A 459049-nucleotide genomic window follows, 5' to 3' on the forward strand; every position below is an offset into this window, starting at 1 on the left:
TCGTCCGCACGTCCAGGTAGGTGTAGCGCAGGTCCAGGTCCGGGTGGTGATCCATCTCCTCGGCGGCCGCCGCGATCGCGTTCAGCAGCGCCAGCCCGGCCGCGAAGTTCCCGGTCCGCAGTCGGGTCTGCAGCCCGCCCAGCAGATACACCCAGCCGTCCGGCGCCTGCTCGGCGATCTCCCGCCCACTCAGCTTCGTCATGCCCCCATGCTGTCCGGCCCGGCCGGACCGGCGCGCACCGGCCCCCGGACCGGGTGGGCACCGCCGCGCGCCGGACCGGCCGGCACCGGAGCACCCGGCTCAGATGACGGCGACAGCCTCCACCTCGATGAGGAACTCCGGGCTGAGCAGCCCGGCCACCCGGATCAGGCTGCTGGTGGGCGGGGCGGCGAGGTTCACGAACTCGTCGCGTACCGCCCGGACCGTCGGCAGCTCCGCGGTGTCCACCACGTAGAACGTCAGTTTGACCACGTCGGCCCAGGTGGCCCCGGCGGTCTCCAGCGCGGCGCCGAGATTGCGGAAGACCTGCCGGGTCTGCTCGGCCCAGCCGCGCGGGACGACCCCGTCCGGCCCGGCCGCGACCTGGCCGGACGTCCACACCAGACGGCTGCCGGAGTCGATGGTCACGACGTTGCTGTACCCGTTCGGCGACGGCGGGCCGGGGAAGTCGAAGGGGACCATGCGCCCACCTTAGTGAGCCGCCAGCGCACGCGCCGGTCCAGGACGCCGCGGGCCATGACGGCGAGACAGAGCGAGGAGTTCAGGAACGAGGAGAGCACGTCGCTGGGGTGATGCATGCCCCGGTACAGCCGGCCGAGCGCGACCGCGAGCGGGACGAGCGCCAGCAGCCAGCACAGGGCCTTGAGCCAACCCGGCCGGGCCAGCGAGGCGAGCACCACGGCCAGTCCCACGTAGAGCGCGAACGCGGCCGAGGTGTGCCCGGACGGGAAGCTGGAGGTGGGCGGCGACGCGTCCAGGCGCTGCACGTCCGGCCGCGGCCGGTCGATCGCCAGGGTGGTGAGGAAGAAGACCATCGCCTGCGCGATCACCGCCAGGCACAGGAACACCGGCTCGCGCCACCGGCGCAGCACCAGCCGCAGGACCACGGCCAGGACCGCGGTGACCACGACGATCGTGGAGGTGTTCCCGGCGGCGCTGAAGAACCAGGAGATCTCGGTACGGCCCTCGGTCCGGTCCGCGGCGAAGGCCCGGTTGACCCCGTCCTCCACGGCGATCGGCCAGACGTGCGAGAGCGTGTGGGTGAGCAGGAGCCCGAGGCCGATCATCAACCCCAGGATGCCGGCGACCGGCAGCACGATGCGCTTGAGCGCTTGTACGGCGAGTGTGGACACCGCCGCCTTCTACCCAGTCACGCGCTGCCGGACACGCCGCCGCTGGAACACCGCGACGGTGACCGCCGGTACCGCGACGCCGAGCAGCAGCCCGGCCGCCACGTCGCTCGTCCAGTGCACGCCGAGCCCGACCCGGGTGCCGGCGGTGACCAGGGGCAGCAGGACGGCGGCCGCGCACAGCGCCGCCCGTCTCCCGCGCCCGCGCGTGCGGGGCAGCAGGACCAGCAGGATGACCGCCGCGCCCAGCGCGCTGGTGAACGCATGGCCGGAGGGGAAGGAGTATCCGGTGGCCTGGGCGACCGGGTCGAGCAGGTCCGGCCGGTGCCGGCCGAAGAGCAGTTTGAGTACGGCGCCGAGTACTCCCCCGGCCGTCATGGTGGCCACCACCCACCAGGCGAGCACGGTCTCCCGGCGGCGCGCCAGCCGGATGGCCAGCAGGAGCGCGGCGAGCCGCCACGTGTTCGGGTGCAGGAGCAGGCTCCACCAGCTCATCGCGTCGACCCAGCCGGGATGGTCGAGGGCCAGGTCGTGCAGCGCGTCGGTGACCCGGCCGTCCAGGTCGTGCAGCGTGGCGGACCGGGCGGCCACCAGCGCGGCGAGCATCCCGAACGGCACGAGCAGCGCCGTGGCCGCCACGGCGGCCGCGGTGGTCCGTACCCCGAAAGCGATCTCCTGCTCGTCCCGCATGGGCGGGCATATACCCCGGCCCCGCACACCGATGCGTGGCGCGGCGCCACCGTTGCGGCGGTGTCGCGCCCCGCATCGGGCGACGCGTCAGCGCGCGGCGAAGGTACGCCCGGCCTCGGCCGCGGCGGTGTGCGCGGCCTCCTTCATCGCGGTCGCGGTCTCGGTGAAGGCGTCCAGCGCCGGGTTCACGCCGACCAGGGTGAACTCGCGCTCGATCAGGGCCAGGTCGGCGCCCCAGATGTCGGCGATCACGCGGCGCAGGTAGTCGGTGTTGTGGTCCCAGCCCTCGCGCGGGGTGCCCGGGCCGTAGGCGCCTCCGCGGGTGGTGACCACGATGACCGGCTTGCCGTCGAGCAGCTTCTCCCCCAGCGGGCCGCCGGCCATGGCCAGGTCGAACCAGGTCTTGACGTGCTGGGAGACGCCGTAGTTGTAGAACGGCAAGGCGAAGATGGCGCCCTGCGCGTCGCGCAGCTCGGCGGCCAGCTCGTTGGCCAGGGCCAGCGCGCGGCGCTGGGCGTCGGTGCGGTCGGCCTCGGCGATCCAGGCCGCCTGGGTGGCGAGCTGCCACGCGTCCGACGGCAGCGGCTCGTTGCCGATGTGCCGACGAACGATCTTGGTGTCTGGCCGGGCCTCCAGCCAGGCGGCCTCGGCGATGTCGGCGAGCGCGCTGCTCGCGGAGTTCGGCCCCTGGATGCTCGCGTCGACGCGAAGAATGCTCATCGGTACTGCTCCCGTTGCGTTCGGACTTGAACCGTCAACTCAAGTTAGGCGGCTAGGACTTGAACCGTCAAGTCCTAGCGGTGGCTGATCCACGTCGGCAGCGTCACTGGCCGAGTTGAGAGTTCAAGCTATCGTTTGCCCATGAGCACCGAAGAGCCCCGCTGGCTGGACGCCGAGGAGCAGGCCACCTGGCTGGCCATGATCAAGATGCTCACCCGGCTCCCGGCGGCTCTCGACGCCGACCTGCACCACAGCGCCGGCGTCTCGTTCTTCGAGTACCAGGTGCTCGCCGGCCTGTCCATGCGAGCCCGGCACACCGCGCGGATGAGCGAGCTGGCCGAGTTCAGCGCCTGCTCGCTGTCCCGGCTCTCGCACACCGCGCGCCGGCTGGAGTCCAAGGGCTGGCTCTACCGCACGCCCGACCCGACCGACGGCCGCTACACGCTCGCCGTGCTCACCGAGGCCGGCTGGGCGAAGGTGGTGGCCACCGCGCCCGGGCACGTCGCCTCGGTGCGCCGGCTGCTGATCGACGCGCTCACCCAGACGCAGTACAAGCAGCTGCGGCAGATCAGCGAGCGGGTCAACGACGCGATCGGCCACGACCCCTGTCTCGGGGTCAGCGACAAACCCTGCTGAGGGGCCGGGCTGACACCGGCCCCGGGGCGGCGCGCCGAGGCCCACGGTGCGCCGCTGATCTCACCGCCGGGCGGGGCACGTACGCCGCCGCGCGGATTCCGGGGTCTCCCGCTCGTGGTTACCGTGGAGTAGGGTCCCGGGCGTGACGCACCGGGTGTTCAACCAGCCGCCACCGCTTGTCGGGCACGACGTCGCCGCCGACGCCGCGCTGATCGAGGCGCTCGAGCGGGAGGGCGCCGGCTGGGCCGCCGCCGACCTGCACCAGCTCGGCGTGCGGGCCGGCGGCGAGGAGGCCCAGCGGTGGGGTGACGAGGCGAACCGGCACGAGCCGCGGCTGCGCACCCACGACCGGTACGGCCACCGCCTGGACGAGGTCGACTTCCACCCCGCCTGGCACCGCCTGATGGACGTCGCGGTGTCCGCGGGGCTGGCCGGCGCGGCGTGGGCCGACCCGCGCCCGGGCGCGCACGTGGCCCGCGCCGCCGGGCTCTACGTCTGGTCGCAGCCGGAGGCCGGCCACATCTGCCCGATCTCGATGACCTACGCCGTCGTCCCGGCGCTGCGCCACAACCCGGAGCTGGCCGAGCGGTACGAACCGCTGCTGACCAGCCGCTCGTACGACCCCGGCCTGCGCGCCCCGGCCGGCAAGAGCGGCCTGCTCGCCGGTATGGGCATGACCGAGAAGCAGGGTGGCTCGGACGTGCGCGCCAACACCACGACCGCGGTCCCCGGCGACGCCGGCACCTGGCGCCTGACCGGCCACAAGTGGTTCACCAGCGCCCCGATGTGCGACCTGTTCCTGGTCCTGGCCCAGGCCCCGGGCGGGCTGTCCTGCTTCCTGGTGCCGCGCGTGCTGCCCGACGGCACCCGCAACGTTTTCCGCATCCAGCGGCTCAAGGACAAGCTCGGCAACCGCAGCAACGCCTCCAGCGAGCCGGAGTTCGACGGCACGGTCGCCTGGCTGGTCGGCGGCGAGGGCCAGGGCGTGCGCACCATCATCGAGATGGTGTCGATGACCCGGCTGGACTGCGTGACCGGCTCCGCGTCCGGGATGCGCGCCGCCCTCGCCCAGGCCGTGCACCACGCGCGGCACCGCCACGCGTTCGGCGGCCCGCTGATCGCCAAGCCGGCCATGCGCGCCGTGCTCGCCGATCTCGCGATCGAGAGCGAGGCGGCGACCGCGCTGGCCATGCGACTGGCCGGGGCGGTCGACCGGGCGGTCCGCGGCGACCGCGCCGAACAGGCGTTCCGCCGGCTGGCCATCCCGGTCGGCAAGTTCTGGGTGTGCAAGCGGCAGCCGGCTGTGGTCGGTGAGGCCCTGGAGTGCCTGGGCGGCAACGGCTACGTGGAGGACTCCGGCCTGCCCCGGCTCTACCGCGACGCCCCGCTCAACTCGATCTGGGAGGGTTCCGGCAACGTCCAGGCCCTGGACGTGTTGCGCGCGCTGCGCCGGGAGCCGGAGAGCCTGGAGGCCTTCCTGGCCGAGGCCGACGCCGCCGCCGGCGCCGACCGGCGCCTCGACGACGCGGCGCGACGGCTGCGCGACCAGCTCGCCGATCCGGACCACCCGGAGTCGCGTGCTCGCCGGATCGTCGAGCAGATGGCCCTGGTCCTGCAGGGTTCCCTGCTGGTCCGGCACGCCCCGGCGGCGGTCGCCGACGCGTTCTGCGCCAGCCGGCTGGGCGGCGACTGGGGCCTCTCGTTCGGCACCCTGCCCGCCGGCACGGACACCGCGGCGATCGTCGAGCGGGCCGCTCCCGCCTGACAACCCGGGCCACTCCCGCCTGACAACCCGGCCCACTCCCGCCTGTAGACCGGGGCCACTCCCGCCTGACAACCCGGCCCGCTCCCGCCTGTAGACCGGGGCCACTCCCGCCTGACAACCGGGGCGGTCCTCAACCGTGGGCCGGGCGGGCCGATCGGGGGACGTGCGCAACGGACGGGTCGGGCTGTGGGCGGTGTGGCTGGTGGTGGCCGCCGTCGCCGCGCTGTGCTTGCCGCTGGCGCCCGGGAACACCCTGCCGACCAAGATCTACGGGAACGCGGTCGGGGTCTCGGCGGTGCTGATGGCGTGCGCCGGTGTGCTGCGCAACCGGCCGGAGCACCGCGGGCCGTGGCTGATGCTCGTCGCCGGGATGGCGCTGCTGGTCGCCGGGGACGTCACCTACGACGTGACCGAGCTGCGGCTGGGCGAGTACCCGTACCCGCACTGGGCGGACGCGCTGTACCTGTGCGCGTACCCGCTCCTGCTGATCCCCGGGATGGTCCGGCTCAGCCGCGGCAACGGCGACCGGGATCGCGGCGGCCTGATCGACGCCGCGGTCATCTCCACCGGGGTCGGGCTGATCTACTACGTCTTCGTGGTCGGACCGGCGCTGACCACCGCCGGCACCCCGCTGCCGGAGCGCTTCGTCACCATCGGCTACCCGCTGTGCGACGTGATGCTCACCGCCGCGGTCGCCCGGATGCTGACCCGGCCGGAGAACCGGACCCCGAGCCTGCGGCTGCTGGGCCTCGGCTCGATCATCATGCTGGCCGGTGACCTGGTCTACACGACGATGTCGGCCACCGCCGAGTACTCCGGCGGCATCATCGACTCGGCGTTCCTGCTGGCCTACGTCTGCTGGGCGGCCGCCGCGCTGCACCCGAGCATGCGGCGGCGCCCGCGGACCGGGATCGACCCGCACCGGGTCGGCAGCCGCCGGCTCGCCGTACTGGCCGCGTGCTCGCTGCTGGCGCCGGGGCTGCTGGTGCTGCAGGGGGTCCAGGATCCGCGGAACATCGCGTGGGCCGGCATCGGCGCCGGGGCGGTGACGCTGTTCCTGCTGGTGATCGCCCGCAGCTGGGGTTTCGTGAAGCAGGTGCAGCGGCAGGCCGGCCGGCTCGAGGACCTGGCGATGCACGACGAGCTGACCGGGCTGTCCAACCGCCGCGGGTTCGAGCGGCGCCTCACCGGCGCGCTGGCCACCGGCTCGCCGTACGTGCTGCTGCTCGACCTGAACGGTTTCAAGTCGGTCAACGACCGGTTCGGCCACGCCGTCGGCGACGAGCTGCTCGTGGTGATCGCGCACCGGCTCGCCGCCGCGCTGCCGGCCGAGGCGGTGGTCTCCCGGATGGGCGGCGACGAGTTCGCCGTGCTGCTGCCGGCGCACGCCGCGGACCGCCCGGGCGGCGCGCGGCGCTGCGAAGGGGTGGCCGAACGCCTCGACACCGCGACCCGGCTCCCGGTCCGTGCCGGGGGCCAGGACCTGCTCGTCGGCGCCAGCATCGGGATCGCCGACGGCGCCGGCCTCACCGATCCGGTCGAGGTGCTGCGCCGCGCCGACGTGGCGATGTACGCCGCCAAGGCAGGCGGCGGGCGGCACCACTGGTACACCGTCGAGCTGGACACCCGGGCCGGCGAGGAGGCCCGGCTCGGCGCCGACCTGCGCATCGCGCTGGACGCCGGCCAGTTCCACCTGGTCTATCAGCCGGTCGTGAACCTGCCGGACGGGACGGTACGGGCGGTGGAGAGCCTGGTGCGCTGGCAGCACCCGGAGCGCGGGGCGGTCAGCCCGGCCGAGTTCATCCCGGTCGCCGAGCGCACCGGCCTGATCACCGAGCTGGGCCGGTGGATCCTGCGCACCGCCTGCGAGCAGTACCGCGCGTGGCAGGACCGGGGTGTCGCGCCCCGACACATCGGCGTGAACGTGTCGGCGCGGCAGCTCGCCGAGCCGGGCTTCGCCGCCGCGGTGGCCGCCGTGCTCGCCGAGACCGGGATGGACCCGCGCCGCCTGGTCGTCGAGATCACCGAGACCGCGGTGTTCGGCGGCGGGGTGGCCGCCCGGGCGGTGCACGACCTGCACGCGCTCGGCATCTCGATCGCGCTGGACGACTTCGGCACCGGGCACTCGTCACTGGGCGTCCTGCAGGCCCTGCCGGTCGACATCCTCAAGGTGGACAAGTCGTTCGTGGAGAACGTGACCGTCTCGGACCGGCACGCGGTGATCGCCGCGTCGCTGATCCAGCTCACCGAGGGGCTCGGGCTGATCGCGGTCGCCGAGGGCGTGGAGACACCGGCGCAGGCGGCCGCCCTGCACCGGCTCGGCTACCGGCGGGCCCAGGGCTACCACTTCGGGCGGCCGGCCGCGGACCCGTTCGCGCCGGTGTCAGCCGCGGCCGCGTAGCGCCCGGACCGCGGCCAGCAGCTCGGCCTGGGAGATCGGCTCGGCCCGGCCGCCGGTGCGGGCGTCCTGCATCGCCTTGGTCATCTGCACCCGGCGCAGCACCTCCCGGATGTCCGCGCCGGTCATGCCGGTGCTGGCGGCGCCGAGCGCGGCCAGGTCCAGATCGCCGGCGAACATCCGGAAGCCGTCGCGCTCGTGCGCCGCCACCAGCCCCTGGATCATCTTGCGGAAGATCTCCGCACGGCTCGCCTCGTCCGGCCTCGGCACGCTGATCTTGACGTCGAACCGCCCGGACCGGATCAGCGACTCGTCGACCCGGTCCGGGAAGTTGGTGGTGGCCACCACGATCACGTTCGGGTTCGCCTCGATCAGGTCGTTCATCTCCTGCTTGAAGATCCCGGCGACGGCGTTGAGCGCCTGGCTGGCCGCGTCCCCGCCGGCCCCGGCGTAACTGACGATCGAGTCGAACTCGTCGAACAGGATCAGCGTCGGCACCCGGTATCGGCGGGCGTCACGGAAGATCTGCTTGATGTTGCGTTCCGAGCCGCCGAGCCACTTGTCCAGGATCTCCGGGGTACGGATCTCCCGGAAGTCGGCGCCGATCTCGTTGGCCAGCGCCCGGGACAGCATGGTCTTGCCGGTGCCGGGCGGGCCGTACATCAGCAGGCCCTGCGGGCGGCGCGCGCCCCAGCGCGCCATCGCCTCCGGGTGCCGGAACGACACCGCGATCTGCCGCAGCTCGCCGACCACCTCGGCGAGGCCGCCGACCATGTCCAGGGTGACCTGCCGGGTGGTGACCGGCGCCGGCGGCGGGGCGGCCTCCCGGCTGAACAGGTAGCGCCGGCCGCGCAGCGCGTCCGCGCCGGCCAGCTCGGCCACCGCCTGCAGGGTCAGGGTGACGAAGGCGCGCAGGTGGTTCGGCGTCACCTCGTCGCGCGGCACCTGCGCGCGCAACCGCACCACGTCGCCGTCCGCCTCGTACCCGACCTCGGCCTGCAGGCCGACGCCGGCGTCGGCCAGGACCGCCGGTCCGCGGTGCGCCGCCGGGCCGCCCGCCCGGTCCAGGCCCAGTTTCCGGTACGCCGCGGCCGCCGCCGTGCCCACCCCGTCGACGATCCGGGTCGCGACCGGGTCGCCCTCGGCGATCCGTCTGGACAGCAGCAGGCCGATCGGGTCCCGGCCGAGCACGATCCGGCGCATCCGCTCGGTGGTCATCGGGGCCGCGCCGGCGTGCACCCGGGCCACGAACACGTGGGCCGGGCCGCCGGCCGCGTCGACGCTGGAGACCGTCACCTCGACCCGCCGCACCGGTTCCGGCCAGTCGGCGCGGCGGACCAGATCCACCGGGTTCACCCGCGCCGCGGCCAGGATGGTGGACGCGTCGACCAGCTCGACGGTGGCTCCGGCATACTCGAAGGTGTCGCCGCGCGGATGCGCGAAGTTCGCCTCGGACATGGTTTCCTCCGCTTTCCGACTTTCTCCAGAGTGACACGGCGGCGCTTCCGCGCCACATTCATCTCGGCTAATCTTCGGACGCTGATCACCCTCGATGCCGTGGGGCGCGGCCGGTGGCCCCGGCGGCGGCACACGGCCGTCGCTGTCGCCAGACCGGCGCCGTCGCGCTCACCGCAGCGCGCTCGCCGGGCTTATGGAGGAGGAAGTTCGTTGCGTCGACGCATACTCGCCGTTCCCCTCGCCGCCGCCCTGATCGTGACGCTGGCCCCGCAGCCGGCGTCCGCGGTGGACGAGGTCAACACCAAGAAGCTGCGGGACGCGGTCACGGTGGCCGGCATCCTCGGGCACGAACGCGTGCTGCAGCGCATCGCCACCCGCAACGACGGCACCCGGGCCTCCGGCACCCCCGGGTTCGCGGCCAGCGCCGCATACGTCTCCGGGGTGCTGAAGAACGCCGGGTACCGGGTGACCGAACAGAAGTTCACCTTCGCGTTCTACCGCGAGCTGGCGCCGGCGCAGCTGACCCCGGTCGCCCCGGCCGGGCCCGCCTACGCGACCGCCACCTACGAGTACTCGGCCAGCGGCGACGTCACCGGCCGGGTGGTGCCCGCGCTGAACAACGTCCTGCCGCCCACGCCGGAACCCAGCTCCACGGCCGGCTGCGCGGCCGGCGACTTCGCCCCGGCCTCGGCGACCGCGCCGGAGATCGCGCTGATCCAGCGCGGCGGGTGCGACTTCGCGGTGAAGGCCGCCAACGCGGCCGCCGCCGGCTACGACGCGGCGATCATCTTCAACGAGGGTCAGCCGGGGCGTACCGAGCTGTTCCAGGGCACGCTCGGCGGGGCGATCGACATCCCGGTGGTCGGGTTGAGTTTCGCCGACGGCAGCGCGCTGGCCGCCGCCGCGGCGTCCGGGACCGTCACCCTGCGGGTGCGGACCAGCACCGAGATCAACCCGAACGCCACCACCAGCAACATCATCGCGGACAGCCCCGCCGGTGACCCGGACCGTGTGCTGGTCGTCGGCGCGCACCTGGACTCGGTCGTCGAGGGCGCGGGCATCAACGACAACGGGAGCGGCTCGGCCACCATCCTGGAGATCGCCGTCCAGATGGCCAAACTGAAGATCAAGCCCCGCCAGCAGGTGCGCTTCGCCTTCTGGGGCGCCGAGGAGGCCGGCCTGCTCGGCTCGGAACACTACGTCGCCGACCTGAGCGACACCGAGCTCACCCACATCTTCGCGAACCTGAACTTCGACATGGTCGGCTCCCCGAACTACGTCCGTTTCGTCTACGACGGCGACGGCTCGGCGACCGGCACGTCCGGCCCGGCCGGCTCGGAGCGGATCGAGTCGCTGTTCACCGACTACTTCGCCGGTCGGGGCCTGGCCAGCGACCCGAGCGAGTTCAACGGGCGCAGCGACTACGGCCCGTTCATCGAGGCCGGCATCCCGGCCGGTGGCCTGTTCAGCGGCGCCGAGGGCGTCAAGACCCCGGAGCAGGCCGCGGTCTACGGCGGGACCGCCGGCGCCCCGTACGACGCGTGCTACCACCAGGCCTGCGACGACATCGACAACCTGAACACCACGGCGCTGGCCGAGCTCGGCGACGCCGCCGCCCACGCGGTGCTCACGCTGGCCCGTACCAAGACGGGCCTCTACCCGGACGGCAGCCTCCGGGCCCGGGCCCGCGCCGCCGCGCCGGACTTCCCGTACCGGGGCGGCCACCTGGTCCGCTGATCACCGGTCCCGGTCCCGCGCGCGGCGGGACCGGGACCACCCCGCCGCGCGTCTCCAGCGGCCACGGCCCCATCTCCAGCAGGACGTCGAGCCGGCGCCCGGTGCGGGTCACCCACCACCCGGGCGGCCGGCCCGCGTCCACTGCGGATCCCACCGGTCGTTCCTCTCGCGGGTACCGTGCCCGGCATCGCGGCTCCGGCCTCGGACCGGCGTGCCGTCCCGCCCACGGTGGGCCGGAGCGCCACCGGCGATGCCGTCTCCAGCGGCGAACCGGCCGCGCCGGCCCTCCCGGATCCGCGGTGCTCGAATCGCCGCCGGGCAATGCCGCTTCCGGCAGCCCGCGGCCGGCTGGCGCCCGCGGGAGTCCGGCGGAGATGGCATGATGCGACCGTGGCCACCGAATCCCGGCACCTGAGCGTGTCCATCGACCGCCCGGCCCGGGCCGTCTACGAGTACGCCCGCGACCCGGCCAACCTGGCGCACTGGGCGCCCGGCCTGGGCGGCAGCGTGCGGCGGGTGGACGGGCGGTGGCTCGTCGACGTGCCGGGCGGCGCCGCCGAGGTGGTCTTCGCCGAGCGCAACGAGCTGGGCGTGCTGGACCACGACGTGCACCTGCCCGGCGGCGGGACCGTCCACGTCCCGTTCCGGGTGATCCCCGACGGGGCGGGCTCCGAGGTGGTGTTCACGGTGCGCCGCGCCGCGGGCATGACCGACGACGAGTTCGACCGGGATGCCGCCGCGGTCGCCGCCGACCTGGCCCGGCTCAAGCGGATCCTGGAGGGCCGGACCGGCTGACGGTCAGCCGAGCTGCTGCTCGAGCACCTGACCGGGCCACGGGTCGCCGCCGGGCTGCGGCACGGTGAACTGCTGGGTCGCGGTGAAACCCTGGCTCTCGTAGTACCGCACCAGGTCCCGGTCGGCCCCGGCGTAGCAGTCGACCCGCAGCAGCCCCGCGCCGGAGGCGACCGCGAGCCGCCGGGCGTAGGCCAGCAACCGGCGGCCGATGCCCTGGCCGGCGTGGTCGCGGTCGGTCACCAGCAGCACGATGTACAGCTCGGGCTCGGGGGCCGGGTGGACGTACGCCGGGGGCTGGCCGATGCCGAGCGCGCCGACCACCCGGTCGCCGCGCACCGCCAGGTGGAGGCCGCCGTCCGCGGCGATCCCGGCGATGAGCGCGGTCAGCCGGCGGCTCTCGGACAGCGGCTCGGCGCCCCACTGACCGGTCCGGCCGCGGGCGCTCAGCCAGCGCACCGCGCCGTCGAGCAGCGCCATCACGGCCGGGACGTCGTCGGGGTCGCCACGCCGGATGTCCGTCCACTCTGTACCGTCACGCACCTTGACCATTCTGCACCCTGTCGTGCCGAAATGGCCCGCGCCGCGAGGGCGATTCCCGCACGGGCGCTCGCCCACCCGGACGGCGGCGCTTCCACGGTGACCGTCGGTGATCAGTCAGCGGCGGCTCCCGGGGCGGCGTGCCGGTGCCGGAGCAGCGTGCCCCGCTCACCCCGGTTTCCGCCGGAGGGCGCATCGGCACAGGGCTTGACCCGGGCGTATACACGTCTACCGTTTGGTTATGAGCGACGAGGAGTTCATCCACACGGCCCTCGTCGTGGCGTTCACGGCGGAGCCGGGCCACCCCCGCAGCCTCCAGCGCGCCATTGACGAGATCTACCGACTGTTGTCCGAGGCCCCCGCGGGCCATCCCGATCTCGTCATCGGGTGGGGTGTCCTCGTCGATCTGCTCCACGAGCGGGCCGAGGACTCCGGGGACCCGGGCGACTGGGACGCGCTGGTGGACGCCGCCGGGTGCATGGTGCTCGTCGCCGACGCCGGCACCGAGCTGGCGGTGCGCGCCTGGCGCCGGCAGTGGCAGGCGCTGCTGCTGCGCCACCAGGCGACCCGCGACCCGGCCGACCTGCGCGACGCGAAGGTCGCCGCGGCGGCGCTGGCCGAGGCGGCCGCCGCCGTACCCCGTTCGCCGCATCAGCCACGGCCGCGGCGTCCGTGGCGATGTGATTGATCCGGACCCCGTGTTTACACGTATCTAGGGGCACGTTACAGTCGTCACCCCAGCTGGGAGCGCTCCCACAATCCCCTCCCCCAAAGGTGACGCAGCGTTGAAGCGTAAACTGAAACTCGTTCTGGCGTCAGCAGTGGCCGTGGCCACTGTTTCGACGGTGGCGTTCTTCGCCCTGCCGGCCAGCGCGGAGGCCGCCTCGTTCGCGGTGACGAACTCCTGGAATGCGGGATACCAGGGCGAGGTCACGGTCAGCAACCCCTCCTCCTCCAAGATCGACACCTGGAAGGTCGAGATCACCCTCCCGGCCGGGTCGACGGTCAACCAGTCCTGGAACGCGACGCTCGCCGCCTCCGGACAGAACTTCACCTTCACCCCGGCCGGCTGGAACGCCACGATCGCCGGCGGCGCCTCCACCAGCTTCGGCTTCATCGTCAACGGCACCGGCCGCCCGACCTCCTGCAAGGTCAACGGGCAGGCGTGCACCGGGCTGACCGGCGCCCCGACGAGCGCGCCGGCCACCACCGCCAGCTCGCGCCCGGCCGGCACCCCCTCCGCGGCGCCGACCACCTCCTCCGCGGCGCCGAAGCCGACCACCGCGTCGCCGAAGCCGAGCACCGCCACCCCCACGCCGACCAGGACCGCCGCGGCCGGCACCCCGCTCGCCGCCAACGGTCAGCTCAAGGTGTGCGGGACGAACCTGTGCAACCAGGCCGGCAAGAAGATCCAGCTGCGCGGCGTGAGCAGCCACGGCATCCACTGGTTCCCCAGCTGCTACCCGGGCGCGGCGCTGGACGCGCTGGCCACCGACTGGAACGCGGACCTGTTCCGGATCGCCATGTACGTCCAGGAGGGCGGCTACGAGTCCGACCCGAACGGCCTCACCACCAAGGTGAACACCCTGGTCGACATGGCCGAGGCCCGGGGCATGTACGCCCTGATCGACTTCCACGTCCTCAACCCCGGTGACCCGAGCTTCAACCTCACCCGGGCCAAGGAGTTCTTCGCCAAGGTCGCCGCGCGCAACGCCGGCAAGAAGAACGTGATCTACGAGATCGCCAACGAGCCGAACGGCGTCAGCTGGGCCACCATCAAGAACTACGCCGAGCAGGTCATCCCGGTCATCCGGGCGAACGACCCGGACGGCATCGTGATCGTCGGCACCCGCGGCTGGTCCTCGCTCGGCGTCTCCGAGGGCTCCTCGTCCGCCGAGATCGTCAGCAACCCGGTGAACGCGAGCAACATCATGTACGCGTTCCACTTCTACGCCGCGTCGCACAAGGACAACTACCGCGCCGAGGTGCAGAAGGCGGCCGCCTCGCTGCCGCTGTTCGTCACCGAGTTCGGCACGGTCAGCGCGAGTGGTGACGGCGCGGTCGACACGGCCAGCACCAACGCCTGGATCGACCTGATGGACAAGCTGAAGATCAGCTACGCCAACTGGAACTTCGGCGACAAGAGCGAGGGCAGCTCGATCCTCAAGCCGGGCGCCTGCTCCAGCGGGTCGTTCTCCGGCACGGGCGCGCTCACCGAGTCGGGCCAGCTGATCCGCTCGCGGATCCGCACCGCTGACGACTTCTGATCCGACCGAGCCCGCCCTCCCCTGCGCGGGCCGGTGATCAAGCGGGCCGGGACCCTACTCCCGGCCCGCTTCTCTGTGCTCATCCCACACTTATATAAGCCTTTTCTGATAAGGTGGCCCCGTGCACGCGTTCGATGTGCTCGGCGACCCGGTACGGCGCCGCATCCTGGAACTGCTCGCCGACGGCGAGCAGACCTCCGGCGCGGTCACCGCGGTCATCCGGGCGGAGTTCGGCATCTCCCAGCCGGCCGTGTCACAGCACCTGAAGGTGCTGCGCGACAACGGCTTCGCCACCGTCCGCCCGGACGGCGCGCGCCGGCTGTACGCGGTCGACGACACCGCGCTGCGCCAGGCCGACGAGTGGCTGAGCCGGTTCCGGCGGTTCTGGACGCCGCATCTCGCCGCGATGGCCACCGAGGTGGCCCGGGGTCGCAGAATGCGCCGTCTGGCCGCGAACGACGAGATCAGGAGCACCGATGATTGACGTGACCGAGCAGATCAACAGCGTCCGCCGCACCCTCGGCGACCGGGTCCTCGAGGCCGGTACGGCCCGGGTGCTCACCATCAGCCAGAGCTACGACACCGACCTCGACGACCTGTGGGACGTGGTGACCGTCCCCGAACGCATCGAGCGCTGGTTCCTGCCGGTCTCCGGCGAGCTGCGCGAGGGCGGGAAGTACCAGTTCGAGGGCAACGCCGGGGGCACCGTCACCCGCTGCGACCGGCCCCGGTCGTTCGCCGCCACCTGGGAGTTCGGCGGGCAGGTCAGCTGGATCGAGGTCCGGCTCACCCCGGAGGCCGGCGGGCGTACCCGGTTCGTGCTGGAGCACACCGCCCACGTCGACGACCACTGGGACACCTACGGCCCCGGCGCGGTCGGCGTCGGCTGGGACTCGGGGCTGCTCGGCCTGGCCATGCACCTGGGCGCGCCGGACACGCCGCGCGACACGGACGCCATCATGGCGTGGATGGGGTCGGCGGACGGCAAGCGGTTCATGTGGCTCAGCAGCCAGGCGTGGGCCGAGGCGAGCGTCGCGGCCGGCGTCGACCCGGCGACGGCCGAGAAGCAGGCGGCGGCGACGTACGCGGCGTACACCGGCGGCGAGTGACCCACCGGCGGCACGCGGGGCCGGCGGCAGCACCACGAGCCGGTCCACCGGTGCCCGCCGGTCCCGAGCAGCCCCCTCAGCCGTCGGCGCGCAGCCGCTGCACGACATGGCGGAACCGCACCGCGTCCGCCGCGACGTCGCCGTGGAACCAGACCGGATCGCCGGTCCACGGCGCGGCCAGGGCCTTGTCCCAGATGGCCAGCAGTGCGTCGCCGTCGGGCAGCGCGGCGGCGGCGTCGCACATCATGCCGTCGTAGGTCAGCAGCGGACCGCCGCGATACCAGCTGTGCCGACCCGGCGGCGGTCCGCCGGCCGGGTCCACCGCCCGCAGCGCCAGCAGGAGGTCGGCGAGCGCGACCGCGAGCGCGTCCAGGTCGCCGATCGCCGCGGTGGCGGCCGGCTCGCCGTCGAGCCAGCGGTAGACCGGCCACGGGTGCGGGAAGCCCTCAGATCAGCGACAGCACGATGTAGGCGATGCCGGAGACCGGCCACGGGTGCGGGAAGCCCTCCCCCGGCGCGCCGTGGGCCAGCGGACCGGGATCGGCACCGGGAGCCGCCCGGCGAGCACCGGCAGCCGTCCGGCGGTCACGAGCCGTGCGGCGCCCGCTGCGCGCCGGTGAGGCGGGCGGGCAGCTCCGGGCTCCGGCGGTGGGCGCGGACGGCGGCCCAGCCGTCCGCGGCAGCGGCCCGGGCCGGCCCCAGGTGGTGCCGCACGGCGAGGCGGGCCCGGGCGGCATGGTCGCGCGGCGTACGGCGCGGGGCCGCGCTCAGCTGGTACCCGAACCGGGGCAGCCGGTCGCCGAAGACCGCCTCGCACCGGCGCAGCTCGGTCGCGCCGAGCCGGGTGTGCCAGCTGCGCACCCGAGCGGTGGTGACCTGCGAGCGGGTCAGCTCGTGCCAGGTCTTGTAGTCCGGGACGGCCACCCGGGCCTGCTCGGACGGCCGGGTCATGGCCGGGTCGTAGTCCTCGCCGAGGAACCGGCAGATCACCCGCAGGTGCCGCTCCGGCTCGGCCACCAGGTCCTCGTAGCGGACCTGGTGGTAGACGTCGGCCGGGTACCGGCGCGCGGCATGCGTGGCGAGGTCGGCCGAGCGCGCCCAGTAATCGATCATCGTGGCCAGGTCGTACGGCGGCCACGGGGTCTCCTTCAGCGAGGCCACGCAGTCCCGGCCGTCGCGCATGATGGTGATGATCTGCGCGTCCGGGAACAGGCGCCGGATCACCGGCAGGTGCCGCAGGTAGGCGGGACGCTTGTCACCCCAGCGCGGTTTGCCGAAGCGGTGGGCGTACCGCTGGAAGACCGTCCCCAGCGCCGAGCCGAGGGTGGGCGGCGCGGCGGTGATCGCCGCGATCGTCTCCTGCGGGTCGAGACCGAGGTCGCCGAACTGCGGGGAGGCGACGATCCAGCGCGCCAGGGCCGCGCGCCGCGCCGGGTCGCGCAGGTCCCCGAACCGGTGCCGGCGCCGGTAGGCGGTCAGCAGGAAGCGACTCTCCGGCGGCAGCGCGATGCGCGGGTGCGCATGCAGCATGAGCTGCAACATCGTGGTTCCGGAGCGGGGGCATCCTACGACGAAGATCGGACGGTCGCTGCTCATGCCGCCCACCGTAGAGTATTTGTTGTCCCTTTTGCGAAGATTGTAGGCTCTTGTGCGGCTGAGGCCACGGTGTCGAAGGTTGCGCCCGCCACCGCGATGCCGTATGCCGGGCACATGGATGCTGATGAGCTCCGACGTCCCCGGCGCCCGCACGGCGTCATCCCGGACGCCGTCGACGTCCCCCACCGGGCGGTCGTCGCCTCCCTGCCGCGCAGGGACCGCCCCCAGCCGCCCGGCGGGGACGGCGATGCCTGACGGGTGGCGGTGGGACGACACGCTGTTCCGCGGCAGCGCGGCCCACTACGAGCGCGGCCGGCTGCCGTACGCGCCCGGCTACGCCGAGACGCTGGCCGCGCACCTCGGCCTGGACGGGCGGGGGCGGCTGCTCGACGTGGGCTGCGGGCCGGGCACCGTGACCCGGCGGCTCGCGCCGTTCTTCCGGGAGGCGGTCGGGCTGGACCCGGATACGGACATGCTGGCCGAGGCCGAGCGCCGCGGAGCCGCCGGCACCCGGTGGGTCGCCGGGCGCGCCGAGGACCTGCCGGCCGGGCTGGGCCGGTTCCGGACGGTCGTGTTCGCGCAGTCGTTCCACTGGACGGACCGGGAGCGGGTGGCCGCGACCGTGCGGCGGATGCTGGAGCCGGGCGGGGCGGTGGTACACATCGCCGATCTGCCCGACCCGCCACCCGCGACCGCGCCGCTGCCCCGGCCGGCGCCGCCCTACGACCGGATCGCCGCCCTGGTCCGGCGCCATCTCGGGCCGCTGCGGCGGGCCGGCCGGGGAGTGCTGGTCAACGGCACGCCCGACGGCGAGGACCGGGTGATGTCGGGGGCCGGGCTCGTCGGCTCGCGCCGGCTCGTCGTACCGGCCGGGCAGGTGGTGACCCGCACCGCCGACGACCTGGTGGCGTGGACGTTCTCCCGCTCGGACTCGGCGCCGCATCTGTTCGGTGACCGGCTGGCCGCCTTCGAGACCGAACTGCGCGCGCTGCTGAGCGGCGGACCCTACGCCGAGCACCTCCGACCGACCGAGATCATGATCTGGCAGGCACCGGACCCGTGACGGCTCGCGCCCGCCCGGCCGGACGGGCCGCCCCGGCCGGGCCCGCCGCTCGATCGCACGAGCGGCGGGCCCGCACCACGTCAGGCGACCTTCTTGGACTTCTTGATCGCCGCGGTGAGGGCCTCCAGCAGCGGAGCGGCGCCGTTCCAGGAGTAGATCGGCACGGCCTGCCACGGGAAGACCTGGTTGGCCTTGACCGCGGGCAGCGCGTTCCAGGTCGGCTTGGCGGTCAGGTCCTTGGGCTGCAGGGTGCCGGTCCGGGCGTCCAGGAAGATGATGTCCGCCTTGTACTTGTCGGCGTTCTCCCAGCTCAGCGACTCATAGTAGTCGGCGCCCTTGACCTCGGGCATGATCAGCTCGACGCCGAGCTCCTTGAAGTACATCAGGTCGGAGCTGACCGCCGCGCTGGAGACGTAGAAGACGTCCGCGCTGCCCGAGCCGAACAGCACCCGGATGCCACCGGAGGCCTTGGCGGCGGCGGTCAGGTCGGCGGCGGCCTTCTCGAAGCGCGCCTTGGCCTCGGTGACCTTGGGGGCGTTCAGGTCGGCGCCCAGCGACTTGGCCAGCTCGGCGTAGCGCTCGATCGGCTTGGTCAGCGGGACCCGGCCGACGGAGATGGCGGCCGCCGGGGCGACGCCGAGGATCTTGTCCTTGGACTCGTCCGGGACGTACCAGTACGCGCCCGGGTCGAACATGTGCGTGACGAGCAGGTCGGGGCTGAGCGCCGCGTACTTCTCGACGGAGAACTCGCCCCACGCGTTGCCGATGATCTGCACCTTGTTGACGTCCAGCGCGCCGGCCTGCGCCTCGGCGGTGCCGTCGGCCTTCTTGGTCTCGCCGAAGACACCGACGATCTTGTCCTGGAGGCCCAGGTCGACCAGGGCGGCGGCGGTGCCGGTGAAGGTGACGATCTTCGACGGGGTCTTGTCGGCCGTCAGCTGCTTCGGCACGTCGTCGGTGAAGGTCCACGGGCCGGCGGCGGCGGCCGAGGTGGCCGGCGAGGACGTGTCGTCCTCCTTACCGCCACACGCGCTCAGCAGGGCGCCGAGGGCCGTGGCGCCGCCCGCGGCGAGCAGGCCACGACGGGACAGGGGAAGGGAGGAAAAAGACATGTTCACATCTTTCGCAGGGCTACAGACCGGTCGCTCGACCGTGTGGATGGTTAGGCTAACCTAACGAGCCGAACGCGCGTCAACAGGATCCGCCGGAAGCTGACGGGAGCCCGCCACTGTCCACCATCGACACCCTCTCCGACCGGCGGGCGCACACCGAGCCGCCGGCAGCGCGGCGTGTGTCCGTCCGCCTGGCAGGGCTCCTGATCGCGCTCGCGGTGCTGGCCGCCGTGCTGGTGCTCGGCATCGGCTTCGGCGCCCGCTTCCTCTCCCCCGGCCAGGTCTGGGCCGGGCTGGTCGACTCCGGCTCGCCGTACTACCGGATCGTGCACGAGATGCGCCTGCCCCGTACGCTGCTGGGCCTGATCGTCGGCCTGGCCCTCGGCCTGGCCGGCGCGATCATGCAGGCGCTGACCCGCAACCCGCTCGCCGACCCGGGCCTGCTCGGCATCAACGCCGGCGCCTCGGCGGCGGTGGCCACCGCGGCGGCCTTCCTCGGCATCGGCACCTTCGGCAGCTACGTCTGGTTCGCGCTGCTGGGCGCCGCGATCGTCACCGCGCTGGTCTACGCGGTCGGCGGTGGCCGCGCGGCCACCCCGGCCCGGCTGGCGCTGGCCGGCGCCGCGCTCAACGCCACGCTGTACTCCTATGTCAGCGCCGCGCTGCTGGCCAACACCGAGTCGATCGAGCGGATGCGCTTCTGGACCGTCGGCTCGCTGGCCAGCGCGGACTTCGGCACGGTCCGCCGGGTGCTGCCGTTCATCGCGGCCGGCGTGCTGATCGCGCTCGCCTCGGCCCGCGCCCTCAACGCGCTGTCGCTCGGCGACGACGCGGCCCGCGCGATCGGGGCCCGGCCCGGCCTGATCCGGGTCCTGGTGATCGTGGCGGTCACCCTGCTGTGCGGCGCGGCCACCGCGGCGTGCGGCCCGATCGTCTTCGTCGGGCTGCTGATCCCGCACCTGGTGCGCCCGTTCACCGGTCCGGACCTGCGCTGGATGCTGCCCTACACCGCGGTGCTGTCCCCGGTGCTGCTGGTCGGCGCGGACGTGCTCGGCCGGGTGCTGGGCAGCCCCGGCGAGCTGCAGGTCGGTGTGGTCACCGCGGTGCTCGGCGGCCCCCTCTTCCTCTACCTCGTGCGAGTCGCCAAATGATCACCACCACCGTCGGCGGCCGGATCGGCGTCCGTCCACGCGCCGTGCTCGTCGGCGCCGTCGCCCTGCTCGGCATGGCCGCGCTGGCCGTGCTCACCCTGGGCACCGGCGAGTTCCCGATCGCTCCCGGCGACGTGCTGCGCACCCTGGTGGGGCAGGGCACCGCCGCGCAGGCATTCATCGTCAACGAGCTGCGCCTGCCCCGGGTGGTCACCGCGATCCTGGTCGGCATGGCGCTGGCGGCCGGTGGCGCGGTCTTCCAGTCGCTGACCCGCAACCCGCTGGGCAGCCCGGACGTGCTGGGCATCGCCAACGGCGCGAGCACCGCGGCGCTGGCCGTGGTGATCGCCGGCGGCAGCAGCGCCCAGCTCTCCCTGGCCGCGGTGGCCGGCGGGGTCGCGGCGGCCCTGCTGATCCAGCTGATCGGCGGCCGGCGGGGCCTGCACGGATACCGCTTCATCCTGATCGGCATCGGCATGGCCGCGGTCCTCCAAGGGATCAGCGGCTGGCTGCTGACCAAGGGCGTGCAGATGGAGAACGCCCGCGCCATGCTCTGGCTCACCGGCAGCTTCGACGGCCGCGGCTGGGAGGACGCGCTGCCGCTGCTGGGCGTGCTGGCCGTCGCCGTCCCGCTGCTGACCCTGGGGTGCGGACCGGGCCTGCGGATGCTGGAGATGGGCGACGACATCGCGACCGGTCTGGGCATCCCGGTCCGGCGGGTGCGCGGCACCGCCCTGCTGACCGGTGCGCTGGTCGTCGCCTGCGCGGCGGCCGCGGCCGGCCCGGTGAACTTCGTCGCGCTGATCGCCCCGAACGTCACCCGGCGGCTGACCCGGGCCCCGGGCCCCAACCTGCTGCCGTCGATGGCGATCGGCGCGCTGCTCACCGTCGGCGCGGACTGGCTGGCCATGCACTCGGGGTACCCGCTGCCGGTGGGCGTGGTGACCGGCGCGCTGGGCGGCGTCTACCTCGTCTGGCTGCTCACCACCGAACGCAGGGCCGGCCGGATCTGATGGCGAGGCCGTCCACGACCACGAGGAACACAGGAGCACACCCATGAGCCGACTGAGCGGCACCGGCCTGACCCTGGCGTACGACAAGCGGGTCATCGCCGAAGAGCTGAGCGTGGAGATCCCGGACGGCTCGTTCACGGTGATCATCGGCCCGAACGCGTGCGGCAAGTCCACCCTGCTGCGGGCGCTGTCCCGGCTGCTGAAGCCGACCGCCGGGACGGTCCTGCTGGACGGCAGCGACGTGCACTCGCTGCCCACCCGGGCGGTCGCCCGGACGCTGGGCCTGCTGCCGCAGTCGTCCATCGCGCCGGACGGGATCACCGTGGCCGAGCTGGTGGCCCGCGGCCGCTACCCGCACCAGAGCCTGCTGCGCCGCTGGTCGGCCGAGGACGAGCGGGTGGTGGTCGAGTCGATGGCCGCGACCGGGGTCGGGGACCTGGCCGACCGCAACGTCGACGAGCTCTCCGGCGGCCAGCGCCAGCGGGTGTGGATCGCGATGGCCCTGGCCCAGCAGACCCCGCTGCTGCTGCTCGACGAGCCGACCACCTATCTCGACATCGCGCACCAGATCGAGGTGCTCGACCTCTGCGCCGAGCTGCACGAGCGGCAGGGCCGCACGCTGGTCGCGGTGCTGCACGACCTCAACCACGCGGCCCGGTACGCCACCCACCTGATCGCCATGCGCGGTGGCCGGGTGGCCCGCTGCGGCTCGCCGGGCGAGGTGCTCACCGCGGAGCTGGTGGAGGACGTCTTCGGGCTGCCCTGCCGGGTGATCGACGATCCGGAGACCGGTACGCCGCTGGTGGTGCCGGCGGCTCGCCGGCGTGCCGCGGACGCGCCGGCCGTACCGGGGCCGGAGGCCTCAGTAAAGGTCTGAATTAACCGATCAGGAGGGCCTGACCAAGTCCCCCTGATCGGTTCGGAGTCACGATGTCCTCACCCGCCGCGCCGGCCGGCGCCAGCGGCAACGTCCTGGCCCGGTGGTTCACCGACCTCCGGGTCCGGACCAAGATCCTCACAACGGTCCTGACGGTCGCGGCCGTCGTCACCGCCGCCTGCGTGCTCGCCGTGACCCGCATGGGCGACATGGACGAGCGGATGCGCACGCTGCAGGCCACCAACATGCAGAACCTGATCCTGCTCGGACGGATCCGCGGCACCCAGTCCGCGATCAACCACTTCTCCACGGCCCTGGTCACCGCCGACACGCCCGCCGCCGCGCGGGCCGAGGCGGGCCGGGGCCAGGCCGCGGCGATGAAGCAGCTGGACGCCACGCTCACCGCCTACACCGCGCAGCCGAAGGCGGCGGCGACCGTCGAGACGCTGCGGGAGTTCACCAGGAACTGGGAGCAGTTCAAGGCCGCCATCGCGGCCGCCTCCCAGGGCCGCGACCCCGGCGTCGACTTCGACAGCGTGATCAGCGGCATGGACCGCTCGATCACCGACCTGGTCGACGAGGAGGACGCGACCGCGCAGGCCGCCGCGCGCCAGGCCCACGAGAGCTACCTCGCCGCCCGCCGCGACGTGCTGATCGCGCTCGCCGTGGCGCTGCTGGCCGGCACCGGCCTGGCGCTGACCGTCGCCCGGTCGCTGACCCGCCGGCTGGCGCCGGTCGCGGCGGCGATGGACGCGATGGCCGACGGGGATCTGAACCGCAGCGTCCCGGCCGGAGGCCGGGACGAGATCGGCGCGATGGCGCGCTCGGTCAACAGGGCCACCCAATCGGTACGCGAGACCGTCACCGCCCTGGCCGAGACCGCCGAACTGCTGGCGCACAACTCGACGGAGCTGGCCCGGGTGCACGACCAGACGGTGACCGGCTCACGGGCGGTCACCGGGCAGGCCGAGGCGGCCAACAGCTCGGCCGCCGAGGTGTCGGCCAGCCTGCGCACCGTGGCCACCGGCGCGGACGAGATGGCGATGGCGATCGAGGAGATCGCCCAGAGCGCCACGGCCAGCGCGGGCGTCACCATGGAGGCGGTCTCGGTCGTGGCCGAGACCACCGAGACGGTGAGCAAGCTGGGCGTCAGCTCGCAGGAGATCGGCGCCGTGGTCAAGGTGATCACGTCGATCGCCGAGCAGACCAACCTGCTCGCGCTCAACGCCACCATCGAGGCGGCCCGGGCCGGCGAGTCCGGCAAGGGCTTCGCGGTGGTCGCCGGCGAGGTCAAGGAGCTGGCCCAGGAGACCGCGAAGGCCACCGAGGACATCTCCCGGCGGGTGCAGGCGATCCAGGGCGACACCGAGAGCGCGGTCGCCGCGATCACCCGGATCGGCGAGGTGATCGAGAAGATCAACCACTTCCAGACCACGATCGCCTCGGCGGTCGAGGAGCAGACCGCGACCACCGCGGAGATGAACCGCAACGTCACCGCGGCGGCGGCCGGCGCGTCCGAGATCGCCCGCAACATCAACGAGGTGTCCGGCGCGGCCGAGCAGAGCACCCACGGCATCGCGGCCGGTCAGCAGGCCGCGACCGAGCTGGCCACCCTGGCCGAGGACCTGAACCGCCTGGTCCGCCGGTTCAGCTACCGCTGAGCGCGCCGGGGCCGGACGCCACGCCACGGCGTCCGGCCCCGAGCGGTCGGCGAGGCTCAGTCGAAGATCGCCGACACGACGTGCGCGGCGATCGCGAGCGACGACGTCGCCGCCGGCGAGGGCGCGTTTCGTACGGCGGTGACCGGGCCCAGCCGGTGGATCCGGAAGTCGTCGACGAGGCTGCCGTCGCGGTCCAGCGCCTGCGCGCGCACCCCCGCGCCGGAGCGGTACACGTCGGCCACGCCGATCTCCGGGACGTACCGCGTCGCCTCGGCCATGTAGCGGCGCCGGGAGAGCGAGCCGCGGACCTCCCGCACCCCGGTCCGCCAGTGCTGCCGCGCCATCCGCCAGGCGCCCGGCCAGGCGGCGAGCGCGGCCAGGTCGGGCACCGAGACGTCGGAGCGCCGGTAGCCCTCGCGGGCGGTCGCCAGCACCGCGTTCGGGCCGACCTCGACCACCCCGGACACCCGGCGGGTGAAGTGCACGCCGAGGAACGGGTAGCGCGGGTCCGGAACCGGGTAGATCATGCCGCGGACCAGGTCCGCCTTCTCCGGCTTGACCCGCATGTACTCGCCGCGGAACGGGATGATGACCGGCTCGGCCCGGTCCCCGGCCAGCCGGGCCACCCGGTCGCTCTGGATGCCGGCGCAGATGATCACCCGGTCGGCGACGAGCCGGCGCTGTCTTGAGCCGACCTCGGTCCGGCCGCCCGACCCGGCGATCCGGTCGACCGGCCAGCCCAGCCGGATCTCGCCCCCGGCCGCGACGATGTCGTCGGCGAAGGCCCGCGCGACGGCCGGGAAGTCGGTGATCGCCGTGTGCGGCGAATGCAGCGCGGCGAGGCCGGCGGCGTGCGGCTCGATCTCGCGGATCCCGGCCGGATCGACCCGGCACAGCCCGGGTACGTCGTTCTCCCGCGCCCGCCGCTCCAGATCGTCGAGCCGCCCCATCTCGTCGACCCGCACCGCGACCACCAGCTTGCCGCACTCGTCGTACCGGATCCGCCGCTCCTGGCAGTACTCCCGCAGCAGCGACCGCCCGAGGGCGCACAGCCGCGCCTTGAGGCTGCCCGGCGCGTAGTAGATGCCGGCGTGCACCACGCCGGAGTTGTGCCCGGTCTGGTGCCGCGCGACGTCGTTCTCCTTCTCCAGCACCACGACCCGGGTGCCCGGCCGCCGGAGGGTGATCTCCCGGCCGATCGCCAGGCCGACGATGCCGGCTCCCACGATCCCGATGGTCTCGTCAGCCATCTCCCGCCCGCCTTTCGCGTAGGCTTCGCGTCGCGCCGAAGTGGACGGCGAACGTCTCGACCCTGGTATAGAACCGCATCGCCGCGGCAGTCGGCCCCGCCCCTGCCGGACGCGGCCCGGCGCGATGATCGCTCGGGGGTAGGTTGCCCGGCATGACCATCGCTCGCTCGCTGCTGCTGTTCGCCCTCGCCGCGCTCGCGGAGATCGGCGGGGCCTGGCTGATCTGGCAGGGCTGGCGGGAGGACCGTGGCCCGTGGTGGATCGCCGCCGGCGTCGTCGCCCTGGGCGCCTACGGCTTCGTCGCGACCCTGCAGCCGGACGCGAACTTCGGCCGGATCCTGGCCGCCTACGGCGGGATCTTCGTCGCCGGCTCGCTGGCCTGGGGCGTGGTGGCCGACGGGTTCCGCCCCGACCGGTGGGACATCATCGGCGCCGCGATCTGCCTCGTGGGCGTTGCCGTGATCATGTACGCGCCGCGCGCCGCTTCCTGACCGGGACGACCGGCGCGGCACGCCTGCCCCGGGATTCCGCCACGGAAGCGTGATGATTGTCGACACCAGTGTGAACCCGGGCGGGCTTGCGGGCATCCGTCCCGTGGCTGCGCGAGGCCGCCATGCGCGACCACGTCGCGAGCGTGATCGAGGCCCTGCGCGGCATGGGGCAACTGGGCGCCGCCGGGGCGGTCGCGGCCGGGAGCGAGTCACCGGCCGCCGGGCACGGTCAGGCCGGCAGGCGGATGGTGACCACGGTGCCGCCGTCCTCGCCGGCCGCGACCGCCGCCGTGCCCCCGTGCTGGCCGGCGGTCTGCGCCACGATCGCCAGCCCCAGTCCGGAGCCCGGCATCGAGCGGGCGGCGGGCGCGCGGTAGAACCGGTCGAAGACGTACGGCAGGTCCTCGGCCGCGATCCCCGGCCCGCTGTCGGTCACGGTCAGCACCGTCCACCCCGGCTCGTCCGAGCTGAGCCGGACCTGGACGGCGGCCCCCGGCGGACTCCACTTGGCCGCGTTGTCCAGCACGTTCACCACCATCCGCTCCAGCTCACCGGGCCGCCCGAGCACGCTCGCCGGCGCCAGTGAGGTGTCGAAGACCAGCCCGGGCGCGCGGATCCGCACCCGGGCGACCGCCGCCGACACCACGTCGGCGAGGTCGACCGGCTCGATCGTCTCCCGGGTGGCCTCCTCCCGGGCCAGCTCGACCAGCTCGGTGGTGAGCGTGGCCAGCTCCCGCACCTGCGCGTCCAGGTCGGCGAGCAGCTTGGCGCGTTCCTCCGGGGGCAGCCGGTGCGCCAGCTCGGGGCGGCGCTCCAGTTCCAGCAGCAGCTCCACGTTGGTGCGGATGCTGGTCAGCGGCGTACGCAACTCGTGCCCGGCGTCCTCGACCAGGGTGCGCTGCGCGCGGCGGGACGCGTCGATCGCGGCCAGCATGGCGTTGACCGAGCGGCCCAGCCGGGCGATCTCGTCGTCGCCGCGCACGTCGATCGGATGGTCCAGGTCCTGGGTGACCGCGACGTCCTCGACCGCCGCGGTGAGACGTTCCACCGGGGCCAGTCCGGCGCGGGCCACCGTGCGGCCGAGGAACGCCGCGCCGGCGATCCCGGCCGCGCAGCCGGCGGCGAGCAGCATCGCGAAGGCGGCCAGCACCCGGTCGCCGGGGTCCTCGTCCATGCCGACCTGGACCGCTCCCCCACCGGTGAGCGGCACGGTGAGCATCAGGTAGTCGTCCGCGCCGAGAGTGACCTTCTCCTGCACGGGCCGGCCGGCGGCGCCGGTGGCGACGTCCCGGGCGGTGTCGGAGACCGGCAGGGTGGTCCGGCTGCCACCGGCCGCGGCCCCGGTGGCGTCCAGGATCTGCCAGCACGGGCCGATCTCGCGCCCACGGTGGCCGCCACGTTCGTAGCCGGGGCGCCCGCCCGGGTCGCGGGTGCGCGACGACTCGGTGGCCAGCCACTGGGCCGGGTTCGCCGCGATCGACGCGGCGTCGTTGCGCAGCTCCAGATCGACCTGGTGCCGCTGGATCTGCCGGACGGCGATCCAGGCGCCGGCTGCCACGAGCAGCACGGCGGCCCCGACCGCGACGGTGACCAGCAGCGACAGCCGGGCGTGCAGGGTGCGTGCGCGCCACCAGCGGGCCGGGCTGACCGGTACGGCGACCCGGCGGAACGGTGTCACAGCGGCTCCTCCCGCAGCACGAAGCCGACGCCGCGCACGGTGTGCAGCAGCCGCGGCTCGCCGTCGGCCTCCAGTTTGCGGCGCAGGTAGCCGAGGTAGACGTGCAGGCTGTTCGAGCCCTCGCCGAAGTCGTACCCCCAGACCTGCTCGAACAGGGCGGCCCGGGTCAGCACCTGGCGCGGGTGGCGCAGGAACGCCTCGAGGATGTCGAACTCCGTACGGGTCAGTCGCAGCGTCCGCGCCCCGCGCCGCACCTCGCGGGTGCCGGGGTCGAGGCGTACGTCGGCGAAGGCCAGCCACTCGCCCGCCGTCTCCTCCGGCGGCGTGCCGGCCAGCGCCGACCGGCGCAGCAGCGCCCGGATCCGGGCCAGCAGCTCCTGCAGGGCGAACGGCTTGACCAGGTAGTCGTCGGCGCCGGCGTCCAGGCCGGCCACCCGGTCGCCGACGCTGTCGCGGGCGGTGAGCATCAGCACCGGCAGCAGCACGCCGTCCGCGCGCAGCCGCCGGCACGCCTCCAGCCCGTCCATCCGGGGCATGCTGACGTCGAGGATCAGCGCGTCCGGCGCGCCGGCGCGGACCGCGTCGAGCGCCTGCGACCCGTCCTCGGCGGTCTCCACCTGATATCCCTCGAAACGCAGGGTGCGCGCGAGCGAGTCACGCACCGCCGCGTCGTCCTCCACGACCAGGATCCGCATGCCCTCCACCCTGCCAGGCGCCCGTTCAGGACAGGTCGGCGGTCAGCCACGACGGCCGGTCGGCGCGGTCCGAGCAGGGTGACCACCCGCACCCCGCGGTGCCGGGCGAACCACTCCCGCCCGGCGCGGACGACCAGCTCGGCCTCGCTGCGCGCGGTAGATCAGGGTGGCCTCGCCGGGCCGGTAGGGCAGTTCGCCGAGCAGCGACAGCAGCGGGGTGACGCCGATGCCGCGGGCGAGCCGCACGACCGGGCCGCCGGTGCAGGTCTCGCCGGTCAGCTCGCCGTACGGGCCCTCGACCACAACCCGGGTCCCGGGCCGCAGACCGGCGCCCCGGGACCACCCCGGTACGGCATAAATCGCCTGTTCTGCATCTATCGGTCACCGCGCGTGCGATTATCCGCTGGTCGGCGACAACCGGACGGGTGACGAGGGGGACCGGGGTGAACGGGTTCGGACACGGGCGGGGGCCACGGTGGGCGCGGCTGCGGGTGGTTCTCGGCAGCCTCCTCATGATCCCGGCCCTGGCCGCCGGGCCGGCGGTGGTCCCGTCCGTCCGCGCGGCCGCTGCCGCGCCGATCAGCGGAGCGCTGAACATCCTGCTCGTCGGGATCGATCCACGCAACGCGCACACCGCGCCGCTGGCCGACTCGATCATCGTGGCGCACGTCCCGGCCGACCGCAGCGGCGCGTTCCTGTTCTCCATCCCCCGCGACCTGGTGGTGCCGATCCCGGCGTTCGCGGAGTCCGGCAGCACCGCGCAACGCACCAAGATCAACGCGGCGATGGCGCTGGGCAGCCGGGTCGGCGACCGCGAGTACCGCCCGGCACAGGGCTACCAGCTGCTCGCCCGCACGGTCGCCGAGCTCACCGGGATCCCCCGGTTCGACGCCGGCGCGATCCTCGACTTCGGCGGCTTCACCCGGCTCGTCGACGAGCTGGGCGGCCTGAGCGTGGTCGTCGACCAGACCGTCGTGTCCGAGCATCGCAAGCCGGACGGCACCCCGCGCGACCGGCTGAGCGAGTGCCCCGGGCACGACGACTGCCACCGCCCGTACACCGGACCGCAGAAGGTCTACCCGACCAGCGACCGGCCGGTGCCCTTCACCGGCTGGGAGGCGCTGGACTACGTGCGCCAGCGCTACGGGTTGCCGCACTCCGACTACGACCGGCAGCGCCACCAGCGGCAGTTCGTCAAGGCGCTGGCGAAGAAGCTGAAGCGCACCGTGCTCACCAGCCCCGGCCGGTTGCCGCGGCTCACCGGCGCGCTCGGCGACTCGCTGACCTTCGTCGGCGGCGGGCACGGCCTCGCCGGCTGGGCCGCTCACCTCGACGCGCTGCACCTGTCGCGCATGACCACGATCGGCCTGCCCGGCTCGGCGCTCTTCGAGGACGGGGTGTACCGCGGCGAGCAGTTCCCGGCCGCGGTCCACGACTTCTTCGCCGCGGTCGCCGCCGACCGGGTGGCCGAGTTCCTGCTCAGCCACCCGGCGGCGGTCAGCATCGACGCCGGATAGGCCGGCCGGCGGTCACCGCCCGGTGGCCGGGATTCCCGCGGCGCGGCGGAACACCACCTCCACCGGCCTGGTCCGGTCCGTGGTGCCACCGTCGCCCAGCTGCCCGTTGACGTTCCACCCCCAGCAGAACGTCCGGGCGCCGCTGATCCCGCAGGTGTGCTCCCAACCGGCCGCGAGCCGGGTGAAAGCCACCCCGGGCGGGGCCTGCACCAGCCCGGGCGTCGCCCGGCCCGCGGTGCCGCCGTCACCCAGCTGCCCGTGGCTGTTGTCGCCCCAGCAGAACGTCCGGGCGCCGCTGATCCCGCAGACGTAGGAGGCGCCGGCGGTGATCCGGGTGAAGGCCACCCCGCGCGGGACCCGGACCCGCACCGGAGTCCGCCGGTCCGCAGTGCCACCGATGCCCAGCTGACCGAGGTGGTTGGCGCCCCAGCAGTAGGTCGCGGCGCCACTGATCCCGCAGGTGACCAGAATGCCCGCGGTCAGCTGGGTGAAGGCCACCCCCCGCGGGGCGCGGACCCGCACCGGAGTCCGCCGGTCCGCGGTGCCGCCGTCACCCAGCTGACCGTCGGTGCCGGAGCCCCAGCAGTAGGTCCCGGCGTCACTGATCCCGCACGTGTGCGAACCGCCCGCGGCGAGCCGGGTGAAGACCACCCCGGGCGGGGTGCGCACCCGCACCGGGGTGGTCCGGTCCGCGACCCCGCCGTCGCCCAGCGCGGCGTAGGTGTTCTGGCCCCAGCAGTACGTGCCGGCGGCGCTGATCCCGCAGGTGTGGAAATCCCCGGCGGCGAGCTGGGTGAAGACCACCCCGGGCGGCGCCTGCACCCGCGCGGGGGTGGCCTGGTCGGTGGTGCCGCCCTCGCCCAGCTCGCCGTAGGTGTTCAGGCCCCAGCAGAAGGCCGCGGCGGCGCTGATCCCGCAGGTGTGGAAGGAACCGGCGACGAGCTCGGTGAAGACCACCCCGCGCGGGCTGCGCACCCGCACCGGCGTCGACGTCTTCTGCTCCTCGCTGCCGCCGGTCCCCAGCTGGCCGTGGAACTTGGCGCCCCAGCAGTACGTCTCGGTGCCGCTGAGCCCGCAGGTGAACGTGTCCCCGGCGACCACCTGCCGCATCGGTTCGCCGTGCCGCTGCGCCGCGGCCGCCTCGGTGGTCACCGCGGCGGGCGACACCGCGGCCAGGATGACCAGTGTCGTGATCTCGGAGATGGTCCGTCTCAGCACACCCTGCACGGGATCACGGCGGCGCGGGCCCCGAACGCCGATCCCCCGGGATTCCCCCGTCCGGGCGGTTCCGGCGACGACGGATCCGCGGGTGGGCGATGCCGTGGTAGGCCCCGGCACGGGACGGGGCCCGGCCCGCGGACGGAGCCCGGCCCGCGGACGGAGCCCGGCCCGCGGACGGAGCCCGGCCCGCGGACGGAGCCCGGCCCGCGGACGGAGCCCGGCCCGCGGACGGAGCCCGGCCCGCGGACGGAGCCCGGCCCGCGGACGGAGCCCGGCCCGCGGACGGAGCCCGGCCCGCGGACGGAGCCCGGCCCGCGGACGGGGCCACCGGCGCGTACCGGGAAGAGTCCCGGGCCACCGGCGGCGCCGCGCCGCCGGGTCAGCGGTCCAGCAGGCGGCGCTCGGCGTCGATGGTGGTGTCGTCGCCGTGTCCGGTGTGCACGACCGTCTCGCCGGGCAGGGTGAACAGCTTCGCCCGGATCGAGGCGACGATCACGTCGGCGTCGGAGTACGAGCGGCCGGTCGCGCCCGGGCCGCCCTGGAAAAGGGTGTCGCCGGTGAAGACGCACCCCAGGTCGGGGGCGTGCAGGCAGATCGCGCCGGGGGCGTGTCCCGGGGTGTGCAGGACCGTCAGGGTGGTGCCGGCCACCTCGATCCGGTCGCCGTCGGCCAGGTCCCGGTCCCAGGTGGCGGCCGGGTGCGTGAGCTCCCACAGCGGCCGGTCGGCCGGGTGCAGCAGGATCGGCGCCCCGGTCCGCTCCCGCAGCGCCGGCGCGACCCGGACGTGGTCGTCGTGCGCGTGCGTGCAGACGATCGCCCGGATCCGCCGCTGCCCGGCGACGGCCAGGATCGCGTCCACGTCGTGCGGCGCGTCGATCACCACGCACTCGGTGTCGTCGCCCACCACCCAGATGTTGTTGTCGACGTCGAAGGTCTGCCCGTCGAGGCTGAACGTGCCACCGACCACGCCGTGCTCCACCCGGGCCCGCGCCTGCTGCATGTGTCCCCACTTCCTCCCGCCCGGCTCGGTGCCGGGCGATGGAATTCTCCCCCACCGGGCCGCGCCGGACCGCCGACCGCGCGGAACCGCCCGGACGCGGGCTCGTCCGGTCGGCTCGACGGTGCGCGTTCGGATCCGCTCAACGGCGGGCCGGCAGTGAGAAGGCGTTCGGCAGGCGCCCGGCCCAGGCCGCGGCGGACAGCCCCGCCCAGCGTCAGAACGGCTCCGGGTACTCGGCCAGGTGCCGCAGCGTGAACCCGGCGCCGATCAGCGTGGTGACGATCTCGCCGAGGGTCCACTGCGACTCGACGGCGCCGTCGGCCGGGAACGTGTCGTTGACGAAGGACCGCGCGAAGTAGCTGCGGTCGGCGCGGATCCGCGGCTCGTCCTCGTCCAGGACCACAGCGGGACGGCCGGGTGCCCCTCGTGGACGAACAGGTGGCCGCCCGGCCGCAGCACCCGGAACAGGTCATCCGCCCAGGCGGGTCCCCGAGCGGCACTCGGCCGGTCATCGCCCCGCCCGAGGACAGTGGTCGGCCGTAGCAGGGCGCGCGAACAGCCGGTGCCAGCATCCTCGGGCGCGTCGCCTGTGAGCGGCCCGAAGCCCACTCAGCGGCCTGTCAGGTGAGGGGACGCGACCCGAGACCCGCCTTGGACCGGGGTCGCGGCATCCGGCCGCATCCTCCGGGCGCCGCTACCCGGGGATCGCGGCGTCGGCGGTCGCCGAGTGCTTCGGGATGAGCAGCGCGAGCAGGGCGGCCAGGACCGCGGCGCCCGCGCAGAGGGCGAACAGCAGCTGGTAGGCGCCCAGGGTCGGGAGTTCGTGGCCGCCCAGGTTCATCGTCTTCGCGGCGAGGACCGCGCCGCCGATGGCGCTTGCCAGGGAGCTGCCGACGCTGCGGAACAGGGCGTTGAGGCCGTTGGCGGCGGCCAGCTCGGACAGCGGGGTGGCGTGCGAGATCAGGCCGGGCATGGCGGCGTAGGCGATGCCGGTGCCGGCGCCCGCGACGGTCGCGCCGATGACCACCTCGAAGAGACTGCCGGTGAGGAGGATCCGCGAGCCGAAGCCGAGCGCGATGATAAGTGAGCCGATGATCAGCCCGGTGCGCGGGGCGAGCCGGGCCGACAGCGGCGAGAGAAGCAGCATGATGATGCCGCCGGGCAGCATGCACAGGCCGCCGACCAGGATCGACGTGCCGAAGCCGTAGCCGGTGACGGCGGGCATCTGGACATAGGTGGCGGTGCCGATCAGGGTGGCGAACAGGGCGAAGCCGACGAACAGCGAGGCGATGTTGGTGAGCAGCAGCGCCGGCCGGGCCGTGGTGCGCACGTCGACCAGCGGCGACGCGAGCCGCAGCTCGACCACGACGAAGACGATCAGCAGCACGGCGGCCGCGACCAGCAGGCCGATCGTCAGCGGGTCGGTCCAGCCCCACTTCGCGCCTTGGGCGAGCGGGAGCAGCAGGGCCAGCATGGCGGCGCCGAGCAGAACGGTGCCGACGATGTCCATCCGGCCCTTGGCCGCGCGGGGCGGGTTCGGCACCAGCGCGACGATGCCGGGAACGGCGAGGAGGCCGCCGGCCACGCAGATCCAGAACAGCACGTGGTAGTCGGTGTATTCGGCGATCAGGCCGGACAGCGGGAGGCCGAGCGCGCCACCGACCCCGAGCATGGCGCTGATCAGGGCGATCCCGGCGCCGGAGTGCTCGCGGGGCAGGGTGACGCCGACCAGGCTGATGCTCAGCGGGACGGTGGCGACGGAGAGGCCGACGACGGCCCGGCCGACGATCATCGGCGCCAGGGAGTCGGACAGCGCACAGACCAGCGAGCCGACGATCAGCGCGCCGAGACAGACGAGCACCATCAGTTTGGTGCCGTAGAGGTCGCCGAGGCGGCCGAAGGCGGGCACCGCGACCGCGCCGACCAGCAGGGTGGAGGTGAGCAGCCAGGCGATGCCGTCGCTGCTGGCGTTGAGGTCGACGCCGAGTTCGGACATGACCGGGACCAGCAGGGACTGGGTCAGCGAGACCATCAGCGCGGCGGTGCCGATCACCAGCAGGACGATCAGCTGCTTACCGGTCCAGGGCGACTTCGGCACGGCGCCGGCCTCCTCGGACGCGGCCACAGCGGCGGCTTGGGACATGAGGCTCCTTCACAAGTTCGTGGCAGAATGTGCCACGAGGCAGAGCGTGCCACGAGATTGTTGCCGGCGGGCGTCACGGACGATGCTTGAGAGCGGCGTCACAGAAAGCGGAGGAATGGCGATCACGAACCTGAGGGACCGCAAACGCGAGCAGAACCGGGTCGCCACCGTGCGCGCGGCCTGGACGCTGTTCATCGAGCGCGGCTACGACCACGTCACGGTCCACGACATCTGCGCGGCGGCGGACATCGCGCCACGAACCTTCCATCGGTACTTCACCGGCAAGGAGGACGTGGTCACCGAGCCGGTGCGGGAGATGACCGCGATCGTGACCGAGTACGTCACCGGAGCCCCGCCCGAGGCGGACGACCGCGAGGTGATGCGCGGCGCGATGCTCCGGCTGGCCCGGTACGTGGTGGAGCGCCGCGAACTGCTGCGCGCCCTGCGCACCGTGGCCCAGCAGTCCACCCACCTGACCGCCACCCAGGTCGTGGTCCGCACCGACACCGACCCGGACATCGCCGGCCGGCTCGCCGCACGCCACCCGGACGCCGACCCGGCCGACTGGCGACGCCGCCTGCTGGTCGGGTGCGCCACCGCCGCGTTCCGGGTGTGGTACGAGGACTGCCTGGGCGGCGAGCTGCCCGACCCGATCGGCCACCTCGCGTCGATCCTGGACGCCGCCGGCACCTGAACCGCAACCCGCCGGCACCGGCGTCGCACCCGGACCCGGCGAGCCTTACGGCATGAGTGAAGCCGTCGGCGCGGTGGTGACGAAACGGGTAGCGGCCTGGCAGGTGTGCCTGGGCGCGGCGCCGGTCGTCATCGGGGTGTACTACCTGCTCGTCCACCTCGGGATGTGGCCCGGCACCCAGGTCGCCCTCTACGTCAGCGCGAACGCGACCTTCGCCGGGTGCTGCCTGCTGACCGCGCACCGCCAGCCGGCACTGCGGGCGATCATGCTGCTGCTCGCCGCGTCCGCGCTGACCAGCGTCGCGGCCGACATCCTCTTCTACTTCCTCGCGCTGGTGCAGGGCGAGGTCGCGTACCCGAGCGTCTCGGACCTCGGCTACCTGGCCTGCTACCCGCTGACCGCGGCCGCGTTGCTGCTGATCGTGCGGCGGCGCACGCCGGGCTGGGACGGCGCCAGCGCCATCGACGCGGCGATCGTCGCGGTCGGCGCCGGGTACCTGGTGTTCGAGCACATCATCGCGCCGACCATCGACGTCACGCTGGGCACCTTCACCAACCTGGTCTCGGTGGCGTACCCGGTCGGCGATCTGATGCTGATCATGGTGGGCGCCCGGCTGCTGCTCGGCGCCGGTCCGCGCAGCTTCTCGCTGCGCCTGGTCGGCGCCTACCTCGTCCTGGTGCTCTACGCCGACACCATGTACAGCATCCAGTCGCTGAACGGCACGTACCAGGCCGCGAACTATCTCGACGCGATCTGGATGGCCTCCAGCTTCCTGTTCGGCGCCGCCGTACTGCACCCGTCCGCGGACAAACTCGTCGCGAAGTCGAACACCGACACCCCGGACGCCACCACCGGCCGGCTCGTCGTGCTCGCCGTGGCCGCGGTGACGGCGCCCGCCTCGCTGCTGATCCAGTACGTCAGCGGCCGGGAGCCGCACGTGCTCTCCGCCGCCTCGGTGTGCATCGTGCTGTTCCTGCTCGTGCTGGCCAGGATGGCGGGGCTGGTCCGGGCGCAGCGCCAGGCCGCGATCACCGACGGCCTGACCGGCCTGCGCAGCCGCCGGTACCTGGAGGAGGCGCTGGTCAACGAGGCCGCCCGGGCCACCCGGTCCGGCCAGCCGCTGAGCATGCTGCTGCTGGACATCGACCACTTCAAGCGGGTGAACGACACGTACGGGCACGGCGGCGGCGACCGGGTGCTGGTCGAGGTCACCCACCGCCTGCAGGAGCTGGTGCGCCCCGGCGACATGGTGGCCCGCTACGGCGGCGAGGAGTTCGCCGTACTGCTGCCGGCCACCGACCCGGACGCGGCCCTGGTCGTCGCGGAACGGGTACGGCGCGGCGTGGCGGTGGCGCCGATCGCGGTCTCCGACGGCCAGCTGATCCGGGTCACCGTCTCGGTCGGAATGGCCGGGATGCCGGCCGCGCCGACCGTGGACGAGCTGGTGCTCGCCGCCGACCGGGCGTTGTACGCAGCCAAGAACGCCGGCCGTAACCGGGTCGCCTCGGCGGGCCCGCTCGCCGACGAGTTGGTCGCGGCCGAGCCGGCCGCCGCCTGACCGGCCGACCGTCGGCGGCCGGCGAGCGGCCGGCGGGCGGGCGGCCGGCGGGCGGCCGGCGGGCGGCCGGCGGGCGGCCGGCGAGCGGGCGGCCGGCGAGCGGGCGGCCGGCCGGCGGCGAGCGGCGAGCGGCCGGCGAGCGGTCCGCCGGGTTCTCTCCGGGTCAGCGTCCGGAGAGGATCCCGTCGATCTGGCCGATCGCCAGGCGCATGCCCTCCTCCATGCCCATCTTCGACAGCCGTTCCAGCGTGTCGGCGTCCGGGAAGTGCGACACCACGGTCATCCGGGTGCCCTCGCCCCGCTCCTGCAGCGTCACCACCGCGTGCACCGGCCGATCGCCTTCGATCGGCTCGCCGCCCTCATCGGCGAAGCCGTCGTCGAACTCCAGCCGGCCGGGCGCCTCGATGGCGGTGATCGTCCACCAGCCGTGCGCCTTCGTGCCGTCCGGGCCGGTCATGTAGTACCGCACGGCGCCACCGGCCACGAAGTCGTGGCGCACGAACGTGGCCGGCCAGGTCGGCGGGCCCCACCAGCGCTCCAGCTTGCGCGGGTCGGCCCAGACCCGCCAGACCTGCTCGACCGGGGCGTCGAACTCGGCGACGAAGGTCAGGGTCAAGGCGTCGGTGTCCTTGACGGTGTCGGTGACCGTCACGTTTCCTCCTCAAGGATCTCGGCGATCCGGTCGGCCCGCTGCCGCCAGATCCGTTCGTACGTCTCCAGCAGCCCACCGACCACGCTGCGCAGCGCGGCCGGGTTGCCGTGGACGATCTGCTCCCGCCCGCGCCGCTCCTTGGTCACCAGCTCGGCCCGCTCCAGGACCGCGACGTGCTTCTGCACGGCCGCGAAGCTCATCGGGTAGAGCTTGGCCAGCGCGGAGACGGAGTGCCCCGCCCGGGTCACCCGGGCCAGGATGTCGCGCCGGGTCGCGTCGGAGAGCGCATGCAGGACGCGGTCCGTGCCGTCCTCGCCACCCTCACCTACAACCATATGGTTGTACGTTAGTCGACCGACGCGCCTCCCGCAACCACCGGTCGAGCCGCAGGAGACAGCCCCTCACTGGACGTTTTAATAACGTTGGTGAGTTATCGGAGGGTTGAGAACCCGCGATCATGGCTACGGCTGGCCGATACGCCCGAATCAACCCTTTCGAGATGACTCTGATATGAGGAGATCTGCGGCCTTTGATCCCTCGATCGTGTTTGATTAGTTTTCCGCCCGGAATCGACGGACCTGGTGTCCCCCTCGCCCGCCGATGCCACCGTATCCCCAGGTCATGACCGAACGACGCGCATACCCATCCGACTTGTCCGACGCTCGCTGGGCCCTGATCGAGCCGCGCCTGAGCGCCTGGCGCCAGGCCCGCACCGACGCCCGAACCCAGCTCGGCATCAAGGGCCGCGTCCCCACCCACGACCTGCGCGAGATCTTCAATGCGATCCTCTACGTCAACCGCACCGGCATCGCCTGGCGCTACCTGCCCCACGACTTTCCTCCACATGCGACGGTCTACGGCTACTTCGCCTTATGGAGCAAGGAAGGGATCTTCACCGAACTCAACTACAACCTCACCGGACTCGTCCGCGACCACCACGGCCGCACCGTCGAGCCCACCGCAGCGATCATGGACACCCAAAGCATCAAGACATCCACGAACGTGCCGCTCGAAACCCAGGGCATCGACGCCGGCAAGAAGATCGCCGGCCGCAAACGCGGCATCATCACCGACACCCTCGGCTTACTGCTCGCTGTGCTCGTCACCGCCGCCAACGTCAGCGACAACGTGATCGGCAACGACCTGCTCGACCAGGCCACCGCCACCTACCCCACTCTGGCCAAGACCTGGGTCGATGCCGGTTTCAAGGTCAAAACCGTCGAACACGGCGCCACACTCGGCGTCGACGTCGAGATCGTCACCAAAGACCCACAGGTCAAAGGCTTCAGCGTCACCAAACGGCGCTGGGTCGTCGAGCGCACCCTCGGCTGGCTCATGCACCACCGCCGACTCGCCCGCGACTACGAAACCCTGCCCGGCAACTCCGAATCCATGATCACCCTCGCCATGATCGACAATCTCGCCCGCCGGCTCACGGACGAAAACACCCCAACCTGGCGAGACCCCCAAATCACATAGCACCACAAAATACGTTAATCAGACGTCCTCTCAGGCCACGCCTCCCGCAAGCCCCGGTCGAGCCGCAGGTCACAGCCACTCAGGCCACGCCTGCCGCAAGCACCGACCGAGCCGCAGGAGACAGCCACTCAGGCCACGCCTCCCGCAAGCCCCGGTCGAGCCGCAAGACCCGCTACCCGGCCACGCCTCCCGCAAGCGCCGATCGAGCCGCAAGACATAAGTTGAAGCCCCGGCGGTGGCGCGAGGAACGGCAGCGGTCGCTGCGCCGGAGCCGCCACCGGCGCGATCGGCGACGGGCCCGCGCCGCTCCCGGGCGACCGGCACCCCCGTCCCCGCGATGGCGCCGGACGGCTTCGGCTACCGTGCGGCCATGACGTTCTCGATCGTGGGCCGGTCCGCCGACGGCAAGATCCTCGGCGTGGCGGTCGCCAGCAAGTTCCTCGGAGTCGGCGCGGCGGTGCCGGCCGCGCTGGCCGACGTCGGCGCGGTGGCCACCCAGTCGTACGCGAACCTCGCCTACCGCCCGCAGGGGCTGACGCTGCTGGGCACCGGGGTGGCGGCGCCGGAGGTGGTCAAGGCGCTGATCGCCGGGGACGCCGGGCCGGTCGGGCACCGGCAGGTCGGGGTGGTCGGCGTGTCCGGGCCGGGCGCGACGTTCACCGGCGACGACTGCCACCCGTGGGCGGGCGGGACGGCCGGGAACGGCTACGCCATCCAGGGCAACATGCTCGCCGGACCGGCCGTGGTCGCCGATATGCAGAGCACCTGGCTCAGCGGCGTGACGTGGCCCCCGCCGGCGCCGCTGACGTCCACCTCCACGACCGCACGTCCGGCCGACCCGCCTCCCGCCTCGGACTCGGTGCTGGCATACCGGCTGCTGGCGGCGCTGCGCGCCGGAGACCAGGCGGGCGGCGACCGGCGCGGGCGGCAGAGCGCGGCGTTGCTGGTGGTCGCCAAAGGCCTGGGGTACGGCGGAACCAGTGACGTCCTCGTCGACCTCCGCGTCGACGACCACCCGGACCCGGTAGCCGAGCTGGGACGGCTGCTCCAGATGCACACGCTGTACTTCGAACGCCCGGATCCGGCCACGCTGCTCCCGCTGACCGGCACGCTCGCGACCGAGGTGCGGCAGCGGCTCGCCGATCTGGGTCAGCACGACGAGGACCTGGACGAGGCGCTGGCATCCTGGGCCGGCATCGAGAACCTGGAGATGCGCATCGTCCCCGGGGCGATCGATCCCCTGGTGCTGGCCCAGTTGCGGGCGGCATAGCCACCACCCGGCCGGTAGGTCCCGACGGTCCGGGGGCAGCGATCCGGCGCTCGCGCCCCGCCGCCCTCGCCACCGGCTGCTCAGCGCCCCACCGTTGCCGGCAGCCCACCACCCACCGCCGCGTTCCAGCACCCCGCCGCCGGCAGCCCACCACCCACCGCCGCGTTCCGGCACCCCGCCGCCGGCAGCCCACCACGCACCGCCGCGTTCCAGCACCCCGCCGCCGGCAGCCCACCACGCACCGCCGCGTTCCAGCACACTGCCACGCTTCCCGCACACCGCCGCCGGCGCCTCACCACCCGCTGCCGATTCTCGACGGCGGTCGCAGTCTCGGCCGCCGTCGCCGTCGCCGTCGCCGATCGCCGACCACCACCGCCCTTTCCCGGCGCCGTCGCGGTCAGCTCACCGCCCACCGCCCCGTGTTCGTCTGTCCCGCGCGCCAGCACCGGCCGCACACTCCGCCGCCGCTCCTCCCCACCACTTCCGCTCCCCGCATCACGCGCTCCACGCGCACCTCCCCGCGGAGACAATGAGAATATTTCCGGCAAAAGTCACATCTAAGTCTTTCCACCCTGCAATGATCATTTCGGGGACGTTATGGTCAGGAACGTAGGGACGCAAATGGGACACGAGGAGCGCACCACCGCGCCGGTGATAAGCCGCCGCAGCATCATCACGCTGGACTTTCCGGGGTCGGAGCCGGCCATCTGCCGGCTCCGCCCGGAGTCCTCCGCCGGCGGGGACCGGTTCGTCGTACAACGGGAACTGTCCCCGGCCGACGCCGGAGTCCCGATGATGCTGCGGGTGCGGGTGCTCGACACGGTCGACCGGCCGCTGCCCGGCGCGGTCCTGGAGGTCACGCACCGCTCCCCCGCCCCCTCCACCCCACCGCTGCGCGGCGCACAGGTCACCGACCCGCACGGGTACGCCGAGTTCAAGACGGTCTTCCCGGGCTGGGACGCCGAGCACCCGCCGGGCATCGACGTCTGCCTGCACCTGGGCGGCTCCCGCGCCGGTGGCCGCTTCCACTTCCCGGCTCAGGTCACCGCCCATGTCGCGCGGCTCTCGTCGTACCGCGAGAACCCCGTACCGACGCCACCACCGAACCCACCTGCCGGGATCCTGCACATCGTGCCGCGCGACCGCTACGACCTGGCCGCCGGCCTGCTGGCCTCGATCACCGCCATCACCGACCGTTAGGCGAGCCAGACAAGCAACCCAAACAGAGCTTATTGCGTACGGCACCACGTACTGCCTGGGGCGATGCAGGCCGGAACCGCGCAGCCCGCATCGCCTCAGTGACCCGCCAGCCGCCGCCAGCCCTCCCGCTACTCGGCGACCTCTCAGTTCAGCTACTCGACGACCCCTCAGTCGCGCGGCGGCCCCGCAGGCACCGACCCGACCATCAACTCACCCCAGTGGCCCCGAGCCACCCGACGCCCCACCACCCGACGGCCCACCACCACCCGACGGCCCACCACCACCCGACGGCCCACGACCATCCCGCGACCCTCCAGCCCCGGCACCCCGCAAACCCTCGATCAGGCAGCGCACCCCACGGCCCCTTGAACGCCTTTCGATCACCAGCGACCTCGGCAGCCCTCCGAACGCCGCTCAATCAACCGGGGCGCGGCAGCGGCAGACCGCCAGCCTCTCGATCGAACACAGCCCCTCTCGAACGCAACCCCTCTCGAAGCGAGCCCTTCGAACCAAGCCCTTCGAACCCAGCCCCTCCAACCCAGCCCCTCCAACCCAGCCCCTCAACAACCGGCAAGCCGGCCAGCCCTCGAACGCCGTTCAACCAGCCGGCAGGCCGGCAGCCTTACGGACAACCGGCGGCTCCGGCAACCGGCCAACGGCTCCTCGAGCGGATTCCACAGTCATCTGGCCTTTTCGGCGGCGCGCGAGAAGTTCCGCAGGCACCCGGTCACCTTTGAGGGACACGGCCAACCATTTCTCCAATCCTGTTCTACTCGGCCACCCCCGCAGGCCCCTCGACAACCGTCTCGAGCATTCGGAAACATTTCCTCCGACTGCTCAGGCGGATGGATTGAACGAGATTCCGGCAGGCATCGCCTCGGTGAGAAGGTTGACGAAATTGGCATCCTTGAGACCGAAATTCGCACTGCCGAAGTCATAGTTGCTCAGCGTGGTGCGGATGCCGGTGGACGGGAAGCCGTTCCATCCCACCAGCGACGGGTACTGCCAGGTGCGGTAGGCGTTCTCCGGCGGGTCGTCGCTGCCATTGGCGAGACGGAAGCAGTGTGTGCTGACGCCATCCTTGTGGTAGACGATCTTCGGGTGGTTGCCGGTCCACAGCACACTGCCCGCGGCATGGACGTCGAAGTCGCCGTGCGCCGAGGTGGCAACATATCTGGCGACGTCGTTCTGCACCCAGACGACGACGTGTTCCCAATCGTGCCGGTGGCCGCCGATGGAACTGTTCGCCAGCGCCTGGTCCTTTTCGAAATAAAGCCCGTAAGCAATCGCACACCACCCGTTGTTGCATTTGTAGCGCGAATATCCGTTGGTGTTGTCCAGGTCAGCCGCGTCGTGACAGTCGCCGCTGAGCGAGCCGGTCGGTTTCAGGCCGCCGTTGACCGCGCCGGTAGGTCCGATCGCCGGGGTCGGATAGCAGCCGTCGGTGTCGTAGTCGTACGCCGGCTGCCATTTCGCCTCGATCGCATCGGCCCTGCCGGGCAGTTCGGTCGGCGGCGCGGCCAGCGCCGGCGCCGCGGCGGCGACAACCATCGCCAGGGCGCCACCGGCGACGATCATCGAGCGGCGGGCAGTCCGGCCGCGAGCCTTCTTTCCGGTACGGGTGGGCTCGGGGGAAGTGGCTGGGGAAACCATGAGCCGTGCTCCTTCGCACATCGATCGGACTGATCGTTCCGAGGGATTTCCGCACGGCCAGCCGGGCCCCACGGGTCCATCAGGCAGCGTCCGGATCAACGCTGCACGAACAAATCACCCGCACGCCCTACGACGGCTCCCACCGGCAACAACCGGCGCCAGCCTCTCTCACCCCCTCACCGGAATCAATAGCCAAGCATCGATGCATTGCTGCCTTGTCCGGCTGTCGTGACCCTGATCGCCTCCCGAGATATCGGACGGCGCGAACCGCCCGACATGCCCCTGGCAGCAGGACCTGCCTACGTCGCCTGAGCCGCCCCTCGCCCCGAAACAGTGACCTTGATGCCCGCCGCGCTGACTCACCCCGGTAGCGGTTGACGGACCGCCCACCGCCGCTGCTTGCCATCCCTGATGGCGTCGCTGCTGACCGCGCCCGCCGAATCACGACCGCGCCAGACACCGGCCACTACCCGTCGCCATCGGTCGCGTCGCCCGGGTTTGCCGGCTCCAGTCACACACCGCTCCATCGCCCGCCACTCCGCCTACCCCGTCGCCGAACGCCTCCTGATCGGCGCGGGCTCGTCCCAACCGCTCGACCGGTCCTGACCCACGCATGGCATGTCGTCCGATTTCGTCACCCGTCCCCTCGCCCCGTCGGAACAGCCCGTCTCCTCCCCGCCACGCAGTGTTCTGCCGCCGGACGCCGGACGCCGCCTTGCCGAGCCACGGAGGAACATGTCTGCTCACCCCCGCAGGTAAGCCAGGACCGCGCGAACGCGGCGGTGGTCGTCGGCGTCGGGCGGCAAGTCCAGCTTGGTCAGCAAACTGTTGATGTGCTTCGCCACCGCCGCCTCGGAGACGACGAGCTCACGCGCGATCGCCGCGTTCGACCGGCCTTGCGCCATCAGGGCAAGCACCTCGTGCTCCCGGGCGGTCAGCCGGTACAGCGGGGCCCGGCGGCGCGACAGCAGCTGGCGGACCACCTCGGGGTCCACGACCGTGCGCCCGGCAGCCACCGCGGCGAGCGCGTCGACGAACTCGGTCACCTCGCCGATACGGTCCTTGAGCAGATAGCCGACGCCGGCCGCCCGGCCCGAGTCGAGCAGCTCGGCCGCGTAGGTCTGCTCGACGTACTGACTCAACACCAGGACCGGCAGCTCCGGGTCGGAGGCCCGCATCGCGATCGCCGCCTGCAATCCCTCATCGCTGAACTTCGGCGGCATCCGTACGTCGGTGACCACCACGTCCGGCTTGTGCTTCGCCACCGCCGCGAGCAGCTCGGTGGCGTCCCCGACAGCGGCGACGACCTCGTGCCCGAAGCGCCGCAGCATCCCGGCGACACCCTCACGGACGATCACGCCGTCTTCCGCGATCACAACCCGCAGCCCTTCACTCACGTCGACACCCCCGCATCGTCGCTGTCTCGCGGTGACGGCCGGGCGGAGTGCCTCGGGGCCGACACCTTCTCCCCTGCGTACGAGGTCTCGCCCTCCTCCGGAGGCAGCGGGATCTCGGCGCGCAGGACGGTCGGACCACCGGGCGGGCTGGCGAGTGCCACCGTGCCGTCGACGACGGCGACACGGTCGGCGAGACCGACCAGACCGGTGCCGGCGGACGGGTCGGCACCGCCGCACCCGTCATCGCGGATCTCCACGATCAGGCGGCCCTGATCCAGCCGCCCGGAAACCCAGGCGCGGCTGGCGCCGCTGTGCTTCGTCACGTTGGTCAGCGCCTCCGCGATCACGAAATATGCGGTCGCCTCCAGTGCGACGGGCAGCCGCGCGGACAGCGCGAAATCGAGCTCCACCGGCAACGGTGCGGACGAGGCCGCGTCCCCGGCCGCCGCCGCCAGACCGCGGTCGGTCAGCACCTTCGGATGCACGCCGCGAATCAGTTGACGCAGCTCGGTCAATGCCTGCTTTGCGAGGTCATGGGCGGCGGCCACGGGTCCCGTCGCGGGACTGTCCGGAGGCAACTCGAGACGGGCCATGCCGAGCTGGATGCTCAAGGCCACCAGCCGTTGCTGCGCTCCGTCGTGCAGGTCCCGCTCGATCCGCCGGCGCTCGACCTCGAAGGCGTCGACCAGCCGCGCCCGTGACCGGGTCACCTCGATCAGCTTCTCGTCGGCGTCGTGTGCCCGCGGCGCCAGGATGGCTCGCGCCATCGCGGCCCGGGCTCCGGCCCAGGCGGTCACCGGCCAGGCCAACACCACGGTGAGCGGAATCCCGGCCAGACCCAACAGCAGGCGGGCGCCGAGCGGCTCGTAGACCATGTAGAACGGTGCGCCGAGGGTGGCCGCCGGTATCCAGACCACACCCGCGACGACCAGTGAATCCATCCAGCACAGCAGCCCCGCGGACATCATCGCGTAGCCCAGCTCGCGCCAGGTGGCCTGTTCCCGCAACCGCAGCCGGAGCCACGCCCGCAGTCCGGCCCGGGGTGCCGGTCGATGCGGATCGGGGAGCTCGTCGAAGTCGACCAGGCGCATGCGGCGCCGCTCCATCCGGGCCACGGCGACGCCGCAGAGCACCGTCGCGACGTACGCCGCCAGGCCGATCACCACGATGGACAGCACCGCGCCGACCAGGACCAGCGCGATCACCACGAGGATGGTGCCGAAGCCCAGCAAGGCGCCACCACTCAGATAGAGCAGCGAGCGCCACGGCCAGGCCGACCGCAGGAACACGGTCGGCCGGAGGGTGAGCGCGTCGAGCGCGGTGCGGACCGGCATGGGGGCACGGTACCGCCGCGACCCGGCAGCGTCGGTAGTGCTGGCGTTACCCCGGAAAGTCAATCCCGCGTGACTGTGCCGTGCCGTGCGAGCCGGTTGCCTTGTGGGCATGACGACGCCAGCACAGACAGCCGCCGTGGAGATCCGAGGGGTCACCAAACGGTATGGCCACGCAGAGCACGCTGTCACCGCGCTCGATGCGGTGGACGCGCGCTTCGCCCCCGGCACGTTCACCGCGGTGATGGGCCCGTCCGGCTCCGGCAAGTCCACGCTGCTGCACTGTGCCGCGGGGCTCGACCGGGTGACGAGCGGCGAGGTCCTGATCGACGGCGTGCCGGTGGGTGGCCTGAGTGAGCGAGCCCTGACCCGGCTGCGACGTGACCGGGTCGGGTTCGTGTTCCAGTCGTTCAATCTGGTGCCGGCGCTGACCGCGGAGCAGAACGTGATGCTGCCACTGCGTCTGGCCGGTCGCCGGCCACAGCCGGGTGAGGTGGCCGCGATGCTGGCCGAGGTCGGCCTCGCCGAGCGCGCCGCGCATCGACCGGCCGAGCTGTCCGGCGGACAGCAGCAGCGCGTCGCGATCGCGCGGGCGCTGGTCACCCGGCCGGCGGTGATCTTCGCCGACGAGCCGACCGGTGCGCTGGACGCCCGCTCCGGGGCGGAGGTGCTGCGGTTGCTGCGCTTCGCGGTTGACCGGCACAGGCAGACGATCGTGATGGTCACCCATGATCCGGTTGCGGCCTCGCACGCGGATCGGGTGCTGTTCCTGGCCGATGGCCGGGTGGTCGACGACCTGGCCGGGCCGGTCGGCGCCGAGAAGATCGCGGTGCACACCGCACGGCTTGAGGAGTCGGTCCGATGATGGCGTGGGCGATGGTCCGGCATCGGTTCGCGAGCTTCGCCGGCACGTTCGTGGCGATCATGCTGGGTGTCGCCGTGGTGGCCGGCACCACGACGCTCTATCTTTCCTCGCGGCCGCAGCCGCCCGAGCGGTACCGCGCCTCACCGGTGATGGTGCAGGCCCCGTCGGTGGGCACCAACGATTTCGGCGAGCCGGAGATCCGTTCGTGGACGGCGACCGAGCTGACCGAGATCTCCGCCAGGCTCCGGCAGGACCCGCGCATCACGGGGGTGATCCCCGACCCGTTCTTCTACGTGCAGCGGCAGGGCGCTGACGACGACGGGACAGCCACACTGGCCGGACACGGCTGGTCGTCGGCGGCGCTCGGTGGCTACCACCTGACCGGCGGGCGCCCGCCGCAGAGGCCCGGCGAAGTGGTCACCGGCACGGGCGGGCCACCGGGCAGCACGGTCGCGGTGCTCACCGCGGCCGGGCCGGAGAGCTGGACGATCACCGGGACGACCGACGGGCCGGGCTACTACGTGACGGACACCGACGCCCTCGGGCGCGCTTCCGGCGTACGGGTGATCGGCCTGACCGTGGACGGTGACCACCGAAGCGTGACGGACGCCGCGCAGTCCCTGATCGGCGCGTTCGGAACGGTCCGCGCCGGGCCGGACCGAGCCGCCCTGGAGCCGGTGAGCGTCACCCGCATCCGCTGGATCGGGGCGCAGCTGCTGATCGCGATGGTGACTCTCGGCGCATTCGCGACGGTGTTCGTGGTGGCCTCGACGTGTGCGTTGACCGCCGGTCAGCGGCAGCGCGAGCTGGGATTGTTGCGGGCTGCCGGAGCGACACCCGGTCAGGTGCGCCGGTTGATGTATGCGGAGACCGCCCCGATTGCCGTCCTGGCCGGCCTGCTCGGCGCCCCGCTGGGCGCGGGGGTGGCCCCGCTGCTGGCCGGCCCCATGGTGGATCTCGGCCTGGAACCACCCGGATTCGCGGCGACCTGGCAGCCCGCCGCGGTCGGCGGGGCGGTCCTGGTCGGACTGGTGGTCGCCCTCGCCGGAGCGGGGGTGGCGGCACGCCGGGCCAGCCGGGTTGCGCCGCTCGCCGCGCTGCGGGACGCGGCCGCCGAGATCCGGCCGATGACCCGGACACGCTGGGCATTAGGCCTGCTCAGCGCGGCCGCCGGTGCCGCGTTGCTGGCCGCGATGCCGACGATGGCGACGCAGAGCAAGACGACTGCGGGCATGGGCGCGGCGATGCTGTTGTTGACCGCGGCCGCATTGCTCGCACCGGTGGCGATCGGTCCGCTGGTGCGGTTCGCGACCGGCCCGTGGCGTGGGTCAGCAACCGCGATGGTGGTACGCGAGGGCACCCTGACCGGCGTTCGCCGGGTCGCGTCGACGGCCGCCCCGGTCCTGCTGACTGTGGGAATGACGGTCCTGCTCACCGGGATGGTCGCGACGATCGAGCAAGCGTCCGGGATCGATGCGACCGCGGACATTCCAGCGGCCACCGTGCTGGCGCCGGACGGCACGCCGGGGCTCGGCGATGCTGCGGTCCGCACCCAGCCCGGTACCGCACGGCTCGACACCCGGGTGTTGATACAGCGGGGCTCCACCGGCACCGGGGAGTATGCCGCGGGGGTGGCCGGCGCGCCCGTCACCCTCACTCCGGAGGCAGCCGAGCGACTCGGCGCTTCCACCGGCGAGGCGATCACCTTGCGGTGGGCGGATGGTGAGGTCAGCACCGTTGCGGTACGGAAAATCGACGCCGATGCCGACGCGCCCGTGGTGCTGCCCCGCGAGTTGGTACGCCGGCACGATCCCGATGCGCTGACCCGCATGGTGATGCTGAGCGGTGACCCGCAGCCGGCTGCTGGCGCCCGCGCACTGTCGGCCCGGGACTACGTCCAGGAACAGATCGACGAGGAGGGACAGCTCGTCGATCTGTTCCTGTGGGTACTGATCGCGCTGACCGCCGGGTACACCGCGATCGCGGTGTCGAACACGTTGCTGATGGCCACGGCCGCCCGGCGGCCCGAGTTCCGCGCGCTGCGCCTGGCCGGGGCCGGGATCGGTCAGGTACTGCGGGTCACGACGAGCGAAGCGCTTCTCTCGGCGGGCGTCGGCGCGCTGCTGGGCGGGGCGGTGGGCGCGCTGTCGCTGACCGGGGTGCGCGCCGCCGTCGAGGACGAGCTGGGACAGGACGTCGCGCTGGTCATCCCGTGGGGTGCGGCGCTCGGCGTGACCGCCCTGTGCGCGGTGCTCGCGGTCACCGCCACCGCGCTGCCGGTACTGCGCCGTCCCGCACTCGCCCGATGAAGCCGGAGACCGGCCGCTCACTGCGCGGTAAGGGCGAGAGCGGATCACCACCCGGCGACCGGGCCGCGGCGGCGGACCTTTGTCCGGTTACTCGGCAGGCCCCGCGGCGAACGCCGCCCGGCCGGGTTGCCACACCTATAAGCAGCGCCTCAGCGACGGCGCTTCGGGTTGAAGCGGTGTGCCGCGGTCAGGGTGCGCGTGGACCAGCGCATCGCGTCCAGCGCCGGGACGGCCAGGTCCTCGGAACCGACCTCGCCGGCCTCGTAGGCGCGCACCGCGTTCAACACTTGGCCGAGGCGACCGGTTCCGTGGTTGAGCGCGTCCGAGACGTCAGCGGTGAGCGGCAGTTGCTCGGCCATCGCCGCCGGGGTGCTGCCCATCAATCGGGCCATCCCGGTGACCAGGCCGGACACGAACGCCGCGCCGGGGTCGGCACCGAAGCGCGGGGCCAGGTTCTCGCACAGCCGGGCCTGGGTCAGCGCGGTGAGCAGCTGCTCCTCCGGCGCCTCGGCGACGTCGTCGACCACCATCAGGGTGGCCCAGCGGCGGATCCGGGTCAGGCCGACCAGCATGACCGCCTGGCGTACCGACGAGATCCGGCTGACCACGCCGGCCGCGACCGAGTTGCTGACCCGCAGGACGCGCAGGGCCAGGGCCGGGTCGCTCACGATGATGGAGGTGATCTTGTCGAGCGGGACGTCCGGGGTCATCAGGGCAGCCACCAGTTCCAGGCGGCGCAGCCGGGACGGGGAGAGGCTGGGCGTGCTGAGGACCTGGGGGCGGCTCAGGGCGTACCCCTGCCGCAGCTCCATGCCGTACCGGTCGGCGATGGCGACCTGCTCGTCGGTCTCCAGGCGCTCCGCCACGATCTCGATGCCCGGGTACTGCCGGCAGGCGGCGACGATCTCGTCGAGCCGGCTCAGGTCGCCGTCGAGAAGGTCGAGTTTGACGTAGGAGGCGAGTCCGAGCAGTTGCTCGTGGCCGGAGCCCCAGACGAAGTCGTCCAGGGCGATCTTGTACCCGGCGCCGGCGAGCGCGGTGATCCCCTCGATCACCTCGTCGTCGACCGCGACCGTCTCCAGCACCTCCAGGACGACCTGCTCCGGCCCGAACGGCAGCGGCAGGCGACCGGTCACGAACTCCCGGGTGAGGTTGATGAAGCACGGCCGGTCACCGGCGACCTCGGCGATGCCGAACTCGGTGAACGCATTGATCATCACGGTGCTGGTGGCATAGGTGTCCTGCCGGCCGGACGCCACGGCGTCCATGCGGCCGCGGAACAGCAGTTCAAACGCGACCACGGTGCCCTGGGCGTCGAAGATCGGCTGACGACCGACGTGCACCGCATCCATCACCGGAATTCCCACGCCGACGCCATCGGCACAAAAACGGGCGACCTGACGAAATCCGCCCCGGAAACAAAGCCGAAACGGTGGGTTCCCAGGAAACCGCCCCCATGTTGGGATGAGACCGCCGTCACAGCACACCGTTTTGTAAGGGGAACCCCCGGATGCTCAACCTTTCCGTCCTGCTGGAGGACAGCGCCCGCCGCTACCCGGACCGCGCCGCCGTGGTGCTAGGCCCGCAGCGCCTGACCTACGCCCAGGTGGACGCGGCGGCGAACCAGGTGGCGAACATGCTGGTGGCACGAGGCATCCAGCCCGGCGACAAGGTCGCGCTCTCCTGCCCCAATCTGCCCTACTTCCCGATCGTCTACTACGGGATCCTCAAGGCCGGCGCGGTCGTGGTGCCGCTGAACGTCCTGCTCAAGGGCCGGGAGATCACATACCACCTGAACGACTCGGAGGCGAAGGCGTACTTCTGCTTCCAGGGCACCCCGGAGCTGCCGATGGGCGCCGAGGGGCACGCCGGGTTCGGCGACGCCGACGGCTGCGAGCACTTCTTCCTGATCACCGCGGACCCGGCGGCCGCCTCACCGATCGAGGGCGCCGAGACGCTCGGGCAGGCGCTGGCCGGGCACGCGCCGGCCTTCGAGACGGTGCTGCGCGCCGAGACCGACGCAGCGGTGATCCTTTACACCAGCGGCACCACCGGCCAGGCCAAGGGCGCCGAGCTGTCCCACTCCAACCTGGTGCTGAACGCGCTCACCTGCAACCGGTTGTTCGCCTCGCAGCCGGCCACCGACACCCACCTGTTGGTGCTGCCGCTGTTCCACTCGTTCGGCTCGACGGTCAACATGAACGCCGGGTTCTCGATGGCGGCCACACTCGTGCTGCTGCCGCGGTTCGATGCGAACGCCGCGGTGCAGCTGCTGCAGAGCGAGAACGTGACATTCTTCGCCGGCGTCCCGACCATGTACTGGGGCCTGCTGAACGCCCTCACCGAGAATGAGGACATCGACGTGGAACGGATCGCCCGCAACATGCGGGTCGCCGTCTCCGGCGGCTCCAGCCTGCCGGTCGAGATCATCAAGGCGGTCCGGGAACGTTTCGGGGTGACCATCCTGGAGGGATACGGCCTGTCCGAGACCTCCCCGGTCGCCACGTTCAGCGACCCGGACAGCGAGCCCCGGCCCGGCTCGATCGGCATCCCGATCTGGGGCGTCGAGGTGAAGCTGATCGATCCCGAGTGGAACACCGTCAGTGGCGTCGACGAGATCGGCGAGATCGCCATCCGCGGCCACAACATCATGCGCGGCTACTACAACCGGCCCGAGGCGACCGCCGAGGTGATGCGCGACGGATGGTTCCGCACCGGGGACCTGGCCCGCCGCGACAAGGACGGCTATTACTACATCGTCGACCGGGCCAAGGACATGATCATCCGGGGTGGCTTCAACGTCTACCCACGGGAGGTCGAGGAGGTGCTGCTGACCCATGAGGCGGTTTCCCTGGCCGCGGTGATCGGCGTGCCGCACCCGAGCCACGGCGAGGAGGTCAAGGCGTTCGTGATCCTCAAGCCGGGCGCCACGGTCACCGAGGACGATCTGGTGGCCTGGGGCAAGGAGCAGATGGCCTCGTACAAGTACCCGCGGATGGTGAGCATCGTGGAGTCGCTGCCGATGACCGCCACCGGCAAGCTGCTCAAGCGCGAGCTGAGCTGACCGGCGCGCGAACCCGCGCCCGGCGGGACACACCCCGCCGGGCGCCCCGGCGCCTGCAGCGCGCCCTGAAGACAGCGCTTCGAAGACCGTGCGCCTTGAAGACGGCGCCTTGAGGACCGCGCCTTGAAGACGGCGCCTCGAGGACCGCGCCTTGAGCGAGCGCGCCTTGAAGACCGCGCCTTGAACACCGCTCGCCCTGCGGACCGCAGCACACGCTGAAGACCGCAGCGCTGAAGACCACAACGCACGCTGGAGGCCACAGCACACGCTGGAGACGGAGCACACGCTGAAGACGGAGCACACGCTGGAGACCACAGCACACGCTGAAGAACCAAGGTAGGGAGGAAAGGACCGCGGCACGCGGCGAAGACCGCGCCGCCTGAGGAAGCACCACGGCAACCGGAACGGACGGCGGCACAGCGCAGGACCTCGCCACCCAGGGGTAGCGCGGCCCGGGCTCACAACAACGGGCCGCAGCACGCCGGAAAAACCGCACCACACCGAAAAGACCAGAGCACGGAAAGAGCAGGTAAGAAGCCGTCCAATGATCGTTTGCACCGGTGCCGCACAGTGGACGGGCAGGGACCCCTGGCGTACGGAGGCAAGCGTGATCCCAGCCCTCGCGCAACGGACCTCGGTGCTCAGCACCGGCGGGGACGGCGCGGGCGTGGCCGCCACCACGACGTCCGCGACCCGAGCCAGCCGGCAGGTCGGCTCCCCGGAGGTCCGGCGCGCGGCCGTGCAGCGCGTCAGCAAGCCCGCGGACGCCCTGGTCATCACGGAGCGGCGCGTCCCGGAGGTGCGCGCGGCGGCTGGCTCCACGGCCTACGACCACAACGGCGAGGTGAGGTCCACACCAGCTTCCGGCAACCGTCCGATCATCTCCCCGGCGGCCGGTCCCGGCACCGGCGGCGCTACGTGCGCCGGGACGACCGGCCAGAGGCCGTACCGGAAGGTGGTCGGCCCGCAGCGCCCCGGGAAGGCCGACCGGAGGGAGATGGGCTCGGAGCGCACCGGCCGCAGCGGCGCAGCACCGGCAAGAACCCGGAGCGACGGCACCACGCCGGACAGGACCCGGAACACCGCTGCCGGGAAGCGGGCGTACCGAACGTGGCCGACCCGGACCGCCCCGGCTCCCCGCTCACCGGCGGCGCGGCGCCGATGACCTCGCCTCCGGTCGCCTCCGCCGACGCGGAACTGGCGCGTCTCGAAACCGCCGTGCAGGCGATCACCCGCAACCTCGTCGAGCTGGACGAGCACCCCACCCGCAAGGATCTCGACAGCAGAAGCCTGACCGGCCGGACGGCCAGCGAGTGGGCCGACGCGAGCGCCGCGCTCGGCACGCTGTGGGACGGGTACCGGATGCTCACCGAGTCGATCACCCGCGCCCGGTTGCTGCGCGGGCAACGCCGGCTCGGCGACGCCGACCGGGCACGCTACGTACACGAGGTGCTCGGTCCGTCGATCGTGCTCTCCACCAGCAGCGTGCCGCTCGCGCAGCGCGGCCTGCTCGGCGCCGGGCAGGTGACCGCGACCTGCTCCCCCGCCGAGCTGCTGGCCGCGATGGAGCGGGCGTTCGCCACCGCGGTCGACGTGGTGACCCGGGCGGGTGAGGCGTGGCGGATGCTCCTGCCGGCCGCCGCGGAAGCTGCCGCCGGGCTGCGCGAGCTGCGCACGAGCGGCGCCCCTGGCCCCCTGGGCGACCAGGCGGACCGGTTGCTCGGCGAGCTCACCGCAGCGCTCGCCACCGATCCGCTGGGCGCCGAGCCGGCGGTTCTGGACCGGGTGGGTGACCTGATCCGCCGGGCGCAGGCGGAACGCGACTCGGCCGCCGAGTTGCGGGCGTCACTGACCCGCCGGCTGGCCCAGGCCAGGGAGCGGGCGGACGAACTGGACCGGGCCGGCCGGGCCGCCGCGGAGGCGCACGCTCGGGTCAGCGGCCGCTTCCCGGAGGCCCGGATCGCCACGGTACGCCGGTTGAATCTGCGCCCCGACCTGGCCGCTATCGAGGCTCTCGCCACCGCCGGGCAGTGGGCGCTGATCAGTCCGCGGCTGGCCCGGTGGAGCCGGGAGGCGGCGGAACGGCTGGCCGCCCTGCAGGCCGTGACCGTCCACAACGACCGGCTGCTCGCCGAGCGCAACGAGCTGCGCGGCCGGCTCGACGCCTACCAGGCGAAGGCACTGCGGCACGGGCTGGGCGAGCACCCCGCCCTGATCCCGCTCGCCGAGCGGGCCCGCGCCGGTCTGTACACCGCGCCGTGCGAGCTGGAACAGGCTCGGGCGGCCGTCAACGCGTACCAGGAAGCGCTCACCGCCACGATCACGAGGGATGCCCGGCCATGAGATGCCAGCGGAACTGCCCCGGGACCATCGAGGACGGCTACTGCGACACGTGCGGCCTGGCCCCGGCCAGAGGCACGCCGGCCGGGCCCGCCGCCACGACGCCGACCGCGGGCGCGGCAGCAGCGAACGCCACAACGCCGGGCGCGACAACAGCAAACGCCGCGACACCAGGCGCGACAACAGCAAACGCCGCGACACCAGGCGCGACAACAGCGAACGCCGCGACACCAGGCGCGACAACAGCGAACACGGCGAAGGCGACCGCCACAGCGCCGGACGGCACAACGCCGGGCGCGCCGAGGCTGGCCGCGGCGACGACCGGCCCGGCGGGATGCCGGCGTGCCGGCTGCGGCGGCACCATCGAGGACGGCTACTGCGACACGTGCGGCCTGGCGCCGGCCGCCGACACACCGGCGCCCCAGCCGGTCAGCGGAGCAACCGGCGGCGGAACACCGGCCGGTGCGGCGTCCGGCGGAACACCGGCCGGCGGGACATCGGGCAGTGGTACACCCGTGCCGCAGCCGCGCAGCGCGACCGGTCCGTCGGCCCGCGCGGACACCCGCGGCTCGTCGCGCAGCGGCGCGCTGTCCACCCGTACCGGTGGCAGCCGGCGTGGCAGCGGCCGCAGCGGGTCCAGCCGCCGGTTCGGCAGCGGCCTGGTGGAGATCGCCCCGATCGCCCAGGTGGACCCGGCCGGCACACTGATGGCCGACCCGCAGGTGCCGGAGTCGAAACGGTACTGCGCCAAGTGCAACAATCCGGTCGGCCGGTCCCGCGGCGACCGGCCGGGCCGTGCCTCCGGGTTCTGCCCGCACTGCGGCGAACCCTTCAACTTCACCCCGAAACTGGCCCCGGGTGACCTGGTCGGCGGGCAGTACGAGGTGGCCGGCGCACTCGCCCACGGCGGCCTGGGCTGGATCTACCTGGCCACCGACCGCAAGGTGTCGAACCGCTGGGTGGTCCTCAAGGGCCTGCTCAACTCGGGTGACGCGGACGCCCTGGCCGCCGCTCTGGCCGAACAGCGGTTCCTGGCCGAGGTCGAGCACCCGAACATCGTCAAGATCTACAACTTCGCCGAGCACGACGGCGCCGGTTACATCGTGATGGAGTACGTCGGCGGCAAGTCCCTGAAGGACCTGCTCAAGGAGCGCCGGGAGGCGAACGGCGGGGTCACCGACCCGCTGCCGCCGGAGCAGGCCCTGGAATACCTCATCGAGATCATGCCCGCGTTCGGCTACCTGCACGAGCGCGGGCTGATCTTCTGCGACTTCAAGCCGGACAACGTGATCCAGTCCGGCGACCAGATGAAGCTGATCGATCTGGGCGGCGTGGTGCACGTCGACGACCAGGACGCGGCGATCTACGGCACGACCGGTTACCAGGCGCCGGAGATGGCCACCGACGGGCCGTCGATCGCCTCCGACCTCTACACCATCGGCCGCACCCTGGCCGTGCTGACCACCGACTTCCGCGGCTACCAGAGCACGTTCAAGGAGAGCCTGCCGGACCGCGACTCGTTCGAGGTCTACCGGCGGCACGAGTCGTTCTACCGGCTGCTGGAGCGGGCCACCCGGCCCGACCCGGCGCAGCGTTTCGTCGACGCCGCCGAGATGCAGGAGCAGATGCTCGGGGTGCTGCGCCAGGTGATCGCGGCGCAGGGCACGCCGAAACCGGCGCCGTCCAAGGTGTTCACCGGTGAGCTGCGGGCCGACCTGCGCGCGGACGCGCCGCGCTGGCCGGACCTGCCCACCCCGCTGATCGACCTGACCGACCCGGCGGCCGGCTTCCTCGCCTCGATCACGGTGACCGACCCGGCCGAGGTGCTGGCGCTGCTGCGGCACGCCCCGCAGGAGAGCACCGAGGTGCGGCTGCGGGCGCTGCGGGCCCGGATCGACCTGGGCGCGCGCAACGGCTCCTACGACGACGCGGTCCAGGCGCGCGACCGGCTCGCCGCCGCCGAGGGCGACGATTGGCGGCTGGCCTGGTACGACGGGTTGATCGCGCTGGCCACCGAGGACTGGGCGGCGGCCCGGGCCCGATTCGACGCGGTCTGGTCGGCGTTGCCCGGCGAGCTCGCGCCCCGGCTCGCCCTGGGCTTCACCGAGGAGCTGGCCGGGCGGCACCCGGTGGCGGCCGGGCACTACGACGTGGTCAGCCGCACCGACCCGGCGTACACCACGGCCGCGGCCGGGCTGGCCCGTTGCCGGCTCGCCGGCGGGGACCGCGCCGGGGCGGTGGAGGCGTACCAGCGGGTGCCCGGGACCTCCTCGGCGTACGCGGTCTCCCAGGTGGGGGCCGTGCGGGCGCTGGTCCGCGCGCACCCGGCCGCCCAGGTGGACGTTCAATCGCTGGCCGACGCGGCGGCGCTGCTGGAACGCCTCGAGGTGGAGCGTGCGCAGCTCGCCGAACTGCGCGCCGAGCTGCTCGAACAGGCGCTGGCCTCGCTGCGGGGCGGGGCCCGGGTACCGGCCGCGGTGCTGGGCGGGGCCCGCACCGGCGACACCGGCGAACGGGACGTGCGGTTCGCGCTGGAGGATGCGTACCGGGAGATGGCCCGTGCCGCGCACGGACCGGAGAAGATCCGCCTGGTCGATCTGGCGAACGCGGCACGGCCGCGGACGCGTACCTGAGAGAAGGCAAGTTGATTCTGACCGACTGCGACTCCTGCGCCGAGGGGCGTGCCACCGGCGCCTCGTTCTGTGAGGCGTGCGGGCGCCCGCTGACCGAGCCGGCCGCCCGTGCCGCGGCCTCCGCCGCCGCGGATCCGGCTCCGGGCGGCGGTTGCGGCACGCCCGGCAGCATTCCGGGCGCAGGTCAGGATGGTTCCGGCAGGCCCGCCCCGGACCGAGACGTCTCCAGTACGCCCGAGACCGCCTCCGGCGATCCAGCCCCCTCCGGTACGCCCGAAACGGCCCCGCGCGATCCGACGTCCTCCGCTGGGCCCCGAGCCGCCCCCGGCGATCCAGCGTCCTCCGCTGGACCCGGAAGCGTCCCGGGCCCGGACGAGACCGCGCCGGGTGCGAGCGGCGGCACGCCGGGTGCGGGCGGCGGCACGCCCGGCCCGGGCGGCGGCACGCCCGGCGTGGGCGGCACGCCCGGCCCGGGCGGCGACGCGCCGGGGCGGGGCGGCCGTGACTGCCCGCACTGCGGGGCGTCCACGGCGCTGGACCCGGACGGGTACTGCCAGGAGTGCGGGATGCTGGCCGGCCGCCCACGTGACCACACCGAGGCGGACGGCGAGCCGGTGGCGGCCGCGGTCAGCGACCGGGGTCGCCGGCACCACCGCAACGAGGACGCCATGTGGCTGGCGGTCGGGGCGGACGCGGCGGACGTGGTGGTCTGTGACGGCGTGTCGTCGTCGTTCGACCCGGACGTGGCCTCCGAGGTGGCCGCGAGGACGGCCGGCGAGCTGCTGGCCCGCGCCCAGCATCCGGTCCGGCCCGCGCGCCCGGCGGCGGACGAGCCGACCGGCGAGCTGGCGAGGCCCCAACCGGCGCAGGCAGGCCCGCAACAGGCCGGCCCGCGGCCCGGGACAGCCAGCCCGCAGCAAGCCCGACCGCAGCCCGCGCAGGCCGGTCCACAGCCGACCGGCCCGCAGCCCGCGCAAGCGGAACCGGAACCCTCGCCAACCCCGCCGGAGCCGGTCGGACCGGGGACGCAGCGAGCGGAAGCCGGCCCGCACCCGGCCGAGGAGGGTACCGAGGCCATCGCCGACCCGGACGCGCCGACCGAGCCGCTGGAGCCGGCCCGGTCCGAACCGGCGGAGCCGGCGCTGCCGGTCGCCGAGGTGGTCGCGATGGCGATCCAGGGCGCCGGCGCGGCGGTCGCCGCCCTGGCCGGCACCGGCGATCCGCGCCGGGCGGTGTCCAACCCGGCCTGCACCATCGTGGCGGCCGCGGTGCGCGGCCCGCACGTCGGCTTCGGCTGGGTGGGCGACAGCCGCGCCTACTGGGTGGCCGGCTCCGGCCCGGCCGAGCAGCTCACCGAGGACGACTCGTGGGCCCGGCACGTGATCGCGCTCGGTGTCGACCCGCGGGTGGCGATGAACGACCCGAAGGCGCACGCGATCACGGCCTGGCTCGGCGCGGACGCCGGCCGGATCACCCCGCGGATCGGGGCATTCACCGCGCGGGTGCCCGGCCACCTGGTGCTCTGCAGCGACGGGCTGTGGAACTACCTGACCGACCCGGCGGACTTCGGCGACGCGGTCCGTTCCGCGCTGCGGATCGCCACCGGCCCACGGCCGCTGCTCGAGGCGGCGCGCGCGCTGGTGGCGTACGCGAACTCCGCCGGAGGCGCCGACAACATCACCGTGGCCATCCTCCCGGTGCCCCCGCCATCGCCGGCGGAAGCCGGAGGCGACGCCGAGCCCAGCGACAACGAACCGAGCGAAGCATAAGGAGTGCCGAGTGTCCTACCACGCCGAGGCTTTCCAGAACGAGTATCTCGCGATGGGTGCGAGCGAGGTGAACGCGATCGTCACCGTGTCGTCCTCGGGTGGCGACGGCGGCGGTCGCACGGCCGGCGCCACCGAGATCATCATCGTTGACGCGTCCGGGTCGATGCAGGCCGAGGGCCGGATGGCGGCTGCCCGGCAGGCCGCCAGGGCGGCGGTGGAGTGCATCGACGACGGTGTGCGGTTCGCCATCGTGGCCGGGGTCAGCACCGCGCAGCAGCTGTTCCCGGACCCGGGGCAGCTGGCCGTCGCGTCGCCGCAGTCGCGGGCCGACGCGGTCCGCGCGATCGACCGGCTGCAGGCCAGCGGCGGCACCGCGATGGGCGCCTGGCTGTTGCTCGCCGCGCGGCTGTTCGAGCAGCGGCCGGGCGACATCAAGCACGCCATCCTGCTCACCGACGGCGACAACGGCGAACGGCACGGGTACCTGGAGGGCGTGCTGGAGCAGGTCGCCGGCCGCTTCGTCTGCGACTGCCGGGGCGTCGGCACGAACTGGAAGGTCTCCGAGCTTCGCAAGATCGCCACGGCGATGCTGGGCACCGTGGACATCGTGGCGCGCCCGGAGGACCTGACCGCCGCCTTCCAGCAGATGATCACCGCGGCGATGGGCAAGACCGCCGCGGACGTGCACCTGAAGGTGTGGACGCCGGTCAACGCCACGGTGCGCTTCGTCAAGCAGGTCGAGCCGCAGGTGATGGACCTGACCGGCAAACGGGCCGAGGACGGGCCACGGGCCGGACGCTACCCGCTCGGCTCCTGGGGCCGGGAGAGCCGTGACTACCACATCTGCGTCGATGTTCCGCCGGGCGGCGCCGGTGACGAGATGCTGGCCGCCCGGGTCTCGGTGGTCGAGGGCGACACCGTGCACGCGCAGTGCCTGGTCCGGGCGGTGTGGACCGAGGACACCGCGCTGTCCACCCGGATCAACCGGCAGGTCGCGCACTACACCGGGCAGGCCGAGCTGGCCGAGGCGATCCAGGAGGGCATCGCCGCCCGGGAGGCCGGCGACGACCGGACCGCGACGCTGAAGTTCGGCCGGGCCGCGCAACTGGCCCACCAGAGCGGCAACCGGGCCACCGAGGAGCTGCTGGCCAAGGTGGTGGAGATCGAGGACGCGGCGACCGGCACGGTCCGGATGCGGCGCCGGGTGAACGCCGCGGACGAGATGGCGCTGGACACGCAGAGCACCAAGACCGTCCGTGTCGGACGGTCCCAGTGACCACACACGCCTGCCCGAACGGGCACGCCTCCACCGAGGCGGACTACTGCGACACGTGCGGGGCGCGGATCGGGGGCGCGGCGGCCCTGGCCGCCGAAGCCGCGGACCCCGGCGGGCCGTGCCCGAACTGCGGCACCCCGCGCGCCGGCACGGCCCGTTTCTGCGAGGACTGCGGCTACGACCACACCACCGGCCAGGTGCCGCGGCTGACCGAGGCGCGGCCGGAACCGGTGACGGCCGGGCGGTGGACGGTGACCGTCGCGGCCGACCCGGGATATTTCGCGATGAACGCCATCGAGGGCGTCTCGTTCCCGGCTGACGCCAAGGAGCGCACCGTGCCGCTGCCCGCGCCGCAGGTGCGGATCGGCCGCCGCAGCTCGTCGAAGGGCACCGCCCCGGAGATCGACCTGGCGCAGGAGCCGGCCGACCCGGGCGTCTCGCACGACCATGCCCTGCTCACCATCGACGTGGACGGCGTGTGGCTGGTGACCGACCTCGGCTCGACCAACGGGACGTACCTCAACGACGAGGAGCAGCCGTTGCCCGCCGGGCAGTCGCGGGCGCTGCGGGACGGCGATCGGGTGCACGTGGGCGCGTGGACCACCCTGACCCTGCACGCGCCCTGAATGCGCGGGCGCCGGGCCCGCCCCGTGGCCGGCCCGGCGCCGCGGGTCAGCCGGCCCAGGCGTACGCGGCCGGGGCGACCGTGGCCGAGGTGGCGAAGCTGCGGTTGACGGTGGCCGCCTCGGTGGCGTTCGGGTACGCGTTGGTGCAACTGACCGGCGCGCTGCTGCCGGACATCAGGTCGGCGCAGAGCCCGGTGCGGCGGTCCGGCAGCCCGAGGATGTGCCCGAACTCGTGCGCGGCGATCCGCGGCGGGTGGTACCCGTCGTTCACCGCCTCCCGGCCCATGTACCAGCGGCCGTTGCCCAGCGACGTGGTGTACGTCCGGGGCCAGCCGTTGTCGGCGTACACCCGGATGTTCGGGGTCCGCCCGGCCGGTACCGGCTCCAGCCGCACGTTGGTGACCCGGCTGTTCCAGATCTGCGCGCCCTGGTTGACGACCGCGACGAACTCCTGCGCCTGGCTCGCGTCGTAGTACAGCACCCGGGCCGCGGCGTGCGCGGGGGTGGCGCCCGCCAGTTGGACGCCGGCGAGGGTCAGCGCGGTCACGATCGCGGCCGCCACTTTTCGCATCAGCATCGATGTCCTCCTCGGGGGATTCGGGGATGGCCCGACCCTACGAGAGAAAGCGACGTATATCGATGCGCTTCCCCATACCACTTGCCGCCTCCGACCCACGTGATGTCCGCCGCTGCGCGCTCGCGCGCCGATGTGCTTTCTTCGTGCCGTGCCGGAATTCGGAAGCAGGCTGCGCGAGTTGCGACGGGCCGCGGGGCTCACCATGGAACAGCTCGCCGAGGCGTCCGGGGTGAGCGCCCGGGCGATCAGCGACATGGAGCGCGGGCACAGCCGGGCGCCGCAGGCACGTACCCTCGCCGCCCTGGCCACCGGCCTCGGGCTGGACCCGGGGCAGCTCGGCGACCTGGAGGACGTCGCCCGCCGGCGACGCGCCCACAGCGCCGGCCGGCCCCGGCTGTGCGAGCCGCCCCGCGCGATCAGCGACTTCGTCGGGCGCGCCGACGAGCTGGACCGGATGCGCCGGCACGCCCTCGCCGGTCTCGGTCCGGCCCCGGTCGCGGTGGTGCACGGGCAGCCGGGGCTGGGCAAGACGGCCCTGGCCGTACGCCTGGCCGACCAGCTGCGCGACCGCTATCCGGACGGTCGCTTCTACCTCGACCTGCGCGGCACCGACGCGGAACCGATGTCGGCCGGCGACGCCCTGGTCCGGCTGCTGCGCGCCCTGGAGGTCGGTCCGCGCCGCATCGCCGAGACCGACGACGAGCGCTCCAGCCAGCTGCGGGCCGTGCTGCGCGAGCGGCGCTGCCTGCTGGTGCTGGACAACGCCGGCAGCGAGGCCCAGGTCCGCCCGCTGCTGCCCAGCGAGGGCGAGAGCCTCGCCGTGGTGACCAGCCGGCGGGTGCTCGGCGGCCTGGCCGGCGTGGAACGGATCGCGCTGGCCCCGCTCGCCCCGCACGAGTCGGCCGCGCTGCTGCGGGCCATCGCGGTGCAGGCCGCCGACCCGCGGGCGGCCGCCGGAGTGGAGGCGGTCGCCCGGTTGTGCGGGCACCTGCCGCTGGCGCTGCGCATCGCCGGCACCCGGCTGGCCACCCGTCCGGCGTGGACGGTGGAGCACCTGGTGGCCCGGCTCGCCGACGCGGACCGACGGCTGGCCACCCTGACCACCGGCGACATCGGGGTGGCCACCGCGTTCGCGCTGTCCCACGCGCAGCTGAGCAAACCGGCCCGGGAGCTGTTCCGGCGGCTCGCGCACGTGCCCGGGGTGGACTTCGCGGCCACCCTCGCGGCGGTGCTCACCGGCGGTCACCCGGACGACACCGCGGACGGGCTGGACGAGCTGGTCGACCTGGGCCTGCTGCAACAGTCCGGACCGGACCGCTACCGTTTCCACGACCTGATCCGGCTGTTCGCCGAGGAACGGTTGCGGATCGAGGAGCCGGCCGGGACCCGCGCGGCGACCGCCAAGAAGATGTCCGACTGGCTGCTGGAGACGGCGATCGTGGCCGGCCGCTGGTTCGAGCCCGGGTACGGCCGCCTGCCCGACGGCTGGGGCGGGCCGGTCGCGCTGGGCACCGCCGAGGAGGCGGACACCTGGCTGCAGGCGGAGCGGGCGAACTGGCTCGGCGCGATGCGCTCGGCGGCCCGCGGCGGGCAGTACCAGCTGGTCGTCGACGTGGCCGAGGCGATGCACTGGTACTCCGACAAGTACGTGCGCGCCGACTACTGGTACGAGGTGTACGGCATGTCCCGGGCCGCCGCGGCCCGACTGCCGGACCGGCGGCAGGAGGCGACGCACCTCAACTACTTCTCCTGGGCGGCGACGCACTGCGCCCGGCGTCCGGGCGAGGGCGCCGAGATCGCGATGGACGCCTACCGGATCGCGGCCGGGCTCGGCGACCTCAAGGAGCAGTCCTGGGCGCTGCGCTACGCCGGCGACGCCTGGCGGCACGGCGGGATGCCGGAACGGGCGCTCGACGCCTACCGGCGGGCCACCGAGCTGGCCGACCGGGCCGGCGACCACGACGGCTACATCCAGCTGCGGCCCGGCATCGCCCGGGCGCTCATCGCGCTGGGCCGGCACGAGGAGGCGATCGAGGAGTGCGCCGCGACGCTGCGCGACATCGAGACCCGTCCGGTGGCGGCCCGACCGGAGCTGAGCGCGCGGGTCAGCGCGCACGGCATCGCGGCCGAGTCACTCGCCGAGAGCGGCCGGTGGGCGGAGGCGCTGCGCGAGGCGGAGCGGGCGATGCCGTACGCGGTCGAGTTCGGCTACCCCGGCTACCTCGGCGAGCTGCACCTGACGATCGGCCGGGCCCGGATGGCGCTCGGCCTGCGTGACGCGGCCCGGCCGGCGCTGCGCAAGGCCGTCGAGCTGCTCGACGATCTGCCGCACCAGCGCTGGCGGCAACTGGCCCGGCAGGGGCTGGCCGCGCTCGGCGAGACCGCATGAGGTTCTGCGTATCGTTCTGCGTGGTCGCCCACCCGCCGCGGTGATTGCATGGGGGTACGGCCGCGCCACCGGAGCGCGCCGCGGGAAGGGACCTCCATGGGCTACGTGACCACCTCCGACGGCACGAACATCTACGTCAAGGACTGGGGTGCCGGCCGCCCGGTCGTGCTCAGCCACGGCTGGCCGCTGAACTCCGACAGCTGGGAGGCGCAGCAGCTGTTCCTGGCCCAGAACGGCTATCGGGTGATCGCGCACGACCGTCGCGGCCACGGCCGCTCGGACCAGACCTGGCACGGCAACGAGATGGACACCTACGCCGCCGACCTGGCCGCCGTCATCGAGACCCTCGACCTGCGCGACGTCACCCTGGTCGGCTTCTCCACCGGAGGCGGCGAGATCGCCCGCTACATCGGCAACCACGGCACCGCCCGGGTCGCGCAGGCCGTGCTGGTCTCCGCGGTGCCGCCGCTGATGCTGCAGACCGACGACAACCCGGGCGGCCTGCCGATCTCGGTGTTCGACGGCATCCGCGCCGGCTCGCTCGCCGACCGCTCGCAGCTGTACAAGGACTTCGCGGCGGGCCCGTTCTTCGGCGCGAACCGGCCGGGCGCGAAGGTCTCGCAGGGCATGCAGGACTCGTTCTGGCTGCAGGGCATGACCGCCGGGCACCACAACACCTACGAGTGCATCGCCGCCTTCTCGGCCACCGACTTCCGCGGCGATCTGGCCAAGTTCGACATCCCGACGCTGGTGATCCACGGTGACGACGACCAGGTCGTGCCGTTCGAGGTGGGCGGCAAGGCCTCGGCCGCGCTCATCAAGGGCGCCGAGCTCAAGGTGTACGCCGGTGGCCCGCACGGCATCACCGACACTCACAAGGAGCAGCTGAGCGAGGACCTGCTCACGTTCCTCAACAGCTACGCCGCCTGACGCCGGCCGGTGCGGGGAGGCGATGGGCTTCCCCGCACGCCGGCCACGCGAGGAGGCGAGCACAGGTAACACCATGGACACGGACACAGGCTCGCCGCGCGAGCGCGCCGTCCACTGAAGCGCCTCGGCGCCGGCTCCTCGCCGCGAGCGGTCCCCGCGACCGTCCGTCCCGGCGCGAGGAGCTCTTTCGCATGTCCAAACCGCGCCCCGGGCGCGGAGTTGGCACGTCTCCGGAGCGCCACGGCGGTCTCCAGGGCGGCCGGAGCGCCGCTGAACGGCGACCCGGCGCCGCGCCCGGAGCGTCGCGGAAGCCGCGTGTGCCCGGTCCGGCCGGCACGCGCCGCTTCGTCCAGCAGCCGGACCCGTGCCGTCGCGCCCGCCAGCCGAACCTGCGCCGTCCGCCCAGCAGCCAGCCCCGCGCCGTCGCGCCCGCCAGCCGGACCCGCGCCGTCCCGCCCAGCAGCCGGACCCGCGCCGTCCCGCCCGCCAGCCGACCCGCGCCGTCCCGCCCAGCAGCCAGCCCCGCGCCGTCGCGCCCGCCAGCCGACCCGCGCCGTGAGGCCCCGCGGCAGACAGCCCACCGGCCGGGCACGCGCCGAGCACCCGGCCCCCTGCCGCCCTGCCGCACCCGGCCTCTTGCCGCCCAGCTCAGCGCCCGGCCCCCTGCCGCCCAGCTCAGCACCCGGCCTCTGCCGCCCTGCCGCCCTGCCGCCGGACCATGCCGCCCCGCCCGGCACCCGGGCGCGGCCGCCTCGCCGAGCGGCCAGCCGCCCGCACCGCACCGCCCACCGGCCGGGCACGCGCGCCCTGAGGCCCGGCGCCTCGACGGCCGCCCGGCGCGCCGGAATACCCGGCATATCCCCGCCAACGCGCGATACCGGAGACCGGGTGACAATTGCTGCTGATTATCACTGCAAGCGATTGCCTATGTTTTTCCGCCATCCAACCCGGAAGCCTCGACTTAACAATCGTTAATTGCGTACGAATAGTTATCCCTTCCACTGTGACCTCATCCACATCGTCCAGTATGGAATGGTGATATGGTTCCGTCGCGCCGGTAGGGAGAACCCTTCACCGGTCCATCTGCAATGCCACGGGAAGATCCCCGGGGCCAAGGGCAAAGGAAGTTAAAAATGCGCAGAACCCATTACGCCGCCGTCCTGGCTGGCGTGGCCGCCGCGCTCGCCCCGTCCGCCGTTCAGGCAGCACCGGCCACCACAACCGGCCTGCTCGGCACGTACGATTTCGGCCGCGCCGAAGTGATCGGCCAGGCCGGGACGGAGGCCGGAGTGTGGCGGTCGTTCACCGTGCGCCACGGCTTCGCCGGTGACGACCTGACCGTCACGTACACGCCTCGCACCGAGCCGTACCGCACGGAGCGACTGGTGTACACGGCCGCCTTCGACGCGGTCGCCGATCCGCAGGCCGAGTGCCGTGAGGTCGGCGCGGACGGCGTGGCCCGCCAGGTGTGGGTGTCGTTCCGCTGCCAAACCGGCTTCGTGCCGAGCTACACGCTCTACGTGCGCTGACACTTCCGGCCATTCGGCCGAGGTTTCTTTTACCGGGCGGGAAGCCCGTTCCGCGATTCCGCCGTGCGGTCGCGCGTCGATCCACCGGATCACGCGTCGAGAGGCCCATCGCCACGGCGTCGTCACGCCGTAACCGAATCACGGGCCCGCCCGTCACGCGACCACCTTTTCCGGCCCCGCCACCGGTGGCCGGCTGCCGCATGTCATTTTCCACCGGCAGAATAACAATTCTGGAGTTTACGATGAAGAAATCGACTATCAGCGCTCTCGGCGTCCTGGCGGGCGTCGGTGCCGTCCTCGCGATGGGCGCACCCGCCGCCGCCGCGGACCACACCTTCGACCTGGCCACGGGCGGCGCCGCCGCGTACGGCACCTACGACCGGATGATGAGCATCCCGGAGCGGCCCGTCCCGCCGATCCGGGTGCAGGGGACGCTGGCGCTGAACGGCCGTAACCGGTGCGCCGTCGTCCAGATCGCCGCCAACGGCCCGGCCGACGGCATCGAGTGGCGCACCCTCAACAGCCTGTGCCAGCCCGGCAAGACCAACTTCTCGGCCGCCTCCGACTACCTCTGGGGCGGCTTCGAGCCCGGCCTGCGGCTGTGTGTCGGCGCCACCGTGCAGCGCGCCGAGCAGGGCCGCGACTGCGACGTCCACACCCCCGCGGCGACCAGCTGATCGCGCTGCGGCGGCACCGAAGGCACCGCTGAAGGCACCGGTCACAGGCCGGCACGACCCGTCCCGATCACCCGTCCACTGATCCGGCCGGGTCGTGCCGCCTCGCCGGCCGTCACCGGAGCGGCCAGCCCCGCGGGCCTGTCGCCACCGGAACCGGCCATCACCGGAAGCACCCACCAGCGGAGCCCAGCCACCACCGGAAGCACCCACCAGCGAAGCCCAGCCACCACCGGAAGCACCCACCAGCGGAGCCCAGCCACCACCGGAAGCACCCACCAGCGGAGCCCAGCCACCACCGGAAGCACCCACCACCGGAAGCACCCACCAGCGGAGCCCAGCCACCACCGGAAGCACCCACCAGCGGAGCCCAGTCGCCATCGGGTCCGGCTCCACCGGAACCACCCACCCCGGAGCCGGGCACCACCGGAACCGGCCGCTCCACTACCGACGAACCGGCCGCTCCACTCGGGCGATCCGGCCGCTCCACTACCCGGCGAACCGGCCGCTCCCCTGCCGGCTCGTCCGGTGTCCCGCACGGGTGTCGCGGGACACCGGTTCATCCCGCCGCCGCGCGTTCCGCGGCGGCGGCCACCCACCGGAAGAGGCACATACATGTCCCACCTGAGTCGTCGAGCCGTCCTCCGCTACGCGGCCGCCGCCACCGCGGTCACCGGCGGTGTCGTCGGCGCGCAGGCCCTCTCCGCCGCCGGCAGTCCGCCGGCCGCCGCGGCCAGCACGGATCCGCGCGACTTCGAACTCGACTACCGCGGCAAGAAGATCAAGGGAGTGCACGGCATCGGTACGGGGCGCAGCCGCCAGCCGCACCAGGTGTACATCAACGGGCGGAAGCTGGCCGTCATGGCGATCGAGCTGCCCGCCACCGACGGCACGGGCGTCTCGGTCGGCTTCATCAGCGCCCTCAACCACTACCAGCCGGTCCTGATCGACGAGGGCGAGAACCGTGACGGGCTGCTGGTGCTCGCCCGGCGGGCGGTCGACGCGCTCGGCGACGGCGAGCTCACCGATCTGGCCGGCGCGGACCACGACCACGGGCGCTGACCCGGCCACCGACCCCCTCTCGACCGATCGACCAGAAGGGCACCCCGATGGGCCTCCGCAAGAGCGCGCGCGACCTGACCAGCGCGGAGAGGGCGGCGTTCGTCTCCGCCGTCAAACGCCTCAAGGCGCAGACCACCGGTCGTAACTACGACTGGTTCGTCACCACCCACCTGAACTATTTCGCCGCCGTCAACGGCATCCGCTACGCCCACCAGTCCCCCTCGTTCCTGCCGTGGCACCGGCAGTACCTCATCGAGTTCGAGCGGGCGCTGCAGGTCTACGACCCCACGGTCACCGTTCCCTACTGGGACTGGACGGCGGACCGCTCGACGACCGGCACGCCGTTCACGTCCGATTTCATGGGCGGCAACGGTTCCGGCGGCAACGGCCCGGTCACCACCGGACCGTTCGCCGGCGCCACCAACTGGCGGATCACCGTCAGCAGCACCACCTCCACGTCGCTACGGCGCGCCATGGGCGGCACCACCCTCCCGAGCGCCACGCAGGTGAGCTCGGTGCTCGGCATCCCGGCGTACGACGCGGCCCCGTGGAACAGCTCGGCGACCGGCGGCATGCGCAACCGGATGGAGGGCTGGACGACGCCGAACCTGCACAACACGGTGCACGTCTGGGTCGGCGGCCACATGGGTCAGCAGGACTCGCCGAACGACCCCGTCTTCTGGCTGCATCACTGCAACGTCGACCGGCTGTGGTCGCAGTGGCAGGTGCGGTGGGGGTTCGATGCCGCGCACTACCTGCCGGCCGCCGGCACCAGTGGTGTGGTGGACCTCGACGAGGCCCTGCAGCCGTGGCCGGACGTGACCCCGGCATCGGTGCTCGACCATCGAAGCGTCTACACGTACGCCTGATCCGCCGGCCGGTCGCGGCCGCCGCCTGATCCGGCGCCCGCGACCGGCCCCCGCTACGCCCGCGACCCACCGCGCACCCAACACCCGCGCTACGCCCCCGACCCACCGCGCACCCAACACCCGCGCTACAACCGCGGCCCACCGCGCACCCAACACCCGCGGTACAACCGCGACCCACCGCGCACCCGACCAACCGCGACCGACCGCCCACCCAACAACCGCGACCCACCGCGCAGCCCACCCAACCGCGACCCACCACCCACTCAACACCCGTGGTACGACCGCGACCCACCGCCCAGCCAACAACCGCGGCCGACCGCCCACTCACCGCCGGCAGTACGCCGGCGGCTCGGTCGGCTGCAACCCGGCGCCGGCCAGGCTGCGCACCGCGGCCCGGGTCGTCGCGCGGACGCCGGTGGTGATCTCGTAGGCGTTGACCACGCTGCTGTAGCGGTTTCCGCCGTGGTCGACGAGCCCCAGGGACACGCCGTCGATGAAGGCGCACGGCTGCGCGCCGCCCCAGCCGCGGATGTACCGGCCCTGGTACCACTCGGCGAAGGCGCCGGCCCGGGCGTAGGTGTCCGCCACCATCCCGGCCGGCGCGTGGGCCACGGCAGGCGCGTGGGCCACCACAGGCGCGTGGGCCACGGCAGGCGCGTGGGCCACGGCAGGCGCGTGGGCCACGGCAGGCGTCGTGGCGAGGACGCAGATTCCGGCAGGCAGCAGGGTCGCGGTCAGGACAGCGGTTGCCAGGCGTCGCATCATCGGTGTCTCCCGGTCAGAAAGTTAATCGACGGTGCTCAATGTATTCCACATCGTGGACCGGATCCACCGCGCACGCTACGGCATACCGCTCCGAACCAGGCGCGACCCGCTGCACCGGACCGTGACCGGCGCCCGCCCACCGCCCGAACCCAGGCAGCGGACCACGACCAGCACCCACCCACCGCCCGATCGCAGGCAGCGGACCACGACCAGCGCCCGATCCCGGGCAGCCGGCCGCCACCGGCCCGCGACCGGCGCCCGAGCTCGCCCGCAGGGCTCAGGTGACGGGCCGCCGCACGGCCGGCGCAAGCCCGCGCTCCCGGCCGCCGCGGTCAGTACCAGGCCGATCAGCAGCAGTCGCACCACCTCGATGCCCAGGTTGAAGCCGAGCAGCCCGAGGGCGAGCCGGCCGGGGCTCAGCTGCATACCGGCGAGCGTGAACGCGAACGCCATCCCGTGGCCGAGGCCGAACAGGCAGGCCACGGTGGCCTCCCGGTCGGGAAGAGTGGCCGGATCGCGTGCAGCGCGCCGACCAGGATGCTCGCCGCGATGAACACCTCCACCGGCGCCGCCGGGAACCTCGCCCGGCCCAGCACGCAGACCGCCAGGGACACCCGTGCCCGACCGTGAAGGCGCAGGTCACGGCCCCCGCTCGGCGGGCGGCTCGGCCCGCGCCAGCGGCCGGCGCGGGCCCGCAGCGTCACCGGCAGGAGCAGGACCAGCGGGAACAACAGGTGATCGGTGCCCGCCAGGATGTGCTGGCCACCGAGCCGGACCATCGCCAGGAAGCCGCGCCAGGTGCTGCCGCCGAGGTCGACGGTCAGGTCGCGGACCGTCATCGTCCGGGTGTCCGTGGCGATCGTCGCGGCCGTGACGGCGTCCCGGTCCGGCCCGACCCGCCCGGCCGCCCAGTCGCGCCGCACAGTGACCAGCACGGCGTGCGTGGCGCCCCCGGTGCACCACGGCGTCGTACCCGAGCCGGAAGCGCCGCACGTCCGCGCCGGGCGGCGGGGTGAACGTCGCGGTGGCGACCATCTCGCGGTACGGCCCGGTCGTGGTCCGCTCGTCCGCGCCCGGCTCACCCGCCCGATCACCACCCGCCAGCGCCGGTCACCGGCCGACACCGGGGCGCAGGTGTGCGGCCAGGTAGTCGCGCACCCGGCCGGCGTCCGCCGGTGGCACGCCACTGGCCGGCGTGAAATCGCGGGCGGGGATGCGCCCAGGCGCGCGTCGGCCGCGAAGATCTCGACGACCCGCTCGAACCCGGTGCCGGAGCCGGTGCCCAGGGCGGTGAGCAGCACGCTTCTACCGGCTGCCCCCTGCGCGTCGTCGAGGCCGCCGACCATCACTGCGGGCCGGCAGGTGGCGCCGCACGACAGGTTCGACCGGGCGGGCGCCCGCTGCCGGGTGAGCTCCAGCTGGGCCAGGGCCTTCTGGTCGCTGTTCAGGGCGGCCGGGAAGGCGTCGGCCCGCCGCCATGCTCTTCCCGTACGACTTCCCCGTCGCCGAGGTGGCCGGCGTGGCGACGTCCTCGTCGTCATCGGGGGGCCGCCGTCGCACCGAGCGGCAGGGCGGCGGCGCCGGTGCGAGCGGCCCCGCGGCGGGCGGGTGCGGCGATCACGAACCACTTCATTCGTACGGAAGCAGATCCGGATCAGAACAACGACCCCTTACCGAGTCATGTGGTTATTTGGGAACTCCGCGAAGGATGCGTAACGATTCGTCGAGCAGCCGCGGATCGGCGGCGAACACGAACGCCCCGGCACCCGGACGCTCCTGCCCGTCCAGGCCGCGATAGCAGCCCCCGGCCTCCGGGACGATCACCGAGCTGGCCGCGAAGTCCCAGATCTGCCCGCTGGTCTGCACCGCCACGTCCAGCTCCCCCTGGGCGACCAGCAACGGCGGATGCACCGGCCAGTGCTGCTCGGCGGCCACCGCGATCAGCGGTTCGGCGACCTCCCGCCCCCAGTCCAGCGGCACCACCCCGAGCCGGCTCCCGGCCGCCCCGGCCGGCACGGCGGCCACGTGAATCCGTTCCGCGCCGACCAGCGCGCCGCCGGAGACCCGCCCCCGGTACGCCCCCTGCCCGCGCTGCGCCCACCACGCCAGCCCCTGGGCCGGCACCACCTGGACGCCGACCGTGACCTCGCCGTGCACCTCGAGCGCGAGCAGCACCAGCCACCGCGGATCGCCCCGGACGAACAGCGCCGTCCCGTCGATCGGGTCGATGATCCACCGCCGGCCGTTGCCGCCGCCGGTCTCACCGTGCTCCTCACCGAGGATCGCGTCGTCCGGCCGGGCGTCGGTGAGCACGTCGCGGATCGCGTGCTCGACCGCCCGGTCGGCCAGGGTCACCACGCTGCCGTCCTGCTTGCGCTCCTGCGGCAGATCGGCGATCACCGCGAAGTGGCGCAGCGCCTCGGCGGCGCCGGTCAGTGCGGCCCGCTGGGCCAGTTCCAGATCCGTCTCCACGCCGACCATCCTGCCGGGCCGGCGGCGAGGACTTGTCGGGTGACGCGGGAACGCCGTGGGAAGATTGGAGTAACAAAGCGTACTCAGATGGGACCGCCCGTGCCGGACCGGATCGCCAGCGGCGTCGTCTTCACGACCCCCGCGTCGCTGCCGCGCGGCCGCCACGAGCTCAGCCGCGCCCAGGTGGTCGCCGCGCAGCGGGAGCGGATGCTGATCGCGGCCACCGAGCTGCTCGCCGGTCGGGGTTACCGCGGTTTCGGGGTGCGCGAGATCTGCGCGCGGGCGGCGGTGTCCCGGGCCGCGTTCTACGACTGCTTCGCCGACAAGGACGCCTGCGTCTACGCCGCGTACGACCGGTTCATCGAGGTGTTTCTGGAGCGGCTGGCCGACGATGCCGGGACGGCCGGCGACTGGGCCGGCGTGGTCGGCGGCTTCGTCACGGCGTACCTGGCGACCCTGGAACGCGACCGGGTCACGGCCCGCGCCTTCCAGGTGGAGATGGACGCGCTGGGGCGGCCGGCCCGGCAGCGGCGCCGCCAGGCCATCGAACGGCTCGCCGGTTTCGTCCACGACATGTACGAGCGCCGGTTCGCCGGCGACGCGCCGGGCGCCCCGCTGAGCGCCTACATCGGCGCGATCTACGCCCTGCGCCAGATCGCGTCGGACGCCCTGGACAGCGGCGACTCACCGGACCTGCGGTCGCTGGCGCCGGAACTGACCGCCTGGCTGTCCCGGATGATCGTGACCGACAGCACCGGGCGGCCGCCCGCCGCCCCGCCCGAGGAAGGCAGCCCCACCCGATGACGCAGACCTGCACCGCGCCCCCGGCCGAGGAAGCCGTCCTGGCCGAGCTGCGCGAGCACGCGCCGGCCTCGTTCGGGGCGATGTTCCTGGACCGGACGGCCGCGCAGCCGCGCGAGGTGGCCTACCTGCGCCCCGGACCGGACGGCTGGCAGAGCCGGACCTGGGCGCAGACCGCGCAGGCGGTCACCGAGATCGCCGCCGGTCTGCTGGCCCTCGGTCTGCGGCCGGAGGACCGGGTCGCGATCGCCGCCGGCACCCGGGTGGAGTGGATCGAGGCGGACTTCGGCGTGATGTGCGCCGGCGGCGCCACCACCACGGTCTATCCGTCCTCCTCGCCGGAGGAGGTCGCGCACATCCTGACCGACTCGGGCAGCCGGTTCGCCGTCGCCGAGGACCCGTCGCACCTCACCAGGCTGCTGTTCGCCGGCACGCCGGTGGAGCAGGTGGTGCTGATCGACGGCGACGCCCCGGACGACCCGCGGGTGCGCACCCTCGCCGCGCTGCGCGCGCTCGGCCACGACGAGCTGCGTGAGCGGCCCGGCCTCGTCGAGGACGCCACCGCCCGGGTACGACCCGAGCACCTGGCCACCCTGATCTACACCTCCGGGACCACGGGCCTGCCCAAGGGCGTCCGGGTCGCGCACTCCGCCTGGATCTATCAGGGCCTGGCGATCCGGGCGATGGGCATCCTGCACTCCGACGACCTGGCGTATCTCTGGCTGCCGCTGTCCCACGCATTCGGCAAGGCGCTGCTGAGCTGCCAGCTGTCGGTGGGCTTCCCGTTCGCGGTGGACGGCGACGTCAGCCGGATCGTGCAGCGGCTCGGCGAGGTGCGGCCGACGATCATGCCCGCCGTACCGCGGATCTTCGAGAAGGTCTACGCCGCGGTGAGCGCCGCCACCGGCGTACAGCGAAGGCTGTTGAACTGGGCGATCGGCGTCGCCGACCGGCGCCGGTCGGGCCTGCGCTACCGGATCGCCGACCGCCTGGTCCTGGCGAAGGTCCGGGCCCGGTTCGGCGGCCGGATGCGGTTCTTCATCTCCGGCGCCGCCGCGCTCTCCCCGGACATCGCCCGCTGGTTCGACGCGATCGGCCTGCCGATCGCCGAGGGGTACGGCCTCACCGAGTCGTGCGCCACCACGGTCTTCAACCGGCCGGACCGCCCGGAGTACGGCACCGTGGGCATGCCGTTGGCCGGCACCCGGGTGCGGATCGCCGACGACGGCGAGATCCTGCTGCGCGGCCCGGGCCTGATGGCGGGCTACCACGGCCTGGACTCCGATGCGGTGCTGGCCGGCGGCTGGCTGCACACCGGCGACATCGGCGAGATCACCCCGGGCGGGTCGCTGCGGATCACCGACCGCAAGAAGGACCTGATCAAGACGTCGAACGGCAAGTACGTCGCGCCGCAGTCGATCGAGGCCCGGTTCAAGGCGATCTGCCCGCTCGCCGGCCAGTTCGTGGTGCACGGCGAGAACCGCAAGTACATCACCGCGCTGATCGACCTCGACCCGGACGAGGCGCGCCGGTGGGCCGCCGCGCACGGCCTCGACGGTGTCACGCACGCCGAGATCGCCGGCTCGGCCGACTTGCGCGAGACCCTCCAGGGGTACGTCGACCAGCTCAACACCACGCTCAACAGCTGGGAGACGATCAAGAGGTTCGCCGTTCTGGACCACCCGCTGAGCATCGAGAGCGGCGAGCTCACCTCCTCGCTGAAACTGCGCCGCCGGGTGATCGAGGAGCGCTACCGCCCGGTACTGGACGATCTGTACACGTAACATCGGTTTCATGCATCGAAGCCGGTTGTACGGATTGTTCATCGACACCCCGGAGGGCCACGCCGACGGGGTCAGCCACTTCTGGGCAGCGGCGCTCGGCGGCACCGTCCAGCCGGTCCCCGAGGAGCCCGAGTTCACCCGGATCGCCGGCGCCTTCCCCGGCCTGGCGATCGACGTGCAGGCGGTGCACGACACCGCCCGCTACCACGTCGACATCGAGACCGACAACGTGGACGCGGAGACCGCCCGGCTGCTGGCCCTGGGCGCTGAGGTGATCACCGACCACGGTGGCCACAAGATCCTGCGAGCGCCGGGCGGCCACCTGCTCTGCGTCGTGCCGGTGCAGAGCGCCGAACACTTCTTCGCCACCGAGGCGCGGGTCTGGGCGTAGGCCGGGCTAGTCCAGCCGGAACAGCTCGCCCGCCCGCGTCGCGCGCAGCAGCCAGCGCAGGTGGGGCTGCGGGTTGCGCAGGTGGCAGGTGGCGTCCCGGGCGCCGGCCACGGTGCGTGCGGCGACCAGCATCCGCAGGCCGGCCGCGTCGCAGAAGTCCACCTGACCCACGTCGATGTGGATCTGCCGGACCGGCCGGGCCGGGCCGAGCAGGTCGTACACCCGGGTCAGGTCGTAGAGCTGGGTCTGCAGGGCGGCCACCGACATGGCGTCCAGGCTGCCGTGCAACTGGATCATCAGCCGGTCGCCCTGCCGCGCGCCGGCGATCCGGGTTCCCGCGAAGGCGGGCTGGTCCGGCCTCATGACGGCGCCGCCGGCCGGTCACGCAGGATCGCCCACACCAGTTTCCCGCCCCGGGCCGGCATCGCGCCCCACTCCGACGCCGCCGCGGCCACGATGCGCAGACCCAACCCGCGTTCGAGGAGCGCGGGCCCGAGCGGCCCGGGCACCGGGTCGCGCACCCGCGGCATCGCCGGGTCACCGTCGTACACCGCCAGGTGCAGGGCCGTCGCCGCGCCCTCCCCGCGCGGGGACACGATCACCTCGAGGTCGGTGCCGGCGTGCTCGGCGGCGTTCACCACCAGCTCCGAGGCGACCAGCCGGCCCCGCTGGCTCAGGTGCGGCAGCTCCCATCCCCGGCAGGCGTCGCTGACCAGCGACCGGGCCAGCGACGCGGCGGCCGGGTCGGGCGGCAGGGCCAGATGCATCCGGTCGATCAGCGGGCGCCGGTGGGTCAGCGCGGTCCGGGCCTGGTCGGCCGACGCGTACGTCACCAGCCAGTCGCGGGCGCCGAGCTGCCGCAGCCGGCGCGCGAGCGGGGCCGTCGCCGCCAGGCAGACCGCGATCGCGATCGGCGGCTGCAGCGCGGCGCCCTGCGCGCACAGGGTGAGCCAGAGCGGCGCGCTGACCGCGCGCGGGTCGCTCAGCCGGTGCAGGTCGACGACCATGCCGGTGGGGTGCTCGGCCAGGCACTTGTCCAGCACGGCACGGGCCTGCCAGGACAGCTGCCGGTCCCAGGGCCCGCACACGGTCACCTCGACGACCGCGGTGTCCGGGTCGATGACGGCACGCACGGACTCCTGCCGTACGTCCCCGAACCACCCGATCAGATGCGGCGAGCCCGCGACCATGTCCCCTTCTTCCGGCGATCGCACTCAACGACATCGATACCGCCGCCGCAATTCTTGATTTGTCCGGAAGGCACCGTCAACGCAGATTCACCATGCGCCGATGATCGTAAGTCGTGATCCGGCTCGCCGAGCCGCGGGCGAGCCCGCGACCACCGGCGTCCAGGGCGCCGGCACGGCCGTGACCCGGCCCGCAGTCGGCGCGGCGGCCGCCGGACCGCACGACACCGGCACGGCCGTGACCCGGCCCGCCCGACCGCAGTCGAACGCCGCAACCACCGGACCGCACGACACCGGCACGGCCGTGACCCGGCCCGCCCGACCGCGGCCACCGGACTCCAGGGCACCGGCACGGCGGCGCCGCCGGGCCGCGGTGACCGGCGCGGACGCGGCCCCGGCCACCCCGCCGCGCCCCGCGACTGCCTTTCTGCCGCGCCGGCGCGGTCCGCATCCTCAGAGGCCGCTGTGGTAGACCAGGACCCCCCGGTTGACCGCGTTGATCGCCTTGCGGGCGGTCTCCTTGACGCTGGGCGACGCCGCCGACGCCTCCTTGATCTGGCCGAGCAGGTCGAGCACCTGCCGCGCCCACCGGACGAAGTCGCCGGCCGGCATGTCGGCGTCGTACTGGTGCCCGCTGGCCAGCACCCGCGCCAGCGGTTCGCCCCGGGCCCAGCGGTACATCGGCCAGACGAACCCCGGGTCGGGCTCGCGGGTCAGCGACAGGCCGTGCTCGCTCTCGTCGGCGGCGATCTCCCCCCACAGCTTGGCGCACGCATCGACGGCCGCGGTGATCGGGCCCTTCGGCACCGACGCGCGGTCCTCGCCCTCCCGGCGCGACTCATAGAGCACCATGGACACCGCGGCGGCCAGCTCCTCCGGGTCCAGACCGTCCCAGACGCCCTGCCGGATGCACTCGGCGACCAGCAGGTCCGCCTCCGACCAGATCCGGCCCAGCATCCGGCCGGCCTCGGAGACCTCGCCGTCGCCGGAGAGATAGCCACGGGCCGTCAGCACCGCGCACACCTGGTCGAACGTGCGGGCCAGCGACCCGGTCCGGCCGGCCACCTTGTCCCGCAGCGCGTCGGTGTCCCGCTGCAGCCGGTGCCGTCGTTCGGCCCAGCGGGCGTGCTCCTCCCGCTCCGGGCAGGCGTGGCACGGGTGCTGCCGCAACTGCACCTTGAGCAGCGCGATCTCGGCGTCCTCACCCGGGTTGCCGCGGCTGCGGCCACCCCGGCGGCGGTCCGGGTGCCGGTCCAGCCCGGTCGCGCTGATCTGCGCGGCCAGGTCGCGGCGGGCGCCCGGGGAGCGGTGGTTGAAGTTCTTCGGCACCCGCACCCGGGTCAGCGCCTCCACCTCGCCACCGAAGTCGGCCGGGCTGACCCGGCCGGCCCAGCGGTCCTGGGTGAGCACCAGCGGGCGGGGCTCGCCGAACCCGCTGGCGGCCGGTTCGAGAACGACGGCCAGTCCGGCCCGGCGGCCCTGCGGGACCCGGATCACGTCGCCGACGCGCAGCCGCTCCAGCGACGACACGGCGGCCGAGCGGCGCTGGGCGACCCCCTGCCGGGCGAGCGCCTTCTCCCGGTCGGCGATCGCCACCCGGATCGCGAAGTACTCGTCGAAGTCGCCGTGGTGGCAGGCGGCGTCCTCGCCGTACGTCTGCATGGTCTCGACGTTGCGCTGCACCTGCCGGGCCAGGCCGACCACCGAGCGGTCCGCCTGGAACTGCGCGAACGACGACTCGAGCAGCTCACGCGACTTGTCCGCGCCCACCGTGCCGACCAGGTTGACCGCCATGTTGTACGACGGGCGGAACGACGACCGCAGCGGATAGGTCCGGGTGGACGCCAGGCCGGCCACGTGCCGCGGGTCCACCTCGGGACTCCAGAGCACCACCGCGTGCCCCTCGACGTCGATGCCGCGCCGCCCCGCCCGGCCGGTGAGCTGGGTGTACTCCCCCGGGGTCAGGTCGACGTGGGCCTCGCCGTTGAACTTGACCAGGCGTTCCAGCACCACGCACCGGGCCGGCATGTTGATGCCCAGCGCCAGCGTCTCGGTGGCGAAGACCGCCTTGACCAGGCCGTTGACGAAGCACTCCTCGACCGCCTCCTTGAAGGCGGGCAGCATCCCGGCGTGGTGCGCGGCGATGCCCCGCTCCAGCCCGTCGAGCCACTCCCAGTAGCCCAGCACGGACAGGTCCTCGGCGGGGATGCCGGCCACCTTGGCCGCCGCGATCCGCCGGATCTCGGCGCGCTCCTCGACGTCGGTCAGCCGCAGGCCGGCGCCGAGACACTGCTGGACCGCGGCGTCGCAGCCGGCCCGGCTGAAGATGAACAGGATGGCCGGCAGCAGCCCGGCGCGCTCCAGCCGGTCGACCACTTCCGGCCGGGGCGGCGGCTGCCAGCGCCGGCCACGGTTGTTGCCGCGCCCGTTCCACCCCCCGGCCCGCTCGCCCAGGTCGAGGCGGCGCTCCATCTCCCGGGTGTAGCGCAGCAGTTCCGGGTGCACGTCGTGTTTGCGGGCCGCGTCGGCGTCGTGGAACAGGTCGAACATCCGGCGGCCGACCAGCATGTGCTGCCAGAGCGGGACCGGCCGGTGCTCGCTGACCACCACCTCGGTCTCGCCGCGGACGGTGACCAGCCAGTCGGCGAACTCCTCGTAGTTGCTGACCGTGGCGGACAGCGAGACCAGGGTCACCGAGGCGGGCAGGTGAATGATCACCTCTTCCCAGACCGCGCCGCGGAACCGGTCGGCGAGGTAGTGCACCTCGTCCATCACCACGTAGGCGAGGTTCTTCAGCTGGCTGGAGCCGGCGTAGAGCATGTTGCGCAGCACCTCGGTGGTCATCACCACCACCGGCGCGTCGCCGTTGATCGCGTTGTCGCCGGTGAGCAGGCCGACCTTGTCCGGGCCGTAGCGCTCCACCAGGTCGTGGAACTTCTGGTTGGACAGCGCCTTGATCGGAGTGGTGTAGAAGCACTTGCGCTCGCCGGATCGCAGGGCCAGGTGCACGGCGAACTCGCCGACGACCGTCTTGCCCGCGCCGGTCGGCGCGCACACCAGCACGCCGTTGCCGCGTTCCAGGACCTCGCACGCCTGCCGCTGGAAGTCGTCCAGGTCGAAACCGATGTCGAGCATGAAGTCGTCGAGCGCCGGGAACTCGGCGACTCGCGCCGCCCGCCGCTTGGATGCCGCATACCGTTCGGCGGGACTCGTCATGAGCACAAGGCTAGTTCGCCGGTATGACAATGTGCGACACGGTAGTGGCCGTCGGGAGCGTCGAGCGGCATCGGTAAGGTGCACGAGTGCCGCAGACCCCCGAACCTCCCCCGTCCGCGCGGCTCGTGGACGCCGTGCTGTTCGACTTCCACGGCACTCTCGCCCAGGTGGAAGACCCGGTGACCTGGGTCGTCGCGGCCGCCGCGGCCTGCGGCGCCGAGCTGGAGCGGGCCAGGGCGACGATCCTGGCCGACCGGCTGGTCAGCGCCGGGCGAGCCGGCGGCCCGCTGCCGCACCGGGTGCCGCCGCAGCTGGCCGAGCACTGGGCCGACCGGGACCTGTACGCGCACAGCCACCGCGCCGCCTACACCGGCCTGGCCGCGACGGTGCACACCGACGTGCCGGGACTGGCCGACGCGCTCTACGACCGGCTGCTGGTGCCGGATGGCTGGCTGCCCTACCCGGACACCGAGCCGACGCTGCGCCGGCTGCACGACGCCGGGATCAAGGTGGCCGTGGTCAGCAACATCGGTTTCGACATCCGGCCGCACTTCGCGCACTGGGGGCTGGACGGGCTGGTCGACGCGTTCGCGCTCAGCTACGAGCTGGGCCGGACCAAACCCGATCCGGCGATCTTCCTGCAGGCCTGCGGGATGCTGGGCGTCGACCCCGCGCGCACGTTGATGGTGGGCGACACGCCGGCCGACGCGGGCGCGGTCCGGGCCGGCTGCGCCGCCCTGGTGCTGCCGGCCGCGGAACCGGGGCGGGTCAACGGGCTGGGCGCGACCCTCGCGCTCGCCGGCTGCGCCTGACGCCCGGGCCCGCGGCTGCGGGCGTCACAGGTAGCGGTCGAGGATGGTGCCGCGCCGGCCGCGCTTGGCGACGGACTCGGTGGCCGCCGCGCCGGCGCCGGGCTCGGGGCTGGCCGCCGCCTGCGCCATCGCCTTGAAGGCCTGGCGGGCGTTGCCGAGGACGGACGAGGCCATCGAGGCCATCGAGGACGCGTTGCCGGACACCGTGTTCATCGCCATGCCCTCAGGTTCGCCCCGTTCCCGGGGAATCTGACCCCGGGCTCACCGGAGCAACCGGATCGCACCCGGCACACACGTCAAGTCCAGTGGCAGCGGGCCGAGCCGCTCGCCGTCCGCGTAGCCGACGATGCCGTCCGCGCGGATCCGCACCTGCCGGGCGCGCAGCACGGTGACCCGCGGGTCGGTGACGTGCGTGCCGTGCCGCAGGCGCGGCTTGAGCCGGGTCAGCCCGGCCCGGCCCAGCCGGCTCGCCCAGATCACGTCGAGCAGCCCGTCCGCCGGGTCGGCGTCCGGCAGGATGCGCATCCCGCCGCCGTAGCTGGCGGCGTTGCCGACCGCGACGATCTCCGCCGCGACGCTCCGGGGCACCCCGTCGATCTCCAGCCGGTAGGCGCGCGCCCGCAGCCGGGCGAGCTCCAGCACGATGGCCAGGTCGTAGCGGCGCGGGCCGCGCGGCCAGGGCATCCGGTTCGCGCGGTCGTTGACCAGGGCGTCGAACCCGGCCGCCAGGACCGCGCAGAACCAGCGTTCCCGGCCGGTCACGTCCACCGCCAGGACCGCGTCGACCCGCTGGTCACGGCCCGCGGCCAGGGCCGCGGCGATCCCTGCCGCGGCGTCCAGCGGATTTCCCGGTACGTCCACCGCGCCCGCGAAGTCGTTCCCGGTCCCCGCCGGGACCACGCCGAACCCGACCGGCTGCCCCGCGGCGGCCTGCAGCGCCCGGTGCACGGTGCCGTCGCCGCCGACCGCGACCAGCGCCACCGCCCCGTCCGCGACGGCCTGCCGGCAGGCACGCTCGGCCGCCGTCCCGCTGTCGGCCGCCAGCAGCCGCACCGGATGCCCGGCGGCGCCCAGCGATTGCAGTACGCCGGGTAGCAGACCGCGGTGCCGGCCGCGCCCCGCCCGGGGGTTGGCCAGCACCGCGATGAAGTGGCTCGTCACAGCCGCGAAGAATACCGGGACCACGATCAGCGGCGGAATTGACGATCCTGCCGGAATGGCGATCCACATATCGGTCACCCGCCGGTGAAAGGCTGGGCATTTTTCCACGGCCTGCAGACGTCGGTCCTGGTTCGGGCACACCGTGAACCGGACGACCGGGTGGGACGAGCTGCCGACACGCTGGATGCCGCAATCCGAAGCCGACCCGTTGCCGTCGACGGTTCCCGTCGCACCGCTCCGCGGCTCGTAGCGCACCAGGAACGTAGCGGACATCGTGCCGCACATCGCCAGGACTTTTGCGGCGACGACCGTGATGAATGCAGCGTAACGTTTCTCCGAATCGCCCGCTCCTCGACCGGGAAGCGTCGAAACGCAATGGTCCATGTGAATGCCGGGGTGCGGGAGACAGTTTGCAGCCCCGCTCACGGGTCATCACCGATCGATCCGTGGGGGGCGCCGCTGCGAGAAGCGCGCACCGCGGTTTCCGGCGACCGGGCCGAAGCACATGCGCCCGCCCGTGGTTCCGCGACGGCAACCGAAAACGTGCCCTGTCAGGAAACCCTGACAGGGCACGTCCGTGGTCGTTCGGCGGTGCTCGCCCCTAGGTCATGTCGTCGAAGCGGCGCTCCAGCGGCCGGGGCGTCTCGACCGGGGCCGGCGCCTCGACCGGCGTCGGCGCGGCGATCGGGTCGGAGGCGCCGACCGGGACGCGCTCCTCCTCCAGCGTGGAGATCGCGTCGTCGTCGAGGCCCTCGTAGAGCTCCTTGCCGACACCCTTGCGCTTGTCGTTCAGGAACGCCACACCGACCGCGATGAAGTACAGCAGCGCCATGCACGCGGCCAGCAGCGTCATGCCGAACGGGCCCGGGTCCGGGGTCGCGACGGCGGCGAACGCGAAGGACAGGAAGACCACCGCACGCCACCAGCTGAGCAGGCGACGGGCCGTGACCACGCCGGTGAAGTTCAGCATGAGCAGGATCAGCGGGAACTCGAACGCCGCGCCGAACAGCAGGATCATCGTGGTGACGAAACCGATGTACGCGGTGACCTCGAGCTGCTGCGACGACTGCAGGACACCGGCCGTCATGATGAATTCCAGGCTGTGCTGGACGACGAAGTAGGCCAGCACCGCCCCGCCCATGAACAGCGGCGCAGCGATCGCCACGAAGACGTACGCCCACTTGCGCTCGTGCCGGTGCAGGCCCGGCGCGATGAACGCCCAGAGTTGGTAGAGCCAGACCGGAGCGCCGACGACCAGGCCGACCCAGAGCGCCAGCTTGAGCTTGATGATCAGACCGTCGGTGGCGGCGAGCGTCAGGTACTTGCACTCCAGGTCGCCCTGGTTGTTCGGCACCCACGAGGTGTCGAGCGCGCAGTACGGCCCGCTGAGCAGGTCGAACACCCAGTCGGAGATGATGAAGCCGACGATGAGGCCGCCCACGATGCCCAGCGAGGCGACGAACAGCCGGTTACGCAGTTCCCGGACGTGCTCGATGAGCGTCATCGAGCCGTCGGCGGCCTGCTCGAACTTGCTGGGCCCCCGGTTGCGGCGCAGGCTCAGTGCCATCGACCCGGGTCAGCGGTCGTTGGTGCGCTGCACCGGGTCGACGTAGGGCTGGGCCGGCGGCTGCTGCGGCTGCTGGTAACCGGGCTGGGGCTGCTGGTAGCCCGGCTGGGGCTGCTGGTAACCCGGCTGCTGGTAGCCGGGCTGCTGGACGTCGCCCTGCAGCGGCTGGCGCGAGTACTGCGCGTCGGCCTTCTCCGCCAGGTTGTCCTTGTCGTCATCGACGAGGCCCTTGGTCTCCGCCTTGATGATCCGCAGCGAGCGCCCGAGGGAGCGCGCCGCGTCCGGCAGCCGTTTCGCGCCGAACAGCAGCACGAGCACGACGACGAGAACGATGATGTGCCATGGCTTGAGGGCGCCCATGGGATGACTCCAGTCGGTCGGATCAGGTTGCGGGTCCATCGTACGTGTCAATTCCGGCAATGGAGCACGCTGGAACTCGCGAGATTCTTACGCATCGGCTTTACGTCCCGGACAACGGGGCGGGAACACCGCAGTTCACCTGCCGAGCGCGGCCTGGATCCGTTCCACCTGCTCCTGAGCCCGACCGGCGCGCTGCTGCAGGCCCAGCACGGTCTGCTCCAGCCGGGCGGCGCCGGCCTGCAGCCGCATCGCCTCCTCCTGCCGGCGTTGCAGCCGGCCGGCCGCCCGGCGCAGCTCGGACAACCGCCCCAGCAACCGCACGGCGGCGGAGGCCAGGATGAACACCGCGATCGCCACCACGGCGATCCAGACCCACATCAACACGGCGTCACCCTATCGGCCCGGCGCCGGATCCGCCGCGAGCGTGTGCGGCGCGGCGTACTGGTCCAGGGCGGCGTCCGCCGCCGCGCGGATCTGCTGGACCAGCTCCGGCGGCCCGACCACGGTCACGTCGCGGCCCAGCCCGACCAGCAGGCGCTGCGCCCAGCCCAGGTCGGTGACCCGCATGGTGACCAGCCACTCGCCGGGCTCCTTGACCACCTGCTCGACCGGGTAGTACTCGGTGATCCACCGGCCGCCGCGGCCCACCCGCAGGGTGACCAGCGGGAGGTCCGGGCCGGGCCGGAAGACGCCCGCGCTGACGTCGTGCGGGACCGCCTCGACCGGTGGCCGGGACGGCTCGTCCAGCTCGGTGAACGCGTCGATCCGGTCCATCCGGAACAGCCTGGTCGCCTCCACCCGCCGGCACCAGGCCTCCAGGTAGGCGAACGTGCCGACGGTCAGCATCCGCATCGGGTCGACCACGCGTTCGGTGGTCTCGTCCCGGGCGGCGGTGTAATACGTCAGCCGCAACGCGTGCCCGGAGTCCACCGCCGCCCGGACCGCGGCCAGCTTCTCCTGGTTCGCGGGCAGTTTCACGGCGACCGGGGGGTCCGCCAGATCGCCGGCCGCGCTCTCGATCTTGGCGAGGGCCCGCTCGATCGCGTCCCGGGCGCCGATCCCCGGCGTCTCGGCGAGCATCCGCAGCGCCACCACCAGGGCCAGCGCCTCGTCCTGGTTGAGCCGCAGCGGTTTGTCGATGCCGGCGTCGTGGCTGATCGTGACGCGATCGCCGTCGAACGCCATGTCGATCAGGTCGCCCGGGCCGTACCCGGGCAGCCCGCACACCCAGAGCAGCTCCAGGTCCTCGCGCAGCTGCTTCGGGGTGATGTTCAGGTCGGCGGCCGCCTCGGCGATCAGGATTCCCGGCCGCGCCAGCAGATACGGCACCAGGTTGAGCAGGCGGCCCAGGCGGTCGGCGGACGGGGTGCGCGGGGTGCTCACTCGGCCACCGCCGCGACGCTCCGGTCGTGTCGCACGGCGAGGTCCTTGAGCTGCTGGATGACCGCGTCACGCAGCTCCGGCGGGCCGTCGGCGCGGGCGTCCGCGCCGTACCCGGCGATGCGCGCGGCCAGCCACTCCGGATCGCCGTACGAGATGGTCAGCCGATCGCCGTCCGGCCCGGCGAGGATCTCCTCGGCCATCCGGCGCAGCCCGGCGGCCCGGCCGGGGCGGACGGTGACCGTGGCGCGGCCGTTGCGGGCGATCGGTCCGGAGCTGCGCGCCACGTGCTTGATCAGGTCCGGGTCCGCGGGCGGGGCGAACGCGCCCGGCCGGCCCACCGCGCGCACGTCGCCGACGATCCGGGACAGCCGGAAGCAGCGGGCCGCGTCCCGGTCCCGGTCGTGGCCGACCACGTACCACCGGCCGCGCCAGCAGACCACGCCCCACGGCTCCAGGCGGCGGGCGCTGGGCTCGTCGACCTCGGGCACCCGATACCGGAAGGTCACCGCGCGGCGCTCCCGGGCGGCCACGGTCAGCGGGCCGAACGCCGGGTCGACGGTGACCACCGGCTCCACCCCGAGGGTGGCCTGCGGATCCACCTCGACGCCTGCGGCGCGCAGCTTGGCCAGCCCGCTGGACGCGGCGGCGGCCAGCCCGGCGTGCTGCCAGAGCCGCGCGGCGATGCCCACCGCGGCGGCCTCGTCCGGTTCGAGCAGGATGTCGGGCAGCGCGTACTCCCGCTGGGCGATGCGGTAGCCGGGCTCCTGGTCGAAGATGCTCGCGGTGCCGGTCTCCAGGGGGACGCCCAGTTCACGCAGCTCGGCCTTGTCCCGCTCGAACTTGCGTTGGAAGGCTTCGTGGTCCCGGGGGTCCGCCGGGTCGTGCTCGTAACCGGGCACGGTCGCGGCGATCTGCGCGGCGGTCAGGAACCGCCGCGTGGACAACAGGCAGATCACCAGGTTCACCAGGCGCTCGGTACGAGTGCGCGACACGACAGGAAACCTAGCAGCCCGAAGTTCCCACCGTTATTCGTGACCTCGGTTGGGAACGTTGGCTGCCGTGACGATCGCACCCGAGCCCCGGACGGCTCCCATCGGACTGCCCGACACCGGCCCGCGCGCGCCGACCGAGAGCGTCGGCACGGTCATCCTGGCCGGCCTCGCCAACCTGGCCATCGCGGCGGCGAAGCTGGTCGCCGGCCTGCTCTCCGGCTCGGCGGCGATGCTTCCGAGGCCGCGCACTCGTTCGCCGACACGGTGACCGAGATCTTCCTGTATGTCGCTTCGCGGCGCGGCGGACGACCGGCGGACGAGGAACACCCGTTCGGGTACGGCAAGGAGAGCTGGCCTCCTACCTCGTGCTGGCGGTCTCGTTCGTCGCCGAGGGCGCCTCCTTCCTCAAGGCCCGCCGGCAGGTCCGCGGCGAGTCACGCCGGTGGCGGACCACGCCGCAGCGGTTCCTGCGGCTCACCCCGGACACCACCGTCAAGGCGGCGTTCTTCGAGGACTCGACGGCGCTGGTCGGCCTGCTGCTGGCCGGCGCCGGGCTGGGCCTGACCCAGCTCACCGGCCTTCAGGTGTGGGACGGGGTGGCCTCGATCCTGATCGGCTGCCTGCTGCTGGCGGTCGCCTCGGTGCTGGCCCGCAGCAACGTGTCGCTGCTGGGCGGCCGGGCGGTGCCGCGCCGGGTGCACAACCAGATCGCCGCCGACCTCAGGTCGATCCCGGTGGTGACCGCGGTGCCGACACTGCTGACCATGCAGATGGGGCCGGGCGACATCCTGGTCGCGGCCCGCGTCGACCTCGCCGACGACGTGCCGGGCCGGCAGATCGAGGCCGCCTCGGACGAGGCCGAGCGGCGGCTGCGGGAGCGGTTCCCGGAGATCCGGTACGTCTTCCTCGACCCGACCCGCGGCGTGCCGGGACGCGACCACATCGACGGCGGCGTGGACCGATAGGGTCGCGGCCATGGTGCGGTGGCGGTCGGGAACGGTGCTTTCGGTACGCCGGAGCTGGCGGGGCGCCGCCGAACTGGACGTGGCCACGGACGACGGGCCGGTGCGCGCGCTCGCCTACCCCGGGCTGGTCGGTGAGCCGCAACCCGGCGACCGGGTGCTGCTCAACGTCGGCGCGCTGGTGATGGGTCTGGGCACCGGCGGGTACGCCCTGGTGGTGGCCCTGCCCGACCGGCTGCCCGCGGACCCGGCCGACGACGGGACCACCCGCGACCGCGGGCACCTGGTCAAGGCCCGCTACACCCCGCTGCAGCCGATCCTGCTGGGCGTGGACGAGGAGGCCTCCCCGTACCGGGAGGTGATGGCCGCGGCCGAGTCGCTCGACGGGATGCCGGTGGTGACCGCGGACCTGCACTCCGCGCTGCCGGCGATCCTGGCCGGGGTGCACGCCGACCGGCCGGACGCCCGGGTGGCGTACGTGATGACCGACGGCGGGGCGTTGCCGGCCTGGTTCTCCCGCACGCTGGACGGGCTGTCCGGGCACCTGTGCGGGACCGTGACCACCGGGCAGGCGTTCGGCGGGGACCTGGAGGCCGGCACGGTGCACACCGGGCTGCTGGCCGCGCGTCACGTGCTGCACGCGGACGTGGCCGTCGTCGCGCAGGGACCGGGGAACCTCGGCACCGGCACCACGTGGGGGTTCTCCGGGGTGGCGCTCGGCGAGGCGATCAACGCGATCGGGGTGCTCGGCGGCCGGCCGGTCGGGTCGCTGCGGATCTCCGCCGGGGACGGGCGGCCCCGGCACCGCGGGGTCTCGCACCACAGCCTCACCGCGTACGGGCGGGTCGCGCTGACCGGCGCGGACCTGCCGGTGCCGGAGGGACTCGAGGCCGCCCTGGCCGCCGAGGTGGACGCGGCGCTCGCCCCGCTCGCCGCCCGGCACCGGATCGTCCGCGTCCCGGCCGCCGGCCTGGGCGAGGCGCTGCGGGCCTGCCCGGTGCCGCTGTCGACGATGGGCCGCAAGCTGGACCAGGACTACGGGTACTTCCTGGCCGCGGCGGCGGCCGGGCGGCACGCCGCGACGCTGCTGGCCACCTGACGCCCCCGGCCCATCGCCGGCGTCGCTAATCCCGCTTGCGGACCAGGGTGACCCCGTCGCGGACCGGCAGCATCACCGCCTCGACCCGCTCGTCGCCCACGATGCGGTCGTTGAGCTCGGCGATCGCCCGGTCCGCGGGGACGGTGGGGTGCAGCACCCGCCCGCCGCGCAGCACGTTGTCCAGAGCCATCAGCCCGCCCGGGCGCAGGCGGGGGACCAGCTCCTCGTAGTACGCCGGGTAACCGATCTTGTCGGCGTCCACGAACGCGAAGTCGATCACCGGGTCCGGGGCGAGCGCCTGCAGCGTCTCGATGGCCGGCGCCAGCCTGAGCTCGATGCCGCCGGCCAGACCCGCCCGGGCCCAGTAGCGGCGGGCCACCGCGGTCCATTCCGGAGAGACGTCGCAGGCCAGCAGCTTGCCGCCGGGCTGCAGGCCGCGGGCGATGCAGATCGAGGAGTAGCCGGTGAAGACGCCGACCTCGACCGCGTACCGTGCCCCGGTCAGCCGGACCAGCATGGTCAGCAGCGCGCCCTCGTCCGGGCTGATCTGCATCCCGGCGTCCTCCGGGGGCAGCGCCTCGCGGGTCTCCGCCGCGAGGTCCCGCAGGACCTCGTCCGCCGGTGTGCAGTGCGCGAGCACGTAGTCGCCGATGCCCGGCCCAAGGATCTCCGTCATACCTGGCAGCCTCCCGTAAACCGTGCGGGCCCGCAGCGCTTCGGGCGCGGGCCGCGCGCCCATGCCGTGCGGCCGCCTCCGGACCGGGGAGGCCGCGCGTCGTTCCATCATGATCGGGTCAGGCGACGGCCGGCGACGGCCGGAGGGGCGGTTGCCGGGTGCCGCTGAGGTCGCCGCTCGCCGGGCGAGCGGGTGACGCGTCGGCTGCCGCGGACGAGGTCGCCGAACGCCTCCGGACGATCAGGGGACACGCTGTCCCGGGACGGTCAGATCGCGGGTCACCTGGTGATGATCAGGTAGAGCCAGCCCGCGAGGATCAGGCCGAGAACCGTCGCCATCAGCCACGTCGGGACGATGTGCCGGCCGGTGCGGGCCTGCTGGACATCCCTGCGGATGCGGTCGCGGCGGCGCTCGACCCGGCTCTTGCGGATGTTGTCGTCGGGGCCGGGGCGGCCTGGTGCGGGCGTCGTCATAGCCCGGCCAGCCTAAACCCCCGCCCCGCTCCGCTGCTCAGCGGTCGGCAAGCCCGGCCCGGCGGGCTCACCGGCCCGCCGCGCTCAGGACCCACCGTGCCGGCGACCGGGCCGTCACATGCTGGCGATCAGCCGGTCCACCCGCTCGTCGTAGGCCCGGAACGGGTCCTTGCACAGCACGGTGCGCTGCGCCTGGTCGTTGAGCTTCAGGTGCACCCAGTCCACGGTGAAGTCGCGGCGCTTCTCCTGGGCGTGCTTGATGAACTCGCCGCGCAGCCGCGCCCGGGTGGTCTGCGGCGGCGTCTCCTTCGCCTCGAAGATCTGCAGGTCGTTGGCGATCCGGTCGACCTGCTTGCGCTTCTCCATCAGAGCGTAGAGGCCGCGGCCACGGCGCACGTCGTGGTACGCCAGGTCGAGCTGGGCGATCCGCGGATGCGACATCGGGATCTCGTGCTTGGCCTGGTAACGCTCGATCAGCTTGTACTTGCTCACCCAGTCGATCTCGCGGGCGACCGGGTCGAGGTCGCCGCTCTCGATCGCGTTGAGCACCCGGCCCCACAGCTCGACGACGCGCTTGGCGACCGGGTCGCCGCCGCGGCGCTCGACGAACTCGGTGGCCTTCGCCAGGTACTCCTGCTGGATCTCCAGCGCGGAGACCTCCTTGTTGTTCGCCAGCCGGATCTTGCGGCGGCCGGTGATGTCATGGCTGACCTCGCGGATCGCCCGGATCGGATTCTCCAGCGACAGGTCGCGCATCACCACGCCGGCCTCGATCATGCGCAGCACGATGTCCGCGCTGCCCACCTTGAGCAGCGTGGTGACCTCGTTCATGTTGGAGTCGCCGACGATCACGTGGAGCCGGCGGTAGCGCTCCGCGTCGGCGTGCGGCTCGTCGCGGGTGTTGATGATCGGCCGGGAGCGGGTGGTGGCGCTGGAGACGCCCTCCCAGATGTGCTCGGCACGCTGGGAGAGGCAGAACACCGCGCCGCGCGGGGTCTGCAGCACCTTGCCGGCGCCGCAGATCAGCTGCCGGGTGACCAGGAACGGGATCAGCACGTCGGCCAGCCGCCCGAACTCGCCGTGCCGGCTGACCAGGTAGTTCTCGTGGCAGCCGTACGAGTTGCCGGCGGAGTCGGTGTTGTTCTTGAAGAGGTAGATCTCCCCCGCGATGCCCTCGTCGTGCAGGCGCTTCTCGGCGTCGACGAGCAGGCCTTCCAGGATCCGTTCGCCGGCCCGGTCGTGGGCGACCAGGTCGGTGACGGAGTCGCACTCGGGGGTGGCGTACTCCGGGTGGGAACCGACGTCGAGGTAGAGGCGGGCGCCGTTACGCAGGAAGACGTTGCTGCTGCGTCCCCACGACACCACTCGGCGGAACAGGTAGCGGGCCACCTCGTCCGGCGACAGCCGCCGCTGCCCCCGATAGGTGCACGTGACTCCGTACTCGGTCTCGAGGCCGAAAATTCGCCGTTCCATGACGAAACACTAGCCGTATCCGAGTCGCATTGGCAGCACCACGAGGCCCCGGGAATCACGCTCTCTGTCGCGGACGGTGTGTGCGGGCACACCGAAAGCCACGGGTTTCCCGGCGGCGCGACGGCCGGGGACGGCGATGGCCGCCTCCGAGCCGGGGACGGCGACGGCCACGTCCGAGCCGGGGACCGACGACGGCCACGTCCGAGCCGGGGACCGACGACGCCCGCGTCCGAGCCGGAGGCGACGGGCGCGGCCCGCGGCCACGCCCGTCGCGCCGGTCACTCGGACTCCGCGCTCTTCTCCGGGGCGGCCGACTCGGTGTTCTCCGAGGCGGCCGACTCGGTGGGCTTGCTGTCGCCGTGCGCCGGCGGCGCCGCGTCGGTCTCGCCGAGGTCCGCGTCCGGCACCGACTGGTGCCCGAGCAGACTGGTCAGGGCCGCGTCGGCGATGCGCCGGAAGGTGCGGCCGGCGCGGCGGCGGTCCAGCACGGCGACCTCGAGCTGCTTGGCCTCGAGGGTGCGCGGCTGGCCGTTCTCCCCGCCGACGCTGCCCAGCGCCTCGGCGGCCAGGGCGAGCGCGGAGGGCAGGTCGGCGTTGACGTCGTGCCGCTCGCGCAGCACGTTCGAGATCGCCTCGGCCTGCCCGCCCATGGCCATGAAGCCGGGCTCGTCGAGCGCCGACCCGTCGTACATGATCCGGTAGAGCTCGTCCTGCTCCGGGCTGGCGCCCACCTGCGCGATGCAGATCTCCACCTCGTACGGCTTCTGGGTCTCCGAGAAGATCGCGCCGAGCGTCTGGGTGTACGCGTTGGCCAGCGCCCGCCCGGTGACGTCACGCCGGTCGTAGGTCAGACCGACCATGTCGGCCATCCGCACCCCGGCGCGGCGCAGGTTCTCGAACTCGTTGTAGCGGCCGACCGCGGCGAACGCGATCCGGTCGTAGATCTCGCTGATCTTGCGAAGGGTGGTGATGTTCTCGGCGACGAGCAGGATGCCGCCCTCGTACGACAGCACCACGGCCGAGCGGCCGCGGGCGATGCCCTTGCGGGCGTACTCCGAGCGGTCCCGCTGGACCTGCTCGGGTGATGCGTAGAACTGCATGGCCACGGGTGGCTACTCCTTCTCCTCCATCGTGCGGATCAACCGCCCGGGTTCTCCATGCGTCCGGAGACGACCTGCTCGGCCACCGCGGTGACCTCGGCGTCGCTGAGCCGGTTGGTGCCGTTGGCCGTGGCGGTCATCACCACCGGGTAGATCTTGCGGGTGAGGTCGGGCCCGCCGGTGGCGGTGTCGTCGTCCGCGGCGTCGTAGAGCGCCTCGACCGCGAGCCGGATGGCGTCCTCGGTGCCGACCCCTTCGCGGTACCTCTTCTTGAGCGCGGCCTTGGCGAACAGCGAGCCGGAGCCGATCGCCTCGTAGCCGGTCTCCTCGTAGAGGCCGCCGGCCACGTCGAAGCTGAAGATCCGCCCGGCGCGGGCCGGGTCGGCCGGCGCGAGGTCGAAGCCGGCGAAGAGCGGGACCACGGCCAGGCCCTGCATCGCCGCGCCCAGGTTGCCGCGGACCATCGCGGCCAGCCGGTTCGCCTTGCCGTCGAGCGAGAGCATGGCGCCCTCGGTCTTCTCGTAGTGTTCGAGCTCGACCTGGAACAGCCGGATCAGCTCGATGCCGATGCCGGCGGTGCCGGCGATGCCGATCAGCGAGTACGCATCGGCGGGGTGCACCTTCTTGATGTCCCGGCTGGCGATCAGGTTGCCCATGGTCGCCCGGCGGTCGCCGGCCATCACGACGCCCTCGGCGGTCGCGATGGCGACGATCGTGGTGCCGTGCGGCGCGACGTCGCCGGCGGACAGGCCGGGCGGCAGCGGGCGCCGGCCCGGCAGCAGCTCGGGGGCCGCCGCGCTCAGGAACTGCGTGAAGGAGGACGTCCCCGTGTTGAGAAAGATATCCGGTAGCCGCCCGGATGGATCAAAACCCGTCGCCACGTGGTTCCTTTCAGCTACGTGATCGCATCGGCACGGAAGAACTGCCGGTGCGGTTGAAGCACATTATCCCGATCTTGAGCGTCGTCCGTAAATGCCCGCCGGGCGTCCTTGCGGACGCCCGGCGGGCATTTGAACAGACATAACGGTCACTGACCGCCCTTTTGGACATACCCGCGGACGAACTCCTCCGCGTTCTCCTCCAGCACGGAGTCGATCTCGTCGAGCAGATCGTCGACGTCCTCGGTGATCTCCGCGTGCCGCTCGGCTACCTCCGGGTTGGCCTCAACGGTGACGTCCTCGATCTCCTCGTCGGCCCGGCCCTTGCCGGACTGCGACTGTCCACCGGTGTCTCGGGTTGCCATGGATGTCCCCCTTCTAGCCACCCGAAGTCCGCAACATCGGGTTGGGAAAAACCTACCTCGCGCCCGTGCCGAAACGACCCGTCGCAACGGGTGTTTTATCACCGACTCGTGATCACCTCGAGCAGGTCCTTCGCGCTCTCACAGGTGTCGAAGAGCGCGCCGACGTGCTTCCTGGTGCCGCGCTCGGGCTCCATCATCGGCACTCGGACCAGCGACTCCCGGCCGACGTCGAAGATCACCGAGTCCCAGCTGGCGGCGACCACTTCGGAGGCGTACTGCCCGAGGCAGCGGCCACGGAAGTAGGCCCGGGTGTCCTCCGGCGGCTCGTACATCGCGCGCTGGGTGTCGTCCGGATCCAGCAGCGTCTTCATCGAACCGCGGGCCACCAGGCGGTGGTAGAGGCCCTTCTCCGGGCGCACGTCGGCGTACTGCAGGTCGACCAGTTGCAGCTTGGGCGAGGACCAGTTCAGGTTCTCCCGCTCCCGGTAGCCCTCCAGCAGGCGCAGTTTCGCCACCCAGTCCAGGGTGTCCGAGCAGAGCATCGGGTCGCGGCCGAGCTTGTCCAGCGCGTCCTCCCAGCGCGCGAGCACGTCGCTGGTCTGCTCGTCGACGTCGCTTCCGTACCGCTGGTCGACGAACGCCCGGGCCCGCTCGTAGTACGCCCACTGCAGGTCCAGCGCGGTGAGCCGGCGGCCGTCGCGCAGCCGCATCAGGTGCTTGAGCGCCGGGTCGTGACTGACCGCCTTCAGCTCGCTGACCGGGTCGGCGATGCCGAGCTCGCCGGTGAACACCTTCTCCTCGATCATGTTGAGCACCAGGGCGGTGGTGCCGACCTTGAGGTAGGTGGCGATCTCCGAGAGGTTGGCGTCCCCGATGATCACGTGCAGCCGGCGGTACTTGTCGGCGTCGGCGTGCGGCTCGTCGCGGGTGTTGATGATCGGGCGCTTGAGGGTGGTCTCCAGGCCCACCTCGACCTCGAAGAAGTCGGCCCGGGAGGAGATCTGGAAACCCGAGCCGCTGCCGTCCTGCCCCAGGCCCACCCGGCCCACGCCGCAGAAGATCTGCCGGGTCACGAAGAACGGGGTGAGGTGGGCCACGATGTCGGCGAAGGCGGTCTGCCGGCGCATCAGGTAGTTCTCGTGCGAGCCGTACGAGGCGCCCTTGTTGTCGGTGTTGTTCTTGTACAGCTGGATGCGGTGCGAGCCGGGGATGGTGGCGGCGCGCCGGGACGCCTCGGCCATCACCCGCTCACCGGCCTTGTCCCACTTCACCACGTCCAGCGGGTTGGTGCACTCGGGGGTGCTGTACTCCGGGTGCGCGTGGTCGACGTAGAGCCGCGCGCCGTTGGTGAGTATCACGTTGGCCAGGCCCAGGTCCTCGTCGGCCAGGGCCTCGGCCGGGTCGTAATTGGCGCCCGAGTAGGTGAACCCGCGGGCGTCGCGCAGCGGGGACTCCTCCTCGTAGTCCCAGCGGGCCCGCTGCCCCCGGTTGAGCTCCGGGCGGGCGCCGTAGGCGTTGACCACCTGGGAGGACGTGACCATCGGATTGGCGCCAGGCTGACCGGGCACCGAAATGCCGTACTCGACCTCGGTTCCCATAATCCGTCGAACGCTCATGCGACCACCCTGTCCACCACGATCGAGTCCGCCACGAACCTACGCCTGCTCATGCATCGAGCCTAGACGCTCTCACGTTGCTTACCGAAGCTGCCCGTGCTCGCCATGCCACCTTCCGTGGCCGCGCCGGTCACCCGCACGTCCGGGCCGAACCGGGCGTCGCACCGCCGCCACACCCGGCGACCGAGTCGCTGACCGGGACGTTCCACCAGGTGAAAGGCGATCCCGGCGACCGCGAGGGTACCGGCGACGAAGGCCGCGCCGATCGCGAACGGGTGACCCCGCAACACCCGCGACACCACCACGAGCACCGGTATGTGCAACAGGTAGATCGAGAAACTGATCGCGCCGAGCCGGGTGAGCAGACCCGGGACCGCCCGGTGGCGCAGCCCGAAGGCGATCGCGAAGGTGCCGGCCACCGCGGCCGCGACGGCGCTGTTGCGCAGCAGCCCCGTCTGGTCCAGCAGCCACTGGTTGATCCCGGCGGCGACCAGCACCAGCGCGAGCACGGCACCGGCCACCCGGCGGTCGAGCTGCCGGTGCTGCGCCCGGTGCACGAGCGTGCCGGCGAACATCACGGCCAGCAGCAGCGCGGCGCCGCTGGAGTCGCCGGCGGTGGCATACCGGGTGGGCTGGCCGTCCAGCAGCGGCAGCAGGACCGTCCCGATCCCGGCGGCTCCGACGATCAGGACCGGGACACGGCGCCCACCGACGTACGCCGCCAGCGTGCCCGCCAGCAGCAGCGCGAGCACCACGGCCGCGATCCGCCGGTCACCGGGGCTGCCGGCGAGCAGGTCCCCCGGCAGCCGGCGGCCGAGCACCAGGACGATCAGCGCCAGCCCGGCCGCCCACCACGCGCTGTCGCGGTGCCGCCGCCACGCGAAGAGCCCGGCCACGATCAGGTAGAAGGTCATCTCGTAGGCGAGGGTCCAGAACGGACGCACCACCCCGCGCAGGCCGAGCAGCTCCTGCAGCATGGTGGCGTGGCCGAGGACCGAGGTGGTGGTCTCGGCGTACAGGGTCGGGTGCAGCCGCAGCCAGCCCGCCCCGGCCAGCGCGAGCCCGACCACGATGGTCAGCAGGTAGGCCGGGTAGATGCGGAAGATCCGGCTGATCCAGAAACGCCGCAGCGAGCCGTGCCGCTCCAGCGACATCGGGATGACATAACCGCTGATCAGGAAGAACAGCAGCACGCCGTACCGGCCCGCGTCGAACTGCGCGAAGAGCGCCAGGTGCCGCTGCTGGCCGAGCACGGTGGGGCTGAGGTGGAACAGGGCGACCACCGCGGCGGCGTAGCCGCGCAGCGCGTCGAGCCAGGTCAGGCGGGATCGGGTCACATGGGTCAAACGACGGCGCGGGCGCGGGGAAACCCCGCGCCCGCGCCGCCGGCCGGCATGTCAGGAGGCGGCGCGGACCGGCTCCGGGGCCTCGCCGGCCGCGGCCGGCACGGCCGCCGGCCGGCTCCAGGTCTCCGGGCCGAGCCGGGCGTCGAGGTAGCGCTGCACCCGGCGGCCCAGCCGCTGGCCGGGCTGCTCGACGAAGCGGTACGACAGCCACGCCGCGATCAGCGCGATGATCAGGAAGGCGGCGCTCACCGCGAACCGGCCCGGCACGTGGTCCAGGACGCCCTCCGGCAGGATCTCGGCGATCGCGTGCAGCACCATCACGTGCAGCAGGTACAGCGAGTAGCTGACCGCGCCCAGCCAGACCAGCACGGCGGGCACCCGCCGGTGCCGCAGGGCGAAGGCGATGGCGAAGCTGACCACCACGGCCACCGCGGTGGTGCACCACTTGATCAGTTCGTACTTCCCGCCCACCGACAGCCAGGTGGTCAGCGCGACACCGACCGCCACCAGGGCCAGCACCGGGATCGCCAGCTTCCGGCTCAGCTGCCCGTACTGGGCACGGTAGATCACCGTGCCGGCGAACATCACGGCCAGCATGAAGGTCGCCTGCCAGGACGAGTTCGCCGTGCCCCAGCGGGTGCTGTGGCCGTTGAACAGCGGCAGCGCCACGAAGCACAGGCCCAGCACGGCGGCCGGCAGGACCAGCCGCCGGCGGCCCGTGACGTACGCCAGGATGCTGGCGGCCACCGCGACCACCAGGACCGCGGCCAGCAGCCGCCGGTCGGCCGCGGTGGCGCCGAACAGGTCGCGCGGCAGTGCCGGGCCGGCCAGCGCGGCGGTCAGCATCAGCCCGGCGGCCCACAGGGCGCTGTACCGGTGCAGGCCCCAGACGAACAGGCCGACCACGATCAGGTAGAAGACCATCTCGAAGGAGAGCGTCCAGAACGGGCGGACCACACCACGCACGCCCACGAACTCCTGCAGCATCGGCACGTGGCCGAGCGTGCCGGCCACCGTCTCCTGGCGCAGCGAGGCCGGCACCTCGACCACGCCGGCCAGCGTGAGGGCGAAGAACACCGCGATGCTGGCCAGGTAGGCCGGGTAGATCCGGAAGAGCCGGCCGACCCAGAACTTGCGCGGGGAGCCGTGCCGTTCCAGCGACATGGGGATGACGTAGCCGCTGACCAGGAAGAACAGCAGGACGCCGAACTTACCCATGTCGAAGTGGCGGCCCATGACCGAGTGGTAGTGGTCCCCGATGGCGATCGGGCTCAGATGGAACAGCACGACGACGAGCGCGGCGAAGCCCCGCAGGGCGTCGAGCCAGGCGAGCCGCGCGGTGGCGGACCGGCCCTGGGTGACGCCGGGGGGGACAGGGGGACTCATGGTGCTCATAGTGGGCACACACTAACGGGCGCGGACGGCTTCCCGTCCGCGCCCGTCTGTGTCGTTTCGACTACAAATACTGGCCGGTGTTGGACGCGGTCTCGATCGACCGGCCCGCCTCGGCGCCCTTGCCGCCGGAGACGAGGGTACGGATGTAGACGATCCGCTCGCCCTTCTTGCCGGAGATCCGGGCCCAGTCGTCCGGGTTGGTGGTGTTCGGCAGGTCCTCGTTCTCCCGGAACTCGTCGACGCAGCTGTCCAGCAGGTGCTGCAGTCGCAGGCCCTTGGTGCCGGAGGTGAGGAACTCCTTGATCGCCATTTTCTTGCCGCGGTCGACGATGTTCTGGATCATCGCGCCGGAGTTGAAGTCCTTGAAGTACAGGACCTCCTTGTCACCGTTGGCGTAGGTGACCTCCAGGAAGCGGTTCTCCTCGGACTCGGTGTACATCCGCAGCACGACCGCCTCGATCATCGCGGCGACGGTGGCGTCCCGGTTGCCGCCGTGCTCGTTGAGGTCGTCCTCGCTGAGCGGCAGGTCGGGCAGGATGTACTTGGCGAAGATGTCCTTGGCCGCCTCGGCGTCCGGCCGCTCGATCTTGATCTTCACGTCGAGCCGGCCGGGGCGCAGGATCGCCGGGTCGATCATGTCTTCCCGGTTGGACGCGCCGATGACGATCACGTTCTCCAGGCCCTCGACACCGTCGATCTCGCTGAGCAGCTGCGGGACGATGGTGTTCTCCACGTCGCTGGAGACGCCGGAGCCACGGGTCCGGAAGATCGAGTCCATCTCGTCGAAGAACACGATCACCGGGGTGCCCTCGCCGGCCTTCTCCCGGGCCCGCTGGAAGACCAGGCGGATGTGCCGCTCGGTCTCACCCACGTACTTGTTCAGCAGCTCCGGGCCCTTGATGTTGAGGAAGTAGCTGGTGTGCTTCTCCTCACCGCGGCGCTCGGCGATCTTCTTGGCCAGCGAGTTGGCCACCGCCTTGGCGATCAGGGTCTTGCCACAGCCGGGCGGGCCGTAGAGCAGGATGCCCTTCGGCGGGCGCAGCTGGTGCTCCCGGAACAGGTCGGCGTGCAGGAAGGGCAGCTCCACCGCGTCGCGGATCTGCTCGATCTGCGCGTGCAGGCCACCGATGTCGGTGTAGTCGACGTCGGGGACCTCCTCCAGGACGAGCTCCTCGACCTCGCTCTTCGGGATCCGCTCGTACGCGTACGCCGAGCGGGGCTCGATCATCAGCGAGTCACCGGCGCGCAGCTTGGTGATCTCCAGCGAATCGGCCAGGAAGACGATCCGCTCCTCGTCAGCGTGCGAGACCACCAGCGCCCGGTCGGCGCGGCCGCCGGCCGGATTGTCGAGGACCTCCTTGAGCAGGACGACCTCGCCGGTGCGCTCGTAGCCGAACGCGTCCACCACGTTCAGCGCGTCGTTGAGCAGGACCTCCTGGCCCCGCTTGAGCTCGTCGGCGGCGAGCGACGGCGAGACCGCCACCCGCAGCTTACGGCCGCCGGTGAACACGTCCACCGTGCCGTCCTCGTGGGCCGCCAAAAAAACGCCGTAGCCGCTGGGCGGCTGGGCGAGCCGGTCAATCTCTTCCTTGAGAGTGACGATCTGGGCCCGGGCTTCCTTGAGGGTCGCCACGAGCCGTTCGTTGTTCTCGGTCACTCGGGCCAGCTGCGCCTGCGTGGTCGCGAGCCGTTCCTCGAGCTGCCGGACGTGTCGGGGGCTCTCGGTCAACTTCCGCCGCACCAGAGCGAGTTCCTCTTGCAGGAACGCGACCTGGCTGGAGAGATCGTTGGCCTCTTTCTCCCATCGTGCGGCGCGGGAGTCCGCTTCGTCGCTACGTGCCACGTCCCACCTCCCCGGGGGGCTCGAACGTCTTGGGTCAACACTAGCCGTTGCGGAGCAGTTTTCATCCCATGCAACACCCTCGTCACCGAGTCTTGATCGATTGGTCCGACCACCGGCGCGCCGCCCGCCCGGCGTTCGGGTACCGTCGGCCGCAACCGGTCGTGGGAGGTGAAGGTGTCAGCGGACGCTGATGAGCTGCAGGTCTGGATCGATCAGGACCTGTGTACCGGTGACGGACTCTGCGTCCAGTACGCGCCGGAGGTCTTCGAGCTCGACATCGACGGCCTGGCGTACGTGAAAGATGTCTCGGGCGATTTGCTGCAGCACGCCGGGGCGCGCACGGGCGTACCCGGGCACCTGGTCCTCGAGGTCGTCGACTCCGCGAAGGAGTGCCCCGGCGACTGCATCCACGTGGTCCGGCGGGCCGACGACGTGGAGGTCGCCGGCCCGGACGCCGACCGGTGAGCGGACGTGCGTGACGGTCAGAGGGTGGGGCGGCCGACCAGCGACGCCACCACCCGGGAGAACTCCTCCAGCCGGGCGATCTGACCCGCCCCGCCGTCGTCGAGGGTCTTGCCGAAGCGCAGCGCGTCGTGCCGCAGCGGCGCCCGGCCCTCCTCCTCGGCCAACCCGGGCGGCGGCACCGCGTCGTCGACCGAGCTCAGCAGCAGGTAGACGTCGATGCTGTCGACGCGTGCCTGGCCGCTGGAGGTCCGGGTGAGCCGCCGCCGGCAGCCCACCTCGGTGATCGTGGACAGCGGCACCACCCGCAGCGACGAGGTCATCGAGCCGGCCGGGCCGTCGCCGGGCGCCACGTCCTCACCGTGCCAGAGCACCAGCCGGCTGCCGTCGCAGACGACGACCTCCTGCCAGACCCCGTTCACCTCGTTGACGAAGCGTTCCAGGGTGAAGCAGAGCACCGAGGCCCCGCGCAGCACGCCGAACAGCGCCTCCAGAGCGACCTCGGGGTCGCGCAGGTAGGCGCGGGCCGCCGAGTCCAGGTCCGGGTAGGGCGACCAGTCCGGGAACACCGCCGGCATCTCGTTGCTGCCGCCGAACGGCGGAGAACTCATCGCGCCCACTCCTTGTCCTCCCATCGACGTTCCCGGAGGAAATTACCGGACTCGCGCAACCCGGTCACTCCCCGGAGGTGTCGTCCTGAACTTCGTGCTCGGCGGCCAGGGCGGCCTGCGCCGCCCGGCGCAGCGCGTACGCCTCGGCACCCTTGCTGGGCTTGCGCCGCCGCGGCGGCGCGGTGACGCCGGGCGCCAGCTTGCGCGCCGACACCAGGAACGCGGTGTGCGCGATCATCCGGTGGTCCGGGCGGACCGCCAGGCCGTCGGCGTGCCAGTCGCGGATCAGCGACTCCCAGGCCCGCGGCTCGGTCCAGCCGCCCCGCTCGCGCAGCGCCTCGACCAGCTCGGACAGCTGCGGGGTGGTGGCCACGTAGCCGATGAACACGCCGCCCGGGATCAGCGCGCGCTCGACCATGTCGAGCGCTTCCCACGGGGTCAGCATGTCCAGGATGATCCGGTCGAAACCGGTCACGTCGGCGTCCGCGACATCCCCGGTGTGCAGGTGCCACGCCGGGTGCGGGCCGCCGAAGAACGCCTCCACGTTCTTGCGGGCGATCGCCGCGAAGTCCGGCCGCAACTCGTAGCTGTGCACCTCGCCGGAAACGCCGACGGCGCGCAGCAGCGAGCAGGTCAGCGCGCCGGAGCCGGCGCCGGCCTCCAGCACCTTGGCGCCCGGGAAGACGTCGCCCATCGCGACGATCTGCGCCGCGTCCTTCGGGTAGATCACCTGTGCGCCGCGCGGCATGCTGAGCACGTAGTCGCTGAGCAGCGGGCGCAGCGCGAGGTACTGCGTGCCGCTGGAGGCGGTGATCACGCTGCCGTCCGGCTGGCCGATGAGCTGGTCGTGCTCCAGCGCGCCGCGGTGGGTGTGGAACGCCTTGCCGGGTTCCAGCACGATCGTGTGCATCCGGCCCTTGGGGTCGGTGAGCTGGACGCGGTCACCGACGCGGAACGGCCCGCGGTGGGCCGGCACCGGCTCGTCGGCGGCGGTGGCTGGAATCGTGGTCACTAACTCTTCTCTCAGTTCTCAGGTCCGTTGCGTCCGGCGCGGTTCGAGGACGGCCGCGACGTCGGCGACCCGCAGGACGCCGATCACATCCTCGCCTGCCGTCACCAGATACTGCGCACCCGGGTGGGCCTGCAACGCGCGCACCACCTGCTCGCCGGTCATGCTCACCGGCAGGCTGGTCAGCGCCTCGCGGGAGCGCGCGACGCTCTCCACGCTCACCCAGGGGCGCCGATCGACCGGCACGCGCTCGGCGGCGACCGGGTCGACCAGCGCGGTGAGGCTACCCGCCGCGTCGCTGACCGCGAGCACCACATCCGGCCGCGGGTCCTCGGCGCGCCGCCGCTGGGCCTCGCCGAGCGGGGTGCCGGCCGGCACCGCCAGCACCGGGCGGGCCAGCGAGCCCAGGTCGATCAGCGGGAACCGGCCGGTCATCCGGCCCAGCCGGATCGACTGCCCGGCGCCGTGCCACAGGGTCAGCGTGACCAGCAACACGAACGCCATCCCGAACAGGGTCAGCACGCCGAGCTGGAAGAGCAGCAGCACCACGACCGCGGTGCCGAAGGCGATCACCCGGCCGGCCCAGCCGGCCACCACCGTGGCCCGGTTACGGTCCTTCAGCAGCGCCCACATCCCGGCGCGCAGCGCCCGGCCGCCGTCCAGCGGCAGCCCCGGCAGGACGTTGAAGACGGCCACCAGCACGTTGCTCACCGCCAGCTGGAACGCGATCTGCCCGGGCACGGTGTCCTCCGGCAGCACCAGCGCCGCGCCGGTGGCCACCCCGCCGAGCAGCAGCGACACACCCGGACCGGCCAGCGAGACCAGCGCGTCCACCCGTGGGCTGGGCGCGTCGCGTTCCATCTCGGTCCAGCCGCTGAGCAGCTCCAGGGTGATGCGGCGCACGCCGATGCCGTGGCGCCGGGCGACCAGCGCGTGACCCAGCTCGTGCAGCAGCACCGAGCCGAGCAGGCACACCACGAATCCCACCCCGACCAGATAGGCCCACGGCTGCCCCAGCCCCAGCTCGGCCCGGGCGTAGTTGCCGTAGACCACGGTGACCAGCAGCGCGAGCAGCACCATCGAGGCGTTCGCGTGCACCGGGATGCCCAGCACCCGCCCCACCGCCCGGCCGCCGCGCGGCGCCGGGGGTCGCTGCCTCGCGCTGTCCTCCATCCGGTCGATGCTACGGACCGCGCGCCTGTCGCGCGGATCACGATCCGCACGCCGGCCGCGGGGATCGATGGGACCGGCCGCCGCCGGTCGGGCGTTTCGTCGTACCTCTGCCCTAGCCTGGCTGGCATGACGGCACAGACGGTGTTCCCACCCCCGCAGCCCCGCCCCGGCGGTTCGGCGCCCTCCCCCGCGACGTCGGCCGGGCGCGCGGGGCTGGGCGACCGGCCGGCCGGGCCGTCGCTGTCGCCGTCGCGGGCCGCCGACTTCAAGACCTGCCCGCTGCTGTTCCGCTTCCGCACCATCGACAAGCTGCCCGAGCAGCCGTCGGCCGACCAGATGCGCGGCACGCTGGTGCACGCCGTGCTGGAGCGGCTGTTCGACCTGCCCGCCGCCGAGCGCACGCCGCAGGCCGCGGCCGCCCTGGTCGCGCCGGAATGGGAGCGGCTGGTCTCGCACGATCCGGGGCTGGCCAGGCTGTTCGCGGCCGAGACCGCGCAGCGCCCGGCCGGCCCGATCGCTTCCGGCGCGGCGGACTCCGAGGTGGCCGGCTCCGGTGCCGGCCCGATCGCTCCCGGCGCGACGGACTCCGAGGTGGCCGGCTCCGGTGCCGGCCCGTCCGCCGTCGACGCCTCCGGGCCCCTCGATGTGGGACACGCCACAGGCGCCGTGCGTGATCCCGCCGCGGTGGCCGCCGAGGCGGACGCGACCGGTCAGCTGGCTCTCGTCGACGCCCCGGCCGGCGCCGGGGAGGCCGCCCGGCTGGCCGCCTTCCTGGGCAGCGCCCGGGACCTGCTCGCCGGGTACTTCGCGGTCGAGGACCCGCAGCGGCTGGAGCCCGCCGAGCGGGAGACCCTGATCTCCACGATGATCGACGAGAAGCTGCTGATCCGCGGCTACATCGACCGGCTCGACGTCTCCCCGGCCGGGGACCTGCGGGTGGTCGACTACAAGACCGGCGGCGCGCCGCGCGAGGCGTTCGAGGGCCGCGCCCTGTTCCAGCTGAAGTTCTACGCCCTGGTCCTGTGGCGTACCCGCGGCGTGGTGCCCCGGGTGCTGCGGCTGCTCTACCTGAAGGACGCCGAGGTCCTCGACTACAGTCCGGACGCCGGCGAGCTGGAGCGTTTCGAGCGCACCCTGGTCGCCCTCTCGCAGGCCGTCGAGCGTGCCAAGCGCACCCGGGACTTCCGCCCCAAGCCGAGCCGGCTCTGCGGCTGGTGCAACCACCAGGCCCTCTGCCCGGAGTTCGGCGGCACCCCGCCGCCCTTCCCGGAGTCTCCCGCCACGGGCGTCCCCGCCGACTCCGAACCCGACCGCCTGTCCCCCACCGCTCCGGACGACCTCGTTGCCTGATCTTCCGCCCGACCCCGCCCGATGCCGCACGGTGCGGCCACGGACAGCCTGCCCGCGCGGCCTCACCCGGCTCGGCTGCCGGCCCCCCACCCGGCTCGGCGCCCGGCCGCGCGATGCCGCCCCGCCCGGCCCCGGTGCCACCGCATCCCGCCACCGGCCCCGACCCGCCGGCAGCCTCCGGCCGCCGCTCCCGCACCCGCCCGCCGACGCGCGGCGTGCCCGCACCACCCGAAGACCCGCAGCCACCCGCGCGACGCCGCCACCCGAGCCGCGTCGCACCGGCCGGACCGCCGCGACGGCATCGCCGGATCAGGGCGGTCGTGGTGACCGCGACCGGGACGCCGTCGCTCCCCGCAGCGGCGAGGCCGCGATCAGGATCGGACCGTCCACCCGCGGGCCCGTTTCGCCGGCCGGGCCGCCCCGCCCCGGCACGCGAGCGGCTGTCCCCGGACTCGCCGCGGCAGGCCGGCGGCGCTTGCCGGCACCCGGCCACCCACCGACACCCGGCCACCCGCCTACACCCCCGTTCGCGGAACGGATCCGGGCGTGCTGAGGCCGATCCGGCTGCTGCTCGCCGACGCGTCCGCGCTGCAGCGGGCCGGGCTGCGGGCGGTGCTGGCCGGGACCGGAACCGGCGACGCGGCCGAACTGGTCGTCGCCGGCGAGACCGGCGACGGGACGGAAGCCGTCGAGCTGGCGCGCCGGCTGCTGCCGGACGTGCTGGTGGCCGACGCCGGCCTGCCCCGGATGGACGGCGCGGCGGTGGCGCGGGCGGTGGCCGCGGCCCGCCTGCCGGTACGGGTTCTGGTGTTGACCGCCCGCGACAGCGACGAGCAGCTGGTCGAGGCGATCGCCGCGGGCGCCACCGGGTACCTGTGCAAGGACGCCCCGCAGGAGGAACTGATCGCGGCGGTCCGGGCGATCGCGGCCGGCGGGGCGGTGATCACCCCGCAGGTGCTGGCGCGGGTGCTGCCCCGGTTCGCGGCGTCACCGCCCCCGGCGGCGCACACCGGTACCGGCGTGGATCTGCGCGCGCTCACCGGCCGGGAGCGGGAGGTGCTGATCCATGTGGCCCGCGGGCGCACGAACGCCGAGATCGCCGAGGTGCTGCGGGTCAGCGAGACCACGGTGAAGACGCATGTCGGGCACATGCTGGCCAAGCTGCGGCTGCGGGACCGGACGCAGGCGGTGGTCCTGGCGTACGAGAGCGGCCTGGTCAGGCCTGGCCACTGAGCACGCGGCCCGGGGCCGGCGACCGAGGCGCGAAGCGGCCGCGAGCACCGGACTCGCCGGACCGCGCGGCGCAGCCACCGGACTCGCTGAACCGGGCCGCCCGCCGCGCAGCCGGCGGGCTCGCTGAATCGCCCACCGCGCCACCACCGAACGTGCCGGACCGCCGCCGCCGGACTCGATGAACCGCCCACCGCGCCACCACCGAACGTGCCGGACCGCCGCCGCCGGAATTGCTAAACCGCCCGCCGCGCCGCCGCCGGGCCGCCGGATACGGGCGGGCGGCCGGACCCACCGCCGGCGGGGGCGGGTGCGGCGCGGAAGGGGCGCCCGATGGCCGGCAGGAGGCGGCGGGCGGCCGCGAGCCCGGGCATCAGGCGATGACCCGGTCGGTGGCGCGGTGAATCCGGACGTCGCCGCTGGCGGTGCGCACGCGCACCTCCAGGCCGGGACCGTCGGCGACCGGCGAGATGCCGTCCTGGGCGGCCAGATCGATGCTGCTGTCGCCGCTGGCGGTGGTCACGTCGAGCCAGACACCGGTGCCCGGCGCGACGCCGACGGTGACATCACCGGAGGCCGTGCGGATACGCGCCCGGCCGCGCGACAGCGAGCCGACCACGATGTCGCCGCTGGCGGTGCCGGCCTCGAGTGAGCCGCCGCCGGAGCCGAGCGAGATGTCGCCGCTCGACGTGCTGGCTATGACGTCACCGGTGACGTCACCGATGCGGAGCTTCCCGGAAGCGCTCTTCAGCGCCGCCGCGCCACCGGCTCGCTCCAGCGACAGGTTGCCGCTGGCCGCGGTCAGGTGCACGTCGCCGAGCACGTCGGTGACGCCGATGTCGGCGGAGGCGGCCTTCAGGTGCACGTCGCGGTACCGGCCGGTGGCGTGCACGTCCGCGGCCGCGCTCTCGCCGGTCAGGGTGCTGCCCTCGGGGACCTCGATGGTGAGCCGCAGCGCCGGGCCGCGACGCCAGCGCCACCGCTCGACCTGCGGGGCGGCCACCACCAGGGTGTCGCCCTCCAGCAGGACGCGGGTGTTCTCGGCGGCCTCCCGGGCGGCCGCCGAACCGTCCAGCGCGGTGACCTCCACCCGGACGGTGCCGGTGCGGCCGGCGTCGATGCGCACGCTGCCGTTGGTGGCGCGCAGCGCGACGGTGACCGGCTCGGCGTGCTCGAATTCGTACTCCATGACTCTCCTTCTCGGCGCGGATGGAAGCGGCCTGCTCAGGCCTGGAAGAAACCGGTGACACGCCGGGCGGACCGGTGCCCAGGCGGCGGCGCCGCGGGCGCGCCGTGGCTGGCCGCGGCGGCGACGGCGCGCACCAGCCAGGAGTTGACCGAGATGCCCTCGGCCGCGGCGATCCGCTCGACGTGGGTCTTCAGGGCCTCGGGCATCCGCAGGGTGAGCCGGGCCAGGTCGCCGCCCTCCGGCGGCGCGGGCGGGGGCGGCGGGGCCGCGGGCGGAGCCGGCTCGTCGGCGGCGATCCGGGTGACGACCAGGTCGGCCTCGCGCCCGCGCAGCCGCACCTCGACGGTGGCGTCGGCGAGCCGGGTGGTGATCTCCGCGGTGGCGTCGGAGAGCGCTTCGAGCAGCGCCAGCCGGGCGGACGGCTCCAGGGAATGACTCAACAGTTCCGCGGCGCGGGTGATCTCCGGGCCGCCGGGCGCGGCGGCCGCGGCGAGATCGGTCCGCAACCCTTCGAGGTACGGCGTCAGGTCCATGACTCCACTATGACGTCACTTATGACGTCACGCAAGTCCGATCTGATGCCGTCACGACATCATCCGGTGCACACGAAAAGGGGCACGCGATGACGCGTGCCCCTTTTGACCCAAGAAGCGGGCCGGACCGGCGCGGATCGACGCCGGGACAAGGCGGAGCCGAGCAGTGCCGCCGGCACCGCACGGCCGCCGCCGGCATCGCACGGCCGACCCCGCCACCGCACGGCCCGAGCCGGGTCAGCCGGAGCCGGACAGGGCCGCCGGCACCGCACGGCCCGAGCCGGGTCAGCCGGGACAATCCGGAACCGAACAGCGACGCCGGCACCGCACGGCCGGCCCCGGCGGCGAAGCGGGACCTACCGCAGCCCCGCCAGCACCTCCAGGTCGACACCGACCAGCGAGGACCGCACGTGGACACCGGCCACCGACGGCAGCGCCACGTCGGACGGCACCGCCAGCACCACCGCCCCGGCGGCGACCGCGCTGGTCACCCCGCTCGGCGAATCCTCGATCGCCACGCAGTCCCGGATCGGTACGCCGAGCAGCGCCGCCGCGGTCCGGTACGGCTCCGGGTCGGGCTTCTGCGCGCGCACCTCGTCCCCGCACACCACCACGTCGAAGTTCTCCGCGCCGAGCGTCTTGAGCGCCACCTCGGCCAGCCGTCGCTCGGTCGAGGTCACCAGTGCCGCCGGCACCCCGGCCGCACGCACCCCGAGCAGCAGCTCCCGCGCGCCCGGGCGCCAGGCGAGACCTCCGGCGAAGAGATCCGCGACCCGCTCGGTGAGCCAGGCGACGTCCTCCGCGTACGGCCGGTCCGGCTGGCCCAGGTCTTCGCGGAAGAGCGCCATGCTGGCCGGCATGCTGGTGCCGACCATGGCCAGCCGTGCCCGGGTGGAGAGCCGGCCACCGGCCCGGACGGCCAGGTCCTCCAGCGCGACGCCCCAGATTTTCTCGCTGTCGACCAGCGTGCCGTCCATGTCGAAGAGCACCGCGGCGGGTCGTGTCGCGCTCAGCACAATCTCCCTCAATCGAGTGGACCGAGCGCCCATTCTGCGGTGCCCCACCCGCCTCAGCCGACCCGATGTGAGCAAGGTTTCACAGATCGCAGGCCTGCAGCGATCTCTCGTAACCGTCGGCGAACGCGTTGATCCGCTGCTGCGCGGAGCCGTGCGAACCCTCGGCGAACCACGGCTGCCCGGGGGCGTCCCCGACCGACTCCAGCCCGCGGGCCAGCTCCTCGGTGTCGCCCTCCTGCATCCGCAGCGCCCCGGCCCGGGTCTGGTCGCCGATGAACGCCCCGGCCATGCAGTCGGCCTGCAGCTCCTGCTCGATGGTGAACTGTTTGCGGATGCCCAGGCGGGCCTGGATGCCGTGCGCGTACTCGTGGGCGAGCAGGTAGAACAGGAACGCGTCGCCGATCTGCCGGAACATCCCGTAGGCCCAGTTCACGTCGTACGCGATGAAATCGCCCCGGGAGCAGTACACCGCGTTGTTGCGCGGCAGCGGGTCACCCCCGCAGTCCACCTCGCCGTCCCGCTCGTACGCACTCACCTCGCGCACCGGCTGGAACCGCTCGCCGAGCTGTTGGAACACCTGGTCCCAGTAGGTCTCCGCGACGTTCTGAGCGGCCCTGATGTCCCGGGCGAACTCCTCCACGGTGTCCGTGCCGTCCGGGTCCACCGTGCGCGAGGCGGCGCCCGTCGGCTCCGGTGGCGCCGGGTCGTCGGTGACCGGCAGCGTCCCGCACCCCGCCAGCAGCAGCGACATCAGGACAGCGGCGATCCGAGCGGGCATGGCGGTTCTCCTCCAGGGCCGGGAATTGCACCGTAGTCAAAAATTTCCACTCCTCGCCGTCAGCGAAACGTCAGTAGCGCTCACGTGACCCGCCGCGCGCCGCGTCTGCGGGCCTAGCACTCAGGGGCAACCCTGAGGCCGCCTAAGTGGCCTCCCCCAGCGAGAACTCCAAGGCGGCCTACTCCATGCGGCGGACGCCGGACGCCGGATCCGCCGACACACTGAGCGGGCCGGTCGGGGCGCGGTGCCCCGGCCGGACCACGAACGCAGGGGGATGACGACGGTGACAGCGACGAATGCCGGCGGGCCGGTGGCGGCGCGCGCGGAGGAGATCTGGAAGGTCTACGGCTCCGGCGAGGCCCGGGTGACCGCGTTGCGCGGGGTGACCGCCGAGTTCGGCCGGGGCCGGTTCACGGCGATCATGGGCCCCTCCGGCAGCGGCAAGTCCACGCTCATGCACTGCCTCGCCGGCCTGGACACGGTGGACAAGGGCACCGTGCACGTCGGCGGCACCGAGATCAGCAAGCTCGGCGACAAGGCGCTGACCCGGCTGCGCCGCGACCGGATCGGCTTCATCTTCCAGCAGTTCAACCTGCTGCCCACGCTGAGCGCGGCGGAGAACATCAGGCTGCCGCTGGACATCGCCGGGCGCAAGGCCGACCCGCAGTGGTGGGACGTCGTGATCGACACGGTCGGCCTGCGTGACCGGCTCGGGCACCGGCCCACCCAGCTCTCCGGCGGCCAGCAGCAGCGGGTCGCCTGCGCCCGCGCGCTGATCGGCCGCCCCGACGTGATCTTCGCGGACGAGCCGACCGGCAACCTGGACTCCCGCTCCGGCGCCGAGGTGTTGTCGTTCCTGCGCGCCTCGGTCCGCGAACACCACCAGACCATCGTGATGGTCACCCATGACCCGGTCGCCGCCAGCTACGCCGACCGGGTGGTCTTCCTGGCCGACGGCAGCATCGTCGACGAGCTCGCCGATCCGACTGCCGAGACCGTGCTGGACACCATGAAGCGCCTGGACAAGCACGGCGACCCGGTGATGCTCTGATGCTGCGCGCCACGCTCAAGAGCCTGCTCGCCCGCAAGCTGCGGCTGGTCCTGTCCGGCCTGGCGGTGGTGCTGGGCGTGATGTTCGTGTCCGGATCCTTCGTGGTCACCGACACGCTCAACCGCACCTTCGACTCGATCTTCGCGGACGCGTTCGCCGCCACCGACGTCTCGGTCAGCGCGAAACCCAAGGTCGCGGTCTCCGAGATGGACGGCGAGGAAGTCGCCGCGCCGCTGCCGGCGGCGACCATCGACAAGATCAAAACCGTGTCCGGCGTACGGTCGGCGACCGGCCGTGTCGACGCCGACGGCGCCCGCGTCATCGGCAGCGACGGCAAGGTGCTCACCTCGATGGGCCCGCCCCGGCTCGGCGGCAACTGGACCGGCGCCGACGGCCTGATGGAGTTGCGTTCCGGGCGGGGCCCGGCCGCCGACGACGAGATCGCGGTCAACGCGAACACCGCGAAACTCGCCGGCCTGGAGATCGGCGACCGGGTCGGGGTGCTCACCCGCGAGCCCAAGCGGGAGTTCACCCTGGTCGGCATCTGGGGCTACACCGGCGGCCGGGACAGCATCGGCGGCGTCCAGGAGGTCGCCTTCACCACCCCGGTCGCGCAGAGGCTGATGCTCGGCTCGCCGGGCGGCTACACCTCGGTCGTGGTGGACGCCGCCGACGGGGTGAGCCCGGAGACCCTGCGGGACCGGCTGGCCGCCGCGCTCGGCGCCGAGTACCAGGTCAAGACCGGCAAGCAGCTGGCCCAGGAGAGCGCCGACAGCATCCAGGAGGGGCTGAGCTTCTTCAACCGGATCCTGCTCGGCTTCGCCGGGGTGGCGCTGTTCGTCGGGATCTTCCTGATCCTCAACACGTTCTCGATCATCGTGGCGCAGCGCACCCGGGAACTGGCCCTGCTGCGCGCGATGGGCGCCAGCCGCCGGCAGGTGATCGGCTCGGTGCTGGTCGAGGCGGTCATGATCGGGCTGATCGCGGCGGTTCTCGGGCTGGCCGCCGGGGTGGGCGCCGGCGCCGGCCTGGCATCGGTGTTCGGCTCGTTCGCCGATCTGGAGCTGGCCTCGGTCGCCGTGCCGGCCGCCGCCGTGGTCAGCGCGCTCGTGGTCGGCCTGCTGGTGACCGTGATCGCCGCGGTGCTGCCCGCGCTGCGCGCCTCACGGATCGCCCCGATCGCCGCGATGCAGGAGGTCAGCATCCCGGACCGGCCGCTGACCCGGCTCAGCGTGGCCGGCGGCGCGGTCCTGGCGGCCGGCGCCGCCGCGCTCGGGGTCGGGCTGTTCGCCGACGCCGGGGACGCGACGCTGTGGCTGATCCTGGGCGGCGTGCTGGTGTCGTTCGTCGGCATCGCCCTGCTCACGCCGCTGATCAGCAAGCCGGTGATCGGCGCCCTGGGCCGGCTGTTCGCCTGGTCGCTGCCGGGCCGGCTGGGCCGGCTCAACTCCGGCCGTAACCCGCGCCGGACCGCGATCACCGCGGCCGCGCTGATGGTCGGCATCGCCCTGGTCACCGGCGTCACCGTGGTGATGGACTCGGCGAAGAGCAGCCTGCAGGCCGAGGCCGCGCGGATCCTCAAGGCACAGATCATGATCAGCGGGGAGCAGAGCGGGGCACGCCCACCGACCTACGACGCGGCCGTCATCGACCGGACCGCCGCCCTGCCGGGGGTGCGCGCGGCCGCCGGGCTTTGGAACGACCTGGTCACCATCGACGGCGAGCAGCGCTACGTCACCGCCACCAAGGACCTGGCCACGCTCGCCGAGGCGTACGGGACGACCGCCGCGCCGCTGGCCGCCGGCCGGATCGCGGTGGACCAGCCCACCGCCGACGAGCACCACTGGCGGACCGGGCAGCGGGTGACCGTGCAGAGCTCCCGGGGCGACCCGCACACGTACACGATCGACCGGATCTTCCCGGACGACGCGCTGCCCGGCAGCGTCATCCTGCCGGCCGCGGCGATCGCCGACTTCGGCATCACCCAGCCGGTGCTCGGCTTCGTCCGGCTCGACGACGGCGTCGCCGTCTCGGCCGTGCTGCCCCAGGTCAAGCAGCTGCTGGCGGACAGCCCCGAGGTGTCGGCGACGGACGCGGCGACCTTCGTGGACCAGCAGGCGGCGCAGTTCGACCAGATCATCACGATGATCCAGCTGCTGCTCGGTCTGGCCATCCTGATCGCGGTCCTCGGCGTGGTCAACACCCTGGCACTGTCGGTGCTGGAACGCACCCGGGAGCTGGGTCTGCTGCGCGCGGTCGGCCTGGGCCGGGCGCAGACCATGCGGATGATCACCGTGGAGGCGGTGGTGATCTCGGTCTTCGGCGCGCTGCTCGGCGTCGCGGTCGGCGCCGGCATGGGAACCGCGGTGGCCCGCGCCCTCGCCGACGACGGCATCACCGAGATCGTGCTGCCCTGGGCCCGGATGGGCACCTACCTGGGCCTGGCCGCCGTGGTCGGCGTGGTGGCCGCGGTCGTCCCGGCGATCCGCGCCGCCCGCCTCAACGTCCTGGGCGCCATCGCCCACGACTGACGGCCGGACAGCCCGCGCGCCGGCCGGGGTCCGTCCGGCCGGCGCGCACCGCCGGCCGGACACACCGGCCCAGCCGGCGCTCCGCGCTCGGGCGCCCGGCGATCCGGACCGGCGACCACCCCACGCGGCCCGGCACGAGACACGTGACCACGACGCCGCCCGGCACGAGACACGTGACCACGACACGGGAACGGACACATGACCACGACACGGGAACGGACACATGACCACGACACGGGAACGGACACATGACCACGACACGGGAACGGACGCGTGACCACGGCGCGGGAGGGATTCGTCGTACCGGGAAGGGATCTGAGCGGGAGGCGACCGCCCGCGCCGCGGCAGCGGATCAGCCGAGCAGCTTGTCGAGCTTGGTGAAGCTGGAACCCCAGCCCTCGCGGGCGCCGTCCGCCATCCCGGCGGGGAACGGGCTCTGGGTCAGCACCAAGCGGGTGCGGCCGCCCTCCTCGTCGAAGAATTCGACGCGCATGCGCAGCACCTCGGCGCCGAACTGCGGGATGTGGCTGACGTTCTCCTCGCCGACCAGCAGCTCGTTCTCGATCACCTCGACGAACCGGGCGTCCACCGGACTGCTCATCGCGGGGTCGTCGTCGTTGACCATGGTGAAGGCCTGCCGGCCGCCCGGGCGCGGGTCGATGTCGATCGAGTCACGGGGCACGGACCAGCCGACCGGGCCGAACCAGGCGGCGAGTTGATCCGGGTCGACGAAGGCGCGGTAGACCAGCTCACGGGGCGCGTCGAAGATTCGCGTGATGACGAGATCGGTCATGGTTTGTCCTCCTGCAGGCGCTTGAGATGGGCGTCCAGGCGTGCGAAGTTCGCGTCCCAGAACCGGCGGTAGCGCTCCATCCACGCCGTCGCCTCGCGCAGCGGCTCCGGCTCCAGGCGGCTGGACCGCCACTGCGCGGATCGGCTGCGCGAGATCAGACCGGCGTTCTCCAGCACCTTGAGGTGCCGGGAGATCGCCGGGAGGCTGATCTCGAACGGCTCGGCGAGCTCGGTCACGGTCGCCTCGCCCTCGGCGAGCCGGGCCAGGATGGCGCGGCGCGTCGGGTCGGCCAGGGCCGCGAAGATCACGCTGAGCCGGTCGGTCATTTAACCCTCCCGTTAATTAACGGAGCTGTTAAGGACCCTAGCCGCGCCCATGCTCGGCGTCAACCGGCGCGGACGCCCGGCACATCAGACCTTCGAGGGAATCCGGCGGTGCAGCTCGGCGAGCAGGACATCCGCGCCCGGCGACATCAGACCGACATCCACGACGTACGACAGCTCCCCGCCCCGGTGGCGCGTCCGCGGCGCCAGCCCCGACCCGTCCAGCTCCTGCGCGTAGTCGTCGCCGACCGGCGTCACCACCAGCTCGGTGAACGGCCCCCAGCCGGACAGGCTCACCGACGCGATCCCGGACCACGGCAGATGCACCGGCCGGCGCCCGGTCGCCGCGAAGTCGATGCCGTGCACCGAGGTGTGCAGCCAGCCCAGCCGCCGGTAGAGCGCGAGCAGCGCCAGCGCCGCCACGACCACCGGGACGATCAGCGCCAGCTCGGCGTAGATCACGATGTCTTCGGGCCCCGGCCGGGCCCCGAAGACCATCGAGAGCACCAGGAAGGCGGCGAGCAGGACGGCCCAGACGGCGGCCACCACCCAGAGCACGGTCACGCAGAACATCGCGCGTGGCTGAATGAAGGACACCGTGTCGTCGGTCGGGCCGAGCACCTGGTCCACATGGCTGGTCACAACGTCGAGTATGCGAGTTTATGCGCCGGTTCATGGCAAAAACCGGCCCCCACCTGGAGTCCGGCGAACCGGCGGCTCGGCGCGGCCGCCGGGTGCGTTTCCTGGCCCGCACGTAGGCTGTCTCCCATGACTGAGTTCGACGGCCTCCCGCTGCTCCGCTCCCCCGTGGCCATCGCCGCCTTCGAGGGCTGGAACGATGCTGCGGACGCTTCCACCGCGGCCGTGGAACACCTCGAGCAGGTGTGGGAGGCCCGTGAGGTCACCAGCATCGACCCCGAGGACTTCTACGACTTCCAGGTGAGCCGCCCGACGATCACGATGGCCGAGGGCGAAACCCGCAAGATCGAATGGCCCACCACCAGGTTCACCGTGGCCAGCCCGCCCGGCAGCGACCGGGACGTGGTGCTGATCCGCGGCATCGAGCCGAGCATGCGCTGGCGCACGTTCTGCGAGTCGGTGCTGGAGATCTGCCACAGTCTCGAGGTCAACCGGGTCGTGCTGCTGGGCGCGCTGCTGGCCGACGTGCCGTACACCCGGCCCCTGCCGATCAGCGGCAGCGCCTCGGACAGCGCCATCGCCGAGAAATACAACGTGGTGCCCACCCGCTACGACGGCCCCACCGGCATCGTCGGCGTGCTGCAGGAGGCGGCCACCCGGGCTGAGCTGGACGCCCTGTCGTTCTGGGTGCACGTGCCGCACTACGCCAACAACCCGCCCTGCCCGAAGGCGACGCTCGCCCTGCTGAGCCGGATCGAGGACGTGCTGGACCTGCCGGTGCCGATGGCCGATCTGGCCGAGCAGGCCGACGAGTGGGAGAAGAAGGTCCGCGCCGCCGCCGAGCAGGACTCCGAGCTCGGGGAGTACGTGCGCGAGTTGGAGGAGCGCGTCGGCGACGCCGGGATCCAGCCGCTGACCGGCGAGGAGATCGCCAGCGAGTTCGAGAAGTACCTGCGGCGCCGGGGCGGCTCCGCCGGCCCGACCGCCGGGTCCTGGTGAGCTGACGCGCACCCGTTCCGCCACGGCAGGCCGCCTGGAACCGGGCGGCCTGCCGTGTTTCCACCCGACCCGGACTCTGCCGCCGGCCGACCGTCCTGCTCCCGGGCACCCGCCCTGTTCCCGGTCGCTCTAGTCCCGGATGTCCGCCTGTTTCCGATCGCTCTAGCCCCTGACGTCCGCCTCGTTCCCGGTCGCTCTAGTCCCGGACGTCCGCCTTGTGCTGGGTGGTTCTAGTCCCGGACGTCCGCCTTGTTCCCGGCCGCGCGTGATCGAGCCGTCCTGTCAGATTTTTCCGCTGCCGGTGCCGCCAGAACCACTCCGCTCCGGTTGCGCGTGTCGGGTGGCCGCGCACCCCACCCATACGCCATCCTAGGAACCTAGCTGGTAGCCCGCCGCCGGCGACGGCCACTGGAGGGGGTCCGCATGACGATCAACCCGGGCGCTGCCGAGTTCCCGCATCGGCAGATCGCGGCTCAACTGCGTGAACGCATCCGTCGCGGGGAATGGCAACCGGGCGAGCGGCTGCCCTCCATCCCGGCTGTCGCCGAGATGTTCGGGGTGGCGAAACAGACCGTGCAGCGCGCCGTCGATCAGCTGCGGGTCGAGGGCGTCCTGATCACCAAACCCGGCTCCGGTACGTACGTCCGCGGCACCCGCCGCCGCCTCAACCGCCTGTCCCGGGGCCGCTACGGCGCCCACCGCGGCTACCACGCCGACCTGGCCGCCCGTTACCGCCAGCAGCTCGTCGGCGTCGCCCGGGAGTCCGCGCCGCCGGAGGTGGCCGACGCGTTCGGCGTGCGCGACGGCACCGAGCTGCTGGTACGCCGGCACATCGTGCGCACCGACGACGCCACCGTGGAGGTCGGCGCCTCGTGGTTCCGGGTCACCGACGCCGGCGGCACCAGCCTGGAACGCCCGGAGTCCTTCGGCCGCCCGCTCTACCAGGAGGCGGAGGAGGCCCTCGGCCGGCGCTACACGTCCGCGACCGACACCATCACCGCGCGCCAGCCCAGCCGGGAGGAGGCGGAGACCCTGCAGATCCGCCCGGACACCCCGGTGCTGCACCTGCTGCACGTGGCCTTCGACGAGACCCGTAAGCCGATCGAGGTGGCCCAGGCGACCTGGCCCGGGCCGATGACCACGCTGACCGAGGAGTACCGGATCCCCGCCCCGACGCCCGATCCCGACCCGGATCCCGGCCTCGCGCTGGCCTGACCGGCCCGCATCCCGGCCCACACCGGCCCGACCGGCCCGCATCCCGCGGCCCACGCCGGCCCGACCGGCCCACATCCCGGCCCACGCCGGCCCGGTGCTCCGCCCGGACGCGCCGCCGCGCCGGTCGCCGCATACGGACGCTCGTGGCGCGGCGCTCCGGTGTGCCCCTCCAGCGGGGATGCCGGCCGCGGTGGCACCGGGAAAGCGCCGGAAGAACACGACGGCCGGAACGAGACAGCGCCCGCGAGAACACACCGCCGGAAACAAGTCGGTGCCGGAAAGAAGCGCGCGCCCTAAGACGCTTGCGGAGAAAGGCGACGGTGCCCGAGAAAGAAGGCGGTATCCGAGGAACAGGGCGGCGTCCGGGAAAGAACGCGCCGTCCGGGAAGGGTGACGTTGCGCGGGAAACGTGACGCTGCCGAGAAAGACGACTACCAGCCGGCGAGCTGTCGGCGGCGCACGACATCGGAAGAAAAGTCAGACCCGAGGAGCCGCATGGCTCCTCGGGTCTGGGGCTTCTCATCGCCGGGCGCGGGAGCAGATGTTCCCGCGCGGACAGCGTCAGAAGTCGGTCGGCCCACCGTTCACGTTGATGAGGCCGAGCTGGGTGTTGCGCTGGTAGAACAGATCGTTGTCGATACCACCGTGGTAGTACCTGGTGTCGAAGTTGCCGCCGCCGTAGTAGCCGCCGCCGCCACCGCAGCAGCCGCCCGGGTACGGGTACCAACCGCTACCAGCGGCGTATCCGTTACCGGCGGTGTGGCCGGTCCCATCGACAGCAGCGGAGGCGGGGGCTGCGAGGGCAAGACTCGCGCCGGTGGCCAGGAACAGACCGGCGAGGTACAAAGCCGGACGACGCATGATAGTTCCTTTCGGACGTTGGTTTGACCTCCAAAAGCATGTCGCGCCAGCGGCCAGAACGCACGTATTTCGGCCAGATAACACCGTAAAGCGCGTTGTTCAGGCAATTTGCCCACACGCCCGGCGGGTACGGTTTAGAGTCCTCGCGGGCAGCCATTTTCGCCCATCGAGAAGGCCGGGAAACAGCGCGGAGCACTCGGGAAAACCAAGCGACGGTCCGCCCGAAAAGTCGGACGGACCGTCGATCAGAAAATGTGAAACGGATTCGGAAAAGTCAGAGCCGCACGCCGAGGAGCGCGTCGACCGTTTGCGCCATCAGCGCGGGCGCCGCGGTGTCGTCGCCGGCCCCGGAGAGCACCGCGTCCGCCCACACGTCCACGACCGCCAGGGCCGCGGGCGCGTCGAGATCGTTGCTGAGCGCCTCCCGGACGGCGGCCACCAGCCCCGCCCCGGACGGCCCGGCGGGCGCGGCCGCCGCCTCCCGCCAGCGCGCCAGCCGCTGCTCCCCGGCCTTGCGCACCTCGTCGGTCCACTCCCGGTCGGCGCGGTAGTGGCCGGAGAGCAGCCCGAGCCGGACCGCCATCGGGTCCACCCCGTCGCCGCGCAGCCGGGACACGAAGACCAGGTTGCCCTTGGACTTGGACATCTTCTCGCCGTCCAGCCCGATCATGCCGGCGTGCACGTAGTGCCCGGCGAACGGCGCCACGCCGGTGAGCACCTCGGCGTGCGCGGCCGAGCACTCGTGGTGCGGGTAGAGCAGGTCGCTGCCGCCGCCCTGCACGTGCACGGTGTCGCCGAGCAGGTTGAGCGCGATGGTGGCGCACTCGATGTGCCAGCCGGGACGGCCGGGACCGAGGTCGCCGCCGTCCCACACCGGCTCGCCGTCGCGCGCGCCGCGCCACAGCAGCGGGTCGAGCGGGTCACGCTTGCCGGCCCGGTCCGGGTCGCCGCCCCGCTCGGCGGAGAGCACGGTCATCTCCGCGCGCGACAGGTTCGACTCGTAACCCCAGCGCGGCGCGGCGGTGATGTCGAAGTAGACGTCACCGGTGCCGTCGTCGAGCCGGTACGCCGCGCCGCGCTCCAGCAGCTCGCGCACGTGCACGACGATCGCCGGGATCGACTCGACGGCCCCGACGTAGTGCGCCGGCGGGACGATCCGCAACGCCTCCATGTCCTCGCGGAACAGCGCGGTCTCACGCATGGCCAGGACCACCCAGTCCTCGCCGTCACGCTGGGCCCGCTCCAGCAGCGGGTCGTCGATGTCGGTCACGTTCTGCACGTAGGTGACCCGGTGGCCGGCGTCACGCCACACCCGGTTGACGAGATCGAAGGCGATCATCGTGGCGGCGTGGCCGAGGTGGGTCGCGTCGTACGGCGTGATGCCGCACACGTACATCGTCGCGGTCTCCCCCGGTGTGACCGGGTGCACCGACCGGCGCGCCGAGTCGTAGAGCTTCAGCGTGGGGGCGTCCCCCGGCAGATTCGGCACCTCATGCCCGGTCCAAGCGTCCATGCTCGGAGCCTATCCAGCACTCCCGACAGAACCCGACCGGGCGTGACCTAAACCTCTACCGCTAGATGGGCGGCCACGGGATCGCCGGCCAGTCGGTCGGCGGCTTGGGGAACCGCCCGGCCCGCAGCAGCCGCTTCACCCGCAACCCGATGTGCTGCACCTCGGAGATGGTCAGGTGCTCCTCCAGCGCCTCGCCGAGCGCGCCGGCCAGGTCCGCGCTCAGGGTCCGCAGCACCTCGACCGCCTCGTCCGGCAGCGGCTTGCCGGTCCAGCCCCACAGGACCGTACGCAGCTTGTTCTCCACATGGAAGCTGACGCCGTGGTCGATCCCGTGGATCGAGCCGGTGGCCGGGTAGAGCACGTGGCCGCCCTTGCGGTCGGCGTTGTTGATCACGGCGTCGAAGACCGCGAGCCGGGCCAGGCGCGGGTCGTCGGCGTGCGCCAGCGCGTACGCGTCGCCGTCGTCGTCGCGGGCCGCCGCCACCGCGAACCAGCCGGGGGGCACGTCGTACGCCGGGACGAAGCCGATCAGGCCCTCGGCCGCCTCCGGCTCGTCGATCCACAGTTGCAGCGCACCCGAGCCGAGCGGCCCGTCCCGCAGGATCGTCGGCGGCACCAGCTCCCAGCCGGTGGCCCGGGAGACCAGGTAGGCCGACACCTCCCGGCCGGCGAGCGTGCCGTCCGGGAAGTCCCAGAGCGGGCGCTCGCCGCGCACCGGCTTGTAGACGCAGCGGCGGGTCACCCCGTCCAGGCTGATCTCGGCGCGCAGCGTCGTGTTCGAGGCGTCGACCAGGCGACCCTCGATCTCGATCTCCCCACGGCCCAGCAGCTGAAGGGCGTCGGCCTCGGTGAGCACCTCGGTCGGCTCTGCCGTCACCGGTGATAACCGTTGTGCCGGGGACAGAGGTGGCCACCCGGGTCGAGCGGCTGGCCGCAGAGCGGGCACGGCGGGCGGCCGGCGGCCACCACACGGCGGGCGCGGTCGATGAACGCCCGGGTCGCCTCCGGAGTCAGCCGCACCCGGAGGCGGTCGAGGTCGTCGTCCGGCTCCTCGTCGTCGTCCTCGTCCTCGTCGTCCTCGTCGTCGGCGAGCGGGTCGCCGGACAGCTCGACCTCGGCCTCACCGGCCTCGATCGCCTCGATCACCACGGTCGCGGTGTCGACGTCGAAGGCCAGCCCGAGAGTGCCGACCCGGAACTCCTCGTCGACCGGGCTGTCCAGCGGCTCGTTGTCGTGCACCCCCAGCAGCGGGGCCTCCGGCAGCGTGACGCCGAACCGCTTGTTCGCCTCGAGCAGCAGCTCCTCGAGCTTCTCGGCGAGCAACGACACCTGAACCTTCTCCAGGGCGACACTGATCACCCGGCCACCGCCGCGGGCCTGCAGGTAGAACGTCCGGTCCCCGGGCTCGCCCACCGTCCCGGCGACGAACCGCTCGGGCGGCTCGAAGGCATGCACTTGGTGGGTCATGCCGACAACCCTATCCATCCCCGCGCCCGATCGCCCGGCCCGGCAACCCCGGTTCGCCGAGGGCGCAATAGGGCGTACGCTGCGACTATAGGTCGATCACGGAGGGTTGTCAGACGCCGGCCCCGGCACCCCCGCCGACGGCCGCGTCACTGCGGTCGGCCTGCTCCTGGCCATCGCTGCGGCGCGGTACGAGCGAGTCCAGTTCACCGGTGTCGTTGACGCGCACCAGGAACGGCCGGACCGGGGTGTACCGGATCACCGTGACCGACGCGGGGTCGGCCACGATCCGCTGGAACTGGTCCAGGTGCAGCCCCATCGCGTCGGCCACGATGGCCTTGATCACATCACCGTGGCTGCACGCCAGCCAGACCGCCTCCGGCCCGTGCTCGGCGCCGACCCGCTCGTCCCAGGCCCGCACCGCGGCGACCGCGCGCGCCGACATGGCCGCCATCGACTCGCCGGCCGGGAAGGTGACCGCGCTCGGATGCTGCTGCACCACCGGCCAGAGCGGCTCCTTGGCCAGCTCGCGCAGCGGGCGGCCCTCCCAGTCGCCGTACCCGCACTCGGTCAGGCCCTCGTCGATCACCGGGGTGACGCCGGGCAGCGCCAGCTCCACGGTCTGCCGGCACCGGATCAGCGGGCTGGACACCACCGCGGCCAGCGGGAGCCCGCGCAGCCGGGCGGCGACCCGGGCGGCCTGGGCGCGGCCGGTCTCGTCGAGCTCCACCGGGCGGCGGCCGGCCAGCTCACCGGTGGCGTTCGCGGTCGTGCGGCCGTGCCGCAGCAGCAGGACGGTGGCCACTAGCGGGCCACGCCGGACTCTTCGTACGCCTCGGCGACCAGGCGCAGGGTGTCGATGCCGGACTGCAGATCGCCGACGTACGGGCTGATCGAGAGCGTGCCGACGCCGGCCGCCGCGTACTCCCGGATCCGCTTGGTGATCTGCGCCTTGGTCCCGATGATCGAGGTGCGCTCGATGAACTCCTGCGGCACCGCCTCGGCCGCCTCGGCGACCTGCCGGTTCAGGTACAGCTCCTGCACCCGCCGGGCCTGCTCGGCGTAGCCCATCCGGACCGCGAGCTGGTTGTAGAAGTTCTGCTCCCGGCTGCCCATCCCGCCCAGGTAGAGGGCCGCGTACCAGCGGATCACGTCGGCGCAGGCGGCGATGTCGTCGCCGACCACCACCGGGACGGTCGGCGCCACGTCGAACCCGGCCAGCCCGAGGCCGTGCCGGGCCCGGCCGGCCGCGATGTGCCGCAGCTGGTCGTCGGCGGCGTCCGGGGCGAAGAAGACGGCCAGCCAGCCGTCCGCGATCTCGCCGGCCAGCTCCAGATTCTTCGGGCCGACCGCGGCCAGGTAGACCGGGATCTCGGTACGTGGCGGGTGGAAGCCCAGCTTGATCGCCTTGCCCGCGCCGCCGGGCAGCGGCAGCTGGTAGTGCTCGCCGTCGTAGGCCACCCGGTCGCGGCGCAGCGCCATCCGGACGATGTCGACGTACTCCCGGGTGCGGGCCAGCGGCTTGGCGAACCGGACACCGTGCCAGCCCTCGGACACCTGCGGGCCGGAGACGCCCAGGCCGAGCCGGAACCGGCTGCCGGAGAGGGTGTCCAGGGTGGCCGCGGTCATCGCGGTCATCGCCGGCGTACGGGCCGGGATCTGCAGCACGGCCGAGCCGATGTCGATCCGCTCGGTCTGCCCGGCGATCCAGGCGAGCATGCTGACGGTGTCCGACCCGTACGCCTCGGCGGCCCAGACCACCGAGTAGCCGAGCCGGTCGGCCTCCTGGGCCATGGCGAGATGATCCGCGGGCGTGCTCCACGCCGTCTGATAGCCGAGGCTGAGTCCGAGCCGCATGCCTGCCCTTCCCGAGATCATGGGGGTCCGCCGGCAAGCCTACTGATTGCGCGCCGTGCCGTTTCCGTCCGGTAACCGACGCACCCTGACGTGCTGGAGGATTTCGCTGTCGACGGAGTCTGAATAAGGTTCACTCATGCATCAGCGACCGCTCGGCCGAAGCGGGCTAGCGGTCTCGCGGCTCGCCCTCGGCACCATGACCTGGGGACGGGACACCGACCCCGACGACGCGGCCGAGCAGATGAAACTGTTCCTCGAGGCCGGCGGCACCCTGATCGACACCGCCGACGTCTACGGCAACGGCGACGCCGAGGCGGTGATCGGCTCGCTGCTCGACCACCTGGTCCCCCGGGAGCAGGTGGTGATCTCCACCAAGGCCGGGCTGACCCCGCACGGCTGGCGGGCCCGGGACGGCTCGCGCGGCAACCTGCTGCGCTCGTTGGACGCGTCGCTGCGCCGGCTCGGCACCGACCACGTCGACCTGTGGCAGGTGCACGGCTACGACGCGCACACCCCGTTCGAGGAGACGCTGTCCGCTCTCGACCACGCCGTCAGCAGCGGCCGGGTGCGTTACGTGGGGGTCTCCAACTTCGCCGCGTGGCAGACCGCCCGGGCCGCGACCTGGCAGTCGGCGTACCCGACACGCGCCCCGATCGTCGCCGCCCAGATGGAGTACTCGCTGCTCGAACGCGGGATCGAACGCGAGCTGCTGCCGGCCGCGGCGGCGCTCGGCTTCGGCGTGCTGGCCTGGTCGCCGCTGGGCCGCGGGGTGCTCACCGGCAAGTACCGCAACGGCCGGCCGCTGGATTCGCGGGCCGCTTCGGAACACTACGCGCCGTTCGTCCAGACGTACCTGGAGCCGCGCAGTTCCAGCATCGTCCAGGCGGTGGTCACCGCGGCCGGCGGCCTCGGCGTGTCGCCGCTGGAGGTGGCGCTGGCCTGGATCCGGGACCGGCCCGGGGTGACCGCGCCGATCCTGGGTGCCCGCACCGCCGGGCAGTTGCAGGGCGCGCTGCGCAGCGAGGAGCTGACCCTGCCGGCCGAGATCGCCCGCGCGCTGGACGACGTCTCCGCGATCGACGTCGGCTACCCGGAACGCGAGGGCACCGGCGATCCGCACGGGGCGATGTAGCCGGGCACCGCGCCGACGCGCCGGCGGCGGCCGTCGGCCCGGCGTGTGACGAGGGAGTCGATTCGCCGCAAGGCTGGTGCCCGGCTCGCGGGCCGGAGCATATTAGATCGCATGGACTACGAATACGCGCCGCTGCGGTTGCCCTCAAATGTCGATCGGCTGACCGCGGCGGCGCAGCTCGCCATACAGGCCGAGTTCTCCGGCTGGGAGCTGGCGCGGGTGCAGCTCTTCGCGGACGGCACCCGCAAGGTCATGCTCCGCCGGCGCCTGCAGACCAACCCGCAGCCCGGCCTGAGTTACTGAGGAGCCCGCCCGGTGAACCGGGCGGGCTCCTCACGTGCTCGGCTCAGTGGTTGTGGCCGGCGTGGTCGTCCTCCTCGTCCGGCAGGAACGGGTGCTCGTCGAGCCGCCCGACCAGCTGGTCGCCCTCCACCGGGGCGAACGGGCCCGAGCCGTCGGCGTCGTCGAACGCCTCCAGGTCCAGCGGCTCCTCCACCTCGGTCACCGTGAGCAGGCCGTCGAGCGGCTCCAGCTCCGGCACGTCGAGCGAGGCGAGCGAGCCGTCGCCGGCCTGCAGCAGCTCCAGCACGGCCTCGCCGACCGACTCCACCGGGCCGGCCTCCTCGTCCTCCGGCACCGAGCTGCGCCGGGCGGTCTCGGCCGCGCGCAGCAGCCCGGACACGCTCGGGACGCGGTAGTCCCGGCGCTGCCGGACCGAGATCACCTGCGGGTACGCATCGCCCGCCCCGGCGCCGTCGGCCGACTCGCCGGACAGGAAGCGCTGGTCCGCTTCGTCCGGGTCGATCGACTCGACATCCCACGGGGTGACCTCGCCGTACGCGTCGAGCAGCTTCTCGTCGTACGCGAAGGAGGCGTTGTTGAGATCGACGTACGCCTGCCAGACGTCGTCGTCGTCGATGCGGCCGGCGGCCGCCTTGACGGCCGCGAGGTGTGCCCGCGCCGCCTCCACCACCCGCTCGAGGGCGGCGTCGAGCTCGGCGTTCTGGTCGCTCATGTGTCTGGGGGTCCTTCCGCACTTGGCTTTCGGAGCATCTAGCTGTTTCGGAGCAGTCGGTCGAGCACACGCACGCCGAACTTTAGCCCCTCGACGGGCACTCGCTCGTCGATGCCGTGGAACAGCGCGGCGAAGTTCAGGTCGGGCGGCAGTTGCAGCGGGGCGAACCCGAAGCACCGGATGCCCAGGGTGCTGAACGCCTTCGCGTCGGTTCCCCCGGACATCAGGTACGGCACGGTACGCGCTCCGGGGTCCTCGGCGCGCAGCGCCGCGCCCATCGCGGCCACCAGCGGCCCGTCGAACTCGGTCTCCACGGCCGACTGCCGGTGCACGTGGTCGATCTCGACGTCCGGCCCGATGATCTCACGCAGCTCGGCGAGGAAGGACTCCGCCTGCCCGGGCAGGGTCCGGCAGTCGATGGTGGCGGACGCCCGGCCCGGGATCACGTTGTCCTTGTACCCGGCCTCCAGGCGGGTCGGGTTGGCGGTGTTGCGGATGGTGGCGCCGATCAGGTTGGCGATCGGGCCCAGCTTGGCGATGGCCTGCTCCGGCTCGTCCGGGTCCAGCTCGATCCCGAGCGCCTCGCTGACCTGCTCCAGGAACGCCCGCACGGTCGGGGTGACGACGGTCGGGAACCGGTGCCGGCCGACCGCGGCGACCGCCTCGGCGAGCGCGGTGACCGCGTTGTCGTCGTGGATGAACGAGCCGTGCCCGGGCCGGCCGTGCGCGTGCAGGCGCAGCCAGTCCAGCCCCTTCTCGGCGGTCTGCACCAGGTAGAGCCGCAGGTCGTCGTTGACCGTGTAGGAGTAGCCGCCGACCTCGCCGATCGCCTCGGTGCAGCCGGCGAACTCGCCCGCGTGGTGCTGCACCAGCCACTGCGAGCCGTACTCCATCCCGGCTTCCTCGTCGGCGGTGTACGCCAGCACGATGTCCCGCGGCGGGGTGTAGCCGGTGCGCTGCCAGTCGCGGACGACGGCGAGCACCATGGCATCGAAGTCCTTCATGTCGACGGCGCCGCGGCCCCACAGGTAGCCGTCGCGGACCTCGCCGGAGAACGGGTGCACCGACCACTCGCTCGCGTCGGCCGGCACCACGTCGAGGTGACCGTGCACCAGCAGCGCGCCCCGGGACCGGTCGGCGCCGGGGATCCGGGCGATCACGTTGGTGCGCCGGGGGGCCGACTCCAGGATGCGGGACTCGATGCCGACGTCGGCGAGCTTGCCCGCGACGTACTCGGCGGCGACCCGTTCGCCCACGGTGGTCCGCGGGTCCCCGGTGTTGGTGGTGTCGATGCGCAGCAGGTCCTGGCAGAGGCTGGTGACCTCGTCCACGGCGGAGGTGTTCATCCGACCTTCTTACCAGCCGGATGTCACACGCGTTTGGCGGGTGAGCGGTAGCGGGTATCGCCGCCCACATGTCTGACGTGAATCTTCCCCCGCTGCCGCCGGTGGGTGGCACCACCTCCGGGCGCAGCGTCGTCGACGTGCTGGACGGGCAGCACCGGCAGCTGCTGCGGCTGGCCGACCGGGCCGGGGCGGAGCCGGACGCCGCGAAGGTACGCTCGGTGCTGGTGGCCACGCTGTCGCGGCACCTGTCCGCCGAGGAGCAGTACCTCTACCCCGCGGTCCGCGCCGCGGTGCCGGACGGGGACCGGATCGCCGACCGGGAGCTGGCCGAGGACCGGGAGCTGCTGTGCGTGATGCGGGCCGCGGAGGCCGACCCGGCACGGGTGCCCGAGATGGTGGCGGCGGTGCGGCGGCACGTGGACGCGGACGCCCGCGAGCTGTTCCCGCTGCTGGAGCAGATGGTGCCGGCCGAGGACATGATCCGGCTCGGCAACCGGGTGGAGATGGCCCAGGAGGCGGCGCCGACCCGGCCGCACCCGCGGACCCCGGCCACCCCGCCGTGGAACAAGGTGGTCGACCCGTTGCTCGGGGTGATCGACAAGGTGCGCGACGTGGTGTCCGCGCGGGCGACGTATGTGCGGGATCTGTAAACCGGCGTTTACTTAACGACCGCTTGGTAGGGAACGTCCCGTTCCTTAATTGATTTGTCACAAACCGCTGATCTTTCTGCGGGTTTCAGGGCTAGCCTTCGATCCCGTTCTAGTCCTAACGTCACGCTATGAACCTGGAGCTGCGGCATCTGAAGGTGGTCTGCGCCATCGCGGAGACCGGCAGCGTCACCAAGGCCGCGTCACAACTCGGCCTGGCCCAACCGGCACTCACCGCCCAGTTGCAGCGGATCGAGCGCACGCTCGGCGGTCCGCTGTTCGACCGCGACCGGCGCGGCGCCCGCCCGACCGCGCTCGGCGAACTGGTGCTGTCCCGGGCCCGGGTGCTGCTGCCGGCGATGAAGGGGCTGCAGGACGAGGCCGCCCGGCTGGCGGCCGGCGGCAGTTCCACGCTGACGCGGTACCGCATGGGCGCCATCGGCGGCCCGGTCTTCGCCCACCTGCTGCACCGGCTCTCCGCCGTGCAGCCGGAGGCGCAGATCTCCACCTACGCGTCGTACTACGTCGACGAGCTGGCCACCATGGTGCTGGGCGGCAAGCTGGACTTCGCGCAGGTCGGGGTCTGCGGTGACGCCCTGCCCTCGGCGGACTACGGTCTGGTCTGGGACACCATCGCGGTCGACGCGGTGTGCGTGCTGATGCGCGAGGACCACCCGCAGGCCAAGGGCGCCGAGGTGGACCTCGCCGAGCTGGCCTCCGAGCAGTGGTCCGCGGCGGCCGGCGACGGCTGCTTCGAGACCTGCTTCGCGGCGGCCTGTGCCCGGGCCGGCTTCGCCCCGCGCCGGGTGCTGGAGACCGACGCGCGCGCCTGCATCGACATGGTGGAGCTGGGCGTGGCGATCGGGCTGTGCCAGCCGACGTTCCGGCCGCCGGCGGGCCTGACCACCCGGCCGCTCAAGGGCGCGCCGCTGCGGTGGCGGCTGATCCTGGGCTGGCACCCGGAGTCGCCGGCCGCCCGGACCGCGCCGAAACTGCTGGAGCTGGCGCGGGAGGCGTACCAGGACGTGATCGCCCGCAACGAGGGCTACATGGAGTGGATGCGCGAGCAGGCCGCGGCGTAGCGGGCAGGGGGCGCCGCGTGGCGCCCCCTCCCGCTCTCCCGCGGGTCAGTTCGAGTGCAGCGGCTGCGGGCTGGACGTGATGTCGAAGCTCAGCTCCCCGTCACGGGCGTCCACCCGGACCGTGTGCCCGGGCGCCAGGTCCGCGCCGAGCAGCATCTTCGACAGCCGGTTGTCCAGCTCCCGCTGGATGGTCCGGCGCAGCGGCCGGGCCCCGAACTCGGGCTGGTAACCGCGCTCGGCCAGCCAGTCCACCGCCGCCGTGGTCATCTCCAGCCGTACGTCCTGGGCCTGCAGCCGGCGCCGGGTGGACTCCAGCAGCATCTCGGTGATCTGCCGGAGCTGGTCGGTCTCCAGCTGCCGGAAGATGATGATCTCGTCGATCCGGTTGATGAACTCCGGCCGCAGCTGCTCCTTGAGCCTGCGGTCGAGCCGGTCGCGCAGCTCGTCGTCGGGCGAGCGGCCGGTGTCGGCGCCACCGAACCCGACGCTGCGGGTGGTGCCGCTGATCAGGTCCGACCCCAGGTTGCTGGTCATGATCAGGACGGTGTTCTTGAAGCTCACCGTACGACCCTGGCTGTCGGTCAGCCGGCCGTCGTCGAGCACCTGCAGCAGGATGTTGAACACGTCCGGGTGCGCCTTCTCGATCTCGTCCAGCAGCACCACGCTGTACGGCCGCCGCCGCACCGCCTCGGTCAGCTGGCCGGCCTCGTCGTAGCCGACGTAGCCGGGCGGGGCGCCGACCAGCCGGGACACCGTGTGCCGCTCCTGGAACTCGCTCATGTCCAGCCGGATCATCCGGTCCGAGTCGCCGAACAGCGCCTCGGCCAGCGAGCGGGCCAGCTCGGTCTTGCCGACCCCGGTCGGGCCGAGGAACAGGAAGCTGCCGACCGGCCGGTCCGGGTCGCCCAGCCCGGCCCGCGACCGGCGGACCGCCTCGGCGACCGCGGTCACCGCATCGTCCTGGCCGATCACGTGCTCGTGCAGGTGCTGTTCGAGCCGGAGCAGGCGATCCCGCTCGGCCTCGGTCAGCTGCGCCACCGGGATGCCGGTGGCCCGGGAGACCACCTCGGCCACGTCCGCGTCGGTGACCTGTGGCACCCCGTCGCCGCCGGCGCCGGCCCCGGCGATCAGCGCCTTCAGCTCGTTGATCCGGTCCCGCAGCTGGGAGGCGACCTCGTAGTTCTCCGCGGCCACGGCCTGGTCGCGGTCCCGGGACAGCTGCTCCAGCTGCCGTTCCCGCTCGCGCAGGTCGGCGTCGGGCATCTTGGTGCGCAGCCGCACCCGGGCGCCGGCCTGGTCGATCAGGTCGATCGCCTTGTCCGGCAGGAACCGGTCGGTGATGTAGCGGTCGGACAGCACCGCCGCGGCGTCCAGCGCCTCATCGGTGATCCGTACCTGGTGGTGCGCCTCGTAGTTGTCCCGCAGCCCGCGCAGGATCGCCACGGCGTCCTCCACCGACGGCTCGCCGACCAGCACCGGCTGGAAGCGCCGGGCCAGCGCCGCGTCCTTCTCGATGTGCTTGCGGTACTCGTCGAGGGTGGTCGCGCCGATCACCCGCAGCTGGCCGCGGGCCAGAGCCGGCTTGAGCATGTTGCCGGCGTCCATCCCGCCGCCCTCGCCACCGCCGCCGCCGGCGCCGACCAGGGTGTGGATCTCGTCGAGGAACACGATCAGCCCGTCCCCGGACGACTGGATCTCCTCGATGATCTTGCGGAGGCGCTCCTCGAAGTCGCCGCGGTACCGGGTGCCGGCCACCAGACCGGCCAGATCCAGCTGGACCACCCGCTTGTCCTGCAGGGTGAGCGGCACGTCGCCGTCCACGATGCGCTGCGCCAGGCCCTCCACGATCGCGGTCTTGCCGACGCCGGCCTCACCGATCAGCACCGGGTTGTTCTTGGTGCGCCGGGACAGGATCTCCACGGCCTGCTCGATCTCGTCGGCCCGGCCGATCACCGGGTCGATCTCGCCGCGCCGGGCCACCTCGGTCAGGTCCACGCCGAACTGCTCCAGCGTCGGCGTGGCCGCGCCGCTGCGCCCGCCACCGCGGGACCCGCCCTGCCCACCGCCGGCCGGACCGGCCGGGGCCTCCTGGTTCGGGATGGCGCGCGGGTCGAGCCGGCCGGCCAGCAGCCGCCCGGCCACCGAGTCGGTGTTCAGGCCGAGCGCCATCAGGATGTGTTCCGGCCCGATGTAGGAGGCGCCCACCGCGCGGGAGATCTGCAAGCTGTCCAGCAGCGCCCGCTTGGCGGCCGGGGTCAGCGCGACCTGCTCCGGCCGGTCCCGGCCGGCGGCGCCCATCTCGGCGCGCCGGTTGGCCGCGGCGATCCGCGAGGAGTCGTCGCCCAGCCGGGCGTCCAGCTCGCTGAGCAGGGCCTGGGGGTCGGCGCCGGCCCGCCGCACGGTCTGCTTCATCGGTTCCTGCTGCAACACCGCCCAGAGCAGGTGATCGGTGTCGAGATCGGCCAGCCCTCCGTCACCCGAGCCGAGGTCGGCGGCACGCCGGGCGGCGTCGGCCAGCACCTGCCGGGCGTCGTTGCTCATGTAACGCGCGATGTCGATCCGCTGCGCCGCGCGGCGCGGCTCCGCCGCACCGAAGAAGCGCGCGAACAGGTCGTCCCACTGACCGGGCCCACCCGGCCCCAACGGTCCGATGCTCATCAGTCTCTCTTCTCCTGACACTCCACCGGCGGTCTCGCGGGCGCCGTCTCCACCGGCCTACCCGGGGGCCGGAGCGGCAAACGCCCACCGCCGACTGTTAGAAGCGCGTGAGACGGGACGAAGATTCCCGATCGGCGCGAAAAGTTGACAGGAGTAGGCTCAACTTCATGTCCGCACCCGAAGAACGCAGCTCCGGCCCGCTGGCGCCGCGCTTCCAGGAGCCGGCCCTTCCCGAACCGGCACCCGCGCCCCCGGAATCCCCGTTCCAGGACGCCACACCCGACCCGCCGGCGTCGCGCGAACCGGCGTCCCGGTCCCGCGCGCCGCGCGGTCAGCGCGGCACCGCCGCCCGCTCCGCCGCCCCGCCGGGCCATCCCGACACCGGCGCACCCCATGCGGCCTCCGCCCCGCGCGACCGCCGGCGCACCCCGGTCGCCGCCCCGCCCCCGGACAACTCCGCCACCCCGGTCACCCCGGCCCCGCCGGACAACACCGCCACGCCGGTGTCCGCCGCCCCGCCGGACAGATCTGCCACGCCGGTTGCCGCCGCCCCGCCGGACAAATCCGGTATGCCGGTTTCCGCGGCACCGCCCGACAACGCCGCCACCCCGGTTGCCGCCACCCCGCCGGACTCTTCGCCAACCCAACTCGCCGTCGCGGCTCCGGACAGATCGGCCGCCGGTGTCACCGATGCCCCGTCCGACGACTTCCGCCCGCCCGGCTCCGCCGACCGTCGCGCCTCGCCGACGTCCCCGGTCCGGATGCCGCTGGTCGTCGTCGACGGCGCCAACGTGGTCGGATCGGTCCCGGACGGCTGGTGGCGCGACCGGGCCGGCGCCGCGATCCGGCTCCGCGACCGCCTGGCCGCGGTGCCCGGCACCGGCCTCACCGGCCTCCCGGCCCCGGTCGAGGTGGTCCTCGTGGTCGAGGGCAAGGCACGCGACATCCCGCAGACCCCGGACGGCATCCGGATCGAACGCGCCCCCGGCTCCGGCGACGACACGATCATCGACCTGGTACGCCGGGAACCCCGGACCCGCCCGATCGTCGTGGTCACCGCCGACCGCGGCCTCCGCGCCCGCGCCACCGCCCTCGGCGCCGAGGTCCGCGGCCCCTCGGTGGTCCCCCGCTGACCCGCAGCCCCTCCGCGGTCCCCCGGACCCCACGGCCCCCGCGGCCCAGCCGACCCCAGACCCCCGCGGCCCCCTGACCCCGCCGATGCCGCGGCCCCCTCATTACCCCCCAACCCCACGGCCCCCGCGGCCCCACCGCCCCCGCCGACCCCACAGCCCCCCGCTGACCCCGCGGCGCACCCGGTCGTCACCGACCGGATGCCGCGCACAGCGCGCCCCCGCAGATCCCGCACGCGCCGGGGCCGATCTCCCCAGGCGTCAACCCATCCCTGGTACGACATACCGGTCCCGTCCCCGGTCACGCGCCCCGTGGCGCTCTCGCGCGGCGTCACCGCCACGCACCACCATGCCGCGCCGCCAGACCCGGGCCGGTGCTGAACACCGTCACCCCACCCCGAAACCACCACCAGCTCCAGCCGAAGCCGCCCAGCCCGCGCTCAGCATCGTTATCCGGCGCCGAACGACCCCCACCACCAGCCGAACGCGCAAAGCCGGCGCTCGGCGCCCTTGCGCCCCACACCACCACCACCCGACGCCCCGAGGCTGGGACTCAGCGCCGTCATGTCAAGCCCGAACCACCACCACCAACACCAGCCGGAGCAGAACAGCTGGCGCTCAGCGCCCTTGCGCCCCACACCACCACCGGCACCAGGCGGCGCACGGCGGCCGGCACTCGGCGTGGGCGCCTCGCGCAGCCGAGGTGCCACGAACACCGCGCTGAGGCCGGAAGACGTGGCGCGCGGGGCCGGGGGCGAATCTTGCGCGACGCGCCGCATGATCCACAATGGATGTGCCGGGGAAGCGGGCATCACCAGGGCGATCATTCGCGTCGATCGTCGGACTGACAGTGCGCTTTTATGTCCGCGGTCTGCCAATTCCGGGCAGTCGGGGACGGCGCGGGCAGAACCGGGCGGTAGGCTGAGGTCGCAGGTGGGTTGAGTTACAGGAGGCCGAACGAGTGGCCAGTGTCGCCGAGGTCAGAGCGGCTGTGGACGCCGCGCTCCAGCAGGTCAACGAGGGGCAGGCGGCGATTCAAGCGGCTCGGGAGAAGCTCGGGGAGGCCCAGCAGAGCCTGGCCGCCGCGCTCGACGGCAGCGCGCACGACGCCGTCGGGACCGCCCATGCCTCGCTGTCCCAGGCCGATCAGCAGCTGGAGGAGTGCTACACCGCGACGCTGGTCGCGGTCGAGGCGGCCCAAACCTACACCGCGACACTCTGACGCGATGTCCCTGCTGCAGGAACTCGGCGCCCGGCTGCGGGCGGCCTCCGACGAGCTGCCGGACGGGCTGGTCATCGTGGCGCTGGAGAAACTGCGCAGCGCCACGGAGCTGCTCAACTGGGTGCGCGAGGAGTCCGAGCACAAGATGGGCGTCCCCGAGCTGGGCAGTGCCACCGAGCACGCGGAGCGGGCCGCCGCCGCCCTGCGCCTCGCCGAGGACGCGATCGAGTCCTACCTCGCCGCGCTGGGCCTGGGTGGTGAGCCCGGCGCCCCGCGCGGCCAGGAGTGGCGTACCGCGCTGCGCCCGGAGCCGGAGAAGGAGCAAGCACCGGCCGCGCCGGACGGCGGGCCGCCCACCGACGAGAAGCTCGGCCCGTGGTGGCAGGAGCGGGTGGCGCAGCTGACCGGGGAGCCCGCCCCGCGGGATCAGAAGGCGGTCGACACCGGCCGGCCGGACACCGCCGAGCTGCTGCGCCGGGTCGCCGCCGGGGTCCGCGCCGGTGACCGCGCCCGGCTCAGCCGGGAGCTGCACGCGGTCAACGCCTCGACCGGTCTGGGCCTGTCCGCGGTCACCCCGCCGGTGCTGCACCGGCTGGCCGGTGACCTGCTCGGCCACGAGCCACGGCCGGAGGACGTGCCACGGCTGCGGGCCGCCGCCGAGAACCGGGTCCGATCGCTGCTGCCGGGCACCTCGCCGGCCGTACTGGAGACGCTGATCGCCCGGATCTGCCGGGTGCCGGCCCAGCAGCAGGGCGAGCGGCCGGCCGGGCACCCGGCGGACAACGCGGTCACCTCGAGCGTGCTGACCGGGGTGCTGCTGGCCCGGCTGGGCCGGGACGCCGGCGCGCTCGATCCGGACGCGCCGGAGCCGGTGCGGCCCCGCGCGGAGGCCGGTGAGCAGCGCCCATGACCGGCCCGCTCCTCATCACTGCGACGGCGCTGCGGATCACTGCGACGGCGCCCCTCATCACTGCGACGATGCCGGCGGGTCATGGCTGAATCCACCAAACAGCAGGTCATGGAGATCCGGGCCGCGCTGTCCCACGCGCTGGGCACCGCGGAGAACGCTCTCGAGAGCGCCCGGCACGAGGAGGGCGTCGCGGCCGCCCGGTGGGAGCGGGTCAACGCGGCCGCCGAGAGCCGGCGGCGAAAGCTCGCCGCGGCCCGCGACGAGCGGTTGCGTTCCATCCAGGAGTGGCACGACACCGAGCTGGCCGCGCTCGCCGGCGCGGCGGCCGGGGCAGCCGACCGGGCCGCGCCCGGAGCGGCCGGTGAGCCGTGGCCGTCCTGGGAGGCGACCCCGCTGCCGAAAGCCGCGGAGCTGCGGATCGGGCGGCTGCTGCTGCCGGCCCCGCCCGGCCGGCCGGCCCCGCCCGGCGACCAGCCCGGTCGGCCGTGGCAGTGGGACGAGCAGTCCCCGCCGCCGGACCCGGAGACCCCCGAGGTGCCGGCCCTGGTGCAGCTGCTCGACCACGGGCACGTCGTGGTCCACGGCGACCGCGCCCTCGGCGACGACGTGGTGGCCGGGCTGCTGCTGCGCGCCCTCGGGACCAGCACGCCGGGCACGGTGCAGGTGATCGGCCACGACCCGGAGCACCTCGGCGGCGGGCTGGCCGGGTTCGCCCCGCTCGCCCCGGTGCGGGTGCTCACCCTGGTCGCCCCGAACGGGCTGGGCGCGCTGCTCGACGACCTGGTCGCGCACGTCCGGCGGATCAACGAGACGGTGCTGGCCGGGGAGTACTCCTCGCTGCGGGAGCTGCACGCGGCGACCAACCGGCGGCCCGAGCCGTGGCGGGTCGCGGTGCTGCTCGGCGCCGGCGAGCTGAACCGGCACGAGCGCACCCAGCTGGACCGGCTGCTGCGTACCGGGGCGGCCTGCGGGGTGCACCTGATCGTGCACGGGCCGGCCGTCGACCCGGCGCCCGGCATCGAGGTGGTCACCGCGGCCCCCGGCGACGGCGCGCGGATCGGCAGCGCCGGCGACCTGCCCGTACGTCTGGATCCGGGACCGCCGCAGCAGACGCTGACCGCGACCTGCCGGCAGATCGCCGAGGCGGTCGCCGCCGGCCCCGCGCCGGTGGCGCTGGACAGCCTGCTGCCCCGGCCCGACGAGGAGTGGCGGGAGAGCTCGGCGACCGGGCTGACCGCGCCGCTGGGTGACAGCCCGCGCGGCACCCGGGTCAAGGTGACGCTGAGCGACTATCCGCCGCACGCGCTGATCGCCGGGCCGTCCGGCACCGGCAAGACCAACTTCATCTACGCCTGGCTGGGCTCGCTCGCCGCCCGCTACTCCCCCGCCGAGCTGGCCTTCTACCTTCTCGACTTCAAGGAGGGGGTGTCCTTCGCCCGGTTCGCGCCGGGCCGGCGCGACCAGAGCTGGCTGCCGCACGTACGCCTGGTCGGGGTGAACGTCAACACCGACCGTGAGTTCGGTCTGGCCCTGCTCCGGTTCCTCGGCGGCGAGCTGCGCCGCCGGGCCGACGCGGCCAAGCAGCACGAGGTGACCAACCTGGCCGAGCTGCGCGCCGAGGATCCGGGTGGGCACTGGCCGCGGATCGTCGCCGTGGTGGACGAGTTCCAGGTGCTGCTGGCCGGCCGGGACGCGGTCACCACCGAGGCTGTCGACCTGCTCGAGGACCTCGCCCGGCGGGGCCGCTCGCAGGGCATCCACCTGGTCCTGGCCAGTCAGGACGTCTCCGGCATCGAGGCGCTGTGGGGCCGCCCGGCGCTGGTCGCCCAGTTCTCGCTGCGGATCGCCCTGCCCCGGGCCCGCCGGGTGCTCGCCGAGCAGAACACCGCCGCCGAGTCGCTGCCCCGCTACCACGCCGTGGTGAACTCGGACTCCGGGGCGACCGAGGCCAATCAGATCGTCCGGGTGCCGTCGGCCGGCGACCGGGAGCAGTGGAGCTCGTTCCAGCACCGGCTGTGGCGGCGCCTGCCGAAGGACTCGCTGCCGCCCCGGCTGTTCGACGGCGACGCGCGCCCGCGCCTGGCCGACAGCCCCGATTTCCGGGCGCTGACGCCGGACGACTCGAGCGCGCCGGTGGCCCTGCTCGGCGAGACGATCGACGTGATGTCCCGCTCGGCGCGGACCGTGCTGCGCCGCGCGCCCGGCCGCAACCTGGCCGTGCTGGGCACCCGGGTGGAGGAGGCGTGCGCGGTGCTGGCCACCGCCGGCCTGTCGCTGGCCGCGCAGTTCGCCCGGGACGGGGCACGCTTCTCGATCGCCTGTTTCGACCCGGACGCGCGGGCCGCCGCCGAGGCGCTGCACGCCCGTATCCCGGACTGCGGCTGGTACGACTCGTCGAATGTCGACTGGCTGCTGGAGGACGCCGCCGCCGAGTCGACCGCGGCGTGGCCGGCCGACCGCCCGCACTTCATCCTGCTCTACGCGGCGGACGCGCTGCCCGGCGGCCGGACCGCGGGCGATCAGCTGCGGACGGTGCTGCGGCAGGGCCCGGAACGCCGGCTGCACGTGCTCGGCTGGTGGCGCGGAGCCGGGCTGCTGCGGGACACGCTCGGCGGGCAGGGGTCGCGGACCGACCCGATCGGCGCGTGGGTGGCGCTCGACGTGCACGGCAGCGAGCTGGCGCCGTACTACCCGGGCGCCGGGGCGCCGAACTGGTACCCGCGGCCCTGGCGGGCGCTGCACTTCGACCGGTCGGTGCATCGCGGCGCCGAGGTGATCATTCCGTACGGTGCCTCATGAGCGATCTGGAACCGGCCGACTTCGAGCGGGCCGACTACCGAACCGTCCTGCGCCGGCTCACCACGCTCGACCAGCGGGCGGCCGACCTGCGTGCGGAGGCGGTCGCGTGGCACGACGCGCAGCGCGCGGCGGCCGACGAGGCGCTGCGCGAGGCCGAGGAACGGGTGCGCGCGGCCCGCAGCGCGGTCCGGGACGCACGGCGTGAGCTGGAGGAGGTGGACGCGCGGGCGGCCGGGCTGTGGTCGGAGTTCGTCCACCGGGTCGGGCCGGTGGCGGAGCGGTTCGGGCGTACGCTGCCGGCGGCCAGCATCCCCCGGCAGCGCAGCGACCGGCCGGCCCTGGACTACCTCGCCGAGGTGGAGAAACGCATCAAGTGGGCGCCGCCGGCCCGGCCCATCACGTTCGCGGTCAAGGTGCTGTTCGTGGTGCTCGGACTGGTCGGCGGGATCCTCGGCGCGATCGGGAACCAGGTGCTGCGCCAGACCGGCGCCGCCTCGACCGGGGACTGGCACGAGGCGGCGCCGGTGGTGGCGCTGCTGGTGATGCTGGCCTGCCCGGTGCTCGCCGTCGTCGGGGCGAAGGTGGTCGCGGACCGGCGCAAGGTCGGCCTGGACACCGCGACCGTGGTCACCGTGCTGACCACCGGGCTGGTCACCGCGATGCTGCTGTTCACCGCGATGCAGTACGCCCGGCCGTGAGCGGCGGTCAGTCGGGCGGCCCGACCGGGCTGCCCAGCCGGTCCGGGCTGTCGGCGAGCGTGCCGGGCACGGCGCCGTCGTCGCCGAGCTCCGGATCGGCCTGGAAGTCGGCGTCGTCGGGCCGGTAGTCGTCGTCGGTGGGCTGGTACCCGACATCGCCCGGGTCGGCCACGCTGCTGAGGTCGTCGTTCGGATCGGTCATGGCCGCTGAGGTACCCGCGGGGCGCCCGCCGCATGTCCGCGCGGCAGCGAATTCACCCATCTTTCAGGAATGTCGCGCGGCCCCGGGGTATCCCGGTGGGATGGCTGACGAAGACATCGGGCGGATCATGGTGTTCGCCCCGGTTCCCCAGTTGACGGTGACCATCGAGCAGGCCACGGGAGCGGAGGAGTTGCACGTGCACGCCGGCAGTCAGGGGATCTGGCAGGCCCGGATGTGCCACGCGCTCGGCGCGCCGATCACGCTGTGCGGCGCGGTGGGCGGCGAGATCGGCGACGTCATCGCCGGGGTGCTGGATTTCCCGGTACGCCTGGTCCGGCGCGCGCAGAGCAGCGGGTGGTATGTGCACGACCGGCGGGCCGGGGCCCGGACGACCGTGGCCGAGCACGCCGGCGAGCCACTCGGGCGGCACGACGCGGACGAGCTCTACACCGCGGCGCTGGCCGAGGGGCTGCGATCCCGGGTGAGCGTGCTCAGCGGGCCGGCCGCGCCGGGCGTGGTGGACCCCTCGCTGTACCGGCGACTCGCGTGCGACCTCGGCAACCATGGCGTCCAGGTGGTGGCGGACCTGTCCGGGCAACTGCTGGAGGCGATCCTGGACGCCGGGGTGGCGTTCCTGAAGATCAGCCACGAGGAGCTGATCGACGCGGGGCGGGCCGCGGACGACAGCCTGCCGGCCCTGGTCGACGCGGCTCGCAAGCTGCGCGCCGACGGGGCGGCGCAGGTGCTGATCAGCCGGGCCGAGAAGGCCGCGCTGGCGCTGGTCGGCGACGAGACGCTGCTCGTCGAGCTGCCGCCGCTGGAGGTGGTGGACCACCGCGGGGCGGGCGACTCGATGACCGCCGGGGTGGCGACGGTGCTCGCCGGCGGGGGCGACCTGCGGGAGGCGATCCGGACCGGGGCCGCGGCGGGGGCGCTCAACGTGACCCGGCACGGGCTGGGCACCGGGCACCGGGACGCGGTGCTGGAGCTGGCCCGGCGGGCGCGGCTGACGCCGGTGGACGCCTGAGACGAGCCGCTCGGCAGAGGGCCGGGTCGGGGCGGGCACGGCCGGCGGTCAGCGTGGCGGGCTCATCGCACGACGCCGCTCGGCCTCCTCGACGAGGGCCGCCGGGACGTCCGGGTGCTCCCCGGCGCCGTGGGCCTCGTCGTACTCGAAGTCGCCGCCGGCGTCGTACTCGGGTCCGGTCTGCTCGCCAGGTCGGCGCGGGATGTTCGCGTTCGGGGTTCGCGGTGAATCGGTCATGTCTCTACGTCTACCCGCCGGTCACCGAGCATACCCGCCGGTCCTGGCGGTTCACCCGGTCGGTTCCGGCCCGGGCCGCCGGCGGTGCCGGGGTCGGCTCACCGGCTCCGGTCGCGGCTCGGCGGATGGAGCCGGGAGGCGGTGGGTAAACGGTCGGTGTGCTGTGGATCGGGACCTCGGGCTGGCAGTACCGTGACTGGCGCCCCACGGGCGGCGACGACACCGGGTTCCTCTACCCGGCCGGGTTGCCGCAGCGGCTGTGGCTGGAGCACTACGCCGAGCGGTTCGCGACGGTCGAGGTGAACAACGCGTTCTACCGGCTCCCCGAGCGGGACACGTTCGCGGCCTGGCGGGAGCGGACCCCGGACGGGTTCGTCGTGGCGGTGAAGATGAGCCGGTACCTGACGCACATCAAGCGGCTGCGGGAGCCCGCCGAGCCGGTGGCGCGTTTCCTGGACCGGGCGCAGGGACTCGGGGACAAGCTGGGGCCGGTGCTGCTGCAGCTGCCGCCGACCCTGCGGGCGGACCTTCCGGCGCTGGAGGAGACGCTGGCGCGGTTCCCGGCGTGGGTGCGGGTGGCGGTGGAGCCGCGGCATCCGACCTGGTTCACCGCCGAGTGCGAACAGCTGCTGCGGCGCCACGGCGCCGCGCTGTGCTGGGCGGATCGGAAGAGCCGCCCGATCACCCCCCTGTGGCGTACGGCGGATTTCGGCTACCTGCGCTTCCACGAGGGCACCGCCCGGCCGTGGCCGCGCTACGGGCGATCGGCGCTGCGATCCTGGCTGGACCGCATGTATCCGCCGGCCACCCACTCGCACGCGGAAGTGCCGACCGGCGCGGAAGGGCCGACCGGCGCGGAAGCCCCGCCCGGCGGGCACGGGACGGCCCCGGCGCCCGCGCTGACCGACGTGGTGGCCGCGCGGACGGACCGCCGTGGTGCGCACGACGCGAGGCCGGAGGGCGGCGGTGTCCGGGAGTGGTTCGTGTTCTTCAACAACGACCCCGGCGGCGCCGCGGTCATCGACGCCGGGGCGCTGGCCGGGATGGCCGCGCGGCGCGGGCTCCCGGTGACCCGCGCCCCGCGGGTGCCGCCACGCCCGGCCGTGTGTCGTTGACAGGAGCCGGACCACCGGGTCCCGGCGGGGCGGATCGCCCAGCCCCGCCCGGATCCACTGCCGTTCCCGGGAGGATCAGGGCGCGTGCGACTGTCAAGCAAGACACGCCGAGGAACGCGGAGGCATCGCACCGAAATCGCCGTGCAGCGTCATTACCGGGTGCCGGTCAGCCGGCCGGCGCCGGCACCGCGGCATCGCCCAGCAGGTCGATCAAGGTTGCCGCATTGCGCTGGGCGAAATCAGCGCAACAATTGTTCATCAACACATGTGTGTTCTTCGCCTCATCGGCGAGTGCGCGAAGTTTGGGCGCCCACTCCGCGAGTTCCGCACGGGAATACAGATAGCCGAACTTTTCATAGATGTCCTTGCTCGTCCACTTGTCACTGTGACCGTGGAAACGCACCACCGCCAAGTCCGCGGTCGCCGCCATCACCGGTGGGACCGAGGACTTGTGGCCCTGTGGCATGTCGACCGCGACGTACGGCAGTTCGTGCGCGCGCAGGAAATCCAGCGTCTCGTCCCGGTTGGCCCCCTCGAACCAGCTCGCGTTGCGGAATTCGAAGACCGGCCGCAGCGGCTTGCAGCGGTCCACGACCTCCAGCAGGAAGTCCCTGTTGGACCGGCGGATGCCGAACCACGGCGGGAACTGGAACAGCAGCGCGCCGAGCTTGCCCGCCTCGGCCAGCGGGTCGAGCGCGGCCAGGAACCGGCTCCACACCTGCTCGTACGCCTTCGGGGGCAGGTCCTGCGGGTAGACGTTCTTCTTCGTCGTCTCCGGCCGCAGGTCCTTGTAGAGCGCCGACACCCTGGTGGGATGCCCGGTGAGGAGGCTGAACGCTTTGATGTTGAAGGTGAAGCCGGGAGGCGTCCGCTGCGCCCACAGCCTCGTCGTCTGCTCGCTGGGCGGGCCGTAGTAGGTCGCGTCGACCTCGACCACCGGAAAGTTCTTCGCGTAGTGCGCCAGCCGCTTCTCCGGCGTGTCCGCGCCCGCCGGGTACCACCCGGAGGCGAGCAGGGTCTTGTCGGTCCACGAGGCGGTGCCCACCCGGATCGTTCCCATCACGGTCCTCCCCCGGGGGCCTGCCGGACGGCCGGCCCCCGGCGACTGCTCAGCTCGCCCGACGCTCCCGGACCTGCTTGCAGTTGACGCATGTGGTGGCCGACGGGAACACCTCCAGGCGCTCCACCGGGATCGGGTTGGAGCAGCTCTCACAGTTGCCGTACGTCCCGTCCTCCAGGCGCTGCATGGCGTGCTCCGCCTGCGTCCGCCGGTCGAGCAGGGTCCGCAGCAGCGACGTGGCGGCGTCCCGCTCCGCCGTCTTCGACCCGCTGTCGGCCTGGTCGTCGCCGGCCGCGTCACCGATCTCGACCAACCGCAGCCGCTGGTTCTGGGCGACGGCCTCTTCGTACTCCGCGTCGAGCTCCTCGAACCTGGTCCGCAGGAGCACCCGGATGTGCTCGACCTCCTCGGTCGAGCGCCCCTTCGTCGCGCTAGCGCCCTTACCCGCAACAACCGCTCCGTTGACGAGCATGCAGTCCCCCTGCCCTTCCCTCAGCCCCAGCCGGTGGGCATCGCCCGGGTCGTCAGCGTCCCGGTCCGGCTCGATGTGGTGGAGCCGCGTCATACCCACCGCCGGAGGTCCCAAACCGGGCCCCCGCGAAAAAGTAACCGGAGCATAACTGTCAGTGGTCGAATACACCACCGACTCGGCACACAGGTCTTGTGCCGACGGTCACCCTGAAGGTCAGTCCAACGCTGTGACCAGGGCAGGATGCCGTGGATCGTCCACTCGCACGACCACATCGGCGAAAGTTTCCGGGGCCACCTCGCCGGCGTACCGGGCGAAGGCGGGCAGCGTCCAGCGCGCCTCCGGGGCGGTCCGGCGGTCCAGCGCGGCGGCGGAGAGCGCAAGGTGGACGGTGAAGTCGAAGGGCAGCCCGGAGCCGAGCAGCAGCGGACCGCTGACCAGCACGATCGCGTTGCCCGGGAGGACCCGGTAGGGCTCCCGGGCAGCCCGGTCGACGGTCGCGTCCCAGAGCCGGGTGACGATGCGGCCGGAGCCGCCCGCGGCCGCCGGGTCGAGCACCTCGCGGATCAGCCCGGCCTCGTCGAACCAGCCGGTGTAGAACGAGTCGGGGTCGGACCGTCCGAACTCCAGCCGGAGCGAGGCGGGGCGAAGGAAATCCCTGGTGTCGATGCGTACGGCCGGGCGGCCGCGGACCCGCAACGGATCGACCAGAGCGTCGGCGAGCCGGGCCGGGTCCGCCGCGTCCGCGCCATCGACGGCCACCCGGATCCTACTGTCGGATTCCCGACTCACCAGCCGCTCGACGAGGTCGTCGACGAGGACGGCGAACGAGACGGGACGCACACGCATGGCTCAATCCTGCGGCATGACCGTGATCCGCGCGTCGTCGGCCAGCCGGTAGCCCACCCCGTAGACGGTGGTGACGGCGGGCACACTGGCGCCCAGCTTGAGCCGCAGCCGGCGCACGTGCACGTCCACCGTGCGCTCGCCGGCCCGCTCGTAACCCCACACCGCGGCGAGCAGCTGCGCCCGGCTGAACACCCGGCGGGGGCGCTCGGCGAGGTAGAGCAGAAGATCGAACTCGAGCCGGGTGAGCGGCACCGGCTCGCCCTCCAGCAACACCTGGCGCGAGCTGGTCAGCAGCCGAACCTCCGGCCCGGTGGGGACCGGCTCCGGCTCCGCCTCGACCGGCATCGCGGGCTCCACGGTCACCGTGCCGCGGCTGAGCTCGACCAGCTCACGCACCGCGGCCAGCAGTCGGTGCGCCTGTGGAGAGATCGCGTCGCAGGTGAGTGGAATGGCGAGCGTCACGGTCAGCGCCGGTTCGGTGCGCCGGTTGGCCGGGCCACGGCCCGGTCCGGCGGAACGACGATCGGCTCGCGGCGACAATGCGCTGACCGGCATCAGATTGATCCCCCAAAATTTGCTGCGGCAAGCGAATACGACTGATCACTCTGCGTAAAGCGGGGACGATATTTCCCGCCCGCCGTCACGTGGGTCAAGTCGCCAACCACACTGTGGGAAAGACGTTCCACATTCTTCCGCCTGGCGCAAATGCATTCCGCGAACGGTTTCTGTCAGCCGCATTAAGCATTGCCGAACGCGCGGGTCGGCCGGATCGGCGGTAGGCTCGGCCCGGTGACGGACCTGGATGCAGAAACGATCGAGTTCGCCCATCGGATGTTCGATCTGGCGCGCGCCGGCGACACCGCCGAGCTGGCCGCCAACATCGCCGCCGGCCTGCCGGCCAACCTGACCAACAGCAAGGGCGACACCCTGCTGATCCTGGCGGCCTACCACAACCACCCGGACACGGTGCGGGCGCTGCTGGCCGGCGGCGCCGACCCGGACCGGGTCAACGACCGGGGCCAGACCGCGCTGGCCGCGGCGGTGTTCCGGCAGAACCCGCAAACCGTGCGGATCCTGCTGGCGGCCGGCGCCGACCCGCAGGCGGGCGGGCCGTCGGCGATGGCGACGGCCGAGTTCTTCAAGCTGCCGGAGATGGCCGCGCTGCTACGCGGGGACACCCCCACGGGACCGCCGACACAGGCGTAGGGGGCGCCGAGCAGGCCCGCGCCAGCGCGGCACATCCGCGGGGCCAGCACGTCCGCGCGGGGCCCAGCACACCCGCGCAGGGCGCAGAGGCCCCAGGGCGGGCCGCCGCAGCGCGCGGAGAGGGTGGGGAGACGCCACGGCGCGCGCAAGGGGTGGGGCAGACGCCGCGGCCCGCGCAAGGGGTGAGACAGACGCCAGCAGCGCGCAACGGGTGAGACAGACGCCAGCAGCGCGCAACGGGTGAGACAGACGCCGCGGCCCGCGCAGGGGGAGAGAGACCGCGGCGCACGCAAGGCGCGGGGCGCGACAGGGTGGGGGCCGGGAGGCGCGCCGCGGTCCCGCGCGGCAGTGACGCCGCGCGGGACCGGCACGGGGCTCGGCCGGAAGGCCTGCGGGCGGGACTCCGCAGGCGTACCCGGAAAGGGTGTGCGGTTTTCAGCCGCCGGAGGTGAGGCGGCGGCCGACGGCCGCGATCAACCGGTCCAGCTCGGAGCCGAACGGGTTGTCGTGCACCAGGTACGTCCAGGTCGCGCTCGGCCGGACGATCTCCGCCCGGTCCGGCTCCCACCCGTCGGTCAGGTCGACCTCCTCGAACGTCTCGATGGTGCGCTCCTCCACCCGGGTCAGCAGCTCCTGGAAGGCCGGCACCGCGGACCGGTGGAACTCGTCCAGCGGGTCGAGCTTGCCCAGCGCGCGCAGGTGCACGCCCTCGCGGACCTCGGACAGGTACGCCAGGTGCTCGGCCCACAGCCGGTCCAGGTGGTACAGCGCGATCGACCGGGCCGCGTCGGAGAGCACGTCCTCGTCGGTCTCCTTCGCCTTGTCCGGCGACTTCTCCAGCAGCATGATCGCGGCCACCTCGGAGGTCAGCAGCCGCTCCCGGCGCTCGGCCAGCAGCAGGCGCTGCTGCTCGGTCACCACGCTGTAGCGCCAGGTGTTGCGGTGGATCTCGTGGTTGACGCCCTCGGCGACCCGCTGGGCGTGCTCGACCGCGTAGTCCACCTGCGGGTCGTGCACCACGCCGTCCATGTCCATCCGCGGCGAGGCCGGCAGGATCTCGCCGGCGTGCCGGGTGACCAGCTCGTCCTCCAGGCTGACGAAGAACACCGAGGCGCCCGGGTCGCCCTGCCGGCCGGCCCGGCCACGCAGCTGGTCGTCGACCCGGCGGCTGTCGTGCCGGCCGGCGCCGATCACGTACAGCCCGCCGAGCTCGACCACCTTGTCGCGGTCCTTCTCGTCGCTGCCGCCGAGCCGGATGTCGACACCCCGGCCGGCCATCTGGGTGGAGACGGTGACCGCGCCGACCGCGCCGGCCTCCGCGATGATCGCCGCCTCCTCCGCGTCGTTCTTCGCGTTCAGCACGTGGCACGGCACGCCGGCCGCCTCCAGCTGGGCGGCGAGCCGCTCGGACGCCTTCACGTCCAGGGTGCCGATCAGCACCGGACGACCCTTGTCGTGGGCGATCTTGATCTCCTCGACCAGCGCCTCGTCGCGGGTGTCGTGCGCCGAGTAGATCCGGTCCGGGTCGTCCTCGCGGATGTTCGGCGTGTTCGGCGGCACCACCGCCACCTCGAGTTTGAAGTACTCCCGCAGCTGCTCGCCGACGTGCACCGCGGTCGCCGTCATCCCGCAGACGGTCTTGTAGAGCGCGATGTACGCCTGCACCGTGATGGTGTTCAGCACCTCGCCCTCGGCGGTCGCGGACAGCCCCTCCTTGGCCTCCACGGCCGCCTGCAGGCCGTCCGGCCAGCGGCGGCGCTGGGCCACCCGGCCGCGCATCTCGTCGATCAGCTCGACCCCGCCGTTACGGACGATGTAGTCGACGTCGCGGCGCAGCAGGGCGTGCGCGTGCAGCGCGACGTTCACCGCGGACAGGTGCGCCACCTGGTCGTCGGCGTACAGGTCGACGCCGCCGAGCTGTTCCTCGACGTTCTTCAGGCCGGCCTCGGTGAAGGCGACGCTGCGGCCGTCCTCGGCCACCTCGTAGTCCTTGCCCTTGCGCAGCTTCCGGACGATCTCGGCGGCCTCGTGCACCGGGTCGCTCTCGGTGGTGACCGAACCGGCCAGCACCATCGGCACGCGCGCCTCGTCGATCAGGATCGAGTCGGCCTCGTCGACGATCGCCGTGGCCAGTTCGCGCTGCACCCGGTCGGCGACGTCGGTGACCAGCTGGTCACGCAGGTAGTCGAAACCGGCCTCGGAGACCGACACGTACGTGACGTCGGCCGCGTACGCCTCCCGGCGCTCCGCCGGCGTCATCGACTCGGTCACCCAGCCGACGGTCAGGCCGAGCAGCGTGTAGATCGGCTCCATCCAGGTCGCGTCACGCTTGGCCAGATAGTCGTTGACGGTCAGCACGTGCACCGGGCCGTTGCCCAGGCGGGTGTGGCCGTACGCCGCGATCGTCGCGGTCAGCGTCTTGCCCTCACCGGTGGCCATCTCGGCGACCCGGCCGGAGAGCAGCGCCATCGCGCCGAGCAGCTGGACGTCGTAGGGCCGCTGGCCGATCGCCCGGCGGGCGGCCTCCCGGCCCACCGCGCAGATCTCGGTGAAGTCGGACGCCTCCCGTGCGGCGTCGGTCAGAGCCGCGTCGTCCAGCTCCTTCAGCGCCTCCTCACGGGCCTCGATCGGCTCCAGGCGCCTCGACAGCGGGCCGAGGTCCACGGTAGTGCCGGGACGCTGCAGAAACTTGCGGAAACGGTTCTTCAACCGCTGCGACACACCCATGGCGCGCAACGGTACTGTATTTGGCTGTCCGCCATCTGCCTGACTCCCACGCCGCGGCGCACGAGATTCCCCCCGGGCCGGGGTTTGTCCCCCCGCGACGCCGGGCACCCGCTCCGACGAGCCGCTGCACGCCGGAGGAGGTCCGATGCCCAGCCAGCTCGTCTGCCGGCCGGAACGCGACCTCCCGACAGCCGTGCTCACCGTCAGCGGCACCGTGGACCGGCTCACCGGCGACGCCCTCGGTGCCGCGGTCCGCCGCAGCCTCGCGGCGCAACCGGTGCGACTTCTGCTCGACGTGAGCCGGTTGGCGGTGGCCGACCCGGTCGGCCTCGGCACGTTCGGATCGGTGGTCTCTCAGACCGCCGAGTTCCCGAACGTGCCGATCGTCGTCTGCGGGGCGGATCCGGACACCTCGGCGGCGCTCGCCGCGACCCCGGACTGCGCCGGCGTCGAGATGGCCGACGACTGCGCCTCGGCGCTGGCCGAAGCCGACCGGCAGCCCGAGCCGGACCGGGTCCGGGTCCGGCTGCGCCCGGTCCCGGAAGCCTGCCGTCACGTACGCCAGCTGGTCAGCCAGGCGTGCGACCGCTGGCACCGCTCCGAGTTCACCGCCACGGCCGCGCTGATCGCCACCGAGCTCGTCGCGAACGTGGTCCGGCACGCGCACACCACGATGGAGTTCACCCTCGCCGTACGCGACGGCCGGATCACCATGGCCGTCCGCGACGGCTGCCGCCACATGCCCCGCGCCCTCGCCCCCGGCCGGAGCGACACCGGTGGCCGCGGCCTGCGCCTGGTGCGCGATCTGTCGGCCGCCTGGGGCGTGCTGCCGGTCAGCGACGGCAAGGTGGTCTGGAGCCGGCTGCTCCCGGCGCCTGCCTGAGCCTCCCGGTACGACGACCCGCAGTGACAGAGCGGACGGCCGGATCGGATCATCAGCCGGGAGCCGGGACCTGGGAGCGGCCACCAGGACCGGCACGCCGGTGCCTTGCCGCGGCCCGGCGCGGCCGGCCGGTCACTCGCGGCGGGGCAGGCCGCTCGGGGCATTGGCCGGGTCGTCCGGGCTGGTGGGGGCGTCGGTGGCCGCCGGGCGGGCGGCCGGTCGCGCCGTGCCGCGGCCGGGCAGACCGGACGGCACATCCGACTCGTCGTGCGGGCTTCCGCCCGGCTGCTCGGAAGCGGCGGCCGGCTCCTGCTCTCGGCGGTTCCGGGGCTGGAGGCCGGGTCGGGCCTGACCCATGTCCGGCGCCTGCAGACCCGGCCGCGCCTGACCCATGTCCGGAGCCTGCAACCCAGGACGCGCCTGACCCATATCGGGAGCCTGCAAACCCGGGCGACCTCGACCGATATCGGACGACTGCCGCGTCTGACCCAGATCCGGGGCTCGCAACCCAGGGCGCCCCTGACCCATGTCCGGAGCCTGCAACCCAGGACGCGCCTGACCCATGTCCGCAGCCTGCAACCCAGGACGCGCCTGACCCATGTCCGGAGCCTGTAATCCGGGCCGCATCCGACCGGGATCAACGCCCTGCAGCGGAGCCCTCGCCGCCGGGGGCTGGCCGGCCGCGGCCTGCGGCCCGGCGCCGACGATCACGGCGGCGGACGGCAGGAAGTCATCATCGGTGGGCTGCGGCGCCGGTCGAGCCGCAGCCTGCCCGGCAGGCTGGACCGGCGGCGCCGTGGGTTGATCCACAGCGCCGGCCATCGGGTCGGCAACGGACTGGCGTGCCGGGGCGGGACCCGGTTGGCCGCCAGGCGCAAGACCGGACTGACCGGCCGATGTGACATCCGGCTGAGCAGCAGGCGCAAAACCCGGTTGAGAACCCGCCGTGCCACCCGGCTGACCTGGCCCGGCCGCCGGCTGCCCGGGCGACGCAACCGCCGGCCGGGCAGCCGGTGGGATCATCGTCGCCGGGCCGCTGGCCGGCGACGGCGTGGCCGGGCGGGGCGACCGGGTGAACCGCGGCGCGTCCAGCGGGCTGTTCTGCTGGCTGTAGGTGGGTGCCGGCGGCACGGCCGGCTGCGGCACGGGCCCGGCGGTCGACGGCCAGGGCGGCGGCGTTCCCTCACCGGAGGCGGTGGGCCCGGTTCCGATCAGAGGTACGCCGGGAGCCGCCATCGGACCGCCGGGAGCGGGCCAGGCCTGGTTCGTCGCAGCGGCGGACGGTTCGGGAGCGCCCCACCGCGGCGCGCCCGCCACGGGCGATTCAGCCTGCCGGCCACCCGCCTGGTCCCCGGCAGGCGGCCAGGGTCGCAGTCCGCTTCCGGTCTCGTCGTCGGCGGCGGGCCGATCCCGCGAACCGCTGCCGGACTCACTGCCGGCGGCCGGCGCGTTCGGGAGCCAGGCCCGAAGTTCACTGGCCGCATCGTTCTCCGGCACTCGCCCGGCTGGTGGCTGAAGCCGCACACCGGCACCGGCCTCGCTCTCCGCGGCCGGGCCGGCGGGCGGCCAGGCCCGCAAACCACTACCGGCCTCGCCCTCCGCGGCCGGGCCGGCGGGCGGCCAGGCCCGCAAACCACTACCGGCCTCGCCCTCCGCGGCCGGGCCGGCGGGCGGCCAGGCCCGCATACCATCACCCGCCTCGCCCTCCGCTGGAGGCGGGATCCGCAGACCCCCGGACTCGCCCTCCGCCGGGGGCCAGGGCCGCAGACCACCGGACTCCCCCTCCGCAGCACCTCCCGCCGGGGGCCACGGCCGCAGACCGCTAGCGGCGGCAGGGTCGGCCGACCGCCACGCCTGTGCTCCGCTCTCCGTGCCGCCGATCGCGCCACCGGGTACCGGACTACCGGGACCGGGCCGCTCCGAACCCGCGGCCGCCCCGGCCGTTGCGCCGGACGGCCCGGACATCCCCGGCGCCGGACCGGCGAAGCCGACCTGCGTCCCGGACGCGCCCGGCACCGGACCGGACACCCCCGGAGCGGTTCCGGTCGCGCCGGAGACGCCCGCCACGCCTGAGGCGGTACCGGGCGCGGTCGGACCGAATCGGGGCCCGCCGGACACCCCCTCCAGGTTCGGAGCAGCACCAGCCGCACCCGGAGCGGATCCGGTCCCGCCCGAGGGCGGTGCGGCGGCGAACCCCGGGCCGGACACTCCGGGCATCGATGCGGCCGCCGTGGAGGCGGATTCGCCGTCCGCCGGGGGCCAGCGCCGCAGGCCGCTACCGGGCAGGCCGCTACCGGGCTGCGGCTCGCCGGCGGCCGGTCGGTCAGGCACCGGCGACGCCTCGGCCGTGGGCGCCGGTGAGGACGGGGCCGCATGCGCTCCGCCGCGTCGCTTGCGGGGCACCGGCGCGCCACCGGTCTCCGGCTCACCCGCCGGCGGCCAGGGCCGCAGGGGCGAAGCGCCCGGGGATGAGACACGCGCAGATTGGGCATCCCAGGATTCGGCACCCGTGAGTCCGGCACCCAGGGATGAGACACCCGCGGATCCGGCATCCCAGGATGCGACGCCCCCGGATGCGATGTCCGGGGACGCGACATCCGGGGACGCGACGTCGTTCCGGCCGCTCGGCGCGGCCGGCATCCTGTCCTGGTCGGTTCCCGCGCCGGCCGCCGAGGGGGGGAAGCCCGGGCCGGTGTTCGCGGCCGGGCCGCGGGATCCGGCGGCGGGGCCGGCGTTGCTACCGGGCCGCCCGACCACATCGCCGGACCGGCCGCCGGGGGCGGCGTTGAGGCGGGGCAGCAGCCCGCTGAGCCGTGACTCGGTCCACGACTCCCCCACCGCGGATTCGGTTCCCGGGGCGGTCGGGGAGCTCCATGCCCCGGTCGGCTCGGTGGCCCAGCCGGGGCGCTCGGCGGAGAGCGGCCCGGCGAAGGGGTCGGCATACCCGGGGTCCGCCGGCCCGGGGAAGGATCCGGTCGAGGACGGGCCGCCAGCCCCGGGACCGGCCGCAGGAGGGACCGCGGCGGTCGGCCCCGCAGGAGGGACCGCGGCAGTCGGCCCCGCAGGAGGAGCCGCGGCGATCGGCCCGGAGACGCCGGGCAGCGGCTGGCCGCCGGAGGACGGCGCGGCCGGCGGTTCCGCGACACCGGGAAGCTGAGCGCTCGCGGGCGACGGCGCGGCGCGGGAGACGCCGGGCAGTGGACCGGTGAGCGGGTCCGGCAGCGGCAGGCCGGATCCGCCGGGACCCTCGGGGCCGGCCCCGGGCGGGCCGGCTGCGGTCGTACCTCCGGCGAGCGGCCCGGGAGCGCGCGGCGCCGGACCGGGGCCGCCGCCGGGACCACCGGGGGTCTGCTCCGGTGGCGGGAACGGGCGGTGGGCGGGCGGTCCCGGCGGCGCGGCGAACGCCACCCGGGTCGCCGCGATCAGGCCGGACGCCTCGGCCAGGCCGGCGGCCGCGAGCACCTCGGCCGCGGCCTGCCCGGAGCGGCAGGGCAGCGGCTCGCCGCAGACCGGGCACCGGGTGCGGCCTTCCCGGGGGCCTTCGCCGCCGGCGTGCGCCGCGAGCATCTCGCGCGCGGTGCGTGCCAGGACGCTCTCCGGATTGACGTAGTTCGTCGGTGCCACTGCTCTCCGCCCCCGTCCGCGAGGAGATTTCGCGTGACTCGCCGTCCAGTTCACCCCGGCGGGTACCCCGATCGTGCGGGTTTCCGCAGATCGGCGGGTTGGTGACGGGAATTGCCCGGTATCGGGCGCGGGCACGGTCACCGGTTGGTAAGGAGAAGAAGATCAGGATTTCACGATTCACTCACGGTGCGCGGCCGAGCCCACTCCGTAACATTGAGGAACTTCCAGGAGGTGACCCCCCATGGACGACACCGAGCTGCACCGCGAGCAGATCCTCCGGCACGTCAGTCCCATCATCACCGGCCGGTTCGTCGGTTACCAGGCCTCGTACACCAGGGAGGTACGGGTCGGGCGGCCACTGGCGATCTTCGTGTTCCTGTCCGCCGGGATCGCCCAGCTGGTGGCGTCGCTGCTGCGGATGAAACCGGCCCGGCGCAGCCTGAAGGATCTGCGCAAGGGCCCGGAGTTCCTGGTCACCCCGGTACGGCTGCGCGACGATCTCGGGCAGACCTACGAGGTGGAGATGCACGGCCAGCTGCCGCAGTCCGCGCTGCACCGCGGCGACCTGGTGCAGGTGCGCACCGAGCCGCAGAAGGACCGCACCCTGCCGGTGAAGCTGATGCAGCTGGTGAACCTGACGACCATGCAGCCCCTCACCCCCCGCATTCCGACCCGCTGGTCGCACCTGGGCCCGGCGATCCTGCTGCAGGCGGCCGCCGGTCTGGTCGTCACCGGTGTGGTGCTGGCCGCCCTGTTGCACTGAGCCGGGGCGTAGAGATCGCGAGGAGCGGGTACCCGGGCGTCCATGTTCGACGCACGGTTAACCACCACCCGCCAATGCTGCCCCGCCGAGATGAGTTCAGGCATAGACAGCGGTAATCATGAGTCCGGGGGGACCGCTGCGACGACGCCCGTTCTCCTCCGTCGCTGACGGCTTGCTTGCGAAGGTGGTGCCTGGTGGGCGAGAAAGTCGAACAGACCGAGTTTTCCCGGGACGACCGGACCCGGTACCGGCAGAAGATCCGCCGCAGCCTCGACGTGTTCGCGACGATGCTGCGCGAGTCCCGGTTCGAGTTCGAGCGGCCCCTGACCGGGATGGAGATCGAGCTCAACCTGATCGACGGCCGGGCCGACCCGGCGATGCTCAACGCCGAGGCGCTCGGGGCCATCGCCGATCCGGACTTCCAGACCGAGCTCGGGCAGTTCAACATCGAGGTGAACCTGCCGCCCCGGCGGCTGGCCGGCGACGACATCGCCGACCTGGAGAAGGGCCTGCGGGCCAGCCTCAACCACGCCGAGGGCAAGGCCCGTACGGTCGGCGCGCACCTGGTCGCCGTGGGCATCCTGCCGACCCTGCGGCGTGAGCACCTGACCGGCGACAACATCTCGGCGAACCCGCGGTACCAGCTGCTCAACGAGCAGATCTTCGCGGCCCGCGGCGAGGACCTGGACATCCGCATCGACGGGGTGGACCGGCTGGCGGTCACCACCGACACCATCGTGCCCGAGGCGGCGTGCACCAGCACCCAGTTCCACCTGCAGGTCAGCCCGGCGCAGTTCGCGGCGTACTGGAACGCCTCGCAGGTGATCGCCGGGATCCAGGTGGCGCTGGGCGCGAACTCGCCGCTGCTGTTCGGCCGGGAGCTGTGGCGGGAGACCCGGATCCCGCTGTTCGAGCAGGCCACCGACACCCGCTCGGAGGAGATCCGGGCCCAGGGCGTACGGCCCAGGGTGTGGTTCGGCGAACGCTGGATCACCAGCGTGTTCGACCTGTTCGAGGAGAACGTCCGGTACTTCCCGGCGCTGCTGCCGATCTGCGACGAGGACGATCCCGCGGACACCCTGGAGCGCGGCGACATCCCGGAACTGAGCGAGCTGCGCCTGCACAACGGCACGGTGTACCGCTGGAACCGGCCGATCTACGCGGTGGTCAACGGCCGCCCGCACCTGCGGGTGGAGAACCGGGTGCTGCCGGCCGGCCCGACGGTCGCCGACACCATCGCGAACGCGGCGTTCTACTACGGCCTGGCGCGCCACCTCGCGGAGGCCGACCGGCCGGTCTGGACCCAGCTGAGTTTCCGCGCCGCCGAGGAGAACTTCCACACCTGCGCCCGGCACGGCATCGACGCCAGCGTGTTCTGGCCGGGGGTCGGGACGGTGCCGGTGACCGAGCTGGTGCTGCGCCGGCTGCTGCCACAGGCGGCGGACGGCCTGGACCGGTGGGGGGTCTCACCGGGACAGCGCGACCGGCTGCTGGGCATCGTCGAGCAGCGCTGCCTGCGGCAGCGCAACGGCGCGTCGTGGCAGGTGGAGACGCTGCACCTGCTGGAACGGCAGGGGATGGACCGGCAGCGGGCGCTGCACGAGATGCTGCGGCGGTATCTGCCGCTGATGCACGAGAACATCCCGGTGCACGAGTGGCCGGTGACCGACTGACGTCACCCCGGAGCGGTGCCGGCCAGGGCCACGGTGACCCGGCCGAGGATCCGCTTCGGCAGGATCAGCCGGGCGGCCGGCCCCGCGGCCAGCAGAGCGGCGGCCTCGGCGACGCTCGGGGTGCCGGTCGCCGCGGCCACCACGGCGCTGCGGCCGGGCACGGGCTGCCCGGCGAGCCGCGCCGCGGGGAAAGCGACCAGCCGGCGGCCGGTGTGCCGGGCGTACGACCGCAGGCCGGGCTCGGCGGCCCGCCGGTCCAGGGTGGCCAGCACGGTGACGGCGGCCGGGTCGACGCCGGCCTCGGCCAGGGCGGCGGTGACCGCGGCCGCCAGCTCGGCCGCCGCGGTCCCGGGCCGCGCGCCCACCCCGGCGACGATCACGCCGCCACCCGGCCGACCGTGGCCGCGCGCCACGCCCCCGCCCGGCGGATCACCGGCGCCACCCGGCCGACCGTGGCCGCGCGCCACGCCCCCGCCCGGCGGATCACCGTGCCGCCGGGCCGGCCGCCGGTCCCGGTGATGGCTGCGCGGCCGCCGTGCGGACCAGGCGCTCGGCCAGCCCCCGGTGCCCGGCCCAGTGCAGATGCAGGTACGACGCGTGCACCCCCGGCGAGGCGAAACCCTCCGGGTCCGCGCCCCGCCACGCCCAGGCCGCCCCGGAAGCCGGCGACAGCAGCAGCCCGGATCGCGGATGCACCGCCGTGCGGTGGAACTCGTGGCCGGTGACCCGGGTGCCGGCCGCCGCCAGCGGGCTGTCCGCCAGCGCGACCGCGTCCCGGTAGCCGAGGGTCAGCGACGGGGTCATCGCGGCGTCCGCGTCCAGCACCCCGCACATCGGGGCGCCGTCCAGGGTGCGGCACAGCCAGAGCAGACCGGCGCACTCGGCGGCGATCGGCCGGCCGGTCGCGGCCAGGTCCCGCACCGACCTGCGCAGCGGCTCGTTCGCGGACAGCTCGGCGGCGTACACCTCGGGGAAGCCGCCGCCGACCACCAGCGCGCGGGTGCCCTCCGGCAGGGCCGGATCGCGCAGCGGGTCCACGATCACCACCTCGGCGCCGGCGCCGGCCAGCAGCTCGGCGGTTTCGGCGTACGCGAAGGAGAACGCCGGGCCACCGGCGAGCGCGACCATCGGGCGGCCCGGCACCGGGTCCGGCGCGGCCGGGGTCCACGGCGTCGCCGGCAGCGGCGGCGCGGAACGGGCCACCGCGGCGACCGCGTCCAGGTCGACCGCCTCGGCGATCAGCGTGGCCAGCGCGTCCACCGAGGCGAGCGCCTCGGCGCGGCGCTCCGCGGCCGGGACCAGGCCGAGGTGCCGGGACGGGGCGGCGACCGCGTCGGCGCGGCGCAGCGCGCCCAGCACCGGCGTGCCGACCTCCTCGCAGGCGTCGCGCAGGATCTGCTCGTGGCGTTGCGAGCCGACCCGGTTGAGGATCACCCCGGCCAGCCGGACGGTTCCGAAGCTGCGGAAACCGTGCACCAGCGCGGCGACCGAGCGGCCCTGCGCGGCGGCGTCCACGACCAGGATCACCGGCGCCTGCAGGAGACCGGCGACCTGCGCGGTGGAGCCGGTCTCGCCGGCCCCGGTACGCCCGTCGTAGAGGCCCATCACGCCCTCCACGACGGCCAGCTCGGCGCCCCGCGCGCCGTGCGCGAACAGCGGGCCGATCAGGTCCTCGCCGACCATGACCGGGTCCAGGTTGCGGCCCGGGCGGCCGGCGGCCAGGGCGTGGTATCCGGGGTCGATGTAGTCCGGCCCGACCTTGAACGGCGCCACCGGCACGCCGCGCCGGGCGAACGCCGCGAGCAGGCCGGTGGCCACCGTGGTCTTGCCGTGCCCGGAGGCCGGCGCGGCGATCACGACGCGGGGGATGCTCACCATTCGATGCCCTGCTGGCCCTTACGGCCGGCGTCCATCGGGTGCTTGACCTTGGTCATCTCGGTGACCAGGTCGGCGGCGCCGATCAGGTCCGGGTGCGCGTCCCGCCCGGTGATCACCACGTGCTGCACGCCGGGCCGGTTCGCCAGGGTCTCGATCACGTCGGCGACGTCCACCCAGCCCCACTTCATCGGGTAGGTGAACTCGTCGAGCACGTAGAACTTGTAGGTCTCGGCGGCCAGGTCGCGCTTGATCTGCGCCCATCCCTCGGCGGCCTCGGCGGCGTGGTCGCGCTCGTCGCCCGGGCGCTGGATCCAGGACCAGCCCTCACCCATCTTGTGCCAGGCCACCCGGGTCGGCCCGGCCTCGCCCAGCGTCTTGAGCGCGGTCTCCTCGCCGACCTTCCACTTCTGTGACTTGACGAACTGGAACACCCCGATCGGCCAGCCCGCGCTCCACGCCCGCAGCGCCATCCCGAACGCGGCGGTCGACTTGCCCTTGCCCGGCCCGGTGTGCACGGCGAAGACCGCCTGGCGCCGGCGCTGCCGCGTGGTCAGCCCGTCGTCGGGCACGGTGGTCACTCTTCCCTGCGGCATGGAAAACCCTTTCCGGTACGCGGGCCGGCCGTCCCGCGCCCACGTCGTGTCGGTCGCCGGGCGCGGCCCGCCCGGCGTGCTGCGATGTCACGGTCCGCGGCCGTGCGGACCGGCGGCGGAACGTCGGGCCCGCCGGCGCTGCGGGCGCCCGGCGCTCAGGCGGCTCGGCGGTAGGCGCGGTCCCCGGCCGGCGCGGTGGCCGGCCGGGTCCCGGCGGCGGCCTCCAGCCGCTCCAGCGGCATGACGTCGGCGCCGAGCGCGGCGGCCAGCCGGCCGGCCAGGCCCAGCCGGATCGGGCCGGACTCGCAGTCGACGACGACCGTGGCCACGCCGGCCAGCGCCGGGGCGGCCAGCAGCGGGTCCGGGCCGCTGGTCGCGCGTCCGTCGGTGACCAGCACCAGCAGCGGGCGGCGGCGCGGGTCGCGGCGGCGTTCGGTGGCGATGGTGCGGGCGGCGGCGCGCAGGCCGGCGGCGAGCGGGGTACGGCCGCCGGTGCGCAGGGCGGCCAGGCGCATGACGCCGACCTCATGGCTGGAGGTCGGGGGCAGCACGACGTCCGCGTCGGTCCCCCGGAACGTGATCATGCCGATCCGGTCCCGGCGCTGGTAGGCGTCGCGCAGCAGGGACAGCACGGCGGTCTTGACCAGGGTCATCCGGCGGCGCGCGGCCATCGAGCCGGAGGCGTCCACCACGAACAGCACCAGGTTCGCCTCGCGCCCGACGTGGATGGCCTCGCGCAGGTCGCGCGGCTGCACGGTCATCGCCCGAGCGCCGGCCGGCGACGGCTGCAGGGCGCCGCGGTGCAGGGCGGCGCGCAGCGTGGCGGGCAGGTGCGGGGCCCCGGCCAGCTTGCCGACCGGCTTGCGGGAGCCGATCACCCGGCCCCGGCGGGCGTACGCCGGGGACCGCTTGCCGGTGTGGCCGCCGTCGCCGCGGGCGGCGATCCGCAGCGTGCGCGGGCGGAACGCGGCGCCGGCCGCGGCCGGGGGCGTGGCCGGCTGTTGCGGCGGCGCCGGCGTCTCGCCGCCCGGCCGCGGTGCATCGCCGCCCGGCCGCGCGGCGCCGGTGCCCGGTGGCGTGTCGCCGTCCGGCAGTCCGCCCCCGCCACCCGGGCCGCCCGCCGGGCCGGGTCCGCCGTCCGGGCCGCCGACGGGGCCGCCCGGGCCGCCCTCGGGCCCGTCCGGGTCGTCGTCGGGGTCCGGGCCGCCGGGGTCCGGCGACTCCGGCCGGCGTGCGGCCTCCTCGGCGGCTTCCCGTTCGGCCTCCGCCAGGGCCTGCTCCAGCTTCTCCTCGTCGGTGCCGGGCGGGTCGAGCGGGTCGGTACGGCGGCGGTGCGGCAGCGCCAGGCGGGCCGCGTCGCGTACGTCCTCGGCGGTCACCCGGTCCCGGCCGTGCCAGGCGGCCAGCGCGACCGCGCAGCGCGCCACCACGATGTCGGCGCGCATGCCGTCGACCCCGTACGCCAGGCAGACCCGGGCGATCCGGTCCAGCTCCGCGTCGGGCAGCACGACCGTGGGCAGCACCGCGCGGGCGGCCGCGATCCGGGCGGCGTACTCCCGCTCGTCGGCGGCGAAGCGCGCGGCGAATCCGGCCGGATCCGCCTCGTACGCCAGGCGCCGGCGCACCACCTCGGCGCGCTGCCCCGCGTCGCGCGGCGCGGCCACCGTCACCACCAGGCCGAACCGGTCGACCAGCTGCGGGCGCGGCTCGCCCTCCTCCGGGTTCATCGTCCCGACCAGCAGGAACCGGGCGGCGTGCTTGATCGAGACGCCGTCGCGCTCGACGTGCGCGCGGCCCATCGCGGCGGCGTCCAGCAGCAGGTCGACGAGGTGGTCGGGGAGCAGGTTCACCTCGTCGACGTAGAGCACCCCGCGGTGCGCGGCGGCGAGCAGGCCGGGCTCGTAGGCCTTGACGCCCTCGGCGAGGGCGCGCTGGATGTCCAGGGTGCCGACCACCCGGTCCTCGGTCGCGCCGACCGGCAGCTCGACCAGGGTGGCCGGGCGGTGCGTGGCCGGGGTGTCCGGGGCGTGCGGCCCGTCCGGGCAGTCCGGGTCGGGCGCCGCCGGGTCGCAGGCGAACCGGCAGCCACGGACCACGGTGACCGGGGGCAGCAGGGCGGCCAGGGCGCGCACCACGGTGCTCTTGGCGGTGCCCTTCTCGCCGCGCACCAGGACCCCGCCGACCGCCGGTGACACCGAGGTCAGCAGCAGGGCGAGGCGCAGGTCGTCGAGGCCGACCACGGCCGAGAACGGGTACGGAGTCGTCACAGGTTTCCCTCCCGGCGGGTGTCCACGCCCGCACGTCGGTCGTCACGAGCGGCCGGAGTCTCCTGACTCCCGGATCGCCGTTCCCCGCTCGCCTTCCGGCCCGCCGGTCGGGCCGTGGCGTGCTGACGCGTCAGCGGGTCGCTCCCCGGTCACAGTGGCGGGACCGTCCCGGATTCGCACCGGGTTCCTCCGCTACCGCTCGACGGTCACTCTTTCCTACCGCCCGGCCACCCGTCAAACCCCACCGGCGGTGACGATGATCGCCCGGACGAGCGCGCGACGGCGTGCCGCTCCGCGGCGGGCGCCGCCACCATTCCCGCTCCGGCGGACAACCGTCAGGGCCTGTCGAGTACCGAAAAACGCCCCACCGCGGCGCTGGTGGGGCGTGCTTCGGAGTGGTGCGCTCGGCGCCGGCCTCGCCGGGGTCGGCGCCGATGTGCCGATGTCCGGCGTGGGCTGCGCCTCGCGCGCCCGCGCCGGTCGTGGGGTGGAACCTTCAGCGCTGGCCGAGGGGGACGAAGTCGCGCACCGGCGAGCCGGTGTAGATCTGCCGCGGGCGGCCGATCTTGTTGGCCGGGTCGTGCATCATCTCCCGCCACTGGGCGATCCAGCCGGGCAGGCGGCCCAGCGCGAACAGCACCGTGAACATCTTCGTCGGGAAGCCCATGGCCTTGTAGATCAGGCCGGTGTAGAAGTCGACGTTCGGGTACAGCTTGCGGGAGACGAAGTAGTCGTCGTTGAGCGCGATCTCCTCGAGCTGGAAGGCGATCTCCAGCAGCGGGTCCGGCTTGTCCAGCGTCGAGAGCATCTGCTGGGCGGCCTTCTTGACGATCGCGGCCCGCGGGTCGTAGTTCTTGTAGACCCGGTGGCCGAAGCCCATGAGCTTGACGCCCTTTTCCTTGTTCTTCACCCGGGTGACGAACGAGTTGACGTCGCCGCCGTCCTTGCGGATCTGCTCCAGCATCTCCAGCACGGCCGCGTTGGCGCCGCCGTGCAGCGGGCCGGAGAGCGCGTTGATGCCGGCCGAGATCGACGCGAACAGGTTCGCCTGCGCGGAGCCGACCAGCCGGACGGTCGAGGTGGAGCAGTTCTGCTCGTGGTCGGCATGCAGGATGAAGAGCATGTCGAGGATCTTCGCGACCTTCGGGTCGGCGTCGTAGGCGACGGTCGGCAGGCCGAAGGTCAGACGCAGGAAGTTCTCGACGTAGTCCAGCGAGTTGTCCGGGTACGGCAGCGGGTGGCCGATGGACTTCTTGTAGGCGTAAGCGGCGATCGTCGGAAGTTTCGCCATCAGGCGGATCGCCGAGATGTCGACCTGCTCGTCGTCCAGCGGGTCGAGCGCGTCCTGGTAGAAGGTGGACAGCGCGGTGACCGCCGAGGAGAGCACCGCCATCGGGTGCGCGTCGCGCGGGAAGCCGGAGAAGAAGGTCCGCATCTCCTCCTGCAGCAGCGTGTGGACCCGGATGCGGTCGCCGAACTCGCGCAGCTGGGCCTCGGTCGGCAATTCGCCGTTCATCAGGAGGTAGGACACCTCCAGGAACGTCGACTTCTCGGCCAGCTGCTCGATCGGGTAGCCCCGGTAGCGCAGAATGCCGGCGTCACCATCGATATAGGTGATCGCCGACGTGGTCGACGCGGTGTTGACGAACCCCTGGTCCAGGGTGACGTAGCCGGTCTCCTTCAGCAGAGCACTGACGTCGATGCCGCCCGGCCCGTCGACGGCCTCGCGTACCGACATCGACAATTGGCCACCGGGGTGGTCGAGCTTGACATCCGTCATGTATTTCCCTCACTTCACCGGCAGATGTCCCAAAGATTTTGCCGTTCACCGTAAACCCTCAACCTGAATGGGTCATCAGGTGGCCACGCGTTGAGGCATTGGTCACCAGACGGTAAGGCCCATTGCAACATCGATAATCATCGGTATATTGCGAGAACGTTACGGGGAGCGGAGGTCGGACCGATGCAGAACCCGAATCGGCCGCCCGTGGTGGTGGGGGTCAACGGGACCGCGGCCGGCCTGGCCGCCGTACGCCTGGCCGCGCGGGAGGCGGTCTCCCGGGGCCGGGTGCTGCACGTGGTGCATGCCTTCACCTGGCCCGATCCACGGCCGGGAACCGGTGTCGAGTGGGCTCCGGCTCGCCGCGCCGCCTCACGCGTCGTCGAGGAGGCGGTCGTCACCGCCCAGCGTTCCACACCCGGCGTCGACGCGCGGGGCCATCTGGTGGATGGCCCGGCCGCCCGGGTGCTGCGCGAGCTGAGCCACCGCGCCGCGCTCCTGGTGCTGGGCGGCGACGACCTGGCCGCCACCGGCCGCCTGCCGCCGGGCTCCCCGCTGCTGGAGGTGGTGGCCCAGGCGTGGTGCCCGGTGGTGGTGGCACGCGGGCCGCGCCCGCCGTCCGGGCGGGTGCTGGCCGCCGTGGACGGCTCGGCGCCGTCGCTGCTGGCGCTGCGGCACGCGGCCGAGGACGCCGCCCGCCGCGGCGTCGCGCTGGACGTGCTGCACGTGGCCGGCGAGGACGCCGAGGAGGCCGGCGAGCGGCTGCTCGACGAGACGCTCGCCGCGGTGCCCGGCCTGCCGCCGCTGCGCCGGTGGGTGCTGACCGGCGCGCCGGCCGCGGTGCTGATCCGCGCCTCCCGCCGGGCCGGGCTGATCACCCTGGGCTCGCGCGGGACCGGCGGCGCCGCCCGCCTCGGCTCGGTCGCCCACCAGCTGCTGCTGCGCGGCGGCTGCCCGGTCGTCTTCGCGCACGGGCGCCGCCTCCCGTCCCGCCACCTGCCGCCGCCGGACCGGGAAGCCGGAACCCCGTCACTCAACTGACCCGTTTCCGGCCGGTGGCGTCGCACCCGTTGCTACGGTGAGCAAAATATTAGTCTTCGGGCAAAGCGGGAGGAACGCCCGGTGCCCTCCGTGCTCCCACCCGGCATCGCCCGCCGCCAATGGCAGTTCATGGCCGCGTTCGGCGTCGTCGTCACCGCGCTCTACACGGCCTACCCGTCGTCCCCCCTGGCGTCGGTGAGCCTGGTGCTGCTCGGCGTCCTGACCGTGGCGGCGTGCTTCCTCGGGCCGCGCCGCTGGGGCGCCGAACCGCCGATCGCCTGGCTGCTGATGGCCCTGGCCGCCCTGCTGTTCCTGGTCGGCCTGCTGATCCGGCCCACCGTGACCGACCGGGCGATGCCGCTGCCGCTGCTCGCCGACGCCGCCACCTTCACCGGCTACGTGCTGCTCGGGACCTTCCTGTTCCTGCTGCTGCGAGCCCGGCAGAGCCTGGAACGGCACGCCGTGCTCGACGGCCTGATCGTCTGCCTGGCCGCCGGGCTGACCAGCACCCTGCTGCTGGCCGCGCCGGCCGCCGCGATCACCGGGCGCCCCGCGCTGCTCTCCATCATCCAGGCCACCTACCCGCTCTGCGACGTGGTGCTGGCCCTGCTGGTGATCAACCTGGCCTTCACCACCAAGACGTGGTCGATCAGCATGATCGGGGCGTTGGTGATGATGGTCGGGCTGTTCCTCGGCGACACCGCGTACGCGATCGTCGGCGTGAACGGCCAGATCTACGCGTCCCCGCTGCTCAACATCCCGTACCTGGTGGCGTACACCGGGCTGGGCGTGAGCGCCCTGCACCCGTCGGTGGCCGAGATGAGCCGCGCCGACCGGCTGCCGGTGCAGGCCTGGTCCTGGCAGCGCCTCGCGGTGCTGCTGCCCGCGCTGCTGCTGCCGTTCGCGCTGCTGCTGACCACCGGCACCCGGGCCGCCTCGCACCGCCTGCTGATCGCGGTGACCGGCGCGCTGATGGTGGTGCTCCTGCTGGCCCGGGCGATGTCCGCGGTGCAGGCGCAGGTCGCCGCCCAGCTGCACTCCGAGCACCAGGCCACCCACGACCCGCTGACCTCGCTGCCGAACCGGCGCTCCATCTCGTACGAGATCGAGCGGCTGGTCACCACGGTCGACTCGCACGGTCCGGACCGGGTCTGGGTCTACATGCTCGACCTGGACGGCTTCAAGTGGGTCAACGACTCCTGGGGCCACGACACCGGCGACCAGCTGGTCATCGAGGTGGGCCGGCGGCTGCGCGCCGCGGTGCCGGAGACCGTGCCGGTGGCCCGGGTCGGCGGCGACGAGTTCCTGCTCGCCTTCGTCGGCGACAAGGCCGGCGCGCTGCGCCTGGTGGACGACATCCGGGGTTGTTTCGCCCGCCCCCTTCCGGTACGCGACACCGAGGTCGTGATCAGCGCCTCGATCGGCATCGCGCACGCCGTCGGCGACCCCGTCCGCTCCGCGGTGACCGCCGAGGCGCTGATGCGTGACGCGGACACCGCGATGTACCGCGCCAAGGGCGAGGGGCCGGGCCGGTCCACCATCTTCGACACCTCGATGCACGACCAGGTGCGCGAGCGCATCGAGCTGGAGGTGGCGCTGCGCCAGGCGCTCGCCGACAACCAGCTGCACGTGGCGTACCAGCCGATCGTGCGGCTGGAGACCGGGATGCCGGTGGGCGCCGAGGCGCTGGTCCGCTGGCAGCACCCGGAGCGCGGGGCGATCCCGCCGATGCTGTTCATCCCGATCGCCGAGGACTCCGGCCTCATCTCGCAGATCGGCACCTGGGTACGCAACGAGGCGCTGCGCCAGCTCGGCGTGTGGCGCTCGCAGGGCGTGGTCTCGGAGAGCTTCTACCTGTCCATCAACGTGTCCCCGCGCCAGCTCAGCGAGCCCGACCTGCCGCTGGTGTTCTCCGGCGAGCTGTTCCGGTACGGCGTCCCGGCGCACTGCGTGGCGCTGGAGATGACCGAGTCGGTGATGGTGGACGGCTCCAGCGTCACCTCGCGGGTGCTCTTCGAGCTGCGCCAGCTCGGCGCCAAGCTGCTGGTGGACGACTTCGGCACCGGGTTCTCCGCGCTCGGCTACCTGCGCCGCTTCCCGGTCACCGGCGTCAAGATCGACCGGTCCTTCGTCACCGGCCTGGGCAAGAACGACCAGGACGACGAGATCGTGCGCGCGGTGGTCGCGATGAGCCACGCGCTCGGGCTGAGCGTGATCGCCGAGGGCGTGGAGACGCAGCTGCAGCGCGAGGCGCTGTACCACGTCGGCGTGGTGAACGGGCAGGGCTGGCTGTGGGGCAAGGCGGTGCCGGCCGAGGAGTTCGCCCGGCAGTGGCGCCTGGGCGCGGCGCTGCCCGCGGTGCCGCTGCCGGTCGCCGCGATCACCTCCGGCTCCGGACGGCACCGCCGCCCGGAGCCGGACGGGTGAGCGGCCCTACGGCGCGGCCCGCACCCCCGCCTTGTCGCTCTCGGGGAACTCGTAGAGCCAGAACGACTGGGCGTCCAGCCGGGTGGGCACCGCCTTGCCGGCCACCCGGCTCAGGATCACGCCGATCAGCCGCGGCAACTGGTGCCGCTCCTCGTTGTACATGCTGATGTCCACGAACACCTTGCCGTCGACCGCCTCGATCGCCCGGTACAGCCGGCGCAGCAGCTCGATGAAGACCCCGGCGCCGCGCCCGCCCCGCTGCGCGCCGACGAACAGCACGTAGAAGATCCGCTTCTGGGCGTACAGGTCGGGCCAGTGGTGCGCGAAGTAGTCCGGCGAGATCAGCGACACCGCGCTCAGCTCGGTGGTCATCGCGGCCATCCCGATCACCTCGCCGTCCGGGTCGAACGCCACGTACTTGTCCGCCCGCTCGTCGGCCATCAGCTCGTCGAACTCGTGGCGGTAGAGCAGGTGCCGGTTCACCGCCAGCACCGCCAGCTCGGCGAACGCCTCCTGGTAGAACTTCCAGGCCTGCTCCAGCAGCTCGGCCGGCACCACCGGCATGACGTCCACCCGCATCGCTCGCCCCCCGTGAAGTTGCCTCGCTTCTGACAAACCTCCCAGCCCCACTGGTGCCGCGCGGGCAACTCCGGCATTATTCGCTCACGGATCCCTCGGGGTGAGCCACGTCACCCCGGTCGCAGATCGCACGGGAGGCGAAAATGACCGACCTCATCGGCGCCGAGGGCCGCGCGCTCTGGCTCGTCGCCCTGCTGCTGATGCTGGCCGCCGGGCTGGCCACCGCGCTGATCGCCGCCACCCGCGGCGGCCTCCCGCCGCGCCGGTAGCCCCCCGCTCCGTACCGCCCGGCCGGCGATGCGGCAGGCTGGGCGGATGCGCTTCGCCACGTGGAACGTCAACTCGGTCAAGGCCCGGCTGCCCCGGCTGCTCGACTGGCTGGAGAGCACCGCCCCGGACGTGGTCTGCCTGCAGGAGACCAAGGTCGGCGAGGACGGCTTCCCCGCCGCCGAGGTCGCGCGCCTGGGGTACGAGACCGCCGCGTACGGTCAGGGCCGCTGGAACGGCGTCGCCCTGCTCTCCCGCGCCGGCCTCGCGGACGTCCGCCGCGGTTTCCGCGGCGAGCCGGGTTTCCCGGACCCGGAGGCCCGCGCCGTCAGCGCGGTCTGCGACGGGATCCGCTTCCACAGCGTGTACGTGCCGAACGGCCGCACCCCGGACGACCCGCACTACGCCTACAAGCTGGACTGGCTGCGCGCGCTGCGCGAGGTGCTCGCCGCGGACCTGGCCGCCGGTCCGCTGGTGGTGGCCGGCGACTTCAACGTGGCGCCGACCGACGCCGATGTCTGGGACCCGGCGGTCTTCGCTGGCTCGACGCATGTCACGCCGCCGGAGCGGGCGGCGATCGCCGCGCTGCGCGACCTCGGGCTCACCGACGTGCCGGCCCGCGCGATGAAGGGCGACCACCCGTTCACCTACTGGGACTACCGGGCGGGGATGTTCCACCAGAACAAGGGCATGCGCATCGACCACGTGTACGCCAGCGCCGAGCTGGCCGCCGCGGTCACCGACGCCGTGGTCGACCGGGAGGCGCGCAAGGGCAAAGGGCCCTCCGACCACGCTCCGGTGATCGTCGATCTGCGGCGGTGACCCGGGCACGATCGAGCACGCCATGCCCGCACCGGCCGGCGACCCCGTAGGCTGGGGTCGTTCGGAACGACTCGGCGGGGAGCGACGGGAGGGACGATGTCAACCCGTACGCCGGCCTCGGCCGGCGAACCACGGACACCTCCGGCCCCGGTCGCCGAGCTGCCGGCCGCGACCCCGGAACTGCTGCGCGCCGTCTTCCAGGCGGCCAGTGAGGCGATGCTGCTGTGCGCCCGCGCCGGTGACTGCGTGCTGCTGGTCAATCCGGCCGCGCAGGCCCTCGTGCCCGGGCTGCGGCCGGGCGGCTCGCTGACCGAGGCGCCACTGGCCGAACTGGCCGCGGCCGCCGCCGGCGGCGGCGACTCGTTCCGCTCCGAGGGTCCCGAGCGGTCGCTGTACGGCCTGCGCCGCGACCTCGACGGCGAGCACTACGCCTGGTACCTGCGCGACCACACCGACGAGCGGGACCGGACCGCGGCGCTGGAGGCCGAACGCACCCGTGCGGCCTTCCTGGCCGACGCCGGGCGACGGCTGTCCGCCTCGCTGCACCTGCGCCGGGTGCTGCGCACCACCGTGGAACTGGCCGTCGAGCGGCTGGCCGACGCCGCCGTGGTGATCCTCCCGCCGGTCAAACGGCAGAGCGCCTGGCTGCGGCTGCTGCCCCGGCGCCCGATCGAGGAGGGCACCCTGGCCGAGCGCAGCCTCGCCGAGGTCCCCGGCCTGCAGGAGGCGCTGGACGGGTTCCCGCCGATCCCCAGCCGCTGGCTCGACCCGGCCCAGGCGCCCGGCTGGCTGTTCCCGGCCGGGCTGGGCCCGATCGGCGCGCTGCTGGTCATCCCGCTGCCCGGCAACGCCGAGCCGGCCGGCGCGCTGCTCCTGGCCCGCACCGGCGTGGACGCGGTCTTCACCGGGCCTGACGAGGCCCTCGCCCGGGTGTTCGCGGCCCGGACCGGCGCCGCCCTCGCCGCCGCCACCCTCTACCGCGACCAGGTCGACACCACCGCGGTGCTGCAGGCCGACCTGCTGCCCCCGGAGCTGCCCGCGACCGAGGACTTCGAGCTGGCCGGCTCCTACCAGGCCGCCCGCGAGGCGCTGCGCGTCGGCGGCGACTTCTACGAGGTGTTCGTCCCCGCCCGGGCCGGCGGCGACACCGTGATCGCGCTCGGCGACGTGTGCGGCACCGGGCCGGAGGCGGCGGTGCTGACCGGCAAGGTGCGCCAGACACTGCGCGCGCTGCACCTGGTGCAGGCCGGACCGGAGACCATGCTGCGGGTGCTCAACCAGGCGCTCACCGAGGGCGGGCGCTCGCAGCGGTTCGTGACCCTGGTGGTCGGCTCGGTGACCCGCGCCGACCACGGCCGGATCCGGCTCGAACTGGCCAACGGCGGCCACCCGCCGCCCCTGGTGCTGCGGGCCGACGGCACGGTCGAGGAGGTGTCGGCCAGCGGGACGCTGATCGGGGTGATGCCCCGGACGGTCGTCCGGCCGGCCACCGTCGAGCTGGCCCCCGGGGAGCTGCTCCTGCTGCACAGCGACGGGCTGACCGAGGCGCGCGGCGGCCCGGGCGGCGCCGACCAGTTCGGCGAGTCCCGGCTGCGGCGGGCGCTGGCCGAGTGCGCCGGGCTGCCCGGCGCGGTCACCCTGGAACGGCTGCGCCAGCTGGTCTCCGACTGGGTGCACGGCGGCGCCACCGACGACATCGCGATGCTCACCGTGCGCGCACACCCCCGGACCCCGTTGAGCCTGCGCGGCGGCGGCGCGCCGAACCAGTCGCCGTACCTGATGGCCGCCCGCCGCGCCGAGCGAAGGGCACGACCGCGCGCATGACGACGTACGCTCCCTCCCGCCCGCTCGGCGACCCCGCCTTCCACGACGAGTACCTGCGCCTGGTCGGGGACGGCGACGAGTACGCCGCCACCCGGATGGCCCTGGACCTGCTCGACGACGGCGTGCCCGCGCAACGCATCATGATCGACCTGATCGGCGGCACCCAGGCGCGGGTCGGCGAGCTGTGGGCCGGCAACGAGTGGTCGGTGGCCCGCGAGCACGCCGCCACCGCCGTCAACGAGCGGGTGCTGGCCGCGCTCGCCGCCCAGGTGCACACCCGGCCGCACCGCGGCCGGATCACCCTGGCCTGCGTCGACGGCGAATGGCACGGTCTGCCGGCCCGTATCCTGGCCGAGACGCTGCGGATGGACGGCTGGCGGGTCGACTTCCTCGGCGCCAGCGTGCCCGGCCCGCACCTGATCACCCATCTGCACCAGACCGGCCCGGACGCGGTCGCGCTCAGCTGCATGATCCCGACCCGGCTCCCCCGCGCCCACGCCGCCATCACCGCGTGCCGCGCCGCCGGCGTCCCGGTGATCGCCGGCGGGCGGGGCTTCGGCCCGGGCGGCAGCTGGGCGCAACGCCTCGGCGCCGACGCCTGGGCCGGCACCGCGGAGGAGGCGGTGGACCGCCTGGCCGACGACTGGCCGCCGCCGCCGGCTCCGGAGTTCCCCGCCGCGCAGCTGGGCGACGAGGAGTACACCCATCTGGTCCGCTCCCGGCCGCAGCTCATCGAGATCGCGATGCAGCGGCTGGGCGCCGCCTACCCCGCCGTCCACCACTACGACGCGCAGCAGGTCGATGCGACCCGGGAGGACTTCGGGCACATCGCCGATTTCCTGGCCGCCTCGCTGTACGTCGGCGAGCCACAGATCTTCCGGGACTTCACCGCCTGGACGGCGTCCGTCCTGACCGCCCGCGACGTCTCGGTCACCGCGCTGCGGGTCGGGCTGCGCCTGGTCCGCGACCAGTTGATCGACTTTCCGGCCGCCATCCGCACCCTGGACCTGGCCATCGCCGACCTCCCGCGCCCCTGACCGCCGCCGGCGCGGCTGGACGGCTGCCTGCCCGCGAGCGGCCGGGCCGAGAAGGCGCAACACCGGCCCGCGGCCGGACCGCCCGAACAGCGAGACACCAGACCGCGGCCGGACCGGCCGAAGAGCGAGAACCGGACCGTCCAACCAGCGAAACACCAGACCGCGGCCGGACCGGCCGAAGAGCGAGAACCGGACCGTCCAACCAGCGAAACACCAGACCGCAGCCGGACCGGCCGACGAGCGAGAACCGGACCGTCCAACCAGCGAAACACCAGACCGCAGCCGGACCGGCCGACGAGCGGAACACCGGGCCGCGGCCGGACCCGCCGACGAGCGGAACACCGGGCCGCGGCCGGACCCGCCGACGAGCGGAGCAGCGGGCCACGGTCGGGAACGGTAGACGGACGGCAACCCGGGCCGGGGCTGGAACGGCGACCGCCACCGGCGGCGCGCATCGCTGCGGCCGCCGGTGGCGGTTGGTGGGGACAGCGCCGGTCAGCTGCGGCGGAAGGCGTAGCTGCGGCCGGCAGCACGGGCGGCACGACCGGCGTGGGCGCGCTCCGAACGTTCCCGGGCCGCCTGCCGGGCGTCGCGCCGGCCGTGGTGCGTCACGTCCGCGGCGCCGCCCTGGTCGTCCGGGTCGGTGGACCTCGACGGGCGGGTCAGCGCCGCGGCGAGGTCGCGGCGGGCGAGGTCGTCCGGGTTCGGGTGTACGGAGAAAGGCTGCGCAGGCATATCGCTACCTCCAGGGGGTTCGGGACCGGTGCCCGGCTCGGGGACCTGGGCGGGAAGCCGGCGATCGGCCGGACGTCATGCGGAGGCAGCCGTGACCGGGCGCGGCGTGAAGGGATCACCCCTTCGAACGTGCGGCCGGGCGCGGCCCCCGATCGACGGACCGAAGACCAGCGCGGGAGGCGCTCCCCCACACGCTCGACCCACTCGCATGCCCGCTGAGCCGGCGGCTCGCGGACGGACCGCTCATCGCACCGGCTGCGGGCCGCCACCGGAAAGGCGGCGCAGCCCGGTCCTGGACCGGCGCGGCGGTGAGTGGGGGCACGGGGGGCGCCCGGTGTGCGTCACAGCATGCCGTCAACCTATGCGTCCCCGGTCCGGCCACGCCACCGAATATTCGCCGCTCCGGCCGGGCAGGCGGCGGGTGAGCCGCGCACATCCGGCGCACCATCGGGCTGAGGGGGCTCCCGGCACAGATCCGGGCACACCACCGGGCTGAGCGGGCTCGCGGCGCCGAGGTGACCGGGGGCCGGTGGGCTGTGGGCCGGGGCGCTGGACGGTGGGGCGCTGGACGGTGAGGCGCTGGACGGTGGGGCGCTGGACGGTGAGGCGCTGGACGGTGAGGCGCTGATCGGTGAGGCGCTGGTGGGCGGGCCCGGACGGGGCGGATTTGACGCGGCTAGATGCGCCCGCCGTACCGGAGGAGGAAGCGCGAGGCGGAAGCGACCCCGCGCCGGGCCGCGGCGCGGGACGGAAGCCATCGCCCGCCGAGCCGCGGCGCTGGAGACGAACCGCGCGGCAGGCGGGCGCGAGACAAGACAACCGCGCCCGGGGCGTCAGCGCCGGGACGGAAACAACCGGGCGACAGCGCCGGGACGGAGCAACCGGGCGACAGCGCCGGAACGGAAACAACCGGGCGACAGCGCCGGGACGGAAACAACCGGGCGACGGCGCGGGACGAAACAACCGGGCACCGGGCGGCGGTGTGAGACGGGAGCGGGCCGGCGGTGAGCCGGCCCGCTGGCGTACGGCGGGTCTCAGCCCAGCTGGACGTAGATGTCGTCGAGCTGGCCGTGGTAGTAGTCGCTGGTCGGGTTGAAGTTCGGGGCGCCGATGCGCAACGGCATGGTGTTGTCCACCGACAGCGTGGCCGGGATGGTGGCGCGCGAGCCGGGTTCGCCGTCGACCGAGATGGACAGGCTCGTCGCCGAGCGCTCGCAAACGATCTTGTGCCAGTTGCCGTCGGCCACCGAGCGGGCGGAGGTGGCGGTGAACGACTGGCCGGTGCCCTTGCCGGTCATCACGCACTGCGCACGGCCGGTCTTGCCGGTCAGCTGCAGCTTCCAGACGCTGGAGGTCCCGGCCAGCCCCTTCTGCATGATGTTGGCCTTGCCCTTCAGCTGCGCCTGGGTGACCCGGACGCTGGCCGCCCACCGGAAGTTACGGGTGCCGGGGTTGAGGTCGGCGTCGTTGGGCGCTTCGAGCATGGCGCGCGGGCAGGCGCCGGTGGCCGCGCAGACGGCGGGGAACGCGGCGTACCGGCCGGCCCCCTCCGTGTTGATCGCCACCGTGCCGTTGTCGGCGCCGCGGACGGTGAGGCTGGAGCCTCGGCCGGACAGGTCGGCGATCTTGCCGCCTTCCGCCCCGCCGTCGAAGTTGTAGCGGGCCACCAGGGTCGGTGGGGCGTCCACCGCGGGCGCGGCGGCTGCGGGCGCGGCCATCGCCGGGACCGTCAGCAGGACCAGCGTGGAGAGCTTGAACATCTTCATGGCACAGAAGATGCCCTATCGTGCCGGTTTGGCGCGGTATCAACTCGGCCAAGTAGACCGTACGGGGGGTTTACAGCAACCCGGCCGAGTCGGCGATCAGGCAGACCGCGAGCAGGCGCAGCAGCGGCCACCCGGCGGCGCTCCACCCGGCGACCGTGGTCGGCGCCTCACCCGCGGCGGGGACCGGCCGGCGCATCCGGACCGCGGCGGCGGCGATGCTGCGGGCGTACGCGGCCAGAGCGTCCACGTCGATCGCGCGACCCGCGTCGCGCAGCGCCTCCCGGACGGCCGCCGCGTGCTGGTCGACGGTGGCCAGCAGGCCCGGCTCGGCGAACGCGGCCGTCAGGCCGTCGACACCCACCCGGGCCATCATGTCGTCGAGGTACGCGTCGGCGGAAACGGCGGCGGTAGCGGCGGCGATCGGGGCGAGGGCGAGGTTCTCGTTCGTCATGCCGAGAACCCTAAGAGGCGCCGTTCGGTCACGACAGGGCCGTGACCGAACGGCACCGAAGGCGCACCGAGCTGCAACCGAGGAAATGCGAAAGCTAGCCCGGCAACGCGTCCATCGCTTTGAATATGCGCTTGTCAGAGACGGGATATGCGGTCCCGAGCGCCTGCGCGAAGAAGTTGATCCGCAGTTCCTCGATCATCCAGCGGATCTCCCGCAGCCCCTCCTGCGCCGGTCCGCCGGGCGCCGCTTCGGCCTTGAGTTCGCGATATTCCGCCTCGATCTCGTGAATTTGGGCGGTCAGTTGCCGGTCGCGGCCGGCGCCGTTGCCCAGACGATCCATCCGATGGGTGATACCGCGGAGGTAGCGCGGCAGGTGGTGCAGCTGCCGCCACCCGGTCTCGGTGACGAACCCCGGGTACACCAGGCCCTTGAGCTGCTGCCGGATGTCGGCCATGGCGGGCAGCAGGGCCGGGTCGCGGGCCTGCTTGACGCGCTGCTCCACGTCGTACGCCGTGGCCAGGACCGCCTGCACCTGGGTGACCACGTTGGCCACCGCGTCGACCAGATCCTCGCGGACGGTGTCGCGCAGCGAGGCGAACTCGACCGACGACCACACCGGCCCCCCGGCGTCCGCGACCAGCTTGTCGACCGCCGCGCCCGCGCAGTCGTCGAGCAGGTCGGCGATCGAGCGGTACGGGTTGGCCCGGGACAACTCCAGTTTCGCCCGGTTGTCCAGGCGCCCCTGCAGGTACCGGGCGGCGGGCGGCAGCGTGAGCAGCAGCAGCCGCCGGGTCCCGGCGCGCATCGCGACCCGCTGCTCGGCCTCGGTCTCGAACACCTTGACGCCCACGCTCGCGCCCTCGTCGACCAGGGCCGGCCAGACGTTCACCTGGTACCCGCCGCGGACCTGGGCGACCCGGCGCGGGAGCACGCCGAAGTCGTTGGTGGTGATCCCGGTGCGTTCCAGGTCCCCGGCCGCGCGGGAGATGGTGGCCTGCACCTTCGGGGCCAGCTGCCGGCGCAGCACCTCCAGGTCGCGGCCCTCGGCGACCACCTCGCCGGCCTCGTTGACGATCCGGAAGTTCATCCGCAGATGCTCCGGCACCTGGTCGGGGCGCCAGGCGTCGCGCGGCACCACGGTGCCGGTGAGCCGGCGCAGCTCGGCGCCGATCGCGTCGGGCAGCGGCCCGCGTCGTACCGGCGCCCGGGCGAGCGCCGCCTCGGCCCAGTCCGGCACCGGGACGAAGCTGGTGCGCAGCGCCTTGGGCAGGGCCCGGATCAGCGCGATCACCACGTCCTTGCGGAAGCCCGGCACGGACCAGCCGAAGTCGTCCGCGTCGATCTTGTTGATCAGTTCCAGGGGCACCCGGACGGTGACGCCGTCGGCGGGCGAGCCCGGCTCGAACGTGTAGGACAGCGGCAGCCGCACCCCGTTGCTGAGCCACGCGTCCGGGAAGGCGTTCGGGTCCACCGTGTCGCGGCCCGCGTTGACCAGGTCGTCACGGGTGAAGTGCAGCAGTTCGGGATCGTCGTGCCGGGCCTTCTTCCACCAGCCGTCGAAGTGCCGGGCGGAGATCACCTCGGCCGGGATCCGGGCGTCGTAGAGGGCGTACACGGTCTCGTCGTCGACCGCGATGTCCCGCCGCCGCGCCCGGTTCTCGATCTCGGTGATCTGCCGTAGCAGCCGCCGGTTGGCGTCGAAGAACTTGTGGTGGGTCTCCCAGTCGCCCTCCACCAGGGCGTGCCGGATGAACAGCTCGCGGGAGACGACCGGGTCCACCCGGCCGTAGCCGACCCGGCGGCGCGGCACGATCGGCAGGCCGTACAGGGTGACCTTCTCGAAAGCCATCACGGCGCCGAGCTTGCGATCCCAGTGCGGCTCGCTGTAAGAACGCTTCACCAGGTGGGGGGCGAGCTTCTCGGCCCATTCCGGCTCGATCCGGGCGTTCACCCGGGCCCACAGGCGGCTGGTCTCGACCAGCTCGGCGGACATCACCCAGCGTGGCTGGCGCTTGAACAGCGCCGAGCCCGGGAAGATCGCGAACTTGGCGCCACGGGCACCGAGATATTCACGCTTGTCGGTGTCCTTGAGCCCGATGTGGCTCAGCAGACCCGCGAGCAGGGCGGTGTGCACCGGTTGCGGCGCGACCCCGGCGTCCCAGTCCTCCTTGACCGACAGATCGAGCGTACGCACCACCTGCCGCAGCTGGGTGTAGATGTCCTGCCACTCGCGGACGCGCAGGTAGTTCAAGAACTCCGAGCGGCACAGCCGGCGGAACTGGTTGCCGGACAGCTCCCGCTGCTTCTCCCGCAGGTAACGCCACAGGTTGAGGTAGCTGAAGAAGTCCGACTCCTTGTCGGTGAACCGGGCGTGCTTCTCGTCGGCCTGCTGCTGCTTGTCGGCCGGCCGCTCGCGCGGGTCCTGGATCGACAACGCGGCGGCGATCACCATCACCTCGGCGAGGCACTCCTGCCGGGCGGCCTCGATGACCATCCGGGCCAGCCGCGGATCGACCGGGAGCTGGGCCAGCTGCCGGCCGAGCGGGGTGAGCTTGCGGTCGTCGAGGGCGCCGAGCTCCTCCAGCAGCTTGATGCCGTCGGTGATGTTGCGCTTGTCCGGCGGGTCGATGAACGGGAACCGGGCGAGGTCGCCCAGCCCCAGGTTGGTCATCTGCAGGATGACCGAGGCCAGGTTGGTCCGCAGGATCTCCGGCTCGGTGAACTCCGGCCGGCCCTCGAAGTCCTCCTCCGAGTACAGCCGGATGCAGATGCCGTCCGAGGTCCGCCCGCAGCGGCCCTTGCGCTGGTTCGCGCTGGCCTGCGAGACCGGCTCGATCGGCAGGCGCTGCACCTTGAGCCGGCTGGAGTACCGGCTGATCCGCGCGGTGCCCGGGTCGATCACGTAACGGATGCCGGGCACGGTCAGCGAGGTCTCGGCGACGTTGGTGGCCAGCACGATCCGGCGGCCGGTGTGCCGTTCGAAGACCCGGTGCTGCTCGGCGGCGCTGAGCCGGCCGTACAGCGGGACCACCTCGGTGTTGCGCAGGTCCTTCTTGTTCAGCGCGTCGGCGGTGTCCCGGATCTCCCGCTCGCCGGAGAGGAAGACCAGGATGTCGCCGTCGGCCGGCAGCTCGTCGACCGCGGCGGCGATGCCCTCGGTCTGGTCGATCGGCTCCTCGCGCACCTCGTCCTCGTCATCGTCGATGACCGTGGTGGTGACCAGCGGGCGGTAGCGGACCTCGACCGGGTACGTCCGGCCGGACACCTCGATCACCGGCGCCGGCTTGCCGGACGCGTCGGCGAAGTGCTCGGCGAACCGCTGGGTCTCGATGGTCGCCGAGGTGATCACGAGCTTGAGGTCGGGCCGCTTGGGCAGCAGCTCCTTGAGGTAGCCCAGGATGAAGTCGATGTTGAGGCTGCGCTCGTGCGCCTCGTCGATGATCAGCGTGTCGTAGCGGCGCAGCATCCGGTCGTTCTGGATCTCCGCCAGCAGGATGCCGTCGGTCATCACCTTGACCAGGGTGTCCTCGCTCACCTGGTCGGTGAACCGGACCTTGTAGCCGACCGTCGAGCCCAGCGGCCGGTCCAGCTCCTCGGCGATCCGCTCGGCGACGGTGCGGGCCGCGATCCGGCGCGGCTGGGTGTGCCCGATCTGGCCGCGCACGCCCCGGCCCAGCTCCAGGCAGATCTTCGGGATCTGGGTGGTCTTGCCGGAGCCGGTCTCGCCGGCCACGACCACCACCTGGTGGTCCCGGATCGCCGCGGCGATGTCGTCCTTGCGGGCGCTGACCGGCAGCGCCTGCGGGTAGGTGATCGCGGGCACGGCGGCGAGCCGGCTCGCCAGGCGCAGCCGGGCCCGGTCCACCTCGGCGGCGATCTCGGTCAGCGCGGCGGATCGGGCGGCGTCGTCGCGGATCCGCCTGGTCCCGTCCAGGCGGCGCCGCAGCCGGTGTTCGTCACGGGGAAGCAGCTCGGAGATCCGGTCGCGCAGCTCGGGCACGGCGGGGCTGGAAGGCGATATCGACATGGCGGGCCAAGGATAGGCGGATCCGGCCGCGAACGGCTGGTGATTAACGCCGCCCTGGACGCACCGCGGCTCGGCGGCGCCGACCGCGGCGACGGGCGTCACCCGTGTCCCCGGGCGGGACTGGATCGATATCTCGGGTGACGGAATACCGAACCGCGCATCCGGCAACCGAATCGAGGTCGAGGTGATCGTTGTCGCGGAGGACCACGACGACATCCGGTACGTGCTGAAACGCTCCCTGGAACGGGCCGGGCACCGGGTCGTGGCGGCGGCCGACGGCGCGGCGGCGCTGGCCGCGGTCCGCGAGCACCGCCCCGATCTGGTGGTGACCGACGTCGACATGCCGCGGATGACCGGGCTGGACCTGTGCCGGGCCATCCGGGCCGACGACGACCTGCGACACATCCCGGTGGTGGTGGCCAGCGGGTCGCTGCTGCCCGGCGACGAGCGGGCCAGCGACGCGGGCGCGTCGGCGACGCTGCTCAAGCCGTTCCTGCCGGCGCAGCTGCTGGCCCTGGTGGCGGCGCTGCTGCCGCAGTCCGCCCCGGACGGCTCCTAGCCGCCGCCCGGCCCGGTCCCGGCCCGGGGGCGGCTCAGTCACGGTGCTGGTGGTCCGGCACCGGGGCGCGCAGGCGCGCCGCGGCCGGGTCGTGCGCCGACGGCTCGGCGGCCGGCAGCGCGGACAGGCCCGGCAGCCGGCTGTCCAGGATGGCGGCCCGCTCGGCCAGGGCGCGGTCCAGCGCCGCACGCACCTGGGCGTCGTCCTGCTCGGCGGGTTCGGCCGGAATGTTGTTCATGTCGGTCTCCTCTGTGACGGTCGCGGCGGGCAGGGTGAAGTGGAACCGGGCGCCGCCGCCGGGGTTGTCCTCGACGCCGATCTCGCCGCCGTGCCGCTCCACGATCCGGCGGCAGATGGCCAGGCCGAGGCCGGTGCCGGCGTAACCGGCGGAGCCCTCGGCCCGGTGGAACGACTCGAACACCCGGGGCTTGTCCGGGTCCGGGATGCCGATGCCGGCGTCGGCCACCTCGATCCGCACCCAGCCGGGCGCCGCCGGGCCGGCGGTCACCTCGGCCCACGGCGCCTCGCCGCGGCGGACGTACTTGAAAGCGTTGCCGATCAGGTTGTCCAGCACGTGCCGCAGCATCGCCGGGTCGGCGCGGACCGCCGGCAGCGGACCGACCCGCCACCGCGGGGCGGACCCGTCGCCGCGCAGGCTCGCGGCGCGCTCCTGCAGCACCTCCTCGACCAGCGGCGCCAGGTCGACCACGCCGATCCGCAGCGGCGCGTCTCGCGCGGTGCTGTACGCCAGCAGCGTCTCGATCAGGGTGTCCATCCGGTCCACGGCCTGCACGATCCGGCGCAGCGACACGCCCACCCCGTCCTCGTCGCCCGGGTCGTCCAGGGCCAGCTCGCAGTGCCCGCGCACGATGGCGAGCGGCGCTTTCAGGTCGTGCGCGACCACCCCGGCGAAGATCGACAGGTCCTTCTCGTACCGGCGCAGCTCGGTGATGTCACGCAGCACCGCGACCGCGCCACGCAGCCCGGCGCTCGGGTCCAGCGGGCGGGCGTCGATGCTGATCAGTGCCCCGTCCGGGCGCCCGGCGTTGCGGATCACCACCTCGGCGCCGTCGATCGGCTCGCCGTGCAGCGCCCGAAGCAGCGGCATCTCCTCCAGCGGCAGAGGGGTGACCCCGTCGGCCCGGTACGCGCCGTAGTGCCGCTGCCAGTCCTCCGGCCGGATGCTGGACTCGGTGACCCCGGTCAGCGTCCGCGCCGCCGGGTTCTCCAGCACCAGCCGGCCGGCGCCGTCGACGACGCTGACGCCGTCGCCGATGGTGTTCATGATCGCGCCGAGCAGCCCGGCCTGGCGCCGGCTCTCCGCCTCGGCGGCGCGCAGCTCGGCGGTGGCCTCGGCGACCTGCTGCCGGGCACGGGTCCGGCCGGCCGCCAGCACGTGCACCAGCCAGGCCAGCAGTCCGGTCAGGATCAGGCCGCCGACCAGCACGGTGACCGGCAGGTGGCCGCCGGCGCCGGGCAGCCGGTCGCTGTCGGCGCGCAGATCCAGCTCCCAGACGTGGTCGGCGACCGGGACCCGCTCGTGCCGGACCAGGTCCGGCTCGCCGGGCACGTGCAGCCGGGCGACCTCGGCGCGGCTGCCGTCGCCGTTGATCGCGACCAGGCCGGCGTCCAGGTGTCCCTGGCTGACCGTGCTGAGCACGCCGGTGAGGAAGTCCCCGCCGCGCAGCACCAGGACCACCCAGCCGCGGAACACCGGGGCGTTCGCCCGGGTCCAGATCGGCGCGGCGAGCAGGAACGCCTGCTGCTGCCGGTCGGCCGGCACGTCGCGGTCGCGGATCAGGACGTACGTGTCGGAGACGACGCCGTGGGTGGTCTGCCGGGCGGTCCGCAGCGCGGCGGCCGGCTCCGGTACGACGCCCAGGTCGGTCCCGGCCGAGCCGGCCAGCGCGTCGTCCTCGCTCAGCGCCCGGATGAAGATCGGGAAGTAGTGCTCGTCCAGGCCGGGCTGCGGGCGCAGGGTCAGCCCGTCGGCGCCGGCCGCGCGCCACCGCGCCTGGGCGGCCGGGACCGCGTCGGTGGCGACCGGCGCGACGTACGACACGACCGGCGCCCCGATCAGCCCGGAGGTGGTCAGGGGCGCGCTGGCCTGATCGAAATCCGCCCAGGTCAGCGCGTCCTCGGTGGCGAGCCCGGCGGCCATCGTCTCCAGCAGGGCGCGGTACCGGTCGGTCTCGGTGCGCACCGCGGCCAGCGCCATCTGGGCGCGCTGGTCCATCACCCGTTCCGCGCTGTGCCGCTCGGCGGCGCGCAGCGCGGCCACGATGAGCAGGGTGGCCAGCACACCGACGAGCGCGACCGCGGCCGCCGGCGCCGGGCCGAGGTACCGCCACCGGTCCGGTCCCGGATTCTGCCGACCGTTCACCATTCCGAGCGTAGGCCGCAAAACGCCCCCGTCGGCCGGAGTTGCGGCCAACGGGGGCGCGGCGCGGTGGGCGCCTACTTCCAGGTGTCGTACTGGTAGAGGTTGTGGGTCGCCATGATGCCGGTGACCTTGGTGTAGTACTTCGGGTCGGTGGCGTAGCCGGCCTTCCACACGTTCCAGATGAACTTGTTCGCGTCCCGGGTGTAGGCGAACGCCGGCGCGTACCGCTTGTTCACCTTCAGGAAGCGGCCGTGGTCGCGGAACGAATGCGCCATGCTGGCGTACGTGCGGAACGCGTCCGAGGTGGCGAAGCACTTCCCGGCCTTGTCGCACTCGGTGGTGCGGTAGACGTGGCAACCGTTGGCGATCGTGCCGTAGCTGCCGTTCTGGCACTTGATGCCGAAGTAGTTGCGGTCCACCGCGGACAGGCTGCTGCGGCCCCAGCCGGACTCCAGGATGGCCTGGGCGATGGTGACCGACGGCGGGACACCGTACTCGCGCCAGCCGAGCTGGGCGCCGGGCACCGCGGCGGCGATGAACTGCGCCGGGGTCGGCGCCGGCGTGGCCGGGGCCGGGGTGGCCGGGGCCGGGGTGGTGCAGGGCGCCAGGGCGGCCGAGACGACGTACGCGTGCGAGATGTACCGCCCGTCGGTCAGCCGGTCCCACTGGCTCGTGGTACGGACCGTGCCGCGGACGCTCGGGCCGGTGACGTAACAGGTCAGCTGCACGGTGGCGCCGTCGGCGACCTTGCGCGCCACCGCGCCCCGCGTCGACGGCGCGGTCCGCACGTTGACCACGCCGTCCGCGCTGCGCACCCGGCCCGCGACGGACGCGGCGGTGCTGCCCGGCTTGGCCTTGACCTTGTCGGCGGCCGGCGTCCCGGTGCAGGACGGGATGCTCGCGGTGCTCCGGACGTACGCGTGCGACACGTAGTCGCCGCTGGTCAGGCGGTCCCACACGGCGGTGGTGCGGACCTTGCCGCGGACGTTCTGGCCGGTCACCGAGCAGACCACCGCGATCTTCTGGCCGTCGTGCAGGGTACCCCGCACCGCCGCCGCCAGCGACGGCGTGGCCCGCACCTTGAGCTGGCTGTTCACGTCCACCACGGCGGACACCCCGGCCGCCTGGGCGGCGGACGGGGCGGCGCCCATCCCGGCCCCGGCGGCAAGCACCAGCGCGGCGCCGGTGAGCACTCGTCGGAAGCTGTGCCTCATGAAAACGTCCCCCTCGTTCCGGTCGGCTCCGTATGAAGATCCGGGGCGCCGGGTGCGGCCGGAGAGCACGTTCGGGTGCGACTGCGTTGCCGTGCTCGCCGGGCCGCCGTTGTGACCGCGGATGCGCTTGGGATCCGGCCGGACGGGGAAAGGGCGTGACCACACGGCGGCGTCGAGGAACAGGAGAGGCGATGACGGCGGTCGCGACACGGCAACCCGGCGACACCCGGTCCACCTCAGGCAGGTGGCATGCGATATCGCCGTTGCTGGTCGCGGGGCTCGCGGCCGGCGCGGCCGTGCTGGTCTGGGCGGTGTTCCTGCGTACCGGGGCGGGCCAGAGCCTGGACTCCGCCGCCATGCGGGGCGGGGACGTGCGCCACGAGCGGGTCACCGAGGTGCTCAGCCGTACGCTGAACGCCACCCAGCTCGCCGCGCTCGCCGCGGTCTGCCTGCTGGCCGCCGGCGTCGGCGTGCTGCGCCGGCGGTTCGACCTGTCGATCGGCGCGGCCCTGCTGGTGATCACCGCGAACGTCGCGGTGCAGCAGCTCAAGGCCCGCCTGGACCGGCCGGACCTGGACGGCTTCGCGATGCCGAACTCGTTTCCCAGCGGGCACACCGCGGCCGCCGCGTCGGTCGCGTTCGTGCTGATCATGGTGTTCCCGCGGGCCGTGCGCGGCGCGGTCGGGCTGCTCGGCGCGGCCTACGTGGCGATCGTCGCGGTGGCCACCGTGTGGGCCGAGTGGCACCGCCCCAGCGATACCGTCGCGGCGCTGCTCATCGTGCTGGCCTGCGGATCGCTGATCATGTGGGTGGTCCGGCTGCGCCGGTCCGGCCCGCGCCCGTCGATCGCGCCGGCCCGGGTCGCCACCCTGCCGCTCGCGCTCGTCGGCGCCGTCTCCACCGCGGCCTTCCTGTTCGGGCTGGCCACGGTGGCCGTGTCCGAACGTGTGCTGCCGGATCTGGTGTCCGGCCGGTTCACGTTCCTGACCGGCGTGGCGGGCATCGTGTCCGCCGTCGCCGGAACGTTCCATCTCTGGGTCCGGCTCACCGCCGGCGATCCCCTTCCCGAGCAGGGAGGCAACAACCGATGACCACTCCCCACGACGACGGCCTCACCAGCCGCACGCCGGCGCCGGCGACCGCGCCGGTCACCGATCCGGCGGCCGCCACACCGCAGGGCCCCGGGATGCCGCCCGGCCCGGCCGGGGTGCCCCAACTGCCGGCACAGGAGCTCGGCCGCGGCGTCCGGCACACCGGTCCGACCGTGGTGGTCGGCACCTACCCGGAGTACGCCCTCGCCCAGCAGGCCGTCGACCACCTCTCCGACAACAGGTTCCCGGTCGAGCGGACCTCGATCGTCGGCACCGACCTGCGCCTGGTGGAGACCGTGCTCGGCCGGCTCACCACCGGCCGGGCGGCGATGGCCGGCGCGGCCAGCGGCGCCTGGTTCGGGCTCTTCATCGGCGTGCTGTTCGGGCTGTTCAGCGACTCGAACTGGTTCCCGGTCATCCTGACCACCGTGGTCGTCGGCGCGATCTGGGGCGCCATCTTCGGGGCCATCGCGCACGCCGCGACGGGCGGCCGGCGCGACTTCACCTCGCGCAGCTCGCTGCAGGCCGCGCAGTACGCGGTGCTCGCCGACGCGGAGGTCGCCGACGAGGCGCGCACCCTGCTGGTCCAGCTGAACTGGCGGGTCAGCGGCGCACAGTGAGCGCGGCGCGGCGCGCCGACCCGGTGCCGGCGCGACCCGGCGCGTCGCGCGAACCCTACCCGCGCCGCAGCGGCGCGGTGCGCCGATCGGGCCCGCGCCGCGCCGGTCCGCGGCTCAGATCTCGGTCGCCAGCTGGTTGCGCAGCTTGGTCAGGGCCTTGGTGAGCAGGCGGGAGACGTGCATCTGGGAGATGCCGATCTGGTCGGCGATCTGGGACTGGGTGAGGTTGCCGTAGAAGCGCAGGGTGAGGATGCGCTGCTCGCGTTCGTCGAGGGTGGCGAGGGCGGGGCCGAGGGCGACGCGGGTCTCGGCGAGTTCGTATTCGTGGTCCTCGCCGCCGAGGGTGTCGGCGAGCTCGGTGCTGCCGTCGGCGCTGATCGGGGTGGAGAGGCTGGTGGCGTTGTAGGCGCGGGCGCCTTCCAGGCCTTCGAGGACCTCTTCCTCGGTGATGCCGAGGTGGGTGGCGATGTCCGCGACCGTGGGCGAGCGGCCGAGGTTGTGGGTGAGGGTGCTGTTGGCCTCGGTGATGGCCAGGCGCAACTCCTGCAGCCGGCGCGGGACGCGGACCGACCAGGTGCGGTCGCGGAAGTGGCGCTTGATCTCGCCGATGATGGTCGGGATGGCGTAGCCGGCGAAGTCGACGCCGCGTTCGGGGTCGAACTTGTCGACCGCCTTGATCAGGCCGACGGTGGCGGTCTGCACCAGGTCGTCGGTGGGCTCGCCGCGGCCGGAGTAGCGGTTGGCCAGGTGGCGTGCCAGCGGCAGCCAGGCCTCGATCGCGCGGTCCCGCAGGCGGGCGCGGTCCCGGCCGGCGGCCGCGGCCATCGCGTCGAGCAGTTCGGTGGCGGTGGCCTCGGGCGTGCGGGATCCCTGCTCGCGGTGAACCTCGATGACGGTCATGATGGTCCTCCATCAGCGGGCAGAGAGCCGTGCCCGCACGCGGCGACCGTTCTGAAAGGCAACGCTAGCCGAGAAGCCTAGTCCTGCCCAGCCGAAAGTATGAGTGACACTGCGTGAATGCTGAGACTACGAAGCGAATTCCCTCTGGGGGGTCACCCGGGCCCGCGCGGGGGCGCGCAGGATTCGCCGGTGAACGTTCGTGGTAAACAGCACGAACGATTGACCAGCAGGAGACGGGAAGACAACGGATGACCATCCTCGGGATCGACATCGGTGGCTCGGGCGTCAAGGGCGCCCCGGTCGACACGGTGCGCGGCGAGCTGCTCGACGAGCGCTACCGCGTCCCCACCCCGCAGCCGGCCGACGTGGACCGCGTGGTCGACGCGGTCGCCGAGGTGGCCGGGCGGTTCGACGGGTACGACCGGGTCGGCGTGACCTTCCCCGGTGTGGTGGTCGACGGCGTGACCCGCACCGCGGCGAACGTGCACGGGTCCTGGATCGGCGCGCCGGCGGCCCGGCTGTTCACCGAACGGCTGGGCAGGCCGGTGACGGTGCTCAACGACGCGGACGCGGCGGGCGCGGCGGAGGTGGCGTTCGGCGCCGGCCGCGACCAGTCCGGCCTGATCATGATGGTGACCCTGGGCACCGGCATCGGCACCGCCCTGTTCCTGGACGGCGTGCTGCTGCCGAACACCGAGCTGGGCCACCTGGAGATCGACGGCAGGGACGCCGAGCTGCTGGCCTCCGACCGGGTCCGCGAGGCCGAGGATCTGAGCTGGGAGAAGTGGGCGCACCGGGTCAGCAAGTACCTGCGCCACGTGGAGATGCTGCTCTCCCCCCGGCTGTTCATCATCGGCGGCGGGGTCAGCAAGAAGTCGGAGAAGTTCTTCCCACTGCTCGAGGTCGGCACCCCGATCGTGGCTGCCACACTGCTCAACAACGCCGGGATCATCGGCGCCGCGGTCTCCGCCGAGCAGGCCACCGCCGGCCCGGGCGGCCAGCACCCGGGTGCGATCCCGGTGGACGCCGCCCGGCCCGGGACGCCCGCCGCGGGCGACGCGCACACGGTCAACGCCCGACAGGAGGACTGATGGCTCGCACGATCGCCACGAACACCCGGGTCAGCCGCGAGGAGCTGGTGGCGTTCCTGCGCCCACGGCACCACGCGATCCTGATGACGATCCGCACGGACGGCCGCCCGCAGTCGTCGCCGAACACCTGCGGCGTCGACCCGCAGGGCCGGATCGTCATCTCCAGCTATCCGGAGCGGGCCAAGGTCGCCAACATCCGGCGCAACCCCCGGGTGTCGCTCTGCGTGCTCTCCGACGAGTGGAACGGGCCGTGGGTGCAGGTGGACGGCACCGCCGAGGTGATCGACCTGCCGGAGGCGGTGGAGCCGCTGGTGGAGTACTTCCGCTGCATCTCCGGCGAGCACCCGGACTGGGACGAGTACCGCCAGGCCATGCGGGACCAGGGCAAGTGCCTGATCCGGGTGACCGTCGACAGCTGGGGCCCGATCGCCACCGGCGGATTCCCGGCCCGGCTGGCCTGACGCACATGGGCCGCAAGGCCGGCACCCCAGGAGGACACGGGTGCCGGCCTTGCGGTTCCAGCCTCCCCGCCGGGGGGCCGGCGGGCTGTCCGGCGGGCGCGAACGCCCCAGCACGCCGATGCGGGGAGGCCGGGCGGGGGGTCACTCAGGCCGCGAGCGGCTCGTGGGACTGCTCGGCGTCGAGCAGGTAGAGCAGGGTGTCGCGGTGCATGGCGGCGATCGGCTCCAGCAGGTCGGGGTGGCGCAGCAGCGCGGCGGCCTCGCGGTCGCGGGCGTCCGGCTGCAGCAGCCGGCGGAACTCGCTGGGCAGCCCGCCGGAGCGGCGCACGTGCGGCCGGGGCCGGGGCTCCGGGGAGGGCACCGCGGCGATCACCGCGTCCACCCCGCGCCGGGCCAGCATCGGGTCGGCCAGCAGGCAGGCGGCCCAGCTGACGACGACCTCGTCGACCCAGGTGCGCCAGCCCTCGCCCTCGGCGAACTCGTCCTCCGGCTCGCTGCCGGCCTTCCAGTCCAGGACCGCGGACCCGCCCGGGCCGGCGATGGCGACCAGCGCGGCGTCGATCTCGGTCGGGTAGCGCAGCCAGGCGGCGACCGTCACGGCCTGCCGGGCCTGCAGCTCGGAGAGGGTGTGCGCGACCGTGTTCGACTCACCGCCGGGGTACGCGCGGGCCAGCCAGTGCGTGCTCGCGGCGATCACCGGTGACAGGGCGGTGGACGGTCCGGCCACGACGTTCTCCTTCCTCGGGCGCGGCCGGTGCTCGGCTCGCGTCATGGGTATTGCTCGGTCGTGGCACCGACTGTCTTGAGTAGGGTTCCTCGATGGCAACGCACGGCAACCGACACACTCCCGTGCGCCGCGCGGTGGTCGCGGCGGTCGCTTCCGGCCGTGCCGAGCTGGTGCCCGACCCGGCCCGGCCGCGGGGCTGGACGCTGCTGGTGAACGGGGTCCCGCAGTCGTATGTCGATCTGGCCGACCCGGAGCACCTGGAGTTCGCCTACGTCCGGCAGATCGCCCGGGCGCTGCGGGCCTGGGGGCGGCACGCCGTACCGGCTCGGGTCCTGCATCTGGGTGGGGGCGCGCTGACCGTGCCGCGCCTGGTGGCCCGGTGGTGGCCGGGCGCCGCGCAGCGGGTGGTGGAGCACGATCCGGATCTGATCGCCCTGGTGTCGCGGGAGATCCCGCCGGCGCGGCCGGTGGAGATCGTCGCGGGCGACGCGCGGGAGGCGGTCGAGCGGGCGCCCGATCAGGGGTACGACGTGATCGTGGCGGACGTCTTCACCGGCGCGGCGATGCCGGCGCACCTGGGCACCGTGCAGTTCGCCCGGCAACTGGCCCGGGTGCTGGCGCCGGGCGGGCTGCTGGTGATGAACGTGACGGATGTGCCGCCGATGGCCGCCACCCGGATCCAGGTGGCCACCGTGGCGGCGGCCTTCGCCCGGGTGGGGTTGCTCGGCGAGATCCCGGTGCTGCGCGGGCGCCGGGCCGGCAACGTGGTGGTGCTCGCCGGGGAGGTGCCGCCGGTGCCGGTGGCGCGCGGCGAGCGCCTGTTGCGCGAAGGTGAACTTGTCGTGTTTTCCGGCGGCGCGCGGCCCCGTATGGATGCGAACCGGTAGGGGGTCTCCGGTAGGTTTGGCGTCATCGGCGATCGGCCGTCTTCGCGGAACCCCCGTTTGTTTCAAAGGCTCCACTCCGGAGAAGTCATAGGACGACCGCGGTGGTTTTTCCGGTCGCCGGGTCCTGCTGAGCCCCTCTGACTACGGTGGAGATCATGACCGGTCGCTTCCCCATCGAAGACGTGACACCGGCGGTGTCCGGTGGCCGCTATCCCGCGAAGGCGGTGGTCGGCGAACTGGTACCGGTATCCGCGGTGTCCTATCGCGAAGGTCATCACGCACTCGGTGTGAATGTGGTATGGCGCGCTCCGGACGGCGAGACGCAGCCGTTCACCCGGATGACCCCCGGCACGCCGGGACTGGACCAGTGGCACGCCACGATCCGGCCGGACCGGGTCGGGCGGTGGACGTTCACGGTCGAGGCGTTCGATGATCCGTACCGGACATGGCGCGACGCCGTGGTCAAGAAGATGAGCGCCGGGCAGGGCATCGAGGATCTGGCCAACGACCTCGCCGAGGGCGCCGACGTGCTGGACCTTGCCGTCAAGATCGTGCCGGCCGAGCACGAGGAGCGGGTCCGCGACGCCGCCGCCGCGCTGCGCGACGAGCAGCGGTCGCTGTTCGCCCGGGCCACCCCGGCGCTGGATCTGGAGGAGCTGCTCTGGCACCACCCGGTGCGGAACCTGGTCACCACGACCCGCTCGTACTCCCTGTGGGTGGATCGCCCGCGCGCCCTCTACTCGGCGTGGTACGAGTTCTTCCCGCGCTCCGAGGGCGCCGAGATCGGCCCGGACGCCACCCCGATCCGGCACGGCACGTTCCGGACCGCGATGAACCGCCTGCCGGCCATCGCCGAGATGGGCTTCAACGTGGTCTACCTGCCGCCGATCCACCCGATCGGCAAGATCAACCGGAAGGGCCGGAACAACACCCTGGTGGCCCGGCCGGAGGACGTCGGCTCGCCGTGGGCGATCGGCTCGGACGAGGGCGGCCACGACGCCATCCACCCGCAGCTGGGCACCCTGGAGGACTTCACGGCGTTCCGGGAGCGCGCCGAACAGCTGGGCATGGAGGTGGCGCTCGACCTGGCGCTGCAGGCCGCGCCGGACCACCCGTGGGTGCGCGAGCACCCGGAGTTCTTCACCACCCGGGCCGACGGCACCATCCAGTACGCCGAGAACCCGCCCAAGAAGTACCAGGACATCTACCCGATCAACTGGGACAACGACTACCGCACCCTGCGCGACGAGGTGTACCGCGTGGTGATGCACTGGGTGCGCGCGGGCGTGAAGATCTTCCGGGTGGACAACCCGCACACCAAGGCGGTCAACTTCTGGCAGTGGCTGATCCCCAAGGTCAAGGAGACCGACCCGGACGTGCTGTTCCTGGCCGAGGCGTTCACCCGGCCCGCGATGATGAACGGCCTGGGCAAGATCGGCTTCACCCAGTCGTACACGTACTTCACCTGGCGCACCACCGCGGCCGAGATGCGCGAGTACATGTCTCAGCTGCTCGGCTCGCTGGACTGGATGCGGCCCAACTTCTGGCCCAACACCCCGGACATCCTGCACGAGTCGCTGCAGCACGGCGGCCCGCCGATGTTCAAGATCCGCGCGGTGCTGGCCGCGATGCTCAGCCCGTCCTGGGGTCTCTACTCCGGTTACGAGCTGTTCGAGCACGTCGCCCGGCCCGGTTCGGAGGAGTACATCGACAACGAGAAGTACGAGCTGAAGCCGCGGGACTGGGCCGCCGCCGAGCGGGCCGGGCGGTCGCTGGCGCCGTACCTGACGAAGCTGAACCGCATCCGCGAGCAGAACCCCGCCCTGCACTGGCTGCGCAACCTGCGCTTCCACGACATCGACAACGGTTCGCTGCTGTGCTTCTCCAAGCGCGACGCCGACACCGGCAACACCGTGCTGGTGATCGTCTCGTTCGATTCGGCCAACGTGCAGTGGGGTAACACCTCGCTCGACATGCCGGCGCTGGGCCTGGACTGGCACGACCGCTTCACCGTGGTCGACCAGATCAGCGGGGCGAGGTACGAGTGGGGGCAGTTCAACGCGGTCCGGATCGACCCGTACGTCGAGCCGGCGCACATCTTCGTGGTGCAGGCGGGGTAGGGGGACACCTGATGGAGTTGTTGAGCGGGCACGATCCGGCGGAGGGAAGTCACATCGAGGGCGGCGTGGTGGAGCACCCGTCCTCGGACGACTTCGGCCACGCCCGGGTCCTCCCGGCGGACCGCACCTGGTTCCAGCGGGCGGTGTTCTACGAGGTGCTGGTCCGGGCGTTCTACGACTCGGGCACCGACGGCTCGGGCGACCTGCGCGGCCTGATCGAGCGGCTGGACTACCTGCAGTGGCTGGGCGTCGACTGCCTCTGGCTGCCGCCGTTCTACGATTCGCCGCTGCGCGACGGCGGGTACGACATCCGCGACTTCTACAAGGTGCTGCCCGAGTTCGGCACGGTCGACGACTTCGTCGCCCTGCTGGACGCGGCACACAAGCGCGGCATCCGGGTGATCACCGACCTGGTGATGAACCACACGTCCGACTCGCACCCGTGGTTCCAGGCGTCCCGGCACGACCCGGACGGGCCGTACGGCGACTTCTACGTCTGGAACGACACCAGCGAGAAGTACCAGGACGCGCGGATCATCTTCGTCGACACCGAGGAGTCCAACTGGACGTTCGACCCGGTCCGGCGGCAGTTCTACTGGCACCGGTTCTTCTCCCACCAGCCGGATCTCAACTACGAGAACCCGAAGGTGCAGGAGGCCATGCTCGACGTCCTGCGGTTCTGGCTGGACCTGGGCATCGACGGCTTCCGGCTGGACGCGGTGCCCTACCTGTTCGAGCAGGAGGGCACCAACTGCGAGAACCTGCCGGCCACCCACGCGTTCCTGAAGCACTGCCGCAAGGTGATCGACGACGAGTTCCCGGGCCGGGTGCTGCTGGCCGAGGCGAACCAGTGGCCGGCCGACGTGGTGGAGTACTTCGGCGACCCGAAGTCCGGCGGCGACGAGTGCCACATGGCGTTCCACTTCCCGCTGATGCCGCGGATCTTCATGGCCGTCCGGCGCGAGTCGCGCTTCCCGATCTCGGAGATCCTGGCCCAGACGCCGGCCATCCCGGAGAACTGTCAATGGGGCATCTTCCTGCGTAACCACGACGAGCTGACGCTCGAGATGGTCACCGACGAAGAGCGCGACTACATGTACTCCGAGTACGCCAAGGACCCCCGGATGAAGGCCAACGTCGGCATCCGCCGGCGACTGGCCCCGCTGCTGGAGAACGACCGCAACCAGATCGAGCTGTTCACCGCCCTGCTGCTGTCGCTGCCCGGCTCGCCGGTGCTGTACTACGGCGACGAGATCGGCATGGGCGACAACATCTGGCTCGGCGACCGCGACGGGGTGCGGACCCCGATGCAGTGGACCCCGGACCGCAACGCCGGCTTCTCCACCGCCACCCCCGGGCGGCTGTACCTGCCGGTCAACCAGGACCCGGTGTACGGCTACCAGGCGGTCAACGTGGAGGCGCAGCGGGACAGCGCGACCTCCCTGCTGAACTGGACCCGGACCATGCTGGCGGTGCGCCGCCGGCACGAGGCGTTCGCCGTCGGCACGTTCCGCGAGCTGGGCGGCTCCAACCCGTCGGTGCTGGCGTACCTGCGGGAGTACGGCGACGACGTGGTGCTGTGCGTGAACAACCTGTCGCGGTTCCCCCAGCCGATCGAGCTCAACCTGCAGCACTGGAACGGGTACACCCCGGTGGAGCTCACCGGTCATGTCAACTTCCCGCGGATCGGTCAGTTGCCGTACCTGCTGACCCTGCCGGGACACGGCTTCTACTGGTTCCAGTTGTGCGGGTCTGAGGAGAAGCAATGACGCTGCCCTACGCCGAGTGGCTACCGAAACAGCGCTGGTACGCCGGGCGCAGCCGGGTACTGGCCTCGGTCGAGCCGGCCTCCGCGACGCCGCTGGGCGAGAACCTCGAGCTGGTGCTGCTCGACGTCTCGTACACCGACGGCAGCTCGGAGCGGTACCAGGTGCTGGTCGCCTACGGGTCGCTGCCGATCCCGGAGTACAGCACGGTGGCCACGATCGGCACCGACGAGCAGGGGCGCACCGGGTACGACGCGCTCTACGACGCGACGGCCGCCCGGTACCTGCTGAGCCTCATCGAGCGCTCCGAGCCGGTCGGTGACCTGACCTTCGAGAAGGAGCCGGACGTCGAGCTGCCGCTGGAGAAGTGGCCGCGGGTGTTCGACGCCGAGCAGAGCAACACCAGCGTCATCTTCGAGGAGGACGCGATCCTCAAGGTGTTCCGCCGGGTCACCTGCGGGATCAACCCGGACATCGAGCTGAACCGGGTGCTCGGCCGGGCGCGGAACCCGCACGTGGCGCGGCTGCTCGGCTCGTTCGAGGTGGCCGACGAGTCCGGGCAGTGCTCGCTCGGGATGGTCACCGCGTACGCGGCCAACTCGGCCGAGGGCTGGGCGATGGCGACCGCGTCGGCGCGCGACCTGTTCGCCGACGCGGAGCTGGCCGCCGACGAGGTCGGTGGCGACTTCCAGGGCGAGTCGTACCGGCTGGGCGAGGCGGTCGCCTCGGTGCACCTGACCCTGGCCCAGGAGCTGGGCGCCGGCCCGTCGCCGTTCCCGGTCGACGCGGTGCTGGCCCGGCTGCGCACCGCCGCCGACGCGGTGCCCGAGCTGCAGCAGTACGTCGGGGCCATCACCGAGCGGTTCACCGCCCTGACCGGCGAGCAGGTGACCGTCCAGCGGGTGCACGGCGACCTGCATCTCGGCCAGGTGCTGCGCACCCCGGAGGCCTGGCTGCTGATCGACTTCGAGGGCGAGCCGGGGCAGCCGCTGGACGAGCGGCGGCTGCCGGACTCACCGCTGCGGGACGTGGCCGGCGTGCTGCGCTCCTACGAGTACGCCGCATACCAGCTGCTGGTCGACCAGGACGACGAGGAGCACCTGGCGGCGCGGGCGCGGGAGTGGGTGGACCGCAACCGGGACGCGTTCTGCGACGGATACGCGCACGCGGCCGGGGTCGACCCGCGCGCGCACGGTGCGCTGCTGTCGGCGTACGAGCTCGACAAGGCGGTCTACGAGGCCGCGTACGAAGCCCGACACCGCCCCGGATGGCTGCGGATCCCCCTCCGCTCCATCGCCCGGCTGGTCGGCTGACCCCCACTAAGGAAAGCGAAATGATCGGGCACACCACCTCCAGTAGCCTCGCCGCCGACCAGCGCGCGATGAACAGCGTGATCGCCGGCGACACGCACGACCCGCACGCCGTGCTGGGCGCGCACCCGGCCGGCGGGCACACCGTGATCCGGACCCTGCGCCGGGGCGCCACGAACGTCGCCGTGCTGCACGCAGGCGGCGAGCGCACCGAGATGACCCTGGTCCACCCGGACGGGATCTTCGCGGCCGAGCTGCCCGGGACGGTGCTGGATTACCGGCTCGAGGTGGACGGGACGCAGTACGACGACCCGTACCGCCACCTGCCCACCCTGGGCGAGCTGGACCTGCACCTGATCGGCGAGGGCCGGCACGAGAAGCTGTGGAAGGTGCTGGGCGCGCAGCCGCGCGGCACCGGCGTGGCGTTCGCGGTGTGGGCGCCCGGCGCCCGCGGGGTCCAGGTCGTCGGCGACTTCGTCGGCTGGGGGCCGTACGACGGGTGGCCGATGCGCTCGCTGGGCTCCAGCGGCGTCTGGGAGCTGTACGTGCCGGCCGCGCACATCGGCAGCAAGTACAAGTTCAAGGTCCTCGGCCGCGACGGGGTGTGGCGCGAGCACGCCGACCCGCTGGCCCAGCACACCGAGGTCCCGCCGGCCACCGCCTCGGTGGTGTTCCAGTCGGAGTACCAGTGGCACGACGAGCAGTGGATGCGCGAGCGCGCCACGAAGTCGTGGCACCAGGAGCCGATGAGCGTCTACGAGGTGCACCTGGGCTCCTGGCGGCCCGGGCTGAGCTACGTCGAGCTCGCCGACCAGCTGGTGGAGTACGTCCTGGAGACCGGCTTCACCCACGTCGAGCTGATGCCGGTGATGGAGCACCCGTTCGGCGGTTCCTGGGGCTACCAGGTCACCGGGTACTACGCGCCGACCGCCCGGTTCGGCAGCCCGGACGAGTTCCGGCACCTGGTCGACAAGCTGCACCAGGCGGGCATCGGCGTGATCCTGGACTGGGTGCCGGCGCACTTCCCCAAGGACGCCTGGGCGCTGGCCCGGTTCGACGGCACCCCGCTGTACGAGCACGGCGACTGGCGGCGCGGCGAGCACCCGGACTGGGGGACGTACGTCTTCGACTTCGGCCGCCGCGAGGTGCGCAACTTCCTGGTCGCGAACGCGCTGTACTGGTGCGAGGAGTTCCACGCCGACGGCCTGCGGGTCGACGCGGTCGCGTCGATGCTGTACCTGGACTACTCCCGCAAGGACGGCGAGTGGACGCCGAACCAGTACGGCGGCCGGGAGAACCTGGACGCGATCAGCTTCCTGCAGGAGATGAACGCGACCGTCTACAAGCACCACCCCGGCGTGATCACCATCGCCGAGGAGTCCACCGCGTGGCCGGGCGTCACCCGCCCCACCCACCTCGGCGGCCTGGGCTTCGGCTTCAAATGGAACATGGGCTGGATGAACGACACCCTCTCGTACATGGAGAAGGAGCCCATCCACCGGCAGTGGCACCACCACCAGATGACCTTCGCGACGGTGTACGCCTGGAGCGAGAACTACATCCTGCCGATCAGCCACGACGAGGTGGTGCACGGCAAGGGCTCGCTGACCGGCAAGATGCCCGGCGACCTGTGGCAGAAGCTGGCCAACACCCGGGCGCTGCTCGGCTTCATGTGGGCGTTTACCGGCAAGCAGCTGCTGTTCATGGGCGCCGAGATGGGCGACCTGCGGGAGTGGAGCGAGGAGCGCGGGCTGGACTGGGCGCTGCTGGAGGAGCCGCAGTTCGCCGGTGTGAAGCAGCTGGTCGCCGACCTGAACCGGACCTACCGGGACACCCCGGCGGTCTGGACCCAGGACACCTCGGCGTCCGGGTTCCGCTGGATCACCAGTGACGACTCGCACCACAACACGTTCTCGTTCGTCCGCTTCGCGCCGAACGGCGACACCCTGGCGTGCATCGTCAACTTCGCCGCGGTGCCGCACGAGAACTACCGCATCGGCCTGCCCCGGGCCGGCCGCTGGCGCGAGGTGATCAACACGGACAGCGAGATCTACGGCGGGTCCGGCGTCGGCAACATGGGCGCGGTCGAGGCCGAGCACATCCCGTGGCACGGCTTCGACTCGTCCGCGGCGCTGCGGGTGCCGCCGCTGGGCGCGCTCTGGCTCAAGCACGAGGGCTGATCGTTCCCGCGGGCGCGCTGTCCGGGCGCGCCCGCGGGACCGGACCGCCCGCGGGACCGGACCGCCCGCGGGACCGGACCGCCCGCGCGACCGGACCGCCCGCGCGGCGACGGGCCGGGTGCCCGGCGCCGGGACGGGTCAGTTCGCGGCGAGCCACTCCGGGGCCAGGATCCCGAAGATCAGGTCGTCGGTCCACTCCCCCTTGATGAAGGTCTGCTGCCGCAGCAGACCCTCCCGGGTGAACCCCAGCCGCTCCATCAGCGCCGCCGACCGGGTGTTCCGGGCATCGCACTCCCCGGTCACCCGGTGCAACCCCTGCAGGCGGAACAACCGGTCCAGCACGGCGCTCACCGCCTCCGTCGCGAAACCCCGTTTCTGGTACGCCGGGGACAGCGTGAACCCGATCTCCGCCTGCTTGAGGTTGTCGTGCAGGCGGACCGCGACGTCGCCGATCAGGACCCGCTCGGCGGTGTGCTCGATCGCGTACTGGAACCAGCCGGCCCGGTCCGGCGAGCCGGCGGCGAAGTTGCGCACCGCGACGTCGGCCTTCTCCACCGGGAACGGCGCCTCCCACGACTGATACCGCGCCACGCCCGGATCGGACCGGTACTCCGCCAGGGTGACCGCGTCCGACGCCCGAAATCGCCGCAGGATCAACCGTTCCGTCGCCATCAGCACCCGACGAGGATATGTCACGCTCCGCGGGCCGGACCGGCCGTGCGCGCGGCCCGGCGGCTCAGACCTCGACCACGTCCGCGACGATCACCGTCACGTTGTCCGGCGCGCCGTTCTCCAGCGTCCGGTTGACCAGCTCGGCGGCGCAGGTACGCCGGTCCGGGTTGTCGCGCAGGGTCTGCGCGATCACCGCGTCCTCGACGTAGTCGGACAGCCCGTCGCTGCACAGCAGGTACCGGTCGCCGACCCGGGCCGGGATCATCCGCCCGGCCGGGCGGAACGGGCCGCCCTGCACGGCCTGGGTGACCAGCGCGCGCTGCGGGTGCCGCCGGGCGTCGTCCGGGGTGAGCACGCCCTGGTCGACCAGCGCCTGCACATACGTGTCGTCGCGGGTGAGCTGCTGGAACTCGCCGTCGCGCAGCAGGTAGCAGCGGGAGTCGCCGACGTTGAGCGCGGCCAGCCGCTCGCCGGACAGCAGCAGGGCGGTCACCGTGGTGCCCATGCCGTCGCGGGCGTCGTCGTCCGCGACGGCCTTCTCGATCTGCTTGTTGGCCAGCTGCAGCGCCTCGATCAGATCCTGCAGCGGCTCACCGGTGTCCGGTTTCTGATCGACCTCGCCGAGCGTCTGCACGAGGATGTCGCTCGCGAGCTCGCCGGCCGGCAAGCCGCCCATGCCATCCGCGACCACGAAGAGGCGATTGCCGACGAAAACCGCGTCCTCGTTGTTGGACCGGACCAGGCCCTGATCAGTGGCGGCGACCGCCCGGACAGCAAGCGTCATGTAGCAAGAGTGCCAAAGGCCCGTTGGGTTGTCTCTAGTACCCCCATACCTACCGTCAGTGATCCCCCTTCGGTCAGACCTTTTCCCAGCTCACCGCGGCTGACAGCGGTCCCGCGCCGGTCACGGCGGGTGCGGGGCGTGTCGGCGGCCCGGCCACCGGGGCGGCCGGCCGGGCCGGGCCGGGCCGGCGGCGCCCCGCCGGCGGGCGCGGGCACGCGCCGCCAGACACCCGCTCGTGGGACACCGGCCGCGCTCCCGGGTGGCCCCGGCGGGCCCGGCCGGCCCCGGCGTGGGCCGTACGGCCCGGGGCCGGGGTCTCGCGCGGGCCCCGCCGGAACCGCTCCGATCGCCGGTTGGGTGATCACGCCGGCCCATCTGTGCGGGGCGGCGCGACAAGCCCCGGCGGCCTCGGTAACAATCGTCGGCGTGACGACAGCGATCCATCAGCGCATTGCCTCCGAGCTCGGGGTCCGCGAAGGGCAGGTCGCCGCGGCGGTCGAGCTGCTCGACGGCGGCGCCACCGTGCCGTTCATCGCCCGCTACCGCAAGGAGGTGACCGGCACCCTCGACGACGCGCAGCTGCGCACCCTTCAGGAGCGGCTGGGTTACCTGCGGGAGCTGGAGGAGCGCCGGGCCGCGGTGCTGGAGTCGATCCGCGCCCAGGGCAAGCTGGACGACGCGCTGGAGCAGCAGATCCGCGAGGCCGACACCAAGGCCCGTCTCGAGGACATCTACCTGCCGTTCAAGCCCAAGCGCCGGACCAAGGCGCAGATCGCCCGCGAGGCCGGCCTGGAACCGCTCGCCGACGGCCTGCTCGGCGACCCGTCCGTGGACCCGAAGGCGGCCGCCGAGGCGTTCGTGGACGCCGAGAAGGGCGTCGCCGACGCGCAGGCCGCGCTGGACGGCGCCCGGGCCATCCTGATCGAGCGCTTCGCCGAGGACGCCGATCTGATCGGCGACCTGCGCGAGCAGATGTGGACGCGGGGCCGGCTGGTCGCCAAGGTCCGCGAGGGCAAGCAGACCGACGGCGCGAAGTTCTCCGACTACTTCGACTTCGCCGAGCCGTACACCAAGCTCCCCTCGCACCGCATCCTGGCGATGCTGCGCGGTGAGAAGGAGGACGTCCTCGACCTCACCATGGAGCCGCACCCGGAGGAGGACGAGGGCTACTTCGAGGGCCGCATCGCCGGGCGCAACGGGATCAGCGACCAGGGCCGGCCGGGCGACAAGTGGCTGCTGGACACGGTGCGCTGGGCCTGGCGCACCCGGATCCTCATCCACCTCGGCGCCGACCTGCGGGTCCGGCTGCGTGAGGCGGCCGAGGACGAGGCGGTGCGCGTGTTCGCCGCCAACCTGCGCGACCTGCTGCTGGCCGCCCCGGCCGGCACCCGCGCCACGATGGGCCTGGACCCGGGCTTCCGCACCGGGGTGAAGGTGGCCGTGGTCGACGCGACCGGCAAGGTGGTCGCCACCGACACGATCTACCCGCACGTGCCGCAGAACCGGTGGGACGAGTCGATCCACCGGCTGGCCGCGCTCGCCTCCAAGCACAACGTCGAGCTGATCGCGATCGGCAACGGCACCGCATCACGGGAGACCGACCGGCTCGCCACCGAGCTGATCAAGCGGCACCCGGAGGCGAAGCTGACCAAGGTGGTGGTCTCCGAGGCCGGCGCGTCGGTCTACTCGGCCTCCGCGTACGCCTCGCAGGAGCTGCCCGGCCTGGACGTGTCGCTGCGCGGCGCGGTCTCCATCGCCCGCCGCCTGCAGGACCCGCTCGCCGAGCTCGTCAAGATCGACCCGAAGTCGATCGGCGTCGGCCAGTACCAGCACGACATCTCCGAGGTGAAACTGGCCCGCTCGCTGGACGCGGTGGTCGAGGACTGCGTGAACGGCGTCGGCGTGGACATCAACACCGCCTCCGCCCCGCTGCTCACCCGGGTCTCCGGGATCACCGCCGGCCTGGCCGAGAACATCGTGCTGCACCGCGACCAGCACGGCCCGTTCAAGAACCGCCAGGAGATCAAGAAGGTGGCGCGGCTCGGGCCGAAGGCGTTCGAGCAGTGCGCCGGCTTCCTGCGAATCTCGGGCGGCGAGGACCCGCTGGACTTCTCCAGCGTGCACCCGGAGTCGTACCCGGTGGTCCGGACCATCGCCGCCGATGCCGGCGCCGACGTCAAGTCGCTGATCGGCAACAGCCCGCTGCTGCGGGCGCTGCGCCCGGACCGGTACGTGACCGACACGGTGGGTCTGCCGACCATCACCGACATCCTCAGGGAGCTGGAGAAGCCGGGCCGCGACCCGCGTCCGGCGTTCACCACGGCCACCTTCGCCGAGGGCATCGAGAAGATCGCCGACCTCGCGCCGGGCATGATCCTGGAGGGTCAGGTCACCAACGTGGCCGCGTTCGGCGCGTTCGTCGACATCGGCGTGCACCAGGACGGCCTGGTGCACGTCTCCGCGCTGTCCGAGAAGTTCGTGCAGGACCCGCGCGAGGTGGTCAAGTCCGGCGACGTGGTCAAGGTGCGGGTGCTGGAGGTGGATCCGGTCCGTAAGCGGATCTCGCTCACCATGCGGCTCTCCGACGAGCCGGCCCGCGCCCGGCAACCGCGCGACGACCGGGACCGCGGTGGCCGGGGCGGCCAGGGCGGCGGGCAGCGCGGCCAGGGTGGGCAGCGCGGCCAGGGCGGCGGCCAGGGTGGCGGGCAGCGGAGCCAGGGCGGCGGCCAGGGTGGCGGGCAGCGGAGCCAGAGCGGCGGCCAGCGCGGCGGGCAGCCGCGGCAGGGCGGCGGCCAGCGCGGCGGGGGCGCCGGCTTCGGCAACAGCGCCATGGCCGACGCGCTGCGCCGGGCCGGGCTGGCGAAGGACTGACGGCGGCCGGGGCCCGCGAGACCGACCTCGTCGGTACGCCGGCCCCGCCCGCGGCGCCACGCGCCGGGAGCCGCGCCGCCACCGGGCGGCGCGGGATGGTCCGCGACGAGCCGGCCCACCGGCCAGGTCGTGCCGCGGCATCCCGTCCGGCCGGTTCGCTACCGGGCGCGGGCCCGGCGCGGCCTCGTGGCGTCAGGCCCAGATCCGCACGTCGGTGAAGGCCACCTGGTAAGGGCCCTTCACCGGCGCGTCCCGCTCGCTGAAGATGCCCAGGAACAGCTGGCCGCTGGTCAGGTCGGGCTCGGTCAGGTCGGCCGTGCCCACCTGGGCGCCCTCCCGGCTCACCGTCACCCGCTCGCCCGCGATCTCCAGCCGGATCCGGGTCGGCGCGGCGTGCAGCGCGATCGGCTCGGGGAGCACGAAGGTGCGCAGCACGGTGACGTCGCCGTCGCTCTTGTGCACGCCGATGTAGATGTTGCGCTCGCAGACCCGCACCTGGTACCCGTGCAGGCCGTTCACCTTGGTGAACCGGAACCAGATCCCGGCGCAGCTGTCCGGGGTGTCCAGGCGCACGCCGACCTCGGCGGTCAGATCGGCCGGCAGCTCGTCGGCCGGGCCCTTGCAGCGGTAGACGTCGTTGTTCTCCCGGAGCGCCACCAGCGCGCCGTCGGCGAACGAGCACCGGGCGCCCTGGTTGGCCGCGGCGTCCTCCAGCGCGGTGGGGCGCCAGAACTGGGGCCCGTCCAGCGGGTCGGCGATCCGGGGGGCGCCGAGCGCGGCGTCCTCGGCCGCCCACGGCGAGGTGATGGCCTGCTCGGCCGCGTCACCGGCGCGGGACCGCATGACCGCCACCGCGAGCGTGACCCCCGCGACCAGCGCCAGCACCAGCAGGGACAGCGCGGCCGGCAGTACCCAGCGGCGGCGCGGCTCCACCGGCCGCGGTCCGGTGACCGTGGTCGCCGCGGCCGGCGAGATCGGCACCGTGACGATCGAGTTCTCGTCGTACCCGACCAGGCCGGGCGGGATGTCCAGGACCGGGGCGGTGGCCGGGGCGCCGGCGGAGGCGACCACCGGCGTGGTCACCGGGGCCTCGGCGGCCCGGGCGGCCAGGGCGTACCCGGTCACCGCCTGCGCCTCGACGGCGGCGGCCCGCAGGTCCGGCTGCCCGGCCAGCGCCGCCGCGGTGGCCGGCGGCCGGTCCCCGGAGATCAGCAGGTCGAGCAGCTCGCGGGCGCTCGGCCGGTTCGCCGGGTCCTTCTCCAGGGCGTGCGCCACCAGGGTGCGCAGCGGGCGGCTGAGGCCGTGCAGGCGCGGGGGCTGGGTGAGGATGCGGGCCGCGGTGGCCGGCGGGGAGTCGGCGTAGAACGGGGTCTTGCCGGTCCCCGCGTACGTCACCACGCTCCCCCACGCGAACACGTCGGCGGCCGGGGTGATGATCGGGGTGTCCGTGTCGGTGTTGAACCGCTCCGGCGCCATGTACGCCACCGTGCCGACCATCTGGTCGGGGCGAGTGTTTCCGCTGGTGGCGGTCATCGCCCGGGCGATCCCGAAGTCGATCACCTTGGGGCTGCCCGGGGCGAGCAGCACGTTACGCGGCTTGAGGTCACGGTGGATCACGCCGGCGCCGTGGATCGCGGTCAGCGCGGTGGCCACGCCGATCGCCACACTGTGCAGGTTCGCCGAGGTCAGCGGCCCGCGCTGCTCGACCACCTCGGCCAGGGTGGGCCCGTCGACGAACTCCACCACCAGATAGGGGCGCTCGTGGTCGGGATCGGCGTCGAGCACCTCGGCGGTGCAGAACGGCGGCACCTGGCGGGCCCGCTCCACCTCGCTGCGGAACCGGCGGCGGAACTCGTCGTCGTGGGCGAGGTCGAGCCGCACCACCTTGACCGCGACCAGCGACTCGGTGTTGCGGCGCCGGCCCAGGTAGACCGTGCCCATGCCGCCCTCGCCGAGCCGGCCCAGCAGCTCGTAGTCGCCGAGCATGCCCGGATCGTGCGGACGCAACGGTTGCGTCCGATCGCCCGGCACCGTGCTGTCGACCATGATTTCTCGCGCCCCCCAGGTTTCCGCTGGCACTGTATCGGGCGCTCTCGCGGTCGTAGTAGACCCGGTGCCCGGGTTGCCGCCGAACCGACACCGAGCCGCTCTCGTGGTCAACCCCGAGGGCGGGATCGGGGACGGCTCGGGGCGCTGCCGGATGGAAAGTGTCGTACCCGGGTAGCACTGTGGAGGTAGCACTTCCCCGCCGGGGAAGCCGACCCCAAGGAAAGCGAGACCCGTCATGAACGCCGTGCACGACACCATGAGCCGCCAGGGCCTGGTCCGACCGCGTGACGGCCGCATGGTGGGCGGTGTCTGCGCGGGCCTGGGCCGCCGCTTCGGGCTCGACCCGTGGATCGCCCGGCTGCTGTTCGTGCTGATCCTCTTCGTGATCCCGGGCAGCCAGCTGCTGGTCTATCCGATCCTCTGGATCCTGATGCCGGCCGAGCCGCCGGCCTACACCGCGCCGGCGCCGCCGACCACCTGGTGACCCGACCCGCGGCCGGGGCGGCGCTCGCCGCCCCGGCGCAACCGACTCCGGAGAGCGCATGACCGTCATCGCCACGCTCCTCGTCGAGGGCCCGCCCCGGTCCCTCGCCGTCCTCGCCCGGGCCTTCACCATCACGGTCGACGGCCAGGTCAAGGGCAAGGTCAGAGCCGGCCGGCGACTGGCGCTGGCGCTGCCGCCCGGGGCGCACTCGGTGCAGGCTCGCGACGGCGTCCAGGCCGGCCCGCCGCTGCCGGTGCGGCTCGGCCCCGGTCTGACCACCCGGATCCGGGTGAACCGCGACGGCGCCGGCCGGCCACATCTCACCGAGACCGGCCCGGGGTGACCGCGAGTCCCGCGCGTGGTCAGCCGGCCGGCCTTCGCCGGGCCGCGGTGCGTTGCAGGTCGTCGAGGTAGCGGCGGGAGACGCTCTCCCCCGCCGCGTCCAGCACCGGCGGGCGACGTCCCCGGCGCCCGGTGAGCCGGGCGCCGGGGGTGATCAGTGCGCCGCGGCGGCCGGGTCGATCAGGCGCAGCGCCAGGGCCGGGCAGACGTTGACCGCCTTGCGCGCCCCGTCCTCCAGCCACGGCGGCAGCGGCGTCTGCGGGAACGCCGGGAACCCGTTGTGGTCCAGCCGGATGATCTCCGGGGCCACCGCCGAGCAGAGCCCGTGCCCGTCGCACCGCGACCAGTCCAGCGCCAGCTTCCGGGCCCCCTTCTCCGCGGTGTACGGCAGCGGCAGGATGCCGCGCACCTGCTTGCCGCAGCCCTCCCCGTTCGCGTGCGCCTCGACGTCGGCGTGGAACACCTCCAGCGCGGAGAGCGCGAACCGGGACGTGCCGTCCGGGTGGCTGCACGCGCCCCGGCCCTTGACCAGGCCGGCCGCCTGGCGCACCTGCTCCAGCGCGGACCCGCCGAGCGAGACCAGGGTGACCGCCCGGGCCAGGTCGGGCAGGCCGAGCCGGCACGGGCCGCACTGACCCGCCGACTCACCGGCCAGGTACTGCACCACCTGGGCGACCTCACCGAGCGCGCAGGTCTTGGAGCCGATCGGGATCAGCATGCCGGCGCCCAGCGTGCCGCCCACCTTGGCGAAGCCCTTGCGCGAGATGGTCACCGTCTCCGCCTGCTCGGCGCTGATCCACTTGCCGTGGTAGCCGCCGACCAGCAGGCCCGGGCCGATGTCCGCGCCGCACATGGTCAGCACGTCCATCAGCGGGGTGCCGCTGGGCGCCTCGACCACGGCGGGCGCGGTGGCCGAGCCGCCGACGGTGAGCATGACCGTGCCCGGCTCCTCCGGGATGCCGACCGAGTTGTACTCCCACGGCCCGAGCCGCGCCGCGATCGCCAGCTGCGAGTACGTCTCGGCGTTGGAGAGCAGGGTGGGCAGCCCCATCACCCCGTTGTCGCTGGAGCGGACCTTGCGGCCGGGCGGGATGTGCGCCTCGCCGTTGATGCCGCGCACCAGCGCGCCGCCCTCCCCGGAGATGAACCGGTGCGGGACCGTGACGATCCGGGTCGGGCACGGCATCTTGCGCTCGGCCAGCGCGGCGGTCAGCGAGTTCTGCCCGATGCCGTCGTCGGCGATGCCGATGACGATCTCCTCGGCGTCCAGGGCGGCGGCGGCCAGGGCGGCGCCGTCCAGGATCAGGTGCGGGCCGCGGGTCAGGATCGCCTTGTCCTTCCAGGACGGCGGCTCGCCCTCGGTGGCGTTCACCACGATCACCGGGGGCAGGTCCTGACGCTTGCAGGAGTCGATGACCGCGCGCACCTTGCGGGCGAACGGGAAGCCCGCGCCGCCGCGCCCGCGCAGCTCGATCCGGTCGGTGAGCCCGATCAGCTCACCGGAGGAGAGGGCCGCGAACCCGCCGTGCACCTCCTGGTGCGCCTGCAGGTCGAGACGGCCGTACTCGTCGTAGCCCGCGGTGATCCGGGGCACGCCGATCGAGGTGACCGGGGGAACCTGTGCCGTGCTCAATTCGCTTCCCTCACGTCCCCGCGCAGCTGCGAGAAGTACGCCTCGTCGTCGTCGCGGGCCCGGCCCCGGCGCGACGGGGCGCCGCCGCGGACCACGTCGGTGGACGGGCGACGGGTACGGCGCGACGCCATGTCGACCAGGGTGTCGTCGTCGGCCAGGTCGACGAACTCGCTGCGGCTGTGCCGGCCGTCGTCGGCGCGGCGGCGGCCCCGGGGCTCGTCGTCCTCGTCGTAGCGCGGGGCGCGCGGGCGAGGGACGTCGTCGTACCGGTCGTCCTCGTCGGCGGCGCGGCGGCGGCGGCCCCGGGGACGCTCGTCGTAGTACTCGTCGTCGGCGTAGCGCCGCATCGGCGTGCCGGTGTCGGCGAGGTCGTCACGGCGTAGCCGGGTACCGGTCTCGGTCAGCTCGTCACGACGCAGCCGGGTACCGGTCTCGGTCAGCTCGTCACGACGCAGCTGGGTACCGGTCTCGGTCAGCTCGTCACGACGCAGCCGGGTACCGGTCTCGGTCAGCTCGTCACGACGCAGCCGGGTACCGGTCTCGTCCGGGCGCATCCGGGCGCCGGTCTCCTCCAGCGCCGGCCGGGCCGAGCGGCGGCCGCGGGACTCGTCGTCCTCGTCCGCGTAGCGGCGGCTGCGCGGGCGGGGGCCGTCGTCGTAGTAGTCGTCGTCGTCCCGGCGGCGCGGGCGCGGGGCCGGCTCGTCGTAGCGGTCGTCGTCGAACCCGCGGCGGGAGATGGCCCGGGTCGGCTCGTCGTAGTAGTAGTCGTCCTCGACGGCGCGGCGCGGGCGCGGGGCCGGCGCCACCAGCTCGCGGTGGTCGCCGACCGGCGCCGGGCTGACCGGGGCCGGGCTGACCGGGGCGGAGCTGACCGGGGCGGGGCTGACCGGAGCGGCGGGCGGCGCGGGCGGCGGGACCGCGGGCGCGGCCGGGACCCAGCTGTTCACCGCCGGCGCGGCCGGGGCCATCAGGTCGGCGGCCTGGTCGCGGCCGCCACGGCCGCCGCCGAAGCGGTTGCGGGGCGCGCTGGAGGTGGGCACCACGCCGCCGGACGGCTTGGCGGCGCCGAGACCGGCCGGGGAGGCGAAGTCCTTGCGGCGGTTGAGACTGACCGACAGGCGTACCGCGAGGCCGATGAGCACGGCCAGGACACAGACCACGTAGCTGACGATCACCCAGGTCTTCGCCGCGCGGCCGGCGCCGAGGCCGTGCATCAGGGCGATCGGCCACATCAGGTAGGAGACCGAATGGATCGCGCGCCACATCCACGGCTTGCCGCGACCGATGAACTTGGCCCGGGCCAGGCCGCTCCAGGTGACCATCAACAGGATGTACCCGGAGATCTGGCCGAAGCCGATGTAGAGCGTGTTCGCCGGGCTGATGAACGGGATGAGGATGTCGATGAGCCGGATGTGGTCCTCGACCGCCTTGGTCCACAGGTGGCCCGCCAGCGAGGTGATCGCCATCACGCCGGTGGTCCGGTGGGTGGACTGCAGGAAGACCCGCTGCCGGATGGAGAGGACCAGGCGGTCGGTGGAGACCAGGCCGACCATGATGGTGATGGAGAGCGACACAAGGGTGAGGACACCCATGTAGTACTCCGCGTACATGAAGAAGTAGACGTACCCGACGCGGCCGGGACCGGTCATCATCGCGACCGCCCAGATTGCCGCCAGGACACATGCCACCAGCAGAATCACCGCGCCCGGAGGCACGGAGCGAGTACCGGTGGAGCCGATGTCGACCGCCACCCTACCGGCGGTGCGCTCATTTTTCTTCGACCGGGCCATTGACTCCTCGTTTTCCGCAACGGTCACGTCCCGTGGGCGGTGGGACGCCGGCGTCCGTGGGGAACGCCCCGTGCTCAGGTTGTTCTGGACCCGCCCGCGGCGTGCTTTCCCCTGCGAAGCCCCGGGCGTGTCCTCCCCGGATTACGTGCCGGGCCGGGCTTCGGATGAACGCGTGCGAAATTTCTGGCCGACTCTTTTCGGTGATCGTCCAGCCACTTTCCGCACATGGCGGTTGAGCTGCGCAAACCAGGGTTTCCCAGGTGCTTAAGCCAAAAATAAGGTGCACCGGGGAGTGACCCGGGCCACCGGCTGAACCATTCGGCGCAGCCAGGCGAACTTACTGGGGAAGGGGACGAACGAGGGGGGATCGACGTGCGGCATCTCACCGCGCTGCTCTGCGCCATGATCGCCGGGTCCGCGCTGGGCGCGGCCGGCACGGCGCCGGCTCACGCCGACGTTCCGGGATTCGGCGTACGGGTCACCGCGCCGGCCACGGTCGAAGCCGGCGGCAACACCCGGACCCTGACCGCGGTCGCCACCTCGGAGCAGCCGCGATGCCGCAAGGTGCGCTGGGCCCTGATCGTGCGCGGCGGGCGGATCCCGCTGGACCGCATCCGGGTGACCCGTTTCGAGGACACCGGCGAGTTCCCCACCCGGGTCAGCCTCGACGGCGCCGCCGCCACCGTGGTGGACGAGCAGCTCGACCCGGGCACGCTGTGCCGCAACCGGACGGTGACCGGTCGCTGGCAGGTGGCCGTGGCCGGGCGCGACGGCGGCGAGGTGCGCTTCGAGGTGCGGGCGTTCGACGCGCAGGGCACGCTGCTCAGCGCCGGCGGGGCGAGCACCGGGGTGACCGGGCGGGTGGCCACCTCCGCGCCGAGGCCCGAGCCGACCCGGACCAGCGCCGAGCCCACCCCCACCGCGGCGGAGGAGACCCCGGCGGAAGAGACCGCGGAGCCCACCACGCCGGCGGACGACCCGAGCCCGGCGGCGGCGCTGGCCACGGCGTCCGGCGACAGCAACCTGCTCGGCCCGGGCCTCGTCGTCGGCGGCGTGTTCGTCCTCCTCGGCCTGTTCCTGCTGCTACAGCTGCGGGCCCGGACGCTGCGGGCGCGCCGGCAGGCCGAGGCCGCGCCCACCGGTTTCTACACGATGCCATGATCCATCGGGCTATTCCCACTTCTCTCGGGTGAATTCCCCTCTGAATGGGACACTTCCTCCCATGATGCCCTTACCGTGAGCGGGAGCGTCACCGTCCATAGGGGAGGGCTCCGTGAGCCGTACCGCCAAGACCGCCGGCGCGCTCGGCGCGCTCGCGCTGATCTCCATCGGCGTACCCGCCGGGGTGTCCTTCGCCGCCACCGACCGGCACGATCCGCAACCCGCCGGCCCGCCGGCGACCACCCAGGAGGAGAGCTTCCTGGGCGGCGAGCCGATGGTGCCGCAGGCGTTGCAGCCACCGGCCGGAACCGTGCTGCACGCCGTACTCAAAGCCCGCGGTGTGCAGATCTACCGGTGCCGGCGCGGCGCCTGGCAGCCGCTGGAGCCGGCCGCGTCGCTGACCGGAGTGACCATGAGCCCGGTTCGCAAGGTCACCGCGGTGCACTTCCGCGGTCCGTCCTGGATCTCCGACCAGGACGGCTCGACGGTCCAGGGCACGGATCCGGTCACCCGGCCGGCCCGGGAGGCCGGCGATCTGCCGCCGGCGCTGTTCCGGGCCGCCGGGAACCGGGGCCGCGGCCTGTTCGGCGCGGTCACCCACATCCAGCGCATCGACGCCCGCGGCGGGGCCGCCCCGGCCACGGCCTGCGGCGGCGACCAGCCGATCGCGGTGCCGTTCCGGGCGGTGTACCGCTTCTTCGTCACCAGGTGAGGGCGATCGGCCACACCCGGCACACAGCAGGGAACCCCCGCCCCGGGCGTGAAGCGGGGCGGGGGTCCGGTCCTGCGATGTGTGCTTACAGCGCCGGGTAGGCGTTGGCCATCAGCTGCTGGAACTGCGCGGAGAACCAGGCACCCGAGATCGGGGCGTTGGGCAGCGCGCCGCTCAGGCTGTTGCCGTTACGGGCGTTACCGGTGTAGGTCGGGTCGCACATCCGGTCGAAGCCCTTGCCCTCGTCGTTCGGGATCAGCGAGGACGAGCCGTCCGACTCACCCGGGGGCTTCACCCACACGTAGGCGTCGATGCCCGGCTCCGGAGCGGCGGTGGGCCGCTCGCCGAGGCCCGCGCCGCTCTGGTTGCACCAGTTACCGGCGTGGATCCGGCGGTCGATGCGGGACTCGTTGACGTACGTGTCGACGTTCGTCGAGGTGCTGGCCTTGGTCGGCCGGGCCGAGCCGCCCCAGCCGTTGCGGGAGGTGTCGATGATCATGCCGATGTTGCTGTTGAAGCCGACCGAGACCAGCTTCTGCCGGAACGCCTGGGCGAAGGTCAGCTCATCGGTGTACTGGTTCCAGTCGATCCACTTCGACTGCCGGATCGTCTGTCCACCGACCGTGGTGGTCGGCTGGATGAACGGCTCCTTCAGCGCGGAGTAGTTCGCGGTGTTGGTGATGAAGCCGGTGACGTTGTTGACGCTGCCGGAAGCCTTCGCGGCGTCCAGCATGATGTTCGCGACCGGGCCGAAGTTCGAGTCCCAGCCGATCCAGCCGTGGTGCGCGGCGTCCACGTAGTTGTAGACGTTGCCGATCGCGCCGAGCTTGCTCAGGGCGTACCCGATGCCCTGCACGTACCCGCCGTTGGCCTTCATGGTGTCGCACATCGCCGTGCCGCCGGCCTGGCCGGAGGTGTTGGTGACGAGGTTCGGCAGCGAGTCGATCTCGACGATGTTGATGATGCGCAGGTTCTTGTACTTCGGGTCGGCCTGGATCGCCGCGATCGGGTCGATGTACTCCGCCTTGTAACGCGGCAGCTCGTTCGGGCCGAGCTCACCGTTGGAGGCCAGCGCGGCGCAGTCCCGGCCGGGCAGGTTGTAGATCACGAACTGGATGTAGCCGGCGCCCTGGGCGACAGCCGCGTCCAGGTGGTCCCGGACTCCCATGGCCCCGTTCGAGCTGCTGTTCGTGGTGCCCTCGATGGCGGCGATCCGGTCCAGCCAGACCGCGGTCGGGTTGTTGGACACGCGGCTGCCCCCGGGCTCGGCGTCCGCCTTGGCCTTCCACTCCGGGTTGACGTAGCCCTTGACCCCGGCGTACGGGTTGTCCACCCGGGTGCCCGGGTCCGTCGGGGTCGACGGCGAGACGCTCGTCGACGGCGAGACGCTGGTCGACGGGGAGCTGGAGTTCGACGGCGACGGCGAGTCCGGGACGCTGCCGGTGCAGGCGACACCGTTGAGCTTGAACGTGCTGGGCGCGGTGTTGGTGCCCGAGTAGTTGGCGTTGAAGCCGAAGTTGGTCGTCGCGTTGGTGCCGAGCGACGCGGCCCACGACGGGTTGGTGGCCGTGACCGTCTTGCCGGACTGGGTGACGGTGGCGCTCCAGCCCTGCGTGATCTGCTGGTTCCCGGGGAAGTCCCAGGTCAGGTTCCAGCCACCGGAGATCGGGTCACCGAGGTTGGTGAGCGTCACGTAACCGGTGAAACCGGAGCTCCACTGGTTCACCGAGTAGTTGACGCGACAGCCGGCGGCCGCGCTGGCGTCGGTCGCGACCGCGACTGCGCCGGCGCCGGCCACGACACTCACGGCGGCGGCTGCCGTGAGGGCGCGCGCCCGGGCGGAAATGGGTCTCATGAGGACTCCTCGAGACGTGCGACAGCGCAATGATCAGCGCCAATGGGAGCGACGGCCGAAACATCGGTGGGGATCGTTGGCCGACGCGCCCAGCATTACATGGGAGCGCTCCCAGCGCAATGATCCGGAAACAGATGGGCAACGCCCGCTTCACCATGCGACAACCATGGTCCCCGCGGCCCCGGGTCGATGTCCCGATGTGGACGGTGGCCACCGGCCGGAAACGCCGCGGCCGGGCCGCCGCCACGGCGCTCCCGAGCCGTCCGCGCCGCCCACCCGGACCCGTTCGCCCGCCGTGCGGACCGCCGCCACGGCGTGGACCGCCGCCGCCACCCCACCGGCACGCCCGGCGCCGCGGCCTCTCGACCGCGGGTCACGCCCGCGCGTCCGGACCGGTCACGCGGTCAGGTGGACCCCGCCGCCGGAGCGCTTGGCCTGGTACATCGAGGCGTCCGCGTCCTTCATCAGGGCGCCGAACTCGATCTCGTGCCGGGGGAACAGCGCCACCCCGATGCTCGCACCGATCCGTACCGGACGGCCGTCGATCTCGAACGGCTCCCGCAGCCGCTCGCAGATCCGCTCGCCGACCGCGACCGCGACCCGCTCGTCCGGGTTAGCGGTGACCAGCACCGAGAACTCGTCGCCACCCAGCCGGGCCACCATGTCGGGGTGGCGGACCAGGCCGTCCAGGCGCTTGGCGACCAGCTGCAGCAGCACGTCCCCGGCGTGGTGTCCGATGGTGTCGTTGACCTGCTTGAAGCCGTTGAGGTCGAGCAGCAGCAGGGCCATCCGGGTGCCGGTGGCCATGGCGATCTCGACCGCCTGCTCACCCCGGTCCAACAGGCGCTTGCGGTTGGGCAGGCCGGTCAGCGAGTCGTGGAAGGCCTGCCGGGTCAGCTCCTCGACGTGCATCTGGTTGGCCTGCCGCATCCGGGCGCTGTCCATGATCAGCGCGCCCTCCGCGGCGAGCTGCTGGGCCAGGATGCGGTCCCGGCCGCTCCACTCCCGGGTGCCCGAGGAGTCGCCGCACATCACCAGGCCGGCCGGGCCGAACCCGGACATCAACGGCATCGCGATGAACGACTGCATGCCGAGCGTGTCGATCAGCCCACCGGGCCGGGTCTTGCTGGTGGCCGCGTTGTTGACCAGCACCGGGTCCCCGGACTCCATCGTGCTGCGCCAGACCGGCGACTCGATCGCGGACCGGCCGACCAGGTTGGCGCGCAGCGTCTGCTTGACCTCGTCCGGGCAGCCGACACTGTAGACGTACCGGATCCGGCCGTCGTTGTCGATCAGGTGCAGCCCGGCGTGCTCGGTACGGAACGCCGTGGCGCACGAGTTGGTCAGCAGCTCGGCCGCCTCCTCGACGCTGCCGGCCGACATGCCCTTCTCGAACAGCTCCTGGATGGTGGCGCTGGTGTGCGCGACGAACTGCCGCGCCTTCTCCGCGAACAGCCCCTGCAGCGTGGTGGCGAAGTGCAGGGCGACCGTCGAGATGGTGTCCGGGCGCAGCTCGCTCAGCGCGTCGCCGGTGAACAGCAGCACGCCGACGGTCTGCCCGCCGATCCGCAGCCGGATCGCCATCTGCTGGCCGCTGACCACCGGGGGGCCACCGGCCGCGGCGCGGAAGACCTTGCCGGCGACCATCTGGTCGCGCCGGCCCGGCTCGCCGTACTGAGCGGTTCCGGTCATCATGCCGGTCTCGGAGTCGAGCTCGAAGACGGTGGCCGCGGTCAGCCCGGCGATCTCCCGCAGGTGCGGCGCCATCAGGTCCAGCACGTGCTGCACCGACGGGGTGTCCTTGGTCATGAACCCGACCAGTTCGGCCAGCAGCAGCGCCTGCCGGTCCGGCGTCACGGCCATACCGCCGGGGGCCTCCGCCTGGAGTCCGGCTGTGTGCACTCCGCTGCCCACGCTCATGGCCCTAGAGGTCGGCACCGCGGACGCGGGGTTGAGCCGCGCGGGCGCGGCACGGGGTCACAGTTCGGGTGCGGCGCGGTTGCCCGGCCCGGACGGCTGAAAAAGGCGTACCGCCTGGTCATCGCCGGACTCCTGCGGTTAGCGTCGAGGGGACCCGCGCGCCGATACGCCGGAGGGCCCGTGGACGCGTACCGAAGGATCGCCCCACCCGGCCGGCGCGCGTCCCGGACGGTGGCCGCCGGCGCCGTGGCGGTGTTCGTCACGGCCGCCCTGATCGCCGCCGTGCTCGCGCATCTCGACCGTCGCGCCCCGGCCACGGTGAGCCCGCCCGCCCGGCCGCACACCGGCCTCGGCGCCCGGCCGGAGCCCTGGCCGCAGGAGTCCGCGGGCGGCGCGCGGGCCGAGCTGGAGTTCACCCGCCGCGACGACCTCGCCGCGCTCGACCTGCGCGGCCAGTACGCCGCCGAGCTCGCCGCGCCGCCGGCCGGGCGCTCCGACCCGGCCGCGGTGCTGGCCGAGCACCAGCGCCTGCGCCGCGGGATCGCCAGCGACGAGCACCAGGTGGTGCTGCTGCGCGACACCGACCTGGCGCACCCGGCAGACCGGGCCGGCGCCTGGTTGACCGTCGCGCTCGGCGACTTCCCGGACGGGCCCGCGGTGACCGCCTGGTGCCGCACGATCGCCGCGCAGCACTGTGTCCCGCGCCGCCTGGACCCACCCCGCTGAGGCGGGGCCGCGGGGCCGGCCGGGATACTGCGGCGATGGCGATCGAGGCGCTGATCTTCGACTTCGACGGTCTGCTGATGGACACCGAGACCACCCTGCTGGACAGCTGGCGGTACGAGTGGCGCCAGCACGGCCTGGAGCTGGACGAGTCCGGTTTCTTCGCCGAGCACGGCGGCGACGTCAACGAGCTGCGCTACGCCGAGCTGGCCCGCGCGGTCGGCGCCGGGTACGACCGCGCGGCCAGCCACGCGCGGCGGATGGCGTACCGGGAACGGGTGCACGCCGGACTGGGCCTGGCCACCGGGATCGGGGCGTGGCTGCGCGAGGCCGAGCGGCAGGGCCTGCGGCTCGCGGTGGCCAGCAGCTCGCCGGCCTGGTGGGTGCGCGCCAACCTGGCCCGCACCGGCGACCTGACCCGCTTCGAGCTCCTCGCGTGCGGCGACGAGGTGGCCGCGCCCAAGCCGGACCCGGCCGTGTACCGCCTGGCGCTGGAGAGGCTCGGGCTGGCCCCGGAGCGCGCGGTCGCCTTCGAGGACAGCCCGCACGGCGTCACCGCGGCGCGGGCGGCCGGGCTGCGGTGCGTGGCGATCCCGAACCCGTTCACGCCCGGCTCCCGGTACGCCCACGCCGACGCCGTGCTGCCCAGCGCCGCCACCACGATCCTGAGCGAGGTCCTCGCCCGGGTGGCCGGCGCCCGGATCGGCTCCGGTCCGACGAACGCGCCGTGACCGGCGACGCCGCGACCGACGATCAGAGTGTCGATCTCCCGGGTGCCCTCGCGCGGTGTCCTTGAACGAGCGCGCGTTCCGCAGCCGGTCGGCCCGCGGCACGCGCAACGCCGGTGAGCTGGATCAGGTGGGTGGGGAACCCGGCCCGCGGCCGGTGTCTCGTCCGCGTTCGGCACCACCGGGCGGCCGGGAAGTCGCGGACCCGGCGTACGGTCGCGGCCTCGTCCTCGCCACAGCGGTCCCTGAAAGGCGTAAAGATCTCCGGCGAGCATATTCGCCTGCATTCCCCGCCGGCCGGAGCCCTAGACTTCGGCGCATGCTCACCATGCAGGAGGCTCTGACCCGGTTGACGGCGTACTGGACGCAGCAGGGATGCCTGCTCGTCCAGCCGATGAACACCGAGGTCGGAGCGGGAACCTTGAACCCGGCCACCTTCCTGCGGGTGCTCGGTCCGGAGCCGTGGCGGGTGGTCTACCCGGAGCCCTCGGTGCGGCCCGACGACTCCCGGTACGGCGAGAACCCGAACCGCCTGCAGACCCACACCCAGCTCCAGGTGATCCTCAAGCCCGACCCGGGCAATCCGCAGGAGCTCTACCTGGGCAGCCTGAGCGCGCTGGGCATCGACGTGGCGGCGCACGACGTGCGGTTCGTCGAGGACAACTGGGCCTCCCCCGCGCTCGGCGCCTGGGGCCTGGGCTGGGAGGTCTGGCTGGACGGCCTGGAGATCACCCAGTTCACGTACTTCCAGCAGGCCGGCGGCCTGAACCTGGACCCGGTGTCGGTGGAGATCACCTACGGCATCGAGCGGATCATCATGGCGCTGCAGGACAAGCAGCACTTCAAGGAGATCGAGTACGCGCCGGGCGTCAGTTACGGCGAGGTGTTCGGCCAGAGCGAGTACGAGATGTCCCGCTACTACCTCGACGACGCCGACATCGACGCCAACCGCCGGCTGCTGGAACTCTACGCCGGCGAGGCGCAGCGGATGATCGACGCCGGGCTGCCCGTGCCGGCGCACGCCTACGTGCTCAAATGCTCCCAGGCGTTCAACGTGCTGGACGCGCGCGGCGCGGTCTCCACCGCCGACCGGGCACGCGAGTTCGCCCGGATGCGCCGCCTCGCCGGTGAGGTCGCCAAGCTCTGGGTGGCCCGGCGCGGCGAGCTGGAACACCCGCTGGGCACCACACCCGCGCTCGCCCCGGCCCGCCCGGCCGCGGCCACGCGGACCGGCGACCGGCCGCGCACCCTGGTCTTCGAGGTGGGCACCGAGGAACTGCCCCCGGCCGAGCTGCGCGGCGCCCGCGAGCAGCTGCGGCGCCTGCTCACCGAGGGCCTGGCCGGGACCCGGCTGGAGCACGGCGAGATCCGCGTCTTCGGCACCCCGCGGCGGCTGATCGCGGTGGTCCCGGCGGTGGCCGCCCGCGAGGACGACCACGTGCGGACGGTCCGGGGACCGAAGGCGCAGGCGGCGTACGCGGCGGACGGCACGCCGACGAGGGCGCTGGAGGGCTTCCTGCGCGGGCAGGGCGCCACCCTCGGCGATGCGCGGGTCGAGGAGTTCAACGGCGTACCCCATGTCGTGGTGGACCAGCACGAAGCCGGCGGCGCGGCGCCGCAGGTCCTCGCCGCGGTCCTGGCGAAGGTGACCGGCGGGCTGCGGGCCGCCCGGAACATGCGGTGGAACGACCCGAAGCTGGCCTTCAGCCGCCCGATCCGCTGGCTGACCGCGCTCTGGGGCGACGACGTGGTGCCGGTGACCGTCTCGACCCTGGCCGCCGGCCGGCAGACCCGGCTGCTGCGCACCGCCGTCCCGCCGGTCGCCGAGATCGCCTCGGCGGAGACCTTCCTGGAGACGCTCGGGGTCAACGGCATCGTCGCCGACCACGAGGACCGCCGCGAGCTGATCGTGATCGGCGCGCAGGACCTGGTCTACCCGGACGGGCGGGTCGACGTGGCCGGCGAGGCCGCGCTGATCGACCAGATCACCGACCTGGTGGAGCAGCCGCTGCCGCTGCTCGGCACGTTCGACGAGGGCTACCTGACGCTGCCCGACGCGGTGCTCACCACGGTGATGCGCAAGCACCAGCGCTACCTGCCGGTCCGCGACGAGGACGGCGCGCTGCTGCCGATGTTCGTCACGGTGGCGAACGGGCCGGTCGACGTCGAGCTGGTCCGCGCCGGCAACGAGGCGGTGCTGCGGGCACGGTACGAGGACGCCCGTTTCTTCTACCGCGCCGACCTGGACACCCCGCTGTCGCGGATGCGGGCCCGGCTGGCCCGGCTGACCTTCACCGACCGGCTCGGCTCGATGGCCGAGCGGGCCGACCGGATCGGCGCGCTCGCCCGGCGCCTGGCCGAGCGGCTCGGACTCGGCTCGGCCGCGCTGGACCGGGCCGCCGAGCTGGTCAAGTTCGATCTCGGCGCGCAGCTGGTCACCGAGATGACCAGCCTGGCCGGGGTGATGGCGCGCGACTACGCGCTGCACGCCGGGGAGTCGCGGGCGGTCGCCGAGGCGGTCTTCGAGGCGGAGCTGCCGCGCCACACCGGGGACGCGCTGCCGCGGACCATCCCGGGCGCCCTGCTGTCCCTGGCCGACCGGCTCGACCTGGTCACCGGCCTGGCCGCGACGGTCGGGCTGCCGACCGGGTCGAGCGACCCGTTCGCGGTACGCCGGGCCGTGCTCGGCCTGCTGGCCGTGCACCGCGGCACGCCGGAGTTCGCCTCGCTGAGCCTCACCGAGGCACTGGCCTGGGCGGCGGCCGCCCAGCCGGTTCCGGTCTCCGGTGCGGTGCTGGCCGCGGTCGGCGACTTCCTGGCCCGGCGGCTGGAGCAGACGCTGACCGAGGAGGGACACCCGGTGGACCGGGTGCGGGCGGTGCTGCCGCACTTCGCCCGGCCGTCGGTGGCCGACAACCTGCTGTCGCAGCTGGCCGCCGCCGTCGGCGACGCGGACTTCGCCGCGGTCGCCGCGGCCATCCAGCGGGCGCGGCGGATCGTTCCGGACGGGACACCCGCGTCGTACGACGTGGGCGCGCTGAAGGAGCCGGCCGAGCTGGCCCTGCACGAGGCGGTCACCGCGGTCCGCGCCGACCTGGGCCCGGGCGGCTTCGCCGACCTGCGGCACTTCGTGGACGCGACCGGGCGGCTGGTCGTGCCGGTCGACACGTTCTTCGACGACGTGCTGGTGATGGCGCAGGACCCGGCGATCCGGGCGGCCCGGCTCGGGTTGCTCGCCACCGTCCGGGACCTCGGCGAGGGCCTGCTGGACTGGCCGCAGCTGCGGATCTGACGGTCGCGGACCGCCACGGGCGCGCGACCGTGGGCGGGAGCGGACAGGTCGTACCGGAAACGGTGGAAGCGCCGGCCACGGCCTGCCCCCGCGGGCGCCGGTCGGCCTCGCCGCCGGCGCGCGCGGGCGGCGACGGTTGGCCGGGCGTTCGCGGACACGCCACGAGATCGTCGCTCCCACGACGATTCGATCACGTCCACTGCCTCTCGGACATCCGGCGACCGGCGCCGGATGCGATTCCGTGGAGGACAACGTGGCAGATCGCCGTCAGGTGCTGCGCTTCGGCGCGGTGGCCGCCGCCGCGCCGGCGCTGGGTGGGGCCGTCGCGGCCCCGGCGTTCGCCGGTTCCGGCAAGCACAGGTCCACGCTGGTGGTGGGCCACCGGGGCGCCTCCGGGTACCGCCCCGAGCACACCCTGGCGTCGTACGAGCTCGCCGCCCGGATGGGCGCCGACTACATGGAGCCGGACCTGGTCAGCACGAAGGACGGGGTCCTCGTCTGCCGGCACGAGCCGGAGATCGGCGGCACCACCGACGTCGCGTCGCGGCCGGAGTTCGCCGGGCGCAAGCGCACCGTGGTGCTGGACGGCGTGAGCGTGACCGGCTGGTGGACCCAGGACTTCACCCTGGCCGAGCTGAAGACGCTGCGTGCCACCGAGCGGATCCCGGCGGTCCGCCAGCACAACACCCTGTTCGACGGGCTGTTCCAGGTGCCGACCTTCCAGGAGGTCCTGGACCTGCGCAAGCGGCTGTCGAAGGAGCTGGACCGGGAGATCGGCGTCTTCCCGGAGACCAAGCACCCGACGTTTTTCCGCAATCTGGGGCTGGAGCTGGAGACCCCGCTGGTCCGGACCCTGCGCCGCAACGGCCTGGACCGGCGCGGCGCGAAGGTGTTCGTCCAGTCGTTCGAGGCGGCCAACCTGCGCACGCTCGCCGACCGTCACCGGGTCGAGGTGCCGCTGGTGTTCCTGACCAGCGCGGCCGGCACCCCGTTCGACGACCCGCGCAGCTACGCCGACTACCTGACGCCGGCCGGGCTCAAGGAGCTGTCCGAGTTCGTCGACGGGCTCGGCCCGGACAAGGGGCAGATCATCCCGCGGAACGCGGACGGCACCCTGGCCGCGCCGACCGGACTGGTCCGCAACGCGCACCACGCCGGGCTCAAGGTGATCCCGTACACCTTCCGGGCGGAGAACAGCTTCCTGCCGGCCGAGCTGCGGGCCGGCGCCGACCCGGCCGCGTTCGGCAAGGCGATCGACGAGCAGATCACCTTCCTGCGCACCGGGATCGACGGCCTGTTCACCGACCAGCCGGACATCGGTGTGCTGGCCCGCGACCTGGCCTGACCGGGGAGCCGGCGGCCCACATGCAGGAAGCGGCCCGGCGGCAGTCGCCGCCGGGCCGCTTCCTGCGTACGCCGGGCTACTTGGGCACGATCGTCGGGTAGATGTGCTCGAAGCTGAGCTTGTTGCCGAAGCCGGTCGCCACGATGAACGTCAGCCCGAGCAGCACCCCGGCGATGACCACGGCGAACAGCAGGTAGCCGACGAACGTGCCGAGCGGCCGCCGGGTGCCGGGCGTGACGCCGGTCGCGTCCACCGAGGCCTCGCCGGCGCCCCACGCCAGCGAGCGGATGCCGAGGGCGAACAGCACCGGCAGCCCGGCGCCGAGGAGCAGGCCGGCGAGCAGCACCCGCCACGCGCCGTCGAGCGCGAATCCCAGGTTGTGCATGTCGTCGTCTCCGCTCAGTTCGCCGCGACCACGCGGACGGCTTCCTGGACGGCCGGGTCGACCGGCGCCGGGGTGGGCGCGGGCTCCCAGTCGTCGTTGACGTTCTCGTGGTCGACCTGCTCGCTGCGCGAGCGCAGCCACATCGCCACCGACGCGGCGACCAGCAGCAGGAACACCACGACCGCGCCGGCCAGGCCACCGATGGTGTGCCCGACCCACCACATCGCGGCGCCGATCAGGCCGGCCGCGGGCAGGGTGATCAACCAGGCCGCGACCATCCGCCCGGCGACCGACCAGCGGACCCGGGCGCCCGGCCGGCCGAGGCCGGAGCCGAGCACCGAGCCGGTGGCGACGTGCGTGGTGGAGAGCGCGAAGCCGAGCTGGCTGGAGGCCAGGATGACGGCGGCGGCGCCGGACTGCGCGGCGGTGCCCTGCGGCGGGTTGATGTCGGTGAGGCCCTTGCCGAGGGTGCGGATGATCCGCCAGCCGCCCAGGTAGGTGCCGAGGGCGATGGCCACGGCGCAGGCCACCTTCACCCAGAGCGGGATGTTCTTGGTGTCGCTCCAGTCGCCGCTGGCGATCAGGGCGAGCGTGATGACACCCATGGTCTTCTGCGCGTCGTTGGTGCCGTGCGCCAGCGAGACGAGCGAGGCCGAGCCGATCTGGCCCCATTTGAAGCCCTGGTCGGTGAACCGGGCCGCGATCCCGTTGGTGACCTTGAAGATCAGCCAGGTGCCGGCGGCGGCGACCACGGCCGCGATCACCGGGGAGAGCACGGCGGGCAGCAACACCTTGCCGACGACCCCGTCGAGCTTCGAGCCGTCGCCGTTCCAGTTCACACCGGCCCAGCCGAGCCCGGCCACGGTGGCCCCGACGAGGCCGCCGAAGAGCGCGTGCGAGGAGCTCGAGGGCAGCCCGACCAGCCAGGTGAGCAGGTTCCAGACGATGCCGCCGACCAGACCGGCCAGGATGATCAGAAGCAGACCGGATCCGCCGTCAGCGAGGAGCTCGGTCTTGGGCGCCCCGGTCTTGTCCTGGATCTTCACCACCGCGTTGGTGACGGTGAGGGCGACCTCGACGGAGAGGAAGGCGCCGATCAGGTTCAGCACACCGGACAGGGCCACGGCGGTTTTGGGCCGCAGCGCCTTGGTGGCGATGGAGGTGGCCATCGCGTTCGCCGTGTCGTGGAACCCGTTGGTGAAGTCGAAGGCGAGTGCCGTCACGACCACCAGCGCGAGGATCACGGATGTGTCAGTCACGCGGGTGATCGTGACCGGTCAAGTGGGTCTCCTGCCAGAGGCCAAACGCAACATGTACAAGATTCGGCCCTCGTTAACCTGCCGTTTGCCTAATTCTCGCTCTTCGTGTTGATCAAATTACTCTGCGTGTCTGTCAACAAAGGATCGGTGAACATTCGCCGTCCAATGGACCCCGCTCTATCCGGACTTATCGGGCACTGTTGCGGGCCGGTAAATCGATGTCCATGCATGGGCGTGGCGGTGATACCGACCGGTTCATCCCCTATTATGCGGGTATGGCGTGGGTCATCGCGGCCCCCGGTGGAGGGCACAGGGCACGGCCGCGGCGGCGGTGCGCAACCGGCGACCGATGACGACCGGGAGACCGGCCGCAAACGGCAGACCGGTGACAACCGGAAAAGTGACCGTAACCCGGAGGTTGGGCACAACCCGGAGACCGGTCGCCATCGGTAGGCCGAGGGCAACCGGCGGATCGGGACGGCGGGGCGGGCGCTCGCCGGTCAGATCGGGATGAGCCGGGCGGCCAGCGCGACCGTGGTCAGGTCGCCCTTGCGCAGCTTCTCCGCCGCGTCCACCTCGCCGAGGCCCTCCAGGCGGACCGCCGACGCGTCGATCAGCGCCTCCTCACCGTCGAGCAGGCGACGGGCGATGCGCGCCTGGGCCGGGCTCAACTCCGCGTACGCGCACCGGTCCAGCGCCTGCACCGTCTCCTCGTCCAGCGTGCCGGCCAGCGCCCGCTCGGTGACCACCTTCAGCAGCCACCCCGGCCACCACGCGTACTTGCCGATCACCTGTCCCGAGTGCAGCGCCACGGCCGGTTCCTGACCGGCGGCCAGCAGCTTCACCGCGAGGTCGTTGTCGAACCGCTCCAGTCGCAGCGCCCCGACGAAGGTCCGCAGGATCACCTGCGTCTTCAGGAACTCCTCGGCCCCGTGCGCGGCCTCGCCGGCCTTGCCCTCCAGCAGGTGGATCAGGGTGTGCGCCTCGTGCAGCTGGAAACCCTCGCCGGAGCGCTCGGCCAGCCGGTCCACCGTGGCGACCAGCCGCTGCACGCCCTTGGCCGACCGCGCGGCGAGCTCCTCGCTGGCCGGCTTGTTGAGATACCGGACCCGGATCTCCAGCGCGATCTCCGCCTCCCGGCGCAGCAGCGGCGACGAGATCTTCGGCGTGATCTCGTCGCCCAGACTCTCGGTGAGGAAGGCCAGGTCGAACTTCTCGGAGACCTGCAAGAACTGGTTCCACCACGATGCCGGGTGCCGCTGCTGTCGAATCACGCAACCAAGAGTGACCTAACCGCTACGGTGCGACAAGTGATTCGGGTATCAGCCCGCCTGTGCACGCTCGCGGCCGGTGGGGATCAGCCCGGCCGGGTTCAGCAGGCCGGCCTTGACGACGATGCGGCTCAGCGGACGGGTGAGCGCGGCGAGCCGCACGCAGCCGGCCTCCCCCAGCTCGCGGTATGCCGGCTCGGCCAACCGGTCGGTGGTCGCCTCCAGCTCGGCCCGCAGCGCCCGACCCTCGTCGGACAGCTCGTCGCCGGTCATCAGCCCGCGCTCGCGCAACCGGCCGGCGGTGGCCGCCCAGTCGTCCCGTGCCCAGCCCCGGGTGGCCTGCAGGAACCGGCGGTCGATCTGGCCGCTGGCCGCGTGCAGGACGATCGACTCCAGCCCGCTGAGGCCGGCGGCGAGCAGCGCCGCGATGTGCCCGTCGCCGCGGAACTCGCGCAGCAGCATCTGGGCGTGGAAGAGCACCAGGTGCGCCGGGCGGGGCCAGGGCAGCTCGGCGTGTGCGGCGAACAGCGGCCGGCCGTGCGGCGAGCCGGCCGCGTGCTGTGCGGCGGCCCGGGCCAGCTCGGCCGCCTCGGCCACCTCGGGCCCGGCCAGCACCTCGGCGCCCAGCCCGCGGGTCAGGGCCGCGTCGGCGATCTCCAGCCGGGCGGCGATCATCCGTTCCGGGCTCACCGTCTCCCACACGGCCGGCAGCGCCCGGGCAACCACGGCCGGGTTGAAGTTGTAGAACGTGGCGGCGACCGGGCCCGGGCCGACCGGTCCGAACGCGGCGGACCGGGCGGCGAGGTAGCCGGCCATCGGGTCCAGACCCGCCGACGCGTACGTCCGGGCCGCCTCGGGCACCAGGTAGACCAGGGCGTGCAGCGGCTCGGTCACCCGCCAGGCCAGCCGGGACGGGCTCTCGGTCACGGTTCCCACGGCAGCTCCTCGGCCTCGGCGACGACGGGCGCGGCGCCGGTGTGCTCGGGGGCAGGCCGCTCGGACACGGTATGCCAGCGCCCGGCCCGGCGCGAGGCCTCCCGGACCACCAGGTGCACCGGCAGCGGCGGGGGCGGGAACGGGCCTGTGCCCCAGCGCACCCAGATCGCCACCCGGCCGGCGGCGGCCTCGGCGAGCAGCTTGTCGACCGTGCGCTGCCGGTCCCGCCGGTCCACCTCGATGGCGATCGGGGCCGCGCCGCCGGGCCGGGCGCAGGCCACGTCCAGCACCGAGCTGCCGCGCAGCGGGGGCGGCAGCGGGAAGACGCTGGGCGCGCGGCGGTAGACCCGCCACCGCTGCCACGCCGCCCACTCCTCGATCGTGGCGAGGATCCGGGCGGTGGCCTCGGCCTCGGTCAGGTCGGCGAAGGTGAGCCGCTCCAGCCACGAGGCGAGGGAGCGCGCCGTGCTCGTGCCGTCGTCCGCCGTGTCCATCGCCCGTACCCTAACCGGCGCCCGCCGCGCGGCGACGCGCACCGCGCGCCGCCCGGCGACGCCCGGCGCCGGCGCTTCAGGCCGGCGGATCGGCCCCGCCGCCCGGCGACGCCCGGCCCGGCGCTTCAGGCCGGCGGATCGGCCCCGCCGCCCGGCGACGCCCCGCGCCGGCGCCTCAGGCCGGCGGATCGGCCCCGCCGGCCGGCATGCCGGGCGGTCCGGGCCGGGCGGCGAAACCGGCGACGGCCGGCCACGTGTGGCCGGTCACGACGACAGCTCCCGGCAGCGCTGCTTGTCGGCGTACATCCGCAGGTCGGCGCGGTGCAACAGGCTGTCCGGCCGGTCCGCCGGGCCGGCCGCGACGCCGATGCTGGCGCCGACGGTCAGCTGCCGGCCGTCGATCGCGGCGGGCGCGGCCAGCGCGGCGCGCAGGCGGTCCGCGATCCGGTCCGCCTCCGCGACGCCGGCCGGCACGAGTACGGCGAACTCGTCCCCGCCCAGCCGGGCCACCAGATCGCCGGGCCCGCTGCACGCCGACAGCTGCCGGGCCACGTGCCGCAGCACCGTGTCGCCGGTGGCGTGCCCGTACGTGTCGTTGATCTGTTTGAAGCCGTTGAGGTCCACCAGCAGCACGGCGACCTCGGCGGTCCCGGACGCGCCCACGCGGTCGGTGAACTGCCGCCGGTTCGCCAGCCCGGTCAGCTCGTCGTGCCCGGCCTGGTAGCGCAGCAGCTCCCGCAGTTCCCGCTCCTCGGTCATGTCCCGCGCGTTGATCACGACACCGCCGATCCCGGGCTCGTCGACCAGGTTCACCGCGACCGCGGCGAGCCAGCGCCAGCCGCCGTCCGCGTGCCGCACCCGCATCTCGAAGGCCGCCTTGGCGCCCGGGGTGGCGAACACCGGGGCGGTCGCGGCCACCACGCACGGCGCGTCCGCCGGGCTGATCAGGTCCAGCAGGCGCCGGTTCAGGTATTCGCCGGGCGGGCCGCCGACGATGCGCTCGACGGCCGGGTTGAGGTACCGCAGGACCCCGTCGGTACCGACGATCGCGGTGATGTCCGAGGCGTGCCGCAGCAGCGCCTCCTGCCGGCGCTCGCGGCGGCGGATCTCGGCCAGGCTCTCGTCCAGGCGGCCCAGCAGGGTGTTGTTCTCGGCCAGGGCGAGCATCTGCCGGGCCACCACGAGCGCCACGTTGATCAGCAGGCCGGTCAGCGCGCCCCAGGCGGAGAGCCCGAGTCCCTCGACGGCCAGGACGACCACCAGGGTGCCCGCGCAGACCACGGTGCCCAGGTACGGCAGCGAGCTGTACCGGCGGCCCGCCCCGGCGCCGCGGCGGACCCGCCCGCCCCGCCCGGCGCGTGTCTGGAGCAACTGGATCCGTGGCGTGGCGACCATCAGCAGGCACGGGCCGAGCACCAGCAGCGCGGGCAGGGTCACCCCGGCGACGCTGTCGGTGGGCAGCAGCGCGTTGCCGAGCGCCTGCACGGACGTCGAGGCGATGATCGGGACGGCGGCCGGCATGACGATCGGGCTGGACCCGCTCAAGCCGATCTTGACGGCCAGCAGACCGCCGCAGAGCACCACGCCGCAGCCGAACAGCGCGGAGAAGTAACCGGTCGCCCCGGCCTGGTCCAGACCGGGCCGGGTGAGCAGCGACCAGCCCAGGACGCCGGCGGCGGTGTGCACGATCGCCGCGTCCAGGGCCATCCGGATCCGGGCGCCGCGCGACCACGCCCGGCCGGGGTGGCACACGGTGACGCCGCCGACCAGCAGCACACCGGCCACGCCGAGCAGGCTCTGCGCCGGATGGAAGACGAACCGGTCCAGATCCGGGGTGGCCAGGACGTACCCCAGCTGGGTGAGGTCGCCGACCGCGAAGATCAGCCCGGCGGCGCCCATCGCCCGCCAGAACCGCCGGCTCGCCGGATCGCCGTCCGGGCTGCGCCACACCTGCCGGGACAGCCAGGACATCGACAGGTCGAGGATCGGCGCGAGCGTCCAGCAGAGCAGCATCTGCTGGCGTACGGTGCCCAGGCCGAGCAGGTAGCAGCCGAGCACGGCCGCGCTCAGTACGGCCAGCGGGGTCAGCACCCGGTCCTGCCAGCGCATCCGCACCCCGCCATCCGCTCCGCGTTCCATCCCCGGCAGCGATCGGCCCGCGGCGGGCGGTTGTTAGCGTTTCCGGCCGTCCCGCCGGGGCGTGCGGTCTTTGTCGACTCCGGTCACCGCTCTCTATGGTGTTGTCGAAGGGGGCGACGGATGAGCGTACGGGTCTTCCTCTCCTATGCTCACGACGACGATCCGCACCGGGCGGCGGTTCGCGAGCTGTGGTATTTCCTGCGCCGTAACGGCATCGACGCGCGCTGTGACATGGACACCGCACAGCGCCGGGAGTGGACCCGGTGGATGGAGCACGAGCTCGCCCGGGTGGATTTCGTGCTGGTCATCGCGTCCCCGGCGTACCGCTCCCGGGCCGAGCACGGCGCCCGCAACGGCTCCGGCAACGGCGTGGAGTACGAAGCGGCCCTGATCCGGGAGATGCTGTACGCCGACCGGGAGCGCTGGTTCCCGCGCATCCTGCCGGTGCTGCTGCCCGGGCGGGCGGCCACCGAGGTGCCGGCGTTCCTGCTGCCCACCAGCTCCACCGTCTACCGGGTGGACAGCTTCACCGTGCCGGGGGCGGAGCAGCTGCTGCGGCACCTCACCGGCCAGCAGGAGGAGCCGGCCCCGGCGCTCGGGCCGGTGCCGCGGCTGGGTCCGCGCACCGCGCCGGCCGCCACGGCGCCGGTCGGGGCCGGTCCGCCGGTGCAGGTCTATGCCGCCGCCCCGCTGGAGGTGCTGATCGGCGCGCTGGCCCGGCTGCCGATCACGCAGAGCCCGATGACCCGGGCGCACTTCACCGGGATGATCGTGGAGCGGCTGGGGGAACCGCTGGACATCGATCCGTCGGCGGCGCCGGTGGACTACCTGCGGGCCCTGCTGACCGCGCTGGCCGCCCGGCCCGGCGGCATGTTGGCAGTCGCCGAGGTGGTCCAGCAGCTGCACTCGGATCGCCCCGATGACGTGGAGATACTCGGCGAACTGGTCTACCGGGACGAGCCGTTCGGCCGATAATCGATGGGCCGTCCAGCCGATGTACACGAGGCCAGTCGGTCGATGACACGTCGGCGCCGACCGGTTTGGATGGCTAGCACACCGAGGCGCTCTCTGCTCGATTTCCGACCCCCGGATTCCGCTCCTTCCGGCAAATCGGGAAGAATTGGGCAGTATGCTCAGTGCGCAGCCCCCCGGTACGCACTGTCTCGACTCCGTTATGAGGGTGTGCTGACAACAATGCCGCAGGACTCGGACGTCCGGACCGAAGTACCGGATCTCAGCCGCCTGACCCTGGCCGAAGTGGCCAAGCTCGACAGCGCGGCCTTCGGGAAGACCCCCGAAGCGCTGCTGCGCCGGGTCGACCAGCCGAGTCAGAGCATCAGCGGCTACAACCCGCAGCGCCTCACCGACTGACCACGATCCCCCGATCGGGGGACATCGCCGGCCGCGCGCGGCGCCTTGCCCGCGCACGCCGGGCGGACGACAATCGTCGGCGGCCGCTGGCCGTTCCGCCGGCCGCCGAACCGGTAGCCGGGAAACCGAGCACCGCCGAGGACCGTCGTTGACCGCCAACCAGCGCACCCGCACGCCCGAAGCTCCGCTGCCCACCCATCTGCTGCCGCAGCCGGACTACGCGAGCCTCGTCCACGGGACGGGCACCGCCGCGGCGATGCGCCACCTGGCCGCCTCGGAACGCAGCTGGCGCCTGGTCGCGCTGTGCTCGGTCCGCGACGCGCTCGCCGGGCACCCGGCCGGGGCCGGGCCGCTGCCGCCGGTGGCGCAGGCCTGGGACCTGCTGTTCGCCGCCGAACAGGCCGCGCCGGACGAGGCGGGGACGGTGCTGACGTACCCGCAGACCGGCATCTGGGCGGCGCACCTGCTGCGCCGGCTGCGCGGGGTGGTCACCGACCCGGCTCCGCTGTGGACCGACATCGGCTACCTGCACCTGCTGGCGGCCGCCGCGGCGATCCGGGCCGGCCTCGACTTCGCGATCACCGTGCCGGTGCGCGCCGGCGCCGTCGTGCTGCCCGGGCTGGGGCACGCGGCGCTGGCCGGGACCGGGCCGGACCCGGGCACCGCCGTCGTCCGGCGGGCCGCGCCGGTGGTGGAGGTGACCGGGGGCGGGCACACCGTACGGGTCGGCGGCCCCGGCTGGCGCCCGCTGCCGGAGTGCGAGGCGCGGACCGCCGGCGCGCGGATCGCCTTCCGGCTCGACGACTGCGACCCGTACCGGGACCTGCGCGGCTGGTCCGCGCCCACGCCGCTGCCGGAGGCCGACGTGGACCGCTGGCGGGCCCTGCTCGGCGACGCCTGGCGCATCCTGGTCGAGCAGGACCGGGACCGGGCCGAGGCGGTGGCCGCGGCGACGGCCATGGTGGTGCCGCTGCCGGCCGCCGAGCCCTACCGGCCGCTGAGCGCCACCTGCGACGAGGCGTTCGCGGCCGTGCTCGCCTCGATGCCGGACGACGCCGAACAGCTCGCGGTCACCCTGATCCACGAGACCCAGCACGTTGCCCTGGGCGCGCTGCTGCACCTGGTCCCGATGGTCGGGCGCACCACCGGCCCGCGCCGGTACGCCCCCTGGCGCGACGACCCGCGCCCGCTGAGCGGCCTGCTGCAGGGGGTGTACGCGTTCATCGGGATCACTGGTTTCTGGCGGCGCCGCCGGCACACCACCGGCGACCCGCTCGCCGAGTTCGAGTTCGCGCTCTGGCGCATCCAGCTGCGCCGGGTCCTGGCCGCGCTGGCCGCCGAGCCCGACCTGACCGGGCACGGCCGCGAGCTGGTCGCCGGTCTCGCCGGCACGGTCGGCGCCTGGGCCGGCGACCGGGTGGGCGCGCGGGCGGAGTCGCTGGCCGTGCTGTCCGCCGACGACCACTACGGCCAGTGGCGGGCCTTCCACCTACCGGTCGACCCGCACCTGGTCGAGCGGCTGCACACCGCCTGGCGCGCCGGGGCGGCGCGGCCGGAGCCGGCGGGGACCGACGGGCTCGACGATCCGGCCCCGGTCACCGACACCGCCGTCCGCTGGCTGGACGGCCGCGCCGTGCTGGCCCGCGTGCTGCTGGCCGAACCGGACCGGTTCGCCCGGATCGCCGCCGCTGCCGGGTCGGTCGGCGCCGCGGTCCCGGGCGCGCTCGCCCCCGATCTCGACCTGCTCACCGGGAACCCGGAGCGAGCCCGCGACGGCTACCTCGCCGCGCTCGCCACCGACCCGGACGCGCCGCGCCCCTGGCTCGGGCTCGGGCTGGCGCTGGCCGCGCTGGGCGTGCCGGACAACGCCGCCCGGCGCCGGCCGGAACTGGTCCGGGCGATGGCGCGGGCGTTGACCCGGGCGGGCGAGGACGTCCCGGCGCTCCGTCTGATCGATTGGCTGGGCGCTTACTGAGGCCTTGCTGGGCGCGGTGACATCAGTACTATCGGTAGTCACTTGTCGCTCACCGTTCCCGCGGCACCTCTGGCCCGGACCGGCGGAGAGGAGCCATCGGTGCCATTTCCCGCGGGCCGGGGCGTCCGGTGAACGGCGTGCCACCCGGGGACGGACCGGACCGGACCAGATCCGACATCCAGAACGAGATCGCCGAGATCCTGGTGCGCAGCCACGCGTTCGGCAGCGTCGGGGAACGCGACGGCCTGATCCGGGCGGTCGGCGCCCGGTATCACCGTGACCTGCCGGTGGAGCCGATCCAGCACGACATGACACACCTGCGGCTGATCGTGCGGACCTGCGCCGGGGCGGACTGCCTGGCCCTGCTCGTCGACGAGGCGCGGATCCGGCTCGCCGAGCCGTCCACGCTGCGGCTGCTGCAACTGGTCGACGAGTGGGACGGGGTGCAGAACTTCACCGACGACGAGTGGCGCACCATCCGCGACATCCTGCAGCAGGTCGACATCGCCCGGGTCTCGAACATCAACGAGCTGTTCCGGCGCGCGGTCCGGTCCCGGCTGCCGGCCCCGCCCGCGCACTGCCGCAGCCCCTGGCACATCTTCGTGCACCTGGCCGGGCTCAACGCCGACGACCAGGGCGTCCCGCTGTTCATGGTGTTCCTCTGGCAGGTCGCCGACGCGGTCGAGGACGCGGTCGGGCGCCCGCTCAAGCACCTGGTCAACCAGCTCGGGCAGAAGTGGGGGATCACCGCGGCGCTGCAGCGGCGGCTGTGGGCGCAGCCGCTGCCGGAGGCCGGGCCGGCCCAGTCGATGCTGCTGATCCTCATCGACCAGCATCCGCTGCACCAGAACCGGTTCACGGTCACCTACTGGTACCAGTGGGACCCGGAGCGGTGGGCGCCGCACCGTGGCGCCGACCAGGTGGTCGACCGCGCCATGCTGGAGGCCGCGGTCCGCGGCATCGTGGAGACCGTGGAGAGCCAGTGGCCGCTCGACGGCGGCCCGCTGCGGCTCGAGTTCGTGCTGCCGATGATGCTGCTGAACCTGCCGGTGGAGCGGTGGAGCAAGGAGATCGACCCGGACGACGGGCCGGTCCCCTTCTACCGGCACTACCCGGTGGTGGTGCGCAGCCTGGACCGGATCCAGGAACGTACCCGGCACCGGGTGTGGCGGCGCCGGTGGCGGGTGCTGCGGGAGGCGCCCGGCACCACGGTCTGCCTGTACAGCGTTGGTGACCCGCCCCGGCTGGAGCAGGACATCGTGCTCGACGAGCGGGTGGTGTCGCTGGTGCTCAGCGCCTCGCCGGAGCAGCCCAACGGGGCCCGGGAGATCCGGGTGGCGATCCGCACCGGGGTGCCGGTGCTGCTGTGGCACCGCGAGGGCACCCCGGACCGGCTCTTCCGCCAGGCGGTGCAGGACCTCCTGGCGTACGGCGGAATAGTCGAACTGCCGGATCGTGCACAGCGGTTGAGGATCACGTCGTCCAGGGACGACGATGACCTGGCGGACACCGGCCGCAATCTCGTCCTGCTGTGGGACGACCCGTCACGCCTGCCCGACGAGCTCGGGCCGCCGGCCCCGGGGGGAGGCATCAACCCGTGACCGACCATCCTTCGGGCGATGCCGGCACGCTGCCGGGCCCCTCCCGCCTCGAGGAGCGGACGGTGCGCCTGCCGGGTGGTCGTACGGCCCGGTGGCCGGCCCTGGCCGTCCCGGTCGACCACGCGCTCACCGCGGCGCTCGGCCGGCTGGGCCCGGCTTGGGAGCTGGAGCTGGCGGCCGACGAGCACCACTCGATGGCGGTCTGGGACGAGGCGATCGACCGGTTCGCGGCCGCGCTGGCCGCGGACGGCCCTCCGGCGCGCCGGGTGGTACGCCGCCGGCTGCGGGTGCCGCCGGCCGGCGCGGTGCGCCTGGCCGGGCCGGATCCCGCTCCCGGCGCCCGGTCCCGGCTGACCCTGGTGTTCACCGACGGCGGGGCGCCGGGCTGGGCCAACGGCGTGCCGTTCGACCGGTTGCGGCAGTGGGCGGCGGCCGGTGCGGTGGCCGTGGTGCACATGCTGCCGCAGTCGATGTGGCGCCGCTGGGGCCTGCCGGTGGAACGGCTGCGGCTGTACCGCGCGGACGACGGTCCGGTCCGCAACGCCACGCTGATCCGCGACCCGGCGGACACGATCCTCACCTCGCTGCCGGGCCCGGTCGTCCCGGTGCCGGTCCTGGAGCTCGGCTCGTCCTGGATGGAGACCTGGGTGCGGCTGCTCACCGGACCGGGCACGGCCGACGCCCACCTGGCGTGCCTGCTGCTGCCGGCGACCCCGGCGGCGGCCCCGCCGGCCGCCCCGCCCGGTCCGGCCTCCGACCCGATCACGGCGTTCCGCTCCGCCGCCTCCCCACCGGCCACCCAGCTGGCCACCCGGCTGGCCGCCGCCGCGCCGCTGAACCTCGACGTGATGCGCCTGCTGCAGGCCACCCTGCTGCCCCGGTCCGAGCCCGCGCACCTGGCCGAGATCCTGGTCGCCGGGCTGATCCAGCCGGTGGCGCCGGACCCGGCCGCGGACAGCAGCGGGCTGGTCACGCACGATTTCATCCCCGGCGCACGGGCCGAGCTGCTCACCGCCTCGCCGCGGGCGGACACCCTGTGGGTGGCCCGCATCCTCGACTCCTACCTCGGCGACCACGTCCCGGCGATCCGCCGGATGGCCGCCACGCTCGACGACCCGGACCGGGCCGGCGATGTCCCGGTCGCCGCGGGCGAGCGCCTGATCGCCGAGGTCCACGCCACCGTGCTGCGCGCGCTCACCTTCCGGTACCGGCAACCGGCCGCGCTCATCCAGGCACAGGTGGATCGATTGGCGCGCGCGGAATCACCGGGCTCCGGCTCGGCGGCCGCGCCCGACGCGGTGGAGGACGACATGACGCAGACCCAGGAACCGGAGCCCGCACGGCTGGGCACCGCTGGGCCCACCCCGCCCCGGCCGGCGGTCCGGGTACCGACCATCTGGGGCAACGTGCCCCCGCGCAACCCGAACTTCACCGGCCGCGCCGAGGTGCTCGACCAGTTGAAGCACCTGGGCGACGGCGAGGCCACCGCGGTGCTGCCGGAGGCGCTGCACGGCATGGGCGGGGTCGGCAAGACCCAGGTGGTCATCGAGTACGTCTACCGCAATTCCGTCGACTACGACGTGGTGTGGTGGATCCCGGCGGAGCGCCCGGCGCAGATCGCGTCGTCCATGGTGGACCTGGCGCAGAAGCTCGGCCTGCCGGTCAAGGCGGAGGCGGCGGCCATCCCGGCGGTGCGCGAGGCGCTGCGGATCGGCGTGCCGTACCAGAACTGGCTGCTGGTCTTCGACAACGCGGACAGCCCGGAGACGGTACGGCAGTACTTCCCGATGGACGGCCCCGGCCGGATCCTGGTCACCTCGCGCAATCCGTTGTGGAGCGCGGTGGCCCGGGCCGTCGAGGTCGACGTCTTCCGCCGCGAGGAGAGCATCACCCTGCTGACCCGCCGGGCGCCCACGCTCAGCCGCGAGCAGGCCGACAACCTCGCCGCCGTCCTCGGCGATCTGCCGCTGGCCATCGAGCAGGCCGGCGCCTGGCTGGCCGAGACCGGCATGCAGGCGAAGGAGTACCTGCGGCTGTTCCAGGACAAGCAGATCGCGCTGCTGGAGATGTCCCCGCCACCGGACTACCAGCTTCCGGTCGCCGCCGCCTGGAACGTCTCGCTGGACCATCTGGCCCGCACCCGCCCGGCGGCGCTGCGGCTGTTGCAGCTGTGCGCGCTGATGGCGCCGGAGCCGATCTCGCGGTCGCTGTTCTCCGGCGACCTGCGCGTGCAGATCAGCCCGGAGCTGGACACCACGTTGCGCGACCCGATCCAGCTGAACCGGGCGATCCGGGAGATCAACCGGTACGCGCTGGCCCGGATCGACCACGCGAAGAACACCATCCAGATGCACCGGCTGGTGCAGGCCGTCCTGATCGAGCGGATGACCCCGGAGGAGCGCGCGCAGATGCGCCGCGGCGCGCACCAGGTGCTGGCCAGCAACGACCCCCGGCAGCCCACGGTACGCGAGTCGTGGCCGCAGTACGGCGAGCTGTACCCGCACCTGTCGGCCTCCAAGGCGATCACCGACGCGGAGCAGCCCTGGGTCCGCGACCTGGTGATCAACGAGGCGAAGTACCACTCCCACTTCGGCAACGCCGCGGAGGCGCTGGAGATCGCGGAGACCGCGTACCGGGCGTGGGGCGAGCGGATCGGCGAGGAGGACGTGCAGACCCTGCAGATCGGCCGCTGGTACGGCTACACCCTGTTCACCGTCGGCCGCTACGCCGAGGCCGCCGAGCTCAACGCCCACCTGCGCGAGATCTACCAGCGCCGGTTCGGCCCGGAACACGAGGAGACCCTGGAGGCCGATCAGGCGGTCGCCTCCGATCTGCGGGTGAAGGGCCGGTTCAAGGACTCGCTGGAGCTCTCCCAGGACGTGTACGACCGGTGCGTGCGCCTGTTCGACGTGGACGACCCGCTGACCCTGAACGCCGCGCACAACCTGGCGGTCAGCCTGCGCCTGGCCGGGCGGTTCGAGGCCGCGCGCCGGGTCGACCAGGACACCTACGACCGCAAGGTGCAGGTCTTCGGGCAGAACCACGAGGAGACGCTGCGCGCGATGCGGGGTGTGCTGATCGACCGCCGGCAGCTCGGCGACTACCTCACCTCCCGGGAGGAGTTCGAGCGGCTGGCCGGCACGTTCGCCGAGAGCCTGGGCGAGCGGGACCCGCAGACCGTGGAGACCCTGCGCAGCCTGTCGGTGACCCGCCGCAAGGCCGGTGACCACGCCAAGGCGCTGGAGACCTCGGCGTACGTGTTCGGGCTGTACGAGTCGGACCCGGACCTGGGCCCGGACAACCCGACCACCATGCAGGCCGCCCTGAACCTGTCGCTGGACCTGCGCCAGGCCGATCGGATGGACGAGGCCGCCGAGGTGGCCACCGACAACTTCCACCGGTTCCGCGCCAAGCTGGGCAAGCTGCACCCGCACACGCTGGCCTCGGGCGGCAACCTGGCGATCATCCACCGGCTCAAGGGCGAGCTGGACAAGGCGCTGCGGCTGAACTCCGCGACCCTGGACCGGCTGCGCGAGGCGCTCGGCGAGGAACACGTGCTGACCCTCAGCTGCGCCACCAACATGGCCAGCGACCTGTTCGCCGACGACCGGGTGCCGGACGCCTACGAGCTGGACCGGCCGAACCTGGAGCGGTACCGCGCGGTGATGGGCGACGATCACCCGTCGACCCTGGCCGCGGCCCTGAACGTGGCCATCGACCTGCGGGCGCTGGGCCGCACCGAGGCGGCCTACGAGTTGCACAGCGACACGTTGAACCGCTACCACGAGGTGCTCGGCGGCAAGCACCCGGCGACCCGGGACGCGGCCCGCTGGGAGCGGGCCAACTGCGACATGGACGTCATGCCGCTGTGAGCATCGGATCGCCGGTGGCGATCCGTGCGTTCAGACTCCGCGCCGCCACTGGTGGGGTGAACGTCGCCCGCCCGTCACCGGGCTCCCCTTTGATTCACGTAGTTGAATCAGTAAACAAAGGGAGCTGTTGATGCGACGACGCGGTGCGGTGATCGCCGGAATCCTGCTGGCCACGACGCTGGCGACACCGGCACGGGCCGCCACCGGCCACGCCGACCTGGCGCTGCGCTGGGCGCCGATCCACTACCAGGACGTGGACGCGACCGGCACGCACGCCCTGGCCGGCAAGGCCGACTACCTCGCCCGCTACGACTTCGACGGCAACCTGTCCGGGCGGGACAACTGGGACCACGCCGGGCAGGACACCACCGCGCACGTCTACTACTCGGTGGTGGAGACCGCGACGCACTGGTACCTGACGTACTTCTTCTTCCACCCGCGTGACTGGGTGGACCACCCGCTCTTCGAGACCGAGCACGAGAACGACGGCGAGGGCGTGCTGGAGATCGTCGAGAAGGACGGTTCGGCGTACGGGCAGCTGCGCGCCGCGGTCACCGTCGCGCACACCGACTTCTACTCGTACACCCCGGCCGGCAGCACCTGGACCAGCGGGGGCGAGACGATCGACGGGACGCTGCGGATGCAGTCCTCGCCGCACGACGGGTACCAGCACCCGGTGACCGCGCAGGAGGCGAAGGGGCACGGGCTCAAGGCGTACCCGCAGTACGCCATCGACGGCGACGGCCTCGTCTACTACCCGTCGACGGTGGCCGAGGCGCCGTCGAGCACCGACGACCGGGACGTACGCTACCGGCTCGTCGACATCTTCGCGGCCGGCGGGATGTGGGCGCAGCGCAACAACGGTGACCTGTTCGCGGCGCTGGGCACGTTCGCCGGGGACACCAGCGGCGGCTGCGGCAGCGGCACGTACGGCTGCGGCACCAACTCCGCGAACGCGCCGTGGGGCTGGGACGACGGCAACGACGTGCCGGTCCGCGGGGAGATCGCGACCGACCCGGCGAAGCTGGCCGCGGCCTACTTCACCGTGCCCGGGACGCTGTCGCGGACGTACACCGCCAACGGCTACGCCGTCGCGGCGGCGGCCCTGCGCAAGGCCGCGGAGACCCTGCCGCCGACCGTGGACTGACGGCCGGAAGCCGGGCCGGCCGCTGGCCGGCCCGGCTTCCGGGCACCTTCGGATCAGGCCTCGGGGACCGACGTCTCCTCCGGCACGGGGATCTCCTCCGGCGCGGAGGTCTGCTCCGGCGCCGGGGTCTCGCTCACGCTGGGCGAGGGCGACGCCTCCGGCGCCGACTCGGACGGGGCCGGGGCCGACGGGGCCGGGGCCGGCGAGGTCGGGGCCGGCGAGGTCGGGGACGACGGGACCGGCGCCGGGGAGGTCGAGGTGGACGGGACCGGCGTGGGCTTGACCACCTTGCCGGTGGCCTGCACCTTCGCCGCGGTGTAGACGGCGTCGACCCGGGTGCCGGTGATGGACACCTGGTGGCCGGCGGCGAGCGCGGTCACCGCGACCCGCTTGCCGTTGAGCAGGACCCGCACGCTGGCCGGGACACCGATCGTGACGGTACGGCCCTTCACGTCCTTGGTGCCGCCCTTGACCGCGACGGTGACCGAGGTCGCGCCGACCGCGGTGACCCGGCCCGAGGCGGCGAAGGCCACCTTGACCTTCTTGACCGGCGCGGGCGTGGGCTTCTTGGTCGTCGCCGGGGTGGTCGGCGTGACGGCCGGCTTCTTGGCGGCCGGGGTGGTCGGCGTGGCGGCCGGGGTGGTCGGCGCGGTGGCCGGGGTGGTCGGCTTGGCGGCCGGCTTCTTGGCGGCGGGGCTGGAGCTCGGCTTGGCGGCGTACGCCATCACACCGGTGGTGGCGACGGGAACCGTGACGGCCGCGGTCATGGCGACGGCAACGGCGATACGGCGCATACGCATCTGGGGAACTCCTCAGGTCGGGGAGTTACAGCGTCGGCCGCGGCGGTCACCGTCCGGTTGTGCCCACGGGTGCGGTTCGGTTGCCGGTTGACACGCGGCCCCGGACTGGGCGAATGTTCCGGCATGCACGATGTATGGCCGGCGCCGGGTGCCCTCCTGGTCTCGCGGTACCGCCTCGTCACGTTGCTGGAGACCGGCGGCATGGCCCAGGTCTGGCGGGCCACCGACGAGCTGCTCGACCGTCCGGTGGCGGTCAAACTCCCGGCCGGTGACGTCCGTGCCGCGCACCTGGCCTGGCGGGAGGCCCGGCTGGCGGCGCGGCTGTCGCACCCCGGCATCGCGGCCGTGCACGACTACCGGGAGGCGGTCCGCCCGGACGGCTCGGTGGTCCCGTTCGTGGTGATGGAGCTGCTGTCCGGCGAGACCGTGGCGGCCCGGCTCTGCGACGGCCCGGTGCCGTGGCCGGCGGCGGCCGCCGTGGGCGCCGCGGTGGCCGCCGCGCTGGCCGCCGCGCACGCTGCCGGGGTCGTGCACCGCGACATCAAGCCGGGCAACGTGATGCTCTGCAGGGGCGGCGTGAAGCTGCTCGACTTCGGCATCAGCGCGACGGCCGGCGAACCGGACGACGACGACACCGGGGCCACCTTCGGCACCCCGGCGTACGCCGCCCCGGAACGCCTCGACGGCGAGCCCGCGGAACCCGCCACCGACCTGTACGGCCTGGGCGTGCTGCTCTTCGAGATGGTCGCCGGCGAACCGCCGTACAGCGTGGACACCTGGGAGGAGCTGGCGCAGGCCAGGCAGCACGGCCCCAGCCGGCTGCCCGGCGGGCTGCCCGCCCCGCTGGTCGACCTGATCGGCCGCTGCCTGGACGAGGACCCGGAGCGCCGCCCGTCCGCCGCCGAGGCCTGGAAGGTGCTCGCCGAGCTGGCCCCGTCGCAGGACAAGCGGGCGCCGACCGTGCCGCTGCCCGGCGCCCGGCCCGCCGGGCACGCCCGGGTGCCCGCCGTCGGGCTGCACGGCCGGACCACGCGCGGCCGCAAGATCGCCGTGGGCGCGGCCCTGGGCGCCACCGCGGTCGCGTTCCTCGCCCTGGTGCACGTGGTGTCCCAGTCGAACGAGGACTTCGCCGCACAGCCGCCGGTGGTCCCGCCCTCGGTCGCACCGTCGAGCGCGGTCCCGGTGGCCACCACCGCGAGGCCCTCCGCCACCGCGGCGCTGACCCGGACCACGTCGCCGCAACCGGTCGAGACGCTGACGCTCGACGCCGCGCTGCAACGGGTGCGGGACGCGGTCGAGCGGGGCGAACGCGCCAAACAGATCCGGCCGGACGTGGCCCAGGACTTCCGGAACATCCTCCGCCAGCTGGCCGTGGCCGACGACCCGGACGTACGCGGCGAGGTCGACCTGCTGCGGCGCAAGGTGCGCCAGCGACTCGCCGAGGAGGGTCTCACCGCCGCCCAGGCCGCGGTCCTTCAGCAGCGGCTGACCGACCTCGCCAAGGCCGGGACCTAGGCTCCGGCGGAGCCTGGGCTCAGGCGGAGCCGCGCAGGATCAACCGGGTGGGCAGCACGGTCTCGCGCTCCACCGGCTCCTCCCCGTCGAGCTTGGCCAGCAGCAGCCGGACCATCTCCTGGCCCATCTGCTCGACCGGCTGGTACACGCTGGTCAGCGGCGGGTCGGTGTGCCGGGCGATGACCGAGTCGTCGAAGCCGATCACGGCCACGTCCTCCGGGACCCGGCGGCCCGAGCGGCGCAGCACCCGCAGCGCGCCGGACGCCATCATGTCCGAGGCGGCGAACACCGCGTCCAGCGACGGATGGTTGGTCAGCAGCCACTCCATCGCCATCGCGCCGCTGATCTCGCCGAAGTCGCCGGCCGCGGCCGGGCCGTCCCCGACCACGTCGCGGTAGCCCTGGTACCGCGCCACGCCGGGAGCCGTGTCCATCGGCCCGGTGATCGTGGCGATGCAGCGGCGACCCTGATCACGCAGGTACAGGACCGCGGCCCGGGCGCCACCGCGGTTGTCCGCGTCGACGAAGCTGACCGGCTCCGGGTGGGCCGGCCGACCGGCCCGCACCGTCGGCACGCCGCGCTCCTCCAGCATCGCCGGCAGCGGGTCGTCGCCGTGCACCGACAGCAGCAACGCGCCGTCCACGTGCTGCCGGGTCAGGTAGCCCTCCAGCTGGCGGCGCTCCTCCGGGGCCTGCGCGATCATCAGCACCATCTGCAGGTTGCGGGCCACCAGCACGGACGAGACCGACTGCACGATGCGCCCGAAGAACGGCTCGGCGAAGAACCGCTCCCCCGACTCGAAGACGACCAGCGCGATCGAATCGGTGCGCTGGGTGACGAGCGCGCGGGCGGCGCGGTTCGGCACGTACCCCAGCTCGTCGATCGCGTCCTGGACCGCCTTGCGGGCCTTGGGACTGACCTGGGCCGACCCGTTCACCACCCGGGAGACCGTGCCCCGGCCGACGCCGGCCCGGGCCGCGACCTCCTCCAAGGTCGGCCGCCCGGCCGAACGGTTGCTGTAGTCCCTCATCGCCAGCCGTCCTCTCCACGTCACCGGCTGGGGACAAGGTACAACCGCCACGCCGCCGGGCCAGTGATTCTAGTGGTCGGCTTTGCGACCACGGGAGCGCTCTCGGCCGTTCGGGTCACCCGGCCCGGCGCGTCCGGGGGCACGGTTGGCGCGATCCTTGCGGTCGTTGCCGCGACCGCCACTTTCCCGGTACGCCCGTCACCCGGCACAGTGAGCCCATGCGGGGACACACGGTGGCAATACTCCTCCTGCCCGGCGCCTCACCGATCGACGTCGGCATCCCGACGCAGGTGTTCGCCCGCCGGCACGGGCTGAACTACGTGGTGGTGCCGTGCGCGGCCGAGATCGGGCCGGTGCCCGGGCGCGACGGGCTCGGCTTCCACGTCGAGGCCGGCCTGGAGACGCTGGACGGCGCGGACACCGTCATCGTGCCCGGCTTCCAGAACCCGACCGGCCCGATCGACCCCCGGGTGCTCGACGCGCTGCGCGCCGCGGCGTTCCGCGGCGCCCGGATGGTCTCCATCTGCGGCGGGGCGTTCGCGCTGGCCGCCGCCGGGATCCTGGACGGGCGGCGGGCCACCACGCACTGGCTGAACGCCGGGAGACTGGCCCGGGAGTACCCGAAGGTCCGGGTCGACGACAGCGTGCTCTTCGTCGACGACGGGCAGGTGCTCACCGCCGCCGGGGTGGCCGCCGGGATCGACCTGTGCCTGCACATCGTCCGGCGCGACCACGGCGTGCAGGCGTCGAACGAGATCGCCCGGGTGATGGTCGCGGCCCCGTACCGCAGCGGCGGCCAGGCGCAGTACGTGCCACGCAGCATCCCGGAGCCGCTCGGCGACGTGTTCGCGCTGACCCGGGAGTGGGCGCTGGCGCATCTGGAGCAGCCGCTCACGGTGGCCGTGCTGGCCCGGCACGCCGGGGTGTCGGCGCGCACGTTCGGGCGGCGGTTCGTCGAGGACACCGGTTACACGCCGATGCAGTGGGTCCTGCGGGCACGCGTCGACCTGGCCCGGGAGCTGCTGGAACGGACCGATCTCGGGGTGGACCAGATCGCCGCGCGGGTCGGCGTCGGCACCGGCGCCAACCTGCGCATGCACTTCCAGCGGATCCTGCGCATCTCGCCGAGCGAGTACCGGCGCACCTTCGCCGCGGCGCCCGGCGGTGGCCCGAAACTTGCGGAAGCTGGCGCTGCGGCATCTGCCCGGCGCTCCGGCGCGGCGGCACGCTGAGGGCATGACAACACCGACCAGGACGACACCAGCCGATAAGACACGGGTCGCCATCAACGGTTTCGGACGCATCGGCCGCAACGTGCTGCGCGCGGCGGCCGGCAGCGACGTGGAGATCGTCGCGATCAACGACCTGACCGACGCGGGCACCCTGGCGCACCTGCTGCGCTACGACAGCTCGCTGGGCCGGTTCGGCGGTGTGGTCGAGGCGCACGAGGACCATCTGGTCGTCGACGGCCGCCGCATCGAGGTGACCGCCGTGCGGACCCCGGCCGAGCTGCCCTGGAAGGACCTCGGCGTGGACGTGGCGCTGGAGTCGACCGGCCGGTTCACCGCCGCCGCGGACGCCCGGGCGCACCTGACCGCCGGCGCGCGCAAGGTGCTGGTCGGCGCGCCGTCCAGGGGCGCCGACCTGACCATCGCCTACGGGCTCAACCACGGTGACTACGACCCGGCCGTCCACGACGTGGTCTCGAACGCCTCGTGCACCACCAACGGCCTGGCCCCGCTCGCCTCGGTGCTGGACGACCTGGCAGGCATCGAGACCGGCTCGATGACCACCGTCCACGCGTACACCCAGGAGCAGAACCTGCAGGACGGCCCGCACCGCGACCTGCGCCGGGCGCGCGCCGCCGCACTCAACATCGCCCCGACCACGACCGGCGCGGCCACCGCGATCGGCCTGGTCCTGCCCCGGCTGGCGGGCCGGCTCACCGGGTACTCGGTGCGCGTCCCGGTGCCGGTCGGCTCCCTGGTCGAGCTCAACGCGATCGTCGAACGCCCGGTCACCGCCGAGGAGATCAACAGCGCGTTCGAGGCGGCCGCGGCCGGCCCGCTGCGCGGCATCCTGGAGTACGCCACGGATCCGCTGGTGTCCGCCGACATCACCGGCAACCCGGCCTCGTCGATCTTCGACTCGCTGCTGACCACGGCGAACGGCCGCCTGGTCAAGGTGGTCGCCTGGTACGACAACGAGTGGGGCTTCGCCAACCGGGTCGTCGACACGCTGTCCCTGCTGGGCCGCTGACCCCGCCGGCACGCCCGGCCCGGCGGCGACACGCCCCCACTCGGCGCGGGTGGGGGCGCCCGCCGGGCACGGCCCGGTATCTATGCTGTGCGGATGGCGGTCACCCTGGCAGATGTCGCCCGGCTGGCCGGGGTCTCCCCCGCCACCGTCTCCCGTGTCATCAACGACAGCGCCAAGAAGGTCGCGCCGCAGCTCCGCGAGCGCGTGCTGGCCGCCGTCGCCGAGCTGCACTACGTGCCGAACGCGCACGCGCAGAACGTCGCACGTCCCCGCAAGTCCGCGGTCGGGGTGATCGTGCACGACGTCTCCGACCCGTACTTCGCCGAGATCACCCGGGGCCTGCAACGGCAGGCGGCGGCGCACGGCCGGCTGCTGGTGATCTGCAACAGCTACCGGGAGCCGGAGCGCGAGCTGGCGTACGTGGCGCTGCTGCGGGCCCAGCAGGTGCACGCGCTGATCCTGGCCGGCTCCGGCTACCACGACGACGAGTTCACCGCTCGGCTCAACGGCGAGCTCAACGCGTACCAGCAGGGCGGCGGCCGGGTCGCGGTGATCGGCCGGCACGAGCTGGTCGGCAGCGCGGTGCTGCCGGCGAACGAGGCCGGGGCGTACGCGCTGGCCTGCCGCGTGCTGCGCCTCGGCCACCGCCGGATCGGGGTGATCGCCGGACCGCGCACGCTGACCACCACCACCGACCGGCTCTCCGGCGTCCGCCGGGCCGCCGCCGAGCTGGGCGTCCCGCTGCCGCCGGAACGGATCGTCCACGCCGACTTCACCCGGGACGGCGGCGCCGCCGCGGCGGGCGAGCTGCTCGCCGCCGCCCCCGACCTCACCGCGATCCTGGCGCTCAACGACTCGATGGCGGTCGGCACCCTGGCCACCCTGCGCGAGCGCGGCGTCGCGGCGCCGCAGCAGATCTCGGTGACCGGCTTCGACGACATGCCGATCGCCCGGGACGTCACGCCCGCGCTGAGCACGGTCCGGCTGCCGCTGGTCGGCATGGGTGAGCGCGCCATGGCGCTGGCGCTGGGCGACGAGGCCGTCCCGGTCTCCGAGCCCGCCCCCGCCGAGGTCGTCTGGCGCGCCAGCTGCGTGCCCCCGGCAACCTGAGCCACCCGCTGCCGGGCTCTCCCCGGCGCATTCCGCCGCGCCGCCGGTGAGCGGGTCAGTTCAGCAGCCAGCGTTGCAGGCCGGCGCCGTAGGGGGTGGCCGCCAGCAGGAGCAGGCCCAGCCAGAGTCCGCTGAAGACGGCCAGCCGGGCGGCGACCCGCCGGTCCCCGGCACGCCAGGCGTGCGCCAGCGTCACCGCCCCGAAGAGCAGCATCGCGAAGCTGAGCGGGTGCACCAGCCAGGCCACCAGCCGGCACACCCCGAAGATCCAGACCAGCGGGTTCGCCAGCGAGTCCGGTCCGAGCCCGGGCAACGACTCCTGCGGATCGCCGAGCCGCTCGGGTCCGGGGTGCAGGACCGCCCCGGCGTCGCCCACGCGCACCGCCGCGAGGATCAACACCCCGAAACTGCCTATCGCGTACGCCGTGAGCACCGCGAACTGCGTCCAGACGACCGCACGAGCGGCGGTGGAGGGCGGGCGCACCCGGTCGACGTCAGCCACCCCGGCAATGTACCCGGATCCCGCCCGGGCGCGCGCCACCCTCGACGCCCGCGGCCGGCCGCCCCGCCCGGGCCGCCGTCGACCGGCTGCGCGGGTCCCGCGTGAACGCCGAAGCGGCCCCGGAGGTCCGGAGCCGCTTCGCGGGCGGTGTGGCCGACCGGCGGCGGATCAGGCCGGCGTGTTCTCCGCGGCCTGGTCCTCGACCGCCGTCTTGATCCGGTCGGCCTGGATCTTGCTCTTGATGCCGGTCACCGCCTGCACCCGGTACCGGCTGAGCTTGCCGTTGGTGCGCAGGTGCTCGTGCAGCTGGGCGCCGTACTGTTCGAGGATCTCCTCGTCGCTGGGCCCGCGTCCGCCCTGCGGGCGGGGCAGCAGGTGGTGCCACGGCTGGTCGCCGGAGACCGGCTGCCCGCCGAGCGCCCCCAGGTAGTCGCTGACGAAGGCCCGGACGGTCACGTCGTCCAGCCGCGGGGCGCTCGGCGCGAGCACGACCGCCAGCTCGCGGGCGTCCTGCACGTCGCCCTCCTCCATCGCCTCCAGCAGCGCCGACCGCAGCTCCTCGATCGCCGCCATCCAGGCCGCCGAGCCCACCGGCGCGGCGACCGGCTCGGGGAGCAGGTCCCGCCACGGGTACGCGGCCTCACCGGGCTCGCCGTTCATCTCCCGGACGTAGTCGATGACGAACGCCCGCACCACACCCTCGCCCAGGTCCGGCACCCGCGGCGCGAGGGCCCGGGCCAGCTCGGCCACCCGGGGGTAGGTCATCTCCGCCAGGTTGTCGGCGTTGATCTCGCCGGCGACCAGCCGGCTGAGGCGTTCGACGGCGAGCCGCCACCACGGGGAGCCGACGATGGTGACCGCACGCTGGGCGCCGGTCGGGGTGGCCGCCCACGACGGCACCGGAGCCGGCGTGTCCCGGCCGGTCGAGCCGTTGCCGCCACCAGCCGTGCCGCCCCCGGCCGTGCCGGTGCCGCCGCCACCGGCCGAGGCGGGGCCGCCCCCGGCCGTGCCGCGACCTCCGCCGGTCGGGCCGGAGCCGTTGCCGCCACCGGTCGCGCCGGGACCGCCGGCCGCCGAGAGGTAGGGCCGCGGGGCGGCCGCCGGGGGCAGGGAACCGAGCACCGCGGGCACGGCCCCGGCGACGGACGCCGCGGCGCCGTCCTCGGCCGCGCGGCGCGGGGACGGGATCTCGGCCGTACCCGCGGGCGGGGTGACCGGCGCACCGGCCTGACCCCCGGCCGGTGCGGACGGCTCCTCGTCCGCCGGCTCGGACGCGGCCAGCCGGGCGCCCAGCGACGCCGGCGCGGCGACCGGCGACTCCGCGGTCGACGAGACCATGGCGGCGAGCTGCGCCACCGTCGGTGACACCGGCCCGGCCGGCGCCGCGGGCGCCGCAGCGGCCGATGCCGCCGGAGCGAGCGGCGCACCGGCAACTCCCGGCGCGGCGGGGCCGGTCGGCGCACCGGCAGCGGCGGGCGCAGCCGCAACGGCGGGCGCAGCGGCAACGGTGGGCGCAGCGGCAACGGTGGGCGCGGCGGCAACGGGCGGCGCGGCGGCGACCCCCGGCGCGGCCGCAACGACAGGCCCAGGGGCAACGGCTGGGCCACCGGCAACGAGCGGCGCACCGGCAACGGCCGGGGTGGCCGCAACGGCCGGGGTGGCCGGAGCGCCGGGCGCCGCCGGAACCACCGCGGCACCCGGAACCGCCGGGCTCGCCGAGACAGCGGGAGCCGCGGCGACGGCCTGTGCCGGGACCACCGGGAACGCCCCGGACGGAGCCGCCGGGAATGCCCGCGTCCCCACCGTCACCGGGGCGTCCAGCGAGGCGGCCGGCGGCACGGACTGGGCCGGCGCGACCGGCGGCGCGGGCCGGACCGCCGGGCGCGCCGGCTCGGCGGCGGCGAACGGCGCCGGCGCGCCCGCGGCGGCCGGCGAAGTGCCCGGGATGCCCGCGGCGGCCACCGCGGCGGGCAGGGTGACCGGCGCGCCGCCCGGCACGAGCAGGTCCATCACGCGCTGGATCCGGGCGAGCTGCCCGATCACCTCGTCGACCACCGGCTCGCCCGCGGTCCGGGCGTCCTTGAGCAGCCGGTTGCGCCACCACGACTTCGGCCAGCGGGCCGAGCTGACCCGGTGGTGGTTGACGACCATCCGGCGCACCTGGCGTTCCGCCGCCATCTTGACCAGGTCCGGGTCGTCGTCCGGGATCAGCCAGCCCCACCGCTCGGCCAGGCGGCGCGGGCTGTACGCGAACCGGCCGCGCCGCACCCGCTGCCCGGCCGCGGTGAGCGCCGCCCACCACATCAGGAAGATCACGCACGGCACCGCGAGCCGCAGCAGCTTCTCGGTGCCGGTGACCGCGTTGCTGGCCACGATGACACCGGAGACCGCGGCGATCAGCGCGGCGATCCACAGCATCGGGCCGGGGTGGCCGGGCGTCTCGATCCGGCCGTCCGGGCCGTAGACCGTGGTGTTGCGGTACTGCTCGGCGGCGAGGCTGGTGGCGGTCAGGAAGCAGATCTCGAAGACCGCGAAGACCAGCACCGCGAACACCTTGGGCAGGTGCAGCTGCTCGGTGGCGATCACCCACATGCCCTCGGCGTTGAGCAGCAGGGCCAGGTTCATGCTGAACGACAGCGCGATCGGCCGCAGCGGCCGGCCGGACCGCTTCGCCCAGATCGCGAAGCTGATCAGCAGCAGCACGCCGAGCAGGCCGGCGGCCAGCAGCACCAGCGCGGCGTAGTCCGCCCAGAAGCCGGCGATCTGGTCGTTGAGGTGCTTCATCCAGCAAGGCCCTTCATCGGATCCGGGAGGTACGCGTCGAGTGCCGCCGCGATCAGCGCGGAACGGTTGCCGGCGGTGTGCCGCCCGGCCAGTCCGTCGATCACCGCGAGGTTCGCCGGGTTCGGCCGGATCGACACCTGCACCCGGTCCTCACCGTGGTGGCGGCGGCCGGACCGCTGGGCCACGAAAAGGCCGTCCCGGGCGGTCCCGCCCGGCGGCCCGCCGGTGAGCTCGGCCAGGCGCGGGTGCGCGTCGTTCAGCGCGTCGAACACGATCTGGGTGTGCGAGCGGCCGGTCTCGGCGGCGTGCGCCCGGAGCCGGGATCGCAGGCCGACCGCGAGATACACGATCACGCTGCCGCCGGTGATCGTGCGTGCGCTGCCTGGCACGGCGGGCCCTCCTCGTCGTCGCGGCATTCTTGCCGGCGCGGATTTCTATCACGTAACCGGGGCACACGCGAAAACGAGTGCTATCCGATAGCGATCGGCGCGCCCGGACCGCCGGAAGCGGCGAAACCCGTGCCCGGCGCAGGAGGGCGCGGACCCGGCACTCGTGGCCGGACCGCCGCCGGCGTGGCCGATCCCGACCGGGTGGCGGCACGGCGAAGGGGCCCCGGAGGGCCCCTTCGCGTCGTGTGACCGGTCGTTCGACCGGCGGCGATCAGTCGTTCAGGGAGCAGGCGGACAGGCCCTCGGCGTTCAGGTCCGGCTTGGCCGCGGCGCGTCCGATCGCGGTCTCCATCCGGTTGATCGTGGCGAACCGCTTGTCCTGCAGCGGGCCGAGGATCGCGTTCCGGATGAAGTTCGGGCCATCCTGGCCGACCGTGCTGGCCAGCCGCTTGTTCGCCTCCTGGATCTGGGTGTTCAGCAGCGCCAGGTTCCGGTCGATCTCGGCCTTCGCCGACGCCGGGACCGCCACGTTGATCGGCACGGTCGGGCAGTTGACGGTCGGGGCGCCGCCCGCGGCCTCGGCCGGGTCCTGCGGCTGGACCGCGGTCTGCTCCGGCGCCGGGTCACCGCCGCCGTTCTGGTTGAGCGCGCAGGGCGCAAGGCCCTCGGCGTTCAGGTCCGGCTTGGCCGCGGCGCGCCCGATCGCGGTCTCCATCCGGTTGATCGTGGCGAACCGCTTGTCCTGCAGCGGGCCGAGGATCGCGTTCCGGATGAAGTTCGGGCCACCCTGGCCGACCGTGCTGGCCAGCCGCTTGTTCGCCTCCTGGATCTGGGTGTTCAGCAGCGCCAGGTTCCGGTCGATCTCGGCCTTCGCCGACGCCGGGACGGCCGGCAGCTTGTCCCCGACGGTCGGGCAGTTCACCGTGGGCACGCCGGTCGCCGCGCCGCCCGAACCGGTGTCGCCGGTCGAGCCGCCCGGCGCGGCCGTGGCCACCCCGGTCGGCTCCGGGGCCGCGTTGCCGCCGCCGTTGGCGTTCAGCGCGCAGGTGGCGAGCGAGTCGACCGGCAGGTTCGGCTTGGCCGCCGCCCGCCCGATCGAGATCGCGATCCGGTCGATGGTGGACGCCCGCTTGTCCTTGAGCGGGCCGAGGATCGCGTTCTGCACGAAGTTCGGGCCGCCCTGACCGACGCTGCCGGCCAGCCGCTTGTTCGCCTCCTGGATCTGGGTGTTCAGCAGCGCCAGGTTGCGCTCCACCTCGGCCTTGGCCGACGCCGGGACGGCCGGCAGCGACGGCGCGACCTGCGGGCAGTTCACGGTGGGGACGGCGTCCGAGGTGGCGGCGTTGGCCACTCCCAGTCCCACACCGACCAGGGCCACCGCGACGCCCGCGATGCCGGCGGCCCGCCAGCGCCGCACATCGGTTCCCGCCGCGTTGTTCCGGTAGCTCCGGTACCGCTTCATGTGTGTCGCCTTCCTGCTCGACCGTGTTTCTCATCCGGTCCTTACGGGAACGCTCCCACCGCGGATCGATCTAAAGAAAAACTTAAGGAACGGGGCGCTGCGCTCTTAAGCCGCCACGGCGGCCGCGCCCGCGCGGAAGTTCACCGGGATGTCGGCGCCGCCGGCGTCCGGCACGCCGTAGCCGTCGATCAGCAGCACGCTCGGCGGGCGGCCACCGTCGTCGTCGCGGGCGTACTCGCAGCGCCCGCACCAGGCCCGCCAGGTCGTCCTCGCCGGACGGGCTCCCGCCCCGCTCGACCGGACCGGTGGAGCGGCTGCGCTCGGGTCGGGCTGTGCCCGGCGCCACAGCATCGCATGTTGCTTCGAACTCGAAGCAGAGCTATCGTCGATCGCAGATGCTTCGAATTCGAAGCGAGACCGCCGTGAGAGGGAGCAGGACCATGAAGGCAGTGCGTTTCCACGAGTACGGCGACCCGACCGTGCTGCGCTACGAGGACGTCGAGAAGCCCGTCCCCGGCGCCGGTCAGGTACGGATCCGCGTCGCGGCGACGTCGTTCAACGGCGTCGACGCCAACATCCGCGGCGGGTTCATGCGCGGCCCGATCCCGGTGAGCCTGCCGCACACCCCGGGCATCGACGTCGCCGGCACGGTCGACGCGCTGGGCGACGGCGTGACCGGGGTGCAGACCGGTGACCGGGTGATCGGCTTCCTGCCGATGGCCGGGACCGGCGCCGCCGCGGAGTATGTCCTGGCGCCGGCCGAGGCGCTCACGCCGGCGCCCACACGCGTCCCGCTGACCGACGCCGCGGCGCTGCCGGTGGTGGGCCTGACCGCGTGGCAGGCGCTGTTCGACCACGCCGGGCTCACCAGCGGCCAGCGGGTCCTGATCAACGGCGCGGGCGGCGCGGTCGGCGGTTACGCCGTGCAGCTGGCCAAGCGGGCCGGCGCACACGTCATCGCCGTGGCCGGCCCGCGCAGCGGTGACCGGGTCAAGGCCGACGGCGCCGACGAGGTCGTCGACCACACCACCACCGACGTGACCGAGGCGGTGACCGAACCGGTCGACGTCGTGCTCAACCTGGCGCCGGTCGACCCGGCGCGGCTGGCCGTGCTGCCCGGCCTGATCCGTTCCGGCGGTGTCCTGGTGAACACGACCGTGTGGATGCCCGCGCCCTCCGATCAGCGGCGCGGCGTCCGGGGCATCGACCTCTTCGTCCGCAGCGACGCCGGCCAGCTGGCGCACCTGGTGGCTCTGGTCGACCGCGGCGAGCTGCGGGTCGAGGTGGCCCGGCGGGTGCCGCTGGACGAGCTGCCGGCCCTGCACGCCGAGGCCGCCGCGGGGGCCCTGCCCAACGGCAAGGTCGTCGTCGTCGCGCCCGCCGCCTGACTCCCCGATCGACCCCTGAAGGAGACGACCACCGATGATTCCGGACGACGACCCGTCCCGCTCGCTGACCGTGGCGAACCCGGACGACCCGAGCACGACGTACGTCTCGCTGGTGGGCAACACGTACGCCATGCTGATCACCGGCGAGCAGACCGACGGCCGCTACTGCCTGATCGACATGCGCGTGCCCGACGGTGGCGGCCCGCCCCCGCACCGGCACGACTTCGAGGAGATGTTCACGATCCTCGAGGGCGAGATCGAGTTCACGTTCCGCGGCGAGAAGCACACCGTACGGGCCGGGTCGACGATCAACGTGCCGGCCAACGCGCCGCACCACTTCCGCAACGTCTCGGGTGCGCCGGCCCGCATGCTGTGCATGTGCACCCCGGCCGGCCAGGACGAGTACTTCCTGCGCATCGGTGACGTGGTCGCCGGCAAGGACGCCCCGCCGCCCCAGCTGTCCGCGGACGAGCTCGCCGAGCGCCGCCGCCGCGCGGCCGAGTTGGCCCCGACGTACCGCAGCGAGTTCTGGTAGGTCCGGCGGCAGCCCGGTCACGCGCAGTCCGGGAACCCGGGAGTCAGCCGGGGCGATCCGGTACCACCACGGTGGCGCGTGGGCTCGCGGCTCGCCCGGCACGGCGAGGGAACGATTCGTCGGGACGTCCCGGCGGCCGATCTCCGGCCGGATCCTTGCCGGTACGACGGGCCGGGCCCCACGGGAGCGCACCGCGCCCGGTGCGGCGGCGCGTCGGGTGCGGGTGTCACGCGACGCGCCGCCGGGCTGCTCAGGTCGTACACGGAAAGGGTCGGGCGGCAGCGGGCCGCCCGCGTCTCACGCCGCGAGGTTGAGGCGGCCGGCGCCGGCCCGGGCGTCGACCACGGCCGGCACCTGCGCGGTCGGGGTCAGCGGGCCGGGCCGCAACGTCGGCGTCCAGCCGGCGTCGGCGCCCAGATCCGGGTCGTGGGTGGCGTTGTAGGCGGCGAGCAGGTCGACCGCGGAGACCGGGCCGGTGCCGATCCGGGTCAGCGTGCCGATCTCGGTGAGCGCCGTGCCGCCCCAGTCGTGGACCACCTCGTCCAGGGCGAGGTCGGCGCTGCGCAGCACGAAGTTGTTCTCCGCGTGGATCGCCGAGTGGACGCCGACGCCCCAGGAGTAGCTGTAGGTGTCCTCGTCGGTCGCGTAGTAGTAGTTGTCGTAGAGGTCGATCCGGCCGAACCGGACGCGCGGCGCACGCTGGCCGACGTTGGCGAACCTGTTGTGATGGATGGTGACGCGCAGCTTCCCGACGTCCGCGCCGACCGTGTTGGTGGAGCCGATCAGCATGGTCTTGTCGTGTTCCTGGAAGACGTTGTACGAGATCGTCACCAGGTCGGACGCCCGGATCACGTCGAGCGCGCCGTCGTGCACCTGGTACGGCCGCCCGAAGTGGGACGGTTGCGCCGAGTCGTCGTTGTCGCCGTCGCTGAACGTGTTGTGGTCGGCCCACACGTGCGTCGCCCCGGTCAGCGTGATCAGGTCGTACGCCGAGTTCCAGTTCCCGGTCGAGCCGTCGGTCGGGTCCCAGGCCGGGAAGCAGTCGGCGGCGTCCTCCAGCCGCAGGTTGCGCACGATCACGTTGTCCACGTTGGAGATCAGCAGGTTGAGGCCGCGCAGCCGGGCGTTGCCGAGGCCGAGGATGGTCGTGTTGGACGGCACCCGCAGCTGGACGTCGGCCGCCTGGTTGCGCGCCGACCGCACCCGGGCCTCCTCCAGCGGGCCGCTGGGCCGGGTGGCGCGGCCCCAGACCGCCGGGTCGTAGGCGGCCAGGTAGCCGGCCAGCGAGTACGCCGGGTCGGCGTACGACGCGCAGTCGCCGTCCGGCCGGATGGTGCCGGCGACCAGCACGATCCGCGGCGCGGTGTCGGTGCCGCCGAGCGCGGCGGCGAGCTCGGCACGGGTGCGCACCACGTACACGTGGTCGCCGGCGGCGGTGGCGCCGCCGGTGGTCCCGGAGCCGGAGGCGGCCCAGCCGTCGTTCGCGGGCAGGACCTCGCGGGCGGCGGCGGGCACCAGGTCGGTGGCGGATGCGGGGACGGTGGCGACGCCGGCGAGGAGGAGGCCGGACGTCACCGCGAGAGCGGTTCTCCGAAGCATGAGCGCTCCTATTCAGGAAACGGGTTCCAGATGCATCCAGGTGAAGATCAGCGGATCGGCGCCCTGGCTGATCAGGTGGTGGTCCTCACCCGGTTCGAACACCACGACGTCACCGGCCTGGAATCTGCCGGCCTCGGCGCCCTCGATCTCGATGGCGCCGCTGCCCTGCACGATGACGAAGACCTCGGGGACGGTGTGCACGTGCCGGCCCGGCTCGTCGTGGGTGCGCAAGCCCGGTTCGGCGTACACCCGGAACCCGCCGTTGCGCACCACGTGTCCGGGCAGCACGCTGGTGAACCGCGGGCCGCGGTGGTGGGCCCGCAGGTCAGCGAGGCTCAGTTTGCGCATGGGTGGTCGCTCCCCTCTCGAAGATCACCTGTTGCGGGCCGGCCGCCCAGGGAAGGTCGTGTTCGGACGGCAGCAGGCCGGTGGCGGCGACCTGCCGGACGAGTGCGTCGGCGCCGGGCAGGACCAGCCCGCCGCCGTCCGGGTGCGGTCGCAGGAACACCGCGGGGATCGCCACCGGCGGCGCCGACGCCGCGATGGCCTCGGCGACCGCGGTGAACGTCCGGGTCCGGTCCAGCGGGGCGACCAGGGGCGCGCCGCTGAGCAGGTTCTCCAGCAGCCCGACCCGCCCCGGCACCTCCCGCGGCGAGCTCTCCCCCGGCATCCGCAGCCGATCGGTCGGGTACTCCAGCACGGCGTCGCCGATGCGGATCTCGCCGGCCACGAACACCGGCGAGGCCAGCGTCACCGCGATCGTGATCCGCCGCCGGTCCGCCCCGGTCAGCCGCAGGAACGTGCAGTCGTCCGTCTCGATCGGGCGGGTCCGGTAGCGTTCCAGCTCCATCCGGACCGGCGGGAACCCGTCGGCGACGGCCAGCGCCTGCATCAGCGCGTGCGCGAACGGGTTGACCAGCGCCCCGTCGAACGCGGTCTGCCGCCCGGCCCACGGCGAGCGCCGGTAGTAGCTGTCCGGCCGCCACCACGCCCCGGCCGCGGACACCGGCTCGGCCTCGCCGGCGGTCGCCGCGCGCAGCCGGGCCAGCGCCGCCGAGCCGAGCGCCTGGAACCCCACCTGGCAGCGCCGGCCGCGCTCGCGCACCGCGGCGGCCAGCGTGTCGTGCTCGGCGAGCGTGGTGACCGGCGGTTTCTCCAGCAGCAGGTCGGCGCCGGCGGCCAGGCAGTCCAGCGCGATCGGCAGGTGGGTGTGCGGCGGCGTGCAGACGATCACGGCGTCCGGGCGGGCGGCGGCCAGCATCTCGCGGTGGTCGCCGAAGAACGGCACGCCCGGCTCGGGGTCGACCGGGTTGCGGTCGCACAGCGCGGCGATCTCCAGGACGCCGCGCCCGGCGAGGTCCCGCAGCGTACGCCGGTGCGAGATGCCGTGCCCGCCCGCGCCGATCAGCGCGACCCGGGGCGTCATCGGGCGGCCGCCGCGACGGTGGCCGCCGCCCCGTGCCGGGCCAGCTCCCCCGACCAGCGGATCAGCTCGGTGCGCAGGGCGGCGTCGGCGGCCAGCTCGGCCGGGAACACCTCGTGCACCCCGAGCAGCGCGTCGACCAAACCGCGCGGGGTGTCCGGCTGTCCGGCGAGCGCGGCACGGATCCGCCCGGCGAGCGGGTCGTCGAGCGGCAGGGCGGCGCCGTCGTCGGCGTACCCGCGGGCGAAGCGCATCCAGCCGGCCAGGACCAGCGCCGCCCACACCGGCACCGCCCCGGCCCGGCGGCGGTCGGCGATCGTGCCGAGCAGCCGGTGCGGCAGCTTCTGGGTGCCGTCCATGGCCACCTGGTGGGTACGGTGTCCCAGCTCCCGGTTCGCGAACCGGTTCAGGACGGTCTCGCCGTACCCGGTCACGGTCACCCCGGGCGGCGGGGTGACCGACGGCGCGATGTCCTCGGCCAGGAACCGGCGCAGCAGCACGCCCATCCCGGGCAGCTCCAGCGCGTCCGAGATCATCTCGCGGCCGGCCAGCGCGCCCAGGTACGCGCACGCCGAGTGCACCGAGTTGAGCGCGCGCAGCTTGAGCGTCTCCCACGGGGCGACGTCGGTGGTCAGGATCGCCCCGGCGGCGGCCCAGTCCGGCCGCCCGCCGGGGAACCGGTCCTCGATGACCCACTGGTGGAACGGCTCGGCCACGACCGGCACGCGGTCGCCGACACCGAGCGCGGCCGCCGCCCGCCGGACGTGGTCGGCGCTGGTCGCGGGCACGATCCGGTCCACCATGGTGGCCGGGAACGCCACGTCCGGGCCCAGGCCGGCCCCGGCCACCTCCAGGGCCTGCTCCACCAGGCCGCGGATCCGCGGCCCGTTGCTCTGCAGGTTGTCGCAGCACAGCACGGTCAGCGGCGCGCCGCCGGCGGCCCGGCGCGCGAGCAGTCCCCGGGCCAGCAGGGCGGGCACGCTGACCGGCGGGGCCGCGCCGGTCAGCTGGGCGCGCAGCTCGTCGTCGAGCAGCAGCCGCCCGTCCGGCCCGAGCCGGTACGCCTTCTCGGTCACGGTCAGCGACACGATCCGGATGCCCGGGTCGGCGATGGCGGCCAGCACGCCGTACGGGTCGCCGGCCGCGTGGGCCAGCCCGGACAGGATGCCGACCGCCCGGGCGTGGTCCCCGCCGTCGCCGAGGGTGAGCACGCTGTAGAGCCGGTCCTGGGCGCGCAGCCGGTCCAGGACGTCGCGGGATCGCGGGGCGACGCCGACGATGCCCCAGTCGCCGCCGGCCGCCGCGACCGCGGTCTCGGTGTAGACGGCCTGGTGGGCCCGGTGGAAGGCGCCCAGTCCCAGGTGCAAAATGCCCGGCCGCACGTCGCCGGGCGGGACCGCGGGGCGGCACTGCGCGGCGAGCCGGGGCAGGGCGGCGAGGCCGAGCATGGTGGTCACCGTCATGCCGGCCGGTCCAGCCGGAAGACCCTCTTCGGCAGGTGGTAGGCCAGGTCGGCGATGGTCTCGGCGGCCTCGTCGAGCGGCAGGCGCCCCTCGGCGACCAGGCGGGCCAGGAAACCGGCGTCGATCCGGCGGGCCACGTCGTGCCGGGCCGGGATGGAGCAGAACGCGCGGGTGTCGTCGACGAAACCGGCGGTGTTGTAGAAGCCGGCGGTCTCGGTGACCGTCTCGCGGAACCGGCGCAGGCCCTCCGGGCTGTCCAGGAACCACCAGGGCGCGCCGAGGTAGAGCGCGGAGTACCCGCCGGCCAGCGGGGCGAGCTCGCGGGTGAACGTGGTCTCGTCCAGGGTGTAGAGGACGATCCGCAGGCGCGGGTCGTCGCCGTGGGCGTCCAGCAGCGGGCGCAGCGCCTGGACGTACTCGGTGGCCGACGGGATGTCGCCGCCGACGTCGCGGCCGTGCCGGGCGTGCAGCGCCCGGTTGTGGTTGCGCACCGAGCCCGGGTGCAGCTGCATGACCAGGCCGTCGTCGAGGGACATCCGGGCGAACTCGAGGAGCATGTGGGCGCGGAACGCCTCGGCGTCGCGGGTGTCGGCGGCGCCGCCCAGGCCCTTGCGGTAGAGCACGGCCGCTTCGGCGGCGCCCAGATCGAGGGTGGCGGCACTCGGGTGGCCGTGGTCGGAGCTGGTGGCGCCGGCCGCGACGAACACCTCGCGGCGGGCCCGCAGGGCGGCCAGGAAGCCCGGGTACGTCCCCACGTCCTGCCCGGTGAGCTCGCCGAGCGCGGCGACCCGGTCGGCCCAGCCGGCCCACTCCATGTCGACCAGGTCGTCCGGCCGGAACGTGGTGATCACCCGGCCGCCCGGGCCGCCCCAGCCGTCGGCGGCGAGTTTCGCGTGCGCCGCCAGGTCGTCGATCGGGCTCTCGGTGGTGGCCAGCACCTCGATGTTGAACCGGGTGAACAGCGCGCGGGGCCGGTACGCCGGCTCGGCCAGCCGGGCGGCGAGCTCGTCGTAGATCTCGTCGGCGGTGTCCGGGCCGAGCCGGCGGGTGATGCCGAAGACGTCGGCGAACACCTTCTCGGTCCACAGCCGCGACGGCGTGCCGCGGAACAGGTGCCAGTGCTGCGCGAGCAGCCGCCAGATGGCCCGGCCGTCCGTCTCCACCTCGCTGCCGTCGATGCTCGGCACGCCCAGCCGGGCGGGCGGGACACCCTGGCTGGCCAGCATCCGGGTGACGTAGTGGTCGGGCACCACGAACAGCCGGGCCGGATCCCCGAACGGCTCGTCGTCGGCCAGCAACGCCGGGTCGACGTGGCCGTGCGGGCTGATCAGCGGCAGGTCGCGGGCGTGGGCGTAGAGCTCACGGGCGATCTGGCGCCGGGTCGCCTCGGCGGGGAAGAGATGGTCTGGGTCGGTCACCTGATCTCCTCAAGATCTAGGAGGTCTTGCACACGGACGGCCTGGCCGGTTGCCAGCGATTCGTTGGCGGCCAGGCCGGTGAGCAGGGCACGGGCGCCGTCCACGGCGTTCGCCGTCCGGCGCAGCGGGTCGGCGGGCGCGTCCGGCCGGATGAGGTCGGCGAGCATCCGCACGTCGGCTCCCCCGTGCCCCTGCCGGGAGTACCCGTCCACCGTGATCTCCCGCGGCGGGGCCCAGAAGGGCCGCACCAGCAGGCGCCGTGACCCCTGCTCGGCGGTCGACAGCGAGCCGGGCTCGCCCTTGACCGCGCCGGCCGCGGCGGGCGCGACGTGATCGGTCTCCACCACCTCCAGCTCCAGGCGGCCCCGGCTGCCGTTGAACATCACCCGGTAGCCCTCCCACGGGGCGTACGCGGTGAGGTGGTAGCTCATCGAGGCGCCCCGGGCATACTTCACCAGCACGGCCATGTCGTCCTCGATGGTCACCCCGGGCGCGAAGACGTTGCGGTCGCGCAGATAGCCGTCGTGCTGCTCGGCTTCCAGATAGAGCTCGCGCATCGCCGGTTCGTCGGCGATGCGCAGCGCGAACGGGTCGCCCTCGGCGGCGGCCGCGCCGTGCGCGCGCTCGTAGTCGCGGGCGTACCCGTGCCGGCGGCCGGCCTCGCCGTAGAAGAACAGCCGGCCGGCCGCGAAGACCTGCTCGGGCGTGTCGTCCAGCCACCAGTTGACCAGGTCGAAGTGGTGGCCGGCCTTGTGCACGAGCAGGCCGCCGGAGTTGGCCTTGTCCCGGTGCCAGCGGCGGAAGTAGTCGGCGCCGTGCCGGACGTCGAGCAACCACTCGAAGTGCACCGAGCCGATCTCGCCGATCTCCCCGGACGCCAGGATCCGCTTCACCGCCTCGTGCAGCGGGTGGTAGCGGTAGTTGAAGGTGACCCGGACGCTGCGGCCGGTGCGCCGCTGCGCGGACAGGATGCGGCGGCAGCCGGCCACGTCGACGGTCATCGGCTTCTCGGTGACCGCGTCGCAGCCGGCCTCCAGCGCGGCGACCAGGTACCGGTCGTGGTAGCGGTCCACGGTGGTGACCAGGGCGACGTCGACGCGCTCGCGTGTGAGCATCTCGGTGAAGTCGGCGGCGTCGTACACCGGCACCGGACGGGCGAGTCGCCGGTTGTGGACGGCCGGGCGGGCCGGGTTGGTGTCGGCGAGCGCGACCAGCTCGGCCACGTCGGCGTGGTCGGTGGTGAGCGCCCGGATGAACATCCCGGCCCGGGCGCCGGCGCCCACCAGGGCAAAGCGGAGCATTCCGTCGTCTCCGTTCGGCAAACGTTTGCAACAGATTAGGAACGAGACCACGACGCAAGTCAATGGACCAACCATATTTGCCCCATTTTGCGGGATCTACGTCATGCCCCGGCAACAGTGATGACATCGAAGGGCGTTGACACTTCAGCAACCGTTTGCATTAATGGCTCCACCAGAGAGAGCCGGATCACATTCCGAGCAGGAGGCATCGTGGCCGTGACCATCCGGGACGTCGCCAAGGCGTCCGGAGTGCACATCTCCACGGTGTCGCGCACCTTCTCGGCGCCGCACCTGGTCAACCCCGAGACCCGCACGCGGGTGCTGGCCACCGCGGAGGAACTGGGCTACCGCCCGAACCGGGCCGCCCGGGCGCTGATCACCGGGCGCACCCACAACATCGGCCTGATCGTGGCCGACATCGCGAACCCCTTCTTCCCACCCATGATCAAGGCGGCCGAGACCCACGCCCGGCGACGTGACTACCATGTCTTCGTCGCCGACACCGACGAGGACCCGGTCGTCGAGACCGACCTCGTCCGGGCCCTGGCCAAGCAGGTCGACGGGATCCTGCTCTGCAGCCCCCGGATGAGCGACGACCAGATCGAGCAGCTGCGCCGCGAGGTGCCGCTGGTCGTCGTGAACCGCCTGATCGACGGGCTTCCGGCGGTGGTGATGGACGTCGGCGCGGGCGCTCGCTCGGCCGTACGCCATCTCGTCGACCTGGGCCACCGCCACCTCGCCTACCTGTCCGGTCCGCGCGGGTCGTGGACCAACCGGGAGATCCGCCGAGCCGCCGGGGCCGCCGCCCGGGCCGCCGGCGCGGAACTCACCGTCCTCGGCCCGCACCAGCCGGTGTCCTCGGCCGGTGCGGACACCTGCGAGGCGGTGCTCGCCACCGGCGCCACCGCGGTGCTCGCCTACAACGACCTGATGGCCATCGGCCTGCTCCAGTCGTTGCAGGACCGCGGTGTCGCCGTGCCGGAGCAGATCAGTGTCGTCGGCTTCGACGACATCGCGACCAGCGCTCTGGTACGACCCACGCTCACCACCGTGGCGAACCCGACCGCGGCCGCCGGGCGCGCCGCCGTCGACATGCTGCTCCAGCAGGGCGACGACGGCGCCACCGGACAGGTCACGCTCCGGACCGATCTGGTCATCCGCAACTCCACCGGGCCCGGGCCGTACGCCCCGGCCGGCGCGACCACCGCTCAGGTCGCCGCATACGTCAAGGAGTGACCCATCCCCATGACCGCACCTCGAATGTTGCGCGGCCTCGTGGCCGCTGTGATCGCCATGCCGCTGGCGCTGCTCGGCGCCTGCGGCGGTGACGACGGCTCGGGCAGCGACGGCAAGACCGAGCTCACCTTCTTCTGGTGGGGCGGCGAGGCCCGCGCCAAGCTGACCGAGCAGGCCCTGGCGCTCTACAAGCAGAAGCACCCGGACGTCACGTTCAAGACGACCTGGCAGGCCAACCAGGGCTACTTCGACAAGCTGGCCACGCTCACCGCCGGCGACGGCGCCCCGGACATCTTCCAGATCGACGACAACTACCTCGCCGAGTACGCCACCCGCAACGTCACCGAGGACCTCACCAGGTACAAGGACTCCGGCAAACTGGATGTGAGCAGGTTCCCGGAGAGCCTCTGGAAGTACGGCGTGGTCGGCGACAAACTCGCCGGCATGGCGATGGGCGAGAACACCCAGGGCCTGGTCTTCAACAAGACCAAGCTGGCGGCCGCCAGGCAGGAGCCGCCCAGGACCGGGATGAGCTGGGAAGAGCTGATCAGCTGGGCGCAGAGGGCCGGCGCCGCCACCAAGGTCGCCGGCACCATGGACCCCAGCGCCGACTACAAGGCGCTCTGGGTGTGGCTGCGGCAGAACGGCAAGGAGTTCTACACCGGCAATCAGCTCGGCTTCGCCAAGGAGGACGTGCAGAAGTGGTTCGAGCTGTGGAAGGGCGCCCGGGACGCCAAGGCCACCCCGCCCGCCGACGTGATCCACGAGGGCAACGCCACCGACATCACCAAGCAGCTGGTGGTCACCGGCAAGGCGCTCACCTCCTGGGTGTGGGCCAACCAGATGCCGGACATCCAGAAGAACACCAAGGACGAGCTGGGCGTGGTCGCGTACCCGGGTGACCCGTCCGCGCAGTGGGCGCGCGCCTCGATGTACCTGTCGGTCTACCGCGGCAGCAAGCACAAGGACGTCGCCGTCGACGTACTCAACTTCCTGGCCAACGACCCGGAGGCGGGCAAAGTGCTGGGCACCGACCGCGGCCTGCCGTCCAACCTGGACATCCGCAAGCAGGTGGCCGCGTCGGTGACCGACCCGGCGATGAAGGCCTCGATCGCCCTGGAGGACGAGCTGGTCAAGAAGTTCGGCGCGTCGCCGAGTGTGCCGCCGAAGGGCCACGCCACGGTCAAGACCGAACTGGTCAAGGCCGCCGAGGCCGCCCAGTTCGGCACCGCCACCCCGGCCCAGGCCGCGGAGCAGTTCGTCACGGCGGCCCAGGCCGCGATCAGCCGGTGAGCAACGTGGCGATCACCACCCGGCCGCCCACCCAACGGCCGCAGCCCGGTCCCGCCGCGCCCCAGCGGCGGGGCCGGCCCGCCCGGCACCGCGACGACGGCCGCGCCGGATACGTCTTCCTCACCCCCTGGCTGATCGGGTTCGCCGCGGTCACCGCGATCCCGATGCTGATGTCGCTGTACCTGAGCTTCACCGACTACGACATCCTCACCCCGTGGTCCGAGGTGAAGTGGATCGGCCTGGACAACTACCAGCGGATGTTCGGCGACGACCCGGCCTACTGGCACGCCGTCCGGGTCACCCTGATCTTCGCGTTCATCGCCACCCCGCTCAAGCTCGGTTCGGCGCTGGGCGTGGCGCTGCTGCTGAACCGCTCGTTCCGCGGCTCGGGCCTGTTCCGCGGGCTGTTCTACCTGCCGTCGCTGCTGGGCGGCAGCGTCGCCCTGGCGATGGTGTGGCACAGCATGTTCGACCGCAGCGGGTCCATCAACGCGATCCTGGGCTGGTTCGGCATCGAGGGCAAGGCCTGGGTCAACGACCCGGACACCGCCCTGGGCACGCTGATCCTGCTGGCCATCTGGCAGTTCGGCGCCCCGATGGTGATCTTCCTGGCCGGTCTCAAGCAGGTACCGAACGAGCTGTACGAAGCGGCCGAGGTGGACGGCGCGGGCGCCCTGCGCCAGTTCCTCAGCGTCACGCTGCCGATGCTCTCCCCGGTCATCTTCTTCAACCTGGTCCTCGAGACGATCCACGGCTTCCAGGGCTTCACCTCGGCGTTCGTGCTCTCCGGCGGCACCGGCGGTCCGGTCGACTCGACCCTGATGTACACGCTCTACCTCTACATCCGCGGTTTCGCGAACTACGAGATGGGCTACGCCTCGGCGATGGCCTGGGTCTTCCTGCTCACGATCGGGCTGGTCACGGTGGTGCTGTTCCGTACCGGCCGGTTCTGGGTCCACTACTCGGACGGAGACGACTGATGGTCACCGTGGTCGCCGGCCGCCGGCCGTTCACCCCGCGCTCGCTGATCCGCCCGGCGGTCCTGCTTCTGCTCACCGCACTGGTGCTGTACCCGCTGGTCTGGATGCTCGGCAGCTCGTTCAAGGCGCCCGAGGAGATCCTGAACAACGTGTCGGTGCTGCCGGAGAACTGGACGCCCGGCAACTACCCGGACGGGTGGACGCACTTCGACGTCGGCTTCGGCCGGTACTTCCTGAACAGTTTCATGGTGGCGGCGCTGACCGTGGTGGCCAACTGCGTGTCCTGCCTGCTCGCCGCGTACGCCTTCGCCCGCCTGCGGTTCCGGCTGCGCGGCTTCTGGTTCGCCATCATGATCGGCACGCTGCTGCTGCCCAGCCACGTGCTGATCGTGCCGCAGTTCGTGATGTTCCGGTCGTTCGGGTGGGTGGGCGGGCCGTGGCCGTACCTCCCGCTGATCGTGCCGCACATGCTGGCCACCGACGCGTTCTTCGTCTTCCTGATGGTCCAGTTCATGCGCGGCATCCCCCGCGAGCTCGACGACGCCGCGAAGATCGACGGCTGCACGGCGTACTCCGCCTTCCGCCACGTCATCCTCCCGCTGTCACGCCCGGCCCTGGTCTCCACCGCGATCTTCTCGTTCATCTGGACCTGGAACGACTTCTTCCGCCAGCTGGTGTACCTCTCCGACCTGGAGAAATACACCGCCCCGGTGGCGCTGACACTGTTCATCGACTCCACCGGCCAGTCGGCGGTGGGCCCGATGTTCGCCATGTCGGTGCTGTCGCTCGCCCCGGTCTTCCTGTTCTTCGTCGCCTTCCAGCGCCTGCTGGTCGAGGGCATCAACACGACAGGCCTGAAAGGATGACGCTCCCGCACCGCGAGCACCCGCTTCCCCGTACCCCGGCGGCGTCCCCGGCCCCTTCCACCGCCCGGGCCGCCGCCGGCCTCACCACCCCCGGCAGGCCGGAAGCCGCCCGCGCTTCCGGCCTGCCGGAGGCCATCCGGACTTCCCGCCCACCGGACCGCGCCGCTGTCCCGGGCCGGTCCAGGGCCGCTGCGGACCCGCCCCGGCCGGACGCCACCACCGGCCCGGCCGGCTCCGATCCCACCGGCTCCCACGCCGCCACCAGCCCGGCGGCCTCCGACACCACCGGCGGCCCCGGCGGCTCCCCCGTCACCGCCGGCCCGGCCGCCTCCGACGCCACCAGCCGTCCCACCGACTCCCACGCCACCACCAGCCCAGCCCGCTCCGACGCCACCAGACGCCCCACCGACTCCCACGCCGCCACCACCAGCCCAGCGCGCTCCGACACCACCAGACGCCCCACCGACTCCCACCCCACCACCAGCCCAGCCTTCTCCGACACCACCAGACGCCCCACCGACTCCCACCCCACCACCAGCCCGGCGGGCTCCGACACCACCGGCGGCCCGACCGGCCTCAGCGCCGCCGCCGGCATGCCGGAAGCGCCGACCGCTTACGGCGCGTCCGGCCTCCGGTCCGCCCTTTCCGGTACGCCGGCGGCCGGTCCCGTTCCCGGCGTCGCCTCTCCCGGAACGACCGACCGCCTGGACTGGCCGGCGGAGAAGGCGCCGCCGGCGCGGGCGGACTGGCGGGACCGGCTCACGCTCGCCACCGACCTCGCCCTGATCGGGATCGCGGTGACCGCCCTGGCGCTGCCGGTGGTCACCGCCCCGGCCGCCCTGGCCGCCGGCTCGGCCGCGGTCCACGACCGCTGCCGGGACGGCCGGCTGCCCGGCTGGCGCCCGGTGCTCCGCCAGTTCCGGCGCGGCATCCTCCCCGGCGTCCCCGCCCTGTCGGCCGCCGCCGCCCTGCTGATCGACCTGATCGCCGTCCGCGGTGGTGGGGTACCCGGCGGCCCGGTCCTGTTCGCGGTCACCGGCGTGGTCGCCGTCTGGCTCTCCGGAGTCGCCGCGCTGACCCTGGTCGCCCTGGGCCGCGCCCCGGACCGCACCTGGCGTGCCGCCGCCGCTTGGGCCTGGGACCGCCCGAAGTGCGCCACCGCCCTGGCGGTGACCGGCGTGATCGCCTTCTTCCTGGCCCTGGCCGTACCGGTCACCCTCCCCCTGGTGATCGGCTTCCACCTCTTCGCCATCCACATGATCAGCGACCGCCTCGCCCGCTGACCGCGGACGGGCCCGGAGGCCATCTCGTCGCACGACCACCCGGGAAGAGCCGGCCCGCACCCGGCCCACGCCGCACTCTCCGTCCAGAGGAAACCCTCTTCCCGCGAGCTCCGGGACGGACCGTCCCGGATCCGCCCACGGCACACCCCCGTCCAGACGACGCCTCCGGTTCCGCGAACACTCGGACGAGCCATCCCAAAGCCGTCCAGGACACACCTTTGTCCAGACGACGCCTCCGGTTCCGCCAACACCCGGACGAACCATCCCGCAGCCGCCCACAAAACACTCCCCGGCCAGACGACCCCGGGTCCGTGAGCATTGCGGCGAAGCAACCCCCTGTCGCCCGGAAGCGCATTCCGGCGCGGACGCATCCCGTGATGCCGGGCCGACCAGCCGGTTCGCATGCGGGCCGGGCCTCGCGGACGGAAGCGTCCCGAGGTCTTCCCCCCACCCTGCTGCGTGGACCCTCCGCCGAGCCCGGGACCGCGCACCACCGGTGGTCCACGTGACCCCGGTCACACTGGACAACCTTGCGGGGCATTTCGGCCACTCAGCGGGTGACCCCCCTCCCGCCGAGCAGCGACGAAGACCGGTGCGCATACCTTCAGCTCCCCGCCCGCAACGCCCCTACCCACCCCGCCCACCACAGAGGCCACCGTCGCCCCCGCGCGGCCCGGCCGGGACCCACGGGGGACGAAGAACGTGAGTCCGTTCACCAGCCATGGGGCGCCACGGAGGCGTGAATGAGCCCGGCCGGTTGCCCGGGCCCGCGCGCTCCGGTTCGCCACCCGGACTGGCGCACGATCAGGTTCGTCACTCGAGCTGGCGCACGATCAGTTTCGCCACCCGGACGGGCACACGACCAGGTTCGCCACCCGGACGGGCGCACGATCAGTTTCGCCACCCGGACGGGCACACGAGCAGGTTCGCCACCCGGGCCGGAAGCGGCGTCGAACCTGCGGAAGCCATGCACTGCCAACCTTCCGCCCAGGGCCGTGGCCGGCTCGCGCGGCTGACCCTCATCGATGCGGCTCCGGCTGCGTGAACCGCGGGAAGCGTCGCCTCACAGCACCTTGCCGCCACCGGTTCACCACGGTCGCCGGGTCGTCTCCGCCGCCTGCCCTGCGCCTGCACCCACATCCCGTCCCGGCATGGCTCAAGCGGCGGATCAGCGCTACTCATCACCGACTCCATCGACCGTCGGGTGGTCGTGGCCGCCTCGACCGGAACGGGAGGTGCGGACGCGCAAGCCACAACGCCGGATGCGCCCGTCGAGAGGACACTCCGCCGGATTTTCGCATGAGTCGCCCGCCTCGCACATGCGGTTTCGCTCCCGGCGGGTGACAGCGGCCGCCGCGGCCAAGACCGCTCGCACTGGCTGATCGGCGGGACCGCTAGGTCACGCCTGGTGACAACCCACAGGGAGTTTGGCCGCGCATTTTCTCGGCGCGACGGTGGACGGTTCCGTGGGTGCACGGTCGTACATCATCGGTTGGCATTTCGGCGCTATTCGGTTGCGCTGTTGCATGGGATCACCGGCGATACCGGGATTTCCGGTGCCGTCGGGAAATGGGATTGGCATGATCAAATACTGACATGGCGGGAGTGGGGTGCGGGAGAATCTTTGCATGGGGCAGTTGTCGCTGTTCGGCAGGGCTGAAATAGCTGCGATGCGCGATCGGGCAGCGTCGCGGAATTATTCGGCCGTTCGCGATGAATGGCGTCGTGAGCATGAGCGCCACCGCGCGTGGGGTTTGCGGCGCCGCCATGCCGAGAAGCTGCGCCATGCGCTTCGGGAGGGCTGCGCTTCGCGGGTGGCGCCCGCCACCACAGGTGGCCCTGTCCGGCCCGTGACGCGGGCTTCGCGGGCCGGGGACGCGGTTTCGCAAGGAAAGTCAGGCGCTGAGCAGGCGCGGACGGGGACTGCGCAGGCAGAGATCGAGGCTTCGCAGGCACGCGTCGCCGGTCCGCGGGTTCCAGTTGAAAGTTCGCAGGCAGAAGCCGAAGCGCAGCCGGCACGCGCCGCAACTCCGCAGGCCGAGATCGAAGCTCCACGGGCACCGCCCGGGATTCCACAGGCACCGCCCGGGATTCCACAGACAACGACCGGAACTCCGCAGACAGCGGCTGACGCTCAGCAGGCACGGACCGGCATCTGGCAGGCAGAGACCGGGACTCGGCGGACAGGAATCGACACCCCGCAGGTAAGGAGCAAAGCTCCGGAGGTGGCGGCGTTTGTTCCGCAGGCCGACGCGGCGGCCCCGCCGCAGGCGGTTACGACCGGAACGCTCACGGTGCCAGCCCGACAGGTGCAGGTGACGCAGCCGCCGGTCTCGGCTGCCCGGCTCGCGTCCCATGCGGAGCGGGCTGCATCCGGAGTCACCACCTTGGGAATGGGAAGCACCCGACCTCACCGCCCCGGAGCCGGGAGGCCCCGGCCTCAGCGCTCCGAAAGGGGAAAGACCCGGCCTCAGCGTTCGGAAATGGGAAAGACCCGGCCTCAGCGTTCGGAAATGGAAGAGACCCGGCCTCAGCGTTCGGAAATGGGAGGCACCCGGACCCACCACTCCGAAATGGGACGCGCATGGGCACCGCCGCGGGGCGGGGGTAGCCGAACCAGCGACCTACGACGGGAAAGTGCCCGAACCTGCGACCGTGAGGCGGCGAGCAGCCGAACCCCGCAACCTCGGACGGAAAGCACCCGGGCCTGCTGCCGCAAGACGGAGAGCACCCGATCTGACCGCCGCGAGACGGGAAGCATCCCACCCACCGCCGCGAGACGGAAAGCAGCCGAACACACCGGTTCGAGACGCCATCCCGGCTCACCGGCCGGGAATGGGCAGGACCAGGCCTCGCCGCCCCGCCGCGAACAGCTTTTGCTGGCTCTTCACAACGTGGCGTGTAGTCGGGGGCCGAGATACGCCGGGGCACCCGTCAGGGAATGGGGGCAGCTCGATGCTGGCGGCGGCGCGTGATGCCGGATGGGCCGCCGGCGATAATGTCGGCGTGGAGTATGTGTCCAGGGTGCCGGGTCCGCCGCTGGACGGGCTGATCGACGACCTCTACTACCTGGAGGGCGCCCCGCCGTACTCCCGGTTGATGCTGCCGGCGGCGCCCGCGCCATTGCTCATCGTCAACCTCGGGGCGCCGTTTCTCATCCGCGCAGGCACCGACGTAGACGCCGTGGAGTACGCCGACGGCTGCGCGGTTACCACGCCCACGCGTGCGTGGGAGTTCAGCTACCCAACGCCGACCCGGTCCGTGGGCGTCCACTTCAGGCCGTGGGGGCTCGCACCGTTCCTTCCGATGCCCGCGTTCGAGTTATGCGACCGACCTGCGACGGTGGGGCAGATCTGGGACCAGCCCTCTATCGCTGAGTTGCGACACCGACTGACCTTGGCGGACGCACCCCACGAGATGCTGATGTTGCTCGAGGAGGAACTGGTGCGACGGCTGCGGGTGATCGACGGTCTTGACCTGGTCCGCCAGATGAGCAGCGCCGTCGCGGCGACAGGCGGGACAGTGCCGATCAGCGACATCGGGGTGGCGGCCCGCGCCAGCAGCACGTATCTGGCGAAGCGGTTCAAGGCCGTAGTCGGTGTCACGCCGAAACGGCTGGCTCGCAGCTACCGCTTCACCTCCACCGTGTTGGCGATCGACGTCGCAGCACCGATCGACTGGGGAGACGTTGCCGCTGGCGCGGGCTACTTCGACCAGGCCCACTTCGTGCGCGAGTTCCGGGAGTTCACCGGGCTCACGCCGACCCGGTACGCCGCAGTCCGGCGGCGATTCCTGCGCGATCATCCCGACCACGTCCTGGACGGCTGGCCGCTGCCAGCCGATTGATTTCGTACAAGAGCGACAGTTCACGCCGCAGAAGACTTAGGACTCCGAACAGAGGAGGAGTCCGTGGGGAAAGTGGTCATGAACGCGTCGGTTTCGGTGGATGGTTTCATCGCGGCTGAGAACGACGATCCCGGTCCGATCTTCGAGTGGCTGGTCAGCGGTGAGGTGCCGTTGGACGACGGTGGCGTTCTGAAGGTGTCGCAGGCTTCGTTCGACTACGTCCGGCCGTACTGGGACGAGGTCGGGGTGACCATTGCCGGCCGTCACGCCTTCGACATCACCGACGGCTGGGATGGGACGCCTCCGAGTGGGATCGACCACGTGGTCGTGGTGAGTCACCGTGGTGCGCCCGAGGGCTGGGACCCCCAGGCGCCGTTCCACTTTGTCGACGGCATCGAGGCGGCCGTGGCCAAGGCGCGGGAGCTTGCGGGTGACCGCACTGTCGAGTTCGCTGCTGGCGACGTCGGCGGCCAGGCACTCGCCGCAGGTTGGGTCGACGAGGTGCGCATGGACGTCGCACCCGTGGTGCTCGGGTCCGGTAAGCGTTACTTCGGCTCCGTCGACGCGCAGCACCTGCTGGAAGGCCCGGACGTAGTTGTTCAGGGCAACCGGGTGCTTCACCTGCGCTATCGGGTGCGCCGTTGACTGATCTGAGTGGGTACGCGAAGAAGTCCGCTGCGACGGTGACACGAGATCGGGCGTCCGGCTGCGTTTGTGCATCGCTGCCCCGCCTGATTCGGGTGGCCCCCGGGATGTGGTGGTCGAGGTGACAACTCAGCGTTGTCGGGTACCACCGGGTTCACCGGGCTGCCGGTGCGGTGGTCAAGGGAACAAGAACGCCGACCATCGACAACCAGCACGCCTGCCGTCGGCAGCAGAGAGCCCGACCATCGACGACGTGCACGCCTACGACGTGCAGGCGGGGTCGCCGCGTTTCTCGGGCGGAGGCCGCGCACGGACGTGGCGCCGGAGGCTCGGAGGCCCGTGCCCGGGCCGCGCCCGCGGCCGGCGCGACCCGTCAGGGACCTCGGTGGCAACGACCGCCCGCGGGCCTCGGCAGCAACGACGACCCACCGGAACCCCCACGGCAACGACGACCCGCGCCACCGGCCCGCGGCAGCCCGCCCGGTCCCGTCGGGCGGCCCGCGCCGGCTCGGACGTCTGGTGATGTGGGGCCGGGATCAGCTGCCCCGGCGGTGCTCGAAGATCAGGTATGTCTCGGTGCCCGCGACCAGCCGTGTCCCGCTGAGCCGTTCGGTGATCACCGAGCGCAGGTCGTCGACGTCGGCGGCCGCGACATGCAGGAGGAAGTCGTAGTCGCCGGAGATGAAATACACGTCGCGCACCGCTGGGATGCCGGCCAGGGATTCGGCGAACTTGCCGATCGCGTCGCGCGCGTCGGAACGGATCCGGACCGCGATCATCGCCTGGATGGGGCGGCCCATCCAGGCCGGGTCGACGTCGGCGTGGAAGCCGCGGATCGCGCCGATCTCGCGCAGCCGGCGGATCCGGGTGAGGCACGTGGACGGGGCGATGCCGACCCGCTCGGCGAGCGCGTTGTTCGGCAGGCGGCCGTCGGCGCGCAGCAGGCTCAGCAGTTCGAGATCGATGTGATCGAGACCTCGAACATCCTTCGGCAAGTCGCTCATCACACGCCGCTGCTTCGAACGATGTGCGGGCCCCATGTTACGAACAGAATCTTCTTCGCCCGACTTGCCGGTTCACTGCACATCGTTTCACTCTAACCGCATCCGCGTCATCCGAGGCGCCGGGCGAAAGGAACATCCCCATGCACATCGGCGTGCCGAAAGAGGTCAAGAACCACGAGTACCGGGTGGCGATCACGCCCGCGGGCGTGGTGGAGGCCAGGCGCCACGGGCACGAGGTGATCGTGCAGGCCGGCGCCGGGGCGGGCTCGGCGATCACCGATGAGGACTACCTGGCGGCCGGCGCCCGGATCCTGCCGGACGCCGACTCGGTCTGGGACGCGGCGGACATGATCCTCAAGGTCAAGGAGCCGATCGCCGAGGAGTACCACCGGCTGCGCGCCGGCCAGATCCTCTTCACCTACCTGCACCTGGCCGCCGACCGGGCGGGCACCGAGGCTCTGCTGAACAGCGGGACCACCGCCATCGCGTACGAGACGGTCCAGCTGCCGGACGGCTCCCTGCCGCTGCTGGCACCGATGTCCGAGGTGGCCGGACGGCTCGCCCCGCAGGTCGGCGCGTTCAGCCTGATGCGCAACAGCGGCGGGCGCGGTGTCCTGCCGGGCGGGGTGCCCGGGGTGGCGCCCGCGAAGATCACCGTGATCGGCGGCGGTGTCTCCGGCGCGAACGCCGCGACCATCGCGCTGGGCCTGGGCGCCGACGTGACCGTGCTCGACCTGAGCATCCCGCGGCTGCGGCAGCTCGACGCCCAGTTCGGCGGCCGGGTCCGGACGCTGGTCTCCAGCCAGTACGCCATCGAGCAGTCGGTGATCGAGGCGGACATGGTGATCGGCGCGGTGCTGGTGCCCGGCGCGAAGGCGCCCACCCTGGTCGGCAACGACCTGGTGAAGCGGATGAAGCCGGGATCGGTGCTGGTGGACATCGCGATCGACCAGGGCGGCTGCTTCGAGGACTCGCGCCCGACCACCCACGAGGACCCGGTCTACCGGGTGCACGAGTCGGTCTTCTACTGCGTGGCGAACATGCCCGGGGCGGTGCCGAACACCTCGACGTACGCCCTGACCAACGCCACCCTGCCGTACGTCCTGCGGCTGGCCGACTCGGGCTGGAAGGAGGCGCTGCGGGCCGACCGGGCGCTGGCCCTGGGCCTCAACACGCACGCCGGTCTCCTCACCAACGACCTCGTCGGCTCCGCGCTCGGCCTCCCCACCGAGAGCGTCGACTCGGTCCTCGCGGCCTGAGCCGGCCCCCCGCGCGCCCTCCGTCGCCGCACCCGCGGCGGAGGGCGCGCCCCTTCTCGCCGGATGTGAAGCCCGGCAGGCGCGACCCCACGCGACGGAGAACGAAGCAGAGCCCGGCAAACGCGACCCCACCCGACACAGACCGAAGCACAGCCCGACAGGCGCGACCCCACCCGACACAGACCGAAGCAGAGCCCGGCAAACGCGAAGCCCGGGAAACCCGGCCCCACGCGCAGCGGGCGCCTTCCCGGGTCAGACCGGCCGGCGCGAATGTCACATCGATGCCATGCGGCCGCGCCGGTCATCGTGACCGGCGCGGCCGCGGCGCGTATCAGAAGGCCGGCAGGACCGAGCCCTGGTACTTGTCGGTGATGAACTTCTTGACCTCGGCGGAGTGCAGCAGCTTCTCCAGCTTGACGACCCGCGGGTCGTTCTCGTCACCGGTGCGGACGACGACCAGGTTCGCGTACGGGTTGTCGTCCGCGGTCTCCAGCGCCAGCGCGTCGGTGGCCGGCTTCAGGCCGGTCTCGATCGCGTAGTTGCCGTTGATCACCGAGAGCGCGGTGTCCTCGAGGCTGCGCGGCAGCTGGGCCGCCTCCAGCGACTTGAACTCCAGGTTCTTCGGGTTGCTGGCGATGTCCTTCTGGGTCGCCTTGACGCCGACGCCCTCCTTGAGGGTGATCAGGCCGTTCTTGGCGAGCAGGTTGAGCGCCCGGCCCGAGTTGGACGGGTCGTTCGGGATGGCCACGACGCCGCCGGACGGCACCTCGGCCAGGCTCTTGACCTTCTTGGAGTACACGCCGAGCGGCTCGATGTGCACCGGCTTGAGCGCGGTGAACTTGTAGCCCTTCGACGCGACCTCCTCCTCCAGGTACGGAATGTGCTGGAAGTAGTTGGCGTCGAGCTGCTTCTCCTTGAGGGCGACGTTCGGCTGGACGTAGTCGTTGAAGCTGACGATGTCCAGCTTCAGGCCCTCCTTGGCGGCCAGGTTGTCCTTCACGTACTGAAGGATCTCGGCGTGCGGGACCGGGCTGACGCCCACCTTGAGGGTGTCCGACTTCGCGTCACCGGAGTCGTCGGAGGAGCCGCACGCGGCCAGCCCCAGTACGAGGGAGGCGGCGGCCAGGGCGGCGGCGAGGGAACGGCGGCGCATGATCGAAAGGAGCCTTTCTGGTTTATCGGTGGGAGAGCCGGCGGGCGAGGAGATCGCCCACCATCTGGATGAGCTGGACGAAGACCACCAGTACCACGACCGTCGCGATCATGACCTTGCCCTCGAACCGGTTGTAGCCGTAGTCGATCGCGAGGGCGCCGAGGCCGCCGCCGCCGACCGAGCCGGCCATCGCGGAGTACCCGGTGATGGCGATGATCGTGATGGTGAAGCCGGAGATCAGGCCGGGCAGGCCCTCGCGGAGCAGCACCTTGCCGACGATGGTGCCGCGGCCGGCGCCCATCGCGGTGGCCGCGGCGACCACGTCCGCGGGCACCTCGTGCAGCGCGGTCTCCACGATCCGGGCGAAGAACGGGATGGCGCCGACGATCAGCGGAACGATCGCCGCGTCCGTGCCGATGCTGGTGCCGACCACCAGCCGGGTGAACGGGGTGATCGACACCATCAGGATCAGGAACGGGATCGAGCGGCCGAGGTTGACGATCATCCCGAGCAGCGCGTTCAGCGGCGGCGCCGGCAGCAGGCCGCCGCGCTCGGTCAGCACGAACAGCACGCCGATCAGCAGGCCGCCGATCGCGGTGAACAGCGAGGCGACGCCGACCATCCAGGCGGTCTCCTCCGACGCCGGGCCGAGCAGCTCGAACACTTCGGACCAGGTCACGACGCCACCCCCACACCCGCGCCGCGGCTGCGCAGGAACTCCAGGGCCGCGCTGTTCTCGTCCGGCCCGCCGGGCAGCGCGAGCCGCCAGCGTCCGGCCCGGGTGGCGGCCAGCGTCTCCACCGCGCCGCCGAGGATGCGCACGTCGGTGTCGAAGCGGCGGGCCAGTTCGGCGATGAGCGGGGCGTCCGCGTCGGCGCCGCTGACCGTGACGTCGACGACCGTCGCGCCGGGCAGCTCGGTCGGGCCCTCCAGCGGGAACAGGTCGCGGGCCAGCTCCGACCCGGGCCGCTGGAGCAGGTCGCCGACCGCGCCGGACTCGACGAACCGGCCGTCGCGCATGATCGCGGCGGACGTGCAGATCCGCTTCACCACGGCCATCTCGTGGGTGATCAGCAGGATGGTCAGGCCGAGACGCCGGTTGAGGTCGAGCAGCAGGCGCAGGATCGAGTCGGTGGTCTCCGGGTCGAGCGCCGAGGTGGCCTCGTCGGAGAGCAGCACCTGGGGGCGGGCGGCGAGCGCCCGGGCGATGCCGACCCGCTGCTTCTGGCCGCCGGAGAGCTGCGCCGGGTACGCGTCCGCCCGGTCGGCGAGCCCGACGAGTTCGAGCAGCTCGGCGACCCGGGCCCGGCGCTCGGCGCGCGGCACCCCGGTCACCTCCAGGGCGAACGCCACGTTCCCGGCCACGGTGCGCGAGGACAGCAGCGCGAAGTGCTGATGGATCATCCCGATCCGGTGCCGGGCCAGGCGCAGCTCGCGGCGACGCAGCCGGGTCAGCTCGACCCCGCCCACGGTGACCGTGCCGGCGTCGGGTCGTTCCAGCATGTTGACGCAGCGCAGCAGCGTGCTCTTGCCCGCGCCGCTGCGCCCGAGGACGCCGTAGACCTCGCCCTCGCCGACGCTCAGGTCGACTCCGTCGACCGCGGCCACGGACCGTTGTCGGGAGCGGTACGTCTTACGAAGACCGCTAATCTCAATCACGTAAACACCCTGGTCAGCCTGTGTGATCCGGATCGCAAAACCTACTCAGCTGATGGGTTTTGCCGCGTGGCCTACGCTAGCCTCCACACTGCCGCGAAGCCACTCGATGTAACGTCCCTCACTTGGTACGTCACTTTCCGGTAACACCGGGGCTGCCGAGCACCCCACCCGGCCCGCCCGGGCCGGGTGGGGTGCCGCCGGCTCAGCCGGCGGAGTTGCGCAGGGCGCGCTCGGTCTCGTTCGGCGCCGAGTCGGGGATCTCCGGCGTACGCCGGGTCTCGGCGAGCTCGACCATGTCGTCCGGGTGGATGCGGGGCGGCAACACGCCGAACCGCTCGCTCCGGTCCCGCCGGGCGTCGGCGTCGGCCGGTCGCGGGTCGTCAGTCATGCGCCGATCGTCTCACCGGCGCGCCTCGTGCACCAGGATGGCGACCTGCACCCGGTTGGCGCAGTCCAGTTTCTCCAGCAGCCGCGACACGTACGCCTTCACGGTCGGCACGCTGATGTGCAGCCCGGCGGAGATCTCGGCGTTCGAGCTGCCGGTGGCCACCGCCTCGGCGACCTCGCGTTCCCGCTCGCTGAGCCGCCGCAGCCGGGCGCGCGCCCGCTCGGCCCGCTCGTCCGCGGCGGCCGGCGCCCGGTCCCGGCCGACCGCGTGGCCGATCAGCCGGGGCAGCACCGACGGCGCCAGGATCGACTCACCGGCCGCCGCCCGGCGCACCGCGTCCAGAATCGCCTCCGGCGCGATGTCCTTGAGCAGGAAGCCGTTCGCGCCCAGCCGCAGGGCCCCGAGCAGGTGCTCGTCGGTGTCGAAAGTGGTCAGCACGATCACCGCCGGGTCCGGTCCGGCCCGCCGGATCTCGCCGGTCGCGGCGAGCCCGTCCATCCGCGGCATCCGGATGTCCATCAGCACCACGTCCGGGCGCAGCCGGCGGACCAGCTCGACGGCTTCCGCGCCGTCCCCCGCCTCGCCGACCAGCCGCAGGTCCGCTCCCGCGCCCAGCACCAGCGACAGGCCCACCCGGACCAGTGGGTCGTCGTCAACGATCAGTACCCGGATCACACCGGCCACGGTAGCCACGCCTCCAGCCGGAAGGTGAGGGCGCCGTCCGGGGCACGGTGCACGCCGTGCCGTAAGCGGCCGCCGAGCAGGTCGACCCGCTCGGTGAGACCGAGGAGGCCGGCGCCGGCGCCCGGTGGGGCCGGGGCCGGACGGGCCGGGACCGGATTGGCGATCAGCACGTGCAGCTCGCCGTCCCCGGCGCGGGACAGCTCGACGCGCACGGTCGTACCCGGAGCGTGTTTGCCCGCGTTGGTCAAGCCCTCCTGGACCAGGCGGTAGACGGTGCGGCCGAGGGCGGCGCCGGGCGGGGCCCCGGCCAGCCGGTTGTCGAAGTCCACCGGCACACCGGCCGCCCGCGCGTCGGTGACCAGGTCGTCCAGCTGCTCCGGACCGGGCTGCGGGCGCAGCCCGTCGCCCGGCTCGCGCGGCCCGGCACGCAGCACGCCGAGAATCTCCCGCAGGTCCTCCAGGGCCTGGTGCGCGCTGTCGCGGATGGTCGTCGCCGCCTCGGCCACCTCCTGCGGGGTCAGGTCGGGCCGAATCTGCAGCGCGCCGGCGTGCAGGCTGACCATGGAGATCCGGTGCGCGAGCGCGTCGTGCATCTCCCGGGCGATCCGCTCGCGTTCCAGCGCGCGCAGCCGCTCGGCGCGGACCCGGGCCTCCTCCTCGGCTCGCGTGGCCCGTTCCCGCAGGACCTCGATCAGGTCCCGGCGGGCGCGCATGGCGACCGCGACGGCCACGGTCGCGGTGAGGAACGCGAGGGTGAACACGAACTCGGCGGCCGGCGGCAGCTGCGGATCCGGGCGCAGCAGGCTGTAGGCCACCCCGGCCAGCAGATTCAGCGCGAGCAGCACCCCGATCACCGGGCCGCGCCGCCGGGTGATCACCGTGTAGAGGGCGATCAGCGCGGCCACGCCGGCGAAGTCGGTCACCGCGGTGATGGGCGCGAGCACGGCGGCCACGGCGACCGGATGCCGGCGCCGCCACCACAGCATGGTCGAGGCCGCGAAGGCGAGCAGCAGGCTGAAGAACGTCGCGTCTCCGGCGATCCGGCCGCCCGCCTCGGCGTCCGCCGCGATGACCAGCGCGCAGAATGCCGCCGCCAGGATCGCGACCACGTCGAAGACCCGCGCGGCGGCCCGCTCGGTCCGGATCACTGCTGCACCAGCCGGCGCCAGTGTTGCCTGTCGCCCTCGTCGCGGACCGAGTAACCCAGCTTCTCCAGGGTGGCGCGCAGCTCGCCGGCCTCCTCGGTGGCTCTCTTGCGCAGCGCGACGGCGCGGGCGGCGAACACCGCGGCGATCTCGGGCGGCAGCTCGTCGACGCCGGTCCACGGGCGGTAGAGGTCCGCGTACGGGTCGGTGTCGCTCCACGGATACCCGAACTCGCGGAAGGTCCGGGCCAGCACGCCCCACCGGGCCCGCGGCACGCACCGGGCCGCCTGGCGCGACTGCCGGTCGAGTACGACAAGGCTCTCGCCGTCGGGGTGCACGGCCGCGATATCGGCCCGCGGCAGCACCCGCCCGCCGAGGCGCACCTGCTCGCGGGTGACCGTGATGTGCGCCAGGTGCTCGTGCAGCGCCGCGGCCGCGAACATCCCGGCCGCGACCAGGAGCGCCCCGAGCACGGCGAGCTCCCCCCACGCGTCGACCCGGCCGAGCGCCACGAGGACCGGCCGGAACGGCAGCGGGGCGGGCAGCCGCAGCACCCACCGGGCGGCCACCGGCACACTCACGGTCAGCAGCAGGCCCAGCGCCGCCGGGCCGAAGGTGATCAGTATGCGGTCCGGCGGCGAGAACCCGAGTTCGGCGGTGTCCCTGGTCATGCCCCGACGCTAAGGCGCGCGGCGATCCGCGAACCAGTCGGCGAAAGTCGGTCGGGACTAACTTTGGTCTCACGCGGCGGCGCCCGCCCGACTGGGCCACCGCGACGGCCGACCACCAGAGCCTGCTCAGTCCCCGGTGACCGGGACGGCGAGCGCGATGGTCAGGGCGAGCACCCAGCCCGGGTCCTTGAGCTTCTCGCCGTACAGCTCGCGCAGCCGGGCCATCCGGTAGCGGACCGTCTGCGGGTGCACGAACAGCTCCGCCGCCACGTCCTCGCGCCGCCCCTGGTGCACCAGCCAGCTGCGCAGCGTCTCGACCAGCTTGGCCGCCGCCGTCCCGCGCTCGCCGGCCAGCGGGGCGAGCGCCCGCTCGCGCAGGTCGGCCAGCGCCTCCGGATCGGCCGAGACGACCAGCTCGGTCAGGTGGTCCTCGGTGTCCACGACCGCGCCGCCGGCCGGGGTGTGCAGCCGGTGCACCCGGATCGCCCGATCCACCGAGCCCTGCGCCAGCAGCCACGGCCGGGCCGGGCCGATCACCGCGTTGTGCCCGGTCAGCAGCCGGGTCAGGTGCGCCCGGGAGGCGCCCTGCGGGTCCGGCACCAGCAGCACCGCCATGCCCGGCAGGTCGGGCAGCGCCCCGGCGAGCGGCAGCGTACGCGGGTCGAGCAGATCGATCAGCCCGCGCGCCGCCCGCTCCGGGAGCAGGACCGCGGTGAGCGTCTGCGGCGGGGTCCAGTCGGCGCGCTCGGCGGCCGCCTGCAGCACGTGCGCCGGCTCCCCGGCGACCAGGGCCTGGGCGAGCTGCTGCAGGTGGCGCAGCCGGATGCGCCCGGAGGTGGCCAGCTCGTCGGCGTGCCCGGCGACGCTCGCCGCGGACAGCTCGTCGATGTAGGCGAACACCAGCTCGGCGAAGTCCGCGATGGTCCCGGCCGGCTGCCCGGTGCCCACGCTGATCGCGGCCAGCTCCCGCCAGGCCACCCGGGCGCCCACCCGGTACGCCGCGAGCAGCGCGTCCAGGCTGCGGCCGGAGCGTGCCTCACCGCGCCCCAGCGCGTACGCCGCCTCCAGCGCGGCCGCCAGCGGAGTGCCCGGGTCGGTGCCGGGCCGGGACACCAGATTGAGGAACGTCCCGAGCGCCGCCTGCACCGCCCGCTCGATCTTGTGCCCGAGCTCCCCGGCGAACGGCTCCGCGTACGCCGGCACCTCCATCGTGATCGCGGCGATGGTCTGCACGGCGACCTCGGGCAGCCCCCGGCGCAGCGGATCGACGACCTCGGCGGGTAAACGGTAGGACCGTACGTCACGCAGCGGTTCGAGCACACTTACCCCTCTTCTCGGACTGGTTATCACTCCCGTCGAACAATTATGGCCCTTCCGATTCACTTCTCCCGGTCATGCTTTCGCCCGTCCGGCACGCCAGGCTTGGTCAGGTGGCTGTTACACGGACATTGCGCAACGGCGCGTGGCGGATCGTCGAGTTGATCACTACTCCGGTGGTGCCGACCGACTACCTCGACGTGATCGCCCCGCTGCGCAACCCCGACGTCCTGCGCGCCCGGATCGAGGCGGTCCGGCCGGAGACCGCGAACGCGGTCACCCTGCGCCTGCGGCCCGGCCGGGGCTGGCAACCGCACCAGCCCGGCCAGTACGTCCGGCTCGGTGTGGACGTCGACGGCATCCGGTTGTGGCGCGCGTACTCGATCAGCAGCGCCGCCGGGCATCCGTCCGGGCACATCAGCGTGACCGTCAACGCCGTGCCCGGCGGGGTGGTCAGCTCGTACCTGATGAAACACGCCCGCCGCGGCATGATCGTGAACCTCGACCTGCCCGCCGGCGATTTCGTCCTGCCGCGTGAGCGGCCGGCGAAGAGCCTGTTCGTCACCGCGGGCAGCGGCATCACCCCGGTGATGGGCATCCTGCGCAGCAGCGTGCACGAGCTGTCCGACGTGGTCGTCGTGCACTCCGCCCGCACCAGCGAGGACGTGGTCTTCGGCGCCGACCTGCGGGCGCTGGCCGCGCAGGGCCGCATCCGGCTGATCGAGCGGCACACCCGCGCCGACGGCCGGCTCAAACCGGCCGACCTGGACGAGCTGGTCCCCGACCTGTTCGAGCGGGAGACCTGGGCCTGCGGGCCCGGCGACCTGCTGGACGGGCTGGCCGACCACTGGGCCGAGGCGGACGCCGGGGAACGCCTGCACGTCGAACGGTTCCGGCCCACCGTGCTGATCGCCGGCGACGGCGGCACGGTGACCTTCGAGCGATCCGGCGCCACCGTCGAGGCGCCCGGCGGCGTCTCCATCCTGGACGCCGGGGAGGCGGCCGGGCAGCTCATGCCGTCCGGTTGCCGGATGGGCATCTGCTTCAAGTGCGTGCTGCCGATGCGCGAGGGCATCGTCCGGGACATGCGCGACGGCCAGCTCACCACCGCCGTGGAAGGCGACAACGTTCTTGTCCAGACGTGCGTCTCGGCCGCCGCCGGGCCGTGCCGCCTGGACGCCTGACCCGCCCCCTTTGGAAGAACAGAGGAACTCGTGACGACGCTGCAACGCCAGGAAGTCAACCCGATCGGCCACCTGACCGCCGAGGACATCGAGGCGATCGGCCGTGAGCTGGACGCGATCCGGGACGAGGTGATCGCCGCTCGGGGGGAGCGCGACGCCGCCTACATCCGCCGGGTCATCAAGGTCCAGCGCAGCCTGGAGATGGGCAGCCGGGCCGTGCTGCTGTTCTCGCTGTTCCCGCCGGCCTGGCTGATCGGCACCGCCGGTCTGTCGGTGGCGAAGATCCTGGAGAACATGGAGATCGGCCACAACATCCTGCATGGCCAGTACGACTTCATGCGCGACCCGAAGATCCACTCCACGACCTGGGAATGGGACCACGTCACCCCGGCCAACCAGTGGAAGCACTCGCACAACGAGCTGCACCACAAGTACACCAACGTGGTCGGCAAGGACAACGACCTGGGCTACGGCATCATGCGGGTCGACGAGAACCAGCGGTGGCACCCGTTCTACCTGGCCCAGCCACTGTGGAACTTCATCAACGCGCTGTTCTTCGAGTACGGCATCGCCGCCTACGACCTGGAGCTCGGCCGCAACCTCAAGACCAAGAAGCGCCGCAACAACCCGGAGTTCCGGGCGAACGTGCGCGCCGTCGGCCGCAAGATCCGTCGCCAGGTGCTGAAGGACTACATCATCCACCCGGCGCTGTCCGGCCCGTCGTTCCTGCACACCATCGCGGCGAACTTCACCGCCAACATCGTGCGCAACCTGTGGAGCCACTCGGTCATCATGTGCGGGCACTTCCCGAAGGGCGTGTCCACCTTCGAGCGCACCTCGATCAAGGGCGAGACCCGCGGCGAGTGGTACCTGCGCCAGATGCTCGGCTCGGCCAACATCTCCGGCAGCCGGCTGATGCACATCATGACCGGCAACCTGTCCCACCAGATCGAGCACCACCTCTTCCCCGACCTGCCGAGCAGCCGTTACGCCGAGGTCGCGGTCAAGGTGCGGGCGCTGTTCGAGAAGTACGACCTGCCGTACGTCACCGGCCCGCTGCCGATGCAGGTCGCCTCGGCCTGGGCCAAGGTGATCCGGCTGTCGCTGCCGAACCGTAAGGCGACCCCGGAGCCGGACCACTCCCGGCCGCCGCGGCACCCGGCCGCCGAGCCGATCCCGGCCTGACGCGCGTCCCGCAGGCGCGGCCCACGGGACGCGCCTGCGGGCCAGGGCCGCCGGCCCGCCCACCGACATCCGAGACGGTGTTCAACTGGTGGACACACCGGCGACATCACCGACCGTCAGGATCACCGGGATGGTCTCCGATGTCGCCGCCACGCCGGTCGCGGTCTCCGGCCGGGTCTCGCTGCGCCGGGCCGCCACCGGCGCCGGACTGGCCCTGGCCGCCTGCTCGGCGATCCATCTGCTCGGACACCCGGTCGGCGCCTTCGCCCAGGCCACCGCCGTGCTCTGGGCGGTCGTCGCGCTGTACGACGCCGCCGACCGCCGGTGCCGGATCGCGGCCGCGGGCGCGGTCGTCACCGTCGCCGCGGGCTGGCTCGCCGCCGCCCCGCTCGCGCACGCGGGTCTGCCCGGCGGCATCGCCCGCGCGGCGCTCAGCGTCCTGGCCGCCAGCCAGGTGTACGCCGTCGTCACCCGCCTCGGTCAGACCAGGTAGGACAGCTCGGGCAGCTGCGCGCGGTAGGCGTCGACCAGCCGCTCCGCCACCGCCCGGTCGGCGACCAGCGGGTGGGTGGCCATCGCCCGGACCGCGGCGTCCCGCGAGCCGGTGGTGGCGGCTTCCAGGACCAGCCGGTCGGTGGCCTTCACCGCCCGGACCAGCTCGACGGCGTGCCCGGGCATCGGCGCGACCGGCAGCGGGACCGCGCCCCGGGCGTCGACCCGGCACGGCACCTCGACCACCGCGTCGTCGTCCAGGACGTCCAGGGTGCCGCGGTTGCGCACGTCGAGGATCAGGGTGGCCGGCTCGTCCCGGGCCAGGGCGCGCATCACGGCCAGGGCGACCCCTTCGTACCCGGCCGGGCGGCTCTCGTCGTGCTCGCGCTCGCCGGCGCCGGTGAGCTCGCGGTTCTCGGCCATGTAGGTCGCCTCCCGCTCCCGCCACGCGTCCAGCCACGCCTGCAGGGGGTCGCGGGTGGCGATCTCGTGATAGCCGCGTTCCTGCTGCGCCCGCAGGAACGCGCCGCGGGTCTGCGCGGCGCCGCGGACCGCCTCCAGGGTGCCGGCCGGGTCGTAGTAGTAGTGCAGGTACTCGTTCGGGATCGCCCCGAGCTCGCGGAGGTTGCCGAACAGGCGCCCCTCCTCGATGGTCCTCAGCCGCTGGTCGTCGGCGAGCAGCCCGGGCAGCAGGTCCCGGCCACCGGCGTGCACGCCGTAGAGCCAGCCGAGGTGGTTGAGACCGGCGTAGTCGACCCGCGCGTCCTCCGGTCGCACGCCGAGCACCCGCAGCACCCGGTCCACCATGCCGGTCGGCGAGTCGCAGATGCCGATCACCCGGTCCCCGAGGGTCCGGGACATCGCCTCGGTGACCAGCCCGGCCGGGTTGGTGAAATTGATCAGCCAGGCCTCCGGCGCCAGGCGGGCGGTCCGCTCGGCGATGCGCATCGCTTCCGGTACGGACCGCAGCCCGTACGCGATCCCGCCCGCCCCGACCGTCTCCTGCCCGAGCACGCCCGCGGCCAGGGCGACGTGCTCGTCGACCACCCGGCCGCGCAGCCCACCCACCCGGATCGCGGAGAACACGAACGTCGCGCCGGTCAGCGCCTCGTCCAGGTCGGTGGTGGTGACCACGGCCGGCGCGGCCGGCGCGTCCCGGGCCAGCGCGGCCAGCACCCGCCCGATCCCGTCCAGGCGTGCGCGGTCCACGTCCTGCAGGACGACCTCGGTGATCCCGGTGTGCCGGTGGTCGGCGAGCAGCGCCCGGTACACCAGCGGCACCCGGAAGCCGCCCCCACCCAGAATCGTCAGCCGCACCGCAACCCCTCTCCACCGGCGCCGTCCCGACGCCGGGTCAGCCTCGCCCGCTTTCCGCCGGCCGCGCCACCCTTTCCGCGCCCCGGGTCAGCCTGTCCCCTGTCCGTTCCCGTCGTCCGCCCGGGGTTCAGCCCTTCATCGCCGCGTTCCCCGCGTCCTGCGCCTGGCGCAGCCCCGGCGCGACGCCGAGCCGGCCGAGGAACACCTGCTGCAGGATCGGCGTGTACGCCGTGCCGCCCGCGCCGACGCGTGGCCCGACCGGCGCCGGGAAGGTCGTGCCGGTCGACGAGTCCAGGAACGGCTGCAGGTCCACGCCCCGCTTGCGCCAGTACTCGACGAACGCCGGCTGCGCCGCGGTCACCCCGGGGAACGCGTACCCGCCCTCGGCGATCGGCCGGATGCCGTCGGCCGAGCCGATCCAGTCGAGCACCGCCACGGTGGCGTCCCGGTGCGGGGTCTTCGCCGAGGCGACCGCGGCCACCCCGTGCACCACGCCGACCCGCCCGGCCGGGCCCCTGAGCATCGGCGCCAGCCCCCACCGGAAGCCGGCGCCCTCCTGCACGCTCTTGAGGTGGTACGGCCCGGACTGGAACAGCGCCAGCTTGCCCTGGGTGAACAGTTGCAGCGCCTTGTCGCCGTTGGTGTTGGTGTCCGCGGCGGACGGCGCGACGTGATCGGAGTTGATCAGATCGACGAGGTACTGCACGGCCTGGACGGTCTTCGGCTGGTCGGCGAAGTCGAAGGTGTCCCCGTTCTGCCACGTGCCGCCGTTCGACCCGACGAAGTCCCACAGGATCGCCTGCTGGTCGAAGGCGGCGTTGAAGCCGTACGTCCGGATCTTGTCGGGGTCGAAGCCGGCCTCGCCGGCGTGCCGGCCCGCGCTGTCCACGGTGAGCCGGCGGGCCGCCGCGCGGAACGTGTCGTTCCTGCCGGTGGGATCCCAGGTCAGCGTCGCCGGATCGACACCGGCCGCGCTGACGAGGTCGTTGTTGTAGTAGAGAGCGATCGAGTCCCAGAGCTGCGGCACCCCCCACAGCTTCCCGTGGCGGGTGTAGAGCTGGACCACCGACGGCGTCCAGCCCGGGTCCGGCTCGACCGGCAGCAGCTGGCCGTTGTCGGCGTAGAGGCCGAAGTTCGAGGTGTTGGTCCAGTAGATGTCGGCGGCCGTGCCGGCGGCGATGTCGGCCGGCAGCTTGGTCCAGTAGTCGGCCCACGGCACCAGCTGAACGGCCACCCGGATGTCCGGGTGCGCCTTCTCGAACGCGGCGAACGACTGCTCGTACGCCTTGGCCACCTGCTCGTCCCAGAGCCGGAAGGTGACCGTGGTCCTCCCGTCGGCCTCGTCGCCGCCGGCGACCGAGCAGCCGGCCAGCAGAGCCGTCACGAGCAGCAGGGCGAGTCGTCGCATGTGCTCACCTCATCCCGGTGATGGTGATCGAACGGACGATGTGCTTCTGGAAGATCACGAAAAGCACGAGCAGCGGCATGGTGGCGAGCGTGGTGGCGGCCATCACCAGGGTCCAGTTGCCGTGGTACTGGCTCTGCAGGCCGGCGACCGCGACGGTGAGCACCTGCCAGCGGGCGCCGCTGGTGACCACGAGCGGCCAGAGGAAGTCGTTCCAGTGCGAGACCGTCGTGATGATCAGCAGGGTGGCCAGGATCGGGCGGCTCAGCGGCAGCATCACGTGCCGCAGCACGCGCAGGTGCCCGGCGCCGTCGATGCGCGCGGCGTCCAGCAGCTCCTGCGGGACGGCCCGGAAGAACTGCCGGAGCAGGAAGATCGCGTACGGCGAGCCGAACATCGACGGCAGCACGATGCCCCAGAACGTGTTGACCAGGCCGGCCTCGCTGAGCAGCACGAACCGGGGCACCAGGACGGCGACCACCGGCACCATCAGGGTGGCCAGGTAGACCCAGAAGATCGCGTCCCGGCCCGGGAAGTCCAGCCGGGCGAACGCGTACGCCGCCAGCACCGAACAGATGAGCTGCCCGAGCACGACCACCAGCACCACCTGGACGGTGATCACCAGCGGCGGCACCAGGGTGTGCCCGCCGACCACCAGCTCGGCGTAGTTCGCCCCGGTCACCGGGCTGGGCGGGGCCAGCGGCGGCTGTCGCGCGAACTGCTGCGGCGTCTTCACCGAGGTCTGGATGCTCATCAGGTAGGGCGCGAGGATCAGCAGCGCCCCGATCCCGAGCGCCAGGTAGGTCAGCACGGCCCGGCGCATCGCCTCACCCCATCTCGTAGGTCGTACGGCGGCGGAAGTAGGACTGCTGGGCGAGCGTCACCGTGATCAGCAGCAGGAACAGCACGACCGACATGGCCGCCGCCCGTCCCATCCGGAAGTCGACGAACGCCTCGCGGTAGATCGCGTACGCCACCACCGCGGTCCGCCCGGCCGGTCCGCCCTGGGTCATCGCGTAGACCGTGTCGAACACCTGGAAGCTGCTGATCACCCCGGTGGCCAGCACGAAGAACGTGGTGGGGCGCAGCAGCGGCAGGGTGATCCGGCGCAAGCCCTGCCACGGCCCGGCCCCGTCGATCCGGGCGGCCTCGGCGTACTGCGGCGGGATGCCGGCCAGCCCGGCCAGGAAGAACAGCGCCACATAGCCCACATTGGTCCACACGGTGACCGCGGCGACCGACGGCAGCGCCAGGGCCGGGTCGGTCAGCCACTCGACCCGGTGGCCGATCAGCTGGTTGAGCGCGCCGTCGGACGGGTCGAACAGCCAGCGCCAGACCACGCCCAGCGCCAGCGGGGCGCTGATCCAGGGCAGCACCAGGATCGCCCGGAACACGCCGGAGCCGGGCAGCCGCTGGTCCAGCAGCACGGCGGCGGCCAGACCGAGCGCGGTCTGCAGCGGGATGACCAGCAGCACGAAGACCGCGGTGACCGCCAGCGAGCGGCCGAACGCGGGATCGGTGAGGATCGCCCGGTAGTTGTCCAGGCCGGTCCAGCGGGCCGGGCTGACCAGGTCCCACCGGAACAGGCTCAGGCCCAGCACGACCGCGACCGGCAGCAGCAGGAACCCGGCGACGCCGAGCAGGCTCGGGGCGAGGAACGCGAAGCCGGCGGACGTGTCGCGCCGGCGGCGCCCGGACGCGGCCGCCACCCGCTCAGCCGTCGCCATGGGCGGGCTCAGCGCTCGGCATACGCGTCGGAGAGGCGGGCGATGGTGGCGGTGGCGCGATGCACCGCGTTGCGCCGGCCGGGCGGGATGACCTCGGGCAGGAAGGCGTAGCGACGGGCCAGCTGCGCCTCGCTGGACTCCGGGTGGCGCCGCCCGGCCGCGTGCTGGGCCAGCCGCCACCAGTCGGCGATGTCGCCCCAGCCGGGCGCGGACAGCGAGCCGCCGAAGTGCTGCACGGACAGGGCCGCCACCAGGTTCGCGAAGGCCACCCGGTCGGCGAGCGGCCACCCGCCCAGCGTGCCGGCCACGAACCCGGCGGTGAAGACGTCACCGGCGCCGGTCGGGTCGAGCGCCTCCACCGGCACGCTCGGGACGGTCGCCACCTCGCCGGTGGCCGAGTCGATCGCGAGGGCGCCGTCGCCGCCGTCGGTGACCACCACGATCGGCACCAGCCCGGCCAGTTTGTCCAGGGCGGCGGCGGGCGAGCCGGTGCGGGTGTAGCGCATCGCCTCGACCGCGTTGGGCAGGAAGGCGTGGCAGTCCGGCAGCACGTCGAGGGCCTCCACCGACCACTGATCGGTCTCGTCCCACCCGACGTCCGCGAAGATCAGGGTGCCGTTGCGCGCGGCCCGGGGCACCCAGCCGGTGCCGGAGCCGCCCAGGCTGACCGCCGCGGCACGGGCCGCCGGCAGACCGTTGACCAGGCCCTCGGGATCGGTGGGGAGCGGGTGCCCGTGGGTGATCATGCTGCGGTCGCGGTCGTACGCCAGCGAGACGGTGACCGGCGAGTGCCAGTCGTCCAGGCGCCGGGACGCGGCAAGGTCGATCCCCTCCTGGCGGCTGAGCACCTGGTGACAGAACTCGCCGTACGCGTCGGTGCTCAGGGCGGTGCCGAGCCCGGTGCGCAGGCCGAGCCGGCTGGCCGCGACGGCCAGGTTGGCCACCCCGCCGGGGCACGACCCCATGCCGGACGCCCGCACCTCGGTGCCGGGCCCGGGCAGATCACGCAGCCCGGTGAAGACGACGTCGAGGAACACCACCCCGGGGACGAAAAGGTCGAGCTGGCGCGCCATTGGCCGATCTTACCTCCGTCCCGATAGGGCAGGTGGTAATTGATCACTGGATGCGGCGCAGGTCTCCATGCGCCGCACGCAGGGTGTCCACGTGGCGGTCGGTGCCCGGCGGCCGGATCTCGTCGAGCAGTCGCCACGCCTCGTCCAAAGACTGGGACAGCTCGCGGATGCGGCCGGCGTGCTGGCGGCGCACGTCCTCGCGGACCTTCTCGATGCGCCGCAGCCAACCGGCGCTGCTCTCCGGGCCGGGCCGGCCCTCCGCAGCGGCCGGGACCGCCTGCGCGGCCGGAACGGGCGGACCGGGCGGCGCGGCCGGAACGGCGGGCGCGACCGGAACGGGCGGTGACACCGGAGCGACCGGCGGCGCCGGTTGGAGGACGTCACGGGCCGGGACGATGGCGGCGATCGGGCGACCGCCGTCGACCACGACGGTGATCTGGCCGGTCAGGCCGGTGAGACGGACGAGTTGCTGGAAGCGGAGCCGGGCCTCGGCGACGGACAGCTCGATGCGGCGGCGGATCGGCATGGCTGGTTCTCCCATGTCCCGATGATGCGCGCGGGGTATGACAATAATTCGCCGAGAACCTCCCGGACACTCCGCTAGGTTCGCCGGATGACCGATTCACTTGTGGACCTCCCCACCGCCACCGACGTGCGCGACGTGGTCTCCCGGGCGGCGCAGGCGTTGCGGACGGCCGGCGACCGGGACTGGCACCTCCGAGCCGGCGACCTGAGCTGGTCCTGCTGGGAGACCGTGGAACACGTCGCCGACGACCTGTTCTCCTATGCCGGCCAGCTCGCCGCCGAGCAGCCACCCAGCGACCGGTACGTGCCGTGGGGCTACCGGCGCTCCCGCCCCGACGCGCCGGCGCTGACCGTCCACGTGGACCACGCCGAAGGCAACGCGGCGCTGGTGCAGGTGCTGGAGGCCGCCGGCGGCCTGCTCGCGGCGGTCGTCCAGGTCAGTCCGCCGCAGCGGCGCGGGTTTCACCCGTACGGGATCGCCGACGCCTCCGGATTCGCCGCGATGGGCATCACCGAGGTCCTGGTCCACCTGTACGACGTGGCCGCCACACTGGACCTGCGCTGGTCCCCCGATCCGGGCGTGTGCGCGCGCGCCCTGCGCCGGATCTTCGCGGACACACCGGCCGGCGACGACCCGTGGGCCACCCTGCTCTGGGCCACCGGCCGCGTCGGGCTGCCCGGCCGTCCACGGCGGACCGAGTGGCGCTGGCACGCCTGACCTGCGCCACCGCCGGTCGGCCTTCCCGCGCGACCGATCCCACGCGCCACGAGCATCCAGAGAGGCACATCGTCATGGGCGGGGCGCACCCGGCGTGGTCAGCGCCCGGCCACGACCGGCGTCCCCCGGCCGGCCCGCCGGGGCCGGGCCACCAGCAGGACCGCCGCGCCGAGGCAGAACAGGACCGCGATCCAGAAGACCGCGACCGTGTAGCCGGGCACCACCAGCGGGGTGAGCACGCCGGCCGTGGCCCCGACCTGCACCAGCGCCGTGTACGCGCCGGCGCCGCCACCCAGCCCCGCGCGCAGCGTCTCGCCGAGCAGCACCATGCCGATGCTCGGGAAGCCGGCGGCGAAGACCGCGTACAGCGCCTGGGACAGCACCAGCCCCGGATAGCCGCCGCCGGCGATCAGGGTGAGGAAGGACAGCACGCCGATCCCGCACACGCCGAGCAGGGTCCACCGGCTGCCGATCCGGTCGCCGACCGCGCTCACCGGGGCGAGCACGGCGACCTCGACCGCGACCGTGACCGCGAACAGCGCGGAGATCATCGGCCGGGGCGTGCCCGCGCCCAGCGCGTAGAGCGGCAGGTACACCAGCCGCAGGCTGTCCGCGGCCCGCATGAGCAGCACGGCCGCGGCCGCGGCGAGCACGGCGGGTCTCGCCGCGGCGGCCGGGTCCGTCCCGGGCGGCGGGCCGGGCTCGCCGGCCGGCGCGGGCCGGGGCAGGTGCGCGACCAGCGCCGCGACGACGGCCACGCCGACCGCGACCCGGATCGGGCCGACCGCCGGGCCGACGCTCGCCTCCCCCTGCGCGGCCAGCGAGAACAGCCCGAGGCCGGCCAGGTAGCCGAGGACGAAGACGGTCCGCAGCGCGGCGACGGTGCGCGCCGCGGAGCCGCCGGCCGCGGCGCCGGCCACCGCGAGGTACGACGGATAGACCACGCTCATGGCCATCACCAGGACCGCGGCGGGGTGGATCCGCCAGCCGGGACCGTCCGCCGCCAGCACGAGCCCCCTCTTCGCGTACGCGGTGCGCCCGGGCCCGCCCAGCCGCGCCGACGCCCACCGGCTGCTGCCGCTGGACGAGGCGCTGCGCCGGGTCAACACCGCGGCCGCCGTCGCTCCGGTGACGCCCGTGCTGGCGTGGGCGGCGCCGGACGCGGACCCGGTCGTGACCGACGTGGCCGCCCCCACCGCGCCGGGAACGGCCCTGAACGCCGCCCTGGCCCGCGCCGCCATCGGCTTCCTGGCCGGCCCGCACCGGTCGAACCTGCGCGCCTGCACGGCGCCGCGGTGCGTGCGGTACTTCGTCAAGGAACACGGCCGGCAGGAGTTCTGCAAGGCGTCGTGCAGCAACCGGGCCCGAGCCGCGCGGCACTACCAGCGCCACCACCCCACCGGCACGTGACCGCGCCCGCGCCACCCGCACGTGACCGCGCCCGCGCCACCGGCACGTGACCGCGCCACGCCACCGGCACGTGACCGCGCCCGCGCACCGGCACGTGACCGCGCCCGCGCCCGCGCCACCGGCACGTGACCGCGCCACCGGCGGCGCCACGCCACCGGCACACCGCGGCTCAGCGCCGGTGCCGCAACAGCGCCGTCATCGCCTCGTCCGCGCTGTCGCCGAGCACGGCCAGGTCCACGTCGGTGTAGATGCGCCGCCGGGAGTCGACCACGCAGTGCGCGCCGAGCATCAGCCGGTCCGGCGTGATCAGCGGAACGCCCAGGTAACTGCGCAGCCCGGTGGTGGCCAGGAACGGGTTGACCGCGTGCACCGGGTCGTCGCGGAAGTCGGCCACGCGGTACGGCTCGCCGTCCAGCACGGTCCGGGTGCACACCGCCCACTCCGCGGGTGCGCCCTGCGCGACGGCCACCCAGTCGCCCAGGCCGTACGAGCCGACGATCTGCTGCACGTCCGCGCCGAGCACGGTGACCAGCGACACCGGCGCCTCGAGGAGTTTCGCGCTGCGCTCGGCGACCCGGTCCAGGTCGGCGCGCAGCTCTTGCGCGGCCAGGTCGTACCGGGCCAGCTCACGCAGGCGGGCCGGGTCGGCGAGGCGGTCGTGGAGGGAGATGTGCACGGGACCTCCTGGGGGCGTCAGTGGCGGAATCCGCCGACGAGGGTGGTGAGGTCGCCGGCCAGCCGGGTGAGGTCGGCCGCGGCCTGCTGGGTGGTCCGGGCGCCCTCGGCGGTCGCGGCGGCCACCTCGGCGACCGAGGTGACCGTACGCGCGACCGCACCGCTGTTGGCGGCGGCCTCGGCGACCGAGCGGCTCATCTCCCCGGTGGTCGCGGTCTGCTCCTCGACCGCCGAGGCGATGGTCGTGGTGTAGTCGCCGATCCGCTGGATGACGTCGGTGATCTCGCCGATCGCGGCGGTCGCCGAGGTGCTGGAGTCCTGGATCGCGGTGATCCGGGCGGTGATCTCCTCGGTCGCCCGGGCGGTCTGCTGGGCCAGCTCCTTGACCTCGCCGGCCACCACCGCGAAGCCCTTGCCCAGCTCGCCGGCCCGGGCGGCCTCGATCGTCGCGTTCAGCGCCAGCAGGTTGGTCTGCTCGGCGATGCTGGTGATCAGCCGGACCACGTCGCCGATCTCGGCGCTCGCCGAGCCGAGCTCGGCGACCTGGTCGTTGGTGCGCGCGGCGACGGTCATGCCCTCGCCGGCGACCCGGGCGGCCTCGGCGGCGTTGGAGGCGATCTCGGTGATCGAGGCGCTCATCTGCTCGGCGCCGGCCGCGATCGACTGCACCCCGGTGTTGACCTGCTCGCTCGCCGAGCTGGCCGTGGTGGCCCGCTCGGCCACGTCCCCGGCGCCGCTCTCCAGCCGCGAGCTGATCGCGGTGAGCTGCTCGGACGCGCCGGCCAGGGTGACCGCGGAGCCGCCGATCGTGGCCAGCGTCTCCCGCAGCCGCAGCACCGCGGCGTCCAGGGCACGGCTCATCCGGCCCGGCTCGTCGGCCGCGGCTATCCCGGTGCGCTGGGTGAGGTCGCCGGCGGCGAGCGCCTCACAGACCGTGGTGACCCGGCGCAGCGCGCCGACGATGCCGCGGGCCACGACCACGCCCAGCCCCAGCGCGCCGACGAGGCCGACCACCAGGATCAGGATCGAGCGCAGGCGGCTGGCCCGATACCCGTCCTCGGCCTCGGCGGCGGAGTGGGCGGCGGCGGCGCGTTCCGCCTGGTTGAGCTCGGTCAGGCTGTCCCGGACCGTCTCCATCAGCGGGGTGACCCGCGCGCCGCGCACCTGCTGCCACTCGGCGAGCCGGTTGGCGCGCGACAGCGGGATCATCCGGGTGCGCGCGACGTCGACGTACTCGCCCCACGCGGCGGTCAGGCTCCGCACCGTGGCGGGCGCGCCGGCCGGCCCGGTGGTCTGGTACTCCCGCAGCGCGGCGTCGGCCTCGGCCAGGTCGGCGGTGAAGTTCTTCTCGTACGCCGCCTTGTTCGTGCCGTCCCGGTAGACGGCGTGACTGACCAGGTCCAGGCGGGACTGGGTGATCGCGTTCTGCACCCGGCCGAGGGCGGCGACGCTGGTCAGGTTGCTCGCGTAGATGTGCTGGGCGGACGCGCTGGCGCCGCTGAGCGCGGTCAGCCCGAGCACGCCGATCAGCAGCGCGACCACGGAGGCGACGCCGATCGCGAACATGATCTTGAAGTTGACGCCGAGATCGGCCCAGAACCGCTTCATCGTGACATCCCCCGCAGCCGGTGCCGCTCCTGTATCAGAAGAGTCGGCACCGGCCGCGCGGTGCTGAGCGCGGATCGGCGCGCCCGGCCGGACGTTCCCCGGCGAGCGCCGGACGGCGCCCGCCCGGCACGTGGATCAGTGCGCCGGCAGGACGATCTCCCCCGGGCGGGCCCCGCGCCGGATGAACACCGCGGAGACGACCGCGCCGATCAGGCAGAGCACGCCGGAGGCCAGGGCGGCGGTGTGCACACCGGCGACGAACGCGGCGCCGGCGCCCTCGATCACCGCCGCGCGTACCGTCCCGGGCATGTCCGGGGTGACCGGCGCGATGCCCATCGCGACCGCGTCCTGCGCCGCCCGCAGGCCCTGGGCCAGCGGCGCGGGCACGCCCGCGTCGGTGAGCGAACCGACCAGCGTGCCGCCGACCCGGCTGCTGATCAGCGAGATCAGCACCGAGGTGCCGAGCGCGCCGCCGACCTGCAGCATGGTGGCCTGCAGGCCACCGGCCACGCCGCCGTCCTTGACCGGGGCGTTGCCGACGATCGCCTCGGACGACGCCGCCATCACCATGCCGACGCCCAGGCCCAGGCCGATGAAGGACGGCCACATCGCCCCGTACCCGGAGTCGGTGTCCAGCAGCATCAGGCCGAACGAGGCGCCACCCTGCAGCACCATGCCCAGCGGCATCGAGAAGCGCGGCCCGAACCGGTCGGTGAGCGCGGCGCCGACCGGCGAGGCGACCACCGAGGCCAGGCTCAGCGGCAGGGTGAGCACGCCCGCCCAGACCGGGCTGTAACCGCGGACGTTCTGCAGGTAGAGCATGATGTAGAAGATCGAGCCGAGCAGCGTGAAGAAGTTGACCGCGGTGATCAGTGCGCCGATGGTGAGCGCCGGGCTGCGGAACAGTCGCATCGGCAGCAGCGGGTGCTCCAGCCGGGTCTCGAACCATCCGAAGAACACCAGGATCAGCAGCCCGGCGAGCAGCGTGCCCAGCGTGCGGCCGGAGCCCCAGCCCCAGGTCTCGCCCTTGACCACGCCGAAGACCAGGACCAGCAGGCCGGCCGCGAGCAGCGCCACGCCGGCCACGTCGAACCGGTGCCGGCCGGTGGAGTTGCGGCTCTCCGGCAGCACCAGCGCGCTGACGATCAGGGCCAGCACGCCGACCGGGGCGTTGAGGTAGAAGACCGACTCCCAGCTGACGTGCTGCACCAGCAGGCCGCCGACGATCGGGCCGAGCGCGGTGGAGACCGAGGAGACCATCGCCCAGATGCCGACCGCCATGCCGAACCTCCGCGGCGGGAAGACCGCGCGCAGGATGCCCAGCGTGTTGGGCATCAGGAGGGCGCCGAAGAAGCCCTGCGCGGCCCGGAAGGCGATCACGCCGTCGATCGAGCCGGCCAGTCCGATCGCGACCGACGAGACGGTGAAGCCGGCCACGCCGATCAGGTAGTACCGGCGCCGGCCGAACCGGTCGCCGAGCTTGCCGCCGAGGATCAGGGCGGCGGCCAGGGCGAGCAGGTAGGCGTTGGTGACCCACTGCAACTGCGCGGTGCTGGCCCGCAGGTCGCGGCCGATCTCCGGGTTGGCGATCGACACCACGCTGCCGTCCAGACCGACCATGAACAGGCCGAACGCGACGGCGGCCAGGGACAGCCAGGGGTTGCCGCGCCGGCCCGCGGGCGGCGCGTGCGCGGGGGTGGGCACGCCGGTTGCGGTGACTGCGGACATGAGGGGACTCCATCTCGGTGCGGAGGGTGCGGTCCGGCGGGGGCCGGGGTCCGTTCGATCTGCGGTACGGCCGGTCGGCCGCCGTCCGGTGTCACGCGCCCCGTGCGGGGCGCGTCGTCAGTGGCGCCCGCCGTCGCGGACGTGCCGGGCGATCCGGGCCAGGGCGGGCAGGGCCGCCCGTACGGCGTCACGCTCCTCGTGGGCGAGGTCGGCGAGGGCCGCGGACAGGTAACCGGTGAACAGCTCCTGCACCCGGTCGATGCGGTCGCGGGCCTCGCCGGTGACGCGCAGCCGCACCACCCGGCGGTCCCGCTCGTCCGGCTCCCGGGTCAGCAGGCCGTTCTTGACCATCGCGGTGACCAGGGCGCTGGCGTTGTTCGGCTGCATCTGCAGCTCGGTGGCGAGCTCCCGGACGGTGATCCCGGGCCGCTCGCGGATCTGCCAGAGCGCGACGATCTGCGCCTCCGGCGGCTTCGGGTGGGTGAAGTCGCCCTGCACCCGCCGGTCGAGGCTGCGGTGCAACTGGTGCGCCAGGTGCATGAGGGCCACGGCTTCGTCGGTCACCCGACCAGTATTAGGTATGTGGGCATACCTTTTGCAAGTTCAAGGGTTTTTGGTCACTTCCCGGCGTACCGGGGTCGCCGGTCCGGCGCGCTGGCCGGCCGCCGGGCTGCGGACCGGTACGCCACCGTGGGCGTGATCGGCAGCCGGCGCAGCAGCGGGCCGAACGGATCCCGGAAGGTCCGCGCGGCCGTGGTGAACAGCAGCGCGGCGGCCACCATGCCGACCGCGGGCAGCGCGATCAGCAGCGCCGCGACCGAACCGGCCAGGCCGGCCCACACCATCACGCGCAGGCCGACGTCGACGACCGGGATGCCGCTCGGGCGCTGCCGGGTCCAGATCGGCAGGAACGAGCTGGCCAGCGCCAGGGCGACGGCGCCGAGCATGGCGGCGCAGGTCAGGAACGCCTGTGGCCAGTGGTAGTGGCGGCCCAGGGCGTAACCACCGGAGAGCACGCACCCCAGCCAGACCTTGGCCAGGGCCCAGCGCCCGAACCGGACCAGCGGATCGTCGAAGTCGTCGGCCATCGTCGGGCTCCAGCCGTGCGCGGGTCAGCGAGCCCAGTCTAGGAGCGATCCCGCCGCCTCGGGAGCAGCCGGGACACGACCCGGGCGGCGGAGCGTCACCGGCCGGGCGACGGTGGGCCCGGTCGACGAGGCGGTGATGCCGGCGGAACGGGGCGGGTCCCGGGCGCCGCCTCCCCCATACCGAGGCGGCGCCCGGGCCCTCTGCCCGGCCGCCCGGGGGCATCGTTTCCGGGCGGCCGCCGTCTCACCCGGCCAGCCGGAACCGTTCCGCGTGCACCTGGCGGGACGGCACCCGCAGGCGGCGCAGGCTGGCCAGCACGGCGGTGGTCATCGCGTCCGGGCCGCAGACGTACACGTCCCGGGCGGTGATGTCGGGGACCAGCGACAGCAGCCGGTCCGGCGTGAACGGCCGGTACCCGCTCGCGCTGCGGCCGGCCAGCAGGTGCAGCCGGGCCCGCCGGGCGTCCGCGAGCGCGCGCAGCTCGCCGAGCAGCACCGCGTCCCGCGCGCTGCGCACCCGGTAGAGGACCACCACGTGACCGGTCAGATCCGGGTCCTCCAGCAGCGCCCGGATCGGGGTGACCCCGATCCCGCCGGCGATCAGCACCGTCGCGGCGCGCTGCCGGTGCGCCACGGTGAACGCCCCGTACGGGCCCTCCGCGTACACCCGCGCGCCGACCGGCAGGTCCCGCAGCCGGACGCTGGTGGCGCCGACCCCCTTCGCGGTGATCCGCAGCGACCGGCCGTTCGGCGCCGCCGACAGCGAGAACGGGTTCACCTGCCACCACCGCTGGTGGCCGGGGAACCGCCAGAGGAAGAACTGCCCGGCGCGGGCCGGCAGCCGCTCCAGCGCCCGGCCGGTGATGTGCACCGACACGGTGTCGTCCGACTCGGCGACGACCGCGGCGACCCGCAGCCGGTGCCGGGCGTTGCGGAGCATCGGGACCACCAGGCGGCCGGCGAGCAGGGCGCCGATCGCGAACGCCCACAGCCCCCACCAGTACCCACGGGCGACCGGGTGGGCCCGGAACGCGGCGCCCTCGTACACCTGGTGCAGCACGCCGAGCAGGACCACCAGGTACACCAGCAGGTGCACGGCGTGCCAGGCCTCGTAGGACAGCCGGCGCCGCGCGGCCCGGACGGACAGCGCCACGACCACCACGATCAGGCCGGACGCGATCACGCCGAGCAGGACCGGCGGCCGCCCGGCCAGGGCGGCGGCCGCGGCCGGGAGCGAGACCCCGTCGTACCGCGCGAAGCCGAGCAGCACGACCGCCGGGTGGGCCAGGGCCAGCCAGCACACCGCGTGTCCGGTCCAGCGGTGCCAGCCGGTGAGGCGGTCCATGCCGTACGCCCGGTCGACCACCGGCAGGCGGGCCACCAGCAGCAGTTGCAGGGCCATCGCCAGGGCGAGGTGCAGGCCGAGCAGCCGGCCGATCGTGCCGGTCAGGTTCCGGGCCGGACCGGCGGCCGTCCACAGCACCTGCACGGCGAGCACGTTGCACAGCACGAACGCCACGATCGCGGTACGCGTGACGCGCAGGGGACGGTTGAAGGTGAGGACTCGCGCCCGGGTCACGGCGATCATCCCGGTCTCCCCTCCGGCGGGAGCTGCTGTTGCCCGGGTGTACCACCGTGGACGCCGGGTGGTTCACCGGTCCGCGGGCGCGGGGCCGTATCCCGTCGCCGAAGGATCAAACCTCAGGAGTGCACCAGTTCATGGGCGCGTGCCATCGCGCCGGTGTGTGCCCCTCCCCGTCAAGAGATGACAGGCGCGGCTGGTGCCGGCCCTCTCGTTGCCGGATTGTCAACGGCAGGTCAACGAGCGAGGGGGATCGATGGACAGCCGGTACGAGGCGTTCTGCATGGCGAGTCCGCTGTTCTACGACGCGCTCCGGTCCGCCACCAACGCCGGCGTCTCGTTCGCCACCGCGGACCGCCCGCTGCCGCCCGGCTGGCGCCGCGAGGAGCAGGACGACTGGCTGGTCTTCTCGCCGGAGGCGCTGAACCTGCCGATGCAGGGCTGGAAGATCCACGTCTCGGCGTGCCTGGACAACGCCGACCGGGTGCTCGACAAGGTCTGGGACTACTGCGTGCCGCGCGGGCTGGAGTTCAAGTTCCTGCGCTCCAGCCCGGCGCTGTGGCTGCGCAGCTCCAAGTACGCCCCGCGCGGGTACAGCGGCAAGCTGGTCACCATCTACCCGCCGGACGACGCGGCGTGCGAACGGGTCCTGACCGAGCTGGGCGAGCTGCTCGACGGCGAGCCGGGTCCGTACATCCTGAGCGACCTGCGCTGGGGCAACGGCCCGCTGTACGTACGCTACGGCGGCTTCGCCGCCCGGTACTGCGTCACCGACGGCGGCCAGGTGGTGCTGGCCATCGCCGACCAGGACGGCACCCTGGTGCCGGACCGGCGCGACCCGGTGTTCTACGTGCCCCCGTGGGTGCCGCTGCCGGACTTCCTGGCGCCGCACCTGGCCGCCCGCAACGCGGTGACCGTCACCGACATCCCGTACACCATCGAGCGGGTGCTGCACTTCTCCAACGGTGGCGGCGTGTATCTGGGCCGGGACACCCGTACCGATGCCGAGATCGTCCTCAAGGAGGGGCGCCCGCACGCCGGCCTGGACAGCACCGGCGCCGACGCGGTGGCCCGGATCGACCGGGAGTACGAGGTGCTCAGCTCGCTCGCCGGGGTGCCCGGCGTGCCGGCCGTGTCGGACCGGTTCGACCTGGGCGAGCACCGCTTCCTGGCGATGGAGTACGTCGACGGGCGGCCGCTGCACCGGGCTCTGGTGCGCCGCTACCCGATGATCGACGTCGGCGCCGGACCGGCCGACTTCGCCGACTACACCGCGTGGGCGATGAACGTGTACGAGCAGGTCGAGACGACCCTGCGGCACATGCACGAGCGCGGCGTCGTCTACGGCGACCTGCACCTGTTCAACATCATGATCCGGCCGGACGACACGGTGGCGCTGCTGGACTTCGAGGTGGCCTCGACCACCACCGCCGCCGCCCGGCCCGGGCTGGGCAACCAGGGGTTCGCCGCGCCCTCGGGCACGACCGGCGTCGACATCGACCGGTACGCGCTGGCCTGCCTGCGCCTGGCCCTGTTCCTGCCGATGACGCAGCTGCTCTGGCTGTCCCGGGCGAAGGCCCGGGATCTGGCCGGGGTCATCGCCGAGCACTTCCCCGTGCCGGAACGCTTCCTCGCCGAGGCGGTCGAGATCATCGACCCGCCGGCGAAGGCGGAGCGGGACGGCGCGGACCACCACGGCCGGGGCGCGTCCACACCCGCCGCGAAGCCGTGGCCCGGGCTGGCCGACGACTGGCCCGGCCAGCGCGAGCAGCTGGTCCGGGGCATCCTCGCCAGCGCCTCACCGGACCGCACCGACCGGCTCTTCCCGGGCGACATCGAACAGTTCCGGCTCAACGGGCTGGGGCTGGCCTACGGCGCCGCCGGGATCCTGCACGCCCTGTCGGTGACCGGCGCCCCACGGCAGCCGGACCTGGAGGAGTGGCTGCTGCAACGGGTCAAGAAACCGGCCCGGGGCACCATGCTGGGCCTGTACGACGGCCTGCACGGGGTCGCGTTCGCCCTGGACCACCTCGGCCACCGCCAACCGGCCCTGGACCTGCTGCAGATGTGCCTCAGCGACGACTGGCAGGCGCTCGGCCTGGATCTGATGGGCGGGCTCGCCGGCATCGGCCTGAACCTGTTCCACTTCGCCGACCGGACCGGCGACACCGGCCTGCGCGACCTGGCGATGCGGGCGGCGCAGCTGGTCGGCGACCGCCTCGGTGACGTCGACTCGGTCCCGGAGACCAGTGGCCTGGAGAACCCGTACGCCGGGTTGTTCCGCGGCTCGTCCGGTCCGGCGCTGCTGCTGATGCGGGCGTACGACGAGACCGGCGGGCCGGACTTCCTGGACCGTGCCGCCGTGGCGCTGCGCCAGGACCTGCGCCGCTGCGTGGTGCGCGACAACGGCGTGATGGAGGTCGACGAGGGCTGGCGCACCATGCCGTACCTCGCGGCCGGCAGCGTCGGCGTCGGCATCGCCGTCGACCAGTACCTGCGCCGCCGCCCGGACGACCGGTTCACCGAGGCGAGCGCGGCCATCCACCGCGCCGCGCAGGCCCGGATGTACGTGCAGTCCGGACTGTTCGCCGGCCGCGCCGGGATGCTGCTCTACCTGGCCGGCCGGGCCACGGACCCGCGCACCGACCCGGCCGTGGCGGACCAGGCCCGGCGGCTGCGCTGGCACGCGATGCCGTACGCCGACGGGGTCGCCTTCCCCGGCGACCAGCTGCTGCGGCTGTCCATGGACGTCGCCACCGGAAGCGCCGGGGTGCTGCTCGCCCTCGGCGCGGCGCACCACGACACACCGGTCCACCTGCCGCTGATCGCGCCGGCCACGGCGCCGCGGCCACAGTCCCCCGTGTCGACGGGACACGGGTCCGTAGGAAACATCTAGAAGGAGGAACCTCGATGGCGCTTCTCGACCTGCAGGGCCTGGAGATGTCCGGTCTCGAGACCGGCGGTGGCAGCAGCAGCAGCACCGGCTGCGGCGTGGAGAGCACGGCCAGCCTGGTGGTGTGCGCGGCCAGCTCGCTGAGCCTCGTCACCTGCCACTGATCCACGCCATCGGCCGCGAACGGGGCAACCCGTTCGCGGCCGCGGTCTATCCGGGAGTGATCGATGCTGACCTTCGGCGCCGTCGTCCGGCGCAGCCGGCTCTGGCTTCCGCTGATCGCGCTGACCGCCGTCACCGGAAGTCTCAGCGCCCTGGCCCTGCCCACCGTGCTGGGCCGGGCCGTCGACGCGGTGCTCGCCGACGGCCACGGCGGCCGGTGGCTGCTGTGGGCCACGATCCTGATCGCGGCCGGCGTGCTCGTCGACGTCGTGGACGCGTTCGCGGCCGGCGCGTGCGTCGCCGGCGCCACCGCCTGGCTGCGGGAACGGCTGGTCCGCCACGTGCTCACCCTGGATTCGCGCGGCGCCGCCCGGTTCGAGCCGGGCGACCTGGTCAGCCGGGTCAGCGCCAACGCGCCGGACGCCGCCCAGGCCGGTCCGAGCGTCGTGCTGACGTTCACCGCGCTTTTCGCGCCGGTCGGCAGCCTGGTGCTGCTGGCGCTCATCGACTGGTGGCTGGCGGTGGCGTTCCTGGCGGCGTCGGCGCTGGTGGCCGTCGTACTGGTGACGTTCACCCGGCGCACCTCCCGGCTGCTGGCCGGTTACCAGCGGATCCAGGGCACGATGGCCGGCCGGCTGGCCGAGTCGCTGGCCGGCGCCCGGACCATCGCCGCGGCCGGCACCGTGGAACAAGAGCGGCGCCGGATCCTGCAACCCCTGCCGGAGCTGCGCGCGCAGGGCCTGCTGAGCTGGCTGGCGCTGGCCCGGGCGAGCGCGCAGGCGGCCGTCGTCGGCCCGCTCGTGCTCGTCGCCGTGCTCGGCGCCGGCGGGCTGGGGTTGGTCGCCGGCCGGATCACCGCCGGCGAACTGTTCGCCGCCGGCCAGTACGCGATGCTCGGCGCCGGGCTGGGCACGCTCACCGGGGTGCTGGGCCGGCTGGCCCGTGCCCGCGCCGGGGTGCGCCGCCTCGCCGAGGTCTTCGCCGTGCCCCCGATGACCTACGGCACGGCCGGCCTGCCCCCGGGCGCCGGCACCCTGCGGTTCGCCGGGGTCACCGTCCGCGACGGCGACCGCCGGCTGCTCGACCGCGTCGATCTGACCGTCCCCGGCGGCAGCACGGTCGCCGTGGTCGGACGCTCCGGCGCCGGCAAGTCGACGCTGGCCGCGCTCGCCTGCCGCCTGCTGGAACCCGACGAGGGCACGGTGCTGCTCGACGGGGTGCCGCTGCCGGCCGTGCGGCACGAGGCGCTCCGGGCCGCCGCGGGCTGCGCGTTCGAGCGGCCGGTGCTGGTCGGGGCCACGGTCGGCGACGCCATCGGGGTGGGGCGGGACGCCGGCACCGTGCGGGCGGCGGCGCGGGCCACCGAGGCGCACCGCTTCGTCAGCCGGCTGCCCGCCGGGTACGCGACCCCGCTCGCCGAGACGCCGATGTCCGGCGGGGAGGCCCAGCGGCTCGGGCTGGCCCGCGCCTGGCCGGCCGACCGGCTGCTGGTACTCGACGACGCCACGTCCAGCCTGGACGTGGTGACCGAGATGCTGATCCACCGGGCGCTCGCGGCGGACGGGGAACGCCGTACCCGGCTGCTCGTCACCCACCGCGCGGCCACCGCGGCCCGGGCGGACACGGTGATCTGGCTCGACGGCGGGCGGGTGCGCGCGATGGCGCCCCATCGGACGTTGTGGGCCGATCCGGCGTACCGGGAGGTGTTCGGATGAGACGCGAGCTCGCCGTGTGCGGCGCCGCGCTGCGGCGCCGCCCGCTGCTGGCCCTGGCCCTGTGGTCGCTGCCCGAGGCGCTGCCGACGGCCGTCTCCGGTCTCGCCGTGGCCCGCGCCCTGGACGCCGGCTTCCTCGCCGGCCGGCCCGGGACCGGGCTGGCGTGGCTGGCGACGCTGCTGGTCGCGGCGGCGGTCGGCGCGGCCGGCGCGCGCGGGGTGTACCGGCATCTCGGCGATCTCGTCGAGCCGCTGCGCGACGACCTGGTCCGCCGGGTGGTGGACGGGGCGCTGCGGCGCCGGGTGGCCGGTGGCGCCGAGGACGGCGCGGTGGCCCGGCTGACCCACCAGGTGGAGATCGTCCGGGACGCGTTCGCCGGGCTCATCGTGATCGTCCGCAGCTTCCTGGTGCTGGCCGTGGCCGCCGTCGTCGGACTGCTCGCGGTCGCGCCGGCGATCCTGCTGATCGTCCTGCCGCCGTTCCTGCTCAGCCTCGCGTTCTTCGCCGGCACGCTGGGGATGGCCGTCAGCCGCCAGCGCGCCTACGTCGCCGCGGACGAGCGGCTGGCCACCGCCTCGGGCGCGGTCCTGGCCGGCGCCCGGGACCTGCTCGCGCAGGGCGGCGAGGAGCACGGCGCCGCCATGGTCGCCGCACCGGTACGGGAGCAGGCCGCGGCGGAACGCGCCCTGGCCCGGGTCGCCGCGCTGCGCAGCCTCACCCTGGCCCTGGGCGGCGGGGTGCCGCTGCTGGCGCTGCTGGCCGCGGCCCCCACCCTGGTCACGCACGGCCTCACCGCCGGCGGGATCGTCGGCGGCATGACCTACGTGCTGCGCGGGCTCCAGCCCGCCCTGGGGACCGTGGTGCAGGGGCTGGGCGGCAGCGGCCTGCGCCTGGTGGTGACGCTGGGCCGCATCCTCGACGCCACCGGGCCCGGCGGCGCTCCCGCCGCGGCGCAACGGCCCGATCCGGTACGACCGTCCGGCACGGACATCACGCTGCGCCGGGTGACCTTCGCCTACGGGCCGTACGCCGAACCCGTGCTGCGCGGCTTCGACCTGGACATCCCGCCCGGCGACCACCTGGCCGTGGTGGGCCCCAGCGGGATCGGCAAGTCGACGCTGGCCGGCCTGGTGTGCGGGCTGCTCAGCCCGGACGAGGGCGTGGTGCTGCTCGGCGGGACCCCGGTGCGCCGGCTGGACCCGGCGGTCCGCGTGCTCATCCCGCAGGAGGCGTACGTCTTCACCGGCACCGTACGGGAGAACCTGACCTATCTGCGCCCGGCCGCCGGGAGCGCCGAGATCGACGCCGCGGTGACGGCGGTGGGCGCCGACCGCCTGGTGGCCCGGCTGGGCGGGCCGGACGCGACGGTCTGCCCGGACCGGCTGTCGGCCGGGGAGCGCCAGCTTCTCGCGCTGGCCCGCGCCTACCTCGCCGACGCCCCGGTGACCCTGCTCGACGAGGCCACGTGCCACCTCGACCCGGCCGCCGAGCGGCAGGTCGAGGAGGCCTTCGCGGCGCGCGCCGGAACGCTCGTGGTGATCGCCCACCGGGTCAGCTCGGCCCTGCGCGCCCGGCGGGTGCTGGTGCTCGACGGCGTTTCGGCCGCGCTCGGCACGCACGACGAGCTGGTGGACCGCTCGCCGCTCTACCGCGAGCTGCTGGGCCGCTGGACCGCCGAGCCGCTGGCCACGGTTCACACCCAGCCGGACTCCTGAGCCCGGCGCACCGCCTCGATCAGGGTGCGGGCGCCGGTCTTGGCGACGATCCGGGACAGGTAGTTGCGCACGGTGCCGTCGGTCAGGCAGAGCTTGGCCGCGATCTCCTTGGTCGGCCGCCCCTCGGTGGCCAGCAGCAGCACCTCGCGCTCCCGGCGGGTCAGCGGCGTCGTGTTGGCGCTCAGCGCGGCGACGGCGATGTCGACGTCGAGCACCGGCTGCCCCCGGGACAGCCGGCGCACACCTTCGATGAGCTGCCCCGGCGACGCGTCGGTGGCCAGCAGACCCACCCGCGGCGTCATCCGGGCCAGTTCGGCGCCGGCCAGGGTGGGCAGGCTGCGGTCCACGATCAGCAGGATGCGGCAGCCCGGCGCCGCCTTGAGCAGGTCGGTGCACAGGTCGTGCGCCACCGGCGGGCCGAGCAGCGCGTGGTCCAGCACCGCGACGTGGGGCCTCTCGCGGACCGCCGCCGTCACCGCCTCATCGTAGGCGCTCACCTCGGCGACCACGTGCACGTCGTCCTCCTGCGCGAGCATCTGCGCCAACGCCCGGCGGATCAACCTGCCCTTCTGCGCGAGGATGATGCGGATCACGCGACTCCTCCGATGAGATACACGCCCTTCTCTATAGCACTCTGTGACTCGACAGTCACGTTCTTGCAACATTGCCAGTCGTACGTGGACGAGCCGATCGGCCTGTGTGGACCGTCGGTCCCGCCACCCCGGCGGTGCGGCAAAGGACGGTTCTGCCACCGTACGGCCCTGATCGAGGGGGCGCGGGCGCATCACGGAAAACCTGCCCGGCCGGACGGCGGGCACATCCCACTACGGCCATCGATCGCTCTCCGTTCGGAGGATGCAACCGCGGCGTCACAACGAGCAACATGGTGGAGCCGTCCGGCCGACCGGTTCACCACCCGCCGCAGCGGGGCGGACGGCCGGGAGCACCGGTCGGGGCCGGCTGTCGGGACCGCAGCCGGACCCGCACCGGCGTGGGTCGCGTGCACGGCCGGCAGGAGGCGGCCCTACCCGGCCCGCGCACCCGACGCATCGTCAGGACCAACTCCACACGGGACGCCCGATGTATCGCCGGGGTCGCCCTTCCTACGCCGGAGCGTCCGCGTGCCGGAGCACGGAGCCGGCGACCGCGCGGCAGAAAGCAGCACCGGGCCGGCGACCGCGCGGCAGACCGGGAACACCGGGCCGGCCGCGCCGAGACGGGTGAGCGATACCGGTCACTTCGGGGCGTTCAGGTTGTCGAGGGCTTTCTCGGCGCCGCGGTGCAGGGGCACCGGGCTGGTGCGGCGGGCGGTGTCCAGGCTGATCTCCCGGGCCGCGCCGTTGGCCTGTTCGAGCTGGGTCTTGCGGTCGAACAGGGTTCGGGTCAGGGTGCAGGCGACGTTCGCGTCGAGGTCGGCGCGGACCAGCAGGAGGTTGGGAACGACGATGGCCGGGACGTCGGCGGGCCGCTGGTAGGTCGCGGCCGGGATGACGCCCTGCTGGTACACCGGGTTGATCTTCTGCAGGTTCGGCAGCAGCGAGGTGGCATCGAGGAACTCGACCTGATCCTTCGCGGTCGTCAGCAGATCGGTGATGCCCGGGGTGGGTAGCCCGCCGGAGAAGAACAGCGCGTCGATCGTGCCGTCCTTCATGCCGTCCACGGTCTTGGTCAGGTCGAGTTTCTGGGCGCTGACGTCCCGGGCCGGGTCGAGGCCGGCGGCGGCCAGCACCCGGTTCGCGATCACCTCGGTCCCGGACTTGGGGGAACCGGTGGACACCCGCTTGCCCTTCATGCCCGCGACGTCCCGGATGCCGGCCGCCTTGCGGACGATCACCTGGGTGTAGTTGGTGTGGATCCGGGCCAGCGCGGCCACCGGCTGCTTCGCGGTGAAACTGCCGGTACCGGCGACCGCGTCGGCGGCGGTGTCGGCGAGGGCGAACGCGACGTCGTAGGTGCCCGCGACCAGCTGCTGGATGTTCTGCACCGACGCGCCGGTCTCCGCGGCGGTGGCCCGCACCGCGCCGCCGGACGCGTTGACCTGCTCGGCGAACGCGTTGCCCAGCGCGAAGTAGACGCCGGTGGCGTTGCCGGTCGCGATGCCGACCCGGGTCTCCTTGTCGACCTGGCAGGTGACGTCGCCGCCGGTGTCGGTGGCGGCGGTGTCCTGCCGGCCACCGCAGGCGCCGGTGGCCACGGCGAGGGCGGTGAGCGTGGCGGCGGTCAGGATCCGTCTCATGCTTCTCCTCCGGGAATGCGTCTCATGCCTCTCCTGGCGGGAAAGGGCGCCTGCGGCGAACGGAACGGGGCTCACGGCCGGACACCACCGGCGCGCCGGGCCGGTGCGCCCGCACCGCGCCACCGGGCCACGGCGGCCAGCAGCGCGGACCCGGCCAGCGCCGCCGCCCCGATCCCGGCCGCCAGCGGCGCCAGGTAGAGCAGGAACAGCCCGGCGACCCCGGCCAGCGCCCGGCTCGCCACTGTGGCCCGGCCGACGCCCGGCACCCACCCGCCGGCCGCGACCGCCAGAGCGAGCACCGCCAGACCGGCCGCCGCGCCGGTCCACAGCACCCCGCCGGCCGGCCCCCTGGCCAGCAGGTACTCCCCGCGGTCGGTGAGCACGAAGGCGATCGGGACGAGGAAGGCGGGCAGCGCGTACTTCAACGCCTGCCACATGGTCGGCATGGTCCGGCCGCCGGTGATCGCGGCGGCGCCGACCGCGGCGAGGGCGGTCGGCGGGGTGACCTCGGAGAGCACCGAGTAGTAGAAGACGAACATGGCCGCGGCGGGAGCGGCCACGCCGAGCCCGAGCAGCGCCGGCCCGATGATCACCCAGCCGATGATGAAGCTGGCGGTGACCGGCACCGCGAGCCCGAGCACGGCGAGCGCCACCGCGGCCAGCAGCACGGTCAGCGCGAGCACCGCGCCGGGGTGGTCGGTGACCGCCCGCGCGCCGCTGACCAGCAGCGAGGCCAGCTGCGCGCCGAGCCCGGTCTTGGTGGTGACCGCGGTGATCACCCCGGCGGCGGCGCACACCGCGACGACCGGGAGCACCCCGCGCACCCCGGCGGCGAGCGCGCCGAACATCCGGGCCGGGGTCAGCCGCGCGGTACGGTCCAGGAAGGACAGCAGCACCGCCAGCAGCGTCGCGTAGACCACGGCCCGGGTGGCGCTCTCGCCGAGGGCGAGCAGCGCGACGATCAGGATCAGCGACGAGAAGTGGTAACCGAACCGGCTGAGCAGCCGCCACGCGCTGGTCGCCGGCATCTCGACGGCGCGCACCCCGAAGCGGCGTACGTCGATCTCGACCGCCAGCAGGATGCCCAGGTAGTACAGCAGGGTCGGGATCATCGCCCAGCCCAGCACGGTGAGGTACGGCACGTCGAGGTATTCGGCGACGATGAACGCGGCCGCGCCCAGTGTCGGCGGGGACAGGATGGCGCCCACCCCGGCCGCGGCCAGCATCCCCCCGGCCTGTTCCGGCGGGTATCCGGCGCGGCGCAGCATCGGCCAGGTGACCGCGCCGACGCTGACCGCGGTGGCGGTGCCCGAGCCGGACACGGTGCCGAGCAGGAAGCCGGCGGCCACCGCGGTGCGCCCGGCGGCGCTGCGCGAGCGGCGGAACGCGGCCACCGACAGGTCGACGAAGAAGCGGCTGGCGCCGGAGAGGTCGAGCACCGCGCCGTAGATGGTGAACAGCACGATGTACGTCGCGGCCACGTCGAGCGGGGTGCCGTAGAACCCGCTGCCGGAGTTGTAGAGCGCGTCGACGATCTGCGCGAAGTCGAGTCCGGCGTGGGCGATCGGCCAGGTCTGCGGGAGCCGGCCGCCGTAGTACCCGTACAACAGGAAGGCGCCGCAGACGATCGGCAGGGCGAGCCCGGTGGTCCGCCGCGCCGCCTCGATCACCAGCACGAGCAGCACCGCGCCGAACGCCACGTCGACGGGTTCGAGCAGCGCCTGCCGGTCGAGGAAACCGTCGTATCCGCCGCCGGCCGGGCTGACCGGGTAGAGGCAGACGGCCACGGCGAGCGCGGCCAGCAGCCAGTCCAGCCGGCTCGGCCGCTCCCCGCGACCGGCCCGCGGCCGGTACACCGGGAAGATCAGCGGCAGCGTCCCGGCCAGGAAGAGGATCAGGTAGAACTGGCTGCCCTGGGCCAGCGGCCGGAACACCTGCCAGAGCGTGAACGCCCCGGCCGTGGCGGCGACGGCGGCGACCGTGAGGGCGGTGCGTCCGGCGAGCGCGCGGGCGGGCCGCTCCTCTTCGTCGTAGTGGACGGCGGGTGGGGCATCGACGCCAAGGGATCGACCATCGCCCATGAATGGACACTACTACGGCGCCGCCCGCCCGAGGCCGGACGATCATCCGATGGTGGGCGCGGCACCCACCGGCCGCACCGCCGGGGCCCGGGCCCGACCGCCGCCCGGCCGCCGGAGCACGACCGGCCGCGGCCACCCGCCGCGAAAGAAGCGGACGGCCGCCGCCGAACCACCCCGGCGAACCGGACGGCCGCCGGATCAGGCGACCTCGCGCAGCCGCGCGGCGACCCGCTCCGGGGTGGTGTCGCTGATCCACGCCGCCATCGCCGACTCGACGCCGGCCAGGTACTTCAGCTTGCCGGGCGCCCGCAGGATGCTGAACACCTGCAGGTGCAGGCGGAACAGGTCACGGCCGGTCCGGACCGGCGCCTGGTGCACGCCGGCGATGTAGGGCAGCGGCTCCGGGCCCGGGAAGTACCGGTCCAGGCGGCCCAGCACGTCCAGGTAGATCCGGGCCAGGTCGTCGCGTTCCGGGCCGGTCAACTCGGTCAGGTCGGCGGCGTCGCGGTGCGGGGCCAGGTGCACCTCGACCGGCCAGCGGGCCGCGGCGGGCACATAGGCGGTCCAGTGCTCGGTCGCGGCGACGATCCGGGTGCCGGCGCGGCGCTCCGCGTCCAGGATGTCGCGGAACAGGTTGCCGCCGGTCCGGTCCCGGTGCCGGGCGGCCATCTCCAGCATCCGGGCCGCCTTCGGCGGCACGAACGGGAAAGCGTAGATCTGCCCGTGCGGGTGCGGCAGGGTCACCCCGATCTCCCGGCCGCGGTTCTCGAACACGAAGACGTGCTCGACGCCCGGCTGCCGGCCCAGCGCGGCGGTGCGGTCGGCCCAGGCCTCGATCACGGTGCGGGCCCGGTGCGGCGTCAGGCTGCCGAACGACCCCTGCGCTGCCGAGGAGAAGCACACCACCTCGGTACGGCCGCCGGCCGGCCGCACCGGCCACAGCGGATCGCCGTCGACCAGGCCCTCGGCGCCCCCGATGCGCGGGGAGAACGCCGGGAACCGGTTCTCGAAGACGACCACGTCGTAACCGGCCTCGGCGATCTCGGTGGGGAACCCGCCGGGGACGGTCGGCGCCAGCGGGTCCTGGTCGGCCGGCGGCATGAAGGTACGGTCGTTGCGGTGCGACGCCAGGGCGATCCACTCGCCGGTCAGCGGGTCGTAGCGGACCTGGGCGCCGCCGCGCAGCACCTGGTCGGCCGGGGGCAGCGGCCGGGTGTCCTCGGCCTGCCGGGTGGCCGCGCCGGAGACGTACGGCTCGGTGTCGTCGTAGTAGATGATCTCGCGGCCGTCGGCCATCCGCCGCGACGTCCGGCGCACCCGGTGCACCCGTTCCGGCTCGGTGGCGCTGCCCCGGCCGACCACCCGGATCGCGTCGATGGCCAGCAGCTGGGAGCCGGCGGCGACCAGCCGGTCGCGCGCGTCCTCGGGCACCGCGACCGGGGAGAGGGTGGCCAGCGGCAGCAGGTGCAGGGTGACCTCGGCGCCTGAGCGGTACCCGGCGTCGACCAGGTTGACCTGCCAGCGGGACCCGTCCCAGAACCGGTCGGTGACGGTGACCCCGTCGACCCGCAGCTCGCCGACGTCACCGGCCCAGTCGATCTGCAGCAGCGCGTCGTGCTCCGGGTCGGCGGCCCAGTCCGGCAGCTGCAGGCGGTACACCGCGGCGTGCTCGTCGAACGCCGCCGGGGCGGGGGCGGACGCGCGGCCGTCGTGCTTGCCGTACCCGGCGGGCACCACGGCGGCGGGGCGCAGCCGCACGGCCGGCACGTCCCCGGTCCGCGGGGCGGGCGCGGGCGCGACCGGCAGGTCGGCGAACCCGCGCGCGGCCGGGTCGTAGACCCGTACCGGGGCGGTGCCGGTGGCCTTGACCGTGATCCGCCCGGCGGCGTCCCACTGCAGTTCGTCGTCGCTGAGCAGGAGCCGGCGGCCCCCCGCCTCGCAGACCCAGACGGCTTCGGCCGCCTCGGCCGGCAGGAGGAGCACGTCGAGCCGGCCGTCGCGGGTCTCCACCCGGACCGGCTCCAGGCCGGGGCTGATCTCCCGGACCGCCGTCTCGTCGCCGTCGCGGACCGCCAGCTCGGGCCGGATGCCGGTCTCCGCGAGCAGGACCAGGGTGGGCACCGCGCCGCTGAGCAGGGTCAGCGCGGAGGCGGTGGCCCACGGCAGGCGCACCCCGCCGGCGGTCAGGTTGACCGGCCAGCGCGCCAGGGTGCCGGCCGGGATGTCCACCGGGCGGGACGGGAACTCCAGCTCGCCGTCGTCGAGGGCCACCCGGAAGCGGGCGCCGCGGTAGGTGTCCAGCGGGAAGTGCGGCTGGTGCCAGGCCACGAAGAGGAAGCCGCTGCGGCCGTCGCTGCGCAGCGCCCAGCGCAGCGTCCGGCTGTCCTCGACGCCGCTCGGGCGCACGTCGGGCAGGCTGGACGGCATCTCGGCGAGCCGGGCGCCGAACGCGGCGAGGAAGGCGTGCTGGCGGCGCAGCTGCGCGTGGCTGCCGGCGAGCGCGCCGGCCTCGCCGATCGGGGCGTGGAAGTCGTAGCCGAGGCGGGGCAGGTCGTTCGGGTAGCCGGTGGCGTGCGACTCCTGCATCCCGTCCGGAGCGTGCGGGTTGGTGCCACCGGCGTACATGTAGTAGCCCTGCCAGGCCGACCCGTTGCCGATCTTGCAGTGCGCGATGGTGGCGACGTCCAGCGCCGAGGGGCGCGGGCGCCGGTGGTAGGCGGTGGCCATCCCGCCGGCGAGCTCGCAGGTCGCGGCCGGGAACAGGTCGGAGGGCACGCGCGGGCCGCCCTCGGCCGCCTCGATGTTCTGCGCCCGCCGCACGTCGGCCCCGATGCCCGGGTCGTCCCAGACGTGCGAGAAGAAGTAGTGGTCGCGGAAGCTCGGCGCCCACGGCGCGTCCGAGTCGACCCAGAAGCCGTCGCCGTAACCGCCGTAGAGCGGGAGGACCTCCTCCTCGGGCAGCTCGGCGCTGTCCCAGGCGGTGGCCGTCCAGATCGGCGCGGACATGCCGGCCTCGCGGGCCATCCGCTTGAGGGTACGCAGGTGCTCGGGCTGGGTGTACAGCTCGTTCTCGATCTGGATGCCGAGCACCGTGCCCTCGGCCGAGGCGCGCCCGTCCAGCGCCGCGCCGATCCGCGTGAACCACTCCTGGACCATCGCCAGGTAGGCCGGGTCGTCGGTGCGGTGCCGGACCGGGGCGTGCTGCACCCAGTCCGGGAAGCCGCCGTTGCGGCTCTCGGCGTGCACCCACGGCCCGATCCGCAGCACCACGTCCAGCCCGGTCCCGACGGCCAGGTCGACGAACGCCGCCACGTCCAGGTTGCCGTCGAAGCGGTACCGCCCGGGGGCCGGGGAATGGTGCAGCCAGAAGATGTAGCTGGCCACCACGGTGACGCCGCCGGCCTTCATCTGGCGCAGGCGTTCCGCCCAGCGGTGCCGGGGCACGCGGCTGAAGTGCAGCTCGCCGGAGACCGGGATGACCGGCGTGCCGTTCCTGGTCAGGTACCGGTTGGTCAGCGACAGACCGGCCCGCACGTCCTCGTCGTTGCTCATCCGCGGCCGGCGCAGCGGCGTCGCCCACGGTGTGTGGCGCACGGAGAGCGGCTCGGGCCACGTCATTGGGTCAGTGGGCACGAGAACCCCTCCTCTGCTTCATGGCTGTAACCGGTCACAGGCCGGCGGCCCGAACGATACACAGGCTTAACGGGCCGGACGCAAGAGCTTGACACATCGCCGTAACAGCAGCACTGTAACCGGTCACAGGCACCGACCGAGGTCTGCGCCCGTCCCCGGCTTCTTCTCCCCCGAGCAAGCCGATCAAGGAGGATCGATGAGAAAGACATACGCCCCGCTGCTGGCCGCGCTCACCGCGGCGACCCTGTTCACCACCGCCGCGTGCAGCGGCTCGGACGACGAGTCCTCCGGCGGCGGCGCCGGCGACGAGAAGGTCTCGCTGACCTACTGGAGCTGGGCGCCGAACATGGACAAGGTGGTCGAGGGGTGGAACTCCACCCACCCGAACATCCAGGTCACGGTCAACAAGCAGGACGGCGGCGACCCCGCGGTGACCAAGCTGCTGACCGCGATCAAGGCCGGCAGCGGCGCGCCGGACGTGATGCAGGCCGAGTACCAGAAGATCCCCACTCTGGTCTCCGCCGACGCGCTCGCCGACATCTCCGCCGAGGCCGGCTCGCTCAAGGACAGGTTCCCCGCGGCCACCTGGAACAGCGTCACCCTGGGCTCGGACGCGGTCTACGGCGTCCCGCAGGACTCCGGCCCGCTGATGTTCTTCTACCGCGCCGACGTCTTCGCCAAGATCGGCCTGCCGGCCCCGACGACCTGGGACGACTACGCCAAGGCCGCGGAGAAGATCCACAAGGCGAACCCGAAGCAGTACCTGGGCACCTTCTCGGCCACCGACGCCGGCCTGTTCGCCGGTCTCGCCCAGCAGGCCGGCGCGTCCTGGTGGGGCATGAACGGCGACTCGTGGACCGTCGACATCAACGACGCGGCCACCCAGAAGGTCGCCTCCTACTGGGGCGGCCTGGTGGAGAAGGGCGTCATCGACAACAAGCCGATGTACACCCCGGAGTGGAACGCCGCGCTCAACGACGGCAGCCAGGTCGGCTGGGTCTCCGCGGTCTGGGCCCCGGGCGTGCTGGAGGGCAGCGCCAAGGACACCTTGGGCAAGTGGAAGGCCGCCCTCATGCCGCAGTGGGACGCCGCCAGCCCGGCGACCGGCAACTGGGGCGGGTCGGCGACCAGCGTCACCAGCCAGAGCAAGCACAAGAAGCAGGCCGCCGAGTTCGTCGCGTGGCTCAACAGCGACCCGGCCGCGCTCGAACTGCTGGCCGGCACGGCCAACGTCTACCCGGCCGCGAACGACGCCACCAGCACCGCGCTGACCGAGCCGCCGGCGTTCTTCGCCGACCAGAAGGACTTCTACGCCATCGCCGCCGAGGCCGCGAAGACCACCAGGCCGTTCACCTACGGCCCGAACGTCAACGTCGCCTACAGCGCGTTCAACGACGCCTTCGGCAAGGCCGCCGAGTCGAAGAAGGCGGCCGCCTTCACCGAGTCGCTGGCGACCATGCAGAAGACCACTGTCGAGGACATGAAGAACAGCGGCTTCTCCGTCGCCGGATGACCCGCGCCGGGTGGGGCGCCGGCGCGCGTCCCACCCGGTCTGACAGGAAGGTTTCGGCGATGTCGCTGACCACCCACGCCCCCCGTCCCACCGTCGCCGCGGCACGACCCGCGACGGCCCGCCGCGCCCGACCGGCCGCCCGGCGCGCCGGCGTCCCGTACGCCTTCCTCGCCCCCGGCCTGCTGCTGTTCACACTGTTCCTGGCGGCGCCGATCGGCTACGCCGGCTACCTGAGCCTGCGCAAGGTGAAGGTCAGCGGCCTCGGGCTCGGCGCCAAGTCGCGCAGCGAGGTGTGGGCCGGGCTGAGCAACTACACCCGTTCGCTGACCGACGGGGAGTTCCTGCCCAGCGTCTACCGCATCCTCGGGTACGGCCTGATCGTCGTGCCCACCATGCTCGGCCTGGCCCTGCTGATGGCCCTGCTGCTGGACGCGAACCGCACCCGTCCGGCGATCAGCGGCTTCGCCCGGATCGCGATCTTCCTGCCGTACGCGGTGCCGGCCGTGGTCGCCTCGCTGCTCTGGGGCTTCCTCTACCTGCCCCGGGTCAGCCCGATCACCGACGCCCTGCAGGCGGCCGGGATCGCCGCGCCGGAGCTGCTCTCCTCGTCCTGGGTGCTCTGGGCGGTGGCCAACGTCGCGATCTGGGGCGGCACCGGCTTCAACATGATCGTCATCTACACCGCGCTGAGGGCCGTGCCGACCAGCCTGTACGAGTCGGCCCGCATCGACGGCGCGTCCGAGCTGGCCATCGCCTGGCGCATCAAGATCCCGATCGTGATGCCGTCGCTGGTGATGACGTTCGTCTTCTCGTTGATCGCCACCCTGCAGGTGTTCGCCGAGCCGATGACGCTCAAGCCGCTGAGCAACACCATCTCGTTCACCTGGACCCCGCTGATGAAGGTCTACCGCGACGCCTTCGTCCGCAACGACATCTACTCGGCGGCGGCCACCTCGGTGGTCATCGCGCTCGCCACGTTCGTCCTGTCCTTCGGCTTCCTGAAGCTCGTCGGACGCCGGGCCTTCAACCAGGAGGACTGACATGACCACGGTGTCCCTGCCGGGCAAGCGCCGGCGCAGCACCACCGCCACCGTCCTGCTGCTGCTCGGCGCCGCGTACTGCCTGCTCCCGGTGATCTGGGTGCTGATCGCGTCGAGCAAGAGCTCCGGCGAGCTGTTCTCCACGTTCACCCTGGCCCCGAGCACCCACCTGTTCGACAACCTCGCCGACCTGAGCAGCTACCGGGACGGCCTGTACTGGCGCTGGATGGCCAACACCGCGCTGTACGCCGGCGCCGGCGCGGTGGTCTCCACGCTGATCTCCGCGATGAGCGGGTACGCCCTGGCCAAGTTCGACTTCCCGGGCAAGGGCTTCGTCTTCGACGTGATCCTGGCCGGCGTCCTGGTGCCCGGGGTCATCCTGGCCATCCCGCAGTACCTGCTGCTGGCCAAGGTCGGGTTGACCAACACCTACTGGGCCGTGCTGCTGCCCAGCTTCATCAGCCCGTACGGCATCTACCTGGCCCGGATCTTCGCGGCCGCCGCGGTGCCGACCGAGATCCTGGAGGCCTCCCGCATCGACGGCGCCGGCGACTGGCGCACGTTCGGCCGGGTGGTGCTGCCGATGATGCGCACCGGCCTGGTCACCGTGTTCCTGTTCCAGTTCGTCGCCATCTGGAACAATTTCATGCTGCCGTACATCATGCTCGGCGACGATCATCTGTACCCGCTCACGGTGGGCCTGAACGGCCTGCTCAACCAGGGAGCGAGCCAGCCGTCGATGTACACCGCGGTGGTGACCGGCGCGCTGGTGTCGATCCTCCCGCTGATCGCCCTGTTCCTCACCCTCCAGCGGTACTGGCAGGTCGATCTGGCCGCCGGTGGCGTCAAGGCGTAGGGCACGGTGACCACTATGATCCCGAACGTGTCGCGCAAACGCCCCACCATCCGCGATGTCGCGCGCGAGGCGGGGGTGTCGTACGCGACCGTCTCGCGGGTCCTCAACGGGCGCGACTGGGTCAGCCCGGAAGCGGTGCGCGCGGTCCGGGACGCCATCGCCCGCACCGGGTACACCACCAACCAGCACGCCCGGTCGCTGGCCACCGGACGCTCCGGATCGATCGCGTTCCTGCTCACCGAGCCGCAGCACCTGCTCTTCGAGGACCCGAACTTCTCGGTGCTGCTGCGCGGCGTGGCGCGGGCGCTCTCCGACCGCGAGCTGACCCTGATCCTGATGATCGCCTCCACCCCCGAGGAACGCAGCCGGACGATCGCGTACCTCAACGGCGGGCACGTCGACGGGGTGCTGCTGGTCTCCCCGCACTCCGGTGACCCGCTGCTGCAGCAGCTGGTGCAGGCCCAGGTCCCGATCGTGGCGTGCGGCCGGGTGCTGGGCCTGGAGGAGATGATGAGCTCGGTGTCGGCCGACGACCGGGCCGGGGCGCGCAGCGCGGTCGAGCACCTGATCGCCGCGGGCCGCCGGCGGATCGCCACGATCACCGGCCCGCTGGACACCTCCGGCGGCGTCGACCGCCTGGCCGGGTACACCGACGCGCTGATGGCGCACGGCCTGCCGGTGGACCAGAGCCTGATCGTGCACGGCGACTGGGCCCGGGAGACCGGCGCGGCCGGGATGCGTACGCTGCTGGACCGCTGCCCGGACGTGGACGCGGTGTTCGCCGCGTCGGACGCCATCGCCGCGGCCACCCTGCCGGTGCTGCGCGACGCCGGGCGCTCGGTGCCGGGTGACGTGCGGGTGGTCGGCTTCGACGACTCGGGGCTGGCGGCGACCACCGACCCGCCGCTGAGCACGGTGCGCCAACCCCTGGAACGGATCAGCGAGGAGATGGTCCGGCTCCTCGTCGACGTGATCAACGGCCGTACGCCGCTCTCGATAACCGTGCCCACCAGCCTCGTGCTGCGGGCCTCCTCCCCCGCCTGAGCCTTCCCGGGCCCCCGGGCCGGCCTCGGTTTCCCCCTCGCGCCGAGGCCGGCCCACCCCACGAGCCGAACGTCCCTTTGTCAATAAAGGAGCGTCATGAGACTCACCCTCGCCCTGGCCACCACCGGCCCGCTGCTGGCGCCGGCCGCCCCCGCCGCCGCGCACGACCGGAACCGGCTCACCATGCTCGGCGCGGACGTCTCCACCCCGCCCCGCGCGCTGCACCTCGGCGCGACGTTCTACGACCAGCGCGGACGGCGCGGCGACCCCTACGAGACCCTGAAGAAGGCCGGCGTCAACCACCTGCGGCTGCGCGTCCGAACAACCCGGCCAGCGGCTACGACCACCGGGCCGGGGTGGTCGCGCCGGCCCGCCAGGCGAGACGGCACGGCCCTGAGGTCCTGACCGACTTCCACTGCTCCGACACCTGGACCGCGATCGGCGGCAACGGGTGGGACACCGAGGACATCCAGAACTCCGGCACCGCCCGGGAGAACATGGCGACGTTCGACGACCGCGGGCGGATCAACCCGTACGTCGTCCGGCGCCGCTGACGAAGACCCCCCGGCGCCACCCCGGCGCCGGGTGCGTTCCTATCCCCGAAGGAGCGACATGCGCACCAGTGTCCGGGCCCTCGTCGGGGCCGCGCTCGCCGCGGTCACGCTGACGGCCGCCAACCCCGCCCCCGCCCAGGCCGCCACCACCCTCACCATGCTCGGCGCCGACGTGTCGTCGCTGCAGCGCACGCTCGACCTCGGCGGCAGGTACTACACCGCGTCCGGGACCCAGGCGGACCCGTACGACATCCTCAAGGGCGCCGGCGCCAACTACATGCGGCTGCGCGTCTGGAACAACCCGGCCAGCGGCTACAACAACAAGGCCAAGGTGCTCCAGCAGGCGAAGGCGATCAAGGCCAAGGGCCTCAAGCTGCTCATCGACTTCCACTACTCCGACACCTGGGCCGACCCGGGCAAGCAGTACCCGCCGGCGGCGTGGAGCTCGCACAGCCTCAGCCAGCTGCAGACCGACGTCTACAACTACACCTACGACGTGTGCACCGCGCTCAAGGCGCAGGGCACCACCCCGGACAGCGTGCAGATCGGCAACGAGATCAACGTCGGCATGCTGTGGCCGAAGGGCCAGGTCGTGAACAGCGACTTCGGCCCGCTGGCCAGCCTGCTCAAGCAGGGCTACACCGCGACCAAGGCCTGCAACAGCGGAACCCAGGTCATGATCCACACCGCGGACGCGGACAGCGACGCGAACGCGCGCTGGTTCTACGACGGCATCAAGGCGGCCGGTGTCTCCTGGGACGTCACCGCGCTCTCCTACTACTGCATGTGGCACGGCACGCTGGCGAACCTCTACAACGTGATCGCCGACGTGAGGTCGCGGTACGGCAAGCCGGTCGTGGTCGTCGAGACCGCGTACATGTACACCACCGCCGACGCCGACAGCGAGAAGAACTCGATCCCCGGCACCACCACCTGCGACGGCCAGCCCGCGACCAAGGCCGGCCAGGGCACCGAGTTCAGCTGGATCCAGAACACCGCCCGCAACGCCGGCGCCATCGGCGTCTTCTACTGGGAGCCCACCTGGTACGCCATCAAGGGCAACGGCTGGGACCCGGCGAACATCAACGGCACCGGGGACGGCTGGGACAACATGGCCACCTTCGACGCCACCGGCAAGTTCAACTCCGCGGTGAAGTGGACACCCTGACCATTTCCGGTCACCTCCGGCCCGGCGCTCCGGCGCCGGGCCGGTCCCATCCCCACCGGCCACCGCGCACCCCGCCCCGCCACCGCGCAGCGCCGGCCCCGCCACCGCGCACCTGCCCCGCCACCGCGCGCACCGCCCGCCCTGCCACCGCGCAGCGCCGGCCCCGCCACCGCGCACCTGCCCCGCCGCCGCGCACCGCCCGCCCCGCCTCCACGCACCCTGCCCCGCCACAGCGCACCCCGCCCCCCTCCCGGTGGCGCCGATGAGGGTCTGGAGCGAAGGGGCCGATGGGGCGAAGGAGGTGGACGGGGCGAAGGGGGGCGCGGACGGGGCCCTGGAGCGGCGCGCCGCGGATGCAGGCACGGCAGCACCTCGAATACACGGCGGGGGCACGCTGCGGATACGCGGCGGGCAGCACACCGCCGATACACCGCGGGCAGCACACCGCCGATACACCGCGGGCAGCACACCGCCGATACACCGCGGGCAGCACACCGCCGATACACCGCGGGCAGCACACCGCCGATACACCGCGGGCAGCACACCGCCGATACACCGCGGCAGCACACCGCCGATACACCGCGGGCAGCACACCGCCGATACACCGCGGGCAGCACACCGCGGATACACCGCGGGCGGCGCCGCGGGTGCGGCGCCGCCCGGGTGGGGTCAGACCGACGCGGTGTGCGGCTGGTCGCCGGCCGTTGCGGCGGCGCGGGCGGCGGCCGCCTTGCGTTCCAGTGCGGCGCCCTCGACGTCGAGCTCCGGCAGCCAGCGCAGCCAGCTCGGCAGCCACCACGCGGAGCGGCCGAGCAGGGCCAGCGCCGCCGGGACCGCGATCATCCGGATCACGAAGGCGTCGAACGCGATGCCGACCGCCAGGGCGAACGCGATCGGCTTGACCGTGTCGTTGCCCTCCGGGACGAACGCCGCGAACACCGCGAACATGATGGTCGCGGCGGCGAGGACGACCGGGGCGGCCTGCCGGAAACCGGTGACGATCGCGTCGCGCGGGGCCGCGCCGTGGGCGTGCGCCTCGTGCATCCGCGACACCAGGAACACCTGGTAGTCCATGGCCAGGCCGAACAGGATGCCGACGATGATGATCGGCGCGAGGCTGATGATCGGGCCGGTCGAGCCGGCGTTGACCACGTCGGCGAGCCAGCCCCACTGGAACACCGCGACCGTGGCGCCGAACGCCGAGCCGATGGTGAGCAGGAAGCCGAGCACGCCGACCACCGGCACCAGCAGCGAGCGGAACACCAGCACCAGCAGCACGAACGCCAGGCCGACGACGAGCGCCAGGTAGACCGGCAGCGCGTCGTTGAGCTTCTGCGACACGTCGATGCTGATCGCGGTCTGACCGGTGACGTACACCTGGGCGCCGTCGCCGTCGGCGACCGTGTCGCGGATCGCGTGCACCAGGTCGACGGTCTTCTCGTCCTCCGCGCCGGAGGCCGGGATGACGGTGATCAGGGCGGCGGACCGGTCCTGGTTCGGCCGGGCCGGGGTGGCCAGGGCGACGTCCGGCAGGCCGGCGACCTGCTTCTGCACCGTGGCCGCGTACGCCGCCGAGTTCGGCCCGTCCACCAGGATCAGCAGCGGCCCGCTGACGCCGGGGCCGAACCGCTGGTCGATCAGCGCGTCGGCCTTGGCCTGGGTGCTGCCCTCCGCCGAGCGCTGGGCCAGGGTGGTCTGCATCTTGAAGAACGGCAGCGCGATCACGCCGAGCGCCAGCACGGCGAGCAGCAGGCTGATCAGGCGCTGGTGGGTGACCGTGTGCGCCCAGCCACGGATGAAGCCGCGCCCGTCCGGCAGCTCGTCCTGCTCGGCCGGGTGGATGTGGCGCAGCTTGCGCGGCAGCGCCCGCAGCCCGATGAAGCCGAGGATCGCCGGGACCAGGGTGATCGCGACGAGCACCGCGACCACGATGGTGGCCGAGGCGGCCAGGCCCATCTCGGTGAGGAACGGGATGCCGACCACGGAGAGGCCGGCCAACGCGATCACCACGGTCAGACCGGCGGTCACCACCGCGGAACCGGCGGTGCCCACCGCGTACGCCGCGGCGGACTCCACGTCCTTGCCGGCGCGCAGCTCGTGCCGGAACCGGGTGACGATGAACAGCGCGTAGTCGATGCCGACCGCGAGGCCCAGCATGACGGCCAGGATCGGGGTGGTCGACTGCAGCTGCACGAAGCCGGAGAGCGTGGTGATGCCGGCGACGCCGATGCCGACCCCGATGATCGCGGTCAGCAGGTTCATCCCGGCGGCGACCAGGGAGCCGTAGCTGAGCGCCAGCACGACCAGCGCGACGACGACACCGATGCCCTCGGAGGCGCCGCCGATGTCGGCGGCGTTGCTCAGCGCCTCACCGCGCGCCTCGACGGTCAGGCCGCCACTGCGCGCCTGGACCAGCGCCTCGGTGATCGCCTCCCGGGCCTCGTCGGTGACCTCGGAGGGCTGCACCCCGTAGCTGACCGTGCTGTACGCCGCGGTCTGGTCCCGCGACACGGCGGGCGCCTGCGGGTCGAGCGGGTTGCTGGCCGCCACCACGCCGGGCAGTTTGCCGAGCGCGGCCACGGTCTGCGCGACCTGGCCCGCGTTCGCCTGGTCGGTGATCTTCTGCCCGGCCGGCGCCGCGAACACCACCTGCACCGAGGCGCCGGCCGACGCGTCCCCGAACCGGTCCTTCATCAGGTCCAGCGCGATGGTGGACTCCTGGCCGGGAATCCGGAACGTGTTGACGGTCTCGCCGGAGAGCTTGACCGCGCCGAAGGCCACGGCCAGCAGGGCGAGCAACCAGACGACCGTGACGATGATGCGATGCCGGACGGCCCCGAGGCCGAGGCGATGCAACAGCGTTGCCATGAGGTGGTCCCTTGTTCAGTGGGTGGAGGAATGCCCGAGCGCGTCGTAGGCGACGTCGACGAGCGTGGTGACCGCGTCCGCCGTGATGCAATCCCGCATGGCGACACTGGCCACCGCGAGCGCGCCGAGCGCGCCGGTGACCCGGATCGCCCGCCGCGGATCGACGAAGGGTTCGTCGCCGAACGCGGCGGCGACCTCCCCGCCGATCATTTCGAGCGCCGCGCCGAAGTCGCTCTCCGGCTCGGCCAGCAGGCAGGACAGCAGCAGCGCGACCACACCGGGCTGGCCCAGCGCGAGCCGGGCGATCCCGCTGATCACCGACCGGTCCCGATCCGGACCGGCGGGCAGCGTGACCACCGTCGTGGCGATCTCACGCAGCTGCCCCACGCAGCGCTCGACGACCGCCTCCTGCAGTGCCTCCTTGGTGGGGAAGCGGTGCAGCAGGCCGGTCTTGGAGTAGCCCACCGCGTCGGCGATGCGCTGCACCGACGTCTCCTTGAAGCCGTGCCGGGCGAAAAGGTGGGCGGCGGCGTCGAGGATCTCGTCGTCGATCTGCTGCTTGGTGGGACGGGGCATGGGACCACCGTAGACCGTAGTGGACCAGATCGGTCCTCCAGGGACCGTGTTGGTCCCCACAGTTGGTGACACTGGGCCCTGGTTACCCGCCGGACCGGGCTTCAATCCCGGCGCGGAGCACCCGCCCGGCCGGCGCCTGCGCACCCGAGCGGCTCCCCGGCCGCACCCGGCACCGCCGCTCTCGATGCCGACCAGAAGGCCGTGCAGCAGACCGCCCGACACTCCCACCCCGCCCTGCCCGGCTGGGCGGCGACCATGCTGCGGGGTCGCCGGCCGTTCGCCGCCGTGTGCGCCGCGCTGCTCGCGCTGGCCGTGACCGAGCCGCCGCTGGACCTCGCCGACTTCGCCGCCGCCGGTCGGCGGATGCTGAGCGGACAGCTGGACGGCATCTACGACTCCGGATGGAATCAGGCCGGCCCGCTCCAGTTCCTGATCAGCCGGCTGCTGATGATCGGCAGCCCGGGTGCCCTGCCGGCGCTACCGGTGCTGGTCACGGTGAACGTGGCGCTGGTGCTGGGTGCGATGGCGCTCTGCCGCCGGTTCAGCCCCGGGCCGGGTGTCGGGCGCGCCCTGCGGGAGAGCGCGACCGGCCTGCTCGCCCTGCTCTGGCTGGCGCTGCCGATCCCGTGGGAGGGGCACCCGGCGGAGCTGGCCATCCCGGCGCTGTGGGCGTACGCGAGTCTGCTGCACCGCCGCGGGCGGACCGTGACCGCGGCCGTGCTGCTGGGCGCCTCGGTCGCCATCGCCCCCTGGGCGGTCCTGGGTTTCCCGTGCCTGCTCGCGGTGACCGGTCCGCTGCGCGCGTTCCGGTCCTGGGTGCTCGCCGGCGCCGTCGGTGTCGCCGCCTACCTGCCGTTCGTGCTGAGCGGTCATTTCGGCATGTTCGGCCACGTGTGGGAGGTCAACCCGGATACCCTGGTCCACCTGCTGCTGCCCGGCCTGGAGGTGGTGACCTGGCCGTTGCGGCTGGTCCAGGCCGTGCTGGTGGCCGGCGGCTGCGCCGCGGTCGCCTACCGGTTCCGCGACCAGCGGCTGGTCTACGCGGCCGCCCCGGCCGCCGCCAACCTGGTGCGGCTGCTCACCGACCCGGTCAGCCTGCGCTACTACTGGGCGCCGGTCGCGGTCGCCACGGTGGCGGCGTTCGTGCTGGCCGGCGGCACCCGACGGCTCCGGCGGCAGGCGCTGGCGCTGCTGCTGGGCTACCTGGCGGCGGTAGCCGGGCTGACCAGCGGGCCGGCGGCCGGCTCGATCGCCTGCCTGGTCCTGCTGATCGCACTGCTGCTCGCCGGCGAGACGCGGACCGGGCCGCGCCGGACGAGCGCATGGCCCGAACGGACGAGCACCTCGCCGCACCGGACGACCCGGACGAGCACGCGGCCCGGACGGACCGGCCGGACCCGGCGGGCGAACCGGACCGGGCGGGCGAGCCGGACCCGGCAGGCGAACCGGACCCGGCGGGCGAACCTGACCCGGCGGGCGAACCGGACCCGGCGGGCGAACCGGACCCGGCGGGCGGGCCCCGCGCCGGCACGCCGGCCGTGATTGAGTGGGGCGCATGCGCAGCGCTCCCGCCGACCTCGTGCTCACCAACGGTCCCGTCTTCACCGCCGACCCGCTGCGCGGACCGGCCACCACGGTCGCGGTGCGTGACGGGCGGATCATCGCGGTCGGCGCCGACGACGTACGCGACCTGACCGGCCCGCGCACCGAGACGATCGACCTGGCCGGCCGGCTGCTGCTGCCCGGCTTCCAGGACGCGCACGTGCACGCGGTGATGGGCGGCGTCGAGCTGAACCAGTGCGACCTGACCGGCACCACCGACCTCGACGAGTACCTGCGCCGCGTCCGGGAGTACGCCGACGCGCACCCCGACCGGGAGTGGATCAGCGGCGGGGGCTGGGCGATGGAGGCCTTCCCCGGCGGCGTGCCGGGCCGTGAGCTGCTCGACCGGGTGGTCCCGGACCGCCCGGTCCATCTGATCAACCGGGACCACCACGGCGCCTGGGTGAACAGCCGCGCCCTGGAGCTCGCCGGGATCGGCCCCGGTACACCGGACCCGGTGGACGGCCGGATCGACCGCCGCCCGGACGGCGAGCCGGCCGGCGGCCTGCAGGAGGGCGCCATGCAGCTGGTGGCCCGTTTGCTGCCCGAGGTCACACCGGCCGAGCGGCTGGCCGGGCTGCTGCGCGCACAGGCGCTGCTGCACTCGCTGGGCGTCACCGCCTGGCAGGACGCGATGCTCTGCGCGACGAACGGCTATCCGGACGTCTCCGACGCGTACCTGGAGGCGGCCACCACCGGACGGCTCACCGCCACCGTCGTCGGCGCGCTGTGGTGGGACCGCGACCGCGGCGCCGAGCAGATCCCGGAACTGCTCGCCAAGCGGGATCGGCACACCGTGGGCCGGCTGCGCAGCGACAGCGTGAAGCTGATGCTCGACGGGATCGCGGAGAACTTCACCGCCGCGATGACCCGGCCGTACCGGGACTCGTGCGGCTGCGCGACGGCCAACTCCGGGCTGTCCTTCATCGACCCGGCCCAGCTGCGCGAGCACGTCGCCGCGCTGGACGCGCACGGCTTCCAGGTGCACTTCCACGCGCTCGGCGACCGGGCGGTACGCGAGGCGCTGGACGCGGTCGCGGCGGCGCGCGCCCGCAACGGTTTCCGGGACACCCGGCCGCACCTGGCGCACCTGCAGGTGGTGCACCCGGACGACGTGCCGCGGTTCCGGGCGCTCGGCGCGAGCGCGAACATGCAGCCGTACTGGGCGGCGCACGAGCCGCAGATGGACGAGCTGACCATCCCGTTCCTGGAGCCGGAGCTGGCCCGCCGGCAGTACCCGTTCGCCGCTCTGCGGGACGCCGGGGCGCACCTGGCGGCCGGCAGCGACTGGCCGGTGAGCACGCCCGACCCGGTGCAGGGCATCCACGTGGCGGTGAACCGGGCGCATCACGGCGGCGGCTATCCGCCGTTCCTGCCGGGGCAGCGGCTGGACCTGGTCACGGCGCTGACGGCGTACACCGCCGGGTCGGCGTTCGTGAACCGGCTGGACGACACCGGCAGCATCCGCGCCGGGTTCCGGGCCGACCTGGTGGTGCTGGACCGGGATCCGTTCGCCGCCCCGGCCGCGGAGATCGGTGACGCCTCGGTGGTGATGACGCTGGTGGACGGGAAAGTGGTCCACCACGCGTGAGTCTTCGCCACGGCGGGAGCCCGGGTGGCCGGGCGCCGGCGGGGCGCGGTGCGGGCGCGGGTCGTACCGGGAAGGGGCGGCCCGGACCGCGGCGGTCCGGACCGGTTCGTCGCCGGCGCTGCGCTCAGCGGTCCTCGTCGTGCTCGGCGACCTCGGCGGCCTCGACCGCGTGGTGGCCGTGGCGCGGCCCGGCCTCCAACTCCTCGGCGACCGGCTCCTCCTCGATCACCTCGGCGCTGACCTGCGGCGCGTCGGCCCACAGGGCGCGCAGCTGGCCCTGCATGAACTGGGTGAGGCGGCCACGGTACTCCCGGTCGAAGTTCTCCAGTGCCTCGATCTGCTGCTGCAGCGCCTCGCGCTTGGCGCCGAGGCTGCCGACCACGTCGTCGTAGCGCTGCTGGGCCTGCTGCTTGAGCTGCTCGGCGCCGTGCAGGGCGTCGGCGCCGATGGTCTCGGCCCGCTGCCGGGCGTCCGCGACGATCTTGTCGGCGGCCCGGCGGGCCTCCTCGGCGCGGGCCTGCGCCTCGCGGGCCATCAGCTCCGCGGCGGCGCGGGCCTCGTTGAGCACCCGGTCGGCCTCCTGGCGCACGTTGCTGGCGTGGGCCTGGGCGTCCCGGGCGATCTGCTCGGCGGCGGCGAGTGCGTCCGTGCGGATCTTGTCCGCGTGGTGCTGGGCGCTCGCGACGTGCTCCTCCGCGGTGCGCTGCGCCAGCGCCAGCACCTGCAACGCCTGGTTCGGCAGACCCGGGTTGGGCGCGATCACCTTGTGCTCCGAGGTCTCACTGTCAGTCCCATTGAGCAGCACTTCGACACGATCCTTATCTGATTGTCAGTCTTCGCCACGCACCGGTCCGGCTGGCACCGCAGGCGGAAGAACCCTCCGGAGCGCCATGACCGCCGAGGGTGTCGGCCATGATCGGCGGGATGCTACCAAGCTGAACGGGCCCTTAGCGAGGGTCGGCGAGCGCATCTCGGAGCGGTTTTACGCGGTTACTAATTAAGGGCGGTTTAGACCCATTAGTCTGATGAGAAACCTGCTCACAGATCTTCCGAGGACCGCCATGCGATGCCGCCGCGCGCTGGTCACCCTGGTGACCGTCACCACCCTCCTGTCCGGTACGCCGATGGCGGCCCACGCGGCGTACGCCGGCGAGGTCGCCTACTGGGCGATGAACGAGCCACCCGGCGCCACCCGCATGATCGACAGCAGCGGGAACGGGCTGAACGGGCAGATCGGGCGGGAGGTCGGTACCGGGATCTTCCACCACGGCTCGACCGGCTACCGGTTCGACCGGCTGGAACCGGACACCCCGCCGGCGCGGCCCGGCCACCTGGTCGTGGTTCCGGACGCCTCGGCGCTCAACCCCGGCGACCGGGACTTCGCGGTGACGTTGCGGCTGCGCACCACCCACCACTTCGGCAACATCGTGCAGAAGGGCCAGTCGACGACCGAGGGCGGCAACTTCAAGCTGCAGATCCCGAACGGGCGGGTGCAGTGCCTGTTCCGCGGCAGTCGCGGGGTGCTCGAGGCGATCGCGCCGTACTCCATCAACGACGGCGACTGGCACGTCGTCACCTGCGTGCGGGTGAGCACCGGGGTGGCGCTGGCGATCGACGGACGGCGGGTCGCCGGCCGGGAGGGCTGGACCGGCCCGATCTACAACAACTGGCCGCTGACCATCGGCGGCAAACTCGACTGCGACCAGCGCACGGTCGGCTGCGACTACTACGCCGGCGACCTGGACTACCTGTCCATCCAGACGGCGTAGCGGGTGGCCGGCCCGCGGACCGGCCACCCGCTCCGCGCGCTCAGCGGCCGAAGCCGCGGGCCAGCCGGTGGTACGCCTGGTTCCAGCGCACCTCCTTGGTGAACTGCCGGGTCGTGGTCGACGAGTCGATCAGCAGCAGTTCGGTGCCGACCATGTCGGCGAGGTCGGCCAGCTCCTCCGCGCCCACCGCGGACGACAGCACGGTGTGGTGCGGGCCGCCCGCGGTCAGCCAGCACTCGGCGGACGTGGACAGCGACGGGGCCGGCTTCCAGACCGCGCGGGCGACCGGCAGCCGGGGCAGCGGCTCGGTCGGCTCGACGACCTCGATCTCGTTGGCCACCAGGCGGAACCGCTCGCCCAGGTCGGCCAGGCCGAGCACGATCGCCGGCCCCGGGGTGGCGTCGAAGACCAGCCGGACCGGGTCCTCACGGCCGCCGATGCCCAGCGGGTGGATCTCCAGCTTCGGCCGGCTCGCCGCGATCGACGGGCAGACCTCCAGCATGTGCGCGCCGAGGATGACCTCGTTGCCGGGGGTCAGGTCGTACGTGTAGTCCTCCATGAAGGACGTCCCGCCGCCCGGCGCCATCGCCTTGAGCGTGTGCACCAGCACCGAGGTCTTCCAGTCGCCCTCGCCGCCGAAGCCGTAGCCGTCGGCCATCAGCCGCTGCACCGCCAGGCCGGGCAGCTGGCGCAGCCCGCCCAGATCCTCGAAGTTCGAGGTGAACGCGCCGAATCCGCCCTCGGTGAGGAACTGCCGCAGGCCCAGCTCGATCCGGGCGCCGTAGCGCAGCGACTCGCGCCGGGCGTCGAGCAGCTCGGCGGCCACCTCGTAGGTGTCCTGGTACTCCGCGACCAGCTTGTCGATCTCCGCGTCGCCGATCTGGTCCACCACGGCGACCAGGTCGTTCACGCCGTACGTGTTGACCGAGACGCCGAAGCGCAGCTGCGCCTCGACCTTGTCGCCCTCGGTCACCGCGACGTCGCGCATGTTGTCGCCGAACCGGGCCAGCTTGAGGTGGCGCATCGCGGCGTAGCCGCGCGCGGCGCGCACCCAGGTGGCGATCCGGGCGACGACCGCCGGGTTGCTGACGTGCCCGGCCACCGTCTTGCGCGGCACCCCGAGCCGGCTTTCGATGAACCCGAACTCGCGGTCGCCGTGCGCGGCCTGGTTGAGGTTCATGAAGTCCATGTCGATCTCGGACCACGGCAGCGCCACGTTGTGCTGCGTGTGCAGGTGCAGCAGCGGGACACGCAGCGCGTCCAGCCCGGCGATCCACATCTTGGCCGGGGAGAACGTGTGCATCCAGGTGATCACGCCGAGCACGCCCGGCGTCGCGGAGGCCCGGCGGCAGACGTCGAGGATCTGCTCCGCGCCGGTCAGCACCGGCTGCCAGACGACGTCCACGTCGAGCGAGTCGTCCAGCCTCGCCGCGATCTCCTTCGACTGCGCGGCGACCTGCTCCAGCGTCTCCGGCCCGTAGAGTCCCTGACTGCCGGTCAGGAACCAGATCTCCGCGTTGCTCATCGTGCCCTCCGTGTGACCAGTCGCTGCATGACGATGAAGCCGAACAGCAGGACGCCGATGACGATCCGCGTCCACGCCGAGTTCAGGTCACCCTGGAAATTGATGATGGTTTGAATCAGGCCGGTGACCAGCACGCCCAGCAGCGTGCCCAAGACGTACCCGGAGCCGCCGGTGAGCAGCACGCCGCCGATCACGCAGGCGGCGATCGCGTCCAGCTCCAGGCCGTTGCCCTGCAGCGCCCAGCCGGAGGTGGAGTTGATGCTGAACAGCACGCCGCCGAGCGCCGCGCAGAAGCCGCTGAGCGTGTACACCGCGATCCGGGTGCGCCCGACCGGCAGGCCCATCAGCAGCGCCGAGTCGGCGCTGCCGCCGATCGCGTAGACGTTGCGGCCGAATCGGGTCCAGGCCAGCACCGCCGCCGCGATCAGCACCGACGCCAGCGCGACGATCGCGATCGGCGTGGTCTTGACCCCGTCGGCCAGCGGGATGCGCAGGTCGGAGAGGCTGCGCCAGAGCTCGTCGCGGATCGGGATGGACTCCTGGTTGATGAACAGCGCCAGGCCCCGGGCCAGGAACAGCCCGGCCAGGGTGGCGATGAACGGCTCCACCTTGAAGAAGTGGATCACCGCCCCCATGCCGGCGCCGAGCAGCGCGCCGAGCAGCAGCACCAGCGGCAGGACCAGCAGCGGTGGCCAGCCGCCCTGCAGCAGGGTCGCGGTCAGCGTGGTGGTGAGCGAGATGACCGCGCCGACCGACAGGTCGATGCCGCCGGTGATGATCACGAACGTCATCCCGACCGCGACCACCAGCAGGACCGCGTTGTCGCGGAACAGGTTGACCACGACGCTGGGCTGGCCGAAGTTCTCGTAGTTGGCCACCCCGCTGAGGTACATGACCAGCAGCAGCGACAGGGTCGCCAGGATCGGGACGTACTTGGCGTTCGGCCGGTAGACCCGGCGGCGCGGGTTGACCGCCGGGTCCTTGGAGACCGCCTGGGGACTCATGATGGTCATGCGGGCACCTCCGCCCGGACAGCCGGGCGCGGCTTGAAGCGCCCGAGCACCTTCTCCCGGAAGGTCGTGGACTGGGACAGGCAGAGGACGACCACGACGACCGCCTTGAACAGCAGCGTGGCCTTGGCCGGAACGCCGATGGCGACGACCGTGATGGACAGCGTCTGGATCAGGATCGCGCCGATCACCGTGCCGGCCAGGGAGAACCGGCCGCCGATCAGCGCGGTGCCACCGATCACGACGGCCAGGATGGCGTCGAGCTCGATCAGGTTGCCGGCCGAGATGCTGTCCGCGCTCTTGATGTTGGCGCTGTAGATCAGACCGGCCAGGCCGGCGAACGCGCCGGACACCACGTACACCATCACGGTGATGCGGCGCGCCCGGATGCCGGCCAGCCGGCTGGCGCTCGGGCTGCCGCCGACCGACTCCAGCAGCAGGCCGAGGGCGGTACGCCGGGTCAGCACCACGATCAGCGCCACCGCGGCCATCGCGATCAGGAACGCCACCGGCAGCGCGAGGAAGAACCCGGAGGCGATGGTCGCGTACGGGCTGGACTGCACGTTGATGATCTGCCCGTCGGTGATCAGCTGCGCGACACCGCGCCCGGCCACCATCAGGATGAGCGTGGCGATGATCGGCTGGATCCCGACCACCGCGACCAGCGCCCCGTTCCACAGGCCGAGCACGGCCGAGACGGCGATCGCGATCGCCATGATCAGCAGCACCGGGCCGGCCGCGTTCTGGTCGCCGAGGTCTTTGATCAGCAGGCAGGCCACCGCGCCGGAGATCGCCATCACCGAGCCGACCGACAGGTCGATGCCGCCGGTGGCGATCACCAGCGTCATGCCCAGCGCGACCAGGACCAGCGGCGCGCTGCCACGCAGGATGTCGATCAGCGTGCCGAACAGGTGGCCGTCGTGGACGGTCAGGAACTGGTTGGAGGTGAACACGTTGACGACCAGCAGCGCCACCAGGATGGCGGCGGGCCAGAACAGCCGGTTCTTCAGGATGGTCATGAGGTAGCTCCGCTGGCGATGGTCTGCATGATGCGATCGGCGTCGACCCCGGCGGTGTTGTCCAGTTCCTCGACCAGCCGCCGGTCCCGCAGTACCGCGATCTTGTGACTGAGCCGGAGGACCTCCTCCAGCTCGGCGCTGACGAACAGCACCGCCATGCCGCCGTCGGACAGCTCGGCGACCAGCTTCTGGATCTCCGCCTTGGCGCCGACGTCGATGCCCCGGGTCGGCTCGTCGATGATGAGCAGCCGCGGCTCGGTGATCAGCCAGCGGGCCAGCAGCACCTTCTGCTGGTTGCCGCCGGACAGGTTGCGGACCGGGCGCTCCGGGTCGGCCGGCCGGATCTGCAGGGCCTTGATGTACTTGTCGACGATCTCGTCCTGCTTGCGGCGCGGGATCGGGCGCGCCCAGCCGCGGGCGGCCTGCAGAGCCAGGATGATGTTCTCCCGCACGCTCAGGTCGCCGATGATGCCCTCGGTGCGGCGGTTCTCCGAGGAGAAGGCGATCCCCCGCTTCATCGCCGCCTGGGGGTCGCGCAGCGTGACCGGCTTGCCGTCGATGGTCAGCTCGCCCTGGTCGGCCCGGTCCGCGCCGAAGAGCAGCCGGGCCAGCTCGGTCCGGCCGGAACCGAGCAACCCGGCCAGGCCGACCACCTCGCCGGCGTGGATGGTCAGGTCGAACGGGGCGATCGCCCCGGCCCGGCCGACGCCCCGGGCCTGCAGGACCGGTGCGGCGCCGGCGGTCCCGGTCCGGGAGCGCTGCGCCTTGTCCTCCAGGCCCTCCAGCTCGGCCAGCTCCTTGCCGATCATCTTCTGGACGAGCTGCACCTGGGTCAGCTCGGCGGTGCGGTACTCACCGATGAGCTGGCCGTTGCGCAACACGGTCAGCCGGTCGGAGACCTCGTAGATCTGGTCCAGGAAGTGCGAGACGAACAGGATCGCCACACCGTCGGCCTTGAGCCGGCGCATCACCGTGAACAGCTGCTCCACCTCGGAGGCGTCCAGACTGGACGTCGGCTCGTCGAGGATGAGTACCCGGGCGTCGATGTCGATCGCCCGGGCGATCGCCACCATCTGCTGGATGGCCAGCGAATAGCTGCTCAGCGGCGCGGTGACGTCGAGATCGAGGTCGAGCCGGCGGAGCAGCTCGGCGGAGCGCCTGCGCATCCGTCCCCACTGGATCTTGCCGAAGCGCCGCGGTTCCCGGCCGATGAAGATGTTCTCCGCCACCGAGAGGTTGGTGCAGAGGTTGACCTCCTGGTAGACGGTGCTGATCCCGACCTTCTGGGCGGCCAGCGGCCCGCTGATCCGGACCGTCCGGCCGGCCAGCCGGATCTCGCCGCCGTCGACCTCGTAGACGCCGGTGAGGACCTTGATCAGGGTGGACTTGCCGGCGCCGTTCTCGCCCATCAGGGCGTGCACCTCGCCGGGGAACAGCCGAAAGTCGACGCCGTCCAGGGCGACGACGCCGGGGAAGACCTTGCGGATGCCGGTCATCTCGAGGACCGGTTCGGTTATGGGTTCACCCATCGTGCACTCCGTTCCGCGGCGTGCGGACCGTCCCGGGCCCGGGACGGTCCGCACCTGCCTTGACTCAGTACTTGCGGTCCGGGAGGGCGGCCTTGGCCTGCTCCGGGGTGAAGGTGGTCTCCTCGGTGAGGACCCGCTGCGGGACGTCCTCGCCGGCCTTGACCTTCTTGGCCAGGTCCATCAGCTGCTTGCCGAGGAGCGGGCTGCACTCCACGATGTAGTTGATCTTGCCGGCGGCGAGCGCCGTCATGCCGTCCTTGACCGCGTCCACCGTGATGATCTTGATGTCCTTGCCGGGCTTCTTGCCGGCCGCCTCGATCGCCTCGATGGCCCCGAGACCCATGTCGTCGTTGTGCGCGTAGAGCACGTCGATGTCCGGAGTGGACTGGAGGAACTGCTCCATCACAGTCTTGCCGTCGGCGCGCTTGAAGTCACCCGTCTGCGCCTTGACGATCTTGATGTTCGGGTTCGCCTTGATCGCCTCGGCGAAGCCCTTCTGGCGGTCGATGGCCGGCGCCGAGCCCGTGGTGCCCTGCAGCTCCACGACGTTGACCGGCTCGTTCTTGCCCTCGTACTCCTTGACCAGCCAGTTACCGGCCTTCTTGCCCTCCTCGACGAAGTCCGAGCCGAGGAAGGTCTTGTACAGCGAGGTGTCCTGCGAGTCCACCGCGCGGTCGGTCAGGATCACCGGGATGTCGGCGTCCTTGGCCTCCTTCAGCACCGCGTCCCAGCCGGAGGTGACCACCGGCGAGAAGGCGATGACGTCGACCTTCTGCGTGATGAAGCCACGGATCGCGGCGATCTGCTGCTCCTGCTTGCCGCCGGCGTCGGAGAACTTGAGCTCGAAGCCCGCGGCGGCCGCCTCCGCCTGGATGTCCTTGGTGTTCGCGGTACGCCAGCCGCTCTCCGCGCCCACCTGGGAGAAGCCGAGGACCAGCTTGCCGTCGTCCCCGCCGGAGCCCTTGTCGTCGCCACCACCGCAACCGGCCAGCGCGGACACGGCCAGCAGGCCGGTCACCGCCGCCGCCATCATCTTCACACGCACCATAACCTCCTGAAACTGTTACCGTTAACAAATAAGCAGCGGAAGGCACACTGGTGCCAGGGCCGCGGAGTTCTTACGGGGGCTGCGACCGCCGTCACAGCTTGCGTTTCGTGAGTGTTACCGTTCTCAACGTGAACGTCAAGAGATCAGGATCGTTGTTTCCGGGAGATTGCAAGAACGGCGGTATCACCCCCGGTCGCCGAACGATCACCTGCTAGGAATCGTCCAATGCCGACCTCTGACCCGGCGCCGGACGGCGAGCCGGCTGCCCAGACACCCGTCACCGTGATCCGGCCGCGCCCCGGCAAGGAGCGCGGCAGCGTCATGCGCGACGTGGCCAAACTGGCCGGCGTGTCACACCAGACGGTCTCCCGGGTGATCAACGATCATCCCAACGTCCGGCCCGAGACCCGGGAACGCGTGCTGGCCGCCATGCGCTCGCTCAACTATCGGCGCAACCTCGCCGCCCGCACCCTGGCCACCCGCGAGTCCCGCACCCTCGGCATCATCGGCTTCGAGACCACCCTGTTCGGACCCGAGTCGATGCTCTACGGCATCGAGAGCGCCGCCCGCGCCGCCGGCTACCTGGTCAGCGTGGCGACCGTCCGCGAACTGGCCCACCGCCCGGTCCGCGAGGCGGTGGACCGGCTCGCCCAGCACGACGTCGACGGCATCATCGCGATCGCCCCGAAACCCGCCGTGACCACGGCGCTCACCCACGCGCCGACCGGCCTGACCTGTGTCGCGGTGGGCGGCGCCGGTTCCGGCGCCGATCCGTTTCCCACCGTACGGGTGGACAACGTGGCCGGGGCTCGCCTCGCCACCCAGCACCTGCTCGACCTCGGCCACGCCACCGTGCACCACGTCGCCGGGCCACCCGACTGGCCGGAGGCCCAGGCCCGGGTGGAGGGCTGGCGGGAGACCCTGTACGCGGCCGGCGCGGTCGTTCCCCCGGTCGTGCCCGGCGGGTGGGACGCCGCCGCCGGTTACGAGCAGGGCCGCCGGCTGTCCGCCGATCCGTCGGTGACCGCGGTGTTCTGCGCCAACGACCGGATCGCGCTGGGCGTGCTGCGGGCCCTGCACGAGTCCGGCCGGCGGGTGCCGGAGGACGTCAGCGTGGTCGGCTTCGACGACATGCCGGACTCGGGCTACTTCCTGCCCCCGCTGACCACCGTCCACCAGGACTTCGCCGAACTGGGGCGGCGCGCTCTGGCCCTGCTGCTGCATCACATGTCCCGGGCCGACGGCGAGACCCCGCCGTCGAACGTGGTGGTGGCCCCGCAGGTGGTGCGGCGGGCCAGCACCGGTCCGGGCAGCGCCTGAAGCCGCGGCGACCGGGCCGGCGGGCAGTGATCCGGGCGGCGGCGCACTGCCCCGGCCGTCAATCATCGCAACGCGGCGTACCGCCCCGGCCCGGCAGTCATCGCAACCGCGGCGCACCGCCCCGGCCCGGCAGTCATCGCAACCGCGGCGCACCGCCCCGGTGCGCGATGGTCGGGCCGCGGTGGGCCGGCTCCGGGTGCGCCCGGGCGGACACCCGCCGGGAGCCACCGCCTGATGTCCGCCGATCCGCTAGATTGCCGCCATGATCGAAGCCGGCGTTCCCGTGTTCGCGCTGCTGGTGGCGGCCTTCCTGGTTCTCGTCCCGGCCGGGGTGGGGATCACCATGATCGCTGCCGGCCTGCGCCGCTGGAACCACGTGCGCCGCCTCACCGCGACCGGCGAACGGGCGACGGCCACCGTGGTCGACAACCAGATGGAGGCGCACCGGCACGGCCTGATGCGTTTCCTGCCGGTCGTCACGTTCGTCACCCGGACCGGCCGGGAGATCCGTACGGTGCTCACCGACCAGAGCAGCAACCGGTCCCACCTGCCCGGATCCCAGCAGACCGTCGCCTTCGACCCGGAACGGCCGGACCAAGCGGTCTCCACCACCGGCCAGGCCCCCGGAACGGTGAGCGCGGTCATCATGGGCGCCATCTTCCTGCTCTTCGCCGGCGTCGCGCTGTTCCTGACCAGCCTGATCTTCCTGTCCCCCGGCAGCCCGCTCACCGACCTGCCCTGAGCCGACCTGCCCTGAGCCGACCTGCCCTGAGCCGGGCCGCCCGCCACCAGCCTGCCCTGAGCCGACCCACCTTGAGCCGGCCCACCGGCCACCGGCCTGCCCTGAGCCGACCCACCCCGAGCCGGGCCGCCCGCCACCGGCCGGGCCGAGGCGGCACGCGGCCGCGCCGTTTCGGGCTCACCCGCAGTGGTGAATGAACCCGCGCCTCATCGTTCACGCCCGTTACAGTCCGAGGGGTGTCCGACGGCGATCCCGTCCCGCGCGACACCGGCCCCCCGCAGTCGCCCCTTCAGCACCGCACCGGTCCCCCACGGCACTCCCCCATCCCTTCGGGCCTGAACGGCGACAGCACCGGGACCACCCCGTCGAGCGACGTCACGAGGGACCCCACCACCCTGCGACCGGAGCGCCGAGAGGACCGGACCACCCCTTCCAGCAGAGCGACGAGAGACAGGTGAGCGAAGTGCGATCGGACCCCGGCCCCTCCGGAGGCATCCCGGGATGGCTGCGCCGCCGCCGGCGCCCGCGGCTCTCCGGCGCGCTGCGCATCCGTGACGCGTTCGGCCTCGATGTCACCATCGCGCTGCGGGGCCGCGACAGCGTCCTGACCGACGCCGGCACCGGCCTGCCCGGCCACGGTGAGGTGTGGGCCGTGCACACCGACGCGGACGCCACCGAGACCAGCCTGATGATCAGTTACGGCCGTACCGCGTCGCCGGCGTCGCGCGAATCCGGCCTCTGCCCGCCGGGCGGCACCATCACGCTGTCGGGAACCCGATTCACCTGGCACCCCCCGGCCATCCCTCCGCACCGGACGCCGCCGCCGGCGCCCGCCGAAACCGGCGCCCCGCCCACGGGAACCGGCGCCCCGCCCGCGGAAACCAGCGCCCCGCCCGCGGAAACCAGCACCGCGCCCACGGAAACCAGCACCGCGCCCGCACCCACCGAAACCGGCGCGCCGCCCACGCCCGCGAGAACCGGTCCCCCGCCCCCGGAAACCGGTCTCCCACCCGCACCCGCCAGAAGCGGCATCCCGCGCCCGCGGGCCGGCGGGTCCAGCGGCGGCATCGCCGCGCGGGTCCGCCGGGACCCCGCCGACCCGCCCGCCGGCCGGCGCGGACTCAACGCCGCGCCCACCGCCGGTCACGACGCCGGCAACGCCCCGCCCACCGCCGGTCACGACGCCGGCAACGCCCCGCCCACCGCCGGTCACGAGGCCGGCAACGCCGCGCCCGCGGCCGGCCACGACCCGGGGCCGAACCGCAACGCGCGGACCCCGCTCCCCCGCTCCGGCAACACCCGGCCGACTCCCGGCGGCCTCCGCCAGCGCGTGCGTGCCCTGGTCCGCAACATCGCCCATTCCGTACGCCGCTGACCGTCCCGGCGCTCACCCGCGTCCCGCGCCCGAGGCGATCAACCGGCGGTACGTCTCGAAGGCCGGCTTGGGCGTGTAGTCCGAGCGCAGCAGGCCGAGCTGGAAGACCGGGTCCGGGTTGTCCGAATCCGCGTCCCGGAGCGCGAAGTGCTCGTACGTGTCGATGTTGAGCCGGTTCGCGTGCTCGGCGACGACGCCGACGACCCGGTCGAGCACCTCCGCCTGGCGCCGGTAGGAGCGTCCCGGTCCGGTCGCCCAGCCGTGCTCGGTGATGTGCACCGGCACCGACTCCGGGATCCCGGCCGCGGCCAGGCTCTGCTCCCGGAAGCCGGTCAGCACCGCGGCGACGACCGCGGGCAGCCGATCGGCCGGGACGGGCTGGAAGACGTCCGGGAAGAAGTCCAGCCCCACGTAGTCCAGCGCGTCGCGGAACTCCGTTCCGCCACGCCGGCCCAGGTCGGTCCAGAACCGCTGTTCCGGATCGAAGTCCAGGGTGGCGTTGCAGCCGATCCGTACGTCCAGGCCGAGCCGCAGGGCCTCGCGTTTCGCCTCGACGACTCCGGTGACCAGCGCGTCCCGGACGGCCGGGAAGCCACCGTCCCCACCCGGCCCGGCGTGGTTGGGCTCCTCGGTGACCTGCAGTGCGGCCAGTCGTGGCCCGTGCGCCCGCAGCTGCTCGCGCAGGAAGGCCAGCCAGCCGGTGAGGTCGGCGCCCGGCTCGCGGAAGCAGGCCACCAGGTCCAGCCGGCGCGCTCCGGTGGCGTACCGCGCCGGGTTCGGCGGCGCCTCCGGCCGGTGTGGCGCCGGAGCCCGGCCGGCACGCCGGGTGGCGTCGGCGTAGTGCGTGTAACCCCGTACCAGGAAGGGTTTGTCGCCGTGCAGGGCGCGCAGCGCCGCCTCGATCTTGTCGGGGTCTTCCGGTGGACCCGGGGTGACCTGGTCGCCGTCGGTGACGCCGAGGCCACCGGGATAGATGCCGAAGGTGAGCATGGCGGCAGCATAGACAGATTTTTGGTGTCACACCAAGTTTTGAGTGACACTATGATGGCGGGGTGGGGCTGCGTGAGGAGAAGAAGCAGGCGACCCGGACGGCGATCGCCGACGCCGCGCTCGGACTGTTCCTGGAGCAGGGATTCGACCGGGTCACCGTGGCCGACGTCGCACGGGTGGCGCGGGTGTCGGTGAACACCGTGTTCAACTACTTCCCCACCAAGGAGGACCTGTTCTTCGACCGGCAGGAGCAGGTCGTCCAGCGGCTGCCGGCCGCGATCCGGGACCGGGCGGACGGCGAGTCGGCGGTGGCGGCGCTGCGGCGGGCGTTCCTCGCCGAACTGGACCGGGAGGAGGCGACGCTGGGCCTCGATCCGGGCATGGCGGGGTTCTGGCGGGTCGTCGAGGAGAGCGCGGCGCTGCAGGCCCGGTTGCGGCAGATGCGCGATCGCACCGAGGCGGCGATAGCCGACACGCTGCGGGCCCAGACCGGCGTGGACGACGCGATGCCGCCGATCGCCGCCGCCATGATCGCCGCGGTGGATTCCGCGTTGCACGCGGCGATCCGGCGCCGGTTGCTGGCCGGGGAGGATCCCGATGCGGTACGGGCACAGGTGCGCGCGGCGGCCCGGGTCGCGTTCGACGCGCTGGAGCGGGGGCTGGGGACGTACGCGACGAAAGGCGCGACGTGACCACCGACCCGGCGCTGAGCGTCACGCCGGGTCGCGGTGCGTGCCGGCCGCCGCCCGATCCTGCGCGCCGGGCCGGCGCCGGAGGAGCGCACCGGATCGCCGCGTGCGGGACCGGCCGGCGGGAAGTCTGCCGGCCCGGGCGATGCTCCCAGTCACGCCCGGGCCGGCGGGCCGCGCCTCGCCCGGCCGGATCGGCCGGGGAGATGGCGGCGGCCCGCGGAGGCCCGCCCCGGGGCGCGTCGCGTTCTGTTCGCTCACCGGCCGTTCGCTGCCGCGACGGCCGGCGACGCGCGCGCCCGGGGTGGGTCAGGACCTGGCGGCCGGGTTTCCGTAGTACGCGCCCGGGCCGTGCTTGCGCTTGAAGTGGCGTTCCTGCAGATGCCGCGGCGTGGACGCGGACGGGTTCAGGGCCAGCGTCTTGATCGCCATCTCGGCGACCGCCTCCACGATGATCGCGTGCTCGACCGACTTCTTCGGGGTGGCGCCCCAGGTGAACGGGCCGTGGTTGGCGACCAGCGCGGCGGGCATGGCCGCCGCGGCCTCGTCGTCACCGATCGCCTCGATGATCACCTGGCCGGTGTTGAACTCGTAGTCGGTGGCGCACTCCTGCGGCGTCAGGCCACGGGTCACCGGCACCGGACCGTTGAACGTGTCGGCGTGGGTCGTGCCGAGCACCGGGATGTCCCGGTTGGCCTGGGCGAACGCGACCGCGTTGGTGGAGTGGGTGTGCGTGATGCCGCCGATCGACGGCCAGGCGAGGTAGAACGCGCGGTGCGACTCGGTGTCGACCGAGGGGCGCAGGTCACCGCCGAGCACCTTGCCGGTGGCCAGGTCGACCGGGACGAGCATGCCGGGAGTGAGATCGTCGTACGACACGCCGGACGGCTTGATCAGGAAGAAGCCGCCCTCGCGGTCCACGCCGCTGACGTTGCCCCAGGTCAGCTGGGCCAGTCCGGCCTTCGGGATCACCTGGTTGGCCAGCCAGACGTCCTGGCGCAGGGCCTCCGACCCGATCGTCACGTCGCCGCTCCTTCGCTGATTGTTAGCGCTCACTATACGGGATCCGCGGTGCCAGCTTACCGGCTCGGGGATCTACTTGTGAGCGCGAACACGCGCGGTTACCGCAGGTCGGCGGCGGCCGCGTGCACCCGATTACGCAGCGTGTCCGGCAGCGGGGCGTACCCGGCCCGCTGCGCGGCGGCCTGACCGGCACGGCTGGCCGCGTACGTCAGGAAACCGCGCGCCACCTCCGAAGCGCCCGTCCGGCACACCACCTCGTAGGTCACCTGCACCAGCGGGTAGGCGCCGCTGCGCAGCCGCGGGTAGGCGATCGTCAGGCGCAGGTCGTCCGCGCCGGCCACCGTGGCCGCGGCCACCGCGGCCGCCGCGGCCTCGTCGGTCGGCGGCACGAAGTCGTCGTACGCGTCCCCGATCAGCGCCGTGGCCAGCTCGTTGACCCGGGCGTAGGAGGCCTCGACGTACCCGATCGCCCCGTCCGTCCGGGTGATCGCCGAGGCCAGCCGGTCACTGCCGGCCCGGGCCAGGCCGCCGGGCGCGGGCCAGTCGCTCGCCGCCGGGAACGGCCAGTCGGCCCGCGCCGCGTCGGCCAGGAAACGGGTGAAGTTGGCCGTGGTCCCGGAGCTGTCCTCGCGGTGCACGGTGCGGATCGGGGTGGCCGGCAGCACCGTGTCCGGGTTGTCCGCCGCGATCGCCCGATCGTTCCAGCTGGTGATCCTGCCACTGAAGATCTTCGCGATGGTCGCCGGCCGCAGCCGCAGCTCGCCGACCCCGGCCACGTTGTGGGCCAGCGCGATCGGCCCGATCACCAGCGGCAGGTGCACGGCCGGCTCGCCACCGCAGCGGGTCGCGGCGGCGGCCCGGTCGGCGTCGTTGAGCGGGGCGTCGGTGCCGGCGAAGTCGCCGGTCCCGGCGAGGAAGGCGCGCACGCCCGCGCCCGAGCCCGAGCTGGCGTAGGCGACGGCCGCCTGCGAGCAGGCGATCTGGTACTGCCGGATCCACTCGTTGAGCGCGCTCGCCTGGGCCGACGAGCCCTGGCCGCGGGCCTCGCCGGAGGCGCACGGGACCGGCTCGGCGGACGCCACCGGCTCGTCACAGGCGGACAGCAGCAGCAGCGCGGCGAGCGCGGCCGCCCGGAGCTTCTTCATCTGCGACCTCTCAGCGGTATTCGGCCAGACGGCGGCGCACGCCGACCGCCACCAGCAGCACGATCAGGGCGAGGACCACCAGGGGCAGGGCGACCCAGCCGCGCAGGACGCGTTCCGCGTCGCGCCACGCGCGGTCGAAACCCTGCCTGCGTACGTCGGTGGCCGCGCCCATCGCGGCGTCGAAGTAGGCGAAGTCGAACGCCGCGTCGCCCCGGCGGATGCCGGTCAGCGCGTCCACCGCCGCGCCGGTGCGGCCCGAGTCGGCGAGCGCCAGCACCCTCTCGTGGTCGCGCTGGTAGGCCTGCCAGCGCCGGAGCGCCTCGTCGCCGGCCAGCTCGGCCAGGCCGGGACCGCACCGGTACCCGGCCAGCGGGTCGGTCGCGCCCAGACAGTACGCCTTGGCGGTGAAGCCGTCCCGGTAGACGGCCAGGTTCGCGCTGACCAGGTAACGGCTGCTGTCCGCAGCGGCGTCGTAGCCGATCGCGCGCAGCCGGGACAGGCTGAGGTACGGCGTGAGGTCGCCGTCCCGGGCGCCGGACAGCCGGCCGGCCTGGGCGGTCAGCACGATGATCGAGCCGAGCACGAGCAGCAGGCCGAGCGCGGTGGCGGCCAGCAGGGCCGGGTTCCACGTGCGGTGGAACCGGCGGGTCAGCCATCGCTGCAGGAGCACCAGCAGGGCGAGGAGGGCCCCGCCGAGCAGGACCGCCAGAGTGATGCCGGTGGCCTCGGTGGCCCGTTTCGCGGCGTAGACCCGGTCCAGCCGCGCGGTCGCGGCGTCGCGCAGCCGCTGGGCGTCCGGCAGCAGACGCAGGTGCAGGATGTTGGTCGCCTGCGTGTAATGACCCAGCGCGTCCGGCGGCAGCCGGCCGGGCTCGGTGGCCGCCCGGCCACCGCGGTCCAGGGCACTGCGGGTCTGGCCGATGCGCTGGTGATAGACGGCGAGGCCGTCCAGCAGGTCGAGGGCGACGGCCCGCTCCGCGGGACCGGACGCGGTGGTCAGCGAGCGCTGCAGGTCGGCGTCGGCCTGGCGGGACCGTTGCCGGTACGCCCCGAGCGCGTCCACCCGGGTGCCGGCCAGGGCGTCCGATCCGCCGGTGAGCAACAGGCGGGTGACCTGCGCGTCCATGTCGCTGAGCGCGACGTAGAGGTCGGCCGCGGTGACTGCCTGGGGGGCGGCCTCCCGGCCGATGACGCGCACCTGCTCCCGCACCCGGGCCATCACCAGGCTGGTCGCCGCCAGCAGGACGGTCGCCATGACGATCACGAGCGCCGACCACAGGCGCAGACGGGCGGGGGTCTCGCTCCGCACCAATTGGCGGGCGGTGGCTCTGGTCGTTTCCAAAACCGCTGGCACGCCGTCACGGTAATCCATCGCCGCACCCGCGCCACTGACCGGATAAAACGTCACCCGCCGTTCATCCCCGATTCCCCGGCGCGTTGTTCTGTCACGCGTTTTGCCACGTGGTGACGCATCTCAGGGGTCCTGGCGAAGCATCTGGTCAGGTCGCCGGAATTGCAGGGTTCCTGATGGAGGATATGGTCAGGTCGCCGGAATTGCCGGAACGACACGACTCCGGCACATTATCGGAATTCGCCGCCCGACGACCGTGATCAATCAGGATGGGGGTCCGGCCCGGTCGTGCCCGGCGCCCTATTTTCACCGCACCCCGCCGAGCGTGGTGTCATCACCATCGGTGTTGTTTCCCGCCTGTCCGCTCCGGCTCGCCGCCCCGCCGTGCTGGGCTCACCGCTCGTCCGCTCCGGCTCGCCGCCCCTCCGTGCTCGGCTCACCGCTCGTCCGCTCCGGTTCGCCGGCCCTCCGCGCTGGGCTCACCGCTCGTCCGCTCCGGCTCGCCGCCCCTCCGCGCTGGGCTCACCGCTCGTCCGCTCCGGCTCGCCGCCCCTCCGCGCTGGGCTCCCCGCTCCTGCGGGCGTGCCGGGCGCCTGGCAGCGACCCCGGGGCCGCGCCGGGGCGCGCCGCGGCCGGGGCGCCCCCGCGGGCTTGACCTTGCCCCTGGGGCAGGGCTCACGGTGGACCCGAGGGACGGGCGGGTCGTCTCCTCAGCGGCGGTGGCGGGAGAGGCGGCGGGCGGAGTCGTGATGCGGCAGATGCAGCGGATCGGGCAGGCCGTGGGCGGCGGACAGGCCGTCCGGCTGCTGGACGAGGTGTCCCGCGGCGACCAGGTCGGCCATCAGGCCGGTCAGGCGGGCGTCGAGCGCCGTCGAGCGCCGGGTGGACCATCCGTAGAGCTTGGTGACCGCGGCCAGCAGTTCGTCGATGGCCATGACGCCGCCGTCGATCACCAGGTTCTCCAGGGCCACCGCGAGCTCGGCGTCGGAGATCTGATCGGCCTTGCGGGCCACGCCCTGGGCCCGGCGGCGGACGACCGGGTGACCCTGGCGCGGGTCGGCGAGGAAGGCGCCGTCCCAGACCACGCCGGCCTCCTCGATCGCGGCCTCCACCGCGGCACGGGCCGGCCGGGTGATCCGGGTCAGGCCCCACTGTTCCCGCATCCGCTGCAGGACCACGCTGATGTGCACCGGGCCCTCGATCTCGGCCAGCCGCCGCACCGCGGCGACCAGCGCCGGACGCAGACCCGGGTCGGTGAGGACGGCGCCCGGCGGCAGCGGCGCCAGGTTCGCCTTGCGGTAGGGCCGAGCCCACTCGTCGGCGTGCGACACGGCCGTCCGGCCGCGCTCCGGGGCCGCCTCGACGGTCGCCTCCTCGTGGTGGATCCACCCGGGCGGAGCGGCCATCGTCTCCTCGAACTCGGCGACCGCGGCGGCGATGTCCGGCTGCCCCTCCATCGCCTGGTACCACGTGGGCCGTGGGGCCTCCCCGGCGTCCGCGTGGACGGACCGCTCGGCCACGGTGGCGGCCGCGTCGGCCAGGTCCGGGCTCAGGTCGGTGGACGTGAGCTCAGCGCGGATCTGCGAGATGGCGCCGAGACGGTCGGCGGGTTCGGTGGTCTCGTGCAGCCCGGCCAGGAACTGGGCGGCGGCCGCGGCCAGCTCCTCGGTGCCGACCCCGAACCGGGCGGCGACCTCAGCGAGGTCCTCACGGCTGGCGGCGGTGCGGTCGGCGAGGGCCGCGCTGGACCGGTCGGCCGGCGACACCATGCGTTCCGGTTCCGCGGGCTCCCCGCCGGTCGCGGCCGGCGACTCCACCGGCTCCCCGCGGGTCGCGACCGGCCACTCCACCGGCTCCCCGCGGGTCGCGACCGGCCACTCCACGGGCGTGACCGTGCGCCCGGATTCGGCCGGCTCCTCCCGGGACGCCACCGGCCAGTCGACCGGCGAGACCGCGCGCCCGGATTCGGCCGGCTCCGGGCGGGCGATCGACGGCCAGTCGAACGCCGTGACCGTGCGTCCGCGGCCGACCGGCTCCTCCCGGGTCGCCGTCGGCCGGTCGAATGCCGTGCCGGCGCCCTCGGCGTCTTCCGCGGTTTCGCCGGGCTCAGCCGGTTGCGGCCGGGTCGCCGAGGGCCACTCGACCCGCTCGGGGACGTCGGCGCGGCTGGCGAACGGCCACTCCGCGCGGACCGGGGCGTCCTCGGCGGGCGACCGGTCCACCTGCTCGGGATCCCGCTGCTCTGCGGCGGGCACGTCACCGGCCTCGCGGTCGGCGGCCGGCCACTGCACCGGCGACACGTGACGTCCGCCGGGTCCGGCCGGGTGATCACCAGTGGCGAGCGGCCATGCCACCCGGTCCGGGGCGTCCGCCCGGCTGGCGAACGGCCACTCGGCGCGGACGGTCCGGTCGGTGGGGGCGGTGGGCCACGTGGCCGGGTCGGTGTGCCCGGCACCGGCCGCAGCCCGGCTCCGTGCGGCCGGAGCGGCGTCCTCGCCGGTCCGGGCGGCGTGCGCGCCCCGGCGGCCGGTGTCCTCGCCCCGGTAGGGTCGCAGCTCGGCGACCGTGCTCTCCAGGGTGGTGCCGAGGTAGGCCTCGGCGGCGGCGAGTTCCTCGGCTCCGGCCTGCGCGGCGGCGAACTCGGCCGAGACCCGGGCCAGGGCGGCGTGTTCGGCCGCGTGCGTCGCGGCGACGTCCGCCTCGGCGGCCTGGCCGAGGATCGGTTCGGCCCCACGCCCCCGCGCCTGGACCGGCGGCGGCTCGTCGTAATCGAAATCGGGCACGAGGGCGCCGTCATGGGGCTCGGCCGGGGCCGGCTGCGCGGGGCGGGCGCCGTCGGCGGCGTGCGCGGCGGCGAGGTCGGCCTCGGCGGCTGCCTCGGCCCCCGCCAGACCCAGGTCGTCGGCGTCGGTCCAGGAAAGGAGGCGCTCGGCAGCCACGCCCGCGTTCGAGGCGGCCCCGAGCTCGTCGGCCACCGCCTCCGTGAAAGCGGACACCGGCTGGCCGGCAGCGTGTTCGGCGAGCACGGACTCCGACTCGTCCGCAGCCTGTTCGGTGTACACGGGCTCCGACTCGTCCGCAGCCTGTTCGGTGTACACGGGCTGAGGCTGGCGGGCACCGGCTCCCGGAGTCGCGGGCACCGACTCCTGCGCCGCGGGCGGGACGGGCCCGGCTTCCGGCACCCGTGCCACGGGCCGGACGGATCCGGCTTCCGGTGGCCGCGCCGCGGTCTGGGTGGAAGCGCCCTCCGGCGCCTCCGCGGCCGGTGGCATCCCGGACACCGCGGCGGCGAGTTCCGCCTCCGGCACCGGCTCGCGCCGGACCTCGCCGGCCTCCGGAACGAGGCGGCCCCGCTGCGCGGCGAATGCCGGTTGCCCGGCCCCGCTCCGGTCGTCCGCGCGGGCTGCCGTCGCGGCCGGCACGACGGGCGCCTCGGTCTGCGCCGCCGTGTCGCCGTAGCCGGCGGCGTAGCTCTCCGCGGCCTCCGCCACCGAGTACTTCTCGGCAGACGGCGAGACCTTCTCCGCGGCCGGCGTGGTGGCGACCGCCAGCTGCGGCACCTCCGCGTCGGGCAGGGTGGCGAACGCCTCCTCGATCGCCGCCCGCAGCCGCGCCTCCTCCCGCTGCCGGTCCAGGTACCACGCGGTGCCCCAGATGCGATGCAGTCGCCAGCCCAGGCCGGTCAGCACCTGCTCGCGGATGCGGTCCCGGTCGCGGGCGGTGGGCGCGGAATCGTAGGTCGTGCCGTCGCACTCGATGCCGAGGGCGTACGGCGCGTTGCGCCGGGCCGAGCGGCGCACCGCCAGGTCGATCCGGAACGCGCCGGCGCCGACCCGGGTGTGCACCCGGTAGCCCCAGCCGCGGATGACGTCGCGCACCGAGTCCTCGAACGGGGTCTGCGACTCGACGCCGTCCGGCTCCTCCAGCCGCAGCGCGGTCATTCCCCGGGCCGCGTAGTCGAGGTAACCGGCCAGGTGGCGCAGGCTGTCGTCGCCGTCGGGCAGGTCACGGGCGCGCAGCGCGGAGACGACCTCGACGCGCCGGCGGGCACGGGTGATCGCCACGTTCAGCCGGCGCCAGCCGTCCGCGCCGCGCAGGTCGTCGAACTCGTCACCGATCGCGAAGATCACCACGTCGCGTTCGTCGCCCTGCACGGCGTCCAGGTCCTTGATGAAGAAGCCGCGCAACCGGTCGTCCTCGGGGGGCACGACCATGTCCGCGACGGCCGCCTCCACCGCGGCCGCGTCCTGCGGCGTGCACACCACCACGCCGAGGGTCAGTTCCGGCCGGGTGACCAGGTGATGTGCGACCCGGGTGGCGACCACTTCGGCCAGCGGCTGCTCGCCGGTGGCCGGGTAGAGCTGCACGCCCCCGTCCGGGCCGGCCGGCGCGAAGGCCGGGAAGGTGTTGAGCCGTCCCTGGTAGAACGCGTGGTTGGCGAACGCGATCAGCGACTCGTCGCGGCTGCGGTAATGCGTGGCCAGGTCGAGCGTGCGGAACGCTCCGCAGGCCAGGGCCAGTTCCAGGATCGACCGCTGGTCGCCGCCGGGGAGCGGGGCGGCGGTCAGTTGCCGGTCGTCGCCGCAGATCACCAGGGCGTTGCCCCGATAGACGCAGGTGAGCGCGTCGGGCACCGGCACCCGGGACGCCTCGTCGATGATCACCACGTCGAACGGCAGCCCGGCCGGCAGCAACCGGCTCACGTCGGCCGGCGACATCACCAGGCACGGTTTGACCGCCATCGCGGCGTGCATGGTGCGGGCGAACAGGTCGCGGACCGGCAGGCGGTTGCCGTGCTGGGCGGCGGAGGCGCGCAGCAGGGCCGCCTCGCCGGCCGCCGCCTCGGCCGGCTGCAGCGCGTCGACGGCATTCATCACCTCGGCCGCGGCGGCCCGCTGCAACCGGAGGTCCCAGATCCGGAACTCGTCGACGAGCCGGTCGCGGGAGACCGCGTCGAGCGGAGCGAGCCGGTCGTCGTCCCGGATGATCGCGTCGGCCCACGACTCGAAGAGCGCGCGGCCGAGGACCGGCAGGATTTGCTCGACCGGGAGGTCCTCGGCGGCGCAGAAGTCGACGACGGCGTCCAGGCCGTGCTCGGCGAGGATCGCACGAGCCGCCCGGTGCTCGAACCACTCCTGCTGGCCCTGGCTGTCCTCGAGGAACTCCCGCAGCAGCGCACCGGCGGAGTCGCGCTCGCCCAGGGCCGCGCCGAGGCTCGGGTGCCGGCTGGGCGCGAACGCGCGCAGGATCCAGTCCCGGGCAGCCTGCCATTCGGCGACCCGGGCCGGCAGGACGTCGGTGAGACGCGCCCGGCCGAGAAGCTCGGCCTGCTCGGGGGTGAACGCGATGTCCGCGCCGTTGCGGATGCGCCTGGCCTCGGAGGTCCACGCCATCGCGGTGGCGAGCGCCTCCACGTCGGTCTGGGTGCCGCGGTAGGCGCTGCCGAGGACCCGGGCGTACTCCTTGGCGTTGGCCGACAGCGCCGCGGCGGCCTCCGCCGCGCTCTCCCGCAGCAGGCCGATCGCGGCCGCCTCCGCCAGGGTGAAATCCCGCCCGGCCGCGGCGCTGTACGCCTGCACCAGCTCGGCGACCGCGGTGAGCGGCTCGACGTGGGCGCGCAGCCAGGTGACCGCGTCGTGGATCGGGCCGGCGCCCAGTTGCGGCCGGGGCGCGTGCTCGGGCGGCGGGCGCAGCGCGGCGGTCCACCGGTCGAACTCCTTGCCGGCCTCGCCGACGATCCGGATGATCGCGCTGTTCGGGGTGGGCGCGCAGATCCGCTCGATGAGGGTGGGCAGCGCCTCCGGCGGGGTGACCTGCAGCGTCTCCTCGGCGGTCCGCAGCGCGCGTTCGATCGCCTCGAAGTCGGTGTCCAGCCGCTGCCAGTGCCGGCCCAGGATGCCGGCGTGCTCGGCCTCCGCCTCGTCGAGCTCCTGCAGGGCCCGTTTCCAGGCGGCGGCAGCGCTCAGGTTGGCCACCGCCTGGGACCGTTTCACGTCGGACCGGGCGATCTGTGCGGCCGCCCGCTTGTCACGCCGGTACGGCGCCCGCAGCTTGCGGATCCCCCGGTACTGATGGGCGAACCGCTCGGCCAGCTCGTCCACCGGCTCGGCCAGAGCGTTCTCGGTGAAGTACTCCCGGGCCCGTGTCTCGGCGGCCTTGACCACGTTGACCGCCCGCCGCAGGTGGCGCATCGCGGCGTGCGCGGCGTTGAGCCCGGGGCCGTCGAACCACGCGGGTTCCGGCTTGTCCGGGCGCGACAGCAGCTCGACGATCGTCGCCAAGCGGGGCAGATCGGTGAACGCCACCACGTTGGGCAGCCCGAGCCGGGCGGTGACCCGGTCCAGGCTGTGCTGGTGCTGTTCGAGACGGTCGGCCTCGTCGGCGAACCGGCGAGCCAGGCCACGGGCTTGCGCGGCGGTCAACGGCAGCAGCTCGACGGCCGGCGGGCGCAGATGGCTCAGGCTCGGGATGATCGGCAGCTTGCTGGGCGACGGCAGCGCGCTCCAGGTCACCCCGGCCCGGGCGCGGACCGCGTCCTCGGCCTGGTGCAGCGCCGTGAGATGGCGCAGCAGGCCCTCCGCGGCCCGGGCCACCGGTTCCAGGCTGTGCATGGTGAGCCACTCGTCCGCGGCCTCGGGCGGGCGGCGCGTGGCGTGCCCGACCAGCGTGGTCAGGGTGAGCGCCTCACCGATCGTGCCGATCGCGAACGCCTCGGCGAGCGGGTCGCGTTCGATCGCCTCGCTCAGGTGGTCCAGGGCCGTCTGCGCCTGATGCAGGCGGGCGTCGAGGCGGTTGTGGTCGATCACGTCACGCCAGAGGAAGTCGTCGCCCTCCCGGGCCGGACGCCAGGCGCGGCTGAGGCGTTCGGCCGCGTCCCGGACCCGCTGCAACGACTGGGTGGTGAGCGGGATCGGCAGCTCGCCCAGCGCGGGTCCCTGCGGCACGTCGGTCATCTGCGCGCACATGCCCAGCACGTCGTGCAGGCGGTGGCCGAGCGGCTCGCGCACCTCGTTCATCGCCTCGGCGTACGCGTTGAGCCGTTGCCGGTGCTCGCGCAGCGCCTCCCGTTCGTCGGTGGACAGGTCCGGCGGCGGCAGCGGGATGAAGTCGAGCGCGGCGGCCAGCGCGGCCGCCACCTGGTGCCGGCCGGTCCGGCCGCTGTGCAGTTCGAGGAGGTAGTCGTCGAGACCGCTGGGGGCGAGCCGGTCCCGCACGGTGTCCAGCGCGGCGGCCTTCTCGGCGACGAACAGCACCCGCCGGCCGGCGTGCAGCAGGCAGCCGATCATGTTGGCGATCGTCTGCGACTTGCCGGTGCCGGGCGCGCCGCGCATCACGAAGGTGCGCCCGTGCAGCGCGGCGGTGATGCAGGCCCGCTGCGCGGCGTCGGCGTCGAGGACCAGCGGCACGTCGTCCGGGCTGGCCAGCTCGTCGATACGACGACCGGAGATCACGTCGAACTTGAACGCGTCGGACTGCCCCTCGGGGCCGGTGGCCAGGGCCCGGACCACCGGATGGGCGAGGATCTGACGCTCGTGGTCGAGCAGGTCGGTGTACATCACCTCGCGGTGCACGGCGAACCGGGTGAGCATCACCGCCTCGTCGGAGTGCCAGTCCGGATGGTCGCCGAGAGCGGCGTCCAGGCGCGCCCAGAAGACCGTGACGTCGAGGGCGGCCAGGCTGTCCACGGCGGGCAGCTCGATGTTGTGCCGGCGCAGGCAGATGTCCAGGGCCGGGTTGACGATCGGATCCTCGGCACGGACCCGCAGCCGCGGATAGTCCTGCGGATCCGGGGTGACCAGATCGACCGGGATCAGCAGGATCGGGCTGACGTGCTCACTGCCGTCGTCACGCCAGCGGACCGTGCCCAGCCCCAGGTAGAGCGAGGCGATGCCCTGTTCGAGCAGGTCACGGTGGGCGGCGCGGCGCAGCGCCCGCAGCGTGGTGTCCATCTCGGCGTCGGTCATCGCGGTCTGGAACACGTGGGTGGCCCGTGGCCGCGGCCCCTCCGCCTGCTCCTCGATGCCGAGGAAACCGCACTCACGGCCCTGCTGGAGAGCCTCCACGATGCTGCGCGGCGACGGGCTGACGATCTCCACCACGCCGGGCGCCGTGGCCCGTACGTCGATCAGCGGATTGGCGCCGGTGAGGTCGAGCAGCCCGTCCCGCCACGACTCCAGCGTCGCCCGCACACGGGCATCAGGCCGCCCGGTCAACCCGTCCGATTGATCCCACCGCATTTTCCCATTCCAGCAAGGCGACGGGCCGCGTGGTGGCGTTTCCTCCGGTTAATCCGATGTTCCGCGCGGATCGGAGCAGACCGTTGCCTCAGCAGTCACACCGGTCCCACCTCAGTCCCAGGTGGGCACCCACCACTGCCATCCGGCGGGCGCGAGCGGCCACGAGGCGTCCGGTCGCCAGCCCTCCGGCGGATACCACCCGTCCGGCGGGGCCGGCCAGCCCGGCGGGACCTGGAACTTGATGCCGGTGGGCGCGGGCGGGATCGGCGGGTGCCGGTTCGGCTCCGGCGCCGGCGACACCGGCGCGCTGCCGCCGGCCGCGGCCGCCTGCTGTTTCATCACCACGGCGCTGAGCGCCGGGATCACCGTGGTCTCGGCGATCTCGCCGGCCCCGCCGAACAGGCCGGCCGGCTGAGCGCCGGCGCTGGGCACCTGATCGGCCGGACCACCGAACAGACCCGACGACTGAACACCCGCGCCCGACACCTGACCGGCCGCACCACCGAACAGACCCGACGACTGAACACCCGCGCCCGACACCTGACCGGCCGCACCACCGAACAGACCCGACGACTGAACACCCGCGCCCGACACCTGACCGGCCGCACCACCGAACAGACCCGACGACTGAACACCCGCGCCGGACACGGGGCCGGACGGGGCGTCGGCGCCGAACCGGTCGGCGGCATGTGCGCCGGCGGTCGGGGCCGGGCTGGTCGGGATGGCGCTGCCGGGCATCGGCGCGGTGGGCACGCCGGGGATCGGGTTGGCCGGGACCCCGGGGACCGGGACATCGGCGGCCTGACCTGCCGGAGCGCCGGACACCTGGCCGGAGCCGAACCCGGAACCCGGCGCGGATCCGGCGGCCGGGCCCGGGACGGCCCCGGCCGACTGGTCCTCCGGCTGACTTCTCCCGGCAATCGTCGGCACCGGGCCGCTGACCGAGGCCGCCCAGCTCGGCACCGGGCCGCTGGGCTGCACCCAGGTCGGCACCAGCTCGCTGCGGTCCATCCAGGTCGGCTGCGCGTCGCTGGGCGTGGCAGCCCACGAGGGCACGGCGTCGCTGGAACCCATCCAGCTCGGTACGGCCGACGTGCCGGCGGCGGGCAGGTCGGGGCCGGCCGCGGACGGCACGACCGGGGTGCTCGCCGGGGACGGCGAGACCGGCGCTACCCGTCCGGCGGTGCCGCGCGCGGCCGGGCCGGTCCAGCTCTCCGGCAGGTCCTGGACCCGGGCGACGTACAGCAGCACCTCGGTCTTGACGGCGTTGCTCTTGACCACCGCGCGAGCCGCGACGACCAGGCCCCGCTCGCTCTGGTAGCGCAGCACCGGCGCGAGCTCCTGGCTCGTCTTCGGGCTCAGGTCACCGACCCGGGCGTCGCCGAGGCGTACCTCGACCAGGTGGTCGGCCATCTCGTGCAGGGTCACGTACGCCCAGCACTCGCCCTCCGGCCGCTGGAACGGCACGAGCGCGTCGAGATGCCGCTCCTGGCCGTTGACCTGGAGCGCGGAACCGGTGGGCAGCAACCGGTGCTCCTGCAGGGGCGGCTCGTTGGCCGGCACGATCATGTGCGGCTCGGCCAGGTCGAGGCGGATCGTGCCGACGAAGGCCGGTGGGCGGCCGTCGTACTCGCCCCACTCGCGTCCGTGGATCTGCGCGTTCACCTCGGGGATCAGGTTGCGCCTGGTCAGCGAGGTGAGAACGTGGACGTACCGGGCGGCCTCCGGCCGTGGCAGGTGGCCGAGGAGGGCGTTGTCGGACCAGACCCCGACGGCGTTGCGGTCGTGGCGGTTGCTGCGGTCGGGTATCAGCTGGACCGGTACGGTTATGTCGGTTCCCTGCGGGTCGAAGTCACTGCCGAAGAGGGCACGTATCGCCTTCGCGTAGTGCGTCTCGCCGACGACCTCGGCGCTTGCCCAGCCCGCTTGTCCCCAGAGTTGGAACCGATTTGCCACACCGGAACGCTAGTGTCTGCTTTCCGTCAGTGACGTCGTCCATACGGATGACGACGGTCAGCCGGACGGTCCGTATCCGGAAGATCGACCCTCCGCGCCCGCGGGCCGCGCCAGAATGGCACGCCGCCGCCTGGACGAATCACCCAGTCGGCCCGTGCGGTAGACAAACCACCCGCCCGGCACGGCCGTCGGACAAGCCCGCGACAGCAGACAAGCCCCCGGAATGCCGCACCCGCCGACGAACCACCCGATCGCCGCGCCGGTCGCCACCCGCGACCCCGGACACACCCGGCGACGCGCGGCCTCATGGCCACCACCGCACCCACGCTCCGCGCGACCCCGGACCACACCCGACAACACACGGCCTCATGGCCACCACCGCACCCACGCTCCGCGCGACCCCGGACCACACCCGCCAACACACGGCCTCATGGCCACCACCGCACCCACGCTCCGCGCGACCCCGGACCACACCCGACAACGCGGACCCCGGCCGCCCGGAGCGCCGGGCCGGCGCAATCCAGAGGCGGGCGGACCGTGCCCCGGACCGGCGGGCCCGGGGCGCGCAGAGCCTTTCCTCAGAGCTTGATGACCATCTTGCCGGTGTTCTCCCCGCGCATCAGGCCGAGGAACGCCTCCGGGGCGTTGGCCAGCCCCTCGACCACCGTCTCCCGGGACTGGATCTTGCCGGCGCGCAGCCAGGCGCCCACCTCGGCGATGAAGTCGGGCATCCGGTTGCGGTGGTTGCCGACGATGAAGCCGCGCAGGTTGAGCTCCTTGCCGATGGCGAGCGCCAGGTTGCGCGGCGCGGCCGGCGCGGAGGTCTCGTTGTACTGCGCGATCGCCCCGCACAGCGCGACCCGGCCGTACTTGTTCAGCGACGCGATCGCGGCCTCCAGGTGGTCGCCGCCGACGTTGTCGAAGTACACGTCGATGCCGTCCGGGGCGGCTTCGCGCAGCTGCTGCCGTACCGGAGCGTCCTTGTAGTTGAATGCCGCGTCGAAACCGAGCTCGTCGACCAGGTGGCGGACCTTCGCCGCGGAACCGGCGCTGCCGATGACGCGCTTGGCTCCGCGCAGTTTGGCGATCTGGCCGACCATGCTGCCCACGGCGCCGGCAGCGCCGGAGACGAAGACGGTGTCGCCCTCGCGGAACTGCGCGATGTCCAGGAGACCGACGTACGCGGTGCAGCCGGTCATGCCGAGCACGCCCAGATACGCCGAGAGGGTGGGCGCCGCCGCCGGGTCGACCACCCGCACCTGGGCGGCGTCGGCGAGCGCGTAGTCACGCCAGCCCAGCGCGTGCACCACGATGGCGCCGACCGGCACGTCGGGCGACTGCGAGGCGACGACCTCGCCGACCGCCGCCCCGTCGAGCGCCTTGCCGACCTGGAACGGCTCGACGTACGACTCGACGTCGTTCATCCGGCCGCGCATGTACGGGTCGACCGACATGTACTGGTTGCGGATCAGCACCTGCCCGGGCCCGGGCTCGGGGGTGGGCAGTTCGGCCAGCTCGAAGTTGTCGGCGGTCGGCCACCCGGTGGGCCGGCTGGCGAGACGGATCTCCTGCATCAGGCACTCCTTCCAAAGCGTCGTCAGTGATCGACAGTACGTCGAAAAACTCGACACCGCGTCGACTCTGCTCTGTTAACCGCGTTACCGTGATCGTCATGAGCCCCGCCCCCGCCGGCCGCCGCCGCGGCCCCAGCAAGGGCGATCTGCGTGAGCGGGCGATCCTGGACACCGCCCGGGACCTGCTCAGCCGCAAGCCGCTGGCCGCCATCACCATCGACGAGCTGGCCGCCGGCGCGGAGATCTCCCGGTCCAGCTTCTACTTCTACTTCGACTCCAAGCTGGCCGTCGTGGTCGCGTTGCTGCACGGCCTGGCCGGCGAGCTGGGCCGGGACGCCGGACCGTGGCTGGAGGGCACGGGGCCGGACGTGGCGGCGCTGCGCCGCTCGCTCACCGCGCTCGCCGCACTCTGGCGCGACCAGGGCCGGCTGCTGGCCGGGGCGCTGGCGGCCGCGCCGGGCTGCCCGCCGATCGCGCAGTGGCGCGCCGGGCTGCGGGAGGCGCACATCGAGCGGCTGGCCGCCCGGATCGAGCGGGACCGCGCCGCCGGACTGGCACCGGACGGCCCGGCGCCGCGGGTGCTGGCCGCGATGATCGACGACCTGCGCACCGCCGCCTTCGCCACCGCCAGCGACCCGTACGCCCTGGTGGACGACCTGGTCACGGTGGAGCTGCGGATCATGTACGGCGATTTCCCGGTTCGCCACTCGGACGGGTGATTCACCGGGCACCCTGAGGTCATGCGGATCAGTGTCATTGGAGCAGGGCAGCTCGGCGGCACTCTGGCGACGTGGTGCGCCGAAAGCGGGCACGAGGTGGCGGTCACCTCCCGGCATCCGGACCGGCTGACCGACCTGGTCCGGCACGGCCACGGCCACATCCGGGCGATGCCGATCCCGGAGGCCGCCGAGTTCGGCGAGGTGGTGCTCTTCGCGCCGAACTGGGAGTCGGCGCGCGAGGCGGTCGACCTGACGCACGACGCGCTGGTCGGCAAGGTGGTCATCGACGCGACCAATCCGACGCACGGAGCCGTCCGGGTGCCCGGGATGACGCCGGGCGCTCCCGGCCCGGCCGGCCTGGGCTCCTTCTCGCCGGCCTACCCCTCGACCCTCGACATCCCCGCCTTCGTCACGGTGCCGGAGCCGCCCGGCAGCACCATGCTGGAAACACCCGAGAAGAGCGGGTTCGAGACGCTGATCTCGTGGGTGCCGGAGGCGCACTGGGTGAAGGCGTTCAACACCATCCCCACCGAGGTGCTGGACCGGCGGCGCGGCCACGACCCGCTGCTCGCCGAGTACGTCTGCACCGACCAGCGCGACGCCCGGGAGACCGCCTGCCAGATCATCCACGACCTGGGGTTCGCGCCGTTCTTCGCCGGTGGCCCGCCGGCCGCCCGGCTCACCGAGACCGGCGGCCCGCTGCAGATGCGCGAGGTCGACGTCCAGGACGCCAAGGACGTGCTGGCCGAGGCGCTGGCCACGGTCCGCTGACCGAGGCGCGGCCCCGGCGGCGCCCGCGGCAGCCCGCCGCCGCACCGGGACGCGCCCACGGCAACGCGCCACACCGGGCCGAGCCCGCGGCGGGCCGCACACCGGTGTGCGGCCCGCCGCGGGCTCCGCAACAGGTCCTAGACTGCGTCCGGTGGAGATCGTGGAACTGCTCGCCTCCCCGGCGCACCGCTTCGAGGGCCGGCCGGCCGACGGACCGGCCCCGGCGCCCGCGGGCGAGCTGGCCGGCGAGATCCGGATCCGGGCCGGGCTCGGCATCGTGGGCGACCGCTACTTCAACCACCCGGCGCACCGGGACGCCTCGATCACCGTGATCGCCCGGGAGTCGCTGCCGGACGGCGCCGGGCTCGCCGAGACCCGCCGTAACATCCTGGTCGCCGGGCTGCGGTTCGGCCGGCGGACGCTGGACGACCTGGTCGGGTCGGTGCTGACGCTGGACTCCGGCGACGGCCCGGTCCGGCTGGCGGTGCGGCGGCGGGCGAACCCCTGCGCCTGGATGGACGTGACCCTGGGCCCGGGCGCGTGGCGGGCGCTGCGCGGGCGGGGCGGGATCCGCTGCGTACCGCTCGACGACGGCGTCCTGCGCGTCGGGCCGCTCACCGCCTCGGCGCAACCGGCCACGGTCGTACCGTAGAAGGTCCCGGCCCGGCCACCGATCCACCGCGACCCCGCGCCCACCCACCGCGGTCCGACCGGCCCGGCGCGACCGATCGACCCGCGCGGCCCGGGCGACCGTCGCTCAGGCAATGTCGGAGACGGCCGATAGGAGCAGGTCGGACGTGTTCGCGGGAGGTGGCGGTGACATCTGGTTACCGGCTCTCGCTGGCCCGGACCGCGCTCTTCGCCCTGCTGTACGCCGCCGCCGTCCACGCCGGGCTGCGCACCGCGATGGTCGCCGACGGGGTCGGCATGGTCTGGCCCGCGGCCGGCGTGGCCGCGATCTGGTTCTGCGCGCACCGCGACGCGCCCACCCGCCACCTCGACGTGCTCCTGCTGGTCGCCATCCTCGGCGGGGGCACCTGGCACACCACCGGGAGCCCCTCGATCGGCGCGGTCACCGCGGCCGCCGGGCTGATCCAAGTGTGGATCTTCCGGTGGGCGCTGGGCCGCTGGCGGCCCGAGCTGTGGGGCGGCGGTGGCGCCGAGACGCTGCGCTCGCCGCGCGATCTGTGGGCGCTGCTCGGCGCCGCGCTGGCGGCCAGTGCCGGCGGGTGCGTCGCCGGCCTGCTCGGCCTCGGCCTGGTCACCGGCACGCTCCCGGTCGCGATGGCGGTCCTGTCGCTGGCCCGGCACCTGGCCAGCCTCGTGATCATCGGCACCGCCGGGATCTACCTCGGCGCGGCGGCGCACGCCCGCCCGGACCGGCGCCGCCGGCCGCGGGCCGGCCCGTGGCGGTGGGTCGAGACCGCCGGCGTCCTCGCGGTCAGCATCGCCGGCCCGGTCGCCGCGTTCGCGTACGACCACCGCCTCCCGCTCTCGTTCGTGCTCCTGGGCTTCACCGTCCTGGTCGCCACCCGGCTGGGCACCGCGTGGGTGCTGCTGCACACCGCGGTGATCAGCGCCGTGGCGATGCGGTACACGCTGCTCGGCTCCGGCCCCTTCGCGGCGGTCGCCGACGTCGGCCAGCGGGTGCTGCTCGTGCAGCTGTTCTGCCTGGTGGCCGCGCTGGTCGGGCTGGCGCTGGCGCTGGGCCGGGACGAGCGGCACACCCTGGTCACCGCGCTCGCCCGGGACAAGGCCGAGCTGGCCGCCCGCCAGGCCGAGCTGGCCGCGGAGAAGGAGAAGGCGTCGCACCACGCCGAGCTGCTGGCCACGATCATCGACTCGATGGCGGACGGACTCGCCGTGATCGACGCGCACGGCCGGGTGACCCTGCGCAACCCGGCCGTACAGGAGCTTCTCGGCGGCCGTACCAGCCCGGACGACCAGCTCGCCGGCCCGGACTGGTACGGCCTCCACCACGCCGACGGCAGCCGGTACGCCGACGACGAGCTGGCGTACCTGCGGGCGCTCGCCGGTGAGGAGGTCCGCGGGGTGGACATGCTGGTGCGCAACCCGGCGGTGCCGCAGGGCCGGGTGGTACGGGTGACCGCCACCCCGCTGCCGGAGACCGACGGCACGCGCAGCGCGGTGGTGCTGTTCCACGACGTGACCGCGGAACGCCGGCACCGTGACGAGCTGACCAGCTTCGCCGGGGTGGTGGCGCACGACCTGCTCAACCCGCTGGCCAGCGTCGAGGGCTGGACGGCGGCCACGCTGGACGCGCTGGAGGGCGTACCGGAGCACCCGAACCTCGACCAGGCGCTCGCCGACCTGGCCCGGCTGACCCGGGCCGCCGCGCGGATGCGCGGCCTGATCGACGGCCTGCTGGCCTACGCCACGGCGCGCGAGGCGGCGGTCGCCCCGGTCCCGGTCGACCTGGCCGAGGTGGTCGCGGACATCACCGGCGCCCGCTGCGACGCCGCGGTGGCGGCCGGGAAGCCGGAGCCGCGGTTCACCGTCGGCCCGCTGCCGCCGGTGCACGCCGATCCGGTGCTGGTCCGGCAGCTCATCGACAATCTGGTCGGCAACGCCGTCAAGTACACCGCGCCCGGCGTGGTGCCGCTGGTGCGGATCAGCGCCGACACGGCCGGCGGCATGGTGACGGTACGGATCGCGGACAACGGCATCGGCATCCCGGAGGGCCAGCACGAGGCCATCTTCGGCAACTTCCACCGGGCCCACGCCACCAGCGGCTACCTCGGCACCGGGCTGGGCCTGGCGATCTGCAAGCGCATCGTGGAACGCCACGGCGGGGTCATCGACGCCGCGGACGAACCGGGCGGCGGCTCCCGTTTCACCTTCACCCTGCCGGCCGCCACGGCGCCGGCCGCCCCCGCGCAGCCGCTGTGCCGGATCTGAGACCCCGGGCGGCGTCAGCGGCACGGCGTCGGGCAGCTTCCGGGACGTGGGTGCGGCTCGGGCCGGGCGGCGGCGTCAGCGGCACGGCGTCGGGCAGCTTCCGGGACGTGGGTGCGGCTCGGGCCGGGCGGCGGCGTCAGCGGCACGGATGCGGACAGCGGCCCGGGCCGGTATACGGCTCCGGCCGGACGGCGACGTCAGACGAGGATGTCGACCACGCCGCCGCCGGGCTCCAGCCGGGCGATCTCGTCCCGGCTCCGCAGCACGGCGATCCGGTCCTCGTCCAGCTGCGAGCGGTCCGCGCCGCGCACCACGTGGCCGAAGAGCTGCTGACAGTCCTCGCGCAGCCGCAGCCACGCGGCGTGCGTCGCCCAGGCGGACGACGGGGTAGACGTGCCGATGCCGATGCTCATCGCAACTCCTTGATCGTTCTGCGAGGGCCCCGACGATCGGCCGGCGTTCGGCGGACCTGAGAACTCCCGCACCGGCGATCTCGGCGGGCCGCCGCCGGAACCGGCGACCCGCTCGGCGGGCCGCCGCTGGGACCGGCGACCCGCTGAGCGGGCCGCTCCGGTCCCGGGGTGAACCGCATACCCGGGACAGTTCGGTCAGGTAGCGTCGGAACGTTGGATATCGAATGCGGACGGGAGGAGCGTGCCCGTGTCGGCCAGTCCCCGCCGCGCGACGGTCGCGCGCCCCGACCGCAGGACCACCCCGGGACCGGGCCGGGAGAGCGCCGTCGTCGGCGCCGGCCCCGTGGTGTGATGCCGGTGTGGCCCGCCCTGACCGTCGCCGTGCTCGTCGTGCTGGCCACCGCGGCCGTGCTGGTGCGCCGCCGGGCCGGTCGCGGCGCCGCCGGGCCGGCCGACGCCGCCGGTCCGCAGACCCTGGCCGAGGCGCGCCGGATGCTCGCCGAGCTCACCGAGGCGCTGCGGGAGCGCGACGCCGAACTGGAGCGGATGCGGGCCGACCGGGACGCCCGGACGCAGGCCACCGCCCTGCAGCAAAAGCAGCTCAACCAGCGGCTACGGCGCCGCGCCAAGGAGGCGATCGACAGCACCGCGGCGGTGATCGGCGGCAAGCTGGAGGACGTGGTGACGCAGGTCAGCGCGGCCCGGGACGCCGCGACGGCCACCCATGAGCGGGTCACCGTCACCAACGACGCCGCCGAGGCCCTGGTCCGCCGGGCGCACAGCGCCGACGAGGCGGCCACCGCGCTCAACGCCAGCCTCCGCCAGGTCGCCGGGATCGCCAGCGTGATCTCCGGGATCGCCTCGCAGACCCGGCTGCTGGCGCTGAACGCGACCATCGAGGCGGTCCGGGCCGGAGCCGCGGGCAGCGGTTTCGCGGTGGTCGCCGACGAGGTGAAGAGTCTGGCCGACACCACCGCGGACTCCACCGAGCAGATCACCAGCACGATCGCCGCGCTGGAGGCGGACGTGGCGCAGATGGGCGGGACGCTCAGCGCGATCATCCGTGACGTCGGCGACATCGAGGACGCGCTGCGCCAGCTCGGCGGGATCGCCGACCAGCAGCACGACATCGTGATCCGGTTGCACCGCAGCGTGGACGCGACGATGGCGCAGATCGGCGATCTGTCCGACGTGGCGGAGCGCCTGGACCGCCGCCGGCACGACCGGCTCGCCGTGGACGGCACGGTCCGGGTGCGGGTGCCGTCGAGGTCGCAGCCGGTCGCCGCGCGGATGGTGGATCTGAGCTCGGACGGCCTGGGCTGCACGTTGCCCGCCGACGTCCCGGTCGCGGTCGGCGATCTGATCCGCACCGAGTTCACCTTCGACGGCCTGGACGCCACGGTCGACGCGAAGGTGATGCGCCGCAGCCCGCGGGACGGCCTCACCGAGATCGGCGTGCAGTTCCACGACCTGCCCGACGCCGTGCGTCACGACATCGAGGAATACCTGACCCGGATCGGCGCCGGCTCGGACGCCGGGTGACGCCGGGCGTTCACGAGGTCTCCGGCACGCCGAAGACCTCCGGCAGCGGATCGGTCAGGTAGCGCTGCACCGACGGCCCGACCGCCGCCGCGATCACCTCGGCCGGCGCCGACGCGAGCGGCTCCACCTTGATCACGTAGCGGGCCATCGCGATCCCGACCATGTGACTGGCCGCCAGGCTGACCCGCAGCGGTCCCTGCGCGTCGTCCAGGCCCAGCCTGGGCACCGCCCGGCGGAGGATCTGGCTGCCCACGAACTCCCGGAACAGGTGGGCGGTCCACTCGTTGCCGACCGCCGAGCGCAGCAGCGCCACCCCGGCCGCGCCGCCCGGCCCGTCCCAGATTCGCAGGAACAGCCGGACGAACCGCACGCCGAGCTGCTCCGGGTCGCCCTCGGTGGCCGCGTCGAGCAGCTCCTGCGGGTCCAGCGGCGCCTGCATGGCCGCCAGGAACAGCTTGTCCTTGGTGCCGAAGTAGTGGTGCACCAGCGCCGGGTCGACCCCGGCGCCGGTGGCGACGGCACGGATCGACGTCCCGTCGTAGCCGCGCTCGGCGAACGCCGCGCGGGCGGCGGCGAGAATCGCCTCCCGGGTGTCCGGGTTGCCGGGCCGGCGCCCGGTCCGTCGTGCCATCCGAAAGCCCCTTCCCGGTACGACCGTCGCCCCGAGACGCTATACGCCGCCCCGCCTCACGCCGTGCGCCGGCGCAGCGTCGCGGCGCCGACCGCCAGCGCGACGATGATCGCGCCCACCACGATGCCCAGGTCCCGCCACATCGTGCCGGTCGGGTAGGCATGCGCGCCCACCTCGGTGAGCGCCTCCACCGAGTACGACATCGGCAGCACGTCGCTGACCGCCTGCAGCCACCCGGTCATCGCCGCACGCGGCACGAACAGCCCGCAGAGCAGCAGTTGCGGCGCGACGACGAGCGGCATGAACTGCACCGCCTGGAACTCGGTGCGGGCGAACGCGCTGCACAGCAGGCCGAGCGCGACGCCGAGCACCGCGTTGGCGACCGCGATCAGCACCACCGGGCCGAGGCCGCCGGCCGCGTGCATGTCCAGCACCCAGTAGGCGAACCCGGCGGCGACCGTCGCCTGCGCCGCGGCCGCGCCACCGAACGCGATGCCGTACCCGAAGAGCAGGTCCAGCTTGCCGACCGGGGTGGTGAACAGCCGCTCCAGGGTGCCGCTGGTGCGTTCCCGCAGCATGGCGATCGAGGTGATCAGGAACATCACGATGAACGGGAAGATGCCCAGCATGGTCAGCGCGATGCGGTCGAAGACCCGCGGCTGGTCGTCGTACATGAAGTAGATCAGGGTGATCAGCAGCGTCGGCACCACGACGATCAGCCCGACGGTGCGCGGGTCGTGCCGCAGCTGGGTGAGGATCCGCCGGATCGTGCTGAGCAGGATCATGACGCGCCCCCGTCCGGGCCGCAGCCGGCCGGGTGCGCGGCGCGGACCCCGGTCCGGCCCGCGTCCCGGGACCGGATCAGGTTGAGGAACGCCTGGTCGAGGTCGTCGCTGCCGGCGGCCCGCTTCACCCCGGCCGGGGTGTCGTCGGCGATCAGCGCGCCCTCACGGATGAGCAGCAGCCGGTCGCAGCGGTTCGCCTCGTCCATCACGTGGCTGGAGACCAGCACGGTGGCCCCGTCGGCGGCCATCCGGCGCAAGTGCGCCCACAGCTCGTCGCGCAGCACCGGGTCCTGCCCGACCGTCGGCTCGTCGAGCACCAGCAGCTCGGGACGGCTGACGATGGCGCAGGCCAGCGAGGCGCGGCTGCGCTGACCGCCGGACAGGTCGGCGACCAGCTGGCCGGCGGCGCCGGTCAGCCCGACCGTCTCGACGGCGTGATCGGCGGCGTCCCGGCCGAGGCGGTAGAGCGACGCGAAGTAGCGGGCGTTCTCCCGGACCGTCAGGTCGGCGTAGACGCTGGGGGCCTGGGTCAGGTAGCCGATCCGGCTGCGCAGCGCGGGCGAGCCGGCCGGGACGCCGAGCACCGTCACGGTGCCGGCGGCGACCAGCTGCACGCCGACGACCGTCCGCATCAGGGTGGTCTTGCCGCTGCCGCTGGGGCCGAGCAGTCCGGTGACGCTGCCACGCGGGACGGCGCAGGAGAGGCCGTCCAGCACGGTCCTGCGGCCGCGTCTGACGACGAGACCGGAGACCTCGATCGCGGTGTCCATCATCCCTCCCGGGAACTCATCAACTGTTGAACTCAACGGTAGGTGAGTTTCCCGCCCGTGCGGAACACCGAAATTCGGCAAATGGTGAAATCAGGCGTGCGCGTAGCGCCGCAGCACCTCGTCCACGTCCTCGTCGGTCAGCTGCCCGAAATCCTCGTACCAGCGGCCCACCGCGCAGAAGTCCGGCGGCGCGCTCAGGCACACCACCCCGTCGGTCTCCGGCGCGAGCAGGTCCCGCGCCTCCGGCGAGCAGACCGGGACGGCCAGCAGCACCCGTTCCGGATTCCGGCCGTTGATCCAGCGGAGCGCGGCGTGCGCGGTCACCCCGGTGGCCAGCCCGTCGTCGACCAGCACCACCACCCGGCCGGTGATCGCCGGGGCGGGCCGGTCACCGCGGTACCGGCGCACCCGGCGGCGCAGCTCCAGCCGCTCGGCGTCCAGGGTGCCGCTCAGGTCCCGCTCGGTGAGCCCGGCGTACCGCAAATTGTCCTGGTCGTAGACCGGCGGCCCGTCCTCGGCGATGGCGCCGAGCCCCCATTCGGGCCGGCCCGGCGCGCCCAGCTTGCGGGCCACCACGATGTCCAGATCGGCGCCGAGCCGGTCGGCGACCGGCGCCGCGACCGGCAGCCCGCCCCGCGGCAGCGCGAGCACGATCGGCCGGTGCCCACACTCGCCCACCGCCTCGGCGACCCGCTCGGCGAGGGCCCGACCGGCCCGGGTGCGATCCCGGAAGATCATCAGGTCACCCCCAGCGACGGGTCTCGGCCAGGTGCCGCAGCGCCGGATGCCGGCTGTCCGGGCGGGGCGTCGCCTGGCCCAGGAACGTGCTGAACCACTCCCCCGCCTCCTCGGCCACCGCCTCGAGCGCGCCCGGCTCCTCGAACAGGTGCGTCGCCCCCGGGATGATCCGCAGCTCGGCGTGCACCCGCATGGTGTTGCGGGCCTCCTCGTTGAGTTCCAGCACCGCCCCGTCGCGCTCGCCGACGATCAGCAGCGTCGGCACCCGCACGTCGATCAGGGCCGGCCCGGCCAGATCCGGGCGACCGCCACGGGACACCACCGTGCGTACGACGTCGGGCCGGGCCGCCGCCGCGACCAGCGCCGCCGCCGCGCCGGTGCTGGCCCCGAAGAGCCCGAGCGGCAGCCCCGCGCTGGCCGGCTGCGCCCGCAGCCAGTCGATCATGCCGATCAGGCGGTCGGCGAGCAGCCCGATGTCGAACCGCCGCTGCCCGTTGTCCTCCTCCGGCGCGAGCAGGTCGGCCAGCAGCGTGGCGAACCCGCGGCGCTGGAGCGCCCGGGCCACCGCCTGATTGCGGGGGCTGTGCCGGGAACTGCCGCTGCCGTGGGCGAAGAGGACCACGCCCCTGGCGTGCTCGGCGAGGGTGAGGTCGCCGTCCAGGCACACCTCGCCGAGATCGATTCGTTCCGTGGTGCTCCAGGTGGTCATGTCCGTCCCTTTCTGCTCGGCCGTTGCGGGCGTGCATTCCGGGGAGACAAGTCCCACCGTACGCGTCCTCAGGTGCACCGGCGGCCGGCCGATCGGGAGGGGGTCGAATGCCCAGGAGATCCACCCCGATGTCTGTTCCCCGGCTCAACCGCACGCCGCAGACGCCGCCGGTGGCACCGGTCCGGGCCGCGGCCCGGGGACGCCACCAGAACGTCCGAGACGACGCCGACTCCCTCTCCGGCCGCGACCGCGGGCTGATCCACCAGGTCACCGGCCAGCGGATCGATGCCGGCCAGCACAACGCGCGGCCACCTGGAGCCGGCACTGCGCCACCTCGCCCGGCGCGGCCGGGGCAACCGCCTGGACGTGAGCGCCTGACGCCGGCCGGGGTCAGCCCCGCCGGGTCCGCTCCACCAGCGCCGCCGCCACGTCGCGCAGCTTGCGGTTGGTGTCCTGGGAGACCTTCGTCAGGATCAGGAACGCCTCGTCCGGACCGCACCGGCGCTCACCCATGATGATGCCCTTGGCCTGCTCGATCACCGCGCGGCTCTCCATCGCCGCCTGCATGTGCTGGGCCAGGGTGGCGGTGGTGTCGTACAGGTGGGCGTTGGCGACGGCGACCCCGGCGTACCGCACGAACGTCTCGGCCAGCGTGACCGCCTCGTCGTCGAAGGCCCGCACCCGGGCGCCGTAGACGTTGAGCGCGCCGGTGACCCGCACGATGGGCAGGCCGACCGAGAGCACGCTGCCCACGCCGGCCGCGGCGGCGCTCGCCGGCCAGCCGGCCCAGCGGTCGTCGGCGCCGGTGTCCGGGACGTGGACGGTGGCCTGCGCGGCCGCCGCCTCCAGGCACGGGCCGAGGTCCCGCTCGTACTGCAGGGTGTCGAGTCGCAGCGCGGTCGCGCCGGTGTACGCCGGGGTGTACGCGCCGCTGTCCCGGATCAGGGTGACCGATACCTGCTCGGCGCCCGGCACGGTGCGCCGGGCCAGCTCGGTCACCCGGTGCAGGACACCGTTCAGGTCGGTCTCGCCCAGCTTGATGCGGCCGAGTTCGGCCAGGGCCGCGGCTGGTTCGGCTGGATCGTACGCCATCAACGTCAGAAATTCCCCGCAGCGGAGCGCGGGCCGCCGACAGGCGACTCGCGCTGGATCAACCGGTGACGCTGCCCGGAGGACCGGACGGTCCTCGGACCCGCGCCGCTGCTTGACGCTGGTTGGCCGATGTTGGTGTCCGACATCGGCAGCAGGACGCCGATACTACCGATACCCGGCCGGGGATGCCCAACACGGTGGCGGGACCGGCGGCCGGCGGCGCCGCACCGGCGCGACCGGAAGAGCGGGGGCGGAACGGCGGCACCGCAGCCGCGCGACCGGAACACAGCGGGGGGCGCAACGGCGACGGCGGAACAGCGGGGGCGGAACAGCGGGGGCGCAACGGCGACGGCGCAACGGCGACGGCGCAACGGCGACGGCGCAACGGCGACGGCGCAACGGCGACGGGGATCGCCCGGCGGGATTCCGGTCCACCGGGCCGCCCCGGCGGGTAAGAAGGATGAGCATGACGCCGGATCCGTTGGACCCCACCGCCGCCTTCCGCGAACTGAGCCGCATCAACCTGGGCGAGACCGATATGGAGGGTGTGCTGAGCACCGTCGCCGGCCTGGCCCAGCGGGCCGTGCCGGGGGCGCGGGACGTCTCGGTGACCCTGATCGGCCAGAAGCGCCCGCGCACCATAGCCAGCACCAGCGAGACCGCCATGCGGATCGACGGCTGGCAGTACGAGCACGGTCGCGGCCCGTGCCTGGACGCCAGCCGCCAGCACATCACGCTGCGCATCGACGACGTGGTGGCGGAACGCCGCTGGCCCGGCTGGAGCGAGCACACCGCGGGCCTGGGGATGCACAGCACGTTCAGCGTCGGGCTGCCGATCCGCGAGCAGATCTCCGGGGCGTTCAACGTCTACGCCGGGACCGCGCACGCGTTCGACGACGACGCCGTGCTGCTGGCCGAGACGTTCGCCGGTTACGCCGCGGTCGCCCTGACCAACGCGCACCTCTACGACACCACGGTCGTCCTGACCCAGCACATGCAGGCCGCGATGGAGAGCCGCGCGGTGATCGAGCAGGCCAAGGGCATCATCATGGGCCAGCGCCACTGCACCGCGGACGAGGCCTTCGCGATTCTGTCCCGCGCCTCCCAGGACGCCAACCGCAAACTCCGCGAGGTCGCCGCCGACCTGGTCGACCGCGCCCAGCGCCCGTCGTAGCCGGTCGGCGCCGGAGCGCCGCGGCCAGGCGGCCCCGGGCCCCCACAGCCGAGCGTTCATAGCCGCGCGGCCCGGGACTTCATAGCCGGACCGCCGCAGCCGGGCGACCCCGGACCGCCGCAGCCGGGCGACCCCGGACCGCCGCAGCCCCTGCGGCGCCGGGCCGACCGGGCCGGCCGGGTGCGCGCGGCCGCGTCCGGCCCCGAGGGCCGCGGGACGGTGCCGGTCAGCGCGGGCGGTCCAGCAGGTGGCGCCAGTGGCGGACCAGCGGGGCCGGGCAGGCGATGTCCCGGATGCCGGCGGCCAGCAGCTGCTCGTGCAGGCGGGGGCCGGGGCGCAGGTCCAGGGCGAGCTGGCAGGCGATGTCGCGGGCGGCGGCGACCGAGGCGGCCCACTCGATCAGCTGGGTGACCACCAGCGGCAGGTGGTCCGGGGGCAGCAGCACGTCGTTGCGGACGCTGCGATCCCAGACCACGGTGTGCTGGGCCAGGTCGGCGGTGCTGACGCGCAGCAGGTGACAGTCGTCGACCAGGTCCGCGACGCCGAGCGCGGCGGCCGGGGTGGCGATGTCGAGGCCGAGCCGCCAGCGGCCGCCGGTGGCCGCGACGAACGCGGAGATCTCCTGGCGCGCGGAGACCATCGGCAGGACGACCAGCGGATCGCCCGACGGGCACTCGCCGACGAGCGCGTCGAAGGCGGCCAGCGCCTCCGGGTGCAGCGAGCGGACGCCCCGGCGGCCGAAGGCGGCGGCGGGCGGCCCGCCGGCCGGCTCGTCGAAGTAGCGGATCGCCGGCAGCGGCCGGCCGGACTCGGCCAGCAACCGCCACAGCCGCACCCGCTCCGCCTCGGGCAGCGCGCGCAGGTCCTCGGCGCGCAGCGGGGCCCAGCCGTCCGCGAGGTGGGCGGCGTCCTGGGCCTCGGCCAGGTTGGTCACCTCGGCGTGGATCCGCAGGGTCGCGGCGGCCGGTGCGGGCGGCGCGGTGGTCGCCTCGTCGAAGTCGACGACCACGTCCTGACCGAGCCAGCTGTCGTCGACCGGCACTCCGGTGAGGACCGGCACGGGCAGCGCCCAGAGCGCCCGGGCCTCCGGGGCGTACGGCGTGACCGGCTCCTCGACGATCACCCCGGACAGCCGCGGGGCGAGCGTACGGATCAGGTCGACGTCGGGTTTCTCCAGGTAGAGCAGGACCCGGCCGAAGACGATCTCCTCGATGCCGGTGCGGTCGACGAGCAGCCCGCGATGGCGGCCGAAGCCGTACGCGATGCCGGGCTCGTGGTCGTCGCCGGTCCGGTCACTCATGCGCCACCTCGCCTCACTGACGGGGACGGAAGTCCGCTACGGACGGTAGCTCCATCGGGGGCGTTCGCGCAGCCCGCGACGGTGCCGGATGTCGTGCCGGGGTGCCCGGCGGCGGACGACCGGCCGCCGGGCCGCGGCGTGGTCAGTGCGTGATCGGGATGCGCCAGAGGGCCGGTGTCTCCCGGTCGGCCGTCCGGCTCACCGATCGCAGCCACAACAGGGCGATCAGCGAGATCAGTAGCAGGCCACCCCAGGACAGCACGGTGAACAGGTGGGTCTGCGACGCGGTGGGCTCCGGCTGGTAGCCGCGCTCCAGCAGGGAGTACTGGTACGGCGTGCCGGTCAGCACCAGGGTGACCAGCAGCGCGATGCTGTGCATGCTGTCCCACAGCGCGTGCAGCACCGCGACGCCCAGGTAGGACAGCAGCAGGCGGCGGGTCATGGCGAAGTGCCGGCGGCCGCTGGCCGAGAAGAGCACGCCGCCGAGGATCGCGGTCCACAGGCCGTGGCCCAGCGGCGCGAGCAGGCCGCGCAGCAGCTCGGTCTGCACCAGCTGGGTCAGCGACAGGCCCTGTGCGGTGAAGAGCGCGGTGAACGCGTAGCCGGCCGACTCGAACGCGGCGAATCCGAAGCCGACCGAGGCGCCCAGCACCAGGCCGTCGGCGGCGTACTTGTGACTCAGCCGCCGGGTCAGGAAGGCCAGCGCGGCGAGCTTCGCGGCCTCCTCGATCAGCCCGACGCCGAGGAAGAAGGCCGGCGACGGGTGCAGCAGGTACGTCTCCAGCAGCGACGCGGCGAGCACGCCGAGCACGCCGCCGGTGACGAACGTGCTGAACAGCAGCTCCGCGGTGACCTCGCCGCTGTGCCGGCGGCTGAACGCCCACAGCACGAACGTCACCGGAACCAGGAAGCTGCCGAGCAGGACCAGGGTGGGTATCAGGTTCGGATTGCCGGTGGCCAGCGTGACCACCACGGTGAGCAGCCAGAGGACCAGTCCGGTGAGGAAGACCCGCAACCAGTGACGGCGGCGGGGCGGTGCGGTGGTCTGGTACATGTCGCGCCTCCCGCGCAGATGTGAGCGGCACCGTCGTACCCACCGCAGCGGACCCGCACACGGCGGCCGGCGTTCCTCCCCGCCGGTGGCCGGCGTTCCTCTCCGCCAGCCGGCGGCGTTCCCCCCGCCGGCCGCCGGCGTTCCCCCTCGATGGCGGGCCAGGCCCGGCGCCGGTAGCCGGCCACCGGCGTGATGGTCGATGTTCACGTTCACAACGCGGGGTGTTGGCCACCGCGTGACCGGGCGCGCCGAGGGTGGACCGCGATCTTGCCAGCACCCGTACCGTGGAGTTCCCCCATGCCCTCCCTCCCCGTGAGCCGCCGGACCGTCCTGCGCGCCTCCGCCGCCGGGGCCGCCGGTCTCGTCGCCGGACCGGGCGCTCTCGCGCCGGCCGCTCCCGCCGTCCCCGCGGCGGCATCCCCGGCGTTCGTCGACAGCTACCGGACCAACCTCGTCGCGAACCTGACCGCCGAGACCAACGCCGCGCTCCGCATCCTGTCCGGCTTCGGCCGGGTGTGGTCCACCGGCGCGGCCTGGAACAGCGGCACCGTCCTGGACCGGGCGTTCCTGCGGGCGAACATCCGGTACGTGGTCAAGGCGACCACCCACCGCACCGACGCCGAGGCGGCCCGGGCGTTCCTGGTCGACCGCCGGCACCAGAGCTACTCGGTGACCGCCGGCCTCGGCCCGCTCGCCGAGCTGTACCGGGCCGGCGCGCTCGCCGTCACCGGCGTCACTGCCGCGCCGGACACCACCCCGGCGACCACGATCAGCGATGCCGTCCCGACCGGCGCCCCGGCCGGCTCGGCGATCGGCGCCGGCTCCCCCACCTCGCCGCTGGGCCGGGTGGTCACCCTGGTCAACACGGTGCGCGGCGGCTACTCCTCGGGCAACCCGGCGAAGCTGGCCTTCCAGTACCCGCGCCCGTGGCGGCTCACGGTGGACAGCGAGGTCGTCGACACCGGGCGGGTGGACGACCTCGGCTACCCCGTCTACGACTCCGAGGTCGTCGTGGCGCCGGCCCTGCTGCGCCAGCGCGGGACCGCCCCGGCCGACGACGGCGGGTACGTCAGCGGGCACAGCAACGCGCTGTTCCTGGCCGCGCTCGCCTACGCGTACGCCGTCCCGGAACGGTTCCAGGAGCTCGTCACGTGCGCGTACGACCTGGCGCACACCCGGATCGTGGCCGGCATGCACTCGCCGGCCGACGTGATCGGCGGCCGGGTCCTGGCCACCGCGCTGGCCGCGGCCATCCTGCGGGACCCGGAGAACGCCACGCTCAAGGCGGAGGCGCGGGCCCAGGCGCTGGCGTACTTCCAGTCCCGGGTGGGCGCCGACGTGCACGGCTTCGCGCACTCCGGTGCCGACGAGTACGCCGACCGCGAGCACAACGCCCGCCACGTCCGGCACCGGCACACGTACGACCTGCCGACGCACGGCCGGCGCGTCCCGGTCACCGTGCCGGCCGGGGCCGAGGTGCTGCTCGAGACCCGCCTGCCGTACCTGGACGGCGAGCAGCGCCGCGAGGTGCTGCGGACCACCGCGTCCGGCTCGGGTCACCCCGTCCTGGACGGTCCGGAGCAGTGGGGCCGGCTGAACCTGTTCGCGGCCGCCGACGGCTACGGCGCGTTCGACGCCACGGTGGCGGTCACCCTGGACGCGGCGCGGGGTGGCTTCCACGCCGCAGATGCCTGGCGCAACGACATCGGTGGCCGCGGCGGCCTGGTCAAGCTCGGTTCCGGCGCGCTGACGCTGTCCGGTGACAACAGCTACCGGGGTGGCACCACACTGGCCGGGGGCACCCTGACCGCCGCGGCGCGCACCGCGCTCGGCGACGGCGACGTGACCGTCTCCGGCGGCACGCTGCGGCTGGCGGCCGGCGGGGTGCGGGTGCGCCGCGACTACCGGCAGAGCGGCGGCACCCTGGCGGTCACCGCCGACCCGCGGGGCCGGGCCGCGCTGGTGATCGACGGGGATGCCACGCTGGGCCGGGACGCGACGCTGTCGGTCACGGTCGCGCCGGGCGGCCGGCACGCGTACGACGCCCCGGTGCCCGTGCTGACCGCCCGCCGGCTGCGCGGCCGGTTCGCCCGGGTGGTGGTGGCCACCCCGGGTCACCGCGCCGAGCTGGTCTCCTACCGGGACACCGTGGCGGTGCGGCTGCGTACCGCCTGACGCGGACCCGGGCGCCGCTGGTCCGGGCACCCGCACCAGCGGGACCCGGGCCAGCGGCACCCGGGCCAGCGGCGCCCGGGTAAGCAGCGCCCGGGTAAGCAGCGCCCGGGTAAGCAGCGCCCGGACCAGCGGCACCCGGGTAAGCGGCATCCAAGCCGGCGGCTTCGGGGCCGTCGGCGGCGGGGCCGGCGGCGGTCCGTCATGAGTCGGCCGCCGGCTTGACAAACATCGACGACCGGCCATTGGATGGGTCCGGGAGGTAACCACATTGACCGTGCGCCGCAAGTGCCTCGCCCTCGTTACCGTCGCGCTGGCGCTGGTCACCACGCTGGGCGCGCCGGCCGCCGCGGCGCCGGCCTGCGCCGCGCCCACGCCCAGCACGACCCGCCCCGGTTATCTGGTCGCCGACCCGGGGTGCGACCTGTCCGGCACGCCGTTCACCCCGCTGACCGACGCGGACGGACGCACGCTCTCGCGCATCCACACCGGCGTGCGGGACGGGGCGGCGTACCGCGTCGAGGTGCCGCTGCGCTGGAACGGGCAGCTGGTCGTCTACGCGCACGGTTACCGCGGCACCGGCACCGTGGTCCACGTCGACAACCCCGCGCTGCGCGCGCACTACATCCGCAACGGGTTCGCCTGGGCCGCCTCCAGCTACGCCACCAACGGGTACGACGTGGGCCAGGGCGTCCGTGACTCGCACGCGCTGATCGACACGTTCCGGCAGGTCACCGGCCGCCGGGCCGGGAAGGTCATCATGAGCGGCGCGTCGATGGGCGGGCACATCACCGCGGTGGCGATCGAGCGCTTCCCGCGGGCGTTCCACGCGGCCATGCCGTACTGCGGCGTGCTCGGCGACACCGCGCTCTACGACTACTTCCTGGACGCCAACGTCACCGCCGCCGCCCTGGCCCGGGTGCGGATCGACCTCCCGCTGACACCTCCCGCGGACTATCCGCAGCAGTGGCGGGCCCGGGTCGGCCGGATCCTGCCCGCGCTGGGCGTCAGGGCCGGCAGCGCGCCCGCGCTGACCGCGGCCGGCCGGGCCTGGTCGGACGCGGTCGAGCGGCGCAGCGGCGGGGACCGGCCCGGATTCGACTCGGCGTTCGCCTACTGGAACGCGGCGAGCTCGCTGGCCCCGCTGAGCGACCTGCCGTTCCTGTTCGGCCTCTACCCCGGCCTGTCCGGCGGCACCGGCGGGATCGCCCCGGGCAACGTGACCGACAACCGGAACACGTACTACCGGCTCGCCGACAGCGTCCTGCCGAGCCTGCGTGAGCTGAAGCTCAACGCCGAGGTGCTGCGGGTGCAGCGCACCGCCTCCGCCGACCCGGGCCTGGCCGGCATCCCGCGTGTCGAGGGCCGCCCGTCCGTCCCGGTGCTGTCCCTGCACGACATCGGCGACCTGTTCGTGCCGTTCTCGATGGAGCAGGAGTACGCCCAGCGCGCCGCCCGCAACGGCCGCGCCGGCCTGTTCGTCGCCCGCGCCGTCCGCGGGGTCGGCCACTGCGACTTCACCGAGGCCGAGCTGGCCCGGGGCTTCGACGACCTGGTCTCCTGGATGCGCACCGGCCGCCGGGCAGCCGGGGACGCCATCCTGGACCGCCGGGTGGTCGCCTCCGCCGCCTTCGGCTGCCGCTTCACCGACGGCGCCCACACCGGCTTCACCGCCCCGCCCTGCCCCGCCTCCAGCCGCCCCCGGACCACCGCGTCCCGGCCCTGACCCACCGGTCCAGCCCCAGCACAATCCCGTCGTCGAGGCCGACGACCCGTCCAACCCCGCCACGACCACGCCGTCAAGGCCAACGACCCGTCGAACCCCGCCACGACCACGCCGTCAAGGCCAACGACCCGTCCAACCCCGCCACGACCACGCCGTCAAGGCCAACGACCGGGATGTCCGCACTGGGCTTCGTCGCTCGGCACGACACCCGCCGTTTTCGGGACCGCGCCGCTGCGCGACGACGACGGCAATCAGCGATTTGCCCTGTCGAGACAGAAGAGTCGCCGTGCCGGGTCGTCGCCCGATGTGACGCTCCGCCCGGAACATTCGAGTCGCCGCAGCGATCCGTCACATTCCGCCTTGCGGATTACCCCCGTTCCGGGGGCCGGATGCGACACGATCGAAGTGATGAGAATTGGCATGATCAGATACTGACTTGAGCCCGGCGCGGAGCGGGATAATGGTGGCATGGGGCAGTTGTCGATGTTCAGCAGAGCGGAAATCGCGAGAATGCGGGACCGGACCGCTTCGCGCAATTATTCGCCTGCTCGCGACGGGTTTCGTCGCGAGCATGAGCGTCGGCGTTTCTGGGGTTTGCAGCGCCGACATGCCGAGAAGTTGAGGCGTGGTGGCGCGGGGACGTCGACTGCGCCCGCCGGCAGAGCTGACCGCACTCGCCCAGCGATCACGGCTTCACTCCCGGCGGGTTCGGCTCCACCGCCGGCCGCCCCGGTTCCCGCCCCACCACCCGGTGCCCCCCGCCTCACCGACCCCGCCTTGGGCTCCACCACCCACCGCCCCGGTTCCCGCCCCACCACCAGCGACCCCCGCCTCACCCACCCCGCCTTGGGCTCCACCACCCACCGCCCCGGTTCCCGCCCCACCACGAGCGACCCCCGCCTCACCACCGACGGCCCTGGCCTCACCAGCGACGGGCCTGGCCTCACCAGCGACGGGCCCGGCCTTCATCCCGACATCGGGCCACCATCCCGCCACCACCGATCGCCCCGCCCCACCATCGACGCCCTCCAGCTCACCACTGGCAACCCCGACCCCCACCCCACCACCGGCGGCCCCGACTCACCACCGACGGCGCCCAGTTCCCGGCCCACCATCGACAACGTCCGTATCACTTCTGGAAACCCGACGGCCACCTCACCACCGATTACCTCACCGTCAACACCGATCGCCCAGCTCCTGAGTCACCACCGGCCAGCCCCGCCTCACCACCGAACGCGCCAGCCGCCACCCGAGCACCGACAACGTCCATCTCTTCACCGGCAAGCCCGGCCTCGACCTCCCAGCAAACCTCAGCCTCACCGGCAGCGGGCCGACCCTCCCGACCACCGACCACCTCGACTCCACCGACGGCGAAGCTCGCCTCGGGATCAGCGGTGTCGGGATCAGCGGTATCGGCGTCCCACCGGGCGCGCAGTCCGGCACGCAGCGAGCGGTTGCGGCTCTGGCGTCGCCTTCACGAGCGCCGATCCCCCGTCTGCGGCATCTGCCCCGGCCGCCGGTTGATCGCGCGTTCGATCGGCGACACCGGCCGTCGCGGTTTCATCGCGTGGATTGTGCCGGGTTTCTGGCGCGCTCATCGCCGCCGGTCCGCCCGGGGGATTCCCTGAAAAGGCTGGTCACTACGGGAGGGTGGCGGAGGTGGCACTCGGCGATATCCGCTGCCGCCTGGCCCGCGGGGGTCACCGGGTGGTGGCCGAGGCGATGAAGAGCAAAATCGGCGGCCAGGATAACGAAAGGAGAGCCGCTGGCCGAGGTGAAAGAAGGCAATTCGGTGAAAGAATGGAGGCAGGGTCGGCGCCCGGCGCAACCGAGACAGGGCCGGTGACCCGACGCAATGGAAGCACGGCCGGTGACCGAGACAATGGAACAGCGCCCGTGACGAAAGTAATGGAAGCAGTATCGATTGCCGAGGAACAGAAGCACGGGTGGCGGCCGAAGCAACGGAGACATGGTCGGCGGCCGAGATAACAGAAGCAGAATCGGTGAGCGAGGTGACGGAGGCGGAAGTTTCCCGCGTCGGCGGCCGGTGCCGGTTTCGCCGGTTTGGGGGTTCGACGGTTCATGTGCTTCCCGGCTGGAAATGCGGTGCGGATGCATGGTTCGCTGAGTTTGCGCAGTCGCGAAGCGCCAGGCAGAGGGAACGCAAGGCACGTCAAAACGCAAGGCACAGGGAACCCGAGGCACACCAGAACACCAGGCACAGGGAACCCGAGGCACACCAAAACTGCAGGCAGAGGGAACGCAAGGCACACCAGACTGCAGGCGGAGGGAACGCAGGACCGGCGGAGGCGAGGCAGAGGGAACGCCGAGCCGTGGTCAGGCGCCGCCGGCCACCGTCTGCTCCAGGATCTCCCGGAAGGCGCGGGCCGCCGGTGACTCCGCGCCGGCCAGCCGCTGGGCGGTGAAGATGGTCCGGCGGGGCGCGTCGTCCAGGGTGAGCAGCCGGCAGGACGCCGGGCGGCCGACCCAGACCAGGTCGGGAATCAGCGCGACGGCGTTGCCGGTCTCCACCAGGCGGATGTGGGCCTGCAGGTCGGCGGTCTCGTAGCGGACGTCCGGCTCGAAGCCGGCCCGGCGGCACAGCTGCTCGGCGAAGTGCCGGGAGGCGGCGCCGCGCGGTTCCATCACCCACGGCATCTGGCGGGCCGACTCCAGTGAGTCCACCGGGCGCAGCGAGTCCGGCTCGGCGGGCAGGGCCAGGCGGATCGCGTCGGTGCACAGGTCGCGGCGGTCCAGGCCGGGATGGTGCGGGGCGGCGTGTGCCGGGTACTGCTCGGCGATCACCATGTCGAAGTCGCGCGCCCAGGTCTCGCGCAGCGCCTCCTCCGGCTCGCGCTGGACCATCTCCACCCGCACGTCGGGGAACCGCGCCGCGGTGGCGCGCAGCGCCGCCGGCATGAACGCGAGCGCCGCGGACTGGAACACCGCCACCCGGACCCGGCCGGTGACCCGGGTCGCGGCCGCCTGCAGCCGCGCCTCGGCGCGCTCCAGGGTGTCCAGCACCTCGCCGACCGACGCGACCAGCGCCTCGGCCTGCGGGGTGAGCTGCACCCGGCGGCCGGCCTTGCGCAGCAGCACCGTGCCGGTTTCCTTCTCCAGCTGGCTCAGCTGCTGGCTGACCGCGGACGGGGTGAAGTTGAGCGCCTCGGCGACGGCGGCCAGCGTGCCGCGGATGGCCAGTTCGCGCAGCAGGATCAGGCGGCGGATTTCCAACACCGGGCACACGTTAGCTGAACTGAAGATTACCCGTCACGAACGATCGCTTTTCCTAACCGGATCACGCCACTCAAACTGTCGCTGAAACCGGAAGGAGATCCCGATGTCTGAGATCGCCGACGAGACGATCGCTCTCGTGCGTCGATGGCTGCGCGAGGCGGCGACCGTGCCGGTCGGCGGCTCCGCGGCCCAGCTGGCCGGCCTGTTGCGCGACCCCAAGGGCCTGCCGTTCGCGGTCGGCTTCGTCGACGGCGTGGTGCGGCCCGAGGACCGGCGGGTCAGCGCCCGCGCGCTGCGCGCCCTGGCCGCCGACGTGCCCGCGTTCCTGCCCGCCCACCTGCGCGCCGCGGTCAAGCTCGGTGGCGCGCTCGCCCCGGTCCTGCCGGGTGTGGTCGTCCCGGTCGCCCGGCGCGCGCTGCGTCACATGGTCGGCCACCTGATCGTCGACGCCACCGACGCCCGCCTCGGCCGGGCGATCAGGAAGATCAGGGCCCGCGGGGTACGCCTCAACGTGAACCTGCTCGGCGAGGCGGTGCTGGGCCGCGGCGAGGCGTCGAGGCGGCTGGGCGACACCGAGCGGCTGCTGGCCCGCCCGGACGTCGACTACGTGTCGATCAAGGTGTCGTCCACGGTGGCCCCGCACAACCCCTGGGCGTTCGACGAGGCCGTCACCGACATCGTAGAGAAGCTGCTCCCGCTGTTCACCCTGGCCGCGCGGACCGGCAAATTCGTCAACCTGGACATGGAGGAGTACAAGGATCTCGATCTGACGATCGCGGTCTTCACCCGCCTGCTGGACCGGCCCGACCTGCTGGCCCTGGAGGCCGGCATCGTGCTGCAGGCCTACCTGCCCGACGCGCTGAGCGCGATGATGCGGCTGCAGGTGTGGGCCGCGGCGCGGCGCGAGCGCGGCGGCGCCGGGATCAAGGTACGCCTGGTCAAGGGCGCCAACCTGCCGATGGAGCGGGTCGAGGCGGCGCTGCACGGCTGGCCGGTGGCGACCTGCGACAGCAAGCAGGCCACCGACACCAACTACAAGCGGGTGCTGGACTACGCGCTGCACCCGGACCGGATCCGCAACGTGCGGCTCGGCGTGGCCGGGCACAACCTGTTCGACGTGGCGTACGCCTGGACCCTGGCCGGCCGCCGGGAGGTGCGCGCCGGCATCGAGTTCGAGATGCTGCTCGGCATGGCCGAGGGCCAGGCCGAGGCGGTCCGCCGCGAGGTCGGCGGCCTGCTGCTCTACACGCCGGTGGTCCGCCCGGAGCAGTTCGACGTGGCGATCGCCTACCTGATCCGCCGCCTCGAGGAGGGCGCCAGCTCGGACAACTTCATGTCCGCGGTGTTCGAGCTGCACCAGGACTCCGCGCTGTTCGAGCGGGAGGAACAGCGGTTCCTCGCCTCGCTGCGCGACCTCGACGACTCGGTGCCGGCGCCGAAGCGGGTCGCCGACCGGTACGCGGCCGTGCCCCGCTCGGCGCCCGGGCGCTTCGTGAACACGCCGGACACCGACCCGGCGGTCGCCGAGAACCGCACCCGGATCCGCGCGATCCTGGATCGCGTGCCGGCCTCCCGGCTGGGCCTGGACGTCCCCTGGGTGCACGAGGAATCCGTGCTCGACGAGATGCTCGGCAAGGCCGCGGCCGCCGGCTGGGGTGGCGTGGACCGGCGGGCGGCGCTGCACCGGATCGGCGAGGCGCTGGAGCGTCACCGCGACGTCCTGCTCGAGGTGATGGCGGCCGAGGCCGGCAAGACCGTGGACCAGGCCGACCCGGAGGTGTCCGAGGCGATCGACTTCGCGCACTACTACGCCGAGCTCTCCGCGCGGCAGCCCGACGGCGCGACCCCGGTGCCGGCCCGGCTGACCCTGGTCACGCCGCCGTGGAACTTCCCGGTGGCGATCCCGGCCGGCTCCGTGCTGGCCGCCCTGGCCGCCGGATCCGCCGTCGTGCTGAAACCGGCCGGGCCGGCGCAGCGGTGCGGGACGGTGCTCGCCGGGATCCTGCGCGAGGCGCTGGCCGCGGCCGGCGCCGACCCCGACCTGGTCACGTTGCTCCAGGTGGACGAGGGCACGCTCGGCGCGCGGCTGGTCGCGCACCCGCTGGTCGACCGGGTGATCCTGACCGGGGCGTACGAGACCGCGGAGCTGTTCCGGTCGTTCCGGGCGGACCTGCCGCTGCTGGCCGAGACCAGCGGCAAGAACGCGATCATCGTGACCCCGAGCGCGGACCTGGACCTGGCGGTCAAGGACGTGGTGGCGTCCGCGTTCGGGCACGCCGGGCAGAAGTGCTCGGCCGCGTCGCTGGTCGTGCTGGTCGGCTCGGTGGCCCGTTCGCAGCGGTTCCGCACCCGGCTGCTCGACGCGGTGTCCTCGCTGGAGGTCGGCTGGCCGACCGCGCCGCGTACCCAGGTCGGACCGCTGGTCGAGCCGGCCTCCGGCAAGCTGCTCGACGGGCTGACCACGCTCGGCGCCGGGGAGACCTGGCTGTTGCCGCCGCGCCGGCTGGACGAGTCCGGGCAGCTGTGGAGCCCGGGGATCCGGGACGGCGTGCGGCGCGGGTCGGCGTACCACCGCACCGAGTACTTCGGGCCGATCCTCGGGATCATGACGGCGGCCACCCTGGACGAGGCGATCGAGGTGGTCAACGAGGTCGACTACGGGCTCACCTCGGGGCTGCACTCGCTCGACGCCGGTGAGGTGCGCACCTGGCTGGACCGGGTGCAGGCGGGCAACCTCTACGTGAACCGCGGCATCACCGGCGCCATCGTGCGACGGCAGCCGTTCGGTGGGTGGAAGCGCTCGGCGGTCGGCCCCGGCACCAAGGCCGGCGGCCCGAACTACCTGATCGGGCTCAGCGGCTGGGCGCCGGCGCCGGCGACCGTCCAGGCCGAGATCGACCACCCGTCCGTGCGCGCCCTGCTCGACGCCGCCGCGTCCGTGCTGACCGGCGCGGAACTCGCCGTGGCCCGGCGCGCCGCGGGCAGTGACGCGGCTGCCTGGGCGGCCGAGTTCGGCCGGTCCCGGGACGTGTCCGCGCTCGGCGTCGAACGCAACGTGCTGCGTTACCTGCCCACGCCGGTGACCGTGCGGCTGTCCGCCGGCGCGCCGGTCGCCGACCTGGTCCGGGTGCTGGCCGCCGGGCTGCGGGCCGGCGCCCCGGTCCGGGTGTCGGTCGCCGCGCAGCTGCCCGCGGCCCTGGCGGCGCACTGCCCCGGGCTGGTCGTGGAGTCCGACGCGGTGTTCGCGGCCGGGCTCGCCGGCGCCGGGCGGGTGCGGCTGATCGGCGGCTCGGCGGCGGAGCTGGCCGCCGCCACCGGCGGGCGGCCCGACCTGGCGGTCTGGTCCGGTCCGGTGGTCGAGGCCGGCCGGGTGGAGCTGCTGCCGTTCCTGCGTGAGCAGGCGGTCAGCATCACCGCCCACCGGTTCGGCAACCCCCTGCCGATGGCCGCCGAGGTGCTGTGACGGTCAGACGATCGTGAAACCGGGCGGGAGGGCCGCCCGCCCGGTCAGCGCGCGCAGCAGCGGCACCCCGCCGCCGACCGCCAGGGCGGTCCGGGACGCGAGCCGGACCGCCTCGGCCACCGTCTCCACCGGCAGGTCGTAGGGCAGCCCGCTCGCGGCGGACGCGTCCAGCCCGTGCACGACCAGCTCGAACGTGCGTGTCGGGAGCCAGTCCCGCACCCGCATCCCGCCGACCGGCGTGACCACCACGTCGTCGTCGCCGGCCCGGGACAGCGCCTCGGTGGCCCGGCCGATCAGTGTGCTGACCTGATCGGCCGGCTGCTCGCCGAGCGCCTTCCCGGCCGCCCGGGCGTCGTCGGTGGCGGCGGCGCGGGCGGCCGCGACCGAGTCCGCCGGGGCCGACCGGGCGTACGCGAAATATCCCTCCGGCGTCGCGACGTCCACCCGCGGGGCGTGCGTCGCGAGCACCTCGGGCACCTGGCGCAGCGCCGAGCTCACCGTGTGCCCGAGCAGGTCACGCAGCGTCCACCCGTCCAGCGCCGGCGCGTCCAGGCGGTCCGGCGGGAGGGCGGCGACCAGGCCGGCGTACGCGATGGCGGCGGATCGGAAGGTGCGGCGGAAATCCATCTCACCAATCTGCCAGATCCGCCCGCGGCGGAAAGGTCGCGATCTCGGCGCTCCAGGCGTCGGCCGCGCGCCGCAGGGTCTCCTCGGTGACCTCCAGGCGGATCCGGTGCACCCGGTCCAGGCCGGCGCCGGGCAGCCAGGGCGGCAGCGTCTCGTGCGAGAACGCCACCTCCAGCCGGTGCAGGCCGGGCTCCGAGGGCAGCTGGCGGAACGCCACGGTCGGCTCGATGAACCGCAGCTCGTCGTAGTCGGACCGGCCGTGCAGCCAGTCGACCAGCTCGATGCTCTCCGCGACGGTCAGGCACGGGCTGTCGATCTGCCAGGTGTGCCCGTCGCAACCGGCGGCCGCGACCGACACCACCAGCCAGTCCTCGGCCGGGTCGCCGGGCGCCGCGTCGGCCTCGTAGCGCAGCGGCCGCATCCGCAACCAGCCACCGGTCTCCGAAGCGATCTGCATGACATCATTCTCCCCGCCCCGCGCGATCACCGGATAGCCTTCGCCGGTGCTGCTACCCCTTCCTCCCGGCGACTTCCAGGCCTACCTGTTCGACTGCGACGGCACCATCACCGACTCGATGCCGGTGCACTACCGTGCCTGGCTGGCGGCGCTGGCCGAGTGGGAGTGCGACTTCCCGGAGGAGCTGTTCTACGCCTGGGGCGGCCGCCCGGTCGCCGACATCGTGGCCGAGCTGAACATCCGGCACGGCCTGGCGATGCCGGTCACGGCCGTGGCGCGGCGGCAGGAGGCGCTGTTCCGGGCCGCGCTGGGCACGGTCCAGGCGGTGCCCGGCGTGCTCGCGCACATTCGGGAGGCGTACCAGCGGGTGCCGTTCGCGGTGGTCTCCGGCAGCACCCGGGAGTCGGTGGTCGCGTCGCTGGAGGCGCTCGGGCTGCTGGCGCACTTCCCGGTGCTGGTCTGCGCCGAGGACTACGCGCGGCCGAAACCGGATCCGGAGGCGTACCTGACCGGCGCCCGGCTGCTCGGCGTCGACCCGGCGAAGTGTCTGGTCTTCGAGGACACCGAGCTGGGCGTGCGGGCGGCGCAGGCGGCCGGGATGGCGTACGTGCGGGTGCCGCCACCGTGGGAGCGCTGAGATTTCGTTAAGGTCGTCGGCATGACCGCCGGCTTCCAGGACGTACCCCCGACCACACTCGCCGACCTGCTCGGCCGCGACCAGGTGATGGACGCCGGGATCCGGCCGCTCTGGACGCCGGTGCCCCGGGTGGCCGGACCGGCGTACCCGGTGCGCTGCCCGCCCGGCGACAACCTGATGCTGCACGCGGCGATCTACCGCGCCGCGCCCGGCTCGGTGATCGTCGTCGAGTCCGGCGACCTGGACTACGCGCTGGCCGGCGGCAACGTGTGCGCGGTGGCGCACCGGCGCGGCATCGCCGCGTTCGTCCTGGACGGGTTGATCCGCGACCTCGGCGAGGTGCGCGCGATCGGCTTCCCGGTCTTCGCCCGGGGCGTCATCCCGATCCCCGGGACGAAGACCCGGCTCGGCACGCACGGCGTGCCGGTCCGGTGCGGCGGCGTCACGGTACGCCCGGACGACGTGGTCGTGGCCGACGAGGAGGGCGTCGTGGTGGTGCCCGCCGCCGGTCACGCCGAGACGCTGGCGGCCGCCCGGGCGAAACTGGCCGACGAGGCCGCCACCTCGCTCGACGACTGGGAGCGGGCACACCGGGCCCGCGTCGAGCAGGCCCTCGCCGCGCACGGCTTCCCCGGCTGACCCGGCTCACCAGCGGTTGCGGGTCTCCTCGGCCCAGCCGGTCAGGCCGTCCAGATCGATCCTGTGGCCGTCGGCGGCGCGCGCCCAGCCGGCGAACCGGCCGAAGCACTGGTGCGTCTCGCCGGCCAGCAGGCCCAGACCGGTCCGCGCCACCCGCTCGTGGAACGGCTGGAACGACACGTCCACCCCGGGACCGGTGATCCGCCACGGCTTGAGCCGGTCGGCACGGTCGTACTCCCAGCGCAGGTCGGAACCGATCTTGTGCAGGCGGCCGTCCTCGAACACCCCGTTCTCGGTGGTGCCGGTGCCGTCGGTCCACGTTCCGCCCAGCTGGATCGCCCGGCCCTCACCCGCGCCGGCCGCCCAGTTCCAGGTCGCCGAGTACGGCCACCGCCCCCGCCCGTGGTCCAGCGTCGCGTACGACCCCTGGGCCGGAACGGCGTGCTCGACCCCGCGCACCACCAGCCGGCCGTGGACCGGACGGCCGACGTCCTTCACCGTGTACTGGAAGCGGGTGCGGCTCCAGGCGACCACGACACCGAGCGAGTCCCGGTCCTCGACCACCGGCATGGTGAGGTCCACCTCGAGGTCACGGGCGCTGGCGCGGAGGGTGGTGGCGTCCGGGGCCTGGTCGATGGCGATGGTGACGCCGCCGCCGGACGCCGACACCCGCCCCGACCCGCTGCGGTCGGGAAGCACCACGCCGCGGGCGAGCGGGACCGTCGCGTCCACCGCGAGCTCCCGGCCGCTGACCCGGTCGAGCAGGTAGAGGCCGTGCACCCCGGCATAGTCCAGGGACGCCACCACCACGCCGAGGATGTGCGCGGGGGTGACCACACCCCAGTACTCCCAGCGCTTGTTGCGGCCCCAGCCGGGCAGGTTCGCCCGGTGCAGCGGCCGGCGGCTCCAGCCGACGGCCGCCGGGTTGAGACGGCCGTCCGGCAGGCAGAGATCGACCGGCTCGGTGATCTGGATCTCGTGGGTCACGGCCGCAGGTTACCGCCGAGTCACCCCGGTGTCCCACCCGGACGGCCGATGATCATTCCATCGTGGACCGTCGCGGCCTCCCACGCCGGCCACGGCCGGGTCCGGTGCCGACCATGGCCGCCGCGGCCGCAGCCGGTTCCGGCCGGGGCGCTCGTGCCGATCGCCCCGGCCCCGCGATCCGGGCGCGGCGGCCCACGGTCCGCTCGTCACGGTCCGCGGCCCCGGTCGTCACGGTTTGCGGCTCAGTCGCCACGGCGCGCGGCCCGGTCGCGGCGGCCCACGGTCCGCTCGTCACGGTCCGCCGCCCCGGTCGTCACGGTTTGCGGCTCAGTCGCCACGGCCCGCGGCCCGGTCGCCGCGGCCCTCCCGCCCGGCAACGCGGTGATCCTCCACTCCGGACCGTTTTACCCGGCCCGATCCGCAGGGCCACCGACCGCGCCCGGTCCACGAGCGCGGGGCGTCCGGCACGTTGCGGTACACCGGTTCGCCGAAGTGATTTCCGGCTCGTTACCATCCGCCCGGAAACCTTGCCTTTCATACATGCTCATCAATAATGAGCGCCATGAGAACAGCCGAAGCAGGAGCTACCGGGCACCGCGGCACGGATTCTCATCCGGCGGCGCAGCCCCGCCCACCCGACCGCAGCACACCCGCAGCCACCCGCATCCGCCCACCCGGCGCCACCCCGGCCACCGCCCGCACACACCCACAGCACCGCACCGCTTCCGGAACCACCCGGGTCCGGTCAGCCCGCACCGCTCCGGCAACCGCCCGCACACACCCACAGCACCGCACCACTCCCGCAGCTGCCCGCATCCGCCCACCCGGTGTCTCGCTCGGGCCGGATCGGTCGCGTGCGGCGAGGCGGGTGATGCCATGACGCCGGCAGCCCACCCAGCCGCGAAACCGGAACCATCCGCCGACCCGCGGTCACCAGCTCCCCGAACCAGCCGCACCCGCCCACCCGGCCGCGACGACACCCGGCCCGGAGGCCGGAAAACCACGCGGTGGCCGGCCACCGCCAGACCGTTCCACACCAACCCTTTCCGATACGACCTGATGCTTCCGCCCAGCGACCAAGCCCCACCCCGGCCGCATCCGCACCCCGCACACCCCGGCCCCGCGACGCCCGCCCACAAGGCCCCCGCCCGCGGCACCGCCGAGCGCGCCGCCCCCAACCGCATCGCGGCTCCCATCCGCACCGCCGCCGAGCGCGCAGCTCCCATCGACCTCATCGCTCCCATCGGCATCGCGGCTCCCATCCGCATCGCCACCGAGCGCGCGGCTCCCATCGACCTCACCGCTCCCATCGACCTCACCGCTCCCATCGGCATCGCGGCTCCCATCCGCACCGCCGCCGAGCGCGCCGCGCCCACCCGCAACGCCGCCATCCGCGCGAGCGCGGTCCCCGTCGCCACCCGCACGTCCTGTGTCCGCGGCACCGCCACCCACGCGACCGCCGACCTCGCCGCCACCCGCAGCGTCGCGGCCATCCGCGCGACCGCAGCCCCGGTTCCACCGCACGGCGCGACTCCCGCACTCCCGGCGGGCCCGGCGACCTCCGCCCCGCTGCCGCCGCACCCGGCTCCCACCCTGGCCCGGGAGATCCCCGCTGCCGCCACGGCTGCGGAGAACCCGCACACCGCAGCGCGCACCCACCACCGGAACACCGCCCCGGCCGAGGAGATCCCCGCTGCCGCCGTGGCCCCGCAGAAGCCCTACACCGCAGCGCGCACCCACCACCGGAACACCGCCCCGGCCGAGGAGATCCCGGCCGCCGCCGTGGCCCGGGAGAATCCCCACACCACAGCACACACCCACCACCGGAACACCGCCCCGGCCCGGAAGACCGCCGCTGACGCCAGTCCGCACACCTCAGCGTCCACCGGTCACCCGGCTCACACCGGCGCGCCGACCGGACCTGCCACTCGTGCCGCTGCGCCCGCCGGCCACCTCGCGCACGCCGCGCGCCGAGCCGGCGCTGCGGGCGTTCGCCCTCCGGCGCGGCCGGGGACGGGACTTGCCCGTACCGGGAAAATCGAGCCGCGGGCCGCGAGCGGTGGCCGCCACCCGGCGCCGAGCCTCGCCGCGGCGGCACACCGCCCACGCCGCGCCGTCAGGTCTCCCGCCGGCGCCGGTGGCCACCCGGCCCGCCCGCCACCGTCGAAGCAGCGGTGCACTCGGCAGAACCACGGATGTCACCGGCGCCGCCGCGACGCCGATCGGACGCGGCGGCGCCGACCGAACACAGCACCGCAGGCCTAACACAGCACCGCCGGTCGGACGCGCGGCGGCGTCCGTCAGACGCGGCGGCGTCCGTCAGACGCGGCGGTGCCGGTCGGACGCGGCGGTGCCGGTGTGATCAAGATCCACTCTGGTTGTGGGAGCGGCTGATGCGGGTAATGGTGGGGGAACATGCCGATTCCAGAGGAGCGTTCGCATGCCCTCAGTACCCACGATCGAACTCAACAACGGGATCACCATGCCGCAGGTCGGCTATGGCGTCTTCCAGATCCCGGAGGACGAAACCACGCGAGCGGTGACCGTCGCGCTGGAGGCCGGCTACCGCAGCATCGACACGGCTTCGGCCTACGGCAACGAGGCCGGTGTCGGCGCCGCGTTGAAGGCCTCCGGGATCCCGCGTGACGAGCTGTTCGTCACCACCAAGCTGTGGAACACCGACCAGGGCTACGACAGCACGCTGCGGGCCTTCGACGCCAGCCTGGCCCGGCTCGGCCTGGAGCAGCTCGACCTCTACCTGATCCACTGGCCGACCCCGAAGCAGGGCAAGTACCTGGACACCTGGCGGGCACTGGAGAAGATCTACCAGGAGGGCCGGGTCCGCGCCATCGGCGTCTCCAACTTCCTGCCCGAGCACCTGCAGGCGGTCGCCGATCTGGGCGGCACCATCCCCGCGGTGAACCAGATCGAGGTGCACCCGGCGCTGCAACAGCGCGCGGTCCAGGAGGCGGACCAGAAGCTGGGCGTGGTGACCGAGGCGTGGAGCCCGCTCGCCCAGGCCGGCGTGCTGGACAACCCGGCGGTGACCGCGATCGCCGAGGCGCACGGGCGCACCCCGGCGCAGGTGGTGCTGCGCTGGCACCTCCAGCAGGGCCGGGTGATCATCCCGAAGTCGGCGACCCCGTCCCGGATCCGGGAGAACCTGGACCTGTTCGGCTTCGAGCTGACCGCCGAGCAGATCAGCGCGATCGACGCCCTGGAGAGCGACGGCCGTATCGGCCCGCACCCGGACTTCTTCAACTAGCCGGGGCCCCGCCGGAGCGCCGGCCGCGCCTCCACGGCCGGCGCTCGGCTCTACCGCGGCCGGCGCAACCGCTTCCCGGGGACGGTGCAGCGGGCCCCGGCCGCCGAAGCACGTGAGGCCGGCAACCGACCCAGCACCCCACCGACATACCCCCGCGAACCGGCAACCCCGCCGCCCGCGCACGCAGCGGACCGGCAACCAGCCCAGCACCCCCACCACCGACACACCCCACGGACCGGCAACGCCACCACCGGCGCACGCAGCGGACCGACAACGAGCCCGGCACGCCCACCGCCGACACCCCACGAAGCAACAACCTCGCCACCGGCGCACGCAGCGGACCGGCAACCAGCCCGGCACGCCCACCGCCGACACCCCACGAAGCAACAACCTCGCCACCGGCGCACGCAGCGGACCGACAACCAGCCCAGCACCCCCACCGCCGACGCACCTTACGGATCGGCAAGCAGCTCAGCATCTCCACCACCGACACCCCGCGAACCAACAACCTCGCCACCGGCGACGCGGTGCGGGCATCCGGTCAGTGGGCGGGGAGGAGGTCGAGGGCGGCCTGCCAGGTGAAGGGCTGGGCGGGATCGGTGAGCCGGACGCCGGCCGTGCGCAGCAGATCGAGGTGCGCGGCGAAGGCGGGATGGGCGGCCAGCGCGGGTTTCACGTGCACGGCGGCGACGATCGGGACCGTTCCGCCCAGGTACTCGTTGAGCAGGCCGACGGCCAGATTGTCGTTGACTCCGGTGGCCCACTTGTTCAGCGTGTTGAAGGTGGCCGGGGCGACGAGGACCGCGTCCGGCGCGAGATCGGGCCACGGCTCGTCGGGCCGGGGCATCCGGTGCAGCACGGGGCGGCCGGTGCGCTCGGCGACACCGGCCAGGAACGGCCAGCTCGCGGCGGTCGGCGTGGCGAGCACGGTGACCTGCCAGCGGGCGGCGTGCAGCAGGTCGACGAGTTCCCCGATCCGCCGCAGCGGGGTGGCCGCGCAGGTCACCAGGAGCAGTTCACGGCGGGTGGCGGTGTCGGTCACGCACGGCAGGCTAGACCACAGGCGACGCTCAGGCGGCTCACAACCGGGCGCGTCACAGTGGGGACACGTTCACCGGCACCCCGGAGGTAAGTGATGGGTCTCCTCGGCATCATCGGCCTGGCCCTGCTGATCGTGCAATTCCTGCTGCTCGCCCGGGCGGTGCTGGACTGGAGCATGGTGCTGGCCGGCCCAGCCGTGCCCGGCTCGTTCCGCTCCCGGCTCTCCGGCGGCGTCCACGCGGCCACCGAGCCGATCCTGGCCCCGGTCCGCCGGGTGATCCCGCCGCTGCGCGCCGGTGGTGTCTCCATCGACCTGGCGTTCATCATCGTGTTCTTCGCGGTCACGGTCCTGCGCAGCCTGATCTGATCGGTGCCGGTGCCGGCATCTGCGAGCGAGGGGGCGAGACCACGCGTCCCGGGGTCAGCGTCGGCCCCACATCCTAGGACCGAGACCGAACTTCCCTGGACCCAACTCTCCCGGACCGAACTCTTCCCCGGACCGGGCTCCGTCCCGGGACCGATCTTCTCGGCCGGGGTTCCCTCCCCGGACCGACCTTCGAGGCCCGGGCTCCCTCCCCGGACCGACCTTCGAGGCCCGGGCTCCCTCCCCGGACCGACCTTCTCGGCCCGGGCTCCCTTCCCGCACCGAGCTCCCCCTCGGACCTAACTTCTTCCTCGGCCCGGAGTCCTTCCCCCGACAGAGCTACTCCCCCGGACGGAGACCGAGGTTCCCCCGAGCCGAGACCGAGCCTCCCCCGGGCCGAGAGCGAGCCTCCTCCCAGGAGCAGCACCGAGCCGTTCCCCAGACCGCGGTCAAGCCCCCTCCGGAGCAGCGCCGAACCTCTCCAAGGCCAGGCGCCAAGCCCCTCCTGGAACAGCACCGAACCCCCGGGAAAGGCCGGCGCCAAGCCGCACGCCCAAGACCAGCGTCAAGCCGCACGTCCTGGGACCAGCGCCAAGCCGCACGCCCTAAGACCAGCGTCAAGCCGCACATCTCGGCACCAGCGCCGAGCCGCACACGCTGGGACCGCGCCACCACGGGTCCCAGGACCGACGCCGACCGACGCATCCTGGGAACGACACCAACCGACGCGCCGGGACCGCGTTCCTACCGGGTCTCCCGTGGTGCACGGCCGCGGAACGCGGAGCGGTGAGTAGGCGCCGCAGTTCTCCCGGCATCCGCTCGGCGGATGCCACTCGCGCCGGTCAGAGCAACGTGGAGATCGAGTCTCCCAGGCTGCCGTCCAGGGGCGTGCTCACCTCGCAGAACCGCCACCTCTTGTCCGTACCGCGAATCAGCGAGATCCGGACCGTGGTCGCCTTCAACTCCGGCAGATACGCCAGCACCTGCGTCTTGGCGCCGGTCTTGCGCGGGGTCACCGCCTCGGCCGGGCGGCTCACCTGGATGTCGAGGCTCACCTGGTCGCCGAACGGCGCCGAGGTGGCCGACGGGGACGGTGACGGCCAGCGCAGCCCGGTCACGACCGGGGTGGACGTCGTGACGTAGGCGCCCTGGTTGACCAGGGACCGCGTCTCCGCGATCAGCTGGTTGGCAGCGGCGCAGCCGGGTGCGGCGACGTTGACGACCAGGGCCGGGTCGGGGTTGGCGATCAGCCACTGGCCGTACTTGATCAGGGAGCCGACGACGACGGGCAGGTTCGTGCCGGTGTTCGCCAGGCTCGGCGCCGGGTTGCTGGCGGCGACCGGGGTCTGCACGAACGTGCTGACCGGACCGGGTATCACGGTCGGTGCCGGGGACACCGAGGTGGTGGTCGAGCCGAACGCGGTACACCCGGCCAGACCGCAGGCCGAGGCGAGAGCGGCGGTCAGCCGCAGGGCACGACGGGGGGTCGGTTGCATGGGGATTCCTCCGGGGTACGACGTTGCGCGGAGAGTCCCGTCGGTTCCGGAGCCGCCGGCTTGAGGAATCGTCGGCGGGAATCCGCGGCGCGCCGGTGACCCGGGCCGGGGCGCTCGGCGGGGATCGTACGTTCACGGGGCGACAGACTGCTGGCGTCCTGACCGGTACCGGTCAGGACGCGGCTGGTTCCCAGAGCAGGAGCTGGCGGTGCTGGCTGAAGCCGTTGCGCAGGTAGAAGCCGACCGCGCGGCGGCCGGAATGGACGGTCACGTGCGACAGGCGCCGGGTACGGGCCTCGGCCAGGATCGCAGCCATCAGCGCGGTGCCCATGCCCTGGTTACGGTACTGCTCACGGACCATGACCGATGGGACGTCGCCGTAGCGCCGGTCCAGCGAGTCGTTGCGCGGCACCCGTTCCGCGACGAGCAGCCAGGCGGCGGCGACCACGCCACCCTCGACCTCGGCGACGAACGGCAGATGCGTCTCGGCATGGGCAGCCACCCACTCGGCGTACGCCGCCAACCTGTCCGGTTCGATGTCCTGCAGCTCCGCGAGCGCCGCCACATCCGCGGCGTCGGCCATCCGCACGATCACCGGCGCAGTGTAGCCGGGTACGAGATCCACCGCTGTCTCGTCGGCGTCAGGGAAGGCCGTGGCCGGATGCCAGGGAGCCACTCACACTGAAGGCGGGTCCCAAGGCCGCCGCGAAAGCGGTCACGCTCAGCGGCGTCGCCGGACTTGTCGAGCGCTGTCCGGCGGTTGCTCGGCGACGACTCGAAGCACCCCGGATATCGCGGAGCGCGACACGCCGGATAACGCCGATTCGAGTTTCGGGCAACGGCTCTTCTTGCAGCGGTGGAAAGTTCGGATCGCACTGACCCATACGTCATTGCCCGTTTTGGATTTCCCCTCACAGATGACGACCAGCAGCATCACCAGCCTTCGTTCCGGCAGCCGAAGGTTCAGCTTCTCATGCAATGGAGATTGGCATGATCAAATACTGACTTGGGCACGGCGGCGAGCGGGATAATTGAGGCATGGGGCAGTTGTCGCTGTTCAGCAGAATGGACCTCGCGGGGATGCGGGACCGGGCCGGTTCGCGGAATTATTCACCGGCTTGCGACGCGTTTCGTCGTGAGCATGAGCGTCGGCGCTTGTGGGGTTTGCGGCGCCGTCATGCCGAGAAGTTGCGGCGCGTGGGCACCGCGCCGCTGACCGCGCCCGCCGGCAGGGGTGACCTGACCTGCCCGGCGATCACGGCTTCGCCCGCAGTGGGTTCGGCCCCGCTCCCGGTCACCCCGGTCTCCGCTTCGCCCGTGGCAGAACCGATCTCACCATCGCTGACCCCGGCCCCCGCTCCGTCCCCGGCAGACTCGACCTCACCACCCGCCGTCCCTGCTCCACCAACAGCGGACTCCACCTCACCACCGGCCCCCGCCTCACCAACAGCAGATCCCGCCCCAGCACCCGCCGCGCTCGCCCCCAACAGCGGACTCCACCTCACCACCCGCCCCTACCCCACCAACAGCAGACCCCGCCCCACCACCCGCCGCCCTCGCCCCGCCAACGGCAGACCCCGCCGCACCACGCGCCGCCCCCGCCCCACCAACGGCAAAGCCGGCGTCAGGACCAGCCGTTGCGGCTCCCGGTTCACCAACGGAGGGCTCGACCTCACAGCCGCCGGAGCCGGCCTCGCGAACAACGGACTCGGCGTCAGCTCGGGCTGTGCAACCCCGGTGGGGATCCCGTGCTCCCGAGGCCGGCTCCACCCTCCCGGGCGTCGATTGCGAGCCGGCGATGCGTGCCGATTCCGCCTCGGCGGCGCGCGCCAATTTCGAATCCGCGGCGTGCACCGGTTCCGGCCACGGGGCGGGGCGCGCGAACGGCTTCAGCTCAGGCGCGGTCAGCCGCATCGATCGTTGTGGGCACATCACCTGAGCCGCGCCCGGTTTCTGGCACGCCGTCAAATGCCGGCTCCGCCGGGGGCCGATTTTCCCGAATAAGGTTGGCCGCTGCGGGATGATGGTCGAGGTGGCACTCAGCCATATTCGGCGCCGCCGGGCCTGCGGTGGTCACCGGGTGGTGGTCGAGGAGATAAAAAAGGAATTCCTGAGTACCGTCGAGCCTGCCTCCATCAGCGGGTGGTGGTCGCGGCCATGAGAAACGACATTTCTGGGCATCGCCGAGCCCGCGTCCACCAGCAGATAGCGGCGGCGTCCAAGAAAGAACCACATTCCGAGGCACCGCCGAGCCCGCGCCCGCCAGCGGATGGTGACCGCGGCGGTGAGAGGCCAGATTCCTGGGTACCGTCGGTCGATTTTGGTTCGCTGTTATCGGTGGGTGGTGGCTCACGTGCCTTTCCGGTGGGCATGTGGTTGCGGGCGTCATCCGCCGGCATCGCCACGAGCAGGGGTGGTGCGCGAAGGCGTTGTCATCGGCCGGATGAGTGCATAGCGGCCGGATTCGATCACCAGCACGCGCCCCGGCCCATCTTCGCGGTGGCCGCCTGGCCGCCGAGGTCGCCGGCGTCCGGCGACCGGGCGCCGCCAGTGTCCGGCAACCCAACACCACCGGCGCCCCGACAACCCGACACCGCCACTGCCCGGCAACCCGACACCACCGGCGCCCCGACAAACCGACACCGCCACTGCCCGGCAACCTGCCACCGTCGGCGCCCCGACAACCGACACCGCCACTGCCCGGCAACCCAACACCACCGGCGCCCCGACAACCCGACACCGCCACTGCGCGGCAACCCGACACCGCCAGCGCCCGACAACCGGGCTCAGCGCACCTGCTTGGCGCTGAACTGCATGCGCGGCGCGGCGTAGGACTCCTGGGCCTGCACCAACTGGAGTTCGCGCTCGCCGGATCGGTAGGTGGTCTCGATCAGGTCGAAGACGCTGGAGGCCGTGCGTTCCAGCGACAGCGCCGCGTCCCTGGTTGCGACGTAATGGGCGGTGAACAGGGCCGCCGTGACGTCACCGGAGCCGTTGACCTTGAACGGCAGGTACGGGGTGCTGACCAGCCAGGCGCCGGCGTTGTCCACGACCAGCATCTCGATCACCCCTTCCTCCCGGTCGGGCCGCTCCACGCTCGTCACCAGCACCGTCGATGGGCCCATGTCGCGGGCGAGGTCGGCCGAGGCGAGCGTGGAGTCGATGCTCGCCGGCTCGGTGCCGGTCAGGTATCCCAGCTCGAACTGGTTCGGGGTGATGATGTCGGCGACCGGCACGACCCGGTCCCGCAGCAGGTCGGGGATCTCCGGTGCGACGAAACATCCGGACTTGGCGTTGCCCATGACCGGGTCGCAGGCGTAGAGCGCGGAGGGGTTCGCGGCCTTCACCCGGCGCACGGCGTCGATGATGACGTCGCCGATGCCGACTCCGCCCTGATATCCGGACAGCACGACGTCGATCTGCGGGAACACCCCGCGCTCCTCCACGCCGAGGAGGATCTCGGCCACATCCGATGGCGGGATGAGCGGCCCCCGCCAGGCGCCGTAGCCGGTGTGGTTGGAGAAGTTCACCGTGGGGACCGGAACGACCTCGACACCGATGCGCTGCAACGGGAACACGGCCGCGGAGTTGCCGACATGGCCGTGGGCGACCGCCGACTGGATGGACAGAACCTTCATCGCCTCAGCTTAGATACCCGGCCGGGGCCGGCGTGGGCGCGGAGTCCCGGGACCCACGGATCAGGGGCCGGTCATCCGGGCGTCCGGGCCGAGGACGGCCGGGACGGGAACAAAACCGGCCGGGTCGCCCGCGACGTCCCAGGGGCGACGGCCGGCGAGGCGCAACCGGCGCCGGCCGGCACCCGATGCGGTGCCGGTTTCGAAACGACCGCGCGGGAAGCGCGGCACGCCCAACGGAAAAGACGGCACGACCGCAGCACTCACGTAACACACCGCACGACCCCGAGGAACGCACGGCACAACCCACGCAGGGCACCGCAACGAACCGCGGGAGGCGTCATGCGCCGCCGGGCAGCGCCGCCACGCACCGCCGGGCCGCGCCGCGGGGCCGCTACGCGCCGCCGGGGATCGCCGCCGGGGATCGCCGCCGGGGATCGCCGCTACGCGCCGCCGGGCAGCGCCGCCCGGCCGCGCCGCCGGGGATCGCCGCTACGCGCCGCGGCCTTCCCCGAGCAGGTGCCTCGCGGCGAATTCCAGCGCCTTGGTGTCGAAGAACGCCTTACCGCCGTCGTGGCCGTCCCACTCGTACACCTCGATCTCCTTCGGGCCGGTGAGCTCGGAGTACGCGGCGAAGACCCCGGACGGCGGGCAGACCGTGTCCATCAGCGCGGTGGACAGCAGGGCCGGCGCGGTCACCCGCCGGGCCAGGTGCACCACGTCGAAGTGGTCGAGGGTGGCGAAGGTCTGCGCCGCCCGGTCCGCGTTGGCCCGCAGGAACTGGACGATCTCCTGGAACGGGTAGCTGTCGGTGATGGTGACCGCGCGGCGGATGTCGCAGAGGAACGGCACCCCGGCGACCACCGCGGCCACCCGGTCGGGGACCAGGCCGGCCGCCGCGATCGACAGCGCGCCGCCCTGGCTCTTGCCGGTGGTGACCAGCCTGGTGGCGTCGACGCCGGGCAGTTCGGCGGCGGTCTCCACGGCTCGGGCGGCGTCGGTGAACAGTCGCCGGTAGTAGTGCGTCTCCGGGGAGCGGACGCCGCGGGTGAGGAAGCCGGGGGTGGACGGGCCGGCGCCGTCGGCGTCGGCGTCGGGGGTGTCGCCGCCGCGCCAGTTGCCGCCCTGGCCGCGGGTGTCCATCACCAGGTGGGCGTAGCCGGCCGCGGCCCAGAGCAGCCAGTCGACGGGCAGGCCACGACCACCGCCGTACCCGATGAACTCGACCGCGATCGGCAGCGGGCCGGTCGCGCCGGCCGGAACGTTGAGCCACGCCTTGATCGGCTGGCCGGCGAAGCCGGTGAAGGTCACGTCGTAGGTGGTGACGCCGCGCAGCGGGGTGGTGACCTCGGTCAGCTCGACCGGTTTCGCGGCGGCGCGCGCCTCGTCGAGGGTGCGTGCCCAGAAGTCGTCGAAGCCCTCGGGCGCGGGGGTGGTGGACCGGTACGTGCGCAGTTCCGGGAGCGGGAGATCAAAAAGCGCCATGTCCGACACGGTAGGGGCTGCCGTGGGCGGATTCCAGGCGGGCGGGCACGATGGTCGCCATGTCCGGCGCGCACCAGAGCTCCCGCCCGGCGCCGCACGTGCTGGAAGCGGTGCTGGAACGGCTGACCTATGTGAACGAGGAGACCGGTTACACCGTGGCCCGGGTCGCCACCGGCCGCGGCTCGGACCTGCTGACCGTGGTCGGCGCGCTGCTGGGCGCGCAGCCCGGGGAGAGTCTGCGGCTGTCCGGCTGGTGGAGCTCGCACCCGCAGTACGGCCGGCAGTTCGAGGTGGTCTCCTACACCACGGTGCTGCCCGCGACCATCCAGGGCATCCGCCGCTATCTGGGATCCGGCCTGGTCAAGGGCATCGGGCCGGTCTTCGCGGAGCGGATCGTGGACCATTTCGGACTGGACACGCTGCAGATCATCGAGGAGTCGCCGGAGCGGCTGATCGAGGTGACCGGCCTCGGCCCGAAACGGACCGCGAAGATCACCGCGGCCTGGGCCGAGCAGAAGGCGATCAAGGAGGTGATGGTCTTCCTGCAGGGGGTCGGGGTGTCCACCTCGATCGCGGTGCGGATCTACAAGAAGTACGGCGACTCGTCCATCTCGGTGGTGAAGAACAGTCCGTACCAGCTCGCCTCGGACGTCTGGGGCATCGGGTTCAAGACCGCCGACACCATCGCGCAGGCGGTCGGGATCCCGCACGACAGCCCCGAACGGGTGAAAGCGGGCCTGCAGTACACGCTGTCGCAGGCGACCGACAACGGGCACTGCTTCCTGCCCTCGGCGGAGCTGGTCGCCGAGGCCGCGAAGATCCTCGACGTGCCGGGCGGACTGGTTCCGTCCTGCCTGGACGAGCTGGTCGAACAGGAGGGCGTGGTCCGCGAGGGCGACAACGTCTACCTGGTCCCGTTCCACCGCGCCGAGGTGTCGCTGGCGTCGTCGCTGGTGCGCCTGCTGCGCGACCGAGCCGACCGGATGCCGTACTTCGCCGGGGTGGACTGGCCCCGGGCCCTGGCCTGGCTGCACAAGCGCACCGGCTCGACGCTCGCGCCCGAGCAGGAGGCGGCGGTCCGGCTGGCGCTGACCGAGAAGGTCGCGGTCCTCACCGGCGGACCCGGCTGCGGCAAGAGTTTCACCGTACGATCGATCGTCGAGCTCGCCGCCGCCAAACAGGCCAAGATCCAGCTGGTGGCGCCGACCGGCCGGGCCGCGAAGCGGCTCGCCGAGCTGACCGGCCACCCGGCCGCCACCGTGCACCGCCTGCTCAAGCTGCAGCCCGGCGGGGACGCCAGCTACGACCGCGACAATCCGCTCGACGCCGATCTTCTGGTGGTCGACGAGTCGTCCATGCTCGACCTGATCCTGGCGAACAAGCTGGTCAAGGCGATTCCGCCGGGCGCGCACCTGCTGCTGGTCGGCGACGTCGACCAGCTGCCCTCGGTGGGGGCCGGCGAGGTGCTGCGCGATCTGCTCACCGCCGAGGTGATCCCGCGCGTGCGGCTGACCCAGGTGTTCCGGCAGGCCGCGGAGAGCGGCGTGGTCACCAACGCGCACCGGGTCAACCGGGGCCGGCCGCCGCAGCTGGACGGGATGCGCGACTTCTTCCTGTTCCCGTGCGACGACACCGAGGCGACCGCCGGGCTCACCGTGGACGTCGCGTGCACCCGGATCCCCCGCAAGTTCGGCCTGGACCCGCGCCGCGACGTGCAGATCCTCACTCCGATGCACCGCGGGCCGGCCGGCGCGGGCGCGCTGAACACGCTGTTGCAGCAGCAGCTGACCCCGGCCCGCGACGGGCTGCCGGAGCGGCGGGTGGGCGGGCGGGTGTTCCGGGTGGGCGACAAGGTCACCCAGATCCGCAACAACTACGACAAGGGCGCGGCGGGGGTCTTCAACGGCACGGTCGGCGTCGTGACCGGGCTGTCGCCCGAGGAGCAGATGCTGACGGTACGCACCGACGAGGACGAGCTGATCGAGTACGACTTCGACGAGCTCGACGAGCTGGCCCACGCGTACGCCATCACCATCCACCGCTCGCAGGGCTCGGAGTACCCGGCCGTGGTGATCCCCCTGACCACGAGCGCCTGGATGATGCTGCAACGGAACCTGCTCTACACCGCGATCACCCGGGCGAAGAAGCTGGTGGTGCTGGTCGGCTCGCGCCGGGCGCTGGCCGCCGCGGTCCGGACGGTCGGCGCGGGACGCCGGCACACCGCGCTGGCCGAGCGGCTCGGCTCCTGAGCCGGCGGGCCCACCGCGTGCGGCGGCATGGCGCCCCACCGGCCCGGAATCGATTTCCGCGCACCCGGACATCAGCGGGATTTCATTCTTTCGAGGCGGTGATTCATCCCACCGAAGTGAACTAGCACCGCGGGCCGGAAACCGGGCGTTGATTGGTGGAACACCGGCCGAACGGCCGCCGTTGCCGGACACCCGGGCAACGGATTCCGGTAGACACGGTGAGGCTCGCCGGAATCGCTGACGTCAGCGTCGGAAATAGTCTTTGCCGGACGCCGTCCCCATCGCAACCAACGGAGGTTTCCGATGATCCGCCACCTGACCGCCGGCGCGGCCGTGCTCGCGTCTCTCGGCCTGGCCGCGCCGGCGCGGGCGCAGGCGCTGCCCGGACCGGACGAGATGATGATCATCGACGTGGTGAACGCGAACGGCTCGGGCTGCCCGGACCGGTCCGCGAAGATCGCGGTGTCGCCGGACAACACCGCCTTCACGGTCACCTATTCGGAGTACACCGCGCAGGTCGGGCCGAAGGCCGGTCCGCTCGATTTCCGCAAGAATTGTCAGCTCGCACTGGACATCAAAGTGCCGTCCGGTTTCACGTTCGCCATTGCCAGCGCGGACTATCGCGGATATGCCAGCCTGGCGCGGGGGGCCTGGGCGCAGAGCTCGGCCAACTACTACTTCCAGGGCCATTCCCGCACCACCCGCAGCGAACACAACTTCACCGGGCCGTTCGAGGACAACTGGCAGCGCACCGACCGGGTGGCCATCACCTCGCTGAGCTACCTGCCGTGCGGCGAGCGCCGCTATCTGAACATCAACACCGATCTGCGGGTGAACCGCGGCACCTCGGACGCCCGCAAATACACCAGCTTCATCTCGATGGACTCCACCGACGCCGCGATCAACACGCTGTACCGGGTCGCCTGGAAGAAGTGCTGACCGCTCACTTCTCGAACGCCGCCCACGGGCTCTCGGCGGGCGGACGCGGGCCGGGCGTCTCCTCGGCGGCCGGCCGGTCCGTACGCGCCGCCGCCCGGGCCGCGAACAGCGCGGCCAGAGCCGTGGTGATCGGCACCGCGGCGATCAGGCCGATCGTGCCGACCGCGCTGCGCACCAGCTCCTGCGCGATCAGCTGGCCGGTGAGCAGCTCGCCGACCGGGGTGCCGCCGGTGGCGAAGAGCAGCATCAGCGGCAGGGAGGCGCCCGCGTACGCCAGCACGATCGTGTTGATCACCGAGGCGATGTGCGCGCGGCCGATCCGGGTCGCCGCCCGGTAGAGCCGCCGGAAGCCGTACGCCGGGTTCGCCAGGGCCAGCTCGGTGACCGTGGCCGACTGGGTCACCGTGACGTCGTCCAGCACGCCGAGCGAGCCGATCACGATGCTGGCCAGCAGCAGGCCCCGCATGTTGACCTCGCCCTGGGTGATCGACAGGAAGTTCGACGTGTCGTCGGCGACCCCGGTCAGGTGCACCGCGGCGACGGTGACCTCGGCCAGCACGGTCGTGATCACCAGGCTGGCCAGGGTGCCGGCCACCGCGATCGTGGTGGTGATGGTCAGCCCGTGCGTCAGGTACAGCACGGTCAGCATGATCGCGGCCGAGCCGACCACCGCCACCAGCATCGGCGACCGGCCGTCCAGGATCGCCGGGACGATGAAGAACAGCAGCACGGCGAAGGTCACCGCGAGGCCGGCCAGCGCGGTCACCCCGCGCCACCGGCCGAAGGCGATCACCGCCAGGGCGAACGCCACGCCCAGCAGCCACAGCTCGCGGGACCGCTGGTGGTCGGAGATCGAATAGGTCAGGCCACCGCCGTCGTTCTCCAGCCCCATCAGGTTCACCCGGTCGCCGGACTCGATCACCGGGGCGCCCGGGCCGTACGGCAGCTCGGTGCTCACCTCCTCGCCGCCGGCCAGGCGCACCACGGCCGTGCCGCAGCCGGTGGGCTGGACCTCGCCCTGCGGGACCGGGGCGCACTCGGCCGGGGTGATCGACCGGACCACGCCCTGGGCCTGCACCGGCCCGCCCGCGGGGTGGTCGGCGCGCGGGGCGTCCCGCGGCCAGAGCAGCAGCATGCCGAGCACGGTCGCCAGCACCGCCGGGATCAGCAGGAGCAGCGTGAGCCGCCGGGCGTTGGGCAGTGGGCCGGCGGTGGGCGCGTCGTGGCTGTGGTGGTGGCCACCCATGGGCACTGGCTCCTCGTCAGGCGACGGTTCGGGCAAGCGAACCGTACCCGGCGCGGGTCAGGCGGGACGGTTGCGGGCGGCGGCGCGGTCCCTCGACGTACGCCCGAAGACCAGCCAGAAGTCGGTGACCGCCAGGCTCAGCACCGGCCGGTGCCCGGCCAGGTACGCCAGCGGCCCGCCGGGGTCCGGGCGCCACGCCGCGTGGGTCGTACGCCACCCGGCGCGGCCGCGCACCGGGGTCCGCTTGACCTGGCCGCCCAGCGCCTGCGCCACCGTGAAGCCGAACGGGAACCGGCCGGGCAGCCGCCGCCGGAGCCGGACCAGCGCGGACGCGAGCGGGGCGCCGCCGGGCGTCGCGGCGGTGGCGTCCACCAGGTCGTCGTCGCCGTCGATGCACAGCCGCGCGATGTCCTTGGGGATGCCCCAGAGCCGCCGGCCGCCCTCCCGGGAGGCCACACTGTCCACCCAGATGTCGGTGATGCTGACCCGGGGCCGGCCGTGCTCGTGCACCAGGACGGCGCTGAGCAGCTCGTGGTAGTGCAGGACGCCGCCGGGCTGGTAGTCGACCCAGGCGGCGCCGACGGCGGCCCGGCCGCCCAACGACAACGGCCGTGCCGCCGCGCCCAGAACCTCGGGCAGCGGCGGCACGGCGCGCATCGGGACCAGGAAGACCGAGAGGTACATCTGTCCGCGCAGGTGCCAGGGCTCGGGCGGGTACATGCCTCCACACTGGCACCGATGTATCAGTAACGGAAGCGGGACACCACGCTCTGCAGCTGGTTCGCGGTGGTGGTGAGCTCGTCGGCCGCGCGGCGGGTGTCACCGACCGAGTCGGTGGTGCGGCGGGTCGCCTCCGACACCCCGGTGATGGTCGCCGCGATCTCCCCGGCGCCGCCGGCCGCCTCGGCCAGCGTCCGGTTCATCTCCTGGGTGGTCGCGGTCTGCTCCTCGACCGCCGAGGCGATGGTCAGCTGCAGGCCGTTGATCCGCTCGATGATCTCGCTGATCTCCTCGATCGCGCTGACCGCGCCGCTGGTGTCGGCCTGGATCGACTGCACCCGCTGGGAGATGTCCTCGGTGGCCTTGGCGGTCTCCTGGGCCAGGTCCTTGACCTCGCCGGCCACGACGGCGAAGCCCTTGCCCAGCTCACCGGCGCGGGCCGCCTCGATCGTCGCGTTCAGGGCCAGCAGGTTGGTCTGCTCGGCGATGCTGGTGATCACCTTGACCACGGTGGCGATCTCCGCGGACGACTCGCCGAGCCGGGCCACGATCGCGTTGGTCGCCGCGGCCGCCTGCACCGCCTGCACCACGACGTCGGTCGCCTCCGAGGTGGAGACGCTGATGTCGCGGATCGCCGAGCCCATCTCCTGGGCGCCGGCCGAGACCACCTGCAGGTTGCCGGAGACCGTCTCCGCGGCGGCGGAAACCGTGCCGGCCTGGGCGGACGCCTCGGTGGCGGCCGCGTCGACGGCGGTGGACACCGAGGTCAGCTGGCCGGCCGCGTGCTGCAGGGTGGCCGCGCTGCCGGCCAGCTGCACCACGTCGTCGCGGAGCCGGGCGATGCCCCGGTCCAGCGCGGCGGCCATCTGGCCGACCTCGTCCTGTCCGACCACCCCGGAGGTACGGGTCAGGTCGCCCTCGGCCAGCCCCTCGGCCAGCCGGGAGACCCCGCGGACGTCGGCGCGCACCCGCGCCGCCACCCGGAATCCCATCAGCAGGCTGAGCAGCACCCCGACGGCGAGCACGCCGGCGATGGTCCAGCTCGCCGAGGTGGCCGCCGAGTCGGCGTCGGCGATCTGCGTCTCCGCCATGGCGGCGGCCTGGTCCTGCAGGCCCTTCGCGTCGGCGCCCAGCTTGTCGTGCAGCTGGGTGTATTCGGTGAGGACCCGGGTGAGCTCCGCCTGCGACAGGTTGCTGCTGTCCTGGTCCAGGAAGGCCAGGAAGGCATCCCAGTCCTTCTGCGTCCGGGCCACCGCGGCGTCGCCCGGCAGCGCGGTCTCCAGGCTGCTCAGCGCACCCTCGACGGCCTTCTTGTTGGCCGCCATGACCTCGCCGATCTCCTTGGCGAACTGCGGGTAGAGCTGCATCGAGGACGAGTTGCCGACGAACGCCTCGACGTTCTGGCTGAACGACGTGACCGCCGACTGGATCGCGATGGACTTGTGCTGTGCGTCCGCCGCCTTCTGGTTCAGATCGTGTACCGTGCTGATCGACATCCCGCCGACGATCAGGCCGCCGACCGTTGCTGTCAGCGCCGCGGCCCCGATCTTCGTCCGGAGGGAGCGGTTGTCGAACGCGCCGCCCAAGCCCATCTCATACCTCTTTCAGCAGTGTTTGACACCCGCTGAATCGGCACCGGACGGCCCCACTTGAGAGACGTCGGACAGAGCTTGGAACATCAGGCTCGCCGAGGTGGCGCCCGGGTCCTGGTGACCGACACTGCGCTCGCCGAGATAGGACGCCCGGCCCTTGCGGGCCCGCATCGGCACGGTGGCCTCGGCGCCCGCCGTTGCGGCGCGCGCCGCCGCCGCGGCCGCCTGCGCCAGGCCCGCGCCCGCGGCCACCGCCTGCTCGAAGGCGTCCAGCGCGGGCGCGTACGCGTCGATCATGGTCTTGTCGCCCGGCGCCGCGCCGCCCAGCTTGCGGACCGCGTCCAGCCCGGCGCGCAGCGCCGCCACCAGCTCGTCCGGCCGTACCGCCGAGGTCTGCGGCAGCGCCCTGCCGGCCGCGCGCAGGGCGCTGCCGTAGAGCGGGCCGGACGCGCCACCCACCCGGGACATCAGCGTGCTCCCCGCCTTGGCCAGCACCTCGCCGACGGTCGGCGGGGCCTCCTGGTCCAGCGCGGCGACCACCGCGGTGAACCCGCGGTTCAGGTTCACCCCGTGGTCGCCGTCGCCGATCGCGGCGTCCAACCGGGTGAGCCGGTCGGCGCCGGCGGCCACCGCGGCGGCGGTGGCGCGCATCCACTCCCGGGCCAGCGCGACGTCCATGGTCAGGCGCCCCAGCGCAGGCCGGGGGTGCGCACCGGGGCGTCCCAGAGCCGGATCATCTCGTCGGTGGCCCGGCACAGCGTCAGCGACATGCCGGCCATGTCCAGACTGGTCACGTAGTTGCCGACCAGCCGCCGGGCGATCGGCACCCCGCGCTCGGCGAGATACCGGGCGGCCTCGCCACAGATCAGGTACAGCTCGATCAGCGGAGTCCCGCCGAGCCCGTTGACCAGCAGGATCACCGGGCCGTCGAACGGCTTGGCGGCCAGGATCGCGTCCAGCGCGGTGCGGACCAGTTCCCGAGCGGGGCGCAGCCTCTCCCGGTGCCGGCCCGGCTCGCCGTGGATGCCGACACCGGCCTCGATCTCGTCCCCCGGCAGCTCGAAACCGGGGCGGCCGGCCGCGGGCGTGGTGGCGGCGGTCAGCGCGTACGCGAACGAGCCGGACGCCGCGTTCACCTCCCGGGCCGCGGCGGCGACCTCGGCCAGCCCGCCGCCCTCCTCCGCGCGCGCCCCGGCGATCTTCTCGACCAGCAGGGTGGCGCCGGTGCCGCGCCGCCCGGCGGTCCAGGTGGAGTCCTGCACCGCGACGTCGTCGTCGACCAGCACGGTCTCGACGGTGATCCCCTCGTCGGCGGCCAGCTCCGCGGCCAGCTGGAAGTTCAGCACGTCGCCGGTGTAGTTCTTGACGATGTGCACCACCCCGGCGCCGCCGTCGACGGCCCGGGTGGCGGCCAGGATCTGGTCCGGCACCGGGGAAGTGAAGATCTCCCCGGGGCAGGCCGCGTCCAGCATGCCCGCTCCGACGAAGCCGGCGTGCAGCGGCTCGTGCCCGGACCCGCCGCCGGAGACCAGGCCCACCTTGCCGGGGCGTGGCGCGTCGGCCCGGGCGATGTAGCGCTGCGCGGTGTCCACCCGCAGCTCGGGGTGGGCGGCGGCGAAGCCGTCCAGAGCCTGGGCGACCACATCGGCGGGATCGTTGATGAACTTCTTCACGACCGGCTCCCTCCTCACGGTGATTTCTCCATCACCCACTGCATCCTCGCGCGGTCTAGAGTCGAGATCCATGGGGCTGGTGGGAATCGTTCTGGTGTCGCACTCGCAGCAGCTGGCGTCCGGCCTGCGCGACCTGCTGCGGCAGGTGGCGACCGGGGAGGTCCGCGTCGAGCCGGCCGGCGGCACCCCCGACGGCGGCCTCGGCACCAGCCCGGAGCGCATCGAGGCGGCGATCGGGCGCGCCGACTCCGGCGCCGGCGTGGTGATCCTCGCCGACCTGGGCAGCGCGGTGCTGACCACCCGGGCCGTGCTCGCCGACGCCCCGGGCCCGCTGCTGGTGGACGCGCCGTTCGTGGAGGGCGCGGTCGCCGCCGCGGTGACCGCGTCCACCGGCGCCGACCTGGAGACGGTCGCCGCGGCGGCCCGGGAGGCGCGCGATGTCGGGAAGTTCTGAGATCGGCGTGGTCCTGGCGGCCGCGCTGCACGCCCGGCCGGCGGGCGAGGTGGTCCGGGCCGCGGCCCGCTTCCGGTCCACCGTCGAGGTACGCCACGGGGCCCGCGCCGCGTCCGCGCGCAGCGCCCTGAGACTGATGTCGCTCGGCGCGGACGCCGGCGCCGCGGTCACCGTGCACGCGACGGGCGACGACGCGGCGGAGGCGGCCGCGGCCGTCGCGGACGTGCTGCGCACCGCCGAGTGAGCTGACCACCCCCCACCACCGGCCCGGCAGCCTGAAGCACGGCCCGGCGCTTCGGGACGCGGCCCGGCGATGGGACGCGGGCCGGGGATGGGACGCGGCCCGGCGGTGGGAGACGCGGCGGTCACCCCGACGTTCTCCACCCACCGCCCTCCGGCTCGCCCCTCCACATCGTGGACCTCCGGCTCACTCTCCAGTTCGCGGGTCTCCGAAACTTTCGGAAGCCAGGAACTGCGGCTACAGGACTGAACCGGTTGAGGTTTCCGGAAAGTGTCGGTAGCGTTTCGGCCGGTGTCGATAATCTTCGATGCCTCCAGATCCCCGACTGGAGCTCCCATGAGACGTACCCGCGCCATCCTCACCGTCGTGACCGCCGGCGCCGTCGCCGCCGGCGGCTTCCTCGCCCTCTCCCCGGCCGCGGACGCGGCCACCACGCTCGGCTCGGCCGCCGCGGCCAAGAGCCGCTACTTCGGTACGGCCGTCGCCGCCTACAAGCTGGGCGACGCGACCTACGCCGGGATCCTGGACCGTGAGTTCACCATGGTCACCGCGGAGAACGAGATGAAGTGGGACGCCACCGAGCCGACCCAGAACTCGTTCAGCTACACCAGCGCCGACACCATCGTGGCCCGCGCCAGGGCGAACGGGCAGCGCGTCCGCGGCCACGCACTGGCCTGGCACTCGCAGCAGCCGGGCTGGGCGCAGAGCCTCAGCGGCTCCGCGCTGCGCTCCGCCATGGTCAACCACATCACCAAGGTCGCCACCCACTACCGCGGCCAGATCTACGCCTGGGACGTGGTGAACGAGGCGTTCGCGGACGGCTCCTCCGGCGCCCGGCGTGACTCGAACCTGCAGCAGACCGGCAACGACTGGATCGAGGTCGCGTTCCGCACCGCGCGGGCCGCCGACCCGGACGCCAAGCTCTGCTACAACGACTACAACACCGACGGGGTCAACGCGAAGAGCACCGCCGTCTACAACATGGTCAAGGACTTCCTGGCCCGCGGCGTGCCGATCGACTGCGTCGGCTTCCAGTCGCACTTCAACCCCGCCTCCCCGCTGCCCGCCGACTACCAGGCGAACCTGCAGCGCTTCGCCGACCTGGGCGTCGAGGTGCAGATCACCGAGCTGGACATCGCCGGGTCCGGCAGCGCGCAGGCCGACAGCTACGCCCGCGTGGTACGGGCCTGCCTGGCGGTGACCAGGTGCGCCGGGATCACCGTCTGGGGCATCCGTGACTCGGACTCCTGGCGGGCGAGCGACACCCCGCTGCTGTTCGACGGCAACGGCAACCCGAAGGCCGCCTACACCTCGGTCCTGACCGCCTTCGGCGCGAGCGGCGACCCGTCCGCGAGCGCCAGCGCGTCGGTGAGCGTCAGCCCGTCGGTGAGCGTCAGCCCGTCCGGCGGCACGGCCGGCTGCGCCGCGACGCTGTCCACCAACGCCTGGACCGGCGGTTTCGTCACCACCGTCACGGTCCGGGCCGGCGCCGCGCCGCTGACCGGCTGGCGGGTCGCGGTCACCCTGCCGACCGGCGCCGCGGTGACCAACTCCTGGAGCAGCACCGCCAGCGGCTCCACCGGCGCGGTCACGTTCAGCAACGTCAACTACAACGGCAGCGTCGCCGCCGGAGGCAGCACCAGTTTCGGCTTCCAGGGCACCGGGTCCGCCCCGTCCGGTACGCCGACCTGCACCGCCTCCTGATCCGCCGCCGGGGGTCGTCGTGATCCGGCGGCCCCCATCGGCCGGCGCGCCGTCGCTCAGCGCTCCAGGATGGCCACCACGCCCTGGCCGCCCGCGGCGCAGATGGAGATCAGGCCGCGGCCGGAGCCCTTCTGGGCGAGCAGCTTGGCCAGGGTCGCCACGATCCGGCCGCCGGTCGCGGCGAACGGGTGCCCGGCCGCCAGCGAGGAGCCGTTGACGTTCAGCCGGTCGCGGTCGATCGAGCCGAGCGGCGCGTCCAGACCCAGCCTCTCCTTGCAGAACTCCGGCGACTCCCAGGCGGCCAGGGTGGCCAGCACCTGCGAGGCGAACGCCTCGTGGATCTCGTAGTAGTCGAAGTCCTGCAGGGTCAGGCCGTTACGGGCCAGCATCCGGGGCACCGCGTACGCCGGGGCCATCAGCAGCCCCTCGTCACCGTGCACGTAGTCGACCGCGGCGGTCTCCGAGTCGGCGAAGTAGGCCAGCACCGGCAGCGAGTGCGCCTGCGCCCACTCCGGCGAGGCCAGCAGCACGGTGGACGCGCCGTCGGTGAGCGGCGTGGAGTTGCCCGCCGTCATGGTCGCGTCCTCCCGGCCGTACACCGGCTTGAGCGTGGCCAGTTTCTCCAGGCTGCTGTCGGCACGCAGGTTCTGGTCGCGGGTCAGTCCGAGGTAGGGGGTCATCAGGTCGTCGAAGAAACCTCGGTCGTACGCCGCGGCGAGCCGCCGGTGCGAGGCCAGGGCCAGCTCGTCCTGCGCCTGGCGGCTGATCTCCCAGCGCAGCGCGGTGAGCGCCGCGTGCTCGCCCATGGACAGACCGGTGCGCGGCTCGGCGTTGCGCGGGATCTCCGGCCGCAGCGCGTGCTGCGGGCGCAGTTTCGCCACCGCCTTGAGGCGGGCGCCGAGCGTACGGGCCCGGTTGAGCTCCAGCAGCGCCTGCCGCATGTCCTCGTTGACCTGCAGCGGCGCGTCCGAGGTGGTGTCCACGCCACCGGCGACGCCGGCGTCGATCTGCCCCAGCGCGATCTTGTTGGCGACCAGGATCGCCGCCTCCAGGCCGGTGCCGCACGCCTGCTGGATGTCGTATGCCGGGGTGCCCGGGTCGAGGCGGGAGCCGAGCACCACCTCACGGGTCAGGTTGAAGTCCCGGGAGTGCTTGAGCACCGCGCCCGCGACGACCTCGCCGAGCCGCTCGCCGGCCAGCCCGAACCGGGCGATCAGCCCGTCCAGCGCGGCGGTCAGCATGTCCTGGTTCGAGGCGGCGGCATACCTACTGTTCGACCGGGCGAACGGGATACGGTTACCGCCCAGGACGGCGACGCGGCGCACGGTCGGCACGACGATCTCCCCACATCGAAGCAACAGAAACACACATCGAAGAAACCAAAGCTACTGACCGGTAGGGTACTCGCATGGCTGACAGGTACGCGAACTTCGCCAACTCCGGTCCGGGCCGGGCCGTGGTCAAGCGGCTGGGGCTGCCCGACCCGCCCCGGTTGCGACGCTACCGCCCCGGCGACCCGCTGACCGCCGGCCCGGTCCTGCTCGGCGCGGCGCCGGGCGGACGCCTCGGCGAGCCGGTCGGCAAGCTGCTGGAGCGCGCGGGTGTGCCGGTCGTCGCCACCGGCGCGGAGGGGGTCCGGCACGGCGCGCTGATCTTCGACGCGACCGGGATCACCGACTCCACGCGGCTGCGGGCGCTGTTCGACTTCTTCCATCCGTACGCGAAAAGTCTGCACGTCTGCGGCCGCGTCATCGTGCTGGGCACCCCTCCGGAAGCTGCCGCCTCCCCGAAGGAGGCGACCGCGCAGCGGAGCCTGGAGGGCCTGACCCGCAGCATCGGCAAGGAGTTCGGCCGGGGCGTGACCGCGCAGCTGGTCTACGTCGCGCCCGGCGGCGAACAGTCCGTCGAGTCGACGCTGCGCTTCCTGCTCAGCGGCCGCTCGGCGTACGTGTCCGGCCAGGTGATCCGGATCGGCGCGGGCGCGGCGAGCGAGCCGGCCGACTGGGACCGGCCGCTCGACGGCAAGCTGGCCCTGGTCACCGGGGCGGCCCGCGGCATCGGCGCGGCGATCGCGGCGGTCCTGGCCCGCGACGGCGCCGAGGTGATCGCCCTGGACGTGCCCGGCGCCGGCGACGCGCTGGCCGACGTGGCCAACCGGGCCCGGGGCCGCGCCCTGCAGCTCGACCTGACCACGGCCGACGCCCCGGAACGGCTCGCCGGCTATCTCGCCGCCGGTCCGCACGGCGGCGTCGACATCGTCGTGCACAACGCCGGCATCACCCGGGACAGGACCATCGCCAGGATGGACGAGAGCCGGTGGGACGCGGTCATCGGAGTCAACCTGACCGCACCCGAGCGGGTCAACGACGTGCTGCTGGACCGCGGACTGATCAAGCCGGGCGGCCGGATCGTCGGGGTGGCCTCGATCGCCGGGATCGCCGGCAACCGCGGCCAGACCAACTACGCCACCAGCAAGGCCGGCGTGATCGGCCTGGTCCAGGCGACCGCGCCGCTGCTCGCCGGGCGCGACATCACGATCAACGCGGTGGCGCCCGGCTTCATCGAGACCGCGATGACCGCGAAGATGCCGTTCGGGCTGCGCGAGGCCGGCCGCCGGCTGAACAGCATGTCGCAGGGCGGCCTGCCGGTCGACGTGGCCGAGACGATCGCCTGGTTCGCCTCGCCCGGCTCGGCGACCATCACCGGCAACGTGGTGCGGGTCTGCGGTCAGAGCCTGCTGGGAGCCTGACGTGGTGGCCGTCGTCGAACTCAGCGAGGGCCCGGGCACCGGCGCGGCCTACGTCCGCGCCGCGCTCGGCATGCTGCCCGGGATGCGCCGCGGCGGCGCCCTGCCGGACGTCGAGCTGGTCCACCGCGGCGTCACCGTGGACCGCTCGCACCTGGCCCGCTACGACCGGGCCTGCGGGCTGCGGCTGACCGACACCCTCCCGGCGACCTATCCGCACATCCTGGCGTTCCCGCTGGCCATGCGGCTGATGTCGGCTGCCGGCTTCCCGCTGCCGATGATCGGCCTGGTGCACGTGACGAACCGGATCACCGTGCGCCGCCCGATCGACGCGGGCAGCCGGCTCGACCTCACGGTCCGCGCCGCCGACCTGCGCGAGCACCCGCGCGGCCGGCAGTTCGACATGGTGGCCACAGCGTCGGTGGACGGGGCGGAGGTGTGGCACGGGGTTTCCACGTACCTGCACAGAGGCTCCGGCCGCGCGGACCCCACGCGCGCCGCTTCCGCCGCGGTCAGCGCCTCGCCTTCGCCGGAGTCCGGCGCTTCCGGTATCGCGGGGACATTCGGCGCTGCGGGCCGCGCGGAAGCTTCAAGCCGGGCGGGCACTGCCGGCCACGGCGACCTTCCGGGCCGCGTGGGCGCTCTCGGCACCGCCGGCCGCGCGGAAGCTTCAAGCCGGGCGGACACTTCGGGCGCTGCCGGCCACGGCGGCCTCCCGGGCCGCGTGGGCGCTGCCGGCCGCGCGGATGCTTCGGGCGTTACCGACAATCCTGGGCCGGCGCACGGCGCGGGAGCCGGGAAGGTCCTGGAGGCGGCGGGAGACGCGAGCGCCGCGAGCACTCCTGGAGCGGGCAACACGGGAGCCCTGGGCTCTGCCGTGAGCTCTTCCGGGGCGGGCGCCGCGCGCTCTGCCGGGGCGGGCGCCGCGCGCTCTGCCGGGGCGGGCGCCGCGCGCTCTGCCGAGGCGGGCGCCGCGCGCTCTGCCGGGGCGGGCGCCGCGGACGCCGGGGCCGGGCCGCTGTGGGCGGGCGGAGCCGTCTGGCGCCTGCCGGTCCGCACCGGGGCCGACTACGCCGCCGTCTCCGGCGACCGCAACCCGATCCACACCTCGCACCTCGGCGCGCGACTGTTCGGCTTCCCCCGGCCGATCGCGCACGGAATGTGGACAAAAGCCCGCTGCCTGGCCGCCCTCGAAGGACGCCTGCCCGAGGCGTACACCGTGGACGTCACCTTCAAACAGCCCATCCTGCTGCCCTCGACGGTCCGCTTCACGTCTTCACCGACCGCGGCGGGCTGGGACTTCACGGTGCTCACCGAGCGCCCGCACCTGCTCGGTTCGATCACCGCGATCTAAGGCAGAACCCTTCCCGGGTACGCCCTCGTGGCCGCGCCCGCAGGCCACGGCCAAGCCCCGTGGCTGCCCGCGCGACGCCGCCCCACCCCGGACCGCCGCGCGCCTCCCGCTGCCGGGCTGGTGTTGGTGGTGGTCATCCGGGTCGGACAAGGACTTCCAACACCAGCCGAGCGCCGGGAGGGCGCGCCGGGGCATTACGGGACGCGGTCCAGCGGGCGAGCGGTAACCAGCGGCACCGCGCCCGGAAGGGCGGCGCGGCGAGCGACGCGGCGCGGCGAGCGACGCGGCGCGGCGAGCGACGCGGCGCGGCGAGTAACACGGCGCGTAGGACGAGCCGCACCCCGCCCCGAGCAATAGGAACCCACCCGAGCAAGCGGCGCAACGCCCGCAGCGCACGCCGGGCAAGCGGCACAACGCCGGGGAAAGAACACGGGAGCCGCACCGAGCGCGAGGCAAGTGGCTCGGCACCGGGGTGAGCGGCGCAACGCCCGGAAGGCATGGGGCGAGCGGCACGGCGCGTGCGGCGTGGTCGGCGCGAGTGGCGCGGCGCGGACGGCGCGAGTGGCGCGGCGCGGACGGCGCGAGTGGCGCGGCGCGGGTGGCGCGGCGCGGCGCGGGTGGCGCGGCGCGGCGCGGGTGGCGCGGCGCGGCGCGGGTGGCGCGACTCGAACGGCGCGGGGCGGGCGGCGCGGGCCGGGTGGTGGGGTGGGTGTGATGGGGGTGGGTGTGCCGGTTTCGCGGCATTGGGGAGGGCCGGGCCGCGCGCCGGGGCGGCCGGGAGCAGGTGGTTTTTCGGGCGTCTGGGGGTCGGTGCGGGTGGTTTTTCGGGCGTCCGGGGGTCGGTGCGGGTGGTCGGGAGTTGAAAACCCCGGGGGGTTGTGATCCGCGTTACGCGCCTCTAGGGTTACCGGCGAGTCAAGTCGCCGTCGCGCTCGAAGGGGTGGCTCTGCCGTGGAGTTCTGGCTCGATCTCAACGAGGAACAGTCCGACCTGCGCGAATGGGTCCACGGCTTCGCCGAGTCGGTGATCCGCCCGGCCGCCGCCGAGTGGGACGAGCGCGAGGAGACGCCCTGGCCGGTGCTGCAGGAGGCCGCCAAGATCGGGCTGTACGGCTTCGAGTTCCTGATCAACACCTGGTCGGACAACACCGGGCTGTCGCTGCCGATCGCCAACGAGGAGCTGTTCTGGGGTGACGGCGGCATCGGCATGGCGCTCTCCGGGACCTCGCTCGCGGTCGCCGCGATCTACGGCTCGGGCACCCCGGAGCAGCTGGTCGAGTGGGTGCCGCAGTGCTTCGGCGACGCCGGCGAGCCGAAGGTCGCGGCGTTCTGCAGCACCGAGCCGGAGGCCGGATCGGACGTCGGCTCGATGCGCACCCGGGCGGTCTACCACGAGGCCACCGACGAGTGGGTGCTCAGCGGCCAGAAGGCGTACGCGACCAACGGCGGCATCGCGAACGTGCACGTGGTGACGGCCAGTGTGGACCCGTCGCTGGGCTCGCGCGGGCAGGCAGCGTTCGTCGTCCCGCCGGGCACGAGGGGTCTGACCGGCACGCGGAAGCTGAAGAAGCTGGGCCTGCGCGCCTCGCACACCGCCGACGTGTTCCTCGACGACGTGCGGATTCCGGGCAGCTGCCTGCTCGGCGGCAAGGAGGCCCTCGACGCGCGGCTGGCCCGGGCCAAGGCCGGCGGCCGGGGCAACGCCGCGATGCGCACGTTCGAGCTGTCCCGGCCGGCGGTCGGCGCGCAGGCGATCGGCATCGCCCGCGCGGCGTACGAGTACGCCCTGGACTACGCGAAGCACCGGGTCCAGTTCGGCCGCCCGATCATCGAGAACCAGGCGGTCGCGTTCGCCCTGGCCGACATGCGCATGGAGATCGACGCCGCCCGCCTGCTGGTGTGGCGGGCCGCCTGGATGGGACGCAACGACAAGCCGTTCACCGCCGGCGAGGGCTCGATGTCCAAGCTGAAGGCCGGCGAGGTGGCCGTGGCGGTCACCGAGAAGGCGGTGCAGATCCTCGGCGGCGCGGGCTACCTGCGCGAGCACCCGGTGGAGCGGATGTTCCGGGACGCCAAGATCTACACGATTTTCGAGGGCACCTCGGAGATCCAGCGGCTGGTCATCTCCCGCGCGATCTCCGGCATGCAGATCCGCTGACAGGGGGCGACATGGACGCGCTCTTCGTCGCCGGCACGATGCTGCGGCGCGGGCTGCTGAACCCGGGCCACCCGGTCCGGATCGTGCGGCAGTTCGCGGCGCTGGGCCGGTGGGGTTTCGGCCTGGCCGGCGAGCTGCGGCAGGCGGCGGCCCGCAGCCCGCGCCGGGTCGCGGTGATCGACGAGCGGCGTCAGGTGACGTACGCGCAACTGCTGGACCGTGCCGAGCGTCTCGCCGGCGCCCTGCCGGTGGCTCCCGGCGACCGCGTCGGCCTGCTCTGCCGCAACTCGGCGCGGATGGTCGAGGCCCTGGTCGCGGTGACCACGCGCGGCGCCGACCCGGTGCTGGTCAACACCGGCCTGTCGCCGGGCCAGCTGGCCACCGTCGCGGCCGACCAGGGACTGCGGGCGCTGCTGTTCGACGACGAGTTCGCGCCCCGCGTCGCCCCGGTGCCGGACGTGGTGAAGATCGGCGAGGACCGTGTCGAGGAGCTGATCGCGGGCGGGCCGGCGCCCCGGCGCACCCGGCCGCCGCAGCGGCCCGGCCGCACCATCGTGCTCACGTCCGGGACCACCGGTGTGCCGAAGGGCGCCCGGCGCCCGACGCCGGGCGGATTCGGGCCGCTCTGCTCGGTGATCGACCGGATCCCGCTGCGCGCCGGGGAGCGGGTGCTGATCGCCGCGCCGCTGTTTCACACCTGGGGCTTCGCCGGCCTGCAGATCGCCCTGGCGCTGCGCGCGACGATCGTGCTGCGCCGCAAGTTCGACCCGGCCGCGGTCCTCGACGACCTGCTCCGGCACCGGTGCACCGGGATGATCGCGGTGCCGGTGATGGCGCAGCAGCTCATGGAACTGCCGCCACCGGCGGCGCGCCCGGCGCTGCGGGTGGTCGCGGTCAGCGGCTCGGCCCTGCCCGGCGGGCTGGCCACCAGGTTCATGGACCGGTACGGCGACGTGCTGTACAACCTGTACGGTTCCACCGAGGCGTCCTGGGCGTCCATCGCGACCCCGGCCGACCTGCGCTCGGCGCCGAGCACGGCGGGCCGGCCCCCGCACGGCACCCGGGTCGCGGTGCTCGACGAGGACGGCCGGCCGGTGCCGGCGGGCGCGGTCGGGCGGCTGTTCGTCGGCAACGAGATGCTGTTCGAGGGCTACACCAGCGGCGCGTCCCGGGCCATGCACGACGGGCTGCTGGCCACCGGCGATCTCGGGCATGTGGACGCCGACGGCCGGGTCTTCGTCGACGGCCGGGAGGACGACATGATCGTCTCCGGTGGGGAGAACGTGTACCCGGCCGAGGTGGAGGGGCTGCTCGCCGAGCTGCCGCAGGTGCGCGAGGTGGCGGTGATCGGGGTGCCGGACGACGAGTACGGGCAGCGGCTGGCGGCGTACCTGGTGTTGCGCGACGGCGAGACGCTCGACCCGGAGGCGGTGCGCGAGCACGTACGCCACCACCGGGCCCGGTTCAGCGTTCCCCGCGACGTGCGCTTCCTGGACGCGCTGCCGCGCAACGCGACCGGCAAGGTGGTCACCCGGGAGCTGCCGCGCTAGCCGTCGCCGTGCAGGATGCCGCCGGCGCCGGTGGCCAGCAGCACGGCCAGCACCAGCAGGTCGGCGACGCCGAGCAGGACGGCGGCGCGGGCGGCCGGGCGGCCCCAGCGGCCCGGTGTGCCGCGGCGCAGCGCGGCCAGCCCCAGGCCGATCGCCAGGCCACCGAAGACGACGCTGAACAGGAACAGGCCGGCCGCGCCGAACGCGACCGCCGCCGCGGTACGCCCATCGACCGGCACCACGGCCAGCCCGTCGCGCGGCGCCACGTCCACCGTGGCCGCCACCGGGACACGCCGGCGCCGGCGCAGGACCACGTGCCCGTGGGTGACCACCAGACAGACCGCGCCGGCCAGCACGCCCAGGGCCAGGCACAGCCACGGGTGCCCGGTCAGGGTCACCGGGCCGGCCAGCAGGATCCACATGAGCAAACCCGCGGCGAACAGCATTCGGACATCTCCTTCGATTCCGGAGGTGTGCCGCTGCATACCCCGGGTATCCGGCGACCATGCCGCAACGCTTCCACGACTACGACCGGGTGGCCATCGTCACCGGCTCCGACTCCGGTATCGGTGAGGCCACCGCCGTCGCCCTGGCCCGGGCGGGCTTCGACGTCGGCGTGACGTTCCGCTCCGACGAGGCCGGCGCGGCGCAGACCGCCGCCGCGGTCCGCGCCGCGGGCCGCCGCTGCGAGGTACGCCACCTCGACCTGACCCGCCTGCCCGGGGCCGCCGACGTGATCGACGACCTGGCCACCGCCCTCGGCGGACTGGGTGTCCTGGTCAACTGCGCCGGCACCGGGATCGCCACGCCGGTGGTGGACACCGGCTGGGACCGGTGGCGCGAGGTGCTCACGGTCGATCTGGACGGTCCGTTCCTGTGTGCCCAGCGCGCCGCCCGCCGGATGCTCGCCACCGGCCGCGGTGGCCGGATCGTCAACGTGACCAGCGTGCACGAGCACGCGCCCCGGGTCGGCTCCGGCGCGTACTGCGCCGCCAAGGGCGGCCTGGGCCTGCTCACCAAGGTGATGGCGCAGGAGCTGGCGCGGTCCGGGATCACCGTGAACGCGGTCGCTCCCGGCGAGATCGCCACCGAGATGACCGGGAACGAGGACGTCGATCCGTACGGTGTGGAGCGTCCCGGCATCCCGGCGGGCCGGCCCGGCGACGCCAACGAGGTGGCCGCCGTGATCGCCATGCTGGCGTCCCCGGAGGCCGCCTATGTCACCGGCGCGTCCTGGGTGGTCGACGGCGGGATGCTGCTGATGGGCCCGCAGGCCGGTTCGCACCTGCCGTCGCACGACTGGCGGGAGGGCTGACCGGCCCCGCCGGGTCCCGTGGCCGCACCGCGCCCCGGCGGGCGCGCGACGTGCCGGGTCAGCGGGTGGCGCTGGGCTCGGTCGTCTCCCGAGCGACCGGGCCGGCGGCCGAGCGCCGGGGCAGGGTCGCCGGGTCCGGCAGGTCGAGCAGGTCGTTCTCCGGGGCGGCGATCAGCCCGTTGCGGTGCGCGATCAACCGGCCGCCGGCGACCAGGTCGTCCAGCATCTCGGCGAGCCGGGCCATCCCGGCCCGCCCGGTGCTCCAGCCGAACAGCCGGGCCGCCGCCGCCAGCAGGTCGTCGCTCTCCACCAGGCCGGCGTCGAGCACCAGGTACTCCAGGGCCAGTTGCAGCTCGCCGTCGGCGACCTGGTCCGGTTTGCGGGCCACCTCGTCGCCGGGCACCCGGACCGCGGGCAGCGGCGCGTCGGCCGCGGTGACGAAGGTGCCGTCGAAGCTCACCGCGGCCGACGCGATGGCCGCCTCGATGGCCTGCCGGATCGGCTGGGTGATCCGGCTCAGGCCCCACGCGTCGCGGATCCGGCGGGTCAGCACGGCCAGGTGCACCGGGCCCTCCACCTCGGCGATCCGCTCCACGGTGCGTACCAGCAGGGCCCGGACCACCTGGTCGTTGACCCGGGCGGCGGCGGGCAGCGGCTCCAGCACGGCCCGCTGGTAGGGCAGCGCCCACTCGGGTGGCTGCGCCGGGCGGGTGAGCAGGTCCAGGTCCGGTTCGGCGAACACGTCCGGCACGGCCAGGGCGTTCTCGATCGCGGCGCGCAGCCGGCCCTCCTCCCGGATCCGGTCGTGGAACCACGCGACGCTCCAGATCCGGTGCAGGTGCCAGCCGAGACCGTGCAGCACCTGCTCGTGCAGGCGGTCGCGGTCCCGGGTGACCGGGACGCCGGCGTACGCCGGGCCGTCGCACTGCACGCCCAGGGCGTACGCGTCGCCGGCCGGCTCGGGGTGGCGTACGCCGATCTCGATGCGGCACCGGCCCGCGCCGACCTGGCGCGTCACCGGGTAACCCCAGCGCTCGACGGTGTCGGCCACCGCGGCGGCCAGCGGGGACAGCTCGGGGGCCGGCCACGGTGGCCCGCCGCGCTCGGCGTACTCCAGGTAGGCCGCCAGCCGCCGCTCCCCCTCGTCGGCCGGCTCGTCGCGGCGGGCCTCCGGGATCGCGGTGACCACCTCCACCCGGTGCCGGGCCCGGGTGATCGCCACGTCCAGCCGGCACGCCCCGGTCGGGCCGCCGGCCGCGGCCAGGTCCGGCCCGGTGGCCAGGATGATCACGTCACGTTCGTCGCCCTGCGCCGCGTCGGCGGACTTGACGAAGAAGCCGGTGAGCGGGTCGTCGGCGAGGAACCGCTCCAGGTCCGGGCGGGCGCCGATGACCGCCTCGACCGCGTCGGCGACCGCGTCGGCCTGCCCGACGGTCAGCGTGATCACGCCCAGGGACAGCGTGGGGCGGGTGCTGAAGTGGTGGGCAACCCGCTCGGCGACCAGGGCGGCCTCGACCGGGGCGTCGGCGGGGGGCAACAGGTGCAGGCCGAGGTCCGGGCCGGCCGGGTGCGCGCTCGGGAAGGTGAGCAGCCGGTCCTGGTAGAAGGCGTGGTTGGCGAAGCCGACCAGCGACTCGTGCCGGCTGCGGTAGTGCCGGGTCAGGCCCAGCCGGGTGAAGGCGCCGCAGTCGTTGGCCGCCACCATGATCGACGGGCGGCCACCGGCCGGGGGCAGCTGCTCGTCGTCGCCGATCACGATCAGTGACTGGCCGCGGTACGCGCAGGCCACCGCGGCGGCGGTGGTCATCCGGGACGCCTCGTCGATGATCACCACGTCGAACCGCCGGTCGGCGGGCAGGTAGCGGCTGGCCGCGGCGGGCGGCATGACGAAGCAGGGTTTGAGGGCGGCGGCCGCGTCCCAGGTTCGCTCCAGCAGCTCCCGCACCGGCAGGTGGCCGTCCTGCTTGAGACCCTCGTCGCGGATCAGCGCGGGCGCCCCGTCCGCGGTGACCGGTGGCCGGCGCGCGTTGACCGCCTCGATGATCGTGCCGGCCGCGTCCTGCGCCAGGTCGGCGTCGAGCCGGCGGAACTCCTCGACCAGCTCGTTGCGCTCCACCGCGGTCAGCGGCGCCAGCCGCTCGTCGTCGGCGATCACCGCGTCGGCCCAGGCCCGGTACACGGCCCGTTCGATCACCGGGTACAGCAGGGCGACGTCCACGCCGTGGTCGGCGCAGTGGTCGACGGCGCTGTCCACGCCGTGCTCGGCGAGCACCCCGCGGGCGGCCAGGTAGTCGAACCACTCGCGCTGGCCGGTGTCGTCGTCGTGCAGGTCGCGCAGCAGGTCGCGGGCGGTCTCGTAGCGGTCCAGGCTGGTACCGAGCCGGACCTGGCGGGCCGGCCCGAAGGCGTCGATGATCCGCTGCCGGGCCTCCTGCCAGCCGCTGATCAGCGCCGGCAGCTCGGCGAGCGGGCCGGGGTACGGCGCCAGCGCCGCCGCCTGCTCCGCGGTGAGCGCCGCGTCCGTACCGGTGCGCAGGGTCCGCGCGTGCGCCGCCCACTCGATCGCCCGGTGCAGCTCCCGCAGGTCGGTGTCGCGTCCCCGGTACCCGCGGCCGAGCACGTCGTGCAGTCCCGGCGCGCTCTCGGCCAGCGCCCGGGCCGCGTCGACGACCTGGGCGCGCACCTGCGCGACGGCGCGCGCCTCGGTGAGGTCCAGATCGCGTCCGGCGACCGCGCTGAGCTGCCCGATCACCTCGGCGGCCGTGCGCAGCGGCCCGACCTGGACGCGCAGCCAGTCGATCGCGGCGGTCACCGGGCCGTGCGCGAGCTGCGGGCGGGCCGCCGCCTCCGGCTCCGGGCGCAGCGTGCCGCGCCAGTGCCGGAACACCTCCCGCGCTTCGGCGACCGTGGCCAGCAGCCCGCCGTCGCCGCCCCGGTTGCAGACGTAGTCGATGACCTCCGCCAGCGACTCCGGCGGGGTCACCCGCAGCACCTCGGCGACCGTGTCCAGGGCCCGGCCGATCGACACGAAGTCGGTGTCCAGGCGCCGCCAGTAACGGCCGAGCAGGGCGGCGTTCTGCCGTTCCGCGGCGAGCAGACCCTCGTTGGCGCGCCGCCAGGCGACCGCCAGGGGCAGCTGGGCGACCGCCTCGTCGGTGCTGACGCCCGGTTCGGCGAGCGCGGCCACGGTCTCGCGGTCCCAGCGGTGGGCGGCGAGGAACCGGCGCACGCCGCGGTGCACGGTGGCGAAGCGTTCGGCGAGGTCCTCGACCGGCTCGTGCAGCACCGCGTCGGAGAAGTACACCCGGGCCGCGGCCCGGGCGGTGGCGACCGCCTCGACGTGCCGCCGCAGCGCCCCGGCCGCGGCGTGCACGCTGGCCTGCGCGCCCGGGGCGAACCAGGCCGCCTCCGGCTTGTCCGGCCGGGCGCCCAGCTCGGCGACGGCGGTGACCAGTTCGACGTCGGAGAAGCTGACCACCTCGGGCAGGCCGAGCCGGCCGGTGATCCGGTCCAGGTTGCGCTGCTGATGTTCCAGCTCGTCGGCGTCGGCGGCGAACCGGCCGGCCAGCGCCTTGGCCGCGGCCTCGGACAGCGGCTCCAGGTCGACCGCGGGCGGGGTCAGCTCGGGCTGCTCCGGCAGGTCGGCGACCGGCTGCCCGGCCAGCTCGGCGGCGGCCCGGCCGGTGCGGTCGCGGGCCAGCTCCTCGGCCGCGCGCATCTCGTCGAGCTGCCGCGCCAGGGTCGCGGCGGCCTCGCGGACCGGGCGCAGGCTGGTTGCGGTGAGCCAGTGATCGGCGGCCGCGGCGGGCCGGCGCGCGCCGTGCCCGGCGAGCTCGGCGAGCACGCCCGCGTCCGCCGGGAGCCGCACGTGGAACGCGGCGGCCAGCGGGGCGTAGGCGTCGGTGGCCGCGGTCAGCGCGTCCAGGGCGAGCTGGGCGCGCAGCAGGGCCGGGCCGAGCGGCTCCTTCTCGACCACCTCGCGCCAGCGGAACCCGCTGCGCTCGGTGGCCGGCCGCCACGCGTCGCGCAGGCGCTCGGTGGCGGCCCGGATGTCATCCAGCGCGTCCCCGGTCAGGGCCAGCGGTGGCAGGGCCGGGGCCGGGCCCTGCGGCACGTCCTGGAGCTGCGCGTACCGGCCGATGACGGCATGCAGGCTGCGGCCCAGCGGCGCGCGGTCCTCGTTGACCGCCTCCGCGTACGCGGTGAGCCGCTCCCGCCGGTCCCGCAACGTCTGCCGGTCCAGCTCGTCCATGCCCGGCGACGGCAGCGGCACGGCCTCCAGCGCGGCGGCGAGCGCGGCCGCCACCTGCTTGCGTCCGGCCCGGTGACCGTGCAGGTCGAGCAGGTAGTTGCCGAGTCCGGCGGCGACCAGCCGGTGCTGGACCACGTCCAGCGCGGACGCGGTCTCGGAGACGAACAGGACCCGTTTGCCGGCGTGTGCCAGCGCGCCGATCATGTTCGCCACGGTCTGCGACTTGCCGGTGCCGGGCGGCCCGTCGATCACGAAGCTGCGCCCGTCCAGGGCGGCGGCGACGCAGGCCCGCTGATCGGCGTCGGCGTCCAGCAGCAGCGGCGTCTCCCGCGCGTCGATCTGCGCGGCGGTGGGCGGCGCGAACCGGAAGTCGCCGTCCTCGGCAGCCAGCGCGCGGATCACCGGGTGCCGCAGGATCCGGTCCTCGTGCTCGGCGAGGTCCTGCCGGATCGCCTCGCCGGCCAGGTCGAAGCGGGCCAGCACGACCGCTTCGGCGACCCGCCAGCCGCTCCGGCCGGCGATCCGTTCCCGCAGCTGGTCGAGGTCGGCGGTGAGGTCGATGCGGTGCTCGCGCAGCCGGTGCGCCAGGGCCGGGTTGAGCAGCGGGTCGCCGGTGGCGGCGCGCAGCCGGGGCACGTCGCCGGGGCCGAGCGCGACCAGCTCGACCGGGGTCAGCAGCAGCGGGCTGGCGTGCCCGGCGCCGTCCGCGTCCGTCCAGTGCAGCAGGCCGGTGGCCAGGTGCAGGACGTTCTCGCCGTGGTCGAGGCTCTCCTGGTGCGAGTGCCGGCGCAGGTGCCGCAGCAGGGTGTGCAGGGTGTCGGCGGGCAGGTCGGTCGCCAGCCGTTCCGAGCCCCCGGGCCCGAAGGACCAGTCACGGCCACGGCGCAGGCGCTCGGTGACGGCGGCCGCGCCGGGGCGGGTGATCTCGACCAGGCCGGCGCCGGCACGCGGCAGGTCGAGGAGCCGGTCGGCGGCGCCGGGGTCGGTGATCCCGGCGCGCCAGGCGGCGAGCGCCGCGCGGACGTCGTCTCCCGGCCCGAGGTGTCCCTGCGCATCATCCGGCCCCATCTGCCCATTGCAGCAAGGCAACCGCAGCCGTGCTGGCGATTCGCCCGGATCATCGTCCGGCCGGTGGGTTTTCCGCGGCGCCGGCCGGTCCCGGCGGCCGGCGCCGCGACCCGCCACCGCCCGCGCCGCGATCCGCCGCTCGCCACCCGCGCCGCGACCCGCCGCCGCCCGCGCCGCGACCCGCCGATCGCCCCCCGCGCCGCGAACCACCGCCGCCCGCGCCGCGAACCACCGATCGCCCCCCCGCGCCGCGACCCGCCGATCGCCCCCCGCGCCGAGACCCACCGCCGCCCGCGCCGCGAACCACCGATCGCCCCCCGCGCCGCGACCCGCCGATCGCCGCCCGCGCCGCGACCCGCCGATCGCCGCCCGCACCGCGTGCTCAGCCGCGGCGGCGGGCCACCAGGACGGCGTCGTGGACGGTGCCGTCCCGGCCGTCGGGCAGCGTGGCGCGCCGCGGGCGTTTGACCGCGGTCAGCACCTCCCATCCGGCCGGGTCCAGGTCGGCGGCCACCTGTTCGGCGGTGAACATCATGTCCGGGAAGTGCATCCGGTGCGTGCTGTCGGCCAGGTCGTCCGGGTGGTGCCCGACGATCAGCAGGGTGCCGCCGGGCCGGACCGCGTCGGCCAGCCGGGCGTACAGCTCCCGCCGGGCCGGCTCGTCCAGGTGCATGAAGTGCGCCGAGACCAGGTCGTACGACCGGGCGGCGGGCGGGTCGGCGCGCAGGTCGGCCTGGGTGAAGGCGATCCGCCCGGCGAGTCCGGCGGCCGCGGCGTGCTCGGCGGCGCGTTGCAGCGCGACCGAGGAGATGTCGACCGCGGTGACCTCCCAGCCGCGTTCGGCCAGCCACACCGCGTCGGCGCCCTCACCGCAGCCGACGTCCAGCGCGCGCCCGGCGCTCAGCCCGGCCGCCTCGGTCACCAGCTGCGAGTTGGGCCGGCCGCTCCAGATCGACGACTTGGCCCGGTACCGCTGCTCCCACGCCTGCGCCTCGTGCATCGTCTCCCGCTGGCGCCGGTACTCGGCGACCGCGGCCCGGGTCTCCTCCGCGATCAGGTCCATGTTGATCATCGCGGCGGCGGTCTGCCCGCCCGCGGCGGCGACCGCCACGGTCGCGCCGAGATTGGTCACGTTGCCGGCCACCCAGACCCCGGGCACCGAGGTCGCGCCGGTCTCCTCGGCCGGGATCCGCACCCCGATCACCTGCCCGTTCATCTCCATCGGCACCGGCTGCAGCCCCAGCGAGGCGAGGAACTCGGAGCGGGCCACGAAGCGGGGGCCGAGCGCGATCGCGTCCAGCCGGATCACCCGGCCACCGGCCAGGCGTACCCCGGTGATCCGGTCGTCGGCGACCTCGACCGCCTCGACCGGCTCGCCGACCACCGGGATGCTGCGGGCGGCCAGCTCCTCGAACTGCTCGGGCGCCGGCATCGCCGCGCCGTTGAGCAGGTAGATCACCTCGTCGCTGAGCTGCCGCCACACCTGCGCGCCGTGCAGGCTGAGCGGGCCGGTGACGAGCACCCCGATCCGCCGGCCGCGCAGCTCCCAGCCGTGGCAGTACGGGCAGTGCGCCACGTCGCGTCCCCACCGCTGGGCCAGCCCGGGAATGTCCGGCAGTTCGTCGAGCAGCCCGGTGGTGACCAGCAGCCGCCGGCCGCGCACCTGCGTGCCGTCCGCCAGGGTGACGAGGAAGCCGTCCGGGGTGCGCTCGGCCTTCTCGGCGGTGCCGGTGCGCAGCTCCCCGCCGTACCGGGCCACCTCGGCGCGGCCGGCCGCGTAGAGCTCGGCCGGCGGGACACCCTCGCGGCCCAGCAGGTTGTGCACGTGGCCGGCCGGGGCGTTGCGCGGCTCGTCGCTGTCGATCACCAGGACCGAGCGCCGGGAGCGGGCCAGGGTCACCGCTGCGCTGAGTCCGGCGGCGCCACCACCGATCACCATCACGTCGTACGTCTGCTCCACCGTGGGCTCCTCTCCTGACCGTCGTTGCCGACCACCGTGCCCGGCATGCCGCCGAAACGGCAAGTATCGTTGCTGTTATGGCAAAAGACCTGGAGGCGGCGCTCGCCGCCGTCGGCCCGCAGCTGCGCACCCTGCGACAGAAGCGCGACATCACGCTGACCCAGCTCGCCGAGACCACCGGCATCTCGGTCAGCACCCTGTCCCGGCTGGAGTCCGGCGCCCGCCGGCCGACACTGGAGCTGCTGCTGCCCCTCGCCGAGGCATACCAGGTCACCCTGGACGAGCTGGTGGACGCGCCGGAGACCGGTGATCCGCGGGTGCGGCAGCGGCCGATCGAGCGCCACGGGCACACCTACATCCCGCTGACCCGGCGACCCGGCGGCGTCCAGGCCTACAAGCAGATCATCCCGCCGACCCCGGCGGACTTCGCCATGCCGCAGCAGACCCACGAGGGCTACGAGTGGATCTACGTGCTCAGCGGCCGGATCCGGCTGCTGCTCGGCGACCACGACATCGTGATCCACCCGGGCGAGGCCGCCGAGTTCGACACCCGCCTGCCACACCTGGTGCTCAACCCGGGCACCGAACCCGCCGAGATCATCAATCTCTTCGGGCCGCAGGGCGAGCGGGTCCACGTCCGCGCCCGCCCGCAACGCTGACCCGGCGCCGCTGATCGTGCCCGGCCCGGAGCTGCCGGCAGGCGGGGCCGGCGCGAGGGCGTAGGTTGTCGGGGTCACGGTGGCGGAAGGGGCGGTGGGGTGGGCGGGGACAGCGAGCTGGCGGTCACGGTCGAGGACGGGGTGGCGCTGCTGGAGATGCGCCGGCCGCCGGCCAACCACTTCGACGAGGCGCTGATCGGCCGGATCGTGGACGCGGCGACCGCGCTCGACGACGACCCCGGCTGCCGGGCCATCCTGCTCGCCGCCCAGGGCCGGCACTTCTGCGCCGGGGCGGATTTCGGTGGCGGGGAGTTCGCCACCGATCACGTGGCCGCCGCCGAGCGGCTGTACCGGCGGGCGGCGCGGCTGTTCGACGTACGCACGCCGATCGTCGCCGCCGTGCACGGCACCGCCGTCGGCGGCGGCCTCGGCCTGGCCTGCGCCGCGGACTTCCGGGTCGCCGAGGCGACGACCCGGTTCGTGGCGAACTTCGCCCGGCTCGGGTTCCACGCCGGTTTCGGGCTCAGCGTGACGCTGCCCGAGCTGATCGGCCGGCAGCGCGCGACCGACATGATGCTGACCGCGCGCCGGGTCGGCGGCGAGGAGGCGTTCCGGATCGGGCTGGCCGACCGGCTGGCCGAGCCGGGCCGGGTGCGCGAGACCGCCCGGGCGCTGGCCCTGCAGATCGCCGCGGCAGCCCCGCGGGCGGTCCGGTCCATGCGGGCCACGCTGCGCGGCGACCTGGCGGCCCGGGTACGCGCCGCCCTCGATCACGAGCTGGCCGAGCAGAGGGCACACTGGGCCACGAGGGACAGCGCCGAGGGCATCGCGGCGAGCCTGGCCCGGCGCACCCCGGTCTTCACCGGCGAGTGACGCCCGCGGCCACGCACGTCACGGGCCGGCACGCCGGCGTCACGGGCGCGCCGGGAACATGACGACCATCGCGACCCCGGGGTCGCGGGCCTCGGCGACCGCCTGGCCGCCGTGCGCGACCGCGAGCTGCCGGACGATCCACAGCCCCAGCCCGACACCCTGCTCCCCCTGCGCCGCGAACCGGCCGAACAGATCCTTGCGAAGGGTCTCCGGGATGCCGGGCCCGTGGTCGCGCACCTCCAGCCGGTCGGTGGCGCCGTCCCGGGCGACCCGTACGACGATCGGCGGCCGCCCGTAGCGCAGCGCATTGGTGAGCAGGTTGATCAGGATCTGTTCGAAGCGCTGCCGGTCCACGCAGAGCGTGGCGTCCTCGGCGATCTCCACCCGGATGTCCGCGCCCGGGTGGACGTACGACAGCGCGTCGCGCACGAGCTCGCGCGCCGGATACTCGCCCAGGTCCAGCTTCAGGCGCCCGGAGCTGTCGATGCGCTGCACGTCGAGCAGGGCGTCGGCCAGCCGGTGCAGCCGCGCGGTCTGCCGCAGCGCCACGTCCAGCATGCCGGCCCGCGTCCCGGTGGCGTCCTCGCGCAGCTCGTCGAGCACCAGCCGCACCGCGCCCAGCGGGCTGCGGACGTCGTGCGCCAGCGTATTGATCATCGCGGCGCGCCACCGCTCGATGCGGGCCAGCCGCTCCCGCTCGTCGCGCAGGTGCCGGGCCTGCGCCTCGATCAGCAGCGCGACGGCGAGCGCGACCGGCATCAGGACGGCGGCGCCGGCCAGCACCACGGGCGGCTGTCCGGTGAGGATCAGCGGCACCAGGTACGCGAGGGTGGCCGGGACGGCGTAGGCCAGCAGGATCCACCGCGGGAAGTGCAGCGCCGCCCAGGCGTAGACCAGCACCAGGAACGGGCCGGTGCCGGTCGCGACCCCGCCGAACGACCAGGTGGACAGCCCGAGCACGGCGAAGGCCGGCAGGGCGAGCAGGGCCGGCGCGTGCGGGGCGGCCCGCTCCCACGGGATCGCGACGGCGGCCGGCGCCAGGACGAAGTCGCACGCCGCGACGACGAGCAGCCGCCCGGACCGGTCCGGGTCGCTCAGCATGCCGACCAGCGCCAGCGCCCCGGCCAGCGCGAACAGCGCGGCGCTCTGCCGGGCGGCGGCGCGCGCCCCGGTGCCGAGAAGCCGGAAGATCCTGGTCTGCTCTACGCCGACAGGATATTGGCGGTCCGTCGTGCGGTTCCCGGCTTGTCGCAGAAAGGCCGCTAGACGACCCGGTTGCGCAGCGGCTGCCCGGCTCGCAACGCCCTCACGTTCTCCTCGATCAGGGCGGCCGCGCCGAGCGGCCGGCCGCCGGCCGCGTGCGGCGTGATGATCACGTTCGGCTCGTCCCACAGCCCGGACCCGGCCGGCAGCGGCTCGGTCTCGAACACGTCGAGGGCCGCGCCGGCGATCCGCCCGCGGCGCAGCGCGGCGAGCAGAGCGGCCTCGTCCAGGGTGCTGCCCCGGCCGACGTTGATCACCCAGGCGTGCGCCGGGAGCCGGTCCAGCACGGCGGCGTTGACCGCCCGCTCGGTCTCCGGCAGCGCCGGCAGGATCGCGATCAGCACGTCGGCGGTGGGTAGCAGCTCGGGCAGCCGCCGCGGGGTGACGACCGGGAAGCCGTGCCGCTCGCCGGCCGTACGCGCCACCCCGGTGACCCGGGCGCCGAGCGCGGCCAGCAGCGGGGCCAGGGTCCCGGCGATCCCGCCGAAGCCCCAGATCACCACGTGCGCGTCGCGCAGCGTACGGAAGGCGCCCGGCTCCCGGACCGGCTGCAATCCGCCCAGCTCCGCCGCCCAGCGGTGCCCGATCTGGGCCCGGACCAGCAGGTTCAGCCGGCGGGCGGCGGCCAGCACGAGGGCCAGCGTGTGTTCGGCGACGGTGCGGTCGTGCAGCCCGAGCCCGGCGGTGACGATCACCCCGGGCGCGAACCCGGCCCGCAGCACGGCGTCCGGCCCGGCGGCCAGGGTCTGCACCCAGCGCAGCCGGGTCAGCTGCCGCGCCGCGCCGGCCAGCTGGGTCGGCGGGTTGCCCCAGACGACCAGCGCCTCGGCGTCGGCGTGCCGCTCCGGGATCGGCTCGGCGACCGGGTAGACCACGCCGGTGACGCCCTCCGGCAGGGTGAGGTCGAGTTCCACCGAGTCGGGCAGCAGCAGCTTCATGGGTGGTGAGCCTGCCAGGTCAGCGGCGCGGCCGGTACAGCACCGCGGTGGCGTGTTTGCGTTTCCAGCGGCCCACCTCGGCGTATTCGGTGGTCAGCAGCTCACGCAGGCCGGGGCGGACGGTCAGCGGGTCGGGCCGCCGGTCGGCCACCATCAGCCAGATCCCGGTGGAGCCGGCCAGCCGCGCCGCGTCGTCCGGGTGCTCGGCGGCGATCAGCAGACCGGTCCGCGTGGACGGGATGCTGAGCAGGACGTCGCGCGGCCGGCTGGGCAGCCGGCGCAGGTAGTAGTCCATCCCGGCGCGCATCGCCCGGTTCCGCGGTGGGTAGACGATCACGTCGCCCGGCTGTTCGTACCGGCCGACCAGGGCGGCCAGGCCCCGGTAGTCCGGGCCGTTCTTCGCGGTCGGCTGGCGGATCGCCCGCTGCCCCGGCACGGCGACCGCGGCGAGCAGCAGCAGCACCGCGCCGATCCGCAGCAGCCGGCCGTCGAGCAGCCCGCGCCAGGTGCGCGGCTGCGGTGCGCCGGCGGCGAGGGCGACCGCGGCCAGAAGCGCCAGCGGGGCCAGCGCGACGAGCATGTACCGGGCCACCCACATCGGCGTGACCAGCACCGACGCGACCGCGACCGCGATCACCGGGGCGAGCGCCAGCACCGCCACCGGCACCAGCCGGCGCGCCGGATGCCACACCGCGAGCACCGCCATGCCCAGCAGCAGCCAGGCCACCGGGCTGGACCCGGTGATCTCCGCGGGCATCCGGCGGATCGCGCTCGCCGTGATCGGCGGCACCCAGTGCAGCTGGGTGCTGTCCTGCCGGGCGCCGAGGCCGGCCAGGGGTGCCAGCGGCGCCACCGCGACGACGACGGTGAGCAACCAGATCCCGGCCAGCCGGGGGTCACGCCGCCGCCGGGCGACGATGCCGACCGCGACGGCATGGGCGGCCAGGGTGCTGAGCGCGACGAGGTGGAACGCGCCGAGCAGCAGGACGGCGCCGCCGTAGAGCACCCAGACGTACCTACGCCGTGCCGCCGGGACGCCGGTGGCCGCGGCGTCGGGCCCGGCCGTCCGTGCGGCGTCGCGGCCACCCACCGCGACGAGCAGGAGCAGCAGCGAGAGCATGGAGAAGAAGCAGACGAACGCGTACGGGCGGGCCTCCGCCGCGTAGCGCGACGTGTTGGGGACGATCACCAGGAGCACGCCGGCGGTCAGCCCGATCAGCGGGGTGAACAGCCGGCGGCCGAGCTCGGCGGTCAGTCCCACCGCCGCGGCCATCGCCAGGATCGAGGGCAGCCGCAGGGACAGCTCGCCGTCGCCGAAGAGCGATGTCCAGAAGCGCAGGAACGCGTAGTACGTGCCGAACACCGCGTCCACGTTGTGGATCAGCCGCCAGATCTGTCCGAGGGTCCGCTGCGACACCTCGGCGGAGGTCACCTCGTCCCAGCTCAGCCGCGGGCGGGTGGCGCCGGTCAGGGCGACGGCGAGCATCAGCAGCGCGGAGATCGATCCGGGCAGGACCGCCCGTGCGCGGTCTGCCGCGACGGACGTCTCCGGCCGGACGGCGTTCCCGGGCTCGCTCACGTGGCGCTCTCCCCCGCCGGCGCTACCCGGCATCCGCTCGGCTCCTCGCCTCAGGGAACGTATCGTGCCCGCGCCAGAGCCCGGTCCGGTGAGCTTTCTCATGCACCCGGCCGTGTACCCGCGCCGGGCGCGCACGGCGGAGGCCACGGCGGCACGTGCCGTGGCCTCCGCGCGGGTCCGCCGGTCAGCTGCCGACCGGGCCGCCGTCGGGGCGCCAGGTGACGATGACCGACGGCTTGGCGTAGCCGCCGTCCGGCCACACCGAGGCCGGCTTGTCCACGGTGGCGCCGGAGATCTCACCCGGGTGCTGGACCGCGGTGAAGACCGACCGGTCGTCCGAGGTGATGAACGGGCCGCAGGTCTCGGCGCCACGCGGCACCGTGAGGAACTGCTTCAGGTGGCCCTTCTCCCGGCCCTCGATCGGCGTGGCGAACAGGCCGTCGTTGCTGCCCAGCGCGTTGCCGTCGGTGGAGATCCACAGGTTGCCGGCGCTGTCGAAGGCGACGTTGTCCGGGCAGGAGATCGGCGAGACGGCGCTCTTGTCGTACCCGCCGAAGTAGGTGTCGGCGGCGGCCGGGTCGCCGCAGACGATCGGCAGCGCCCAGGTGAACGTGGTGCCGGTGTGGTCGCCGCCGTCCTCGACGATCTCGAAGATGTGGCCGTGCTTGTTGGCGTTGCGCGGGTTGGCCTCGTCCGCGGGCGCGTTGGCGCCGACGCCGCGGTTGGAGTTGTTCGTCATCGCCGCGTAGATCTTGCCGGTGCGCAGGCTCGGCTGCACGTCCTCCGGGCGGTCCATCTTGGTCGCGCCGACCGCGTCACCGGCGAGCCGGGTGAAGGTGAGCACGTCGGCCGCGGTCATCCCGGGAACGAAGGAGTGGTTGCCGGAGACCAGCTTGATCCACTGGCCGCGGCCGTCGAACCGGCCGTCGGCGGGCAGCTTGCCGGTGCCGTCGATCTCGGCGGCCGGGCTGTCACCGGTGACCTTGGCGACGTAGAGCGTGCCGGACTCCAGCAGGGTCAGGTTGTGCCGGCGGGCCAGGTGCGAGTGCCCGGGCATGAACTTCTTGTCGGACACGAACTTGTACAGGTACTCGAACCGCTCGTCGTCACCCATGTACGCCACCACGTGGCCGTTGCGGGCCACGATGACGTTCGCGCCCTCGTGCTTGAGCCGGCCCAGCGCGGTGTGCTTGCGCGGCGTGGAGTCCGGGTCGAACGGGTCCACCTCGACCACCCAGCCGAAACGGTGCGCCTCGTTCGGGTGCTTGGCCAGGTCGAACCGCTCCTGGGCACGGTCCCACTTGCGCGAGCCGCTGGGGTACCGGGCGGTGGTGGTGATGCCGTAGCGGGCCAGCTTCGGCTTGAGCGCCTCGGGGGCCTGGTCGGCGCCGACGAAGTACTGGTTGAAGTTCTCCTCGCCGGAGAGCACCGTGCCCCACGGGGTGACGCCGCCGGAGCAGTTGTTCAGCGTGCCGATGACCGTGGTGCCGCGCGGGTCGGCGGCGGTGCGCAGCCAGGCCGACCCGGCGGCCGGGCCGGTCAGGCGGAACGTGCTGGCCAGGGCGGTGAACCGGCGGTTGTAGTGCAGGCGGCGGCTCTTCACCGGACGCCACTGCCCGGTACGCCCGACCCGCTCGATCTCCACCACGGACAGACCGTGCGCGGCCATGGCCACCTCGATCTGCTCCACGGTGAGCGCGTCCAGGGTGGTGAAGCCCGGGAACATCAGCTCCTCGTTGGTGTACTCGTGGTTGACCACCAGCAGCGCCTTGTCGTCGCAGCCGGGCAGCGGCAGCACGCCGACGAAGTCGTTGTTGAAGCCGAACTGCCGGGCCTGCCGGGCCGCGGTCTGGTGGTGCAGGTCGAACTCGGGGGCGCCGGCGACGACCGGGTCGCCCCAGCGGATCACCACGGAGGTGCGGTAGCCGGCCGGGATGGTGACCGCGTCCAGGGTGTTCGGCGCGACCGGCTCGAAGGTGAGGGCGCCGGCCCGGGTGGGCTTGGGCTTGCGGCCACCGGCCAGCGCCTCGGTGGCGGGGGCGGCGGCGGCCGGGCTCGCCAGGCCGGCCACCGCGGCGCCGCCGAAGCCGAGCACCATGGCGCCGACGGCGCCGGCGCGGACCACGCCGCGGCGGCTCATCTCGGCGTTGACCACGTCACCGAGGTACGGGTTGGCCGACTCGTTGGGCGCGGGGTGGTCACACGCGTTGCCGCATCGGTAGAGACAGGTCATCGCGTCCCGGCTGCCGCCACTGTGTCCGAGCAGCGGAAGAAGACGGCGATTGGTGTCTGGCATTGGTTCTCCCTCGTGGATGTCCGCGCTGATGGCGGGCAATCGCCGACGGTAGGTGCGCGGGTGTACGCCGGCCACCGGCTCCGGGTGAACGTGAGGTGAACGTCGATGTCGGTCACCGGTCGGGCACGCACCGGCTCGGACACCCCGCCGATCCGGGGCGGAATCCGCCCTGTCCGGACCTTCTGCGTTAACGCTAACAAGACCGAGTCCGGCGCGCCAGGGACGCAATTGAGCAGCTCGGACATCGACACCGTCCTCTTGACAAGCACATCGATGTTTGCGTACACATTGCTGAGCTCGCGGTACCGAAACATCCCCGACACACTCGCGTTGCGTTCCCCGTACCGGAGGACCCCTCATGCCCAGAATCCGAACCCGCCTGGCCGGCGCGGCAGCCCTGCTGGTGTCGCTGCCGCTCGCGGTCGCCCCGCCGGTCTCGGCCGCCGCCGCCGAACCGGACTACTCGATCAGGGTGAGCCCGGACGCCACCGGCCCGGCCCTGTCGAAGCAGCAGTACGGCGTCTTCTTCGAGGACATCAACTACGCCGCCGACGGTGGCCTCTACGCCGAACTGGTCCGCAACCGCTCGTTCGAGTTCACCGCCACCGACGCCGCCGGGTTCACCGGCCTGACCGCTTGGACGCCCACCGGCGCCGCCACCGTGGTCAACGACGATCAGCGGCTCAACGAGCGCAACCGCAACTACCTCAAGCTCACCGGTCCGGCCGCGGTCACCAACGCCGGCTACGACACCGGCATCGCCGTACGCGACGGCGCCACCTACGACTTCTCGGTGTGGGCGCGCACCGACGCGGCCGGCGGCGCCCCGCTCACCGTCACGCTGCGCACCAGCGACGGCGCCGCCCTGGCCGCGCCGCTGCGCCTGACCGCGAAGAGCGACACCTGGACGAGGTACACCGGCACGCTGCGCGCCACCGGCACCAGCGACCGGGCCCGGCTCACCGTCGACAGCCGGGGCGCCGGCACGCTGCGGCTGGACGAGATCTCGCTGTTCCCCCGGGACACCTACAAGGGCCGCCGCAACGGCCTGCGCAAGGACCTGGCCGAGAAGATCGAGGCGCTGCACCCGGGCTTCGTCCGGTTCCCCGGCGGCTGCCTGGTCAACACCGGCAGCATGTACCCGTACGACGCCGCGAACGGCTACCCGCGGGCCCGGTCGTACCAGTGGAAGGACACCGTCGGGCCGGTCGAGACCCGGGCGACGAACAAGAACTTCTGGGGCTACAACCAGTCCTACGGCCTCGGCTACTACGAGTACTTCCAGTTCTCCGAGGACATCGGCGCGATGCCGCTGCCGGTGCTGCCGGCCCTGGTCACCGGCTGCGGGCAGAACCGGGCCACGAACGACCCGGCGCTGCTGCGGCAGCACATCCAGGACGCGCTGGACCTGATCGAGTTCGCCAACGGCCCGGTCACCTCGACCTGGGGCAGGCTGCGCGCCGACATGGGACACCCGAAGCCGTTCGGGCTGACCACCGTCGCGGTCGGCAACGAGGAGAACCTGCCCGAGGAGTACTGGGCGAACTTCCTGCAGTTCGAGTCGGCGATCAAGGCGAAGCACCCGGACATCACCGTGGTGAGCAACTCCGGCCCGGACGACCAGGGCGGCACGTTCGAGAACCTGTGGGCCAAGAACCGCTCGCACGGCAGCGACATGGTCGACGAGCACTACTACAACAGTCCCGCCTGGTTCCTGCAGAACAACGCGCGCTACGACACCTACGACCGCAACGGCCCGAAGGTCTTCCTCGGCGAGTACGCGTCGCTGGACGCCAAGTTCTCCAACTCGCTGGCCGAGGCGGCCTACATGACCGGCCTGGAGCGCAACGCCGACGTGGTCAAGATGGCGTCCTACGCGCCGCTGCTGGCCAACATCGACAACGTGCAGTGGAAGCCGGACATGATCTGGTTCGACAACGACGAGTCCTGGGGCTCCACCAGCTACCAGGTGCAGAAGCTGTTCATGAACAACGTCGGTGACCGGGTGGTGCCGAGCACGGTCAGCGGCGGCGGCGTGGTGCGGCCCAGGCCGATCACCGGCGCGGTCGGCCTGTCCACCTGGCGCACCGCGGCGACCTATGACGACGTCAAGGTCACCCGCCCGGACGGCACGGTGCTGTTCAGCGACGACTTCAACGACGGCGACGCCGACGGCTGGACCGCGGTGCAGCCGCGCGGCACGTGGACGGCGACCGGCGGCGGGTACGCCCAGACCGACACCGCCTCCGAGGACACCATGGTCAAGGCGGCGACGATCACCGACACCGACTACGACTACACGCTGAAGGCGACCAAGCAGGCCGGCGCCGAGGGCTTCCTGGTGGCGTTCGGCGTCCAGGAGACCGGCAACTTCTACTGGTGGAACCTGGGCGGCTGGAACAACACCCAGGGCGCCGTGGAGAAGGGCGTCACCAGCGCCAAGGAGCAGCTGCTCACCAAGCCGAACACGGTGGAGACCGGCCGCACCTACGACCTCAAGGTCCAGGTCCGGGGCACCAGGGTCACGCTGTTGCTGGACGGCGTGGAGTGGGGCAGCTTCGACGACAACGCGGTCACCGAGCCGTTCGCTCAGGTGGTCACCACCGACACGAAGACCGGCGAGCTGATCGTGAAGGTGGTCAACGCCCAGGACAAGCCGGCGGTCACCCGCATCGACCTCGGTGGCCGCAAGGTCGCCACGACCGCGAAGATGACCGTCCTGGCCGGCGACCCGGGTGAGCAGAACACCCGTACCGCCGAGCCGATCCAGCCGGTGACCAGCACGGTCCGCGGCGTCTCGGCGGACTTCACCCGCGAGTTCCCGGCGAACTCGGTCACCTTCCTGCGCATCCGGACCCGATGAGGAGCCCGCACATGACGTACGTCAATCGCCGCACCCTGCTCAGGGGCGGCCTCGGGGTGACCACCGCCGGTGCCCTCGCCACGATCCTCCCGGCGGGCGCCGAAGGCGCGCCGCATGCCGACCCGGTGCCCACCGACGCGCAGATCTACGGCGTGCCCACCACCCAGCCCCTGGTCAGCCGGCGGGCCGACCCGTTCGTCACCCCGCGGGTGAACGGCATGTACTACTTCACCGGCTCGGTGCCGGAGTACGACCGGATCGTGGTGCGCGGCGCGAGCACGCTCGCCGGGCTGACCGACGCCGCCGAGACGACATCTGGAAACGGCCGGCGACCGGCGTCATGGCCGGGCACATCTGGGCCCCGGAGCTGCACCGCATCGACGGCAGGTGGTACGTCTACTTCGCCGCCGGCGACTCCGACGACGTCTTCCGGGTGCGTATCTACGTCCTGGAGTCGGCCCTGGACGACCCGCGCGACGCCGCCGGGTGGAGCCTCAAGGGCAAGGTCGCCCTGGAGTGGGACAGCTTCGCGCTGGACGCCACCACGTTCGCGCACCGCGGCCGGCGGTACCTGGTGTGGGCGCAGAGCGAGCCGGAGATCGCGGTCAACTCCAGCCTGTACATCGCCGAGATGGCCAACCCGTGGACGCTTTCGAGCAAGCCCACCCGGATCACCACGCCCACCCGTGGCTGGGAGATCCAGGGCTACCGGGTGAACGAGGGCCCGGCCGTGCTGATCCGCAACGGGCGGGTCTTCCTCACCTTCTCGGCCAGCGCCACCGACGCGCGCTACTGCATGGGCCTGCTCACCGCGGACGCCGACGCGAACCTGCTGGAGCGGGCCAGCTGGGTGAAGACCCCGGACCCGATCTTCGTGAGCAACGACGAGACGAGGCGCTGGGGTCCCGGGCACAACGCGTTCACCGTGGCCGAGGACGGCAAGACCGACGTGCTGGTCTACCACGCCCGCGACTACGAGCAGATCACCGGCGACCCGCTGTACGACCCGAACCGGCACGCCCGCGTGCAGAAGCTCTACTGGCACCCGGACGGCACCCCGCTGTTCGGGGTGCCGGTCGGCGACGGCGGCCCGATCGTGCGCCTGTCGCCGCGGGACTCGCGGGACTCGTACGTCCGCCACACCGGCTCCGCCGTGCAGGTCGCGCAGGCGCCACGGGACCTGGGCGCCACCCAGTTCCGGTTCGTCGCCGGGGCGGACGGCGCGGAGACGATCCAGTCGGTGGACCAGCCGTCGCTGTTCGTCCGGATCGACGGCGCCACCGTGCGGCTGGACCCGACCGGCACGCCGGTACGCCGGATCCCGGCCAAGGGCGGAGTGACCATCCGCAGCGCCGCCGACCCGACGATCCACCTGCGGCAGTCCGCCGGTGTGCTGACGGCGGGCCCGAAGGCGACGGTCTTCCGCCTGAGCTGACCGGCGCCGGTTTCGCCGGGCCGGCCGGCCCGGCGAAACCGGGGCTCGACAACTCAGGTCGGCCACCGGCCGCCCGATGATGCGGGGGTGTTCACCGCCGAAGCCTCTCAGATCACCGAGCAGCCGGTGGCCGACGGCCGGTCCCACGCCGTCGACGCCAGCTCGCTCGCGTACCTGCGCGTCGACCGTTCCGGCCTGATCCGAGACTGGAATCCGGCTGCGGAGCGGCTGTTCGGCTGGCGCCGCGACGACGTGCTCGGCCGCCGGCTGGCGGACACCATCATCCCGCCCGCGCTGCGGGCCGCCCACAACGCCGGGTTCGCCCGGCGGCTGGTCACCGGCGAGCGGCCCGGGCCGGGTCACCGCTTCGAGATGCCCGCCGTGCACCGCGACGGCTCCGAGTTGAGCATCTCGATGACCATGGACGCGCTCGGGGACGAGGGCTTCTGCGCGTTCATCTCCGACCAGACCGAGTGGCACGAGGCGCGCCAGGAACTGCAGCGCAGCAACCAGCTGATCACCGCGATCCTGCAGCACACCACCGCGATGATCTCGGCCAAGGACCTGGACGGCCGCTACCTGTTCGTCAACGGCGAGTACGAGCGGGTCTTCCAGGTCACCGCCGCCGACATGGTCGGCCGGGGCGAGCAGGACGTGCTGCCGGCCGCGGTCGCCGCGCACAGCCGGGCGCACGACGTGCAGGTGGTGGAGAGCGGCGCCGCCCGGACCGTGCTCGAGGAGCTGCCGTTCGGCGACGACATCCGCCAGTACGTGGTCACCCGGGTCCCGCTCACCGACCCGGACGGCTCGGTCTACGGCGTCTGCACGATCGCCATCGACGACACCGCCCGCCGGCGCAGCGAGGCCGCGCTCGGCGCGAGCGAGGAGCGTTTCCGCAACACCGTGCACAACGCGCCCGGAATGCTCTACCAGTTCCGGGTCGAGCCGGACGGCCGCGCCGGATTCAGCTTCGTCTCCGACGCCTGCCGCGAGCTCTACGGCGTCGACCCCGAGCAGATCACCACGTCACAGGCCGACATCCTGGACTTCATCGTCGAGGAGGACCGGGAGTCCTTCCTGACCTCGGTCCGGGAGTCGGCGAGCACCCTGCAACCCTGGGAGTGGCAGGGCGGCATCGTCCGCCGCGACGGCCTGCGCCGCTGGCTGTACGGCACCGCGCGGCCGCACCGGGAGCCCGGCGGCGCGACCGTCTGGGACGGGATGCTGCTCGACCGTACCCGGGAGCACACCGCCCGCTGTGACCTGGAGGACCTCGCCCGCCGCCTGGCCACGCTCTCCTTCACCGCCACCGGCGACCGTGACCCGGTCGCCGAGCTGGTCGACCCGGCCGACCACGACGAGCTCGCCCGCGCCTGGGCCGCGGCCCGCGCCGGCGCGCCCGCCGACACCGAGCTGACCGCGGCCGGCCCGGACGGCGGCCGGCTGCTGGTCCGGCTGCGCCCCCGCGTCGAGGGCGGCCGCACGCTGGTCGACGGCGCCTGCTTCCACCTCGGGGGGCGCCCGTGACGGCGACCGCACCGGGACCGCGGCTGCCCCGCAAGCTCGGCGAGATCGGCATCCCGACCACGCCGCTGCCGGCGAGCACCCCGATCAGCGAGATCGAGGCGACGCTGCACGGTGACCGGCACACTCCGGGCGTCATCGTGCGCACCGAGGCCGGGCACCGGCTGGTCAGCCGCGAGCTGCTGGACCGGGCGGCGACCGGGCGTCTCGGCTTCGGCCGGGCGCTGACGATCCGGCGGACCGTCGGCGACCTGTCGCTCGCCGACACGCTGACGCTGCCCGCCGACACCGACATCGACGTGGCCGCCCAGGCCGCGCTGGCCCGTCCACCCCGCGAACGCGAGGAGCCGGTGCTGGTCAGCTGGCCGGACGGCCGGCACGGGATCGCCCCGATGATGGACCTGCTGGCCGCGATGGCCGGCCGGTACGCCCGGCTCTCGCGCACCGACCAGCTCACCGGGCTGCCCAACCGCAGCACGGTCGCGGCCGAGGGCCAGCGCCGCCTCGACGCCGGTGGGTTGGGCGCCGTGCTGCACCTGGGTCTGGACCGGTTCCAGGACGCCAACGACGTGCTCGGCCACCACGGCGCGGACATGCTGCTGCACCGGGTCGCGGTCGCGCTCAGGGCGGTGAGCGGCACCGGCAACCTGGTCGCCCGGCTGGACGGCGACCAGTTCCTGGTGCTGCTCTCCGAGCTGCCGTCCGGGTACACCCGGCAGAGCATGGGCCGGCACATCGCGGCCGGCATCCGCGGGCCGCACCCGATCGACGGCCTGCCGATCAGCGTCGAGGTCAGCATCGGGATCAGCCCGGCCGACCACCACGACATCGCGGTGCTGCAGCGCCGCGCCGCCGCCGCGATGCGCCGTGCCAAGCAGGACCGGACCGGCGTGGTCGAGTGGACCCCCGGCCTGGACAGCACCCAGCGGGTCGACCTGCGCCAGCTCACCGAGCTGCGTACCGGCCTGCGCAGCGGGCACCTGCGGCTGCACTACCAGCCGCTGCACGACGCCACCAGCCGGGCGCTGGCCGGGGTGGAGGCACTGGTCCGCTGGCAGCACCCGCAGCGCGGGCTGCTGCCGCCCGGCGTCTTCCTGCCCGACGCGGAACGCTCCGACGTCATCCTGGAGCTGACCGACTGGGTGCTGGCCGAGGCGCTGCACCAGGCGGCGCTCTGGAAACGGCAGGGCCACCACGTGCCGGTGTCGGTGAACCTGCCGGCGGCGTATCTCGCCCAGGACCGCGCCGTGCCGACCATCCTGGCCCTGCTGCAGCTGGAGGGCGTGCCGGCGGACCTGCTCACCGTCGAGATCACCGAGACCGCGGTGCTGATCCGCCCGGACCAGGTCGCCGCCCAGCTCGCCGAGCTGCGACTGCGCGGCGTGCGGGTGGCGATCGACGACTTCGGCACCGGGTACACCTCGCTCGGCCTGCTCCCCCGCCTGCCGATCGACGAACTCAAGATCGACCGGTCGTTCGTGGTGCAGATGCACGACTCGCCCGCGCACGCCACGATCATCGAGTCGGTGATCGCCATCGCGAGGTCGCTGGGCATGAAGGTGGTCGCCGAGGGCGTCGAGGACGAGCCGACCGCGGCCGACCTGGCCCGCGCCGGCGTCGACCTGCTGCAGGGCTACCACCTGAACCGCCCCACCCCGCCGGAGGCCGTCCCGCTGCCCGCGCCGGCCCCGCTGCCCACCGCCGCCTGACGGCGACGAACCACCCTTTCCCGGTACGAGCCCCGGGCGCATGACGGATGTTCAGCGGGAGGTGCGGCAAGCAGATGCTGTCTGCCCGGATCAGGTCGACGGTTCGAGGATGACCACGGGGATCTCTCTCGTGGTGGCCTCCTGGTACTTCCGGTAGGACGGCATCATCGTGATCATCAGCTGCCACAGTCCTGGTCCTTCTTCTGCCGGGGCGATCCGGGCCCGCGCGGGGAGGGTCTCGGTCCCGACCTGGATGGTGACGTTCGGGTCGGCGCAGAGATTGAGGAACCAGGCGGGGTGCCGGTCGGCTCCCGCGTTGGACGCGACGACAACATAGCGATCGTCCTCTCGTGCGTAGGCCAGCGCGGTTCGGCGCAACTTTCCCGATCGGCGGCCTCGCGTGATCAGCAACAGGTCGCTCACGCCGGGCCGGGGAGTGCCGTTGGTCTCTGCGAAACGGCGGATGTGTGCGGCGACCCAGGGGTTCGGGCTGTCGAAGATCTCGCCGGCCATCAGGCGGCCTCGACACCGAGATGGGTCCGGTGGTGCGCAGGGGTATCGATCTCGTCGATCAGCGCGACGGCGAGGTCGGCGTACGAGATGCGACTGGCCGCGTCGGCCATCGCCGTGCGGTAGCGCCCGGAGCGCGCGCCGCCGTGGTCGAAGTCGCCGGCAGGGCTGACGACCAGCCAGTCCACGCCGGTGGTCGCGGTACGCAGCACCCGCGTACCGGCGGCGTGGGCGAGGTAGAACGAGCGGTACTCCTGCGGATAGCCGGGCGTGTCCATCAGCGCCACCCCGTGCTCGGTCTGCAACGTCGACGCCAGGCCGACCACCAGCAGCCGGGTTACCTGCGCGCGAGCCAGTCCGTCCAGCAAGGCGCGGGCAGCGCCGGTGTAGAGGGCGCTGGGCCGCACTGCGGCGTCGTGGACGGCGCTGATCGCAGCATCGTGTCCAGCGGCCTGCCGGGCGACGCTGTCCGCGTCCGTCACGTCACCAGCCATCAGCTGCACGCCGTCGCCCGACAGGCCGCCATGCCCGCCCGGATCACGAACCACCGCGGTGACCTGGTGACCACGACGGCGCGCCTCGGCGACGGCCGCCCGTCCGGCCCGGCCGCCCGCACCGAAAACCACCAACCTGCCCATCTCGGCACCTCGCCTCTCTGAGCCGGCCCCATCGCCGGCGCCGCCGCAGACCGTATCCGGACAGGTAGTTACCGATCGGATACCGGCTACCGTGGAGGTCGTGACGATGCCCCTGGATCCCGACATGTTCGACCCGGTGTGTCCCTCCGATCTGTCGCCGATCCGGATCGGCGACAAGTGGGCCGGCATGATCGTCCGGTGCCTGGAGCAGGGACCACGGCGGTTCTCCGAGCTTCGCGTTCCGCTGCGTGGCATCACGGCGAAAGCGCTCACCAAGTCACTCAGGACGCTGCAACGTGACGGCCTGATCGAACGCACCAGCCACCTCGGGCCGGTGCGTCGCGTCGAGTACGAACTGACCCCTTTGGGCCGCAGCCTGCTCCAGCCGATGACCGCCGCGTGCGCCTGGGCCCGGGAACACTGGGAGGAGCTCCTCGACGCCCGCGAAGCATCGACTGGCGGCCGGCGTGGGTGACGGCTGGCAACCTGAGCCGCGCACGAAGAAGCGGGAGCTGACCCGGATGTGGGCGGACAACGCCTACACCGGCCTGACCGACTCGACCCGCAACGATCTCGACCTCACCTTCAAGGTCGTGAAGAAGCCACCGAACCAGATCGGGTTCAAGGTGCTGCCCCGCCTTCTGTGGAATCTGGTTCGTCAAGTCCGTCCGGCCATGACGGACCGGCTTTCCCGCGAATCCGGGTTGCCTGCCCGCGATTACGCGGCCCGCAGCGAGGCAGAAGCGGATGTCGGTGACCTCTGCCGATCAGGGGTCGAAGTTCCAATACGCCGGCAGGGCGCCGTCACACGGAGCACAGGTGAAGTCGCTGTCGCGGACGATGTTGCGCTCGCCGCAGGAACGGACATCGCCGGCAGACGAGCTTGGTGGTGAAGTCCCCGAGCTGCGTGAGACCTAGGCGATCGAGCGCTGCGCCGACTGCCGTCCAGCAGTCCGGATCGGGACAGTAGCCGGTCGATTGGTTGGTCACCTCAAGCACGTGCCGCGCCCCCGCTGCGCCGGCGAACGTTGTCTCGCCCGCGGCAGGTACGTCTCGGCCGGTTGCAACGGCGACATGCTCGCTGCGACGCGGGGCGGCCCTGAGCGAGCCGTCGAGCGCAACGACGAAGGTGAACGGCTCGTCGAACTCGGCTCGGGTCCGCGCGGCCGGCCAGCGGTCAAGAACAGCGCGGGAGCCGACATTGACCGCCTTTATGGGTGGACGTTCGTCCTGGGGTTCTGCTGGACCGACATAGCGATACCGGCCCAATCTTCCCTTCTCGCGAAGGTAGCCAGTCGCTGCGGGGTTCGTCGACCCAGTTCCGCGCCCGACAGTTGGCGGCCGACGGACCACCCAGGCGCGCGACTTGCGGCATGAGGAGAACGTTGTCTTGCAGGTGCGTTCTCCGGATCCGACTCACATGGTGATCAACAACCCCGAATCCATTTTCCGGGTTCTCCCCGATGTCCGGCTGGCGCGATTCGTTGCAGTATCACTGTGTGACGAAGCGGTGGCGACACCTGACCGTCTGGCTGCACGTATTGACGTCGGTCGGTTGGATGGCCCAGGCAATGGCGTTATGCGTGCTGCTCTCCGTCGGGTATGGATCCGACGTCTCGGTCCGTAGTGCGGCCACTTCCATGGCGCACGTCCTCGACGGCCGCCTGCTGGGGCCGATGGCTGACGCCTCAGCCTTCACGGGCATCATGTTAGCCGCCGCCACGCCTTGGGGGTTCTTCCGGAACTGGTGGGTACTCATCAAGTTCGTGATCACGCTCGTCCAGCTCTACCTGGGAATCTTCCTACTTTCTCCGGCGCTCACGGAGTCCCTGACCGCCGGACCGTCACGGGTGCAGATCGCCGGGTCCGGGCTCATGGCAAGCGCCATCGCGTTCCAGGGCTGGCTTTCGGTCGCGAAGCCGTGGGGAAAGGTCCGCGCCCACCATCGCGCCCCCGTCGGAACCGGGCCCCGCTGGATCTTCGTAGCGACGGTGGGCGGAGGTCTTGCCGACCTGGCATTCGCCCTCGCCATTGGTCACCCCATGCCTTTGCTCTCGCTCACACTGCTCGTCATCGGATTGATCCGGCGGCCGCGCTGGGTAAACGGTCGAACGGCAAGGGCGGCTGTTCCGTAGTCACGTGGACGGGACCCTCCGATGAACTGGCGAGCGCAGCGTGCAGGTGGCGAGTTCTCATCTGAAGTGGCGAGCGGACGAGCGTCCAGGACGGTCGTTCGATCAGGGAGTTGGGCAGGGTCGGGTAGCCCGGAAGGATCGCACCCCCCGGGCTACCCGACTCTGCATCGGCAGCCTTGAGAAAGCCGATCTCAGTACCATTTCTGATCCGGTGTGTTCAAACATTTCCACTGGATCACCGGTGCTCCGTCAGCCATGCCGCTGCCACCGACAGCCATGCATTTTCCGCTGTTCTGGTTGACAAACTCGTACGTCCCACCATTTCGTCTGCCATACCACCGCTGGTCTGGAATATCCGCGCACGGCCACTGGATAACATGGGCACCTTCTGCCGTGCTAGCGCCGCCGACACCCAGACATTGCCCGCTGTTGTCATTTCTGATCTGCCAATAGTCGTTACCTAGCCACCGCAGGATCCAAGACGGTCGCTGGTGCCCAAACAGGTCCATTGAATCGCTTCCGCTCCCGGTGCGGTACTGGATGCCCCAATAGCCAGACACTTATGACTATTCAGGTTATGAAGGGCCATCTGACGATCGACCACTCGTGAAGGGGTCGACGGTTCCTTTGCCTGAACCTGCGGTGCACCAAAGCCAAGCATCCCCATGCCCGCAAGCATGACCGTCGCCACAGAGGAACAAGATTTTCTCATTTCCCGTCCTTCCATCCAGCCGATGGATTCTCAGTATAAGTTCGACGATCGCGCGTCCTCGCCAGTTCGGGAAATTGACTATGATGAGTGTTTTTCATCCTGCGTAGCGGGGCGTGGTGCAGAACGAGGATGGCCCCGCACGATCGCGGTCGCGCGGCGTGGGCAGCAACGCAGCTTCACCAGGATCTTCCAGATCTTGAGCGTGGCGATCGCCCGCTCACCGCGCGCGGATCTTGGCGTGAGCCCGGTTGACCGCCCTCTGCCGGCGTGACAGCTTCGGCCGGAAACGGCGCCGTTCGAACGCGGCCGAAGCCCATACCAGCCGCCCCAGCGCGTCGGCGATGACCTGTACGTTCACGCCGTGCCGCTGGTGCTTGCCCGAGTAGTACGGCTTCTGGTCGGCGACCCGGTCGATCGGGATCAGCGTGCCGTCCAGGATCGCGTACGCCAGCTGCCGGATGCGTTGCATGGCCGTGTCCAGGTCCTCGGCCGCTGCGCTGAGCAGGACGATCGCTTCCTGGACGTAGCGCCAGGCGGTTGGATGCCGATCTCGAAGCCGGCGGCGAGGCGAGGGTAGGTGTCACCGTTGCGCAGGTGGGCCCGGGCCAGCAGGGCCTGGCGAGCGGGGCTCAGCCGCCGCCATCGGGATCTGCGCTGCTGGCGGTGGCCGCGGATGCGCTCGGCCAGGTGGTTCAGGGTCCGGCTGGACAACGAGATCGTGGACGGGTAAGACAGCATGGCGAGGCTCCCGGTCGGGGCATCGGGTTCTGGTCGATTTGCTGTCCTACTGGAGCCTCGTCCTCATCGATCACCGCCCCCTGACGACCCCGATTGACCTGCAACATCAGGTTGAAAAGGCTCAGTAGTAGCTACTCATGATCTCGGTCGCCCACCCGGGTTGACGGACCTCCCCGCGCGGTCCGAACTCCGCCATGTACGGTTTGATGTCAAGCACCGGGGTGCCCGCTACCGCGTCCAGTCCGCTGACGTAGAGGTCGTGCCCGTCCACGCGGTGCAGCCGGCAGCGGGAGACCCCGATCCGGTTCGGGCGGTTCTTGCCGCGTTGGGCGAAGATTCCGACCAGCGGCCAGGCGGTGTTCCCACGCGGATGCCGGGCGCCGGTCTCCACCTTCTCCGGGGGCACCTGGTGGAAGTGGAACACCACCTCGAGGTGGGAGAAGTCGCCCAACCCGGACAGCGCGTCCTGGCCGAACTGAGCGGCGTCCAACCGGATCACGGCCTCCACACCGTCCCACGCGTCATCGAACACTTCCGCACGACCCCCGAGCACGTGTGCCACCGGCTGTGCGGTCACCACACTCCGGTCGGTGCGGTCCCCGATCTGCTCTTGCACCAGCGATTCCCCTTTCTTCGGCTCGCCACGGGCGAGATGGATGTCCGGCCCCAGCGGTGGCTACGCGGCAGGACCGCATGCGGCGATGACGGCGTCGGGCGCCCCGGACCGCCACGCCGGGAACCACCACGGGCGGGTGGTGAAAGGCCAGGATGCTGCCGTGCGGCGCCGGGCTCGGCCAGGGCCGCCGCCTCGAACCGCTGGTCCGGGATGCGTCAGATGCGCGCCAGACAGATGCAGGGTCCGCATTGGAGCGACGATACCTAAGACTCTCAGCGAATCACCGCCGGGCGATCAGCAGGAACCCGGCGTCGGCGCGGGCGCCGGACGGCGCGTGGCAGATCACGTGGACGGCGTCGTCGTCCGGGCCGATCACGCAGCTGGCCGCGGTGTCGTACGGCGTCACCTGGAGGTCGCCGGTGCCCGGCAGGCCGCCCAGGCCGACCCGGTACTGCCCGCGGCCGGTGCGCGTGACCACGCTCGCCTGCCCGGCGCGGTTGAGCTGGAACGGCCCCCGCGGGGTGTACCGCGCCTCCCCCGGCCGGTCCGCGCGCAGGTAGCCGCCGTGCACCGCGTCGGGCCCGGCGGCGAACGTGATCGCGAACCGGGAGTCCACCGGCTGCCCGGTCACGTCCCGGCACCGCACGCGCACCGCGAGATTGCGGCCTTCCGGGTACGCGAACCACCGCTGCACCTCGCACACCGTCGCCGCGTCCGCGACCGGGGTGACCTTCACCGTGCCACCGTCCACATCGTCCATGCTGCCGAAGTGGACGACGTACGAGCCGGTGTCCTCCCGGTCGGCCGAGTTCGTGCCGCCCCGGCCATTGTGGCTGTACTCGTCGTCGACCGTCTGGCTGGTCCGGCCCGGGTCGCCGAGCCGCAGGTAGGCGGCCGCTCCGGCACCCGCGCCGAGGTGCCATCGAGCCGTGAAGCCGCTGTCGGCGGGCTTGCCGGCCCGGTCGAAGCAGTTCACCCGGAGCAGCTCGTCGGCACCGTCCGGGTGCCAGTCCAGCAGGGTGCAGATCCGGTCGTCCCGGGTCACCGCGGTGACTTCGGCGACTCCGCCGGCGCGACCGAGCCGGCCCAGCACGACCAGGTAGCGGCCGGTCCCGGAGCGTTCCACGGTGTTCTCGGCGCCGGCCGAGTTGCACTGCCGTCCGGGGCGGTACCGGTCCTCGCCGGGCCGGTCGGCGAGGACGTAGCCGGCCGGCTGGCGCGGCGCCCGGCAGGGCGGTTCGGGGCGCGCCGGTTCCGGCCTGGTCGCCCAGGTCACCGCCATGACCAGGATGGGCAGGACGCCGCCGGCCACGGCCACGGCGGCGACCAGCGCGCTGATCCGGGGCTCGGACGGGGCGGCCCGGGCGCGCGGAGCGAGCCAGTCGCCGACCGCGGTCATCGTGCGGGCGCCCAGGCGGTCGAGGCGCCGGCGCCAGTCCGGGACGGTACGGGCCGGCGTCAACGGCATCCCGCGCCGCACGTCCGGCCGGCCTCGGTCGTGGGCGGGGAGCTTCCCGCGGCGGGCTGCGCCGAGGACGACGGCGGGCCGGGTGGCGGGGTCTGCTCCGGCTGCTTCACCGGCCGAGCGCCGGCCGAGTACTTCGGCCGGACATACCGGGCACGGCTGGTCGACTGAACCGGGTGGGCCGGTCGTTTCGCCCGATCCGGCCGGGCCGAGCGGGTCGGGATGGCCGGCCGATCCGACGTACCGGAAGGGTCGTCCTGCCGCGCCGGGCCCGCCCCGCCCGGATCCGCGTGCCGCCCGGCGCGGCCCGGCCGGTTCCTGCCGGACGCGGTGTCGCGGCCGCTCCCCGCCGGTTCCCCGGTCCCCGGCATCTCGTCGCCGGGCAGTACGTCCCGGGTGGGCATCTCGTCGCCGGGCAGCACGTCCCGGGTGGGCATCTCGTCGCCGGGCAGCACGTCGCGGGTAGGCATCTCGTCGCCGGGCAGCACATCGCGGCCCGGGGCCTCCGGGGCGAGCACGTCGCGGCCGCCGGGCGCGTCCGGTGGCAGGCTCGCGGCGACCGGGGCGAGCTGCCGAGAACCGCCGGACCCGCCGCAGCCGGCCACCGCCAGCACGGCCAGGGCCGTGGCAAGCAGGAGGGGACTCCCTCGTTTCACCGCACCTCCACCACACCCGTCTGCTCCTCAAACGACCCACCACGGGAACGGTGATGCGGCCCGGGCGGACCGCTCGCGGTACGCACACCGGGCCAGGAGCACGCCGGGATGACGCCGAGCGGAGCGCCGGGACGGGCCCGCCACCCGGCGGGGGGCTTCCGGCTCCGGTCGCGGCGGCTTCCCGCGGCCCTCGCGGGGGGCGGAAACGAGTTGCCGTACCGGGCGTCCACGTGCGACGGTTCGCTGCCGCCGACGTCCACGAGCGGCCGGGCACCGTCCCGCAGACCCCTACCGACAGGGCATGACACCGTAGATGACCACATCCATGCTGAACCCCGAGGACGCCGCGCGGTGCCGCCGCTCGCTCGCCGAGGAACAGACCGCCAGCCTCGCCGCGACCGATGACTGGGCACACGTCGACAGGGACCGCGTCCACCGGGACTGGCACGAGTTGTACAGCGAGATCGCCGCCGCCATCACCGCCGGCGCCCGGCCGCAGGACGAACCGGTCCAGGAGCTGGTCGGCAGGCATTACGCCATCGCCAGCCGGTTCTACCCGCCCAGCCGGGACGCCTATCTCGGCATGGCGCTGCGGTACGCCGAGGACGACGCGATGCGGGAGTGGCACAACTCCTACCACCCGCGGATGGTGGAGTTCCTCGGCGGGGCGATGCTGCGGTACGCCGAGACCCGGCTCTGACCCGGCCGCGTGCCACCGCGACGAGCGGCGACAGCGCGGTCAGCCGGTGAGAACGGCGCAGGCGCGCCGGTGGCCCGGTCGGCTCAGGCGTACTGCCGGTAGACGGCGCGGGCGACGCAGGCCGGTTTGTCCGAGCCGTCGATCTGCACGGTGAAGTCGAAGGTGCTCTGCACGCCGCCGGGCACGTCCTCGACACCGACCACGGTGGCCGCGAGGCGGATCCGCGAGCCCACCCGGACCGGGCTGGGGAACCGGACCCGCTCCAGCCCGTAGTTCACGCCCATCTTCGTGCCCTCGACCTTGAGCAGGTCGGCGAAGAGCGGGATGACCAGCGACAGCGTCAGGTAACCGTGCGCGATCGGGGCGCGGAACGGGCCCTGGGCGGCACGCTCGGGGTCCACGTGGATCCACTGGTGGTCGCCGGTGGCCTCGGCGAACGTGTTCACCCGCTCCTGGGTGATCTCCAGCCAGGAGCTGGCGCCGAGGTCCTGGCCGACGAGCGACTTGAGTCCGTCGAGCCCGTTCACGGTCGTGGTCATTCCGATTCCTCTCCGCACATCCGGCGTCCGGCCTGGCACGCTGGATCCCGCCCCGCGCGACCGGCCGGCGACCGGGCGCGGGAGATCCACGCCCCTCAACCTCTCACGGACCGGCCGGGATGGGAACCGCCGGGACACCCCGCCGGAGGGCGCGCCACCGGCGGGGCGCGGAGCGTGTGGCGGCCGCGGCGGGCCGGCCGCCCCGTGCCGGCCGGCCCGGCCGCGTCACGCCCCGGCGGCCTCCAGGCGGGCCAGCTGGCCGGCGTCCAGCTTGATGTCCAGGGCCGGCAGCAGGTCGTCGAGCTGCTCCGGGGTCTTCGGCCCGATCAGCGGGATCACCGACGGGTCCGTCTGGTGCAGCAGCCAGGCCAGGACCGTACGGTTCGGGGTGGCCCCGACCTCGGCGGCCACCTCGCCCAGCACGGCCAGCCGGGCATCGACGTCCGGGCCCTCGTAGCTCTCCATCATCCAGTGGCCGGACCGCTTCGCCGGGTCGTCGTAGATGCCCTTGAGGATCGGCGAGTACGCGACCAGCTGCAGGTCGCGGTGCAGTCGCAGGTACTCCCACTGCTCGGGGCCGACGATCCCGGCGGCCGCGTTGCCCGCCTTCGGGCGCAGGTACGAGTGCTGTTGCTGCAGCGCGACCGGGGCCGGCCAGCCGTGCCGCTCGCACAGCTGCCGGATCCGCTCCAGCCGCCAGGTGCGCACGTTGGACCAGCCGAGGTACCGCACCTTGCCGGCGCTGACCAGCCCGGCGAGGGCCTCCAGGGTCTCCTCCAGCGGGGTGCTCAGGTCGTCGACGTGCACGTAGTACAGATCGACGTGATCGGTGCCGAGCCGGCGCAGGCTGGCGTCCAGGGCGTGCCGCAGGGTGTCCGCACCGGCCCCGGCGAAGGTGCGCCGGGCCAGGTCCCAGTCCGGGTTCCCGTCGGCGTCCCACAGAGCCGGCGAGTACTCCGGCACCGCGCTGCCCTTGGTGGCCAGGAATACCTGGTCACGGCGGTTGCCGGCGCGCATCCAGCGGCCCAGCAGCTCCTCGCTCTCCCCGCCACGGCTGCCCACCCGTCGCCACCACTCGTAGCAGTCGGCGGTGTCCAGGAACGAGCCTCCGGCCCCGACGTAGCGGTCCAGGATGCGGATCGCGTCGGCCTCGCTGGTGGCGCCGCCCATCTGCATCGCGCCGAGGGCGAGCCTGCTGACCCGCGTACCGGTTCGTCCCAGTTCCATCATGTCCATGCCGCCCGACGTTAGGACCTGGAGCGCGCTCCAGGTCAAACCCGCGATGCCGGGCCGGGTGACCGCGCCCACATTCCGATACGAGAGCGTTCCGTTTCTCAATGGGCCGGACTACTGTCCCCGGATAGAGATACGAGACAGTTCCGTTTCGAAACCGGGGGGAAACACCGGATGAACGCAGTTCCAGAGACACCCCAGGCCGGTCACCCCCGGCGCTGGGCCATCCTCGCCGTGCTGGTGATCAGCCTGCTCGTCGTCGTGCTCGACAACACCGTGCTGAACGTGGCCCTGCGGATCATCGCCGACCCGCAGCAGGGCCTGGGCGCCACCCAGAGCGAGCTGGAGTGGGCGATCAACTCGTACACGCTGGTCTTCGCGGGCCTGCTGTTCACCGCGGGCATCCTGGCCGACCGCCTGGGCCGCCGGATCGCTCTGATCGCCGGCCTCACGCTGTTCGGCATCGCATCGCTGATCTCGGCGTACGCCGGCTCACCGGACCAGCTGATCGCCGCCCGCGCGGTGATGGGCCTGGGCGCCGCCGCCGTCATGCCGGCCACCCTGTCGATCATCGCGAACGTCTTCGAGCCGCGCGAGCGCGGCCGGGCCATCGGGGTCTGGGCCGGCGCGGTCGGCCTGGCCGTCGCCCTCGGCCCGATCCTCGGCGGCTTCCTGCTGGAGCACTTCTGGTGGGGCTCGGTCTTCCTGATCAACGTGCCGATCGTGGTGGCCGGCGTGGCGCTGGTCGCGATCCTGGTGCCGGAGTCGCGGGACCCGAAGCCGGGCCGGATCGACGTGCTCGGCGTGCTGCTGTCGATCATCGGTCTGACCCTGCTCACCTACGGCGTGATCAAGGGCGGCGAGGACGGGTTCGGCGACACCCTGGCCTGGGCGCCGCTGGCCGGCGGCCTGCTGGTGCTGGCCGGGTTCGTGCTCTACGAGCGGCGCATCGAGTTCCCCTCGCTGGACGTGCGGCTGTTCGGCAACCGGCAGTTCTCCGCCTCCACCGCGATGATCGGCCTGGTCTTCTTCGCGGCCATGGGCTCGATGTTCTTCGGCGCTTTCTACCTGCAGCTGGTCCGCGACTACGGCCCGCTGGCCTCCGGCGCGCTGTTCGTCCCGTTCGCGGTCGGGCAGATGGTCTTCGCGCCGATCAGCTCGACCATGGTGAAGCGGTTCGGCCCCAAGCTGGTCAGCACCGTCGGCCTGCTGCTGGTCGCGCTCGGCCTGGCCGCCTGGCTGCCGATCGGGGCGGACACCCCGATCGCCGTGGTCGCCCTGGCCTTCTTCGTGCAGGGCGTCGGCATGGCCAACGTGATGCCGCCGGCCACCGAGTCGATCATGTCGGCGCTGCCCCGGGAGAAGGCCGGTGTCGGCTCCGCGGTCAGCAACACCATCCGGCAGCTCGGCGGCGCGCTGGGCGTCGCGGTGCTGGGCGCGGTCCTCTCCTCGGTCTACCGCGACAACCTGGGCGCCGCCACCGACGGCCTGCCCGGCGCGGCGGCCGACGCGGCCCGCGAGTCCATCTCGGGGGCGTACGCGGTGGCCGCGCAGGCCGGCCCGGCCGGTCCCGGCCTGATCGCCGGCGCCAACGAGGCGTTCATCACCGCGATGCACTGGGCGACCGCCGGGTCGCTGGTGTTCGCCCTGCTCGGCGCGCTCGTCGCGGCGATCTTCCTGCCCGGCCGGCGGCCCGGCGCGCGCCCGGCCCCGGTCCTCGCCGAGGAGCAGGGCGTGGCCCTGGTCGAGGCGTAACCGCTCGGCGACAATGAACGCCATGACCGGCACCATCTCGACCGGCCAGGAGCGCAAGGCTCCTGGCCGGCCCCGCAACGCCCAGGCCGACGAGGCCATCCTCGACGCGGTGCTCACCCTGCTGTCGGACGGGCAGAGCGCGTCGGCCGTCTCGATCGAGTCCGTCGCCGCCAAGGCGGGCGTCGGCAAGGCGACCATCTATCGTCGCTGGCCGAACAAGGAGGCCCTGCTGATCGACGCGGTCCGGTCGATGAAGGGCCCGATCCCGGAGCTGGCCGGCGAGTCGGTGCGCGAGGATCTGATCGCCATGGTCACCGCGAACCGGTCGTCGCGGGGCCGGGAGTTCGGCAAGGTCACCGCGTGCCTGCTGCCCGAACTGATCAAGGACGAGGAGCTCAGCCGGATGCATCAGGCGGTGATCGAGCCGCGGCGCGAGGTGATGCGACAGATCCTGCGGCGCGGGATCGCGGCCGGTGAGCTGCGGGCCGACCTGAACATCGAGCTGACCGTGCTGATGCTGTCCGGCCCGTCGATGATGCAGGGGCTGTTCGGCACGGTCACCGGCATCCCGGACGCGGACTTCCCGGAGGCGCTGGTCGACGCGCTGCTGCGCGGCGCGGCCGCCTGACCCGCTCGCACCCGGACCCGGCCCGGTCGGCGGCCGGGCGCGGACGGGCGGCGACCCGGCACGGGCGGGCGGCGACCCGGCACGGGCGGCCGCCACCCGAACCGGAGCGATCGCCGCTCGGGCACGGGCGGGCGGCGGCCCGGCCTACCGCCGGAGCGCGGAAGGGCACCGCCCGGCGGAAACCGACAAAGCCGAAGAAGCCGATTTTCCAGCGCGAAAGCCTTTCGCACTGCTGCAATCGGGGGCATGGGACCCCAGCGGGACGACGACCGGAACGGGCCGAGGCCGGCGCGGGCCGGCGTGCACACAGCGCTGCGGGCCTGGCGGGAGAGCCTGGTCGATCTCGGCGAGAACAACCGGCTGATCAACTTCACGGCCGCCCACGCCGACCAGCTTGAGATCACCGCGCCGGAACCGGACCAGGTGGTCACCGCGCTGACCCGGGGCGCCCGCTGCCCGCTGACCGGCCCCGGCGGCGGCGAACCGCCGGACGCCGCGCTGCGCACCGACCTGCCGGAGCGGTCGCTGGGCCCGCTGCTGCGCCGGATGATGCGCCGCGCCCAGCAGGAGCACCTGGACCGCGGCGTCGCCGTGCTGCACCTGGCGCTCGGTCTGCTGCACTGGCGGCTGGCCGAGAACGACGAGGACGCCGACAGCGAGCCGGTCAGCCACGCCAGCCCGCTGCTGCTGCTGCCCGCCGAGTTGCTCCCCGGTGACCTCGGCGAGCACCCCGAGCTGCGGCTGCGCGACGAGGAGCCGGTGCTCAACCCGGCGCTGGCGCTGCGCCTGCGACAGGCCGGGATCGCGATCCCCGCCCTGGAGCCGGGCGCCGAGCTCGACATCGGGCGGTTCTGGTCGCAGGTGACCGACACGGTGGCCCGCCGGCACGGCTGGCACATCGAGCGCGCCGTCATCCTGACCTGCCTCACCTTCCACAAGGAGGCGATCTACCGGGACCTGCTGGAGAACGAGGAGCGCATCCTGGCCCACCCGGTGGTGCGCGCCCTGGCCACCACCGACCCCCGACGGCAGACCGACGCGTTCCGGTTCACCCCGATCCGGCCCGAGGAGGTGGACCGGCTCGCCCCGCCCGAGGACGTGCCGCTGGTGCTGGACGCCGACTCGTCGCAGCGCGCCTGCGTCGCCGCCGCGCTCGCCGGGCACAGCTTCGTGATGGACGGCCCGCCCGGCACCGGCAAGTCGCAGACCGTGGCCAACATGATCGGGGCGCTGCTGCACGCCGGGAAACGGGTGCTGTTCGTCTCGGAGAAGGTGGCCGCGCTCGACGTGGTCCGCAACCGGCTCGCCGAGGCCGGGCTGGACCGCTACATCCTGGAGCTGCACGGCCAGCAGGCCGGCCGGCGCGAGGTCGCGACGCTGCTGGCCGCGGCGGTGGACGAGGTGCCGGAGACGCCCGGCGACGGGCCGGTGGTCGACCGCGGCCTGCTGCGGGAGCGCCGCGAGCGGTTGACCGCCTTCGCGTACGCCATGAACGAGACCCGCCGCCCGCTCGGCGCGAGCCTGCACGAGATCATCGGCCGCTGCGCCGGGCTCTCCGACGCCCCGGCCGCCCCGGTCCCCACGGTCACCCCGGGCTCGCTCACCCCGGACGTGATGCGCCGGGTCCGCGAAGCCACCGACCAACTGGCCCGCTCCTGGCGGGCGATGTGCGACGGCGACGCGCTGCTGTGGCGCGACGTGGCCACCCGCGAGCCGCTGGACCCCGCGCTGAGCCGGGCGGAGAAGGCGCTCGCCGCGCTGGCCCGCTCGGCGCGCATCGCCGACACCGCGGCCCGGGCGTTCGGCCTGGGACGCCCGGACGACGCGGCCACCCTGGCGCGGCTCGCCGAGCACGCCGGCCGGCGGCCCGGACCGGTCGCCGACTCCTGGCTCACCGCCGACGACCTGACCCCGATCCGCCAGGCCGTGCAGCGGCGCAGCGACGAACTGGCCGCCGCGGCCGCGGCCGCCGAGGCGGTCCGGGAGCGTGCCGGGGTGGCCTGGACCGCCCTGCCGTCCCCCGCCGACCTGCCGGTCGTGCCGTCGCTCGACGCCCTGCCCGCGCCGGTCGAGCTCGACACGCTGACCGCGGCCGACGCCGACGACCTGGCCCGCTCCTTCACCACCGCGGCCGAGCAGCTCGACCGGCACCGCCGCGCGGTGGACCGGGTCACCGCCAAGCTGGGCCTCCCCCGGGCGCTGACGATCAGCGACATCTCCCGGGTCGCGGCGGTCGCCGAGCTGGGCACGCGTGCGCACAAGCCGGAGCGGTTCTGGTTCGGCCCGGGGGTGCTGGCCGCCGTGCAGAGCGGGTCGAGCGCGCTGCGCCGGGCGCTGGAGAGCCTGGTCGGGGCGGAGATCCAGGCCCGGCCGTACTTCTCCGAGGCGATCCTCACCCAGCCGGTCGAGGAACTGGCCGAACGCTTCGCCACCGTGCACCACGGGCTGGGCAAGCTGCGCGCGGCGTACCGGCGGGACCGGCGGCAGGTGGCCGGGTTCGTGCTGCCGAGCGCGCACCTGGGCGACGCGATCGACCGGATCGGCACGGCGGTCGCGTGGAAGCGGGCCCGGCAGGAGCTGGCCGCCGCGGAACACGCGTACGCGACCGCGCTGGGCCGGTACTGGCGGGGCCGGGCCACCGACTTCGCGGCCCTGGACGAGGCGATCTCGGTGGCCACGGCGGCGCTCGCGGCGGCCCCGCCGGCCGGGGTGGAGGCGGTGCTCGGCTACATCTGCGCGCCGGCCCCCGACCCGGAGCCGGTGCGGGTGGTCGGCGAGGCACGCGACGCGCTGCTGCGCTGGCAGGCCACGTTGCGCCCGGCGCCGTACCCGGCCGCGCGGCCGGAACTGGTGTCCGGGCCGATCGACGACGCGATCGGCTGGCTGCGCGCGCACATCGGCGCGCTGCACGCGACCGCGGACATCGTACGGGCGTACGACGCGGCGACCGGGCGGACCCTGGACTACGCCGAGACGGTGCGGCTGGCGCAGCTGCGCGCGGCGGCGGCGCGGGCCGAGGCGGCGCTCGGTACCGGTACTCCGGAGGTGCTCGGCGCCGATGGTGAGCCCGGCGCCGATCCGGCCGCCCTGGCCGCGGCGGTCTCCTGGGCCGCGGCGGCCCGCCGGTTCGCCGGCCCGGGCGAGGCGCCGCTCACCGCGGCGCAGGTCGCCGCGCTGCGGGAGCTACGGCCGATCACCGGGCTGGCCGAGCGGGCCCGGGAGTGGGCGGAGGCCAGCCGGGCGGTGCTGGCCGGGTTCGGCCCGGCGCGCCAGGCCGACCTGCGGGACCGTTTCGGCGACTACCGGCGGGCCGCGGCGTTCCTGCGGGACATCCGCGACGACAGCAGCGGCCAGGAGGAGTGGTTCTCCTGCCTGGACGCCCGCGACGTGCTGACCTTCCACGGCCTGGACGCGGCCGTCGAGTTCTGCGCCGACCAGCGGATGGACAGCGCGGACGTGCCGGCGGTGCTGGAACGGGCGCTGTTGCACGGCTGGGTGGACGCGGTGGTCCGGACCGACGGCCGGCTGCGGCCCTGGCGGGGCGTGGACCGCGACCGGCTGGTCGCCGAGTTCCGGCAGGCCGACGAGCGGCTGGCGGCGGTCTCGGCCCGGGAGATCATCATGACGGTTCAGGCCCGCCGGCCGCCGGCCGACAGCACGGCCGCGGCCCTGTTGCGGCGCGAGGCGATGAAGGCCGACCGGCAACTGCCGGTACGCGAGCTGATCGCCCGCGCCCGCGACGTCGTGCTCGCGCTGCGGCCGTGCTTTCTCGCCTCCCCGCTGACGGTGAGCCAGGCGCTGCCCCCGGACATCCGCTTCGACGCGGTGATCTTCGACGAGGCGTCCCAGATCACCCCGGCCGACGCGATCAACTGCATCTACCGCGGCGGCGCCCTGATCACCGCCGGCGACGACCGGCAGCTGCCGCCGACGTCGTTCTTCGACCGGGCGTCGACCACCGCGCCGGACAGCGAGGTGCTCGACTACCAGTCCGTGCTGGAGCTGGCCAAGGCCTGCGGGGCGTTCCCCGGGATGGGGCTGACCTGGCACTACCGCAGCCGGCACCAGGCCCTCGTGGCGTTCGCCAACGACGCGTTCTACCAGGGCCGGCTGAGCACCTTCCCGGCCCCGGGCGGCAGCGGGCCGGACACCGGCGTCGAGATGTTCCCGGTGGCCGGCGTCTACCGGCGCAGCACCAGCCGGGACAACCCGGTGGAGGCGGAACGGGTCGCCGAGCGGATCGTGCACCACTTCACCACCCGGCCCGGGCACACCCTGGGCGTGGTCACCTTCTCGGTGGCGCAGGCCGAGGCGATCGAGCGGGCCCTGGAGGCGATCGCCGCCGGGCATCCGGCCCTGCAACGCGCGGTCACCGACGACCGCCTGCACGGGTTCTTCGTGAAGAGCCTGGAGGCGGTGCAGGGCGACGAGCGTGACGTGATGATCTTCTCGATCGGGTACGGCTTCGACGAGGCCGGTCGGATCAGCGCGAACTTCGGGGCGCTGAACCGGCCCAACGGCTGGCGGCGGCTGAACGTGGCGATCACCCGCGCCCGGCACCGCGTGGAGATCGTCACCTCGATCCTGTCCCGCGACGTGCCCGAGTCGGAGAACGAGGGGGTCCGGCAGCTCGCCGCCTACCTCGACTACGTGGAACGCGGCGCCGGGGACACCAGCCTGGACCTGACCGACGCGCCCGGCGAGTTCGTCGAGTCGGTGGTGGAGACCATCCGGTCGTGGGGATACCCGGCCCGGACCGGTCTGGGCACCGCCGGCGGCCGGGTGGACATCGCGATCCGCCACCCCGACGACCCGTCCGGCGACTACCTGCTCGGGGTGCGCTGCGACGGCCCGGGGTACCGCGACTGCCCGGCGGCGCGGGACCGCGACCGGCTCACCGACCAGGTGCTGGCCGACCTGGGGTGGCGGTTGCACCGGGCGTGGGCGCTGGCCTGGTACCGCGACCGGGCGGGCGAGGAGGCCCGGCTGCGGGCCGCGCTGGAACGGGCCGCGGCGGCCCGGCCGGGGCGTACCGGCTCGGTGGAGGGGCCGGCCGCGGAGCGTGCGCCCGGCGCCCGGCCCCGGGTGCTGCGCGCCGCCCCGGCCCGCAAGTGAGCCGGGGCGGTCAGGTGGTGCCGATCAGTCCTGCCGGCGCGGCCCGGTCGCCGGCCGCGCAGAGCTCGGCCAGGCGGGCCACCACCACCGCGGTGTCCGCGCCGGCGTCCAGCGACCGCAGCAGGGCCGGGTTCAGCGGCGGGACCTGGACGTGCGAGACCAGCGGGTGGAACGGGCGGTGGTCCACCTCACCGGCGCCGAACAGCGTCTCGGTCAGCTTCTCACCCGGGCGCAGGCCGGTGAACTCGATCGGCACCGGTTTGTGCGACAGCGCGACCATCTGCCGCGCCACCTCGGCGATCCGGACCGGGGCGCCCATCTGCAGGACCAGCGCCTCGCCGTCGAGCCCGATCGCGGCCGCCTGGATGACCAGGTGGACCGCCTCCTGGATGGTCATGAAGTAGCGGGTCACGTCCGGGTGGGTGACGGTGACCGGCCCGCCCTCGGCGATCTGCGTGCTGAACGTGGTGAACACCGATCCGCGGCTGCCCAGCACGTTGCCGAAGCGGACGCTGAGGAACGTGCCCGGCCGGCGGCGCGCCGTCCACGCGGTGAGCCGCTCGGTGATCCGCTTGGAGTAGCCGAGCACGCTGGTCGGGTCCGCGGCCTTGTCGGTGGAGATGTTGACGAACCGCTCCACCGACTCGGCCGCTTCCAGGACGTTGAGGGTGCCGACGACGTTGGTCTTCACCGCCTCGGCCGGGTGCCGCTGCAGCAGCGCGAGGTGCTTGAGCGCGGCGGCGTGGAACACCACCTGGGGGCGGCGGGTACGGAAGATCTCCCGGATCCGGGGCCCGTCGCGCAGGTCGGCGAGGATCACCGCCGGGTCGTCCAGCCGGGCGTGCGGGTCGATGGACAGCTGGACGGCCAGCAGCGACGTCTCGTCGCGGTCGAGCATCATCAGCTCGGCCGGCCGGAAGTGGTGGATCTGCCGGCACAGCTCGGAACCGATCGACCCGCCGGCGCCGGTTACCAGGATCCGCTTGCCGGTCAGGCAGCCGCCGATCGCGGTCAGGTCGGTGTCGATCTGGTGCCGGCCGAGCAGGTCGGTGACCTGCACCTCGCGGATGTCGGCCACCTCGACCGGGTGGTCCATCAGCTCGCTGACCGACGGCACCACCTTGAACTGGGCGCCGGCCGCCAGGGTCCGGTCCCGGATGTCGCGGACCAGCGCCGCCTCGGCGTTGGCGACCGCGAAGACCAGCAGTTCGGCGCCGGTGGCGGCGAGCGCGCCGGGGATGTCGTCGCGGGTGCCGAGCACCGGCACGCCGAGGATGCGCAGCCGGCGCTTGCCCGGGTCGTCGTCGATCAGGCCGGCCGGCAGGTACCGGCCGTTCGGGTCGTGCAGCATCGAGTCGAGCAGCTTGGCGGCGGCCGCACCGGCGCCGAAGAGGATCACCGGCGCGGCGGCGCGCACGTCCGGGCGCTGACGGCGGGCCAGCTGGACACGCCGGGCGTAGCGGGCGCCGAGCATCAGGGTGAGGGCGGCCGCGCCGGCCAGGGCGGGCAGGCCGGGCGGGACCGGCCGGCGGGACAGCAGCAGCACGATCGCGGTGAGCGCGAGGGTCACCGCGGCGGTGGTGGACGCGACCGCGCGTACCTCGTCGAAGGCGGCGAACCGGTACCGCCCGCGGTACAGCTGCCGGGTGTGACCGATCGCCGCCTGCAGCAGCACGGCCAGCACGACCGCGGTCAGCGCGCCGTTCAGCTCGCGCCGGCCGGGGGCGAAGTCGTAGCGGGCGAGGACGGCCGCGAGCAGCCCGGCGGACCACGCGGCGCCGTCGACCAGCAGCGGCAGCAGCCGCGCGCCCCTCATGCCGGGCAGCGTAGCAGGGCAAATGCTCAGCAAGCAGACTTTTCCGATACCACGGAAGCGCCCCGGACATCGCCATATCGTGGCGGGTAGCCACGGAACGGGGAGGTGTGGGTGGGCCTACGCGATTACCTCCGTGTCGCCCGAAGGCATTGGTGGTTGCTGGTGACCTCGGTCGTCGTCGCGCTCGGCGTCGCTCTCGTCGTGAACCTGCAGATGACCCCGGTGTACGCCGCCCGGGTCACGTTCTTCTTCTCCACGCCGATCGCCGGCGCCTCCGATCTCTACCCCGCCAGCATGTTCAACGTGAGCCGCCTGGCGACCTACGCCCGGCTGCTGACCAGCGACGAGGTGGCCACCCCGCTGGCCGGCACCCCGGGCATCGACATGGACGAGCAGGAGGTCCGGGACGCGATCTCCTCGGAGACCGTCGCCGACACGGTGATGATGGAGGTCAGCGTGGAGGACCGGGACCGCAACCGGGCGCTGCTGCTACTCACCCGGCTGACCGCGCGGTTCGAGAGCGCGGTGGAGAGCCTGGAGCGCTCCGCGCCCGGCGAGCCGTCGACCGTGAAGGTCACCGTGGTGTCCGGTCCGGGCCTGGACGAGGATCCGGTCGCCCCGGACGCGCTGAACAACTTCGCCCTGGCCACGGTCGTCGGCCTGGTCGTCGGCGCGGTCGCCTCGGTGGGCCGGGAGGTGGCCGACGACACCGTACGCACCGCGGAGGCGCTGCAGGTGCTGACCTCGGCGCCGGTGCTGGCCCGGGTGCCGATGGACTCCGGCAGACCGGCCCGCCCCGGCCCGTTCGTGTCGGTGAGCACGTCGGCGCGGACCGAGGCGCTGCGCGAGGTGCGTACCCAGGTGCAGTGCGCGGCCGCCGCGAACTCGGTGAAGACGCTGGCCGTGACCAGCGCGGTGCCCGGCGAGGGCCGTTCGGCCACCGCCTGCGGGCTGGCGCTGCTGTTCGCCGAGGCCGGGCAGCGGGTCCTGATCGTCGACGCCGAGCTGCGCCGCCCCCGGCTGGCCGCCTTCCTCGGGCAGGAGGAGTCGGCCGGGCTGAGCGCGGTGCTGGACGGCACGGCCACGCTGGAGCAGGTGCTGCAACCGTGGGGCGCCGGGCTGTGGTTGCTGGCCGGCGGGCGCACCCCGCGCAACCCGAGCGAGCTGCTCAGCTCGCCGCGGATGACCGAGCTGGTCGACGACGTACGCAAGCGGTTCGATGTGGTGATCTTCGACTGCCCGCCGCTGCTGCCGGTCACCGACGCCGCCGTGGTGGCCGCCCACACCGACGGCACGCTGCTCGTGGTGCGCGCCCGGCGCACCACGTCGGCCCAGGTCACCGCCGCGGTCCGGACGCTGCACGCGGTCAACGCCACGCTGCTGGGCGGCGTGCTGAACATGGTCGCCCGCAAGGGCCCGGACGCGGTGCCCACCTTCGAGTCGTACGTGGCCGGCCCGGGCACGCCGCCGCAGCGGGGCCGGGGATGGCGGATGCAGGCGGTGGCCGGATGAGCGTACGCCGCCCGGGCGGCACGGGACACGACCACGACCGGGGCGCCCGCGCCCGCCCCATCCCTGGGAAGGCACTGATGGAAGCTCCGTACGTCAGCATCGTGGTCCCCTGCTGGAACGAGGGCCGCTTCGTCGGCAGGTTCCTCGACTCGGTGAAGGCGCAGACCTACCCGGCCGACCGGGTGGAGATCCTGCTGGTCGACGGCATGAGCGCGGACGGCACCCGGGCGATCGTGCGTGAGCACGCGCTGCGCGAGCCGAACCTGCGACTGCTGGACAACCCGGGGCACAGCAAGTCGGCGGCGCTCAATCTGGGCATCGCGCACGCCCGCGGCGACGTCATCGTCCGGCTCGACGTGCACGCCGAGTACGCACCCGACTACCTGCTCAAGTGCGTCCAGGGCCTGCTGCGCAACCCGGAGGCGGACAACGTCGGCGGGATCCGCCGCGCGCTGCCGCGCGACGACACCGCGCTGGGCCGGGCCATCGCGGTCGGCACCACCGCCGTGCTGGGCGCGGGCGCCGCCCGGCCGCGCGCCGCCGGGTCCGGCCCGCAGTGGGTGGACACCGTGTTCGGCGGCTGCTACCGGCGCGCGGTGTTCGACCGGATCGGGCTCTTCGACGAGCACCTGGCGCGCGACCAGGACCGGGAGTTCAACCAGCGGCTGCGGGCGGCCGGCGGCAAGGTGCTGCTGCTGCCCGACGTCACCTGCACGTACTACGCGCGCAGCGACCTCCGCGAGTTCTGCTCGTGGACGTTCGAGGCGGGCTACTGGCCGTTCCGGGCCAGCCGGGCGGTCGGTCGCTGGATCGGCTCGTGGCGCAACGTCGTACCCCTGGGGTTCGTCCTGTCGGTGGCCGCCGGCGCCGCCGCCGCGCCACGGGTGCGGACCGCCCGGCGGCTCACCACCGCGGTGCTGGGCGGGTACGCCGCCGCGGCGCTGGCCACGGCCGGGCGGCTGGCCCGGCGCCAGCACGACCCCGCACTGCTGGCCGTGCTGCCGGTGATCTTCGTGACCACGCACGTCGTCTACGCCGCCGGTTCGGCGTGGGGCCTGCTCGACCCGGCGGCGCGGCGCCGATGAGCACCGGGATCGCCCGGCGGCCGGCGGCCGGGGACCGCGCGTCCATCCGGCGGGCCGGCACGCCGCCCGCCGCCCCGGCGAATGCCCGTCGGTGAATGGCCCGCACCTCCGGTCGCTGCTGCGGAGCGTTCCCGCCGCGGTACGCCAGGACTACGCCGCCACGCTCGCCGTGCAGTGGCTGGTGCTGGGCGCCGGGCTGTACCTGTTCCACCTGGTCGCGCAGCGCGGCAGTGTCGGCGGCTTCGCGTACTACCAGATCGCCCGGGGCGTGGTCAGCACGTTCCAGCCGGTCCTGCTGCTCGGGCTCGGCCTGGGCCTGCAGCGCTACCTGCCGCGCACCGAGCACACCACCCGCCGGCTCGCCCGGCACGCGCTCTACACCGAGACCGCGCTGGTCGTCGTGGCCGGCCTGACCGGCGCCGCGGCCGGGCAGTGGATCGCCGCCCGGCTGGGCCTGTCCGGCGGGCGGCTGGCGGTGGTCGCGATCGTGGTGATGCTGGGCGGCAACTGCCTGTGCACCGTGGCGCTGGCCGCCCTGCGCGGCAACCAGCAGGTCCTCGACGCCAATCTGACCTACGGGCTGGGGCTCGGGCTGATGCCGCTGGTCGGGTACTTCGCCGCGGAACGGATCGAGGACTTCCTGATCGTGCAGGGCGTCGGGGCGGCGGCGATCGGGGTGTGGGGGATGCTGGTGGTCCGTCGCCGCCCGCCGGCCGTCGCCGGGACGGCCGAGCCGACGCTGCGGACCCTCCTCGCGTACGGCGTCCGCCGGATGCCCGGGGAGGTGGCGTTGCCCGCCCTCTACACGTTCCCCACCTTCGCCGTGGCCGTGGCGTTGCCCGGCGGGCCGGAGGCCGGGTACGTCGGGTTCGCCACCTCCGCGGTCACCCTGATCTGCTCGTTCTTCAGCATGCTCACCCCGGTGCTGCTGCCCCGGCTGAGCCGGTTGTTCCACCGCGCGGGCGAGGACACCGGGGTCCGGCGGGTGCTGACCGCGTTGCCGGTGCTGGCCGCCATGCTCGCCGTGGTCCCGACGCTGATCATCGTCGGATTCGCGCCGGCCCTGGTGCACGGGTTCCTCGGCGCGGAGTTCTCGGCGGCGGTCCCGGTGCTGCGGGCCGGGGTGCTGGCGGCGATCCCGCTGGCCATGTTCTACGCCGCGCGGCCGACGATGGAGGCCCTGCTGAAGGCCAAGTTCATGAGCCGGCTGCTGGTCGCGTGCCTCGCCCTGGAGGTGGTGATGACGTGGATCGGGACCATGTTCCTCACGCCCGGGTACGCGGCGGTGCTGGGCCTGGTGACGGCGACCGCGGCGCTGGGGGTGGACGCGGCCGGCCTGACCGCGTACGCCGTACGCCGATGAGCCCGCGCCGCCCGGGACTGGTCGTCCTGGTCGCGTTCGTGGCGGCGCTGGCCGGGCGCTTCACGCTGGTGCGCGTCGGGCTGGACGTGCCGGTGGTCAACGACGTACGGGTGCCGCTCTTCCTGGTCCTGCTGCTGTGCCTGGCGCTGGAGACGCACCGCAGCGGCCCCCACCCGGCCGCCGGCGGCTACGCCCTGCTGGGCGTCGCCGCCCTGCTCGCCTACCAGGGGATCTCCGTGCTGTGGGCGCCGCCGGGCGCGGTGACCGGCCCGGCCGTCGGCGACCTGTGCGCGATCGCCGGGCTGCTGCTGGTCTACTTCACCCTGGCCGCCTGGGACCGGGACGGGGTCACCGCGGTCACCCTCACCCTGTTCCACGTGGCGGCCTGGGTGTACTTCCTGGCCGCCGCGACCGGCCGGGGACACGCCTCGAACGGGCGGTGGGCGGCGCTCGGCGGCGGCCCCAACGTGTTCGTCCGGATCATGGTCCTCGGGGCGATCACCTCGCTCTACCTCTACCTGCGCAACGGCGAGCGGCTGATCTGGCTGGTCCCGATCCCGGCGTTCCTGTTCGGGGCGGTCGCGTCCGGCTCCCGCGGCGGCATGGCCGCGCTCGGCATCACGGTCACGGTCGCGCTGCTCGCCATCCGGCCGCGGCTGGACTTCGCCCGGCTGGCCAAGCCGCTCGCCCTGCTCGCGGTGGTCGCCGCGGTGCTGGTGATCACCGTGGGGCCGCTGATCGCCGGCTACGTCCAGCAGCGGTTCATCGAGGCGACCCTCGGGCAGGGGTACGCGTCGCAGCGCGACGTGCTGTTCCAGATGGCGTTACGGATCTTCCTGCAGCGGCCCATCCTCGGCACCGGGCTCAACGGCTTCAACGCCGTCGCCAACCTCGGCTTCGGCGAGCGGTACGTGCACAACCTGCCGCTGTCGATGGCCGCCGAGGGCGGTTTCGTCGGGCTGGCGCTGCTGTTGCTGGCCTGGCTCTGCCTGTGGTACGCGTACCGGAGCGTGCCGGTGCGCGAGCGCAGCCTGGAGGCCCGGACCGCGGCCTACTGCGGCATCTTCATCGGCGCCGCCAGCCTGTTCTCCGGGGACTACTACGACGCCCGGCTGATGTGGATCCTGCTGCTGCTCGCGGCGGTACGGCCGGCGCCGGCGCCGGCCGGGGCGGTGACCCGGCCCCTCGCCCGGGGAGCCGCGGCCCGCCACGTCAGGCCGGGTTCCGGGGGTGCCGGGCCCGGGCCGCCCGGGCACTGAGCACGGCCGCCGCGATCAGCGCGACGCCCGGGCGGCCGGCTCAGCCGGTGGCCCAGGACGGGGAGTACCCGATCAGCATGGCCACCGCCGCCGCGGCGAGCGCCACCGCGAGCCCGACCAGCATCCCGATGCCGGCCGGTTTGAACCGTGGGTTGTTCACCAGGAAGGCGCCGACCGAAGCGGTGATCGGCGAGATGCAGCAGCCGCCGGTGCCGTAGAAGTACATCCACTGGCGCGGGTCGTCGTCGGTCGCGCTCCACAACCAGGTCGCGGCGAACAGGCCCAGACCGACGTGCACCGCGAGTACGAGACAGGCGACCAGCACCGCCATTGATCCCTTAGCCACACCGGAACGTTAGCCGTACCCGTCCCGGCCGGCACGTGGGTGGGGGTACGAATTCCCTACCGGTATCCCCGCGAACCACCCCGAAGCCGACAATCCCCGGGTTGCCGTGGCGCACGGCGGACCCGTCCCGCGCTCCCCGCCTCATCGACGGCCCGCGGACGCGACCGCCCCGGTCAGCACCCGCTCGAAGTCCCGGAACAGCAGATCGCGGTCGAAGCGGTCGCGGGCCAGCGCGCCCGCCGCCGCCCGCGCCGCCGCGCCGGCCGTACGGTCCCGCACGAAGCCGGCCACCGCGGCCGCGGCGCCCGCGGGATCGCCCGGCGGCAGAACCAGGCCGGCGCCGGTCTCGGCGATCAGCTCGGCGATCCACCCGCCGTGGTTGACCGCGACCGGACGCCCGGCGGCGAACGCGTCGAAGACCTTGTTCGGCGAGTTGTTGCCCAGCTCGGGAAGGTCCAGGAACACCGAGACGGCCAGGTCGCAGGCCCCGAAGAAGGCCACCACCTCGGCCTTGCTGACCGGCCCGAGCAGGAACAGGTTCCGCTCCAGCACGCCCAGCTCGGCGGCCAGGGCCCGGATCCGGTCGCGCATCCCGCCGTCGCCGAGGATCACCACCCGCACCTCGGGATCCGTCTCGGCCAGCGCGGCGGCCATCCGGACCAGATAGTCCACGCCGTTGGCCAGCCCGAGCGTCCCGGCGTACAGCACCAGCGGCCGGTCCGCCAGCCACGGCGTGTCCCGGCGCAACGCCGCACCGGTGCGGTCGGCGTCGGCGAACAGCGCCCGGTCACAACTGTTGGGCACGACGGTGACCGCGACGTCGGCGAACCGGCGCCGGATGCTGCCGGCCATGCCCGGGGACAGCGCGATGACGTGGGCCGCCCGGTGGTACGCCCACGCCTCCAGCCGCCGGGCGGCCCAGCGACTGACCGGCGAGCGGAGCGCGCCCACCGCGATCGGCAGCTCCGGCCACACGTCGCGCACCTCCAGCACCATCGGCACCCGCCGGCGCAGCGCCGCGTACGCGCCGGGGATAGCGACCGTCAGCGGCGTGCTGGTCGCAAAGACCAGATCGTGCCGCAGGCGCCCGGCCACCACGGCCGACCGCCGTACGAAGCCGAGGAACGCCCACAGCCGGCGGCGGTAGCTCATCGCGTTGTCGTACGGCACCGGGAGCCAGTGCACCACGATGCCCGCCTCGGTGCTGGTGCGGGCCCGGTCGCCGGCCGGCGCACCGGTGATCATGTGCACCTCGTGGCCGCGCTCGACCAGGCGCCGGGCGAACTCGTAGGACCGCGTTCCGCCGGCCATGCCGGGTGTCTTGAAGTACTGATGGATATACGTGATCCGCACCAAGTTACGATAATCCGTTCAATCCGGACCAGGCTCCGGCTTGCCCGCACCCGCACCGCCGGGACACCGGGGCCGGCACACAGTCCGCGCCTGCGCCGCGGAAACCCGGCGCCCGCCGGGGCCGGCGCGCGGTCCGCAGCTACGCCGCGGGCACACCCTTGACCGTCCGTCCCGCGCTCACATCGCGCACGACGCAGGCATTGGCGCCCACCGTGGAGCGGTCGCCGACGGCCCGGCCCTGGAGCACCGAGGCGTTGGTGCCGATCAGCGCCTCCCGGCCGATGCGGCAGTCGCCGGAGACCGCCGCCAGCGGATTCACCTGCACACACTCGCCCAGGACCGCATCATGGCCGACCGTCGCATTCTGGTTGACGTGCACGTGCCGGCCCAGGGTCACGTTCGTGGTGATCCGGGCGCCGGCGAAGACCACCACACCGGCGGCCAGGCGGCTGTCCGGGCCGACCGTCGCCGCCGGGTGCACGAGCCGGGCCGCCGGCCTGCCCAGCGGGTCGAGCCGGGCGACGACGCCGGCACGCACCCGCGGATCGCCGATGCCGACGACATAGTGCGCGTCCAGCTCGGCCAGCAGCGCGCTCGGCCCCAGCCAGGCGGCGCCCAGACGGCCGAGGCTACCGAGATTGGCCTCGGCCGGCGCGTCGTCGAGGAAGCCCAGGACCTGCCAGCGGTCACCGCCCGCGGCGTTGACGGCCGCGACGATGCCGAAGATCTCCCGGCCGTGGCCCCCGCACCCGACGATCACCACCGGCTCAGGCACTGTCCGGCTCCGTCCCGCCGGGCTGCGGCGTACCGGTGAACTCGGGCATCGTCGGCTCGCCCGGGGCCGCGATGCCCTCCCGGCGCACCAGGATCAGGCCGGTCCGCGCCAGGATCCGCATGTTCAGCGCCAGCGACCGGTGATCGACGTACCAGACGTCCAGCGCCAGCCGGTCCGCCCAGCTCAGCGCGTTGCGCCCGCGCACCTGCGCGAGTCCGGTCACGCCCGGTCGCACCAGGTGCCGGCGGGCCTGTTCCGGGGTGTACAGATCCAGGTAGTGCATGAGCAACGGCCGGGGCCCGACCAGGCTCATCTCGCCGCGCAGCACGTTCCACATCGTCGGCAGCTCGTCCAGGCTGGTCGCGCGCAGCACGCGGCCCAGGCCGGTGAGCCGCTGGCCGTCGGTGACCAGACCGCGCCGCTCGTCCACGTCCCGCATGGTGCGGAACTTGACCAGGGTGAACGGCCGGCCGTACCGGCCCGGCCGCGGCTGGCGGAACAGCACCGGACGGCCGAGCCCGGCCGCGACCACCGCGGCGACCACGAGCAGCAGCGGCGACAGGACCACCAGGACGGCGGCGGCCACGACGATGTCGATCGCGCGTTGCACGACGTCGGTGACGCGGGCCGCCCGGCTCACCGTCCGCCGTCCAGGAACTCCGCGATGTCGTCGAGCACCCCGCGCACCTGCGCCTCATCCAGCGCGGAGCCGCTGGGCAGCAGCAGGCCGTTGCCGAACAGGTGCTCCGCGGCGCCGCGGAGGGCGGCACGGGCGCCCGCGAAGGCCGGCTGCAGGTGCATGGGCTTGAAGATCGGCCGCGTCTCCACGTTGCGGGCCGCCAGGTGCGCGGCCAGCTCACCGGCCCGCCAGCCGGTCCGCCCCGGATCGACGACGATGCTGGTGAGCCAGCAGTTCGACGCCGGGGCGCCGGCCCCCAGCAGGCACACGCCGTCGACGTCGGCGAAGAGTTTGGCGTACGCGTCGCGCAGCGCCCGGCGGCGCTCGATCATCTCGTCCAGCCGGCGCAGCTGCGCCCGGCCCAGCGCGGCCAGCAGATTGCTCAACCGGTAGTTGAAGCCGGTCTCGTCATGCTCGTAGTGCGACACCGGCAGCCGTGCCTGGCCGGCCAGATGACGTGCCCGCCGCGCCAGCCCGGCGTCGGCGGTGAGCAGCATGCCGCCACCGGAGGTGGTCATGACCTTGTTGCCGTTGAACGACAGCGCCGCCGCCCGGCCGAACGAGCCGGCCGGCCGGCCCTGGCGCACGGCGCCGAGCGACTCCGCGGCGTCCTCGATCACCGGGATGCCGTACCGGTCGGCGAGCGGAACGATCCGCTCGTAGTCGGCACAACTGCCGAACAGGTCCACGGCCAGCACCGCCCGCACCCGGGCCCCCTCGGCGCGCAGGTCGGCGAGCAGGCCGGACAGCAGGTCGGCGTCGAGGTTGCCGGTGGTCACGTCGCAGTCGGCGAAGATCGGTGTCGCACCGGTGTAGACGACCGCGTTGGCCGTGGCCACGAATGTGAGGGTGGGCACGACCACGACATCGCCCGGGCCGGCGCCGATCCCGAGCAGCGCCAGATGCAGCGCGGCGGTGCCGGAGTTGACGGCGACCGCGTGCGGCACCCCGACCCGGTCGGCGATCTCCCGTTCGAACAGGTCGAGGTCCGGACCCGCCGGTGCGACCCAGCCGGAACGCATGGCCGCCATGACGTACTCCTGCTCCAGGCGGCCGACATCGGGCGCGGACAGCAGCACGGCGTGCTTATCGGCAACCATCCCCCACCGCCCATAGCTGCGCGTCACCGTGCCCGGACCGGCACAGGGGGGATGCGTTCGGCGTGGCGGGGCAACAGCTCGACGTCCTCTTCGCCTGCCATGCTAGCCCGCGCCGGTTGCCACCGGCGCAAGTCCCGCGGCAGCGCAGGGCGCGGCCCGGCGGTCCGCCGGAGACCGCGGACGTGGGGAAAAGGGCCGGCGGAGACCACGGGTATGGGGAACCAACCGCCGCCCGAGACCGCGGACGGCGAGGGGCGGCGGGCCGCCAGAGACGGCGGACGGCGAGGGGCGACGGGCCGCCAGAGACGGCGGACGGCGAGGGGCGACGGGCCGCCAGAGACGGCGGACGGCGAGGGGCCGTCAGAGACGGCGGATCACCGAGACGACCTTGCCCAGGATGACCGCCTCGTCGCCGGGGATCACCGTGTAGGCCGGGTTCTGCGGGATCAGCTCGACGCGCCCGTTGCGCCGCTGGAACGTCTTGACCGTGGCCTCGCCGTCGATCATGGCGGCGACGATCTCGCCGTTCTCCGCGACCGGTTGCTGGCGGACCACGACCACGTCGCCGTCGCAGATGGCCGCGTCGATCATGGAGTCGCCCTTGACGGTGAGGGCGAACAGGGTGCCGTGCCCGACCATCCCGGTGGAGACCGTCAGGTGGTCCGCGACGTGCTCCTCGGCCAGGATCGGCGCGCCGGCGGCGATCTGGCCGAGCAGCGGGATGGTGACCGCCGGATCCGGCGTGACCGGCTCGCGCACGTCGACGGCGCGGGACCCGTGCGGCTGCCGTCGCAGCAGCCCGTGCCGCTCCAGCACCTTGAGGTGATGTGCCACCGAGGACGGCGAGACCAGACCGACCGCCGCCCCGATCTCGCGCACGGTGGGCGGGAAGCCGCGCTCCCGCACCGATTCGCGGATCACCGCGAGGATGCGCTGCTGCTTGGCGGTAATCCGCGGCGGGGACTCGCCGTCACCGGCATCGACGCTCATGTCGGCACCCTACCGCATGATTAGATCAAATGTACGAATCGCGGCCGGAACCGCCCGATCGGACGAGCCTCCCGGGGCCCCCGGGAACGCTGCCCGGCAACCGCGCCCCACCCGCGGGCGGGCCACTCGCGCCCCGCCGGCACGCTGCCGGCAACCGCGCCCCACCCCCACCCCGCCGGCACGCTGCCGGCAACCGCGCCCCCGCCCCCACCCCGCCGGCACGCTGCCGGCAACCGCGCCCCCGCCCCCGCCCGCGGGCGCGCACCCGCGCCCCGCCGTCACGCCTGCGGCAGCCGCGTCTCCGTCCGCGCGGGGTCCTCCCGGGGCAGCAGCAGCGGCGTGGCCAGCAGCGCAACGCCGGCCACCACGATCGCGGCCCGCGGGCCGGTGAGGGCGGCCAGCAGACCCCACAGCGCGGTCAGGCCGGCGACGGTGAGGTTGTTCGTGACCGACCAGGCGGACAGCGTGCGGGCGACCCGATCCGCCGCGGTCCGGTCGAGCCGGTAGGTGGCGATCACCGGGTTGGCCACGCCCATGCAGGTGACCAGGCCGAACTGCACCGCGATGACCAGTCCGAGCCCGGCGGCGCCGGAGCCGACGAAGGCCAGCGGGACCGACCAGCACGCGCGCAGCGTCCCGGCGGCCAGCAGGACCCGGTGCCGCCCGAACCGGGCGACGAGCGGGCCGGCCAGCCGGGAGCCGATCAGGCCGCCGACGCACGGCGCCGCGAAGGCGAGGCCGTACTGCCAGGGCGCGAAGCCGAGCCGGTCGAGCATGAGCACGGCGACCAGCGGCGCGGTCGCCATGATCAGGCCGTTGACCAGCACCGTGTTGAAGAGCAGCGGGCGCAGCTGCGGGTGGGTCAGGAGGTGGCGCCAGCCGTCGAGCAGGTCGCCGGCCCCGCGCCGCCGGCCACCGGTGGCCGCCGGGCGCGGCTCCCGGCCGCCGAGCGCGGCCAGGCCCACCGCCGAGAGCAGGTAGCTGATCGCGTCGACCAGCACGGTCGTCACCGGGCCGAACCGTCCGATCGCGGCGTTGCCGAGCGGTGGCCCGATCATGGTGGCGGTCCACGCGGTGGCCTCGAACCGACTGTTCGCCACGAGCAGGCCGGCCGGCGGCACCAGCGCTTTCAGGTACGCGCCTCCGGCCGCACTGAAGGCGATGTCGGCCGCGGCGGTGACCACCGACACGACCACCAGGTGCGTGAGGGTGAGCCGGCCCAGGGCGTACGCGGCCGGGACACCGGCCAGCGCGGCGAACCGGACCAGGTCCATCGCCACCATCACCGAACGTTTGCGGCACCGCTCCACCCACGGGCCGAGCGGCGCCGCGACGAGCGCACCGGCGGCCGGCCCCACCGCCGCCAGCAGCGACACCTGCACCGGTCCGGCGTGCAGCACCAGGATCGCGATCAACGGGAACGCCCCGAACCCGAGCCACGTGCCGAACGTGCTCACCGTGTACGCCGCCCAGAGCCACCGGAACCGCCGCATCCACCCGTCGCCGGCCACCATGTCCCGCCGCCCTCCCGCCATCCGTGGACAACCTGACGTTGTCCGGTCGGATCCAAACAGGCGGCAACCGTGCGGATCAAACAACCACGACACCGACAACTCACAACTCACGGTTGTACCGGTAAGGTCTGCCGGCATGGATGTGGACGCCGTGCGTACCTTCGTCGCCGCCGCCGAGGCGGGCCGGTTCCAGGAGACCGCCGCCGAGCTGGCGATCACCCAGCAGGCCGTGTCCAAGCGCATCGCCGCGCTGGAGCGCAACCTCGGCGTACGGTTGTTCACCCGCACCCCACGCGGCGCCGAGCTGACCATCGACGGGCAGGCCCTCCTGCCCCATGCGCGCGAGCTGCTCCGGGTGGCCGAGCGCGCGCTCGCGTCGGTACGCCCGGAGCGCCGCCCGCTGCGCGTCGACGTGATCGCGTCACGCCTGGCGACGTCCGGCCTGCTGCGCGACTTCCACCGCGCGCACCCGGAGGCCGAACTCGACGTGCTCAAGCTGTTCGACGTCGAGACCGCGGTCGCCGCCATCCGGTCCGGCGCCATCGACGCGTCCTTCCGCGCCGTCGCGATGCCGGACCGGCCCCTTCCGCCGGACGTCGCCGCCGTCCGGGTGCTGGACGAGCCGCTGCAGCTGCTCACCGGCCCGGCCCACGCGCTGGCGGCGGCCCGGTCGGTGACCCTGGCGCAGCTCGCCGGGCACCGGATCTGGATGCCGGGCATCGTCCCCGGCACCGAGTGGGCCGCCTACTACGACGCCCTCGCCGCCGAGTTCGGCCTCACCATCGAGGCGACCGGCCCCAACTTCGGCTCGGATGCGCTGCTGGACACGGTCGCCGACACCCCGGCGCTGGCCACCTTCCTCGGTGAGCGGACCCGCCTGGTCTGGCCGGCCGGTCACGGCCTGCGCCGCATCCCGGTGACCGGCCCGACGCCCGTCTACCCGCACTCGCTGCTGTGGCGTCGCGACAACCCGCATCCGGCGCTGGCCACGCTCCGCGCCCACCTGGCCGCCACGACGGCCGACCAGGACGTTCCGGGAAGCTGGGTGCCGGCGTGGGTGCTCCCGCGCTGAACCTCGCCGCGCCGGCGCCGTTCAGTGGCGCGCCGCTCCGGGCGGCGCGGCCTGCGACCCGCCGACCGGGGCGGGTGCCGCGCCCTCCGGCCCGCCGGTCGGCGCGGCGCCGGACCCGGCGGCGGGGCTGCGGGCGTACGCGGCAGCGGTGTCGACCGCCCCGGCCGCGGCAGCCCGCCCGGCGTCCCGGTCGCCGCTGGCCGCGGTCACCGGCATCCGCTCCTCGCCGACGGTGGGTTCGGCCTTGAGCCGGCCGCGCCGGCTGTCCCAGATGTCCCGGGCCAGGATCTGCAGGATCCCGGCCACCGGGATCGCCAGCAGCGCGCCGAGAATGCCGGCCAGTTCCACCGCGATGAGGATCGCGACCAGCACGGTCAGCGGGTTCAGCTGCACCGTCCGGGCGAAGATCAGCGGCTGTAGCAGGTGGTTCTCCACCTGCTGGTAGAGCACGAAGAAGCCGAGCACGACCAGGCCCGCGGTCATCGACTCGACGAAGGCGGCGCCGGTCGCGACGATCGCACCGAGGGTGGCGCCGACCAGCGGGATCAGGTCGGCGAGGCCGACGAACAGGGCGATCAGACCCGCGTACGGGACCCCGGTCAGCAGCAGCACGCCGTACGTCAGCGTCCCGCAGATCGCGCTGATCAGCAGGTTCCCGGTGAGGTAGCCGGTGACCGTGCGGGCGCAGTCGTGACCGACGCGCCGGATGTGCTCGGCACGCCGCTGCGGGAACAGGGCCAGGAACCCGTCGGCGATCTTCGGCGCTTCCAGCACCATCAGGTACGACAGCACGAAGATGGTGGCGATCCCGGCCACGCCGGTCGCCATCGACTGCAGGAACGCCAGCGTCGGCGCGCCCAGGCCGGTGGCGTACTCGCGGATGCGGTCGGCGTTGTCCTGCGCGTACTGCAGCACGTGGAACCGTTCGATCAGGTTGCCCGCCGGCCCCCGGCCGTTGCGCAGATCCTCGACGATCGCCGGGAAGTCGGCGACCACCCGGCTGCCCTCCCGGGCCAGCGGCACGACGAACACCGTGACCAGGGCCGCCAGCGCCGCGAACGCCGTCAGGAAGACCAGCAGCGTGGCCAGCCAGCGTTTGCAGAAGGCCACCCGACGGGTCGTCCAGTTCACCGCGGGGTGCAGCGCCACCGCGAAGAACCCGGCTATCACGATCCAGGTCAGCACCCGGCGGGCCTCGTACCCGATGAACAGCACCGCGCCTGTGGCCAGCAGCAGTCCCAGCACGACGAGCGTGCGGCGCGCGGTCAGGCCGTTGTCGGTCTCGCCCATGATCGTCGAGTACCCCGCCCTGACCAGCGATAACACGGACAGTAAGCACTCAGCGGACGAAGAGCAGCAACAACCCCGTCCAGGTACACCCGATCATGAACAGCACCAGCGGCAGCTCGTCGGCGAGGGTGGCCAGCATCGGGCGGGCCGCCGGACCGGGCGCCCCGGCCGTCACCCGGGCGCCGGCGGCCAGAGCGGCGTCGTGCGCCACGATCACCCCGAGCACGTGACCGAGCAGGATCAGGGTGACCTGCGCTCCGGCGATCACCGGCGGGAGCGGGACCACGGCCCAGGCCGCGCCCGGAGCCAGGCCCCACTGCTGGATCACCAGCAGCAGCCCGCGCGGGCCCTCGACGACCAGCAGCGACAGGTAGTGGGCCAGGGTGTAGCCGGCCGCGACCGGGATCAGCGAGGCGGTCACGTCCAGGCCGCGGGCCGCCTTGCGGACGGCCAGGAACACGCCCGCGCAGACCAGCGTCAACGCGACGGTGGCGGACAGCGCCGGGTGCCCGGTCCGCTGCACGAACCCGGCCCACGCCGGGGAGCCCGACGCGCTGTCGAAGACCGTCGAGCCCCACCAGACCGCGACGAACGCCGCCGGCCCGGCCGCGCCCCGGTACGCCGCCGGGAAGGGGGCGGCGAGGCCGCTCAACGGGGTACGCCGGCGCAGTGGGCTGAGCCGCCCGGCGAGTTCGGA

At 73.4% G+C, this 459049-nt stretch carries 380 protein-coding genes, 3 pseudogenes and 1 riboswitch (2 of these 384 cut by a window edge); of the genes and pseudogenes, 173 read left to right on the forward strand and 210 right to left on the reverse strand.

Annotated elements, in window-relative coordinates; translation table 11 throughout:
* The 5 genes from ACTEI_RS21160 to ACTEI_RS21180 form a co-directional block, all read right to left on the reverse strand.
* On the reverse strand, positions 1 to 202 hold the 5' end (the start) of the coding sequence (locus tag ACTEI_RS21160; RefSeq protein WP_122979233.1) for a VOC family protein. It extends 452 nt beyond the left edge of the window; only the first 202 of its 654 coding nucleotides appear in the window; the start codon lies at positions 200 to 202; its stop codon lies beyond the left edge, outside the window.
* A gap of 99 nt (positions 203 to 301) precedes the next feature.
* Positions 302 to 682, reverse strand: coding sequence for a RidA family protein (locus ACTEI_RS21165; RefSeq protein ID WP_122979234.1), 381 nt, complete (start codon positions 680 to 682; stop codon positions 302 to 304).
* Positions 625 to 1353: a phosphatase PAP2 family protein gene (locus ACTEI_RS21170; RefSeq protein ID WP_239082430.1), complete on the reverse strand. Its 729-nt coding sequence runs from the start codon at positions 1351 to 1353 to the stop codon at positions 625 to 627. Before ACTEI_RS21170 ends, ACTEI_RS21165 begins: the two co-directional genes overlap by 58 nt.
* A 9-nt stretch (positions 1354 to 1362) precedes the next feature.
* Entirely contained in the window at positions 1363 to 2040 is a 678-nt protein-coding gene (locus ACTEI_RS21175) for a phosphatase PAP2 family protein (protein ID WP_122979235.1), read from the reverse strand.
* An 87-nt stretch (positions 2041 to 2127) separates the two neighbouring features.
* Complete coding sequence (locus tag ACTEI_RS21180; RefSeq protein WP_122979236.1) at positions 2128 to 2760, reverse strand: NAD(P)H-dependent oxidoreductase; 633 nt, start codon at positions 2758 to 2760, stop codon at positions 2128 to 2130.
* A gap of 141 nt (positions 2761 to 2901) precedes the next feature.
* Between ACTEI_RS21180 and ACTEI_RS21185 the strand changes: the two genes are divergently transcribed.
* From ACTEI_RS21185 to ACTEI_RS21195, 3 genes are all read left to right on the forward strand, one after another.
* Positions 2902 to 3396 (forward strand): MarR family winged helix-turn-helix transcriptional regulator, encoded by a 495-nt coding sequence (locus ACTEI_RS21185; protein ID WP_122979237.1) that lies wholly within the window; start codon positions 2902 to 2904, stop codon positions 3394 to 3396.
* Positions 3397 to 3538: 142 nt separating this feature from the next.
* On the forward strand, positions 3539 to 5161 hold the full coding sequence (locus ACTEI_RS21190; RefSeq protein ID WP_122979238.1) for an isovaleryl-CoA dehydrogenase: 1623 nt from the start codon (positions 3539 to 3541) through the stop codon (positions 5159 to 5161).
* Between the two features lie 163 nt (positions 5162 to 5324).
* Entirely contained in the window at positions 5325 to 7562 is a 2238-nt protein-coding gene (locus ACTEI_RS21195; protein WP_239082429.1) for a putative bifunctional diguanylate cyclase/phosphodiesterase, read from the forward strand.
* On the opposite strand, the gene ACTEI_RS21200 is transcribed toward ACTEI_RS21195, so the two are convergent.
* Positions 7545 to 9017, reverse strand: a complete 1473-nt coding sequence (locus tag ACTEI_RS21200) for an ATP-binding protein (RefSeq protein ID WP_122979239.1) — start codon at positions 9015 to 9017, stop codon at positions 7545 to 7547. The genes ACTEI_RS21195 and ACTEI_RS21200 overlap by 18 nt on opposite strands.
* A gap of 210 nt (positions 9018 to 9227) precedes the next feature.
* Between ACTEI_RS21200 and ACTEI_RS21205 the strand changes: the two genes are divergently transcribed.
* Complete coding sequence (locus ACTEI_RS21205) at positions 9228 to 10754, forward strand: M28 family metallopeptidase (RefSeq protein ID WP_203723684.1); 1527 nt, start codon at positions 9228 to 9230, stop codon at positions 10752 to 10754.
* 390 nt (positions 10755 to 11144) lie between these two features.
* Positions 11145 to 11549: an SRPBCC family protein gene (locus ACTEI_RS21210; RefSeq protein WP_164466035.1), complete on the forward strand. Its 405-nt coding sequence runs from the start codon at positions 11145 to 11147 to the stop codon at positions 11547 to 11549.
* Positions 11550 to 11552: 3 nt separating this feature from the next.
* Here the strand turns inward: ACTEI_RS21210 and ACTEI_RS21215 are convergent, their stop codons facing one another.
* On the reverse strand, positions 11553 to 12089 hold the full coding sequence (locus tag ACTEI_RS21215) for a GNAT family N-acetyltransferase (RefSeq protein WP_239082428.1): 537 nt from the start codon (positions 12087 to 12089) through the stop codon (positions 11553 to 11555).
* 238 nt (positions 12090 to 12327) lie between these two features.
* Between ACTEI_RS21215 and ACTEI_RS21220 the strand changes: the two genes are divergently transcribed.
* From ACTEI_RS21220 to ACTEI_RS21235, 4 genes are all read left to right on the forward strand, one after another.
* Positions 12328 to 12774 (forward strand): hypothetical protein, encoded by a 447-nt coding sequence (locus tag ACTEI_RS21220; protein WP_122979241.1) that lies wholly within the window; start codon positions 12328 to 12330, stop codon positions 12772 to 12774.
* Positions 12775 to 12913: 139 nt separating this feature from the next.
* Complete coding sequence (locus tag ACTEI_RS21225; RefSeq protein ID WP_239082427.1) at positions 12914 to 14353, forward strand: cellulase family glycosylhydrolase; 1440 nt, start codon at positions 12914 to 12916, stop codon at positions 14351 to 14353.
* Positions 14354 to 14474: 121 nt separating this feature from the next.
* Entirely contained in the window at positions 14475 to 14837 is a 363-nt protein-coding gene (locus tag ACTEI_RS21230) for an ArsR/SmtB family transcription factor (protein WP_122979243.1), read from the forward strand.
* Positions 14830 to 15462, forward strand: a complete 633-nt coding sequence (locus ACTEI_RS21235) for an SRPBCC family protein (RefSeq protein WP_122979244.1) — start codon at positions 14830 to 14832, stop codon at positions 15460 to 15462. The genes ACTEI_RS21230 and ACTEI_RS21235 overlap by 8 nt, the downstream gene beginning before the upstream one ends.
* A 76-nt stretch (positions 15463 to 15538) precedes the next feature.
* Here the strand turns inward: ACTEI_RS21235 and ACTEI_RS21240 are convergent, their stop codons facing one another.
* Positions 15539 to 15844: a phosphotransferase gene (locus ACTEI_RS21240; protein WP_239082431.1), complete on the reverse strand. Its 306-nt coding sequence runs from the start codon at positions 15842 to 15844 to the stop codon at positions 15539 to 15541.
* Positions 15845 to 16047: 203 nt separating this feature from the next.
* A complete protein-coding gene (locus ACTEI_RS21245; RefSeq protein WP_122979245.1) occupies positions 16048 to 17058 on the reverse strand; it encodes a sulfotransferase family protein in 1011 nt (336 codons plus the stop codon).
* A gap of 247 nt (positions 17059 to 17305) precedes the next feature.
* On the opposite strand from ACTEI_RS21245, the gene ACTEI_RS21250 reads away from it, so the two are divergent.
* Positions 17306 to 18121 carry a class I SAM-dependent methyltransferase gene (locus ACTEI_RS21250; RefSeq protein ID WP_122979246.1) on the forward strand — a complete coding sequence of 272 codons (816 nt, stop codon included), beginning with the start codon at positions 17306 to 17308 and terminating at the stop codon, positions 18119 to 18121.
* 80 nt (positions 18122 to 18201) lie between these two features.
* On the opposite strand, the gene ACTEI_RS21255 is transcribed toward ACTEI_RS21250, so the two are convergent.
* Complete coding sequence (locus ACTEI_RS21255) at positions 18202 to 19233, reverse strand: ABC transporter substrate-binding protein (RefSeq protein WP_122979247.1); 1032 nt, start codon at positions 19231 to 19233, stop codon at positions 18202 to 18204.
* Positions 19234 to 19349: 116 nt separating this feature from the next.
* On the opposite strand from ACTEI_RS21255, the gene ACTEI_RS21260 reads away from it, so the two are divergent.
* From ACTEI_RS21260 to ACTEI_RS21275, 4 genes are read left to right on the forward strand one after another with little or no spacing between them, the layout of a single operon-like run.
* The gene (locus ACTEI_RS21260; protein ID WP_122979248.1) at positions 19350 to 20384 is read left to right on the forward strand and encodes a FecCD family ABC transporter permease; all 1035 of its coding nucleotides are present in this window, start codon (positions 19350 to 19352) and stop codon (positions 20382 to 20384) included.
* Positions 20381 to 21397: a FecCD family ABC transporter permease gene (locus tag ACTEI_RS21265; protein WP_122979249.1), complete on the forward strand. Its 1017-nt coding sequence runs from the start codon at positions 20381 to 20383 to the stop codon at positions 21395 to 21397. Before ACTEI_RS21260 ends, ACTEI_RS21265 begins: the two co-directional genes overlap by 4 nt.
* 43 nt (positions 21398 to 21440) lie before the next feature.
* Entirely contained in the window at positions 21441 to 22274 is an 834-nt protein-coding gene (locus ACTEI_RS21270) for an ABC transporter ATP-binding protein (RefSeq protein WP_122979250.1), read from the forward strand.
* Positions 22275 to 22327: 53 nt separating this feature from the next.
* A complete protein-coding gene (locus tag ACTEI_RS21275) occupies positions 22328 to 23935 on the forward strand; it encodes a methyl-accepting chemotaxis protein (protein WP_122979251.1) in 1608 nt (535 codons plus the stop codon).
* 56 nt (positions 23936 to 23991) lie between these two features.
* On the opposite strand, the gene lhgO is transcribed toward ACTEI_RS21275, so the two are convergent.
* A complete protein-coding gene (gene lhgO, locus ACTEI_RS21280; RefSeq protein ID WP_122979252.1) occupies positions 23992 to 25185 on the reverse strand; it encodes an L-2-hydroxyglutarate oxidase in 1194 nt (397 codons plus the stop codon).
* Between the two features lie 152 nt (positions 25186 to 25337).
* On the opposite strand from lhgO, the gene ACTEI_RS21285 reads away from it, so the two are divergent.
* Complete coding sequence (locus ACTEI_RS21285) at positions 25338 to 25676, forward strand: YnfA family protein (RefSeq protein ID WP_122979253.1); 339 nt, start codon at positions 25338 to 25340, stop codon at positions 25674 to 25676.
* Between the two features lie 229 nt (positions 25677 to 25905).
* On the opposite strand, the gene ACTEI_RS21290 is transcribed toward ACTEI_RS21285, so the two are convergent.
* Genes ACTEI_RS21290 through ACTEI_RS21300 form a run of 3 tightly spaced genes read right to left on the reverse strand, consistent with a single transcriptional unit; the run spans position 25906 to position 28352 of the window.
* On the reverse strand, positions 25906 to 27354 hold the full coding sequence (locus tag ACTEI_RS21290; protein WP_122979254.1) for a HAMP domain-containing sensor histidine kinase: 1449 nt from the start codon (positions 27352 to 27354) through the stop codon (positions 25906 to 25908).
* Positions 27351 to 28049 (reverse strand): response regulator transcription factor, encoded by a 699-nt coding sequence (locus ACTEI_RS21295; protein ID WP_122979255.1) that lies wholly within the window; start codon positions 28047 to 28049, stop codon positions 27351 to 27353. Before ACTEI_RS21295 ends, ACTEI_RS21290 begins: the two co-directional genes overlap by 4 nt.
* Before the next feature lie 42 nt (positions 28050 to 28091).
* Positions 28092 to 28352, reverse strand: a complete 261-nt coding sequence (locus ACTEI_RS21300; protein ID WP_187645962.1) for a hypothetical protein — start codon at positions 28350 to 28352, stop codon at positions 28092 to 28094.
* Positions 28353 to 28561: 209 nt separating this feature from the next.
* Here ACTEI_RS21300 and ACTEI_RS21305 point away from each other — a divergent pair, with 209 nt between their 5' ends.
* On the forward strand, positions 28562 to 29566 hold the full coding sequence (locus ACTEI_RS21305) for an LCP family protein (protein WP_122982313.1): 1005 nt from the start codon (positions 28562 to 28564) through the stop codon (positions 29564 to 29566).
* A gap of 12 nt (positions 29567 to 29578) precedes the next feature.
* Here the strand turns inward: ACTEI_RS21305 and ACTEI_RS21310 are convergent, their stop codons facing one another.
* From ACTEI_RS21310 to ACTEI_RS21325, 4 genes are all read right to left on the reverse strand, one after another.
* Positions 29579 to 30784, reverse strand: coding sequence for an RCC1 domain-containing protein (locus ACTEI_RS21310; RefSeq protein WP_145830878.1), 1206 nt, complete (start codon positions 30782 to 30784; stop codon positions 29579 to 29581).
* A 382-nt stretch (positions 30785 to 31166) separates the two neighbouring features.
* On the reverse strand, positions 31167 to 31787 hold the full coding sequence (locus ACTEI_RS21315) for an MBL fold metallo-hydrolase (RefSeq protein ID WP_122979257.1): 621 nt from the start codon (positions 31785 to 31787) through the stop codon (positions 31167 to 31169).
* 214 nt (positions 31788 to 32001) lie between these two features.
* Positions 32002 to 32190 carry a hypothetical protein gene (locus ACTEI_RS21320; protein ID WP_122979258.1) on the reverse strand — a complete coding sequence of 63 codons (189 nt, stop codon included), beginning with the start codon at positions 32188 to 32190 and terminating at the stop codon, positions 32002 to 32004.
* A gap of 291 nt (positions 32191 to 32481) precedes the next feature.
* On the reverse strand, positions 32482 to 33930 hold the full coding sequence (locus ACTEI_RS21325) for an MFS transporter (protein ID WP_122979259.1): 1449 nt from the start codon (positions 33928 to 33930) through the stop codon (positions 32482 to 32484).
* Positions 33931 to 34045: 115 nt separating this feature from the next.
* Between ACTEI_RS21325 and ACTEI_RS21330 the strand changes: the two genes are divergently transcribed.
* The gene (locus ACTEI_RS21330; RefSeq protein WP_122979260.1) at positions 34046 to 34624 is read left to right on the forward strand and encodes a TetR/AcrR family transcriptional regulator; all 579 of its coding nucleotides are present in this window, start codon (positions 34046 to 34048) and stop codon (positions 34622 to 34624) included.
* A 52-nt stretch (positions 34625 to 34676) separates the two neighbouring features.
* The gene (locus ACTEI_RS21335) at positions 34677 to 36182 is read left to right on the forward strand and encodes a GGDEF domain-containing protein (RefSeq protein ID WP_122979261.1); all 1506 of its coding nucleotides are present in this window, start codon (positions 34677 to 34679) and stop codon (positions 36180 to 36182) included.
* A gap of 163 nt (positions 36183 to 36345) precedes the next feature.
* Here ACTEI_RS21335 and ACTEI_RS21340 read toward each other — a convergent pair whose 3' ends face one another.
* Complete coding sequence (locus ACTEI_RS21340; protein WP_122979262.1) at positions 36346 to 36834, reverse strand: SRPBCC family protein; 489 nt, start codon at positions 36832 to 36834, stop codon at positions 36346 to 36348.
* Positions 36831 to 37169, reverse strand: a complete 339-nt coding sequence (locus ACTEI_RS21345) for an ArsR/SmtB family transcription factor (protein WP_122979263.1) — start codon at positions 37167 to 37169, stop codon at positions 36831 to 36833. The genes ACTEI_RS21340 and ACTEI_RS21345 overlap by 4 nt, the downstream gene beginning before the upstream one ends.
* Positions 37170 to 37455: 286 nt before the next feature.
* Between ACTEI_RS21345 and ACTEI_RS21350 the strand changes: the two genes are divergently transcribed.
* The 3 genes from ACTEI_RS21350 to ACTEI_RS21365 all read left to right on the forward strand — a co-directional run bounded on the left by ACTEI_RS21350 (position 37456) and on the right by ACTEI_RS21365 (position 40783).
* Positions 37456 to 38313, forward strand: coding sequence for an IS5 family transposase (locus ACTEI_RS21350; RefSeq protein WP_122976141.1), 858 nt, complete (start codon positions 37456 to 37458; stop codon positions 38311 to 38313).
* 370 nt (positions 38314 to 38683) lie between these two features.
* Complete coding sequence (locus ACTEI_RS21355) at positions 38684 to 39583, forward strand: DUF1028 domain-containing protein (protein ID WP_122982314.1); 900 nt, start codon at positions 38684 to 38686, stop codon at positions 39581 to 39583.
* Between the two features lie 621 nt (positions 39584 to 40204).
* Entirely contained in the window at positions 40205 to 40783 is a 579-nt protein-coding gene (locus ACTEI_RS21365) for a peptidase associated/transthyretin-like domain-containing protein (protein ID WP_122979265.1), read from the forward strand.
* Between the two features lie 837 nt (positions 40784 to 41620).
* Here the strand turns inward: ACTEI_RS21365 and ACTEI_RS21370 are convergent.
* From ACTEI_RS21370 to ACTEI_RS21380, 3 genes are all read right to left on the reverse strand, one after another.
* A complete protein-coding gene (locus ACTEI_RS21370) occupies positions 41621 to 42436 on the reverse strand; it encodes an NPP1 family protein (protein ID WP_122979266.1) in 816 nt (271 codons plus the stop codon).
* Positions 42437 to 43179: 743 nt separating this feature from the next.
* On the reverse strand, positions 43180 to 43833 hold the full coding sequence (locus tag ACTEI_RS21375) for a response regulator transcription factor (protein ID WP_122979267.1): 654 nt from the start codon (positions 43831 to 43833) through the stop codon (positions 43180 to 43182).
* Positions 43830 to 45167, reverse strand: coding sequence for a sensor histidine kinase (locus ACTEI_RS21380; protein WP_122979268.1), 1338 nt, complete (start codon positions 45165 to 45167; stop codon positions 43830 to 43832). Before ACTEI_RS21380 ends, ACTEI_RS21375 begins: the two co-directional genes overlap by 4 nt.
* Before the next feature lie 109 nt (positions 45168 to 45276).
* Here ACTEI_RS21380 and ACTEI_RS21385 point away from each other — a divergent pair, with 109 nt between their 5' ends.
* Together ACTEI_RS21385 and ACTEI_RS21390 are read left to right on the forward strand one after the other, a co-directional pair.
* Positions 45277 to 46029 carry an ABC transporter ATP-binding protein gene (locus ACTEI_RS21385; RefSeq protein WP_122979269.1) on the forward strand — a complete coding sequence of 251 codons (753 nt, stop codon included), beginning with the start codon at positions 45277 to 45279 and terminating at the stop codon, positions 46027 to 46029.
* Positions 46026 to 48338, forward strand: coding sequence for an ABC transporter permease (locus tag ACTEI_RS21390; protein ID WP_122979270.1), 2313 nt, complete (start codon positions 46026 to 46028; stop codon positions 48336 to 48338). Before ACTEI_RS21385 ends, ACTEI_RS21390 begins: the two co-directional genes overlap by 4 nt.
* A 149-nt stretch (positions 48339 to 48487) precedes the next feature.
* Here ACTEI_RS21390 and ACTEI_RS21395 read toward each other — a convergent pair whose 3' ends face one another.
* Positions 48488 to 49705 carry an EAL and HDOD domain-containing protein gene (locus tag ACTEI_RS21395; RefSeq protein WP_239082616.1) on the reverse strand — a complete coding sequence of 406 codons (1218 nt, stop codon included), beginning with the start codon at positions 49703 to 49705 and terminating at the stop codon, positions 48488 to 48490.
* A 143-nt stretch (positions 49706 to 49848) separates the two neighbouring features.
* Here ACTEI_RS21395 and ACTEI_RS21400 point away from each other — a divergent pair, with 143 nt between their 5' ends.
* Both ACTEI_RS21400 and ACTEI_RS21410 read left to right on the forward strand, forming a co-directional pair.
* Positions 49849 to 51402 (forward strand): long-chain-fatty-acid--CoA ligase, encoded by a 1554-nt coding sequence (locus tag ACTEI_RS21400; RefSeq protein WP_122979272.1) that lies wholly within the window; start codon positions 49849 to 49851, stop codon positions 51400 to 51402.
* A 1110-nt stretch (positions 51403 to 52512) separates the two neighbouring features.
* Positions 52513 to 53745 carry a hypothetical protein gene (locus ACTEI_RS21410; protein WP_239082617.1) on the forward strand — a complete coding sequence of 411 codons (1233 nt, stop codon included), beginning with the start codon at positions 52513 to 52515 and terminating at the stop codon, positions 53743 to 53745.
* A 37-nt stretch (positions 53746 to 53782) separates the two neighbouring features.
* On the opposite strand, the gene ACTEI_RS37220 is transcribed toward ACTEI_RS21410, so the two are convergent.
* Positions 53783 to 54106, reverse strand: a complete 324-nt coding sequence (locus ACTEI_RS37220; protein ID WP_164465791.1) for a hypothetical protein — start codon at positions 54104 to 54106, stop codon at positions 53783 to 53785.
* Between the two features lie 151 nt (positions 54107 to 54257).
* Between ACTEI_RS37220 and ACTEI_RS21415 the strand changes: the two genes are divergently transcribed.
* The 4 genes from ACTEI_RS21415 (at position 54258) to ACTEI_RS21435 (ending at position 60046) form a co-directional block, all read left to right on the forward strand.
* Positions 54258 to 56375: a serine/threonine-protein kinase gene (locus tag ACTEI_RS21415; RefSeq protein ID WP_239082618.1), complete on the forward strand. Its 2118-nt coding sequence runs from the start codon at positions 54258 to 54260 to the stop codon at positions 56373 to 56375.
* 452 nt (positions 56376 to 56827) lie between these two features.
* Positions 56828 to 58144 carry a PP2C family protein-serine/threonine phosphatase gene (locus ACTEI_RS38520; protein WP_262384842.1) on the forward strand — a complete coding sequence of 439 codons (1317 nt, stop codon included), beginning with the start codon at positions 56828 to 56830 and terminating at the stop codon, positions 58142 to 58144.
* A gap of 10 nt (positions 58145 to 58154) precedes the next feature.
* Entirely contained in the window at positions 58155 to 59420 is a 1266-nt protein-coding gene (locus ACTEI_RS21430) for a vWA domain-containing protein (protein WP_122979274.1), read from the forward strand.
* Positions 59417 to 60046 (forward strand): FHA domain-containing protein, encoded by a 630-nt coding sequence (locus ACTEI_RS21435; RefSeq protein ID WP_122979275.1) that lies wholly within the window; start codon positions 59417 to 59419, stop codon positions 60044 to 60046. Before ACTEI_RS21430 ends, ACTEI_RS21435 begins: the two co-directional genes overlap by 4 nt.
* Positions 60047 to 60092: 46 nt before the next feature.
* Here the strand turns inward: ACTEI_RS21435 and ACTEI_RS21440 are convergent, their stop codons facing one another.
* On the reverse strand, positions 60093 to 60623 hold the full coding sequence (locus ACTEI_RS21440) for a snapalysin family zinc-dependent metalloprotease (RefSeq protein ID WP_122979276.1): 531 nt from the start codon (positions 60621 to 60623) through the stop codon (positions 60093 to 60095).
* A gap of 148 nt (positions 60624 to 60771) precedes the next feature.
* On the opposite strand from ACTEI_RS21440, the gene ACTEI_RS21445 reads away from it, so the two are divergent.
* The 6 genes from ACTEI_RS21445 to ACTEI_RS21470 all read left to right on the forward strand — a co-directional run bounded on the left by ACTEI_RS21445 (position 60772) and on the right by ACTEI_RS21470 (position 68076).
* A complete protein-coding gene (locus ACTEI_RS21445; protein ID WP_122979277.1) occupies positions 60772 to 63012 on the forward strand; it encodes an ATP-binding protein in 2241 nt (746 codons plus the stop codon).
* Positions 63013 to 63108: 96 nt separating this feature from the next.
* Positions 63109 to 63942, forward strand: a complete 834-nt coding sequence (locus ACTEI_RS21450) for an alpha/beta fold hydrolase (RefSeq protein ID WP_122979278.1) — start codon at positions 63109 to 63111, stop codon at positions 63940 to 63942.
* A 1133-nt stretch (positions 63943 to 65075) separates the two neighbouring features.
* Entirely contained in the window at positions 65076 to 65471 is a 396-nt protein-coding gene (locus ACTEI_RS21455) for a hypothetical protein (RefSeq protein WP_122979279.1), read from the forward strand.
* Positions 65472 to 65713: 242 nt separating this feature from the next.
* The gene (locus tag ACTEI_RS21460; protein ID WP_145830879.1) at positions 65714 to 66148 is read left to right on the forward strand and encodes a hypothetical protein; all 435 of its coding nucleotides are present in this window, start codon (positions 65714 to 65716) and stop codon (positions 66146 to 66148) included.
* A 612-nt stretch (positions 66149 to 66760) separates the two neighbouring features.
* On the forward strand, positions 66761 to 67207 hold the full coding sequence (locus tag ACTEI_RS21465; RefSeq protein ID WP_122979281.1) for a tyrosinase family oxidase copper chaperone: 447 nt from the start codon (positions 66761 to 66763) through the stop codon (positions 67205 to 67207).
* A gap of 47 nt (positions 67208 to 67254) precedes the next feature.
* Positions 67255 to 68076, forward strand: coding sequence for a tyrosinase family protein (locus ACTEI_RS21470; protein ID WP_122979282.1), 822 nt, complete (start codon positions 67255 to 67257; stop codon positions 68074 to 68076).
* A 324-nt stretch (positions 68077 to 68400) separates the two neighbouring features.
* Here ACTEI_RS21470 and ACTEI_RS21475 read toward each other — a convergent pair whose 3' ends face one another.
* From ACTEI_RS21475 to ACTEI_RS21485, 4 genes are all read right to left on the reverse strand, one after another.
* Positions 68401 to 68724, reverse strand: coding sequence for a tyrosinase family oxidase copper chaperone (locus tag ACTEI_RS21475; protein ID WP_164466036.1), 324 nt, complete (start codon positions 68722 to 68724; stop codon positions 68401 to 68403).
* A 192-nt stretch (positions 68725 to 68916) separates the two neighbouring features.
* Positions 68917 to 69294 carry a hypothetical protein gene (locus ACTEI_RS21480; protein ID WP_239082626.1) on the reverse strand — a complete coding sequence of 126 codons (378 nt, stop codon included), beginning with the start codon at positions 69292 to 69294 and terminating at the stop codon, positions 68917 to 68919.
* The gene (locus tag ACTEI_RS37225) at positions 69258 to 70382 is read right to left on the reverse strand and encodes a hypothetical protein (RefSeq protein ID WP_164466038.1); all 1125 of its coding nucleotides are present in this window, start codon (positions 70380 to 70382) and stop codon (positions 69258 to 69260) included. The genes ACTEI_RS21480 and ACTEI_RS37225 overlap by 37 nt, the downstream gene beginning before the upstream one ends.
* 145 nt (positions 70383 to 70527) lie before the next feature.
* The gene (locus ACTEI_RS21485; RefSeq protein WP_122982317.1) at positions 70528 to 71313 is read right to left on the reverse strand and encodes an inositol monophosphatase family protein; all 786 of its coding nucleotides are present in this window, start codon (positions 71311 to 71313) and stop codon (positions 70528 to 70530) included.
* Positions 71314 to 71400: 87 nt separating this feature from the next.
* On the opposite strand from ACTEI_RS21485, the gene ACTEI_RS21490 reads away from it, so the two are divergent.
* The 3 genes from ACTEI_RS21490 to ACTEI_RS21500 are packed head-to-tail and all read left to right on the forward strand — an operon-like array spanning position 71401 to position 74289.
* Positions 71401 to 72117: a TetR/AcrR family transcriptional regulator gene (locus ACTEI_RS21490; RefSeq protein ID WP_122979285.1), complete on the forward strand. Its 717-nt coding sequence runs from the start codon at positions 71401 to 71403 to the stop codon at positions 72115 to 72117.
* Positions 72114 to 73898: an AMP-dependent synthetase/ligase gene (locus ACTEI_RS21495; protein ID WP_122979286.1), complete on the forward strand. Its 1785-nt coding sequence runs from the start codon at positions 72114 to 72116 to the stop codon at positions 73896 to 73898. Before ACTEI_RS21490 ends, ACTEI_RS21495 begins: the two co-directional genes overlap by 4 nt.
* A 10-nt stretch (positions 73899 to 73908) precedes the next feature.
* A complete protein-coding gene (locus ACTEI_RS21500; protein WP_122979287.1) occupies positions 73909 to 74289 on the forward strand; it encodes a VOC family protein in 381 nt (126 codons plus the stop codon).
* Between the two features lie 6 nt (positions 74290 to 74295).
* Here ACTEI_RS21500 and ACTEI_RS21505 read toward each other — a convergent pair whose 3' ends face one another.
* From ACTEI_RS21505 to ACTEI_RS21520, 3 genes are all read right to left on the reverse strand, one after another.
* Complete coding sequence (locus ACTEI_RS21505; RefSeq protein WP_122979288.1) at positions 74296 to 74652, reverse strand: STAS domain-containing protein; 357 nt, start codon at positions 74650 to 74652, stop codon at positions 74296 to 74298.
* Complete coding sequence (locus tag ACTEI_RS21510) at positions 74649 to 75479, reverse strand: ATP-binding protein (RefSeq protein WP_122979289.1); 831 nt, start codon at positions 75477 to 75479, stop codon at positions 74649 to 74651. Before ACTEI_RS21510 ends, ACTEI_RS21505 begins: the two co-directional genes overlap by 4 nt.
* A 450-nt stretch (positions 75480 to 75929) precedes the next feature.
* Positions 75930 to 78692, reverse strand: a complete 2763-nt coding sequence (locus ACTEI_RS21520; protein ID WP_122979291.1) for a DEAD/DEAH box helicase — start codon at positions 78690 to 78692, stop codon at positions 75930 to 75932.
* Positions 78693 to 78778: 86 nt separating this feature from the next.
* Between ACTEI_RS21520 and ACTEI_RS21525 the strand changes: the two genes are divergently transcribed.
* On the forward strand, positions 78779 to 79504 hold the full coding sequence (locus tag ACTEI_RS21525; protein WP_122979292.1) for an HAD family hydrolase: 726 nt from the start codon (positions 78779 to 78781) through the stop codon (positions 79502 to 79504).
* A gap of 24 nt (positions 79505 to 79528) precedes the next feature.
* On the opposite strand, the gene ACTEI_RS21530 is transcribed toward ACTEI_RS21525, so the two are convergent.
* From ACTEI_RS21530 to ACTEI_RS21560, 7 genes are all read right to left on the reverse strand, one after another.
* On the reverse strand, positions 79529 to 79723 hold the full coding sequence (locus ACTEI_RS21530; protein ID WP_122979293.1) for a hypothetical protein: 195 nt from the start codon (positions 79721 to 79723) through the stop codon (positions 79529 to 79531).
* Positions 79724 to 79765: 42 nt separating this feature from the next.
* Positions 79766 to 80734: a diacylglycerol/lipid kinase family protein gene (locus tag ACTEI_RS21535; RefSeq protein WP_122979294.1), complete on the reverse strand. Its 969-nt coding sequence runs from the start codon at positions 80732 to 80734 to the stop codon at positions 79766 to 79768.
* Positions 80735 to 81266: 532 nt separating this feature from the next.
* Positions 81267 to 82232 (reverse strand): twin-arginine translocase subunit TatC, encoded by a 966-nt coding sequence (tatC, locus tag ACTEI_RS21540; RefSeq protein WP_122979295.1) that lies wholly within the window; start codon positions 82230 to 82232, stop codon positions 81267 to 81269.
* Positions 82233 to 82241: 9 nt separating this feature from the next.
* Positions 82242 to 82592: a Sec-independent protein translocase subunit TatA gene (gene tatA, locus ACTEI_RS21545; RefSeq protein ID WP_122979296.1), complete on the reverse strand. Its 351-nt coding sequence runs from the start codon at positions 82590 to 82592 to the stop codon at positions 82242 to 82244.
* Between the two features lie 135 nt (positions 82593 to 82727).
* Positions 82728 to 82970 (reverse strand): hypothetical protein, encoded by a 243-nt coding sequence (locus tag ACTEI_RS21550; protein ID WP_122979297.1) that lies wholly within the window; start codon positions 82968 to 82970, stop codon positions 82728 to 82730.
* A 15-nt stretch (positions 82971 to 82985) separates the two neighbouring features.
* The gene (locus tag ACTEI_RS21555) at positions 82986 to 83975 is read right to left on the reverse strand and encodes a helix-turn-helix transcriptional regulator (RefSeq protein WP_122979298.1); all 990 of its coding nucleotides are present in this window, start codon (positions 83973 to 83975) and stop codon (positions 82986 to 82988) included.
* Entirely contained in the window at positions 83972 to 84967 is a 996-nt protein-coding gene (locus tag ACTEI_RS21560; protein WP_122979299.1) for a helix-turn-helix transcriptional regulator, read from the reverse strand. Before ACTEI_RS21560 ends, ACTEI_RS21555 begins: the two co-directional genes overlap by 4 nt.
* A gap of 106 nt (positions 84968 to 85073) precedes the next feature.
* Between ACTEI_RS21560 and ACTEI_RS21565 the strand changes: the two are divergent.
* A pseudogene (locus tag ACTEI_RS21565) lies at positions 85074 to 85932 on the forward strand (cation diffusion facilitator family transporter).
* A gap of 10 nt (positions 85933 to 85942) precedes the next feature.
* Entirely contained in the window at positions 85943 to 87028 is a 1086-nt protein-coding gene (locus ACTEI_RS21570) for a DUF3866 family protein (RefSeq protein WP_122979300.1), read from the forward strand.
* A gap of 25 nt (positions 87029 to 87053) precedes the next feature.
* On the opposite strand, the gene ACTEI_RS21575 is transcribed toward ACTEI_RS21570, so the two are convergent.
* From ACTEI_RS21575 to arc, 10 genes are all read right to left on the reverse strand, one after another.
* On the reverse strand, positions 87054 to 87704 hold the full coding sequence (locus ACTEI_RS21575) for an O-methyltransferase (protein WP_187645993.1): 651 nt from the start codon (positions 87702 to 87704) through the stop codon (positions 87054 to 87056).
* Positions 87705 to 87982: 278 nt separating this feature from the next.
* Positions 87983 to 88177 carry a hypothetical protein gene (locus ACTEI_RS21580; protein ID WP_122979301.1) on the reverse strand — a complete coding sequence of 65 codons (195 nt, stop codon included), beginning with the start codon at positions 88175 to 88177 and terminating at the stop codon, positions 87983 to 87985.
* A 114-nt stretch (positions 88178 to 88291) separates the two neighbouring features.
* On the reverse strand, positions 88292 to 89650 hold the full coding sequence (pafA, locus tag ACTEI_RS21585) for a Pup--protein ligase (protein WP_122979302.1): 1359 nt from the start codon (positions 89648 to 89650) through the stop codon (positions 88292 to 88294).
* Positions 89651 to 89928: 278 nt separating this feature from the next.
* The gene (gene prcA / locus ACTEI_RS21590) at positions 89929 to 90756 is read right to left on the reverse strand and encodes a proteasome subunit alpha (RefSeq protein ID WP_122979303.1); all 828 of its coding nucleotides are present in this window, start codon (positions 90754 to 90756) and stop codon (positions 89929 to 89931) included.
* 32 nt (positions 90757 to 90788) lie between these two features.
* Positions 90789 to 91631 (reverse strand): proteasome subunit beta, encoded by an 843-nt coding sequence (gene prcB / locus ACTEI_RS21595; protein ID WP_122979304.1) that lies wholly within the window; start codon positions 91629 to 91631, stop codon positions 90789 to 90791.
* A gap of 146 nt (positions 91632 to 91777) precedes the next feature.
* Positions 91778 to 91993 (reverse strand): ubiquitin-like protein Pup, encoded by a 216-nt coding sequence (locus tag ACTEI_RS21600; protein ID WP_122979305.1) that lies wholly within the window; start codon positions 91991 to 91993, stop codon positions 91778 to 91780.
* A 98-nt stretch (positions 91994 to 92091) separates the two neighbouring features.
* Positions 92092 to 93609, reverse strand: a complete 1518-nt coding sequence (gene dop / locus ACTEI_RS21605) for a depupylase/deamidase Dop (RefSeq protein WP_122979306.1) — start codon at positions 93607 to 93609, stop codon at positions 92092 to 92094.
* 62 nt (positions 93610 to 93671) lie between these two features.
* Positions 93672 to 94946: an acyltransferase family protein gene (locus ACTEI_RS21610; protein WP_164466039.1), complete on the reverse strand. Its 1275-nt coding sequence runs from the start codon at positions 94944 to 94946 to the stop codon at positions 93672 to 93674.
* Positions 94947 to 95006: 60 nt separating this feature from the next.
* A complete protein-coding gene (locus ACTEI_RS21615; RefSeq protein ID WP_164466040.1) occupies positions 95007 to 96341 on the reverse strand; it encodes an acyltransferase family protein in 1335 nt (444 codons plus the stop codon).
* A 70-nt stretch (positions 96342 to 96411) separates the two neighbouring features.
* Positions 96412 to 98193 (reverse strand): proteasome ATPase, encoded by a 1782-nt coding sequence (arc, locus tag ACTEI_RS21620; protein WP_122979309.1) that lies wholly within the window; start codon positions 98191 to 98193, stop codon positions 96412 to 96414.
* A 174-nt stretch (positions 98194 to 98367) separates the two neighbouring features.
* Here arc and ACTEI_RS21625 point away from each other — a divergent pair, with 174 nt between their 5' ends.
* Positions 98368 to 98658: a ferredoxin gene (locus ACTEI_RS21625; protein WP_122982319.1), complete on the forward strand. Its 291-nt coding sequence runs from the start codon at positions 98368 to 98370 to the stop codon at positions 98656 to 98658.
* Positions 98659 to 98675: 17 nt separating this feature from the next.
* On the opposite strand, the gene ACTEI_RS21630 is transcribed toward ACTEI_RS21625, so the two are convergent.
* The 3 genes from ACTEI_RS21630 to ACTEI_RS21640 all read right to left on the reverse strand — a co-directional run bounded on the left by ACTEI_RS21630 (position 98676) and on the right by ACTEI_RS21640 (position 101448).
* Positions 98676 to 99266, reverse strand: coding sequence for a hypothetical protein (locus tag ACTEI_RS21630; protein ID WP_164466041.1), 591 nt, complete (start codon positions 99264 to 99266; stop codon positions 98676 to 98678).
* Positions 99267 to 99330: 64 nt separating this feature from the next.
* Positions 99331 to 100278, reverse strand: coding sequence for a tRNA (adenine-N1)-methyltransferase (locus tag ACTEI_RS21635; RefSeq protein ID WP_122979311.1), 948 nt, complete (start codon positions 100276 to 100278; stop codon positions 99331 to 99333).
* 18 nt (positions 100279 to 100296) lie between these two features.
* Positions 100297 to 101448, reverse strand: a complete 1152-nt coding sequence (locus ACTEI_RS21640) for a site-2 protease family protein (RefSeq protein WP_122979312.1) — start codon at positions 101446 to 101448, stop codon at positions 100297 to 100299.
* Positions 101449 to 101574: 126 nt separating this feature from the next.
* Between ACTEI_RS21640 and ACTEI_RS21645 the strand changes: the two genes are divergently transcribed.
* Together ACTEI_RS21645 and ACTEI_RS21650 are read left to right on the forward strand one after the other, a co-directional pair.
* Positions 101575 to 102798, forward strand: coding sequence for a RecB family exonuclease (locus tag ACTEI_RS21645; protein ID WP_122979313.1), 1224 nt, complete (start codon positions 101575 to 101577; stop codon positions 102796 to 102798).
* Positions 102799 to 103344: 546 nt separating this feature from the next.
* Positions 103345 to 104031 (forward strand): LuxR C-terminal-related transcriptional regulator, encoded by a 687-nt coding sequence (locus tag ACTEI_RS21650; RefSeq protein ID WP_122979314.1) that lies wholly within the window; start codon positions 103345 to 103347, stop codon positions 104029 to 104031.
* Positions 104032 to 104401: 370 nt separating this feature from the next.
* Here ACTEI_RS21650 and ACTEI_RS21655 read toward each other — a convergent pair whose 3' ends face one another.
* The 4 genes from ACTEI_RS21655 to ACTEI_RS21670 all read right to left on the reverse strand — a co-directional run bounded on the left by ACTEI_RS21655 (position 104402) and on the right by ACTEI_RS21670 (position 107544).
* Positions 104402 to 105217 (reverse strand): DUF4097 family beta strand repeat-containing protein, encoded by an 816-nt coding sequence (locus ACTEI_RS21655; RefSeq protein ID WP_122979315.1) that lies wholly within the window; start codon positions 105215 to 105217, stop codon positions 104402 to 104404.
* Positions 105218 to 105252: 35 nt separating this feature from the next.
* A complete protein-coding gene (locus ACTEI_RS21660) occupies positions 105253 to 105750 on the reverse strand; it encodes a hypothetical protein (RefSeq protein WP_122979316.1) in 498 nt (165 codons plus the stop codon).
* Between the two features lie 356 nt (positions 105751 to 106106).
* On the reverse strand, positions 106107 to 106739 hold the full coding sequence (locus ACTEI_RS21665) for an HAD family hydrolase (RefSeq protein ID WP_164466290.1): 633 nt from the start codon (positions 106737 to 106739) through the stop codon (positions 106107 to 106109).
* A 106-nt stretch (positions 106740 to 106845) separates the two neighbouring features.
* Positions 106846 to 107544 carry a neutral zinc metallopeptidase gene (locus tag ACTEI_RS21670; protein WP_122979317.1) on the reverse strand — a complete coding sequence of 233 codons (699 nt, stop codon included), beginning with the start codon at positions 107542 to 107544 and terminating at the stop codon, positions 106846 to 106848.
* Positions 107545 to 107818: 274 nt separating this feature from the next.
* Between ACTEI_RS21670 and ACTEI_RS21675 the strand changes: the two genes are divergently transcribed.
* Positions 107819 to 108595, forward strand: a complete 777-nt coding sequence (locus tag ACTEI_RS21675; protein ID WP_122979318.1) for an ABC transporter ATP-binding protein — start codon at positions 107819 to 107821, stop codon at positions 108593 to 108595.
* Positions 108595 to 111126 (forward strand): ABC transporter permease, encoded by a 2532-nt coding sequence (locus ACTEI_RS21680; protein WP_122979319.1) that lies wholly within the window; start codon positions 108595 to 108597, stop codon positions 111124 to 111126. Before ACTEI_RS21675 ends, ACTEI_RS21680 begins: the two co-directional genes overlap by 1 nt.
* Positions 111127 to 111478: 352 nt before the next feature.
* On the opposite strand, the gene ACTEI_RS21685 is transcribed toward ACTEI_RS21680, so the two are convergent.
* The 3 genes from ACTEI_RS21685 to ACTEI_RS21695 form a co-directional block, all read right to left on the reverse strand.
* Positions 111479 to 111919, reverse strand: a complete 441-nt coding sequence (locus ACTEI_RS21685) for an SRPBCC family protein (RefSeq protein ID WP_122979320.1) — start codon at positions 111917 to 111919, stop codon at positions 111479 to 111481.
* Entirely contained in the window at positions 111916 to 112245 is a 330-nt protein-coding gene (locus ACTEI_RS21690) for an ArsR/SmtB family transcription factor (protein WP_122979321.1), read from the reverse strand. Before ACTEI_RS21690 ends, ACTEI_RS21685 begins: the two co-directional genes overlap by 4 nt.
* 84 nt (positions 112246 to 112329) lie before the next feature.
* Positions 112330 to 112884, reverse strand: coding sequence for a hypothetical protein (locus tag ACTEI_RS21695; protein ID WP_239082624.1), 555 nt, complete (start codon positions 112882 to 112884; stop codon positions 112330 to 112332).
* 126 nt (positions 112885 to 113010) lie between these two features.
* Between ACTEI_RS21695 and ACTEI_RS21700 the strand changes: the two genes are divergently transcribed.
* Both ACTEI_RS21700 and ACTEI_RS21705 read left to right on the forward strand, forming a co-directional pair.
* Positions 113011 to 113880: a PAC2 family protein gene (locus ACTEI_RS21700; RefSeq protein WP_122979323.1), complete on the forward strand. Its 870-nt coding sequence runs from the start codon at positions 113011 to 113013 to the stop codon at positions 113878 to 113880.
* A 423-nt stretch (positions 113881 to 114303) separates the two neighbouring features.
* A complete protein-coding gene (locus tag ACTEI_RS21705) occupies positions 114304 to 115095 on the forward strand; it encodes a GntR family transcriptional regulator (protein ID WP_122979324.1) in 792 nt (263 codons plus the stop codon).
* 561 nt (positions 115096 to 115656) lie between these two features.
* Here ACTEI_RS21705 and ACTEI_RS21710 read toward each other — a convergent pair.
* The 6 genes from ACTEI_RS21710 to ACTEI_RS21735 form a co-directional block, all read right to left on the reverse strand.
* Positions 115657 to 115956 carry a hypothetical protein gene (locus ACTEI_RS21710; protein ID WP_145830880.1) on the reverse strand — a complete coding sequence of 100 codons (300 nt, stop codon included), beginning with the start codon at positions 115954 to 115956 and terminating at the stop codon, positions 115657 to 115659.
* A 274-nt stretch (positions 115957 to 116230) separates the two neighbouring features.
* Entirely contained in the window at positions 116231 to 117469 is a 1239-nt protein-coding gene (mshC, locus tag ACTEI_RS21715) for a cysteine--1-D-myo-inosityl 2-amino-2-deoxy-alpha-D-glucopyranoside ligase (RefSeq protein WP_122979326.1), read from the reverse strand.
* Between the two features lie 61 nt (positions 117470 to 117530).
* The gene (locus ACTEI_RS21720; RefSeq protein ID WP_122979327.1) at positions 117531 to 118346 is read right to left on the reverse strand and encodes an SCO1664 family protein; all 816 of its coding nucleotides are present in this window, start codon (positions 118344 to 118346) and stop codon (positions 117531 to 117533) included.
* Positions 118343 to 118936, reverse strand: coding sequence for a DUF3090 domain-containing protein (locus ACTEI_RS21725; RefSeq protein ID WP_122979328.1), 594 nt, complete (start codon positions 118934 to 118936; stop codon positions 118343 to 118345). Before ACTEI_RS21725 ends, ACTEI_RS21720 begins: the two co-directional genes overlap by 4 nt.
* A gap of 109 nt (positions 118937 to 119045) precedes the next feature.
* Positions 119046 to 119738: an MSMEG_4193 family putative phosphomutase gene (locus tag ACTEI_RS21730; RefSeq protein ID WP_122979329.1), complete on the reverse strand. Its 693-nt coding sequence runs from the start codon at positions 119736 to 119738 to the stop codon at positions 119046 to 119048.
* Positions 119738 to 120790, reverse strand: a complete 1053-nt coding sequence (locus tag ACTEI_RS21735; RefSeq protein ID WP_122979330.1) for an LLM class F420-dependent oxidoreductase — start codon at positions 120788 to 120790, stop codon at positions 119738 to 119740. The genes ACTEI_RS21730 and ACTEI_RS21735 overlap by 1 nt, the downstream gene beginning before the upstream one ends.
* A gap of 136 nt (positions 120791 to 120926) precedes the next feature.
* Between ACTEI_RS21735 and ACTEI_RS21740 the strand changes: the two genes are divergently transcribed.
* Positions 120927 to 121922 (forward strand): aldo/keto reductase, encoded by a 996-nt coding sequence (locus ACTEI_RS21740; RefSeq protein ID WP_122979331.1) that lies wholly within the window; start codon positions 120927 to 120929, stop codon positions 121920 to 121922.
* Between the two features lie 111 nt (positions 121923 to 122033).
* On the forward strand, positions 122034 to 122225 hold the full coding sequence (locus ACTEI_RS21745; protein WP_122979332.1) for a DUF5703 family protein: 192 nt from the start codon (positions 122034 to 122036) through the stop codon (positions 122223 to 122225).
* Positions 122226 to 122268: 43 nt separating this feature from the next.
* Here the strand turns inward: ACTEI_RS21745 and ACTEI_RS21750 are convergent, their stop codons facing one another.
* Positions 122269 to 122937 (reverse strand): hypothetical protein, encoded by a 669-nt coding sequence (locus ACTEI_RS21750; protein ID WP_122979333.1) that lies wholly within the window; start codon positions 122935 to 122937, stop codon positions 122269 to 122271.
* 38 nt (positions 122938 to 122975) lie between these two features.
* Positions 122976 to 124283: a M20/M25/M40 family metallo-hydrolase gene (locus ACTEI_RS21755; RefSeq protein WP_122979334.1), complete on the reverse strand. Its 1308-nt coding sequence runs from the start codon at positions 124281 to 124283 to the stop codon at positions 122976 to 122978.
* Positions 124284 to 124351: 68 nt separating this feature from the next.
* Here ACTEI_RS21755 and ACTEI_RS21760 point away from each other — a divergent pair, with 68 nt between their 5' ends.
* On the forward strand, positions 124352 to 124933 hold the full coding sequence (locus ACTEI_RS21760; RefSeq protein ID WP_122979335.1) for a hemerythrin domain-containing protein: 582 nt from the start codon (positions 124352 to 124354) through the stop codon (positions 124931 to 124933).
* A gap of 128 nt (positions 124934 to 125061) precedes the next feature.
* Positions 125062 to 126012, forward strand: coding sequence for a LysR family transcriptional regulator (locus ACTEI_RS21765; RefSeq protein WP_122979336.1), 951 nt, complete (start codon positions 125062 to 125064; stop codon positions 126010 to 126012).
* A 45-nt stretch (positions 126013 to 126057) separates the two neighbouring features.
* On the opposite strand, the gene ACTEI_RS21770 is transcribed toward ACTEI_RS21765, so the two are convergent.
* Positions 126058 to 128655 carry an ATP-dependent Clp protease ATP-binding subunit gene (locus ACTEI_RS21770; RefSeq protein WP_187645997.1) on the reverse strand — a complete coding sequence of 866 codons (2598 nt, stop codon included), beginning with the start codon at positions 128653 to 128655 and terminating at the stop codon, positions 126058 to 126060.
* 776 nt (positions 128656 to 129431) lie between these two features.
* Here ACTEI_RS21770 and ACTEI_RS21775 point away from each other — a divergent pair.
* The 5 genes from ACTEI_RS21775 to ACTEI_RS21800 all read left to right on the forward strand — a co-directional run bounded on the left by ACTEI_RS21775 (position 129432) and on the right by ACTEI_RS21800 (position 135429).
* Positions 129432 to 129803: a hypothetical protein gene (locus ACTEI_RS21775; protein ID WP_122982321.1), complete on the forward strand. Its 372-nt coding sequence runs from the start codon at positions 129432 to 129434 to the stop codon at positions 129801 to 129803.
* Between the two features lie 958 nt (positions 129804 to 130761).
* Positions 130762 to 131022, forward strand: a complete 261-nt coding sequence (locus ACTEI_RS21785; RefSeq protein ID WP_122979338.1) for a hypothetical protein — start codon at positions 130762 to 130764, stop codon at positions 131020 to 131022.
* Positions 131023 to 131026: 4 nt separating this feature from the next.
* Complete coding sequence (locus ACTEI_RS21790) at positions 131027 to 131932, forward strand: hypothetical protein (RefSeq protein ID WP_122979339.1); 906 nt, start codon at positions 131027 to 131029, stop codon at positions 131930 to 131932.
* An 81-nt stretch (positions 131933 to 132013) separates the two neighbouring features.
* Positions 132014 to 134731 (forward strand): FtsK/SpoIIIE domain-containing protein, encoded by a 2718-nt coding sequence (locus tag ACTEI_RS21795; RefSeq protein WP_122979340.1) that lies wholly within the window; start codon positions 132014 to 132016, stop codon positions 134729 to 134731.
* Positions 134728 to 135429 carry a hypothetical protein gene (locus ACTEI_RS21800; RefSeq protein ID WP_122979341.1) on the forward strand — a complete coding sequence of 234 codons (702 nt, stop codon included), beginning with the start codon at positions 134728 to 134730 and terminating at the stop codon, positions 135427 to 135429. The genes ACTEI_RS21795 and ACTEI_RS21800 overlap by 4 nt, the downstream gene beginning before the upstream one ends.
* A gap of 7 nt (positions 135430 to 135436) precedes the next feature.
* Here the strand turns inward: ACTEI_RS21800 and ACTEI_RS21805 are convergent, their stop codons facing one another.
* On the reverse strand, positions 135437 to 135631 hold the full coding sequence (locus ACTEI_RS21805) for a hypothetical protein (RefSeq protein WP_122979342.1): 195 nt from the start codon (positions 135629 to 135631) through the stop codon (positions 135437 to 135439).
* Between the two features lie 100 nt (positions 135632 to 135731).
* On the opposite strand from ACTEI_RS21805, the gene ACTEI_RS21810 reads away from it, so the two are divergent.
* Positions 135732 to 136658 (forward strand): 1-phosphofructokinase family hexose kinase, encoded by a 927-nt coding sequence (locus ACTEI_RS21810; protein WP_239082625.1) that lies wholly within the window; start codon positions 135732 to 135734, stop codon positions 136656 to 136658.
* Positions 136659 to 136706: 48 nt separating this feature from the next.
* Here ACTEI_RS21810 and ACTEI_RS21815 read toward each other — a convergent pair whose 3' ends face one another.
* Entirely contained in the window at positions 136707 to 136895 is a 189-nt protein-coding gene (locus ACTEI_RS21815) for a hypothetical protein (RefSeq protein WP_122979343.1), read from the reverse strand.
* A 158-nt stretch (positions 136896 to 137053) separates the two neighbouring features.
* Here ACTEI_RS21815 and ACTEI_RS21820 point away from each other — a divergent pair, with 158 nt between their 5' ends.
* A complete protein-coding gene (locus ACTEI_RS21820; protein ID WP_122979344.1) occupies positions 137054 to 138010 on the forward strand; it encodes a DUF72 domain-containing protein in 957 nt (318 codons plus the stop codon).
* A 166-nt stretch (positions 138011 to 138176) separates the two neighbouring features.
* Here the strand turns inward: ACTEI_RS21820 and ACTEI_RS21825 are convergent, their stop codons facing one another.
* From ACTEI_RS21825 to ACTEI_RS39010, 4 genes are all read right to left on the reverse strand, one after another.
* Entirely contained in the window at positions 138177 to 139070 is an 894-nt protein-coding gene (locus ACTEI_RS21825; protein ID WP_122979345.1) for a DUF72 domain-containing protein, read from the reverse strand.
* Positions 139071 to 139119: 49 nt separating this feature from the next.
* Positions 139120 to 139542, reverse strand: coding sequence for a TraR/DksA family transcriptional regulator (locus ACTEI_RS21830; RefSeq protein WP_122982323.1), 423 nt, complete (start codon positions 139540 to 139542; stop codon positions 139120 to 139122).
* A 213-nt stretch (positions 139543 to 139755) separates the two neighbouring features.
* Positions 139756 to 140388: a nucleoside/nucleotide kinase family protein gene (locus ACTEI_RS21835; RefSeq protein ID WP_122979346.1), complete on the reverse strand. Its 633-nt coding sequence runs from the start codon at positions 140386 to 140388 to the stop codon at positions 139756 to 139758.
* A gap of 3 nt (positions 140389 to 140391) precedes the next feature.
* Positions 140392 to 140943, reverse strand: a complete 552-nt coding sequence (locus tag ACTEI_RS39010; protein WP_275412289.1) for a winged helix-turn-helix domain-containing protein — start codon at positions 140941 to 140943, stop codon at positions 140392 to 140394.
* A gap of 276 nt (positions 140944 to 141219) precedes the next feature.
* On the opposite strand from ACTEI_RS39010, the gene ACTEI_RS21845 reads away from it, so the two are divergent.
* Positions 141220 to 141594, forward strand: a complete 375-nt coding sequence (locus tag ACTEI_RS21845; RefSeq protein ID WP_122982324.1) for an ankyrin repeat domain-containing protein — start codon at positions 141220 to 141222, stop codon at positions 141592 to 141594.
* Between the two features lie 435 nt (positions 141595 to 142029).
* Here ACTEI_RS21845 and secA2 read toward each other — a convergent pair whose 3' ends face one another.
* Positions 142030 to 144321: an accessory Sec system translocase SecA2 gene (gene secA2 / locus ACTEI_RS21850; protein ID WP_122979348.1), complete on the reverse strand. Its 2292-nt coding sequence runs from the start codon at positions 144319 to 144321 to the stop codon at positions 142030 to 142032.
* A 145-nt stretch (positions 144322 to 144466) separates the two neighbouring features.
* Between secA2 and ACTEI_RS21855 the strand changes: the two genes are divergently transcribed.
* The gene (locus ACTEI_RS21855) at positions 144467 to 145204 is read left to right on the forward strand and encodes an ATP-binding protein (protein WP_122979349.1); all 738 of its coding nucleotides are present in this window, start codon (positions 144467 to 144469) and stop codon (positions 145202 to 145204) included.
* 132 nt (positions 145205 to 145336) lie between these two features.
* Here ACTEI_RS21855 and ACTEI_RS37230 read toward each other — a convergent pair whose 3' ends face one another.
* A complete protein-coding gene (locus ACTEI_RS37230) occupies positions 145337 to 145597 on the reverse strand; it encodes a hypothetical protein (RefSeq protein WP_145830881.1) in 261 nt (86 codons plus the stop codon).
* Positions 145598 to 149069: 3472 nt separating this feature from the next.
* Here ACTEI_RS37230 and ACTEI_RS21865 point away from each other — a divergent pair.
* Together ACTEI_RS21865 and ACTEI_RS21870 are read left to right on the forward strand one after the other, a co-directional pair.
* Positions 149070 to 149591, forward strand: a complete 522-nt coding sequence (locus ACTEI_RS21865; protein WP_122979351.1) for a hypothetical protein — start codon at positions 149070 to 149072, stop codon at positions 149589 to 149591.
* A 194-nt stretch (positions 149592 to 149785) separates the two neighbouring features.
* On the forward strand, positions 149786 to 151264 hold the full coding sequence (locus ACTEI_RS21870; protein WP_122979352.1) for a glutamate-cysteine ligase family protein: 1479 nt from the start codon (positions 149786 to 149788) through the stop codon (positions 151262 to 151264).
* Between the two features lie 2 nt (positions 151265 to 151266).
* Here the strand turns inward: ACTEI_RS21870 and ACTEI_RS21875 are convergent, their stop codons facing one another.
* The 5 genes from ACTEI_RS21875 to ACTEI_RS21895 all read right to left on the reverse strand — a co-directional run bounded on the left by ACTEI_RS21875 (position 151267) and on the right by ACTEI_RS21895 (position 157782).
* A complete protein-coding gene (locus ACTEI_RS21875; protein ID WP_203723783.1) occupies positions 151267 to 151644 on the reverse strand; it encodes a cobalamin biosynthesis protein in 378 nt (125 codons plus the stop codon).
* Between the two features lie 103 nt (positions 151645 to 151747).
* Positions 151748 to 153142, reverse strand: coding sequence for a cobyrinic acid a,c-diamide synthase CobB (locus ACTEI_RS21880; RefSeq protein ID WP_122979353.1), 1395 nt, complete (start codon positions 153140 to 153142; stop codon positions 151748 to 151750).
* Positions 153136 to 153735, reverse strand: coding sequence for a cob(I)yrinic acid a,c-diamide adenosyltransferase (gene cobO / locus ACTEI_RS21885; RefSeq protein ID WP_122979354.1), 600 nt, complete (start codon positions 153733 to 153735; stop codon positions 153136 to 153138). The genes ACTEI_RS21880 and cobO overlap by 7 nt, the downstream gene beginning before the upstream one ends.
* A 155-nt stretch (positions 153736 to 153890) precedes the next feature.
* Complete coding sequence (locus ACTEI_RS21890; protein WP_122979355.1) at positions 153891 to 156002, reverse strand: VWA domain-containing protein; 2112 nt, start codon at positions 156000 to 156002, stop codon at positions 153891 to 153893.
* A gap of 56 nt (positions 156003 to 156058) precedes the next feature.
* Positions 156059 to 156191: riboswitch (cobalamin riboswitch) on the reverse strand.
* Between the two features lie 307 nt (positions 156192 to 156498).
* Complete coding sequence (locus ACTEI_RS21895; RefSeq protein ID WP_122979356.1) at positions 156499 to 157782, reverse strand: citrate synthase; 1284 nt, start codon at positions 157780 to 157782, stop codon at positions 156499 to 156501.
* Positions 157783 to 157965: 183 nt separating this feature from the next.
* Here ACTEI_RS21895 and ACTEI_RS21900 point away from each other — a divergent pair, with 183 nt between their 5' ends.
* Together ACTEI_RS21900 and ACTEI_RS21905 are read left to right on the forward strand one after the other, a co-directional pair.
* Entirely contained in the window at positions 157966 to 158823 is an 858-nt protein-coding gene (locus tag ACTEI_RS21900; RefSeq protein ID WP_122979357.1) for a universal stress protein, read from the forward strand.
* Positions 158824 to 158904: 81 nt separating this feature from the next.
* Complete coding sequence (locus ACTEI_RS21905) at positions 158905 to 161250, forward strand: putative bifunctional diguanylate cyclase/phosphodiesterase (RefSeq protein ID WP_122979358.1); 2346 nt, start codon at positions 158905 to 158907, stop codon at positions 161248 to 161250.
* A 6-nt stretch (positions 161251 to 161256) separates the two neighbouring features.
* Here the strand turns inward: ACTEI_RS21905 and ACTEI_RS21910 are convergent, their stop codons facing one another.
* On the reverse strand, positions 161257 to 161829 hold the full coding sequence (locus tag ACTEI_RS21910) for a hypothetical protein (RefSeq protein WP_122979359.1): 573 nt from the start codon (positions 161827 to 161829) through the stop codon (positions 161257 to 161259).
* A 143-nt stretch (positions 161830 to 161972) separates the two neighbouring features.
* Here ACTEI_RS21910 and ACTEI_RS39015 point away from each other — a divergent pair, with 143 nt between their 5' ends.
* The 4 genes from ACTEI_RS39015 (at position 161973) to ACTEI_RS21925 (ending at position 165779) form a co-directional block, all read left to right on the forward strand.
* Positions 161973 to 162098, forward strand: a complete 126-nt coding sequence (locus ACTEI_RS39015) for a hypothetical protein (protein WP_262384850.1) — start codon at positions 161973 to 161975, stop codon at positions 162096 to 162098.
* 46 nt (positions 162099 to 162144) lie between these two features.
* On the forward strand, positions 162145 to 162918 hold the full coding sequence (locus tag ACTEI_RS21915; protein WP_122979360.1) for an exodeoxyribonuclease III: 774 nt from the start codon (positions 162145 to 162147) through the stop codon (positions 162916 to 162918).
* Between the two features lie 96 nt (positions 162919 to 163014).
* Positions 163015 to 164742 (forward strand): PP2C family protein-serine/threonine phosphatase, encoded by a 1728-nt coding sequence (locus ACTEI_RS21920; protein ID WP_122979361.1) that lies wholly within the window; start codon positions 163015 to 163017, stop codon positions 164740 to 164742.
* Entirely contained in the window at positions 164739 to 165779 is a 1041-nt protein-coding gene (locus tag ACTEI_RS21925) for a cobalamin B12-binding domain-containing protein (RefSeq protein WP_122979362.1), read from the forward strand. Before ACTEI_RS21920 ends, ACTEI_RS21925 begins: the two co-directional genes overlap by 4 nt.
* Before the next feature lie 495 nt (positions 165780 to 166274).
* Here the strand turns inward: ACTEI_RS21925 and ACTEI_RS21930 are convergent, their stop codons facing one another.
* From ACTEI_RS21930 to hrpA, 4 genes are all read right to left on the reverse strand, one after another.
* The gene (locus ACTEI_RS21930; RefSeq protein WP_122979363.1) at positions 166275 to 166514 is read right to left on the reverse strand and encodes a hypothetical protein; all 240 of its coding nucleotides are present in this window, start codon (positions 166512 to 166514) and stop codon (positions 166275 to 166277) included.
* 1034 nt (positions 166515 to 167548) lie between these two features.
* Complete coding sequence (locus ACTEI_RS21935; protein WP_122979364.1) at positions 167549 to 168280, reverse strand: LamG-like jellyroll fold domain-containing protein; 732 nt, start codon at positions 168278 to 168280, stop codon at positions 167549 to 167551.
* 70 nt (positions 168281 to 168350) lie between these two features.
* Positions 168351 to 168731, reverse strand: coding sequence for a DUF6401 family natural product biosynthesis protein (locus ACTEI_RS21940; protein ID WP_122979365.1), 381 nt, complete (start codon positions 168729 to 168731; stop codon positions 168351 to 168353).
* Positions 168732 to 168825: 94 nt separating this feature from the next.
* Positions 168826 to 172758 (reverse strand): ATP-dependent RNA helicase HrpA, encoded by a 3933-nt coding sequence (gene hrpA, locus ACTEI_RS21945; RefSeq protein WP_122979366.1) that lies wholly within the window; start codon positions 172756 to 172758, stop codon positions 168826 to 168828.
* A gap of 184 nt (positions 172759 to 172942) precedes the next feature.
* Here hrpA and ACTEI_RS21950 point away from each other — a divergent pair, with 184 nt between their 5' ends.
* The gene (locus tag ACTEI_RS21950) at positions 172943 to 173317 is read left to right on the forward strand and encodes a response regulator (protein WP_122979367.1); all 375 of its coding nucleotides are present in this window, start codon (positions 172943 to 172945) and stop codon (positions 173315 to 173317) included.
* A 34-nt stretch (positions 173318 to 173351) separates the two neighbouring features.
* Here ACTEI_RS21950 and ACTEI_RS21955 read toward each other — a convergent pair whose 3' ends face one another.
* Together ACTEI_RS21955 and gsmA are read right to left on the reverse strand one after the other, a co-directional pair.
* Positions 173352 to 175700, reverse strand: a complete 2349-nt coding sequence (locus ACTEI_RS21955; RefSeq protein ID WP_239082628.1) for an ATP-binding protein — start codon at positions 175698 to 175700, stop codon at positions 173352 to 173354.
* 74 nt (positions 175701 to 175774) lie between these two features.
* Positions 175775 to 176914 carry a sporangiospore maturation cell wall hydrolase GsmA gene (gsmA, locus tag ACTEI_RS21960; RefSeq protein WP_122979369.1) on the reverse strand — a complete coding sequence of 380 codons (1140 nt, stop codon included), beginning with the start codon at positions 176912 to 176914 and terminating at the stop codon, positions 175775 to 175777.
* 263 nt (positions 176915 to 177177) lie between these two features.
* Here gsmA and ACTEI_RS21965 point away from each other — a divergent pair, with 263 nt between their 5' ends.
* Positions 177178 to 178005 (forward strand): phosphatase PAP2 family protein, encoded by an 828-nt coding sequence (locus tag ACTEI_RS21965; protein WP_239082629.1) that lies wholly within the window; start codon positions 177178 to 177180, stop codon positions 178003 to 178005.
* A gap of 95 nt (positions 178006 to 178100) precedes the next feature.
* Positions 178101 to 178625, forward strand: coding sequence for a YflT domain-containing protein (locus ACTEI_RS21970; protein WP_122982326.1), 525 nt, complete (start codon positions 178101 to 178103; stop codon positions 178623 to 178625).
* A 114-nt stretch (positions 178626 to 178739) separates the two neighbouring features.
* Here the strand turns inward: ACTEI_RS21970 and ACTEI_RS21975 are convergent, their stop codons facing one another.
* A complete protein-coding gene (locus ACTEI_RS21975) occupies positions 178740 to 179525 on the reverse strand; it encodes a SigB/SigF/SigG family RNA polymerase sigma factor (RefSeq protein ID WP_122979371.1) in 786 nt (261 codons plus the stop codon).
* A 248-nt stretch (positions 179526 to 179773) separates the two neighbouring features.
* On the opposite strand from ACTEI_RS21975, the gene ppgK reads away from it, so the two are divergent.
* Together ppgK and ACTEI_RS21985 are read left to right on the forward strand one after the other, a co-directional pair.
* Positions 179774 to 180616 carry a polyphosphate--glucose phosphotransferase gene (gene ppgK / locus ACTEI_RS21980; RefSeq protein ID WP_122979372.1) on the forward strand — a complete coding sequence of 281 codons (843 nt, stop codon included), beginning with the start codon at positions 179774 to 179776 and terminating at the stop codon, positions 180614 to 180616.
* Complete coding sequence (locus tag ACTEI_RS21985; protein WP_122979373.1) at positions 180616 to 181077, forward strand: PPOX class F420-dependent oxidoreductase; 462 nt, start codon at positions 180616 to 180618, stop codon at positions 181075 to 181077. Before ppgK ends, ACTEI_RS21985 begins: the two co-directional genes overlap by 1 nt.
* A gap of 145 nt (positions 181078 to 181222) precedes the next feature.
* On the opposite strand, the gene ACTEI_RS21990 is transcribed toward ACTEI_RS21985, so the two are convergent.
* Complete coding sequence (locus ACTEI_RS21990; protein ID WP_122982327.1) at positions 181223 to 181804, reverse strand: hypothetical protein; 582 nt, start codon at positions 181802 to 181804, stop codon at positions 181223 to 181225.
* Positions 181805 to 181896: 92 nt separating this feature from the next.
* Between ACTEI_RS21990 and ACTEI_RS21995 the strand changes: the two genes are divergently transcribed.
* The 5 genes from ACTEI_RS21995 to glgB all read left to right on the forward strand — a co-directional run bounded on the left by ACTEI_RS21995 (position 181897) and on the right by glgB (position 190067).
* On the forward strand, positions 181897 to 182691 hold the full coding sequence (locus tag ACTEI_RS21995; protein WP_122979374.1) for a spermidine synthase: 795 nt from the start codon (positions 181897 to 181899) through the stop codon (positions 182689 to 182691).
* A 155-nt stretch (positions 182692 to 182846) separates the two neighbouring features.
* Entirely contained in the window at positions 182847 to 184811 is a 1965-nt protein-coding gene (locus ACTEI_RS22000; protein ID WP_122982328.1) for an alpha-1,4-glucan--maltose-1-phosphate maltosyltransferase, read from the forward strand.
* Between the two features lie 11 nt (positions 184812 to 184822).
* On the forward strand, positions 184823 to 186580 hold the full coding sequence (gene treS, locus ACTEI_RS22005; protein ID WP_122979375.1) for a maltose alpha-D-glucosyltransferase: 1758 nt from the start codon (positions 184823 to 184825) through the stop codon (positions 186578 to 186580).
* Positions 186577 to 187890 (forward strand): maltokinase N-terminal cap-like domain-containing protein, encoded by a 1314-nt coding sequence (locus ACTEI_RS22010; protein ID WP_122979376.1) that lies wholly within the window; start codon positions 186577 to 186579, stop codon positions 187888 to 187890. The genes treS and ACTEI_RS22010 overlap by 4 nt, the downstream gene beginning before the upstream one ends.
* A 20-nt stretch (positions 187891 to 187910) precedes the next feature.
* Positions 187911 to 190067, forward strand: a complete 2157-nt coding sequence (gene glgB / locus ACTEI_RS22015; protein WP_239082461.1) for a 1,4-alpha-glucan branching protein GlgB — start codon at positions 187911 to 187913, stop codon at positions 190065 to 190067.
* Positions 190068 to 190205: 138 nt separating this feature from the next.
* Here the strand turns inward: glgB and ACTEI_RS22020 are convergent, their stop codons facing one another.
* Complete coding sequence (locus ACTEI_RS22020) at positions 190206 to 190739, reverse strand: GNAT family N-acetyltransferase (RefSeq protein WP_122982330.1); 534 nt, start codon at positions 190737 to 190739, stop codon at positions 190206 to 190208.
* Positions 190740 to 190803: 64 nt separating this feature from the next.
* On the reverse strand, positions 190804 to 191523 hold the full coding sequence (locus tag ACTEI_RS22025) for a PP2C family protein-serine/threonine phosphatase (protein WP_122979377.1): 720 nt from the start codon (positions 191521 to 191523) through the stop codon (positions 190804 to 190806).
* Between the two features lie 426 nt (positions 191524 to 191949).
* On the opposite strand from ACTEI_RS22025, the gene ACTEI_RS22030 reads away from it, so the two are divergent.
* A complete protein-coding gene (locus tag ACTEI_RS22030; protein ID WP_122979378.1) occupies positions 191950 to 194394 on the forward strand; it encodes a Tex family protein in 2445 nt (814 codons plus the stop codon).
* Between the two features lie 192 nt (positions 194395 to 194586).
* Here the strand turns inward: ACTEI_RS22030 and ACTEI_RS22035 are convergent, their stop codons facing one another.
* Positions 194587 to 196380, reverse strand: a complete 1794-nt coding sequence (locus ACTEI_RS22035; RefSeq protein WP_239082462.1) for a serine/threonine protein kinase — start codon at positions 196378 to 196380, stop codon at positions 194587 to 194589.
* 298 nt (positions 196381 to 196678) lie between these two features.
* Here ACTEI_RS22035 and ACTEI_RS22040 point away from each other — a divergent pair, with 298 nt between their 5' ends.
* Together ACTEI_RS22040 and ACTEI_RS22045 are read left to right on the forward strand one after the other, a co-directional pair.
* Positions 196679 to 196927, forward strand: a complete 249-nt coding sequence (locus ACTEI_RS22040; protein WP_122979380.1) for a PspC domain-containing protein — start codon at positions 196679 to 196681, stop codon at positions 196925 to 196927.
* Between the two features lie 58 nt (positions 196928 to 196985).
* Positions 196986 to 197270 (forward strand): hypothetical protein, encoded by a 285-nt coding sequence (locus ACTEI_RS22045; RefSeq protein ID WP_122979381.1) that lies wholly within the window; start codon positions 196986 to 196988, stop codon positions 197268 to 197270.
* A gap of 153 nt (positions 197271 to 197423) precedes the next feature.
* Here the strand turns inward: ACTEI_RS22045 and ACTEI_RS22050 are convergent, their stop codons facing one another.
* Positions 197424 to 198902, reverse strand: a complete 1479-nt coding sequence (locus ACTEI_RS22050) for an NADH-quinone oxidoreductase subunit NuoF family protein (protein ID WP_122979382.1) — start codon at positions 198900 to 198902, stop codon at positions 197424 to 197426.
* Positions 198899 to 200653 (reverse strand): translation initiation factor III, encoded by a 1755-nt coding sequence (locus ACTEI_RS22055; protein WP_239082463.1) that lies wholly within the window; start codon positions 200651 to 200653, stop codon positions 198899 to 198901. The genes ACTEI_RS22050 and ACTEI_RS22055 overlap by 4 nt, the downstream gene beginning before the upstream one ends.
* Positions 200654 to 201064: 411 nt before the next feature.
* On the opposite strand from ACTEI_RS22055, the gene ACTEI_RS22060 reads away from it, so the two are divergent.
* Both ACTEI_RS22060 and ACTEI_RS22065 read left to right on the forward strand, forming a co-directional pair.
* Positions 201065 to 201853, forward strand: coding sequence for a hypothetical protein (locus tag ACTEI_RS22060; protein ID WP_122979384.1), 789 nt, complete (start codon positions 201065 to 201067; stop codon positions 201851 to 201853).
* A gap of 112 nt (positions 201854 to 201965) precedes the next feature.
* Positions 201966 to 202565: a DUF3455 domain-containing protein gene (locus ACTEI_RS22065; protein WP_122979385.1), complete on the forward strand. Its 600-nt coding sequence runs from the start codon at positions 201966 to 201968 to the stop codon at positions 202563 to 202565.
* A gap of 85 nt (positions 202566 to 202650) precedes the next feature.
* Here the strand turns inward: ACTEI_RS22065 and ACTEI_RS22070 are convergent, their stop codons facing one another.
* Together ACTEI_RS22070 and ACTEI_RS22075 are read right to left on the reverse strand one after the other, a co-directional pair.
* The gene (locus ACTEI_RS22070) at positions 202651 to 204420 is read right to left on the reverse strand and encodes a glycoside hydrolase family 6 protein (protein WP_122979386.1); all 1770 of its coding nucleotides are present in this window, start codon (positions 204418 to 204420) and stop codon (positions 202651 to 202653) included.
* 396 nt (positions 204421 to 204816) lie between these two features.
* Positions 204817 to 206283, reverse strand: a complete 1467-nt coding sequence (locus tag ACTEI_RS22075) for a sensor domain-containing diguanylate cyclase (RefSeq protein WP_239082464.1) — start codon at positions 206281 to 206283, stop codon at positions 204817 to 204819.
* 237 nt (positions 206284 to 206520) lie between these two features.
* Between ACTEI_RS22075 and ACTEI_RS22080 the strand changes: the two genes are divergently transcribed.
* The 4 genes from ACTEI_RS22080 (at position 206521) to ACTEI_RS22095 (ending at position 212428) form a co-directional block, all read left to right on the forward strand.
* Positions 206521 to 207066 carry a hypothetical protein gene (locus ACTEI_RS22080; RefSeq protein ID WP_122979388.1) on the forward strand — a complete coding sequence of 182 codons (546 nt, stop codon included), beginning with the start codon at positions 206521 to 206523 and terminating at the stop codon, positions 207064 to 207066.
* Positions 207067 to 207101: 35 nt separating this feature from the next.
* Positions 207102 to 207794, forward strand: coding sequence for an HAD family hydrolase (locus tag ACTEI_RS22085; RefSeq protein ID WP_122979389.1), 693 nt, complete (start codon positions 207102 to 207104; stop codon positions 207792 to 207794).
* Between the two features lie 316 nt (positions 207795 to 208110).
* The gene (locus ACTEI_RS22090; protein ID WP_122979390.1) at positions 208111 to 211083 is read left to right on the forward strand and encodes a glycine--tRNA ligase; all 2973 of its coding nucleotides are present in this window, start codon (positions 208111 to 208113) and stop codon (positions 211081 to 211083) included.
* Positions 211084 to 211336: 253 nt separating this feature from the next.
* A complete protein-coding gene (locus tag ACTEI_RS22095) occupies positions 211337 to 212428 on the forward strand; it encodes a glycerophosphodiester phosphodiesterase (protein WP_122982331.1) in 1092 nt (363 codons plus the stop codon).
* A gap of 76 nt (positions 212429 to 212504) precedes the next feature.
* Here the strand turns inward: ACTEI_RS22095 and ACTEI_RS22100 are convergent, their stop codons facing one another.
* The 6 genes from ACTEI_RS22100 to ACTEI_RS22125 form a co-directional block, all read right to left on the reverse strand.
* Positions 212505 to 212813, reverse strand: coding sequence for a hypothetical protein (locus tag ACTEI_RS22100; protein ID WP_122979391.1), 309 nt, complete (start codon positions 212811 to 212813; stop codon positions 212505 to 212507).
* A 14-nt stretch (positions 212814 to 212827) separates the two neighbouring features.
* Complete coding sequence (locus ACTEI_RS22105) at positions 212828 to 214072, reverse strand: inorganic phosphate transporter (RefSeq protein WP_122979392.1); 1245 nt, start codon at positions 214070 to 214072, stop codon at positions 212828 to 212830.
* Positions 214073 to 214572: 500 nt separating this feature from the next.
* Positions 214573 to 215346, reverse strand: coding sequence for a hypothetical protein (locus tag ACTEI_RS22110; protein ID WP_122979393.1), 774 nt, complete (start codon positions 215344 to 215346; stop codon positions 214573 to 214575).
* Between the two features lie 48 nt (positions 215347 to 215394).
* Positions 215395 to 216279 (reverse strand): SCO6745 family protein, encoded by an 885-nt coding sequence (locus ACTEI_RS22115; protein ID WP_122979394.1) that lies wholly within the window; start codon positions 216277 to 216279, stop codon positions 215395 to 215397.
* Positions 216267 to 216773, reverse strand: coding sequence for a hypothetical protein (locus ACTEI_RS22120; protein ID WP_122979395.1), 507 nt, complete (start codon positions 216771 to 216773; stop codon positions 216267 to 216269). Before ACTEI_RS22120 ends, ACTEI_RS22115 begins: the two co-directional genes overlap by 13 nt.
* Positions 216774 to 217037: 264 nt before the next feature.
* Positions 217038 to 218912, reverse strand: coding sequence for a GGDEF domain-containing protein (locus ACTEI_RS22125; protein ID WP_122979396.1), 1875 nt, complete (start codon positions 218910 to 218912; stop codon positions 217038 to 217040).
* A 120-nt stretch (positions 218913 to 219032) separates the two neighbouring features.
* Between ACTEI_RS22125 and ACTEI_RS37235 the strand changes: the two genes are divergently transcribed.
* The 6 genes from ACTEI_RS37235 to ACTEI_RS22150 all read left to right on the forward strand — a co-directional run bounded on the left by ACTEI_RS37235 (position 219033) and on the right by ACTEI_RS22150 (position 228878).
* Positions 219033 to 219887, forward strand: a complete 855-nt coding sequence (locus ACTEI_RS37235) for a toll/interleukin-1 receptor domain-containing protein (protein WP_164466042.1) — start codon at positions 219033 to 219035, stop codon at positions 219885 to 219887.
* 219 nt (positions 219888 to 220106) lie between these two features.
* Positions 220107 to 220283 carry a hypothetical protein gene (locus tag ACTEI_RS37240; RefSeq protein WP_164466043.1) on the forward strand — a complete coding sequence of 59 codons (177 nt, stop codon included), beginning with the start codon at positions 220107 to 220109 and terminating at the stop codon, positions 220281 to 220283.
* A 148-nt stretch (positions 220284 to 220431) separates the two neighbouring features.
* Positions 220432 to 222258: an HEXXH motif domain-containing protein gene (locus ACTEI_RS22135; protein WP_122979397.1), complete on the forward strand. Its 1827-nt coding sequence runs from the start codon at positions 220432 to 220434 to the stop codon at positions 222256 to 222258.
* A gap of 137 nt (positions 222259 to 222395) precedes the next feature.
* Positions 222396 to 223859 (forward strand): VMAP-C domain-containing protein, encoded by a 1464-nt coding sequence (locus ACTEI_RS22140; RefSeq protein WP_145830883.1) that lies wholly within the window; start codon positions 222396 to 222398, stop codon positions 223857 to 223859.
* Positions 223856 to 227731, forward strand: a complete 3876-nt coding sequence (gene fxsT / locus ACTEI_RS22145; RefSeq protein WP_122979399.1) for an FxSxx-COOH system tetratricopeptide repeat protein — start codon at positions 223856 to 223858, stop codon at positions 227729 to 227731. Before ACTEI_RS22140 ends, fxsT begins: the two co-directional genes overlap by 4 nt.
* 130 nt (positions 227732 to 227861) lie before the next feature.
* Entirely contained in the window at positions 227862 to 228878 is a 1017-nt protein-coding gene (locus ACTEI_RS22150) for a hypothetical protein (RefSeq protein WP_122979400.1), read from the forward strand.
* Between the two features lie 53 nt (positions 228879 to 228931).
* Here the strand turns inward: ACTEI_RS22150 and ACTEI_RS22155 are convergent, their stop codons facing one another.
* Positions 228932 to 229678: a hypothetical protein gene (locus tag ACTEI_RS22155; RefSeq protein ID WP_145830884.1), complete on the reverse strand. Its 747-nt coding sequence runs from the start codon at positions 229676 to 229678 to the stop codon at positions 228932 to 228934.
* 123 nt (positions 229679 to 229801) lie between these two features.
* Between ACTEI_RS22155 and ACTEI_RS22160 the strand changes: the two genes are divergently transcribed.
* Positions 229802 to 231193, forward strand: coding sequence for a serine/threonine-protein kinase (locus tag ACTEI_RS22160; protein WP_122979402.1), 1392 nt, complete (start codon positions 229802 to 229804; stop codon positions 231191 to 231193).
* Between the two features lie 19 nt (positions 231194 to 231212).
* Here ACTEI_RS22160 and ACTEI_RS22165 read toward each other — a convergent pair whose 3' ends face one another.
* On the reverse strand, positions 231213 to 232223 hold the full coding sequence (locus ACTEI_RS22165) for a LacI family DNA-binding transcriptional regulator (RefSeq protein WP_122979403.1): 1011 nt from the start codon (positions 232221 to 232223) through the stop codon (positions 231213 to 231215).
* A 233-nt stretch (positions 232224 to 232456) separates the two neighbouring features.
* On the opposite strand from ACTEI_RS22165, the gene ACTEI_RS22170 reads away from it, so the two are divergent.
* The 3 genes from ACTEI_RS22170 to ACTEI_RS22180 all read left to right on the forward strand — a co-directional run bounded on the left by ACTEI_RS22170 (position 232457) and on the right by ACTEI_RS22180 (position 235592).
* Positions 232457 to 233455, forward strand: coding sequence for a GlxA family transcriptional regulator (locus ACTEI_RS22170; protein WP_307837887.1), 999 nt, complete (start codon positions 232457 to 232459; stop codon positions 233453 to 233455).
* 4 nt (positions 233456 to 233459) lie between these two features.
* Complete coding sequence (gene gap / locus ACTEI_RS22175; RefSeq protein ID WP_122982332.1) at positions 233460 to 234482, forward strand: type I glyceraldehyde-3-phosphate dehydrogenase; 1023 nt, start codon at positions 233460 to 233462, stop codon at positions 234480 to 234482.
* Positions 234483 to 234575: 93 nt separating this feature from the next.
* On the forward strand, positions 234576 to 235592 hold the full coding sequence (locus ACTEI_RS22180; protein WP_122979405.1) for a LacI family DNA-binding transcriptional regulator: 1017 nt from the start codon (positions 234576 to 234578) through the stop codon (positions 235590 to 235592).
* A 55-nt stretch (positions 235593 to 235647) separates the two neighbouring features.
* Here ACTEI_RS22180 and ACTEI_RS22185 read toward each other — a convergent pair whose 3' ends face one another.
* From ACTEI_RS22185 to ACTEI_RS37245, 5 genes are all read right to left on the reverse strand, one after another.
* On the reverse strand, positions 235648 to 236094 hold the full coding sequence (locus ACTEI_RS22185; RefSeq protein ID WP_145830885.1) for a hypothetical protein: 447 nt from the start codon (positions 236092 to 236094) through the stop codon (positions 235648 to 235650).
* Positions 236095 to 236262: 168 nt separating this feature from the next.
* Positions 236263 to 238878, reverse strand: coding sequence for an MFS transporter (locus tag ACTEI_RS37840; protein WP_187645913.1), 2616 nt, complete (start codon positions 238876 to 238878; stop codon positions 236263 to 236265).
* Entirely contained in the window at positions 238875 to 239267 is a 393-nt protein-coding gene (locus ACTEI_RS22200) for a hypothetical protein (RefSeq protein ID WP_122979407.1), read from the reverse strand. Before ACTEI_RS22200 ends, ACTEI_RS37840 begins: the two co-directional genes overlap by 4 nt.
* A 271-nt stretch (positions 239268 to 239538) precedes the next feature.
* Entirely contained in the window at positions 239539 to 240729 is a 1191-nt protein-coding gene (locus ACTEI_RS22205; RefSeq protein ID WP_122979408.1) for a hypothetical protein, read from the reverse strand.
* A gap of 105 nt (positions 240730 to 240834) precedes the next feature.
* Positions 240835 to 241080, reverse strand: coding sequence for a hypothetical protein (locus ACTEI_RS37245; RefSeq protein ID WP_145830886.1), 246 nt, complete (start codon positions 241078 to 241080; stop codon positions 240835 to 240837).
* Between the two features lie 89 nt (positions 241081 to 241169).
* On the opposite strand from ACTEI_RS37245, the gene ACTEI_RS22210 reads away from it, so the two are divergent.
* The gene (locus tag ACTEI_RS22210) at positions 241170 to 242117 is read left to right on the forward strand and encodes an NADP-dependent oxidoreductase (RefSeq protein WP_122979409.1); all 948 of its coding nucleotides are present in this window, start codon (positions 241170 to 241172) and stop codon (positions 242115 to 242117) included.
* 34 nt (positions 242118 to 242151) lie between these two features.
* A complete protein-coding gene (locus ACTEI_RS22215) occupies positions 242152 to 242652 on the forward strand; it encodes a cupin domain-containing protein (protein WP_122979410.1) in 501 nt (166 codons plus the stop codon).
* Between the two features lie 297 nt (positions 242653 to 242949).
* Here the strand turns inward: ACTEI_RS22215 and ACTEI_RS22220 are convergent, their stop codons facing one another.
* The 6 genes from ACTEI_RS22220 to ACTEI_RS22245 are packed head-to-tail and all read right to left on the reverse strand — an operon-like array spanning position 242950 to position 249856.
* A complete protein-coding gene (locus ACTEI_RS22220; protein ID WP_122979411.1) occupies positions 242950 to 244251 on the reverse strand; it encodes a pectate lyase family protein in 1302 nt (433 codons plus the stop codon).
* A gap of 12 nt (positions 244252 to 244263) precedes the next feature.
* The gene (locus ACTEI_RS22225) at positions 244264 to 244599 is read right to left on the reverse strand and encodes a cupin domain-containing protein (RefSeq protein WP_122979412.1); all 336 of its coding nucleotides are present in this window, start codon (positions 244597 to 244599) and stop codon (positions 244264 to 244266) included.
* Complete coding sequence (locus ACTEI_RS22230; RefSeq protein ID WP_122979413.1) at positions 244577 to 245677, reverse strand: Gfo/Idh/MocA family protein; 1101 nt, start codon at positions 245675 to 245677, stop codon at positions 244577 to 244579. The genes ACTEI_RS22225 and ACTEI_RS22230 overlap by 23 nt, the downstream gene beginning before the upstream one ends.
* Positions 245674 to 247137: a mannitol dehydrogenase family protein gene (locus ACTEI_RS22235; RefSeq protein ID WP_122979414.1), complete on the reverse strand. Its 1464-nt coding sequence runs from the start codon at positions 247135 to 247137 to the stop codon at positions 245674 to 245676. Before ACTEI_RS22235 ends, ACTEI_RS22230 begins: the two co-directional genes overlap by 4 nt.
* On the reverse strand, positions 247134 to 248555 hold the full coding sequence (uxaC, locus tag ACTEI_RS22240; protein WP_122979415.1) for a glucuronate isomerase: 1422 nt from the start codon (positions 248553 to 248555) through the stop codon (positions 247134 to 247136). The genes ACTEI_RS22235 and uxaC overlap by 4 nt, the downstream gene beginning before the upstream one ends.
* Positions 248552 to 249856 carry a Gfo/Idh/MocA family protein gene (locus tag ACTEI_RS22245; RefSeq protein ID WP_122979416.1) on the reverse strand — a complete coding sequence of 435 codons (1305 nt, stop codon included), beginning with the start codon at positions 249854 to 249856 and terminating at the stop codon, positions 248552 to 248554. The genes uxaC and ACTEI_RS22245 overlap by 4 nt, the downstream gene beginning before the upstream one ends.
* A 210-nt stretch (positions 249857 to 250066) precedes the next feature.
* Between ACTEI_RS22245 and ACTEI_RS22250 the strand changes: the two genes are divergently transcribed.
* From ACTEI_RS22250 to ACTEI_RS22280, 7 genes are all read left to right on the forward strand, one after another.
* Positions 250067 to 251092, forward strand: a complete 1026-nt coding sequence (locus ACTEI_RS22250; RefSeq protein ID WP_122979417.1) for a LacI family DNA-binding transcriptional regulator — start codon at positions 250067 to 250069, stop codon at positions 251090 to 251092.
* Positions 251093 to 251101: 9 nt separating this feature from the next.
* Positions 251102 to 252385 (forward strand): ABC transporter substrate-binding protein, encoded by a 1284-nt coding sequence (locus ACTEI_RS22255; RefSeq protein WP_122979418.1) that lies wholly within the window; start codon positions 251102 to 251104, stop codon positions 252383 to 252385.
* Between the two features lie 5 nt (positions 252386 to 252390).
* Complete coding sequence (locus tag ACTEI_RS22260; protein WP_122982333.1) at positions 252391 to 253365, forward strand: carbohydrate ABC transporter permease; 975 nt, start codon at positions 252391 to 252393, stop codon at positions 253363 to 253365.
* Complete coding sequence (locus ACTEI_RS22265; RefSeq protein WP_122979419.1) at positions 253365 to 254231, forward strand: carbohydrate ABC transporter permease; 867 nt, start codon at positions 253365 to 253367, stop codon at positions 254229 to 254231. The genes ACTEI_RS22260 and ACTEI_RS22265 overlap by 1 nt, the downstream gene beginning before the upstream one ends.
* The gene (locus ACTEI_RS38535) at positions 254228 to 255514 is read left to right on the forward strand and encodes a hypothetical protein (RefSeq protein WP_239082465.1); all 1287 of its coding nucleotides are present in this window, start codon (positions 254228 to 254230) and stop codon (positions 255512 to 255514) included. Before ACTEI_RS22265 ends, ACTEI_RS38535 begins: the two co-directional genes overlap by 4 nt.
* Before the next feature lie 3006 nt (positions 255515 to 258520).
* Positions 258521 to 259360: a helix-turn-helix domain-containing protein gene (locus tag ACTEI_RS22275; protein ID WP_239082466.1), complete on the forward strand. Its 840-nt coding sequence runs from the start codon at positions 258521 to 258523 to the stop codon at positions 259358 to 259360.
* Between the two features lie 63 nt (positions 259361 to 259423).
* Positions 259424 to 260005, forward strand: coding sequence for a dihydrofolate reductase family protein (locus tag ACTEI_RS22280; RefSeq protein WP_122979421.1), 582 nt, complete (start codon positions 259424 to 259426; stop codon positions 260003 to 260005).
* A 536-nt stretch (positions 260006 to 260541) separates the two neighbouring features.
* Here the strand turns inward: ACTEI_RS22280 and ACTEI_RS22285 are convergent.
* Entirely contained in the window at positions 260542 to 261009 is a 468-nt protein-coding gene (locus ACTEI_RS22285) for an Lrp/AsnC family transcriptional regulator (protein ID WP_122979422.1), read from the reverse strand.
* 140 nt (positions 261010 to 261149) lie between these two features.
* Here ACTEI_RS22285 and ald point away from each other — a divergent pair, with 140 nt between their 5' ends.
* Entirely contained in the window at positions 261150 to 262268 is a 1119-nt protein-coding gene (ald, locus tag ACTEI_RS22290; protein WP_122979423.1) for an alanine dehydrogenase, read from the forward strand.
* Positions 262269 to 262599: 331 nt separating this feature from the next.
* Here ald and ACTEI_RS22295 read toward each other — a convergent pair whose 3' ends face one another.
* The 8 genes from ACTEI_RS22295 to ACTEI_RS22330 form a co-directional block, all read right to left on the reverse strand.
* Positions 262600 to 263421 carry a MetQ/NlpA family ABC transporter substrate-binding protein gene (locus tag ACTEI_RS22295; RefSeq protein WP_122979424.1) on the reverse strand — a complete coding sequence of 274 codons (822 nt, stop codon included), beginning with the start codon at positions 263419 to 263421 and terminating at the stop codon, positions 262600 to 262602.
* 22 nt (positions 263422 to 263443) lie between these two features.
* Complete coding sequence (locus ACTEI_RS22300; RefSeq protein WP_122979425.1) at positions 263444 to 264100, reverse strand: methionine ABC transporter permease; 657 nt, start codon at positions 264098 to 264100, stop codon at positions 263444 to 263446.
* Positions 264097 to 265080 (reverse strand): methionine ABC transporter ATP-binding protein, encoded by a 984-nt coding sequence (locus tag ACTEI_RS22305; protein WP_122979426.1) that lies wholly within the window; start codon positions 265078 to 265080, stop codon positions 264097 to 264099. The genes ACTEI_RS22300 and ACTEI_RS22305 overlap by 4 nt, the downstream gene beginning before the upstream one ends.
* Positions 265081 to 265282: 202 nt before the next feature.
* Positions 265283 to 265468 carry a hypothetical protein gene (locus tag ACTEI_RS22310; RefSeq protein WP_122979427.1) on the reverse strand — a complete coding sequence of 62 codons (186 nt, stop codon included), beginning with the start codon at positions 265466 to 265468 and terminating at the stop codon, positions 265283 to 265285.
* 12 nt (positions 265469 to 265480) lie between these two features.
* A complete protein-coding gene (locus ACTEI_RS22315) occupies positions 265481 to 266152 on the reverse strand; it encodes a response regulator transcription factor (protein WP_122979428.1) in 672 nt (223 codons plus the stop codon).
* Positions 266140 to 267300, reverse strand: coding sequence for a sensor histidine kinase (locus tag ACTEI_RS22320; RefSeq protein WP_122979429.1), 1161 nt, complete (start codon positions 267298 to 267300; stop codon positions 266140 to 266142). The genes ACTEI_RS22315 and ACTEI_RS22320 overlap by 13 nt, the downstream gene beginning before the upstream one ends.
* A complete protein-coding gene (locus ACTEI_RS22325) occupies positions 267297 to 267968 on the reverse strand; it encodes a YqeB family protein (protein WP_122979430.1) in 672 nt (223 codons plus the stop codon). Before ACTEI_RS22325 ends, ACTEI_RS22320 begins: the two co-directional genes overlap by 4 nt.
* Positions 267969 to 268094: 126 nt before the next feature.
* Positions 268095 to 269288: a PucR-like N-terminal domain-containing protein gene (locus ACTEI_RS22330; protein ID WP_122979431.1), complete on the reverse strand. Its 1194-nt coding sequence runs from the start codon at positions 269286 to 269288 to the stop codon at positions 268095 to 268097.
* A 74-nt stretch (positions 269289 to 269362) separates the two neighbouring features.
* Between ACTEI_RS22330 and ACTEI_RS22335 the strand changes: the two genes are divergently transcribed.
* The 3 genes from ACTEI_RS22335 (at position 269363) to ACTEI_RS22345 (ending at position 272147) form a co-directional block, all read left to right on the forward strand.
* On the forward strand, positions 269363 to 270469 hold the full coding sequence (locus tag ACTEI_RS22335) for a ferredoxin reductase (protein ID WP_122979432.1): 1107 nt from the start codon (positions 269363 to 269365) through the stop codon (positions 270467 to 270469).
* Positions 270470 to 270499: 30 nt separating this feature from the next.
* Positions 270500 to 271654 (forward strand): fatty acid desaturase family protein, encoded by a 1155-nt coding sequence (locus ACTEI_RS22340; protein ID WP_122979433.1) that lies wholly within the window; start codon positions 270500 to 270502, stop codon positions 271652 to 271654.
* Between the two features lie 130 nt (positions 271655 to 271784).
* The gene (locus ACTEI_RS22345) at positions 271785 to 272147 is read left to right on the forward strand and encodes a hypothetical protein (RefSeq protein WP_122979434.1); all 363 of its coding nucleotides are present in this window, start codon (positions 271785 to 271787) and stop codon (positions 272145 to 272147) included.
* On the opposite strand, the gene ACTEI_RS22350 is transcribed toward ACTEI_RS22345, so the two are convergent.
* From ACTEI_RS22350 to ACTEI_RS22375, 6 genes are all read right to left on the reverse strand, one after another.
* A complete protein-coding gene (locus ACTEI_RS22350) occupies positions 272135 to 273463 on the reverse strand; it encodes a family 4 glycosyl hydrolase (protein WP_122979435.1) in 1329 nt (442 codons plus the stop codon). The genes ACTEI_RS22345 and ACTEI_RS22350 overlap by 13 nt on opposite strands.
* Positions 273464 to 273590: 127 nt before the next feature.
* Complete coding sequence (locus ACTEI_RS22355; RefSeq protein WP_122979436.1) at positions 273591 to 274871, reverse strand: ABC transporter substrate-binding protein; 1281 nt, start codon at positions 274869 to 274871, stop codon at positions 273591 to 273593.
* A 4-nt stretch (positions 274872 to 274875) separates the two neighbouring features.
* Positions 274876 to 275691, reverse strand: a complete 816-nt coding sequence (locus ACTEI_RS22360) for a carbohydrate ABC transporter permease (RefSeq protein WP_122979437.1) — start codon at positions 275689 to 275691, stop codon at positions 274876 to 274878.
* 4 nt (positions 275692 to 275695) lie between these two features.
* Entirely contained in the window at positions 275696 to 276595 is a 900-nt protein-coding gene (locus ACTEI_RS22365; protein WP_122979438.1) for a carbohydrate ABC transporter permease, read from the reverse strand.
* 8 nt (positions 276596 to 276603) lie between these two features.
* Entirely contained in the window at positions 276604 to 277668 is a 1065-nt protein-coding gene (locus tag ACTEI_RS22370) for a PfkB family carbohydrate kinase (RefSeq protein ID WP_122979439.1), read from the reverse strand.
* Positions 277669 to 277711: 43 nt separating this feature from the next.
* The gene (locus tag ACTEI_RS22375; RefSeq protein WP_122979440.1) at positions 277712 to 278209 is read right to left on the reverse strand and encodes a hypothetical protein; all 498 of its coding nucleotides are present in this window, start codon (positions 278207 to 278209) and stop codon (positions 277712 to 277714) included.
* Between the two features lie 72 nt (positions 278210 to 278281).
* Between ACTEI_RS22375 and ACTEI_RS22380 the strand changes: the two genes are divergently transcribed.
* Positions 278282 to 278911 carry a DinB family protein gene (locus ACTEI_RS22380; protein ID WP_122979441.1) on the forward strand — a complete coding sequence of 210 codons (630 nt, stop codon included), beginning with the start codon at positions 278282 to 278284 and terminating at the stop codon, positions 278909 to 278911.
* A 98-nt stretch (positions 278912 to 279009) separates the two neighbouring features.
* Here the strand turns inward: ACTEI_RS22380 and ACTEI_RS22385 are convergent, their stop codons facing one another.
* Positions 279010 to 279861: a hypothetical protein gene (locus ACTEI_RS22385; protein ID WP_145830887.1), complete on the reverse strand. Its 852-nt coding sequence runs from the start codon at positions 279859 to 279861 to the stop codon at positions 279010 to 279012.
* Here ACTEI_RS22385 and ACTEI_RS22390 point away from each other — a divergent pair.
* Positions 279860 to 280321 carry a CGNR zinc finger domain-containing protein gene (locus tag ACTEI_RS22390; protein ID WP_122979443.1) on the forward strand — a complete coding sequence of 154 codons (462 nt, stop codon included), beginning with the start codon at positions 279860 to 279862 and terminating at the stop codon, positions 280319 to 280321. The genes ACTEI_RS22385 and ACTEI_RS22390 overlap by 2 nt on opposite strands.
* 169 nt (positions 280322 to 280490) lie before the next feature.
* Here ACTEI_RS22390 and ACTEI_RS22395 read toward each other — a convergent pair whose 3' ends face one another.
* The 6 genes from ACTEI_RS22395 to ACTEI_RS22420 all read right to left on the reverse strand — a co-directional run bounded on the left by ACTEI_RS22395 (position 280491) and on the right by ACTEI_RS22420 (position 287008).
* Positions 280491 to 280997 (reverse strand): GAF domain-containing protein, encoded by a 507-nt coding sequence (locus tag ACTEI_RS22395; protein ID WP_122979444.1) that lies wholly within the window; start codon positions 280995 to 280997, stop codon positions 280491 to 280493.
* 17 nt (positions 280998 to 281014) lie between these two features.
* Positions 281015 to 282604: a methyl-accepting chemotaxis protein gene (locus tag ACTEI_RS22400; protein WP_122979445.1), complete on the reverse strand. Its 1590-nt coding sequence runs from the start codon at positions 282602 to 282604 to the stop codon at positions 281015 to 281017.
* A 135-nt stretch (positions 282605 to 282739) separates the two neighbouring features.
* Positions 282740 to 284332 (reverse strand): MFS transporter, encoded by a 1593-nt coding sequence (locus ACTEI_RS22405; RefSeq protein WP_122979446.1) that lies wholly within the window; start codon positions 284330 to 284332, stop codon positions 282740 to 282742.
* 117 nt (positions 284333 to 284449) lie between these two features.
* Positions 284450 to 284896, reverse strand: a complete 447-nt coding sequence (locus tag ACTEI_RS22410) for a MarR family winged helix-turn-helix transcriptional regulator (RefSeq protein WP_122979447.1) — start codon at positions 284894 to 284896, stop codon at positions 284450 to 284452.
* A 53-nt stretch (positions 284897 to 284949) separates the two neighbouring features.
* Positions 284950 to 285420: a hypothetical protein gene (locus tag ACTEI_RS22415; protein ID WP_122979448.1), complete on the reverse strand. Its 471-nt coding sequence runs from the start codon at positions 285418 to 285420 to the stop codon at positions 284950 to 284952.
* A gap of 244 nt (positions 285421 to 285664) precedes the next feature.
* Entirely contained in the window at positions 285665 to 287008 is a 1344-nt protein-coding gene (locus ACTEI_RS22420; RefSeq protein WP_122979449.1) for a ferredoxin reductase family protein, read from the reverse strand.
* Between the two features lie 250 nt (positions 287009 to 287258).
* Here ACTEI_RS22420 and lanKC point away from each other — a divergent pair, with 250 nt between their 5' ends.
* The 4 genes from lanKC to ACTEI_RS22440 all read left to right on the forward strand — a co-directional run bounded on the left by lanKC (position 287259) and on the right by ACTEI_RS22440 (position 293487).
* Positions 287259 to 289898: a class III lanthionine synthetase LanKC gene (gene lanKC, locus ACTEI_RS22425; RefSeq protein WP_122979450.1), complete on the forward strand. Its 2640-nt coding sequence runs from the start codon at positions 287259 to 287261 to the stop codon at positions 289896 to 289898.
* A gap of 14 nt (positions 289899 to 289912) precedes the next feature.
* On the forward strand, positions 289913 to 290059 hold the full coding sequence (locus tag ACTEI_RS22430) for a SapB/AmfS family lanthipeptide (RefSeq protein WP_122979451.1): 147 nt from the start codon (positions 289913 to 289915) through the stop codon (positions 290057 to 290059).
* A gap of 63 nt (positions 290060 to 290122) precedes the next feature.
* On the forward strand, positions 290123 to 291772 hold the full coding sequence (locus tag ACTEI_RS22435) for an ABC transporter ATP-binding protein (RefSeq protein ID WP_122979452.1): 1650 nt from the start codon (positions 290123 to 290125) through the stop codon (positions 291770 to 291772).
* Positions 291769 to 293487, forward strand: coding sequence for an ATP-binding cassette domain-containing protein (locus tag ACTEI_RS22440; protein ID WP_122979453.1), 1719 nt, complete (start codon positions 291769 to 291771; stop codon positions 293485 to 293487). The genes ACTEI_RS22435 and ACTEI_RS22440 overlap by 4 nt, the downstream gene beginning before the upstream one ends.
* On the opposite strand, the gene ACTEI_RS22445 is transcribed toward ACTEI_RS22440, so the two are convergent.
* The 4 genes from ACTEI_RS22445 to galT all read right to left on the reverse strand — a co-directional run bounded on the left by ACTEI_RS22445 (position 293466) and on the right by galT (position 301437).
* Positions 293466 to 294080, reverse strand: a complete 615-nt coding sequence (locus ACTEI_RS22445) for a response regulator transcription factor (protein ID WP_239082467.1) — start codon at positions 294078 to 294080, stop codon at positions 293466 to 293468. The genes ACTEI_RS22440 and ACTEI_RS22445 overlap by 22 nt on opposite strands.
* A gap of 641 nt (positions 294081 to 294721) precedes the next feature.
* Entirely contained in the window at positions 294722 to 295723 is a 1002-nt protein-coding gene (locus tag ACTEI_RS22450) for a TAXI family TRAP transporter solute-binding subunit (protein WP_122979454.1), read from the reverse strand.
* A 71-nt stretch (positions 295724 to 295794) separates the two neighbouring features.
* A complete protein-coding gene (locus tag ACTEI_RS22455) occupies positions 295795 to 297804 on the reverse strand; it encodes a TRAP transporter permease (RefSeq protein ID WP_122979455.1) in 2010 nt (669 codons plus the stop codon).
* 198 nt (positions 297805 to 298002) lie between these two features.
* The gene (gene galT / locus ACTEI_RS39220; protein WP_307837888.1) at positions 298003 to 301437 is read right to left on the reverse strand and encodes a galactose-1-phosphate uridylyltransferase; all 3435 of its coding nucleotides are present in this window, start codon (positions 301435 to 301437) and stop codon (positions 298003 to 298005) included.
* Positions 301438 to 301633: 196 nt separating this feature from the next.
* Here galT and ACTEI_RS22465 point away from each other — a divergent pair, with 196 nt between their 5' ends.
* From ACTEI_RS22465 to ACTEI_RS22495, 7 genes are all read left to right on the forward strand, one after another.
* Positions 301634 to 302950 carry an ABC transporter substrate-binding protein gene (locus tag ACTEI_RS22465; RefSeq protein WP_122979456.1) on the forward strand — a complete coding sequence of 439 codons (1317 nt, stop codon included), beginning with the start codon at positions 301634 to 301636 and terminating at the stop codon, positions 302948 to 302950.
* Positions 302951 to 303009: 59 nt separating this feature from the next.
* Positions 303010 to 303990, forward strand: a complete 981-nt coding sequence (locus ACTEI_RS22470; RefSeq protein WP_122979457.1) for a carbohydrate ABC transporter permease — start codon at positions 303010 to 303012, stop codon at positions 303988 to 303990.
* A gap of 1 nt (position 303991) precedes the next feature.
* Positions 303992 to 304846, forward strand: coding sequence for a carbohydrate ABC transporter permease (locus ACTEI_RS22475; protein WP_122979458.1), 855 nt, complete (start codon positions 303992 to 303994; stop codon positions 304844 to 304846).
* A gap of 27 nt (positions 304847 to 304873) precedes the next feature.
* On the forward strand, positions 304874 to 305890 hold the full coding sequence (locus tag ACTEI_RS22480) for a LacI family DNA-binding transcriptional regulator (RefSeq protein WP_239082468.1): 1017 nt from the start codon (positions 304874 to 304876) through the stop codon (positions 305888 to 305890).
* Positions 305891 to 305986: 96 nt separating this feature from the next.
* Entirely contained in the window at positions 305987 to 306295 is a 309-nt protein-coding gene (locus ACTEI_RS22485; RefSeq protein ID WP_122979460.1) for a glycosyl hydrolase 53 family protein, read from the forward strand.
* Entirely contained in the window at positions 306247 to 306444 is a 198-nt protein-coding gene (locus tag ACTEI_RS22490) for a hypothetical protein (protein WP_122979461.1), read from the forward strand. The genes ACTEI_RS22485 and ACTEI_RS22490 overlap by 49 nt, the downstream gene beginning before the upstream one ends.
* 58 nt (positions 306445 to 306502) lie before the next feature.
* Complete coding sequence (locus ACTEI_RS22495) at positions 306503 to 307612, forward strand: glycoside hydrolase family 53 protein (RefSeq protein ID WP_122979462.1); 1110 nt, start codon at positions 306503 to 306505, stop codon at positions 307610 to 307612.
* A gap of 669 nt (positions 307613 to 308281) precedes the next feature.
* Here the strand turns inward: ACTEI_RS22495 and ACTEI_RS22500 are convergent.
* On the reverse strand, positions 308282 to 310480 hold the full coding sequence (locus tag ACTEI_RS22500; RefSeq protein WP_122979463.1) for an MMPL family transporter: 2199 nt from the start codon (positions 310478 to 310480) through the stop codon (positions 308282 to 308284).
* A 15-nt stretch (positions 310481 to 310495) separates the two neighbouring features.
* Positions 310496 to 311056, reverse strand: coding sequence for a TetR/AcrR family transcriptional regulator (locus ACTEI_RS22505; protein WP_122979464.1), 561 nt, complete (start codon positions 311054 to 311056; stop codon positions 310496 to 310498).
* Positions 311057 to 311257: 201 nt separating this feature from the next.
* Here ACTEI_RS22505 and ACTEI_RS37250 point away from each other — a divergent pair, with 201 nt between their 5' ends.
* Together ACTEI_RS37250 and ACTEI_RS22515 are read left to right on the forward strand one after the other, a co-directional pair.
* Positions 311258 to 312598 (forward strand): hypothetical protein, encoded by a 1341-nt coding sequence (locus tag ACTEI_RS37250; protein WP_164466044.1) that lies wholly within the window; start codon positions 311258 to 311260, stop codon positions 312596 to 312598.
* 13 nt (positions 312599 to 312611) lie between these two features.
* Positions 312612 to 314249 carry an amidohydrolase gene (locus ACTEI_RS22515; protein WP_122979465.1) on the forward strand — a complete coding sequence of 546 codons (1638 nt, stop codon included), beginning with the start codon at positions 312612 to 312614 and terminating at the stop codon, positions 314247 to 314249.
* A 124-nt stretch (positions 314250 to 314373) separates the two neighbouring features.
* Here the strand turns inward: ACTEI_RS22515 and ACTEI_RS22520 are convergent, their stop codons facing one another.
* Positions 314374 to 315054 (reverse strand): hypothetical protein, encoded by a 681-nt coding sequence (locus tag ACTEI_RS22520; RefSeq protein WP_122979466.1) that lies wholly within the window; start codon positions 315052 to 315054, stop codon positions 314374 to 314376.
* A gap of 256 nt (positions 315055 to 315310) precedes the next feature.
* Here ACTEI_RS22520 and ACTEI_RS22525 point away from each other — a divergent pair, with 256 nt between their 5' ends.
* Positions 315311 to 316018 carry a LamG-like jellyroll fold domain-containing protein gene (locus tag ACTEI_RS22525; protein ID WP_122979467.1) on the forward strand — a complete coding sequence of 236 codons (708 nt, stop codon included), beginning with the start codon at positions 315311 to 315313 and terminating at the stop codon, positions 316016 to 316018.
* 40 nt (positions 316019 to 316058) lie between these two features.
* On the opposite strand, the gene araA is transcribed toward ACTEI_RS22525, so the two are convergent.
* From araA to ACTEI_RS22550, 5 genes are all read right to left on the reverse strand, one after another.
* Positions 316059 to 317543, reverse strand: a complete 1485-nt coding sequence (gene araA / locus ACTEI_RS22530; protein ID WP_122979468.1) for an L-arabinose isomerase — start codon at positions 317541 to 317543, stop codon at positions 316059 to 316061.
* Positions 317540 to 318556: a galactofuranose ABC transporter, permease protein YjfF gene (gene yjfF / locus ACTEI_RS22535; RefSeq protein WP_122979469.1), complete on the reverse strand. Its 1017-nt coding sequence runs from the start codon at positions 318554 to 318556 to the stop codon at positions 317540 to 317542. Before yjfF ends, araA begins: the two co-directional genes overlap by 4 nt.
* The gene (locus ACTEI_RS22540; RefSeq protein ID WP_122979470.1) at positions 318553 to 319572 is read right to left on the reverse strand and encodes an ABC transporter permease; all 1020 of its coding nucleotides are present in this window, start codon (positions 319570 to 319572) and stop codon (positions 318553 to 318555) included. The genes yjfF and ACTEI_RS22540 overlap by 4 nt, the downstream gene beginning before the upstream one ends.
* Entirely contained in the window at positions 319569 to 321101 is a 1533-nt protein-coding gene (locus tag ACTEI_RS22545; protein ID WP_122979471.1) for a sugar ABC transporter ATP-binding protein, read from the reverse strand. The genes ACTEI_RS22540 and ACTEI_RS22545 overlap by 4 nt, the downstream gene beginning before the upstream one ends.
* Positions 321102 to 321165: 64 nt before the next feature.
* Positions 321166 to 322149: an ABC transporter substrate-binding protein gene (locus ACTEI_RS22550; protein ID WP_122979472.1), complete on the reverse strand. Its 984-nt coding sequence runs from the start codon at positions 322147 to 322149 to the stop codon at positions 321166 to 321168.
* A 321-nt stretch (positions 322150 to 322470) separates the two neighbouring features.
* Here ACTEI_RS22550 and ACTEI_RS22555 point away from each other — a divergent pair, with 321 nt between their 5' ends.
* The 3 genes from ACTEI_RS22555 (at position 322471) to ACTEI_RS22565 (ending at position 325586) form a co-directional block, all read left to right on the forward strand.
* A complete protein-coding gene (locus tag ACTEI_RS22555; protein WP_122982337.1) occupies positions 322471 to 323469 on the forward strand; it encodes a LacI family DNA-binding transcriptional regulator in 999 nt (332 codons plus the stop codon).
* A gap of 262 nt (positions 323470 to 323731) precedes the next feature.
* Complete coding sequence (locus ACTEI_RS22560; protein ID WP_122979473.1) at positions 323732 to 324211, forward strand: DUF3592 domain-containing protein; 480 nt, start codon at positions 323732 to 323734, stop codon at positions 324209 to 324211.
* A 454-nt stretch (positions 324212 to 324665) separates the two neighbouring features.
* Positions 324666 to 325586: a hypothetical protein gene (locus ACTEI_RS22565; protein ID WP_122979474.1), complete on the forward strand. Its 921-nt coding sequence runs from the start codon at positions 324666 to 324668 to the stop codon at positions 325584 to 325586.
* Positions 325587 to 325598: 12 nt separating this feature from the next.
* On the opposite strand, the gene ACTEI_RS22570 is transcribed toward ACTEI_RS22565, so the two are convergent.
* The gene (locus ACTEI_RS22570) at positions 325599 to 326576 is read right to left on the reverse strand and encodes a hypothetical protein (protein WP_122979475.1); all 978 of its coding nucleotides are present in this window, start codon (positions 326574 to 326576) and stop codon (positions 325599 to 325601) included.
* A gap of 62 nt (positions 326577 to 326638) precedes the next feature.
* On the opposite strand from ACTEI_RS22570, the gene ACTEI_RS22575 reads away from it, so the two are divergent.
* Complete coding sequence (locus ACTEI_RS22575) at positions 326639 to 327268, forward strand: TetR/AcrR family transcriptional regulator (protein ID WP_122979476.1); 630 nt, start codon at positions 326639 to 326641, stop codon at positions 327266 to 327268.
* 306 nt (positions 327269 to 327574) lie between these two features.
* Here ACTEI_RS22575 and araD read toward each other — a convergent pair whose 3' ends face one another.
* The 6 genes from araD to ACTEI_RS22605 all read right to left on the reverse strand — a co-directional run bounded on the left by araD (position 327575) and on the right by ACTEI_RS22605 (position 342551).
* Positions 327575 to 328288, reverse strand: coding sequence for an L-ribulose-5-phosphate 4-epimerase AraD (gene araD, locus ACTEI_RS22580; RefSeq protein WP_122979477.1), 714 nt, complete (start codon positions 328286 to 328288; stop codon positions 327575 to 327577).
* A 98-nt stretch (positions 328289 to 328386) separates the two neighbouring features.
* Entirely contained in the window at positions 328387 to 329433 is a 1047-nt protein-coding gene (gene pstS, locus ACTEI_RS22585; protein ID WP_122979478.1) for a phosphate ABC transporter substrate-binding protein PstS, read from the reverse strand.
* A 10-nt stretch (positions 329434 to 329443) separates the two neighbouring features.
* On the reverse strand, positions 329444 to 330787 hold the full coding sequence (locus ACTEI_RS22590) for a hypothetical protein (protein WP_122982338.1): 1344 nt from the start codon (positions 330785 to 330787) through the stop codon (positions 329444 to 329446).
* 707 nt (positions 330788 to 331494) lie between these two features.
* Entirely contained in the window at positions 331495 to 338973 is a 7479-nt protein-coding gene (locus tag ACTEI_RS39020) for a DUF3320 domain-containing protein (RefSeq protein WP_262384641.1), read from the reverse strand.
* 159 nt (positions 338974 to 339132) lie between these two features.
* Positions 339133 to 340977 carry a hypothetical protein gene (locus ACTEI_RS22600; protein WP_122979480.1) on the reverse strand — a complete coding sequence of 615 codons (1845 nt, stop codon included), beginning with the start codon at positions 340975 to 340977 and terminating at the stop codon, positions 339133 to 339135.
* A gap of 578 nt (positions 340978 to 341555) precedes the next feature.
* Positions 341556 to 342551 (reverse strand): NADP-dependent oxidoreductase, encoded by a 996-nt coding sequence (locus ACTEI_RS22605; protein ID WP_122979481.1) that lies wholly within the window; start codon positions 342549 to 342551, stop codon positions 341556 to 341558.
* Between the two features lie 98 nt (positions 342552 to 342649).
* On the opposite strand from ACTEI_RS22605, the gene ACTEI_RS22610 reads away from it, so the two are divergent.
* From ACTEI_RS22610 to ACTEI_RS22625, 4 genes are all read left to right on the forward strand, one after another.
* Positions 342650 to 343270 carry a TetR/AcrR family transcriptional regulator gene (locus ACTEI_RS22610; protein WP_122979482.1) on the forward strand — a complete coding sequence of 207 codons (621 nt, stop codon included), beginning with the start codon at positions 342650 to 342652 and terminating at the stop codon, positions 343268 to 343270.
* Positions 343271 to 343291: 21 nt separating this feature from the next.
* The gene (locus ACTEI_RS22615) at positions 343292 to 344041 is read left to right on the forward strand and encodes an NADPH-dependent F420 reductase (RefSeq protein ID WP_122979483.1); all 750 of its coding nucleotides are present in this window, start codon (positions 343292 to 343294) and stop codon (positions 344039 to 344041) included.
* A gap of 151 nt (positions 344042 to 344192) precedes the next feature.
* A complete protein-coding gene (locus tag ACTEI_RS22620; RefSeq protein WP_122979484.1) occupies positions 344193 to 344693 on the forward strand; it encodes a molybdenum cofactor biosysynthesis protein in 501 nt (166 codons plus the stop codon).
* A gap of 164 nt (positions 344694 to 344857) precedes the next feature.
* On the forward strand, positions 344858 to 346960 hold the full coding sequence (locus tag ACTEI_RS22625) for a sensor histidine kinase (RefSeq protein ID WP_239082472.1): 2103 nt from the start codon (positions 344858 to 344860) through the stop codon (positions 346958 to 346960).
* A 197-nt stretch (positions 346961 to 347157) separates the two neighbouring features.
* On the opposite strand, the gene ACTEI_RS22630 is transcribed toward ACTEI_RS22625, so the two are convergent.
* Positions 347158 to 347373, reverse strand: a complete 216-nt coding sequence (locus ACTEI_RS22630) for a hypothetical protein (RefSeq protein ID WP_122979485.1) — start codon at positions 347371 to 347373, stop codon at positions 347158 to 347160.
* A 351-nt stretch (positions 347374 to 347724) separates the two neighbouring features.
* On the opposite strand from ACTEI_RS22630, the gene ACTEI_RS22635 reads away from it, so the two are divergent.
* The gene (locus ACTEI_RS22635; RefSeq protein WP_122979486.1) at positions 347725 to 348915 is read left to right on the forward strand and encodes a methyl-accepting chemotaxis protein; all 1191 of its coding nucleotides are present in this window, start codon (positions 347725 to 347727) and stop codon (positions 348913 to 348915) included.
* A 10-nt stretch (positions 348916 to 348925) separates the two neighbouring features.
* On the opposite strand, the gene ACTEI_RS22640 is transcribed toward ACTEI_RS22635, so the two are convergent.
* From ACTEI_RS22640 to ACTEI_RS22665, 6 genes are all read right to left on the reverse strand, one after another.
* Positions 348926 to 349546 (reverse strand): TetR/AcrR family transcriptional regulator, encoded by a 621-nt coding sequence (locus tag ACTEI_RS22640; protein ID WP_122979487.1) that lies wholly within the window; start codon positions 349544 to 349546, stop codon positions 348926 to 348928.
* Between the two features lie 56 nt (positions 349547 to 349602).
* Complete coding sequence (locus ACTEI_RS22645) at positions 349603 to 350331, reverse strand: ABC transporter permease (RefSeq protein WP_122979488.1); 729 nt, start codon at positions 350329 to 350331, stop codon at positions 349603 to 349605.
* Positions 350328 to 351101: an ABC transporter ATP-binding protein gene (locus tag ACTEI_RS22650; protein ID WP_122982340.1), complete on the reverse strand. Its 774-nt coding sequence runs from the start codon at positions 351099 to 351101 to the stop codon at positions 350328 to 350330. Before ACTEI_RS22650 ends, ACTEI_RS22645 begins: the two co-directional genes overlap by 4 nt.
* A gap of 90 nt (positions 351102 to 351191) precedes the next feature.
* Complete coding sequence (locus ACTEI_RS22655) at positions 351192 to 351839, reverse strand: phosphoribosyltransferase (protein ID WP_122979489.1); 648 nt, start codon at positions 351837 to 351839, stop codon at positions 351192 to 351194.
* A gap of 4 nt (positions 351840 to 351843) precedes the next feature.
* A complete protein-coding gene (locus ACTEI_RS22660) occupies positions 351844 to 352548 on the reverse strand; it encodes a dienelactone hydrolase family protein (protein ID WP_122979490.1) in 705 nt (234 codons plus the stop codon).
* Positions 352549 to 352938: 390 nt separating this feature from the next.
* Entirely contained in the window at positions 352939 to 353640 is a 702-nt protein-coding gene (locus ACTEI_RS22665) for a GAF and ANTAR domain-containing protein (RefSeq protein ID WP_122979491.1), read from the reverse strand.
* Between the two features lie 466 nt (positions 353641 to 354106).
* Here ACTEI_RS22665 and ACTEI_RS22670 point away from each other — a divergent pair, with 466 nt between their 5' ends.
* Positions 354107 to 354814 carry a GAF and ANTAR domain-containing protein gene (locus tag ACTEI_RS22670; protein ID WP_122982341.1) on the forward strand — a complete coding sequence of 236 codons (708 nt, stop codon included), beginning with the start codon at positions 354107 to 354109 and terminating at the stop codon, positions 354812 to 354814.
* 226 nt (positions 354815 to 355040) lie between these two features.
* On the opposite strand, the gene ACTEI_RS22675 is transcribed toward ACTEI_RS22670, so the two are convergent.
* Positions 355041 to 356114 carry a hypothetical protein gene (locus ACTEI_RS22675; RefSeq protein ID WP_122979492.1) on the reverse strand — a complete coding sequence of 358 codons (1074 nt, stop codon included), beginning with the start codon at positions 356112 to 356114 and terminating at the stop codon, positions 355041 to 355043.
* A 142-nt stretch (positions 356115 to 356256) separates the two neighbouring features.
* Entirely contained in the window at positions 356257 to 357168 is a 912-nt protein-coding gene (locus ACTEI_RS22680) for a PrsW family intramembrane metalloprotease (RefSeq protein WP_122979493.1), read from the reverse strand.
* A 297-nt stretch (positions 357169 to 357465) separates the two neighbouring features.
* Here ACTEI_RS22680 and ACTEI_RS22685 point away from each other — a divergent pair, with 297 nt between their 5' ends.
* Positions 357466 to 359343 carry a phosphatase PAP2 family protein gene (locus ACTEI_RS22685; protein WP_122979494.1) on the forward strand — a complete coding sequence of 626 codons (1878 nt, stop codon included), beginning with the start codon at positions 357466 to 357468 and terminating at the stop codon, positions 359341 to 359343.
* A 274-nt stretch (positions 359344 to 359617) separates the two neighbouring features.
* On the forward strand, positions 359618 to 361066 hold the full coding sequence (locus tag ACTEI_RS22690) for an alpha/beta hydrolase family protein (RefSeq protein ID WP_239082485.1): 1449 nt from the start codon (positions 359618 to 359620) through the stop codon (positions 361064 to 361066).
* A gap of 2337 nt (positions 361067 to 363403) precedes the next feature.
* Here ACTEI_RS22690 and ACTEI_RS22695 read toward each other — a convergent pair.
* Positions 363404 to 364303 carry a LysR substrate-binding domain-containing protein gene (locus ACTEI_RS22695; protein WP_122982342.1) on the reverse strand — a complete coding sequence of 300 codons (900 nt, stop codon included), beginning with the start codon at positions 364301 to 364303 and terminating at the stop codon, positions 363404 to 363406.
* 103 nt (positions 364304 to 364406) lie between these two features.
* Between ACTEI_RS22695 and ACTEI_RS22700 the strand changes: the two genes are divergently transcribed.
* Positions 364407 to 367766 carry a proline dehydrogenase family protein gene (locus ACTEI_RS22700; RefSeq protein WP_122979496.1) on the forward strand — a complete coding sequence of 1120 codons (3360 nt, stop codon included), beginning with the start codon at positions 364407 to 364409 and terminating at the stop codon, positions 367764 to 367766.
* A 3-nt stretch (positions 367767 to 367769) separates the two neighbouring features.
* On the opposite strand, the gene ACTEI_RS22705 is transcribed toward ACTEI_RS22700, so the two are convergent.
* Together ACTEI_RS22705 and ACTEI_RS22710 are read right to left on the reverse strand one after the other, a co-directional pair.
* Complete coding sequence (locus ACTEI_RS22705) at positions 367770 to 368393, reverse strand: maleylpyruvate isomerase family mycothiol-dependent enzyme (RefSeq protein WP_122979497.1); 624 nt, start codon at positions 368391 to 368393, stop codon at positions 367770 to 367772.
* Position 368394: 1 nt separating this feature from the next.
* The gene (locus ACTEI_RS22710) at positions 368395 to 368850 is read right to left on the reverse strand and encodes a WapI family immunity protein (protein WP_122979498.1); all 456 of its coding nucleotides are present in this window, start codon (positions 368848 to 368850) and stop codon (positions 368395 to 368397) included.
* A gap of 46 nt (positions 368851 to 368896) precedes the next feature.
* Here ACTEI_RS22710 and ACTEI_RS22715 point away from each other — a divergent pair, with 46 nt between their 5' ends.
* Both ACTEI_RS22715 and ACTEI_RS22720 read left to right on the forward strand, forming a co-directional pair.
* On the forward strand, positions 368897 to 369487 hold the full coding sequence (locus ACTEI_RS22715) for an HAD family hydrolase (protein ID WP_122979499.1): 591 nt from the start codon (positions 368897 to 368899) through the stop codon (positions 369485 to 369487).
* 21 nt (positions 369488 to 369508) lie between these two features.
* Positions 369509 to 370126, forward strand: coding sequence for an RraA family protein (locus tag ACTEI_RS22720; protein ID WP_122979500.1), 618 nt, complete (start codon positions 369509 to 369511; stop codon positions 370124 to 370126).
* 6 nt (positions 370127 to 370132) lie between these two features.
* On the opposite strand, the gene ACTEI_RS22725 is transcribed toward ACTEI_RS22720, so the two are convergent.
* Positions 370133 to 371113: a DUF2804 domain-containing protein gene (locus tag ACTEI_RS22725; protein WP_122979501.1), complete on the reverse strand. Its 981-nt coding sequence runs from the start codon at positions 371111 to 371113 to the stop codon at positions 370133 to 370135.
* A gap of 2440 nt (positions 371114 to 373553) precedes the next feature.
* Between ACTEI_RS22725 and ACTEI_RS22735 the strand changes: the two genes are divergently transcribed.
* On the forward strand, positions 373554 to 374378 hold the full coding sequence (locus ACTEI_RS22735; protein WP_122979503.1) for an aldo/keto reductase: 825 nt from the start codon (positions 373554 to 373556) through the stop codon (positions 374376 to 374378).
* Positions 374379 to 374919: 541 nt separating this feature from the next.
* Here the strand turns inward: ACTEI_RS22735 and ACTEI_RS22740 are convergent.
* Positions 374920 to 375420 carry a flavoprotein gene (locus ACTEI_RS22740; RefSeq protein ID WP_164466045.1) on the reverse strand — a complete coding sequence of 167 codons (501 nt, stop codon included), beginning with the start codon at positions 375418 to 375420 and terminating at the stop codon, positions 374920 to 374922.
* Positions 375421 to 375513: 93 nt separating this feature from the next.
* Here ACTEI_RS22740 and ACTEI_RS22745 point away from each other — a divergent pair, with 93 nt between their 5' ends.
* Entirely contained in the window at positions 375514 to 375786 is a 273-nt protein-coding gene (locus ACTEI_RS22745) for a YggT family protein (protein WP_122979505.1), read from the forward strand.
* Positions 375787 to 376625: 839 nt separating this feature from the next.
* On the opposite strand, the gene ACTEI_RS22750 is transcribed toward ACTEI_RS22745, so the two are convergent.
* From ACTEI_RS22750 to ACTEI_RS22765, 6 genes are all read right to left on the reverse strand, one after another.
* A complete protein-coding gene (locus ACTEI_RS22750) occupies positions 376626 to 377279 on the reverse strand; it encodes a hypothetical protein (protein WP_122979506.1) in 654 nt (217 codons plus the stop codon).
* A gap of 172 nt (positions 377280 to 377451) precedes the next feature.
* The gene (locus tag ACTEI_RS22755) at positions 377452 to 377874 is read right to left on the reverse strand and encodes a GNAT family N-acetyltransferase (RefSeq protein WP_239082473.1); all 423 of its coding nucleotides are present in this window, start codon (positions 377872 to 377874) and stop codon (positions 377452 to 377454) included.
* A 1478-nt stretch (positions 377875 to 379352) separates the two neighbouring features.
* Entirely contained in the window at positions 379353 to 379514 is a 162-nt protein-coding gene (locus ACTEI_RS37260) for a hypothetical protein (protein WP_164466047.1), read from the reverse strand.
* A 551-nt stretch (positions 379515 to 380065) separates the two neighbouring features.
* Positions 380066 to 380917 (reverse strand): pyridoxal kinase PdxY, encoded by an 852-nt coding sequence (pdxY, locus tag ACTEI_RS22760; RefSeq protein ID WP_122979507.1) that lies wholly within the window; start codon positions 380915 to 380917, stop codon positions 380066 to 380068.
* A 60-nt stretch (positions 380918 to 380977) separates the two neighbouring features.
* Complete coding sequence (locus ACTEI_RS37265; protein WP_145830888.1) at positions 380978 to 381181, reverse strand: hypothetical protein; 204 nt, start codon at positions 381179 to 381181, stop codon at positions 380978 to 380980.
* A 225-nt stretch (positions 381182 to 381406) separates the two neighbouring features.
* A complete protein-coding gene (locus ACTEI_RS22765; RefSeq protein WP_122979508.1) occupies positions 381407 to 382399 on the reverse strand; it encodes an acetylxylan esterase in 993 nt (330 codons plus the stop codon).
* Between the two features lie 59 nt (positions 382400 to 382458).
* Here ACTEI_RS22765 and recD2 point away from each other — a divergent pair, with 59 nt between their 5' ends.
* Both recD2 and ACTEI_RS22775 read left to right on the forward strand, forming a co-directional pair.
* A complete protein-coding gene (recD2, locus tag ACTEI_RS22770; protein ID WP_122979509.1) occupies positions 382459 to 384648 on the forward strand; it encodes an SF1B family DNA helicase RecD2 in 2190 nt (729 codons plus the stop codon).
* 303 nt (positions 384649 to 384951) lie between these two features.
* Complete coding sequence (locus ACTEI_RS22775; RefSeq protein ID WP_122979510.1) at positions 384952 to 385587, forward strand: DUF4360 domain-containing protein; 636 nt, start codon at positions 384952 to 384954, stop codon at positions 385585 to 385587.
* Positions 385588 to 385591: 4 nt separating this feature from the next.
* Here ACTEI_RS22775 and ACTEI_RS22780 read toward each other — a convergent pair whose 3' ends face one another.
* Genes ACTEI_RS22780 through dhaK form a run of 5 tightly spaced genes read right to left on the reverse strand, consistent with a single transcriptional unit; the run spans position 385592 to position 390818 of the window.
* Positions 385592 to 386833 carry a YibE/F family protein gene (locus tag ACTEI_RS22780; RefSeq protein ID WP_122979511.1) on the reverse strand — a complete coding sequence of 414 codons (1242 nt, stop codon included), beginning with the start codon at positions 386831 to 386833 and terminating at the stop codon, positions 385592 to 385594.
* 57 nt (positions 386834 to 386890) lie between these two features.
* Positions 386891 to 387553, reverse strand: a complete 663-nt coding sequence (locus ACTEI_RS22785) for an acetoacetate decarboxylase family protein (protein WP_122979512.1) — start codon at positions 387551 to 387553, stop codon at positions 386891 to 386893.
* Positions 387554 to 387576: 23 nt separating this feature from the next.
* Complete coding sequence (locus tag ACTEI_RS22790) at positions 387577 to 389145, reverse strand: methyl-accepting chemotaxis protein (protein WP_122979513.1); 1569 nt, start codon at positions 389143 to 389145, stop codon at positions 387577 to 387579.
* Positions 389146 to 389157: 12 nt separating this feature from the next.
* Positions 389158 to 389823 carry a dihydroxyacetone kinase subunit DhaL gene (gene dhaL / locus ACTEI_RS22795; RefSeq protein ID WP_122979514.1) on the reverse strand — a complete coding sequence of 222 codons (666 nt, stop codon included), beginning with the start codon at positions 389821 to 389823 and terminating at the stop codon, positions 389158 to 389160.
* Between the two features lie 2 nt (positions 389824 to 389825).
* Positions 389826 to 390818, reverse strand: a complete 993-nt coding sequence (dhaK, locus tag ACTEI_RS22800; RefSeq protein WP_122979515.1) for a dihydroxyacetone kinase subunit DhaK — start codon at positions 390816 to 390818, stop codon at positions 389826 to 389828.
* A 70-nt stretch (positions 390819 to 390888) separates the two neighbouring features.
* Between dhaK and dhaM the strand changes: the two genes are divergently transcribed.
* The 3 genes from dhaM to ACTEI_RS22815 all read left to right on the forward strand — a co-directional run bounded on the left by dhaM (position 390889) and on the right by ACTEI_RS22815 (position 393217).
* Positions 390889 to 391272, forward strand: coding sequence for a dihydroxyacetone kinase phosphoryl donor subunit DhaM (gene dhaM / locus ACTEI_RS22805; protein ID WP_122979516.1), 384 nt, complete (start codon positions 390889 to 390891; stop codon positions 391270 to 391272).
* Positions 391256 to 391516 carry an HPr family phosphocarrier protein gene (locus ACTEI_RS22810; protein ID WP_122979517.1) on the forward strand — a complete coding sequence of 87 codons (261 nt, stop codon included), beginning with the start codon at positions 391256 to 391258 and terminating at the stop codon, positions 391514 to 391516. The genes dhaM and ACTEI_RS22810 overlap by 17 nt, the downstream gene beginning before the upstream one ends.
* 333 nt (positions 391517 to 391849) lie before the next feature.
* Positions 391850 to 393217 (forward strand): glycoside hydrolase family 10 protein, encoded by a 1368-nt coding sequence (locus tag ACTEI_RS22815; protein WP_122979518.1) that lies wholly within the window; start codon positions 391850 to 391852, stop codon positions 393215 to 393217.
* Positions 393218 to 393273: 56 nt separating this feature from the next.
* Here the strand turns inward: ACTEI_RS22815 and ACTEI_RS22820 are convergent, their stop codons facing one another.
* On the reverse strand, positions 393274 to 394551 hold the full coding sequence (locus tag ACTEI_RS22820) for an acetyl-CoA C-acetyltransferase (protein WP_122979519.1): 1278 nt from the start codon (positions 394549 to 394551) through the stop codon (positions 393274 to 393276).
* A 74-nt stretch (positions 394552 to 394625) separates the two neighbouring features.
* On the opposite strand from ACTEI_RS22820, the gene ACTEI_RS22825 reads away from it, so the two are divergent.
* The 5 genes and pseudogenes from ACTEI_RS22825 to ACTEI_RS22845 all read left to right on the forward strand — a co-directional run bounded on the left by ACTEI_RS22825 (position 394626) and on the right by ACTEI_RS22845 (position 401024).
* Positions 394626 to 395966 carry a 3-oxoacyl-ACP reductase gene (locus ACTEI_RS22825; RefSeq protein WP_122979520.1) on the forward strand — a complete coding sequence of 447 codons (1341 nt, stop codon included), beginning with the start codon at positions 394626 to 394628 and terminating at the stop codon, positions 395964 to 395966.
* A gap of 1 nt (position 395967) precedes the next feature.
* Positions 395968 to 396432: pseudogene (locus ACTEI_RS39410) on the forward strand (hypothetical protein); the annotation flags it as partial.
* On the forward strand, positions 396424 to 397317 hold the full coding sequence (locus ACTEI_RS37845) for a MaoC family dehydratase (protein WP_425321058.1): 894 nt from the start codon (positions 396424 to 396426) through the stop codon (positions 397315 to 397317). The pseudogene ACTEI_RS39410 and the gene ACTEI_RS37845, both read left to right, overlap by 9 nt.
* Positions 397318 to 398268: 951 nt before the next feature.
* Complete coding sequence (locus ACTEI_RS22840; protein ID WP_122979521.1) at positions 398269 to 399474, forward strand: acyl-CoA dehydrogenase family protein; 1206 nt, start codon at positions 398269 to 398271, stop codon at positions 399472 to 399474.
* An 11-nt stretch (positions 399475 to 399485) separates the two neighbouring features.
* Positions 399486 to 401024 (forward strand): AMP-binding protein, encoded by a 1539-nt coding sequence (locus tag ACTEI_RS22845; protein ID WP_122979522.1) that lies wholly within the window; start codon positions 399486 to 399488, stop codon positions 401022 to 401024.
* On the opposite strand, the gene ACTEI_RS22850 is transcribed toward ACTEI_RS22845, so the two are convergent.
* The gene (locus tag ACTEI_RS22850) at positions 401021 to 401470 is read right to left on the reverse strand and encodes a hypothetical protein (RefSeq protein WP_122979523.1); all 450 of its coding nucleotides are present in this window, start codon (positions 401468 to 401470) and stop codon (positions 401021 to 401023) included. The genes ACTEI_RS22845 and ACTEI_RS22850 overlap by 4 nt on opposite strands.
* A 59-nt stretch (positions 401471 to 401529) precedes the next feature.
* Here ACTEI_RS22850 and ACTEI_RS22855 point away from each other — a divergent pair, with 59 nt between their 5' ends.
* Positions 401530 to 402339 carry an SDR family oxidoreductase gene (locus tag ACTEI_RS22855; RefSeq protein ID WP_122979524.1) on the forward strand — a complete coding sequence of 270 codons (810 nt, stop codon included), beginning with the start codon at positions 401530 to 401532 and terminating at the stop codon, positions 402337 to 402339.
* Between the two features lie 58 nt (positions 402340 to 402397).
* Here the strand turns inward: ACTEI_RS22855 and ACTEI_RS22860 are convergent, their stop codons facing one another.
* A complete protein-coding gene (locus ACTEI_RS22860) occupies positions 402398 to 407659 on the reverse strand; it encodes a DUF3320 domain-containing protein (protein ID WP_122979525.1) in 5262 nt (1753 codons plus the stop codon).
* Positions 407660 to 408041: 382 nt separating this feature from the next.
* Positions 408042 to 409619 carry an FAD-dependent oxidoreductase gene (locus tag ACTEI_RS22865; protein ID WP_122979526.1) on the reverse strand — a complete coding sequence of 526 codons (1578 nt, stop codon included), beginning with the start codon at positions 409617 to 409619 and terminating at the stop codon, positions 408042 to 408044.
* Positions 409620 to 409696: 77 nt separating this feature from the next.
* On the opposite strand from ACTEI_RS22865, the gene ACTEI_RS22870 reads away from it, so the two are divergent.
* Positions 409697 to 410278: a helix-turn-helix domain-containing protein gene (locus ACTEI_RS22870; protein WP_122979527.1), complete on the forward strand. Its 582-nt coding sequence runs from the start codon at positions 409697 to 409699 to the stop codon at positions 410276 to 410278.
* Positions 410279 to 410377: 99 nt separating this feature from the next.
* A complete protein-coding gene (locus tag ACTEI_RS22875; protein WP_239082474.1) occupies positions 410378 to 411151 on the forward strand; it encodes an enoyl-CoA hydratase/isomerase family protein in 774 nt (257 codons plus the stop codon).
* A gap of 39 nt (positions 411152 to 411190) precedes the next feature.
* Here ACTEI_RS22875 and ACTEI_RS22880 read toward each other — a convergent pair whose 3' ends face one another.
* From ACTEI_RS22880 to ACTEI_RS22895, 4 genes are all read right to left on the reverse strand, one after another.
* Positions 411191 to 412252 carry a sensor histidine kinase gene (locus tag ACTEI_RS22880; protein ID WP_122979528.1) on the reverse strand — a complete coding sequence of 354 codons (1062 nt, stop codon included), beginning with the start codon at positions 412250 to 412252 and terminating at the stop codon, positions 411191 to 411193.
* Between the two features lie 161 nt (positions 412253 to 412413).
* A complete protein-coding gene (locus ACTEI_RS22885) occupies positions 412414 to 413352 on the reverse strand; it encodes an NAD(P)-dependent oxidoreductase (protein ID WP_122979529.1) in 939 nt (312 codons plus the stop codon).
* A 19-nt stretch (positions 413353 to 413371) separates the two neighbouring features.
* Positions 413372 to 414931 (reverse strand): glycosyltransferase family 39 protein, encoded by a 1560-nt coding sequence (locus ACTEI_RS22890; RefSeq protein WP_164466048.1) that lies wholly within the window; start codon positions 414929 to 414931, stop codon positions 413372 to 413374.
* Between the two features lie 184 nt (positions 414932 to 415115).
* On the reverse strand, positions 415116 to 417227 hold the full coding sequence (locus tag ACTEI_RS22895; protein ID WP_122979531.1) for a PhoX family protein: 2112 nt from the start codon (positions 417225 to 417227) through the stop codon (positions 415116 to 415118).
* 358 nt (positions 417228 to 417585) lie between these two features.
* Here ACTEI_RS22895 and ACTEI_RS22900 point away from each other — a divergent pair, with 358 nt between their 5' ends.
* From ACTEI_RS22900 to ACTEI_RS22915, 4 genes are all read left to right on the forward strand, one after another.
* Positions 417586 to 420090 (forward strand): alpha-L-arabinofuranosidase C-terminal domain-containing protein, encoded by a 2505-nt coding sequence (locus ACTEI_RS22900; RefSeq protein ID WP_122979532.1) that lies wholly within the window; start codon positions 417586 to 417588, stop codon positions 420088 to 420090.
* Positions 420091 to 420430: 340 nt separating this feature from the next.
* On the forward strand, positions 420431 to 421525 hold the full coding sequence (locus tag ACTEI_RS22905) for a family 43 glycosylhydrolase (RefSeq protein ID WP_239082475.1): 1095 nt from the start codon (positions 420431 to 420433) through the stop codon (positions 421523 to 421525).
* Between the two features lie 87 nt (positions 421526 to 421612).
* On the forward strand, positions 421613 to 423052 hold the full coding sequence (locus ACTEI_RS22910) for a PAS domain-containing protein (protein WP_122979533.1): 1440 nt from the start codon (positions 421613 to 421615) through the stop codon (positions 423050 to 423052).
* On the forward strand, positions 423049 to 424758 hold the full coding sequence (locus tag ACTEI_RS22915) for a putative bifunctional diguanylate cyclase/phosphodiesterase (protein ID WP_122979534.1): 1710 nt from the start codon (positions 423049 to 423051) through the stop codon (positions 424756 to 424758). The genes ACTEI_RS22910 and ACTEI_RS22915 overlap by 4 nt, the downstream gene beginning before the upstream one ends.
* Before the next feature lie 90 nt (positions 424759 to 424848).
* Here ACTEI_RS22915 and ACTEI_RS22920 read toward each other — a convergent pair whose 3' ends face one another.
* Positions 424849 to 425271, reverse strand: coding sequence for a nitroreductase family deazaflavin-dependent oxidoreductase (locus ACTEI_RS22920; protein ID WP_122979535.1), 423 nt, complete (start codon positions 425269 to 425271; stop codon positions 424849 to 424851).
* A complete protein-coding gene (locus ACTEI_RS22925) occupies positions 425271 to 425906 on the reverse strand; it encodes an NAD(P)-dependent oxidoreductase (RefSeq protein ID WP_122979536.1) in 636 nt (211 codons plus the stop codon). The genes ACTEI_RS22920 and ACTEI_RS22925 overlap by 1 nt, the downstream gene beginning before the upstream one ends.
* Positions 425907 to 426012: 106 nt before the next feature.
* Between ACTEI_RS22925 and ACTEI_RS22930 the strand changes: the two genes are divergently transcribed.
* The 3 genes from ACTEI_RS22930 to ACTEI_RS22940 all read left to right on the forward strand — a co-directional run bounded on the left by ACTEI_RS22930 (position 426013) and on the right by ACTEI_RS22940 (position 428041).
* Positions 426013 to 426381, forward strand: coding sequence for a winged helix-turn-helix transcriptional regulator (locus tag ACTEI_RS22930; protein WP_239082486.1), 369 nt, complete (start codon positions 426013 to 426015; stop codon positions 426379 to 426381).
* On the forward strand, positions 426374 to 426799 hold the full coding sequence (locus ACTEI_RS37270) for a hypothetical protein (RefSeq protein WP_164466049.1): 426 nt from the start codon (positions 426374 to 426376) through the stop codon (positions 426797 to 426799). The genes ACTEI_RS22930 and ACTEI_RS37270 overlap by 8 nt, the downstream gene beginning before the upstream one ends.
* 606 nt (positions 426800 to 427405) lie before the next feature.
* Positions 427406 to 428041 carry a hypothetical protein gene (locus ACTEI_RS22940; RefSeq protein WP_239082476.1) on the forward strand — a complete coding sequence of 212 codons (636 nt, stop codon included), beginning with the start codon at positions 427406 to 427408 and terminating at the stop codon, positions 428039 to 428041.
* A 191-nt stretch (positions 428042 to 428232) separates the two neighbouring features.
* Here the strand turns inward: ACTEI_RS22940 and ACTEI_RS39415 are convergent, their stop codons facing one another.
* From ACTEI_RS39415 to ACTEI_RS22965, 5 genes and pseudogenes are all read right to left on the reverse strand, one after another.
* Complete coding sequence (locus ACTEI_RS39415; RefSeq protein ID WP_164466051.1) at positions 428233 to 428550, reverse strand: RICIN domain-containing protein; 318 nt, start codon at positions 428548 to 428550, stop codon at positions 428233 to 428235.
* Between the two features lie 301 nt (positions 428551 to 428851).
* Positions 428852 to 429491, reverse strand: a pseudogene (locus ACTEI_RS22950) (transposase family protein); the annotation flags it as partial.
* A 121-nt stretch (positions 429492 to 429612) separates the two neighbouring features.
* Positions 429613 to 430107, reverse strand: a complete 495-nt coding sequence (locus ACTEI_RS22955; RefSeq protein WP_239082477.1) for an SAM-dependent methyltransferase — start codon at positions 430105 to 430107, stop codon at positions 429613 to 429615.
* A gap of 280 nt (positions 430108 to 430387) precedes the next feature.
* Positions 430388 to 431575, reverse strand: coding sequence for a hypothetical protein (locus ACTEI_RS22960; protein WP_145830890.1), 1188 nt, complete (start codon positions 431573 to 431575; stop codon positions 430388 to 430390).
* Positions 431566 to 432228: a hypothetical protein gene (locus ACTEI_RS22965; protein ID WP_145830891.1), complete on the reverse strand. Its 663-nt coding sequence runs from the start codon at positions 432226 to 432228 to the stop codon at positions 431566 to 431568. Before ACTEI_RS22965 ends, ACTEI_RS22960 begins: the two co-directional genes overlap by 10 nt.
* Positions 432229 to 432541: 313 nt before the next feature.
* Here ACTEI_RS22965 and ACTEI_RS22970 point away from each other — a divergent pair, with 313 nt between their 5' ends.
* Positions 432542 to 432928 carry a TipAS antibiotic-recognition domain-containing protein gene (locus ACTEI_RS22970; RefSeq protein ID WP_122979540.1) on the forward strand — a complete coding sequence of 129 codons (387 nt, stop codon included), beginning with the start codon at positions 432542 to 432544 and terminating at the stop codon, positions 432926 to 432928.
* A gap of 83 nt (positions 432929 to 433011) precedes the next feature.
* On the opposite strand, the gene ACTEI_RS22975 is transcribed toward ACTEI_RS22970, so the two are convergent.
* Entirely contained in the window at positions 433012 to 433467 is a 456-nt protein-coding gene (locus ACTEI_RS22975) for a MaoC family dehydratase (RefSeq protein ID WP_122979541.1), read from the reverse strand.
* A gap of 225 nt (positions 433468 to 433692) precedes the next feature.
* Positions 433693 to 434703, reverse strand: a complete 1011-nt coding sequence (locus tag ACTEI_RS22980; RefSeq protein ID WP_122979542.1) for an aldo/keto reductase — start codon at positions 434701 to 434703, stop codon at positions 433693 to 433695.
* A gap of 171 nt (positions 434704 to 434874) precedes the next feature.
* On the opposite strand from ACTEI_RS22980, the gene ACTEI_RS22985 reads away from it, so the two are divergent.
* The 3 genes from ACTEI_RS22985 to ACTEI_RS22995 all read left to right on the forward strand — a co-directional run bounded on the left by ACTEI_RS22985 (position 434875) and on the right by ACTEI_RS22995 (position 442198).
* A complete protein-coding gene (locus tag ACTEI_RS22985; RefSeq protein WP_122979543.1) occupies positions 434875 to 436455 on the forward strand; it encodes an MFS transporter in 1581 nt (526 codons plus the stop codon).
* Positions 436456 to 436477: 22 nt separating this feature from the next.
* The gene (locus ACTEI_RS22990) at positions 436478 to 437083 is read left to right on the forward strand and encodes a TetR/AcrR family transcriptional regulator (RefSeq protein WP_239082478.1); all 606 of its coding nucleotides are present in this window, start codon (positions 436478 to 436480) and stop codon (positions 437081 to 437083) included.
* Positions 437084 to 437329: 246 nt separating this feature from the next.
* Complete coding sequence (locus tag ACTEI_RS22995) at positions 437330 to 442198, forward strand: DUF4011 domain-containing protein (RefSeq protein WP_122979545.1); 4869 nt, start codon at positions 437330 to 437332, stop codon at positions 442196 to 442198.
* A 10-nt stretch (positions 442199 to 442208) separates the two neighbouring features.
* On the opposite strand, the gene ACTEI_RS23000 is transcribed toward ACTEI_RS22995, so the two are convergent.
* Positions 442209 to 444014 carry a polysaccharide biosynthesis protein gene (locus ACTEI_RS23000; RefSeq protein WP_122979546.1) on the reverse strand — a complete coding sequence of 602 codons (1806 nt, stop codon included), beginning with the start codon at positions 444012 to 444014 and terminating at the stop codon, positions 442209 to 442211.
* Between the two features lie 162 nt (positions 444015 to 444176).
* Here ACTEI_RS23000 and ACTEI_RS23005 point away from each other — a divergent pair, with 162 nt between their 5' ends.
* The 4 genes from ACTEI_RS23005 (at position 444177) to ACTEI_RS23020 (ending at position 449233) form a co-directional block, all read left to right on the forward strand.
* A complete protein-coding gene (locus ACTEI_RS23005) occupies positions 444177 to 445526 on the forward strand; it encodes a tyrosine-protein kinase domain-containing protein (RefSeq protein WP_239082479.1) in 1350 nt (449 codons plus the stop codon).
* A 77-nt stretch (positions 445527 to 445603) separates the two neighbouring features.
* Positions 445604 to 446611 (forward strand): glycosyltransferase family 2 protein, encoded by a 1008-nt coding sequence (locus ACTEI_RS23010; RefSeq protein WP_122979547.1) that lies wholly within the window; start codon positions 445604 to 445606, stop codon positions 446609 to 446611.
* A gap of 91 nt (positions 446612 to 446702) precedes the next feature.
* Positions 446703 to 447974 carry a lipopolysaccharide biosynthesis protein gene (locus ACTEI_RS23015; protein WP_122979548.1) on the forward strand — a complete coding sequence of 424 codons (1272 nt, stop codon included), beginning with the start codon at positions 446703 to 446705 and terminating at the stop codon, positions 447972 to 447974.
* Complete coding sequence (locus ACTEI_RS23020) at positions 447971 to 449233, forward strand: O-antigen ligase family protein (RefSeq protein ID WP_122979549.1); 1263 nt, start codon at positions 447971 to 447973, stop codon at positions 449231 to 449233. Before ACTEI_RS23015 ends, ACTEI_RS23020 begins: the two co-directional genes overlap by 4 nt.
* 40 nt (positions 449234 to 449273) lie before the next feature.
* On the opposite strand, the gene ACTEI_RS23025 is transcribed toward ACTEI_RS23020, so the two are convergent.
* The 7 genes from ACTEI_RS23025 to ACTEI_RS23055 all read right to left on the reverse strand — a co-directional run bounded on the left by ACTEI_RS23025 (position 449274) and on the right by ACTEI_RS23055 (position 456011).
* Complete coding sequence (locus ACTEI_RS23025; protein ID WP_145830892.1) at positions 449274 to 449579, reverse strand: hypothetical protein; 306 nt, start codon at positions 449577 to 449579, stop codon at positions 449274 to 449276.
* Between the two features lie 141 nt (positions 449580 to 449720).
* The gene (locus ACTEI_RS23030) at positions 449721 to 450932 is read right to left on the reverse strand and encodes a glycosyltransferase family 4 protein (RefSeq protein ID WP_164466052.1); all 1212 of its coding nucleotides are present in this window, start codon (positions 450930 to 450932) and stop codon (positions 449721 to 449723) included.
* Between the two features lie 139 nt (positions 450933 to 451071).
* Positions 451072 to 451707 carry an acetyltransferase gene (locus ACTEI_RS23035; RefSeq protein WP_164466053.1) on the reverse strand — a complete coding sequence of 212 codons (636 nt, stop codon included), beginning with the start codon at positions 451705 to 451707 and terminating at the stop codon, positions 451072 to 451074.
* Entirely contained in the window at positions 451700 to 452347 is a 648-nt protein-coding gene (locus tag ACTEI_RS23040; RefSeq protein WP_203723704.1) for a sugar transferase, read from the reverse strand. Before ACTEI_RS23040 ends, ACTEI_RS23035 begins: the two co-directional genes overlap by 8 nt.
* Positions 452344 to 453486, reverse strand: coding sequence for a DegT/DnrJ/EryC1/StrS family aminotransferase (locus tag ACTEI_RS23045; RefSeq protein WP_122979551.1), 1143 nt, complete (start codon positions 453484 to 453486; stop codon positions 452344 to 452346). The genes ACTEI_RS23040 and ACTEI_RS23045 overlap by 4 nt, the downstream gene beginning before the upstream one ends.
* Before the next feature lie 360 nt (positions 453487 to 453846).
* On the reverse strand, positions 453847 to 454476 hold the full coding sequence (gene lexA / locus ACTEI_RS23050) for a transcriptional repressor LexA (RefSeq protein WP_122979552.1): 630 nt from the start codon (positions 454474 to 454476) through the stop codon (positions 453847 to 453849).
* A gap of 278 nt (positions 454477 to 454754) precedes the next feature.
* Complete coding sequence (locus ACTEI_RS23055) at positions 454755 to 456011, reverse strand: MFS transporter (RefSeq protein ID WP_122979553.1); 1257 nt, start codon at positions 456009 to 456011, stop codon at positions 454755 to 454757.
* A gap of 115 nt (positions 456012 to 456126) precedes the next feature.
* On the opposite strand from ACTEI_RS23055, the gene ACTEI_RS23060 reads away from it, so the two are divergent.
* A complete protein-coding gene (locus ACTEI_RS23060; protein ID WP_122979554.1) occupies positions 456127 to 457062 on the forward strand; it encodes a LysR family transcriptional regulator in 936 nt (311 codons plus the stop codon).
* A 21-nt stretch (positions 457063 to 457083) separates the two neighbouring features.
* Here the strand turns inward: ACTEI_RS23060 and ACTEI_RS23065 are convergent, their stop codons facing one another.
* Positions 457084 to 458352 carry an AI-2E family transporter gene (locus tag ACTEI_RS23065; RefSeq protein WP_122979555.1) on the reverse strand — a complete coding sequence of 423 codons (1269 nt, stop codon included), beginning with the start codon at positions 458350 to 458352 and terminating at the stop codon, positions 457084 to 457086.
* Between the two features lie 49 nt (positions 458353 to 458401).
* Positions 458402 to 459049: the 3' portion of a hypothetical protein gene (locus tag ACTEI_RS23070; protein WP_122982353.1), read on the reverse strand. Its footprint extends 588 nt past the window's final position; only the last 648 of its 1236 coding nucleotides appear in the window; its start codon lies beyond the right edge, outside the window; it ends in the stop codon at positions 458402 to 458404.

The sequence above is a fragment of the Actinoplanes teichomyceticus ATCC 31121 genome, from assembly GCF_003711105.1.
Lineage (GTDB): Bacteria > Actinomycetota > Actinomycetes > Mycobacteriales > Micromonosporaceae > Actinoplanes > Actinoplanes teichomyceticus.

Excerpts from the sequence above, each read along its gene's own strand:
- ACTEI_RS21630 (WP_164466041.1), bottom strand. The coding sequence starts at position 99,266 with ATGAGTTCTCCGCCGTTCGGCGGCAGCAACGAGATGCCGGCGGTGTTC.
- ACTEI_RS21550 (WP_122979297.1), bottom strand. The coding sequence starts at position 82,970 with ATGTGGGTCTGGATCGCCGTGGTGGCGATCGCGGTGTTCATCCTGGCC.
- ACTEI_RS21755 (WP_122979334.1), bottom strand. The coding sequence starts at position 124,283 with ATGAACACCTCCGCCGTGGACGAGGTCACCAGCCTCTGCCAGGACCTG.
- ACTEI_RS22390 (WP_122979443.1), top strand. The coding sequence starts at position 279,860 with ATGGCCATCACCAGGACCGCGGCGGGGTGGATCCGCCAGCCGGGACCG.
- ACTEI_RS37260 (WP_164466047.1), bottom strand. The coding sequence starts at position 379,514 with ATGTGGTTCTTTCTTGGACGCCGCCGCTATCTGCTGGTGGACGCGGGC.
- ACTEI_RS21345 (WP_122979263.1), bottom strand. The coding sequence starts at position 37,169 with ATGGTTGTAGGTGAGGGTGGCGAGGACGGCACGGACCGCGTCCTGCAT.
- ACTEI_RS21390 (WP_122979270.1), top strand. The coding sequence starts at position 46,026 with ATGATGGCGTGGGCGATGGTCCGGCATCGGTTCGCGAGCTTCGCCGGC.
- ACTEI_RS39010 (WP_275412289.1), bottom strand. The coding sequence starts at position 140,943 with ATGCCGGTCAGCGCATTGTCGCCGCGAGCCGATCGTCGTTCCGCCGGA.
- ACTEI_RS21180 (WP_122979236.1), bottom strand. The coding sequence starts at position 2,760 with ATGAGCATTCTTCGCGTCGACGCGAGCATCCAGGGGCCGAACTCCGCG.
- ACTEI_RS22265 (WP_122979419.1), top strand. The coding sequence starts at position 253,365 with ATGGTCACCGTGGTCGCCGGCCGCCGGCCGTTCACCCCGCGCTCGCTG.
- ACTEI_RS39015 (WP_262384850.1), top strand. The coding sequence starts at position 161,973 with ATGACCGACCTCATCGGCGCCGAGGGCCGCGCGCTCTGGCTCGTCGCC.
- ACTEI_RS23065 (WP_122979555.1), bottom strand. The coding sequence starts at position 458,352 with ATGGGCGAGACCGACAACGGCCTGACCGCGCGCCGCACGCTCGTCGTG.
- ACTEI_RS22630 (WP_122979485.1), bottom strand. The coding sequence starts at position 347,373 with ATGAGCATCGGCATCGGCACGTCTACCCCGTCGTCCGCCTGGGCGACG.
- ACTEI_RS21985 (WP_122979373.1), top strand. The coding sequence starts at position 180,616 with ATGGCTCGCACGATCGCCACGAACACCCGGGTCAGCCGCGAGGAGCTG.
- ACTEI_RS22650 (WP_122982340.1), bottom strand. The coding sequence starts at position 351,101 with ATGGACACCGCGATCGAGGTCTCCGGTCTCGTCGTCAGACGCGGCCGC.
- ACTEI_RS22160 (WP_122979402.1), top strand. The coding sequence starts at position 229,802 with ATGCACGATGTATGGCCGGCGCCGGGTGCCCTCCTGGTCTCGCGGTAC.
- ACTEI_RS22515 (WP_122979465.1), top strand. The coding sequence starts at position 312,612 with ATGCGCAGCGCTCCCGCCGACCTCGTGCTCACCAACGGTCCCGTCTTC.
- ACTEI_RS22745 (WP_122979505.1), top strand. The coding sequence starts at position 375,514 with ATGGGTCTCCTCGGCATCATCGGCCTGGCCCTGCTGATCGTGCAATTC.
- ACTEI_RS22450 (WP_122979454.1), bottom strand. The coding sequence starts at position 295,723 with ATGAGACGGATCCTGACCGCCGCCACGCTCACCGCCCTCGCCGTGGCC.
- ACTEI_RS21800 (WP_122979341.1), top strand. The coding sequence starts at position 134,728 with ATGAGCGATCTGGAACCGGCCGACTTCGAGCGGGCCGACTACCGAACC.
- araA (WP_122979468.1), bottom strand. The coding sequence starts at position 317,543 with ATGAGCAACGCGGAGATCTGGTTCCTGACCGGCAGTCAGGGACTCTAC.
- ACTEI_RS22365 (WP_122979438.1), bottom strand. The coding sequence starts at position 276,595 with ATGGCGACGGCTGAGCGGGTGGCGGCCGCGTCCGGGCGCCGCCGGCGC.
- ACTEI_RS22090 (WP_122979390.1), top strand. The coding sequence starts at position 208,111 with ATGCTCACCATGCAGGAGGCTCTGACCCGGTTGACGGCGTACTGGACG.
- ACTEI_RS21810 (WP_239082625.1), top strand. The coding sequence starts at position 135,732 with ATGGCTGACGAAGACATCGGGCGGATCATGGTGTTCGCCCCGGTTCCC.
- ACTEI_RS21520 (WP_122979291.1), bottom strand. The coding sequence starts at position 78,692 with ATGACGAGTCCCGCCGAACGGTATGCGGCATCCAAGCGGCGGGCGGCG.
- ACTEI_RS22860 (WP_122979525.1), bottom strand. The coding sequence starts at position 407,659 with ATGGGGCCGGATGATGCGCAGGGACACCTCGGGCCGGGAGACGACGTC.
- ACTEI_RS22660 (WP_122979490.1), bottom strand. The coding sequence starts at position 352,548 with ATGACCACCTGGAGCACCACGGAACGAATCGATCTCGGCGAGGTGTGC.
- ACTEI_RS21535 (WP_122979294.1), bottom strand. The coding sequence starts at position 80,734 with ATGTGGATCGCCATTCCGGCAGGATCGTCAATTCCGCCGCTGATCGTG.
- ACTEI_RS21910 (WP_122979359.1), bottom strand. The coding sequence starts at position 161,829 with ATGCGGGTGGACGTCATGCCGGTGGTGCCGGCCGAGCTGCTGGAGCAG.
- ACTEI_RS21615 (WP_164466040.1), bottom strand. The coding sequence starts at position 96,341 with ATGAGTCCCCCTGTCCCCCCCGGCGTCACCCAGGGCCGGTCCGCCACC.
- ACTEI_RS21995 (WP_122979374.1), top strand. The coding sequence starts at position 181,897 with ATGGCAACGCACGGCAACCGACACACTCCCGTGCGCCGCGCGGTGGTC.
- ACTEI_RS21805 (WP_122979342.1), bottom strand. The coding sequence starts at position 135,631 with ATGACCGATCCGAACGACGACCTCAGCAGCGTGGCCGACCCGGGCGAT.
- ACTEI_RS22245 (WP_122979416.1), bottom strand. The coding sequence starts at position 249,856 with ATGCTCCGCTTTGCCCTGGTGGGCGCCGGCGCCCGGGCCGGGATGTTC.
- treS (WP_122979375.1), top strand. The coding sequence starts at position 184,823 with ATGGAGTTGTTGAGCGGGCACGATCCGGCGGAGGGAAGTCACATCGAG.
- ACTEI_RS22810 (WP_122979517.1), top strand. The coding sequence starts at position 391,256 with ATGTCGGGAAGTTCTGAGATCGGCGTGGTCCTGGCGGCCGCGCTGCAC.
- ACTEI_RS21500 (WP_122979287.1), top strand. The coding sequence starts at position 73,909 with ATGCATCGAAGCCGGTTGTACGGATTGTTCATCGACACCCCGGAGGGC.
- ACTEI_RS22475 (WP_122979458.1), top strand. The coding sequence starts at position 303,992 with ATGACCACGGTGTCCCTGCCGGGCAAGCGCCGGCGCAGCACCACCGCC.
- ACTEI_RS21295 (WP_122979255.1), bottom strand. The coding sequence starts at position 28,049 with ATGCGGATCCTGGTCGTGGAGGACGACGCGGCGGTGCGTGACTCGCTC.
- ACTEI_RS21455 (WP_122979279.1), top strand. The coding sequence starts at position 65,076 with ATGCGCAGAACCCATTACGCCGCCGTCCTGGCTGGCGTGGCCGCCGCG.
- ACTEI_RS21165 (WP_122979234.1), bottom strand. The coding sequence starts at position 682 with ATGGTCCCCTTCGACTTCCCCGGCCCGCCGTCGCCGAACGGGTACAGC.
- ACTEI_RS37245 (WP_145830886.1), bottom strand. The coding sequence starts at position 241,080 with ATGCTGTGGCGCCGGGCACAGCCCGACCCGAGCGCAGCCGCTCCACCG.
- ACTEI_RS21245 (WP_122979245.1), bottom strand. The coding sequence starts at position 17,058 with ATGAGCAGCGACCGTCCGATCTTCGTCGTAGGATGCCCCCGCTCCGGA.
- ACTEI_RS21740 (WP_122979331.1), top strand. The coding sequence starts at position 120,927 with ATGCATCAGCGACCGCTCGGCCGAAGCGGGCTAGCGGTCTCGCGGCTC.
- ACTEI_RS22920 (WP_122979535.1), bottom strand. The coding sequence starts at position 425,271 with ATGGCCGGCGAGATCTTCGACAGCCCGAACCCCTGGGTCGCCGCACAC.
- ACTEI_RS22845 (WP_122979522.1), top strand. The coding sequence starts at position 399,486 with ATGGACGCGCTCTTCGTCGCCGGCACGATGCTGCGGCGCGGGCTGCTG.
- ACTEI_RS21255 (WP_122979247.1), bottom strand. The coding sequence starts at position 19,233 with ATGTCTTTTTCCTCCCTTCCCCTGTCCCGTCGTGGCCTGCTCGCCGCG.
- tatA (WP_122979296.1), bottom strand. The coding sequence starts at position 82,592 with ATGGGCGCCCTCAAGCCATGGCACATCATCGTTCTCGTCGTCGTGCTC.
- ACTEI_RS21200 (WP_122979239.1), bottom strand. The coding sequence starts at position 9,017 with ATGTCCGAGGCGAACTTCGCGCATCCGCGCGGCGACACCTTCGAGTAT.
- lhgO (WP_122979252.1), bottom strand. The coding sequence starts at position 25,185 with ATGGCTGACGAGACCATCGGGATCGTGGGAGCCGGCATCGTCGGCCTG.
- ACTEI_RS22500 (WP_122979463.1), bottom strand. The coding sequence starts at position 310,480 with ATGGCAACGCTGTTGCATCGCCTCGGCCTCGGGGCCGTCCGGCATCGC.
- ACTEI_RS21355 (WP_122982314.1), top strand. The coding sequence starts at position 38,684 with ATGACGTTCTCGATCGTGGGCCGGTCCGCCGACGGCAAGATCCTCGGC.
- ACTEI_RS22925 (WP_122979536.1), bottom strand. The coding sequence starts at position 425,906 with ATGGGCAGGTTGGTGGTTTTCGGTGCGGGCGGCCGGGCCGGACGGGCG.
- ACTEI_RS22655 (WP_122979489.1), bottom strand. The coding sequence starts at position 351,839 with ATGATCTTCCGGGATCGCACCCGGGCCGGTCGGGCCCTCGCCGAGCGG.
- ACTEI_RS22045 (WP_122979381.1), top strand. The coding sequence starts at position 196,986 with ATGACCGTCATCGCCACGCTCCTCGTCGAGGGCCCGCCCCGGTCCCTC.
- tatC (WP_122979295.1), bottom strand. The coding sequence starts at position 82,232 with ATGGCACTGAGCCTGCGCCGCAACCGGGGGCCCAGCAAGTTCGAGCAG.
- ACTEI_RS22555 (WP_122982337.1), top strand. The coding sequence starts at position 322,471 with ATGCGCGACGTGGCCAAACTGGCCGGCGTGTCACACCAGACGGTCTCC.
- ACTEI_RS22735 (WP_122979503.1), top strand. The coding sequence starts at position 373,554 with ATGCCCTCAGTACCCACGATCGAACTCAACAACGGGATCACCATGCCG.
- ACTEI_RS22020 (WP_122982330.1), bottom strand. The coding sequence starts at position 190,739 with ATGGCGACGGAACGGTTGATCCTGCGGCGATTTCGGGCGTCGGACGCG.
- ACTEI_RS22325 (WP_122979430.1), bottom strand. The coding sequence starts at position 267,968 with ATGACCAGGGACACCGCCGAACTCGGGTTCTCGCCGCCGGACCGCATA.
- ACTEI_RS21400 (WP_122979272.1), top strand. The coding sequence starts at position 49,849 with ATGCTCAACCTTTCCGTCCTGCTGGAGGACAGCGCCCGCCGCTACCCG.
- ACTEI_RS21765 (WP_122979336.1), top strand. The coding sequence starts at position 125,062 with ATGAACCTGGAGCTGCGGCATCTGAAGGTGGTCTGCGCCATCGCGGAG.
- ACTEI_RS22785 (WP_122979512.1), bottom strand. The coding sequence starts at position 387,553 with ATGTACCCGCCCGAGCCCTGGCACCTGCGCGGACAGATGTACCTCTCG.
- ACTEI_RS22150 (WP_122979400.1), top strand. The coding sequence starts at position 227,862 with ATGCGACGACGCGGTGCGGTGATCGCCGGAATCCTGCTGGCCACGACG.
- ACTEI_RS22560 (WP_122979473.1), top strand. The coding sequence starts at position 323,732 with ATGATCGAAGCCGGCGTTCCCGTGTTCGCGCTGCTGGTGGCGGCCTTC.
- ACTEI_RS21385 (WP_122979269.1), top strand. The coding sequence starts at position 45,277 with ATGACGACGCCAGCACAGACAGCCGCCGTGGAGATCCGAGGGGTCACC.
- ACTEI_RS22680 (WP_122979493.1), bottom strand. The coding sequence starts at position 357,168 with ATGTACCAGACCACCGCACCGCCCCGCCGCCGTCACTGGTTGCGGGTC.
- ACTEI_RS22100 (WP_122979391.1), bottom strand. The coding sequence starts at position 212,813 with ATGCACAACCTGGGATTCGCGCTCGACGGCGCGTGGCGGGTGCTGCTC.
- ACTEI_RS22495 (WP_122979462.1), top strand. The coding sequence starts at position 306,503 with ATGCGCACCAGTGTCCGGGCCCTCGTCGGGGCCGCGCTCGCCGCGGTC.
- ACTEI_RS22685 (WP_122979494.1), top strand. The coding sequence starts at position 357,466 with ATGCCCTCCCTCCCCGTGAGCCGCCGGACCGTCCTGCGCGCCTCCGCC.
- ACTEI_RS22570 (WP_122979475.1), bottom strand. The coding sequence starts at position 326,576 with ATGCTCACCTTCGGCATCTATCCCGGTGGCCTCGGCGTCACCGACGGC.
- ACTEI_RS22990 (WP_239082478.1), top strand. The coding sequence starts at position 436,478 with ATGACCGGCACCATCTCGACCGGCCAGGAGCGCAAGGCTCCTGGCCGG.
- ACTEI_RS22010 (WP_122979376.1), top strand. The coding sequence starts at position 186,577 with ATGACGCTGCCCTACGCCGAGTGGCTACCGAAACAGCGCTGGTACGCC.
- ACTEI_RS22235 (WP_122979414.1), bottom strand. The coding sequence starts at position 247,137 with ATGACGGTGACCACCATGCTCGGCCTCGCCGCCCTGCCCCGGCTCGCC.
- ACTEI_RS21855 (WP_122979349.1), top strand. The coding sequence starts at position 144,467 with ATGCCCAGCCAGCTCGTCTGCCGGCCGGAACGCGACCTCCCGACAGCC.
- ACTEI_RS22870 (WP_122979527.1), top strand. The coding sequence starts at position 409,697 with ATGGCAAAAGACCTGGAGGCGGCGCTCGCCGCCGTCGGCCCGCAGCTG.
- ACTEI_RS22775 (WP_122979510.1), top strand. The coding sequence starts at position 384,952 with ATGATCCGCCACCTGACCGCCGGCGCGGCCGTGCTCGCGTCTCTCGGC.
- ACTEI_RS22645 (WP_122979488.1), bottom strand. The coding sequence starts at position 350,331 with ATGATCCTGCTCAGCACGATCCGGCGGATCCTCACCCAGCTGCGGCAC.
- ACTEI_RS22985 (WP_122979543.1), top strand. The coding sequence starts at position 434,875 with ATGAACGCAGTTCCAGAGACACCCCAGGCCGGTCACCCCCGGCGCTGG.
- ACTEI_RS22435 (WP_122979452.1), top strand. The coding sequence starts at position 290,123 with ATGCTGACCTTCGGCGCCGTCGTCCGGCGCAGCCGGCTCTGGCTTCCG.
- pstS (WP_122979478.1), bottom strand. The coding sequence starts at position 329,433 with ATGAAGAAGCTCCGGGCGGCCGCGCTCGCCGCGCTGCTGCTGCTGTCC.
- ACTEI_RS22670 (WP_122982341.1), top strand. The coding sequence starts at position 354,107 with ATGACGCCGGATCCGTTGGACCCCACCGCCGCCTTCCGCGAACTGAGC.
- ACTEI_RS21640 (WP_122979312.1), bottom strand. The coding sequence starts at position 101,448 with ATGGAGGACAGCGCGAGGCAGCGACCCCCGGCGCCGCGCGGCGGCCGG.
- ACTEI_RS22125 (WP_122979396.1), bottom strand. The coding sequence starts at position 218,912 with ATGGAACGCGGAGCGGATGGCGGGGTGCGGATGCGCTGGCAGGACCGG.
- ACTEI_RS21570 (WP_122979300.1), top strand. The coding sequence starts at position 85,943 with ATGGTGCGGTGGCGGTCGGGAACGGTGCTTTCGGTACGCCGGAGCTGG.
- ACTEI_RS21845 (WP_122982324.1), top strand. The coding sequence starts at position 141,220 with ATGTTCGATCTGGCGCGCGCCGGCGACACCGCCGAGCTGGCCGCCAAC.
- ACTEI_RS22225 (WP_122979412.1), bottom strand. The coding sequence starts at position 244,599 with ATGCGCAAACTGAGCCTCGCTGACCTGCGGGCCCACCACCGCGGCCCG.
- ACTEI_RS21700 (WP_122979323.1), top strand. The coding sequence starts at position 113,011 with ATGACTGAGTTCGACGGCCTCCCGCTGCTCCGCTCCCCCGTGGCCATC.
- ACTEI_RS22155 (WP_145830884.1), bottom strand. The coding sequence starts at position 229,678 with ATGCGTATGCGCCGTATCGCCGTTGCCGTCGCCATGACCGCGGCCGTC.
- ACTEI_RS21275 (WP_122979251.1), top strand. The coding sequence starts at position 22,328 with ATGTCCTCACCCGCCGCGCCGGCCGGCGCCAGCGGCAACGTCCTGGCC.
- ACTEI_RS22780 (WP_122979511.1), bottom strand. The coding sequence starts at position 386,833 with ATGGGTGGCCACCACCACAGCCACGACGCGCCCACCGCCGGCCCACTG.
- ACTEI_RS21710 (WP_145830880.1), bottom strand. The coding sequence starts at position 115,956 with ATGCGTCGTCCGGCTTTGTACCTCGCCGGTCTGTTCCTGGCCACCGGC.
- ACTEI_RS21895 (WP_122979356.1), bottom strand. The coding sequence starts at position 157,782 with ATGACGGATGTCAAGCTCGACCACCCCGGTGGCCAATTGTCGATGTCG.
- ACTEI_RS21675 (WP_122979318.1), top strand. The coding sequence starts at position 107,819 with ATGACGACGGTGACAGCGACGAATGCCGGCGGGCCGGTGGCGGCGCGC.
- ACTEI_RS22230 (WP_122979413.1), bottom strand. The coding sequence starts at position 245,677 with ATGACGCCCCGGGTCGCGCTGATCGGCGCGGGCGGGCACGGCATCTCG.
- ACTEI_RS22970 (WP_122979540.1), top strand. The coding sequence starts at position 432,542 with ATGACCACATCCATGCTGAACCCCGAGGACGCCGCGCGGTGCCGCCGC.
- ACTEI_RS22975 (WP_122979541.1), bottom strand. The coding sequence starts at position 433,467 with ATGACCACGACCGTGAACGGGCTCGACGGACTCAAGTCGCTCGTCGGC.
- ACTEI_RS21335 (WP_122979261.1), top strand. The coding sequence starts at position 34,677 with ATGAGTGAAGCCGTCGGCGCGGTGGTGACGAAACGGGTAGCGGCCTGG.
- ACTEI_RS22930 (WP_239082486.1), top strand. The coding sequence starts at position 426,013 with ATGCCCCTGGATCCCGACATGTTCGACCCGGTGTGTCCCTCCGATCTG.
- ACTEI_RS21600 (WP_122979305.1), bottom strand. The coding sequence starts at position 91,993 with ATGGCAACCCGAGACACCGGTGGACAGTCGCAGTCCGGCAAGGGCCGG.
- ACTEI_RS22040 (WP_122979380.1), top strand. The coding sequence starts at position 196,679 with ATGAACGCCGTGCACGACACCATGAGCCGCCAGGGCCTGGTCCGACCG.
- ACTEI_RS21690 (WP_122979321.1), bottom strand. The coding sequence starts at position 112,245 with ATGACCGACCGGCTCAGCGTGATCTTCGCGGCCCTGGCCGACCCGACG.
- ACTEI_RS21830 (WP_122982323.1), bottom strand. The coding sequence starts at position 139,542 with ATGCTCGTCAACGGAGCGGTTGTTGCGGGTAAGGGCGCTAGCGCGACG.
- ACTEI_RS21970 (WP_122982326.1), top strand. The coding sequence starts at position 178,101 with ATGCCGCCCGGCCCGGCCGGGGTGCCCCAACTGCCGGCACAGGAGCTC.
- ACTEI_RS22640 (WP_122979487.1), bottom strand. The coding sequence starts at position 349,546 with ATGGCACGACGGACCGGGCGCCGGCCCGGCAACCCGGACACCCGGGAG.
- cobO (WP_122979354.1), bottom strand. The coding sequence starts at position 153,735 with ATGCCGCAGGGAAGAGTGACCACCGTGCCCGACGACGGGCTGACCACG.
- ACTEI_RS21835 (WP_122979346.1), bottom strand. The coding sequence starts at position 140,388 with ATGCGTGTGCGTCCCGTCTCGTTCGCCGTCCTCGTCGACGACCTCGTC.
- ACTEI_RS22420 (WP_122979449.1), bottom strand. The coding sequence starts at position 287,008 with ATGATCGCCGTGACCCGGGCGCGAGTCCTCACCTTCAACCGTCCCCTG.
- ACTEI_RS23010 (WP_122979547.1), top strand. The coding sequence starts at position 445,604 with ATGGAAGCTCCGTACGTCAGCATCGTGGTCCCCTGCTGGAACGAGGGC.
- ACTEI_RS21510 (WP_122979289.1), bottom strand. The coding sequence starts at position 75,479 with ATGGTCGCGGGCTCGCCGCATCTGATCGGGTGGTTCGGGGACGTACGG.
- ACTEI_RS21900 (WP_122979357.1), top strand. The coding sequence starts at position 157,966 with ATGCAGAACCCGAATCGGCCGCCCGTGGTGGTGGGGGTCAACGGGACC.
- ppgK (WP_122979372.1), top strand. The coding sequence starts at position 179,774 with ATGACCATCCTCGGGATCGACATCGGTGGCTCGGGCGTCAAGGGCGCC.
- recD2 (WP_122979509.1), top strand. The coding sequence starts at position 382,459 with ATGTCCGGCGCGCACCAGAGCTCCCGCCCGGCGCCGCACGTGCTGGAA.
- ACTEI_RS21655 (WP_122979315.1), bottom strand. The coding sequence starts at position 105,217 with ATGGAGTACGAATTCGAGCACGCCGAGCCGGTCACCGTCGCGCTGCGC.
- hrpA (WP_122979366.1), bottom strand. The coding sequence starts at position 172,758 with ATGTCGATATCGCCTTCCAGCCCCGCCGTGCCCGAGCTGCGCGACCGG.
- ACTEI_RS21735 (WP_122979330.1), bottom strand. The coding sequence starts at position 120,790 with ATGCGGCTCGGACTCAGCCTCGGCTATCAGACGGCGTGGAGCACGCCC.
- ACTEI_RS22605 (WP_122979481.1), bottom strand. The coding sequence starts at position 342,551 with ATGCAGGAGATCCGTCTCGCCAGCCGGCCCACCGGGTGGCCGACCGCC.
- ACTEI_RS21270 (WP_122979250.1), top strand. The coding sequence starts at position 21,441 with ATGAGCCGACTGAGCGGCACCGGCCTGACCCTGGCGTACGACAAGCGG.
- ACTEI_RS22855 (WP_122979524.1), top strand. The coding sequence starts at position 401,530 with ATGCCGCAACGCTTCCACGACTACGACCGGGTGGCCATCGTCACCGGC.
- ACTEI_RS22360 (WP_122979437.1), bottom strand. The coding sequence starts at position 275,691 with ATGCGCCGGGCCGTGCTGACCTACCTGGCGCTCGGGATCGGGGCGCTG.
- ACTEI_RS21645 (WP_122979313.1), top strand. The coding sequence starts at position 101,575 with ATGACGGCACAGACGGTGTTCCCACCCCCGCAGCCCCGCCCCGGCGGT.
- ACTEI_RS22430 (WP_122979451.1), top strand. The coding sequence starts at position 289,913 with ATGGCGCTTCTCGACCTGCAGGGCCTGGAGATGTCCGGTCTCGAGACC.
- ACTEI_RS22765 (WP_122979508.1), bottom strand. The coding sequence starts at position 382,399 with ATGGCGCTTTTTGATCTCCCGCTCCCGGAACTGCGCACGTACCGGTCC.
- ACTEI_RS21975 (WP_122979371.1), bottom strand. The coding sequence starts at position 179,525 with ATGACCGTCATCGAGGTTCACCGCGAGCAGGGATCCCGCACGCCCGAG.
- gap (WP_122982332.1), top strand. The coding sequence starts at position 233,460 with ATGACAACACCGACCAGGACGACACCAGCCGATAAGACACGGGTCGCC.
- ACTEI_RS22255 (WP_122979418.1), top strand. The coding sequence starts at position 251,102 with ATGACCGCACCTCGAATGTTGCGCGGCCTCGTGGCCGCTGTGATCGCC.
- lanKC (WP_122979450.1), top strand. The coding sequence starts at position 287,259 with ATGGACAGCCGGTACGAGGCGTTCTGCATGGCGAGTCCGCTGTTCTAC.
- glgB (WP_239082461.1), top strand. The coding sequence starts at position 187,911 with ATGATCGGGCACACCACCTCCAGTAGCCTCGCCGCCGACCAGCGCGCG.
- ACTEI_RS21880 (WP_122979353.1), bottom strand. The coding sequence starts at position 153,142 with ATGGTGAGCATCCCCCGCGTCGTGATCGCCGCGCCGGCCTCCGGGCAC.
- ACTEI_RS22675 (WP_122979492.1), bottom strand. The coding sequence starts at position 356,114 with ATGAGTGACCGGACCGGCGACGACCACGAGCCCGGCATCGCGTACGGC.
- ACTEI_RS23000 (WP_122979546.1), bottom strand. The coding sequence starts at position 444,014 with ATGAGGGGCGCGCGGCTGCTGCCGCTGCTGGTCGACGGCGCCGCGTGG.
- ACTEI_RS21575 (WP_187645993.1), bottom strand. The coding sequence starts at position 87,704 with ATGACGGAGATCCTTGGGCCGGGCATCGGCGACTACGTGCTCGCGCAC.
- ACTEI_RS37225 (WP_164466038.1), bottom strand. The coding sequence starts at position 70,382 with ATGACGACGAGGACGTCGCCACGCCGGCCACCTCGGCGACGGGGAAGT.
- ACTEI_RS22635 (WP_122979486.1), top strand. The coding sequence starts at position 347,725 with ATGCCGGTGTGGCCCGCCCTGACCGTCGCCGTGCTCGTCGTGCTGGCC.
- ACTEI_RS21235 (WP_122979244.1), top strand. The coding sequence starts at position 14,830 with ATGATTGACGTGACCGAGCAGATCAACAGCGTCCGCCGCACCCTCGGC.
- ACTEI_RS21790 (WP_122979339.1), top strand. The coding sequence starts at position 131,027 with ATGTCCCTGCTGCAGGAACTCGGCGCCCGGCTGCGGGCGGCCTCCGAC.
- ACTEI_RS22505 (WP_122979464.1), bottom strand. The coding sequence starts at position 311,056 with ATGCCCCGTCCCACCAAGCAGCAGATCGACGACGAGATCCTCGACGCC.
- ACTEI_RS21865 (WP_122979351.1), top strand. The coding sequence starts at position 149,070 with ATGGACGACACCGAGCTGCACCGCGAGCAGATCCTCCGGCACGTCAGT.
- ACTEI_RS21925 (WP_122979362.1), top strand. The coding sequence starts at position 164,739 with ATGACGACGTACGCTCCCTCCCGCCCGCTCGGCGACCCCGCCTTCCAC.
- ACTEI_RS23055 (WP_122979553.1), bottom strand. The coding sequence starts at position 456,011 with ATGGCGGGAGGGCGGCGGGACATGGTGGCCGGCGACGGGTGGATGCGG.
- ACTEI_RS21365 (WP_122979265.1), top strand. The coding sequence starts at position 40,205 with ATGGGACACGAGGAGCGCACCACCGCGCCGGTGATAAGCCGCCGCAGC.
- ACTEI_RS21530 (WP_122979293.1), bottom strand. The coding sequence starts at position 79,723 with ATGGCGATGAACACGGTGTCCGGCAACGCGTCCTCGATGGCCTCGATG.
- ACTEI_RS21935 (WP_122979364.1), bottom strand. The coding sequence starts at position 168,280 with ATGAAGATGTTCAAGCTCTCCACGCTGGTCCTGCTGACGGTCCCGGCG.
- ACTEI_RS37240 (WP_164466043.1), top strand. The coding sequence starts at position 220,107 with ATGCCGCAGGACTCGGACGTCCGGACCGAAGTACCGGATCTCAGCCGC.
- ACTEI_RS21750 (WP_122979333.1), bottom strand. The coding sequence starts at position 122,937 with ATGAGCGACCAGAACGCCGAGCTCGACGCCGCCCTCGAGCGGGTGGTG.
- ACTEI_RS22850 (WP_122979523.1), bottom strand. The coding sequence starts at position 401,470 with ATGCTGTTCGCCGCGGGTTTGCTCATGTGGATCCTGCTGGCCGGCCCG.
- ACTEI_RS22380 (WP_122979441.1), top strand. The coding sequence starts at position 278,282 with ATGACCGATTCACTTGTGGACCTCCCCACCGCCACCGACGTGCGCGAC.
- ACTEI_RS22545 (WP_122979471.1), bottom strand. The coding sequence starts at position 321,101 with ATGGGTGAACCCATAACCGAACCGGTCCTCGAGATGACCGGCATCCGC.
- ACTEI_RS22000 (WP_122982328.1), top strand. The coding sequence starts at position 182,847 with ATGACCGGTCGCTTCCCCATCGAAGACGTGACACCGGCGGTGTCCGGT.
- ACTEI_RS37230 (WP_145830881.1), bottom strand. The coding sequence starts at position 145,597 with ATGGGTCAGGCGCGGCCGGGTCTGCAGGCGCCGGACATGGGTCAGGCC.
- ACTEI_RS22335 (WP_122979432.1), top strand. The coding sequence starts at position 269,363 with ATGCTTTCGCCCGTCCGGCACGCCAGGCTTGGTCAGGTGGCTGTTACA.
- ACTEI_RS37840 (WP_187645913.1), bottom strand. The coding sequence starts at position 238,878 with ATGAAGCACCTCAACGACCAGATCGCCGGCTTCTGGGCGGACTACGCC.
- ACTEI_RS22355 (WP_122979436.1), bottom strand. The coding sequence starts at position 274,871 with ATGCGACGACTCGCCCTGCTGCTCGTGACGGCTCTGCTGGCCGGCTGC.
- ACTEI_RS21480 (WP_239082626.1), bottom strand. The coding sequence starts at position 69,294 with ATGGCGTTCGCGTTCACGCTCGCCGGTATGCAGCTGAGCCCCGGCCGG.
- ACTEI_RS21745 (WP_122979332.1), top strand. The coding sequence starts at position 122,034 with ATGGACTACGAATACGCGCCGCTGCGGTTGCCCTCAAATGTCGATCGG.
- ACTEI_RS22025 (WP_122979377.1), bottom strand. The coding sequence starts at position 191,523 with ATGACGCTTGCTGTCCGGGCGGTCGCCGCCACTGATCAGGGCCTGGTC.
- ACTEI_RS21470 (WP_122979282.1), top strand. The coding sequence starts at position 67,255 with ATGGGCCTCCGCAAGAGCGCGCGCGACCTGACCAGCGCGGAGAGGGCG.
- ACTEI_RS22610 (WP_122979482.1), top strand. The coding sequence starts at position 342,650 with ATGAGCCCCGCCCCCGCCGGCCGCCGCCGCGGCCCCAGCAAGGGCGAT.
- ACTEI_RS21670 (WP_122979317.1), bottom strand. The coding sequence starts at position 107,544 with ATGCCCGCTCGGATCGCCGCTGTCCTGATGTCGCTGCTGCTGGCGGGG.
- ACTEI_RS21795 (WP_122979340.1), top strand. The coding sequence starts at position 132,014 with ATGGCTGAATCCACCAAACAGCAGGTCATGGAGATCCGGGCCGCGCTG.
- ACTEI_RS22400 (WP_122979445.1), bottom strand. The coding sequence starts at position 282,604 with ATGAAGCGGTTCTGGGCCGATCTCGGCGTCAACTTCAAGATCATGTTC.
- ACTEI_RS21660 (WP_122979316.1), bottom strand. The coding sequence starts at position 105,750 with ATGGACCTGACGCCGTACCTCGAAGGGTTGCGGACCGATCTCGCCGCG.
- ACTEI_RS22085 (WP_122979389.1), top strand. The coding sequence starts at position 207,102 with ATGGCGATCGAGGCGCTGATCTTCGACTTCGACGGTCTGCTGATGGAC.
- ACTEI_RS22790 (WP_122979513.1), bottom strand. The coding sequence starts at position 389,145 with ATGGGCTTGGGCGGCGCGTTCGACAACCGCTCCCTCCGGACGAAGATC.
- ACTEI_RS21450 (WP_122979278.1), top strand. The coding sequence starts at position 63,109 with ATGGGCTACGTGACCACCTCCGACGGCACGAACATCTACGTCAAGGAC.
- ACTEI_RS22205 (WP_122979408.1), bottom strand. The coding sequence starts at position 240,729 with ATGAAGCGGTACCGGAGCTACCGGAACAACGCGGCGGGAACCGATGTG.
- ACTEI_RS22960 (WP_145830890.1), bottom strand. The coding sequence starts at position 431,575 with ATGCCGTTGACGCCGGCCCGTACCGTCCCGGACTGGCGCCGGCGCCTC.
- ACTEI_RS21815 (WP_122979343.1), bottom strand. The coding sequence starts at position 136,895 with ATGACCGATTCACCGCGAACCCCGAACGCGAACATCCCGCGCCGACCT.
- ACTEI_RS22540 (WP_122979470.1), bottom strand. The coding sequence starts at position 319,572 with ATGACCATCCTGAAGAACCGGCTGTTCTGGCCCGCCGCCATCCTGGTG.
- ACTEI_RS21370 (WP_122979266.1), bottom strand. The coding sequence starts at position 42,436 with ATGGTTTCCCCAGCCACTTCCCCCGAGCCCACCCGTACCGGAAAGAAG.
- ACTEI_RS22465 (WP_122979456.1), top strand. The coding sequence starts at position 301,634 with ATGAGAAAGACATACGCCCCGCTGCTGGCCGCGCTCACCGCGGCGACC.
- ACTEI_RS22880 (WP_122979528.1), bottom strand. The coding sequence starts at position 412,252 with ATGCTGAGCGACCCGGACCGGTCCGGGCGGCTGCTCGTCGTCGCGGCG.
- ACTEI_RS22710 (WP_122979498.1), bottom strand. The coding sequence starts at position 368,850 with ATGCAGATCGCTTCGGAGACCGGTGGCTGGTTGCGGATGCGGCCGCTG.
- ACTEI_RS22900 (WP_122979532.1), top strand. The coding sequence starts at position 417,586 with ATGCCCAGAATCCGAACCCGCCTGGCCGGCGCGGCAGCCCTGCTGGTG.
- ACTEI_RS21175 (WP_122979235.1), bottom strand. The coding sequence starts at position 2,040 with ATGCGGGACGAGCAGGAGATCGCTTTCGGGGTACGGACCACCGCGGCC.
- ACTEI_RS39415 (WP_164466051.1), bottom strand. The coding sequence starts at position 428,550 with ATGGACCTGTTTGGGCACCAGCGACCGTCTTGGATCCTGCGGTGGCTA.
- ACTEI_RS21285 (WP_122979253.1), top strand. The coding sequence starts at position 25,338 with ATGACCATCGCTCGCTCGCTGCTGCTGTTCGCCCTCGCCGCGCTCGCG.
- ACTEI_RS21915 (WP_122979360.1), top strand. The coding sequence starts at position 162,145 with ATGCGCTTCGCCACGTGGAACGTCAACTCGGTCAAGGCCCGGCTGCCC.
- ACTEI_RS22310 (WP_122979427.1), bottom strand. The coding sequence starts at position 265,468 with ATGACTGACGACCCGCGACCGGCCGACGCCGACGCCCGGCGGGACCGG.
- ACTEI_RS22705 (WP_122979497.1), bottom strand. The coding sequence starts at position 368,393 with ATGGATTTCCGCCGCACCTTCCGATCCGCCGCCATCGCGTACGCCGGC.
- ACTEI_RS22665 (WP_122979491.1), bottom strand. The coding sequence starts at position 353,640 with ATGGCGTACGATCCAGCCGAACCAGCCGCGGCCCTGGCCGAACTCGGC.
- dop (WP_122979306.1), bottom strand. The coding sequence starts at position 93,609 with ATGAGCGTTCGACGGATTATGGGAACCGAGGTCGAGTACGGCATTTCG.
- ACTEI_RS21940 (WP_122979365.1), bottom strand. The coding sequence starts at position 168,731 with ATGACGAACGAGAACCTCGCCCTCGCCCCGATCGCCGCCGCTACCGCC.
- ACTEI_RS22180 (WP_122979405.1), top strand. The coding sequence starts at position 234,576 with ATGGCGGTCACCCTGGCAGATGTCGCCCGGCTGGCCGGGGTCTCCCCC.
- ACTEI_RS22905 (WP_239082475.1), top strand. The coding sequence starts at position 420,431 with ATGGCCGGGCACATCTGGGCCCCGGAGCTGCACCGCATCGACGGCAGG.
- ACTEI_RS22345 (WP_122979434.1), top strand. The coding sequence starts at position 271,785 with ATGGTCTCCGATGTCGCCGCCACGCCGGTCGCGGTCTCCGGCCGGGTC.
- ACTEI_RS21930 (WP_122979363.1), bottom strand. The coding sequence starts at position 166,514 with ATGCCTGCGCAGCCTTTCTCCGTACACCCGAACCCGGACGACCTCGCC.
- ACTEI_RS21490 (WP_122979285.1), top strand. The coding sequence starts at position 71,401 with ATGGGACCGCCCGTGCCGGACCGGATCGCCAGCGGCGTCGTCTTCACG.
- ACTEI_RS22220 (WP_122979411.1), bottom strand. The coding sequence starts at position 244,251 with ATGCTTCGGAGAACCGCTCTCGCGGTGACGTCCGGCCTCCTCCTCGCC.
- ACTEI_RS22825 (WP_122979520.1), top strand. The coding sequence starts at position 394,626 with ATGGCTGACAGGTACGCGAACTTCGCCAACTCCGGTCCGGGCCGGGCC.
- ACTEI_RS21775 (WP_122982321.1), top strand. The coding sequence starts at position 129,432 with ATGCCGCTGGTCGTCGTCGACGGCGCCAACGTGGTCGGATCGGTCCCG.
- ACTEI_RS22295 (WP_122979424.1), bottom strand. The coding sequence starts at position 263,421 with ATGCGCCGCCGTTCCCTCGCCGCCGCCCTGGCCGCCGCCTCCCTCGTA.
- mshC (WP_122979326.1), bottom strand. The coding sequence starts at position 117,469 with ATGGACGCTTGGACCGGGCATGAGGTGCCGAATCTGCCGGGGGACGCC.
- ACTEI_RS21705 (WP_122979324.1), top strand. The coding sequence starts at position 114,304 with ATGACGATCAACCCGGGCGCTGCCGAGTTCCCGCATCGGCAGATCGCG.
- ACTEI_RS21580 (WP_122979301.1), bottom strand. The coding sequence starts at position 88,177 with ATGACGACGCCCGCACCAGGCCGCCCCGGCCCCGACGACAACATCCGC.
- ACTEI_RS22165 (WP_122979403.1), bottom strand. The coding sequence starts at position 232,223 with ATGAGGGACTACAGCAACCGTTCGGCCGGGCGGCCGACCTTGGAGGAG.
- ACTEI_RS22075 (WP_239082464.1), bottom strand. The coding sequence starts at position 206,283 with ATGGCCGTGACGCCGGACCGGCAGGCGCTGCTGCTGGCCGAACTGGTC.
- ACTEI_RS21495 (WP_122979286.1), top strand. The coding sequence starts at position 72,114 with ATGACGCAGACCTGCACCGCGCCCCCGGCCGAGGAAGCCGTCCTGGCC.
- pdxY (WP_122979507.1), bottom strand. The coding sequence starts at position 380,917 with ATGAAGGTTCTGTCCATCCAGTCGGCGGTCGCCCACGGCCATGTCGGC.
- ACTEI_RS22615 (WP_122979483.1), top strand. The coding sequence starts at position 343,292 with ATGCGGATCAGTGTCATTGGAGCAGGGCAGCTCGGCGGCACTCTGGCG.
- ACTEI_RS21685 (WP_122979320.1), bottom strand. The coding sequence starts at position 111,919 with ATGACCGATCTCGTCATCACGCGAATCTTCGACGCGCCCCGTGAGCTG.
- ACTEI_RS22415 (WP_122979448.1), bottom strand. The coding sequence starts at position 285,420 with ATGGCCGACGACTTCGACGATCCGCTGGTCCGGTTCGGGCGCTGGGCC.
- ACTEI_RS21725 (WP_122979328.1), bottom strand. The coding sequence starts at position 118,936 with ATGACCCACCAAGTGCATGCCTTCGAGCCGCCCGAGCGGTTCGTCGCC.
- ACTEI_RS22285 (WP_122979422.1), bottom strand. The coding sequence starts at position 261,009 with ATGAGCGACTTGCCGAAGGATGTTCGAGGTCTCGATCACATCGATCTC.
- ACTEI_RS37235 (WP_164466042.1), top strand. The coding sequence starts at position 219,033 with ATGAGCGTACGGGTCTTCCTCTCCTATGCTCACGACGACGATCCGCAC.
- ACTEI_RS21185 (WP_122979237.1), top strand. The coding sequence starts at position 2,902 with ATGAGCACCGAAGAGCCCCGCTGGCTGGACGCCGAGGAGCAGGCCACC.
- ACTEI_RS22750 (WP_122979506.1), bottom strand. The coding sequence starts at position 377,279 with ATGCAACCGACCCCCCGTCGTGCCCTGCGGCTGACCGCCGCTCTCGCC.
- ACTEI_RS22455 (WP_122979455.1), bottom strand. The coding sequence starts at position 297,804 with ATGGGCGATGGTCGATCCCTTGGCGTCGATGCCCCACCCGCCGTCCAC.
- ACTEI_RS22525 (WP_122979467.1), top strand. The coding sequence starts at position 315,311 with ATGCGATGCCGCCGCGCGCTGGTCACCCTGGTGACCGTCACCACCCTC.
- ACTEI_RS22485 (WP_122979460.1), top strand. The coding sequence starts at position 305,987 with ATGAGACTCACCCTCGCCCTGGCCACCACCGGCCCGCTGCTGGCGCCG.
- ACTEI_RS21680 (WP_122979319.1), top strand. The coding sequence starts at position 108,595 with ATGCTGCGCGCCACGCTCAAGAGCCTGCTCGCCCGCAAGCTGCGGCTG.
- ACTEI_RS22120 (WP_122979395.1), bottom strand. The coding sequence starts at position 216,773 with ATGGACACGGCGGACGACGGCACGAGCACGGCGCGCTCCCTCGCCTCG.
- gsmA (WP_122979369.1), bottom strand. The coding sequence starts at position 176,914 with ATGAGGCACAGCTTCCGACGAGTGCTCACCGGCGCCGCGCTGGTGCTT.
- ACTEI_RS22470 (WP_122979457.1), top strand. The coding sequence starts at position 303,010 with ATGTCGCTGACCACCCACGCCCCCCGTCCCACCGTCGCCGCGGCACGA.
- ACTEI_RS23060 (WP_122979554.1), top strand. The coding sequence starts at position 456,127 with ATGGATGTGGACGCCGTGCGTACCTTCGTCGCCGCCGCCGAGGCGGGC.
- ACTEI_RS21350 (WP_122976141.1), top strand. The coding sequence starts at position 37,456 with ATGACCGAACGACGCGCATACCCATCCGACTTGTCCGACGCTCGCTGG.
- ACTEI_RS37220 (WP_164465791.1), bottom strand. The coding sequence starts at position 54,106 with ATGGTGCCGCCGCAGCCGGCACGCCGGCATCCCGCCGGGCCGGTCGTC.
- ACTEI_RS23045 (WP_122979551.1), bottom strand. The coding sequence starts at position 453,486 with ATGGTTGCCGATAAGCACGCCGTGCTGCTGTCCGCGCCCGATGTCGGC.
- ACTEI_RS21325 (WP_122979259.1), bottom strand. The coding sequence starts at position 33,930 with ATGTCCCAAGCCGCCGCTGTGGCCGCGTCCGAGGAGGCCGGCGCCGTG.
- pafA (WP_122979302.1), bottom strand. The coding sequence starts at position 89,650 with ATGGAACGGCGAATTTTCGGCCTCGAGACCGAGTACGGAGTCACGTGC.
- ACTEI_RS21825 (WP_122979345.1), bottom strand. The coding sequence starts at position 139,070 with ATGGGAACGATCCGGGTGGGCACCGCCTCGTGGACCGACAAGACCCTG.
- ACTEI_RS22815 (WP_122979518.1), top strand. The coding sequence starts at position 391,850 with ATGAGACGTACCCGCGCCATCCTCACCGTCGTGACCGCCGGCGCCGTC.
- secA2 (WP_122979348.1), bottom strand. The coding sequence starts at position 144,321 with ATGGGTGTGTCGCAGCGGTTGAAGAACCGTTTCCGCAAGTTTCTGCAG.
- ald (WP_122979423.1), top strand. The coding sequence starts at position 261,150 with ATGCACATCGGCGTGCCGAAAGAGGTCAAGAACCACGAGTACCGGGTG.
- ACTEI_RS22070 (WP_122979386.1), bottom strand. The coding sequence starts at position 204,420 with ATGAGACCCATTTCCGCCCGGGCGCGCGCCCTCACGGCAGCCGCCGCC.
- ACTEI_RS21265 (WP_122979249.1), top strand. The coding sequence starts at position 20,381 with ATGATCACCACCACCGTCGGCGGCCGGATCGGCGTCCGTCCACGCGCC.
- ACTEI_RS21315 (WP_122979257.1), bottom strand. The coding sequence starts at position 31,787 with ATGCAGCAGGCGCGGGCCCGGGTGGAGCACGGCGTGGTCGGTGGCACG.
- ACTEI_RS22700 (WP_122979496.1), top strand. The coding sequence starts at position 364,407 with ATGTCTGAGATCGCCGACGAGACGATCGCTCTCGTGCGTCGATGGCTG.
- ACTEI_RS21220 (WP_122979241.1), top strand. The coding sequence starts at position 12,328 with ATGAGCGACGAGGAGTTCATCCACACGGCCCTCGTCGTGGCGTTCACG.
- ACTEI_RS22550 (WP_122979472.1), bottom strand. The coding sequence starts at position 322,149 with ATGGTGCGTGTGAAGATGATGGCGGCGGCGGTGACCGGCCTGCTGGCC.
- ACTEI_RS22885 (WP_122979529.1), bottom strand. The coding sequence starts at position 413,352 with ATGAAGCTGCTGCTGCCCGACTCGGTGGAACTCGACCTCACCCTGCCG.
- ACTEI_RS22215 (WP_122979410.1), top strand. The coding sequence starts at position 242,152 with ATGATTCCGGACGACGACCCGTCCCGCTCGCTGACCGTGGCGAACCCG.
- ACTEI_RS21440 (WP_122979276.1), bottom strand. The coding sequence starts at position 60,623 with ATGCTGATGCGAAAAGTGGCGGCCGCGATCGTGACCGCGCTGACCCTC.
- ACTEI_RS21380 (WP_122979268.1), bottom strand. The coding sequence starts at position 45,167 with ATGCCGGTCCGCACCGCGCTCGACGCGCTCACCCTCCGGCCGACCGTG.
- lexA (WP_122979552.1), bottom strand. The coding sequence starts at position 454,476 with ATGAGCGTCGATGCCGGTGACGGCGAGTCCCCGCCGCGGATTACCGCC.
- dhaM (WP_122979516.1), top strand. The coding sequence starts at position 390,889 with ATGGGGCTGGTGGGAATCGTTCTGGTGTCGCACTCGCAGCAGCTGGCG.
- yjfF (WP_122979469.1), bottom strand. The coding sequence starts at position 318,556 with ATGACCATCATGAGTCCCCAGGCGGTCTCCAAGGACCCGGCGGTCAAC.
- ACTEI_RS22385 (WP_145830887.1), bottom strand. The coding sequence starts at position 279,861 with ATGAGCGTGGTCTATCCGTCGTACCTCGCGGTGGCCGGCGCCGCGGCC.
- ACTEI_RS21460 (WP_145830879.1), top strand. The coding sequence starts at position 65,714 with ATGAAGAAATCGACTATCAGCGCTCTCGGCGTCCTGGCGGGCGTCGGT.
- ACTEI_RS22210 (WP_122979409.1), top strand. The coding sequence starts at position 241,170 with ATGAAGGCAGTGCGTTTCCACGAGTACGGCGACCCGACCGTGCTGCGC.
- dhaL (WP_122979514.1), bottom strand. The coding sequence starts at position 389,823 with ATGGACGTCGCGCTGGCCCGGGAGTGGATGCGCGCCACCGCCGCCGCG.
- ACTEI_RS22980 (WP_122979542.1), bottom strand. The coding sequence starts at position 434,703 with ATGGACATGATGGAACTGGGACGAACCGGTACGCGGGTCAGCAGGCTC.
- ACTEI_RS21465 (WP_122979281.1), top strand. The coding sequence starts at position 66,761 with ATGTCCCACCTGAGTCGTCGAGCCGTCCTCCGCTACGCGGCCGCCGCC.
- ACTEI_RS22895 (WP_122979531.1), bottom strand. The coding sequence starts at position 417,227 with ATGCCAGACACCAATCGCCGTCTTCTTCCGCTGCTCGGACACAGTGGC.
- ACTEI_RS22440 (WP_122979453.1), top strand. The coding sequence starts at position 291,769 with ATGAGACGCGAGCTCGCCGTGTGCGGCGCCGCGCTGCGGCGCCGCCCG.
- ACTEI_RS22370 (WP_122979439.1), bottom strand. The coding sequence starts at position 277,668 with ATGGCGCGCCAGCTCGACCTTTTCGTCCCCGGGGTGGTGTTCCTCGAC.
- ACTEI_RS21920 (WP_122979361.1), top strand. The coding sequence starts at position 163,015 with ATGTCAACCCGTACGCCGGCCTCGGCCGGCGAACCACGGACACCTCCG.
- ACTEI_RS22995 (WP_122979545.1), top strand. The coding sequence starts at position 437,330 with ATGGGACCCCAGCGGGACGACGACCGGAACGGGCCGAGGCCGGCGCGG.
- ACTEI_RS38535 (WP_239082465.1), top strand. The coding sequence starts at position 254,228 with ATGACGCTCCCGCACCGCGAGCACCCGCTTCCCCGTACCCCGGCGGCG.
- ACTEI_RS22375 (WP_122979440.1), bottom strand. The coding sequence starts at position 278,209 with ATGGGAGAACCAGCCATGCCGATCCGCCGCCGCATCGAGCTGTCCGTC.
- ACTEI_RS21760 (WP_122979335.1), top strand. The coding sequence starts at position 124,352 with ATGTCTGACGTGAATCTTCCCCCGCTGCCGCCGGTGGGTGGCACCACC.
- ACTEI_RS21305 (WP_122982313.1), top strand. The coding sequence starts at position 28,562 with ATGATCCCGGCCCTGGCCGCCGGGCCGGCGGTGGTCCCGTCCGTCCGC.
- ACTEI_RS22720 (WP_122979500.1), top strand. The coding sequence starts at position 369,509 with ATGACCGCCGGCTTCCAGGACGTACCCCCGACCACACTCGCCGACCTG.
- ACTEI_RS21505 (WP_122979288.1), bottom strand. The coding sequence starts at position 74,652 with ATGAGGCCGGACCAGCCCGCCTTCGCGGGAACCCGGATCGCCGGCGCG.
- ACTEI_RS22035 (WP_239082462.1), bottom strand. The coding sequence starts at position 196,380 with ATGCTCGGCGACTACGAGCTGCTGGGCCGGCTCGGCGAGGGCGGCATG.
- ACTEI_RS21250 (WP_122979246.1), top strand. The coding sequence starts at position 17,306 with ATGCCTGACGGGTGGCGGTGGGACGACACGCTGTTCCGCGGCAGCGCG.
- ACTEI_RS22405 (WP_122979446.1), bottom strand. The coding sequence starts at position 284,332 with ATGTCCGCAGTCACCGCAACCGGCGTGCCCACCCCCGCGCACGCGCCG.
- ACTEI_RS21330 (WP_122979260.1), top strand. The coding sequence starts at position 34,046 with ATGGCGATCACGAACCTGAGGGACCGCAAACGCGAGCAGAACCGGGTC.
- ACTEI_RS23020 (WP_122979549.1), top strand. The coding sequence starts at position 447,971 with ATGAGCCCGCGCCGCCCGGGACTGGTCGTCCTGGTCGCGTTCGTGGCG.